At 72.9% G+C, this 456731-nt stretch carries 414 protein-coding genes, 4 tRNA genes, 3 pseudogenes and 1 riboswitch (1 of these 422 running past the window's edge); of the genes and pseudogenes, 188 read left to right on the forward strand and 233 right to left on the reverse strand.

Annotation, left to right across the window (positions count from 1 at the left end; all coding sequences use genetic code 11):
• Window positions 1–634 precede the first annotated feature (634 nt).
• Complete coding sequence (locus CHF15_RS03955) at window positions 635–1642, reverse strand: stage II sporulation protein M (RefSeq protein ID WP_089222214.1); 1008 nt, start codon at window positions 1640–1642, stop codon at window positions 635–637.
• A 95-nt stretch (window positions 1643–1737) separates the two neighbouring features.
• Between CHF15_RS03955 and CHF15_RS03960 the strand changes: the two genes are divergently transcribed.
• The gene (locus CHF15_RS03960) at window positions 1738–2745 is read left to right on the forward strand and encodes an RDD family protein (RefSeq protein WP_179279655.1); all 1008 of its coding nucleotides are present in this window, start codon (window positions 1738–1740) and stop codon (window positions 2743–2745) included.
• A gap of 25 nt (window positions 2746–2770) precedes the next feature.
• On the opposite strand, the gene CHF15_RS03965 is transcribed toward CHF15_RS03960, so the two are convergent.
• The 8 genes from CHF15_RS03965 to CHF15_RS04000 form a co-directional block, all read right to left on the reverse strand.
• Window positions 2771–3394, reverse strand: a complete 624-nt coding sequence (locus tag CHF15_RS03965; protein WP_089222215.1) for a hypothetical protein — start codon at window positions 3392–3394, stop codon at window positions 2771–2773.
• A gap of 129 nt (window positions 3395–3523) precedes the next feature.
• Window positions 3524–4975, reverse strand: coding sequence for an adenosylhomocysteinase (gene ahcY, locus CHF15_RS03970; protein ID WP_089222216.1), 1452 nt, complete (start codon window positions 4973–4975; stop codon window positions 3524–3526).
• A 238-nt stretch (window positions 4976–5213) separates the two neighbouring features.
• Window positions 5214–6158: a cation diffusion facilitator family transporter gene (locus CHF15_RS03975; protein ID WP_089222217.1), complete on the reverse strand. Its 945-nt coding sequence runs from the start codon at window positions 6156–6158 to the stop codon at window positions 5214–5216.
• 95 nt (window positions 6159–6253) lie between these two features.
• On the reverse strand, window positions 6254–7462 hold the full coding sequence (gene manA, locus CHF15_RS03980) for a mannose-6-phosphate isomerase, class I (RefSeq protein WP_089222218.1): 1209 nt from the start codon (window positions 7460–7462) through the stop codon (window positions 6254–6256).
• Window positions 7463–7466: 4 nt separating this feature from the next.
• Complete coding sequence (locus tag CHF15_RS03985) at window positions 7467–8618, reverse strand: SIS domain-containing protein (protein WP_089222219.1); 1152 nt, start codon at window positions 8616–8618, stop codon at window positions 7467–7469.
• 145 nt (window positions 8619–8763) lie between these two features.
• Complete coding sequence (locus tag CHF15_RS03990) at window positions 8764–8943, reverse strand: Trm112 family protein (RefSeq protein ID WP_089222220.1); 180 nt, start codon at window positions 8941–8943, stop codon at window positions 8764–8766.
• 179 nt (window positions 8944–9122) lie between these two features.
• Window positions 9123–10481, reverse strand: coding sequence for a phosphomannomutase/phosphoglucomutase (locus CHF15_RS03995; protein WP_089222221.1), 1359 nt, complete (start codon window positions 10479–10481; stop codon window positions 9123–9125).
• 140 nt (window positions 10482–10621) lie between these two features.
• A complete protein-coding gene (locus CHF15_RS04000; protein WP_078619945.1) occupies window positions 10622–11041 on the reverse strand; it encodes a DUF3499 domain-containing protein in 420 nt (139 codons plus the stop codon).
• 302 nt (window positions 11042–11343) lie between these two features.
• On the opposite strand from CHF15_RS04000, the gene CHF15_RS04005 reads away from it, so the two are divergent.
• Window positions 11344–11796, forward strand: coding sequence for a metallopeptidase family protein (locus CHF15_RS04005; protein WP_089222222.1), 453 nt, complete (start codon window positions 11344–11346; stop codon window positions 11794–11796).
• A gap of 49 nt (window positions 11797–11845) precedes the next feature.
• Here CHF15_RS04005 and CHF15_RS04010 read toward each other — a convergent pair whose 3' ends face one another.
• The 3 genes from CHF15_RS04010 to CHF15_RS04020 all read right to left on the reverse strand — a co-directional run bounded on the left by CHF15_RS04010 (window position 11846) and on the right by CHF15_RS04020 (window position 17561).
• The gene (locus tag CHF15_RS04010; protein WP_089222223.1) at window positions 11846–13324 is read right to left on the reverse strand and encodes a DUF5719 family protein; all 1479 of its coding nucleotides are present in this window, start codon (window positions 13322–13324) and stop codon (window positions 11846–11848) included.
• The gene (locus CHF15_RS04015; RefSeq protein WP_089222224.1) at window positions 13321–17088 is read right to left on the reverse strand and encodes a glycosyltransferase family 2 protein; all 3768 of its coding nucleotides are present in this window, start codon (window positions 17086–17088) and stop codon (window positions 13321–13323) included. The genes CHF15_RS04010 and CHF15_RS04015 overlap by 4 nt, the downstream gene beginning before the upstream one ends.
• A gap of 209 nt (window positions 17089–17297) precedes the next feature.
• Window positions 17298–17561: a WhiB family transcriptional regulator gene (locus tag CHF15_RS04020; RefSeq protein ID WP_018559705.1), complete on the reverse strand. Its 264-nt coding sequence runs from the start codon at window positions 17559–17561 to the stop codon at window positions 17298–17300.
• Between the two features lie 601 nt (window positions 17562–18162).
• Here CHF15_RS04020 and CHF15_RS04025 point away from each other — a divergent pair.
• From CHF15_RS04025 to CHF15_RS04040, 4 genes are all read left to right on the forward strand, one after another.
• Window positions 18163–18672, forward strand: coding sequence for a cysteine dioxygenase (locus CHF15_RS04025; RefSeq protein ID WP_089222225.1), 510 nt, complete (start codon window positions 18163–18165; stop codon window positions 18670–18672).
• 25 nt (window positions 18673–18697) lie between these two features.
• Entirely contained in the window at window positions 18698–19669 is a 972-nt protein-coding gene (gene cofD / locus CHF15_RS04030; protein ID WP_089222226.1) for a 2-phospho-L-lactate transferase, read from the forward strand.
• A gap of 32 nt (window positions 19670–19701) precedes the next feature.
• A complete protein-coding gene (locus CHF15_RS04035; protein WP_245938694.1) occupies window positions 19702–20970 on the forward strand; it encodes a coenzyme F420-0:L-glutamate ligase in 1269 nt (422 codons plus the stop codon).
• Window positions 20971–21048: 78 nt separating this feature from the next.
• Window positions 21049–21798, forward strand: a complete 750-nt coding sequence (locus CHF15_RS04040; protein ID WP_143681518.1) for a hypothetical protein — start codon at window positions 21049–21051, stop codon at window positions 21796–21798.
• Between the two features lie 51 nt (window positions 21799–21849).
• On the opposite strand, the gene CHF15_RS04045 is transcribed toward CHF15_RS04040, so the two are convergent.
• From CHF15_RS04045 to CHF15_RS04055, 3 genes are all read right to left on the reverse strand, one after another.
• The gene (locus tag CHF15_RS04045; protein WP_179279679.1) at window positions 21850–22803 is read right to left on the reverse strand and encodes a DNA-3-methyladenine glycosylase family protein; all 954 of its coding nucleotides are present in this window, start codon (window positions 22801–22803) and stop codon (window positions 21850–21852) included.
• A 117-nt stretch (window positions 22804–22920) separates the two neighbouring features.
• Window positions 22921–24003, reverse strand: a complete 1083-nt coding sequence (gene manB / locus CHF15_RS04050; RefSeq protein ID WP_089222229.1) for a mannose-1-phosphate guanylyltransferase — start codon at window positions 24001–24003, stop codon at window positions 22921–22923.
• Between the two features lie 64 nt (window positions 24004–24067).
• Entirely contained in the window at window positions 24068–25642 is a 1575-nt protein-coding gene (locus CHF15_RS04055) for a peptidoglycan recognition protein family protein (protein WP_179279656.1), read from the reverse strand.
• Between the two features lie 116 nt (window positions 25643–25758).
• Between CHF15_RS04055 and CHF15_RS04060 the strand changes: the two genes are divergently transcribed.
• From CHF15_RS04060 to CHF15_RS04080, 5 genes are all read left to right on the forward strand, one after another.
• On the forward strand, window positions 25759–26511 hold the full coding sequence (locus CHF15_RS04060; protein WP_089222230.1) for a TIGR03089 family protein: 753 nt from the start codon (window positions 25759–25761) through the stop codon (window positions 26509–26511).
• Between the two features lie 130 nt (window positions 26512–26641).
• Window positions 26642–27880 (forward strand): LCP family protein, encoded by a 1239-nt coding sequence (locus CHF15_RS04065; RefSeq protein ID WP_089222231.1) that lies wholly within the window; start codon window positions 26642–26644, stop codon window positions 27878–27880.
• Between the two features lie 120 nt (window positions 27881–28000).
• The gene (locus CHF15_RS04070; protein ID WP_089222232.1) at window positions 28001–29824 is read left to right on the forward strand and encodes an LCP family protein; all 1824 of its coding nucleotides are present in this window, start codon (window positions 28001–28003) and stop codon (window positions 29822–29824) included.
• Window positions 29825–29878: 54 nt separating this feature from the next.
• Entirely contained in the window at window positions 29879–31564 is a 1686-nt protein-coding gene (locus tag CHF15_RS04075; protein ID WP_245938653.1) for an LCP family protein, read from the forward strand.
• 204 nt (window positions 31565–31768) lie between these two features.
• The gene (locus CHF15_RS04080) at window positions 31769–33688 is read left to right on the forward strand and encodes an LCP family protein (protein WP_089222234.1); all 1920 of its coding nucleotides are present in this window, start codon (window positions 31769–31771) and stop codon (window positions 33686–33688) included.
• Between the two features lie 16 nt (window positions 33689–33704).
• On the opposite strand, the gene CHF15_RS04085 is transcribed toward CHF15_RS04080, so the two are convergent.
• Window positions 33705–34736 (reverse strand): glycosyltransferase family 2 protein, encoded by a 1032-nt coding sequence (locus CHF15_RS04085; RefSeq protein ID WP_265737383.1) that lies wholly within the window; start codon window positions 34734–34736, stop codon window positions 33705–33707.
• Between the two features lie 92 nt (window positions 34737–34828).
• On the opposite strand from CHF15_RS04085, the gene CHF15_RS04090 reads away from it, so the two are divergent.
• Window positions 34829–36274, forward strand: coding sequence for an LCP family protein (locus CHF15_RS04090; protein ID WP_245938654.1), 1446 nt, complete (start codon window positions 34829–34831; stop codon window positions 36272–36274).
• 21 nt (window positions 36275–36295) lie between these two features.
• On the opposite strand, the gene CHF15_RS04095 is transcribed toward CHF15_RS04090, so the two are convergent.
• Entirely contained in the window at window positions 36296–36838 is a 543-nt protein-coding gene (locus CHF15_RS04095) for an acyl-CoA thioesterase (protein WP_018559720.1), read from the reverse strand.
• A gap of 118 nt (window positions 36839–36956) precedes the next feature.
• Here CHF15_RS04095 and CHF15_RS04100 point away from each other — a divergent pair, with 118 nt between their 5' ends.
• The gene (locus CHF15_RS04100) at window positions 36957–37220 is read left to right on the forward strand and encodes a DUF1876 domain-containing protein (protein WP_089222236.1); all 264 of its coding nucleotides are present in this window, start codon (window positions 36957–36959) and stop codon (window positions 37218–37220) included.
• Between the two features lie 118 nt (window positions 37221–37338).
• Window positions 37339–38571, forward strand: coding sequence for an LCP family protein (locus tag CHF15_RS04105; protein ID WP_089222237.1), 1233 nt, complete (start codon window positions 37339–37341; stop codon window positions 38569–38571).
• Between the two features lie 87 nt (window positions 38572–38658).
• On the opposite strand, the gene CHF15_RS04110 is transcribed toward CHF15_RS04105, so the two are convergent.
• Window positions 38659–39729 carry an LCP family protein gene (locus tag CHF15_RS04110; RefSeq protein ID WP_245938655.1) on the reverse strand — a complete coding sequence of 357 codons (1071 nt, stop codon included), beginning with the start codon at window positions 39727–39729 and terminating at the stop codon, window positions 38659–38661.
• Window positions 39730–39906: 177 nt separating this feature from the next.
• Here CHF15_RS04110 and CHF15_RS04115 point away from each other — a divergent pair, with 177 nt between their 5' ends.
• A complete protein-coding gene (locus tag CHF15_RS04115) occupies window positions 39907–41250 on the forward strand; it encodes a UDP-glucose dehydrogenase family protein (protein ID WP_089222238.1) in 1344 nt (447 codons plus the stop codon).
• A gap of 632 nt (window positions 41251–41882) precedes the next feature.
• On the opposite strand, the gene CHF15_RS04120 is transcribed toward CHF15_RS04115, so the two are convergent.
• Complete coding sequence (locus tag CHF15_RS04120; RefSeq protein WP_089222239.1) at window positions 41883–43388, reverse strand: peptide MFS transporter; 1506 nt, start codon at window positions 43386–43388, stop codon at window positions 41883–41885.
• Between the two features lie 304 nt (window positions 43389–43692).
• Between CHF15_RS04120 and CHF15_RS04125 the strand changes: the two genes are divergently transcribed.
• Window positions 43693–44367 (forward strand): response regulator transcription factor, encoded by a 675-nt coding sequence (locus CHF15_RS04125; protein WP_089222240.1) that lies wholly within the window; start codon window positions 43693–43695, stop codon window positions 44365–44367.
• Window positions 44368–44414: 47 nt separating this feature from the next.
• Window positions 44415–45683 carry an ATP-binding protein gene (locus tag CHF15_RS04130; RefSeq protein WP_089222241.1) on the forward strand — a complete coding sequence of 423 codons (1269 nt, stop codon included), beginning with the start codon at window positions 44415–44417 and terminating at the stop codon, window positions 45681–45683.
• On the opposite strand, the gene CHF15_RS04135 is transcribed toward CHF15_RS04130, so the two are convergent.
• The gene (locus CHF15_RS04135) at window positions 45680–46201 is read right to left on the reverse strand and encodes a GtrA family protein (protein ID WP_179279657.1); all 522 of its coding nucleotides are present in this window, start codon (window positions 46199–46201) and stop codon (window positions 45680–45682) included. The two genes, CHF15_RS04130 and CHF15_RS04135, sit on opposite strands and share 4 nt — an antisense overlap.
• Before the next feature lie 106 nt (window positions 46202–46307).
• Here CHF15_RS04135 and CHF15_RS04140 point away from each other — a divergent pair, with 106 nt between their 5' ends.
• Genes CHF15_RS04140 through CHF15_RS04150 form a run of 3 tightly spaced genes read left to right on the forward strand, consistent with a single transcriptional unit; the run spans window position 46308 to window position 49171 of the window.
• On the forward strand, window positions 46308–47447 hold the full coding sequence (locus CHF15_RS04140) for a 5-(carboxyamino)imidazole ribonucleotide synthase (RefSeq protein ID WP_089222243.1): 1140 nt from the start codon (window positions 46308–46310) through the stop codon (window positions 47445–47447).
• A gap of 32 nt (window positions 47448–47479) precedes the next feature.
• Window positions 47480–47983, forward strand: a complete 504-nt coding sequence (gene purE, locus CHF15_RS04145; protein ID WP_051102095.1) for a 5-(carboxyamino)imidazole ribonucleotide mutase — start codon at window positions 47480–47482, stop codon at window positions 47981–47983.
• 3 nt (window positions 47984–47986) lie between these two features.
• The gene (locus tag CHF15_RS04150) at window positions 47987–49171 is read left to right on the forward strand and encodes a dipeptidase (RefSeq protein WP_089222244.1); all 1185 of its coding nucleotides are present in this window, start codon (window positions 47987–47989) and stop codon (window positions 49169–49171) included.
• Window positions 49172–49231: 60 nt separating this feature from the next.
• Here the strand turns inward: CHF15_RS04150 and CHF15_RS04155 are convergent, their stop codons facing one another.
• The 7 genes from CHF15_RS04155 to CHF15_RS04185 form a co-directional block, all read right to left on the reverse strand.
• On the reverse strand, window positions 49232–50473 hold the full coding sequence (locus CHF15_RS04155) for a hypothetical protein (RefSeq protein ID WP_089222672.1): 1242 nt from the start codon (window positions 50471–50473) through the stop codon (window positions 49232–49234).
• Between the two features lie 44 nt (window positions 50474–50517).
• On the reverse strand, window positions 50518–51528 hold the full coding sequence (locus CHF15_RS04160) for a hypothetical protein (protein WP_245938656.1): 1011 nt from the start codon (window positions 51526–51528) through the stop codon (window positions 50518–50520).
• Window positions 51529–51533: 5 nt separating this feature from the next.
• The gene (locus tag CHF15_RS46350; RefSeq protein ID WP_089222245.1) at window positions 51534–52688 is read right to left on the reverse strand and encodes a WxL protein peptidoglycan domain-containing protein; all 1155 of its coding nucleotides are present in this window, start codon (window positions 52686–52688) and stop codon (window positions 51534–51536) included.
• Window positions 52689–52757: 69 nt separating this feature from the next.
• The gene (locus CHF15_RS04170) at window positions 52758–54083 is read right to left on the reverse strand and encodes a WxL domain-containing protein (RefSeq protein ID WP_089222246.1); all 1326 of its coding nucleotides are present in this window, start codon (window positions 54081–54083) and stop codon (window positions 52758–52760) included.
• Between the two features lie 116 nt (window positions 54084–54199).
• The gene (locus tag CHF15_RS04175) at window positions 54200–54910 is read right to left on the reverse strand and encodes a peptidase (protein WP_089222247.1); all 711 of its coding nucleotides are present in this window, start codon (window positions 54908–54910) and stop codon (window positions 54200–54202) included.
• 91 nt (window positions 54911–55001) lie between these two features.
• On the reverse strand, window positions 55002–55502 hold the full coding sequence (locus tag CHF15_RS04180; protein ID WP_089222673.1) for an ATP-binding protein: 501 nt from the start codon (window positions 55500–55502) through the stop codon (window positions 55002–55004).
• A gap of 142 nt (window positions 55503–55644) precedes the next feature.
• Window positions 55645–56013 (reverse strand): STAS domain-containing protein, encoded by a 369-nt coding sequence (locus CHF15_RS04185; RefSeq protein WP_089222248.1) that lies wholly within the window; start codon window positions 56011–56013, stop codon window positions 55645–55647.
• 198 nt (window positions 56014–56211) lie between these two features.
• Here CHF15_RS04185 and CHF15_RS04190 point away from each other — a divergent pair, with 198 nt between their 5' ends.
• On the forward strand, window positions 56212–57096 hold the full coding sequence (locus tag CHF15_RS04190; protein ID WP_089222249.1) for an RNA polymerase sigma factor SigF: 885 nt from the start codon (window positions 56212–56214) through the stop codon (window positions 57094–57096).
• A gap of 161 nt (window positions 57097–57257) precedes the next feature.
• Here the strand turns inward: CHF15_RS04190 and hutI are convergent, their stop codons facing one another.
• Genes hutI through hutU form a run of 4 tightly spaced genes read right to left on the reverse strand, consistent with a single transcriptional unit; the run spans window position 57258 to window position 62681 of the window.
• Window positions 57258–58430 carry an imidazolonepropionase gene (gene hutI, locus CHF15_RS04195; protein WP_089222250.1) on the reverse strand — a complete coding sequence of 391 codons (1173 nt, stop codon included), beginning with the start codon at window positions 58428–58430 and terminating at the stop codon, window positions 57258–57260.
• Window positions 58427–59785, reverse strand: coding sequence for a formimidoylglutamate deiminase (locus CHF15_RS04200; RefSeq protein ID WP_089222675.1), 1359 nt, complete (start codon window positions 59783–59785; stop codon window positions 58427–58429). The genes hutI and CHF15_RS04200 overlap by 4 nt, the downstream gene beginning before the upstream one ends.
• Window positions 59782–60969: an allantoate amidohydrolase gene (locus tag CHF15_RS04205; RefSeq protein ID WP_089222674.1), complete on the reverse strand. Its 1188-nt coding sequence runs from the start codon at window positions 60967–60969 to the stop codon at window positions 59782–59784. Before CHF15_RS04205 ends, CHF15_RS04200 begins: the two co-directional genes overlap by 4 nt.
• Window positions 60970–60986: 17 nt before the next feature.
• The gene (gene hutU / locus CHF15_RS04210; RefSeq protein WP_089222251.1) at window positions 60987–62681 is read right to left on the reverse strand and encodes a urocanate hydratase; all 1695 of its coding nucleotides are present in this window, start codon (window positions 62679–62681) and stop codon (window positions 60987–60989) included.
• A 596-nt stretch (window positions 62682–63277) separates the two neighbouring features.
• Between hutU and CHF15_RS04215 the strand changes: the two genes are divergently transcribed.
• Window positions 63278–64567, forward strand: a complete 1290-nt coding sequence (locus CHF15_RS04215; RefSeq protein WP_089222252.1) for a type III PLP-dependent enzyme domain-containing protein — start codon at window positions 63278–63280, stop codon at window positions 64565–64567.
• Between the two features lie 27 nt (window positions 64568–64594).
• Here the strand turns inward: CHF15_RS04215 and CHF15_RS04220 are convergent, their stop codons facing one another.
• Window positions 64595–65173: a hypothetical protein gene (locus CHF15_RS04220; protein WP_089222676.1), complete on the reverse strand. Its 579-nt coding sequence runs from the start codon at window positions 65171–65173 to the stop codon at window positions 64595–64597.
• A gap of 152 nt (window positions 65174–65325) precedes the next feature.
• On the opposite strand from CHF15_RS04220, the gene CHF15_RS04225 reads away from it, so the two are divergent.
• The 3 genes from CHF15_RS04225 to CHF15_RS04235 all read left to right on the forward strand — a co-directional run bounded on the left by CHF15_RS04225 (window position 65326) and on the right by CHF15_RS04235 (window position 68183).
• On the forward strand, window positions 65326–65535 hold the full coding sequence (locus tag CHF15_RS04225) for a ferredoxin (protein ID WP_089222253.1): 210 nt from the start codon (window positions 65326–65328) through the stop codon (window positions 65533–65535).
• A complete protein-coding gene (locus CHF15_RS04230) occupies window positions 65525–66889 on the forward strand; it encodes an NAD(P)/FAD-dependent oxidoreductase (RefSeq protein WP_089222254.1) in 1365 nt (454 codons plus the stop codon). Before CHF15_RS04225 ends, CHF15_RS04230 begins: the two co-directional genes overlap by 11 nt.
• Before the next feature lie 73 nt (window positions 66890–66962).
• On the forward strand, window positions 66963–68183 hold the full coding sequence (locus CHF15_RS04235; RefSeq protein WP_089222255.1) for a cytochrome P450: 1221 nt from the start codon (window positions 66963–66965) through the stop codon (window positions 68181–68183).
• A gap of 24 nt (window positions 68184–68207) precedes the next feature.
• On the opposite strand, the gene CHF15_RS04240 is transcribed toward CHF15_RS04235, so the two are convergent.
• Together CHF15_RS04240 and CHF15_RS04245 are read right to left on the reverse strand one after the other, a co-directional pair.
• Window positions 68208–69083, reverse strand: coding sequence for a MurR/RpiR family transcriptional regulator (locus CHF15_RS04240; protein ID WP_089222256.1), 876 nt, complete (start codon window positions 69081–69083; stop codon window positions 68208–68210).
• A gap of 75 nt (window positions 69084–69158) precedes the next feature.
• Window positions 69159–70511, reverse strand: coding sequence for an acyl-CoA synthetase (locus CHF15_RS04245; protein WP_245938657.1), 1353 nt, complete (start codon window positions 70509–70511; stop codon window positions 69159–69161).
• 86 nt (window positions 70512–70597) lie between these two features.
• Between CHF15_RS04245 and CHF15_RS04250 the strand changes: the two genes are divergently transcribed.
• A complete protein-coding gene (locus CHF15_RS04250) occupies window positions 70598–71044 on the forward strand; it encodes a hypothetical protein (RefSeq protein WP_089222257.1) in 447 nt (148 codons plus the stop codon).
• 218 nt (window positions 71045–71262) lie between these two features.
• Here CHF15_RS04250 and CHF15_RS04255 read toward each other — a convergent pair whose 3' ends face one another.
• Together CHF15_RS04255 and CHF15_RS04260 are read right to left on the reverse strand one after the other, a co-directional pair.
• Window positions 71263–72084 (reverse strand): inositol monophosphatase family protein, encoded by an 822-nt coding sequence (locus tag CHF15_RS04255; RefSeq protein ID WP_245938658.1) that lies wholly within the window; start codon window positions 72082–72084, stop codon window positions 71263–71265.
• A gap of 356 nt (window positions 72085–72440) precedes the next feature.
• Window positions 72441–73826 carry a cystathionine beta-synthase gene (locus CHF15_RS04260; protein WP_089222678.1) on the reverse strand — a complete coding sequence of 462 codons (1386 nt, stop codon included), beginning with the start codon at window positions 73824–73826 and terminating at the stop codon, window positions 72441–72443.
• Between the two features lie 201 nt (window positions 73827–74027).
• On the opposite strand from CHF15_RS04260, the gene CHF15_RS04265 reads away from it, so the two are divergent.
• Together CHF15_RS04265 and CHF15_RS04270 are read left to right on the forward strand one after the other, a co-directional pair.
• A complete protein-coding gene (locus CHF15_RS04265; RefSeq protein WP_089222259.1) occupies window positions 74028–74867 on the forward strand; it encodes a helix-turn-helix transcriptional regulator in 840 nt (279 codons plus the stop codon).
• 116 nt (window positions 74868–74983) lie between these two features.
• Complete coding sequence (locus CHF15_RS04270; protein ID WP_089222260.1) at window positions 74984–76009, forward strand: SGNH/GDSL hydrolase family protein; 1026 nt, start codon at window positions 74984–74986, stop codon at window positions 76007–76009.
• A gap of 1101 nt (window positions 76010–77110) precedes the next feature.
• On the opposite strand, the gene CHF15_RS04275 is transcribed toward CHF15_RS04270, so the two are convergent.
• Both CHF15_RS04275 and CHF15_RS04280 read right to left on the reverse strand, forming a co-directional pair.
• Complete coding sequence (locus tag CHF15_RS04275; protein ID WP_089222679.1) at window positions 77111–77527, reverse strand: VOC family protein; 417 nt, start codon at window positions 77525–77527, stop codon at window positions 77111–77113.
• Between the two features lie 10 nt (window positions 77528–77537).
• Window positions 77538–77957 carry a helix-turn-helix transcriptional regulator gene (locus CHF15_RS04280; RefSeq protein WP_018559754.1) on the reverse strand — a complete coding sequence of 140 codons (420 nt, stop codon included), beginning with the start codon at window positions 77955–77957 and terminating at the stop codon, window positions 77538–77540.
• 173 nt (window positions 77958–78130) lie between these two features.
• Here CHF15_RS04280 and CHF15_RS04285 point away from each other — a divergent pair, with 173 nt between their 5' ends.
• Together CHF15_RS04285 and CHF15_RS04290 are read left to right on the forward strand one after the other, a co-directional pair.
• Window positions 78131–79351: an acetyl-CoA C-acetyltransferase gene (locus CHF15_RS04285; RefSeq protein WP_089222261.1), complete on the forward strand. Its 1221-nt coding sequence runs from the start codon at window positions 78131–78133 to the stop codon at window positions 79349–79351.
• A gap of 251 nt (window positions 79352–79602) precedes the next feature.
• Window positions 79603–80415, forward strand: coding sequence for a hypothetical protein (locus CHF15_RS04290; RefSeq protein ID WP_089222262.1), 813 nt, complete (start codon window positions 79603–79605; stop codon window positions 80413–80415).
• A 10-nt stretch (window positions 80416–80425) separates the two neighbouring features.
• Here CHF15_RS04290 and CHF15_RS04295 read toward each other — a convergent pair whose 3' ends face one another.
• The gene (locus tag CHF15_RS04295; protein WP_089222263.1) at window positions 80426–80749 is read right to left on the reverse strand and encodes a hypothetical protein; all 324 of its coding nucleotides are present in this window, start codon (window positions 80747–80749) and stop codon (window positions 80426–80428) included.
• 106 nt (window positions 80750–80855) lie between these two features.
• Here CHF15_RS04295 and CHF15_RS04300 point away from each other — a divergent pair, with 106 nt between their 5' ends.
• The gene (locus CHF15_RS04300) at window positions 80856–81086 is read left to right on the forward strand and encodes a DUF4287 domain-containing protein (protein ID WP_018559758.1); all 231 of its coding nucleotides are present in this window, start codon (window positions 80856–80858) and stop codon (window positions 81084–81086) included.
• Window positions 81087–81180: 94 nt separating this feature from the next.
• On the opposite strand, the gene CHF15_RS04305 is transcribed toward CHF15_RS04300, so the two are convergent.
• The 6 genes from CHF15_RS04305 to CHF15_RS04330 all read right to left on the reverse strand — a co-directional run bounded on the left by CHF15_RS04305 (window position 81181) and on the right by CHF15_RS04330 (window position 86666).
• Complete coding sequence (locus CHF15_RS04305; RefSeq protein WP_089222264.1) at window positions 81181–82044, reverse strand: Bax inhibitor-1/YccA family protein; 864 nt, start codon at window positions 82042–82044, stop codon at window positions 81181–81183.
• Window positions 82045–82261: 217 nt separating this feature from the next.
• The gene (locus CHF15_RS04310; RefSeq protein ID WP_179279658.1) at window positions 82262–83557 is read right to left on the reverse strand and encodes an alkaline phosphatase; all 1296 of its coding nucleotides are present in this window, start codon (window positions 83555–83557) and stop codon (window positions 82262–82264) included.
• A 285-nt stretch (window positions 83558–83842) separates the two neighbouring features.
• Window positions 83843–85372: a metallophosphoesterase family protein gene (locus CHF15_RS04315; protein ID WP_089222265.1), complete on the reverse strand. Its 1530-nt coding sequence runs from the start codon at window positions 85370–85372 to the stop codon at window positions 83843–83845.
• Window positions 85373–85425: 53 nt separating this feature from the next.
• Entirely contained in the window at window positions 85426–85821 is a 396-nt protein-coding gene (locus tag CHF15_RS04320; protein WP_089222266.1) for a VOC family protein, read from the reverse strand.
• Between the two features lie 59 nt (window positions 85822–85880).
• Window positions 85881–86459 (reverse strand): DUF6461 domain-containing protein, encoded by a 579-nt coding sequence (locus CHF15_RS04325; protein ID WP_089222267.1) that lies wholly within the window; start codon window positions 86457–86459, stop codon window positions 85881–85883.
• Between the two features lie 121 nt (window positions 86460–86580).
• Window positions 86581–86666 (reverse strand) — tRNA-Leu (locus CHF15_RS04330).
• Window positions 86667–86982: 316 nt separating this feature from the next.
• Between CHF15_RS04330 and CHF15_RS04335 the strand changes: the two genes are divergently transcribed.
• Entirely contained in the window at window positions 86983–87801 is an 819-nt protein-coding gene (locus CHF15_RS04335) for an ABC transporter ATP-binding protein (RefSeq protein WP_245938659.1), read from the forward strand.
• A gap of 45 nt (window positions 87802–87846) precedes the next feature.
• The gene (locus tag CHF15_RS04340; protein ID WP_089222269.1) at window positions 87847–90348 is read left to right on the forward strand and encodes an ABC transporter permease; all 2502 of its coding nucleotides are present in this window, start codon (window positions 87847–87849) and stop codon (window positions 90346–90348) included.
• A gap of 59 nt (window positions 90349–90407) precedes the next feature.
• On the opposite strand, the gene CHF15_RS04345 is transcribed toward CHF15_RS04340, so the two are convergent.
• From CHF15_RS04345 to CHF15_RS04410, 14 genes are all read right to left on the reverse strand, one after another.
• Window positions 90408–91733 (reverse strand): SAM-dependent methyltransferase, encoded by a 1326-nt coding sequence (locus tag CHF15_RS04345; RefSeq protein ID WP_089222270.1) that lies wholly within the window; start codon window positions 91731–91733, stop codon window positions 90408–90410.
• A 197-nt stretch (window positions 91734–91930) separates the two neighbouring features.
• Window positions 91931–93298 carry an NAD(P)/FAD-dependent oxidoreductase gene (locus CHF15_RS04350; protein ID WP_089222271.1) on the reverse strand — a complete coding sequence of 456 codons (1368 nt, stop codon included), beginning with the start codon at window positions 93296–93298 and terminating at the stop codon, window positions 91931–91933.
• A 375-nt stretch (window positions 93299–93673) separates the two neighbouring features.
• On the reverse strand, window positions 93674–94615 hold the full coding sequence (locus CHF15_RS04355) for a Ppx/GppA phosphatase family protein (protein WP_089222272.1): 942 nt from the start codon (window positions 94613–94615) through the stop codon (window positions 93674–93676).
• Window positions 94612–95157: a DUF501 domain-containing protein gene (locus CHF15_RS04360; RefSeq protein ID WP_089222273.1), complete on the reverse strand. Its 546-nt coding sequence runs from the start codon at window positions 95155–95157 to the stop codon at window positions 94612–94614. The genes CHF15_RS04355 and CHF15_RS04360 overlap by 4 nt, the downstream gene beginning before the upstream one ends.
• A 29-nt stretch (window positions 95158–95186) precedes the next feature.
• Entirely contained in the window at window positions 95187–95687 is a 501-nt protein-coding gene (locus CHF15_RS04365; protein ID WP_089222274.1) for an FtsB family cell division protein, read from the reverse strand.
• 88 nt (window positions 95688–95775) lie between these two features.
• A complete protein-coding gene (gene eno, locus CHF15_RS04370) occupies window positions 95776–97056 on the reverse strand; it encodes a phosphopyruvate hydratase (RefSeq protein ID WP_089222275.1) in 1281 nt (426 codons plus the stop codon).
• 182 nt (window positions 97057–97238) lie between these two features.
• The gene (locus CHF15_RS04375; protein WP_089222276.1) at window positions 97239–98246 is read right to left on the reverse strand and encodes a transglycosylase family protein; all 1008 of its coding nucleotides are present in this window, start codon (window positions 98244–98246) and stop codon (window positions 97239–97241) included.
• Between the two features lie 116 nt (window positions 98247–98362).
• Window positions 98363–99628, reverse strand: coding sequence for a cytochrome P450 family protein (locus tag CHF15_RS04380; protein WP_245938660.1), 1266 nt, complete (start codon window positions 99626–99628; stop codon window positions 98363–98365).
• Window positions 99621–100322, reverse strand: a complete 702-nt coding sequence (locus CHF15_RS04385) for an endonuclease V (protein WP_089222278.1) — start codon at window positions 100320–100322, stop codon at window positions 99621–99623. The genes CHF15_RS04380 and CHF15_RS04385 overlap by 8 nt, the downstream gene beginning before the upstream one ends.
• Window positions 100323–100512: 190 nt before the next feature.
• Window positions 100513–101058 carry a DUF6479 family protein gene (locus CHF15_RS04390; RefSeq protein WP_089222279.1) on the reverse strand — a complete coding sequence of 182 codons (546 nt, stop codon included), beginning with the start codon at window positions 101056–101058 and terminating at the stop codon, window positions 100513–100515.
• Between the two features lie 66 nt (window positions 101059–101124).
• Complete coding sequence (locus CHF15_RS04395; protein ID WP_089222280.1) at window positions 101125–102105, reverse strand: nucleoside triphosphate pyrophosphohydrolase; 981 nt, start codon at window positions 102103–102105, stop codon at window positions 101125–101127.
• A gap of 97 nt (window positions 102106–102202) precedes the next feature.
• Complete coding sequence (locus CHF15_RS04400) at window positions 102203–102844, reverse strand: SurA N-terminal domain-containing protein (protein ID WP_089222281.1); 642 nt, start codon at window positions 102842–102844, stop codon at window positions 102203–102205.
• Between the two features lie 130 nt (window positions 102845–102974).
• Window positions 102975–103895 (reverse strand): GmrSD restriction endonuclease domain-containing protein, encoded by a 921-nt coding sequence (locus CHF15_RS04405; RefSeq protein WP_410169618.1) that lies wholly within the window; start codon window positions 103893–103895, stop codon window positions 102975–102977.
• A 176-nt stretch (window positions 103896–104071) separates the two neighbouring features.
• The gene (locus CHF15_RS04410; RefSeq protein WP_089222283.1) at window positions 104072–104809 is read right to left on the reverse strand and encodes a hypothetical protein; all 738 of its coding nucleotides are present in this window, start codon (window positions 104807–104809) and stop codon (window positions 104072–104074) included.
• Between the two features lie 221 nt (window positions 104810–105030).
• Here CHF15_RS04410 and CHF15_RS04415 point away from each other — a divergent pair, with 221 nt between their 5' ends.
• The 3 genes from CHF15_RS04415 (at window position 105031) to CHF15_RS04425 (ending at window position 109267) form a co-directional block, all read left to right on the forward strand.
• On the forward strand, window positions 105031–107049 hold the full coding sequence (locus CHF15_RS04415; protein WP_089222284.1) for an N-6 DNA methylase: 2019 nt from the start codon (window positions 105031–105033) through the stop codon (window positions 107047–107049).
• Between the two features lie 98 nt (window positions 107050–107147).
• Window positions 107148–107741 carry a hypothetical protein gene (locus tag CHF15_RS04420; protein WP_089222285.1) on the forward strand — a complete coding sequence of 198 codons (594 nt, stop codon included), beginning with the start codon at window positions 107148–107150 and terminating at the stop codon, window positions 107739–107741.
• Window positions 107738–109267 carry a serine/threonine-protein kinase gene (locus tag CHF15_RS04425; protein ID WP_265737384.1) on the forward strand — a complete coding sequence of 510 codons (1530 nt, stop codon included), beginning with the start codon at window positions 107738–107740 and terminating at the stop codon, window positions 109265–109267. The genes CHF15_RS04420 and CHF15_RS04425 overlap by 4 nt, the downstream gene beginning before the upstream one ends.
• 18 nt (window positions 109268–109285) lie before the next feature.
• Here the strand turns inward: CHF15_RS04425 and CHF15_RS04430 are convergent, their stop codons facing one another.
• Together CHF15_RS04430 and CHF15_RS04435 are read right to left on the reverse strand one after the other, a co-directional pair.
• Entirely contained in the window at window positions 109286–110677 is a 1392-nt protein-coding gene (locus CHF15_RS04430) for an alpha-2,8-polysialyltransferase family protein (RefSeq protein ID WP_245938698.1), read from the reverse strand.
• Between the two features lie 2 nt (window positions 110678–110679).
• Window positions 110680–111648 (reverse strand): glycosyltransferase family 2 protein, encoded by a 969-nt coding sequence (locus tag CHF15_RS04435; RefSeq protein WP_089222286.1) that lies wholly within the window; start codon window positions 111646–111648, stop codon window positions 110680–110682.
• A gap of 454 nt (window positions 111649–112102) precedes the next feature.
• Between CHF15_RS04435 and CHF15_RS04440 the strand changes: the two genes are divergently transcribed.
• From CHF15_RS04440 to CHF15_RS04450, 3 genes are all read left to right on the forward strand, one after another.
• The gene (locus CHF15_RS04440; RefSeq protein ID WP_245938661.1) at window positions 112103–113491 is read left to right on the forward strand and encodes a glycosyltransferase family 29 protein; all 1389 of its coding nucleotides are present in this window, start codon (window positions 112103–112105) and stop codon (window positions 113489–113491) included.
• The gene (locus tag CHF15_RS04445) at window positions 113488–115806 is read left to right on the forward strand and encodes a glycosyltransferase (protein ID WP_089222288.1); all 2319 of its coding nucleotides are present in this window, start codon (window positions 113488–113490) and stop codon (window positions 115804–115806) included. Before CHF15_RS04440 ends, CHF15_RS04445 begins: the two co-directional genes overlap by 4 nt.
• A 130-nt stretch (window positions 115807–115936) precedes the next feature.
• Window positions 115937–117067, forward strand: coding sequence for an acyltransferase family protein (locus tag CHF15_RS04450; RefSeq protein ID WP_089222289.1), 1131 nt, complete (start codon window positions 115937–115939; stop codon window positions 117065–117067).
• A 53-nt stretch (window positions 117068–117120) separates the two neighbouring features.
• Here the strand turns inward: CHF15_RS04450 and CHF15_RS04455 are convergent, their stop codons facing one another.
• The 4 genes from CHF15_RS04455 to CHF15_RS04480 form a co-directional block, all read right to left on the reverse strand.
• Complete coding sequence (locus CHF15_RS04455) at window positions 117121–118236, reverse strand: acyltransferase (RefSeq protein ID WP_322975670.1); 1116 nt, start codon at window positions 118234–118236, stop codon at window positions 117121–117123.
• A gap of 521 nt (window positions 118237–118757) precedes the next feature.
• Window positions 118758–119651 (reverse strand): hypothetical protein, encoded by an 894-nt coding sequence (locus tag CHF15_RS04470; protein ID WP_089222293.1) that lies wholly within the window; start codon window positions 119649–119651, stop codon window positions 118758–118760.
• A complete protein-coding gene (locus tag CHF15_RS04475; protein WP_089222294.1) occupies window positions 119648–120478 on the reverse strand; it encodes a VTC domain-containing protein in 831 nt (276 codons plus the stop codon). Before CHF15_RS04475 ends, CHF15_RS04470 begins: the two co-directional genes overlap by 4 nt.
• Window positions 120475–121122 (reverse strand): DUF4956 domain-containing protein, encoded by a 648-nt coding sequence (locus CHF15_RS04480; protein ID WP_089222295.1) that lies wholly within the window; start codon window positions 121120–121122, stop codon window positions 120475–120477. Before CHF15_RS04480 ends, CHF15_RS04475 begins: the two co-directional genes overlap by 4 nt.
• 599 nt (window positions 121123–121721) lie before the next feature.
• Here CHF15_RS04480 and CHF15_RS04485 point away from each other — a divergent pair.
• Entirely contained in the window at window positions 121722–122807 is a 1086-nt protein-coding gene (locus CHF15_RS04485) for an acyltransferase (protein ID WP_089222296.1), read from the forward strand.
• 85 nt (window positions 122808–122892) lie between these two features.
• Here the strand turns inward: CHF15_RS04485 and mfd are convergent, their stop codons facing one another.
• The 4 genes and pseudogenes from mfd to CHF15_RS04505 form a co-directional block, all read right to left on the reverse strand.
• Window positions 122893–126432: a transcription-repair coupling factor gene (mfd, locus tag CHF15_RS04490; RefSeq protein WP_089222297.1), complete on the reverse strand. Its 3540-nt coding sequence runs from the start codon at window positions 126430–126432 to the stop codon at window positions 122893–122895.
• Between the two features lie 817 nt (window positions 126433–127249).
• Window positions 127250–127453 (reverse strand): annotated as a pseudogene (locus tag CHF15_RS43795) (galactokinase); the annotation flags it as partial.
• Window positions 127454–127797: 344 nt separating this feature from the next.
• Window positions 127798–130377, reverse strand: coding sequence for an ABC transporter permease (locus CHF15_RS04500; RefSeq protein WP_089222298.1), 2580 nt, complete (start codon window positions 130375–130377; stop codon window positions 127798–127800).
• Window positions 130374–131162 carry an ABC transporter ATP-binding protein gene (locus tag CHF15_RS04505; protein WP_089222299.1) on the reverse strand — a complete coding sequence of 263 codons (789 nt, stop codon included), beginning with the start codon at window positions 131160–131162 and terminating at the stop codon, window positions 130374–130376. Before CHF15_RS04505 ends, CHF15_RS04500 begins: the two co-directional genes overlap by 4 nt.
• Window positions 131163–131491: 329 nt before the next feature.
• On the opposite strand from CHF15_RS04505, the gene CHF15_RS04510 reads away from it, so the two are divergent.
• Complete coding sequence (locus CHF15_RS04510) at window positions 131492–133015, forward strand: MDR family MFS transporter (protein WP_410169619.1); 1524 nt, start codon at window positions 131492–131494, stop codon at window positions 133013–133015.
• A 4-nt stretch (window positions 133016–133019) separates the two neighbouring features.
• Complete coding sequence (locus CHF15_RS04515) at window positions 133020–133604, forward strand: Uma2 family endonuclease (protein WP_322975664.1); 585 nt, start codon at window positions 133020–133022, stop codon at window positions 133602–133604.
• Here CHF15_RS04515 and CHF15_RS04520 read toward each other — a convergent pair.
• From CHF15_RS04520 to CHF15_RS04535, 4 genes are all read right to left on the reverse strand, one after another.
• Window positions 133589–134551 (reverse strand): DivIVA domain-containing protein, encoded by a 963-nt coding sequence (locus CHF15_RS04520; protein ID WP_107418529.1) that lies wholly within the window; start codon window positions 134549–134551, stop codon window positions 133589–133591. The genes CHF15_RS04515 and CHF15_RS04520 overlap by 16 nt on opposite strands.
• Before the next feature lie 110 nt (window positions 134552–134661).
• Window positions 134662–137052: an SUKH-4 family immunity protein gene (locus CHF15_RS04525; RefSeq protein ID WP_089222301.1), complete on the reverse strand. Its 2391-nt coding sequence runs from the start codon at window positions 137050–137052 to the stop codon at window positions 134662–134664.
• A gap of 8 nt (window positions 137053–137060) precedes the next feature.
• A complete protein-coding gene (locus CHF15_RS04530; protein WP_089222302.1) occupies window positions 137061–138047 on the reverse strand; it encodes an HNH endonuclease in 987 nt (328 codons plus the stop codon).
• A gap of 77 nt (window positions 138048–138124) precedes the next feature.
• The gene (locus tag CHF15_RS04535) at window positions 138125–138700 is read right to left on the reverse strand and encodes a hypothetical protein (protein ID WP_089222303.1); all 576 of its coding nucleotides are present in this window, start codon (window positions 138698–138700) and stop codon (window positions 138125–138127) included.
• Window positions 138701–139012: 312 nt separating this feature from the next.
• Between CHF15_RS04535 and CHF15_RS04540 the strand changes: the two genes are divergently transcribed.
• On the forward strand, window positions 139013–139507 hold the full coding sequence (locus CHF15_RS04540) for a YwqJ-related putative deaminase (protein ID WP_089222304.1): 495 nt from the start codon (window positions 139013–139015) through the stop codon (window positions 139505–139507).
• Complete coding sequence (locus CHF15_RS04545; protein ID WP_089222305.1) at window positions 139504–139983, forward strand: SUKH-3 domain-containing protein; 480 nt, start codon at window positions 139504–139506, stop codon at window positions 139981–139983. The genes CHF15_RS04540 and CHF15_RS04545 overlap by 4 nt, the downstream gene beginning before the upstream one ends.
• Before the next feature lie 784 nt (window positions 139984–140767).
• Here the strand turns inward: CHF15_RS04545 and CHF15_RS04550 are convergent.
• Complete coding sequence (locus CHF15_RS04550; protein ID WP_179279660.1) at window positions 140768–142123, reverse strand: sensor histidine kinase; 1356 nt, start codon at window positions 142121–142123, stop codon at window positions 140768–140770.
• A 139-nt stretch (window positions 142124–142262) separates the two neighbouring features.
• Between CHF15_RS04550 and ppc the strand changes: the two genes are divergently transcribed.
• Entirely contained in the window at window positions 142263–144992 is a 2730-nt protein-coding gene (gene ppc / locus CHF15_RS04555; protein WP_089222307.1) for a phosphoenolpyruvate carboxylase, read from the forward strand.
• Between the two features lie 81 nt (window positions 144993–145073).
• Here the strand turns inward: ppc and CHF15_RS04560 are convergent, their stop codons facing one another.
• On the reverse strand, window positions 145074–145676 hold the full coding sequence (locus CHF15_RS04560; protein WP_018559808.1) for a TetR/AcrR family transcriptional regulator: 603 nt from the start codon (window positions 145674–145676) through the stop codon (window positions 145074–145076).
• Between the two features lie 76 nt (window positions 145677–145752).
• Window positions 145753–146742 carry an acyl-CoA desaturase gene (locus CHF15_RS04565; protein ID WP_089222308.1) on the reverse strand — a complete coding sequence of 330 codons (990 nt, stop codon included), beginning with the start codon at window positions 146740–146742 and terminating at the stop codon, window positions 145753–145755.
• 245 nt (window positions 146743–146987) lie between these two features.
• Here CHF15_RS04565 and CHF15_RS04570 point away from each other — a divergent pair.
• From CHF15_RS04570 to CHF15_RS04600, 7 genes are all read left to right on the forward strand, one after another.
• A tRNA-Gln gene (locus CHF15_RS04570) sits at window positions 146988–147058 on the forward strand.
• A 107-nt stretch (window positions 147059–147165) separates the two neighbouring features.
• Window positions 147166–148605, forward strand: a complete 1440-nt coding sequence (gene glmU / locus CHF15_RS04575; RefSeq protein WP_089222309.1) for a bifunctional UDP-N-acetylglucosamine diphosphorylase/glucosamine-1-phosphate N-acetyltransferase GlmU — start codon at window positions 147166–147168, stop codon at window positions 148603–148605.
• A 140-nt stretch (window positions 148606–148745) separates the two neighbouring features.
• Complete coding sequence (locus CHF15_RS04580; RefSeq protein ID WP_089222310.1) at window positions 148746–149723, forward strand: ribose-phosphate diphosphokinase; 978 nt, start codon at window positions 148746–148748, stop codon at window positions 149721–149723.
• A gap of 196 nt (window positions 149724–149919) precedes the next feature.
• Window positions 149920–150528, forward strand: coding sequence for a 50S ribosomal protein L25/general stress protein Ctc (locus tag CHF15_RS04585; RefSeq protein WP_089222685.1), 609 nt, complete (start codon window positions 149920–149922; stop codon window positions 150526–150528).
• 67 nt (window positions 150529–150595) lie between these two features.
• On the forward strand, window positions 150596–151198 hold the full coding sequence (pth, locus tag CHF15_RS04590; RefSeq protein WP_018559813.1) for an aminoacyl-tRNA hydrolase: 603 nt from the start codon (window positions 150596–150598) through the stop codon (window positions 151196–151198).
• Window positions 151199–151246: 48 nt separating this feature from the next.
• Complete coding sequence (locus CHF15_RS04595; RefSeq protein WP_089222311.1) at window positions 151247–151741, forward strand: hypothetical protein; 495 nt, start codon at window positions 151247–151249, stop codon at window positions 151739–151741.
• 155 nt (window positions 151742–151896) lie between these two features.
• Window positions 151897–152631 carry a hypothetical protein gene (locus CHF15_RS04600; RefSeq protein ID WP_089222312.1) on the forward strand — a complete coding sequence of 245 codons (735 nt, stop codon included), beginning with the start codon at window positions 151897–151899 and terminating at the stop codon, window positions 152629–152631.
• A 66-nt stretch (window positions 152632–152697) separates the two neighbouring features.
• Here CHF15_RS04600 and CHF15_RS04605 read toward each other — a convergent pair whose 3' ends face one another.
• Window positions 152698–153066: a VOC family protein gene (locus CHF15_RS04605; protein ID WP_089222686.1), complete on the reverse strand. Its 369-nt coding sequence runs from the start codon at window positions 153064–153066 to the stop codon at window positions 152698–152700.
• 5 nt (window positions 153067–153071) lie between these two features.
• The gene (locus CHF15_RS04610) at window positions 153072–153893 is read right to left on the reverse strand and encodes a trans-aconitate 2-methyltransferase (RefSeq protein WP_089222313.1); all 822 of its coding nucleotides are present in this window, start codon (window positions 153891–153893) and stop codon (window positions 153072–153074) included.
• Window positions 153894–154014: 121 nt separating this feature from the next.
• Here CHF15_RS04610 and CHF15_RS04615 point away from each other — a divergent pair, with 121 nt between their 5' ends.
• Together CHF15_RS04615 and CHF15_RS44315 are read left to right on the forward strand one after the other, a co-directional pair.
• Complete coding sequence (locus CHF15_RS04615) at window positions 154015–154512, forward strand: MarR family winged helix-turn-helix transcriptional regulator (RefSeq protein WP_089222314.1); 498 nt, start codon at window positions 154015–154017, stop codon at window positions 154510–154512.
• A 242-nt stretch (window positions 154513–154754) separates the two neighbouring features.
• The gene (locus tag CHF15_RS44315) at window positions 154755–156176 is read left to right on the forward strand and encodes an SH3 domain-containing protein (RefSeq protein WP_143681519.1); all 1422 of its coding nucleotides are present in this window, start codon (window positions 154755–154757) and stop codon (window positions 156174–156176) included.
• Between the two features lie 75 nt (window positions 156177–156251).
• On the opposite strand, the gene CHF15_RS04630 is transcribed toward CHF15_RS44315, so the two are convergent.
• The 4 genes from CHF15_RS04630 to galT all read right to left on the reverse strand — a co-directional run bounded on the left by CHF15_RS04630 (window position 156252) and on the right by galT (window position 161324).
• Window positions 156252–157049, reverse strand: a complete 798-nt coding sequence (locus CHF15_RS04630; protein WP_089222316.1) for a response regulator transcription factor — start codon at window positions 157047–157049, stop codon at window positions 156252–156254.
• A 945-nt stretch (window positions 157050–157994) separates the two neighbouring features.
• Window positions 157995–159140: a galactokinase gene (gene galK, locus CHF15_RS04635; RefSeq protein ID WP_089222317.1), complete on the reverse strand. Its 1146-nt coding sequence runs from the start codon at window positions 159138–159140 to the stop codon at window positions 157995–157997.
• A complete protein-coding gene (galE, locus tag CHF15_RS04640; protein ID WP_089222318.1) occupies window positions 159137–160126 on the reverse strand; it encodes a UDP-glucose 4-epimerase GalE in 990 nt (329 codons plus the stop codon). The genes galK and galE overlap by 4 nt, the downstream gene beginning before the upstream one ends.
• A gap of 124 nt (window positions 160127–160250) precedes the next feature.
• Window positions 160251–161324 (reverse strand): galactose-1-phosphate uridylyltransferase, encoded by a 1074-nt coding sequence (galT, locus tag CHF15_RS04645; RefSeq protein ID WP_089222319.1) that lies wholly within the window; start codon window positions 161322–161324, stop codon window positions 160251–160253.
• A gap of 101 nt (window positions 161325–161425) precedes the next feature.
• On the opposite strand from galT, the gene CHF15_RS04650 reads away from it, so the two are divergent.
• Both CHF15_RS04650 and CHF15_RS04655 read left to right on the forward strand, forming a co-directional pair.
• Window positions 161426–163096 (forward strand): sodium:solute symporter family protein, encoded by a 1671-nt coding sequence (locus tag CHF15_RS04650; RefSeq protein ID WP_089222320.1) that lies wholly within the window; start codon window positions 161426–161428, stop codon window positions 163094–163096.
• Window positions 163097–163105: 9 nt separating this feature from the next.
• Window positions 163106–163441: a hypothetical protein gene (locus tag CHF15_RS04655; protein ID WP_089222321.1), complete on the forward strand. Its 336-nt coding sequence runs from the start codon at window positions 163106–163108 to the stop codon at window positions 163439–163441.
• Here the strand turns inward: CHF15_RS04655 and CHF15_RS04660 are convergent.
• From CHF15_RS04660 to CHF15_RS04670, 3 genes are all read right to left on the reverse strand, one after another.
• A complete protein-coding gene (locus CHF15_RS04660) occupies window positions 163362–164096 on the reverse strand; it encodes a helix-turn-helix transcriptional regulator (protein WP_089222322.1) in 735 nt (244 codons plus the stop codon). The two genes, CHF15_RS04655 and CHF15_RS04660, sit on opposite strands and share 80 nt — an antisense overlap.
• Window positions 164097–164370: 274 nt before the next feature.
• The gene (locus tag CHF15_RS04665) at window positions 164371–165957 is read right to left on the reverse strand and encodes an outer membrane protein assembly factor BamB family protein (RefSeq protein ID WP_089222323.1); all 1587 of its coding nucleotides are present in this window, start codon (window positions 165955–165957) and stop codon (window positions 164371–164373) included.
• 230 nt (window positions 165958–166187) lie between these two features.
• Window positions 166188–167978: an ABC-F family ATP-binding cassette domain-containing protein gene (locus CHF15_RS04670; RefSeq protein ID WP_089222324.1), complete on the reverse strand. Its 1791-nt coding sequence runs from the start codon at window positions 167976–167978 to the stop codon at window positions 166188–166190.
• Between the two features lie 157 nt (window positions 167979–168135).
• Here CHF15_RS04670 and CHF15_RS04675 point away from each other — a divergent pair, with 157 nt between their 5' ends.
• Window positions 168136–168411: a type II toxin-antitoxin system Phd/YefM family antitoxin gene (locus tag CHF15_RS04675; RefSeq protein WP_089222325.1), complete on the forward strand. Its 276-nt coding sequence runs from the start codon at window positions 168136–168138 to the stop codon at window positions 168409–168411.
• On the forward strand, window positions 168408–168659 hold the full coding sequence (locus tag CHF15_RS04680; protein WP_220093272.1) for a type II toxin-antitoxin system RelE family toxin: 252 nt from the start codon (window positions 168408–168410) through the stop codon (window positions 168657–168659). The genes CHF15_RS04675 and CHF15_RS04680 overlap by 4 nt, the downstream gene beginning before the upstream one ends.
• An 8-nt stretch (window positions 168660–168667) precedes the next feature.
• Here the strand turns inward: CHF15_RS04680 and CHF15_RS04685 are convergent, their stop codons facing one another.
• From CHF15_RS04685 to rsmI, 7 genes are all read right to left on the reverse strand, one after another.
• A complete protein-coding gene (locus CHF15_RS04685) occupies window positions 168668–169975 on the reverse strand; it encodes an acyltransferase family protein (RefSeq protein ID WP_089222326.1) in 1308 nt (435 codons plus the stop codon).
• Between the two features lie 82 nt (window positions 169976–170057).
• A complete protein-coding gene (locus CHF15_RS04690; RefSeq protein WP_089222327.1) occupies window positions 170058–170966 on the reverse strand; it encodes a 4-(cytidine 5'-diphospho)-2-C-methyl-D-erythritol kinase in 909 nt (302 codons plus the stop codon).
• Between the two features lie 96 nt (window positions 170967–171062).
• The gene (rsmA, locus tag CHF15_RS04695) at window positions 171063–171956 is read right to left on the reverse strand and encodes a 16S rRNA (adenine(1518)-N(6)/adenine(1519)-N(6))-dimethyltransferase RsmA (protein ID WP_089222328.1); all 894 of its coding nucleotides are present in this window, start codon (window positions 171954–171956) and stop codon (window positions 171063–171065) included.
• Window positions 171957–171999: 43 nt separating this feature from the next.
• A complete protein-coding gene (locus CHF15_RS04700; protein ID WP_089222329.1) occupies window positions 172000–173247 on the reverse strand; it encodes a resuscitation-promoting factor in 1248 nt (415 codons plus the stop codon).
• A gap of 256 nt (window positions 173248–173503) precedes the next feature.
• Window positions 173504–174439, reverse strand: a complete 936-nt coding sequence (locus CHF15_RS04705; protein ID WP_089222330.1) for a TatD family hydrolase — start codon at window positions 174437–174439, stop codon at window positions 173504–173506.
• Window positions 174440–174470: 31 nt separating this feature from the next.
• A complete protein-coding gene (locus CHF15_RS04710) occupies window positions 174471–174869 on the reverse strand; it encodes a hypothetical protein (RefSeq protein WP_089222331.1) in 399 nt (132 codons plus the stop codon).
• A 191-nt stretch (window positions 174870–175060) separates the two neighbouring features.
• A complete protein-coding gene (gene rsmI, locus CHF15_RS04715) occupies window positions 175061–175945 on the reverse strand; it encodes a 16S rRNA (cytidine(1402)-2'-O)-methyltransferase (RefSeq protein ID WP_089222332.1) in 885 nt (294 codons plus the stop codon).
• Between the two features lie 90 nt (window positions 175946–176035).
• On the opposite strand from rsmI, the gene CHF15_RS04720 reads away from it, so the two are divergent.
• From CHF15_RS04720 to CHF15_RS04740, 5 genes are all read left to right on the forward strand, one after another.
• Window positions 176036–177766: a dolichyl-phosphate-mannose--protein mannosyltransferase gene (locus tag CHF15_RS04720; protein WP_378354707.1), complete on the forward strand. Its 1731-nt coding sequence runs from the start codon at window positions 176036–176038 to the stop codon at window positions 177764–177766.
• A 91-nt stretch (window positions 177767–177857) separates the two neighbouring features.
• A complete protein-coding gene (locus CHF15_RS04725) occupies window positions 177858–180278 on the forward strand; it encodes a SpoIIE family protein phosphatase (RefSeq protein ID WP_245938662.1) in 2421 nt (806 codons plus the stop codon).
• 166 nt (window positions 180279–180444) lie between these two features.
• The gene (locus tag CHF15_RS04730; protein ID WP_089222335.1) at window positions 180445–182064 is read left to right on the forward strand and encodes a penicillin-binding transpeptidase domain-containing protein; all 1620 of its coding nucleotides are present in this window, start codon (window positions 180445–180447) and stop codon (window positions 182062–182064) included.
• Window positions 182065–182164: 100 nt separating this feature from the next.
• The gene (locus CHF15_RS04735) at window positions 182165–182650 is read left to right on the forward strand and encodes a YbaK/EbsC family protein (protein WP_018559843.1); all 486 of its coding nucleotides are present in this window, start codon (window positions 182165–182167) and stop codon (window positions 182648–182650) included.
• A complete protein-coding gene (locus CHF15_RS04740; protein WP_089222336.1) occupies window positions 182647–183489 on the forward strand; it encodes a DMT family transporter in 843 nt (280 codons plus the stop codon). Before CHF15_RS04735 ends, CHF15_RS04740 begins: the two co-directional genes overlap by 4 nt.
• Window positions 183490–183862: 373 nt before the next feature.
• Here CHF15_RS04740 and fxsT read toward each other — a convergent pair whose 3' ends face one another.
• From fxsT to CHF15_RS04765, 3 genes are all read right to left on the reverse strand, one after another.
• Window positions 183863–187285: an FxSxx-COOH system tetratricopeptide repeat protein gene (fxsT, locus tag CHF15_RS44320; RefSeq protein ID WP_143681520.1), complete on the reverse strand. Its 3423-nt coding sequence runs from the start codon at window positions 187283–187285 to the stop codon at window positions 183863–183865.
• Complete coding sequence (locus CHF15_RS04760; RefSeq protein ID WP_089222337.1) at window positions 187230–187541, reverse strand: trypco2 family protein; 312 nt, start codon at window positions 187539–187541, stop codon at window positions 187230–187232. The genes fxsT and CHF15_RS04760 overlap by 56 nt, the downstream gene beginning before the upstream one ends.
• 471 nt (window positions 187542–188012) lie before the next feature.
• The gene (locus tag CHF15_RS04765; protein WP_089222338.1) at window positions 188013–188792 is read right to left on the reverse strand and encodes an SDR family NAD(P)-dependent oxidoreductase; all 780 of its coding nucleotides are present in this window, start codon (window positions 188790–188792) and stop codon (window positions 188013–188015) included.
• Window positions 188793–188900: 108 nt separating this feature from the next.
• Between CHF15_RS04765 and CHF15_RS04770 the strand changes: the two genes are divergently transcribed.
• From CHF15_RS04770 to CHF15_RS04780, 3 genes are all read left to right on the forward strand, one after another.
• On the forward strand, window positions 188901–190556 hold the full coding sequence (locus tag CHF15_RS04770) for an FAD-binding dehydrogenase (protein WP_089222339.1): 1656 nt from the start codon (window positions 188901–188903) through the stop codon (window positions 190554–190556).
• A gap of 97 nt (window positions 190557–190653) precedes the next feature.
• A complete protein-coding gene (locus tag CHF15_RS04775; RefSeq protein WP_179279663.1) occupies window positions 190654–191859 on the forward strand; it encodes a serine hydrolase domain-containing protein in 1206 nt (401 codons plus the stop codon).
• A 50-nt stretch (window positions 191860–191909) separates the two neighbouring features.
• Window positions 191910–195323 (forward strand): S41 family peptidase, encoded by a 3414-nt coding sequence (locus CHF15_RS04780; RefSeq protein ID WP_089222341.1) that lies wholly within the window; start codon window positions 191910–191912, stop codon window positions 195321–195323.
• Window positions 195324–195439: 116 nt separating this feature from the next.
• On the opposite strand, the gene CHF15_RS04785 is transcribed toward CHF15_RS04780, so the two are convergent.
• The 4 genes from CHF15_RS04785 to CHF15_RS04800 all read right to left on the reverse strand — a co-directional run bounded on the left by CHF15_RS04785 (window position 195440) and on the right by CHF15_RS04800 (window position 199128).
• Window positions 195440–195700, reverse strand: a complete 261-nt coding sequence (locus CHF15_RS04785) for a hypothetical protein (protein WP_089222342.1) — start codon at window positions 195698–195700, stop codon at window positions 195440–195442.
• Between the two features lie 97 nt (window positions 195701–195797).
• Window positions 195798–196691 carry an SDR family oxidoreductase gene (locus CHF15_RS04790; protein WP_089222343.1) on the reverse strand — a complete coding sequence of 298 codons (894 nt, stop codon included), beginning with the start codon at window positions 196689–196691 and terminating at the stop codon, window positions 195798–195800.
• Window positions 196688–197620: an alpha/beta fold hydrolase gene (locus CHF15_RS04795; protein ID WP_089222344.1), complete on the reverse strand. Its 933-nt coding sequence runs from the start codon at window positions 197618–197620 to the stop codon at window positions 196688–196690. Before CHF15_RS04795 ends, CHF15_RS04790 begins: the two co-directional genes overlap by 4 nt.
• Window positions 197617–199128, reverse strand: a complete 1512-nt coding sequence (locus tag CHF15_RS04800; RefSeq protein WP_089222345.1) for a flavin-containing monooxygenase — start codon at window positions 199126–199128, stop codon at window positions 197617–197619. The genes CHF15_RS04795 and CHF15_RS04800 overlap by 4 nt, the downstream gene beginning before the upstream one ends.
• A gap of 167 nt (window positions 199129–199295) precedes the next feature.
• Between CHF15_RS04800 and CHF15_RS04805 the strand changes: the two genes are divergently transcribed.
• A complete protein-coding gene (locus tag CHF15_RS04805) occupies window positions 199296–199985 on the forward strand; it encodes a MerR family transcriptional regulator (RefSeq protein WP_089222346.1) in 690 nt (229 codons plus the stop codon).
• Between the two features lie 391 nt (window positions 199986–200376).
• Entirely contained in the window at window positions 200377–201201 is an 825-nt protein-coding gene (locus CHF15_RS04810; protein ID WP_089222689.1) for an arylamine N-acetyltransferase family protein, read from the forward strand.
• A 7-nt stretch (window positions 201202–201208) separates the two neighbouring features.
• Here CHF15_RS04810 and CHF15_RS04815 read toward each other — a convergent pair whose 3' ends face one another.
• Window positions 201209–201424: a DUF4287 domain-containing protein gene (locus CHF15_RS04815; RefSeq protein WP_089222347.1), complete on the reverse strand. Its 216-nt coding sequence runs from the start codon at window positions 201422–201424 to the stop codon at window positions 201209–201211.
• Window positions 201425–201601: 177 nt separating this feature from the next.
• Here CHF15_RS04815 and CHF15_RS04820 point away from each other — a divergent pair, with 177 nt between their 5' ends.
• The 4 genes from CHF15_RS04820 to CHF15_RS04835 all read left to right on the forward strand — a co-directional run bounded on the left by CHF15_RS04820 (window position 201602) and on the right by CHF15_RS04835 (window position 204682).
• Window positions 201602–202414: a helix-turn-helix domain-containing protein gene (locus CHF15_RS04820; protein ID WP_089222348.1), complete on the forward strand. Its 813-nt coding sequence runs from the start codon at window positions 201602–201604 to the stop codon at window positions 202412–202414.
• Entirely contained in the window at window positions 202411–202605 is a 195-nt protein-coding gene (locus CHF15_RS04825; protein WP_089222349.1) for a DUF397 domain-containing protein, read from the forward strand. Before CHF15_RS04820 ends, CHF15_RS04825 begins: the two co-directional genes overlap by 4 nt.
• A gap of 60 nt (window positions 202606–202665) precedes the next feature.
• The gene (locus CHF15_RS04830) at window positions 202666–203331 is read left to right on the forward strand and encodes an HAD family acid phosphatase (protein ID WP_089222350.1); all 666 of its coding nucleotides are present in this window, start codon (window positions 202666–202668) and stop codon (window positions 203329–203331) included.
• Window positions 203332–203470: 139 nt separating this feature from the next.
• The gene (locus tag CHF15_RS04835; protein ID WP_245938663.1) at window positions 203471–204682 is read left to right on the forward strand and encodes a glycerophosphodiester phosphodiesterase family protein; all 1212 of its coding nucleotides are present in this window, start codon (window positions 203471–203473) and stop codon (window positions 204680–204682) included.
• Here the strand turns inward: CHF15_RS04835 and CHF15_RS04840 are convergent.
• Together CHF15_RS04840 and CHF15_RS04845 are read right to left on the reverse strand one after the other, a co-directional pair.
• On the reverse strand, window positions 204613–205518 hold the full coding sequence (locus tag CHF15_RS04840) for a DMT family transporter (RefSeq protein WP_089222351.1): 906 nt from the start codon (window positions 205516–205518) through the stop codon (window positions 204613–204615). The two genes, CHF15_RS04835 and CHF15_RS04840, sit on opposite strands and share 70 nt — an antisense overlap.
• A 185-nt stretch (window positions 205519–205703) precedes the next feature.
• Window positions 205704–206900, reverse strand: coding sequence for a MarP family serine protease (locus tag CHF15_RS04845; protein WP_089222352.1), 1197 nt, complete (start codon window positions 206898–206900; stop codon window positions 205704–205706).
• A gap of 527 nt (window positions 206901–207427) precedes the next feature.
• On the opposite strand from CHF15_RS04845, the gene CHF15_RS04850 reads away from it, so the two are divergent.
• Window positions 207428–207697 (forward strand): DUF2630 family protein, encoded by a 270-nt coding sequence (locus CHF15_RS04850; protein WP_089222690.1) that lies wholly within the window; start codon window positions 207428–207430, stop codon window positions 207695–207697.
• On the forward strand, window positions 207694–208002 hold the full coding sequence (locus tag CHF15_RS04855; protein WP_089222353.1) for a GNAT family N-acetyltransferase: 309 nt from the start codon (window positions 207694–207696) through the stop codon (window positions 208000–208002). The genes CHF15_RS04850 and CHF15_RS04855 overlap by 4 nt, the downstream gene beginning before the upstream one ends.
• A 52-nt stretch (window positions 208003–208054) precedes the next feature.
• On the opposite strand, the gene CHF15_RS04860 is transcribed toward CHF15_RS04855, so the two are convergent.
• Window positions 208055–208660, reverse strand: coding sequence for a TetR/AcrR family transcriptional regulator (locus CHF15_RS04860; RefSeq protein ID WP_089222354.1), 606 nt, complete (start codon window positions 208658–208660; stop codon window positions 208055–208057).
• Between the two features lie 132 nt (window positions 208661–208792).
• A complete protein-coding gene (locus tag CHF15_RS04865) occupies window positions 208793–209233 on the reverse strand; it encodes an OsmC family protein (protein ID WP_018559864.1) in 441 nt (146 codons plus the stop codon).
• Between the two features lie 233 nt (window positions 209234–209466).
• On the opposite strand from CHF15_RS04865, the gene CHF15_RS04870 reads away from it, so the two are divergent.
• From CHF15_RS04870 to CHF15_RS04885, 4 genes are all read left to right on the forward strand, one after another.
• Window positions 209467–211998, forward strand: coding sequence for a SpoIIE family protein phosphatase (locus CHF15_RS04870; RefSeq protein WP_245938664.1), 2532 nt, complete (start codon window positions 209467–209469; stop codon window positions 211996–211998).
• Window positions 211999–212190: 192 nt separating this feature from the next.
• Entirely contained in the window at window positions 212191–213669 is a 1479-nt protein-coding gene (locus tag CHF15_RS04875) for a dihydrolipoyl dehydrogenase family protein (protein WP_089222355.1), read from the forward strand.
• Window positions 213670–213745: 76 nt separating this feature from the next.
• Window positions 213746–214699: a hypothetical protein gene (locus tag CHF15_RS04880; protein WP_089222356.1), complete on the forward strand. Its 954-nt coding sequence runs from the start codon at window positions 213746–213748 to the stop codon at window positions 214697–214699.
• Entirely contained in the window at window positions 214696–215460 is a 765-nt protein-coding gene (locus tag CHF15_RS04885) for a peptidoglycan-binding domain-containing protein (RefSeq protein WP_089222357.1), read from the forward strand. The genes CHF15_RS04880 and CHF15_RS04885 overlap by 4 nt, the downstream gene beginning before the upstream one ends.
• Here CHF15_RS04885 and CHF15_RS04890 read toward each other — a convergent pair.
• Window positions 215409–217010 (reverse strand): IucA/IucC family protein, encoded by a 1602-nt coding sequence (locus tag CHF15_RS04890; protein ID WP_089222358.1) that lies wholly within the window; start codon window positions 217008–217010, stop codon window positions 215409–215411. The genes CHF15_RS04885 and CHF15_RS04890 overlap by 52 nt on opposite strands.
• 75 nt (window positions 217011–217085) lie before the next feature.
• Between CHF15_RS04890 and CHF15_RS04895 the strand changes: the two genes are divergently transcribed.
• Both CHF15_RS04895 and CHF15_RS04900 read left to right on the forward strand, forming a co-directional pair.
• Window positions 217086–218744, forward strand: coding sequence for an IucA/IucC family protein (locus CHF15_RS04895; RefSeq protein ID WP_089222359.1), 1659 nt, complete (start codon window positions 217086–217088; stop codon window positions 218742–218744).
• An 837-nt stretch (window positions 218745–219581) separates the two neighbouring features.
• Window positions 219582–220160, forward strand: coding sequence for a hypothetical protein (locus CHF15_RS04900; RefSeq protein ID WP_179279664.1), 579 nt, complete (start codon window positions 219582–219584; stop codon window positions 220158–220160).
• Here CHF15_RS04900 and CHF15_RS04905 read toward each other — a convergent pair.
• Both CHF15_RS04905 and CHF15_RS04910 read right to left on the reverse strand, forming a co-directional pair.
• Window positions 220147–220866, reverse strand: coding sequence for a vWA domain-containing protein (locus CHF15_RS04905; RefSeq protein ID WP_089222360.1), 720 nt, complete (start codon window positions 220864–220866; stop codon window positions 220147–220149). The genes CHF15_RS04900 and CHF15_RS04905 overlap by 14 nt on opposite strands.
• A 70-nt stretch (window positions 220867–220936) precedes the next feature.
• Window positions 220937–221683, reverse strand: coding sequence for an aminoglycoside 3'-phosphotransferase (locus tag CHF15_RS04910; RefSeq protein ID WP_089222361.1), 747 nt, complete (start codon window positions 221681–221683; stop codon window positions 220937–220939).
• A gap of 118 nt (window positions 221684–221801) precedes the next feature.
• Here CHF15_RS04910 and CHF15_RS04915 point away from each other — a divergent pair, with 118 nt between their 5' ends.
• Window positions 221802–222317, forward strand: coding sequence for a hypothetical protein (locus CHF15_RS04915; RefSeq protein WP_143681521.1), 516 nt, complete (start codon window positions 221802–221804; stop codon window positions 222315–222317).
• 73 nt (window positions 222318–222390) lie between these two features.
• Here CHF15_RS04915 and CHF15_RS04920 read toward each other — a convergent pair.
• The 7 genes from CHF15_RS04920 to CHF15_RS04950 form a co-directional block, all read right to left on the reverse strand.
• Window positions 222391–222464: transfer RNA gene (locus tag CHF15_RS04920), tRNA-Ala, on the reverse strand.
• 61 nt (window positions 222465–222525) lie between these two features.
• Complete coding sequence (gene sepX / locus CHF15_RS04925) at window positions 222526–223395, reverse strand: divisome protein SepX/GlpR (RefSeq protein WP_089222363.1); 870 nt, start codon at window positions 223393–223395, stop codon at window positions 222526–222528.
• 140 nt (window positions 223396–223535) lie between these two features.
• A complete protein-coding gene (locus CHF15_RS04930) occupies window positions 223536–224156 on the reverse strand; it encodes a GNAT family N-acetyltransferase (RefSeq protein ID WP_089222364.1) in 621 nt (206 codons plus the stop codon).
• Window positions 224153–224641, reverse strand: a complete 489-nt coding sequence (locus tag CHF15_RS04935; protein WP_089222365.1) for a MogA/MoaB family molybdenum cofactor biosynthesis protein — start codon at window positions 224639–224641, stop codon at window positions 224153–224155. Before CHF15_RS04935 ends, CHF15_RS04930 begins: the two co-directional genes overlap by 4 nt.
• Entirely contained in the window at window positions 224638–225120 is a 483-nt protein-coding gene (gene moaC, locus CHF15_RS04940) for a cyclic pyranopterin monophosphate synthase MoaC (RefSeq protein WP_089222366.1), read from the reverse strand. Before moaC ends, CHF15_RS04935 begins: the two co-directional genes overlap by 4 nt.
• Window positions 225121–225176: 56 nt before the next feature.
• Entirely contained in the window at window positions 225177–226520 is a 1344-nt protein-coding gene (locus tag CHF15_RS04945) for a molybdopterin molybdotransferase MoeA (protein WP_089222367.1), read from the reverse strand.
• Window positions 226517–227425, reverse strand: coding sequence for a UTP--glucose-1-phosphate uridylyltransferase (locus CHF15_RS04950; protein ID WP_089222368.1), 909 nt, complete (start codon window positions 227423–227425; stop codon window positions 226517–226519). Before CHF15_RS04950 ends, CHF15_RS04945 begins: the two co-directional genes overlap by 4 nt.
• An 80-nt stretch (window positions 227426–227505) precedes the next feature.
• Here CHF15_RS04950 and CHF15_RS04955 point away from each other — a divergent pair, with 80 nt between their 5' ends.
• Window positions 227506–228102: a 5-formyltetrahydrofolate cyclo-ligase gene (locus CHF15_RS04955; protein WP_089222369.1), complete on the forward strand. Its 597-nt coding sequence runs from the start codon at window positions 227506–227508 to the stop codon at window positions 228100–228102.
• A 58-nt stretch (window positions 228103–228160) separates the two neighbouring features.
• Here the strand turns inward: CHF15_RS04955 and CHF15_RS04960 are convergent, their stop codons facing one another.
• Window positions 228161–230989: a penicillin acylase family protein gene (locus tag CHF15_RS04960; protein WP_089222370.1), complete on the reverse strand. Its 2829-nt coding sequence runs from the start codon at window positions 230987–230989 to the stop codon at window positions 228161–228163.
• Between the two features lie 166 nt (window positions 230990–231155).
• On the opposite strand from CHF15_RS04960, the gene CHF15_RS04965 reads away from it, so the two are divergent.
• The 5 genes from CHF15_RS04965 (at window position 231156) to CHF15_RS04985 (ending at window position 236703) form a co-directional block, all read left to right on the forward strand.
• Window positions 231156–232655, forward strand: coding sequence for a potassium/proton antiporter (locus tag CHF15_RS04965; protein ID WP_089222371.1), 1500 nt, complete (start codon window positions 231156–231158; stop codon window positions 232653–232655).
• Window positions 232656–232827: 172 nt separating this feature from the next.
• On the forward strand, window positions 232828–234192 hold the full coding sequence (locus CHF15_RS04970; protein WP_322975666.1) for an MFS transporter: 1365 nt from the start codon (window positions 232828–232830) through the stop codon (window positions 234190–234192).
• 66 nt (window positions 234193–234258) lie between these two features.
• Window positions 234259–234585 (forward strand): FmdB family zinc ribbon protein, encoded by a 327-nt coding sequence (locus tag CHF15_RS04975; protein ID WP_089222372.1) that lies wholly within the window; start codon window positions 234259–234261, stop codon window positions 234583–234585.
• Window positions 234586–234706: 121 nt separating this feature from the next.
• Window positions 234707–235720 (forward strand): zinc-dependent alcohol dehydrogenase family protein, encoded by a 1014-nt coding sequence (locus tag CHF15_RS04980; protein WP_089222373.1) that lies wholly within the window; start codon window positions 234707–234709, stop codon window positions 235718–235720.
• A 122-nt stretch (window positions 235721–235842) separates the two neighbouring features.
• Complete coding sequence (locus tag CHF15_RS04985; protein ID WP_089222374.1) at window positions 235843–236703, forward strand: universal stress protein; 861 nt, start codon at window positions 235843–235845, stop codon at window positions 236701–236703.
• A gap of 38 nt (window positions 236704–236741) precedes the next feature.
• Here CHF15_RS04985 and CHF15_RS04990 read toward each other — a convergent pair whose 3' ends face one another.
• A complete protein-coding gene (locus CHF15_RS04990) occupies window positions 236742–237434 on the reverse strand; it encodes a helix-turn-helix domain-containing protein (protein ID WP_089222375.1) in 693 nt (230 codons plus the stop codon).
• A 328-nt stretch (window positions 237435–237762) separates the two neighbouring features.
• Here CHF15_RS04990 and CHF15_RS04995 point away from each other — a divergent pair, with 328 nt between their 5' ends.
• Complete coding sequence (locus CHF15_RS04995; RefSeq protein WP_245938666.1) at window positions 237763–238236, forward strand: hypothetical protein; 474 nt, start codon at window positions 237763–237765, stop codon at window positions 238234–238236.
• A 187-nt stretch (window positions 238237–238423) separates the two neighbouring features.
• The gene (mscL, locus tag CHF15_RS05000; RefSeq protein WP_089222376.1) at window positions 238424–238915 is read left to right on the forward strand and encodes a large conductance mechanosensitive channel protein MscL; all 492 of its coding nucleotides are present in this window, start codon (window positions 238424–238426) and stop codon (window positions 238913–238915) included.
• Between the two features lie 10 nt (window positions 238916–238925).
• On the opposite strand, the gene CHF15_RS05005 is transcribed toward mscL, so the two are convergent.
• Complete coding sequence (locus CHF15_RS05005) at window positions 238926–239132, reverse strand: hypothetical protein (protein WP_089222694.1); 207 nt, start codon at window positions 239130–239132, stop codon at window positions 238926–238928.
• Between the two features lie 183 nt (window positions 239133–239315).
• Entirely contained in the window at window positions 239316–240302 is a 987-nt protein-coding gene (locus CHF15_RS05010) for a sigma-70 family RNA polymerase sigma factor (protein WP_089222377.1), read from the reverse strand.
• Window positions 240303–240490: 188 nt separating this feature from the next.
• Between CHF15_RS05010 and CHF15_RS05015 the strand changes: the two genes are divergently transcribed.
• Window positions 240491–241018, forward strand: coding sequence for a GNAT family N-acetyltransferase (locus CHF15_RS05015; protein ID WP_089222378.1), 528 nt, complete (start codon window positions 240491–240493; stop codon window positions 241016–241018).
• A 10-nt stretch (window positions 241019–241028) separates the two neighbouring features.
• On the opposite strand, the gene CHF15_RS05020 is transcribed toward CHF15_RS05015, so the two are convergent.
• Window positions 241029–241532, reverse strand: a complete 504-nt coding sequence (locus CHF15_RS05020; protein WP_089222379.1) for a MarR family winged helix-turn-helix transcriptional regulator — start codon at window positions 241530–241532, stop codon at window positions 241029–241031.
• 98 nt (window positions 241533–241630) lie between these two features.
• On the opposite strand from CHF15_RS05020, the gene CHF15_RS05025 reads away from it, so the two are divergent.
• Both CHF15_RS05025 and CHF15_RS05030 read left to right on the forward strand, forming a co-directional pair.
• A complete protein-coding gene (locus CHF15_RS05025; protein ID WP_089222380.1) occupies window positions 241631–242281 on the forward strand; it encodes a GTP cyclohydrolase II in 651 nt (216 codons plus the stop codon).
• 16 nt (window positions 242282–242297) lie between these two features.
• On the forward strand, window positions 242298–243059 hold the full coding sequence (locus CHF15_RS05030) for a dioxygenase family protein (protein WP_375816330.1): 762 nt from the start codon (window positions 242298–242300) through the stop codon (window positions 243057–243059).
• 96 nt (window positions 243060–243155) lie between these two features.
• Here CHF15_RS05030 and CHF15_RS05035 read toward each other — a convergent pair whose 3' ends face one another.
• The 3 genes from CHF15_RS05035 to CHF15_RS05045 form a co-directional block, all read right to left on the reverse strand.
• Window positions 243156–244667 carry an MFS transporter gene (locus CHF15_RS05035; RefSeq protein WP_089222382.1) on the reverse strand — a complete coding sequence of 504 codons (1512 nt, stop codon included), beginning with the start codon at window positions 244665–244667 and terminating at the stop codon, window positions 243156–243158.
• A 121-nt stretch (window positions 244668–244788) separates the two neighbouring features.
• Window positions 244789–245421, reverse strand: a complete 633-nt coding sequence (locus CHF15_RS05040; protein ID WP_089222383.1) for a TetR/AcrR family transcriptional regulator — start codon at window positions 245419–245421, stop codon at window positions 244789–244791.
• 261 nt (window positions 245422–245682) lie between these two features.
• Window positions 245683–246093 carry an organic hydroperoxide resistance protein gene (locus CHF15_RS05045; RefSeq protein ID WP_089222384.1) on the reverse strand — a complete coding sequence of 137 codons (411 nt, stop codon included), beginning with the start codon at window positions 246091–246093 and terminating at the stop codon, window positions 245683–245685.
• A gap of 103 nt (window positions 246094–246196) precedes the next feature.
• On the opposite strand from CHF15_RS05045, the gene CHF15_RS05050 reads away from it, so the two are divergent.
• Entirely contained in the window at window positions 246197–246679 is a 483-nt protein-coding gene (locus CHF15_RS05050) for a MarR family winged helix-turn-helix transcriptional regulator (protein WP_089222385.1), read from the forward strand.
• An 89-nt stretch (window positions 246680–246768) separates the two neighbouring features.
• Window positions 246769–246841, forward strand: a tRNA-Arg gene (locus tag CHF15_RS05055).
• A 69-nt stretch (window positions 246842–246910) separates the two neighbouring features.
• Here the strand turns inward: CHF15_RS05055 and CHF15_RS05060 are convergent.
• Window positions 246911–247183: pseudogene (locus CHF15_RS05060) on the reverse strand (site-specific integrase); the annotation flags it as partial.
• 102 nt (window positions 247184–247285) lie between these two features.
• Window positions 247286–247519 (reverse strand): annotated as a pseudogene (locus CHF15_RS05065) (replication initiation protein); the annotation flags it as partial.
• A 101-nt stretch (window positions 247520–247620) separates the two neighbouring features.
• Between CHF15_RS05065 and CHF15_RS05070 the strand changes: the two are divergent.
• A complete protein-coding gene (locus CHF15_RS05070; protein ID WP_143681522.1) occupies window positions 247621–248082 on the forward strand; it encodes a hypothetical protein in 462 nt (153 codons plus the stop codon).
• A gap of 603 nt (window positions 248083–248685) precedes the next feature.
• On the opposite strand, the gene CHF15_RS05075 is transcribed toward CHF15_RS05070, so the two are convergent.
• Window positions 248686–248988, reverse strand: a complete 303-nt coding sequence (locus CHF15_RS05075) for a hypothetical protein (protein ID WP_089222387.1) — start codon at window positions 248986–248988, stop codon at window positions 248686–248688.
• A gap of 19 nt (window positions 248989–249007) precedes the next feature.
• On the opposite strand from CHF15_RS05075, the gene CHF15_RS05080 reads away from it, so the two are divergent.
• Window positions 249008–249409: a DUF6193 family natural product biosynthesis protein gene (locus CHF15_RS05080; protein ID WP_265737385.1), complete on the forward strand. Its 402-nt coding sequence runs from the start codon at window positions 249008–249010 to the stop codon at window positions 249407–249409.
• Window positions 249410–249493: 84 nt separating this feature from the next.
• Here the strand turns inward: CHF15_RS05080 and CHF15_RS05085 are convergent, their stop codons facing one another.
• Both CHF15_RS05085 and CHF15_RS44710 read right to left on the reverse strand, forming a co-directional pair.
• Window positions 249494–249865: a GntR family transcriptional regulator gene (locus tag CHF15_RS05085; protein WP_089222389.1), complete on the reverse strand. Its 372-nt coding sequence runs from the start codon at window positions 249863–249865 to the stop codon at window positions 249494–249496.
• A 4-nt stretch (window positions 249866–249869) separates the two neighbouring features.
• Entirely contained in the window at window positions 249870–250682 is an 813-nt protein-coding gene (locus CHF15_RS44710) for a hypothetical protein (protein WP_089222390.1), read from the reverse strand.
• A gap of 734 nt (window positions 250683–251416) precedes the next feature.
• On the opposite strand from CHF15_RS44710, the gene CHF15_RS05095 reads away from it, so the two are divergent.
• Window positions 251417–251713, forward strand: coding sequence for a GYD domain-containing protein (locus CHF15_RS05095; protein WP_089222391.1), 297 nt, complete (start codon window positions 251417–251419; stop codon window positions 251711–251713).
• A gap of 18 nt (window positions 251714–251731) precedes the next feature.
• On the opposite strand, the gene CHF15_RS05100 is transcribed toward CHF15_RS05095, so the two are convergent.
• Window positions 251732–252100 (reverse strand): hypothetical protein, encoded by a 369-nt coding sequence (locus CHF15_RS05100; RefSeq protein ID WP_089222392.1) that lies wholly within the window; start codon window positions 252098–252100, stop codon window positions 251732–251734.
• A gap of 121 nt (window positions 252101–252221) precedes the next feature.
• Here CHF15_RS05100 and CHF15_RS05105 point away from each other — a divergent pair, with 121 nt between their 5' ends.
• The 3 genes from CHF15_RS05105 (at window position 252222) to CHF15_RS05115 (ending at window position 253623) form a co-directional block, all read left to right on the forward strand.
• Window positions 252222–252788: a hypothetical protein gene (locus tag CHF15_RS05105; protein WP_143681523.1), complete on the forward strand. Its 567-nt coding sequence runs from the start codon at window positions 252222–252224 to the stop codon at window positions 252786–252788.
• A 25-nt stretch (window positions 252789–252813) separates the two neighbouring features.
• On the forward strand, window positions 252814–253131 hold the full coding sequence (locus CHF15_RS05110; protein WP_089222394.1) for a hypothetical protein: 318 nt from the start codon (window positions 252814–252816) through the stop codon (window positions 253129–253131).
• A gap of 192 nt (window positions 253132–253323) precedes the next feature.
• Window positions 253324–253623: a hypothetical protein gene (locus tag CHF15_RS05115; RefSeq protein ID WP_143681524.1), complete on the forward strand. Its 300-nt coding sequence runs from the start codon at window positions 253324–253326 to the stop codon at window positions 253621–253623.
• Between the two features lie 21 nt (window positions 253624–253644).
• Here CHF15_RS05115 and CHF15_RS05120 read toward each other — a convergent pair whose 3' ends face one another.
• From CHF15_RS05120 to CHF15_RS05130, 3 genes are all read right to left on the reverse strand, one after another.
• Complete coding sequence (locus CHF15_RS05120) at window positions 253645–254376, reverse strand: hypothetical protein (protein ID WP_089222396.1); 732 nt, start codon at window positions 254374–254376, stop codon at window positions 253645–253647.
• A gap of 11 nt (window positions 254377–254387) precedes the next feature.
• Window positions 254388–254972 carry an RNA polymerase sigma factor gene (locus CHF15_RS05125; protein WP_375816319.1) on the reverse strand — a complete coding sequence of 195 codons (585 nt, stop codon included), beginning with the start codon at window positions 254970–254972 and terminating at the stop codon, window positions 254388–254390.
• Between the two features lie 62 nt (window positions 254973–255034).
• A complete protein-coding gene (locus tag CHF15_RS05130) occupies window positions 255035–255385 on the reverse strand; it encodes a hypothetical protein (RefSeq protein ID WP_245938667.1) in 351 nt (116 codons plus the stop codon).
• A gap of 206 nt (window positions 255386–255591) precedes the next feature.
• On the opposite strand from CHF15_RS05130, the gene CHF15_RS05135 reads away from it, so the two are divergent.
• A complete protein-coding gene (locus tag CHF15_RS05135) occupies window positions 255592–255813 on the forward strand; it encodes a cold shock domain-containing protein (RefSeq protein WP_018559937.1) in 222 nt (73 codons plus the stop codon).
• A 13-nt stretch (window positions 255814–255826) separates the two neighbouring features.
• Here the strand turns inward: CHF15_RS05135 and CHF15_RS05140 are convergent, their stop codons facing one another.
• Entirely contained in the window at window positions 255827–256267 is a 441-nt protein-coding gene (locus tag CHF15_RS05140; RefSeq protein WP_089222398.1) for an Lrp/AsnC family transcriptional regulator, read from the reverse strand.
• 5 nt (window positions 256268–256272) lie between these two features.
• Window positions 256273–257631, reverse strand: a complete 1359-nt coding sequence (locus CHF15_RS05145) for a transaminase (RefSeq protein ID WP_089222399.1) — start codon at window positions 257629–257631, stop codon at window positions 256273–256275.
• 259 nt (window positions 257632–257890) lie between these two features.
• On the opposite strand from CHF15_RS05145, the gene CHF15_RS05150 reads away from it, so the two are divergent.
• The 3 genes from CHF15_RS05150 (at window position 257891) to CHF15_RS05160 (ending at window position 261134) form a co-directional block, all read left to right on the forward strand.
• Window positions 257891–258286: a nuclear transport factor 2 family protein gene (locus tag CHF15_RS05150; RefSeq protein WP_089222696.1), complete on the forward strand. Its 396-nt coding sequence runs from the start codon at window positions 257891–257893 to the stop codon at window positions 258284–258286.
• 353 nt (window positions 258287–258639) lie between these two features.
• Window positions 258640–258849, forward strand: a complete 210-nt coding sequence (locus CHF15_RS05155; RefSeq protein ID WP_089222400.1) for a heavy-metal-associated domain-containing protein — start codon at window positions 258640–258642, stop codon at window positions 258847–258849.
• Window positions 258846–261134 carry a heavy metal translocating P-type ATPase gene (locus CHF15_RS05160; RefSeq protein WP_089222401.1) on the forward strand — a complete coding sequence of 763 codons (2289 nt, stop codon included), beginning with the start codon at window positions 258846–258848 and terminating at the stop codon, window positions 261132–261134. Before CHF15_RS05155 ends, CHF15_RS05160 begins: the two co-directional genes overlap by 4 nt.
• A gap of 36 nt (window positions 261135–261170) precedes the next feature.
• On the opposite strand, the gene CHF15_RS05165 is transcribed toward CHF15_RS05160, so the two are convergent.
• A complete protein-coding gene (locus CHF15_RS05165; RefSeq protein ID WP_089222402.1) occupies window positions 261171–261590 on the reverse strand; it encodes an SsgA family sporulation/cell division regulator in 420 nt (139 codons plus the stop codon).
• Window positions 261591–261747: 157 nt separating this feature from the next.
• Here CHF15_RS05165 and CHF15_RS05170 point away from each other — a divergent pair, with 157 nt between their 5' ends.
• Together CHF15_RS05170 and CHF15_RS05175 are read left to right on the forward strand one after the other, a co-directional pair.
• On the forward strand, window positions 261748–262938 hold the full coding sequence (locus tag CHF15_RS05170; RefSeq protein WP_089222403.1) for a winged helix DNA-binding domain-containing protein: 1191 nt from the start codon (window positions 261748–261750) through the stop codon (window positions 262936–262938).
• Between the two features lie 74 nt (window positions 262939–263012).
• The gene (locus tag CHF15_RS05175) at window positions 263013–263201 is read left to right on the forward strand and encodes a hypothetical protein (RefSeq protein WP_089222404.1); all 189 of its coding nucleotides are present in this window, start codon (window positions 263013–263015) and stop codon (window positions 263199–263201) included.
• A 58-nt stretch (window positions 263202–263259) separates the two neighbouring features.
• On the opposite strand, the gene CHF15_RS05180 is transcribed toward CHF15_RS05175, so the two are convergent.
• On the reverse strand, window positions 263260–265746 hold the full coding sequence (locus CHF15_RS05180; protein ID WP_089222405.1) for a hypothetical protein: 2487 nt from the start codon (window positions 265744–265746) through the stop codon (window positions 263260–263262).
• Window positions 265747–265996: 250 nt separating this feature from the next.
• On the opposite strand from CHF15_RS05180, the gene CHF15_RS05185 reads away from it, so the two are divergent.
• From CHF15_RS05185 to CHF15_RS05195, 3 genes are all read left to right on the forward strand, one after another.
• The gene (locus CHF15_RS05185; protein WP_026251155.1) at window positions 265997–266707 is read left to right on the forward strand and encodes a GOLPH3/VPS74 family protein; all 711 of its coding nucleotides are present in this window, start codon (window positions 265997–265999) and stop codon (window positions 266705–266707) included.
• Between the two features lie 247 nt (window positions 266708–266954).
• Window positions 266955–267812, forward strand: a complete 858-nt coding sequence (locus CHF15_RS05190) for a helix-turn-helix domain-containing protein (RefSeq protein ID WP_089222406.1) — start codon at window positions 266955–266957, stop codon at window positions 267810–267812.
• A 161-nt stretch (window positions 267813–267973) separates the two neighbouring features.
• Window positions 267974–268183, forward strand: coding sequence for a DUF397 domain-containing protein (locus CHF15_RS05195; protein ID WP_089222407.1), 210 nt, complete (start codon window positions 267974–267976; stop codon window positions 268181–268183).
• Window positions 268184–268262: 79 nt separating this feature from the next.
• On the opposite strand, the gene CHF15_RS05200 is transcribed toward CHF15_RS05195, so the two are convergent.
• Window positions 268263–269108: a hypothetical protein gene (locus CHF15_RS05200; RefSeq protein ID WP_089222408.1), complete on the reverse strand. Its 846-nt coding sequence runs from the start codon at window positions 269106–269108 to the stop codon at window positions 268263–268265.
• A 105-nt stretch (window positions 269109–269213) separates the two neighbouring features.
• On the opposite strand from CHF15_RS05200, the gene CHF15_RS05205 reads away from it, so the two are divergent.
• From CHF15_RS05205 to CHF15_RS05215, 3 genes are all read left to right on the forward strand, one after another.
• Entirely contained in the window at window positions 269214–270407 is a 1194-nt protein-coding gene (locus CHF15_RS05205; protein ID WP_089222409.1) for an aminotransferase-like domain-containing protein, read from the forward strand.
• 51 nt (window positions 270408–270458) lie between these two features.
• The gene (locus CHF15_RS05210; RefSeq protein WP_089222410.1) at window positions 270459–271244 is read left to right on the forward strand and encodes an SDR family oxidoreductase; all 786 of its coding nucleotides are present in this window, start codon (window positions 270459–270461) and stop codon (window positions 271242–271244) included.
• A 280-nt stretch (window positions 271245–271524) separates the two neighbouring features.
• Complete coding sequence (locus tag CHF15_RS05215) at window positions 271525–273057, forward strand: sodium:solute symporter family protein (RefSeq protein ID WP_089222411.1); 1533 nt, start codon at window positions 271525–271527, stop codon at window positions 273055–273057.
• Between the two features lie 104 nt (window positions 273058–273161).
• Here the strand turns inward: CHF15_RS05215 and trxA are convergent, their stop codons facing one another.
• On the reverse strand, window positions 273162–273497 hold the full coding sequence (gene trxA / locus CHF15_RS05220) for a thioredoxin (RefSeq protein ID WP_089222412.1): 336 nt from the start codon (window positions 273495–273497) through the stop codon (window positions 273162–273164).
• Complete coding sequence (locus tag CHF15_RS05225; RefSeq protein WP_089222413.1) at window positions 273494–273913, reverse strand: MerR family transcriptional regulator; 420 nt, start codon at window positions 273911–273913, stop codon at window positions 273494–273496. The genes trxA and CHF15_RS05225 overlap by 4 nt, the downstream gene beginning before the upstream one ends.
• Before the next feature lie 123 nt (window positions 273914–274036).
• Between CHF15_RS05225 and CHF15_RS05230 the strand changes: the two genes are divergently transcribed.
• The 4 genes from CHF15_RS05230 to CHF15_RS05245 all read left to right on the forward strand — a co-directional run bounded on the left by CHF15_RS05230 (window position 274037) and on the right by CHF15_RS05245 (window position 279313).
• The gene (locus tag CHF15_RS05230) at window positions 274037–276610 is read left to right on the forward strand and encodes a bifunctional FO biosynthesis protein CofGH (RefSeq protein WP_089222414.1); all 2574 of its coding nucleotides are present in this window, start codon (window positions 274037–274039) and stop codon (window positions 276608–276610) included.
• Between the two features lie 203 nt (window positions 276611–276813).
• Window positions 276814–277551, forward strand: a complete 738-nt coding sequence (locus CHF15_RS05235) for an SCO2400 family protein (RefSeq protein ID WP_089222415.1) — start codon at window positions 276814–276816, stop codon at window positions 277549–277551.
• Between the two features lie 16 nt (window positions 277552–277567).
• A complete protein-coding gene (locus CHF15_RS05240) occupies window positions 277568–278038 on the forward strand; it encodes a hypothetical protein (RefSeq protein ID WP_089222416.1) in 471 nt (156 codons plus the stop codon).
• A 168-nt stretch (window positions 278039–278206) separates the two neighbouring features.
• Window positions 278207–279313, forward strand: coding sequence for an ADP-ribosylglycohydrolase family protein (locus CHF15_RS05245; protein ID WP_089222417.1), 1107 nt, complete (start codon window positions 278207–278209; stop codon window positions 279311–279313).
• A gap of 16 nt (window positions 279314–279329) precedes the next feature.
• Here the strand turns inward: CHF15_RS05245 and CHF15_RS05250 are convergent, their stop codons facing one another.
• From CHF15_RS05250 to CHF15_RS05285, 8 genes are all read right to left on the reverse strand, one after another.
• Complete coding sequence (locus tag CHF15_RS05250; RefSeq protein ID WP_089222418.1) at window positions 279330–280160, reverse strand: LLM class F420-dependent oxidoreductase; 831 nt, start codon at window positions 280158–280160, stop codon at window positions 279330–279332.
• Between the two features lie 99 nt (window positions 280161–280259).
• The gene (locus CHF15_RS05255; protein WP_089222419.1) at window positions 280260–281999 is read right to left on the reverse strand and encodes an N-acyl-D-amino-acid deacylase family protein; all 1740 of its coding nucleotides are present in this window, start codon (window positions 281997–281999) and stop codon (window positions 280260–280262) included.
• A 161-nt stretch (window positions 282000–282160) separates the two neighbouring features.
• Window positions 282161–283282 carry an LLM class flavin-dependent oxidoreductase gene (locus CHF15_RS05260; protein ID WP_089222697.1) on the reverse strand — a complete coding sequence of 374 codons (1122 nt, stop codon included), beginning with the start codon at window positions 283280–283282 and terminating at the stop codon, window positions 282161–282163.
• Between the two features lie 93 nt (window positions 283283–283375).
• A complete protein-coding gene (locus CHF15_RS05265; protein WP_089222420.1) occupies window positions 283376–284140 on the reverse strand; it encodes an SDR family NAD(P)-dependent oxidoreductase in 765 nt (254 codons plus the stop codon).
• A 12-nt stretch (window positions 284141–284152) separates the two neighbouring features.
• On the reverse strand, window positions 284153–285025 hold the full coding sequence (locus CHF15_RS05270) for a TIGR03619 family F420-dependent LLM class oxidoreductase (protein WP_245938669.1): 873 nt from the start codon (window positions 285023–285025) through the stop codon (window positions 284153–284155).
• Window positions 285026–285052: 27 nt separating this feature from the next.
• On the reverse strand, window positions 285053–285499 hold the full coding sequence (locus CHF15_RS05275) for a hypothetical protein (RefSeq protein ID WP_089222421.1): 447 nt from the start codon (window positions 285497–285499) through the stop codon (window positions 285053–285055).
• Between the two features lie 89 nt (window positions 285500–285588).
• Window positions 285589–286824 carry an amidohydrolase family protein gene (locus CHF15_RS05280; RefSeq protein ID WP_089222422.1) on the reverse strand — a complete coding sequence of 412 codons (1236 nt, stop codon included), beginning with the start codon at window positions 286822–286824 and terminating at the stop codon, window positions 285589–285591.
• A gap of 786 nt (window positions 286825–287610) precedes the next feature.
• Window positions 287611–288324 (reverse strand): AMP-binding protein, encoded by a 714-nt coding sequence (locus CHF15_RS05285; protein WP_245938670.1) that lies wholly within the window; start codon window positions 288322–288324, stop codon window positions 287611–287613.
• Window positions 288325–288626: 302 nt separating this feature from the next.
• On the opposite strand from CHF15_RS05285, the gene CHF15_RS05290 reads away from it, so the two are divergent.
• The 3 genes from CHF15_RS05290 to CHF15_RS44715 all read left to right on the forward strand — a co-directional run bounded on the left by CHF15_RS05290 (window position 288627) and on the right by CHF15_RS44715 (window position 292393).
• Window positions 288627–291563: an AfsR/SARP family transcriptional regulator gene (locus CHF15_RS05290; protein WP_089222424.1), complete on the forward strand. Its 2937-nt coding sequence runs from the start codon at window positions 288627–288629 to the stop codon at window positions 291561–291563.
• 174 nt (window positions 291564–291737) lie between these two features.
• Window positions 291738–291872, forward strand: coding sequence for a hypothetical protein (locus CHF15_RS46360; RefSeq protein WP_265737386.1), 135 nt, complete (start codon window positions 291738–291740; stop codon window positions 291870–291872).
• Window positions 291873–292249: 377 nt separating this feature from the next.
• Window positions 292250–292393, forward strand: a complete 144-nt coding sequence (locus CHF15_RS44715; RefSeq protein WP_179279665.1) for a hypothetical protein — start codon at window positions 292250–292252, stop codon at window positions 292391–292393.
• Between the two features lie 58 nt (window positions 292394–292451).
• Here the strand turns inward: CHF15_RS44715 and CHF15_RS05295 are convergent, their stop codons facing one another.
• Window positions 292452–294020, reverse strand: a complete 1569-nt coding sequence (locus tag CHF15_RS05295) for a FadD3 family acyl-CoA ligase (protein WP_089222425.1) — start codon at window positions 294018–294020, stop codon at window positions 292452–292454.
• Between the two features lie 57 nt (window positions 294021–294077).
• On the opposite strand from CHF15_RS05295, the gene CHF15_RS05300 reads away from it, so the two are divergent.
• The 3 genes from CHF15_RS05300 to CHF15_RS05310 are packed head-to-tail and all read left to right on the forward strand — an operon-like array spanning window position 294078 to window position 296383.
• The gene (locus tag CHF15_RS05300) at window positions 294078–295226 is read left to right on the forward strand and encodes a lipid-transfer protein (RefSeq protein WP_089222426.1); all 1149 of its coding nucleotides are present in this window, start codon (window positions 294078–294080) and stop codon (window positions 295224–295226) included.
• Between the two features lies 1 nt (window position 295227).
• Window positions 295228–295635, forward strand: coding sequence for a Zn-ribbon domain-containing OB-fold protein (locus tag CHF15_RS05305; RefSeq protein WP_089222427.1), 408 nt, complete (start codon window positions 295228–295230; stop codon window positions 295633–295635).
• Complete coding sequence (locus CHF15_RS05310) at window positions 295604–296383, forward strand: enoyl-CoA hydratase/isomerase family protein (RefSeq protein ID WP_089222428.1); 780 nt, start codon at window positions 295604–295606, stop codon at window positions 296381–296383. The genes CHF15_RS05305 and CHF15_RS05310 overlap by 32 nt, the downstream gene beginning before the upstream one ends.
• A gap of 158 nt (window positions 296384–296541) precedes the next feature.
• Here the strand turns inward: CHF15_RS05310 and CHF15_RS05315 are convergent, their stop codons facing one another.
• Complete coding sequence (locus CHF15_RS05315) at window positions 296542–298917, reverse strand: serine/threonine-protein kinase (RefSeq protein WP_089222429.1); 2376 nt, start codon at window positions 298915–298917, stop codon at window positions 296542–296544.
• A 135-nt stretch (window positions 298918–299052) separates the two neighbouring features.
• Window positions 299053–299853, reverse strand: a complete 801-nt coding sequence (locus CHF15_RS05320) for a VOC family protein (protein ID WP_089222430.1) — start codon at window positions 299851–299853, stop codon at window positions 299053–299055.
• A 193-nt stretch (window positions 299854–300046) separates the two neighbouring features.
• On the opposite strand from CHF15_RS05320, the gene CHF15_RS05325 reads away from it, so the two are divergent.
• Entirely contained in the window at window positions 300047–300694 is a 648-nt protein-coding gene (locus CHF15_RS05325) for a TetR family transcriptional regulator (RefSeq protein ID WP_089222431.1), read from the forward strand.
• A gap of 166 nt (window positions 300695–300860) precedes the next feature.
• Here the strand turns inward: CHF15_RS05325 and CHF15_RS05330 are convergent, their stop codons facing one another.
• On the reverse strand, window positions 300861–301361 hold the full coding sequence (locus tag CHF15_RS05330) for a nitroreductase/quinone reductase family protein (protein WP_089222432.1): 501 nt from the start codon (window positions 301359–301361) through the stop codon (window positions 300861–300863).
• Window positions 301358–302590, reverse strand: coding sequence for an acyl-CoA dehydrogenase family protein (locus CHF15_RS05335; RefSeq protein ID WP_089222433.1), 1233 nt, complete (start codon window positions 302588–302590; stop codon window positions 301358–301360). The genes CHF15_RS05330 and CHF15_RS05335 overlap by 4 nt, the downstream gene beginning before the upstream one ends.
• Window positions 302591–302736: 146 nt before the next feature.
• Here CHF15_RS05335 and CHF15_RS05340 point away from each other — a divergent pair, with 146 nt between their 5' ends.
• On the forward strand, window positions 302737–303903 hold the full coding sequence (locus tag CHF15_RS05340) for a thiolase C-terminal domain-containing protein (protein ID WP_089222434.1): 1167 nt from the start codon (window positions 302737–302739) through the stop codon (window positions 303901–303903).
• Between the two features lie 46 nt (window positions 303904–303949).
• Here the strand turns inward: CHF15_RS05340 and CHF15_RS05345 are convergent, their stop codons facing one another.
• The 4 genes from CHF15_RS05345 to CHF15_RS05360 form a co-directional block, all read right to left on the reverse strand.
• Window positions 303950–304780, reverse strand: coding sequence for a glycoside hydrolase domain-containing protein (locus tag CHF15_RS05345; RefSeq protein ID WP_089222435.1), 831 nt, complete (start codon window positions 304778–304780; stop codon window positions 303950–303952).
• 277 nt (window positions 304781–305057) lie between these two features.
• Window positions 305058–305597, reverse strand: coding sequence for a GNAT family N-acetyltransferase (locus CHF15_RS05350; RefSeq protein ID WP_245938671.1), 540 nt, complete (start codon window positions 305595–305597; stop codon window positions 305058–305060).
• 20 nt (window positions 305598–305617) lie between these two features.
• Complete coding sequence (locus tag CHF15_RS05355; RefSeq protein WP_245938672.1) at window positions 305618–306043, reverse strand: Zn-ribbon domain-containing OB-fold protein; 426 nt, start codon at window positions 306041–306043, stop codon at window positions 305618–305620.
• Window positions 306040–306492: a DoxX family protein gene (locus CHF15_RS05360; RefSeq protein WP_089222437.1), complete on the reverse strand. Its 453-nt coding sequence runs from the start codon at window positions 306490–306492 to the stop codon at window positions 306040–306042. The genes CHF15_RS05355 and CHF15_RS05360 overlap by 4 nt, the downstream gene beginning before the upstream one ends.
• Window positions 306493–306625: 133 nt before the next feature.
• Between CHF15_RS05360 and CHF15_RS05365 the strand changes: the two genes are divergently transcribed.
• The 3 genes from CHF15_RS05365 to CHF15_RS05375 all read left to right on the forward strand — a co-directional run bounded on the left by CHF15_RS05365 (window position 306626) and on the right by CHF15_RS05375 (window position 311126).
• Window positions 306626–307819: a flavin-containing monooxygenase gene (locus CHF15_RS05365; protein WP_089222438.1), complete on the forward strand. Its 1194-nt coding sequence runs from the start codon at window positions 306626–306628 to the stop codon at window positions 307817–307819.
• 270 nt (window positions 307820–308089) lie between these two features.
• Window positions 308090–310297: an acetate--CoA ligase family protein gene (locus CHF15_RS05370; RefSeq protein WP_089222439.1), complete on the forward strand. Its 2208-nt coding sequence runs from the start codon at window positions 308090–308092 to the stop codon at window positions 310295–310297.
• Window positions 310290–311126, forward strand: coding sequence for an enoyl-CoA hydratase/isomerase family protein (locus CHF15_RS05375; protein ID WP_089222440.1), 837 nt, complete (start codon window positions 310290–310292; stop codon window positions 311124–311126). Before CHF15_RS05370 ends, CHF15_RS05375 begins: the two co-directional genes overlap by 8 nt.
• Window positions 311127–311138: 12 nt before the next feature.
• On the opposite strand, the gene CHF15_RS05380 is transcribed toward CHF15_RS05375, so the two are convergent.
• On the reverse strand, window positions 311139–311759 hold the full coding sequence (locus CHF15_RS05380) for a hypothetical protein (protein ID WP_143681525.1): 621 nt from the start codon (window positions 311757–311759) through the stop codon (window positions 311139–311141).
• An 84-nt stretch (window positions 311760–311843) separates the two neighbouring features.
• On the opposite strand from CHF15_RS05380, the gene CHF15_RS05385 reads away from it, so the two are divergent.
• Window positions 311844–312461 (forward strand): flavin reductase family protein, encoded by a 618-nt coding sequence (locus CHF15_RS05385; protein WP_245938673.1) that lies wholly within the window; start codon window positions 311844–311846, stop codon window positions 312459–312461.
• A 20-nt stretch (window positions 312462–312481) separates the two neighbouring features.
• Here the strand turns inward: CHF15_RS05385 and CHF15_RS05390 are convergent, their stop codons facing one another.
• Together CHF15_RS05390 and CHF15_RS05395 are read right to left on the reverse strand one after the other, a co-directional pair.
• Window positions 312482–312808: a hypothetical protein gene (locus CHF15_RS05390; protein ID WP_089222443.1), complete on the reverse strand. Its 327-nt coding sequence runs from the start codon at window positions 312806–312808 to the stop codon at window positions 312482–312484.
• Between the two features lie 86 nt (window positions 312809–312894).
• Window positions 312895–314229 carry an MFS transporter gene (locus tag CHF15_RS05395; protein ID WP_089222444.1) on the reverse strand — a complete coding sequence of 445 codons (1335 nt, stop codon included), beginning with the start codon at window positions 314227–314229 and terminating at the stop codon, window positions 312895–312897.
• 70 nt (window positions 314230–314299) lie between these two features.
• Between CHF15_RS05395 and CHF15_RS05400 the strand changes: the two genes are divergently transcribed.
• Window positions 314300–315325, forward strand: coding sequence for a GlxA family transcriptional regulator (locus CHF15_RS05400; protein ID WP_089222445.1), 1026 nt, complete (start codon window positions 314300–314302; stop codon window positions 315323–315325).
• 6 nt (window positions 315326–315331) lie between these two features.
• Here the strand turns inward: CHF15_RS05400 and CHF15_RS05405 are convergent, their stop codons facing one another.
• Genes CHF15_RS05405 through CHF15_RS05420 form a run of 4 tightly spaced genes read right to left on the reverse strand, consistent with a single transcriptional unit; the run spans window position 315332 to window position 319920 of the window.
• Window positions 315332–316381, reverse strand: a complete 1050-nt coding sequence (locus tag CHF15_RS05405) for a Zn-dependent alcohol dehydrogenase (protein ID WP_089222700.1) — start codon at window positions 316379–316381, stop codon at window positions 315332–315334.
• The gene (locus tag CHF15_RS05410; RefSeq protein ID WP_089222446.1) at window positions 316381–317847 is read right to left on the reverse strand and encodes an aldehyde dehydrogenase family protein; all 1467 of its coding nucleotides are present in this window, start codon (window positions 317845–317847) and stop codon (window positions 316381–316383) included. The genes CHF15_RS05405 and CHF15_RS05410 overlap by 1 nt, the downstream gene beginning before the upstream one ends.
• Window positions 317844–318989, reverse strand: coding sequence for an acyl-CoA dehydrogenase family protein (locus CHF15_RS05415; protein WP_089222447.1), 1146 nt, complete (start codon window positions 318987–318989; stop codon window positions 317844–317846). Before CHF15_RS05415 ends, CHF15_RS05410 begins: the two co-directional genes overlap by 4 nt.
• A 28-nt stretch (window positions 318990–319017) precedes the next feature.
• Window positions 319018–319920, reverse strand: coding sequence for an SDR family oxidoreductase (locus tag CHF15_RS05420; RefSeq protein ID WP_089222448.1), 903 nt, complete (start codon window positions 319918–319920; stop codon window positions 319018–319020).
• Window positions 319921–320015: 95 nt separating this feature from the next.
• On the opposite strand from CHF15_RS05420, the gene CHF15_RS05425 reads away from it, so the two are divergent.
• The gene (locus CHF15_RS05425) at window positions 320016–320942 is read left to right on the forward strand and encodes a cyclase family protein (RefSeq protein ID WP_089222449.1); all 927 of its coding nucleotides are present in this window, start codon (window positions 320016–320018) and stop codon (window positions 320940–320942) included.
• A gap of 24 nt (window positions 320943–320966) precedes the next feature.
• On the opposite strand, the gene CHF15_RS05430 is transcribed toward CHF15_RS05425, so the two are convergent.
• From CHF15_RS05430 to CHF15_RS05445, 4 genes are all read right to left on the reverse strand, one after another.
• A complete protein-coding gene (locus CHF15_RS05430; RefSeq protein WP_089222450.1) occupies window positions 320967–321440 on the reverse strand; it encodes an ATP-binding protein in 474 nt (157 codons plus the stop codon).
• Window positions 321441–321818: 378 nt separating this feature from the next.
• Window positions 321819–322784 (reverse strand): acyl-CoA dehydrogenase family protein, encoded by a 966-nt coding sequence (locus CHF15_RS05435; protein ID WP_089222451.1) that lies wholly within the window; start codon window positions 322782–322784, stop codon window positions 321819–321821.
• 6 nt (window positions 322785–322790) lie between these two features.
• The gene (locus tag CHF15_RS05440; protein WP_089222452.1) at window positions 322791–323912 is read right to left on the reverse strand and encodes an acyl-CoA dehydrogenase family protein; all 1122 of its coding nucleotides are present in this window, start codon (window positions 323910–323912) and stop codon (window positions 322791–322793) included.
• The gene (locus CHF15_RS05445; protein ID WP_089222453.1) at window positions 323903–325099 is read right to left on the reverse strand and encodes an amidohydrolase family protein; all 1197 of its coding nucleotides are present in this window, start codon (window positions 325097–325099) and stop codon (window positions 323903–323905) included. The genes CHF15_RS05440 and CHF15_RS05445 overlap by 10 nt, the downstream gene beginning before the upstream one ends.
• A 170-nt stretch (window positions 325100–325269) precedes the next feature.
• Between CHF15_RS05445 and CHF15_RS05450 the strand changes: the two genes are divergently transcribed.
• Both CHF15_RS05450 and CHF15_RS05455 read left to right on the forward strand, forming a co-directional pair.
• Complete coding sequence (locus tag CHF15_RS05450; RefSeq protein WP_089222454.1) at window positions 325270–326769, forward strand: class I adenylate-forming enzyme family protein; 1500 nt, start codon at window positions 325270–325272, stop codon at window positions 326767–326769.
• A 62-nt stretch (window positions 326770–326831) separates the two neighbouring features.
• Window positions 326832–327935, forward strand: a complete 1104-nt coding sequence (locus tag CHF15_RS05455; protein WP_089222455.1) for a tetratricopeptide repeat protein — start codon at window positions 326832–326834, stop codon at window positions 327933–327935.
• Between the two features lie 28 nt (window positions 327936–327963).
• Here the strand turns inward: CHF15_RS05455 and CHF15_RS05460 are convergent, their stop codons facing one another.
• From CHF15_RS05460 to CHF15_RS05470, 3 genes are all read right to left on the reverse strand, one after another.
• Complete coding sequence (locus tag CHF15_RS05460; protein WP_245938674.1) at window positions 327964–329436, reverse strand: cellulose binding domain-containing protein; 1473 nt, start codon at window positions 329434–329436, stop codon at window positions 327964–327966.
• A gap of 91 nt (window positions 329437–329527) precedes the next feature.
• On the reverse strand, window positions 329528–330919 hold the full coding sequence (locus CHF15_RS05465; RefSeq protein ID WP_179279666.1) for a glycosyltransferase family 2 protein: 1392 nt from the start codon (window positions 330917–330919) through the stop codon (window positions 329528–329530).
• Between the two features lie 287 nt (window positions 330920–331206).
• A complete protein-coding gene (locus CHF15_RS05470; RefSeq protein ID WP_089222457.1) occupies window positions 331207–331584 on the reverse strand; it encodes an STAS domain-containing protein in 378 nt (125 codons plus the stop codon).
• Window positions 331585–331803: 219 nt separating this feature from the next.
• Between CHF15_RS05470 and CHF15_RS05475 the strand changes: the two genes are divergently transcribed.
• A complete protein-coding gene (locus CHF15_RS05475) occupies window positions 331804–332352 on the forward strand; it encodes a sigma-70 family RNA polymerase sigma factor (RefSeq protein ID WP_089222458.1) in 549 nt (182 codons plus the stop codon).
• A gap of 256 nt (window positions 332353–332608) precedes the next feature.
• Entirely contained in the window at window positions 332609–333565 is a 957-nt protein-coding gene (locus CHF15_RS05480) for a maleylpyruvate isomerase N-terminal domain-containing protein (protein ID WP_322975668.1), read from the forward strand.
• Window positions 333566–333602: 37 nt separating this feature from the next.
• Here the strand turns inward: CHF15_RS05480 and CHF15_RS05485 are convergent, their stop codons facing one another.
• Genes CHF15_RS05485 through CHF15_RS05495 form a run of 3 tightly spaced genes read right to left on the reverse strand, consistent with a single transcriptional unit; the run spans window position 333603 to window position 336674 of the window.
• On the reverse strand, window positions 333603–335171 hold the full coding sequence (locus CHF15_RS05485; protein ID WP_089222459.1) for a transporter: 1569 nt from the start codon (window positions 335169–335171) through the stop codon (window positions 333603–333605).
• Window positions 335168–335956: an ABC transporter ATP-binding protein gene (locus CHF15_RS05490; RefSeq protein WP_089222460.1), complete on the reverse strand. Its 789-nt coding sequence runs from the start codon at window positions 335954–335956 to the stop codon at window positions 335168–335170. The genes CHF15_RS05485 and CHF15_RS05490 overlap by 4 nt, the downstream gene beginning before the upstream one ends.
• A 34-nt stretch (window positions 335957–335990) precedes the next feature.
• Entirely contained in the window at window positions 335991–336674 is a 684-nt protein-coding gene (locus tag CHF15_RS05495) for a bifunctional DNA primase/polymerase (RefSeq protein WP_089222461.1), read from the reverse strand.
• Between the two features lie 250 nt (window positions 336675–336924).
• Between CHF15_RS05495 and CHF15_RS05500 the strand changes: the two genes are divergently transcribed.
• Both CHF15_RS05500 and CHF15_RS05505 read left to right on the forward strand, forming a co-directional pair.
• Window positions 336925–338307, forward strand: a complete 1383-nt coding sequence (locus tag CHF15_RS05500; protein WP_089222462.1) for a transcriptional regulator — start codon at window positions 336925–336927, stop codon at window positions 338305–338307.
• A 205-nt stretch (window positions 338308–338512) separates the two neighbouring features.
• Entirely contained in the window at window positions 338513–339790 is a 1278-nt protein-coding gene (locus CHF15_RS05505) for a hypothetical protein (protein WP_179279667.1), read from the forward strand.
• Window positions 339791–339891: 101 nt separating this feature from the next.
• Here CHF15_RS05505 and CHF15_RS05510 read toward each other — a convergent pair whose 3' ends face one another.
• Window positions 339892–341121, reverse strand: a complete 1230-nt coding sequence (locus CHF15_RS05510) for an ABC transporter substrate-binding protein (protein ID WP_322975669.1) — start codon at window positions 341119–341121, stop codon at window positions 339892–339894.
• 205 nt (window positions 341122–341326) lie between these two features.
• Here CHF15_RS05510 and CHF15_RS05515 point away from each other — a divergent pair, with 205 nt between their 5' ends.
• Window positions 341327–341773 carry an SCO4402 family protein gene (locus tag CHF15_RS05515; protein ID WP_018559989.1) on the forward strand — a complete coding sequence of 149 codons (447 nt, stop codon included), beginning with the start codon at window positions 341327–341329 and terminating at the stop codon, window positions 341771–341773.
• 133 nt (window positions 341774–341906) lie between these two features.
• Complete coding sequence (gene purU, locus CHF15_RS05520; RefSeq protein WP_245938676.1) at window positions 341907–342779, forward strand: formyltetrahydrofolate deformylase; 873 nt, start codon at window positions 341907–341909, stop codon at window positions 342777–342779.
• Window positions 342780–342821: 42 nt separating this feature from the next.
• Here the strand turns inward: purU and CHF15_RS05525 are convergent, their stop codons facing one another.
• Window positions 342822–343697 (reverse strand): alpha/beta fold hydrolase, encoded by an 876-nt coding sequence (locus tag CHF15_RS05525; RefSeq protein ID WP_089222465.1) that lies wholly within the window; start codon window positions 343695–343697, stop codon window positions 342822–342824.
• Between the two features lie 430 nt (window positions 343698–344127).
• The gene (locus tag CHF15_RS05530) at window positions 344128–344820 is read right to left on the reverse strand and encodes a metal-dependent transcriptional regulator (RefSeq protein ID WP_089222466.1); all 693 of its coding nucleotides are present in this window, start codon (window positions 344818–344820) and stop codon (window positions 344128–344130) included.
• 111 nt (window positions 344821–344931) lie between these two features.
• Here CHF15_RS05530 and CHF15_RS05535 point away from each other — a divergent pair, with 111 nt between their 5' ends.
• Window positions 344932–345681: an SIS domain-containing protein gene (locus CHF15_RS05535; RefSeq protein WP_089222467.1), complete on the forward strand. Its 750-nt coding sequence runs from the start codon at window positions 344932–344934 to the stop codon at window positions 345679–345681.
• Window positions 345682–345689: 8 nt separating this feature from the next.
• Here the strand turns inward: CHF15_RS05535 and CHF15_RS05540 are convergent, their stop codons facing one another.
• Together CHF15_RS05540 and pdxH are read right to left on the reverse strand one after the other, a co-directional pair.
• Complete coding sequence (locus CHF15_RS05540; RefSeq protein WP_089222468.1) at window positions 345690–347006, reverse strand: PAS domain-containing protein; 1317 nt, start codon at window positions 347004–347006, stop codon at window positions 345690–345692.
• Between the two features lie 398 nt (window positions 347007–347404).
• Window positions 347405–348028: a pyridoxamine 5'-phosphate oxidase gene (gene pdxH, locus CHF15_RS05545; RefSeq protein WP_089222703.1), complete on the reverse strand. Its 624-nt coding sequence runs from the start codon at window positions 348026–348028 to the stop codon at window positions 347405–347407.
• 285 nt (window positions 348029–348313) lie between these two features.
• On the opposite strand from pdxH, the gene CHF15_RS05550 reads away from it, so the two are divergent.
• Both CHF15_RS05550 and thpR read left to right on the forward strand, forming a co-directional pair.
• Window positions 348314–349414, forward strand: coding sequence for a citrate synthase 2 (locus CHF15_RS05550; RefSeq protein WP_089222704.1), 1101 nt, complete (start codon window positions 348314–348316; stop codon window positions 349412–349414).
• A gap of 24 nt (window positions 349415–349438) precedes the next feature.
• On the forward strand, window positions 349439–350008 hold the full coding sequence (gene thpR, locus CHF15_RS05555) for an RNA 2',3'-cyclic phosphodiesterase (RefSeq protein WP_089222469.1): 570 nt from the start codon (window positions 349439–349441) through the stop codon (window positions 350006–350008).
• A gap of 152 nt (window positions 350009–350160) precedes the next feature.
• On the opposite strand, the gene CHF15_RS05560 is transcribed toward thpR, so the two are convergent.
• The 3 genes from CHF15_RS05560 to CHF15_RS05570 all read right to left on the reverse strand — a co-directional run bounded on the left by CHF15_RS05560 (window position 350161) and on the right by CHF15_RS05570 (window position 352371).
• Window positions 350161–350580: a CBS domain-containing protein gene (locus CHF15_RS05560; RefSeq protein ID WP_089222470.1), complete on the reverse strand. Its 420-nt coding sequence runs from the start codon at window positions 350578–350580 to the stop codon at window positions 350161–350163.
• A gap of 68 nt (window positions 350581–350648) precedes the next feature.
• The gene (locus tag CHF15_RS05565; protein WP_089222471.1) at window positions 350649–351644 is read right to left on the reverse strand and encodes an aldo/keto reductase; all 996 of its coding nucleotides are present in this window, start codon (window positions 351642–351644) and stop codon (window positions 350649–350651) included.
• Window positions 351645–351678: 34 nt separating this feature from the next.
• Complete coding sequence (locus tag CHF15_RS05570; protein WP_089222472.1) at window positions 351679–352371, reverse strand: GDSL-type esterase/lipase family protein; 693 nt, start codon at window positions 352369–352371, stop codon at window positions 351679–351681.
• Window positions 352372–352613: 242 nt separating this feature from the next.
• Between CHF15_RS05570 and CHF15_RS05575 the strand changes: the two genes are divergently transcribed.
• On the forward strand, window positions 352614–353219 hold the full coding sequence (locus CHF15_RS05575) for a mycothiol-dependent nitroreductase Rv2466c family protein (protein ID WP_089222473.1): 606 nt from the start codon (window positions 352614–352616) through the stop codon (window positions 353217–353219).
• Between the two features lie 28 nt (window positions 353220–353247).
• Entirely contained in the window at window positions 353248–354264 is a 1017-nt protein-coding gene (locus tag CHF15_RS05580) for a hypothetical protein (RefSeq protein ID WP_089222474.1), read from the forward strand.
• 72 nt (window positions 354265–354336) lie between these two features.
• Here CHF15_RS05580 and serC read toward each other — a convergent pair whose 3' ends face one another.
• Window positions 354337–355455, reverse strand: a complete 1119-nt coding sequence (gene serC, locus CHF15_RS05585) for a phosphoserine transaminase (protein ID WP_089222475.1) — start codon at window positions 355453–355455, stop codon at window positions 354337–354339.
• A gap of 86 nt (window positions 355456–355541) precedes the next feature.
• Between serC and CHF15_RS05590 the strand changes: the two genes are divergently transcribed.
• Window positions 355542–358331, forward strand: a complete 2790-nt coding sequence (locus CHF15_RS05590) for an FAD-binding and (Fe-S)-binding domain-containing protein (protein WP_089222476.1) — start codon at window positions 355542–355544, stop codon at window positions 358329–358331.
• A 28-nt stretch (window positions 358332–358359) separates the two neighbouring features.
• On the opposite strand, the gene CHF15_RS05595 is transcribed toward CHF15_RS05590, so the two are convergent.
• The gene (locus CHF15_RS05595) at window positions 358360–358938 is read right to left on the reverse strand and encodes a Uma2 family endonuclease (RefSeq protein WP_089222477.1); all 579 of its coding nucleotides are present in this window, start codon (window positions 358936–358938) and stop codon (window positions 358360–358362) included.
• Between the two features lie 139 nt (window positions 358939–359077).
• Window positions 359078–359980, reverse strand: coding sequence for an NADP-dependent oxidoreductase (locus CHF15_RS05600; RefSeq protein WP_089222478.1), 903 nt, complete (start codon window positions 359978–359980; stop codon window positions 359078–359080).
• Between the two features lie 135 nt (window positions 359981–360115).
• Here CHF15_RS05600 and CHF15_RS05605 point away from each other — a divergent pair, with 135 nt between their 5' ends.
• Both CHF15_RS05605 and CHF15_RS05610 read left to right on the forward strand, forming a co-directional pair.
• Window positions 360116–360523, forward strand: a complete 408-nt coding sequence (locus tag CHF15_RS05605) for a winged helix-turn-helix transcriptional regulator (RefSeq protein WP_089222479.1) — start codon at window positions 360116–360118, stop codon at window positions 360521–360523.
• 152 nt (window positions 360524–360675) lie between these two features.
• Window positions 360676–361062, forward strand: a complete 387-nt coding sequence (locus CHF15_RS05610) for a hypothetical protein (RefSeq protein ID WP_245938677.1) — start codon at window positions 360676–360678, stop codon at window positions 361060–361062.
• Between the two features lie 33 nt (window positions 361063–361095).
• Here CHF15_RS05610 and CHF15_RS05615 read toward each other — a convergent pair whose 3' ends face one another.
• Both CHF15_RS05615 and CHF15_RS05620 read right to left on the reverse strand, forming a co-directional pair.
• Window positions 361096–362562, reverse strand: coding sequence for an MFS transporter (locus CHF15_RS05615; RefSeq protein WP_375816388.1), 1467 nt, complete (start codon window positions 362560–362562; stop codon window positions 361096–361098).
• Between the two features lie 18 nt (window positions 362563–362580).
• Complete coding sequence (locus CHF15_RS05620; protein WP_018560011.1) at window positions 362581–363036, reverse strand: MarR family winged helix-turn-helix transcriptional regulator; 456 nt, start codon at window positions 363034–363036, stop codon at window positions 362581–362583.
• 143 nt (window positions 363037–363179) lie between these two features.
• Here CHF15_RS05620 and CHF15_RS05625 point away from each other — a divergent pair, with 143 nt between their 5' ends.
• Window positions 363180–363389 carry a hypothetical protein gene (locus CHF15_RS05625; protein WP_018560012.1) on the forward strand — a complete coding sequence of 70 codons (210 nt, stop codon included), beginning with the start codon at window positions 363180–363182 and terminating at the stop codon, window positions 363387–363389.
• Here CHF15_RS05625 and CHF15_RS05630 read toward each other — a convergent pair.
• A complete protein-coding gene (locus CHF15_RS05630) occupies window positions 363359–364819 on the reverse strand; it encodes an NCS2 family permease (protein ID WP_089222481.1) in 1461 nt (486 codons plus the stop codon). The two genes, CHF15_RS05625 and CHF15_RS05630, sit on opposite strands and share 31 nt — an antisense overlap.
• Window positions 364820–364962: 143 nt before the next feature.
• Here CHF15_RS05630 and CHF15_RS05635 point away from each other — a divergent pair, with 143 nt between their 5' ends.
• Both CHF15_RS05635 and CHF15_RS05640 read left to right on the forward strand, forming a co-directional pair.
• Window positions 364963–365247, forward strand: a complete 285-nt coding sequence (locus CHF15_RS05635) for a DUF2530 domain-containing protein (RefSeq protein WP_089222482.1) — start codon at window positions 364963–364965, stop codon at window positions 365245–365247.
• A 190-nt stretch (window positions 365248–365437) separates the two neighbouring features.
• Window positions 365438–367861, forward strand: a complete 2424-nt coding sequence (locus CHF15_RS05640; protein ID WP_089222483.1) for an HAD-IC family P-type ATPase — start codon at window positions 365438–365440, stop codon at window positions 367859–367861.
• 30 nt (window positions 367862–367891) lie between these two features.
• On the opposite strand, the gene CHF15_RS05645 is transcribed toward CHF15_RS05640, so the two are convergent.
• The 5 genes from CHF15_RS05645 to CHF15_RS05665 all read right to left on the reverse strand — a co-directional run bounded on the left by CHF15_RS05645 (window position 367892) and on the right by CHF15_RS05665 (window position 375604).
• On the reverse strand, window positions 367892–368647 hold the full coding sequence (locus CHF15_RS05645) for a hypothetical protein (protein WP_089222484.1): 756 nt from the start codon (window positions 368645–368647) through the stop codon (window positions 367892–367894).
• A gap of 180 nt (window positions 368648–368827) precedes the next feature.
• Window positions 368828–369664: a calcium-binding protein gene (locus tag CHF15_RS05650; protein WP_089222485.1), complete on the reverse strand. Its 837-nt coding sequence runs from the start codon at window positions 369662–369664 to the stop codon at window positions 368828–368830.
• A gap of 199 nt (window positions 369665–369863) precedes the next feature.
• A complete protein-coding gene (locus tag CHF15_RS05655; RefSeq protein WP_089222486.1) occupies window positions 369864–370709 on the reverse strand; it encodes a DUF5707 domain-containing protein in 846 nt (281 codons plus the stop codon).
• A gap of 154 nt (window positions 370710–370863) precedes the next feature.
• Window positions 370864–374019, reverse strand: coding sequence for a sacsin N-terminal ATP-binding-like domain-containing protein (locus CHF15_RS05660; protein WP_089222706.1), 3156 nt, complete (start codon window positions 374017–374019; stop codon window positions 370864–370866).
• A gap of 682 nt (window positions 374020–374701) precedes the next feature.
• Complete coding sequence (locus tag CHF15_RS05665) at window positions 374702–375604, reverse strand: DUF3027 domain-containing protein (RefSeq protein ID WP_089222487.1); 903 nt, start codon at window positions 375602–375604, stop codon at window positions 374702–374704.
• A gap of 214 nt (window positions 375605–375818) precedes the next feature.
• Here CHF15_RS05665 and CHF15_RS05670 point away from each other — a divergent pair, with 214 nt between their 5' ends.
• From CHF15_RS05670 to CHF15_RS05685, 4 genes are all read left to right on the forward strand, one after another.
• Window positions 375819–377198 (forward strand): MFS transporter, encoded by a 1380-nt coding sequence (locus CHF15_RS05670; protein WP_378354480.1) that lies wholly within the window; start codon window positions 375819–375821, stop codon window positions 377196–377198.
• 72 nt (window positions 377199–377270) lie between these two features.
• Window positions 377271–377741, forward strand: coding sequence for a hypothetical protein (locus tag CHF15_RS05675; RefSeq protein WP_089222489.1), 471 nt, complete (start codon window positions 377271–377273; stop codon window positions 377739–377741).
• A 20-nt stretch (window positions 377742–377761) separates the two neighbouring features.
• On the forward strand, window positions 377762–378463 hold the full coding sequence (locus tag CHF15_RS05680) for a futalosine hydrolase (protein WP_089222490.1): 702 nt from the start codon (window positions 377762–377764) through the stop codon (window positions 378461–378463).
• Window positions 378460–379320, forward strand: coding sequence for a 1,4-dihydroxy-6-naphthoate synthase (locus CHF15_RS05685; protein WP_089222491.1), 861 nt, complete (start codon window positions 378460–378462; stop codon window positions 379318–379320). Before CHF15_RS05680 ends, CHF15_RS05685 begins: the two co-directional genes overlap by 4 nt.
• 19 nt (window positions 379321–379339) lie before the next feature.
• Here the strand turns inward: CHF15_RS05685 and CHF15_RS46565 are convergent, their stop codons facing one another.
• Window positions 379340–379723, reverse strand: coding sequence for a cold-shock protein (locus CHF15_RS46565; RefSeq protein WP_018560023.1), 384 nt, complete (start codon window positions 379721–379723; stop codon window positions 379340–379342).
• Window positions 379724–379908: 185 nt separating this feature from the next.
• Here CHF15_RS46565 and CHF15_RS05695 point away from each other — a divergent pair, with 185 nt between their 5' ends.
• Complete coding sequence (locus CHF15_RS05695; RefSeq protein WP_026251172.1) at window positions 379909–380154, forward strand: hypothetical protein; 246 nt, start codon at window positions 379909–379911, stop codon at window positions 380152–380154.
• On the opposite strand, the gene CHF15_RS05700 is transcribed toward CHF15_RS05695, so the two are convergent.
• Both CHF15_RS05700 and CHF15_RS05705 read right to left on the reverse strand, forming a co-directional pair.
• Window positions 380124–380768: an HAD family hydrolase gene (locus CHF15_RS05700; RefSeq protein WP_089222707.1), complete on the reverse strand. Its 645-nt coding sequence runs from the start codon at window positions 380766–380768 to the stop codon at window positions 380124–380126. The two genes, CHF15_RS05695 and CHF15_RS05700, sit on opposite strands and share 31 nt — an antisense overlap.
• Before the next feature lie 10 nt (window positions 380769–380778).
• Window positions 380779–381636, reverse strand: coding sequence for an HAAS signaling domain-containing protein (locus CHF15_RS05705; protein ID WP_089222492.1), 858 nt, complete (start codon window positions 381634–381636; stop codon window positions 380779–380781).
• 222 nt (window positions 381637–381858) lie between these two features.
• On the opposite strand from CHF15_RS05705, the gene CHF15_RS05710 reads away from it, so the two are divergent.
• The 3 genes from CHF15_RS05710 (at window position 381859) to CHF15_RS05720 (ending at window position 388199) form a co-directional block, all read left to right on the forward strand.
• Window positions 381859–383826, forward strand: a complete 1968-nt coding sequence (locus tag CHF15_RS05710; protein ID WP_089222493.1) for a YncE family protein — start codon at window positions 381859–381861, stop codon at window positions 383824–383826.
• A gap of 173 nt (window positions 383827–383999) precedes the next feature.
• Window positions 384000–386417 (forward strand): helicase C-terminal domain-containing protein, encoded by a 2418-nt coding sequence (locus tag CHF15_RS05715; RefSeq protein ID WP_089222494.1) that lies wholly within the window; start codon window positions 384000–384002, stop codon window positions 386415–386417.
• A 150-nt stretch (window positions 386418–386567) separates the two neighbouring features.
• Window positions 386568–388199 carry a DNA repair helicase XPB gene (locus CHF15_RS05720; protein WP_089222495.1) on the forward strand — a complete coding sequence of 544 codons (1632 nt, stop codon included), beginning with the start codon at window positions 386568–386570 and terminating at the stop codon, window positions 388197–388199.
• Window positions 388200–388224: 25 nt separating this feature from the next.
• Here the strand turns inward: CHF15_RS05720 and CHF15_RS44720 are convergent, their stop codons facing one another.
• Window positions 388225–388398 (reverse strand): hypothetical protein, encoded by a 174-nt coding sequence (locus CHF15_RS44720; protein WP_179279668.1) that lies wholly within the window; start codon window positions 388396–388398, stop codon window positions 388225–388227.
• Window positions 388399–388659: 261 nt separating this feature from the next.
• On the opposite strand from CHF15_RS44720, the gene CHF15_RS05725 reads away from it, so the two are divergent.
• Window positions 388660–390720, forward strand: coding sequence for a HelD family protein (locus CHF15_RS05725; protein ID WP_089222496.1), 2061 nt, complete (start codon window positions 388660–388662; stop codon window positions 390718–390720).
• 215 nt (window positions 390721–390935) lie between these two features.
• On the opposite strand, the gene murQ is transcribed toward CHF15_RS05725, so the two are convergent.
• Window positions 390936–391871, reverse strand: coding sequence for an N-acetylmuramic acid 6-phosphate etherase (gene murQ, locus CHF15_RS05730; protein WP_089222497.1), 936 nt, complete (start codon window positions 391869–391871; stop codon window positions 390936–390938).
• Window positions 391868–392764 carry a MurR/RpiR family transcriptional regulator gene (locus CHF15_RS05735; RefSeq protein ID WP_089222708.1) on the reverse strand — a complete coding sequence of 299 codons (897 nt, stop codon included), beginning with the start codon at window positions 392762–392764 and terminating at the stop codon, window positions 391868–391870. The genes murQ and CHF15_RS05735 overlap by 4 nt, the downstream gene beginning before the upstream one ends.
• Before the next feature lie 83 nt (window positions 392765–392847).
• Between CHF15_RS05735 and CHF15_RS05740 the strand changes: the two genes are divergently transcribed.
• The gene (locus CHF15_RS05740) at window positions 392848–393234 is read left to right on the forward strand and encodes a hypothetical protein (protein ID WP_089222498.1); all 387 of its coding nucleotides are present in this window, start codon (window positions 392848–392850) and stop codon (window positions 393232–393234) included.
• A gap of 1 nt (window position 393235) precedes the next feature.
• Window positions 393236–393508 (forward strand): DUF4031 domain-containing protein, encoded by a 273-nt coding sequence (locus tag CHF15_RS05745; protein WP_089222499.1) that lies wholly within the window; start codon window positions 393236–393238, stop codon window positions 393506–393508.
• A 231-nt stretch (window positions 393509–393739) separates the two neighbouring features.
• Here CHF15_RS05745 and CHF15_RS05750 read toward each other — a convergent pair whose 3' ends face one another.
• Together CHF15_RS05750 and CHF15_RS05755 are read right to left on the reverse strand one after the other, a co-directional pair.
• On the reverse strand, window positions 393740–394351 hold the full coding sequence (locus tag CHF15_RS05750) for a maleylpyruvate isomerase family mycothiol-dependent enzyme (protein ID WP_089222500.1): 612 nt from the start codon (window positions 394349–394351) through the stop codon (window positions 393740–393742).
• 91 nt (window positions 394352–394442) lie between these two features.
• Window positions 394443–395129 (reverse strand): HD domain-containing protein, encoded by a 687-nt coding sequence (locus tag CHF15_RS05755; RefSeq protein ID WP_089222501.1) that lies wholly within the window; start codon window positions 395127–395129, stop codon window positions 394443–394445.
• Window positions 395130–395181: 52 nt separating this feature from the next.
• Here CHF15_RS05755 and CHF15_RS05760 point away from each other — a divergent pair, with 52 nt between their 5' ends.
• Complete coding sequence (locus CHF15_RS05760) at window positions 395182–395883, forward strand: copper homeostasis protein CutC (RefSeq protein WP_089222502.1); 702 nt, start codon at window positions 395182–395184, stop codon at window positions 395881–395883.
• Window positions 395884–395976: 93 nt separating this feature from the next.
• Here the strand turns inward: CHF15_RS05760 and groL are convergent, their stop codons facing one another.
• From groL to thrC, 4 genes are all read right to left on the reverse strand, one after another.
• The gene (gene groL, locus CHF15_RS05765; protein ID WP_089222503.1) at window positions 395977–397599 is read right to left on the reverse strand and encodes a chaperonin GroEL; all 1623 of its coding nucleotides are present in this window, start codon (window positions 397597–397599) and stop codon (window positions 395977–395979) included.
• A 360-nt stretch (window positions 397600–397959) separates the two neighbouring features.
• Window positions 397960–398166: a cold-shock protein gene (locus tag CHF15_RS05770; protein ID WP_005486335.1), complete on the reverse strand. Its 207-nt coding sequence runs from the start codon at window positions 398164–398166 to the stop codon at window positions 397960–397962.
• Between the two features lie 425 nt (window positions 398167–398591).
• The gene (locus CHF15_RS05775) at window positions 398592–398870 is read right to left on the reverse strand and encodes a ubiquitin-like small modifier protein 1 (protein ID WP_089222504.1); all 279 of its coding nucleotides are present in this window, start codon (window positions 398868–398870) and stop codon (window positions 398592–398594) included.
• Window positions 398871–398914: 44 nt separating this feature from the next.
• Window positions 398915–400201 carry a threonine synthase gene (thrC, locus tag CHF15_RS05780; RefSeq protein ID WP_089222505.1) on the reverse strand — a complete coding sequence of 429 codons (1287 nt, stop codon included), beginning with the start codon at window positions 400199–400201 and terminating at the stop codon, window positions 398915–398917.
• An 18-nt stretch (window positions 400202–400219) separates the two neighbouring features.
• Window positions 400220–400347, reverse strand: a riboswitch (SAM riboswitch).
• Between the two features lie 157 nt (window positions 400348–400504).
• Here thrC and CHF15_RS05785 point away from each other — a divergent pair.
• Window positions 400505–401476 carry a glucosyl-3-phosphoglycerate synthase gene (locus tag CHF15_RS05785; RefSeq protein WP_089222506.1) on the forward strand — a complete coding sequence of 324 codons (972 nt, stop codon included), beginning with the start codon at window positions 400505–400507 and terminating at the stop codon, window positions 401474–401476.
• A 344-nt stretch (window positions 401477–401820) separates the two neighbouring features.
• On the forward strand, window positions 401821–403281 hold the full coding sequence (locus CHF15_RS05790) for an alpha,alpha-trehalose-phosphate synthase (UDP-forming) (RefSeq protein ID WP_089222507.1): 1461 nt from the start codon (window positions 401821–401823) through the stop codon (window positions 403279–403281).
• A 28-nt stretch (window positions 403282–403309) separates the two neighbouring features.
• Here the strand turns inward: CHF15_RS05790 and CHF15_RS05795 are convergent, their stop codons facing one another.
• Window positions 403310–404653, reverse strand: coding sequence for an MFS transporter (locus CHF15_RS05795; protein WP_089222508.1), 1344 nt, complete (start codon window positions 404651–404653; stop codon window positions 403310–403312).
• 196 nt (window positions 404654–404849) lie between these two features.
• A complete protein-coding gene (locus CHF15_RS05800; RefSeq protein ID WP_089222509.1) occupies window positions 404850–405515 on the reverse strand; it encodes a TetR/AcrR family transcriptional regulator in 666 nt (221 codons plus the stop codon).
• Window positions 405516–405646: 131 nt separating this feature from the next.
• Here CHF15_RS05800 and CHF15_RS05805 point away from each other — a divergent pair, with 131 nt between their 5' ends.
• A complete protein-coding gene (locus tag CHF15_RS05805) occupies window positions 405647–406534 on the forward strand; it encodes a shikimate dehydrogenase (RefSeq protein ID WP_089222510.1) in 888 nt (295 codons plus the stop codon).
• 36 nt (window positions 406535–406570) lie between these two features.
• Complete coding sequence (locus CHF15_RS05810; RefSeq protein ID WP_089222511.1) at window positions 406571–408376, forward strand: bifunctional sugar phosphate isomerase/epimerase/4-hydroxyphenylpyruvate dioxygenase family protein; 1806 nt, start codon at window positions 406571–406573, stop codon at window positions 408374–408376.
• A 28-nt stretch (window positions 408377–408404) separates the two neighbouring features.
• On the opposite strand, the gene CHF15_RS05815 is transcribed toward CHF15_RS05810, so the two are convergent.
• Together CHF15_RS05815 and CHF15_RS05820 are read right to left on the reverse strand one after the other, a co-directional pair.
• Window positions 408405–408809 (reverse strand): hypothetical protein, encoded by a 405-nt coding sequence (locus CHF15_RS05815; protein ID WP_089222512.1) that lies wholly within the window; start codon window positions 408807–408809, stop codon window positions 408405–408407.
• Entirely contained in the window at window positions 408806–409198 is a 393-nt protein-coding gene (locus CHF15_RS05820; RefSeq protein ID WP_245938678.1) for an ATP-binding protein, read from the reverse strand. The genes CHF15_RS05815 and CHF15_RS05820 overlap by 4 nt, the downstream gene beginning before the upstream one ends.
• A 114-nt stretch (window positions 409199–409312) precedes the next feature.
• On the opposite strand from CHF15_RS05820, the gene CHF15_RS05825 reads away from it, so the two are divergent.
• From CHF15_RS05825 to CHF15_RS05850, 6 genes are all read left to right on the forward strand, one after another.
• The gene (locus tag CHF15_RS05825; protein ID WP_245938679.1) at window positions 409313–410128 is read left to right on the forward strand and encodes a helix-turn-helix domain-containing protein; all 816 of its coding nucleotides are present in this window, start codon (window positions 409313–409315) and stop codon (window positions 410126–410128) included.
• Entirely contained in the window at window positions 410125–410358 is a 234-nt protein-coding gene (locus tag CHF15_RS05830; protein ID WP_089222514.1) for a DUF397 domain-containing protein, read from the forward strand. The genes CHF15_RS05825 and CHF15_RS05830 overlap by 4 nt, the downstream gene beginning before the upstream one ends.
• Window positions 410359–410433: 75 nt before the next feature.
• Complete coding sequence (locus CHF15_RS05835) at window positions 410434–411348, forward strand: hypothetical protein (protein ID WP_089222515.1); 915 nt, start codon at window positions 410434–410436, stop codon at window positions 411346–411348.
• A gap of 38 nt (window positions 411349–411386) precedes the next feature.
• Complete coding sequence (locus CHF15_RS05840) at window positions 411387–411602, forward strand: type II toxin-antitoxin system VapB family antitoxin (RefSeq protein ID WP_089222516.1); 216 nt, start codon at window positions 411387–411389, stop codon at window positions 411600–411602.
• Window positions 411599–412015 carry a PIN domain nuclease gene (locus tag CHF15_RS05845; RefSeq protein WP_089222517.1) on the forward strand — a complete coding sequence of 139 codons (417 nt, stop codon included), beginning with the start codon at window positions 411599–411601 and terminating at the stop codon, window positions 412013–412015. Before CHF15_RS05840 ends, CHF15_RS05845 begins: the two co-directional genes overlap by 4 nt.
• A 174-nt stretch (window positions 412016–412189) precedes the next feature.
• A complete protein-coding gene (locus CHF15_RS05850) occupies window positions 412190–412648 on the forward strand; it encodes a hypothetical protein (RefSeq protein ID WP_143681526.1) in 459 nt (152 codons plus the stop codon).
• Between the two features lie 82 nt (window positions 412649–412730).
• Here CHF15_RS05850 and CHF15_RS05855 read toward each other — a convergent pair whose 3' ends face one another.
• Entirely contained in the window at window positions 412731–412943 is a 213-nt protein-coding gene (locus CHF15_RS05855) for a hypothetical protein (protein WP_089222519.1), read from the reverse strand.
• 134 nt (window positions 412944–413077) lie between these two features.
• Here CHF15_RS05855 and CHF15_RS05860 point away from each other — a divergent pair, with 134 nt between their 5' ends.
• Complete coding sequence (locus CHF15_RS05860) at window positions 413078–414178, forward strand: sensor histidine kinase (protein WP_089222520.1); 1101 nt, start codon at window positions 413078–413080, stop codon at window positions 414176–414178.
• 56 nt (window positions 414179–414234) lie between these two features.
• The gene (locus CHF15_RS05865) at window positions 414235–414849 is read left to right on the forward strand and encodes a response regulator (RefSeq protein ID WP_245938704.1); all 615 of its coding nucleotides are present in this window, start codon (window positions 414235–414237) and stop codon (window positions 414847–414849) included.
• A gap of 167 nt (window positions 414850–415016) precedes the next feature.
• On the opposite strand, the gene CHF15_RS05870 is transcribed toward CHF15_RS05865, so the two are convergent.
• Window positions 415017–415232: a hypothetical protein gene (locus tag CHF15_RS05870; protein ID WP_089222522.1), complete on the reverse strand. Its 216-nt coding sequence runs from the start codon at window positions 415230–415232 to the stop codon at window positions 415017–415019.
• Between the two features lie 118 nt (window positions 415233–415350).
• Here CHF15_RS05870 and CHF15_RS05875 point away from each other — a divergent pair, with 118 nt between their 5' ends.
• Window positions 415351–416211, forward strand: a complete 861-nt coding sequence (locus tag CHF15_RS05875) for an SDR family NAD(P)-dependent oxidoreductase (protein WP_089222523.1) — start codon at window positions 415351–415353, stop codon at window positions 416209–416211.
• Here CHF15_RS05875 and otsB read toward each other — a convergent pair.
• Both otsB and CHF15_RS05885 read right to left on the reverse strand, forming a co-directional pair.
• Entirely contained in the window at window positions 416172–417068 is an 897-nt protein-coding gene (otsB, locus tag CHF15_RS05880) for a trehalose-phosphatase (RefSeq protein ID WP_089222524.1), read from the reverse strand. The two genes, CHF15_RS05875 and otsB, sit on opposite strands and share 40 nt — an antisense overlap.
• Window positions 417069–417771: 703 nt before the next feature.
• Complete coding sequence (locus CHF15_RS05885; RefSeq protein WP_089222525.1) at window positions 417772–418038, reverse strand: DUF3263 domain-containing protein; 267 nt, start codon at window positions 418036–418038, stop codon at window positions 417772–417774.
• A 171-nt stretch (window positions 418039–418209) separates the two neighbouring features.
• On the opposite strand from CHF15_RS05885, the gene CHF15_RS05890 reads away from it, so the two are divergent.
• The 3 genes from CHF15_RS05890 (at window position 418210) to CHF15_RS05900 (ending at window position 421291) form a co-directional block, all read left to right on the forward strand.
• The gene (locus CHF15_RS05890) at window positions 418210–419124 is read left to right on the forward strand and encodes an ROK family protein (protein WP_089222710.1); all 915 of its coding nucleotides are present in this window, start codon (window positions 418210–418212) and stop codon (window positions 419122–419124) included.
• Complete coding sequence (gene nagA, locus CHF15_RS05895; RefSeq protein WP_410169620.1) at window positions 419067–420260, forward strand: N-acetylglucosamine-6-phosphate deacetylase; 1194 nt, start codon at window positions 419067–419069, stop codon at window positions 420258–420260. Before CHF15_RS05890 ends, nagA begins: the two co-directional genes overlap by 58 nt.
• An 89-nt stretch (window positions 420261–420349) precedes the next feature.
• Window positions 420350–421291 (forward strand): 1-phosphofructokinase family hexose kinase, encoded by a 942-nt coding sequence (locus CHF15_RS05900; protein WP_089222527.1) that lies wholly within the window; start codon window positions 420350–420352, stop codon window positions 421289–421291.
• Window positions 421292–421325: 34 nt separating this feature from the next.
• Here the strand turns inward: CHF15_RS05900 and CHF15_RS05905 are convergent, their stop codons facing one another.
• Window positions 421326–422324: a carbohydrate-binding protein gene (locus tag CHF15_RS05905; protein ID WP_089222528.1), complete on the reverse strand. Its 999-nt coding sequence runs from the start codon at window positions 422322–422324 to the stop codon at window positions 421326–421328.
• Window positions 422325–422540: 216 nt separating this feature from the next.
• On the opposite strand from CHF15_RS05905, the gene CHF15_RS05910 reads away from it, so the two are divergent.
• The gene (locus CHF15_RS05910; RefSeq protein WP_089222529.1) at window positions 422541–423554 is read left to right on the forward strand and encodes an SAM-dependent methyltransferase; all 1014 of its coding nucleotides are present in this window, start codon (window positions 422541–422543) and stop codon (window positions 423552–423554) included.
• 20 nt (window positions 423555–423574) lie between these two features.
• The gene (locus tag CHF15_RS05915) at window positions 423575–424717 is read left to right on the forward strand and encodes an NADH-quinone oxidoreductase subunit D (protein ID WP_089222530.1); all 1143 of its coding nucleotides are present in this window, start codon (window positions 423575–423577) and stop codon (window positions 424715–424717) included.
• 39 nt (window positions 424718–424756) lie between these two features.
• Here the strand turns inward: CHF15_RS05915 and CHF15_RS05920 are convergent, their stop codons facing one another.
• From CHF15_RS05920 to CHF15_RS05935, 4 genes are all read right to left on the reverse strand, one after another.
• Window positions 424757–425749: a hypothetical protein gene (locus CHF15_RS05920; protein ID WP_089222531.1), complete on the reverse strand. Its 993-nt coding sequence runs from the start codon at window positions 425747–425749 to the stop codon at window positions 424757–424759.
• A 155-nt stretch (window positions 425750–425904) separates the two neighbouring features.
• Window positions 425905–426870, reverse strand: a complete 966-nt coding sequence (locus tag CHF15_RS05925) for an ABC transporter substrate-binding protein (protein ID WP_089222532.1) — start codon at window positions 426868–426870, stop codon at window positions 425905–425907.
• Window positions 426867–427577 carry an ABC transporter permease gene (locus CHF15_RS05930; RefSeq protein ID WP_089222711.1) on the reverse strand — a complete coding sequence of 237 codons (711 nt, stop codon included), beginning with the start codon at window positions 427575–427577 and terminating at the stop codon, window positions 426867–426869. Before CHF15_RS05930 ends, CHF15_RS05925 begins: the two co-directional genes overlap by 4 nt.
• On the reverse strand, window positions 427577–428257 hold the full coding sequence (locus tag CHF15_RS05935) for an ABC transporter permease (RefSeq protein ID WP_089222533.1): 681 nt from the start codon (window positions 428255–428257) through the stop codon (window positions 427577–427579). The genes CHF15_RS05930 and CHF15_RS05935 overlap by 1 nt, the downstream gene beginning before the upstream one ends.
• Window positions 428258–428427: 170 nt before the next feature.
• On the opposite strand from CHF15_RS05935, the gene CHF15_RS05940 reads away from it, so the two are divergent.
• Window positions 428428–429624, forward strand: a complete 1197-nt coding sequence (locus tag CHF15_RS05940) for an ABC transporter ATP-binding protein (protein WP_089222534.1) — start codon at window positions 428428–428430, stop codon at window positions 429622–429624.
• Between the two features lie 13 nt (window positions 429625–429637).
• Window positions 429638–430252, forward strand: coding sequence for a GPP34 family phosphoprotein (locus CHF15_RS05945; RefSeq protein ID WP_089222535.1), 615 nt, complete (start codon window positions 429638–429640; stop codon window positions 430250–430252).
• A gap of 568 nt (window positions 430253–430820) precedes the next feature.
• On the opposite strand, the gene CHF15_RS05950 is transcribed toward CHF15_RS05945, so the two are convergent.
• The 12 genes from CHF15_RS05950 to dacB all read right to left on the reverse strand — a co-directional run bounded on the left by CHF15_RS05950 (window position 430821) and on the right by dacB (window position 443208).
• On the reverse strand, window positions 430821–431315 hold the full coding sequence (locus tag CHF15_RS05950) for a DUF3180 domain-containing protein (RefSeq protein ID WP_089222536.1): 495 nt from the start codon (window positions 431313–431315) through the stop codon (window positions 430821–430823).
• 54 nt (window positions 431316–431369) lie between these two features.
• Window positions 431370–431960, reverse strand: coding sequence for a 2-amino-4-hydroxy-6-hydroxymethyldihydropteridine diphosphokinase (gene folK / locus CHF15_RS05955; RefSeq protein ID WP_089222537.1), 591 nt, complete (start codon window positions 431958–431960; stop codon window positions 431370–431372).
• The gene (gene folB, locus CHF15_RS05960) at window positions 431957–432316 is read right to left on the reverse strand and encodes a dihydroneopterin aldolase (RefSeq protein WP_018558516.1); all 360 of its coding nucleotides are present in this window, start codon (window positions 432314–432316) and stop codon (window positions 431957–431959) included. Before folB ends, folK begins: the two co-directional genes overlap by 4 nt.
• Before the next feature lie 227 nt (window positions 432317–432543).
• Window positions 432544–433029 (reverse strand): nuclear transport factor 2 family protein, encoded by a 486-nt coding sequence (locus tag CHF15_RS05965; protein ID WP_089222538.1) that lies wholly within the window; start codon window positions 433027–433029, stop codon window positions 432544–432546.
• Complete coding sequence (gene folP / locus CHF15_RS05970) at window positions 433026–433880, reverse strand: dihydropteroate synthase (protein ID WP_179279670.1); 855 nt, start codon at window positions 433878–433880, stop codon at window positions 433026–433028. The genes CHF15_RS05965 and folP overlap by 4 nt, the downstream gene beginning before the upstream one ends.
• Before the next feature lie 23 nt (window positions 433881–433903).
• A complete protein-coding gene (locus CHF15_RS05975) occupies window positions 433904–435589 on the reverse strand; it encodes a phosphatidylglycerol lysyltransferase domain-containing protein (RefSeq protein ID WP_245938681.1) in 1686 nt (561 codons plus the stop codon).
• 227 nt (window positions 435590–435816) lie between these two features.
• Window positions 435817–436425: a GTP cyclohydrolase I FolE gene (folE, locus tag CHF15_RS05980; protein ID WP_089222540.1), complete on the reverse strand. Its 609-nt coding sequence runs from the start codon at window positions 436423–436425 to the stop codon at window positions 435817–435819.
• A gap of 133 nt (window positions 436426–436558) precedes the next feature.
• A complete protein-coding gene (ftsH, locus tag CHF15_RS05985) occupies window positions 436559–438610 on the reverse strand; it encodes an ATP-dependent zinc metalloprotease FtsH (protein WP_089222541.1) in 2052 nt (683 codons plus the stop codon).
• A gap of 192 nt (window positions 438611–438802) precedes the next feature.
• Window positions 438803–439342, reverse strand: coding sequence for a hypoxanthine phosphoribosyltransferase (gene hpt, locus CHF15_RS05990; RefSeq protein ID WP_037731546.1), 540 nt, complete (start codon window positions 439340–439342; stop codon window positions 438803–438805).
• A 36-nt stretch (window positions 439343–439378) separates the two neighbouring features.
• Window positions 439379–440365, reverse strand: coding sequence for a tRNA lysidine(34) synthetase TilS (tilS, locus tag CHF15_RS05995; RefSeq protein WP_089222542.1), 987 nt, complete (start codon window positions 440363–440365; stop codon window positions 439379–439381).
• A 178-nt stretch (window positions 440366–440543) separates the two neighbouring features.
• Window positions 440544–441722 (reverse strand): zinc-dependent metalloprotease, encoded by a 1179-nt coding sequence (locus CHF15_RS06000; protein WP_089222543.1) that lies wholly within the window; start codon window positions 441720–441722, stop codon window positions 440544–440546.
• Between the two features lie 76 nt (window positions 441723–441798).
• Window positions 441799–443208 carry a D-alanyl-D-alanine carboxypeptidase/D-alanyl-D-alanine endopeptidase gene (gene dacB / locus CHF15_RS06005; protein WP_089222544.1) on the reverse strand — a complete coding sequence of 470 codons (1410 nt, stop codon included), beginning with the start codon at window positions 443206–443208 and terminating at the stop codon, window positions 441799–441801.
• Between the two features lie 142 nt (window positions 443209–443350).
• Here dacB and CHF15_RS06010 point away from each other — a divergent pair, with 142 nt between their 5' ends.
• On the forward strand, window positions 443351–443845 hold the full coding sequence (locus CHF15_RS06010; RefSeq protein WP_018558507.1) for an inorganic diphosphatase: 495 nt from the start codon (window positions 443351–443353) through the stop codon (window positions 443843–443845).
• A 75-nt stretch (window positions 443846–443920) separates the two neighbouring features.
• Here the strand turns inward: CHF15_RS06010 and CHF15_RS06015 are convergent, their stop codons facing one another.
• The 3 genes from CHF15_RS06015 to CHF15_RS06025 form a co-directional block, all read right to left on the reverse strand.
• Window positions 443921–445318, reverse strand: a complete 1398-nt coding sequence (locus tag CHF15_RS06015; protein ID WP_089222545.1) for a wax ester/triacylglycerol synthase family O-acyltransferase — start codon at window positions 445316–445318, stop codon at window positions 443921–443923.
• A gap of 163 nt (window positions 445319–445481) precedes the next feature.
• Window positions 445482–447086: a threonine/serine exporter family protein gene (locus tag CHF15_RS06020; RefSeq protein WP_089222546.1), complete on the reverse strand. Its 1605-nt coding sequence runs from the start codon at window positions 447084–447086 to the stop codon at window positions 445482–445484.
• Between the two features lie 115 nt (window positions 447087–447201).
• A complete protein-coding gene (locus CHF15_RS06025; protein WP_089222547.1) occupies window positions 447202–447930 on the reverse strand; it encodes a DedA family protein in 729 nt (242 codons plus the stop codon).
• Between the two features lie 139 nt (window positions 447931–448069).
• Between CHF15_RS06025 and CHF15_RS06030 the strand changes: the two genes are divergently transcribed.
• Together CHF15_RS06030 and CHF15_RS06035 are read left to right on the forward strand one after the other, a co-directional pair.
• Entirely contained in the window at window positions 448070–449419 is a 1350-nt protein-coding gene (locus CHF15_RS06030; RefSeq protein WP_089222548.1) for an ABC transporter ATP-binding protein, read from the forward strand.
• 39 nt (window positions 449420–449458) lie between these two features.
• Window positions 449459–449830: a YbjQ family protein gene (locus CHF15_RS06035; RefSeq protein ID WP_089222549.1), complete on the forward strand. Its 372-nt coding sequence runs from the start codon at window positions 449459–449461 to the stop codon at window positions 449828–449830.
• Here the strand turns inward: CHF15_RS06035 and CHF15_RS06040 are convergent.
• Window positions 449811–450584 carry a MerR family transcriptional regulator gene (locus CHF15_RS06040; RefSeq protein ID WP_089222550.1) on the reverse strand — a complete coding sequence of 258 codons (774 nt, stop codon included), beginning with the start codon at window positions 450582–450584 and terminating at the stop codon, window positions 449811–449813. The two genes, CHF15_RS06035 and CHF15_RS06040, sit on opposite strands and share 20 nt — an antisense overlap.
• 54 nt (window positions 450585–450638) lie before the next feature.
• On the opposite strand from CHF15_RS06040, the gene leuE reads away from it, so the two are divergent.
• From leuE to CHF15_RS06055, 3 genes are all read left to right on the forward strand, one after another.
• On the forward strand, window positions 450639–451298 hold the full coding sequence (gene leuE / locus CHF15_RS06045; RefSeq protein ID WP_089222551.1) for a leucine efflux protein LeuE: 660 nt from the start codon (window positions 450639–450641) through the stop codon (window positions 451296–451298).
• Between the two features lie 66 nt (window positions 451299–451364).
• Window positions 451365–452819, forward strand: coding sequence for a glutamate decarboxylase (locus CHF15_RS06050; RefSeq protein WP_089222552.1), 1455 nt, complete (start codon window positions 451365–451367; stop codon window positions 452817–452819).
• 28 nt (window positions 452820–452847) lie between these two features.
• The gene (locus CHF15_RS06055; RefSeq protein WP_089222553.1) at window positions 452848–453852 is read left to right on the forward strand and encodes a cation diffusion facilitator family transporter; all 1005 of its coding nucleotides are present in this window, start codon (window positions 452848–452850) and stop codon (window positions 453850–453852) included.
• Between the two features lie 53 nt (window positions 453853–453905).
• Here CHF15_RS06055 and CHF15_RS06060 read toward each other — a convergent pair whose 3' ends face one another.
• Window positions 453906–454964, reverse strand: a complete 1059-nt coding sequence (locus CHF15_RS06060) for a M23 family metallopeptidase (protein ID WP_143681527.1) — start codon at window positions 454962–454964, stop codon at window positions 453906–453908.
• Window positions 454965–455082: 118 nt separating this feature from the next.
• On the opposite strand from CHF15_RS06060, the gene CHF15_RS06065 reads away from it, so the two are divergent.
• A protein-coding gene (locus CHF15_RS06065; RefSeq protein ID WP_089222712.1) for a SpoIIE family protein phosphatase crosses the window boundary here: on the forward strand, window positions 455083–456731 show its 5' portion. It continues 79 nt past the right edge of the window; 1649 of the gene's 1728 nt are visible here — the first part of the coding sequence; its start codon is at window positions 455083–455085; the stop codon falls past the right edge of the window.

The raw sequence follows: 456731 nt of genomic DNA on the forward strand, positions 1-456731 counted from the left end.
CCAGCGTTCGTCCTGAGCCAGGATCAAACTCTCCGTGAATGTCTTCACGAGAGCGGCACCATCGGGAGGAATAATCCCGACGTGCCCAGCGTCCTCGCTGTGTATTTCTTCAAAGGAACCTCGACCATCCGAACGGATGGACGGGGTATCAACATATCTGGCGTTGACTTTTGGCACGCTGTTGAGTTCTCAAGGAACGGAAGCTTCCTTCGAGACCGTTTCACCGGCCCCTCCGGGCTTTCCCTTCGTTGTCTCCAACCTTACCAGATCCGTTTCGCGTTTCCGCTCTTCGTTTCCGGCCCCCTGCTGGAGCGGGGTTTTTGTCTTCCGGCTTTCGCCTTTCGACGTTCCAGACTTTATCAGACTCTTTCGGGTCCGATTACCGTCCGGGTTTCGCCTCCGTGAATAGCGACGCAAAAGACCACTCGGAAAGTTCTTTCCGAGAGGTGCGATGCGATCGATAGTCTTTCGAAGCGGGCTAGATCCTAGCCGCAGACCCTCGAACGTGTCCAGTTCGGGGCAACTGCTCAAATCTACCTCCCCTCGCCACCCGTGTCAACGGGTGTCTTGGGGCGAAGAGGAGGCTAGCAGGTCAGCCGCCCCCGACGCACATCGTCGGCATCGGCCGTACGGGTCATGCCGCCGTGGGCAGGACGTCGCTCCGGTCGCCCCGCTCCAGGTCGCCCGTCTCGCCCGCGAGGGCGGCGCGGCGCCCGACGACGAAGACGTAGACGAGGAACAGCAGCTCGGCGGTGACGCCGATACCGATGCGGGCCCAGGTGGGGAGGCCGGAGGGGGTCACGAAGGCTTCGAGCGCGCCGGAGACGAAGAGGACGGCGGCGAGGCCGATGGCCATCCCGATGGCGGCCCGGCCCTCCTCGGCGAGGGCCGTCCGGCGCGGACGGGGACCGGGGTCGATGACGGTCCAGCCGAGACGGAGTCCTGTGCCAGCGGCGACGAAGACGGCGGTCAGTTCGAGAAGGCCGTGCGGGAGGATCAGCCCCAGGAACGTGTCGAGGCGGCCCGCGGAGCCCATGAGACCGAGGCCGAGACCGAGGTTGACCATGTTCTCGAACAGGACGTAGAGAACCGGGAGCCCGAGGAAGACGCCGAGGACGAGGCAGTAGCCGGCGGCCATGGCGTTGTTCGTCCAGACCTGGGCCGCGAAGGAGGTGGCGGGGTGACTGGAGTAGTAGGTCTCGTACTCGCCGCCGGGGCGGGTGAGCGCGCGCAGTTCTTCGGGGGCGGCGATGGCGGACTGGACCTCGGGGTGGGTGGCGACCCACCAGCCGATGAGCGCGGCGACCGCGGTGGAGAGGAGTGCGGTGGGGACCCACCAGTGGCGGGAGCGGTACACCGCGGCGGGGAAGACACGGGTGAAGAAGAGGGCCGCGTCGCGCCAGCCGGGGGTGCGGGCACCGGTGACGGCGCTGCGGGCGCGGGCGACGAGGGTGGTGAGGCGTCCGACGAGTGCGGGGTCGGGGGCGCTGGACTGGACGAGGGAGAGGTGGGTGGCGGCGCGCTGGTAGAGGGTGACGAGTTCGTCGGCCTCCTCCCCCGTGAGGCGCCGACGCCGGCGCAGCAGGGCGTCGAGCCGGTCCCACTCGTGGCGGTGGGCGGCTGCGAAGACGTCGAGGTCCATGGGCGCTGCTCCTGGCTGGCCGGGGAGGTCCCAGCTTGGCAGAAGGGGCAGACTGGGCGCTCCGGGTCCGGGGTGGGCAGGAGGAGGGTTCCCGCATGGGTGAGGCGAGCGCGGCGGACGGTGCCGGGCGTCTGGTGACGGGTGAGGCCGTCGAGCTGGGGTTGCATACGGCGAAGCTGCCGAGCCGGGCTCTGGCGGCGGCGCTGGACGGGGTCGTGTACATCGGCGGTTATCTGGTCGTCTCGATCGTGCTGGCGGTGGCGACGGCGTCGATGGACGACGCGGCGATCGCCGCGGTGTACGTGGCCTCGTTGCTGCTGGTGCTGATCGGGGTGCCGATCGCGGTGGAGACGCTGACGCGGGGGCGGTCGCTGGGGAAGCTGGCCTGCGGGTTGCGGGTGGTGCGCGACGACGGCGGGCCGATCCGGTTCCGGCACGCGCTGGTGCGGGGGGCGGTCGGGGTCGTGGAGATCCAGATGTTCCTCGGGGTGATCGCGTGCATCGCCTCGCTGGTGTCGGCGCGCGGGCGGCGGGTCGGGGACGTGTTCGCGGGGACGCTGGTGGTGCGGGAGCGGATTCCGGTGCCGCGGGCGGCACGGCCGTTGCCGCCCGCGCCACCGTGGCTGGCGGGGCAGTTGGCGGGGGTGGACCTGTCGGCCGTGCCGGAGGGGCTGTGGCTGGCGGTGCGGCAGTACCTGTCGCGAGTGCACCAGCTGGATCCGCAGGTGGGGTGGTCGATGGCGGAGCGGCTCGCGGGGGACGTGGTGGCGTGCACGGGGGCGCCGGTGCCGGAGGGAACGCCGCCCGCGGCGTTCCTGGCGGCGGTGGTCGCGGAGCGGCAGGGCCGGGACGCCCGCCGGGTGTTCGGCGCTCCGGTCGATGTCCCGGTCGACGGGGTCGCGCAGCAGGGGAAGGGCGGGGGGATCGTGCCGCCGCCGGTGGGCTGGGTGACGCCCGGTGCGGACGGCGGGGCGCGGGTGGAGGCGGTGCCGCCCGTGGGGGGAGGAGATGCCCCGCAGGCGCCGGTGCCTCCGTCTCCCTCCTCCTCTCCCTCCTCGTCCTCGCCGTCGTCCTCGTCGACGGGCTTCGCGCCTCCGGCTTGAGGGGCCGCCGGTGCCTGCGGCCGGGTCAGTCCGCCGTGGGGAACCGGGACGGGGGTGACTCGAGGTCCTCGAGTTCGATGCCCGGGGCGGAGAGGACGACGTCGCCGGCGATGTGGACGGTGTGCTGTTCACCGGTCTCCAGGTCGTTGACCTGGTATTCGTCCACGAGCAGCGGGGCGTTGTCAGTGGGGTGTGCTTCGCTCTTGATCAGTGCCCACGACTGGTCGAGGGTGCGGGGTGCGAGCACGGGGGGCTGGAATGCGACGAGGCGTACGCGGGTGGCCGGGGAGCCGGGACGCAGGCGGAGCAGCCGCGCGGTGGCGATGTAGAACGCGGGTGACCCGCCGGTGAAGGCGTGGGCGGGGACGTTGCCCTCCTGAGCGTCTTCGCCGGAGGGGTCGGTGCGGACCCAGGTGAGACCGTCGAGAGCGGCGCCGCGGACCTGCCAGCCCGCCGCGTGCAGTTCGAGGCGGATGGGGCGGCCGAGTTCGTCGATGGTGAGGTCGACGGAGCCGGCGTGGCCGCCGTCGGGGTGGGTGTTCTGGGCGGTGTAGCGCCAGCCGGTGGGGCCGGTGGCGCAGTGGAAGTGTTCTTCGCCGAGGGGGGTGTGGTCGTGGGTGTCGTGGAACGAGTAGCGGCCGCGGGGCATGGTTCGACCTTACAAAGCGGGCCGGGGCCCGACGGGGCAGGCCCCCGCCGGGGGCGGGGGCCTGCGGGGTGGCTCTTGTGCTGCCTGCGGGGCCGGGGGCGCGCTGTCGTGCGGGCGGCCCGGGCGGCGTCAGTAGCGGTAGTGGTCCGGCTTGTAGGGGCCCTCGACCGGAACGCCGATGTAGGAGGCCTGCTCCGGGCGCAGGGTGGTGAGCTTGACGCCGAGGGCGTCGAGGTGGAGCCGGGCGACCTTCTCGTCCAGGTGCTTGGGGAGGACGTAGACGCCGATCGGGTACTCCTCGGGCTTGGTGAACAGCTCGATCTGGGCCAGGGTCTGGTCCGAGAAGGAGTTGGACATCACGAACGAGGGGTGGCCGGTGGCGTTGCCCAGGTTGAGCAGGCGGCCCTCGGACAGCACGATCAGGACCTTGCCGTCGGAGAAGGTCCAGGTGTGGACCTGGGGCTTGACCTCGTCCTTGACGATGCCGGGGATCTTGGCGAGGCCGGCCATGTCGATCTCGTTGTCGAAGTGGCCGATGTTGCCGACGATCGCCTGGTGCTTCATGCGCTGCATGTGCTCGGCGAGGATGATGTCGCGGTTGCCGGTGGTGGTGACGAAGATGTCGGCGGTCTCGACGACGTCCTCGAGCACGGTGACCTGGTAGCCGTCCATCGCGGCCTGGAGGGCGTTGATGGGGTCGATCTCGGTGACGATGACGCGGGCGCCCTGGCCGCGCAGCGACTCGGCGCAGCCCTTGCCGACGTCGCCGTAGCCGCAGACGACGGCGACCTTGCCGCCGATGAGGACGTCGGTGGCGCGGTTGATGCCGTCGATGAGGGAGTGGCGGCAGCCGTACTTGTTGTCGAACTTCGACTTGGTGACGGCGTCGTTGACGTTGATCGCCGGGAAGAGCAGGGTGCCGTCGCGCTGCATCTCGTACAGGCGGTGGACGCCGGTGGTGGTCTCCTCGGTGACGCCGCGGATCTCGGAGGAGAGCTGGGTCCACTTCTGGGGGTTCTCGCCGAGGGTGCGGTTGAGGAGCAGCAGGATCTGCTCGTACTCCTCGCTGTCGGCGGTGGAGGGGTCGGGGGCCTGGCCGGCCTTCTCGAACTCGACGCCCTTGTGGACCAGGAGGGTGGCGTCGCCGCCGTCGTCGAGGATCATGTTCGGGCCGCCGGTGGGCACGTCGGGCCAGGTGAGGGCCTGCTCCGTGCACCACCAGTACTCGGCGAGGGTCTCGCCCTTCCAGGCGAAGACGGGGATGCCCTGCGGGTTCTCGGGGGTGCCGTTGGGGCCGACGGCGATGGCCGCGGCGGCGTGGTCCTGCGTGGAGAAGATGTTGCAGGAGGCCCAGCGGACCTGGGCGCCGAGGGCGGCGAGGGTCTCGATGAGGACGGCGGTCTGCACGGTCATGTGCAGGGAGCCGGTGATGCGGGCGCCGGCCAGCGGCTGGGAGGCCGCGTACTCCTCGCGGATGGCCATGAGGCCGGGCATCTCGTGCTCGGCGAGGGTGATCTCCTTGCGGCCGAAGGCGGCCAGGGAGAGGTCGGCGACCTTGAAGTCGTTGGTGACGGGGGACATGCAGTCTCCTCGTGGGGTGCTTCCAGAACGGACATCGGCTTTCCGCTGCGGGGCGGGGGGAGGCATGCGGACATACGTCTCCCTCGACCGCAGCTCAGCCCGTCGGAGGCCCTCTCTCCCTCGGCCGGTCCGTTTCCGGACCGCCCGACCGCCATCAGCAGCGACGTCTGGCTAGGGACGAATCTACACCGAGTGGCCGGGCGCGTCCGGAAGGTGCGTGGAGGTGGTGTGAAGGGGGTCAGTCCGTCGCGGGGGCGGCGGGGGCGGCCGGCTGCTCGCGGTAGATGTCCGGTTCGAGGTAGATGACGCGGGCGATGGGCTCGGCCTCGCGGATGCGGGCCTCGGCGGCGTCGATGGCGCGGGCGACCTCGGTGGCGGTGTCGTCGAGGTCGACGGCGATCTTGGCGGCGACGAGGAGTTCGTCGGGGCCGAGGTGCAGGGTCCGCATGTGGATCACGCGGGTGACGCTGTCGCCGTCGACGATGGCCTCGCGGATGCGGGCGACGACCTCGGGGCCGGCCGCCTCGCCGAGGAGCAGCGACTTGGTCTCGGAGGCGAGGACGAGCGCGATGACCACGAGGAGGACGCCGATGCAGAGGGTGCCGATGCCGTCCCAGATGCCGTCGCCGGTGAGCAGGGACAGGCCGACACCGATGAGGGCGAGCACGAGGCCGACGAGGGCGCCGAGGTCCTCGAGGAGGACGACGGGGAGCTCGGGGGCCTTGGCGGTGCGGATGAACTGGCTCCAGCTCTGCTTGCCGCGGACCGCGTTGGACTCATTGATGGCGGTGCGGAAGGAGAAGCCCTCGGCGATGATCGCGAAGACCAGGACACCGATGGGCCAGTACCAGTGCTCGATCTCGTGGGGGTGCTGGATCTTCTCGTAGCCCTCGTACAGGGCGAAGACGCCACCGATGGTGAACAGCACGATGGAGACGAGGAAGCCGTAGATGTACCGTTCACGGCCGAAGCCGAAGGGGTGTTCCTCGGTGGCCTTCTTCTGGGCCTTCTTGCCGCCGAGCAGGAGCAGCGCCTGGTTGCCCGAGTCGGCCACCGAGTGCACGCCCTCGGCGAGCATGGACGAGGAGCCGCTGAAGGCGAACGCCACGAACTTGCTCACCGCGATGGCGAGGTTGGCGCCCAATGCGGCGACGATCGCCTTGGTTCCGCCTGACGCGCTCATAGGTGCTGGTGGTCCCTTCCCTCGGCCCTGCTCTTTGCCCGGTCTTTACGGCGTTACGGCGGGACATTCTTGCAGGCCGTGGTTCGCGTGGTGCGTCAGGCCACCACGGTGGCCCGGAAGACGGTTCCCTCGCCGGTGAGTTCGACCTTCTCGCCTGCGGGAACGTAGGCGGACTGGCCCCGCTCCAGGGTGAGTTGCGGTGCCGCGGGGTCACCGGGCGTGCGCACGGTGGCGGTGCCCTCGGTGCAGAGCAGGATCTGGGCGGTGCGGTCGTGCGGGGTGCGGGGGGCGGCGCCGGCGGCGAGCGAGTAGCGGGAGAGCCGGAACTCGTCGATGGGGGTGCCGTAGAGCTCCTCGCCGTCGGGGGACGCCTCGGGGCGCAGGACCCCCGCGTCGCCGGCCTGGAAGCGGACGATGCGCAGCAGTTCGGGGATGTCGACGTGCTTGGGGGTGAGGCCGCAGCGCAGCACGTTGTCGGAGTTGGCCATGATCTCGACGCCGAGGCCGCTGAGGTAGGCGTGGGGTATTCCGGCGCCGAGGAACAGCGCTTCGCCGGGCTGGAGCCGGACGTGGTTGAGGAGCATGGCGGCGATGACGCCGGGGTCGCCCGGGTAGGCGTGGGCGATGGCGGCGTAGGCGGCGTACGCGTCGGCGTGCGGTCCGCCCTCGGCGGCGAGGCGGCCGGCGGCCTCGGTGGCTTCGTCCACCGTGCCTGCCATGGCGTCGCGTTCGGCTCCGAGCACGGCGGTGAGGACCTCGCGGAGCGCGGCCTCCTCGGGGTGGGCGCGCAGGAGGTCGGCGTACGGCTTGAGGGAGTCGACGCCGAGGCCGGTGAGGAGGGCCGCGGTCTCCTCGGGGTGGCGGAAGCCGCACAGTCCCTCGAAGGGGGTGAGCGCGACGATCATCTCCGGCTTGTGGTTGGCGTCCTTGTAGTTGCGGTGCGGGGCGTCGACGGGGATGCCGCGGGCCTCTTCGTCGGCGAAGCCGGCGCCGGCCTGGGCGAGGTCGGGGTGCACCTGCAGGGAGAGGGGGGAGCCGGCGGCGAGGAGCTTGAGCAGGAAGGGCAGCCGGGGGCCGAAGCGTTCGACGGCGGGGGTGCCGAGTTCGCGGCCGGGGTCGGCGGCGATGACCTGGTCGAGCGGGACCGGACCGTTGCCGCGGTCGATGCGGGACGGGGCGCCGGGGTGGGCGCCCATCCAGAGTTCGGCCTGCGGCTCGCCCGTGGGGGTGGTGCCGAGCAGTTCGGGGATGGCCGTGGTGGATCCCCAGGCGTACGGGCGGATGGTGTTGGTCAGGCGGTCCATGCGGTCATGATCTCCCGGTGGAGGTGATGGCGAGGTAAACGGAGGCGAAATCCGTGACGGCGAGGAGTTCGACGGCGGATTCCAGGTCGCCCCCCTCTGCGGGGGCGAGTTCGCTCATCGGGGTGTCGTGGGTGGTGGCGAGTTCGCGGGCGAGCGGGGCGGAGCTCGCGGCGCCGTTGCCGGTGCGGTGCAGGAGCACGACGCGCAGGCGCAGGTCCTCGGGCTCGTCGACGCGGTCGCGGAAGAAGTCCTCGGGGTCGAGGGCGCCGGCCAGGGAGCCGGCGAGCAGCGCGCCGTGGGTGTCGAGTGCCTCGGGGAGTTCGCCGTGCAGGGCGGGGCGGCCGGCGCGGGCGGCGATGGCCGCGGCGAAGCGCCGCGCGGCGACGGAGGCGACAGGCCCGTCGCTCCACATCACCGGGAGGGATTCGGCGAGTTCGGAGGCGAGTGCCTTGGCGGGGTTGCTGTAGGTGGCCGTTGCGGGGCCGCAGCGGGCGGCGACGTCGTCGAGGCGGTCGGCGACGCGCTCGACGGCGTCCGGCGGGGCGGCGAGCAGGCCGATGCGGTCGCCGAGGGCGAGCAGCGGGGTGAGCAGGGCCCAGAAGGCGCCGAGGTCCTCGGCGGGGTCGGCGGCCTCGCCCAGGACGCCCGCGACGGATGCGGGGTCGGGGGCGGGGGCGTACGGCAGGACCATGCCGCGCACCTGCTGGATCGCCTCGGCGATGGGTGAGCCGGCGGGGACGACGGCGGCGGCGGTGCAACCGCGGCGGTAGGCCTGCTCGATGAGGTCGGCCAGGCCCGCCTCGGTGCCGGCGGGGCTGGCGATGAGCAGCAGGTCGAGGGGGCCGGCCCAGCCGGGGAGGGTCCACCGCAGGTCGTACGGGGCGGGGCCGGTGGGGTGCAGAGACAGCACGGGCCCGCCGCTGTTGCCGAGGGCGCCGAGGAGTTCGGCGACGGCGGTGACGGCGACGGCGCCGGGGCCGGCGACGAGGACGCTCCGGGGGCGGCCGTCGGGCTTGAGTCCGCTGACGCCCGCTTCCTGGGCGAGGCGGGCGGCGGTGCGGACGCGGGCGCCGGCGGCGGCGACGCCGAGGAGGAGGCCGCGGGTGTCGGCGCGGGCGAGGGCGTCGGGGTCGTCGAGCAGCGTCTCGTCCAGCATCGGGGGTGTCCTCCGGTCCGGTCCGGTCGTGTCGGGTGTCGCGGGGCGCCGTGCGGTACGGGTGCCCGTGCCGCGCCGGCGGTGCGTGCGGGGGGCTGCCGGGTGGAGGCCGGTCGGGCGCGGCGTGCCGGGCGGCCCGGTCGCGTTACGCGGGGCGGCGGGCCTCGTCGACGAGGAGGACGGGGATGTCGTCGCGCACGGGGTAGGCCAGGCCGCAGTCGGCGGAGGTGCAGGCGAGCTCGGTGGCCTCGACGTCCTCGCGCAGCGGCGCGTGGCAGGCGGGGCAGGCGAGGATCTCCAGGAGGCTGGCTTCGACGAGCGGCATGGTGGCGTCTCCCCAGTGGTCGTGGTGTCGTCGTGGTTTCCGGGCGTCCGCCGTGTGGGCGGGCGCGTGCGGACCGGCTGATTCAGCCTATCGCCGGGGGCCCCGGCCCGCGTGACCGCGTCGGGTGCCCCCGGTCCCCGCCGGAGGGGTGCTGCGTGGCTCCTCCGGCGGGGTGGCGCTCAGGCGCGGACGATGGCGAGGACCTCGTCGCGGACATCGGCCATGAGTCCGGCGTCGCGGGCCTCCACGTTGAGGCGCAGCAGCGGCTCGGTGTTGGAGGGGCGGAGATTGAACCACCAGCCGTCGCCGGTGACCGTGAGGCCGTCGAGCTCGTCGGTTTCGGTGCCCGGGCGGTCGGCGTAGGCGGCGCGGACGGCGGCGGTGCGGCCGGCCTGGTCGTCGACGGCGGTGTTGATCTCGCCGGAGGCGGCGTAGCGGTCGTACTCGGCGACGAGCGCGGACAGCGTGCCGTCCTGGCCGCCGAGGGCGGCGAGGACGTGGAGCGCGGCGAGCATGCCGGTGTCGGCGTTCCAGAAGTCGCGGAAGTAGTAGTGCGCGGAGTGCTCGCCGCCGAAGACGGCGCCGGTGCGGGCCATCTCCTGCTTGATGAAGGAGTGGCCGACGCGGGTGCGGACGGGCGTCCCGCCGTGCTCCTTGACGACCTCGGGCACGGTCCACGAGGTGATCAGGTTGTGGATGACGGTGGAGCCGGGGTGCTTGGCCAGTTCGCGGGCGGCGACCAGGGCGGTGATCGCGGACGGGGAGACGGGCTCGCCTCGCTCGTCGACGACGAAGCAGCGGTCGGCGTCGCCGTCGAAGGCGATGCCGATGTCGGCGCCGGTCTCGCGCACCTTCTCCTGCAGGTCGACGATGTTCTTGGGGTCGAGGGGGTTGGCCTCGTGGTTGGGGAAGGTGCCGTCGAGCTCGAAGTACATCGGGACGAGGTCGAGGGGCAGCCCGTCGAAGACGGTGGGGACGGTGTGCCCGCCCATGCCGTTGCCGGCGTCGACGACGACCTTGAGGTGCCGGATGGAACCGAGGTCCACCAGGGTGCGCAGGTGGGTGGCGTAGTCGGCGAGCATGTCGTGCGCGGTGACCTCGCCGGGCGTGGCGTCGCTCGCCGGGAGGCCGGTCTCGGACCATTGCTCGACCAGTTCGCGGATCTCGGCGAGGCCGGTGTTCTGTCCGACGGGGGCGGCGCCGGCGCGGCACATCTTGATGCCGTTGTACTGCGCCGGGTTGTGGCTGGCGGTGAACATCGCGCCGGGCAGGCCGAGCTTGCCGCTGGCGAAGTACAGCTGGTCGGTGGAGCAGAGGCCGATCTCGGTGACCTTGGCACCGCGCGAGGCCGCGCCGCGGGCGAAGGCCCGGGACAGGCCGGGCGAGGAGGGCCGCATGTCGTGGCCCGTCACGATCGCGTCGGCGCCGGTCACGGTCACGAAGGCCGCGCCGAAGAGCTCGGCGAGCGGCTCGCCCCATTGGTCGGGGACGACTCCGCGGACGTCGTACGCCTTCACGAGCTGGGAGAGGTCGGTCACCGCATGTGCTCCGCTCTGGAATCCGGTTGCCGGTGGATGGATCGTGGCAAGAGCCAACCTACCGGGCGGATCCGAACGGGCCGACGAGGAGCCCGGGGCACGCGAGGGCCCGGGACGGGTGGTAGCGGAGGGGGCGCCGGTCAGGAATCGGGCGAGCGCAGGACGCGCAGGTGCCCGCGGCGGGCGATCTCCATGGGGTCGCCGCCGCGGCCGTTGGTGCCGTTGCCCTCGCGTTCCTGGGGGCGGGCGGCCTCGCGCACGGCGTTGGCGAGCGCCTCGAGGTCGTCGCCGCTGGGGCGGGTGGGGCCGGTGTCGGTGGCGAGCCGTACGACCTCCCAGCCGCGGGGGGCGGTGAGGCGCTCGGAGTGCTCGGAGCACAGGTCGTAGCAGTGGGGTTCCGCGTAGGTGGCGAGCGGTCCGAGGACGGCGGTCGAGTCCGCGTAGACGTACGTCAGCGTCGCGACGGCGGGACGGCCACACGCGGTGCGCGAACAGCGACGTACAAGGCTCACGACGTTGGACGGTACCGCACTCTTGAGCGGGCCGCGACGACTCCCCAGGAGCTCACCCCGTCGTGTCGTCCGGGTTGGCCGGGAAGGTCCGACCTGCGCCCAACACACCTGACCTGCAAAGGGCCGGAAATGTGCGGGCGCCCCTCGGGCAGCCCCGATCACCAAACGTCACAAATGATGCCAAGAGCGATCAGCGAAGCGGTCGGGGCAGGGAAATCCGGCGGGCGCAGGGGGTGGGCGACCGTACATTCTGCGACATCGACGGGGATGTCCGGTCCTCGTCCCCCGTGGTGGTGGCAGCGGTCACGGAGCCGCATAACCGGGGCTCCCGACGGCTACTCTCAGAGGTGATGGACACCCCTTCGCCCGCACCGCGCCAGCGCCGCCGCGACCGACACGGCCGCGGCATGCGCGGCCCCATCGCGCCCCCGCAGGTGCCCCTGGCACGCACCCGCGCCGACGCGTTCGACGACCTGGTGCGCGACGCGGCGGACCGGCTCGAACGGCGCTGGCCGCAACTGGCGGACGTGGAGTTCGCGGTGCAGGAGGTGCCCTGGCCGCCGAACGGTGCCGACGGCGCCGCGGCCGACGGCCGGTTCGACGACGGGGTGCCGCTGGGCCGCCTGCTCGGCGGGCAGAAGGGCGACCCGCACCGCATCGTGGTGTACCGGCGGCCGGTGGAGATCCGGGCCAAGAGCCGCGAGGAGCGGGCCCTGCTGGTGCACGACGTGGTCGTGGAGCAGGTGGCCGAGCTGCTCGGGCTGTCGCCGGAGAACGTCGACCCCCGGTACGGGGAGGGCTAGGCCTCCCCGCACCGGCGTGCGGCCGCCCGGGGCCGCCGCACGGGAACCGTCAGCGGTTCAGGATGGACAGATCCTCTTCGGACTCCGGGACGGCGACCAGACCGCGGTCGTCCGGCATCGCCTGGATGGTGAACATGGGGACGCCGCCCTCCGGCAGGGCGAGCATCCGGGAGGCGTAGACGGGGCCGCCCGAGGCGGGCTCCACCGTGACGGCGAAGGCGCCCTTGCCCTCCGAGGGGGCGGGCGGCGACAGGACCACCGTCGTACCGCGCTTGACCGGGACGTTCTTGGTCACGGGCTCGCCGCCCTTCGTCGAGGCGGAGGTGACGACGCGCACGGTGGCGTCACCCTCCGGCGCGGTGAGCGCGAGCGTCGAGCCCTTGGTGCGGTTGTCGGCGGCGCTGGCGCGGTCGCCGACGGGAGCGGTGGCGGGCAGGAAGGCGGTCTCCTGGCCGGCGCCCTTGCCGCGGGTGATCCGCAGGGCGGCGACGACAGGGGCCTTGTCTGAGGGGTCGGTCGGGCTCAGCACGAGTGAGCCGGCCTCGCCCTTGGTGAGGTCGCCGAGGTCGACGGCGCTGGTCATACCGCTCTTGACGTGGACGGTCTCGTGCCCGGCGGGGGTGATCTCACCGCCCGAGGAGGCGAGCCGCAGTTTCAGGTCGGCGTCGCTGTCGCCGGTCGCGAAGACCACCAGGCGCACGTCGGAGGCGTCGCCGGGGATGCCGGGCATGACGGCCTCGGGGGCGGGGTCGGTCGAGGCGGGCAGCCAGTCGCCGCCGGCCTTGGCGTCCTCGGCCTCGACGGTGGCGCCGACCCGGCCGCTGCGGGCGCTGACGTGCAGGGTGAGGGCGTCGGACTTCTCCGTGGTGAGCGTGGAGAGCAGGACGGGGACGGTCGCGCCCGGCGGCACCGTGATGCCGTCGGTGGTGGTGGTCTTGACCTCGCCCTTGTCGCCGTAGAGCCGGAGGTCGACGACGGCGGAGTTCTCGTCCGGGTTGGTGAGGTGGACGTAGTCCTGCCGGTCGGCGCCGGTGCTGACCGCGGGGAACCAGAACTCGCTGTCGGGCACCGCGCAGGAGGTGCCGAGCACCGCCCGGGCCGGGCCGGCGTCGACGACCGTGGTCTGCTGCACGGTCCAGCCGGGGGCGAGCGCCCCGTCGGCGGTACCGATGAGGGCGGGCGCGTCGGCGGACTCGGTGACCGCGGTGACCGGCTTGCCGGCCTCCTTCAGCGGTGCCACCGGCTTGCGCTTGGCGGCCTTGCCGTCCTGGCCTGCGGCGGCCAGCAGGGCGGCGGTGCCGCCCGAGCCGGCGGAGTCGCCCTTGGGCGTGAACGCGGTGTACGTGGTCGAGGCGAAATCGGAGTCCGACGGCGCCGGGCAGGCCAGCGTGGACCGCTCGACGGGCAGCCGCGCCGCGCTCACGGCGGGCGCCGCGTCGGGGGTGCCCGCGCCGGTGACGGTGGCGACGCCGGCGACCGCGGCCAGGGCGGCGGTGACGCCGATCAGGGAGAGGGTGCTGCGGTTCACTGCTGGTTGCTCCCGTCGCGGCGGTAGCCGTCCGAGTCGTACGCGTCCGTGTCGTAGGTGCCGTAGGGGGCGTACGAGGCGTCGTAGCCCTGGGGCTGCTGCGGCTGCCGGCCCTGCTCGTAGCCCTGCCGGTCGTAGCCGGGCTGCTGGGCCTGCTCCCCGTAGCCGTACGGGTCGTAGACCTGCTCCTGCGGCTGGGCGGGCTGCTCGTAGCCGTAGCTGCTCTGGTACTCCGCGGCCCACTGCTCCTGGCCGTACGGGTCGTCCTGCTGGGGGGCGGCGGCGTACGGGTCGTACTCGGCGTACTGCGCGTACTCGGCCTGCTCCGGGTGCTCGGGCTCGGCGGCCCGGGTCTCGGCGGGGGCGTCGTCCGCCTCGCCCTCGGCCTCGGCGGCGGCGCGCAGCCGGCGGGCGCGGCGGCCGTCGCCGCCGTCCTGCGCCGGGATGTCGGCGGCGGCCGCCGCCACGGGCACGGCCTCCGCGTCGGGCAGGTCGTCGTCGACCTCGCGGCGCCGGCCCGGCAGGGCCATGACGACGAGCACCAGGCCGAGGAAGCCCTGGACCCACAGCCACACGGTGTGCGTGAACGGGTCGTCGTAGACGAGGTCGAGCCGGCCGCCGCTGCTCGGGAGCCGGAAGCCCTGGGCCCAGCCGTCGACGGTGGTGGCGGTGAGCTCCTTGCCGTCGAGGGTGGCGGTCCAGCCGGGGGCGGCGCGGTCGGCGAGGCGCAGCACACGGCCGTCGGTGCCGGCCGGGATGGTGGTGTGGGCCTCGACCTTGCCGGAGGCGACGGTCACGGGGCCGGCGGGGGTGTCGGCGTCCTCACCGGTGCCGCCGTCCTCGCCGGAGGCGGCGTCCTCGCCGTTGCCCGAGGGCTCGACGATCGTGATGCGCGCGACGTCGTCGTCCACCCGCCACAGGGCGCTGCCGTCGTCCTGGCTGAGCCGGGACAGGCCCGGCGTGCTGTCGAGGGTGCGGCTCACCTCGCGCGGGGCGCCGCTCTGGACGAGGACGTAGCGGACGGCGTAGCCGCCGAGCTGGCTGGCCTGGTCGGCGCCGGAGCCGGCCACGAGGTTGCCGACGATCTTGGCGAGCCGGGCGTCGCCGCCGTCCGCGGCGGCGATCTCGGCGTCGCCGAGGCGGGCGCCGGCACCGCGGACCAGGGCGTACGAGACGTGTGCGGGCGTGCCCGAGACGACGAGGGTGCGGGCCTGGTCGCGGGTGGTGCTCTCCTCGGCGACGAAGGCCGGCACCTGGGTCGGGTCGCGGCGCTCCAGCGGGCCGTCGGCACCGCCGGCCATCCAGCCGACGGCGGCGGCCAGCGGGGCGAGCACGGCGGCCAGGGCGACGAGCGCGGCGACCGGCTGGCGCCAGCCGAAGCCGGAGGCGGCGAGCCGCTCCTTGGCGCCCTCGGCGCCGACGGCGGCCGCGGCGAGCAGGGCGAAGCCGTAGACGAGGGTGGCCGGGCCCGCCCAGGCCGTGGTGTTGGCGAGGACCGCGAAGACCAGGCCGGTCAAGGCGCCCGCCCAGGCGGTGACGATGGCCGAGCGGCGTTCGGCGCGCACCAGTGCGGCCAGCGCCGCCAGCACGATGCCCGCGAGCAGGAAGCCGCCGGCGGCGCCGGGGCCGCCGGGGTTGATCAGGAGCAGGTCGGTGGCGGTGGCCGACTTGGCGCCGAACGGCAGGCCGGCCTCGTCCAGGAAGCGCCGGGGGTGGGTGAGCAGCCCGAGCGACCAGGGCGCGAGCACCACCAGGGGGGCGCCGAGGACGGCCAGGGCCCGCATGGCCAGCGGGACGAGCAGCCGGCCCTGGCCCCGTACGACGCGGGTGGCGATGGTGACGCCGACGAGCACCAGGGCGATCAGCCAGGTGATGGGGGTGAACGCGGTGGTGATCGTCAGCAGCAGCGCGACCGCCCAGGCCGCGCGCCACCCGGGCCGCAGACCGCGCTCGACGGCGTCGGCGGAGATCCGCAGGCCCGCGGCGGAGACGGCGGCCCGGGCCATCAGCGGCAGCAGGATCGCCAGGACGGCGGTGCCGAGCCGGCCGCCGGCGAGGGCGCCGGTGGCGGCGGGCAGGAAGGCGTACGCGACGGCGCCCCAGGCGCGCAGCAGCCGCGAGTCGACCAGCGGCCGCGACACGAAGTAGGCGCTGAGGCCCGCGAGCGGCACCGAGGCGACCAGGAGCACGGTCAGGGCGAGGCCGGAGCTGCCGAGCAGGATGCTCGACAGGGTGGCCACGATCGCCAGGTAGGGCGGCGCGCTCTCGGTGCTGCCGGCGCCGAGGGAGTGCCAGCCGCCGAGGTAGGAGCCCCACAGGTCGGAGGCGTCGGAGGCGGCGGGCAGCAGCGCGCCGCCGGACAGGGCGCCGCCGCCGAGGAGCGCGCGGCAGGCGATCAGGGAGAAGAGCAGCAGGACGGCGAAGAGCATCGGGGCGGGCTGCCGGGCGATGCGCTTGAGCAGCGCGAACTGCTCGACGTCCATGTACTCGCCGTCGTCGTCGCCACCGCTGGGACCGGACTCCAGCCCGCCGCCGTGACGTCCGGCGGAGGAGGCGTCGGCGGCCGCGCGGCCGGACACGTTGCTGACGACCTGCTCGACGGTGGCCCGTACGGTCGCGCCGGGCGGCGGGAAGAGCGGCCGCAGTTCGGAGGGCGGGACGACGGCCCGGGAGCGCCGGTGGCGGGCGCCGAGGAGGCGGCCGGGGCGCAGCAGGACCGAGAGCAGGCCGGTGATCTCGTCGACGGCCTGTCCGGGGACCTTGCCGACGAGGTAGGCCAGGGTACGCAGCACGGTGCCGAGCACGATGCGCGCGAAGACGTACGGGAGCTGGACGCCGCGGGTGTTGGCCAGCAGCGTGTAGACGGCGCCCGCCTTGTCGACCCGGTGCGGGTTGACGGCGGAGCGGCCGGCGCAGTCGACGGGGCGGCGCTCGCGGGAGGCCGCCTCGGCGTGCCGCAGGACGGCGTCGGGGGCGACGAGCACGGTGTGGCCGGCGGACTGGGCGCGCCAGCAGAAGTCGACGTCGTCGCGCATGAGGGGCAGCCGGCGGTCGAACCCGCCGAGGTCCTCCCACACGTCGCGGCGCACCAGCATGCCGGCGCTGGAGACCGAGAGCACCTGGCGGACCTGGTCGTGCTGGCCCTGGTCCTGCTCGCGGCGCTCCAGCCCGGTCCAGCGGCGGCCGCTGCGGGCGATGGAGACGCCGACCTCCAGCAGCTGGCGCCGGTCGTACCAACTGCGCAGCTTGGGGCCGATGATCGCGGCGGAGGGCGAGGCGTCGGCGACCCTCAGGAGGTTGAGGAGGGCGTCCGGGGCCGGCTCGCAGTCGTCGTGCAGGAGCCACAGCCACTGCACGGGTTCGCCGTGCGGCTGGTCCGGCTCGTCGTAGGCGTCGTCGTTCCAGGTGCGGGTGGCCGGGTCCCAGCTGCTGCGTCGCGCCAGGTAGGGCAGTTGCTCCGCGGTCAGGGGCTCGGCGGCGCGCACGCACTCGTCGACGGCGGCGCCGAAGCCGTTGCGGCGGGCGAGGTGCAGGACGCGGTGGTCGCCGAGGCTCTCGGCGAGCAGCCGGGCGGAGTCGTCGGCGCTGCCGGTGTCGGCGGCGATGACGTCCTGGACCGGGCGGTCCTGGGAGACCAGGCCCGAGAGCGCGTTGGGCAGCCAGCGGGCACCGTCGTGGGCGACGAGCACGGCGGTGACGACGTGGCGCGGGAACTCCGGTGCCTGGGCGGCGTATTGAGTCCCGGCAGAACTGTTCACGGACATCGAGGTTCGGGCCCCGGTTCGCTGGACTTCGGACGACGCCTTGGGCGTCTCGGACGGGCCCCCACACTAACGGTTGCGGGAGGCGGCCCTTCCGGGTCCGGGGCACATATACCGACGAAGCCTGCCGTGACGGACGCGAACCGGGCGGGCGCCGTGCGATCACCCCATGGGCTGCCGTACGGTCGCCGGCCGGGTGCCGGGGACGGGCCCTAGACGACACCCTTCTTCAGCCGCCGGCGCTCGCGCTCGGACAGGCCGCCCCAGATGCCGAAGCGCTCGTCGTTGGCGAGGGCGTAGTCGAGGCAGTCGGAACGGACCTCGCAGGCGAGGCAGACCTTCTTGGCCTCGCGGGTGGAGCCGCCCTTCTCGGGGAAGAAGGACTCGGGATCGGTCTGCGCGCACAGCGCGCGCTCCTGCCACCCGAGCTCTTCGTCGGCCTCTTCGGCCAGCAACAGCTGGAACAGCTCGGTCATGCGCGCCCCTCGTCTGTTTTCGCGTCCCCGTGATGTTGCCGTTACCTGCGACGGTCGAACGACACGAGTGAAATTACAAGTGTGCCGATACGGGCCAGTCAAGCCGAGATCTGCTATTGGGCCCGTTATTCACCCTGCGGAACCAAGGCCTGACAGAAAGTGTGCAAATCAGCCCAAACGTCCGCATACGTCAACCGCGGTCGACGCCCCTCGGGGGTGGCGATCACGATGCGATCACGAAAACACAACGACGTTTCACGAGGAGACGTTCCTGCGTACCCGTGTGGTTGCGTCGGCACTTTTCCTGGGCCTTCTATGCACAAACCTTTCACCATGCCGAATAGCCGGATCAGGTGAAAGATTTACGACAAACCCGACATCAAGTTGACAGGCCGCCGGGGACCCGGTGTGCTAGGGCGCATGCCAGTGACCCACGCGCCCACCCGGACCTGCCGCCTCGGCGAGTTCCGTCGTGCCGTGGAAGCTCACTGTCGCTGTTCCAGCTGTTGCCGCTGAAGGACCTGTCCGAAGGACACTTCCCAGCCCGCACAGCCTCATGCGCATGCCTGACGCTCCTCATCCCGTAGGAACTCCCGCACCCATGAACAGCGACGTCTCGATCGCCGGCGACCCCCTCGCCATCCCCCACCTCCTCCCGCCGGTTCCCGCCTACCCCGTCACCGTCGCGGAATTCGCCGGACTGGCCCGCACGATCGCGGCGGACCGCGCCCGTTGGGCGCCGCGCGTCCGCTACGACGCCACCACCCGCTGGTACGACCGCCTGGAGACCGGACCCGGGTACGAGGTCTGGCTGCTCAGCTGGGTGCCCGGCCAGGGCAGCGGGCTGCACGACCACGGCCGCTCCTCGGGCGTGCTGACCGTCCTCGACGGCGAACTCACCGAGCGCGCCCTCGGCGGCAACGGCGAGACCCGCCGTTCACTCCTGCCGGGCCACCAGCGGGTGTTCGCCCCCGGCTACGTCCACGAGGTGGTCAACGACTCCCTCGAAGGCGCGGTCAGCCTGCACGTCTACTTCCCGGGCCTGACGGAGATGACCCCGTACGCCTGCACCTCCGGGAAGCCGGCGGCGAAGGGGACGTTCACCGGCTGACGCGGCGGACTGTCAGACTGTCCGCATGCGAATCGTGGTACTGGCCGGCGGCATCGGAGGAGCCCGTTTCCTGCGCGGCCTGCAGGCGGCGGCACCGGAGGCGGACATCACCGTCATCGGCAACACCGGCGACGACATCCACCTGTTCGGCCTCAAGGTCTGCCCCGACCTGGACACCGTCATGTACACCCTCGGCGGCGGGATCCACGAGGAACAGGGCTGGGGCCGCGCCGACGAGACCTTCACGGTCAAGGAGGAACTGGCCGCCTACGGCGTGGGGCCCGAGTGGTTCGGTCTCGGCGACCGCGACTTCGCGACCCACATCGTGCGCACCCAGATGATCGGCGCGGGCTACCCGCTCAGCGCCGTCACCGAGGCGCTGTGCGCGCGCTGGAAGCCCGGCGTACGGCTGATCCCCATGACCGACGACCGGATCGAGACGCACGTCGTCGTGGACGACCCGGACGCGGGCCCCGGCGGCGGGCGCAAGGCGGTCCACTTCCAGGAGTACTGGGTGCGGCTGCGGGCCTCCGTCCCGGCGTACGCGGTGCTGCCGGTCGGCGCGGAGGGCGCCAAGCCCGCGCCGGGCGTGCTGGAGGCGATCGGCGAGGCGGACGTGATCCTCTTCCCGCCGTCCAACCCGGTGGTGTCGGTCGGCACGATCCTGGCCGTCCCCGGCATCCGCGAGGCGATCGCCGAGGCGGGCGTGCCGGTGGTGGGCCTGTCCCCCATCGTCGGCGACGCCCCGGTGCGCGGCATGGCCGACAAGGTGCTGGCCGCGGTCGGCGTGGAGGCCACGGCGGCGGCGGTCGCCGCCCACTACGGCTCCGGGCTGCTGGACGGCTGGCTGGTCGACACCGTCGACGCCGGGTCGGTGGCGGAGGTCGAGGCCGCGGGCATCCGCTGCCGGGCCGTGCCCCTGATGATGACGGACCTGGCGGCCACGACCGCGATGGCCCGCGAGGCGCTGACCCTGGCCGGGGAGGTGCGGGCGTGACCGTCTCCTACCACGTGTGGGCCGTCACCGGCATGCCCGAGGTCGAGCCCGGCGCCGACCTCGCGAAGCTCGTCGCGGCGAGCACGGCGGAACTGGCGGACGGCGACGTGCTCGTCGTCACCTCGAAGATCGTCAGCAAGGCCGAGGGACGCGTCCTGCGCGCCGCCGACCGCGAGGCGGCGATCGACGCCGAGACGGTGCGACTGGTCGCGCGGCGCGGGCCGACCCGGATCGTGGAGACACGGCACGGCTTCGTCATGGCCGCGGCCGGCGTGGACGCCTCCAACACCGCCCCCGGCACGGTGCTGCTGCTGCCCGAGGACCCGGACGCCTCCGCCCGCGCCATCCGGGCGGGGCTGCGGGAAGCGCTCGGCGTCAACGTCGGCGTGGTCGTCACCGACACCTTCGGGCGGCCCTGGCGCGAGGGCCTGACCGACGTCGCGATCGGCGCGGCCGGGCTGCGCGTACTGGACGACCTGCGGGGCGGGACCGACTCGCACGGCAACGAACTGGCCGTCACCGTCACGGCCCTGGCCGACGAACTCGCCGCGGCCGGGGACCTGGTGAAGGGCAAGTCCACCGGATCGCCCGTCGCCGTGGTCCGGGGACTGGAGCGCCTGGTGCTGCCCGCGCGGGACGACGGCGACGGCGGCCGCGCCCTCGTCCGGCCCGCCGCCAACGACATGTTCCGGCTGGGCACTTCGGAGGCCGTCCGCGAGGCCGTCTCCCTGCGGCGCACGATCCGAGACTTCACCGGCGAGCCCGTAGACGGCGCGGCCGTACGGCGTGCCGTGGCCCTCGCGGTCACCGCGCCGGCGCCGCACCACACGACGCCGTGGCGCTTCGTGCTGCTGGAGTCGGAGCAGGCGCGGGTCCGGCTGTTGGACGCCATGCGCGACGCCTGGATCGCGGACCTGCGCCGCGACGGACGCAGCGAGGAGTCCATCGCCAAGCGCGTCCGGCGCGGCGACGTCCTGCGCCGCGCGCCGTACCTGGTGGTGCCCTGCCTGGTCGCCGACGGGGCGCACGACTACCCGGACCCGCGGAGGTCCGCTGCCGAGCGCGAGATGTTCGTGGTCGCCATGGGCGCAGCCGTCGAGAACTTCCTGGTGGCGCTGGCCGGCGAGCAGTTGGGGTCGGCGTGGGTGTCGTCCACGATGTTCTGCCGCGACGTGGTGCGCGAGGTGCTGGACCTGCCGGAGGACTGGGACCCGATGGGTGCCGTCGCCATCGGCCGGCCCGCCGTGCCGCCGAAGGAGCGGCCGGGCCGGAGCGCGGAAGCGTTCATCGAGGTGCGCTGAGCGCGGGCACGGGTCCGTTCGCCGCCGAGAATGGGGCCCCCGGCCCATGTGCCGTGAACTCATGTGCCCGTGGCGGGTGTGAGCATCACCGTGTGTCTGCCGGGGGCGGCAGCCGACCGGGTGGACGAGGCGATCGCCGACGCGATGGCACCGTTCGAGATGGACGGCACACGGGAATGGCAGCTGGACATCTGGGACTCCTGGTACATCACCGGCGGCGGGGCGATGAGCGGAGGGTTCAACGTCCTGCCCGGCCATGAGCGGGATCCGAGGCTGATCCGGTCGCGCCGGTGGGACAGGAAGTCTGAAAGGCTTCCCAACGACTTCGGCTGGTGCGCGGGCGGGCCCCGTGAGCTCCTCGACTTCTCCGCGTCGCACGAGGAGGCACGCCGCCTGGCGGCGGTGGCGGGAACCGGCGGCCGAACTCCCCCGGCCGACCCGTGGCAGGTCTACCACGACCGCGCGGAAGCCGAGTTCAGGGCGTACAACCACAGGCAGGTCTCGGCGGACCACCGTGTTCAGCCCCTCGTGAAGTCCTTCGACGCCCATGTGAGGGCGTTGCCGAAAGAGCGCTATTGGTACCGGTTCCTCAACTTCTTCGACCCGGTCGTCGATGTGGGGCGCACCGAGCGCGAGACGTTCGTCGAGCAACAGGTCGCCTCGTCCCTGCGTACGCGCAACGTCCTCACGCGGAACTGCTGGTGGTACGAGGACGGCGGACCGGGGATCCACGGGGAGTGCCACGGCCCCGCGGTCTGCCGGCGGAGCGGGAGAGCGTCGACGGCTACCTGCGGGACCTGCCCGGGGACACGCTCCTGGTCAACGTGAAGTGCCACGTGTAACACGGCGGGAGACCCAGGGCGCGCCTCGCAGGCACCGTCACAGCGGCACGATGTTGCCCGGCGCCATGCGCGGGGCGCGGCGTGGGGGGCGGCGGCCGGTGAGGAGGATGAGGCGGGCGGCGCGGTGGCGCTGCCCGGCGTAGGGCTCGAGGAGTTCGAGCATGGCGGCGTCGTCGGAGCGGTGGGCACCGGTGAGGGCGTAGCCGACGGTGTGCGGCAGGTGGAGGTCGCCGACCGTGATCGCGTCGGGGTCTCCGTTGCTGCGCTGCAGGGTCTCGGCCGCGGTCCAGGGGCCGATGCCGGGGACGGCCTGGAGGCGGGCGAGGGCGTCGGCGGGGGCGAGGGCGGTGGCCTGCTCCATGCGGGCGGCGGCGCGGGCGGCCCGGACCGCGGCGGCGGAGCGCTTTCCGTCGACGTTGGCGCGGTGCCACTCCCAGGAGGGGATCATCGCCCAGCCGCGGGCGTCGGGCATGACCCGCATGCGCAGTTCCTCGCCGGGGCCGGGGGCGGGCTCGCCGAAGCGCCACAGCAGGACCCGCCAGGAGCGGTAGGCCTCGTCGGCGGTGACCTTCTGCTCGAGGATCGCCGGGATCAGGGACTCCAGCACCAGGCCGGTACGGGTCAGCCGCAGACCGGGGTTGCGCCGCTGCGCCTCGTGGACGACGCGGTGCCGGGCGGTGAAGGCGCCGGGGTCGTCGGCGTCGCCGAGCAGGGCGGGGAGGCGGTCCAGCAGCCACTCGGCGCCGGGGCCCCAGGCCTCGGCCTCGATCTCGCCGCCGGAGGGGCGGGCGACGCGCAGGGTGCCGGGGCCCTCGGGGGTGCGCGAGGCGCGGTAGACCGCGCGGTCGGCGCCGACGCGGAACGCGGGGTCGCCGGGGCCGCGGCGCAGGGGGCCGAGCGTCAGGCCGAGGTCCAGGGGGCCGCGCGGGGTCCAGCGGCGGGTGCGGCCGGGTGTGCGGGGGCCGGGGACGCGGCCGGCCGCGGCGCGCAGGAGTCGGGTCTGCTCGGGATGCACCCTCCGAGCCTACGGTGTGCCCCGCCGGGCTTCCGGGCTTCCTGGTTTCCGGGCCGGTGGGCGGCGTGCGCCCACCGGCCGGGCCCGCGGCGGCTACTGGTCGGAGGAGAAGCGGACCGCCCCGTCCGGGATGACCGCGCCGCACCAGATGCGCACGCCGTGCCGCAGTTCGTTGCCCGCGCCGATGTGCGCGCCGTCGCCGATGACCGATCCGTGGACGACGGTGCGCTCGCCGATGACCGCGCCGGCGCCGATGAGGGAGTCCACGACGGTCGCGCCGGGGTGGACGACGGCGCCCGCCAGGATCGTGCTGCCCTCGACGACCGCTCCGGCGCCGATCACGGCGCCCGCGGAGACGGCGGTGCCGCCGGTCAGCTTGGCGTCGTCGGCGATCCGGGCGCCCTCCAGGACGAGGCGTTCGCCGCAGCGGCCGGGGACGGCCGGGGAGGGCGCGTGGCCGAGGACGAGGTCCGCGGAGCCGCGGACGAAGGCGTGCGGGGTGCCGAGGTCGAGCCAGTACGTGGAGTCGACCATGCCCTGCAGATGGGCGCCGTCGGCGAGCAGCCCGGGGAAGGTCTCGCGCTCGACGGAGACGGCGCGGCCGGTGGGGATGGAGTCGATGACGGAACGGTCGAAGACGTAGGCGCCCGCGTTGATCTGGTCGGTGACGATCTCCTCGGGCGTCTCCGGCTTCTCCAGGAACGCGGTGACGCGGCCGGTGGCGTCGGTCGGCACGAGCCCGAAGGCGCGCGGGTCCTCGACCCGGGTCAGGTGGAGGGAGACGTCGGCGCCCGAGTCGCGGTGGGTGGCGACGAGGCCGGCGATGTCGAGGCCGGTGAGGATGTCCCCGTTGAAGACCAGGACCGGGTCGCCGGGCGCGGAGTCCAGTCGGTCGGCGACGTTGCGGATGGCGCCGCCGGTGCCGAGCGGCTCGTCCTCGGTGACGTACTCCAGGCGCAGCCCCAGCGCGGACCCGTCGCCGAAGTGCGGCTCGAAGACCTCGGCCAGGTAGGAGGTCGCCAGGACGATGTGCTCGACGCCCGCCGCGCGTGCCCGGGCCAACTGGTGGGTGAGGAACGGGACACCGGCCGCGGGGACCATCGGCTTGGGGGTGTGCACCGTCAGGGGGCGCAACCTGGTGCCCTTGCCGCCGACCAAGAGGATCGCTTCAGTCACCTGTTTTTGTCTCCGCTTCCTGGCGGGCCGAACGAATGAGCGGCCAATCCTATGCAGGGGGCGATCAGCGGCCCTGGAGCCCCGCCGCGGTGCGGCGGATGATGCCGAGATCGTCGTACAGCTCCGTTCCTGGGCATTGCGTGTTGAATCCGTCCCGGTGGCCCGAGATGACGTTCATGCGGACCCGCGTACCCTTCGGGTACCTGTTGCTCCCTCCGGACACCAGATATGTCATGCCCTCCGGGTTGTGGCCGTAAATTCCGAGTTTCCACGCGGCGAGCCCGGCGACGGCCGACAGGGCCTCGCGGCTGGGCTCGTCCTCGGAGTAGTCGCCGAGCACGGCGATGCCCATGGTGTGCTCGTTGAAGCCGAGGGTGTGCGCGCCGAAGACGGCCTTGGAGACGCCGCCGCTGCGGCCTTCGTAGATGTTTCCGCACTTGTCGACGAGGAAGTTGTAGCCGATGTCGCGCCAGCCGCTGCTCTTGACGTGGTAGCGGTAGATACCGCGGATGACCGAGGGGGAGTCGGAGCACTCGTAGTCGTTGCCGGTGGCGGTGTGGTGGACGAAGACCGCGCTGATGGCGTCGGTGAAATCCGAGTCCTCGTTGCGCAGTTGCTCGTCGGCGCCCCAGCCGAAGCGGGTGACGATGCGGGGGCGCCCACCGGTGAAGCGCTGCCCGGTGAGGGCCTCGGTCTGGGACCGGCTGAGCGCGGGGACGAAGGGGGACTCGACCGGGGTGCCCGAGGTGTCGGCCGGGTCGGCTGCGTTGTCGGTGGTGGTGCCGTCCTGCCGGCCGCCGCCGAGCGGATAGCCGCCCTCGCTGGGGCCGACACCGTCGAAGGGGTCGCCGCTGTCGGAGGGGTCGCCGCCGGAAGGGTCAGCGCCGCCGGAAGGGCCATCGCTCTCGGCGGGCTCGCCGCCGCCGGAGGGCTCCCCCGGGAAGGCGCCGTCGCCGGCGGGGCCGTCTGCCGTACCGTCACCGCGCTGGATGCCGCCGCCCGGACCGGCGGGGCCGGGGTCCAACGCGGCGTCGGGGTCGAGGTAGCTGCCCCCCAGGTCGCCGGAGCCGTCACCGAGGCCGTCACCCGGTTCGTCGCCGGGGTCGACCATCTCCAGCCGCAGCCCCTTGGGCAGGCCCGGCTGCACCCCGCGCCTGCTGCCGGCGGGCGCCTCGGGCACGACCCGCACCTCGATCCCGTCGGAACGTCCGACCCACAGCGGGGAGGTCGAGCCGCGCACCGCGGAGGCCGAGCCCTCGGACGAGCCGGCGTCGGGGGCGTCGTCGCTGTGCGCCTCGACGGTGCGCCACTTCGACCAGGTGCCGGTGCCGGTGGCGCGGGTCCTGACCTGGACGGTGCCCCGCAGGTCGGTGCCGACGTCGTCCCAGGTGATGCCGACCATGGAGAAGGGCCGCACGGCGCGGGCCGGCAGCCCCTGGGAGAGTGGGGTGCCGATGACACGGCCGGACGTGGCGAGCGGGGCCAGCGGAAGGGTTCGGGTGGCGCCGGGGGACGTGTCGGGGCCGGCAGCCCGCACCGGCGTGTGAACGGTGGCGGTGGCACCGGAGGGGAAGGCGAGCGGCAGGGCGAGGGCAGCCATGCACGCCGCGGAGATCGACGTCGCAAGAAGTGCACGCATGGGATGAACAGTTACATAACGCCCCAGAACGCGCAGCCGGGATCTGACGGGCTGTCCCCTTCTGCCGGGTCATCAGCGGCGCCCGCGACGCCGCCGCCTGACGTAGCCTGGGCCGCGTGACATCGACTGCCCGCACACCCGCCGACCTGCTGCGTTCCGCGCTCTCGGCGGACCCCGCCCGGCCCCTGGTCACCTTCTACGACGACGCCACCGGCGAACGCGTCGAACTGTCGGTGGCCACCTTCGGCAACTGGGTGGCCAAGACCGCCAACCTCATCCAGGACGAACTGGGCGCCCAGCCGGGTGACCGGGCGGCGCTGCTGCTGCCGGCGCACTGGCAGACCGCGGTATGGGTGCTCGCCTGCTTCTCCACCGGCGTGGTCGTGGTGCCCGGGGGCGACCCGGGCCGTGCCGACCTCGTGGTGTCCGGCCCGGACACGCTGGAGGAGGCCCGCGCCTGCTCCGGCGATCGGGTCGCGCTGGCACTGCGCCCGCTGGGCGGCCGCTTCCCGCAGCCGCCGGAGGGGTTCCTCGACTACGCGGTCGAGGTGCCCTCCCAGGGCGACCGCTTCGTCCCGTACGCGCCGGTGGACGCGGACGCGCCGGCGCTGGAGCTGCCGGGCGGGGAGGAGCTCACCGGTGCGGAGGTGACCGGGCGGGCCCGGGCGTCCGCCGCGGCCCTGGGGCTGACGGCCGGGGCGCGGCTGCTGTCCGGCCGGCCGTACGACGACTGGGACGGTCTGGCCGCCGGGTTGCTGGCGCCGCTGGCGGCCGGCGCCTCCGTGGTGCTCTGCCGCAATCTGGACCGGCTTCCCCCCGCCGACCTGGACAAACGCCGGGAGAGCGAGCGGGTGACCCACACGGCGTAGCCGGGCGCCCGGCCCACCGCCTCCGGCAGTCTCGGACGGAATTGAACAACTCCGCACAACCGAGGGCGGGATTGAACGGTCTTTATAGGTGACCTGATCATCAGCAGCACCTGTAAGGACGGGACCGGACGTGACCACGCCAGCCGATTCGCCGGAAGCCGAGGACACCCCTCCCGCAGCGGACGCCCCTCCCGCCGCGGCCCCGCCGAGGAAGCGCCGCCGCACCTGGCTGCGCGTCCTCGCCGTGGTCGTCTCCCTGGTGCTGCTGGCCGGGGCCGGGGTCTCCTGGTACCTCTACAAGCAGCTCGACGGGAACATCCGGACGGACACGGACACCGCCCACGAGCTGATGCGGGTGAAGTCCGAGCGGCCCAAGGTGCTGCCCGAGGCGACCACCGCCGAGAACATCCTGCTGCTCGGTTCGGACAACCGCGGCGACGGCAACGGCAAGTACGGCCAGGACACTGGCACCCAGCGCTCGGACACGGCGATACTGCTGCACCTGGCCGCCGACCGGAAGAGCGCGACGGCGGTCAGCCTGCCGCGCGACCTGATGGTCGACATCCCCTCCTGCCGGCGGTCCGACGGCAGCATGACCGGCCCCCAGCTCGCCCAGTTCAACTGGGCGTTCGAGTTCGGGGGCACCGCCTGCGCGATCCGTACGGTGGAGAAGCTGACCGGCATCCGCGTCGACCACCACCTCGTGGTGGACTTCAACGGCTTCAAGAAGATGGTCGACGCGGTCGACGGCGTCGAGGTCTGCGTGCCGCACGCCGTGCACGACCAGGACGCGCACCTGGACCTGGAGGCCGGCCGCCAGGTGCTGAAGGGTGAGCAGGCCCTGGGCTACGTCCGCGCCCGCAAGGGCATCGGCGACGGCAGCGACACCCAGCGGATGGACCGCCAGCAGCAGTTCCTCGCCTCCCTGGTGCAGAAGGTCGACTCCACGGGGGTGTTGCTCAACCCCACCAAGCTCTACCCGCTGCTGGACGCCGCGACCTCCTCGCTCACCGCGGACGAGGGCCTCGACTCGCTGGCCGAGCTGTACGAACTGGCGCAGAGCCTGCGCAAGACGCCCACCGACCAGGTGCGTTTCCTCACCGTGCCGCGGCGCCCCTACACGGCCGACCCCAACCGTGACGAGCTGGTGCAGCCCGCCGCGGACGAACTGTTCACGACCCTGCGCGAGGACGGGCAGGTGACGGTCGAGGGGGACGAGGACTCCGCTTCCGGCTCCGCCCGCCCGACGGACGGCGGAACCTCCACCGCCCCTCCGGCATCTCCCACACCGTCGGGCTCGGCGAGCGCCTCCCCCTCGTACCGCGGCACCACCGCCGACCGCGATGTGTGCGACGGCAGTGGGGATTGAACAGTTTGTCCAGTTGTAGGGGAGCGGAATTTGTCAGCCGCGGACGTAGACGCTGAACTGTGGGGTTAGTGTGAGCGATCCGGCCTGTTGCAGCGGCCGAGACGGAGGACTCGATCGACCGTGGACACGCAAGGCCGTAGGCAGCACGTCGACCCGGCGGATCAGTGGGTTTTCGATCCCGAGACGGGCAGCTACCAGTTGCGGCTGGACCCGCCGCAGCAGCCGGAGCGAGGCGTTCCCGCGCAGGGGGCGGGCCGGCGGGCCCAGCGCGTCCAGCCGCAGGGCGGCGGCCGCGCACGGCAGGGCCGTTCCGGCGCAGAGGACGAGGGCCACGGCGCGGCGGACGGCCGCTCCGCCGACGGCGGCCGTACGGCGGGCGCCGGCCGGGCCGCGGGCAACGGCCGTGCGGCGGGCGGCGGAAGAGCCGCGGCGGGCAGCCGTGCCGCCGGCGGCACCAGGGGCGAGGGCGGCGGCCGGGCGGCCGCACGCACCAGCCGGCGCCGCCCCAAGGCGCGGAAGTCGGCCAAGAAGCGGGCCCTGATCTGGACCGCCGGCACGCTCGGGGTCGTGGTCATCGCGGCGTGCATCGGCGTCTACGCGCTGTACCAGCAGCTCAACGGCAACATCAACACGATCGACCCGGGCATCGGCTCCAAGAACGCCACGTCCACCGGGCCGGTCAACATCCTGGTCATCGGCACCGACAGCCGCCAGGGCCTGAAGGGCAAGTACGGCGACTCGGCCAACGTCGGCCACGCCGACACCACGATCCTCTTCCACGTCTCCAAGGACCGCTCCAACGCGACGGCGCTGAGCATCCCCCGCGACATCATCACCGACATCCCGGACTGCCCGACGAAGCAGTCCGACGGGTCCACGAAGATCATCCCGGCGGAGAGCGGCGTCCGCTTCAACACCAGCCTGGGCCAGTACGGCCGCGACCCGGGCTGCACGATGCGCACCGTCAAGGCGCTGACCGGCATCACCCCCGACCATTTCATGATGGCCAACTTCGACGCGGTGAAGGACCTGTCGACGGCGGTCGGCGGCGTCGAGGTGTGCCTGGCCAAGGACATCGACGATCCGGACTCGCACCTGAAGCTGGCCAAGGGACGGCACACCGTCGCGGGCGAGCAGGCGCTGGCCTTCGTCCGCACCCGGCACAGCGTCGGCTTCGGCGGCGACCTGAGCCGCATCGAACTGCAGCAGCAGTTCCTCAGTTCGATGATGCGCACGATGAAGTCGGGTGACACGCTGACCAGTCCGACGAAGCTGCTCAAGCTGGCGAACACGGCGACGAAGGCGCTCACCGTCGACACCGGCATCGGCAGCGTGACCAAGCTCAGCGAACTCGCCAAGGACCTGAGCCGGGTCGACACCAAGAACATCACCTTCGCGACGGTGCCGGTGATAGACAACCCGGCCGAGAAGGTGCACACCACGGTGGTGCTGGACAAGACCAAGGCGCCGCAGCTGTTCAGCATGGTGCAGGACGACATCTCGCTGACCGAGGTGAAGAAGAAGCAGAAGGCGTCCGAGGCGGCCAAGCTCAAGGGCCCCAAGGCCGACCCGATCGACGTACGGGTCGAGGTGCTGAACGGCAGCGGGGTCTTCGGCGCCGCCCAGGACACCGTCAACTGGCTGCAGAACGACGAGGGTGTCAGCCGCTCCACCAACGGCGGCAACGCGCCCGCCGAGCTGAAGAAGACGACGCTGGAGTACGCGCCCAACCAGGCCGACCAGGCACGCCGGCTGGCCGCCATGATGGGGCTGCCGGCCGCCGCGCTCAAGCAGGGCACCGAGGACGCCGCGCCGCGCGCCAACATGACCCTCACCCTGGGCAAGGACTTCACGCAGGCCGGCACGCCGATCGCCACGCCGACGAAGGCGCCCGAGGGCATCCAGAAGGTCGAGGCGGACGACAAGAGCGTGTGTGCCAAGTAGCCGCCCGTCACGGGCACCAGGGCCGACAGGGGTATCAGAGGTGGGAACCGGACGATGACGGACAGTCGTGTGCGCGATCTCGGCTGGGACGACAGCCTCTACGACGACCACCCGCGGGACGGGGCGGCGCGGCGGGGCGCGGACACGGGGCGGACGCCGCACACGGACCCCGCGGACCCCGAGGATCCCGCCGAGGACGCGGACGACGGCGACGGGCCGCCGGGCGGCCCGCGGCCGAAGCGCCGCGGACGCCGGGTCGTCCGGTGGACCGCGATCACCCTCGCGGTGCTCATCCTCGGGACGGCGGGAGCCGGTTACGCGTACTACGAGCACCTCAGCGACAACATCCGCAAGGGGAAGCGGAACAGCGGCGACAGCGACGTGGCGAAGGCGCCCACGAACGCGGTGAACATCCTGCTGCTGGGCGCCGACGGCCGTAACTCCGCGGAGAACCTCAAGCTGGGCGGCGCCAAGTACACCAAGGGCGATCCGCCCCGCGCCGACGTGATCATGCTGCTCCACATCTCGGCCGACCGCAGCAACATGTCCGTGGTGAGCATCCCGCGCGACACCCGGGTGCCGATCCCGGAGTGCACCGACCCGGAGACGGGCAAGAGGTTCGCCGCCACGACCCACGCGATCATCAACGAGAGCCTGATGCGCGGGGGTCCCGGCTGCACGCTCGCCACCGTGCAGAACCTCACCAAGGTCTACATCGACCACTGGATGACGATCGACTTCGCCGGTGTGGTGAAGATGGCCGACGCGGTAGGCGGCGTCGAGGTCTGCGTGAACCAGCCCGTGTGGGACCACCCGACCCCGCAGCAGCCGGGCGGCTCCGGGCTGAAGCTGAAGGCCGGCGCGCAGAAGATCACCGGCAAGACGGCGCTGCAGTGGCTGCGCACCCGGCACGCCTTCGAGAGCGACCTCGGGCGCGCCCGGGCGCAGCACATGTACATGAACTCGATGGTGCGCGAACTGCGCTCGCAGAACGTCTTCACCGACGCCGGACGGCTGGGGGGCCTCGCCGAGGCCGCCACCAACGCGCTGCAGGTGTCGGAGGAGATAGGGACCCCGAAGAAGCTCTTCGACCTCGGCATGCAGCTCAAGAGCGTCCCGTCGGACCGGATCACGATGCTGACCATGCCGCCCGTCACGGACACCGAGAACGACCAGCACTACATGCCGGACCCGGTGGCCGCCCCCAAGGTGTGGTCGCGGCTGGTCCACGACCTCCCCTTCGACGACAAGGGGAAGAAGAAGGCGAAGAAGAAGCCCGTCGAGTCCGGGCCGGCCGCCCGGCCCGCCGCGGACGTCCCGGTCGCGGTGGTCAACGGCACCGCGGGCGACGCCGCGGGCACCCCGGTGAACGGCCGGGCGGGCGTCCTGGCCGAGGCGCTGGTCCGGTCCGGCTTCGGGCAGGCGGCGTTGGTCGGCACGGCGCAGCCCTCGGCGGCCACCGTCATCGAGTACCCGGCCTCCGAGGGGGCGCAGGGCCGCTCGGACGCACTCGCCGTGGCGAAGGTGTTCAAGCTCCCCGCCGGCGTTGTGAAGGAATCCTCACATGTCGGCTCCGTCACACTCGTCGTGGGCGCCGACTGGCGCGACGGAACGGTCTTCCAGGGTGGTGTCGACGACGACGGAACGCTGCCCAAGAGCGCCGGGGCCCTGAACGGAGCGAATGATTCAGCCTGCATGGACGTGTACAGGCCATATCGCTGGGATCCCGATTTGGGGTAGTGCGCACGATCGCTTTACACAGCCGATAAGAAACCAAAGCCTTGACCCCGTCGCGGTTTATGTATCGTGACCTCCAACCATTCGCGAGCAGGGCTGTTCCGGTCCCACAGGACTTCGACAGTCGCACAGCTGACAATCACCCAGATCCGAGCGCCGCGGCGCAGCCGGTGACCGTAGTGACCAGCGCGTCATGGGAGGGCCCACATGCGCCACGGCAGCATCCCCGGAGGGCGGAACGCCCCCTACGATCCTCACGAACCCGGATGGGGCGACTCTCCGTACGGGAACGGTCACGGGCAGCAGCCGTACATCCCGCAGCAGCCCGGACACCCGTATCCGACGGTCCCGCAGCAGCCGCAGCGCGGCGGCTACCGCCCCGAGGAACCCCAGCACGGCGGCGGGTACCCGCCGCAGGAGCCGTACGCGCCCTACCGGCAGCCCGGCCGTGAGGCCCCGGGCCACGACACCGGGGGCTACGGCGACGACGGCCACGGGGCCGAGTACGGCGCCTACGAGGACTACGGGCACGAAGGGGACGACGGGTCGTCCACCGGCACCCTGACCGCGGCAGAGGGCGACGGGGCGGACGACGACGGGTACGACGGCCACGACGACGGCGGCGGCCGCCGCGGCACCCGCCGCCGCAAGAAGGGCAAGAGGCGCGCCCTGCGCTGGGTGGCGATCGTCACGTCGGTGGCGATACTCGGCACGGCCGGCGCCGCCTACGCGTACTACCAGCACCTCAACGCGAACATCAAGAAGGACGCGCTCAACCTCGGCGACAGCCAGGCCGCCAAGAGCAAGGCGAACGCGGCGGGCCAGACCCCGCTGAACATCCTGCTCCTCGGCTCCGACAGCCGGGCCTCCAAGGCGAACCAGAAGCTCGGCGGCGCCAAGGCCGACGCGGACCGCAAGCCGCTCGCCGACGTCCAGATGCTGCTGCACGTCTCCGCCGACCGCAGCAACATGACCGTGGTCAGCATCCCGCGCGACACCCGGGTCACCATCCCCAAGTGCACCGACCCGGACGACGGGCGCGTCTACCCCGAGACCACGACGGACACGATCAACACGAGCCTCCAGCACGGCGGTCCCGGCTGCACCGTGGCCACCTGGGAGAAGCTCACGGACATATCCATCGACCACTTCATGATGATCGACTTCGCCGGCGTGGTTTCCATGGCCGACGCGGTCGGCGGCGTCCCGGTCTGCGTGCTGGGGAACGTCTGGGACAAGAAGTCCGGGCTCAAGCTCACCAAGGGCGACCACAACATCAAGGGGCAGCAGGCCCTGCAGTGGCTCCGTACCCGGCACGGCTTCGAGGACGGCAGTGACATCGGCCGTACCCACGCCCAGCACATGTACATGAACGCGATGGTGCGCCAGCTGAAGTCGGGCACGAAGCTCACCGACCCGGGCAAGCTGACCGGCCTGGCGGAGGCCGCCACCAAGGCGGTGACCGTCGACACCGGCCTCGGGACGGTCAAGAAGCTCTACGACCTGGGCAACAACCTCAAGGGCGTGCCCACCGACCGCATCACGATGACGACGATGCCGTGGGGCGCCGACCCGCAGAACCCGACCGCGCACGTCGTGCCGACCGGGGCGGCGACCAAGCTCTTCACGCTGCTCCGCAACGACCAGGCCGTGGACGGCAAGGCCGCCAAGAAGAAGAAGGCCGACAAGTCCGCCACCACCGCGAAGCCCTCGCCCAAGGACGAGATCGCGGTGACGGTCCAGAACGGCACCGGCAGCGCCTCGACCCCCGCCGTCTCCGGCCGGGCGAGCACGGTCACGGAGAAGCTGAAGACGCTGGGCTTCACCCAGGCCGAGTCCGACTCCACGCCGCAGTCGCAGTCCGGCAGCACGATCACCTACGCGAGCGACGACGACAAGGCGAACGCCCTGGCCGTGGCGAAGGCGCTGAAGCTGCCCACCGGCGTGGTCAAGAAGTCCTCCTCCGCGGAGGGCATCACGCTGGTGATCGGCGCCGACTGGACGGCCGGGGCGACGTACCCGGCGGCCAGCAGCACCGACACCAAGGAGGTGCTGGACAGCGCGAGCGCGCTGAACGCCTCCGACGACTCGGCGTGCATGAAGGTGAACCCCTACTACAAGTGGTAGGGGTCCACCCCCCGCGTCACGCGTCGGCCGCCGCCCGCACCGCGGGGCGGCGGCTGGCGATGACCCGCCGGGCGAGCGAACGCGGGCTGGTCAGGAACCCGAAGCCCCAGGACATGTGCATGGTGGCGAGCGCCACCGGGATCTGCAGCCGCGCGGCGGCCGACAGGCCCTTGCCGGCCGGGAGCGAGCCCAGCGCGATGGCCGCGAGGTAGCCGCCGGGGACGACGAGGGCGAGCGGGGTGACCGCCGCGCCCACCACGCCCGCCGCGATGGCCACGACGGCCGCCGGGGCGGCGAGGTAGCGCAGGTTGACCGAGCCCTGGTGGTACCTGGTGACGACGCGGCGCCAGCGCCCGTAGTCCTTGTACTGCTTGGCCAGCGCGCGCACGCTGGGCCGCGGGCGGTAGGAGACGCGCAGCTCGGGCGAGAACCAGATCAGGCCGCCGGCTTCGCGGATGCGGTAGTTCAGCTCCCAGTCCTGGGCGCGGATGAACTCCTCGTTGTAGCCGCCCTGCTGCTCCAGCACCTCGCGGCGGAAGACCCCGAGGTAGACGGTGTCGGCGGGGGCGGCGGCGCCTCCGGTGTGGAAGGCCGCGTTGCCGACGCCGATCTTCGAGGTCATGGCGGCGGCGACGGCGCGCTCCCAGTCGTTCTCGCCCTCGGCGTGCATGATGCCGCCGACGTTGGCGGCGCCGGTCTCCTCCAGCAGCCGCACCGCGGTCTTGATGTAGTCGGCGGAGAGCATGCCGTGGCCGTCGACCCGGACCACGACCGGGTGCCGGGAGGCCTTGATGGCGGCGTTCAGGGCGGCGGGGGTGCGGCCGGTGGGGTTGGGCACCGTGTGGACGCGGGGGTCCTCCCGCACCAGCTCCGCCGCGATCTCGTCCGTGCGGTCGGTGGAGGGACCGAGGGCGATGACGACCTCGAGCTCGCCCGCGTAGTCCTGCTCGAGGATGTGGCGGACGGAGTTTCGAAGGTGCCGCTCCTCGTCGAGCACCGGCATGATCACGGAGACGGCGGGCAGCACATGGGGGGTCGCAGCGTTCACAGCCGCACACGTTACCGCGAACGGATGATACGAGCGCGTGCGACCGGGCGGGGCTCGTTCCGTACGACGGTATGACTCCTTAGCGTGACTGTATGACCGTCGCTCGTCGCCGTCAGCAACCCGCCGCAGCCGCCCGCCGGACCCGGAAGCGGGCGCCGGTGCGCCGCGGGCTGCGCGTCCTCGGTGCCGTCTCGCTCGGCATCCTGACCGCCAGTGGGATCGGGCACGCCGTCCTGGGGCACATGGACGACCGCCTGGCGCGGGTGGACGCCTTCGCCGGGATGAAGAACCGTCCCAGCCCCACCAAGGGCACCAACTTCCTTCTGGTCGGCACCGACGTGCGCCGCGGGCTGACCCAGACGCAGCGCACCGGGCTGCGCCTGGGCGGGGAGCCCTGCGACTGCACCGACACGATGATGCTGGCGCATCTGTCGCGGGACGGCAGGCGGGTCAGCGTGGTCGCGCTGCCGCGGGACTCGTACGCGGAACTGCCCCGCGCCGGCAAGCTGAAGTGGGCCTGGGGGGTGGGCGGCCCCGCGCTCGCCGTCGGCACGGTCGAGAAGATGACCGGGGTCAAGGTCGACCACTACGCCGAGTTCGACTTCGGCTCCTTCATGAAGACCGTCGACGGGATCGGAGGGGTCGACCTCTGCTTCGCCCGTCCGCTGCGCGACCCCGTGACCGGGCTCGACCTGCCCGCGGGCACGGTGCGCGCGGACGGCGGCACGGCGCTGCGCTACGTGCGCTCCGGCCACCTCCCCGGCAGCCCCGACCTCCAGCGGATGCAGAACCAGCAGCGGTTCCTGGCCGCCCTGGTCCGCCGGGTCACCGACATCGGGCTGCTGCAGAACCCCGTCAAGCTCGACCAGGTGGCCAAGGCCGCGCTGGGCTCGGTGCGCGCGGACCGGCAGACCAAGCCGGACGACCTGATCGCCCTCGCCACGGGGCTGCGCGGCGGCTTCGGGGCCCGCTCCGTGGAGTTCGCGACGGTGCCGGTGGACGCCACCCCGTTCCGGGTGCAGGGGGTGGGGACGACGCTGCGCTGGGACGTCAAGGGCGCGAAGCGGATCTTCGACGCGCTGCGCGAGGACCGCCCGCTCACCGGCCCGGACGGCGGCCCCCTGGCCACGCCCAGCCCGTCGGCGCCCGAGCCCGAGCAGGTCGACGTGCCGCCCAAGTCGATCCGCGTCCAGGTCAACAACGGGACGACGGTCAACGGGCTGGGGGCGCGCGTGGACAAGGAACTGCGCCACCTGGGCTTCCGCACCACCGGTTCACCCGGCAACACCGTCCGGCACGACGCGGAGTACACGGTCATCCACTACGACCCGGGCTGGGACCGCTCCGCCAAGGCGCTGGGAACGGCCCTGCCGTACGCGGAGCTGCGCCGGGTGTCCGGGCTGGGGCCGACGCTGCGGATCACCGTGGGCGCGGACTACGACGGGGTGACCCCGGTTCGGGCCGGTGAGCCGGACCCGCCCGCGGCGCCGCCGGTGGAGCTCCAGCCGATGCGCGGCGACCGCATCCTGTGCGGCTGAGGGCCGGCGGGCCGGGCGCCGTCAGTCCTCGAAGCCCTCGGCGGCGCGCTTCTCGCGCAGTTCCATGATCGCCCGGCGGCGGGCCAACCGGTGCGTGCGGCGGATCTGCGCCTCCTGCAGGCGGCGCCGGTCGCGGTCGGTCTCGGGCTCGATCTGGGGCACCGGACGCGGCGCCCCCTCGGCGTCCACGGCCACGAAGACCAGGTAGGCACTGGCCACCTGGGTCGCCGGGCCGGACTCGTTCCAGCGCTCGGCGAGCACGCGCACGCCGACCTCCATGGAGCTGCGCCCGGTCCAGTTGACCTGGGCCTGCACCTTGAGCAGGTCGCCGACCCGCACCGGTTCCAGGAAGGCCATCTCGTCCATGGCGCCGGTCACCGCGGGGCCCTCGGAGTGCCGTCCGGCGACGGCGCCCGCCGCATCGTCCACGAGCTTCATGACCACGCCGCCGTGCACGGTGCCCAGCAGGTTCGTGTCGTGGTGGGTCATGATGTGCGCCAGCGTGATCCGCGAGGCGGACGTGGGCTTGAACGGGACAGGGTGCGGGGGCGGCTCCTCGAACATGGCTCCACCCTAAGCACTGCCGTGCCGTGCTCCTCGCCGGGCACGTCTTGCCCGGCGGCGGGGCCGGGCGGATGCTGAGAAAGGGGCCGACGTCCCGATGCCCAAGAGGTGATCCGCCATGGAGAAGACGTGGACGATCAAGCTGTCGCTGGAGGAGGACGGCAGCCGCACCGCCTGCACCGCCTCGCTCTCCGGGGACGGCGCCCCGGGCGTGGTGGGCCACGGCTATTCGCGGCGCAATCCGAGCGACGAGCCGGACATGCGCATAGGGGAGGACGTGGCCGCCTCCCGGGCCTGCTCCAACCTGGCGCACGAACTGCTGGAACAGGCCGCCGGAATGATCGAGACCCACACCAACGCCCCGACGCACCTCACCGGATGAGAGCGTACGGGCACGGTGGGTGACCGCATTTCCGCGGTCCTGTGACCTTTGCATCAGCTCTGCTTCAGAAGAGCCACGGACGCACTGCCGGGCAGGACGGCAGGGCACACTGCCCTACATGAACGCATGGCCCGACGGTTGGTCCGACAACAGGAACCAGCGGCAGCAGCAGGTCTCCGAGCCGCCGCTGCCCCCCGAGCTGTCCCCGCGCCGTGCGGCGGCGGCTCCCGGCAGTGTGCCGCGCCAGCAGGCGTACGGCAGCGGCGTCCCGGGCCACGGAGGGCCTGGCGGCGGTGACTACGACGGCTACGGCGGCGGCTCGTACGGCCCGCCGTCCACCGGCGGCCGCGGCACCCCGCCCGGCAGCCGCAAGCGCCGGGTCAAGGGCGTCCTGATCGGTCTGGCCGTCGTGGTCGCCGCCTGGTCGATCGGCACCTACTTCTGGGCGGACGGCAAGGTGCGCCGCGAGGTGGACCTGGGCACGGTCATAGACCGCCCGGAGACCGGCGAGGGCACCAACTACCTCATCGTCGGCTCCGACAGCCGTGAGGGCCTGTCCAGCGAGCAGAAGAAGAAGCTGCACACCGGCTCCGCCGAGGGCAAGCGCACCGACTCGATGATGATCCTGCACGTCGGCGACAACGGGAACTCGCTGATCTCGCTCCCCCGCGACTCCTACGTCACGATCCCCGAGTTCAAGGGCTCCGAGTCCGGCAAGACCTTCCCCTCGCGCGGTCAGAACAAGCTCAACGCCGCCTACTCCATAGACGGGCCGACGCTGCTGGTGCGGACGGTGGAGTACAACACGGGCCTGCACATCGACCACTACGCGGAGATCGGCTTCGCCGGCTTCGCGGGCCTCGTCGACGCGGTCGGCGGTGTCGAGCTCGACATCCCCCGCAACATCGACGACAAGAACTCGGGCCTGCACATCCAGAAGGGCAAGCAGACCCTCAACGGCGACGAGGCCCTGGCCTTCGTCCGCCAGCGCTACCAGGAGGCCGAGGGCGACCTGGGCCGCACCAAGAACCAGCAGAAGTTCCTCTCCGCGCTCGCGAGCCAGACGGCCACGCCGGGCACGGTCCTCAACCCGTTCAAGCTCTACCCGACCATGGGCGCGGGCCTGGACACCCTCATCGTCGACAAGGACATGAGCCTGTGGGACCTGGCGTCGATGTTCTGGGCGATGAAGGGCGTCTCCGGCGGTGACGGCGTCTCGATGAACATGCCGACCTCCGGCTCCATCGGCACCAACGTGGGCAGCGCGCTCAAGTGGGACATGCCGAAGGTCAAGCAGCTCGTCTCGGAGCTGAAGAACGACGAGAAGGTCACGGTCACGCCGGACTCCTGACCCCGTACGACGGCGGAGGGGCCGGCCGGGCGCGCACACCGCGCCCGGCCGGCCCCTCGGGCTTTCCCGGCTGCCCCGGGAGGGGGCTCACGGGGTGGAGGAGCCCAGGCGGTCGAGGGAGTGGTTGGCCACGTACTCGTCCATGGTGTCGTTGCGCATGGCCTCCCACAGCTGCTCGCTGCCGTTGTCGTCGAGCAGCACCACCGACTGGCCCTTGATCATGTCGAGCCCGCCGACCGGGGCGTTCATGAAGACCATGTCGCCCGCGCGCACCCCGCGCATGCTCCACATCAGGTCCCGCAGGTCACCGTCGGAGAGCCGGTCGTCGACGCTGACCACACCGGTGACGCGGTCCAGCAGCTCCTTGGCCTTCAGCGGGTTGCTCATGGAGTCCTTGGTGAGCGTCTTGGCGATCACCGCGCGCAGGAAGGCCTGCTGGCGGTGGGTGCGGTCCAGGTCGCCGCGCGGCAGGTTGTAGCGCTCGCGCACGTACGTGAGGGCCTGCTCGCCGTTCATGTGCTTCCCGGCCAGGTCCACGCCGCCGATGTCGTCGGTGAGGGTCTTGAACCCGCTCCAGTCGATGACGGCGAGGTGGTCGACCTTCAGGTCGGTGAGCCGCTGCACGGTGTCGATCAGCAGCGGCGGGCCGCCCCAGGAGAAGGCGGCGTTCAGCTTGGCCTTGCCGTTCCCCGGGATCGGGACCCAGCTGTCGCGGGGCAGCGAGACCACGTACGCCTGCTTGTGGTCGGCCGGCAGGTGCACCAGCATCATCGTGTCGCTGCGCTGGGCGCCGCGCTTCCACTCCGGGGCCTCGGCGCCCCGGCCCGTGGTCGGCAGGTCGGAGCGGGCGTCCACACCGACCAGGAGGAACGTTTCACCGCCCTTGGCGGCCTGCGGCTGCTCGCTCTCGGGCACGTTCGTCGGGAACACGTTGGGAATGCGGTCCACCTTGCCGGTGTAGTGGTCCACCGCCCACCACAGGCTTCCGGCCACCCCCAGCACGCCCACGGCCAGCAGGACCAGTGCGCCCAGCAGAACCCGCCGGGCGCGGCTGCGCCTCCTGCGGGCCGGCTCGGCGGCCTTGCCCGGTGCCGCTTCCCGTTCCGTTTCCGCGACCGCCGCCTGCTCGTGACCGACCGGATCCGTTGTCGTCATCATTCACCCCCACCATGTGCACCCGCTCCCCACGCGTGCGTCGGGGGCATTGTGGCGCGTGGGACGGTGCCCTGGCCATTCCCGGGGCCTTCTTCCGTGCCCGCACCGGGGGAACCCGGACACCGCCCGGGGCTATGCTCAACATCGCAATCAGGCCACGACCTGGGAGGGACCCTCCGCATGGCGCTCAAGCTCACCGTGATCGGCACCGGCTACCTCGGCGCGACGCACGCCGCGGCGATGGCCGAGCTGGGCTTCGAGGTGCTGGGCCTGGACATCGACCCCGCCAAGATCGAGCTCCTCTCCACCGGCCGCGTGCCCATGTACGAGCCGGGCCTCGAGAACCTGCTGCGCCGCCACGTCGCGGGCCTGCCGGACTCCAGCGGGCGGCTGCGCTTCACCACCTCCTGGGAGGAGGTCGCCGCCTTCGGCGACATCCACTTCGTCTGCGTGAACACCCCGCAGAAGCACGGCGAGTACGCCTGCGACATGAGCTACGTCGACAGCGCCTTCGACCTGCTCGCCCCGCACCTGGAGCGGCCCGCGCTGGTCGTCGGCAAGTCGACCGTGCCGGTCGGCAGCGCGGCCCGGCTGGCCGCCCGGCTGGCCGAGCTCGCCCCCGCCGGGGACCGGGCGGAGCTCGCCTGGAACCCCGAGTTCCTCCGCGAGGGCTTCGCGGTCGAGGACACCCTCCACCCGGACCGCATCGTGGTCGGCGTCGCCTCCGAGCACGCCGAGAAGCTGCTGCGCGAGGTCTACGCGACCCCCGTCGGCGAGGGCACGCCCTTCGTCGTCGCGGACTACCCGACCGCGGAACTGGTCAAGACGGCGGCCAACGCCTTCCTCGCCACGAAGATCTCCTTCATCAACGCCATGGCCGAGGTCAGCGAGGCGGCCGGCGGGGACGTGGTGAAGCTCGCCGAGGCCATCGGGCACGACGAGCGGATCGGCAAGAAGTTCCTGCGCGCCGGCATCGGCTTCGGCGGCGGCTGCCTCCCCAAGGACATCCGCGCCTTCATGGCCCGCGCCGGGGAGCTCGGCGCCGACCAGGCGCTCACGTTCCTGCGCGAGGTCGACTCCATCAACATGCGCCGCCGCGCCCACATGGTCGAGCTCGCCCGCGAGGCCTGCGGAGGCAGCGGTTTCCTCGGCAAGCGGATCGCGGTGCTCGGCGCGGCCTTCAAGCCCGACTCCGACGACGTGCGGGACTCCCCCGCGCTCAACGTCGCCGGGCAGATCCATCTGCAGGGCGGCCAGGTCACCGTGTACGACCCCAAGGCGATGGAGAACGCGCGACGGCTCTTCCCGACCCTCGGCTACGCCGCGAGCGCCCTGGAGGCGGTCCGCGGGGCCGACGTCGTGCTGCACCTCACGGAGTGGCAGGAGTTCCGGGAGCTCGATCCGGCGGAGCTCGGGGCGGTGGCCAGGGGGCGGCACGTCATCGACGGGCGGAACGCGCTGGCGCCGCTGGTGTGGCGTGAGGCCGGCTGGACGTTCCGGGCGATGGGCCGCCCCCACGCGTAGCCCTCCGGGGTACGTCCGGGGTGCCCCCTGCGGCCGGTTGTCGTGTGCGGCTTGTTTGCGCCTGCGGGCGGCTGCGCCGGGCTGCCCGGTTGTTGTGTGCGGGTCCGTTGCGCCTGCGGCGGGCATCCCCCGCCCTCCCGCCCGATTGCCCGGCGCGGTCAGTGACCGCCTCGCGCGGTCGTTGTGGGGTCGGTGCCGCGCCGGGGTACCTCCTCGGCGCTCGCGGCGCTGCCCCACATCGTTCGGTACCGCACTTCACCGCTCGTCGCCTGCGGGGGCACCCCGCCACACCCCCTTCGGATGTCTGCGCGACTGACGGCCGGAGAGGGTTCAGCTAGGCACGTACGGCAACCCCGGACCGCCTTCTCACCCCCCACCGGCCGTCATGCGCTCATACGACCGGAGGGGGTGTGGCGGGGTGCGCCCGGAAACGACGAGCGGCGGACCCGGCGCGGAATGGTGTTGGGGTAAACCGCGAGCGTTGAGGACGTGCGCCGGCGCGGCACCGACCCCACAACGACCGCGCGAGGCGGTCACTGACCGCGCCGGGCAATCGGGCGGGAGGGTGGGAGAACCGCCCGCCGCAGGCGCAAACAACCCGCACACGGCGACACGGGGGGCGTCGTCAGACGTCAGTGGACGTCGCCCATGAGGGCGATGACCCGCTTGCGGTACAGAACGAAGGCCGCACCCGCGGCCAGCGCCACGAAGCCCTGGATCGCGAACGAGGTCTCCGACAGGAACCCGTCGCCGATGACCAGCTGCAGGATGGCGGCCACGCAGTCGCCCGCCGTGACGGCGAGGAACCACAGGCCCATCATCTGGCTGGCGTACTTGACCGGGGCCAGCTTGGTGGTGACCGACAGGCCCACCGGGGACAGGCACAGCTCGGCGGTGGTCTGGATCAGGTAGACCACGGCCAGCCACAGCGGCGTGACCTTGACGTCGCCCGAGGCGGCGGCCTGGGCGAGCATCATCACCACGAAGGAGACGCCGATGCCGGCGACGCCGAGGGCGAACTTCACGGTCGTGCTGGGGTTCCTGCGGCCCAGTGTCATCCACAGGGCGGCGAAGACCGGGGCGAGGGCCATCACGAACAGCGGGTTCAGCGACTGGAACCAGCTCTCGGGGAAGTCGAAGCCCCACAGGGTGGACGCGGTGTGGTCGGAGGCGAAGACCGTCAGGGTCGAACCGGACTGGTCGTAGATCATCCAGAAGACGGCGGCCACGACGAAGAACCAGATGTATCCGCCGACCTTGGTCTTCTCGTCCTGGGTGAGCTCCTGGTCCCGGCGGATGCGGGTGAAGTAGTACGCCGGCAGCGCCAGGCCCAGCAGGGAGAGCGGCCAGAGCACCCAGTTGATCGTGAAGTGGCCGGTGAAGGTGACCACGCCGTAGAAGACCACCGCGGCGGCCAGCCAGATCAGCGCCTTCTTCATCAGGCCGGCGCGCTCGGCGTCGTCCAGCGGCGTGGGGACCACGCTGGAGACCGGGGCGAGGTGCCTGGTGCCGATGAGGAACTGGGCCAGGCCGAGCCCCATGCCGACGCCGGCCATGGCGAAGCCCAGGTGCCAGTCGACCTTCTGGCCGACGGTGCCGATGGCGAGCGGGGCGAGGAACGCGCCGAGGTTGATGCCGATGTAGAAGATCGTGAAGCCGCCGTCGCGGCGCGGGTCGTTGCGGTCCGGGTAGAGCTGGCCGACCATCGTCGAGATGTTCGACTTCAGCAGGCCGGAACCCACGGCGATGAAGACGAGGCCGACGAAGAACGAGGCCCTCACCGGCACGGCCAGCAGGAAGTGGCCGATCATGATGATCGTGCCGCCGATGGCGACCGTGCGGCGCGGCCCCCAGAGGCGGTCGGCGAACCAGCCGCCGGGCATCGCCAGCAGGTACACCGTCGCGGTGTAGACGCTGTAGATCGCGCCGGCGGTGGCGGCCTTCATGCCGAGGCCGCCGTCCGTGACCGAGGCCGTCAGGTAGAGGACGAGCAGGGCCCTCATGCCGTAGTAGCTGAAACGCTCCCACGTCTCGGTCATGAAGAGGGTGGCCAGGCCGCGGGGGTGGCCGAGGAAGGTCTTGCCGCCGTCCGCAGGGTTGCCCTGCGGGGCGGCGTCCTTCGTCAGGCTGGACGCCATGGACTTTCCTTGCTGCTCGGGACGCGCTGCGAGAGCGGTGCGCGCCCGGTGGGGGGAGGCCGGCACCGGGGCGCGGGGGGGCGCACCGGGATCCACGACCGACTGAAATGCCGGTGGGGACCGGCCCCCGTGCCGGAAGGGCCCTTCGCCGCGTGGGGCGCGCCAAGGGCCATGTGTACCGATACGGGCTTTTGGTTACCTTATGGCAGCGCGAGATGTGCTATATGCGACGACTTGAGATGTACCTCACAACAGTGACGGCCCGCCCGGCGTGCGGTTTCTCCGAGCGGACTACCATCAGCCCATGACCCGCGTACTGCTCGCCGAGGACGACGCATCCATCTCGGAACCGCTCGCACGCGCGCTGCGCCGCGAAGGGTACGAGGTCGAGGTGCGCGAGGACGGACCCGCGGCGCTCGAAGCCGCCCTGCTCGGCTCCTTCGATCTTCTGGTGCTCGACCTGGGGCTGCCCGGAATGGACGGGCTCGAGGTGTGCAGAAGGCTGCGCACCGAAGGCCATGGCTTCCCGGTGCTGGTGCTCACCGCCCGCGCCGACGAAGTGGACACGGTGGTCGGCCTTGACGCCGGCGCCGACGACTATGTGACCAAGCCCTTCCGGCTGGCCGAGCTGCTGGCCCGGGTGCGGGCGCTGCTGCGGCGCGGCACCTCCGAGGCCCAGCATCCCTCCACCCAGGGCGTGCGGATCGACGTCGAGTCGCACCGCGCGTGGATGGGCGACGAGGAACTGCAACTCACCGCGAAGGAGTTCGACCTCCTGCGGGTGCTGGTGCGGGACGCCGGGCGGGTGGTCACCCGGGAGCAGCTGATGCGCGAGGTCTGGGACACCACCTGGTGGTCCTCCACGAAGACCCTGGACATGCACATCTCCTGGCTGCGCAAGAAGCTCGGCGACGACGCGGCGGCCCCCCGCTACATCTCCACGGTGCGCGGCGTCGGCTTCCGGTTCGAGAAGAACTAGGAGGCAGGGGCACGCCAGGGCCCCGCGCGGTCTGAGACGCTTCACTCATGCGCCGCCGTCTCATCCAGTCCACGCTCGCCGTGGTGCTCGTCGTCATCGCCGTCTTCGGTGTCTCCCTCGTCCTGGTGGAGGCCCGGACGATCGAGAACAGCGCCAAGGAGAGCGTGGACTCCGAGGCGGTGCGGCTGATCGGCATCGTCGAGAGCAGGATGATCGGCGAGGAGCGGATCAGCCGCGAGGTGCTGGCCCAGCAGATCGCCCCCGGGCGGTACGCGCTGGTGCGGATCCCGGGGGCGGAGCCGATCGTCATCGGCACCAGGCCCACGGGCCAGGTGATCTCCTCGCGGCAGACCGGCGAGCAGGGCGAGACCGTCACCGTCGAGGAGTCGCGCAGCAAGGTGAGCCGGGAGATCGGCCGCACCCTGCTGATCATCCTGGCGGTCGCGCTGCTGGCGGTGCTGGCCGCCGTCGTCCTCGCGGTGCGCCAGGCGCGGCGGCTCGGCAGCCCGCTGACCGACCTCGCGGAGACCGCGGAGCGGCTGGGCTCGGGCGACCCCAGGCCGCGGCACCGGCGCTACGGCGTGCCGGAGCTGGACCGGGTCGCCGACGTGCTGGACCGCAGTGCCGAGCGGATCGCCCGGATGCTGACCGCCGAGCGGCGCCTGGCGGCGGACGCGTCCCACCAGCTGCGGACCCCGCTGACGGCGCTGTCGATGCGGCTGGAGGAGATCATCGCCACGGCCGAGGACGAGGACGCCGTCAAGGAGGAGGCGGCGATCGCGCTCGGTCAGGTGGAGCGGCTCACGGACGTCGTGCAGCGGCTGCTCACCAACGCGCGGGACCCGCGGACCGGCTCGGCGGTCGTCTTCGACATCGACGACGTGATCAAGCAGCAGGTGGAGGAGTGGCGCCCGGCGTACCGCAGCGCGGGCCGGGCCATCACCTCCGCGGGCAAGAACCGGCTGCGCGCCGTCGGGACCCCGGGGGCGGTGGCCCAGGTGCTGGCGACGCTGATCGAGAACGGGCTGATGCACGGTTCCGGCACGGTCGCGATCACCACCCGGGTCACCGGTACGCAGGTCGTGGTCGAGGTCACGGACGAGGGCCAGGGCGTGCCGCCGGAGCTGGGGGCGCGGGTCTTCGAGCGTACGGTCAGCGGCCGCAACTCCACCGGCATCGGCCTCGCGGTGGCGCGCGACCTGGCGGAGGCCGACGGCGGCCGCCTGGAGCTGCTGCAGCAGCGTCCGCCGGTCTTCGCGCTCTTCCTGGCGCGTGAGGACCAGGTCACCCGCGGGAAGGGCGCCGAGAAGCGCTAGCCGACGTGGGTGCCGGTCCGGGTGCCGGGGGTCTCGTTCCCCTTCGCGACCAGGAACGATTCTGCTTGGTGCACGGCCTCGCGGACGGGCAGTGCCTTGAACACCCAGCTGCGGTAGGACCAGAAGCGGAACAGGGTCGCCACGCCGATGCCGACGAACTTGAAGACGTTGCTCTGCAGCGGGCTGTCCCAGCCGAAGCCGTAGGTCGCCGTGTAGAGCACCCCGTTCTCGATCACCAGGCCCACGGCGCTGAACACCAGGAAGAGGGTCAGCTCGCGGGTACGGCCCGACTTGTCGCGGTCACGGTAGGTGAAGTAGCGGAACCCCACGTAGTTGAAGACGATCGCGACGACGGTCGCGATGATGCTGGCCCGCACCACCTGGAGATCGGTGGTGTGCCGGACGAGGTTGAAGACCCCGATGTTGACCAGGACCCCCGCCCCGCCGACCGCGCCGAACTTGGCGATCTCGCGGGACATCGCCGTCAGCCGGTTCCGCAGCCCTGCCGCACCGTCCATGTGATCGTTCGGCCCCGTCTGTGTCTGGTCAGTGACCTTCATGCTATCCGGGGCCCCTCCGGGACGGCGGTCGGTGCGTCATTCATGCCCCGATATCCTGGTGACTGTGACATTCCCCGTAGTCGGCATGATCGGCGGCGGCCAGCTCGCCCGTATGACCCACGAGGCGGGCATCCCGCTCGGCATCAGGTTCAAACTCCTCAGCGACACACCCGTGGACTCCGCGGCGTTGGTCGCCGGTGAGGTCGTGGTGGGCGACTACCGCGACCTCGACACGTTGCGCGCGTTCGCCGCCGGTTGTGACGTGATCACCTTCGACCACGAGCACGTGCCCACCGAGCACCTGCGGGCGCTGGAGGCCGACGGCATCGCCGTCCGCCCCGGGCCCGACGCGCTGGTGCACGCCCAGGACAAGGGCGTGATGCGGGCGAGGCTCGACTCCATCGGCGTGCCCTGTCCACGGCACCGCATCGTCTCCGACCCGGCCGACGTGACGCGCTTCGCCGAGGAGGGCGAAGGGTATCCGGTCGTGCTCAAGACGGTGCGCGGCGGCTACGACGGCAAGGGCGTGTGGGTGGTCCGCGACGAGGCCGGCGCCGCCGAGCCGTTCCGGGCCGGCGTGCCGGTGCTGGCCGAGGAGAAGGTCGACTTCGTACGGGAGCTGGCGGCCAATGTCGTGCGCTCCCCGCACGGGCAGGCGGTCGCCTACCCGGTGGTGGAGTCCATCCAGGTCGACGGCGTGTGCGACACGGTCATCGCGCCGGCGCCCGAGCTGCCGGAGGCCCGTTCGTCGCAGGCCCAGCGGCTCGCGCTGACCATCGCCAAGGAGCTGGGCGTGGTGGGTCACCTCGCCGTGGAGCTCTTCGAGACCCGGGACGGCCGGATCCTCGTCAACGAACTGGCCATGCGCCCGCACAACAGCGGCCACTGGACCCAGGACGGCGCCATAACCTCGCAGTTCGCCAACCACCTGCGCGCGGTCCTCGACCTGCCGCTCGGCGATCCGCGCCCGCGCCAGCCGTGGACGGTGATGGCGAACGTGCTCGGCGGTGACTACCCCGACATGTACGCGGCGTACCTGCACTGCATGGCGCGGGACCCGCAGCTGAAGATCCACATGTACGGCAAGGACGTGAAGCCCGGCCGCAAGGTGGGCCATGTCAACACCTACGGCGACGACCTGGCCGAGGTGCGCGAACGCGCCCGGCACGCCGCCGACTACCTGCGAGGGACGATCCAAGAGTGAGCAATCCCGCTGGGCCGCTGGTCGGCATCGTGATGGGTTCCGACTCCGACTGGCCGGTCATGGAGGCGGCCGCGCAGGCGCTGGACGAGTTCGAGGTGCCGTACGAGGTCGACGTCGTCTCCGCGCACCGCATGCCGCGCGAGATGGTCGCGTACGGCGAGCAGGCCGCCGAGCGCGGCCTCAAGGCGATCATCGCGGGCGCCGGCGGCGCCGCGCACCTGCCCGGGATGCTGGCGTCGGTGACGCCGCTGCCGGTGATCGGCGTGCCCGTGCCGCTGAAGTACCTGGACGGCATGGACTCGCTGCTGTCCATCGTGCAGATGCCCGCCGGTGTCCCGGTCGCCACGGTCTCGGTGGCCGGCGCTCGCAACGCGGGCCTGCTGGCGGTGCGCATGCTCGCCGCGCACGACACGGAACTGCTGGAACGCATGCGGCACTTCCAGGACGAGCTGAACCAGCAGGCCACCGAGAAGGGCAAGCGCCTGCGTGCCAAGGTGGAGGGGTCGGCCGGTTTCGGTTTCGGAGGGAAGAAGTAGTCCATGGACCTGCTCGCACGCGCACAGGAGCTGCTCACCGCCCACCCCGTGGTGGACGGCCACAACGACCTCCCGTGGCGGTTGCGCGAGCAGGTCCGCTACGACCTCGAACGGCGTGACATCGCCGGCGACCAGTCCGCCCACCTGCACACCGACATCCCCCGGCTGCGGGCGGGCGGCGTCGGGGCGCAGTTCTGGTCGGTGTACGTCCGCAGCGACCTCGCCGGGGGCGACGCGGTCGTCGCCGTCCTGGAGCAGATCGACTGCGTGCTGCGCCTGGTCGACCGTCACCCGGACGCCCTGCGCCTCGCGGTGACGGCGGACGACATGGAGACCGCCCGCGCCGAGGGCCGCATCGCCTCCCTCATGGGCGCCGAGGGCGGGCACAGCATCGCCAACTCCCTGGGTGTGCTGCGGATGCTGTACACGCTGGGCGTGCGCTACATGACGCTCACCCACAACGACACCATCGACTGGGCGGACTCGGCCACGGACGAGGCGCGGCACGACGGCCTGACCGCCTTCGGCGAGGAGGTCGTCCGCGAGATGAACCGCCTCGGCATGCTGGTCGACCTCTCCCACGTCTCCCCCGGCACGATGCGGGCGGCGCTGCGGGTCAGCGAGGCCCCGGTGCTGTTCTCGCACTCCTCCTCGCGCGCCGTCTGCGACCACGTCCGCAACGTCCCGGACGACGTCCTGGAGCAGCTCCCCCGCAACGGGGGCGTCGCGATGGCCACCTTCGTCCCGCAGTTCATCCTGCCGGCGGCCGCCGAGTGGATCGTCGGCGCGAACGAGAACATGAAGGCCCACGGCCTGCACCCGCTCGACCAGTCCCCGAAGGCGCAGGCCGTCCAGGAGGCCTACGCGGCCGAACACCCCCGGCCGCTCGCGGACATCGGCACCGTCGCGGACCACCTCGACCACATGCGCGAGGTCGCCGGCGTCGACCACCTCGGCCTCGGCGGCGACTACGACGGGGTCGTCCACCTCCCTGAGGGCCTCGGCGACGTCTCGGGCTACCCGCGGCTGTTCGCCGAACTCCTGCGCCGCGGCTGGTCCGAGGACGACCTCGCGAAGCTGGCGTGGCGGAACGCGGTCCGGGTGCTGCGCGACGCCGGGTCGGTGGCGGCGGGGCTCGCGGGCAAGCGCGGCCCTTCCACCGCCTCGATCGAGGACCTGGACGGCTAGGACGGCACGGAGACCGTCCGGTGGCCGCCCCCGGCCCGGCGTGCGCGCGGTGTCGCCGGGTCAGCGCCGCAGTCGGCTCCACGGGGTGAAGGTGAAGACCGCGCCGCCGAGGAGGAGCACCGTCCCGGCGACGAGGGCGAGGGCGTGCAGGGAGGCCCGGTCGGAGGCGCCGGTGTCGGCGAGGCCGCCGGAGGTGGTGTTCGTGCCGCCGGACGTGCCGGACGACCCGCCCGGGCCGCCGCCGGTGATGCCGCCCTCCTGCCCGGTGACGTCCAGCGTCAGGGAGACCCCGGGGTCCTCGGTGGGGGTGCAGGTCGTGGTGGTGCCGAGGGCCTCGACGGTCAGGACGCCCGGGGTGAGGGTGGCCTTCCCGTCGTGGGCTGGTGTGTAGGTGCCGGTGAGGTCGGGGATCTCGATGGGGTCGCCGGCCTTGATGGGGTCCTTGTTGGTGGGGCCCTCGACGGCGACCTCGCCCTGGTCCGCGCCGCCGACCTTCACCTTCATGGAGGGTTTGACGGAGTCGGCGGGTATGTCGGCCGGGCTGTCCATCACGGACCTGCCGAAGTGGACGACGAGGTCGTAGGCGCCGCCCTTCTCTTCGGCGTCGATCTGCACCGGGGAGACCGCGCTCTTGTCGCCGATCGGGGTCTTGCAGGCGTAGGAGACGTCGACCTCCTCGCCGGTGTGGGAGGTTCCGCCGGTGGCGGTGCCGCTGGGCGTGGTGCTCGGGGTCGTGGTGGGCGTGGTGCTCGGCGTGGTGGTGGGGGTCGTGGTCGGGGTGGCCGTCGGGGTGCCGGAGCCGCCGCCGCCCTCGGTCACCTTGATCGTCACGGCGGCCGGGACGTCCTCGGTGGGTACGCACGTGGTGTCCGTGGAGAAGGCGTTGATCGCGTAGCCGCCGGGGGCGAGTGTCACGTCGCCGGGTGCCGTGAGCTTGAGCGTGCCCTTCATGTCGGAGAGCTTCATCTCGCTGTTCTTGGGGATCGCCGGGTTCTCGCGCGGTCCCTCGACGGCGAGGGTGCCGCTCTGGGCGCCGGCGACGGTGATCTCGCCGGAGGGCTTGACGCTGTTCTCGGGGAGGTCGATGAGGTCCGGGTTCTTGGAGGCGGCCTGGGTGAACTTCCAGACCACCTCGATCTCGTCGCCCACCGCGGCCGTGACGGGCGCGGTGACGTCGGCCTTGGTGGTGCCGTCGACCTTGGGCAGGCCGGACGCCGCGGGCGGGGTGCACTCGGTGGCGTACGCGACTTCGGCGGCCGCCGCCGGGAGGGCCGCGGCGAGGACGCCCGCACCGCTGAGCATCAGGGCGAGGCCGACGGCGGTGGCGGCCCGGGATCGTCGGTTGGTCACGTGCGGTTCCTTTCGTGGCGGTGGGCGGTGCCGTCCGCCCATGGAGTGCTGCCCTCAGCGGTGCGGTGCTGCGGCTGGTGGTCGTGGCTGAACCACGGCAGTACGGGCGCAGGGCCGGGACGCGGCCCGGGGGGCGGTCCCGCCGGGCGGTGGGCACGCGGGCGGACCCGGTTGACGACGGCCATGCCCAGCCGGAAGAGCGCGGCGGGCACGACGACGCAGAGCAGGAGCCAGAAGAGGGTCACGCCCCAGGGGCGTGGGACGTCCCAGGGCTCGGTGACCAGGACCTTGCCCCCGTGCTCCAGGGTCACCGTGTAGTCGCCGTGGGCGCCGGCCGCCAGCTCGACGGGCAGCTCGACCCGGGCCTTCCTGCCCGGCTGGACGGTGCCGCGCCAGGTGCGCTCCTCCCACTGGGGGCCGAAGAGCCCGTGCGAGGTGCCGACCCGGAAGACGGGGTCCTTCACCGGGCCCGAGCCCAGGTTGCCGACGGTGAGCACCAGCCGCCGGCCGGGCGGGGCGCCGAACCAGGTGAGCAGGCCGCCGGAGCCGTCGAGCCGGGCGCCGAGCACGGCGAGCCGGCCGTCCCCGGTCCGTTCGGGCAGCGGGGCGGTCGGGTGGCCGGCGACGGTGAAGGGCGCGTCCACCACGGTGCGCTCGCCGGTGACGGTGGCGACGTGGACGACGCAGGGGCAGGGTTCGGGCGGCTCCGCGACCGGCATCGCGCGGCGGAAGGCGCCGCGGGCGTCGGTGGTGACGGCCCGGCCGTACGCGTTGGCGCAGGAATTGGTGCCGCCGATCGCGTTCTGGCCGCAGATCAGCAGCGTGAGCAGGGTGTCGGGCCGCCAGCCGGTGCCCCGTACGGTGATGTCGCCGCCGACGCCGGCCTGCTCGGGACGGACGGTCACGGCCGGGCCGGGCGCAGCCGCGGCGGGGGCGGGAGCGCTCGCCAGGAGGAGCGCGAGGAGGCAGAGGACTGCCGCGGGGATCCGGTGGGTGCGCCGTCGCATGGGCCTCACGCCGTCCTGCCGCCGACGGTCGCGCCGGTGGCACCGGGGTCGTCGGGTCCGCCGCCCGCGCGCGCCGCGAGGTCGGTGTCCCCGGCCCGGTACGGATCCTCCTGCGCCGCCGGGTCCGCCTCGGCCGCCCGGCGCCGCGCACGGATCCGCAGCAGCAGGAGCACCAGGCCTCCGAGGAGGGCCAGGACGAGGCCCACGGCCGCCCAGGGCACGGCGAGGAACGAGGCGCCGCCGGTCTCGTCGACGTCGGCGCGGACCGCGGTGACGCGCAGCCGCACGGTGACCCGGTCGAACTGGGGCGCGCCCGACCAGGGTTCGGTGAGCTCGACGCGCCGGCCGGGCAGCAGCTCCAGGGGCAGGGTGCGCGCCGGGCGGTCCAGAAGGGTGCGGCCGAACAGACCCCGCGCGGTGACGGCGAGCCGGGGGGTGATCGAGACGTTGCCCCGGTTCACGAGGGTGTAGCGGATCGTGGCGTGGCTGTCGCCGGTGCCGGGGAACAGCGGGCCGCCGTGGCCGACGGCGACGTTCTCCACGGTCAGGGCGGCGAGGCCGGGGCCGGCGACGCGCAGGTAGATGCGGGCCCCGACCGCCCTGCGGATGCCGACCCGTACGTCGCCCGGGGCGGTGCCGACGCGGGTGTCGAGGGCGACGATCGCGCCGGGGTGGTCTCCGGGCGAGGCGTCGGCGGGGACGGTGACGGTGAACGGGACGTCGGCGCGGGTGCGGGCGGGGATGGTGATGCTGCTCCGGGCCAGCCGTACCCAGGAGCCGACGTCGGTGTTCTTCTCGTCGGCGCCGCGCACGGCGAAGCCGCCGTCGCGCGGGGTGTTGTAGGCGTCGGCGCCGTAGAGCCGGAAGGTCATCGGCTCGCCGGAGAGGTTGGAGACGGAGACCTTGTCCCGGAGCGTCGTGCCGGGGTCGGCCTCCAGGGTGAAGAAGGGCCGTTCCTGGGCGGTGGGGCTGCGGTCCTTCGCACCGGCGGCCGGGGCCGGGAAGACCGACCAGCGGCCGTTGTCCGCGGCCAGGGCGGCGGGGGCGGACGCCGCGCCGAGGCCGAGGAGGGCGAACAGCACGCCGAGTACGGACAGGACGGTCGGGAGCGCGCCGGACGACCTGGCTCCGGCCCTGGCTCCGGCCCTGGCTCTGGTCATGGCGGCGCTCCCTCGCGGTCCGGGGGTGGACCGGCCGAGGCCGGCCCACCCGAGCTATCTGACTGTGCGTCAGGTAAGCGTGAGGGTCAAGACTCCGGAGTAGCTTCCAGTGGCGGAGTACGCGGGCACGTCCAGCGACAGCCCCGCGTCCACCGCGAACTCACCGCCGGCGAGCGTCGCGTCGGGCGCCGAGGCCAGCGTCGCCCCCGTGCTGCCCACGGTGCCGGCGGAGCCCGCCGCACAGGTGCTGGGGCTGCCGGACGCCGCGACGCACACGGGCTGCCAGCTGAGCCGGTCGGCGCCGATGAGCGCACCGCCGGGCCCCTTGAAGTCGGTGACCTTGCCGGTGAGCGACCAGCCCGTGCTCCCGCCGCGGAAGTCCTTGACGGTCACGGTCCGCAGCGCGCCCGTGGAGGGGCCGCCCTCGCCGAAGTCGACGGGGGCCATCTCGACGGTGTCCCCGGCCTGGGTCATCGACAGGGTGCCCGCCTTCACCGAGGTGGTGAGCTTCTGACTGCCGGGCGGCGGCGGGGTGGTGTCGATGACGGTGTACGGCACCGGCCCGGCGGCGGTCGCCGGGTCGTACCCGCCGCCCTCGAACGCGACGATGCCGGTGGTGTCGAGGTCGCTCACGGCCAGCGTCGCGCTGAACGCACCGGAGCCGTCGGCGGCGACGGAGGTGAACTCACCGGTGGCGGCGGCGCCCTGGACACCCGCGACGGTCACGGTGGCGCCGGCGGTGAAGCCGGTGCCCGTGACCGTGACGTCCGCACCGATCGGCCCGGAGGTGGAACCGAGGGCGATGTGGCGGCCGTTGGGCGCGGTGACGTTGATGGTCTCGGCGACGGGGGCGGGCGGGTTGTTCACGGTGCAGGGGGTGTCGGCCGAGATGCCGTAGTCGGAGTGGACGTTGTAGTCGCCCGGGGTCAGGGTGATCTGACCGGGCGCGGTGACCGTGAAGGTGCCGGTGATGGTGAAGTTCGGGAACTGGGCGCCGGCCGGGATGACCGGGTTGTCCTTGGGGCCGACGAGGGTGAGCTCCTGCGTCTGCGCGCCGCCGAGCTTCACCTTGACGGTCGGGGTGATCTGGTCCTCGGGGATGGGGAGGTTGAAGGAGCTGGTGTTGGCCATGGGGCCGTCCAGCACATACGTGACGGTGACCGTGTCGCCGACCTGCGGGGTCGTGTCACTGACCGAGATGTCGGCGACGGTCGGCCCGTCGAACGGCGGGATGCCGGAGATCCCGGGCGGAATGCAGTGCACCTGGAAGGTGGAGGTCGCCGCGGCGACGGGCCCCGAGAGCAGGGTCCCGCCGCCCAGCACCAGGGCGAGCGCCCCGAGGACGGCGGCGGACCTCCGTCTCCATAAGACGGCTTTTCGCGGAGTGCCGATCATTTTGCACCTCTTGATCACTTTTCTGGCACAGAGTCCCTTTCTGTACCGACGACGGTCATTGACGTCCTGCGATCAAGAGAAGTCAATGCGAAAGCCTGACCGAATTTGACGGATCGTCAGATTCGACGGGACGGACGCCGGGTCAGCCACAGGACACCGGCCGCGCCCAGGAGCAGCACGGTGCCGCCGAGGGTGCCGAGGGCCACCGCGCCGTCCTCGGGCCCGGTCTGCGACAGGGACTCGCCGCCGGAACCGCCGGAACTTCCGGAACCACCAGAACCGCCCGACGCGGAGCCGCCCTTGGAGCCGCCCACCGCGGTGACGTCGAGGGTCAGCGAGGGCCCGGGGCTGTTCCCCGGGGTGCAGGTCGTCGTCGTGCCGAGGGCCTTGATGGTGAGCACCCCCGCGGTGAAGGTGACCTTGCCGCTGCCGCGCGGGACATAGGTGCCCGACAGATCGTTGATCTTGATCGGGGTGTTGGCGGGCACGGTCTCGGCGTTCGCGGGTCCCGAGACCTTGAGCGAGCCGCGGTCGGCGCCGCCGAGGGCGATGAGGGCGCTCGGGTTCATGGCGCCCTTCCCCAGGTCGACGGGGCTGGAGGAGACGCCCTTGCGGAAGGACATCACGACCCGGTAGCCCGACCCCGACTTGGTGGCGGTGATGTCGATGGGCGAGACGGCGCTCTTGTCGCCGATCGGCGTCTTGCAGTCGTATTTGACGTCCACGACCTTCGCGTACGCGGCCGGGGCGCCGCCGAGGACGGCCGCCGCCGCCGCGACGGCGACGGCGATCGACACCGCGGCCGCCTTGCGCTTGGGGAGTGACACCAGATGTCTCCCTTCCCCCAGAAGTTACTGACGCTCCATCAGATGTGGCGCGACAGTACGCCCGTGAGGGAAAGAGGGGAAGAGATCCGGCTCAGGCGGGGGAGGCGACCTCGGCCCAGACCGTCTTGCCCGGCCGGCCGTCGGCGTGGCGTACGACGCCCCAGTCCAGGCAGAGCCGCTGCACTATGAACATCCCGTGCCCACCGGGGCGTCCAGCCCGGTGCGGGGTGCGCGGGGCGGGACTGCCGGCGCCGCCGTCGGCGACCTCCAGGCGCAGGGCCTTGGCGTGCCGGAACAGCCGCAACTCCTCGGGGCCGCCCGCGTGCAGGCAGGCGTTGGTCACCAGTTCCGACACCACCAGCAGGACGTCCTCGGCCGCCGCACGGCGGTCCGCGGTGTCGGCCGGCAGCCAGCCCCAGTCGTGGAGTGCGCGGCGGGTGAAGTCACGGGCGCTGGGCACCACGCCGGCCACGTCGGCGAGCGACAGCCGACGCGCCTCGCCGTCCTGGTCGGCCTGACCGCGCGGCGGCACTGCCGCATCGCCCGGGTCCGGGCCGCGGTCGTCGGCCGCAGGTGGCCGGGTGGTGCTCATCAGCGCCTCCACTCACCGATGTCCGGCAGTGTCCGAAGTGATCCCGAGATCTCTCCTGCCCGGGCCGCTCCGGTGAACACCTCCGGGCGCGGACGAAACAGGGCGTGCCGTGGCGCCCCCCGTGGGGAGCCGCCACGGAGGGTCACTCCTTGAGTGCGTCGTCCAGGGTGTCGTGGACGGTGAACACGGCCTCGGCGCCGGTGATGGCGAACACCTTGGCCACGGCCGGCTTCATTCCGGCCAGATGGACCGCACCGCCCGCGGCCTCGGCCTTCAGCCGGGTGCCGAGCAGGACGTTGAGCCCGGTGGAGTCGCAGAACTCCAATTGCGTGCAGTCCACCACGAGGGTGCCGAAGCCGTCCTCGATCAGTGTGTCGAGCGGCTCCCGCAGCAGGTCGGCGGTGTGGTGGTCGAGCTCGCCCGCGGGCGCGACGACCGCCTTCGTGCCGTACCGCTGCACGGAAACGTGCAGCCGGTCACGCCCGGTCGTGTCGACCATCTCGCGGTCCATGCACACTCCTCCCGGACGACTCGGCGATCCGCTTCTCGCACCCTACGCGCTTCCTGACCTGGGTGGTAGTCGCTCCGGCGGCGTCCGGAGATCGATGTCCCCCGGGTTGCAATATCCGTGCCGAACGGGGTAGGCGTTGAGTGTGGGCTGAATTTCAGGCTCCGCTTGCCCTGCCGCCGCACCCCGAGGGAGGAGAGCATGGCACCCCGTCTCGACGCGCACGACGCGTCGGCGACCACCGAGGCCGGCGTCCACGAGGAACACGGAACACCGGAGGGCCTGGAGGACCTCCCGGAGATCCCGCCCTTCGACGAGGTGGGTCCGGTCGACGCACGGGCCCTGTCCAAGACGCTCTTCCGGCGACTCGAGACGCTGGAGGAGGGCACCCATGAGTACAGCTATGTGCGCAACACCCTGGTCGAGCTCAACCTCGCCCTGGTGAAGTTCGCCGCCTCCCGGTTCCGCTCCCGCAGCGAGCCGGTCGAGGACATCGTCCAGGTCGGCACGATCGGGCTGATCAAGGCCATCGACCGCTTCGAGCTGAGCCGCGGGGTCGAGTTCCCCACGTTCGCGATGCCGACCATCATCGGCGAGATCAAGCGCTTCTTCCGCGACACCTCCTGGTCCGTGCGGGTGCCGCGGCGGCTGCAGGAGCTCCGGCTGGACCTGGCCAAGGCCGGTGACGAGCTCGCGCAGCAGCTGGACCGCGCGCCGACCGTCGCCGAGCTGGCCGACCGGCTGCAGATCACCGAGGGCGAGGTCGTCGAGGGCATGAGCGCGAGCAACGCGTACACCGCGAGCTCGCTGGACGCCCAGCCCGAGGAGGACGACACCGAAGGGGCGCTCGCCGACCGCATCGGCTACGAGGACCACGGTCTGGAGGGGATCGAGTACGTGGAGTCCCTCAAGCCGCTGATCGCCGAGCTCCCGGCGCGCGACCGGCAGATCCTCTCGCTGCGCTTCGTGGGCAACATGACACAGTCCGAGATCGGCGACGAGCTGGGCATCTCCCAGATGCACGTGTCACGGCTGCTCAGCCGCACCCTCGGGCGTCTGCGGCGGGGGCTGCTCGTGGAGGAGTGACCCGCTCCCCTTCCCCGGTACGGCGCGACGGGCCCGGTGAGAGTTCTCTCACCGGGCCCGCGGCGTTCGCCCGCGGCGATCCGGCCGCGTTCGGCCAGGGCGGGCAGGCGAGGAGGCGGGGGGAGGCCGTGTCGGCCGCATCCGCCCGCGCCTGGCGCGGGTCAGATCGATTCGCGCACCCCGCGCCGCCATACGGCGGACACCAGCGGCACACCGGGCCGGTAGGCGAGGTGGACGTGCGACGGGGCGTCCAGCACGACCACGTCGGCCCGCGCGCCGGGCGCGAGCCGTCCGACGTCGTCCCGGCGCAGCGCCAGCGCCCCGCCCAGGGTCGCGGCCCGCACCGCCTCGTCGGGGGTCATCCGCATGTCCCGTACCGCGACGGCGACGCAGAAGGGCATGGAGCTGGTGAAGGAGGAGCCGGGGTTGCAGTCCGTGGACAGGGCGACCGTCGCGCCCGCGTCGATCAGCCGCCGCGCGTCGGGGTAGACCGCGCGGGTGGAGAACTCGGCGCCGGGCAGCAGGGTCGCGACCGTGCGGCCGCCGGCGAGCGCGTCGACGTCGGCGTCGGTGAGGTGGGTGCAGTGGTCGGCGGAGGCCGCGTCCAGCTCCACGGCGAGCTGCACGCCCGGGCCGTGGCCGAGCTGGTTGGCGTGCACCCGCGGGACCAGGCCGCGGGCGGCACCGGCGGTGAGGATGGCGCGGGCCTGGTCGCCGTCGAAGGCGCCGCGCTCGCAGAAGACGTCGACCCAACGGGCGTACGGGGCGCAGGCATCGAGCATCGGGCCGGTCACCAGGTCGACGTAGCCGGCCGGGTCGTCGGCGTACTCCGGGGCGACGATGTGCGCGCCGAGGAAGGTGACCTCGTCGGCGTGGTCGCCCGCGATGCGCAGCGCGCGGGCCTCGTCGTGCGGGGTGAGGCCGTAGCCGGACTTGGTCTCGATGGTGGTGGTGCCCTGGCGCAGGGCCTCGGCGACGTAGCGGGCGACGTTGGCGTGCAGCTCGTCGTCGCTCGCCGCGCGGGTGGCGGCGACGGTGGTGCGGATGCCGCCCGCGGTGTACGCCTGCCCGGACATGCGGGCGTTGAACTCGCGGGTGCGGTCGCCGGCGAAGACCAGGTGCGAGTGGGAGTCGACGAAGCCCGGGATGACGGCCCGTCCGGCCGCGTCGTACGACTCGTCCGCGGCGGGCGCCGCGGCGGAGGGGCCGACCCAGGCCACGTGCTCGCCGTCGATGACGACGGCCGCGTCCTCCAGCAGGCCGAGCGGGCCCTCCCCGAGCGCCGGGTCGTTGGTGACCAGGCTGCCGATGCGGGTGATGACGCTGCTGCTCATGACGGGTTTCCTTCGGCGGCGGGGACGGCGGAGATCGCGGCGGCCAGGGCCGCGCCCACGTCGTGGACGAGCTGGTGCGCGCCGTCGCGGACGACGTGGCGGCCGCCGACCACCGTGTGGCGGACGTCGGCCCCGGTGGCCGCGAAGACGGCGGTCTCGGCGCCGAGCCGGGCCGGGGGGCCCGCGGTGCGCGCGCTGTCCAGCGCGATGGTGGTGAAGTCGGCGAGCGCGCCCGCCTCCAGCCGTCCGGCGTCGGCCCAGCCGAGCGAGGCGTGGCCGTCGGCGGTGGCGGCGCGCAGCAGCTGGGCGGCGGTCCAGTGCCCGCGGGTGCGGGTGCGCAGCCGCTCGTCCAGCTCCATGGCCCGCGCCTCCTCGAACAGGTCGATCACGGCGTGGCTGTCGCTGCCGAGGCTGAGCGGGCTGCCCGCCTCCTGCAGCCGCTTGGCCGGGCCGATCCCGTCGGCGAGGTCCCGTTCGGTGGTCGGGCACATGCAGATCGTGGTGCCGGAGCCGCCGAGCAGCGCGATGTCCTCGTCGGTGAGGTGCGTGGCGTGCACGGCCGAGGTGCGCGGGCCGAGCACGCCGTGGTCGGCGAGGAGCCGGGTGGGGGTGACGCCGTGCGCCGCGTGGCAGGCCTCGTTCTCGGCGGGCTGCTCGGACAGGTGGACGTGCAGCGGCGCCTGGCGGTCCTCGGCCCAGCGCACGACGGTGGCCAGCTGGGCGGCGGGGACGGCGCGCACCGAGTGGACCGCCGCACCGATCCGCGCGTGGGGCCGGTCGGCCAGGGCGGTGGCGCGTTCGGCCCAGGCCTCGGCGTCGCCGTCGCTGAAGCGCAGCTGGTGCGGTTCGGGGGCGGCGCCGAAGCCGGAGGAGAGGTAGACGGTGTCGAGGAGGGTGATCCGGATGCCCGCCTCGGCGGCGGCGGCGATCAGCGCCTCGCCCATGGCGTTGGGCTCCTCGTAGGGCGCCCCGCCCGCCCGGTGGTGCACGTAGTGGAACTCGCCGACGCACGTGATGCCGGCCAGCGCCATCTCCGCGTACGCGGCGCGGGCGAGGTCGAAGTACGTGTCGGGGGTGAGCGCGGCCGCCACCCGGTACATGGCCTCGCGCCAGGTCCAGAAGGTGCCGCTGCCCTGCTGCACGGTGCCGCGCAGGGCCCGGTGGAAGGCGTGGCTGTGGGCGTTGGCCAGGCCCGGCAGGGTGAGCCCGCGCAGCGTCACGGCCCCGACGGGCGGCGCGGCGGCCCCGGTGCGCACGGCGGCGATCCGGCCGTCGGCGGCGGTGTCGACGACCACGCCCCGTTCGACGCGGCCGCCCGTACACGCGTACTCGGCCCAGTAGCTCTGCGGCGTCAGCGACACGCCAGGCCCTCCAGTACGTCGGCGAGTGCGGTCACCCCGGCCAGGCAGTCGTCCTCGGTGGCCGTCTCGGCCGGGGAGTGCGAGACCCCGGTGGGGTTCCGTACGAACAGCATGGCGGTCGGGACGGCCTCGGAGAGGATGCCGGCGTCGTGTCCCGCCCCGGTCGGCAGCACGGGTACTTCGCCCAGCAGCTTGACGAGCTCGTCGCGCAGGCCGTGCGCGAACTCCACGACCGGGGTGAAGGACTCCCGGGTGACCTCGACCCGGACCCCGTCGCGCTCGCCCCGCTCGACCGCGGCGCGCTCGATCTCGCCGACGACCTCGGCCAGCGTGGCCTCGTCGGCGGCGCGCGAGTCCAGCCAGCCGCGCACCAGAGAGGCGATGGCGTTGACGCCGTTGGGCTCGACGCCGACCTTGCCGAAGGTGGCCAGCGCCCCGGCGAGCCGGGCCTTCTTGCGGGCCGCCAGCACGGTGTTGGCGTACGTCAGCATCGGGTCGCGGCGGTCCTCCAGGCGGGTGGTGCCCGCGTGGTTGGCCTCGCCGTGGAAGTCGAACCGCCAGCGGCCGTGCGGCCAGATGGCGGAGGCGACGCCCACGGCGTGCGGGGTGTCGGCCAGGGCGCGGCCCTGCTCCACGTGCAGTTCGACGAACGCGCCGATGCGGGCGAGGCGTTCGGGGTCGGGGCCGATCGCCTCGGGGTCGTGGCCGGCGCGTTCCATGGCCTGCGCGAGGGTGACCCCGTCACCGTCGCGCAGCTCCCGGGCCTTCCCGGCGGACAGCTGCCCGGCGGTCAGCCGGGAGCCGACGCAGGCCAGCCCGAAGCGGGCGCCCTCCTCGTCGCCGAAGTTGACGATCGCCAGCGGCTTGGCGGGGGCGGCGCCGCGGGCGCGCAGCTCGTCCAGCGCCGCGAAGGACGACACGACGCCCAGCGGGCCGTCGAAGGCGCCGCCGTCGGGCACCGAGTCCAGGTGCGAGCCGGTGACGACGGCGTCCCCGGCGGCGGGGTCGCCGAGCCAGGCCCACTGGTTGCCGTTGCGGTCCAGCTCATACACCAGACCGCGGCTCTCGGCCTGTGCCTGGAACCAGGCGCGGCAGTCGGTGTCCGCACCGGTCCAGGCGTAGCGGCGGTAGCCCCCGGAGCCGGAGTCGCGGCCGATGGGCCGCAACTCCGCCCACATCCCGTGGAACGAGGAGGTCACGCCTCCCCGCCTTCGGCGCCCTCGGCGCCCTCGCGCATCGGAACCCGCACACCGCGCTCGGCGGCGACCTCCTCGGCGCGCTCGTACCCGGCGTCGACGTGCCGGATGACACCCATGCCGGGGTCGTTGGTGAGCACGCGGCGGATCTTCTCGCCCGCCAGCTTGGTGCCGTCGGCGACGGTGACCTGGCCGGCGTGGATGGAACGGCCGATGCCGACGCCGCCGCCGTGGTGGATGGAGACCCAGGAGGCGCCGGAGGCGACGTTGACCATGGCGTTGAGCAGCGGCCAGTCGGCGATGGCGTCCGAGCCGTCGAGCATGGCCTCGGTCTCGCGGTACGGGGAGGCGACGGAGCCCGCGTCGAGGTGGTCGCGGCCGATGACGACCGGGGCGGCCAGGGTGCCGTCGGCGACCATCTCGTTGAAGCGCTCGCCGGCCTTGTCGCGCTCGCCGTAGCCGAGCCAGCAGATGCGCGCGGGCAGGCCCTGGAAGTGGACCCGCTCACCGGCCATCCTGATCCATCGGGCCAGCGACTCGTTCTCCGGGAAGAGCTCCAGGATCGCCTTGTCGGTCTTGGCGATGTCGGCCGGGTCGCCGGACAGCGCCGCCCAGCGGAAGGGGCCCTTGCCCTCGCAGAACAGCGGGCGGATGTAGGCCGGGACGAAGCCGGGGAAGGCGAACGCCCGCTCGTAGCCCGCGAGCTGGGCCTCGCCGCGGATGGAGTTGCCGTAGTCGAACACCTCGGCGCCCGCGTCCATGAAGCCGACCATGGCCTCGACGTGCCGGGCCATCGCCTCGCGGGCGCGCTGGGTGAACTCGGCGGGCTTCTCGGCGGCGTACGAGGCCATGTCCTCGAAGTCGACACCGATCGGCAGGTACGCCAGCGGGTCGTGGGCGGAGGTCTGGTCGGTGACGATGTCGATGGGCGCGTCCATGGCCAGCAGTTGCGGCACCAGCTCGGCGGCGTTGCCGAGGACGCCGATGCTCAGCGGCTTGCGCTGGTCGCGGGCCTCGGTGGCCAGCGCGAGGGCGTGCTCCAGGGAGTCCGCGCGCACGTCCAGGTAGCGGTGCTCGATGCGGCGCTCGATGGCGCGGGGGTCGACGTCGATGCAGATCGCGACGCCGCCGTTCATGGTGACGGCGAGCGGCTGGGCGCCGCCCATGCCGCCGAGTCCGGCGGTGAGGGTGATGGTGCCGGCCAGGCTGCCGCCGAACTTCTTCTCCGCGACGGCGGCGAAGGTCTCGTAGGTGCCCTGGAGGATGCCCTGGGTGCCGATGTAGATCCACGAACCGGCCGTCATCTGGCCGTACATGGTCAGCCCCAGCGCCTCCAGGCGGCGGAACTCCTCCCAGGTGGCCCAGTCGCCCACGAGGTTGGAGTTGGCGATGAGCACGCGGGGCGCCCACTCGTGGGTCTGCATGACGCCGACCGGGCGGCCGGACTGGACGAGCATCGTCTCGTCCTGCTTGAGGCTCTGGAGGGTGCGCACCATGGCGTCGAAGGAGCGCCAGTCGCGGGCGGCCTTGCCGGTGCCGCCGTAGACGACCAGCTTCTCGGGGTGCTCGGCGACCTCGGGGTCGAGGTTGTTCTGCAGCATGCGCAGTGCGGCTTCCTGCTGCCAGCCCTGCGTGGTGAGCGCGCTGCCGCGCGGTGCGCGTACGGTCCTCGGTCCGGCGCCGGTTCCGGTCATGCCCCTGCCTCCTCGCGACTGGATTGAGTCATTCACATCCTGGTCTGCTGAATAGCCCCAGTCAACCGGGCCGCCGGGACCTGCCCCGGACACGTTCCCCTTCCGGCCGGCTCGTACCCACCGGGCGGCTCCCCGGATCGGGCCCGAACCCTGGGCCCCGGCGGCCACGGACCCGCGGCCCGCCACTCCGCACCCCGGCACCGGCACCGGCACCGGCAGCAGGGCGCCCGGCCCGGCCCGGTCGCGCCGGCACCCCGTACCGACCGGGGCGGACCCGGCGATCGGCGGCGACGCCCCGCACGATGCGCGGGCGGACCGCCCGGCCGAGACGGCGGAGCCCGGCCGGCCTCGGCACGCCCGTTGCCGGGCGGCTCCCAGGGCGAGCCGGACGGACAGCGGCGGTCCTGCGGGCGGGGAGCGCTGCGAGGCGCCACCCACCCGGGGGGTGACGCGCCCTGGACGGCGTGTGAGCGGACCGCAGGCCCGGGCCCGGGCGGCAGCCCACCGGCAGGCACCCTCCGGCGCCCCCGGCGCGGGCGTCACGCGCGCTCACCGGGACCCGGCCCCTCGCGGGCCCGGCCTGACACGATGGCCGTATGACCGAGGAACCTGCGGCACGACGGGAACGGGCACTGCGCGCGGCTGTCGAACGGAGACTGATCGCCCCGGACAGGCCCGTGGTCGGGCTGCTCGACCTGGACGGGGTCCGGGCGGCCGCCGCCGATCTGCGGGCGGCCTTCGCCACCCCCGGGGTGGAGGTCACCCACACCTTCGCGGTCAAGGCGGCCTCGCTGGTGCCGGTGCTGCGGCTGCTGTCCGAGGAGGGCGTCGGCGCGGAGGTCGCCAGCCCCGGCGAGCTCGCCCTGGCCCGGGCGGCGGGCGTACCCCCCGGCAGGATCGTGCTGGACTCCCCCGCCAAGACCCCGGACGAACTGCGGGAGGCGCTGGCCCTCGGCATCGCCCTCAACGCCGACAACCCGCAGGAACTGGCGCGCCTGGACCGGCTGGTGCCGCCCGGCACCGCCGCCGCCCCGCTGGGTCTGCGCGTCAACCCCCAGGTCGGCGCGGGCAGCATCGGGGCGATGAGCACGGCCACCGCCACGTCGAAGTTCGGCGTCGCCCTGCGCGACGAGGGCGCGGTGGACTGGGTGGTCCGCGCCTACCTCGACCGGCCCTGGCTGACCCGGCTGCACACCCACACCGGGTCGCAGGGCGTGCCCCTGGAGCTGATGGCGGCCGGCGTCCGCGCGGCCTACGAGCTCGCCGAGCGGATCAACACGGCGGCCGGGCGGCGGCAGGTCACCACCCTCGACATCGGCGGCGGCCTGCCGGTCAACTTCGCCTCCGACGAGGTCCGGCCGGGCTTCCGCGCCTACGCCGACGCGCTCCGCGCCGCGCTGCCCGGGCTCTTCGACGGGCGGTACGCGCTGGTCACGGAGTTCGGGCGGTCGCTGGTGGCCAAGGCGGGCACGATCCTGGCGCGGGTGGAGTACGCCAAGACCGCCGGGGGCCGCGCGATCGCCGTGACGCACGCCGGCGCCCAGGTCGCCACGCGTACGGTCTTCGCGCCCGGCGCCTGGCCGCTGCGGGTGCTGGCGCTGGACCCTAAGGGGCGGCCCAAGGACGGCGAGCCGGTCGTCCAGGACGTCGCCGGGCCGTGCTGCTTCGCGGGCGACCTCGTCGCGGCGGCGCGCGAACTGCCGCTGCTCACCGAGGGCGACCTCGTGGCCCTGCCCGACACGGGGGCGTACTACTTCTCCACGCACTTCGCGTACAACTCGCTGCCCCGCCCCGCCGTCCACGGCTACTCCGGGCCCGGCCCGGCCTTCCGCACCCTGCGCCGCGCGCAGACCCTCGAGGAGCTCGTACGGGAGAGCGGCGGCTGAACCGGCGCCGCCCGTCACCCGGACGGCTCAGCCGGCCGCCGCGACGCGGCGGCGGGCGGAGCCGCCGGGACCGGCGTCACCGGCCACCGGCCCGGTGGCCTCGTAACCGGGGACGGAACGGGCGGCGGGACCGCGTCCCGCGTGCTCGGGCCGGACCCACAACAGCGTGTCGTGCGCCCGCTCCCAGCGCCCCAGGCGCACCGCCTTCGCCCACAGCCCCGCACCGGCGCCCGCGAGCAGCATCCCCGCCGTTCCCGGCGCCGCGACGCCGGACGCGAGGGCCGCCGCGAACGCCCCGAGCAGCCACCACCGGCGGGCCCGGACCCAGGCGCGGGCGGTCACCCGGCGGTCCTGCAGGAAGACGCTCCGGGGCGCGCGCTCCGCCGCCTCCGCGAGGGCCGTGTACCGCCGCCGGCGCGCCAGGAAGGCCACCGCGGCGGCGACCACGAAGAGCGCCGCACCGCCCAGCACCCCGATGCGGCGGCCGGTCAGTCCGGGCACGAAGACCCCGACGCCCGCGGCGACGACCCCCAGCCACCACAGCCACCGCCCCGGCACCCGTACCAGGACCGCCACCCGTGCCAGCACATACGTTCCACGCACCACCGCTGCCTCCTCCTCCACGGCTCGATCCGAGAGTGCTGGGGAGGGAGGTTACTCACGGAACATCAGAATTCCGTGAGAACGGCACCGCATGCGGGGCCCCGGAGGCAGTGATACGACTGAAAGCAGGGGCCTCTGGGGCTGGAGTGGTGCGTATGAACATCGTGGTCGACCTCAATCGCTGCCAGGCCTACGCGCAGTGCGCGTTCCTCGCTCCCGAGGTCTTCGAACTGCACGGCGAGGAGGCACTGCTGTACGTCCCAGCCGTCCCGGAGGACCAGCAGGAGCGCGTCCACCGGGCCGCGGTGGCGTGCCCGGTGCAGGCCATCCTCGTGGGCGGGGCGGCTGGTGCCGATGTCCGGTGAGCTGCGCGACGGGCGCATCGTCGTCGTCGGCGCGTCCCTGGCCGGCCTGCGGGCCGCCGAGACGCTGCGCGACGAGGGGTTCGAGGGATCGCTGACCCTGGTGGGCGACGAGCCGCACCCGCCGTACGACCGGCCGCCGCTGTCGAAGCAGGTGCTGCTCGGCCGGGTGCCCGCGACGGGGACCGGGCTCCCCGCGCGCCGCCCGGTGGACGCGCAGTGGAAGCTGGGCGTCGCCGCCACCGGGGTCGACGGGATCGGCAAGCGGGTCTTCCTCGCGAACGGCGAGGAAGTGCCGTACGACCGCCTGCTGATCGCCACCGGCACCCGCGCGCGGCCCTGGCCGAACCCCGCCGAGGCCGCCCTGGACGGCGTGTTCGCGCTGCGGACCAGTGACGACGCGGCCGGGCTCGCCGAGCGGCTGGACGCCGGGCCCCGGCGGGTGCTGGTGATCGGCGCCGGGTTCACCGGCTCGGAGATCGCCTCCGCCTGCCGGGAGCGGGACATCCCCGTGACCGTGGTGGAGCGCGGCCCCGCGCCCCTGGTGGGGGCGCTCGGCGGGACACTCGCCGCGGTCGCCGCTGAGATGCACCGCAGGCACGGGGTCGACCTCCGCTGCGGGGTGCAGGTCACCTCACTGGAGGGTGACGGCCGGCTGACCGGCGCCCGGCTCTCGGACGGGAGCACCGTCGAGGCGGACGTGGCCGTGGTCGCCCTCGGCGCCGTCCGCAACACCGAGTGGCTGGCCGAGTCGGGCCTGGCCGCGGGCCCGCGCGGCGTGACGTGCGACGCCGGCTGCCGCGCCTTCAACATGTACGGCATCGTCACCGACGACGTGTTCGTCGCCGGGGACGTGGCCCGCTTCCCGCACCCGCTCTTCGGCTACCAGCTGATCGCCCTGGAGCACTGGGGCAACGCGGTCGCGCAGGCCGAGGTGGCGGCGCACAACATGGTCAGCGCGGGACCCTTCCGGCGGCCGCACCTGGCGGTGCCGACCTTCTGGTCCAGCCAGTTCGGCCACAACATCAAGTCGGTGGGCGTGCCCACCTACTCCGACCAGGTCGTCGTCGCCCAGGGCTCGCTGCGCGAGGCCCGGCTGGTCGTCGTCTACGGCTACAAGGGCCGCATCACGGCGGCGGTGTCGGTCAACCGGGCCAAGTGGCTGGACTACTACCAGAACCTGATCGAGACGGCCGCGCCGTTCCCGCCCGAGCCCGGGGCCGCCGACCGCACCGCCCCGATGATCCCCCTGCCGTCCGACGTGCCCGACCCCGCGGTGCTCTCGCACGGCCCGACGGTCGCCCTCACCGGTCATCTGCCGGACCGGCGCCTGACCCTGGTGCGTCCCGGCGGCTGAGGCCGCCGCCGACCGCACCGCGGACGGGCCGTGGCAGGACGCCGGGGCCCCCGACGACGAGGAGCCCCCGCGCATGGCTGCGGACACGCTGTTCCGAAGGATCACCGACTACGCCAGCCGGCCCGATCCGTACCCGCTGTACGCCGAACTCCGCGAGAGCAAGGTGGCGCCGCAGGACGACGGCAGCTATCTCGTCGGCACCTACCACGAGATCACGGCCCTGCTGCACGACCCGCGGATCAGCTCCGACCGGCGCCACCGCAGCGACCCGGAGGAGGCCCGGCTGGCCGCGGAACTGGCGCCGTCCTTCATCGGCCTGGACGACCCCGAGCACGACCGGCTCCGCCGCACCACGATGCGGCCCTTCGGCCCGCCGCACACCCCCGGCCGGGTGGACGCCATGCACGGCGAGATCGTTCGCATCGCCGACGAACTCGTCGCCGGGCTCCGCGGCAGGCAGCGCGTCGACATCGTCGACGACTTCGCCTACCCGCTCCCCGTCACCGTGATCTGCCGGCTGCTGGGCGTGCCCCGGGAGGACGAGCCGAAGTTCCGCGGCTGGTCCGACGCGATCGTCGGCGGACTCGACCTCAACCCCGACCAGGACCCCACCGAGCGCACGCAGGCCGCCACCGAGGCCCGCCGGGCGATGGGGGTATACCTGGGCGGACTGGCCGAGGGGCGGCGCGGCAAGCCCTCCGACGACCTGCTGTCGGCGTTCGTCAACGACCAGGACCCGGCCGGCGGGCTGAACCGGATCGAGCTGATGGTCACCTCGGTGCTGCTGCTCGTCGCCGGGCACGAGACCACCGTCAACCTGATCACCAACGGGATGCTCACCCTGCTGCGCCGGCCCGACCAGCTGGAACTGCTGCGCCGCGAACCGGCCCTGATGCCGCGAGCGGTGGAGGAACTGCTGCGGTTCGAGCCGCCCGTGCAGATGCTGCCCCAGCGCACCCCGCTGGTGGACGTCGAGGTCGCGGGGGTCACCGTGCCCAAGGGGGCGCCGCTGATCCTGGTGCTCGCCTCCGGCAGCCGCGATCCGCGGCGGTTCCGCGACCCCGACCGGTTCGACCCGCGGCGCACGGACAACCAGCACCTGGGCTTCGGCAGCGGCGTCCACAGCTGCTTCGGGGCGCCGCTCGCCCGGCTGGAGGCGCAGATCGCCCTCACCGCGCTGCTGCGCACCCTGGACGGCCTCCGGCTGGTGGACGACCCGCCCCCGTACCGGCGCAGTCCGGTGCTGCGCGGTCCGCGCCATCTGCTCGTGGAGCACGACGGGGCGGGCGTCTGACCGTGGGCCGGACCCGGTCCCGGGTCACTCCACGAACAGGCCCTGCGCCGCGGCCTTGGCGTCGAACTCCTCCAGCCGCGCCTGCGCGTCCGGCAGCCCGTCGCACACGGCCTCCAGCAGCACCCGCCCGAGCAGCATCGGCGCGCACGCGGTGTCGAAGGCGAGCCCCGTGCCGACGGCCGCCGGGAGCAGGACGTCGGAGTGGGCGGCGACCGGCGCGAAGGCGCTGTCGGCGACGGTGACGACGGTCAGCCCGCACGAGCGTGCGTACTCCAGCGCCTCGACCACCTCGCGAGGGTGCCGGGGCAGCGCGAAGCACAGCAGGGCGCTCGCCCCGGCCCGCACGGCGGCGTCGACGCGGTCGGCGAGCATGCTGCCGGCCTCGTCGAGGAGGCGGACGTCGGGGTGCACCTTGGCCGCGAAGTAGCAGAAGCCCCGGGCCTGGGCGGCCGCGGCGCGCAGCCCCAGCACGGGCAGCGGCCGGGACGCGGCGAGCAGGGCGCCCGCGCGGGCCACGGGGGCCGGGTCGGCGAGCAGCGCGGCGAGGTGCCGCAGGTTCTCGATCTCGGCCTGCACCGCTTCCTGGTACTCGTTGTACGCGTCCCCGGCCGGCTGCCCCTGGGGCCCCGCGGCGGGGGCGACCTCGCGCAGGTGGCGGCGGAGCGCGGGGTAGCCGTCGAAGCCGAGCGCGACGGCGAAGCGGGTCACGGAGGGCTGGCTCACCCCGGCGAGGTCCGCGACCTCGACGCTGGACAGGAAGGGCGCGTCGGCGGCCCGGCGGACGAGGCAGTGGGCGATGCGGCGCTGGGTGGGCGTGAGCCGGTGCGCTTCGAACAGCTTCACCAGGCGCGCCGACGCGGTGTCCGTCCCGTCGGCTCCGGTGGCGTTCTCGGTGGCCATGACGCCCTCTCCGCTCGGCCATTCATGTGCCGATGACTCTGCATGATTCCATACAGGAGGGCAAGGCGCCCCGGCTCACACGGGCGGCAGCAGCTTCTTCTGCGGCTTGCCCATCGCGTTGCGCGGCAGTTCGGTCAGGAAGCGGACCTTGCGGGGGCGCTTGTGCGCCGACAGGTGGCCGGCCACGAAGTCGATCAGCTCGCGTTCGCCGACCCCGTCCGCCACCACGTAGGCCACGATCTCCTGGCCGAGGTCGGCGTGCGGGGCGCCCACCACGGCCGCCTCGCGCACCGCGGGATGGTCCAGCAGGGCGTTCTCCACCTCGCCCGCGCCGATCCGGTAGCCGCCGGACTTGATCAGGTCGGTGGACGCCCGTCCGACGATCCGGTGCATGCCGTCCGGCTCGATCGCCGCGATGTCCCCGGTGCGGAACCAGCCGTCCTCGGTGTACGAGGCAGCCGTCGCCTCCGGCCGTCCCAGGTAGCCGTCGAAGAGGGTGGGTCCGGTGAGCTGGAGCTCGCCGATCTCCGCGCCCGGCTCGGCGGCGATCCGGGTGCGGATCCCCGGCAGCGGCAGCCCGACGGAACCGGGGCGCCGCTCCCCGGCCGCCCGGGTGCTGACCGTGATCAGGGTCTCGGTCATGCCGTAGCGCTCGACCGGCCGCTGCCCGGTCAGCGCCTCCAGGTCGCGGAAGACCGGCGCCGGCAGCGGCGCGCTGCCGGAGACCAGCAGCCGGGCGCCGCTCAGCGCCCGGGCGGACTCCGCGTCCCGCGCGACCCGGCCCCAGACGGTCGGCACGCCGAAGTACAGGCTGCCGCCCGCCGCCGCGTACGCCTGCGGTGTCGGGCGGCCGGTGTGGACCAGACGGCTCCCGGTGCGCAGCGCGCCGAGCACGCCGAGCACCAGACCGTGCACGTGGAAGAGCGGCAGCCCGTGGACGAGGGTGTCCTCCGGCGTCCACTCCCAGGCCCCGGCGAGGGCGTCCAGGTCGGCGGCGACCGCGCGGCGCGGGACGAGGACGCCCTTGGGCGCGCCGGTGGTGCCGGAGGTGTACAGGACGAGGGCCGTGGTGTCCGGGTCCGGCTCGGGGCCGTCCCAGGACCGCCGCTCGGTGAGGACGGCCGGGGGCGCCTGCACGGCCCCGGAGTCGCGCAGGATGTGGTCGCGCTCGGAGGGCCCCGCGTCGGGCGGCACCGGGACGACCGGTACGCCCGCCAGGAGACCGCCGACGACCGCCGCGACCGTCTCCAGGGACGGTGTCGCGTGCACCGCGACCGCGGGGGCACCCGCGACGCGCGCCGCGAAGGCGCCCGCGGCGCCGAGCAGTTCCTCGCGTGAGCAGGTGCGTCCGTCGACGGTGACCGCGTCCGGGCGGTCGGACGGGGCGTCGTGGAGGGCGGTCAGCAGGCGCGGCACGGGTCCGGTCACGGGACGACCCTACTGGGGGCGACCCCTGAGAAGGTTCGGGGGTTTCCCCCAGTGCCACGGGACCGGCCGGTCCGTACGGTGGCGTCATGGACGCCCGTGACCCAGAGCTCAAGAAGGAATTCGCCGCCACCATCCAGGCGCGCAAGGACCTGGGGGAGGAGTACGAGTCGGCCCTCATCGACTCCTTCCTGGAGAAGATGGACCGGCGCATCGACTCCCAGGTGGAGCGGCAGGTACGCCGCGAACTGGCCGAGAGCCAGACGGCGTTCGCCCGTGCCGGGCGCCAGGTCGGCCCGGAGGCGCGCGGCCGGGGCGGCAGCCGTTTCGGCGCCCGCTACGGCTTCGGGGCGTTCTCCCTGATCATGGCCATCCCGCTGTCGGCCATCGCGGCCGACAAGGCCGACCTGGCCGGGCTGCTCGTCGCCTGGATCGGCATCGTCGCCGTCAACGCCGCCCATTCGCTGGGCTGGCTGTTCCACGAGCGGAGCGCGGCCCCGCGCCGCGGCAACGACCCGGACGCCTGGGAGGACTGACGGCCTGACGGCGTCAGCCCGCCGCACCGGTCACGGCCGAAGGGCGGCGCGTGCACGCTGCCGCACGGGCCCGCCGGGGCCCGCCCCCAAGGGAGCCGGCCGAACGATACGGGAACCCCCGGGCCGAAAGCCGCGGCAGGCCGTGCGCAGCCGGGGCCCGGCACAGGGGTGCCCGCTCCGTGGCCGCCGGCGACGGCCGACGGACGGCGGGCGCGCCGCTACGCGGTGAGCAGTCCCACGACGCGGCGGGCCGCGCTCTCGTCGCGCGCCGCGGCGAAGGGCAGCGGCCCCGCGGCCATGCGGAACGGCAGCCCGTCCGCGCCGAGCACCGTTCCGCCCGCCTCTGCGACCAGCAGGATGCCGGCGGAGTGGTCCCAGGGGTTGTCGTAGGCGTAGGTGGCCGCGTCCAGCCGCCCGAGCGCGACGTCGAGGTAGTCGCAGCCGGCGGAGCCGCTGGCCCAGGGCTTGACGCCGTGCGCCGCCCCCAGCTCGTACAGCCGCCGGTGCTGGTCGGCGGTGAGGTGCGCGGGCCGGGCGCCGGCCACCAGCAGCACCTCGTCCGCGTCCCTCGCGCCGCCGGGGGCCGCCCGCAGCGGCCGGCCGCCCGCGTGGGCGCCCTCGCCGCGCCGGGCGGTGGCGAGGATCCCCTCGACGGGCCGGTACGTCCAGGACGCGAGGAGCTCACCGCGCGCGGCGAGGGCGACCTGGGTGACGAACGCGGAGTCGCCGCGGACGAAGTTGGAGGTGCCGTCGACCGGGTCGACGATCCAGACGGGATCCTCGCCCAGCAGCGCCCCGAGCAGCGCGGGATCGGCGTGCACGGCCTCCTCGCCGATGACGGCGGAACCCGGCAGCAGACGGGTGAGCGTACGGGTGAGGCGTTCCTCGACACGGCGGTCGGCGACCGTGACGAGGTCCAGCGGGCCCTTCTTCTCGTCGACGTCGCCCTCGGCGAGGCGGCCGAAGCGGGCGAGCGCCTCCTCGTCGGCCACGGTGCGTATGGACTCCTCGACGGCTGCGAACGTCTGTGCGCTGATCACGGCGGCCACTCAACCAGAAGAGCGGCCCGCGCGTGGGCGCGGACCGCTCTTCCACAGATTGCGCGGGAACCGCCGCACCCCCGGTCACCCGGGGGGCGGGACGACGGCGGTCCCCGCGAGGGACGCGGGCCGGATCAGGGCCGGGCCACGCGTCCTGGGGTCACCATGGAGGTCCGGGAGCCGCTCCGGAGGTCCTTGGCGCCACATCCGTGGTGTCGGCCGGGCGACCGGTGCGCCGTCCGCCGACATCCACCAATGTGCCGGAGCCGTGTTAAGGGCGTGCTGCGGGTACGTGACGTGGGTGTACCACTTCCGCGAACCTGCGGCGGAGCCGTCCGGGGACGTCCCGGGTGCCGCTACTTGGCCTCCTCGGCGAGGAAGGCGAGCAGGTCCTGGCGGCTGACCACGCCCGTCGGCTTGCCCTCGACCAGCACGATCGCGGCGTCGGCCGAGCCCAGCACCGTCATCAGGTCGCCGACCGGCTCGCCGGAGCCCACCTGCGGCAGCGGCGCGCTCATGTGCCGCTCCAGCGGGTCGTCGAGGGTGGCGCGCTTGGTGAACAGCGCGTCGAGCAGCTCCCGCTCCACGACGGAGCCGATGACCTCCGCGGCCATGACGTCGGGGTGGCCGGCGCCCGGCTTGACGATCGGCATCTGCGAGACGCCGTACTCGCGCAGCACCTCGATCGCCTGGCCGACCGTCTCCTCGGGGTGCATGTGCACCAGGTGCGGGATGCCGCCGTCCTTGCGGTCCAGCACGTCGGATACGCGGGCCTGGCCGGTGCCCTCCTCCAGGAAGCCGTAGTCGGCCATCCACTCGTCGTTGAAGATCTTCGACAGATAGCCGCGGCCGGAGTCGGGCAGCAGGACGACCACCACGTCGTCCGGGCCGAGCCCCTCGGCCACGCGCAGCGCCGCGACGACGGCCATGCCGCAGGAGCCGCCGACGAGCAGGCCCTCCTCCTTGGCGAGGCGGCGGGTCATCTGGAAGGAGTCCTTGTCCGAGACCGGGACGATCTCGTCCGCGACGGTGCGGTCGTAGGCGGTGGGCCAGAAGTCCTCACCGACGCCCTCGACGAGGTACGGGCGGCCCGAGCCGCCGCTGTAGACGGAGCCCTCCGGGTCGGCGCCGACGACCTTCACCCTGCCGTCCGAGGCGTCCTTCAGGTAGCGGCCGGTGCCGGAGATGGTGCCGCCGGTGCCGACGCCCGCCACGAAGTGCGTGATCTTCCCCTCGGTCTGCTCCCACAGCTCCGGGCCGGTGGAGTGGTAGTGCGAGGCCGGGTTGTTGGGGTTGCTGTACTGGTCCGGCTTCCAGGCGTTCGGGGTCTCGCGCACCAGCCGGTCGGAGACGTTGTAGTACGAGTCCGGGTGCTCGGGGTCCACGGCGGTGGGGCAGACCACGACCTCGGCGCCGTAGGCCCGCATGACGTTGATCTTGTCCGCGGAGACCTTGTCCGGGCAGACGAAGATGCAGTGGTAGCCCTTCTGCTGGGCCACGATCGCCAGGCCGACGCCCGTGTTGCCCGAGGTGGGCTCCACGATCGTGCCGCCGGGCTTGAGCTCGCCGCTCTTCTCCGCGGCCTCGATCATCCGCAGCGCGATGCGGTCCTTGACCGAACCGCCGGGGTTGAAGTACTCGACCTTGGCCAGGACGGTCGCCTGGATTCCTGCCGTCACGCTGTTGAGCCTCACCAGCGGGGTGTTGCCGACGAGACTGATCATCGAGTCGTGGAACTGCACCATTGTCTCCGGGTTCTCCGTGATTGTGAGGCCAGGGTAAGCGGTTTTCCCATCCGGGGCCGTCCCTGCCGGGACCGGGCTCCGCATGCTTCACATTGGTGTTACCTACGCCCCGGAAGGTCCGGTTGTAGAGTCACACCGTGGCGCGATCACGACACGTCGCAGTTACGACACCGGGCTTGTACAACCGGGGGGTGAGCAATGCCTGACGAGAAGCACCCGGACACCGCCGCCGCGGGCACGGGCAACGCCGACTACGCCGCCGCCCTCAGCGGTCTGGCGGTCGTGGAGTCCGGTCTCGCCTCCGTGCGGGAACGGCTCACGGCGCTCGCCGCCGTACGCCCGTCGCGCCCGGCCGAGCCGGTGATGCCGGGCGGGATCGCCGAGGTGATCCACGGCGAGGCGGAGCAGCAGCACATGATCGAACAGCTGCAGCGCGAGGCCCGCAAGGAGGTGCTGACCTTCGTGCGGCCGCCGTACGTCTCCGCGGCGGGCAATATCGTACAGAAGGAGCGGCTCACCGCCGGGGTGGAGTATCGCTCGCTGTACGAGACGACGGCGCTGGTGTACCCCGGTGCGGCGGACATGCCGGGCTTCGTCGAGCCGGGCGAGCTGGCCCGGGCGGCGCCGAGCGTGCCGATGAAGCTGATGATCGTCGACGCCGAGCGGGCGCTGCTGCCGCTGTCCGGCGGCCGCGACCGCTCCGTGGTCTCCTCCGCCGGCCTCCTGCTGCTGCACCCCTCGGTGCTGGTGGACGCGCTGCTGGAGCTCTTCGAGGACCGCTGGCTGCGCGGCACGCCGCTGCGCATGCCCTCGCTCGGTGGCGAGGCCGAGGAGGACCCGGAGTTCCCCGGCTCCCCCGAACTGGACGAGCAGTTGCTCTCGCTGCTGATGTCCGGGCTGCCCGACAAGGCCATCGCCTCCCAGCTCGGGATATCCCTGCGCACGCTGCAGCGCAGGATCCGGTCCCTGATGGAGTCCACCGGAACCGCCAACCGCACCCAGCTCGCCTGGTTCGTCGCCCAGCAGCGGCTGACCTGAGTCCGGGCGGCCCAGCGGTTGCGGCGGGCATCGGACGGGGCAACAAATCGTTGTACGGGTCGGGCCACGGGGGTCCGCACACCCGGCGCGGGAGGTGGACGTTGTCCAGGGCAAGGGTGGCGCGGCGGATCGCGACGGCCGCCGCGTACGGAGGAGGCGGCATCGGGCTCCTGGGCGGCGCCGCGGTCGGCCTGCTGCTGACGGAGGGCGCGCTCGCCCGCAGGGCCGTGGGCGGTTCCGACGCGGTCCCGCCCCGCGCGGACGGCGTCTACGGCGCCGCCTTCGCGCTGAGCACCGACGAGCGGCCGATCGTGCTGGCCCTCGTGGGCGACTCCACGGCGGCGGGCCAGGGGGTGCACCGGGCGAGCCAGACCCCCGGCGCGCTGCTGGCGTCCGGGGTGGCGGCGGTGGCGGAACGGCCGGTGCGGCTGGTCAATGTGGCCAACCCCGGCGCACAGTCCGACGACCTGGCCCGCCAGGTCGATCTTCTGCTGGGGTCCGGCCCCGGCACCGCCCCCGGTCTGTGCGTGATCATGATCGGGGCGAACGACGTGACCCGGCGGATGCCGCTGGCGGTCTCGGTGCGGCTGCTGTCCGACGCGGTGCGGCGGCTGCGCGAGGCGGGCTGCGAGGTGATCGTCGGGACCTGCCCCGACCTGGGCACCATCGAGCCGGTCTACCAGCCGCTGCGCTGGATCGCACGGCGGCTGAGCCGCCAGCTCGCGGCCGCGCAGACCATCGCGGTGGTCGGCCTCGGCGGCCGCACCGTGTCCCTGGGCGACATGCTCGGGCCCGAGTTCGAGTCACGCCCCCGCGAGATGTTCGGCCCGGACAACTACCACCCGTCGGCCGAGGGGTACGCGACCGCGGCCATGGCGATGCTGCCGACCCTCTGCTCCGCCGTCGGGCTGTGGCCCGAGGAGGACGAGCGCCCCGACGCCCGGCGCGGCGAGGGCTTCCTCCCGGTGGCCCAGGCCGCCGCGGAAGCCGCGGGCGAGGCCGGCACCGAGGTGACCCCGGCCGCCGGCACGGTCTCCGGCCCCCGCGGCCGCTGGGCCCTGCTCAAGCGGCGGCGCCGTCGCCGCCTCCCCGACGCGACGGAGCCGGCCGCCACGGCGGCGGCCGAGGCCGCCCAGAACTAGGGCCTCCCGGCGGGGCGCGGGCCCGCGGACGGCGGTACGCGCCGCCGCCGTCCGGCGGGTCCGCTGCGCCTGCGGCGGGCCGTCCCCCACCCACCCGAACCCCGGACCACCAGCCACCGCAGGGGCACCCGCCGCGCACCGCCGCCCTCCGACGGAGGCGGCGTAGGCCCCGCACGGCAACCCGCCACCGTCCGGGGTCCGGCGAGACCTCCGCCCGGCGGTCCGCTGCGCCCGCAGCAAGGTCATCCCCCACCGCCGCCGTCCGCGGGTCCGCTGCGCCTGCGGCGGGCCGTCCCCCACCCACCCACCCGAACCCCGGACCACCAGCCACCGCAGGGGCACCCGTAGCGCACCGCCGCCCTCCGACGGAGGCGGCGTAGGCCCCGCACGGCAACCCGCCACCGTCCGGGGTCCGCTGCGCCCGCAGCAAGGTCGTCCCCCACCGCCGCCCTCCACTGAAGGCGCCCGTGGGCTGGCGCCCGAGCGGGAGCCTGCCGCCGTCCACTGGTCGGCTGCGCCCGCGGCAGGGTCGCGGTCACGGACGCACAAGGCCGCCCTGTCAGCGCCCGCCGCACCGCGGCCACGACCCCTGGGCCCGAGCGCGGTGGCGGGCACGACGCCCCCGGCCCGCAACCGCCACAGGACGGCCGCCGGAAACCGCCCCGCGGGCCGCCGGCAGCAGCCGACCCCGCGCGGCACAAGCACGACCACCGGCACGACACCCAGGCCCGCGCGCCACCCCGCGACCGCCACAGGACAGCAGCCGGAAACCGCCCCGCGGGCCGCCGGCATCAGCCGACCCCGCACGGCATGAGCGCAACCACCGGCACGACACCCAGGCCCGCCCCGCCACCCCGCGACCGCCACAGGACGGCCGCCGGAAACCGCCCCGCGGGCCGCCGGCATCAGCCGACCCCGCACGCCACCCCGCGACCACCACGACGGCCGGCCCGGAAAACGGCCCCCGGGCGGCCGGGAACCCCGGGCCGCCGGCGTCAGCCGACCCCCCGCGGTGCGAGCACGAAGCGGACCACGCCGCAGGAGCGCCCGGAACACGGCAACCCAGGCCCGCCAGCGACCGCCACAGGACGGCCGCCGGCGTCAGCCGGCCTTGCGCTGGTTGAAGCGGAGCAGGTTCCCGGAGGGGTCGCGGAAGGCGCAGTCCCGGACGCCGTAGGGCTGGTCCATGGGCTCCTGCAGCACCTCGCCGCCCGCGTCGCGGATGCGCTCGAAGGTGGCGTCCACGTCACCGGTGGCGAAGATGACCCCGCGCAGCATGCCCTTGGCCAGCAGCTCGCTCATGGCCCGCTTGTCCGCGTCGGAGGCGTTGGGGTCCGCCAGGGGCGGTTCGAGGACGATCTCCACACCGGGCTGGTCGGGCGAGCCGACCGTCACCCAGCGCATGCCCTCGAACCCCACGTCGTTGCGGACCTCCAGGCCGAGGACGTCGCGGTAGAAGGGCAGCGCCTTGTCATGGTCGTCGACGGCGATGAAGCACTGTGACAGCGTGATGTCCATGCGGACCACGCTAGGCCCGCGCCGCGGGCTTCGCTTCCTTGTTCCTGACCGGCCTGGTGTACCGCTTCGCGACGCACGCGGGGATCGGCGCCCCCGGCTCGTGGTCGCGGGCGCGGTAGGCGCTCGGGGTCTCCCCGACGAGTTCGGTGAAGCGTGAGCTGAAGGAGCCGAGCGAGGTGCAGCCCACCGCGAAGCAGACCTCCGTGACCGTGAGGTCGCCGCGCCGGAGCAGGGCCTTGGCGCGTTCGATCCGGCGCGTCATGAGGTAGCTGTACGGGGACTCGCCGTACGCGGCCCGGAAGCTGCGCGAGAAGTGGCCGGGGGACATCAGCGCCGCGCGGGCCAGCACGGTGACGTCGAGGGGATCGGCGTAGTCGCGGTCCATCGCGTCGCGGGCGCGCCGCAGCCGCACCAGGTCGTCCGGATTCACGGCCCCAGCATCGCACGGGGGGCGCGTTCGCCACGAGGATGCGCCATCATGGACTAAGCAAGCGCTCAGAAAGAGGTCCGCGTCACAGCCCCCAAGCCGTGACGCGTTCCGCTACGTACAGGTAACTTCCCAGAGAGTCCCAGCCGTACCCGCCGCCTCGTCGAGGAGTCGCGATGCCCGAAGCCGTGATCGTCTCTGCCGCCCGTTCCCCCATCGGCCGGGCCGTCAAGGGATCCCTGAAGGACCTGCGTCCCGACGACCTGACCGCCACGATCATCCAGACCGCCCTCGCCAAGGTGCCGCAGCTGGACCCGCGCGAGATCGACGACCTGATGCTGGGCTGCGGTCTGCCCGGCGGCGAGCAGGGCCACAACCTGGGCCGGATCGTGGCCGTGCAGATGGGCATGGACCACCTCCCGGGGTGCACGGTCACGCGCTACTGCTCCTCCTCGCTGCAGACGACCCGGATGGCGCTGCACGCCATCAAGGCGGGCGAGGGCGACGTCTTCATCTCGGCCGGCGTCGAGACCGTCTCCCGCTTCGTCAACGGCAGCTCCGACGGCATGCCCGGCACCCACAACCCGCTCTTCGCCGAGGCCGAGGCCCGCACCGCGGCCCGCGCCGCGCAGGGCGGGGGCGAATGGCACGACCCGCGCGCCGACGGGCTGGTCCCGGACGCGTACATCGCGATGGGCCAGACCGCGGAGAACCTGGCGGCCCTCAAGGGCGTCACCCGCGCCGACCAGGACGAGTTCGGCGTCCGCTCGCAGAACCTGGCCGAGGAGGCCATCAAGAAGGGCTTCTGGGAGCGCGAGATCACCCCGGTGACGCTGCCCGACGGCACGGTCGTCGCCAAGGACGACGGCCCGCGCGCCGGGGTCACCCTGGAGGCCGTGCAGGGCCTGAAGCCGGTCTTCCGCCCCGACGGCACCGTGACCGCCGGCAACTGCTGCCCGCTGAACGACGGCGCCGCGGCGCTGGTGATCATGAGCGACACCAAGGCGCGCGAGCTGGGTATCACCCCGCTCGCCCGGGTGGTCTCCACCGGCGTCTCCGGCCTCTCCCCCGAGATCATGGGCCACGGCCCGGTCGAGGCGTCCCGCCAGGCCCTGAGGCGGGCCGGGCTGACCATCGACGACATCGACCTGGTCGAGATCAACGAGGCCTTCGCGGCGCAGGTCATCCCGTCCTACCGGGACCTGGGCGTCGACATCGACAAGCTCAACGTCAACGGCGGCGCGATCGCGGTCGGCCACCCCTTCGGCATGACGGGCGCCCGCATCACCACCACGCTCATCAACTCGCTGCAGTGGCACGACAAGCAGTTCGGCCTGGAGACCATGTGCGTCGGCGGCGGCCAGGGCATGGCCATGGTCATCGAGCGCCTGTCGTAACGGGTCCCCACCAGCCCCCACCGCCACTCGGACGTTCGTTCGAGGCACAAGTCGCAATCGAACCGCCCCCGGGATGTGACCTAATCCCGGGGGCGGTCGTTTATGCAGGTCAGGGGTGTGTCACCCATACGGGCCAAGACTTTGGACCCTCCCATTTCGTGACGTTCCGCACTGCAGAGGCCATGGATTCCGGTGCAGAGTGGTGGTGTACAGGGGGCCAGGCTCGGGAAAGCACAGTCGGGAGTACGCCAGTGAGCGCCATGTTCCTCGTCCTGCTGACGGGTGCGGCAACCGCCGTGGCCGCCGGCTCCGCCGCGCTGTTCGCCACACGCGGCGTACGTCGTGACGTCGCGGCCCTGCGCGCGGACCTGGCCGAGGCCCGTGCCGAGCGAGGTGCCGCCGTGCCCGCCGCACGCACCACTCCGGACGCCGAAGCCATCCGCACGGCCGTCGCCGACGCGCTCGCCGACGAGCGGGAACGCGAACTGGCCGAGGCGCGCGCCTTCTGGGCGGCGCAGGAAGCCCCCCTGGGCTACGGAACGGGGGAGGCCGGCGAGGCCCTCGTCGACCCGCAGCTCGACGCCCAGCTCTTCGGCGGCCAGGGCGCCGGCCCCGTTCCCGGGGCCACCGGCACCGACTACGAGGTGCTGCCGTACGGCCCGTTCCTCCCCCGCCAGGCGGACCTCGCGGGGCTGGAGCCGGGCGGCGCGGCGCCCTTCCGGCACCCCTCCGACCCGGACTTCGGCGTGCCCACGCCGGTCGTGGCGAACCAGGAGCAGACCGCCGAGCGCCTCTCCGAACTCGCGGACCTGCGGATGCCGCTCGCTGACGTCCGCCCCGGCCCGCTCGGCACGCTCGACGTGTACGTCTTCGCCGACGGCACCACGCTCTGCATGACCCCGGGCGACCGGGACACCGCCGACCGGCTGTGCGAGGCCCTGGACCGCGGCGAGTCCCCGGTCCTGCTGGGCGGCTCCGCCGTCGCCGGCGGCTACGCGCTGACCTTCACCTACGGCGAGGAGTCCGTCTACGTGCTCGCCGACCGGGTGGTCGCCTCGCTGTAGCCGGCCCGTCCTACAGACCGCAGCGCGCGGCCGTGTCCCCGATCCGGGACACGGCCGCGTCGCGTTCGTGCGCCAGTTCCGGGTGCGGTTCCAGGGCGGCGGCCAGGTCGTGGGCGGCCACCGAGATCTGGTCGCCGATCGCGAAGACCCCCTCGTCCGGCATCGTCAGGGGTTCCCGTCCGGGGAACTCGATCCGCTGTGCGCGGGCGGCCAGTTCACGGGCGAGTTCCAGGCCCGCCCGGGCCACCTCGCCGCGGAGCCGGCTCTGCGGCAGGGAGCGGTAGCGCGCCGCCAGGAGTCCTGCGGCGTCACGGAGCGTCGTACAGTCCAGCACGCCGCGAGCCTACCGGTGCGTACACACAACCGAGCCCCCTGCACTGTTGCCAACGGTCGACGGCTCAGGCACGGTGGGGTGACCGGAACGCATACCGGAGGCGCCGATGTCACAGACCTTCTCGGAAGAGACCCACCGGAACCTGCTCTCCCACATCCCGCACTGCACCGGCCGCGAGATCGGCGACTGGCTTCGCGCCGTCGACGACGGGCCCGCATTCCTCCGCTTCGAAGAGAAAGTCAGCTGGCTCCGCAGCGAGCACGACCTGTCCTACGGACACGCCAAGGCCATCGTCCACGAACACGACCTGAGGCGGGCCGCGCGGAGGTTCGGCTGACGCCCCCCATCCGCGCATGCGAACGGGCCCCGAAAGGCACTGCCTCCGGGGCCCGTTGAATGTCCGCGGCGCGTCGGCGCACCGGACGGTACTGCTAGTCGTCGCCGCGCAGGATCGAGATCAGCCGGAGCATCTCCAGGTAGATCCAGACCAGGGAGAGCGTGAGGCCGAAGGCCGCCAGCCAGGACTCCTTGCGCGGAGCGCCGTACTGGATGCCGTCCTCGATCTGCTTGAAGTCCAGCGACAGGAAGAACGCGCCCAGCGCGACCCCGATGATGCCGACGACGACGCCCAGGGCGCCGCTGCGCAGGCCGAGGCCGTCACCCCCGCCGATCATCGCGGCGATCACATTGACGAACGTCAGGATGACGAAGCCGATGGCGATCGCCATGCCGATGCGCGTGTAGCGGGCGGTGACCCGGATGAGGCGCGTGCGGTACGCCACCAGCATGCCGACGAAGACCGCCATCGTCCCCAGCACGGCCTGCAGCGGGATGCCCGGCCACATGAAGTTGAAGATCTTGCTCCAGACGCCGAGGAAGACGCCCTCGAAGACCGCGTAGCCGAGGATCAGCGCGGGCGAGGCCTCGCGCTTGAACGACTGGATCAGGCCGAGGACGAGCGCGACGAGCATGGCGCCGATGCCGAGCCCGTAGCTCTTCTCCGATACCGGCAGCGCGAACCACGCCACGAGCGCGCCGAGCACCACGGTGCCCAGGGTCATGGCGGTGCGCATGACGACGTCGTCCATCGTCATCCGGCCGGTCTGCGCGGGGGCCGACGGCGGGGCCTGGTACGCGGTGTCGTAGGCGTTTCCGCCCGCGTACGGGTTCGTGCCCGCGTAGGGGTTCCCGCCCGTGCCGGGGCTGCCCTGCGTCTGCGGCTGCCCGCCGAAGCCCGCGTAGCCCTCCCCGCGGGAGAACCCACGCCGCGAGAAGACCGGGTTGCTGCTCCTCATCTGTCACTCCTCCATGGCCGCGCGATACGGCTTCGCACCAAGAGTAATGGTATGGCAAAGCGGGTCGCCTACGCCTCAAGGAGGATCTTTTGCAGCGCCCACCATGCCTGTCACCACGCCTTTCCCCGTCCCCGCGGCGCCACACCGCCCGGCGACGAACGGCGGGTGCCGGGGAGGGGCGGGCCCTCCCCGGCACCCGCCGGGAGTGGATCCTCGATCAGCGACGCGTCGCCAGGATCTCGCTCAGCACGTCGTGCACGTAGGTGTTGGCGTGCTTGCCGGTGAAGCGGTCCGCGAGCGGGCCGGCGGCGGTGACGGGGACGTCCACAGCGGTGTGACCCGAGGTGGTCCAGTCGATGTAGAACGACTTGTCGCTGCCGCGGATGGCGAACGGGCCGTCCTCGGCGGAGATGCCGTCGCCGGACTCGTCGGCGGCGTCGGCCTCCTCGACGGCCAGGCCGCCGGTCTCGTGGTCACCGGTGACGACCAGCAGGGTGTCGGGGTGGGTGGCCACGTAGGCGCGGGCCACCGCGACGGACTTCTCCAGCTCCTGCATGGACTGCAGGACACGGGCGCCGTTGTTGGAGTGCGCGAACTCGTCGACGCCCTCCTCCTCGACCATGAGGAAGAAGCCCTTCTTGCTCTTGTCCAGCGTGCTCAGGGCCTTGCTGGTCATGGTGGACAGGCCGACCACCGGGTTGTACACGTCACCCTGGCCCTCGGGGCGCTGCTGGAACATCTCCTCGTTGGCGAAGAGGCCGAGGAGCTTGCCGCTCTTGGCGCGGTTCAGCTCGTCCGCGCTGGAGACGTAGGTGTAGCCGGCCTTCTCGGCCTTCTTGATCAGGTCGCCCTTGGTGCCCTTGCTCGCCTCGGAGGTGTCCTCGGCGGGCTTGTCCTGGAAGGCGCCGGGGGTGCCCGCGGGCAGCCACCAGTCCTCGCCACCGCCCAGGATGACGTCGGGCTTGCTGACCTCGATGTACTGACGCGCGATCTCGTCCTGCGCCGACCGGTTGGCGGTGCTGGAGAAGAAGGCGGCCGGGGACGCGTCGGTGACCTGCGCGGTCGTGACCAGGCCGGTGGCCTTGCCCGCGGCCTTGGCCTGCTGGCCCAGGGTCGCCAGCGGGTTGCCGTCCACGTCGACGCTGATCGCGCCGTTGTAGGTCTTCTCACCGGTCGCCCACGCGGTCGCGGCCGCGGCGGAGTCGGTGACGACGGCCTTCGGGTCGTCCGGCTCGGTGGTCAGCTGACCCGAGTAGGGGAGCTTGTCCATCGCGAGCTGGCCGTTCATGCCGGCCAGGTGCAGGCGCGCGGCCTGCCGGGCGGCGGCACCCATGCCGTCGCCGTTGATGAAGATGACGTTCTTCGCAGCCGGGGCCTTGCCCTTGCTTGCGGCCTGCGGGGCCGTGGCCGACGCACCCAGCGTCGGGTTGATCACCATGGTCACCACCGCCGCAGCGGCGGCGGCCGCCACGGGCGCGGCGAACCGTCGGGCCCTGCGAACACCCTCGGACACAACGACCTCCGTTGCTCACTGCTTGCCAATGCTTGGGCGTGAACTTAGGAGCCTTAGGGGGAAGGTTGACTAAGCGCAGATGGCCAGAACGCATCGAAACCTTCAGGTGTCGGTAAAAGACTAAGCCCGTACTTGTCCGTACAGGTGGCCGTCGCTCCCACGCCCACGGACGGCCTCATACCGCTGCATCCGGCTCGTTCGCGCAGATCACCGCCGCCGCGGGGCCTCGCGATGCGCGCAGCGGCGGAGGCCACGGGTGGGGTCCCGGAGGGATCCCACCGCGCCTCACGTCCGGTTCACGCCGTTCACGCCGTTCACGCCGGGCAAGGGGACGGTGAAATCGTCCTCGACGGGCGGGTCCAGTTCGTGTGCGAGCAGGCCCGTGGCGGCGAAGCACCGCACGCGCACGGCGGCCGGGCTGACGTCCAGCCGCAGGAAGCTCTTGAAGAACGGCGGGCTGTACGTCGCCGAGCCCGGGGACAGCAGACGGGTGAGCATCCGGCGGACGGGCAGGCGCAGCCGGCGCCTGCGGTCCGGGCGGGGCGGGGCACCCAGGACGCTCGCGACGAAGCGGGTCCGCAGGGTCACCCGCGCGCCGGTGGCCCGGGTGGCCGGAACGCCGAGGCGCCGGGCGAGGACCGCGGACGCCTCGTCGGGGGTCAGGTCGAACAGGCGGCGCAGGTGGAGCCGGCGGCCGTAGAGCCGGCTGTAGAAGGCGAGGGAGTCACCGCGCATCGGGTAGCAGCGGAACCGGTCCTCGGTGACGCCGCCGACCTCCACCCGGGGGATCGTGTGGGTGGCGTGCATGAAGGCGCCCCCGCCGCCGGAGACGACGTACTCGATCCTGCGGCCGTCCACGTCGACCGGGTAGCGCTGGTAGTTGTGGATGTCTCCGCCGATCACGGCGACGAAGTTGCGCTCCGGATCGCGGACGACCTCGTCGACCGTGCCGCCGCCCTCGATGGCGCAGGGGTGGTGCTCGCCGTCCACGTAGATCGGGGAACCGGTGACGAGGATCTTGGGGCGGGGTCCGCGGGAGACCCGGCGCAGCCACTCGCCCTGCTCCCCGTCGATGCCGCCGAGCAGCCCGGTGTCGATGCCTATGATCCGTATCGGCCCCGAGTCGATCGCCCAGTAGGGGCCGGGCTGGGACGCCGCCTGCGAGGGCGCGGAGCGCATCAGGCGGGCCTCGTCGAGCCGGGCGTCGTCGGGCACGTCGGGCTTCGCCCACAGCAGGGTGCGCCACCAGGCCCGGGACAGCGGACGGGGGCGCGGCGCGGGCGGCAGGGCGGGGGCCCGGCAGAAGACCCGCATGAAGCCGGTGAGGCCGTCGTACCAGTCGTGGTTCCCGGGGATGGCGTAGACGGGGGCGTCGTAGTCCCGGTAGGGCCGGAAGAACTTGGTGTCGTACTCGTTGGCGCTGCCGACCGGGTAGAGGACGTCGCTGCAGATCACGGCGTAGCGGGTGCCGGCGCCCGCCGCGAGCATCCCGGGCACGACGGCGTACTGCGGATCGTCGCCCTCGCCGGTGTCGCCGAGGAGGAGGAAGGAGAACGTGTCGGGGTCGTCCCGCTCGATCACCAGGTCCGCGCCGGCCGCCCCCCGCTCCCGCTGGCCGTCCACCCAGTGCCGGCGGTCCCGGCCGGTCGGGTCCCCGAACAGCGAGGCGAGCGGGCCGTTGCGGGCCTTCCACAGGGTCACCGGGTCCAGCCAGGAGAGGTTGACCACCCGGGCCGGCATCAACTCCCGGTAGGCGCCGTGCTGCTGGCCCTCCCAGCCGGCGCCGGCCAGGGATTCACGCGAGGAGTCGGACACGGGCGCACTGTAGCAACCGGTCCCGGCGCCACCGGCGGCGCCCGGAACTCCCCTCAGCCCTCGGCGTCCTGCGGGTACCAGCGCAGTTCCACGGTGTTGCCGTCCGGGTCCGCGACATAGGTCGACTGCGCGGCGCCGCGCGCGCCGAAGCGCCGCACATCGGCCTCCAGGACCGTGAACACCCCGGAGGCGACGACCTCTTCCCAGTCCAGCGGTTCCACGGTGAGGCAGATGTGGTCGACGTTGGACTCGCCGCGGGGGCCCGCGACCAGGTCGATGATGGTCTCCGGGGTGACCCGCACCGACGGGAACGGGGCCTTCCCGGCCCGCCATTCGTCGACGCGCACGGGTTCCAGGCCGAGCGGCCCGGTGTAGAAGGCCAGGGACCGCTCGACATCGGCGACGTTGAGGACCAGGTGGTCGAAGGCCTTCACACGCAGCACGGTCATGTCTCCTCCAGGGGTGGTGTACCGGACGCCGTCCGCGAGCCGCCCGGGGGCCGGGCGGGCTAGAACGGGGCGAAGCTGACCGCCGCGAGGGTGCCGTGTTCCACGGTGTCGCGCGGCAGGGTGAGGCCGAAGTGGCGTTCGCCCATCTCCAGGATCTCGTCCTCCCCGTCGGCGTCGGGCGCGGAGGTCCCGTCGGGAAGGAACAGGCCCACCTGCTGCATGGCCGGCACCAGCCGGCCCGGGTCCTCGCCGCCGAGCTGGGCGGCCTCGACACCGGGCTCGAAGTCAGCAACGAGCCGGCCGTCCTCGGCGTGCAGGAACCAGCGCGGCGGGACACCGGCGTTGAGGTACACGACCGCCTCGGTCCCCCGGGAGACCGCGCGGAGGGTCCCGCGGTCCATGCCCTCGTCGCTCCCGTGCTCCAGGGCGAAGGCCCATCCGCCGCAGGTGCCGAGCCGGGCCACCGGCCCCTTCTCGAAGGCCCAGTCCATGGCGTCGTCGGCGGAGAGCCCTTCGCGGATCGCCCCGGCGTCGCCGCCCATCCGGCGGACCAGTTCGCCGACGTCCAGCCCGCGGGCGAAGGTCAGGCAGTAGGTGTCGAAGGCCCCGGCGATCCACCGGATCCCGTCGTCCGTCACAAGTCCCCCCGCACGATGAGTGGCTTCGCGGTACACCGGGCGCAGCACGCGCTCCGCGTCCGCGAAGGGTCAGCCGACACACTACGCACCGGGACGGCCCGGCGGGCGCCGGTGGGAGAGGTGGTGCCCGGAACCGGATTTGAACCGGTACGCCCGCAAGGGGCAGCGAGGTTTAAGCTCGCCGTGTCTGCATTCCACCATCCGGGCATGGCGGCGCGAGAGCGCAGTACGAGCCTATCCGGCGGGGCGGGTGGAACAGGGCCCAGCATTCGTCATGTTGTCTGATTTTAAGGGTGGCTGACGGATCGTCAGATAGTGCCGGCTCGGAGGAAAGCACAGGCCCGGGGCGGTACGGGCGGCGGACCGGGCCCGCTGCATATGACGCGAAATCGCTTCCAACCGGGGGCGGGGTCTCGGGGTCCCCGTCATACCCAAGTAGTACACCGGGGTCCGCGCGTACCTCTCGGGACTGCCTGCAGAACCACGATGTGGACGGATTCCGGCGACGTCTCCCGTCGGGACGATGGAGGGGTCCGATCGACTCCCCCCGTCCCGACAGGAGCAGCGTGCCGTGACCACCACCACCGCACACCCCACCGCCACGGCCACGGCCGCCCGTGCCGTCGATCTGAGCAAGGTCTACGGAGACGGCGAGACCCGGGTCGTCGCGCTCGACGCGGTGTCGGTCGAGTTCCGCGCCGGCGAGTTCACCGCGATCATGGGGCCCTCGGGCTCGGGCAAGTCCACGCTGATGCACTGCATGGCGGGTCTGGACACGGTCTCGTCCGGCTCCGCGCGGATCGGGGACACCGAGCTGTCCGCGCTGAAGGACAAGCAGCTCACCAAGCTCCGCCGGGACAAGATCGGCTTCGTCTTCCAGGCGTTCAACCTGCTGCCCACGCTCACCGCCGCGGAGAACATCACCCTCCCGATGGACATCGCCGGCCGCAAGGCGGACAAGCAGTGGCTGGACCGCGTCGTCGACACCGTCGGGCTGTCCGAACGGCTCTCGCACCGGCCGTCCCAGCTGTCCGGCGGTCAGCAGCAGCGCGTCGCCGTCGCCCGGGCGCTGGCGAGCAGGCCCGAGATCATCTTCGCCGACGAGCCGACCGGCAACCTCGACTCCCGTTCCGGCGCGGAGATCCTCGGCTTCCTCCGCAACTCCGTCAAGGAGCTCGGCCAGACCGTCGTCATGGTCACCCACGACCCGGTCGCCGCCTCCTACGCGGACCGCGTGGTCTTCCTCGCCGACGGCCGGATCGTCGACGAACTGCACGGCCCGACCGCGGACACGGTGCTGGAGCGCATGAAGCGCTTCGACGCCAAGGGCCGCACCAGCTGATCCACGCCGCCGACCACGAGCCACGACCGAGAGACAACCCCTGACATGTTCCGTACCGCCCTGCGCAACGTGCTCGCGCACAAGGCCCGGCTGATGATGACCGTGCTCGCCGTGATGCTCGGCGTCTCCTTCGTCTCCGGCACCCTGGTGTTCACCGACACCATCGGCAGTGCCCTCCGCAAGGCTTCCGCCAGGAGCTACTCCGACGTCGCGGTCGCCGTCACCTACGGGGACGTCGACCATCCGCTCCCGCAGCGGCTGGTGGACGAGATCGGCCGACTGCCCGGCGCCGAGTCCACCACCGCGACCGTGAGCGGTTTCACCGCCATCGCCGACAAGGAGGGCCGGCTGGTCGGCGACGGCTGGTCCACCCGCGGCGGCAACTACACGGGGACGGGCCGCTATCCGATGCTGGAGGGCCGCGCCCCGCACGGCTCCTCCGAGGTCGCGCTGGACTCCAGGACCGCCGAGCGGACGGGCTACACCGTCGGCGACACCCTGCGGATGTCCATCGACGGCCCGGTGATGCGGCAGAAGGTCACCGGCGTCTTCAGCACGGACGACGGCAACGTCGCGGCGGGCGGCAGCCTGGTGCTCTTCGAGACCGCCACGGCCCAGAAGCTCTTCGGCAAGCCCGGCAGCTACGAGGAGATCGACGTCAAGGCGGCCCCCGGCACCGCCCAGGCCACGCTGAAGGCCGGGATCGAGAAGCTGCTCCCGCGCTACGCCAAGGACGCCTCCGCGACCACCGGCCAGAACCTCGCGGACGAGGAGGCGCGGCGGATCGCCTCGGACCTCAGCAGCTTCAACACCGCCCTGCTCAGCTTCGCCGGCATCGCGCTCTTCGTGGGCATCTTCATCATCGCCAACACCTTCACGATGCTGGTCGCACAGCGCACCAAGGAACTCGCCCTGCTGCGGGCGGTGGGCGCCAGCCGCCGGCAGGTGACCCGGTCGGTGCTGGTCGAGGCCCTCGTCGTGGGTGTGGTGGCCGGTGCCACCGGCTTCCTGCTGGGCATCGGCATCGCGGCCGTGATGCGGGCGGTGCTCGCCTCGGCCGGCGCACTCCTGCCCGACGGCGCCCTGGCCGTGCAGCCCGGCACGGCGGGGGCGGCGCTCGCGGTCGGTGTGGGCGTCACCGTGCTCGCCGCCTGGCTGCCGGCCCGCCGGGCGGCGAAGATCCCGCCGGTCGCGGCGATGAGCAGCGTGCACGCGCCGGCCACCGTCAAGGGCCTGCTCCTGCGCAACACGCTCGGCGCACTGCTGTCGGCGGCCGGTGCCGTCCTGGTGGTGGCCGGCTCGGGGATGAAGGACAACGGCAACATGGTCCTGGGCGGCGGCGCCGGGCTGCTGCTCATCGGCGTCTTCGTCCTCACCCCGCTGCTGTCCCGGCCGGTGGTCGCCGCGGCCGCGCCGCTGCTGCGGCCCTTCGGGGTCACGGGCAACCTCGCCCGGCAGAACTCCGTGCGCAACCCGCGGCGCACCGCCGCCACCGCCTCCGCGCTGATGATCGGCCTCACCCTGATCACCGCCCTGACGGTGGTGGCCATCTCGGTGAAGACGACGGTGGACGAACTGGCGGCCGCCCATCTGAAGGCCGACTACCAGATCACCATGGCCACCGGGCAGAACCTCTCCCCCGAGGTGGCCGAGAAGGTCGCCGGCGCCGACGGCGTCAGCGACTCCAGCGCGGTGCGCGACGCGCACACCGAGCTGGACGGCGAGGACGAGTGGGTCACCGGCGTCGACGCGCCGCAGATCGGCCGGCTGCTCGCGCTGGACTTCAGCCACGGCTCCCTGGCCGCGGTGCACGGCGAATCCATGGTCGTGGACTCCGACACCGCCGAGCGGCGCGGCTGGCACGCCGGGCAGAGCCTGCCGGTGCGCTACGACGACGGAACCAAGGGGCGGTTGACGATCGGCGGCGTCTTCGAGGGCGGCGACCTCATCAACGGCGTGATCATGGACAACGCCACGGTGACCCCGCACACCCCGAAGGCCGGGGACATGCGCATCCTGGTGAAGACGGCCGGTGGCGCCTCCGAGGCCCACCAGGACTCGCTGGTGAAGGCGCTCGGTGAGAACCCGGTGATCAAGATCCAGGACAAGGCGGCCATCTCCCGCGAACTCAGCTCCACCATCGACCTGATGCTGAACATCCTCTACGGGCTGCTCGCGATGGCCGTGCTGGTCGCGGTGCTGGGCGTGATCAACACGCTGGCGATGTCGGTCTTCGAGCGCAAGCACGAGATCGGCATGCTGCGGGCGATCGGCCTGGACCGCGCCGCGGTCAAGCGGATGATCCGGCTGGAGTCCCTGGTGATCTCGTTCTTCGGCGCGGTGCTCGGCCTGGGCCTCGGGGTCTTCCTCGCCTGGGCCGTCGGCGGGCTGATCAGGCCCGACCTGCCGAGCTACGCGATGGTGCTGCCCTGGGACCGGATCGGGGTGTTCCTGGCGATCGCCGCCCTGGTGGGCGTCCTGGCCGCGCTGTGGCCGGCCCGGCGGGCCGCCCGGCTGAACGTGCTGGAGGCCATCAAGGCCGAGTAGCGGGACGACGGGAAGCGCCCTCGGGGCGGGGGTCTTGGCGGCCCCCGCCCCGCGGTGCGTCAGGCCTGCCGGCCCGGGCCCAGCCAGTCGGCCCGGGTACGGGGCATCCCGGAACCGCCGTCCTTGTCCGGGCGGACGGCGAGGACCTGGTTGACGCCGATGCGGTTCTGCTCGAAGGAGAGCGCGGAGGCCGCCATGTAGAGCCGCCAGACGCGGGCGCGGCCGGCGCCGGCGAGGCGGACGGCCTCCGGCCAGTGGGCCTCCAGGTTGGCCACCCACTGCCGCAGGGTCAGGGCGTAGTGCTCGCGGATCGCCTCCACGTCCCGCACCTCCAGCCCGGCCTCCTCCAGCCGGGAGACGGTGGAGCCGACCGGGGCCAGCTCGCCGTCGGGGAAGACGTACCGGTCGATGAACTCGTCGACGTGGTAGGCCTCCTCGTCCGCCCAGGGGCGGCGGCCGATCTGGTGGTTGAGCAGCCGCCCGCCGGGCCGCAGGAGCCCGTAGAGCACCCCGGCGTACTGCCGGTAGCGCTCGCGGCCCACGTGCTCGGCCATGCCGATCGAGGAGATGGCGTCGTACGGCCCGTCGTCGACCGCCCGGTAGTCCTGCACGCGGATCTCGATCCGGTCGGCGAGGCCGGCGTCGGCGACCCGCTTGCGCGCGTGGGAGGCCTGCTCGGTGGAGAGCGTGACGCCGGTGGCGCGGACGCCGTAGTGCTCGGCGGCGTGCAGCACCATGGAGCCCCAGCCGCAGCCGACGTCCAGCAGCCTCTGCCCGGGCCGCAGTTCCAGCTTGCGGCAGATGAGGTCCAGCTTGGCCCGCTGGGCGTCCTCCAGGGTCGCGTCCGGCCCCTCCCAGTAGGCGCAGGAGTAGACCATGGACGGGCCGAGCACCAGCTCGTAGAAGTCGTTGCCGACGTTGTAGTGGTGGCTGATCGCCTGCCGGTCGCGGATCGGGCTGTGCAGCACGCCGGAGCGTCTGCGGACCTCCTCCGGCGGCGGGGGCGGCGGCAGTCCGGGACCGGCGAGGGCGAGCGCCTCGCGGGCCAGCCGGTAGGTCTCGGGGTCCCGCGCGATGCCGAGCAGACGGCGCGGTGAGGCCCCGCCCTCCTCGGCGGGGCGGTCCCAGACCAGCCCGGAGAGCCGGTCCAGCGCCTCGTACAGGTCGCCGTCGACGTCGAGTTCACCGGCCACCCAGGCGCGGACCAGGCCGAGTTCGCCGGGCTTCCACAGCAGCCGGCGCAGCGCCCTGCGGTGCCGTACGACCAGGGTCGGGGCGTCGGGCGGTCCGGTCTCGCTGCCGTCCCACGCGCGGATGCGCAACGGGACGGGGACGCCGAGCGCCTGCTCGGCGAGGGCGGTCAGTCGTCCGGCCGCATCGGCCATGGCGCGTACCTCCGTGCCTCCATGAAGACGGGTCCACTGGGCTGGGAAACGGATGCGGGATACACCGACATTCCCGCACTACCGCTTCTTTACCTCTACCCATCTCATGTCCTGTGCCCCGGGGCCAGGGACACGGGCACGACGAAGGGCGCCCGCCCCACGGATGGCGGACGCCCTTCGGCCGTACTGCTACCTGATCAGGCCTTGGCCTTGACGGCCTCGGCGGTGGCCGCCGCGGCCGGAACCGGCTTGGCGGCCTCGTAGAACTCCTCGCGGGGGTTCTCGATGGCGCCGAGCGAGACGACCTCGCGCTTGAGGAAGACCGCCAGCGTCCAGTCCGCGAGGACGCGGATCTTGCGGTTGAAGGTCGGGACCGCCATGCCGTGGTAGCCACGGTGCATGTACCAGGCCAGGCGGCCCTTGAACTTCAGCTTCATCTTGCCGAAGCGGACCAGGGCGACGCCCTTGTGCAGGCCGAGGCCGGCGACGGCACCCTTGTTGGCGTGCTTGTACGGCTTCTGCGGGAAGCCGCGCATGCCCGACACCACGTTGTCGCCGAGCACCTTGGCCTGGCGCAGCGCGTGCTGGGCGTTCGGCGGGCACCAGGCGCCGGGGCCGGAGGCCAGGTCGGGGACCTGGGCGTTGTCGCCGGCGGACCAGATGTAGTCCGTGCCCTGGACCTGGAGCGTCGCGGCGGTGTCCACGTGGCCGCGCGGGCCGAGCGGGAGGCCGTACTTGGCGAGCGCCGGGTTGGGCTTGACGCCCGCGGTCCACACGATCGTGGAGGCGTCGACCTCCAGGCCGTTGGCGAGTACCACGTGCTTGTCGACGCAGGAGGTCATGGAGGTGCTGAGGTAGACCTCGATGCCGCGCTCGCGCAGGTGCTCCAGACCCCAGGTGCCCAGCTCGGGACCGACCTCGGGGAGGATCTTGTCGGCGGCGTCGACGAGGATGAAGCGCATGTCCTCGCGCTTGACGTTGTTGTAGTACTTGGCCGCGTCGCGGGCCATGTCCTCGACCTCGCCGATCGTCTCGGCGCCGGCGAAGCCGCCGCCGACGAAGACGAAGGTGAGCGCCTTGCGGCGGACGTCCTCGTCGGTGGTGGAGTCGGCCTTGTCGAGCTGCTCCAGCACGTGGTTGCGCAGGCCGATGGCCTCCTCGACACCCTTCATGCCGATGCCGTGCTCCGCGAGACCCGGAATCGGGAAGGTGCGGGAGACGGCGCCGAGCGCGATCACCAGGTAGTCGAAGGGCAGTTCGTAGGTCTCGCCCACCAGCGGCTCGACGACCGCGACCTTGCGGTCCTGGTCGATGGTGGTGACCCGGCCGGTGAGGACCTCCGCCTTGGGGAGCACGCGGCGCAGCGGCACCACGACGTGGCGGGGGGAGATGCTGCCGGCGGCGGCTTCCGGCAGGAAAGGCTGGTACGTCATGTACGAGCGCGGGTCGACGACGGTGACCGTCGCTTCCGCGTAACGCATCTTCTTGAGGATGCGCCGCGCCGCGTACAGGCCGACGTACCCTCCGCCTACTACGAGGATCCTGGGACGCTCCGTGGTGCTCATGCTTCGAGTATTCACCACGCCCGAGGGGGTACCTCGTGAGCCCCTTCACAAGGTTTGCGGTGCCCTCTGCTACACTGCGCCGCTTCGTGATCAGGGCCACAGCACCCGGCGGGAACCCGCGGCGCCCTGCGGGCGTTGAGCGCCCCCTCCGACCAGCGGCGATCGGCATCCGGGGGTACCCCGCCACCTCCCCGCAACACAGCCGAAACACCGGTGCACCAAGGGCTTTGGGGGGTCCGGTGTGCCCCGGCCCCGGGAAGTTGGGCCGTCCGGCGGGAACTTTCATGTGAAGAAATTCACGAACTTTTCGGGGCGGGCGTGTCACGCCCGCCCCGAAGGCCCGCTCAGATGGAAAAGGCCCTGCTCAGGCGATGCTCAGGCAATGCTCCAGGCGATCCCGTCGAGGATGTCGTGCTCCGAGACCACGACCTCCCGGGCGCCCGTACGCTCCATGATCCGCAGCAGCACCAGGGCCCCGGCGCCGATCACGTCGACCCGTCCCGGGTGCATCACCGGGATCGCGGCGCGCTCGGCGTGGGTGGCGGCCAGCAGGCGGGCGCTGATCTCGCGCACCGTCGCGACCGGGATGCGGGAGTGGTGGATGGCGGCCCAGTCGTACTCGGGCAGGTCCAGCGCGATCGCGGCGACCGTGGTGACGGAACCGGCCAGCCCGACGAGGGTGCGGGCCTCGCGCAGCGGGACGGTCTGCTCCGCGAGGTCGAGGGCGGCGTCGATGTCCCGCGTCATGGCGGCGATCTGACGGGCGGTCGGCGGGTCGGTGACCACGCCGTCGTGGACCAGGTGCCGCTCGGTCATCCGCACGCAGCCGACGTCGACCGAACGCGCGGCCCTGACGCGGTCGTCCCCGACGACGAACTCCGTGGAGCCGCCGCCGATGTCCACGACCAGGAAGGGGCGTTCGAGGTCCGTCCGCCCGGTCAGCTCCTTGGTGGCCCCGGTGAAGGAGAACTCCGCCTCCTGGTCGCCGGTGATCACCTCGGGCTCGACGCCGAGGATGTCCACCACCCCGCGCACGAAGTCGTCGCGGTTGGCGGCGTCGCGGGAGGCGGAGGTCGCCACGAACCGGACCTCGCGCGCGCCCAGCTCCCCGATCACGCCCGCGTACTCACGGCAGGCCGCGAAGGTGCGCTCCAGGGCCTCGGGGGCGAGCCGGCCGGTACGGTCCACGTCCTGTCCGAGCCGGACGATGGTCATCCGGCGGTCCAGGTCCTTGATCTCGCCGGTCGCGGGGTCCGCGTCCGCGACGAGCAGGCGGATGGAGTTGGTGCCGCAGTCGACGGCGGCGACCCGGGTCACTCGCCGTCCTCCTGCTGCCCGGCACCGCCGCAGGGGCTCACGCACGGGCCCTTGCGCCACCACTCGGGCAGCATCGCGATCGTCTCGTCGCCCAGCGGGTTCACCCCGGGCCCGGCCGCGAGGGAGTGGCCGACCAGGACGTGCAGGCACTTGACCCGGTCCGGCATGCCGCCGGCGCTGGGGAAGCCCTCCAGGACCTCGATGGCGTCCCGGCGGGCGATGTAGTCCTCGTGCGCGGCGCGGTAGGCGGCGGCCAGTTCCTCGTCCTCGGCGAGTCGGGCCGTCATCTCCTTCATGACGCCCTCGGCCTCGAGGGTGCCGATCGCCGAGGCGGCGCGCGGGCAGGTCAGGTAGTACAGCGTCGGGAACGGAGTCCCATCCTCCAGGCGCGGCGCCGTCTCCACCACGTCGGGGTTGCCGCAGGGGCAGCGGTGCGCGATGGCCCGCAGGCCGCGCGGCGGTCGGCCGAGCTGCTCCTTGAAGGCGGCGATGTCCGCCTCGGTGGGCGGGGCGTGCTCGGTCTGCGGCGGGGGCTTTTCCATGCCTGGGCGTGTCTCTTTCGGGGCTGGCGTCAACGGTGTGCTGCTGCGGCGGCGTCCGCGTGGTCGACGCCGTCCCACAGGTTGGCGTACCAGGGGCGGCGGGCGGCGCTGTCGCTGTGGCGGGCGCCGGAGTCCTCGGGGGCCGCGGCCCCGCTGGGCTCCACCACCGTATACGCCGTCTCGCCCGGCAGTACGTAGTGCAGCCGGGCCCGGGCCTGCGCCTTGACGTACTCCGGGTCCTGCCAGCGGGCCTTCTCCTCGCGCAGCTCGTCCACCCGCTTGCGCGCCTGCTCGGCCTGCTTGCGCTGGTCGGCGATCTGCGAGCGCTGCGCGACGTACTGGCGCATGGGGTAGGCCAGGGCCACGACCAGGGCGCAGACGACCAGCGCCAGCAGCGCGGCCCGGCCGGTCAGCCGGTTGCGGCCGCGGGGCAGCGAGGGCCGAGGGCGGCCGGCCGCGCGGTAGACGCGGGCCTGCGCCTGTGCCCCGAGGGCACGGATGCGCGTCGCGGTGGAGAAGCGATCCGGCACGTGCACCTCCGGTGGGGGTTCGGGTGGCCCTTGCCTGCGCACGGTGCCGCCCGCCGCGGGCGCGGCGGGCGGCACCGGACGGCCGGTCTCAGCCCTTGAAGCGGGGGAACGCGGAGCGGCCGGCGTACACCGCGGCGTCGTCGAGGATCTCCTCGATGCGCAGCAGCTGGTTGTACTTGGCGACGCGCTCGCTGCGCGCGGGGGCGCCGGTCTTGATCTGGCCGCAGTTGGTGGCGACGGCGAGGTCGGCGATGGTGACGTCCTCGGTCTCGCCGGAGCGGTGCGACATCATGCACTTGTAGCCGTTGCGCTGGGCCAGCTCGACCGCGTCGAGGGTCTCGGTCAGGGAGCCGATCTGGTTGACCTTGACCAGCAGCGCGTTGGCGGTGCCGCTGTCGATGCCGCGCTGCAGCCGCTCGGGGTTGGTGACGAACAGGTCGTCGCCGACCAACTGGACCTTGTCACCGAGCTCCTCGGTGATCGTCTTCCAGCCGTCCCAGTCCTCCTCGTTCAGCGGGTCCTCGATGGAGACCAGCGGGTACGCCGCGACCAGCTCGGCGTAGTACGCGGTCATCTCGGCCGCCGACAGGGACTTGCCCTCGAAGGAGTACCCGCCGTCCTTGTAGAACTCGGAGGCGGCCACGTCGAGCGCGAGCGCGATGTCCTGGCCGGGCTGGTAGCCGGCCTTCTTGATGGCCTCGACGATCAGGTCGAGGGCGTCGCGGTTGCTCGGCAGGTTCGGGGCGAAGCCGCCCTCGTCGCCGAGGCCGGTGGACAGGCCGCGCTCCTTCAGGACCCCCTTGAGGGTGTGGTAGACCTCGGCGCCCCAGCGCAGGGCCTCGGAGAAGGACTCCGCGCCCACGGGCGCGATCATGAACTCCTGGATGTCCACGTTGGAGTCGGCGTGCGAGCCGCCGTTCAGGATGTTCATCATCGGGACCGGCAGCACGTGGGCGTTCGGGCCGCCCAGGTAGCGGAAGAGCGGCAGGTCGGAGGCCTCGGAGGCGGCGTGGGCCACGGCCAGCGAGACGCCGAGGATGGCGTTGGCGCCGAGCGAGGACTTGTCCGGGGTGGCGTCCAGGTCGAACATCGCCTGGTCGATCAGCCGCTGCTCGGTCGCGTCGTAGCCGACCAGCTCGGGGCCGATCTGCTCGATGACGGCCAGCACGGCCTTCTCCACGCCCTTGCCCAGGTAACGGCTCTTGTCGCCGTCACGGAGCTCGAGGGCCTCGAACGCACCGGTGGAAGCACCGGAGGGGACGGCTGCACGGCCCGTGCTGCCGTCGTCGAGGCCGACCTCGACCTCGACGGTGGGGTTGCCTCGCGAGTCGAGGATTTCCCGGGCTACGACGACGTCGATGGACGGCACGTGAGTCTCCTTCTGGATGTCTCTTCGTTTCGGCATGAGCCTAACCGACCCGAAAAGCCCCGGCCGGGCACGCTCGGGGGATGGACACGCCCGTGCTCGGAACGGAGGAGAAAGTTCAGCCCGATGTCAGCCCTCGTCCGCCGGGCGCGGGTGGACACCCGGCCCGGCGGCGCGCGGGCGGCTCAGCGGCCGAGGTCCAGGTACGAACCGGGGCTGATCGCGTTCGGGTCGTCGCCGATGACGTCGCGGTTGGCGTCGTACAGGCCGCGCCAGCCGCCCGCCACGTCCTGCTCCATCGCGATCTCGCAGAGCGAGTCGCCCTCCTGCACCAGGTAGCGCTTGCCGGTGGTGCTCTTGGCGCTCGCGTCGTTGTCCCGGCCGGTGTCGGCCTTCCTGGTCTCCGCGCGCGTGTCGGTGGAGAGCGGGATGACGCCCCAGGCCGCCTCGCCCTCCACGAAGTGGGCCGGCAGTCCGCTGGGGCCGTGCTCGAAGGTCCCGGCGGCACCCGTGGTGTCCCCGGTGGCGGGGCCGTCGGTGGCGGTGCCGGCCTCCGGCTTGCGGTGCTTGCCGGTGCCCTTGCCCTCGCCCTTGTCGCCGGCGGAGGGGGTCGCGGACGCGTCGGGGCCCGTGGTCGGGTCGGCGTCCGGGGTGGCGGCGGTGTCGTCGCCGGTGCCCGGGGTGGTGGTGCCGGTGGAGTCGTCGCCGGAGGTGGCGCCGTCGTCGGTGTCCTCGTCGCCGGTGCCGGTGCCGGTGGAGTCGCCCGATCCCTGGTCGTCGTGGCCGTGGCCGCCGTGCAGCAGGTCGTCGAGGGCGTCGGTGAGCCCCGAGGAGTCGGCGCAGCCGGACCAGGCGTCCGGGCCGAGCTCGGCCAGGATCTTCTCGGCCACGGATATCTGCTCGTTGCGGCTGGCGAGGTCAGGACGCTCGGCGTACTGCTCGCCGCCGTACTGCTGCCAGGTCTCCTCGGTGATCTGCAGACCGCCGAAGAACCCGTTGCCGGTGTTCGAGCTCCACAGACCGCCGCTCTCGCACATGGCGACGGCGTTCCAGGTGCTGTTGGCGTCGGCGGCGCTGGCGCCGCTCGCTGCGAAGAGGGGGAGCGTGAGGCCCGCCCCGGTCGCCGCTACCGCGACCATTGCGGTCGGGGCCTGACGCGGCTTGCGGTGTCGGCCGTTCCCGGACTTCAGCATGCGCCATCGCCTTTCACATTCGAATACTGCGATGGCGCCAGACCGTAGCCGCCTTGGCCCATGCATCACAAGTCGATGTCTCACGGATCACGCCAAGATCACGTTCTGACGTCACGTCAGTCACTTTCCGGCGTGAACGCGACGGGCAGGGTGCGCAGACCGCGCATGATCAGGCCGCCGCGCCACCTCAACTCAGCTGGTTCCGCCGCCAGTTGGAGGTCCGGCAGCCGGGTCAGCAGCGTCGCCAGCGCGGCCTGTGCCTCGAGCCTCGCGAGCGGCGCGCCAAGGCAGTAGTGGATGCCGTGACCGTAGCCGAGGTGCTGGTTGTCGCGGCGCGTGAGATCGAGGGCGTCCGGGTCGGCGAAGCGGGCCGGATCACGGTCGGCCGCCGCCAGGACGACGAGCACCGGGTCGCCGGTGGCGACGGACTGCCCGCCGACGGTGAGCGGTTCGGTGGCGAAGCGCCAGGTCGCCAGCTCCACCGGGCCGTCGTAGCGCAGCAGTTCCTCGACGGCGGTGCCCAGCAGCTCGTGCTCGCCGCGGGCGAGGGAGTCCTGCAGCCGCCGCCGCTGCTCGGGGTGGCGCAGCAGCGTGTAGGTGCCGTTGCCGATGAGGTTGACGGTCGTCTCGAAGCCCGCGAAGAGCAGGATGAAGGCCATCGCGGCGGCCTCGTTCTCGGTGAGGTGCTCACCGTGGTCGCTGGCCCGGATCAACCCCGAGATCAGGTCGTCGCCGAGTTCCGAGCGCTTGCGGTGGATCAGTTCCAGCAGGTAGGCGCGCATCTTCTTCACCGAGCGGGCCACTCCCCCGCGCGGCCCGCCGCCGTGCCGGATCATCATGCCCGCCCAGTCCCGGAAGTCGTCCTGGTCCTCGGCTGGGACGCCCAGCAGGTCGCAGATGGCGTAGATCGGCAGCGGGAACGCGAACTCATGGATGAGATCCGCCTCGCCCTTGCCGGCGAAACCGTCGATCAGCCGGTCGGTGAGCTCCTGCACCCGCGGCGCGAACCCGGCCACCCGGCGCGGGGTGAAGGCCTTGGAGACCAGCCGCCGCAGCCGGGTGTGGTCGGGCGGATCGATGTTGAGCAGGTGCGTCATGAGGTCGGCGCTGCGCTCACCCGGAATCCCCACCTTCCCCTTGGCGTGGGCGTGTTCGGAGTGGTGGACGGGGTTCTTGCTGAGCCGCGCGTCGGCCAGCGCCTGCTTGGCGTCCGCGTACCGGGTGACCAGCCAGGCCTCCACCCCGCTGGGCAGGGTCGTGCGGTGCACCGGGGAGTGCTCGCGCAGCCAGGCGTACGCGGGGTACGGATCGGTCGCGAACTGCCAGGTGAACAGCTCGGGGGCGGCCGGGATGCCGGGGTCGGGGGTCACACTGTCATGCACCCCATGACGTTAGCCGGTCGCGGCTGAGCCGGTCGGCGAGCCTGGTCGTCTCCGGGAGGCGGTAGGCGGGGGCGAGGGCGAGCACATGACGGCAGGCGGTGTCCAGGTCGACGCCGTGGCCGGTCGAGACGTAGACCGGCTTCACCCCGGTCTGGGTCCGCAGCACCCGGCCCACCGTCTCCCCCGCGTCCACCAGCGGCGCGCTCGATCCCCGGGCGTCACCGAGGGCGGCCGGGTCCCAGGTGCCGACGAACGGCGTCTTCGCCACCCCCGCGGCCGGCAGGCCGGTGACCACCCCCAGATGGCAGGCGAGCCCGAAGCGGCGCGGGTGCGCCAGACCCTGGCCGTCGCAGAGCAGCAGGTCAGGGGTGACGGAGAGCTTCTCCAGCGCCTCGATCAGCACGGGCAGTTCGCGGAAGGCGAAGAGCCCGGGCACGTACGGGAACGCGGCCCGGGCGGTGGCCGTGACCTGCTCGACCGGGGCCAGCGTCGCGGTGTCGAGCACGACGACGGCGGCGGCGACGGTGTCGCCCTCGGCACCGTGACCGCCGCCGTAGGCGACGTCCAGCCCGGCCACGTAGCGCGGGCGCTGCGGGCCGGGGCCGTGGTGGTCCGCCAGCGGGCGCAGCCGGTCCTGCAGGGCCAGGGCCTCCGCCTCGTCGCGCGGCCAGGCGTGCGGTACGTCGATGCGCATGGCCTGCAGCGTAGGGCGTGCCGCCACGTGAACTCCCCCGTCCGACGCTGGGAGGTGCCCCCAGGTGCCTCGTGGCGGGCCGCTCGGACGATTCGACAGGTCCCCCCGGCCGAAGGCTGGGGGGGCACGTGACGACACGGCCTCAGGGCCGCCTGCGGGCGGCGGCCGGCCCGGGCCGGCCGCCGCGCGGTCAGTGCTCTTCCTTGCCGCTCTCCTCCTGGCCCGGCCCGGAACGGGTCGGCGCGCCTCTGGGGACCCCGCCCGCCCCGCCCGCGGCGCCCGCCGGACGGCGGGTGCCCTCGGGGCTGCGGGCGCCGCTTTCGGGGCTCCGGGCGCCGGGGCCGCCCGTGCCGGGACTTCGGGTGCCGCCCTCCGGGCTGCTCACTCCGTGGGAGCCCCAGTTGCCGAAGCCCTTGAGGGAGTGCGGGAGGCGCCGGATGCCGTCCTGGGGCCATTCGTCCGGCTCCCGCCATTCGGTGAGCGTGTGCCGCTCGCCGTCCTGGTGGCCGGGCCCGTGGTCGGCCGGGGTCTCCCGGCCGTACTCCTGGCGGGTGTGCCACGCCCCGCCACGGGGCTGCGGTTTCTGCTCGGGGGGCGGTTCCTTGCCGCGGGCCCACATCCCGATCGACACGGCGCCGACCAGGATCCCGACCAGGAAGATGCCCACTACCAACGGCGCGATGCCGACGATGTAGTCGTGCGGCACGGCCAGCTGGATCTGTTCCAGTGCTCGCATACGTCCCATTTACCCGCTGTGCCCCAGGCTGACGCACACCAGCGGAAGGAGATGTTCCGCGGCAGGTCAGCCCGTCTTCTCGGCCTCCAGGATCGCGTCCCGGTAGCGGCGCGCGGCGGCGCGCAGGGCGGACTCCGGGTCGATGCCGGCCGCCTGGGCGGCGAGCGCGAGCGCCAGCAGGCGGTCACCGGTGTCGGCGGCGTCCTGGTCCGGCTCGGCCACGGACAGGCCCGCCTGACGGGCCCGGGAGCCGAGCTTGGCGGCGAGGGCGAGCGCGGGCTGGCCGAGGGGGATGCCCTCGGTGACCGAGCCGCGCCGCTTCTCCTCCGCCTTGGTGCGCAGCCAGTGCTCGCGGACGTCCTCAGCCGTCTCGGCGACGGCGTCGCCGAAGACGTGCGGGTGCCGGTGGATCAGCTTGTCCACGATGGTGGCGGCGACGTCGTCGATCGAGAACGGCTCCTCCGGGTCGTCCTGCGCGATCCGCGCGTGGAAGACGACCTGCAGCAGCACGTCGCCGAGCTCCTCGCGCAGGGCCTCCCGGTCGCCCTCCTCGGCGGCCTCGGCGAGCTCGTAGACCTCCTCGATGCCGTACTTCACCAGTTCCTCGGTGGTACGGACGCTGCTCCAGGGGCACTCGCGGCGGATCCGGTCCATCACCTGCACCAGGTCCAGCAGCCGCGCGCCCGGCAGGTCGTAGGAGCCGGGCAGCAGCTCCAGGTCCGGCATGTGGACCCGGCCGGAGCCGCCGAGCCGGGAGAGTTCGTCGGTGACGGCGCGGTCGCCCTCGCCGCCGGCCAGGTAGACCACCGTGCGCCCGCCCCCGGTGAGGTCGACCAGCTCCCGCCCGGTGGGCGCGGACGGCTCGACGGCGACCCCGGCCTCGCGCAGGTACGGCAGCTGCGGATTCCCCGGGTCGGGGCAGACGACCAGGTCGGCGGCGCGCAGCAGCTCCCAGGCGGGCCAGGAGAGCAGGCCGGGGGCGATCCGGTGGGTGGTGGTCAGCAGTACCAGGCGGCCCGGGAGGGCGGAGTCATCGGAGTGGTCCACCCGACGAAACTACCTCGCCGCGGAACGGCACCGGGGCCGGGCCCGCGATCGGACCCGGCCCCGGCCACGCCGCGTCCCGGGCCTGGCCCGGGCCGGCTCAGGCCTGTGCGGAACGGCGGCTGACCTCGGACAGCCACGGGTCCTTGGTGGCGTCCAGGTCGAGCTTGTCGGAGTTCCACTTGCCGTAGCGCGGGTTGACGTCGATGCGGAGGCTCTTCGACGTGTCCCGCAGTACCTTGATCAGCGCCGTCTGGCCCTCGGGGGTCTGCACGTCGGCGCCGTAGTGGGTGGCGACCTTCTGCATCAGCAGGTCGGTGCGGATGCTCTCGTCGATGTCGGCGGGCACCATCGCGTAGGTCTGCAGCAGCTGGGCCTCCAGGGCCTCCTTGCCGCCGGCCTGCTGCTCGCTGTCCGTCCGGGCCTTCTGCAGCTCGCGCCGGCTGACGGAGACGCCGATGTCCTCGGCCGCCCGCTCGATCACCTCGTTCTGCACCAGCCGGTGCACGACGTTGCGCTGCAGATCGCTGCTGGCCTCGATGAGCTGGGCGGCCTGCGGGGTCTTCTCCTGTGCGTCACGCACGGCGGCGACCTTCGCCTGGACCGCCTCCACGGTGATCTGCTCGCCGCCCACGACGGCCGCGGCACCCGCGTGCGGTGTGCCGCAGGACGTCAGCAGTGGCGCTGCGAGCAGCACGGCTGCGGCGGCGGTGACGGAGAGCGCAGTCCTGCGGCGGAGCATTTTTGCCTCCCGGCAAGGGATCGAGCGACGGTGCACGACCTGGCAGTGATGCAGTGATCGAGGATATTGAGCGGGGCGCCGGGATATCCAGCACTCTGCACAACACACTGCGCAAACGATCCGCGGCACCTCAGGTGTCGCAGGCGACACCGTCGCCGTCGCGGTCCAGCGAACGCGAGTAACCGGGGTCGCCGCGGTGCAGCGGGGCGGCGCCCGCCTCGCGGGCCGCGGCGCAGTTCGCGTACGTGGCATCCGGCGCGGGGGCGGTGCCCTCCTTGCCGTCTCCGCCGCCGTCCTCACCGCCGGAATCCGGGCCGCCGGAATCCGGGCCGCCGCCGGACGCCACCGGCTTGCCGGCGTCCGGCAGGGGCTCGTCGGGGCAGGTGTCGAGCACCTTCACCATGGCGGCCTTCTCGGCCTCGGTGACCCACAGCCCGTACTTCTTCTTCACCGCGACCTGGCGCGCCACGTACGGGCAGCGGAAGGCCTTGTCCGGCGGCAGCCAGGTCGCCGCGTCGCCGTCGCCCTTGCCGCGGTTGGTCGGCCCGTCGACGGCGAGGAGGTTGAGCGGGTCGTTGGCGATCTGCCTGCGCTTGTCGCGGGACCAGTACTTGGCGCCCTTCTGCCAGGCGTCGCTGAGCGCCACGACGTGGTCGATGTCGACCGTGCTGCGGCCGCGCGTGAAGTCGATCCGCCTGCCGGTGTACGGGTCGGCGAGGGTGCCCGAGACGACCACGCAGTCCCCGCCCCGGTCGGCGCGGAAGGAGGTGCCGGTGAGGTCGCGGCGGAGTATGTCGTCGCGGGTGCCGCAGCCGTTGTGGTCGGTGTCCGCCCAGGCCGCGCCGAACTCGTCCCGCGCATAGCCCGTCTTGGGGGCTCTGCCCTTCACCGCCAGGTCGCCCACCGCCTTGAGCGCGCTGCCCTTCGGCCCGTCGCTCCCGGCGCCGCTGCCCGTGCCGCTGCCGAGGCCCTCGCCGGTGCAGCCGGCCAGACCCGCGCCGAGCAGCACGGCGACGGCCGCCGCTGCCGTTCCCGCCCTGGTTGTAAGCACCTTGGCACTCTAGGGGGTGGGGCGTACGGCCCGGCAGGGGGCGTCCGGTGGCCGAACCGTGGGGCGTACGGCGCCCGGTGACGGCCCGGCGGGAGGGAAGCCGACGGCCCCGGCGCGGCGTGCGCCGGGGTCGGGGCCGGGGCCGGGGCCAAGACCGGGGAAAGCAGCCGGCGGCCTCAGCCGGCCAGCTTGTCGACGTCGAGGATGTCCTTGGCCGCCGGGGCGGTGACCTCCGCCGGCTCGTCGAAGTCGGAGAAGAGCAGGGTGCCGGGCTCCTTGCCGCCCTTGACGACCACCTTCAGCACATACGGCCTGCCCTCGGTCGCCACGTAGGCGGTGGTGGTCTCGGCGCCGTCCTTGCTGGTGATCGGCACGGCGGGCGTGCCGTCGACGGTGACGGGCTTGCCCTTCTTCCCGCCGAGGTCGCCGTCCGAGTCCTTCTCCAGTTCGGCGAGGAACGCGTCGAGGTCGCAGGTTTCGACGAGGTCCTTGTTGTCCGGCGCGTCGGCCTTGGTCTTCATCCACCGGCCGGCGAGAAGGTCCTTCAGCGCGGCACCGTCGGAGCCCTGTGCCTTCCAGAAGGCGTCGTCGCCCTTCATGTAGAGCGAGGGGCCCGCCTTGACGAGCTGCATGGTGCCGCCCTCGGCGGTGACCTCGCCCTCGCAGTCGCCGGTCCTGCCCATCGTCATACGGAACTTCATCGGCTCGCCGTCGGTGACGCCGTCGAGGGCGACGGTCATCGTCGCAGCGGACTTCATGGCGGCCAGGGACTTCTTGCCGATCGTGGCGACCGGCTGGTCGGCGAGGGCGGTGGAGGCCGGTGCCGCCGTGCCGCCGAGCGGGCCGCAGGCGGCCATGGTGAGGGCGGCGGCGGAGCAGCCGAGGGCCGTGAGCGCGCGGCGAGAGGTGGTCATGTGGGTCGTCCCCCTTGGTGGACAGCGTGTGGATGACGGTTGCGGGCCGGCGGAACGCCGAGGGACTCCGTGAACCGATGGGTCAATCACAGCATGAGCTGTGAACCGAGTCAACATGAGATTTCGATTCACATGGATTCACGGCGTGAAGCCTCGGATCTCGCGTTCACCGGTATGCTCGTGGCCACAGCCGTACCCCGCGCGGGAAGGGAGCCAGCCAGGTGCCGGAGAACGCAAGCGAGGTGACCGCCGCCGGGATCGCGCGGCTGGCCGGGGTGGGACGGGCGGCCGTCAGCAACTGGCGCCGCAGGCACGCCGACTTCCCCAAGCCGGTGGGGGGCACCGACACCAGCCCGGCCTTCGCGCTGCCCGAGGTCGAGAGCTGGCTCCGGGCCCAGGGCAAACTCGCCGAGGTCCCGCTGCGCGAACGGGTCTGGCAGCGGGCCGAGTCGCATCCCGCGGGCACCGCGGCCGCGCTCCGGCAGGCCGGCGCCGTGTGCCTGCTGGTCCGTGAACGCCCCGACGCCGCGCCCCGGATGAAAGGCGCGCAGGACACGGAGGCCGCGGAGGCCGTACGGGAGGTCCTCGAGCGGCACTTCGGGGGACGCTTCACCCCCGGCGCGCCCGTCGACGCCGAACTGCTGCGCGGAGCGGCCGAACTCGCCGCCGGGATGGGACCGCGCCAGGCCTACGAGTTCCTGCTCGGGCGCCATCTGGACGCCAACCCCCGGCAGCACACCCTGACCCCGCCCGCGCCCGCCGAGCTGATGGCCGCGCTGGCCGGCCCCGCCCGTACCGTGCTGGACCCCGCCTGCGGCACCGGCACCCTGCTGCGCGCCGCCGAGGCCCCGCACGAGGTGTACGGCCAGGAGGCCGACCCGGACCTGGCCGCGCTCGCGGCGCTGCGGCTGGCGCTGCACGCCGACCCGGCCGCGGCGGTACGGGTGGCGGGCGGCGACAGCCTGCGCGCCGACGCCTTCCCCGCGCTCGCCGCCGACGCGGTGCTGTGCCACCCGCCGTTCAACGAGCGCAACTGGGGCCACGAGGACCTCGCCTACGACCCCCGCTTCGAGTACGGCTTCCCGGCCCGCACCGAGTCCGAACTCGCCTGGGTGCAGCACTGCCTGGCCCGGGTCCGGGAGGGCGGGACGGTCGTGCTGCTGATGCCGCCCGCCGCCGCCTCGCGCCGCTCCGGCCGCCGGATCCGCGCCGACCTGCTGCGGCGCGGCGCGCTGCGCGCGGTGGTCGCGCTCCCGGCCGGCGCCGCACCCCCGTACGGCATCCCGCTGCACCTGTGGGTGCTCCGCAGGCCGGACGCCGGCACGCCGGCCTCCCCGCACCTGCTGCTGGTCGACACCGCGGGCTCGCAGGACGCCGCCCCCGGGGGCGAGAAGGTGCCCTGGCAGACGGTGCGCGCCACCGTGCTGGACGCCTGGCAGTCCTTCGACCGGCACGGCACCACCGAGGAGCGGCCCGGCGTGAGCCGCGCCCTGAAGGTCATCGACCTGCTCGACGACGACGTGGACCTGGCCCCCGCCCGGCATCTGCCGCCGCCCGCCGCGGGCGGCGGGGCGGCCGAGCTCGCCGGGGTGCGCGACCTGCTGGCGGCCACCCTGCTGCGCACCGCCGAACTCGCCCCCGCCCCCGCCGGGGCGGCCGAGCCCGCCCGCTGGCCGCTCACCACGGTCGGCGAACTGGCCCGCGCCGGGGCACTGGTGCTGCGCGCGGGCGGCAACGGGAGCGCCCGCCCCGACGGCGGTCCCGCCGTGCTCACCGAGCACGACGTCCTCGGCGGCGGCGCGCCCAGCGGCACCCTGCCCGAGGGGCCGCCCGGGGAGGAGCCGGTCCTGACGCAGGAGGGCGACGTCGTCGTCCCGGTGCTCGGCCGGGGTTCGGCCGCGCGCGTCGTCGACGCCGCCACCGCCGGGGCGGCCCTGGGCCGCAACCTCCATCTGCTGCGCCCCGACCCGGCCGCCCTGGACCCCTGGTTCCTCGCCGGCTTCCTGCGCGGCACCGCCAACAACCGCCAGGCCAGCAGCTACGCCTCCACCGCGACCCGGCTGGACGTCCGCCGCCTCCAGGTGCCGCGGCTGCCGCTGGCCGACCAGCGCCGGTACGGGGAGCGCTTCCGCACCCTGGCCGCCTTCGAGGAGGCCCTGCGGCTGGCGGGGCAGTTGGGCGAGCAGTTGGTGCAGGGGCTCTACGACGGACTGACCGACGGCACGGTGCGTCCCGAATAGTTACGGGATCGGGTGACAGCCCGTCGGCGGCGGCGGATACTCTCGCGATACCACTCGCAGCTGTCACCCGTACTGATGTCCCAGGGAGTCCGAGAGCAGTGACGAACGGCCCCGGCCCGGTCCCGCCGTACCCGCCCGCTCAGTCCAAGGCCACGGCGACCACCCTCCGCGCCATCTTCCTCGCGATCACCGCGATCAGCTGCGGCTTCCTGTCCTGCCTCCCCCTGCTGCACCTGGCCGTCCGGCGGCGCCGGGCCATGGACTGGGTCTTCTTCTGGACCGGCACCGCGGTGAGCATCGCCTCCTTCGCGACCATCGGCACGCTGTCGGACGAGAACCCCTGGACCGACGTGGCGCTGCTCACCGTCATCGCCCTCGTCCCCCTGGTCGGCGTCCACTACCTGGTGGCCGATCTGGCGCTGGCCCGGGCCGAAGGGGCGCCCGGCTACCCGTCGTACGCCACGACCGTGCCGTACCCGCCGCCGCACCAGCCGGCCCCGCCGCACCCGCAGGCGGACTACAACCCGTACCGCGCGACCCCGCCGGCACCGACCCCGCCCCCGCCCCCCGCGCCGCAGGCCCACGTGCCGCCGCAGCCGCCCGCACCCCCGCACCAGCCGCGGATCAACCAGGTGCGGGCGGAACTGGACGAGCTGAGCGACCTGCTGCGCAAGCAGGAGGGCGGTCAGTGAACGGACGGATCGTCGCCGGCCGTTACGAGCTGGCCACGGTCCTCGGCCAGGGCGGCATGGGCCAGGTGTGGACCGCGTACGACCGGCGGCTGGACCGGCGGGTGGCCGTGAAGCTGCTGCGCCCGGACAAGGTGGCGGGCGGCGCCGACGCCGAGGAGCTGCGCCGGCGCTTCGTGCGGGAGTGCCGGGTCACCGCGCAGGTCGACCATCCGGGGCTGGTCACCGTCCACGACGCGGGCAGCGACGCCGACGAGCTGTACTTCGTCATGCAGTACGTGGAGGGCGCCGACCTCGCCGACCACCTCGCCGAGCACGACCCCTACCCCTGGCCGTGGGCGGTCGCCGTCGCGGCGCAGCTGTGCGCCGTGCTGGCGGCGGTGCACGCGGTGCCGATCGTGCACCGCGACCTCAAGCCCCGCAACGTGATGGTGCGTCCGGACGGCACCGTGGTCGTCCTGGACCTCGGTGTCGCCTCCGTGCTCGACACCGACACGACCCGGCTCACCCACACCGGCACGCCCATCGGGACCCCCGCGTACATGGCGCCGGAGCAGGCGATGAGCGGCGCCGTCGGACCCCGCACGGACCTGTACGCGCTCGGGGTGCTGCTGCACGAACTGGTCAGCGGCACCGTCCCGTTCGCGGGTTCCACGGCGCTCGGCGTGCTCCACCGGCATCTGTACGAGCAGCCCGTGCCGCTGCGGCAGGTGCGCCCGGAGGTGCCGGAGCCGCTGGAGGCGCTGGTGCTGCAGCTGCTGGCGAAGGACCCGCAGCACCGGCCGTCCGACGCCCAGGAGACCTACCGCAGGCTGGCGCCGCTGCTGCCGGTGCCCGGTTCCGTCCACCGCCCCCTCGGGCCGATGGACCCCACGCGCCCCTTCCTGAGACCGCTCGCCCCCTGGCCGGACCGCCCGGCCGCCCCGTCGCAGCCGACCCCCGCCCCGGGCATGACCGCGGCCCCCGCGGGCCACGGCATCGCGGAGGCGGTCGACGAGGTGAAGCGGCTGCTCGACGCCGGGCGCATCACCCAGGCGGTCGACATCCTGGGCGGCGTGCTGCCGGCCGCCGCGGAGAAGCACGGCGAGCAGTCACCGGTCGTGCGGATGCTGCGCAAGCAGTACGCGGCCACCCTGATGGAGGACGGCCAGTACCGCCGGGCCCTGCCGGAGCTGCGCCGGCTCGCGGACGAACTCGCCGCGGAGTCGGGGCCGCTGGGACGTCAGTCGCTGCAGTACCGCTACGAGGCCGCGCAGTGCCTGGAGCAGTTGGGCGAGGCCCCCGCGGCGCTCGCCGAGTACCGGGCGCTGCTGCCCTCCTTCGAGCAGTACCGCGCCACCGACCCCGATCTGCCGCTGGAGGTGCGGCGCCGCATCGGCCACCTGCTGCTGTCGGTGGGCGACCGCATGGCCGCCCACGACGTGCTGTCCCGTCTGCTGTACGACTCCGACCGGGTGCACGGCCCGCACCACCCCTTCTCGCTGGAGGTCCGGCGGACGCTGACCTGGCTGGGGCAGGTGGGCCGCTAGGCCGTGGCGGTACGGGGCCTACCGTCCGCCGCGGGCGCGCAGGCGGCGGGCCACGCGCACCATCCGGCGCACGGTGGTGTTGCCGCGCAGCCGCTGGGTGGCGCTGAGCGGGCCGCCGCCGGGCAGCCCCAGCGAGGTGAGGCGGCGCCGCCGGAAGTAGTGCTCGGTGTCCGGGCCGAGGTTGTCCCGCAGCCAGGCCGTCGTCTCCTCGCGCAGCCCGGGGTGCATCCTGGGCTGCATGCAGAAGCCCACGGCCCGTACGAGCGCGGCGAGTTCCCCGGCCGCGCCGCCCCGGCCGTCCGGGACGGCGACGTCGGGCACGAGGTGGTCGACGATGGTCAGCGGGACGCGGTTGCTGTTCTGGTAGGGAGTGAGCCGGTCCAGCACCAGCCGGGTCCCGGCCCGTGCGATCGCGACGTCGTAGTAGGCGCTCGCGGTGAGCATCGCGGTGGAGAAGCAGCCGACGACCAGGCGCGGCCGGCAGACCTCGTACAGCGTCTCGGCCAGCAGCGGGCCGTCGAGGACGCGCAGCCGTGCGCCCTCGGCCGCCGCGGCCTCCTCCATCGCCCTGGAGTAGCCTGCCGGCGCCGTGGGGTGGGGCTTGAAGACGATCGAGCGGTGCCCCGCGGCGATCGCGCCGCGGACCATGGTGACGTGCAGCTCCTCTTCCTCCTGCGGGCTGAGGATGCGCAGGGCGGCGAGGTACTGGCCGAGCAGCACCGCGGTCGGCGGGTCCTCGGCGAGCGCGGCGAGCCGGGGGTCGTCCGCCGCCTCGACGGCGATCTCCTTGAGGACGGCCCGGAAGGCGTCGTCGGGGACGAGTTCGGGTTCCGCGCCGGTCTCGGCCAGCAGCAGCGGGCGCAGCCCGGGGACCAGGTCGAGGTGGAGGACCCGCTGGACGCGGTTGCCGAGGGGGCCGGGCAGCTTCTCGCGGGTGGGCCCGTAGCTCATCAGGCCGTCCGCGTACACGTGGACGGCGCTCTCGGCGAAGATCGTGGCGAGCGCGCGTGCCGGGTTGACCTGGATCGACTCCACCACGAGCTCGACGGGGACGTCGCCGAGGCCCCAGGAGTGCCGGAACAGCCGCTGCCAGATGGAGCTCTCGTCCTCCAACGGGGCCCACTTGGATGGGCGGTGCGGGTGGATCACCTCGTTCCACGAGACGACCTCGTCGAAGCGGGTGACGATCCGCCGGTACCCGTACATGTCGGAGAGCTGGACGACCGTCTCGGGGACCGGGGCGTTGTTGCTCACCAGCAGGACGCGCCGGGTGCCGGCACGCGGCCCGAAGGCACCGGCGTCCAGCGCGGCGGCGAGCGTCGCGGCGCCGTAGAGGGTCGAGACCTCGAAGATCTGGGCCCGGTCGTGGTTCATGCTCTCCTCGGCGGGGTCCGCCATGGTCACGGTCATCGTCACGCCGCCTTCCGCGCGCCGGCGCGCAGCCGCAGGAGCACGTCCGCGCGCTGGATGTCCATCTCGGCCAGGGTCCGGTCCAGGACGTCCTGCGGCATGCGGGCCAGCGCCGCGGCGGACTGCCGCCTGAGCTGCCGGCCGGTCTCGGCGTCGTAGCGCCGCACGTTGGACATGTGGAAGGCGATCAGCGCGCAGTAGGTGCGCACGATCTTGGGCAGGAAGCGGTCGGCCTCGCGGTCGGCGAGGACGCCGTCGAGTATCGCGTCGTGGGCCGGTATGAAGTCCAGCTGCCGGCCGTCGCTGATCTGGGTGAGCGAGTCGCTGACCCCGCGCCGGTAGAAGACGCCGAGCGGGCGGATCACCGCGAAGGACTCGGCCGTCAGGTGCAGCCGCCAGACCCACTCGCGGTCCTCCGCGGTCCGCAGGCCGGTGCTGTAGCGCATACCGCCGTCCTCGAAGAGCCGGCGGTGGTAGATCCCGGCCCAGACGAAGGGGTAGTCGACCATGGTGGACACGTGCGAGGGCGCGATCGCGTCGCGCGGGTCGAGCACGGCGTCCCAGCGCCTGGCCGGCGGGCGGTGCACGACCCGCTCGGCGCCGGTGGCCTTGACGTGCCCGGTGCGCACGAAGTCGCAGCCCAGGGTCTCGATGCCGGCGACGAGCTCGTCGAGGTAGCCGCGGGCGTACCAGTCGTCGCCGTCCAGGAAGGTCACGTACTGCCCGCGGGCCGCGTCCAGTCCGGTGTTGCGGGACTGGGCGACGCCCTTGTTCACCTCGTGCCGGATCACCCTCAGGCCCGGCAGCCGGCGCTCCCAGTGGTCGAGGATCTCCGGGGTGCCGTCCGTCGAGTGGTCGTCGACGAGGATGAACTCGGTGCCCTCCCCCGCGTTGTTGGCAAGCCCGCACAACATGTCCGGTGCGTATGCCTGAATATTGCGGAAGGGAACGATTACCGAAAGTTTGGGCACCTGGGAATCCAGACGATCTCGAGGCGGGCCACGGACTCCGGCCCCCCGGACGGTGCCGGAGGGCAAGCGTATAGGACTAGATCCAGAACGGGCGTCGAGAATGCTTCCGCAGGGTGAACACAGGGAATACGGAATGCGAACTCCCGCTTTTCCGCACGTCGCCCGCGGTCCCCTCCGCCCGCCGCCCAGGTCGTTCGCATCCGATTAGATCCTCGTTCACTTGGACGTCACATCCGCTCCCTATGGTGATCGCCTCCGCCCCATGTGCCGTGCGCGTGTCCATGTGCGTCGAGGTGCCCCGGGCGGGGTCTGTTGATCCGCGCGGGAAACCCATGCAGTTCTCCCCAGCGGCCGTGTCATTGTTGGGAGCAGCATGGTCAAGTTCCGGGCTGGATGGCTCGAGAAAAGATTGGACAACGCCGCGGGGGCGGATATTCCGATCGCTTCGGTTTCCGTGGCGGAGTGCGTCCGGTCCTGCGCCGTCCACGGCGGCAAGCTCGTCAAGAACCTGGACTGGAAGAAGGGCCAGCTCGCCGAAGCCATCCGGGAACTTCTCGCCCGGTACGCGGCCGCGATGACCGATCCCGGGGACGCCGCCGCGCTCTCCGGCGGGAAGAGCACCTGGCCGAAGTCGAACCCCGAGGTGTTCGACGCCCTCCTCGAGGTGGGCAACAAGGCCGTGGACGTGCGGGGCGCCGACGAGCTGCGGCTCGCGACGCGCATCACCGAGACGATCTTCGGTGTCCGCAAGCAGTCCCGGGCCGGCTGGCGGCTGCGGGCGCGCCTGATGGACGCGCTGGGCGACGACGCCGCAACCATCGCCGCGTACGAGCGTTTCCTGGCCCTCACGCCCAACGACGACCTCAACGTCGCGGGCCGCATCACCAAGCTCCAGGAGAGCGGCGAGCGCCTGGCCGAGACGCTGGAGCTGCTTGAGCAGGAGGCCCCCGGCGCCCGTGAGTTCAAGGGCGCCCCGGACACCGAGCTGTGGGCGGAGGGCCTGGCCCTCAAGGAGGCCGGCGACTGGGAGCGTGCCGAGCCCCGGCTCGTGGCCGCGCTGGTCTCGATGGCCGAGCAGGACCGTCCCTCCACCTCCGTGCGCGCGGCGCTGACGGACTACGTGAACCTCCGTCTGGAGCGGGACCGCGGCCGGCTGGCCGGCTCGACCCGGCTGCTGGAGCTGTACGCCGACGACCGCCGGCTGCGCGAGCTGGACCCGATCGCGGACCCCGGGCTGACCGGTACCGAGATGGTCGCCCTCAGCGACTTCCGCAACCTGATAGCGGGGAAGACGATCTGCCTGGTCGCCAACTCCCAGCGGGTGGGCACCAGCACGATGGGTCAGGAGATCGACTCCTACGACCTCGTCGTCCGCTTCAACTCCTACCGGATCGAGGCGCCGGCCACCGGCACCAAGACCGACATCCACGCGACGATCCACCTGCACAACTACAACTGGGACAAGAAGGTCGAGACGCGGCTGGTCTTCAGCGGCAGCCACCACCAGTGGCGCAACTCGGTCCGCCGCCGCCTGGTCCCCGGCGCCCAGCGCTACGTGGGCGACCGGACGCTGCGCTGGCCGGTGCGCGAGATCGGCCGGGTCGGCGAGGACGTGATGCCCTCGATCCCCACCAGCGGCTTCAACATGCTGTGGCTGCTGGACTTCCTGGACGTCAGCCCGAAGATCGACCTCATCGGGTTCGACTTCTACGACAGCGGTGCCTACCGCCTTCAGGAAGCCATGAAGCTCCCGATCGCCACCGCGCACGGCTACTCGGACGAAAAGGCCTGGGTCATGGCCCGCGCCCAGGAAGTCACTGAAATGAGGATATCGCTCCGATGACCGCCTCTGTCCCGGTTCCGGCGCCCCGGAGCGAGACGCTGACCGGCAAGCGCCGCGTCGCCTTCGCGTCGTACGTCGACGAGAACTACCTGCCCGGCTTCCTCACCCTGCTGCGCAGCCTGGCACTGACCAACCCGACGGTGTGCGAGGACTTCGTCGTCCTCTACGACGACCTGCAGCCGGCGTCGATCACCGAGATCCGCAAGCTGCACCCGCGCATCGTCATGCGCCGCGTGGTCCCCGAGCGCTACGACGACTTCGTCAAGGGCGACCCGGAGAACTACCTGGTCCGCAAGGCGTACTTCATCCTCGACGTCTTCCGGATCCGCGACTACGACACGGTGATCACGCTCGACACCGACATGGTCGTCCTCGGCGACCTGGCCGAGCTGCTGCGGATGCGGGACGGCGTCGGCGCGGTGCCGCAGTTCCTGCTGGACCAGTCGAAGCTCAACAGCGGCCTGCTGGTGATCCAGAAGGAGTACCTCACCGACGAGTTCTGCGCGCAGATCGACGCCGTCGGCACCGCCGGCACGTACGAGCTCGACAAGCACGACCAGGGCATCCTCAACGCCCTGCTCGCGGGCAAGTTCATCAAGGTCGACCCGCGCTACAACTTCGTGAAGCGCCGCCTGTCCGGGGACCGTTCCCCCGACGAGGAAGACGTCGTCATCCTCCACTTCACCGGCCGCCACAAGCCGTGGAACGGCGGCGAGCACGGCTACTCGGGCGCCGAGGCGGCGTGGAAGGAGTACGACCTCTCCCACGCGGACTTCGTCGAGCGCTTCCTGGCGCTGGACGACGAGAAGCACCCGGACCTGCTGATCCACTTCGGCCGCCACCTCGTCGCGAGCGAGGGCCGGCACGACGGCGTCCGCGAGGTCGCCGAGGCGTACCTGGCCAAGGGCCGCTACGAGGACGCGGTGGAGATCCTCGGCCGCTCCCCCATCCCCGCCGACGAGAGCCGTTCCCACGAGCTGCTCGGCCAGGCGCTGATGGCCACCTCCCGCTACGAGGAGGCCACCGCCCACCTGCTGCTCTCCACGGCGCACGCCCCGGCCGCCGCCCGCCCCTTCGGCCGGCTGGCGAACATGGCGTGGGTCCTCGGCGACAACGCGGCCTCCCGCGACTACGCCCTGGCCGGCCTCAACGCGGACGTCAGCGACCGCGCCTGCCGGATCTCGTACGAGCGCGCGGAGGCGATCGCCGCCCGCCCGGCCGAGGCCGGCAGCCCCTCCGAGCAGCTGGCGCACGTGGCCTTCTACATGGAGCGCCAGGGCAACGCGGGCGACAAGATCCTGCCCGAGACGGTCCGGCTCTGCTTCGGCCCGGACACCGGCGACCGCAGCTGGCACTCCATCCACGCGCACAAGCTCTTCGACGAGGCGGCCCTGGAGCGGGTGAACTCGCGCCGCGGCCTGGTCATCGGCGGCGGCGGCCTGTTCATCCCGGACACCTCTCCGAACGGCAACAGCGCCTGGCAGTGGAACGTGCCGGACCGGCTGCTGGAGAAGATCGACGTCCCGCTGGCGGTCTTCGCCGTCGGCTACAACGCCTTCGACGGCCAGTCGTACACGCGCCGCCGCTTCGAGGAGAGCCTGCGGCTGCTGGTCTCCAAGTCGGCGTTCTTCGGTCTGCGCAACCACGGCTCGGTGGAGAAGGTCCGCGCGCTGCTCCCCGCGGAGCTGCAGGACCGGGTGCTCTTCCAGCCCTGCCCGACCACCGTCTCCCGCCAGCTGGTGCCCGGCTGGCAGGACCCGGTCACGCGCGACGACACGGTGCTGATCAACTGCGCCTACGACCGCGCGGGGCTGCGCTTCGGCCACGACTACGACCACTTCCTGCGGGAGATGGCCACCGCGGTCCGCGCCATCGGCAAGCACGCCGAGGTCCGCTACGCCGCCCACGCCCTGGACGACGAGCGCTTCGTCTTCGACCTGCGGCGTGAGTACGGCATCTCGATGCCGGTCGAGCCGATGTACGACTTCGACACCGACCAGCTGCGCACCGCCTTCGCGCGCACCAAGCTGGTGATCGGCATGCGCGGCCACGCGGGCATGATCCCGTTCGGCTGCGGCACGCCCATCATCAGCCTGATCTCCCACCCGAAGATGGCGTACTTCCTGTCCGACATCGAGCGCCCCGAGTGGGGCGTCTCGGTCCACGACCGGAACCTCGGCGCCATCCTCGCGGAGCGCTCCATCGGCATCCTGGACAACCTGTCGGCAACGGTCGCCGACGTCCACGGACGCCAGGAGGCGCTGTGGAAGGTGACGCAGGACAACGTGGCGAAGCTGAAGACCATCCTCGGCTGAGCCTCCCCGGAGGGCCGGTCGTTCGGTGAGGGGCGCCGTGTCGCTGACACGGCGCCCCTCCTTCACGTCCTCCGCACCTCGCGCGCCGTCGCGCGCGTCCAACCGCTGTCAGAGAGGGAGTCAGCAGTCCATGGAACAGCCGTCCGCCAGACCCGCCGGCACCACCGGTCCCGACCGGGGCAGGGACCCCTGGTGGGACAACGCCCGGTTCGTCTCGGCCACCCTGATCGTGATCCTGCACACGATGGGCAGCATCATGGCGCAGCACCACGCGCTGCACGCCCTGCACGTGTCCACCTGGGCGCTGCGCGTCCCCGCCTTCGTCATCCTCGCCGGGGTCTTCAGCAGCGCCGGGCCGCTGGGCCCGCGCCAGCTGCGCGCGGTGCTGCAGAGCATCGTCGTGCCCGCGCTGCTGTTCAGCGTCCTGTTCTCGCTGGAGGCGTACTGGCTCGGCGCCGAATTCACCCTGCACATCGCGCAGCTCCCGTGGACCCTGTGGTTCCTGATGGCGCTCTTCTTCTGGCGGCTGCTGCTCCCGCTGGTCGTGCAGCTGCGGCATCCCCTGCTCGTCACCACCGTCGTGGCCCTGGCCGTCGGCTACATCGACGAGTTCGGGATGCTCTTCGCCGCCAGCCGCACCCTGGTCTACATGCCGCTGTTCTATCTCGGCTGGAGGATCGGCCAGGGCTCCCTGCGGACCTGGTTCACCAGCCGGTGGAGCCTGCCCCTGGCCGCCGCGGGTCTCGTCGCGGCCGGTGTGGTGGGGTGGCTGTGGCACCGGGACATCAGCGGCGCCTGGCTCTCCATGAGCGACACCTACCGGCCCGAGGACCCCATGAGCCTGCGGTGGGCCTGGCTGATCCGGCTCGCCGTGCTCGCCTCGGCGGCGTTCCTGGTGCTGTGCTTCCTGCGGCTGGTGCCGCGGCGACGCCTGCCGCTGCTCTCCGCGCTGGGCGCCGGCGGCTTCACCATCTACCTGCTGCACCCGCTGTTCATCATGCCGGTGCGGGAGCACGGCCTGATCGCCAAGGTGAACACCCCCCTGGAGCAGATCGGCCTGGTGCTGTGCGCCCTGACCCTGTCGATGGTGCTCGGCTCCACTCTGGTGCGACGGGTGTTCCAGCCGCTGATCCGGCCGCCGGTCACCGGGCTGTTCGCCCGGACGCCGGTCGTCCAGCGGCCCGTGACGGCGCCCTGGGCCGCACCGCTGACACCGCAGGAACAGCCGTCGGCGCCGGAGCCGGCCGTGGCGGCACGCTGAGGTGATCACGACGGAGCCCCCCGCCGCGGCGGGGGCTCCGTCGTCGTACCGGGTCAGCCCAGCCAGCGGTTGAGCCGCAGGCGCGTCCACAGCAGGCTGGCGGCGAAGGAGAGCACCACCGTCCCCGTCACCAGCAGCGTGATCATGACGGCGGCGCCCAGCCAGCCCGCGTCGGCGGAGACGAGGTGCGGGGCGAGCGCCCGCAGGAACATCAGGTGCACCAGGTAGGCGCCGAAGGCCGCACCGCCGAGCCGGGACACCAGCGGCCGCAGGCGCTCGGGGATGCTGATCCGGTTGAGGGCCATCACCAGGGCGCCCGCCAGGAACGGCACGGCCAGCCCCGCGTAGGGCGAGGGGTAGTGCACCCAGTGCTCGTACGCCACGACCGCGGCCCACGCGCAGACCCCGCCCGCCAGCCACATCAGGCGCCGGCGGCGTCCGGTGGTGGCCGCCAGCGGCAGAGCGAGCAGCGCGGAGCCGGCGGCGGCGTAGGCGACCTGGTACGGGGAGAGGTTCCACTCGAAGTCGGGCAGGCCCACGTGGAGGACCTTGCCGACGTCGCCCAGGAAGGTCGGCGCGATGGCCAGCAGGACGAGCAGGCTGCCCAGGGCCCACGGCCGCTTCCCCGCCTTGATCAGGGCGGCGAGCGAGAGCAGCAGGATCACCGGCACATAGGCGTACAGGTACCAGAGGTGGTAGGCGGGCTGGATGGAGCCGAAGAGCGACTCGAAGGCCAGCCGCTGGGTGGGCCGGGAGTTGGTGTCCCGGATCCAGTCCCAGGCGAGGTAGGCGGCGGTCCACACCCCCATCGGCACCACGATGCGGGTCAGCCGTCTGCGGACCTGCGTGCCGTCCCGGGGGGTGGCGCCGACCAGCACGACCCAGCCGGCGATCGCGAAGAAGAGCGGCACCGCGCACCGGGTCAGCCCGTCCGCGACGAGCCCGGTCCAGTAGACGGGCCGGCCCCCGGAGGGCTCGCGGCCCACGGCGTTGAGGAGCTGGCCCGCGGCGTGGCAGACGATGACACCGATGGAGCACAGGACGCGCAGCAGGTCGATGTCGTGTCTGTGCTCACGCGGCCGGGCGGCGGGCGCGGCGGACGCCTCGCTCGTCCCGGTCGCGTGACCGGTGGTGGGGGCGGGGGCGGCGGTGGTCGTCTGGGCGGAGATCGGCGGTCACTCCCGGGTGCGCTCGCGGAGCGCGGCCGGGGTCCGGCCGGGCTCGGGGATCGGATGGTGGTGGTGCGCTGCACGGACACCGCGGGCAGGGGTGTCCGCGGTCCGGTCCGTCGTCGCCGGCACGGTGGGCGGCGGACCGGCGGACCGGGCGGCCGGGCCGTCCGGGCCCGCCGGCCTCGGCACGAGGTTCATCCGCTCTCCGGACCGGGTGGTGTCGAACACTTCATGGACCTGCGTGTACCCCGTTTCCCCGGCTTCGCGCGGGAGATTCCGCGGGCGCCGGCGCCGCGCGTCGCGGTGGCGGGGCTCACGGCCTCCGGCGCCTCGGCGAAGACGGCGATGTCCATGGATCCGTTCCGGTCGCTGTCCGATTTCACCTGCCCCGGCAGACTATGGGACACCGTGGGGGCCGGGGGTGCGAACCTGGTGAAGCCCGGCGCTCCCGCTGTGGCGTCCAGGTGAACCTGGCGTGGAGGAGCACGGGCGTCGCAGGTCACAGGGGGTGGCGTCGCTCATGCGCGGCTCGTTGCCCGGGGCTGCGCCGCCCGGATGTAATCACCGACCAGGGAGCCGAGCAGGGCACCGGCGAGGAGGTCGTCCCGCAGGTGGTCGGCGGTGTAGAGCCGGGCGTGCACCACCTGCGCCTGCATCCAGCGGTACTCGGCGGCGCGCCGCGGGGCGAGGGCACTGAGGACGGCGACGGCCGCCGAGGAGAGCGCGGCGGGCGCCGCCGGGTAGGCGCAGGCGCAGCCGGCGGTCGCAGCGGCCGTCCGGTCGGGGCGCAGAGCCGGGTCGAGGACGGCGGGGCGGTGCCGCCGGTAGTGCCCGGCGAGCCGGTCGTTGATCGTCCCGGCGAGTTCCAGCGCGGCGTCCAGACGGGCCCGGGCGGCCTCGCCCTCGGCCCGGGGCATCAGTTCGCGCTGGTCCTCCAGGTACAGGCGCCAGATGTCGCGCTCCCCGTGGGCGGTCAGCCAGGCGGCGGCCGTCCGGCCGGCGGCGGTCCGCGTACGGGCGAGCCCGCGGACCTGCGCCAGTCCGGCGGCGCGTCCGGCCGCCGGGGGCGGGCCGGGTACCTGCTCCGCCGCCCAGCGGACGAACGCCGGGTCGTCGCGGGCGGTGCCGTGCCCCGCCCGCCACCGGGCGTACAGCGCGTCGGCGGCCCGCCGCTGCCCGTCGAGCCGCGTGGTCCAGTCGCGCAGCTCGGCGTCCGGGAACAGCGGGGGCGGCGGGTCCTGCTCGATCCGCCGCACCGCGGTGCCCGTCCCGGATCCGGCGGGCGCGGTGGCGTGGGTGCCGATCAGGCCGAGGGCGACGGCCGCCGCGGCGGCGAGCGCGACGGCCGGGTACCGCCGGCCCGCACGGGGGGCCCGGGGGCGGGCGGGGGCCCTGCGGTGGGCCGTGCTCACCGCGCGGGCCCGGCCGGGCCGGGGACCCGGGCGGCCGGTCCGGTGCGCACGGGTGCGTGGAAGCAGTGCCGCACCAGGCGGAGCACGTCGTTGCCCGGGAGGCCGGGGACGAGCAGGACCTGTCCCACGACGTACTTGCTGAGCGGCAGCGGCCGCACCCCCAGGTCCATCAGCAGCCGGTCGGCGGTGCCCGGCCGGGGACCGCCCTTGGTCTCGACGAGGACGAAGCCCTGGTCGAGCGCGGCCGTCGCCCGGCCGCGGTGGCAGGTGAGCCGGCCGTCGACGGTGACCCGGCTGCCGGCCGCCAGGTCGGCGAGGGCCGCGCGGACGTAGCGGATCTCCCCCGCGGGGGCCAGCAGCCCGGCGCGGACCGGTACCCCGGCGCCGCCGAGCACGTCGTCGACGAAGGCGGCCGCCCCGGCGCCGATCAGCCCGTACTCCGAGGCGGCGAGGGTGCGGGCGTGCTTGACCGTGGCGCCGCGGCCGTCCTTGGTCTTGACCTCGACCCGGCACAGCGCGTCCTCGACGTAGAGCCGGGTGCGGACCTTCCAGCGCCTTCTGCGCCCCTGCACATGGGCGTGCCAGGCGCCGAGCCCTGCGGTGTCGAAGTACGTGCTGCGGTAGCCGGTGGTGCGGCGGCCGCCGAGGTCCAGCACGTGGTGCGTCGGCGCCAGGGCGGCGACCAGGCAGCGTGCCGACAGCACCGGCAGCAGGTACTTGCGGTCGACGCGGTGCTGCAGGGCCGCGGCGGCGTCGACCTCGGCGAGGCTCGCCCCCCGCAGCCGGGCCAGCCCGAGCACCTCGGCGAACGGTCCCCGGCCGGTCATACGAGCCTGCTCTCGAGCAGGCCGTCCTGGCCACCCCGCCCGGCGGCCGGCCCCGCCCCGTCGTCCGGCAGACCCCACCCCAGAGGCGAGTCACCGCGGTAGCGAACCGACACCCGGGTCGTCTCGCGCACGAAGTCGACCTCGTCGACGAGCACCGCCAGCGGTTCCTGGCCGAACCGCAGCACGACCTCCCGGTGGACCGCCGCGGGATCGGCGTACAGGCGGTCCAGGGTGAGGCGCACCACCCGGGTCGGCCGGTGGGCGTGCGGGTCGTCGACGACCAGGACGGCCGCGAGCACCAGCGCGTCCAGCGCCACGACCAGCCAGGTCTCCCGCTGCGGCAGACCCCCGCACAGGGCGATCACCAGCGCCGTGAAGGTGTAGGCGACGTCCCGGGCGGTGAAGGCGGTGCTGCGCAGCCGCACCAGGGAGAGCATCCCGAACAGCCCGAAGCCCACTCCGGCCGGGAACGAGCCCGCGCCCATCGCGCTCATCGCCGCGAACAGGCCGACGTTGAGGGACGTCAGCACCAGCGGCATCTGCGGGGCCGGGCAGCCGCGCCGGTAGAGCAGGCCCACCAGCACCATCAGGGCCAGGATGTCCAGCCCCCCACGGGCGAGCAGGTCCCAGGGTCCGTGCGTCATGCGCGGCGCCGGGCGGGCGGGTGTGGTCCGGGCACGTCTTCCTCCGGGGGCTGGGTCATGGGCCCGGGTCCCGGGGATCCGTCCTGGAAAGGGGGATGGGGCGGCGGATCCCCGGGACCCGGGGGTCATCGGTGCGCGGGGCGGAGTGCCCGGCGTGGGCGGGCGCCGACGGACCCGGCGCCGTCCACCAACGCCGGACAGTTCGTCCAGCGATGCCGGACGCTAGCCCTGCGTCCCGCACCGGGCAAGCCGCCCGCAGGCGCCCCCGGACGCCGAACCGGGAGGGAAACCCCAGGCGGGACGGGGGAACCCGGCACCGCGGACGCGTTCCGGCCACCGGACGGCGACACCCGAAGGAGTGAGAGAGGGCCGCGGCGGATGACGCGAGAAGAACCCCGCACCACATCCGGGTGCACCAGCGGTGAACGGACGTACCGGCGGACGGACTTCCGCCGGCCCCACCGGGCACCCGCGACCCCGGGAGCCCCCGGATGAGGCGCGGGGCGCCCGTCGGAACGAGACCGTACCGATACCGCCGGGTCCCGGGGAGTTGGGCGACCGTTCGACTCCCCGACACCCACGTGCCCGATCATCGCGCGGTGTCGAATGAAACAGCCGTGCGACTGCCGTTGCAGCGCAGTTCCGCTTCCCCCGGACACTCCGCCGACGCGCGGGAACACCGCTACGACATCGACCTGATGCGGTTGCTGTGCTCCGCCACCGTCATGCTCGGGCACGTGGGCTCCCAGTTCATCCGCTCGACCGGGAACGACCCGTCCCACGGGGCCGGTTCCTACTGGGCGGGACATGTGGCCGAGGCGGTCAACCCGTTCGCGGTGCCCATGTACTTCGCGATCGCCGGATGGGCGGTACTGGTCGGCGCCCCGCCGCGGGACAGCGCCCGGATGTGGCAGCGGATCGTCCGCAACACCGTCCCGCTCTTCGCGTGGACGGCGGTGTACCTGGTGTGGGCCTGGCTCCGGGACCGCAACGAGCGGCCCATGACCGAGCTCGCGAGGGACTCGCTCCTCGGCTCCGTGCAGCCCGCCTACCACCTGTGGTTCATGTACACCTACATCCCGATCATCGTGCTGCTCGCCTTCGCGATGCTGATCAAGGACGGCAAGCGGCCCTGGGGGCTGGGGGCGGCGCTGCTGGGCATCGCGGTCCTGCCGAGCGTCCTCTCCCTGGTCTCGGACTGGACCCACACCGATCTGCCCCCCGTGGCCTGGGGCGTCGGCACCTACTCCATGGTGTACGCGGTCGGCGGCGCCATGCTCTTCGCCCTCCCGGCCGGCGCCTTCCCCTGGCGCCGGTGGCTGTTCGTCCTCCTGCCGCTCACCATGGCCGCGTGCCTCTGGTACAACACGCGGGTCCACTACGTGATCCCCAACGCCCATGTGTTCGTGGCCCTGATGAGCTTCTGCGTCCTGCTGCTGGTCAGCCGGGTCCGCGTCCCCGAGCGTTTCCAGCCGCGCCTGAAGCACCTGGCCGGCGCGGCGCTGGGCGCGTACATGGTGCACGTGCTCTTCGTCGAGGAACTGGTCCACCGCGTGGTCTCGCCGGACCTGAGCGGGCCGGTGGCCGCGGTGCTGCTGGTCGGGCTGGTCCTGGCGGTGATGGTGCTGTCGTTCTCCACCAGCCTGCTGTGGGGGCGGCTGAACCTCCGCCGCCTGCTGGGCTGAACCGCGGGGCACCACCCGAACGGCAGGGCCCCGTCCGCGCGTCTCGACCTCGCGCGGACGGGGCCCTGCCGCGTCCCCGGAGGGTTCAGCCGTCCAGGACCGCGGTCAGCAACTCGGCCGTCCACGCCAGCAGTTCCCGGCCGACCACCGGCTTGCCGCCGATCCGCGCCGTGGCGGGACGCGGCACGAGGATCTGCCTGGCCGCCTGCTTCACCACCGTGCGGGGGTAGAGGCGGTTCAGCCGCAGCTCCTGCGACTCCCGCAACTCCACCGGCGAGAAGCGGACGTTGCTGCCCTGCAGGGTGATGTCGCTGACCCCGAGACGGCGGGCCAGCAGCCGCAGCCCGGCGACCAGCAGCAGGTTCTCCACCGGCTCCGGGAGCTTGCCGTACCGGTCGGTGAGCTCCTCGCGGACGGCCTTGATGTCCTCCTCGGAGTTCACCGCGGCGATCGACCGGTAGGCCTGCAGCCGCAGCCGCTCGCCCGGCGCGTAGTCGTGCGGGACGTGCGCGTCGACCGGCAGCTCGATCTTGACCTCCAGCGGTGCCTCCTCGGCCTCGCCGCCGCCCTCCTCCAGCGCGGTCCGGTAGTCGGCGACGGCCTCGCCGACCATGCGGATGTACAGGTCGAAGCCGACGCCCGCGATGTGACCTGACTGCTCGCCGCCGAGCAGGTTGCCCGCGCCGCGGATCTCCAGGTCCTTCATGGCGACGTACATGCCGGCGCCCATCTCGGTGTGCTGGGCGATGGTCGCCAGCCGCTCGTGCGCGGTCTCGGTGAGGGGCTTCTCCGGCGGGTACAGGAAGTACGCGTAACCGCGCTCGCGGCTGCGGCCGACCCGGCCGCGCAACTGGTGCAGCTGGGAGAGGCCGAAGGTGTCGCCGCGCTCGACGATGAGCGTGTTGGCGTTGGAGATGTCGATGCCGGACTCGACGATCGTCGTGGAGACCAGCACGTCGAACTTCTTCTCCCAGAAGTCCACCACGACCTGCTCCAGCGCGGACTCGCCCATCTGGCCGTGCGCGGTGGCGATCCGCGCCTCGGGCACCAGGTCGCGCAGCCGCGCGGCGGCCCTGTCGATGCTCTCCACCCGGTTGTGGATGTAGAAGGCCTGGCCCTCGCGCAGCAGTTCGCGGCGGACGGCGGCGGCGATCTGCTTCTCCTCGTACGGGCCGACGAAGGTCAGCACCGGGTGCCGCTCCTCCGGCGGGGTGGTGATCGTCGACATCTCGCGGATGCCGGTGACCGCCATCTCCAGGGTGCGCGGGATCGGCGTCGCGGACATCGTCAGCACGTCGACGTTGGCGCGGAGCTTCTTCAGCTGCTCCTTGTGCTCCACACCGAAGCGCTGCTCCTCGTCGACGATGACCAGGCCCAGGTCCTTGAACTTGGTCTCCGACGAGAACAGGCGGTGGGTGCCGATGACGACGTCCACCGACCCCTCGCGCAGGCCCTCCAGGACGGCCTTGGCCTCGGTGTCGGTCTGGAAGCGGGAGAGCGCCTTCACCACGACCGGGAACTGCGAGTAGCGCTCGGAGAAGGTGCCGAAGTGCTGCTGCACCAGCAGGGTGGTGGGCACCAGGACGGCCACCTGCTTGCCGTCCTGCACGGCCTTGAAGGCCGCCCGCACCGCGATCTCGGTCTTGCCGTAGCCGACGTCGCCGCAGATCAGCCGGTCCATCGGGACCGACTTCTCCATGTCCTCCTTGACCTCGGCGATCGTGGTGAGCTGGTCCGGGGTCTCCGCGTACGGGAAGGCGTCCTCCAGCTCCCGCTGCCAGGGGGTGTCCGGCGCGAAGGTGTGGCCGGGCGCCGCCATGCGGGCGGAGTACAGCCGGATCAGGTCGGCGGCGATCTCCTTGACCGCCTTCTTGGCGCGCGCCTTGGTCTTCGTCCAGTCCGCGCCGCCGAGCCGGTGCAGCGAGGGCGCCTCGCCGCCGACGTACTTGGTGATCTGCTCCAGCTGGTCGGTGGGCACGAAGAGCCGGTCGCCCGGCTGGCCCTTCTTCGCCGGGGCGTACTCGACCACCAGGTACTCGCGGGTCGCGCCCTGGACGGTGCGCTGCACCATCTCCACGTAGCGGCCGACGCCGTGCTGCTCGTGCACGATGAAGTCGCCCGCCTGCAGCGTCAGCGGGTCGATGCTCTTGCGGCGCCGGGACGGCATGCGGCCCATGTCCTTGGTGGAGGACTTCTGGCCGGACAGGTCGGTCTCGGTGAGGACCGCGATCCTCAGCGCCGGGTCGACGAAGCCGCTCTCCAGCGAACCGCAGGCCACATGGACCACGGAGGGCTCGACCGGGCCTTCGAGACCCGTGTCCAGGCGGGCCGCGATGCCCTCGTTGCCGAGCACCTCCACGATGCGGGCGGCGGGGCCGTGGCCCTCGGTGACGAAGACCGCGCGCCAGCCCTCGGCGAGCCAGCCCTTGGTGTCGGCCAGCGCCCGGGCGGTGTCGCCCCGGTAGAGCTCGGGAGCGTGCATGCCGAGCTTGAGGGTGTCGGCGTCCAGCTCGTCATCGGCCGCGAACGGGCTGACCGACCACCAGGGGACGCCCAGCTCACGGGCCCGGTCGCGGACGTCCGCGATGCTCCACAGCGAGGCCGCGCCCAGGTCGATCGGCGCCTCGCCGCCCCCGGCGGAGGCCGCCCAGGAGGCCTCCAGGAACTCCCGGCTGGTCGCCACGAGGTCGGCGGCCCGGGTACGGACCCGCTCCGGGTCGCAGACCACGGTCAGCGACCCGGCCGGCAGCACGTCCAGCAGCAGCTCCATGTCGTCCACCAGCACCGGGGCGAGGGACTCCATGCCCTCCACGGCGATGCCCTGGGCGATCTTGTCCAGCAGTTCGCGCAGCTGCGGGTGCTCCTCCGCCAGCTCGGCGGCGCGGGCCCGCACCTCCTCGGTGAGCAGCAGCTCCCGGCAGGGCGGCGCCCACAGCCCGTGCTCGGCGACCTCCAGCGAGCGCTGGTCGGCCACCTTGAAGTAACGGATCTCCTCGACGTCGTCGCCCCAGAACTCCACCCGGAGCGGATGCTCCTCGGTGGGCGGGAAGACGTCCAGGATGCCGCCGCGCACGGCGAACTCACCGCGCTTCTCCACCAGCTCCACCCGCGCGTACGCGGCGGCGGCCAGGGCGTCCACGACCTCGTTCAGATCGGCGGTCCGCCCGGTCCGCAGCGCCACCGGGACCAGATCGCCCAGGCCCTTGACCTGCGGCTGCAGCACGGAGCGGATCGGCGCGACCACGACACGCACCGGGCCGGCGGTCGGGTCGTCCGCGCTGGGGTGCGCCAGCCGGCGCAGCACGGCCAGCCGGCGGCCCACGGTGTCCGAGCGGGGCGACAGCCGCTCGTGCGGCAGCGTCTCCCAGGCCGGGTACTCCACGACGGAGTCCTCGGGCAGCAGCGACCGCAGTGCCGCGACCAGGTCCTCGGCCTCGCGGCCGGTCGCCGTCACCGCCAGCAGGGTGCGGTCGGCGCGGGCCGCGAGCGCGGCCAGGGCCAGCGGGCGGGCGGCGGGCGGACCCACCAGGTCGACGTGCGGGCGATTGCCGTCCGCGGCACCGCGGACCGCCTCCGCGAGCGCGGGGTCGTCCACGACGACGTCGAGCAGACCGTTGAGGCTCATGTGGCTTTCCGTCCCAAGGGCAGACAGGGCAGGCAGGGCAACGCGAACGGCCCGACGCGTCGAACGAGCCGGGGTGTCCCAGCGTACGGCGCTCCGCGGACACCCGGTGCCGTGAGCTGTGCGGCCGGGTTGTCGTGTGCGGGTTGTTTGCGCCTGCGGCGGGCTGTCCCCCGCCCGCCCTCCCTCCCCCAGCCTTCGGCCGGGGGGACCCCCATCCGGCGCGGTCAGCGCGGGCCTCGCACCGTGTGCCTGGGTCGGTGGCGCGCCGGCGCACTCCCCCAGCCTTCGGCCGGGGGGACCCCCAGAACGCTCGCGGTTGAACCCCACATCATTCGGCACCGGGTCCGCCGCTCGTCTCCCCCAGCCTTCGGCCAGGGGGAGCACCCCGCCACACCCCCTCCGGTCGTATGAGCGCATGACGGGCCGGAGGGGGGTGATGGGGTGCGCCCCTCCCCACACCGCCGGGAACTGCCCTCAGCGGGGGGTCTTTCGGCCGCAGGCCGGGCAAGGGTGCGCGCACCGGTGGCGTGGCCGACTCGCCGGCATCGAGCCGGATGGTGTGGGCGTTGAGTGACGCGTGCGGCACCACCAATGTCGTTCCGATCGCTCGACAGCACCTCGAAGCACTTGCAGACGCGGGTTACGGCGGGCGCGCCACGCACCCAAGGGTGGGCGTCGTCACCGGCCGTCTGCACCCGCGGACGGCAACGAGACCCAGGCCCAAAGGAAAGGCGACCCGCTCCGGCGCCTGAACCCGAGCCACCCACGACCCGCACCCGGCGGACAAGCCCCGCCCCCTCCCTCCCATCCGCAGACGGCGCTTTGCGCCCGCAGGGCGCGAGACGGCGCGACAGCCGGACAAGACCCGCGGCTCGCGGTGACCGGCCGTGGCGAAGGCGCCGACGATCGCCTCGGCGGTCTTCTCCGCCGCGGACTCCTCCACCAGCACGATCGCCGAACCACCGAAGCCGCCGCCCGTCATACGCGCACCGAGGGCGCCCACCTCCACACCGGCCGACACCGGACCGCTCTACCCCCCTCCGGCCGTCATGCGCCCATACGACCGGAGGGGGTGTGGCGGGGTGCTCCCCCCGGCCGAAGGCTGGGGGAGACGAGCGGCGGACCCGGGCGCCGAATGATGTGAGGCCAAACCGCGAGCGTTCTGGGGGTCCCCCCGGCCGAAGGCTGGGGGAGTGCGCCGGCGCGGCACCGACCCAGGCACACGGTGCGAGGCGGTCACTGACCGCGCCGGGCAATCGGGAGGGCGGGCGGGGAAACCCCCAACCGTAACCACGACGCACCCGCACACCACAACGGCCCCGGGCACGCAGAACGCGTACCCGGGGCCGCAGCGCGCTCCGCGCGCTATTCCGTCGCGATCGCGCCGAGCACGTTCATCCGCCCCGCCCGGAACGCCGGCACCAGCGCCGCGACCAGCCCGACGAAGGCCGAGCCGATGAAGACGGTGATGATCGTCGGCCATGGGATCTCCAGGATCCCGAGCCCCTGGAGCGCCAGCAGCTGCTGGGCCGAGGCTCCCCAGCCCATGCCGAGGCCGAGCCCGAGCACCGCGCCGAAGAGGGCGATGACGATCGACTCCAGGCGGATCATGCGCCGCAGCTGCCGCCGCGACATGCCGATCGCCCGCATGAGGCCGATCTCCCGGGTGCGCTCCACCACCGACAGGGCCAGGGTGTTCACGACGCCCAGGATCGCCACGATAATCGCCAGGGCCAGCAGGCCGTAGATCAGGTTGAGCAGCTGGCCGATCTGGTCCTTGAGCATCTGCTTGTAGTCGGCCTGGTTGCGGACCTGGACCTGCGGGAAGTCGTGCAGCGCCTTCTTCAGGCCCGCGTAGGCCGCGTCCTGCCGCCCGTCCTTGGCGGCGGCGAACATGATGTCGTTGATCGGCATCCGGTCGGCCGGGATGTGGCGCGCCGCGGTCTTGATGTTGGTGTACATCGCGCCCTGGTCGAAGACGGTGTCCGCGGAGGTGATGGCGGCGACCGTCAGCGTGGCGGTGTCGCCGTGCTCGAAGCGGACGGAGAGCTTGTCGCCGAGCTTGACCTTGTGCTTGTCGGCGAAGCCCTCGCCGACCGACATCGCGTCGGCCCCGTACGCGGCCGACAGCTCGCCGGCGACCGTCTTGACCTGCAGGTCCTGGGCGTAGGTCGGGTCCGCGGCGGACAGGGAGGTGTCGGACACCGACCCGTCGGGGGCGGTGAGCTTGACGTCGAGGGACTTGTAGTCCGTGACGTGGGCGAGGTCCGGCGCCGCCTTGATGGCCCGCTCGATCTGCGGGGTGATCGGCTGGCCGCTGTCGGAGGCGATGATGAAGTCGGCGCCGACGGACTTGTCGAGCTGGTCGGTCGCCGAGGCCACCATGGAGGAGCCGACCACCGACAGGCCGGCGACGAGCGCCAGGCCGATCATGAGGGCGGCGGCGGTGGCGCCGGTGCGCCGCGGGTTGCGGAGCGCGTTGCGCTCGGCGAGACGGCCGACCGGGCCGAAGACCCGCAGGACGCCCGCGCTGATCACCCGGACGACGACGCCGGCGAGCAGCGGCCCGACGACCACGAAGCCGACCAGGGTGAGCAGGATGCCGAGGCCGAGGAACATCGAGCCGTCCGCGGCCTTGGTGGCCTGCACGGCGGCGAACAGGGCGGCGGCGCCCCCGACGGTGAGGACCAGGCCGATCGCGGCGCGCACCTTGCCGGCCCTGCCGTCGGCGGGGGTGCCGGCGTCGCGCAGCGCGGCCATCGGGGAGACCTTGCCGGCGCGCCGGGCGGGCAGGTAGGCGGCGAGGACGGTCACCACGACACCGAGGACGAGCCCGATGACCGGGGTGGAGGCCTTGACCGTCAGGGACGAGGTGTCGAGGTTCATGCCCACGCTGCCCATGAGGTTCATGAGCAGGACGGCGAGCCCGACGCCGCCGCCGATGCCGAGCACGGAGCCCACCACGCCGAGCAGCAGCGCCTCGACCAGCACCGAGCGGTTGACCTGGCGGCGGCTGGCGCCGATGGCCCGCATCAGGCCGATCTCCCGGGTGCGCTGGGCGACCAGCATCGAGAAGGTGTTGACGATCAGGAAGATGCCGACGAGGACGGCGATCCCGGCGAAGCCGAGCATCGCGTACTTGATGACGTCGAGGAAGCCGCCGATGTCCTTCTGGTTCTCGGCGGTCCACTCGGCCTGGGTCTGCACCTTGTAGCCCGCGGTGGAGCCGAGGGCGGCGGTGACGTTCTTCTTCAGCTGGTCGTCGCTGACCCCGGGCTTCGCGGTCAGGCCGACGCTGCTGAAGACGTCCTTGGCGCCGAGCACCTTGGTCTGGGTGGTGGCGGTGTCGAAGTAGAAGATCGCCGCACCGGGGTTGGTGACCTTGAAGGTGGCGATGCCGCTGATCCGGGCGTGGAACTCGCCGGGGATGGCGATGACGCGCAGTTCGTCGCCGAGTTCGAGGTGCTTCTTGTCGGCGGTGTCGGCGTCGACCATCACCTCGGTGGGTCCGCGCGGGGCGTGGCCGGAGGTGACGTCGACCGAACGCAGCTCCGTGGAGTCCCAGTTGGTGGCGATGGTGGGGGCGCCGGAGGTCGGGCCGAGGTTCTCGCCGGCGGCGTCGGTGACGGTCAGGGTCTGGCTGTTGGCCTCGCCCGTCGCGGACTTGACGCCGTCGATCTCCTTCAGCCGCGCGACCGTTGCGGCCGGCACGGTGGCCGCCTTGGTGGTCATCTGCATCTCGTCGTCGCCGGGCGCGCCCTTGGGCGTGACCGTGACGTCCGACGCGGTGGCGGCGAAGAGCTTGTCGAAGGTGGAGGTCATGGTGTCGGTGAAGACGAGCGTGCCGCAGACGAAGCCCACCGACAGCAGGACGGCGATGGCGGACAGCGCCATGCGCCCCTTGTGCGCGACGAAGTTGCGCATCGAGGTCTTGACGACGGTCACGACGTCCTCCCGCGCGCGTCGAAGTCCTTCATGCGCTCGAGGACGGAGTCGGCGGTCGGGTCCCGCATCTCGTCGACGATCCGGCCGTCGGCGAGGTAGAGCACGCGGTCGGCGTAGGAGGCGGCGACCGGGTCGTGCGTGACCATGACGATGGTCTGACCGAGCTCGTCGACCGAGCGGCGCAGGAAGCCGAGGATCTCGGCGCCGGCGCGCGAGTCGAGGTTGCCGGTCGGCTCGTCACCGAAGATGATCTCCGGGCGGGCGGCGAGGGCGCGCGCCACGGCGACGCGCTGCTGCTGGCCGCCGGAGAGCTGGCCGGGCCGGTGCTTGAGGCGGCCGGCCAGACCGACGGTCTCCACGACGCGCTGCAGCCACTGGGGGTCGGCCTTGCGGCCGGCGATGTCCATGGGCAGCGTGATGTTCTCGGCCGCGTTGAGGGTCGGCAGCAGGTTGTAGGCCTGGAAGATGAAGCCGATCTTGTCCCGCCGCAGCTGGGTGAGCTTCTTGTCCTTCAGCTGGGTGATCTCGGTCTCACCGACCCAGATCCGGCCGTCGCTCACCGTGTCGAGACCGGCGAGGCAGTGCATCAGGGTCGACTTGCCGGAGCCGGACGGCCCCATGATCGCGGTGAACCGGCCGCGTTCGATGTCGACGTCGACCGCGTCGAGGGCCACGACCCGGGTCTCGCCCGAGCCGTACGCCTTGGTGACCTGACGGGCCCGGGCGGCCACGGCCGTACGTTCTCCGCTGCCCCCGGACTTGGGAATCGATACTGCCGTTGTCACGTGGATGCTCCTGTTCGAGTGGTGCGCCGCCGTTTCCGGGCGTGCTTCGTCGCGTACCAAGACTGGCTTCGGGGAGGGGGCCGGAACGATGGTGCGGGTCTCCGTATCGGCCCGGGGGTTACCCCCACCAGAAGGCTAGGGAGCCCAGGAGGGCCCCCTCGTCCTCCGCCGGTACGAACCGGAGGTAGGAAAAAGTCCGGTGCGACCCCTAGGGGGCCTGCATCTTTCGGCTGACCCGGCTCGGGGTCGAGACTGCACCCTCCGGTCGCGGGAGGTTCAAGCCCCGCCGTCCGGCCTGCGGGAACCCCCTGTGCGCGCGGGGGCCGGGCATGAAATCGTGTGTCGTACACACAACCAGGGGGGGTCCCGTGGAGCGCACCGAGCAGAGCGCGGCCGCAGCCGCCACCGCGGCCGCCGAGGGGCCGCGACGGCGCGGTCCGGTGGTCGCCGCGCTGATGCTCGCCATGGCGCTCGCGGCGATGGACTCCACGATCATCTCCACGGCGGTGCCGCAGATCGTCGGCGAGCTGGGCGGCTTCTCCGTCTTCTCCTGGCTCTTCTCCGGCTACCTGCTCGCGGTCACGGTGACCCTCCCGGTCTACGGCAAGCTCGCCGACACCTTCGGCCGCAAGCCCGTGCTGCTGACCGGCATCGGGATCTTCCTGCTGGGCTCGGTGCTCTGCGCCGGGGCGTGGAACATGGCCGGCCTGATCGCCTTCCGCATCGTCCAGGGTCTCGGCGGCGGCGCCATCCAGGGGACCGTGCAGACGATCGCCGCAGACCTGTACCCGCTGAAGGAGCGCGGCCGCATCCAGGCGGCGATCTCCACGGTCTGGGCGGTCTCCGCCGTCCTCGGGCCGCTGTGCGGCGGGCTGTTCGCCGGCTACGCCAGCTGGCGCTGGATCTTCCTGATCAACCTTCCGGTCGGCGCGGTCGCGCTGCTGCTCATCTCCCGGCATCTGCGCGAGCGGGTCGGCGAGCGGACCCGGCACCGGGTGGACTGGCCCGGCGCGCTGCTGCTCTTCCTGTCCGGCGGGCTGCTGATCACCGGCCTCGTCCAGAGCGGGCCCGCCCGGTGGTGGCTGCTCGGCGGCAGCCTCGTCCTGGGCGGCCTCACCGTGTGGGCCGAGCGCCGGGCCGCCGAGCCGATCATCCCCGGCTGGGTCTGGCGGCGCCGGGTGATCGTCGCCGTCAACCTGGCCCTGGGCATGCTGGGCGTGCTGATGGTGGCCCCGACGGTCTTCCTCCCGACGTACGCCCAGACCGTGCTCGGACTCGGGCCGATCGCGGCGGGCTTCGTGCTGTCGGTGATGACGCTCAGCTGGCCCCTCTCCGCCGCCCTCAGCAACCGCGTCTACCTGCGCATCGGCTTCCGCAACACCGCCGCCCTGGGCATGGCGGCCGCCACCGTCGTCCTCGTCGTGCTGGTGATGCTCCCGTACGCCGGTCCCGCCTGGCAGCCCACCCTGGTGATGCTGCTGCTCGGCGGCGCGCTCGGCCTCTTCCAGCTCCCGCTGATCGTCGGTGTGCAGTCCACCGTCCCGTGGAGCGAACGGGCCACCGCCACCTCGTCGATCCTCTTCTGCCGCCAGGTCGGCCAGAGCGTCGGCGCGGCCGTCTTCGGCGCCGTGGCAAACGCCACCCTCGCCTCCCGGCTGCACGGCTCCGGCACCGACCTCGACTCGATCGCCGGCGCCGCCCACGCCGACGAGCAGGTGCGCCGCGCCGTCGCGGCGGCCGTTGACCACGTCTACGTCGGAGCGGCCGTCGCGGCCGTCCTGTCCCTGGCCGCCGTCCTCTTCGTGGCCCCCCGCCGCTTCCCGGTCCTGGAGGACGACCCGGCGGTACGGTGAGCCCGTGGACGCGAAGACCTACGCGCGCATGCGGGCCATCGCCGAGGAGTTGATGGAGCGCGAGGACACCTGGGCCGTGGAGATCGGCGAGGGCGTCATCACGATGATCATGTCGCCGGTGAACCGGCACGAGCTGACCGCCCTGCGGCTGCGACGGCAGATCGAACGGCAGATGGCCGACGATCCGGAGTGGGCCGGGCACGTGGCCCACAGCGGTCCGGAGATCGAGGCGCCCGCCATAGGGCGCATGCGCCGTCCGGACCTCGTCGTCGTGGCCGAACAGGCCCTCGACACCCCCGGTTTCCTCGACACCGCCGACGTCGCCCTGGTGGCCGAGGTCGTCTCCACGTCCAACCCGGAGAACGACTACCGCGAGAAGACCCGGGACTACCCCGCCATGGGCATCCCGCTGTACCTGATCATCGACCCGCGCGACAAGACGCTTGCCGTCCTCTCCGATCCGGGACCGTCGCCCGGCGACGACGGCCCCCGCTACCGGGCCCGCCACGACTACGCCTTCGGCGACGCCGTCGCCGTGGGGCCGTGGGTCGTGGACAGCGGGGAGTTCCCCGCCTACGACGGTTCCTGATCGTCCCCCGATGAGGGGGAGGGAACGTCGGGGGCGGCGGGGTCCGGTTCGTCCTCGGCGTCGGGGACCTCGCGGCCGGTGAGCGCGGCGAGGCTGCCGCGGACGTGGGCAAGGTGCTCGCGGATCTCCTCCCGGCGGACCTCGTGCTCGCGCAGTTCGCGTTCGGCGGCCAGACGGATGCGCTCCTCCCGTACCCGGGCCTGCGCGAGGAGTTCCGCGGCGGTGGTGTCGGCCTCTTCCTGGCGACGCCGGGCGGCCTCCTCCGTCTCCGCCAGCGCCCGGCGGGCGTCGTCCACCATGGCCTCGGCGTAGGAGGTGAGTTCGGCCAGCCGGGAGTCCACCCCGGCCTCGCCCTCGGCGAGTTCGTGCTCCTGGGTGTCGAAGCGCTCGCGGTGTTCCTTCTCCAGTTCGGCGAGCGTGTGTTCGCTGTCCCGGCGGGCGGTGTCGAGGTCCCGGGCGGCCCCGTCCCGCAGCAGCGCGGCCTCCTCGCGGGCCTCGCCGAGGGCGCGCCCGGCGTCGGCCCGGGCCTGCTCCAGCAGCTCCTCGGCCTGCTCGTCCGCGGTGCCGCGGCGGGCGTGGGCGGCCGCGCGTGCCTCGTCCATGAGCGTCCGGCGGGCGGCCTCGGCCGCGTCGTGCGCGTGCCGGGCCTCCTCCTCGGCCTGCTCGCGTACGGAGGTGGCCTCCTCCTCGACCAGCCGCAGCAGGTCCAGGGCGCCCTTGCCGAGGGATTCGTACGTGGGCGGCGAGAGCGTGGAGACCACGTCGCGCAGCGCCGCGCACTCGGCGGTCATCTCGTTGGCCAGGACGGTGAGCCGCGCGGCACGCTCCCAGGCAGCGTCGCGGTCCTCTGACAGCTCCTCCAGGAAGCGGTCGACCTGTTCGGTGCGGTACCCGCGACCACGGACGGTGGCGAAGCCGTGGCCGCCGCGGGGGTGTGCCGTACTCATACCCCCATTCTCGGGGATTTGCCCGATTTGCCCATATCGCGACACTCCGACCGACCCGCCGGCCGGTCGGAGTGACACCGGACAGGGGTCCGGACCAGGCCGGACCGGGCCTAGAGCATCCCGTCCCACATCTGTTCGATGAGCACCGGCCACCAGTGCTCGGGCGAGGCCACCGCGGCCGGGTCGAGCGCGGCCAGCTGGTTCTGGAAGTCGACCGTCCAGCGGCCCGCCTGCTCCGGTGTCAGGCCCAGCCGCCAGCGCCACATCTTCCCGAGCAGCGCGAGGCAGCGGACGAACTCCGGCAGGCTGGTGTTGGCGAACTGCGGCACCGCCGCCGTCCCGCCCGGCCCGGCCTCCAGCGGCACCGCGACGATGTGCGCCGTGCCGTACTGCACGCACAGCTGGCGGCCGAAGTCATTGCCCATCACCAGGTACGAACCCGCGTCCGGGGCCGGCTGCACGCCCCGCTCGGCCGCCAGCTCCGCCAGGGTCGGCACCGGCCGCCCGGGCTGGGCCTGCGCCCAGAAGAACGGGCCGAAGTCCACCGGCAGCCCGGACCAGGTGAGCGTCTGCGCGACGAGGTCCGGCACGCCCTGGCGGGCGACCGCCCGCTGGTCGAAGCGGAACACGCCCTGCGGCCCGAAGGACTGCGCCAGTTCGTGCCCGATCGCGTCCAGCGGGACCGGGGGGACCCGCTGGATCCGGTGCGGCTCGGGCATCGGCACCCGGTGCGGATGGGCGTGCGCCGGGGCGCTCGCCACCTGGTGCAGCTCGCCGAGGTGGGTCAGCAGGTGCTGGACGCCGGCGCGGCGGCTCGCGTGGTCCTTGCCGTACGGGGCGGTGCTGCTGATCCGCACCTGGGGCCAGGTCTCGCGGATCATCCGGGCGCAGTAACCGCCGGGCAGGTCGCAGGACTCCAGCTCCGTGTGCAGCTCCAGCACCGCCTGCGGAGGCACGCCGAGGGCACGCAGCTCGTGCAGGATCTGCCACTCCGGATGCGGTGTGCCGGGCGCGGAGCGGCGGATCAGCTGCTGCTCCGAGCCGTCCTGCGCGCGGTAGCGGAGCACCGCCATGTAACCGGGGCCGACCGTGGGCACCCCGGTGGGCGGCTGGCCCTGGGCCTGCGGCTGCGGCGGCTGGGGGTAGCCGTAAGCCGCGGGCTGCTGCGCCACGGGGCCGGGCGGCGGCGGGGGCGGTGCCGAGGCCCCGGCACCGCTGTCCGGGCGGGACAGCACCGTCGCGGCCCGGTGCACGTCCCCGGCCGCGGGGTTCGGCGGCGCCGGCGGGCCGGGCCGGTCGTCCGCGGGGAGCGCCTGCACGAGCTGCGTGGGCACGTACCCGGCGGCCGGGGTGCCGGGCACTCCCGGACCGGGCGGGGGCGCGGGCGGACCGGGCGGGCCGGCCTTCGAGGTCTCGGCGGCGGCCACGTCGGCGGCGCCGCGGCCCGGGCCGGGCGGCGGCGGGGGCGGCGGGGGCGGTCCGTCCGGGCGGGACAGCATCGTCGCGGCGTGGTGCACGTCCCCGGAGGCGGGCCGGGCGGGGGTGGACGGCGCGGGCGGCGGCGGGGGCGGACCCTGCCGGCCCACCGCGGGCGCCGGGGGCGGCGGGGGCACGGCCGGGCCCCCGAACGGCGAGGGCGGCGGTCCCGGCGGCGAAGGCGTGGCCGGGCCACCCGGGTAGCCGTAGGCGCCGGGCCCGGGGGCCGGCGGCGGAGGCGGCGCGCCCGCACCGGCGCCGGGGTGGCCGTAGCCGCCCTGTGCCCGGGGCGGCGGGAGCGGCGTCCCCGCCTCGTGCACGCCGGGCAGCCGCTCGGTGCTGGCGTCGGCGCTCGTCACCGGCAGCGGGGTGTGGGCGTCGTCCGAGTCGCTGATCGGCGGCGCGTACACGGTCGCCGGCGGCGGCACGGAGGCCCCCGCGCCGTGGCTGTCGTTGGCGTCCCGCCACGCTGCGGGCGGCGGGGTCGGCGCGCCGCCGTACGGCGTCGGCATCGGCATCGGCGGGGTCGGGGTCGGGACGTACGGCTGGGTGGGCGTCGACGGCCCGGGCGTGCTGACGGGAGCCGGGGCGGGCGGCGGGGTCGGGAGGGTGTCGCCGGAGGCCCCTTCCGACGCGCGGCGGTCCGGGATGCCGAGCCGGTCGGCGGCGTCCTGCAGCCACTGCGGCGGGCTCAGCAGGAAGGACGTCGCCTCCAGGTCGATCCGCCGGGGCTGCTCCGGCACGGCGTCCGCGACCGCCTCGGCGGCGGCGCCGTAGGTCTCCTCCCAGCGGCGGACGATCTCGCCCACCGGCAGCGCGGGCCAGAGCGTGGCCTCACCGCTGTCCCGGGCGATGACGATGCGGGTCTCCCCGTCGTCCGAGGTCGGCCCGCCGTCCCTCGGCTCGGACCAGACCACGAAGCCCCGGTCGAACTCCCGCACCCGCACCTCACGTGCGAGGTAGGCGGGGACGTCGGCGTTGATCCACCGCTCGGCGCGCTCCTGCGCCTGCGCGAACGTGACCATGTCCTGCCTCACCCCTCCACCGGGACGGCGCGGGCGAAGCCGCCGTCCACCATCAGGTTCGCCACCGTCTCCAGCTCCGGCGGGTCGCCGGCGAGCGCGGCCAGGAAGGCGTCGAAGTCCTCGCCGCAGGGCAGCAGCAGCCCGGCGGCCCGCTCCTCGGTGGAGCCGAAGGCGCCGTCGGCGTCCCGCACGTCGTCGTACGGGCACAGCCACATGGAACCCAGGTCGGCGCCGCGCGACTTCACCGCGAGCACACCGCCCTGGACGTAGGAGATCGCCAGGTAGTCCTTGGTGAGGTGGTCCCGCAGGCACTTGTTGACGTAGACGAGGTCGTTGGGCGCCGCCTCGTCCCGCACGGTGAAGAAAGGCTGGTCGATCAGGAGTCCCAGCATGGGCAGCAGGGCGACGCCCCGCGGCGCGCTGCCGCCCGCCGCCTTGAGGAAGGTGCGGTACGCGCCGGGCAGCCGGTAGCCGAGCTCCTCCTCGACGTCCCGGACCTGCTGCTCGGTGACGGCGACCCCGTCCTTGCGCAGGCCGAAGTGGACCGGCCGGGTCTCCTGGAGCGGCCGGGTGCCGCGCTTGTCGTGGTCGGCGGAGGCGGTGGTGGCCAGGCCGCCGTGGTGCCGCAGCAATGACTTGACCTCGGCGGGGACCAGTTCCAGACGGCGGCTTCCGGCGACGTGGTGCCAGGTCCACCCGTGCGGCGTGGCGACGGGGGGCAGGCTGCCCCACAGCTCGTGACCGGCGGCGTGCAGCGCGGCGTTGGCCGACACGTAGTCGGTCAGGCGGAGTTCGTCGATGCCGAAGCCGTCCGGCGGCTCGGCGATCTCGGCCGCCGCGCGGGCGTACGGAGAGAAGTCGGGGAAGCCGCGCTCGTCCACGCGTACGCCCTGCGGGTGGCGGGTGCGCCGCACCGGGTCCGGGAAGTGCACGATCTGACCGGCGTAGGCCGCGTTCGGTGGCGCGGCCCGATGCCCGGGCCGACCTGTCGTCATTGCCGATGCCCCCATGCTGGATCCGGTGTTGGGCACAGCCTATGGGGTGTGGCAATAGGCGCTTCCGCTGGTTCAGGTCACGGGTGTACGGCGGCCTCGGCGAGCTTCGCGTGCTGGGCGCGCACGACGGCGAGGGGCGGTCCCCCCGGGTCCCCGGACGGCTTGACGGTGACGTAGGTGGCCGTGCTGCCACCGGTGCGCACGACGGTGACGGTGGCGGTGCCCCTCGCGGCGTCGCCGGTGTCGGCCATCACGTAGGCGGCCGCCTCGTCGCCGGCCTCGGGGGCCTTCGCGGGGCGGACGGCGAAGTGCCGGGTGCGTCCCTCGCCGTCGGTCGCCCCGAAGGAGCGGCACTTCTCCAGGGCGGCGGTGATCCCGCCGACGACATCGGCCGCCTCACCGGTCCGGTGCGCGGAGAGCAGCAGCAGGTCCAGCTCCCCGTCGCCGCCGAGCGCGCCGCGCGTGGTGACCGCGGCGGTCACCTGGGCGCCGAGCGGGCGGGCGGGGCGGCTGCTCACGGGGTCGGACAGCGGGCGGCACACGGGCCGGTCAGCGGTGAGCGAAGCCTCCGAGCCCGAGGCACCGGCGCCCCCCGCGCCGCCGGTCACCACATAGCCGGGCACGTCGGCGGAGGTGATCAGCGCCGCCCTCAACCGGACCCCGTCGAGGGGCTGTTGGGCCTCCGCCGTGGAGGCACCGGTCGAATCCCGGCCGTTGTCGGCGTGCTTGGCACTCTTTCCGTCCGGGCCGGCGCTACTATCCGTACAACCACTGGCCAACGCAAGGAGCAGCACTGCGGCAGCACATCGGACTGCGTTACGCATCTCCCCACAGTGCCGTGACATCCGGCACAAAGTAAACCTCTCACCTCACAACCGACTTCCGTAACGCCTGGTCCGTTTGGCAGTCTTACGCACATAGGGGGACGTCCTCCTCGTGAGGACGGATCGGAGGGCCGTACGAAGATGCTGACGAGAGACGCCGCGGACCCGCGGCTCAACTGGGGAGCCGACGAAGCACCCGCTCCACCGGTGCTGCGCCACCGGCGCGACGGGATCCTGCCGGCGGTCGCCGCCGCGCTGTCCGTCAGGGACGAGGTCCTCACCTGCACCGGCGTCAAGGCCGACCAGCCGCCCCCGCTCCACCCGCTCGTGCAGGACGTCCTCGACACGCTCCCCGTCGCCCAGCGTGAGCGCTTCACGGGACGATGTCCCGAACCGGTGCTGCTGTCCCGCCACCTGACCACCGTCGACGGCGCCCGCAGCAAGCGCGCCGCGCGCAAGCCGCTGACGGCCGGCGAGGCCCGCAAGGCCCTCAAGGGCGCCAAGCTCACCGCCCGCCGCATACGCGAGGACGGCGACCCCGCCCACGGCGCCTACGCCCCGCCCTGCCGCTCCTGCCAGGCGCTGCTCGCGCACTTCGGCGTCCGCGCCTTCGACCCGGGAGCCGGCGCCGAATGAACTCGACCCGCTTCCCCGTCGGCGTCGACGCGGCCCTGCGCTCCGTCGGCTGGCAGCCCGGCCGCTGGGACATCCTGCAGGCCGAGGTCTGGGCCGACACGCTGCGCGCCCACGTCTCCCCCGGCGGCCACCGGCACAGCGTCTTCCCCGCCGCCGTCGAGGCCTGGGCCGAGTTCGGCGGCCTCACCGTGCCGGCCGTCTCCGGGCCCGGCCGCCATGTCGCGCCCAGCGCGGTCCACGTGGACCCGCTCCACGGGCTGCACCTCGCGCGCACGCTCGGCGACCTGGGCCGTGCGCTCGACACGGAGGTCGCCCCTCTCGGGGAGGAGTCCGCGGGGCACGGGCAGCTCGCGATCGACGCGGAGGGCCGCGTCTACTGCGTCGACCACACCGGCGACTACTACCTGGGCCCGACCATCGACGCGGCCCTGGGCGCCCTCACGACGGGCGCCCGCCCCCACCGCCTCACGACCTGACCGCGCGCCTGCCGTGCCGCTGGGGGTGCCCCCGGTGGTTGTGTGCGGGTCGTTTGCGCCTGCGGCGGGCATCCACCCGCCCTCCCGCCCGATTGCCCGGCGCGGTTGGTGCGGGCCTCGCGCGGTTCGTGGTGGGCCGGGGTCGGGGCCTCCGGGGCTGGGCATTCTGTACCGCATATTTATGTGCATGGCGGGCGGTCCAGGTCCTTGCCGTCTGTGCCGCACAACAAATACACGTCAGCGTCCAGAACGCCCACCCTCCCCCAGCCTTCGGCCGGGGGTGCCCCCAACTCCCCCGCCCCCTCGGTCGGTTCGGCGACCAACGGCCGGAGGTGGGTGGTGAGGAGCGGTCCGGGGGTGCCGCACGCGTCACTCAACGCCCACACCACCCGACTCGATGCAGGCGAGTCGGCCGCGGCACCGGTGCGTGCACTCTTGCTCGACCTGCGGCCGAAAGACCCCCTGCTGGAGGCAGCTCCCAGCGGTGCGGGGAGGGGCACACCCCATCACCCCCCACCGGCCGGCATGCGCCCACACCACCGGAGGGGGTGTGGCGGGGTGCGCCCGGAAACGACGAGCGGCGGACCCGGCGCGGAATGATGCAGGGGTAAACCGCGAGCGTTGAGGACGTGCGCCGCCGCGGCCCCGACCCAGGCACACGGTGCGAGGCCCTCACTGACCGTGCCGGGCAATCGGGAGGGAGGGCGGGGGATGCCCGCCGCAGGCGCAACGACCCGCACCCGACAACCGACCGGCACACAAAAACGCACCCCGGGTCGTACCGCTACGCGGGAAGCATTGCGGAGACGCGGAACCCACCCTCATGCGTCGTGCCGGCGGCGAACCCCCCGCCCAGCGCGGTGACACGCTCCTTCATGCCGACCAGCCCGTTGCCCCCGCTGGGCAGCACCAGCGCGGGCGCGCCGTCGGAGGGCCCGTTCTGCACCAGGACCGCGACCTCCGCCTCGCGGTAGGCGAGACGGATGCGGGCCCGCGCACCGGGCGCGTGCTTGTGCACGTTGGTGAGTGCCTCCTGCACGACGCGGTAGACCGTGGCCTCGACCCGCGCCGCCAGCGGACGCTCCTCCCCCTCGACCGTGAGCTCGACGTCCATCCCGGCGGCCCGCGACTCGTCGAGCAGCCTCCTGAGCTCGGCCAGGCACGGCCCCTGCTCGTCCTCCTCCGCCTCGGCCGCCGCGGCCGGCGCCGCGGGCGCAATCGTTTCCGCAGCGGCCGCCACACGAACCACCGACGCCGCCGACACGGACGCCGCGGGCGCCGCGGCCCGTGCCGCCGTCGCGGGCTCCGCCCGCAGGACGCCCAGCATCTCGCGCAGTTCGTTGAGCGCCTGGCGTCCCATGTCCCCGAGCAGCTGCGCACTGGCCGAGGCCTTCTCGGGGTCCTTGACGGCGATCGCCTGGAGGGCGGCCGCGTGCACGACCATCAGGCTCACCCGGTGCGCGACGACGTCGTGCATCTCTCGCGCGATGCGGGTGCGCTCCTCCATGCGGGCGCGCTCCGCGGAGCTCGTGGCCGTCTCGGCGAGCAGCGACAACTCCCGCTCCAGGCCGTCCGCACGTTCCCGCAGGCTCTCCACCAGCCGGCGCCGGGCGCCGACGTACAGACCGAGCAGCACCGGCGGCGCGGTGACGCCGACCGCCGCGAGCACGGAGGTGAGGGCGACCACGGCCAGCGGCGCGTGGTACGCGGCGGTGCCGAGGTCACCGTGCATCTCCAGGAAGGTGACGATCAGCATGCCGAGCATGGTCATCCCCGACAGCACCGCGATGATCCGCCGCGGTACGTCGGAGGCGGCCAGGGTGTAGAGGCCGACGATGCTGAGCAGGATGCCCATCTGGGCGGGCGTGACGGCGATGGAGACCAGCACGACCAGGACCGGCCAGCGCCTGCGGAGCACCAGCACCGAGCCGACCAGGAGACCGAACAGACCTGTGACGACGGGCGAGATCCCGGTCTTCTCCGCGAAGGCCGCGCCCTCCAGGAGGCATTCCACGGCCGAGACGAAGGCCAGGGAGGCGTCGAGCACCATGCTGCGCCGCCTGGGCCACCACCACGGCCCGGCGGCCCCCCGGCTTCGTCCGCCGGCCCCGTCCGGTACGTACTCCCCCGTCGTACTCATACGGACCAGCCTAGACGCGACGGTGTCCGCCTGGCGGTCAGCCCCGGTCCGGGGAGCGGCCCGGATCTATCCTTGTGCCGTCGGACAGCGCGGTCCGGACAATGCCGCCGCCCATTCCACTGCACTAGGAGCCGCACCTGTGAGCAGCGCCGACAACACGACCGGCAGCGCCCCCCTCCGCGCGGACATCCGCCGCCTGGGAGACCTCCTCGGCGGGACGCTCGTACGGCAGGAGGGCCCGGAGCTCCTCGATCTGGTCGAGAGGGTGCGGGCGCTGACCCGCAGCGACGGCGAGGCCGCCGCCGCCCTGCTCGGCGAGACCGATCTTGAGACCGCGGCCAAGCTGGTACGGGCGTTCTCCACCTACTTCCATCTCGCGAACGTCACCGAGCAGGTGCACCGCGGCCGTGAGCTGCGGTCCCGCCGGGCGACCGACGGCGGGCTGCTGGCCCGTACGGTCGACCTGCTCAAGGACGCCGACCCCGAGCACCTGCGCCAGACGGTGCGCAACCTCAACGTGCGTCCGGTCTTCACCGCCCACCCGACCGAGGCGGCCCGCCGCAGCGTGCTGAACAAGCTGCGGGTGATCGCCGTCCTGCTGGACGAGTCCGGTACGGCGGGCGGGGACCGCCGCCGCGGCGACCTGAGGCTGGCCGAGAACATCGACCTGCTCTGGCAGACCGACGAGTTGCGGGTCGTACGCCCCGAGCCCGCCGACGAGGCGCGCAACGCCATCTACTACCTGGACGAACTGCACGCCGGCGCGGTGGGCGACGTGCTGGAGGACCTGGCGGTCGAGTTGGAGCGGGTCGGTGTGCCGCTGCCCGCGGAGACCCGTCCGCTGACCTTCGGCACGTGGATCGGCGGCGACCGGGACGGCAACCCCAATGTGACCCCGCAGGTCACCTGGGACGTGCTGATCCTCCAGCACGAGCACGGCATCACCGACGCCCTGGAGCTGGTCGACGACCTGCGCGCGGCGTTGTCCAACTCGATCCGCAACTCCGGCGCCTCGCCCGAGCTGCTGGCCGACCTGGAGCAGGACCTGCAGCGCCTGCCGGAGATCAGCCCCCGCTACAAGCGGCTGAACGCGGAGGAGCCCTACCGCCTCAAGGCCACCTGCATCCGGCAGAAGCTGCTCAACACCCGGGACCGGCTGGCCGGCGGCACGCCGCACGTGCCCGGCCGGGACTACCTGGGCACCGGCGGCCTTCTGGCCGATCTGCGTCTGCTGCAGGACTCGCTGCGCGCCAACCGCGGCGAGCTGATCGCCGACGGACGGCTGGACCGCACCATCCGCACGCTCGCCGCCTTCGGCCTGCAGCTCGCCACGATGGACGTCCGTGAGCACGCCGACGCGCACCACCACGCCCTCGGCCAGCTCTTCGACCGGCTGGGCGAGGAGTCCTGGCGGTACGCGGACATGCCGCGGGACTACCGGCGCAGGCTGCTCGCCAAGGAGCTGCGCTCGCGGCGCCCGCTGGCGCCGTCCCCGGCTCCGCTGGACGCGGCGGGGGCGAAGACGCTGGGCGTCTTCGGCACGGTGCGGGAGGCCTTCGAGCGGTTCGGTCCCGAGGTCGTCGAGTCGTACATCATCTCGATGTGCCTGGGCTCCGACGACGTCTTCGCGGCGGCGGTGCTGGCCCGTGAGGCCGGGCTGGTCGACCTCCACGCGGGGGTCGCCAAGATCGGCATCGTGCCCCTGCTGGAGACCACCGACGAGCTGAAGGTCGCCGACAAGCTGCTCGACGAGATGCTCTCCGACCCCTCCTACCGCAAGCTCGTCTCGCTCCGCGGCGACGTGCAGGAGGTCATGCTCGGCTACAGCGACTCGTCCAAGTTCGGCGGCATCACCACCTCGCAGTGGGAGATCCACCGGGCCCAGCGGCGGCTGCGCGACGTGGCGCACCGGCACGGGGTGCGGCTGCGGCTCTTCCACGGCCGCGGCGGCACCGTCGGCCGGGGCGGCGGCCCGACGCACGACGCGATCCTGGCGCAGCCCTGGGGCACGCTGGAGGGCGAGATCAAGGTGACCGAGCAGGGCGAGGTCATCTCCGACAAGTACCTGATCCCGTCCCTGGCGAGGGAGAACCTGGAACTGACGGTCGCGGCCACGCTGCAGGCCTCGGCGCTGCACACCGCGCCCCGCCAGTCCGAGGAGGCGCTGTCGCGCTGGGACGCGGCGATGGACGTGGTCTCCGACGCCGCGCACGGCGCGTACCGGCGGCTGGTGGAGGACCCGGACCTGCCGGCGTACTTCTTCGCCTCCACCCCGGTCGACCAGCTGGCCGAGCTGCACCTGGGCTCGCGCCCCTCGCGCCGCCCGGACAGCGGGGCGGGCCTGGACGGGCTGCGGGCCATCCCGTGGGTGTTCGGCTGGACGCAGTCGCGGCAGATCGTGCCGGGCTGGTTCGGCGTCGGCTCGGGCCTGAAGGCCGCCCGCGAGGCGGGCCGGGAGGCCGACATCGCCGAGGCGTACGAGCAGTGGCACTTCTTCCGGAACTTCCTGTCCAACGTCGAGATGACGCTGGCCAAGACGGACCTGCGGATCGCCGGGCACTACGTCGGCACCCTGGTGCCCGACGAGCTCAGGCACGTGTTCGACGCCATCAAGGCCGAGCACGAGCTGACGGTCGCCGAGGTGCTGCGGATCACCGGTGAGGCGGACCTGCTGGACGCGCAGCCGGTGCTCCAGCAGACCTTCCGGATCCGGGACGCCTATCTGGACCCGATCTCGTATCTGCAGGTGGCGTTGCTGCACCGGCAGCGCGAGGCCGCCGCCCGCGGCGAGGAGCCCGATCCGCTGCTCGCCCGCGCGCTGCTGCTGACGGTCAACGGCGTGGCGGCGGGCCTGCGCAACACCGGCTGACCCTGCCGCGCACACGACGAGGGCGGTGCCCCCGGTGGGGGGCACCGCCCTCGTCGTGTGCGCACGGAGCGGGGGGCGGGATCAGTTCTTGCGGTGGCCGATCAGCCGGGGCCTGGGCTCCAGGCCGGAGAGCCCGTTCCAGGAGAGGTTCACCAGATGGGCGGCGACCTCCGCCTTCTTGGGCTTCTGGGCGTCGAGCCACCACTGCCCGGTGAGCGCGACCATCCCGACCAGCGCCTGCGCGTAGAGCGGGGCGAGCTTGGCGTCGAAGCCGCGCTGCTTGAACTCCATGCCCAGGATGTCCTCCACCTGGGTGGCGATGTCGCTGATCAGCGAGGCGAAGGTGCCGGTCGACTGGGCGACCGGCGAGTCCCGTACGAGGATCCGGAAGCCGTCGGTGTACTGCTCGATGTAGTCCAGCAGTGCGAAGGCGGCCTGTTCCAGCAGTTCGCGCGGATGGCCACCGGTGAGGGCACCGGTGACCATGTCCAGCAGGCACCGCATCTCGCGGTCCACGACGACGGCGTAGAGGCCTTCCTTGCCGCCGAAGTGCTCGTACACCACGGGCTTGGACACACCCGCCTTGTGCGCGATCTCCTCGACGGAAGTGCCCTCGAAACCGCGTTCGGCGAAGAGCGTGCGCCCCACGTCGAGGAGTTGTTCGCGGCGCTCCTTGCCCGTCATGCGGACCCGCCGGGTACGCCGCGACGGCGCACCCTCGCTGCCCCTGCTGCTGCTTCTGCCGTCGCTCACCCGTCAATCATGCCGCTTCGCCGACGCTCTCCTTACGGCGGGCCGCGATCCGGTCAGCGGTCGGCCACCGTACGTCACTGGCCCAGCCGAGGAGTTCGAACCAGCGGATGATGCGGGCGCTGGAGTCGATCTGGCCGCGGAGCACTCCGTGCCGGGCGGAGGTGGGGTCGGCGTGGTGCAGGTTGTGCCAGGACTCGCCGCAGGACAGCACGGCCAGCCACCAGACGTTGCCGGACTTGTCGCGGGAGCGGAAGGGGCGCTTGCCGACCGCGTGGCAGATCGAGTTGATCGACCAGGTGACGTGGTGCAGCAGGGCGACGCGGACCAGGGAGCCCCAGAAGAAGGCGGTGGCGGCGCCGGTCCAGGACATCGTCGCCAGGCCGCCGACCAGCGGCGGGAGCAGCAGGGAGACGGTCGTCCACAGCCAGAAGTCGCGGCTGATCCGGCGGATCGCGGGGTCCTTGATCAGGTCGGGGGCGTACTTCTGCTGGGGCGTCTGCTCCTCGTCGAACAACCAGCCCATGTGGGCCCACCACAGGCCCTTCATCAGGGCGGGGACGCTCTCGCCGTACCGCCAGGGGCTGTGCGGGTCACCGTCGGCGTCGGAGAACTTGTGGTGCTTGCGGTGGTCGGCGACCCAGCGCACGACCGGCCCTTCGACGGCCATCGAGCCGGCGATGGCCAGGGCGATCTTCAGCGGGCGGTTGGCCTTGAACGAGCCGTGGGTGAAGTGGCGGTGGAAGCCGATGGTGATGCCGTGGCAGCCGAGGTAGTACATCCCCACCATCAGGCCGAGGTCGAGCCAGCTCAGGCCCCATCCCCACGCGAGCGGGATCGCCGCGACGAGGGCGAGGAAGGGGATGCCGATGAAGAGTCCGAGGGTGATCTGCTCGAGTGACTGCTTCTTGTCCGCGCCGAGTGTGGCGCGGGGAAGCGGGGCCCCGTCGCCGGCCCCGGGTTCCGGGGACTCGGTGATCACGTCGGTCTGTGTGGTCATGGTGGTCCCTCAATGAAGGTCGGGGGCTACGCCACCGTAACTTACGGCTTCGTAAGTATGGCAGCGCCAAGTGAAGGCCGAACAGAGCGCGCGTGTCGGCGGGAATACGGCTCTTGGCACATGTACCCATGTTTGAGGAGGGGAAGTGCCGATCTTTCTCGTCGCATTGGAGGCGGTCGGTGCGGCATAGTGGTGGGGGCCGAACGGGCACCCTGACGGGTTGTCCTGTTCGGGAGGGGTTTCCATCCGCTGTGGTGTAACGGCAGCACTGAGGGTTTTGGTCCCTTAAGTCCGGGTTCGAATCCTGGCAGCGGAGCACGGACCGAAGGGTCGCGGCAACCGTCGCGACCCTTCCCCGTTCACCGCCCGAAACGCCCCGGTATCCTTCGGGTGACCTTCACCCCACGCCGAGGAGCCCGTTCCGTGAGCGCCCACCGCCCGGCTGCCGTCATCGTTCTCGCCGCGGGTGAGGGCACCCGCATGAAGTCGGCAACCCCCAAAGTCCTGCACGCGATCAGTGGCCGGTCCCTGGTCGGACACGTCGTGGCCGCGGCCCGCGCCCTCGATCCCGAGCACCTGCTGGTCGTCGTCGGCCACGCCCGTGAGCAGGTGACAGCCCACTTGGCCGGGGCCGACGCCGCGGTCCGCACCGCCGTGCAGCACGAACAGAACGGCACCGGCCACGCGGTCCGGGCCGGCCTGGCGGAACTCCCCGAGCTGACCGGCACGGTGGTGATCACCGCGGGCGACACCCCGCTGCTCACCCCGGACACCCTGCGCGCCCTGGTCGAGGCCCACGCCGCCGACGGCAACGCCGTCACCGTGCTGACCGCCGAGGTGCCCGACCCGACCGGCTACGGCCGCATCGTGCGCGGCGCCGACGGCTCGGTGCTGGCGATCGTCGAGCAGAAGGACGCCACCGACGAGCAGCAGGCCCTGCGCGAGATCAACTCCGGCGTGTTCGCCTTCGACGCGCGGCTGCTCGCGGAGGCCCTGGCCAAGGTGACCACCGACAACGCCCAGGGCGAGGAGTACCTCACCGACACCCTCGGCATCCTGCGCGAGGCCGGCCACCGCGTCGGCGCCTCGGTCGCCGAGGACCACCGCGAGATCGCCGGCATCAACAACCGCGTGCAGCTCGCCGAGGCCCGCCGCATCCTCAACGACCGCCTGCTGCGCCGGGCGATGCTGGAGGGCGCGACGATCATGGACCCGGCGTCGACCTGGGTGGACGTCACGGTGGAGTTCGAGCCCGACACCCTGGTGCTGCCGAACACCCAGCTGTACGGCGCCACCCGGATCGCCTCGGGCGCCGAGGTCGGCCCCAACTGCACGCTGACCGACACCCTGGTCGGCCCCGGCGCCACGGTGAGCAACACCGTGGCCGTCGACGCGGAGATCGGCGAGGCCGCCACGGTCGGCCCGTACGCCTACCTGCGCCCGGGCACCCGGCTCGGCCCGAAGTCGAAGGCCGGCACCTACGTTGAGATGAAGAACGCCACCGTCGGCGAGGGCACCAAGGTCCCGCATCTGTCCTACGTCGGCGACGCGACGATCGGCGACCACACGAACATCGGCGCCGCCAGCGTCTTCGTCAACTACGACGGGCAGGCCAAGCACCACACGACGATCGGCTCGCACTGCCGCACCGGCTCCGACAACATGTTCGTGGCGCCCGTCACAGTCGGGGACGGCGCCTACACCGCGGCGGGCTCCGTGATCACCAAGGACGTACCGGCCGGTTCGCTCGCCGTCGCACGCGGCCAGCAGCGCAACATCGAAGGCTGGGTGGCCAGGAAGCGGCCCGGCAGCGCCGCCGCCCACGCCGCCGAACAGGCCCACCAGGCCGCGCCGGAGGCCTGACCGGCGAGGGAGCGGCGGGGCAGTGGCCTTCCCCACGTGCGCGGTCGCTCCGGCCAGCGCGTACCGTGTGAGGTGCACAGAATTCCGCCAGCTCCTCTGACCGAAGGCGAAGCTGCGTTGAACACCAAGGAGACGGTGCAGTGACCGGGATCAAGACGACCGGTGAGAAGAAGCTGATGCTCTTCTCCGGCCGCGCACACCCCGAGCTCGCGGAGGAGGTGGCACGTGAGCTGGGCGTCAACCTTGTGCCGACGAAGGCCTTCGACTTCGCGAACGGTGAGATCTACGTCCGTTTCGAGGAGTCGGCGCGCGGCTCGGACGCCTTCGTGATCCAGAGCCACACCGCCCCCATCAACAAGTGGATCATGGAGCAGTTGATCATGATCGACGCGCTGAAGCGGGCCTCCGCCAAGCGCATCACCGTGGTCGTGCCCTTCTACGGCTACGCCCGCCAGGACAAGAAGCATCGCGGCCGCGAGCCGATCTCGGCCCGTATGATCGCCGACCTGCTGAAGACCGCGGGCGCCGACCGGATCCTCACCGTCGACCTGCACACCGACCAGATCCAGGGCTTCTTCGACGGCCCGGTGGACCACCTGTTCGCGCTGCCGATCCTCGCGGACTACGTGGGCGCGAAGGTCGACCGCTCGAAGCTGACCGTCGTCTCCCCCGACGCCGGCCGGGTGCGCGTGGCCGACCGCTGGTGCGACCGCCTGGGCGCGCCGCTGGCCATCGTCCACAAGCGGCGCGACCCGGACGTCGCCAACCAGGTCACCGTGCACGAGGTGGTCGGTGACGTGCGCGGCCGCATCTGCGTCCTGGTGGACGACATGATCGACACCGGTGGCACCATCTGCGCCGCGGCGGACGCCCTGTTCGCCAACGGCGCCGAGGACGTCATCGTGACCGCCACCCACGGCGTCCTGTCCGGTCCGGCCGCGGACCGGCTGAAGAACTCCAAGGTCAGCGAGTTCGTCTTCACCGACACCCTGCCGACGCCGGGTGAGCTGGACCTCGACAAGATCACGGTGCTGTCGATCGCGCCGACGATCGCCAACGCGGTCCGCGAGGTCTTCGAGGACGGCTCCGTGACGAGCCTCTTCGAGGACGCGCACTGATCACGCGCACCGCGTACTGATCGATTTCCGGGGCGGCCTGCCCGCCGGGTAGACTCTTCGAGTTGCTCGGCGAGGGAGGCCGTCCGCGTTTCCGCGGCAGACTCCGTTATCGACGCGCTCCTCGTAAGTGGAACGGCCCGTCGTGGGCTGGGCGACCGAATGAATTCCCGTCGTCATCACGAGGAGTGTGATCACCGTGTCCGAGGTCAAGATCTCCGCACAGCTGCGCAGCGAGTTCGGCAAGGGCGCCGCCCGTCGCGTCCGCCGCGCCCACCTGGTCCCCGGCGTCATCTACGGCCACGGCCAGGACCCCAAGCACGTCACCCTGCCGGGTCACGAGCTGCTGCTCGCCCTGCGTACCCCCAACGTCCTGATCAGCCTGGACATCGAGGGTGACGGCACCGAGCTGGTCATCCCCAAGGCCGTGCAGCGCGACCCGCTGAAGGGCTTCCTGGAGCACGTCGACCTGCTCGCGGTCAAGCGCGGCGAGAAGGTCACCGTCGAGATCGTGGTCAGCACCGAGGGCGAGCTCGCCCCCGGGGGCAACCTGCTGGAGCACGTGCTCAACGCGCTGCCGGTCGAGGCCGAGGCGACCCACATCCCCGACGGTGTGACCGTCTCCGTCGAGGGCCTGGAGGCCGGCGCCTCCGTCCTCGCCAAGGACATCCCGCTCCCCAAGGGCACCACCCTGGCCGTCGACGGGGAGACCGTCGTCCTTCAGGTCGTCGCCGCCCAGGCCGAGGCTCCCGCCGAGGGCGAGGGCGAGGCCGCCGAGGGCGAGACCGCCGAGGCCGCTGCCGAGTAGTCACGGCAGCACCGCGGTTCCCGGCCGCCGCCCCGCTCCGCGAGGAGCGGGGCGGCGGTCCTGTTGAATGGACGTCATGAGCATGAGCGCAGCGGAAAGCGCCCCCGAGGGGCCCTGGCTGGTGGCCGGTCTGGGCAACCCCGGACCCGAGTACGCCGGCAACCGGCACAACATCGGCTTCATGGTCGCCGATCTGCTCGCCGAAAGGATCGGCGGGCGGTTCAAGACCCACAAGAGCCGGTCCCAGGTCGTCGAGGGACGCGTCGGCGGCCGCCGCGTCGTGCTGGCCAAGCCGATGACGTACATGAACCTCTCCGGCGGCCCGGTGACGGCGCTGCGCGACTTCTACAAGATCCCGCCCGGCAACCTCGTCGCGGTGCACGACGAGTTGGACATCGACTACGCCACCCTGCGCCTGAAGAAGGGCGGCGGCGACAACGGCCACAACGGCCTGAAGTCGATCACCAAGTCCCTCGGCCCCGACTACCTGCGGGTGCGCTGCGGCATCGGCCGCCCGCCGGGCCGGATGCAGGTCGCGGACTTTGTCCTCAAGGACTTCTCCTCGGCCGAGCGCAAGGAACTCGAGTGGTTCGTGGACCGCGCGGCCGACGCGGTGGAGACGCTCATCTGTGACGGGTTGGAGAGGGCGCAGGGCACCTACAACGGTTGACCATCGAAAGGTTGACCGAGTGCCACGCAATGGCCAAGGATCGCCCGCATGGTCAAACGGAGTCTCGCCCGCCGCACCGCCGAGAGCGCCTGGGGGCTGCTGCTGGTCGGCCGCATCGTCCTGCTGAGCGCGCTGGTCCTCTTGATGCTGGCGGCCGGGGTGTGGACCTCGTGGAAGACCGCCCAGCACGTCATGCTCACCAAGGGCCGCGAGCAGGGCACGATGACGGTCTCCGCCTGCGGCGCCGACACCTGCACCGGCCCCTTCGTGCCCAAGGGCCTCGGCTCCGTCCGCGGGAAGGTGACGATCGACAAGGCGGTCACCCACCGCGCCGGTGAGCGGATACCGGTGGCGGTCAAGCCCGGCACCGACGACGTGGTGCGCAGCGGACTCGCCGGCGTGCTGCACGCCTGGGTCCCGCTGGGCGGCGCCCTCCTGCTCGCCGCCCTGGTCCTGGCCGGGGGCCTGCGCTGGCCGCGCACCGCCTGGACCGCCGCCGCGGCCGGCGCCGCACTCCTGGGGGCGGCCTTCCTCACGCTGTGAAGGTGCGTGGCTCGATCGTTACCCCGGATCTTTGGGGCAGTCGTGATGTCGCGGGACCAATGGGGCCGGAGTTTTCTTGACGCCGGGTGAAGCACCGGTGGAATCTGGCCACCTCCCCCCGCATTCCGTCTTTCACACCCTCAGGTGGTATGCCCATGCGCGCCCTCATTCCGGCGTGCGCGGCGACGGTGGCCCTGGCAGCGTCCGTGCTGTTCGCCCCCGCCGCCCTCGCGCACAACGCCCCCGGCGACAACGGCAATGTGAAGATCCACGACGCGAAGACCGGCGAGGAGCTCCACAGGAACGAGCCGCACGTCTGCACCTTCTACCTCGACGGCTTCCGCTTCGACGGTGCCCAGAAGGCCGACTGGCACATCGAACGGTGGTCCCCGACCGACGGCGACAAGGGCGAGACGGTGAAGTCCGGCTCGCTGACGCTCGACGGTTCCGGCCACGAGCGCACGGAGGACCTCGCGCTCCCGGACGGCCACTACAAGCTCTTCTGGAACTTCGACGAGGAGCACGGCCGGGCCAAGCACAAGGTCTTCTGGGTCGACTGCGCGGACAGCGACGGCGGGAACGGCGGCACGGGGACGCAGCCGCCCGGCTCCGGGTCCCCGTCCGCCTCGCAGTCCCCCTCCGGCTCCGCGTCGCCGTCCGCCTCCGCCCCCGGGACCGGTGAGCAGCCGGGCGGCTCGGCCTCCGCCACCGCGGCCCCGTCCGCCACGGACTCCGCAGCCACGGGCTCCGGCGACTCCTCCGGCTCGGAGAGCGGCGGGCTCGCCGAGACCGGCGCGCAGGTCGGCGGCATCGCCCTCGGCGCGCTGCTGCTGGTGGGCGCGGGTGCCGTGCTGGTGACGCGCCGCCGCAAGGGCGCCGGACAGCACTGACCGGAGGCCGGCACCGACCGGCGGCGCCGGCCCCCCGCGAGTAGGGGGGCCGGCGCCGCCGGGGTGTCACGCGGCGTCCACGGATTCCAGGAACTCCAGGCGGTTGCCGAACGGGTCGTCGGTGAAGAAGCGGCGGTGGCCCGGCAGGTCACCGTCCCAGACGACCGCGGTGCCGCGGGACTCCAGCCGGTCCGCGTAGGCCTCGATGCCGCTGACGCGCAAGCCCGGATGGGCCTTCCGGGCGGGGCGGAAGTCCGCTTCGACGCCGATGTGCAGCTGGACCCCGCCGGTGGCGAACCAGCAGCCGCCCCGGGCGGCGAGAACCGGCGGCTTGGGCACCTCGCTCATCCCCAGGACCCCCGCGTAGAAGGCCCGCAGGATCTCCTCGGAGCCGGGCGGGGCGGCGAGCTGGACATGGTCCAGTGCGGTGATCACCGGGGTCACCCCGCCTTCCGTGCGACGGCGAAGATCCGCCGGAAGGGGAAGACGGTGCCGTGCGGCCCCGCCGGGTACGCCTTGCGCAGCAGGTCGCGGTACTGGCCGAGGAACTCCCTGGCGGCCTCCGGATCGTCCTCAAGGGCGGTCAGCACGGGGCGCAGCGCCGTCCCCTTGGTCCATTCGAGCACCGCGTCCTCGCCCTGCAGGAGCTGCACGTACGTGGTCTCCCAGACGTCGACGTCCACCTCGACCTCGGGGATCTCGATGAGCCGCTCCAGGTAGCCGGGGGGCTGGAGGATGTGGACGTAGCGCCGGCCGTGGCCGTCGCCGAGACGGTCGCGCCAGGCCGGGGAGTCGCAGAGGTCGCCGAGCAGGGCGTGGCTGGGCGAGGTGAAGTTGCCGGGGACCTGGAAGGCGAGGACACCGCCGGGGGCGAGGTGCTCGACCCAGAGCGGGAAGCGGTCGGCGTGGCCCTCGACCCACTGCAGGGCGGCGTTGGAGACGATCAGGTCGTAGGTGCCGTCGGGGACCCAGTGGGCGGCGTCGGCGGCGCGGAAGTCGAGGCTGCCGCCCCCGGGGGTGGGGCCCTCGTGCGCTCGGGCGGCCTCCAGCATCTCGGCGGAGCTGTCGAGGCCGGTGATGCGGGCGGCGGGCCAGCGCTCCGCGAGCAGGGCGGTCACGTTGCCGGGGCCGCAGCCGACGTCGGCGATCCGCGGGCTCGCGCCGGGCAGCTCCGGTATCCGGGCCAGCAGGTCGTGGAAGGGGCGGGTGCGGTGGGTGGAGTGGCGGAGATACTGCTGGGGATCCCAGGCTGCTGCGGGCATGTTTCGAACTCCCTGGCGAGAGATGGATCTCTTCCTGCCGCCGACCTTGCCCACAAGGTTCCAGAGCTAATCTCTTGATGTCAAGAGACTTCATGTCGACACAACCACTACACTGATCTCCATGGAGGACGAGGTCGATCGGCTGGTCGCTGCGTGGCGCAGGGAGCGCCCTGACCTCGACGTCGAACCGCTCGAGGTGCTCAGCCGGGTCAGCAGGCTGGCGAGGCACCTGGACCGGGCCCGCCGCCTGGCGTTCTCCGAGCACGGCCTGGAACCCTGGGAGTTCGACGTGCTCACCTCCCTCCGCCGCGCGGGTGCGCCCTACCAGCTCTCTCCCGGGCAGCTGCTGACCCAGACGCTGGTCACCTCCGGGACGATGACCAACCGGATCGACCGGCTCACCAAGAAGGGGCTCGTGGAGCGGCTTCCCGACCCCTCGGACCGGCGCGGCGTCCTCGTACGGCTCACACCGGAGGGACGGGACCGGGCGGACCAGGCCCTGGCGGGCCTGCTGGCCCAGGAGCGGGCCATCCTCGGAGAGCTGTCCGGCCGCCAGCGCGGGGAACTCGCGAACCTGCTCCGACAGTTGACCGCGCCCTTCGACAACATCCCCGGCTGAGGTCGATCACCCGGCGTAATCGTTGGGGAATGATCACAAACGGCCACGCTCCGCCACCGGTTGCACACACATAGTGGCGCACTTAGCGTGATGACCGTGATCGCCGCTTAAAGGCTCAAATGGCCACTTTTGCGGCTGCCGGCGCACCACATTCCGACAACGTCAAGTGGAAGGCGGTCGGGGCGCGTCCGGCTTCCATTTCCCTGGACCCCGCCGGGTCCCGCTCCACCTTGGAGATGCAGATGACTCTGCACACCCGCGCAAGCAAGATAGCCGCAACCGCGGTGACCGGCGCCTTGGCCGGCACCCTCGCCATCGGCACCATGGGCACCGCCTTCGCCACCGACGGCCGGCCTGCCGCCGGGGTGCCTGCCGCTCCTGGACCGGATGGCCAAAGTGAACTCGTTTCCCCTTCCGAGCGTCTCCGGGACCTGTCCCGTGAAGTAGCGGTGGTGTCCGCACGCTCCCCCCACGCGGCCCTGTTCCAGGGCCGCGTCGTCGCCCGTACGGGTCTGCGCGTCCGCGGCGGACCGGGCGTCCAGTTCCCCAGCGTCGGCGTCATCCCCTTCAACGCCCTGGTGGCCATCGTCTGCAAGTCCGTGGGCAGCCCCATCGCCGGCAACCCGCGCTGGTACCAGCTCAGCGGCAACTACTGGGCCTGGTCCTCGGCCCGCTTCGTCGCCAACGTCGGCCCGTCACCGGCCTGGTGCCCCCCGGGTGCCGGCGGGGTCGGCGGGGTCGGCGGGGTCGGCGGGGTCGGCGGTCCCGGCTTCGGCGGTGTCGGCGGCATCGGTGGCGTCGGCGGTGTCGGAGGTGTCGGCGGCATCGGTGGCGTCGGCGGGATCGCCGTCCCCGGCGTCATCGGCGGGATCGGCGGCGTCAACTGCCGCAACAACGGGCACGGTGGCCGCGAGCACAACCGCGGCGACCAGCGCTTCAACGGCGTGGAGGACCCGTTCCGCGAGGACAGCCGTACCGAGGAGCCCCTGGACAGCGTCGCCCTCGCCCAGCGCAGCGACGGCCCGGGCGGCGGCCGCGGTGGCGTCGGCGGGGTCGGCGGCATCGGTGGCGTCGGCGGGGTCGGCGGCATCGGTGGCGTCGGCGGTATCGGTGGCGTCGGCGGAGTCGGCGGAGTCGGTGGCGTCGGCGGTCCCGGCTTCGTCGGTGGCCCCGGTGGCGTCGGCGGTATCGGTGGCGTCGGCGGTCCCGGCTTCGTCGGTGGCCCCGGTGGCGTCGGCGGCATCGGTGGCGTCGGCGGAGTCGGCGGCATCGGTGGTCCGGGCTTCGTCGGCAGCCCCGGCTTCGTGGGCGTCCCGGGCTTCAACGGTGGCTTCAACTGCCGTGACAACGGCCGGGGCGGTAACGGCCGCGGCGATAACGGCCGCGGTGGCAACGGCCGCGGCGACAACGGCCACGGCGGTAACGGCGGTAACGGCCGGGGCGACAACGGCCGCGGCAACAACGAACGTGACCCGTTCGACGACGCCGGTGACAGCCGCCAGAACGACAACGGCCGCGACCCGTTCGACGGCCTCAATGACCGCGGTCAGGAGAACGGTCAGCACCGTGACCGTTCCAACGACCGTGACACCAGCCGCTCGGCGCCGACCACCGGCGTCGGCGGTGACCGCCCGGCGCCGGCAACCGGCGTCGGCGGTGAATGACCGCGGGTATCCGCGGTGACCCGGCGGGTCGCTCTCCCCGGCAACGGGGAGGGCGATCCGCCGCGCGCGATGCCGTCAGGCGTGCTGGACGGGGGCCGCGGAACCGACCCGGCCACCGTCGCCGTCGACCGGGGGCACCCCGGCCCGCCGGGCCAGCGCCACGGCGGCCAGCGTCGAGTGCACGCCCAGCTTTCCCAGCACGTTCTGCATGTGGGTGCGGACCGTGTGCGGCGACAGGTACAGCCGTTCGGCGACCGCCTTGCGGCCCAGACCGGCCACCATGCAGCGCAGCACCTCCTGCTCGCGCGGGGTGAGCGACTCCACCAGCCGCTCGCTCTCCGTGCGGTGCCGGCGGGCGGCCGTCAACTCCCGCAGCACACCGGTGAGCAGCGCGGGCGGCAGGTGCGTCTCGTCGCGCAGCACGCCGCGCATCACGGCCAGCAACCGGGACAGCGAGCAGTCCTTGGCGACCCAGCCGGAGGCGCCGGCCTGCAGGGCCCGGGCCGCGCGGCGCGCGTCGTCCCGCTCCGCCAGCACGACCGTCCGGGTGGCGGGGTGTTCGGAACGCACGCGTTCCACCAGGGCGATGCCGTCGAGTCCGGCCTGCGCGCCGCCGTCGGCCGGGCCCAGCGGGGCAGCCTTGGGCGCGCCCATCACCCGGACCCCCACGGCGGAGGTGGCCCCCAGATCGGCGTCGACCAGCAGTACGTCGTAGCGGCGGCCGTCGGAGGCCGCGCGTTCCAGGCAGCGCTGGGCGGCCGCCCCGCTCCCGGCGGCCGAGACGTCGACGTCCGGTTCGGCCGCGAGGGCGGCCGCGAGCGATTCGGCGAAAATGCGGTGGTCGTCGACGACGAGAACGCGGATTCGTCCCACGGGCCCCACTCCCGGCATTCGGCACTTCCCCCCACGGACGAGGTCGATGTGCACGGAGGGCCGGCACCTGGAGCGGACGCCGCACGCCGCCGGGCTAGCAGCCGTCCCCAACCAGGTGCCGAACCCTTGTGTCTCGCCCCCTGATGCCGCCGGCCCCCACCGGCGCTGCCAAAAAGCGTAGGGGCAGGAGCAGACAAAGGCGCCCGAATGGAAAAACTTGCGGGACGGAGTTCCCCAGGCGCGTGCGGGGCTGTGGCCCGTGGTGCGGTTTTCCACAGCGGTGGACGAAGAGCGGCGCTCGGGGCTTCGGCCCGGCGCCGCGCACGGTGGGTGGGTGCGGGTTCGTCTCGCGCCCTTCGGGCGCACAGCGGCCGGCTGCGGAGGGGAGGGTGGGGGGCCCGCCTTGTCGGCAGTGTGCGGGTGGGTGCATGGCCGGGGTTCAGGCGCCGGAGCGGGGTGCCTTTCCGGTGGCCTGGGGTCTCGTTGCCGTCAGCGGGTATAGACGGCCGGTTGCCACGCCTACTGCCGGTGGAGGGCGTGCCCGCCGTAACCCGCGACTGCGGGTGATTCGAGGTGCTGCCCCGGGCGGTCGGGGGGAGATCGGGCTCGCTTTCAGCAGTACAGCCGTCGGAAGAGGGCCCGATGTCGGATCGGGGAAGCACTCGCAGGCGCCGGTTACGGCGGGCGCGCCACCCACGGAGGGTGGACGTGGTCACCGGCCGCCTGCACCCGCGGACGGCAACGAGACCGGAACCAGACGAACGACCAGTCCCGCTCCCGCGCCTGAACGCCCGCCACGCATCCACCCGCACACCGCAAACAAGCCCCGGGCCCCCACCCTCCCCTCCGCAGCCAGCCGCTGTGCGCCCGAAGGGCGCGATACGGCGCGGCAGCCGAAGAACCGGCAGCAGCACCGCACCGCGCCCCGTCGGACCGGTAGCGCGCCTACACCAGCCGGCGGGCTCCCGCCGACGGCACCGCGGTGAAGACCCGCGGCTCGCGGTGACCGGCCGTGGCGAAGGCGCCGACGATCGCCTCGGCGGTCTTCTCCGCCGCGGACTCCTCCACCAGCACGATCGCCGAACCACCGAAGCCGCCGCCCGTCATGCGCGCGCCGAGGGCGCCCGCCTCCACACCGGCCGACACCACCAGGTCGAGTTCCGGGCACGAGACCTTGAAGTCGTCGCGCAGCGAGGCGTGGCCCTCGGTCAGCACCGGTCCGATGGCGCGGGCGTCGCCCGTCTCCAGCAGTTCCACGACGCGCTCGACCCGGCGGTCCTCGGTGACCACGTGCCGTACCAGCGGGCGCAGTTCGGGGTCCTCGACGCGGGCGAGGGCGTCGCCCAGCCCCTCGTACGGGATGTCCCGCAGCGCGTCCACGCCGAGCAGCGCCGCCGCCTGCTCGCAGCCCGCCCGCCGCTTGCCGTACTCACCCTCGCTGTGGGCGTGGGTGACCCGGGTGTCGACGACGAGCAGCCGCAGGCCCTGGGAGGCCAGGTCGAAGGGGATCTGGCGCTGCGACAGGTCGCGGGTGTCGAGCCACAGGGCGTGCCCCTCGGTGCAGCACGCCGAGGCGGTCTGGTCCATGATCCCGGTGGGGGCGCCCACGTAGACGTTCTCGGCGCGCTGGCAGAGCCGGGCGATCCGCCACCGCTCCAGGCCGAGGCCGTAGAGGTCGTTGAGGGCGACGGCGGTGACGACCTCCAGGGCGGCCGAGGAGGACAGCCCGGCGCCGGTGGGCACGGTGCTCTCGAAGTGGACGTCGGCGCCGGTGATCTCGTACCCGGCGTCGCGCAGTGCCCAGATGACGCCCGCGGGGTAGTCGGCCCAGCCGGCACCGCCGCCGGGTTCGAGTTCGTCGACGTGCAGTTCGACGACGCCGGCGGGGACGTCCGGGGAGCCGGTGTGCAGCCGCAGCCGCCCGTCGGCGCGGCGGGCGACCGCGGCGACGGTGGCGTGCGGCAGGGCGAACGGCATCACGAAGCCGTCGTTGTAGTCGGTGTGCTCGCCGATCAGGTTCACCCGGCCGGGGGCGGCCCAGACGCCCTCGGGGCCGGTGCCGTACGTGGCGCGGAAGCCGTCCTCGCTCACTTGCTGCCCTCCCGGTTCTGCAGGTCCTGCGCGAAGGTCCAGGCGTCGCGGACGATGTCGTCGAGGTCGGTGCGCGAGGGACGCCAGCCGAGGCGCTCCTTGGCCCGCTCGGCGGAGGCGACCAGCACGGCCGGGTCGCCGCCGCGGCGCGGGGCGACGACCTCGGGGACGGGGTGACCGGTGACCCGGCGGACGGTCTCGACGACCTCGCGCACGGAGAAGCCGTTGCCGTTGCCGAGGTTGCAGATCAGGTGCTCGCCGGGGGCCGGCGCGTCGACGGCGAGCAGGTGCGCCTCGGCCAGGTCGGCGACGTGGATGTAGTCGCGTACGCAGGTGCCGTCGGGGGTCGGGTAGTCGTCGCCGAAGACCGAGATGGCCTCCCGGCGGCCCTGGGCGACCTGCAGCACGAGCGGGATGAGGTGCGACTCGGGGTCGTGCCGCTCACCGAACGCCCCGTAGGCGCCCGCGACGTTGAAGTAGCGCAGGGAGACCGCGGCCAGGCCGTGGGCGACGGCCTCGCTGGTGATCATGTGGTCGACGGCGAGCTTGGACGCGCCGTACGGGTTGGTCGGCAGCGCCGGGTCGTCCTCGGTGATCGGGACGGACTTCGGCTCGCCGTAGGTGGCCGCGGTGGAGGAGAAGACCAGCCGCCGCACCCCGGTGTCGCGCATGGCGGTGAGCAGGTCCAGCGTGCCGGCGACGTTGTTGCGCCAGTACTTCTCGGGGTGGACGACGGACTCGCCGACCTGGGAGCTGGCGGCGAAGTGCAGCACGGCGTCGTAGGTGGTGTCGAGCACCTTCGCCGCGTCCTGGACACGTCCCTCGACGAAGTCGGCGCCCTCGGGGACGCCGTCCCGGAAGCCGGTGGACAGGTCGTCCAGGACGGTGACCCGGTGCCCCGCCTCCAGCAGATGGGCCGCCACGACGCTGCCGACGTAGCCGGCGCCTCCGGTGACCAGAACCTTCTTCGGGCGAGGGTCGCTCACAGGGTCACAGCCTTTCTCGGGTTCGACTCGGGGCCACGGTAGCGGCGCCGGATGAACGTCCGCCGGGAACGCGGCACGGCGACGGTCGGGGGAGCGGTCACGGGGACGGTCGCACGGGCGCCGCTCACGGCGAGGCGACCTCCCTCAGGCGGCTCGCGGCGGTCTCCGGCGGCACGTCGTTGATGAAGACGCTCATGCCGGACTCGGAGCCCGCCAGGTACTTGAGCTTGCCCTTGGTGCGGCGGATCGTGAACAGCTCCAGGTGGAGCGCGAACTCCTCGCGCTGCGCGCCGCTGAACGGCGCCTGGTGCCAGCCGGAGATGTACGGGGTCGGCGGCTCCGCCGCGGCCTCCGGCCGGTAGGGGCCCGCGGGACCGAAGAGCCGGTCGAAGCGGCGCAGCAGTTCCAGGTAGATCCCGGGGAACTCGGCGCGGGCCGCCTCGTCCAGACCGGTCAGGTCCGGCACCCTGCGGCGGGGGTAGAGGTGCACCTCGTACGGCCAGTGCGCGGAGTAGGGCACGAACGCCGTCCAGTGCTCGCCCTCCAGGACGATCCGGCTGCCGTCCTCGCGCTCGCGCGCGACGAGGTCGTCGAAGAGGTTGCGGCCGCCGGTGGCCTCGCGGTGCCGCTCCAGCGAACGCAGCATCAGCTCGGTGCGCGGGGTGGCGTGCGGGTAGCCGTAGATCTGGCCGTGCGGGTGGCCGAGGGTGACGCCGATCTCCTCGCCCCGGTTCTCGAAGCAGTAGACCTGCTCGACGCCGGGCAGCCGGGAGAGTTCGGCCGTGCGGTCGGTCCAGGCGTCGAGCACCAGCCGCGCCTGCTCGGGGGTGAGGTCGGCGAACGACCTGTCGTGCCGGTCGGTGAAGCAGACGACCTCGCAACGGCCATGTTTTCCGGTGAGCGAGGGAAAGCGGTTCTCGAAGACGGCCACGTCGTAGTGGTCTTCGGGGATCTCACTCGACCGCCCCTCCCGGGACGGGCAGAGCGGGCACTCGTCCGCGGGCGGGTGGTAGGTGCGGGTCTGTCGGTGGGAGGCGATGGCGACGAAGTCACCGAGCAGCGGGTCGTGGCGGATCTCCGAGGCGCTGGTCACCGGGTCCAGCGGGCGGCGGTCGACCGCGTCGCGGGGCTCGCCGTCGCGCAGGTCGTAGTAGATCAGCTCGCGCCCGTCGGCGAGCCGGGTCGATGTCTTCTTCACCCTGCGGGCTCCTCACCACGCCAACAAACAGAACCAAACACAATGAACCACAACGCAACAGCAACGTCAACGGAGACCCCGTTGCGGGGAGTGATCGAATCATGCAAAACCTGGCAGAAGGGCTACGGCTCCCCACGAACGCGCTCGACTACTCGATCCTCGCGATCTACTTCGTCGTCGTCCTCGGCATCGGCTTCGCCGCCCGCCGCGCCGTCCGGACCAGCCTCGACTTCTTCCTGTCGGGCCGGTCACTGCCCGCCTGGGTCACGGGTCTGGCGTTCATCGCCGCCAACCTGGGCGCGACCGAGATCCTGGGGATGGCCGCCAACGGCGCACAGTACGGCGCGTACACGGTGCACTGGTACTGGATCGGCGCCATTCCGGCCATGGTCTTCCTCGGCCTGGTGATGATGCCGTTCTACTACGGCTCCAAGGTCCGCTCCGTGCCGGAGTTCCTGCTGCACCGCTTCGGACCGGCCTCGCACCTGCTGAGCTCGATCATCTTCGCGGTGTCCGCACTGCTGATCGCGGGCGTCAACCTCTACGCCATGGCGATCGTGCTGGAGGCCCTGATCGGCTGGCCGCAGTGGGTGGCGATCATCGTCTCCGGCTTCTTCGTGCTCTTCTACATCACCCTCGGCGGGCTCTCCTCGGCCATCTACAACGAGGTGCTGCAGTTCTTCGTGATCCTCGCGGCGCTGATCCCGCTCACCGTCGTCGGCCTGAAGCGGGTCGGCGGCTGGTCCGGGCTGACGGACTCGCTCACCGACTCCCACGGCGCCGCGTTCCTCACCGCCTGGGACGGCACCGGCATCGGCTCGCCCAACCCGCTGGGGGCGAACTGGCTGACCATCGTGCTGGGCCTCGGCTTCGTCCTCAGTTTCGGATACTGGACGACCAACTTCGCCGAGGTGCAGCGCGCCCTGTCCGCCAAGAACCTGTCGGCCGCCCAGCGCACCCCGCTCATCGCCGCGTACCCCAAGATCTTCATCCCGCTGATCGTGGTCCTGCCGGGGCTGATCGCGCTCGTGATGGAGCCGGGCATCGGCAAGCCGGGCAGCGGGCTCCAGTACAACGACGCGATCCCGGTGCTCATGCGCGACCTGCTCCCCAACGGCGTCCTCGGTATCGCGATCACCGGCCTGCTCGCCGCCTTCATGGCCGGCATGGCGGCCAACGTGTCGTCCTTCAACACCGTCTTCACGTACGACATCTGGGGCGCCTACGTACGGCGCGGCCGGCCCGACCAGTACTACGTCACCACCGGCCGCGTGGTGACCGCGATCGGCGTGCTGATCGGCATGGGCACGGCCGTCATCGCCTCGTCCTTCAGCAACATCATGAACTACCTGCAGACGCTGTTCTCGTTCTTCAACGTGCCGCTGTTCTGCGTCTTCATCCTCGGCATGTTCTGGAAGCGCTCCACCGCCGCGGCCGGCTTCTGGGGACTGCTGAGCGGCACGGTCGCCGCGATGATCAACTACTTCTGGTTCTACAAGGGCGGCCTGATCTCGATCCCCAGCGACCAGGGCGCCAACTTCGTCTCCGCCATCGCCGCCTTCGTCGTCGGCGGCGTGGTGATGGTCCTCGTCTCGTGGTTCACCAAGCCCAAGCCCGTCGAGTCGCTGGCCGGACTCGTCTACGGGACCACCTCCCCCGGCATGGCCGAACCGCCCGCCAGGGGCGACGACGCCTGGTACCGCAGGCCCGCACTGCTCGGCTGGGGCGCCGTCCTCCTCGCCGTGCTGTGCTACATCCCCTTCTCCCTGTGAGGTGACGTCGTGAGCGAGTACGGCAACGAGCCGGATTTCCAGCACCGCATCGAGGATCTGGAGCACGAGTCGGCCTCGGCGGCACGCCTGTTCGACGTGCGCCGCGTCATCGGCGGCCTCTTCGTGGTCTACGGGGTGATCGTGACCATCGCCGGGATCACCGCCTCCGACGCGGACATCGCCAAGGCCCAGGGCATCAACATCAACCTCTGGACGGGGATCGGCATGCTGGTGCTGGGACTGCTCTTCCTCCTGTGGATGAAGCTCAGTCCCCCTCCTCCCCCGCCCGCCGCACAGGAGACCCCTGAGCAGGGATCGTCGCACCGCCCGGGAGGTGGTGGCTGACCCGGTCCAGCAGGCCCGTACGGGCCGCCAGCGCGGCGGCCTCCAGCCGGGAGCCCACCCCCAGCTTCATCAGCACCCGCTGCACATGCGTACGGGCGGTACTCGGGGCGATCCGCATGCCGGCCGCGATCAGCCGGGTGTCCTCGCCCTCCGCGACCCGCAGCAGCACCTCGACCTCGCGCGGGGTGAGCATCTGCAGCAGCCTGGTGCCCTCGTCGTCCGGCTCGGCCACCGGATTGAGCAACTCGGCGAACGCGCCCTGCAGCAGCGCGGGCGCCACCGCCACCTCGCCGGCGCGCGCCTTGGCCATCGCCCGCTCGACACCCTCGATCCGCTCGTCGTGCCGGACGTAGCCGGAGGCGCCGGCGGCGAACGCAGCGGCTATCCCCCGCGGGTTGGGAACCGGCCCGAGGACCAGCACCGCCACCCCCGGCCGCTCCCGCTTGATGCGGACGACCGCGTCGAAGGCGCCCGGCTCGCCCGGCGCCGCCGTGCCGATCAGGCACACCTCGGGCGACCGGCTCAGCACGAGATCCGCCGCGCCCGACGCGGGCGCGGCCGCCGCGAGCACCCGGTGCCCGCGCAGCTTCAGCGCCGAGGCGAGCGCCTCGGCCAGCAGACGATGGTCGTCGACGACGACGAGCCGTACGCCCATGGGCGTCCCCCTCATCCCCCCATGGACTGGTGCGGACCTGCCCACCGAGTCCAAGCCGGTCCCCTTTCACATGCCGTGGCGAAGCCCGTCCGGCATACCGCCTGTGCCCCCGCGGCGGGCCCGGGCCATGCCCGGGAAGGTACACGCTTGTTCGACGCTTTGCGCCCCCTACTCGGCAGAAGCCTCCCTAAATCCGCATTATCTCCAAACATGGCCGACTTGGGACCGGGTGTGCTTGTTTGCGCGACCCGCGCACCGTCTCTCTTCGGCCCGGTCAGCCGAAGGCGGCGATCGAGCGGTCCGTCAGGTTGGCCGAGGCGGAGATGTGGTCGGAGGTCAGGAAGAAGTGGTCCTTGTACAGCCACCAGTCCGAGTCGCTGTCGAGGAAGTCGTTCTCCAGGTCCTTGGCGCTCTCCGGCAGTTCCATGAACAGCGAGAACGTGTGGGTCGCGGGGTCGAGCCGCAGCAGGCGGCCCGGCTTGTCGTAGGTGTTCTTCTGGTAGGCCACGACCTTGCCGCCGCTGATCCCGACGATTTTGACCTCGCGCTCCTGGTCCGGCCTGGCGAGCCACTTCGGCTTGCCGGTGACGAGGTCGAGCGCGGCGATCTCGTTGGTCTGCGAGTAGGAGGTGCCGCTGCCCGAATGGGTCTTGGTGGGCAGGTAGATGGTCGTGCCGTCCACGGCCACGTTGGTGCACCGGTTGTCCTCGCACCGGATCCGGTACGTCGCCTCGGCGCCACCGGCGCCCAGCGAGATGCGGCTCTTCATCTTGCCGCCGTCCAGGTACACGATGTCGGTCAGCGTCGCGCCGCCGGCCGCCAGGCCGACAACGACCGGGTCCGTCGATATGACGCTGTACACCTCACTGCCGTTCGGCACCTGCCAGGACCACTTCTTGGCGCCGCCCTCGCCGAGGCCCTGCACGTACTCGTCACCGCCGAAGCCGCCGCACTCGACGATCGCGACGAGCGCGGCGCCGCCGTGGTAGCCCTTGTCGGTGCACTCCGAACCGGCCTTGGGCGTCCACAGCACCGCACCGGTGCTGATCCTGTACGCGACCGAACCGCCGATCCAGGAGACGGCCGCCGTGTCGCCCGTGAGCGCGATCTGCGAGTAGCTGTGCGAGGTCCGGCCGTTCGGGGTGGGCAGCTTCTTCGCCCACAGCTTCCTGCCCTGGGCGATGTCGACGGCGATCACGCTGTCGCAGTCCGTCCCGTACTGCAGCACCAGGCGGTCGTTCGCCGCCGACTCCGGGCCCGGGCAGGAGTCGCCGGACAGGGGGATCGACCAGTTTTCCCTGCCGCTGTCGATGTCGAAGGAACGCAGTGCGTCCGGCATCGTCTTGACGACCGCGTCGCCGGTGAACCAGGCCTCCGCCACCGGGGCGGTGATCTCGGCCTTGGACGGCCGCACCGCCCTCTTGTCCCACAACGCGCGGGCCTTGAGCGGGCCGTTGCCGGCCGGCCGGGTGCTGCCGCCCTTCGACGGGGTGGCCGAGGGCTCGTCGTCGCCGCCGTTCGCGACCAGGAAGACCCCCGCGCCGACCACCAGGACCGCCGCGATCGCCGCCGCCACGATCGCGGCCACCTTGCCGCTGCCCCGCTTGGGCGGCTGCGGGTGCTGCGGGTACTGCGGGTACTGCGGGTACTGCTGCCAGCCGTACCCGGGAAGGGGCTGGGTCGGCGCCTGGGCGTACGGGTTGGGGCCGTACGGGCCCGGCGCCGGGGGCGGCTGCTGCTGGCCCTGCTGCTGCGCCGGCGGCTGGGCGTAGGGGTTCGGCTGCTGGTGCGGATGACCGTACTGGGGCGGCTGCGGCCCGAATCCGGGCTGGTTGCCGGGGGGAGGCGGCGGCTGCGACATCAGCGGGCACCTTTCGGGCACAAGTGTGCGGGGCGGACGGTGACACTCTTTGTATCACCGGTGACGCACCGTTCCGCCCCCGCGCCCAAGGACCGTTACGGCACTGCTACCCGGCCCGTTCGCCGTGCACCGGGCTTCAGTGCGGCAGTGCTGCGAGTCCCACCCGAACCGATCCGCCCAGCCCGTGCGGGCGCGGGCGGGACTCTCCGGCCTCCGAGCCGGGGACGACGTCAGACCTCGTCGGCCAGTTCCAGCCAGCGCATCTCCAGTTCCTCGCGCTCGGCCGCCAGCGACCGCAGTTCCAGGTCGAGTTCGGCCACCTTCTCGAAGTCGGTGGCGTTGTCGGCGATGGCGGTGTGCAGCTTCGACTCCTTCTCGCCGATCTTGTCCAGCTGCCGCTCGATGCGCTGCAGTTCCTTCTTGGCCGCGCGGCTGTCACCGCCGCCCTTCGGCTTGGCCGGGGCGGGCGCGGGGGCGGCCGCCTCGACGGCCGCGCGGCGGCGCTCCAGGTACTCGTCGATGCCGCGCGGCAGCATGCGCAGCGTCGCGTCGCCGAGCAGGGCGAAGACCCGGTCGGTGGTGCGCTCCAGGAAGTAGCGGTCGTGGGAGATGACCACCATCGAGCCGGGCCAGCCGTCGAGCAGGTCCTCCAGCTGGGTCAGGGTCTCGATGTCCAGGTCGTTGGTGGGCTCGTCGAGGAAGAGCACGTTGGGCTCGTCCATCAGCAGCCGCAGCAGCTGCAGCCGGCGCCGCTCGCCACCGGACAGGTCGCCGACCGGGGTCCACTGCTTCTCCTTGGTGAACCCGAACTTCTCGCAGAGCTGACCCGCCGTCATCTCCCGGCCCTTGCCGAGGTCGACCCGGCCGCGCACCGACTCCACCGCCTGCAGCACCCGCAGCGCCGGGTCGAGTTCGGCGACCTCCTGCGACAGGTAGGCCAGCCGCACGGTCCTGCCGACCACCACCTTGCCCGCCGCGGGCTGCTTCTCGCCCTCGCTGACGGCGGCGTCCGCGAGCGCCCGCAGCAGGGACGTCTTGCCCGCGCCGTTGACGCCGACCAGGCCGATCCGGTCGCCCGGGCCCAGCTGCCAGGTCAGGTGCTTCAGCAGCACCTTGGGCCCGGCCTGGACGGTCACGTTCTCCAGGTCGAAGACGGTCCTGCCCAGCCGGGTCGTCGCGAACTTCATCAGCTCGGCGTTGTCGCGCGGCGGCGGCACGTCGGCGATCAGCTCGTTGGCCGCCTCGATGCGGAAGCGCGGCTTGCTGGTGCGGGCGGGGGCGCCGCGGCGCAGCCAGGCCAGCTCCTTGCGCATCAGGTTCTGCCGCTTGACCTCCTCGGTCGCGGCGATCCGCTCACGCTCGGCGCGGGCGAAGACGTAGTCGCTGTAGCCGCCCTCGTACTCGTGGACGTCACCGCGCTGCACGTCCCACATGCGGGTGCAGACCTGGTCCAGGAACCAGCGGTCGTGGGTCACGCACACCAGGGCCGAGCGGCGGGTCTGCAGGTGGCTCGCCAGCCAGGCGATGCCCTCGACGTCGAGGTGGTTGGTGGGCTCGTCGAGCACGAGCAGCTCCTGCTCGGCGATGAGCAGCTTCGCCAGCGCGATCCGCCGGCGCTCGCCGCCGGACAGCGGTCCGATCACCGTGTCCAGCCCCTGCGGGAAGCCGGGCAGGTCCAGCCCGCCGAAGAGCCCGGTGAGCACGTCCCGGATCCTGGCGTCGCCGGCCCACTCGTGGTCCGGGCGGTCGCCGACCACCTCGTGCCGGATGGTGGCCTGCGCGTCCAGGCTGTCGTACTGCGTCAGCACGCCCAGCCGCAGGTCCGAGGTGTGCGTCACCCGCCCGGTGTCCGGCCCCTCCTGCTTCGCCAGCATGCGGATCAGGGTCGTCTTCCCGTCGCCGTTGCGGCCGACGACACCGATGCGGTCGCCCTCCGATACGCCGAGCGAGATCCCGTCCAGCAGGGTGCGCGTTCCGTACACCTTGCTGACGGACTCGACGTTGACCAGGTTGACGGCCATGGGACTCCTGTCACTACGAACGAACGACCTCCCAGGGTAGTGCGGCGCTCGCACCCCTCGGGCCCGGCCGCCCCCGCGCGGGCACCCGTGCGGGTGGGCCCGCCCGTCTCCGGCGAATCGCCAACCGTACACAGCCGCAGGTCTGTACATTTCCCTCATGGATACGTATCCGCTCGTGGAAGCGCGCAACCAGCTCGGGCAGCTCGTCGGCCGGGTCCGGCACGGGCATGAACACATCCTGATCAGCGAGTACGGCAAACCCGCCGCCGCGCTCATCCCGATAGGCGAACTCGAGGAACTACAGCGTCTGCGCGACGCGGCGGACGCGGCCGAGTCGGCGGCCCGCGAATCGGCCCCCACCGGTCCCGCGATGACGCATGACGAGTTCATGGCCCGGCTGGAGGACGAAGACCGTCAGGCCGAGGCCTCGTGACACACACCGTCGTCTGGCAGCACCAGGCCATGGACGAGTTCCGCCGCCTGCGCCTCCTCGATCCGGTGGGTGCGAAGGCGTGCGCGGCTGCCGTCCGGGACCTGGCCCGGGAACCGCGTCCGCCGGCAGCGCGCGCCCTGGGAGGTTCGGGGTACTCGCGGCTGTCCGTGGGCGACTGGCGTGTCCTGTACCGGCCTGACGCCGGGACGGTCACCGTGCTGGTCCTCAAGGTCGGCCGGGTGGGCTGAAGCCCGGCTCAGGCCCTGCCGCGGCCCGCGCGTTCGACCAGGGCCCAGCCGATGGCGGCCATCAGGACGGCGGCCGGGGCCGTGACACGGACGGCGATCAAGGTGGCCGAGTGGCCGTCGAGAAGGCCGCCGAAACCGACGGCGGACAGGCCGAGGACGCCGAGGAGCGCGAGCGCGACGCCGAGTGCCGCGCCGGGGCCCGACAGGGACGTCTCCCGCCGGACGGCCGGGGCGGTGGGGGCCGGTGGGCGTTCGGCGCGGCGGAAGACGGCGACCAGGGCCGCGGTGAGGGCGGTCGCGGCCGCCACGCGCAGCGGCACCTGGGCCCACCAGGCGGCGCCTGCCGGGGCGGGCAGCGTGCCGCCCAGCGAGATCAGCGCGCCGTACACGGCGAGCATGGCCGTAAGGTGCCAGAGGAAGGCGGTCATCGCGATGCCGTTCGCGGCGACCACTCCGCGCCACACCCGCGGTCGGCGCAGCAGTCGCGCGGCGGGGCGGCGCAGCAGTTCGACGGCGCCGACGAGCCACACGCCGTGGCAGAGCAGGGCGAGCGTGGGCGGCGCCATGTTGGAGATCCGCTCGCCGGGCATGCCCACCATGGACAGCGGGTACGGCCCGAGGGCGACCAGCGCGACCGCCCCGGCCAGCCCGCAGGCGGCCAGGGCCGCGGGGAGCCGGAGCCGGCCGTCCGCGCGCAGGAAGCCCAGCTGGTGCACCGCGAGCCAGACGAAGGCGAAGTTCAGGAACGGTACGTAGGGCACGTCGAGGGCGAAGCGCAGCACGTCCACCACGACCGCGCCGGCCGACAGCGCGGCGAAGGCGCCCCAGCCGTACCGCTCGTGCAGCCGCAGCAGCGGCGGGGTGAAGGCCACCATGCCGAGGTAGATCCCGATGAACCACAGCGGCTGCGCCACCAGCCGCGCCGCCACGTCCGGCACCGGCAGCAGCAGCGCTCCCGCGCCCCACACCGCGACGAACAGCATCGTCGGCCGCAGCAGCCGGCGCAGCCGGGCCCGCAGGAAGTCCGCGTACCCGCCGCCGGAGCGCGCCACCGAGCGGTACGAGAGCGCGTGCGAGAAGCCGCCGACGAAGAAGAACACCGGCATGACCTGCAGTGCCCAGGTCAGCGGTTGCAGCGCCGGGCGCACCGCCAGCAGGTTGCCGATCTCGACGCCCCCGCCGGGCCCGGTGGTCACCGCCGCCATCAGCCAGTGCCCCAGCACGACGGTGGCCAGCGACGCCACCCGCAGGAAGTCCACGTAACGGTCCCGGCCCGCGGGTGTGGCCGCGGCCGCCTCTCCGGCTGTCATCCCCATGGCGGCACGATCCCGCGCCGGGGCGCCGCTCCGTCAGGCCCGCTCTACTCAACTCGCCCCGGAATCGGGTGAGTACGGCTACTCAGACCAGCGTCGCGCCCTGCGCGGGGCCGGTGGTGACCCGGACCGTGCGGCAGGTGCCGGAGGCGGCGAGGACGCCGGCGACGGCGTGCGCGGACTCGGCGTCCTTGGCGAGGAAGGCGGTGGTGGGCCCGGAGCCGGAGACCAGGGCGGCCAGGGCGCCGGCCTCGGCGCCCGCGGCGAGGGTCGCGGCCAGCGAGGGCCGCAGGGACAGCGCGGCGGGCTGCAGGTCGTTCGCCAGGGAGGCGGCGAGGGCGACGGCGTCACCGGTGCGCAGCGCCTCGATCAGGGCCGGGGAGGCCTCCGGCTCCGGCACCGCCGCGTCGCCGCGCAGCCGGTCGCACTCGCGGTAGACCTCGGGGGTGGACAGGCCGCCGTCGGCGACGGCGAAGACCCAGTGGAAGGTGCCGCCGGTCTCCAGCGGCTCCAGCAGCTCTCCGCGGCCCCGGCCGAGGGCGGCGCCGCCCACCAGGCTGAACGGGACGTCGCTGCCGAGCTCGGCGCAGATCGCGAGCAGTTCCTCGCGGCTCGCGCCGGTGCCCCACAGCGCGTCGCAGGCGACGAGGGCGCCCGCCGCGTCCGCGCTTCCGCCGGCCATGCCGCCCGCGACGGGGATGTCCTTGACGATGTGGATGTGGACGCGCGGCTCCAGGCCGTGCCGCGCGGCGAGCGCGACCGCGGCGCGGGCGGCGAGGTTGCTCGCGTCCGCCGGGACCTGGCCGGCGTCCGGGCCGGCGACCGTGATCCGCAGTTCCTCGGCGGGGACGACGGTGACCTCGTCGTACAGGCCGACGGCGAGGAAGACGTTCGCCAGGTCGTGGAAGCCGTCGGGGCGGGGTCCGCCCACCGCGAGCTGGACGTTGACCTTGGCGGGGACCCGGACGGTCACGGACGCGGGGCGGCGGGTCACTGGCGCGGTTCTCCTCGGTGCGGGGGTCGTGCGGCGCGCGGATACGTTCGGGGGACGGGCGCGCCGGGCACGGCGGCGCCCCCATTGTGCCCTCTGCTACCGCCGGGAGGTGCCGCCCCCGCCGTGCTCGGCGATCGCCGCGAACTCCTCCACGGTCAGCGCCTCACCGCGCGCCTGCGGCGAGACACCGGCGGCCACCAGCGCCTCCTCGGCCGCGGCGGCCGAGCCCGCCCAGCCGGCCAGCGCGGCCCGCAGCGTCTTGCGGCGCTGCGCGAAGGCGGCGTCCACGACCGCGAAAACCTGCTCGCGGGAGGCGGTGGTGCGCAGCGGCTCCTTGCGGCGGACCAGCGAGACCAGCCCGGAGTCCACGTTCGGGGCGGGCCAGAAGACGTTGCGGCCGATGGCACCGGCCCGCTTCACCTCCGCGTACCAGGCGGCCTTCACCGAGGGCACCCCGTACACCTTGGAGCCGGGGCCGGCGGCCAGCCGGTCGGCGACCTCGGACTGCACCATGACCAGGGTGCGCTCGATGCTCGGGAAGGTCGCGAGCATGTGCAGCAGCACCGGGACGGCCACGTTGTACGGCAGGTTGGCCACCAGGGCCGTGGGCGGCGGGCCGGGCAGCTCCTCGACGCGCAGGGCGTCGCTGTGCACGAGCGCGAAGCCGCCGGCCCGGCCGGGCAGGCGGGCGGCGACGGTCGAGGGGAGGGCCGCGGCCAGTACGTCGTCGATCTCCACGGCGGTGACGCGCTGGGCCACCTCCAGCAGCGCCAGCGTGAGCGAGCCGAGCCCCGGGCCGACCTCGACGACCACGTCGTCGGGCCGGACGTCCGCGGTGCGCACGATGCGGCGCACCGTGTTCGCGTCGATGACGAAGTTCTGGCCGCGCTGCTTGGTGGGGCGGACGCCCAGCGCGGCGGCCAGCTCACGGATGTCGGCGGGGCCGAGCAGGGCGTCGTCGGCGGGACCGGAGTGGTCGGTGGTGCTCACCGCTCAAGGGTATCCGGGCCCGGCGGGGCCTCCCGCGGACGGACTACGAGTGGAGCCTGCGGCCGCACACCGGCCAGGGGCTGGCACCGCGCTGGATGTACAGGCGCTTGGCGCGGTACGTCTGCTCCTTGGCCGAGGCGTCCTGGGGGCGGCCGCGGCCGCCCAGGTTGCGCCAGGTGCGCTGGTCGAACTGGTAGAGGCCGCCGTAGGTGCCGGAAGCGTCGACCGCGTTGGGCCGGCCGCCCGCCTCGCACTGGCCGAGCGCCTTCCAGTTGAGGTGGTCGGCGCCCTGGACGCTGTCGGGGAGCGCTTTGGTGCCGACGCGCACGACCTGCCGCACGGGCTTGCGCAGCACCTCCTCGGCGACGCGGCGCGGCTTCTGCCGGACCCCGTCGACCGTGCGGTACGCGTACGTGACGCGGCGCAGCCCGTTCCTGCCCCGGGTGTCGACGGCGGTGGTGCCCTCGAACAGCGAGGGGTCCTCCGTCCGCTCGACGCGGAAGGGCACCGGCTCCTCGTGGACCTCGTCGTGGCCGCGGATGCGCTTGACGGAGATCGTCTGGCCCTCGCGGGGGAAGGTGTCGGGGTCGACGGAGGTGGCGTCGAGGCCGTGCATCGCGATGCCGGCGTCGCGCAGCGCCTCTCCGACGGTGGCGGCGTTGGTGCGGACCGGCCGTTCACGGCCGTCGACGAGGAAGGTCACCTGCCGTTCGGTGCGGACGTCCAGCTCCAGTCCGTGCCGCCCGATGGCCTCGCCGCGGGAGGCGGACAGGTAGGCGCCGTCCGCGCGCACGCCCAGCTGGCGCAGGGCGCCGTCGACGGTGCCGGCCGTGGTCCAGATCCGCCGCGGCCTGCCGTCGAGGGTGAGCGCGACCGGGCGGCCGTAGCGGACGGCGACCGTGTCGCCGTCCTGCAGCGCCGCGCCGGGGTCGGGGGCGACGATGTCGTGGTCGCCGACCTCGATGCCCTGGCGCTGCAGCAGTTCCTCGACGCTCCCGGCGAAGGTGTGCAGGGCCCGCGGCCGGCCGTCCACGCTGAGCTGCACGGCCTTGCCGCCGGCCAGGTAGGCGGTGCTGCCGCCCGCCAGGAAGGCGACGACCAGGGCCTGCGGCAGGAGCCTGCTCAGCGCGTCGGGGCGCCGCGCGGCGCGCCTGCGCCGGGCGGCCGCGCGCCCCGGACGGGGCTCGACGTCCTCGGCTGCGGAGGCCGTGCCCGATGTCCCGCGATGGGGGCCGTCCGCAGAGGACCGCGTTCCGGCCCGCGTCGTGCCCGCGTTGCTGATGTTGCTCACGGCGTACCTCCGGCCCGGTCCGATTCAGACCGAACCGGGACCATAGCGGAGGATTCACCACTCTCCCAAGCCGTCCGGTCACGCCGTGTCGCCGCAAAAGGACCTCGCGCCGGACCCCGCGACGGGCGTCGCGCCCGTGGTCAGCGCGCCGTGCCCCGCCCCGGGTGGCCGCCGCCGCGCCCTGCCGGGGGTCCGGAATCGGACACCAGGCGTTACGCCGACCGCGCGACGGGTACGGCGCGCCCGCGACGCGTCGTCAGTAGCCGAAGGCGCGGGCGGTGTTGGCCCCGATGGCCGCGGCCAGTTCGTCCTCCGCCGCTCCGCGGACGGCGGCCATGGCCCGCACGGTGACCGGGATCAGGTACGGGGCGTTGGGGCGGCCGCGGTGCGGGACGGGGGTGAGGAACGGCGCGTCCGTCTCGACCAGGAGCAGCTCGGCGGGGGCGACGGCGGCCGCGTCGCGCAGGTCCTGCGCGGACTTGTAGGTGAGGTTGCCGGCGAAGGACATGTAGTAGCCCTTGTCGGCGCAGAGCTTGGCCATCTCCGCGTCGCCGGAGTAGCAGTGGAAGACGACGGTGCCGGGCGCGCCCTCCTCGTCGAGGATGCGCAGCACGTCGGCGTGGGCCTCGCGGTCGTGGATGACCAGCGCCTTGCCGTGCCGTTTGGCGATGTCGATGTGGCGTCGGAAGGAGTACTGCTGGGCCTCGACGCCCTCGGGCCCGGTGCGGAAGTAGTCGAGTCCGGTCTCGCCGACGCCGCGCACCTGGGGCAGCGCGGCGAGGGCGTCGATCTCCGCGAGGGCGGCGTCCAGCGCGGGCAGGCCGCCCGCCTCCCGGGCCCCCTGGCGCGACCAGCCTCCCCCAGCCCCAGGGGGCTGGGAGGTGCCCCCAGGATCGCCGTGGACGATCCTGGGGGCCTCGTTGGGGTGCAGGGCGACCGCCGCCCAGACCGCGTCGTACTCCCCGGCGGTGCGCGCCGCCCAGTGGGAGCCGTCGACGTCGCAGCCCACCTGGACCACGGTCGTCACGCCGACGGACGCCGCCTTCGCCAGCGCCTCCTCGACGCTGCCCTCCTGCATGTCGAGGTGGGTGTGCGAGTCCGCCACCGGGACCGCGAGCGGTTCGGGGAGGGGAGGGGCGGCGGACGCGTCCTTCTTCGGGCGCCGGCTCTGGCTCTGGTTCTGCTCGGGCATGCACCAGATCCTAGGCCGGGCGCCGCGGCGGCTACCGGGCGTCCCTCCTGCGGTGCAGCAGGTTGCGGGGCGACCAGTGCCGTGCCCGGCGCTCGGCACCCTCCACGGCGGGCGAGGCGGGCACCCGGCGCATGTCGGAGGCGGCGGGCAGGGGGCCGGCGGTCGCGGTGGCCGACCAGGACCCGGCGACATCGGAGACCTGTCCGGCCCGCATGATGCGGACCTTGTGGCTCTCGCACTCCACGCACGTCGGACGGGTCAGCGGGGACGGAACGCGCTTGCCGTCCGCCATGTACCAGACGGTCTCACGGCCCTGTGCGTCGACGTGGTGCTCGATCTCGTACGCCTGCTCCCATCCGCGCCCGCAGCTGATGCAGACGAAGGCGTACGCCTCACGAACCGTGCCATCGGTTCCGATGGTCTCGCTCATGGCAGCTCCTGATGCCCTCCGGACGAGGCGTCCGGAGCGGGACTTCCCTCTATCAGCGAACGCCCGGGCGGGCCCCGGCGATAGCGGGGGTGCCCTTTCTTGAGCCAGTTTTGGGCTGTGTGTGACACGGGGCCGGACACGCGGCCCAGGTTTTTCCCTCTCCCACGATAGGACTTTGCACCCTGCCGCGTTTAGCCGGTTGTGGACCGGTTCGCGGCGTGCTTCGCGGACACCACGGCGTCGAAGACCTCCCGCTTGGGCAGCCCCGCCTCCGCCGCCACGGCCGCGATCGCCTCCTTGCGGGGCTCGCCCGCCTCCTCGCGGACCCGGACCCGGCGCACCAGTTCGCCGGCGTCCAGCTCCTCCGGCCCGGTCTCCGGGGCGCCCTCCACGACGACCGTGATCTCCCCGCGCACCCCTTCGGCGGCCCAGTCCGCCAGCTCCCGCAGGGTGCCGCGCCTGACCTCCTCGTAGGTCTTGGTCAGCTCGCGGCAGACGGCCGCCCGGCGCCCGGCGCCGAAGGCCTCGGCCATCGCCGCGAGGGTCTCGGCGAGCCGGTGCGGGGCCTCGAAGTAGACCAGGGTGCGGCGCTCGCCGGCGGCCTCGCCGAGCCGGGCCCGCCGCTCACCGGCCTTGCGCGGCGGGAAGCCCTCGAAGCAGAAGCGGTCCACGGGCAGACCGCTGAGGGCGAGCGCGGTCAGCACCGCGGACGGCCCGGGGACGGCCGTCACCCGGATGTCGCGCTCGACGGCCGCCGCGACCAGCCGGTAGCCGGGGTCGGAGACCGAGGGCATCCCGGCGTCGGTGACGAGCAGCACCCGGGCGCCCTCCTCCAGCGCCGTGACCAGTTCCGGGGTGCGGGCCGACTCGTTGCCCTCGAAGTACGACACGACCCGGGCGGTGGTGGTCACGCCCAGGGACTGGGTGAGCCGGCGCAGCCGCCGGGTGTCCTCGGCGGCGATCACGTCGGCGCCGGCCAGCTCCGCGGAGAGCCGGGGCGGGGCGTCGGCGACGTCGCCGATGGGGGTCCCTGCGAGTACGAGTACGCCTGCGGCCGGTCCTGCGGAGCTAGTCACCGCCCCAGTCTCCCACCCGCCGCGCACCCGGCCGGGCCTGCCGCGGCACGGCGGCGTACCCCCGGTTGGCCCGGTCCTCAGCACATACACATGCGGCTTCCCTACGATGGCCCGGTGACGAGTGACACCGCGACGCATGCGCACCGGGTCGAGGACGCACCGAAGGCCGCGGAGGAGCAGAGCTCCTGGCAGCGGCAGCTGCGCCGCTTCGGCTACGCGGACCGCCCGCGCCCCGACGTGCGCGAGCGCCTGGTCCAGCCGTTCCCCGAGCCGGGGACCCGGGCGTGGGCCGCGCTCGGCGTGGGCCCGGCGGCGGCGTCCCGGCTGGCCCGCTGGACGGGCTGGGGCGGCCCGCTGCTGGTGGCGCTCTTCGCGGGCCTGCTGCGGTTCTGGAACCTGGGCAGCCCGCACGCGGTGATATTCGACGAGACGTACTACGCGAAGGACGCCTGGTCGCTCCTGCAGTACGGCTACGAGGGCAGCTGGCCGGACAAGGCCAACGACCTGATCCTCGCCACCCCGCCCTCGGTCCCGCTCTCCGACGCCCCCGCGTACGTGGTGCACCCGCCGGTCGGCAAGTGGGTGATCGCCTCCGGCGAGTGGATCTTCGGGCTGAACCCCTTCGGCTGGCGCTTCGCGATGGCGGTGCTCGGCACCCTGTCGGTGCTGATGCTCTGCCGGATCGGCCGCCGGCTGTTCCGCTCCACCGCGCTGGGCTGCCTCGCGGGCGGCCTGATGGCGGTCGACGGCCTGCACTTCGTGATGAGCCGCGTCGCCCTGCTCGACCTCGTCGTCATGTTCTTCGTGCTGGCCGCCTTCGGCTGCCTGCTGATCGACCGCGACCGCGCGCGGGCCCGGCTCGCCGCCGCGCTGCCCGGGGGCCGCCCGGACGACCACGTCGCCTCGTTCACCTGGCTGGGGCTGCGCCCCTGGCGGATCGCGGCCGGGGTCTGCCTGGGCCTGGCCATCGGCACCAAGTGGAACGGCCTGTACGTGCTGGCGTTCTTCGGCGTCCTCGCCGTGCTGTGGGACGCCGGTGCCCGCCGGGTGGCGGGCGCCCGCCACCCCCGGCTCACGGCCTTCTGGCTGGACGGGCTGTGGGCGCTGATCTGCATGGTCGGTGTGGCCGTCGCGACGTACCTGGTGTCCTGGCTCGGCTGGTTCACCACCGACAAGGGCTACGACCGCGACTGGGCCAAGGGGGACGGCGGCTTCCTGTCCGACTCCTGGGCGGCGCTGCGCAGCCTGTGGCACTACGAGTCACAGGTGTACGACTTCCACGTCAACCTGCACTCCCCGCACACCTACCAGTCCAACCCGTGGAGCTGGCTGGTCCTGGGCCGCCCGGTGTCGTACTTCTACGAGTCCCCCAAGCTCGGCGAGGACGGCTGCACCGCGGCCGGCGGCTGCGCCCGCGAGGTGCTCGCCATCGGCACCCCGGTGCTGTGGTGGGCCGGCTGCTTCGCCCTGCTGTACGTCCTGTACCGCTGGATCTTCCGCCGCGACTGGCGCGCCGGCGCGATCGCCTGCGGCATCGCGGCCGGATACCTGCCGTGGTTCCAGTACCAGGAGCGGACGATCTTCCTCTTCTACGCGGTCGTCTTCGTGCCGTTCCTGTGCCTCGCGGTCGCCATGATGCTCGGCGCGATCCTGGGGCCGCCCGGCTCCGGCGAACGCCGCCGCATGTGGGGCGCGGTCGGCGCGGGCACGCTGGTGCTGCTGATCGTCTGGAACTTCATCTACTTCTTCCCGCTCTACACCGGGCAGACGATCCCCATGGACGCCTGGCGCGCCCGCATGTGGTTCGACACCTGGATCTGATCCGCCCCGCCGCGGGGCCGCCGACCTGGTCGGTGACCGTTTGCAGGGGGCCGACCACGGACCTAGCGTGAACCCCGAGGGAATGTCACGTATGTCCGCCCCCGATCACACCGTGCCCGGCCGGGCGTCGGCGCTCGACAGCGCCGGCGCGGCTCTGGCGGTGGTCGACGCGGACGGGGTCCTCGTCCGCTGGACGGAGGTCGCCCACAGGCTGCTGGGATACGCGGCGGCGGACGTCCTGGGCAGGCCTGCCTCGATGCTGCTGGCCGGGCCGGCGGGCGGACCGGAGAGATTCACCCGGGAAGGGACCGGGCCGGTCGCGCTGCGGCACCGGGGCGGCCGGCGGCTGGACGTGGACCTGCGGGTGACCGGCCTGCCGGGGGCGGCGGGCACGATGGACTGGCTGGTCTCGACGGCCGGGGTACCCCCGTCCGTACTGGAGTCGGCCGCGGAGCTGAGCCCCTTCCCGATGGCCATCTGGGACAGCGACCTGCGCACCGCCTGGCTCAACGACGCCCTCGCCGACCGCTTCGGCCTCTCCCGGGAGGAGCGCCTGGGCCGGCACCTGGACGAGTCGCCGCTCTACGCGAACACCGAGCAGGTCGAGTCCCTGCTGCGGGAGGTCCTGGAGAGCGGCGTCCCGGTGATCGACCGGGAGCTGAGCCAGCTGGACCACGTGCGGAACCGGGCGTACGCGCTCTCTGTCTTCCGGATCGAGGACGTCCGCCACGGGCTGCCCGGCGTCTGCTCGGTGAACGTGGACGTCACCGAGAGCCGGCGGGCCAGGGACCGCATGACCGTCCTGGGCCGCGCGGCGACAAGCATCGGGACCAACCTGGACGTCCTGCAGACCGCGCAGGACCTCGCCGACCTTTTGGTGCCGCTGCTCGCCGACTACGCGACGATCGACCTCGCGGAGTCGGTCCGGCTCGGCAACGCCCCGCTCACCCGGCTCGGCACGATGGAGGGCGGCAACGTCCCCGTCTTCCACCGGGCGGGGATCGCCTCGGTCCACGACGACTTCCGGGAGTCGCTGTACGCGCGCGGCAGCCCCGTCTTCGTCCCCCCGCACTCGCCCTTCATCGAGGTGCTGCGCTCCGGCCGGACGCACATGGAGGCGGAGCTGGACACCGAGCCCGGCACGTGGCTGGAGGAGGACCCGCAGCGGCTGCGGCGGGTCCTCGAAGTCGGGATGCACAGCCTGCTGATCCTGCCGGTCCACGCGCGGGACGAGATCCTCGGTGTCGCCGTGCTCGTCCGCAGCGAGAACCCCACCCCCTTCGACGAGAACGACCGGACGCTCGCGGAGGAGCTGGTCAGCCGGGCCGCGCTCAGCCTGGACAACGCCCGCCGCTACACGCGCGAGCACACCATGGCGCTGACGCTGCAGCGCAGCCTGCTGCCCCGCAACCCGAGCGCCGGGTTCTCCCTGGAGACGATCTGGCGCTACCTCCCGGCGGACACGCAGGACGGCGTGGGCGGCGACTGGTTCGACGTGATCCGGCTGTCCGGCGCCCGGGTGGCCCTGGTCGTCGGGGACGTCGTGGGGCACGGCCTCAACGCCGCCGCGGCCATGGGACGGATCCGCACGGCGGTGAGCACCCTCGCCGGGCTGGAGCTGCCCCCGGACCGGCTGCTGTCCGCGCTGGACGACCTCGTCGTCCGGCAGGGCTTCGAGGACTCCGACGACACCTCGCCCACCACCGGCATCCTCGGCGCCACCTGCGTGTACGCGGTCTACGACCCCATCGACGAGCGCCTGACCATCGCCAGGGCCGGGCATCCCCCGCCGGCGATCATCACCCCGGACGGCACGGCCGTCTTCCCGGAGATCCCCTCGGGCGCGCCCCTGGGCGTGGGCCTGCGGTCCTTCCCCTCGGTCGAACTGGAGCTGCCCGCGGGAAGCGTGATCGCCATGTACACCGACGGGCTCGTCGAGACCCGGGACGGCGACATCGACGACGGGCTGGAGCGCCTGCGGACCGCGCTCACCCGGCCGCCGGGCACGCCGCTGGACGACCTGTGCGACGCGGTGGTCGACCTGCTGCCCACGCGCGGGCAGGACGACGACGTCGCGCTGCTGCTCGCCAGGACCTGCCGGCTCAGCGCCGACCGGGTGTTCAGCATGGAGGTGCCGCCCGACGCGGCCGCGGTCGGACGCGCGCGGGCCGAGGCGGTCCGGCAGCTGTCCGCATGGGGCCTGGACCGGGTGCGGGCGGGCGCCGAGCAGGTCGTCGGGGAGTTGCTGGCCAACGCCGTCCGGCACGGGGCGGGACCCGTGCGGTTGCGGCTAGTCCGGCACATGAAGCTGGCCTGCGAGGTCTTCGACGCCGGTCCCGGCCCGCCGCTGCCGCGCCGTCCCGAGCCCACCGACGAGGGCGGACGGGGCCTGGTGATCGTCGCGGAACTGTGCACACGGTGGGGTGTCCGAAGGACCGGGGAGGGCAAGATCGTCTGGGCCGAGCTGGCCCTCACGGACGAGGAGCGGCTCCCGCCCGGGCCGGAGTGGTGAGCCGCGGCAGGACGCTCCTGACCGGCGGACTTTCCCGGGCCATGGGAAGCGCGTGCTGAAGCTGTGACCCGGTGGACCGCCCCGGGTTCCCCGCCTTCCCGTAGAGTGCGCTTGCATCACCTGTTTTTTGAACATGTTCAGGTGGACCACGGGGAGGGTCGGTGCCATGCGCCGAGGAGTGAAGCTGGGGATCGTCGCCACACTGACCGCGGGACTGGTGGGGACCGCGGGGTACGGGGCGTACAACATCTACGACAGCCTGTCCGGCGGTGGCGGATTCTCCGCCGCGGCCGCCCCGGCCGAGACGGGGCCGCCGACCGCGGCGGAGGTGAAGAAGACCGCCGCGGACTTCCTGGCCGCCTGGGCCAAGGGGGACACCACCGCCGCGGGGGCGCTCACCAACGACGCGTCGACGGCCTCCGCGGACCTGGCCGCCTACCGGCAGGACGCGCACGTCGCCCGCGTACGGCTGACACCGGGCACCGCCCAGGGGGACGTCGTGCCGTTCAAGGTCGTGGCCTCGCTCTCCTACAAGGGCAAGACCTCCACGTGGACGTACTCGTCGAAGCTCACCGTCTTCCGCGGCGAGACGACCCACCGCCCCCTCGTCGACTGGCAACCGGCGGTGATGCATCCCAAGCTGACGGAGGGTCAGTCACTGGAGACCGGTGAGGCCACCTCACCGCCGGTGGACGTCGTCGACCGCAACGGCAAGGTCCTGGACGCCGACGACTACCCCTCGCTGGCCTCGGTCCTGCCGCAGCTCCGCGAGCGCTACGGGGCCAAGCTCTCCGGCGGCAAGCCGGGCATCGAGACCTGGGTGAACGGCGGCGACGGCCCCGGCCAGACACTGCACGTGATTGCCGAGGGCACACCGGCGAAACTCCCCACCACCTTGGACGCACGCGCCCAGAAGGCCGCCGAACAGGCCGTCAAGAACAAGAGCCAGTCGTCGGTCGCGGCGGTCAAGGCGAGCACCGGCGAGATCCTCGCCTTCGCCAACAACCCGTCGAGCGACAACAACAACGCCTTCAACGCGCAGGTCGCCCCCGGCTCCACCTTCAAGGTCGTCACCGCCACCGCGCTGCTGGAGAAGGGCGTGACCCCGGGCACCCCGGCGCCGTGCCCGGCGACCGCGAACCACGACAACGGCAAGATGTTCCACAACGTGGAGAGCTCCTCCGACCCGTCGGCCACCTTCCAGCGGGACTTCGCGATCTCCTGCAACACCGGCTTCATCAAGCTCGCCGGCCGGCTCGACGAGTCCTCGGTCCCCTCGGTCGCCAAGCGCTACTACGGCTTCGGCCAGACCTGGAACGTCGGCGTCCCCGCCTGGGACGGCCGCGTCCCCGGCGGCCCGGGCGACGAGATGACGGAGGAGATGATCGGCCAGGGCCAGATACAGATGAGCCCGCTCAACATGGCCTCCATCGCCGCCACCGTGCAGAACGGTGTGTTCCGCCAGCCCCGGCTGGTGGCCGCCGACATGATCGAGGGGCCGCTCGCGAAGGCGGGCAGCGGCCTGCCGTCCGGCGTCCGGGGCAACCTCAAGTCGATGATGCGGCTGACCGCGTCGAGCGGCACCGCCGCCGGCGCGATGCGCGGGGTCTACGGCGACGTCGGCGCCAAGACCGGCTCCGCGGAGGTCGGCGGCCAGGAGCAGCCCAACGGGTGGTTCGTCGCCTACCGCGGCGACGTGGCGGCCGGCGGGATGGTCCTGGAGGGCGGGCACGGCGGCGACTCCGCCGGGCCGATCGTGGCGTCGGTGCTGAAGGCCTCTTCGTGACCCTCGTCGTGCCCCTCTTCGTGACCCTCGTCGTGCCCCTCTTCGTGACCCGCCGCAAATGGCTTGGCACCCCGGCCCCGCCGGGGACTAGCGTGCGGCCATGACGACTTCAGCCGCAGCTCATCCCCGGTTCGCGGAGGCGCTCACCGCGCTGGGCCTCCAGGTACCCGTGCGCGCCTTCCCCGACGCGACCCGTACCGCGGCGCAGGCCGCCACGGCGGTCGGCTGCGAGCTCGGCCAGATCGTCAAGTCCCTGATCTTCACGGCGGACGGGGTCCCGGTGCTGGTGCTGATGGACGGCGCGTCCCGGGTCGACGTGGAGCGGGTCCGCGCGCACCTCGGCGCCACGGAGGTGCGCCGGGCCGACGCGGACCTGGTGCGCGAGACCACGGGGTACGCCATCGGCGGCGTACCCCCCTTCGGGCACCGGACGCGGACCACCGTCCTCGCCGACCGGGGGCTGCTGGCCCACACCACCGTGTGGGCGGCCGCCGGCACCCCGCACACCGTCTTCCCCATGGCGCCCGCCGAACTGGTCGAGCACGCCGGGGCGGCCCTGGCCGACGTCCGCGAACGCACCGCGTGACACCGCTGATAGCGGCCGCCGTCCTCTTCGCGGCGGTCACCCACGCGGCGTGGAACGCCATCGCCCACGGCATCAAGGACCAGCTCGTCGCGTTCACCCTCGTCGGGGGCGGCGGGGCGATCTGCGGCGCGGCGATCGCCGGGTTCGCGCCGCTCCCCGCGGCGGACGCCTGGCCCTACCTGATCGCGTCGGTGGGGGTCCACATGGCCTACATGTACCTGCTGATGAAGTCCTTCACGCTGGGGGACTTCGGGCAGGTCTACCCCATCGCGCGCGGTGTCGCCCCGATGGTCGTCACGCTGCTCGCGGCGGTCTTCGTGGGCGAGGTGCCGGACGCCCTGCAGACCGCGGGCGTCCTCCTCGCCTCCGCCGGGCTCGGCGGGGCCGCCCTGTGGGGCATGCGCGGCCGCCGCAGGGACTGGCCGGCGGTCGGCGCGGCCGTGGGCACCGGGCTGACCATCGCGGTCTACACCGTGGTCGACGGCGTCGGCGTCCGCGCGTCCGGAACCGCCCTGGGATACGTCGCCTGGCTCCTGCTCGTCCAGGGCGTCCTGCTCGTGAGCTGCGCCCTCGCGGCACGCCGCGCGGCGCTCCTCGGGCAACTGCGCCCGGTCGCCGGCCGCGGGCTCCTCGGCGGGGCGCTGTCCGTGTCCGCGTACGGCCTCGTCCTGTGGGCCCAGACGCGGGGCGACCTCGCGCCGATCGCGGCACTCCGCGAGACCTCGATCATCGCGGGGGCGGTCATCGGGGCGGTCTTCTTCAAGGAGCGGCTGGGGCGGGCGCGGGTCGTCGCGGCGCTGGTGGTTGTGGCCGGGATCGGCCTCATGCTGCACGCGTAGCGATGCGGCCCGGGGTCGCCTGTACGGCCGGTTGTCGTGTGCGGGTTGTCTGGGCCTGCGGCGGGCTGTTTCCCCGCCCGCTATCCCTCCCCCAGCCTTCGGCCGGGGGACCCCCATCCGGTGCGGTCGCTGACCGCGCCTCGCGGGTCATGCCCACCAACGTCCAGGGTGCCGCCACTGCACACATCATCACGCCACAGGCTTAGCATTTACTTGCAACAAATTCCCCCCATCCACAGAGAACGAGATAAAACGTCGACAAAAAACTCCCCAAAATAAGGTTCACGTACGCCCAATTTACCAGACGTCACGCGACGCTGAATTTTTCCATCAATTCTCGAATTGCAACATCACGGAAGATGCACCATCGGACTCACTTCCTTTCCCCTGCGAGGATTTCCTGAATGGAGTGAGTCAGTCGGTGTGCCGGACCAAGAACTCGCAGACTATCGCTCAACGCCCGCTCATACATAGGAACCGCTCGATCAAGGTCACCGACCTCACTGTAGGCGTGAGCAAGATTATTCCGAGCAATAATAGTTGAAGGATGGTCAGGGCCTAGGGTCCTTGTGCGATCAACGAGGTTCTGCTCATACAACTCAACCGCTCGCCCTAGGTATCCAACCGCGTGGTAACTGTATGCAAGATTATTGCAAGCCGTGAGAGTGTCAGCGTGATCTGAACCCAAAGCCCGTGAGAGATCTACGAAATTCCGCTCGTACAACGCGATAGCTCGATCCAAGTTCCCGATCGATTCATATGCACTCGCAAGACTATTCCGCGCCGCGAGCGTGTCAGGATGACTATCGCCCAGCACCCGCAGACTGTCATTCAATGTCTGTTCATACAGCGAAATAGCTGCATCCGTGTTCCCAACCGCACGATAGGCGTATGCAAGATTAGTCTGGGACGCCAGAGTTCCAGGGTGATCGGCACCCAACACCCTTATAGCGTCACTGAGAGACTGTTCATACAGGGAAACAGCCCGATCCAAGTCACCCGCCGCCCGCAAAACACCTGCCAAGTTGCTCCGGCAGATAAGAGCGCCAGCGTGATCGGCGCCCAACACGCGCACCGTGTCAGCCAAATTCTGCTCGTACAAAGGGACAGCCCGATTCAAGTCACCCGCCGCCCACAGGGACCCTGCCAGATTGCTACGACCCGCAAGCGTGTTCGGATGGTCGGCGCCCAAAACACGCACGCTGTCGCTGAGAGTTTGCTCATACAACGAAATAGCTCGGCCCCACTCCCCTGCAACCCGTAAAACGCCAGCCAGGTTACTACGTCCCGCAAGCGTGTTCGGATGGTCAGTACCCAAAACACGCATTGCGTCAGTTAGATTTTGTTCGTATAGCGGAATTGCTCCGTTCAGGTCCCCTGCCGCCTGATATGCGTAAGCAAGATTATTACGGGCAGCAAAAACGTCGGGGTGATCACCGCCCAATAGGCGGATGCTGTCCCTCATCGCCTGCTCATGAAGCGGAATGGCCTGCTCCAGGTTTCCCGCCGCGAGAAAAGCGCCCGCGAGATTATTGCGTGAGGCGAGGGTCTCAGGGTGAACTGTACCCAACATTCGCTCACGCTGTGCAAGTGTCTGCTCGTACAACGGAATGGCTCGATCCAAGTCGCCAGCCGCACGGAATGCGGCCGCGAGATTACTGCAGGAAGTAAGGCTGCTGGGATGATCGTGGCCATGAAGTCTGATGGCAGCATCAAAGGAGCGCTTACCGTACGCGATGGCCTGGTTAAGCTGGCCCTGACCTCTCAAATAGCGCGTCGCGCTCGCAAGAATGAGGCTAATCTCCTCGGTATCTCGGATTGGATCTGTCACAGCTACGAGATGTTCGATATGAGGCAGGATTATTCGCAAAACAGGCCACCCAACGACATTGGTCTCCGGATTGTCGGGTAACGCATCAACGATGAGGCGTACGGCTCGCTCCAGAGCGACGTCGATGGCCGCAGGAGTGCGGTGACGATCTGGTTCTACACTCTTCCGGTCTGGCGTTCGGGCAATAGTTTGAATCAGGCGGTGAATTCCAAAGGCGTCGCCGCTGAGATTGATGAGGTTATAGGCGGCAAGCCTCCCAAGCGCTAGGGCATATTGGACTGGATTGTCGGCGAGAGGAGCCAGCAAACTGCGCGGGATGTTGGTGGAGGCGTACCAGGCGGCAGTTCGAAGAATATCGACCGCAAGAGGCGTGCGCGAATCCAGCGCGTCCAAAGTAATCTGCCAGATCCGGGCCATGGTGCGCTCCGGATTGACTCCACTCGATGCATCAGTGGTCTCGGCGGGATAATTTTGCAGTAGGTTGCGGTACTCGCTAACAGAGAAGCGGCTCTGCGCAATAAATGCGCCCGCCTGCTCGAGGGCGAGGGGGAGGTTACCGAGTTCAGCAGCAAGCTCACGAGCTTGGAACTGATCTTCAACGTCAATTAGGCCGGTGAAACTGATCAAAAAATGTAGAGCGTCATCGTCAGTCAGGATCGGCAGGTTAATTGTTCTTGAATTCCAGTCGACCCCATATCGGGTAGTTAGCAAAAGGTGGCCGGTATGACACAGTTGCCCTCTGAGGGACTCAACAGCACCCGGGTGTTCCACATTGTCGAAAATGAGGAGCCAACTAGAGTTGGTTTGCAGCCATCCAATAGCCCAATCAGCCGCTTCAGCGATCGTATCGTCGGTATTGCCGCCCGTTAGGCGCCTGGCGAGAGCGGCCAGATCAACCGAAATCAGGTCGGGTGTATCACCTCGCACCCACCATACGAGCCGATATTTGCCGAGGTAACGGTGTGCATAGTGAAGAGCAAGAGTTGTCTTGCCCACACCACCCAAGCCATGGATAACGCGGCTAACGCCCTGGGAATCCAGCGTTAGCTCCGCTGCAAGCTCATGCAGGATTTCGTTGCGGCCAACGAAGACACGGGAAGGTAATTCAGGAAGGTTATTTAGCCCCGGAGGTGGCTCTACGGAATAGAGGCTACTGTAGCTGCCGGTTGACGCACCAACATCTTCGAGGCAGGGAGAGACACCAACCGTCCCTAATGCAGCCATGAATCCTGGGAGGCGAGTAAGTGAAGTTACTGGTACTGCAACGAGCTGATCCGCCAGATAATCTCGTCTGCGGTCGTCGGTGAGCACTCCAACGAGTAGATCACCACAGAATAGTGCAGCACCCGAGGCCCCGGACCAGCGAGAAGTAGCATCGGGCACTGAGGGGTTGGCAACAGCGTTCACGTATACTGTGATGAGCCCTGATTTCAGTCCGGTAAATGTCTCGACATGGCCGCTGATTTGCTTGGTGTCGCGGCCATTCGTTTTCGACTCAGACCGGGGGAAACCTACCGCGATGCAATCGATCCGACCTGCTGATGCCGAAGGCTGTGGCAAGCGACCCCAGCGCACCGACGCTCCTGAAGGTGGTTGCCAAGCAGGATCGGCTATTTTCAATAGCGCGGCATCAGCGTGCACATCTCCTGAGAGTTCGGGTTGCTGGTCTGGCCATAGCACGTCGGCAAGCATCCAACCCGGACTCGCTGCAACCTGTTTGACAGACCGATCGCTGAAGGCGAGTGGGCGGACTTCGACGGAACCGCCCGGGTGCACATTATGATATGCGGTCAGAACTAGCGTGTCTGATATGAGATACCCCGTGCCGACGGTTTCTCCAACAGGGTTCCAAACCTCTACTATTCGCTGTACGTCCACCCGATTCCTACTGTCTACGCCGTTTTGGCGACTACTCAGGCCGCTCGGCCGACCGGTCAGAGATCTTCTGGTCCGCCCCTTGGCCATCCACTGGTTGAAGGGTGATCTTCAAGCGGTGAGCGGTGGCCTTGTCGTACCTAGTCTTCACCTCGGCACTCCACGGCAATACCATCACCTTCGCCCGCGCTTCTCCGTCCTTCTTGACGTCCACGGCAAACTCGACCTCTACCGGTCCGACCCGAAACTGAACCGTGTGATCTTGACCATCTGCCATAGCCTGCTCTAGTTCGTCTCGGATCGCACTGATTGCCTGCGATAGCCCCGTCCACGGCTCCGGCGCCATGCGTGTCCCACCAATCAGCTGAGGTAACGTCAGGGTTGGCAGAGTAGTCGCTACCTCTGCGGTTCTGAAAATCCGTCAAACTGTGGATATTGGGTCGCACACAGTCATGCCTGGCAAGCTCGGCTACCAGTTGGGGACTGGTGAGCGCACGCAGGTGCCGTGACCGGTTGATGGACTGTTACAAGGGATGCCACAGAGGCGTATCTTCGAGCAGGTGATCACCATCCGCGCCAACACTTCCTGCATGCCCTGTCCTGGAGGCCGCGCCGCCGGCCCACCACCAACCGCACGCAGCCCGCACCGACAGCACCGGATGAGGACCCCAGCCAAAAGCTGAGGGAGGGAAGGATGGCGGGAGAACCGCCCTCCGCAGGCGCAACGGACCCGCACACAAGCACCAGCCGCAAGGGGCACCACAACCGCAACGGCGCCGCACACGACAACTGGGCCCCACAGAACGCACCCCGGGCATCAATCAAGCGCCGCGCGAAACGCCGACCCGTTGACGAGGATCCCCCCGTCGACGGGAAGCGTCAGGCCCGTGATCCAGGACGCGTCCCGGGACGCGAGGAACGCGACGGCTGCCGCGATGTCGTCGGGCTCGCCGACCCGCCCGAGCGGGTACACCTCGGCGAGGCGGTCGAGCGCGTCGTCGCGCCCCGCCCACGCGGGCGTCCGCACCGTGCCGGGGGCGACGAGGTTGACCCGGACCCCGCGCGGGGCCGCGTGCACGGCCAGCGTGCGGGTCAGCGAGGCGAGGCCCGCCTTGGCGGCGCTGTAGGCGTGGTTGCCGAAGTTCATGTGGCCGTTGACGGAGCCGATGCTGACGATCGCCCCGCGCCCGCCCGCCTCCGCGAGCAGCGGAAGCGCCGCGCGGGCGCAGCGCATGGCCCCGGTGAGGGTGACCTCCAGGTCCTCGTACCACTCCGCGTCGGGGAGGTCCTCGAACCGCGGGGGGTCCACATGGCAGGCGTAGGCGTTGTTGACGAGCACGTCGAGCCGCCCGAAGCGCTCGGCGGCGTACGCCATCGCGGCGTCCACCGCGGCCTGGTCGACGACGTCGCACTCCACCGCCGCGGCCCGGCCGCCGGTCTCCTCGGCGAGGGCCCGCGCCGTCGCGTCGGCGTGCTCCCCGTCCAGGTCGGCCAGCAGGACGTCCGCGCCCTCGGACATCAGACGCCGGGCTGTCGCCCTGCCGATGCCCTGGGCCCCTCCGGTGACGACGGCCGCGTGTCCCTCGAACCTGCGCATGGCGTCATCCCCCGCCGGCGAGTGATTTACGAGGCGCTGACCTCTCGCCTCCTTACTCGCGCGTAGCGTAACGTGCCTGCACACCAAAGGGGAGCGGAAAGGCACACCATGGCGCTGGACGCGGACGTCATCGTCGTCGGAGCTGGACTGGCCGGTCTGGTCGCGACGGCCGAGCTGGCCGACGCGGGCCGCAAGGTCCTCCTGCTCGACCAGGAGCCGGAGAGCAACCTCGGCGGCCAGGCGTTCTGGTCCTTCGGCGGGCTGTTCCTCGTCGACTCCCCCGAGCAGCGCCGGATGCGCATCAAGGACAGCCGCGAACTCGCCCTGCAGGACTGGACGGGCACCGCCGGCTTCGACCGCGCCGAGGACCGCTGGCCGCGCAAGTGGGCCGAGGCGTACGTGGACTTCGCCGCGGGCGAGAAGCGGTCCTGGCTGCACGCACAGGGGATACGGTTCTTCCCGGTGGTCGGCTGGGCGGAGCGCGGGGGCTACCTCGCCACGGGGCACGGCAATTCGGTGCCCCGCTTCCACATCACGTGGGGCACGGGCCCTGGCGTGGTGGCGCCGTTCGAGCGCCGGGTGCGGGAGGCGGTCGCCAAGGGTCTGGTGGAGCTGCGCTTCCGGCACCGTGTGACGGCGCTGACGACCACGGGCGACGCGGTGGACGGCGTGGCGGGCGAGGTCCTGGTGGACAGCGACGCCGAGCGCGGCCAGGCGAGTTCGCGGGAGATCCGCGCGGAGTTCCAGCTCAAGGCGCAGGCGGTGATCGTCACTTCGGGCGGCATCGGCGGCAACCACGACCTGGTGCGCAAGTCCTGGCCGGAGCGGCTGGGCACGCCGCCGCGCAAGCTGCTGTCGGGCGTCCCGGCGCACGTGGACGGCCTGATGCTGGGGATCGCCGAGGCGGCCGGGGCGCACCTGATCAACGGCGACCGGATGTGGCACTACACCGAGGGCATCGAGAACTGGAACCCGATCTGGGCCAGCCACGGCATCCGCATCCTGCCGGGCCCGTCCTCGCTGTGGCTGGACGCGACCGGCAGGCGCCTGCCCGTGCCGCTCTTCCCGGGCTTCGACACGCTGGGGACGCTGGAGCACATCATGCGCACCGGGCACGAGTACACGTGGTTCGTCCTCACCCAGAAGATCATCGAGAAGGAGTTCGCGCTGTCGGGCTCCGAGCAGAACCCGGACCTGACCGGCAAGAGCGTGCGCGATGTGCTCAAGCGCGCGCTGCCGGGGGCGCCCGGCCCGGTCGAGGCGTTCAAGGAGCACGGCGTGGACTTCGTCGTGGAGGACGACCTCGCCGCGCTGGTACGCGGGATGAACGCGATCACCAAGGACGACCTGATCGACGAGGCCGCGCTGCGCCGCGAGATCGAGGCCCGCGACCGTGAGATCACCAACACCTTCACCAAGGACCTGCAGGTCACCGCGATCCGCGGGGCCCGCAACTACATCGGCGACAAGCTGATCCGTACCGCCGCCCCGCACCGGCTGCTGGACCCGAAGGCGGGCCCGCTGATCGCCGTGCGGCTGAACATCCTGACCCGCAAGTCGCTCGGCGGGATGGAGACCGACCTGGACGCGCGGGTGCTGCGCGCCGACGGCGAGCCGCTGCCGGGGCTGTACTCGGCGGGCGAGGCGGCCGGCTTCGGCGGCGGCGGGGTGCACGGCTACCGCTCGCTGGAGGGGACCTTCCTCGGCGGCTGCATCTTCTCCGGCCGTACGGCGGGCCGCGCGGCGGCGAAGGTGACCGCCTGACCTCCTTCCGCCCCGCGCCGCCGCCCGTTCCGTCCCGACCCCGGTCCCGGCCGGTCCCGGGAGGGAGGCACCATGGGGGGAGCAACAACGGCGGCGCATGGTGGGAGCACGGGCTGTGGTGGACGTCCACGGGGCGGTGGCGGAAGGCTTCGAGCCGGTCCGAGAGGCCTTCGTCCGGAACTTCGAGGAGCGGGGCGAACGCGGCGCGGCCGTGGCCCTGTACCGGGACGGCCGCAAGGTCGTGGACCTGTGGGCGGGCTCCGCCGACGGGGACGAGGACGGGGGCGGTGGCGCGCCCTGGGCGCAGGACACCGCGCAGGTGGTTCGCTCGGCGACGAAGGGCGTGGCGGCTGCGTGCCTGCTCCTGCTGCACCAGCGGGGCCAGCTCGACCTGGACGCGCCCGTCGGCACCTACTGGCCCGAGTTCAAGGCCGCCGGCAAGGAGCGCGTCACGTTCCGGGACGCCCTGGCGCACCGGGCCGGCGTGCCGGCGCTGGACACCCCGCTCGCCCCCGCGCGGGCGCAGGACGGCGTCAGCGGGCCGCGGGCGCTCGCGGCGCAGGCCCCGTTCTGGGCGCCGGGGACGGACCACGGCTACCACGCGCAGACGTACAGCTGGCTGATCGGCGAGCTGGTGCAGCGGGCGAGCGGCGGCCGGCCCATCGGCCGCTACGTGGCGGAGGAGATCGCCCGCCCGCTCGGCCTCGACCTGTGGATCGGGCTGCCGGCGGGCGAGGAGCGCCGCGTCGGGCGGATCGCCGCCGTGCAGACCCCGCCGCCCCCGGCCGCGGCCGGGCTGCGGGCGCGGCCCAAGCGGAACGTGACCGAGGCGTACGACGACCCGTCGTCGCTGACCCGGCGCGCGTTCGGCGCGATCGACCCGCTGCCCGACGAGAACGACCCCGGGTACCACGCGGCGCAGCTGGCGGCCTCGGGCGGCATCGCCACCGCGCGCTCGCTGGCCCGCTTCTACGCCGCGCTGATCGGGGAGGTCGAGGGCCCCGGCGCCCGGCTCTTCGCCCCTGCGACGCTCACCTCGGCGCGCACTCCGGAGTCGGAGGGCCCGGACCGCGTGCTGGTGGTGAACACCCGCTTCGGCCTGGGCTTCATGCTGCACGGCCCGGCCGCCCCGCTGCTGTCCCCCGGCTCCTTCGGGCACCCCGGCCGCGGCGGGTCGCTGGGATTCGCGGATCCCGGCGAGGGCGTGGCCTTCGGCTACGTCACCAACGGCATGCAGAAGAACGTCACCGCCGATCCGCGCGCACAGGCGCTGGTCCGCGCGGTGCGGGAGTGCCTGCGCTGACGCGGGCCGGAAAAGTTGCCCGGGCTCCGGGAGCCGCGAACGATGGATGAGTGAGCGACGCCGCATATCTCCGGTTTCCGCATGTTCACGGCGAGCGGCTCTGTTTCGTCGCCGAGGACGACATCTGGGTCGCGCCCCTGGACGAGGGGCGCGCGTGGCGGGTGACGGCCGACCGGACCCGGGTCGGGCATCCGCGGTTCTCCCTCGACGGCTCGGTGATCGCCTTCAACAGCTGGCGCTCCCTCGACCCCGAGGTGTACGTCGCGCCGGTCGAGGGCGGCCCGGCCCGCCGGCTGACCTACTGGGGCAGCACCGACACGCGGGTGCGCGCCTGGACGCCGGACGGCCGGATCCTGGCCGTCTCCTCCCACGGCGAACCGTTCTCGCACTACACCTGGGCCTACGGCGTGCCGTCCGAGGGCGGTCCGGGCAGCCGGCTGCCCTGGGGCCCGGTGTCGGACATCGCCGTGGACGACAGCGAGGAGGGCGAGCACCGGACGCTGCTGCTGACCGCGACCGCGCCGCACGAGCCGGCCTCGTGGAAGCGGTACCGGGGCGGGGCGACCGGGCGGCTGTGGCTGCAGTGCCGGCGGCTGGTGCCGGAGATCGACGGGCATCTGGAGTCGCCGATGTTCGTCGCGGGGCGCATCGCCTTCCTCTCCGACCACGAGGGCATCGGCAACCTGTACTCCTGCCTGCCGGACGGCACGGATCTGCGGCGGCACACCGACCACGCCGACTTCTACGCCCGCAGCGCCGCAACGGACGGCACGCGCGTGGTCTACCAGTGCGCGGGCGAGGTGTGGCTGGTCGACGGCCTCGGCCCGGACTCGGTGCCGCGCCGCGTCGCCGTCGACCTCGGCGGCCCGCGCGCGGGCCGGCGCCCGTACCAGGTCCCGGCCTCGGCGTACCTGGACGGGCTGGCCGTGGACCGCACCGGCCGCGCCAGCGCGGTGTGCGTGCGCGGCAGCCTGTACTGGCTCACCCACCGCGACGGGCCCGCGCGCACCATCTCCGACGTGCCCGGGTCGCGGGTCCGGCTGCCGGTCATGCTGGGCGACACCGGGCGGATCGCCTTCGTCACCGACGCCGAGGGCGAGGACGCCATCGAGATCGCCGCGCTGCCGGGGCGCCCCGCGGCACTGGCCGCCGCCGAGATCGCCGACGCCGACGACGCCGTCGCGCAGGCGCTGCGGGCCGCGGAGTCGGAGACGGAGGCGGAGACCGGGGAGGACGGGAAGGACGGGGAAGAGGAGGCGGACGGGACGGCGCAGGACATCGCGGCCGCCGAGGGGCAGACCGTGCCGCGGCCCCCGTGCCGCAGCGGCGGCACGCGGCTGGCGTGCGGCCTGCTCGGCCGCGTCCACGAACTGGTGCCCTCCCCCGACGGCCAGATCCTCGCCGTCGCCTCCCACGACGGGCGGCTGCTGATGGTCGACGCGGAGTCGGGCGTGGTGGCCGAGCTGGTCCGCTCCTCCAACGGCCCGGTCCGTGACCTGTCCTTCTCCCCGGACTCCGACTGGATCGCCTGGTCCCACCCGGTCATCGGCCGTTCGCTGCGCAAGATCCGGATCGCCCGGCTGAGCCCGGACCCGGAGACCGGCAAGCACACCCTCATCGACGTCACCAACGGCCGTTTCGAGGACGAGCAGCCGGTCTTCACCCGCGACGGCCGCTATCTCGCCTTCCTGTCCTGGCGCGGCTTCGACCCGGTGTACGACGTGCACACCGGCGACCTGTCCTTCCCGCTGGGCTGCCGCCCGCACCTCGTCCCGCTGCACTCGGCGACGCCCTCGCCCTTCGCACTGCCCGTGGAGGGCCGGCCGCCGGGGGGCGGGCTGGACCCGACCGGTTTCACCGAGGGGCCGCTCGCGGTGGAGGCGGCCGGTCTGCCGATGCGGGTGACGCCCTTCCCGGTGCCCGCCTCCAAGTACAGCTCGCTGGAGGCGGTGCGGGGCGGGCTGACCTGGCTGCGCTGGCCGATCTCCGGCGCGCTCGGCGAGACCTTCGTCAATCCGACCGACCCCTCCGCCCGGCCCACGCTGGAGTACTTCGGCCTGGCCAAGTCCAAGCGGGTCGAGCTGGTACGGCACATGGACTGGTACCGGGTCAGCGGCGACGGCACGCAGCTGGTGGTCTTCGACGAGGGCGACCTGACGGTGGTCCCGGCGTTCGAGCCGGGCGACCTGGACTCCACCGTCTACATCGACATGCGCCGGATCCTGCACGAGGCGAACCCGCCCACCGAGTGGCGGCAGGCGTTCGACGAGGCCGGGCGGATCATCCGCGACTACTTCTGGGCGCCGGACATGTGCGGCATCGACTGGCCGGCGATCCTCGACCAGTACCGTCCGCTGGTCGAACGGGTCGCCACCCCGGACGAGTTCGCCGACCTGCAGCGCGAGGTCCTCGGCGAACTGGGCACCTCGCACGCGTACGTGGCGCCGGCCCGCCGCAGCGAGGGACCGCCGCACTACCAGCGGCCGATCGGCCTGCTCGGCGTCAACTTCGTGCACACCAAGGACGGCCGGTGGGTGGTCACGCGCATCCTGCCCGGCGAGTCCTCGGACTCCAAGGCCCGTTCGCCGCTGGCCGGCACCGGCATCCTGGAGGGCGCCGCGCTGACCCACGTCGACGGCCGTGCCGTCGACCCGGACGCCGGACCCGGCCCATTGCTGTCGGCCGCCGGCGGGACCACGGTGGAGCTGACCTTCGTCCCGCCCGACGGCGGGCATCCGCGCCGGGTCGCGGTGGTGCCGCTGGTGGACGAGCGGCCGCTGCGCTACCAGGACTGGGTGGCCAAACGGCGCGCGGTCGTACGGGCGTTGAGCGAGGGCAGGTGCGGCTATCTGCACATCCCCGACCTGGGCGGCTCGGGCTGGGCGCAGTTCAACCGCGACCTGCGCATCGAGATCGTCCACCCGGCGCTCATCGTCGACGTGCGCGGCAACGCGGGCGGAAACATCAGCGACCTGGTGGTGGAGAGCCTGACCCGCAAGATCCTCGGCTGGGACCACACCCGCCACGCGCAGCCGGTGAGTTACGCCGGCAACGCTCCGCGGGGCCCGATCGTGGCGCTGGCGGACGAGGCGACGGCCTCCGACGGAGACATGATCACCGCCACGTTCCGGCTGCTGGGCATCGGGCCGGTGGTGGGCCACCGCACCTGGGGCGGCGTGGTCGGCATGACCGGCCGGCACCGGCTGGGCGACGGCACGGTGATCACGGTGCCGATGAACGCCGCCTGGTTCGAGGCCTACGGGTGGGCGGTGGAGAACTACGGCGTGGAGCCGGACATCCCGGTCATCCGCACCCCGCTGGACTGGGCGGAGGGCCGTCGCACCGATCTGGAGATCGCCGTGCAGACGGCACTGGACCTGCTGGAGAAGCACCCGGCCTCCACACCGCCCGATCTGTCCGACCGCCCGGACCGGCGGCGGCCCCCGCTCCCTCCGCGTCCCTGAGCCTCCCCTCCCGCCAAAGACCCCGCCGGGGTCGGTGGAAGGCCGGGCCGAGGACGGCGGAAGGGGCGCGCCCTGTACGGACGCGCCCCTCCTCGTTCACTCCTGGACCACGCGGGTCAGGACCGGTCCCGCCGCTCGTCGATCTCCTCCGGCGAACGCCGGCGTTCGCGGTCGCCCTTCGGCATCGACTCGGGCTTGGACGGCTGGCCGTGGCCGGGCTCGCGGTGCTGCGGCTTGCCCTGCTGGCGCATCGGGTCGTCGGCCATGCCCTGAGCGCGCTCACGGGTCTGGCCGATACGCTCCTGCCCCTGGGGCTGAGCCTGCGGGCGGTGCTGCTGCTGCCCGGCCTTGTTTCGCGTGGGGTCGTTCTTGCCCATGATCACTCCTTCGTGATGTGCGGATGGGCCTCGACCAGGCTGACACGGCCGGACACGGTGCGCATTTCGGACGAATGCGTACCGTGAACGGCGCTGGTCAGACGGGCCTTTCCGACCGGGCACGCTCGTCGGCGGCGCCGCCGCGGCCGACGAGTCCCTGCCGGATGCCGCCCGCGGCGGTGATCCTCGGCTCCAGGCGGCGCATCTCGCGCCGCCCCAGCGCGCCGCCGATCAGGCCGGGCAAGTACCCGCGCACGGACTGCGTTCCGCGCAGCCACCACTGGGCGTAGACGTGCGGCGAGCGGCGGGCGATCCCGTCCGCGATGCGCTCGACCGCGGGCTCCAGCGGGTAGGTGCGATTGGCCGGCCAGGGCAGCCGGGAGCGGGCCTCGCGCATCACGTCGTCCTCGTCGGCGCCGCGCACCATGTCGGTGTCGGTCCAGCTCAGATACCCCACACCGACCTTGACGCCCTTGAAGCCGACCTCGGCGCGCAGGCAGTGCGCGAAGGCCTCCACCCCCGCCTTGCTGGCGCAGTACGCGGTCATCAGCGGTGCCGGGGTGATCGCGGCGAGCGAGGCGATCTGCAGCAGGTAGCCGCGCGAGGCGACGAGCGCCGGAAGGAACGCGCGGGCGGTCACCACGCTGCCCAGCAGGTTGACCTGGACGACCCGTTCGAAGTCGGCGGGGTCCACGTCCAGGAACGGACCGCCGGTCGCCACACCGGCGTTGGCGACGACGACGTCGACGCGGCCGTAGCGCTCCAGGACCTCCGCGGCCACCCGGGCCATCGCCTCCCGGTCGGTGACGTCGGCCGTCCAGCACCCGGCGTCGGGGCCGATCTCCTCGGCCACGCGCTTGAGTTCGTCCGGCTCCAGCCCCACCAGCGCCAACCGGGCGCCGCGCGCGGCGAGTCTGCGGGCGAGCAGCGCCCCCACCCCGCGGGCGGCGCCGGTCACCACCGCGACCTGCCCGTTCAGCGACCTGCTCATGCCGTCTCCTCCTTGACCTGGGCCCCGGGCCGCAGATGGTCCTCGACGAGGGTGCGTACGACGCCCGCGACCGCGGCCGGCGCCTCCAGCGGGGTCATGTGGCCGAGGCCCGGCAGTTCGGTGAGCCCGGCGAACCGGGAGAGCCGGGCGGCCATGCCGTGGGCGTGCACCGGAGGGGTGAGCTTGTCGGCGCCGCCCACCAGCACGGCGGTGGGCACGCGCAGCGCGGAGACGCCCGCGTCGAGATTGAGCCCGGCCAGCACCCGGCCCCACCCGGCACGCTGCCGGCGCCCGCAGGCGTGCACGATGCGGGCGGTGGCGGCCACCAGCTCCCTGCTCGACGCCGCGCCCAGGATCCCGTACTTGAGCGCGGCCCGGGTCACCGCGGACTGCGGGCCCAGCGGCGCCGAACTGACCAGCAGGAAGCGGTGGAAGGCGTCGCGGACCCGCTTGCTGCGCACCCGCGGCGGCAGCACCGCCGCCTCGGCGAGCAGCCGTCCACTGCCGGTGCTGGCCAGCAGCACGGCGGCTGTGCGGGACTGCACGGCGGCACGGTCGCCCGCCGCCATCGCGGTCATCCCGCCCATGGAGTGGCCGACCAGCACCACCTTCTCGTCGCCCACGACGGCGGACTCCAGGACCGCGGTGAGGTCGTCGGCGAGCGCGCCGGTGCCGTAGCCGCCGCGGCGCGGGGTCCCGCTGCCGCCGTGGCCGCGCTGGTCGTAGGCCACGACCCGGTACTCCCCGGCGAGTTCGTGGATGAGCGGGGCCCAGAACAGGGTGCTGCAGGTCCAGCCGTGGATCAGCACCACGGTGGGCGCGGTGCCGGACTCGGGGCCGTACTCCTCCACATGGATCGAGGTGCCGTCCGCGGACCGCACGGAGTGCGTGCGCCGGGTGGCCGGCAGGTCGAAGACGGACGCGGTCACGAGGCCACCTCCACGCGCTCCGGGCGCTCCTCGGGGGCGCCGGCGGGCACGATCTCGTACTCCTGGAGGTCCAGCCGCCGCGTGGCGCGCCGGAACTCGGCGGTCGTCCCGGGCCAGACCGTGGTGTTGCGGCCCTGGTCGTCCAGGTACCAGCTGACGCAGCCCCCGGTGTTCCACACCGTGCGGGCCATGCGGCGCTGCACCTCGTCGTTCCAGGACCGCACGGCCTCCGGACGGGCGTCGAGCGCGGCGGCCCCGGTGGTGTCCAGGGCGCGCAGGTACGCCGCGACGTAGTTCAGCGAGGACTCGATCATCAGGATCATCGAGCTGTTCCCGAGGCCGGTGTTGGGCCCGATGACGAACAGCAGGTTGGGGAAGCCGTCGACGGAGCAGCCGCGCAGCGCGGCCATGCCGCCCTTCCAGTGCTCGGCCAGCGAGCGGCCGTCGGCGCCGAACACCCGCTCCCCGATGGGCATGTCGGTGACGTGGAAGCCGGTGCCGAACACGATGGCGTCGGCCTCGCGCTCGGTGCCGTCGGCCATGACCAGGGTCGAGCCGCGCACCTCCTTCAGCGCGGAGGCGACGACCTCGGTGTTGGGCCGGGCGAGCGCCGGGTAGTAGTCGTTGGACAGCAGGATGCGCTTGCAGCCGATCCGGTAGTCGGGGGTCAGTTTGGCGCGCAGCGCCGGGTCCTTGACGGCCTTGCGCATGTGCGAGGCGGCCACGGCCTGCGCGCCGCGCATCATCGCCGGGCGCTTGGTGAACGCGCCGACCTGGAACTCACGGATCAGCCAGAGCAGTCCGCGCCGCGCCCTGGCGGTGGCCGGCACCTTGCCGTGCAGCCACTGCTCGGCCCGGCTGATCCCGCGGTCCATGCGCGGCATCACCCACGGGGGCGTCCGCTGCACCACGGTCAGGCTCTCCACCTCGGGCTGGATCGCGGGCACGATCTGGATCGCGGAGGCCCCGGTGCCCACCATGGCGACCCGCTTGCCCTCGAGGTCGAAGTCGTGGTCCCACTTCGAGGAGTGGAAGACCCGCCCGGGGAAGGCGTCCAGGCCCGGCACGTCGGGCAGTTTGGGGTCGGACAGCGGTCCGGTGGCCGAGACCAGGACGTCGGCGGTGAGTTCGCCGCGCGAGGTGGTGACGCGCCAGTGCCGGGCGCCGGCGTCCCAGCGGGCCTCGGTCACCTCCGTGCCGAGGCGCAGGTGCGGGCGGAGGCCGAAGGTGTCCGCGACCCGTTCCAGGTAGGCGCGGATGTGCGGCTGGCCGGAGAAGGTGCGCGGCCACTGCGGGTTGGGCGCGAAGGAGAACGAGTACAGGTGCGAGGGCACGTCGCAGGCGCACCCCGGGTAGCTGTTGTCGCGCCACGTCCCGCCGACGGAGTCCCGGCGCTCCAGGACGACGAAGTCGGTGATCCCCTCGCGTCGCAGCCGCACGGCGGCGCCGAGTCCGCCGAACCCCGATCCGATCACCGCAACCCGCACGTGTTCGCTGTGTCCGGCCATACCGCCGCCTCTCGGTGCCGCCCCAGTGCCGAATCGCGCCAGCGTTCACTGGCACGGTTCGGAGCGTAGACCAGAAGGCGTTACCAGCGGTAGAGGCCGGGCCAAGCGATGTGCGGCGCCCACCGCATAGGCTGACCGGCGTGGCAACGCACGAGCGCGAGTACCGGATGGACGAGCTGGCGGAGGCGGCCGGTGTCCCGGTCCGTACCGTCCGCTTCTACCGGGAGCGCAAGCTGCTCCCCGCGCCACGCCGCGAGGGCCGGATCGCCTGGTACAACGACCACCACCTGGCCCGGCTGCAAACCATCACGGCGCTGCTGGAGCGGGGTCACACCCTCGGCGGCATCGCCGAGCTGATGGACGCCTGGGAGAGCGGCCGCCACGACGTCGGCGAACTCCTCGGCCTGGACCCGGCACTGCCCACCCGCTGGTCGGAGGAGGAGCCGCTGCGGCTCACCCCCGAGGGCCTCGCCGACCACTACGGCGACCAGGCCACCGCCGAGAACCTGGCCACCGCCCTGGACATCGGCTACATCGCGGTCGACGGCGACGACGTGGTGCACGTCAGCCGCCGGCTGCTGGAGGCCTCGGCCGCGCTGGTCCGGGAGGGCCTCCCGCTCGCCGAGGTGCTCGCCACGGGCCGTGACATGCGGGACCGCATGGACCCGCTCGCCGAGCGGTTCGTCGAGCTGGCCCGCACCTACGTCCTGCCGGACGCGGAGGCCGACCTGCAGTCCGGCGACACCACCCGGCTCACCGAGGCCATCGCCCGGCTGCGCCCCCTGGTGCAGGCCGTCGTCGAGGCGGAACTCGCCCTGGCGATCGACCGCAGGTTGCGCGAGGAACTGGGGCGGTGACCCCGCGCGCCGCCCGCGGACGCCAGGTACGGGCGTCAGGCCGGGCGGCGCCCCGGACAGGGGCAAGGGCTTCCGCGCCCCGGCTCACCCGGCTCACCCGGCGCCGCCGTTCGGCCGGCGCGGGCGGTCGCGGGCGGTCGCGGGCCTGAGGCGCCGCGAGCACGCCGCCAGGCCCGCCTCCCTCTGCGGATCCCCGCCGGCCGCCGTCGCCCGCGTCCACCGCATGCCCGGCGAAGTCCTCGAACAGGCCGTCACCACCGGCCCCGGCATCCGGGCCCGGGCGGACGGCGACGCCCTCGCCCTCACCCTGGCCGACCGCCGCCCCGCACCCGCGCAAGCGCCCTCCCGAAGGCTGCGCGAGGAGGCCGCCGCGCATCCGTACTGTGGTCCTATGACTCTCGATCTCGATGCCTATCTCGCCCGCATCGGCTGGACCGGGGAGCGCCGACCCACGACGGAGGTGCTGCGGTCCGTGCACCGCGCCCACCTGCTGGGCATCCCGTTCGAGAACCTCGACCCGGTCCTTGGCCGGGCGCCCTCGCTCGCGGTGCCCGACCTGGAGGCCAAGCTCGTCCGCGGCACACGCGGCGGCTACTGCTACGAGCACAACACCCTGTTCGCCGCGGCGCTCACCGCCCTCGGGTTCCGGGTCACGCTGCTCACCGCGCGGGTCCTGGTGGGGGCGAAGCCGGGGGACGTCCGCCCCCGTACGCACATGCTCATGCTCACCGAGGTGCCCGGCGAGCCGGTGCCGTGGGTGACCGACGTCGGCTTCGGCAGCATCGGCTCCCTGCTGGAGCCGTTGCCGCTGCTCGCGGACGAGGAACTGCACGACGCCCCGCGCCGCCACCGGCTCGTCCACGCCCCGCACGACGGCCCACTGGAACTGTGGAAGCTCCAGGCGTACCTGCCCGGCGCCGCGGACGGCGGATGGGAGGACCAGTACGCCTTCACCGTCGAACCCTTCCAGGCCCCGGACTACGAGGTCATCAACTGGCACGTCGCCACCAACCCGCGCTCCCCCTTCTCCCGCGGCCTCTACGTCCAGCGCACCACCGGCGACACCCACCTCTCCCTCACCGGACGCCGCCTGACGGAGACGGCCGCCGACGGCACCCGCAAGGAGCGCGAACTGGCGGACGAGGACGAGGTGCTGCGGGTCCTGGCGGACGACTTCGGCGTACGGCTCCCCGAGGGGACGCGACTGCCGGGGTGACCCGGCGCTAGGCCGCGGCCTTCCCCTCGGCGAGGGTGTGCGCCACCAGCGCGTTGGCGTGGCCGTGCCCGAGGCCGTGCTCGGTCCTCAGCCAGCCGACGAGCTCCATGTGCCGGGTCAGCGGGGAGGAGCGGATGAGCTCCTTCCACTCCGCGACCGGCCGGCCGTACTTCTTCTCGATCGACGGGAAGTAACTCGCGGGGCCCTTCACGTTCTGCGTCATGCCTGGTGGACCGGCCGGCCGCCGCGAACTCATCGCCGTCCCGCCGTGACCCGCGTCACACCGGCCGGCCGTTCCCCGGCCCGGGTGAATTCCGCCGGTTCCCGGCGTGCCGCCGGGCGGCGTCTGCCTAGCGTGGCGCCCGGGACGACACCAGGGGAGCCGGACGGGGGTGGCCGCATGACGGTCGAGGACAAGCGCTCGGTGAGCATGAGGATCTTCGGGGACCTGCTCAGGACGCTGCGCGAGGGCCGGGGAATCACCCTGGACGCGGTGGCGGCGCACACGGGCTACTCGAAGTCGCAGACCGTCAAGATCGAGTGCGGGGAGCGCATCGCCAGCACGGCGTTCATCGAGCGGGCGGAGCAACTGCTCGGCTCACCCGGGGTGCTGAGGGCGGTGGCCCCCCATCTGTCGCGGGAGAAGCTGCCCGTGGGGTACGGGGAGTACGCGGACGAGGAGGCCCGGGCACTGAGCCTGGGCGCCTACGACTCCCACGTCGTCAACGGCCTGCTGCAGACCGAGGCCTGCATGCGTGCCGTGTTCGGTGCCCGCTGTCCGGCGCTGGAGGAGGACGAGGTCGAGCGCTGGACCGAGGACCGGCTGGCCCGCCAGTCACTGATCGTCCGCAGGCCCGTGTGCATGCTCTCCTTCGTCCTGGAGGAATGGGTGCTGCGCCGCCCCACGGGCGGACGGGCGGTGATGGGCGCACAGTTGTCGCATCTCGTCGAGGTGGGCCGGCGGCGCAACGTCCAGATCCAGGTGATGCCGGCCCGGTACGAGGCGCACGCCGGTCTCGACGGCCCGTTCACCCTGCTGGAGAACCCCGACCGCCAGTTGCTCGCCTACGCGGAGGGGCAGGTCGGGGGCCTGCTCACCGATGACCGGAAAAGGGTCAGTCTGCTCCACCAGCGCTATGGAATGATCCGGGCGCAGGCCCTCACACCCGAGGACTCCGCGAAGTTGATCGAGCAGATTGCGGGTGAACTGTGAGCGCTCTCGTGTGGTTCACGTCCCGTCACAGCGGCAGCGACGGCGGTCAGTGCGTCGAGGTGGCGGTCGGCCCGGCCGCCGTCCACGTGCGGGACTCCAAGGACAGGTCCGGCCCCGCCCTGGCCTTCGAGCCGGACGCGTGGACCGAGTTCGTGGCCTTCGCCGGCCGATTGCCCGAACCCCAAGGATAGTTACCAACCGGTAATCCGTACGCCGGTTTCCGCTCACCCGCACCAGCGAACGTACGGTGCATGACAACCCTCAAAACCCTCACGTGGAGACGCGGCGCCGTCGTCGCGGCGATCATCGCCGCCGGGGTGTCCGGCCTCGCGCTCCCGGCCGACGCGCACGCCACCGACGCGCACGCCACCGGGCGGATCGGCGGCACGCCGGCGGCGGCCGCCACGGCCTCCGCCGGCGCCGCTTCGGTCGACCACGAGACCTGGCTGCGCGACGTGCGCCCGGTGATCGACCAGGCGCGCGCCTACCTCCAGGAGCGCACGTCGACCGCGCGGCCCGGCGAGAAGCCGGCGATCGTGCTGGACATCGACAACACCTCGCTGGAGACGTACTTCGACTGGTGGTTCCCGCCCGCCGTGGCGCCGACACGCGACCTCGCCCGGTACGCGGACTCCCGCGGCGTGGACGTCTTCTTCGTCACCGCCCGGCCGGACTTCATCCACCCGGCCACGCTCTACAACCTCGACCGCGCGGGCTACCCGGTCGCCGGACTGTACGGCCGCTCGATCCCGGACCTCTTCGACGAGGTCAGCGCGTACAAGACGGCGCAGCGCGCCGCCATCGAGAAGCGCGGCTACACGATCGTCGCGAACATCGGCAACAACACCACCGACCTGGTGGGCGGCCACGCCGAGCGCACCTTCAAGCTCCCGGACTACGACGGCCTGCTCGACTGACGCCGTCCGAGACCGCCCGGCACCCGGGGAGCGATCGTTCCCCGGGCGTTCACCATGCCCTCATGCGCGGGCTTCGTACGGGCTCGACCTGCGGCTTAGCGTCACGAGGTCCCGTTCGCCCGATGTAGACGAGGTGTAAATGTCCCTCCGGCACGCAATCGCAGCCCTGGCCGTCGTGCCCGCGCTCGTGGTACCCACCGCCGCCCAGGCGGCCACCGCCCACCACGGCCACGACCACGGCCACTCCCCCAAGGCCTCCTTCGACCTGCAGGCCCACCGCGGTGGCATCGGCATGACCACGGAGGAGTCCCTGGAGGGCTTCGGCAAGGCCCTGCGCCTCGGGGTGAGCACCCTGGAGCTGGACACCCACGTCACCAAGGACCAGAAGGTCGTCGTCAACCACGACCGCCAGATCAGCGCCCAGAAGTGCAAGGACACCGGTCCCGTCACGCCGGGCGACCCGATGTACCCCTACGTGGGCAAGTACATCAAGGACCTGACGCTGGCCCAGATCAAGACGATGGACTGCGGCTACCAGCAGCTGCCCGGCTTCCCCGAGCAGGAGCAGGTCAAGGGCCACCGCATGGTGGAGCTCAAGGACGTCCTCGGCCTGGTCAAGAGCTACAAGGCCAAGAAGGTCAAGCTCAACATCGAGACCAAGGTCGAGGCCGGCGCCCCCGAGCAGACCGCGCCGCGCGAGCTGTTCGTGCGCCGTGTCTTCGAGGAGATCCACCGCTCGGGCATAGAGAAGCAGGTCACCATCCAGTCCTTCGACTGGGGCGCCCTGAACGAGATGCACAAGCTCGCGCCGAAGTACCCGCTGGTGGCGCTGACCAACTACGACTTCCTCCAGGTCGGCAAGCCCGGCGCTTCCCCGTGGCTCGGCGGCATCGACGCCGACGACTACGACGGCGACTTCGTCAAGGCCGCGGCCGCCGTCCCCGGCGTCACTGCGCTCTCCCCGGTCTACGGCATGCCGCAGAACGGCACCATCGCCGACCCGAACTTCACGTTCTACGTCACCGAGAAGATGGTGGACGACGCCCACGAGCGCGGCCTGAAGGTCATCCCGTGGACCTGTGACGACAACCCGACCATCGAGGCCCTGATGGACATGGGCATCGACGGCATCATCACCGACTACCCCAACCACGTCCGGCAGATCATGGCCGACCGCGGTATGCGCCTGCCCAAGGCCTACCCCGCGCCGCCACTGACGACCGGCGCCCCGCGCGCGGACGCCCCCGGAACCGGCCGGTTCCGGGGGCGTCCGCGTACGGTTCAGGTGGCCGAGGCGGCGGGTTGCCCGGCCGGGCTCGCCAGGTGCTCCTCGGGATGGACGCACTTGTAGAGGCACTGGGTGCGGGACATCGCGAAGACGCCGTAGCTGAGCACCGCGAAACCCGCCAGCGCGGGCAGCAGCCAGAAACCGGTGCGCGGCTGCTCGCCGTAGAGCGTGACCCCGAGGCAGAAGCCGACGACGGCGTCGCCGAGCGTCAGGGCGGGCTGGGAGGCGATCAGCGGTCCTCCCTGCATGGCGGTCCCCAGCAGGAACAGCGAGAACCCGCCGGCCGCGGCGAAGGCGTAGGTCTGCCAGGACAGCAGCCAGGCCGCGACGCCCTGGTGCTCCAGGATGTCCATGGACGACTTGATCAGCGCGGCCGTGAGGGCGTTGCCCACCGCGGCCGCCCCGCCCAGGCAGGCGGCGCGCATCAGGCCGTTGGGCCGCCGCAGCCCGGCGAGCACCAGCACCGCGCCGAGTCCGCCGACGATCAGCAGGGTCGGCACCCACCAGATGCCCGGAACCTGCTCGCGCCCCCCGCTGGGCGCCATCGAGAAGAGGAACAGCGCCAGGCCGCCGGCGATGCACGCCACGCTGACCCAGGCCTTGTGGGACAGCTCGACGTGGAAGACCATGCCGCCGATCACCAGGGCCAGCGGCAGCTCCAGGATGAACACCGGCTGGACCGCGGCGAGCGACCCCGTGCCCAGCGCCAGCGCCTGGAAGATCGCGGCCAGGATGACGCCGAGGATGCCGGCGAGCCACACGGGGGTGCGCAGCAGGTCCTTCATCAGACCGAGGCGCAGGGACTTCGAGGCGGGGACGGTGAGCACCGCGCGCCGCTGCAGGACCGTGCCGAAGGCGTTGCTGCAGGCCGCGAGGACGGCGAAGAGGATGGAGATCATGAGGACGGCACCACTCCCCGCGTGCTCGGCCGCGGTCGTCCTCGTCCGGCTCGGCGCCGGACGACGCTCGACCGTTTAAAGGTATTCGTCCGGTTTTCCACGTGAATGGAAAGTCTAACGTCGAACGTATGCGGAGGCCCGCCGCCCGGCGGTCACCGCGACGGTCACGGAAGCGTGGTCACCGGTCACAGCGCGGCGCGGTCGCCGGTGTCCACCGGCTGTGTGGCGCTTGCCCCGCGCAGGGCGTCGGAGCGCACCTCGTCGGCGGTCAGCACGTAGCCCGTGGTGGAGTCGGTGGTGGAGCGGGCGAAGACCACCCCGTAGACGCGTCCGGAGGTGTCCAGCAGCGGGCCGCCGGAGTTGCCGGGGCGCACCACGGAGCGGACCTGGTAGATGTCGCGGGTGACGGCGCCCTCGCCGTAGATGTCCTGTCCGGTGGCGCGGATGCGCCCGGCCACCGTCGCGGCGCGCAGGTCGAGGCCGCCGTCCTGCGGGTAGCCCGCCACGACCGCGCCGTCCCCGCGCACCGCGTCGTCGGTGAAGCTCAGCGCGGGGGCCTTCAGCCCCGGGACGTCCAGGACGGCGATGTCCTTGCCGGGGTCGAAGAGCACGACGGTGGCCCGGTAGGCCCGACCGACGCCGCCGACCTGCACCGCGGGGTCGTCCACCCCGGCCACCACGTGGGCGTTGGTCATCACGTGCTCGTCGGCGTAGACGAAACCGGTGCCCTCCTGGCCCTGGCGGCGGCCGTCCACGAAGGCGACGCCCTCGATCTTGACGGTGCTGCGGGCGGCGGCGCCGGCCGTGGCCGCGGTGACGTTGTCCCCGGAGGGCGCGGGCACCCCGTTGACCGGCTCGGACTCGAAGGGGTTGAACACCTGCGGGAACCCGGCCTCGGCCAGCGCGCTGGTCGCCCTGCTGAACCAGGTCGGCGCCTGCCGGGGCATGGTGTCCTGGACCGCGCCCAGCACCTCGGACCCGCGGATCGACTGGGCCAGCACGCTGGAGGAGGAGGTCACCAGCACGCTGGCGGCCACCCACGAGACCAGCAGCACGGCCACGGCGTTCGCCACCGCGCCGCCCGCCCCGTCGAGCCAGCGCAGCGGGCCCCAGTCCAGCCCGGTCCGCGCCTTCCAGGCGACCCCGGAGGCCAGGGCGTGCCCACCGGCCGCGGGCACCAGGACGGTGAGCAGCGCGACCAGCGTCGCCCGCGGTGTGCCCGGCTCGACGTACTGCAGCACATACGGCAGCAGCCACACGCCGACCACCGCACCGCCGAGGAAGCCCGCGAGAGAGATGCAGCCCGCGACCAGCCCGCGCCGGAAACCGGCGACGGCGTAGGCGACGGTCAGCACCAGGAGCAGGAGGTCGAGCAGGTTCAACCGAGGGGCCTTTCGACGAAACCCTATGGACCAGTGAAAACGCACATTAACTGACCATAGGTTCCCTTTTGCGGCACACCGCACGCAGATTCCGTCACATCCGCCCCGGGTACCCCGGATCGCCGTGGAATCGCATGGGAAAGGCCCGGCGCGGCTTCCGTGTGCATCCACGGACTCCGGCACCGGGCCCTCCGTCGCACCGCACCCCGTCCCCACGGGTCGGCGCGTGCGGGACCTTCCCACCGCTCAGGGGCGGCCCCGCAGCTCAGTCCCCCTACATGACGACGACCGGGGCGCCGCCGGCATTCCCGTCCCGGGCGGTAATTCCGCTCCGGTACACCTGGACGTCACCTACCGGCCCGTCACCAGGCCATGACGCGACCTCCGGCGCCGGGACACCGATGCGACACGAAACCGTTTCGTACGGGTCGACACTAGAGGCAGCCTTATCGAAACGCAAGTGTTTCGATCGCCTGGGCGCAGTGGGCTGCCTAGAGTGGGTGCCGACGACCGAGGAGGTGCGGGCCGTGACCGAGCAGCAGTCGGGAGATCGCCCCGAGAAGGCGATCCTGGAACGGATCAGCGCGATGGTCTCCGACGAGAGGACCCTGCGCGAGCTCCTCAGCGAGGGGCGGATGGACGGCGAGACCGAGCGGGCGCGGCTCGACGCGCTGGAGCGCGAGCTCGACCAGTGCTGGGACCTGCTCCGCCAGCGCCGCGCCAAGACCGAGGCGGGCGGCGACCCGGGCGAGGCGAGGGTGCGCTCCACGGGCACGGTGGAGGGCTACCAGTCGTGAAGAGCGACGCGAAGGTGACGGACGCCCCCGGAGCGCGGCGCTACGAGGCGCACGTCGAGGGCAGGCTGGCGGGCTTCGCCACGTACATCCGCACCCCGGAGATGGTCGCCTTCCTGCACACCGAGGTGGACCCGGAGTTCGAGGGCCGGGGCGTGGGCTCCTCGCTCGCCCGCCACGCGCTGGACGAGGCGCGGGAGCGCGGTCAGAGCGTGCTGGCGGCCTGCCCGTTCATCGCGGGCTGGATCGCGCACCACCCCGAGTACGAGGACCTGGAGTACCGCCCGCGCAGCGCGGTCAGCGACTAGGCACGGCGACCGGCGCCGGACGGCCGGGCGTGGGCGACCGGACGGCCCGGCGTCAGCGGGCCCGCCCGATGCCGAGCGCCGGCAGCACCACCGCGTCGATGTAGCGGTGCATGAAGGCCGCGTCGACCTCCACGTCCTCCAGCAGGCGGCGGGTGATCACGGCGCCGAGCATCATGTGCGGCATGAACTCGGCCGCGGGGACGGCGGCGTCGATCTCACCGCGGTCGGCGGCCCGCCCCAGCAGTTGCCGCACCCCGGAGAGCTCGGGCTCGATCAGGTGCTGGCGCATCGCCTCGGCGAGGTCGGGGTTGGTGGCGGAGGCGTGGGCCAGGCCCCGGATCAGCGGGGTGTCCACGTCCGAGCCGTCGCCGATGCGGTCGGCTAGTTCGTGCAGGTCGCCCGGGAGCGAGCCGGTGTCGACGTTCTCCACGTGCACCGGCTTGGTGCACTTGAGCGCGGTCACGACCAGCTCGGGCTTGCTCTTCCACTGCCGGTACAGAGTGGCCTTGCTGGACCGGGTACGGGTGGCGACCGCGTCCATCGTCAGCGCGTCGTACCCGACCTCGCGCAGCAGATCGATCACCGCGCCGTACAGCTCCTGCTCCCGCTCGGGCGTCAGCCGGGTGCGGCGCGCCGGTGCGCTCGCGTCGGTCGTCATGTTCCGTGCTCCGTCTCTCGTCCCCTGCGAAACGGTTTCGTATCCCAACGACAATATGGCACCGCCCACCGAAACCGAAACGTTTCGATGGGCGGGGCACATGGCGCGGCTCCGGGCCGGTGCCGTCGGGCGTCAGGCCAGCGAGGCCGTGAGCGTGATCTCCGTACCGGCCAGCGCCTTGCTCACCGGGCAGTTCGCCTTGGCGTCCTCGGCGGCCTTGACGAACTCCGCCTCGTCCATCCCGGGCACCTCGCCCTCGACGGTCAGGTGGATGCCGGTGATTCCGGTGCCCGGCTTGAAGGTCACGTCGGCCTGGGTGCGCAGCCGGGTCGGCGGGGTGCCCGCCTTGCCGAGGCCGGCAGACAGGGCCATCGAGAAGCAGCTGGAGTGGGCGGCGGCGATGAGCTCCTCGGGGCTGGTCTTCCCGCCCGGCTCCTGCGAGCGGGCGACCCAGGTCACCGGGTACTCCCCGATGCCGGAGGAGTCGAGGGTCACGACCCCGCTGCCCTCCGTCAGACTGCCGTCCCAGACGGTGTGCGCGACCCGCGTGGTGGAGTGCGGCGTGGTGGACATGGTGGATCCTCCCGAGTGCGGAGTGAGTACGGCTGCGGCGGGTCCAAGTCTTCACCACGGCGCACCGCTTCGCGAAGCGATCTCCCGCGCCGTGACGGTCGTGTTGCCCCCTGTCAAACGGGGCGTCACCCACAAGAGTGGCTGTACGCAGGGATTTCACCGACCCGCCCCCCGCCGCCGTGCCACCGCCCTACGTTCGGGACCTGGGACGCGGACGTCAAGGAGTGAGCCTGGTGGTCGAATCCGTGCGGGTACCGATCCTCGCTTCGTGGGAGCGCTGTCAGACCGCCGGCCTCGACCCCGAGCGGTTCGAGGTCCCGTACACCGACGACCTCGACCCCACCGGCGCCCTGGTCCGGGCCGCGGGCCCCGTCCTCGACCGGCTCGCCGGCACGCTCTCCGGCACCCGTACCGCCGTCCTGCTCACCGACGACCGGGGGCTGGTGATCGACCGCCGGGCCGCCGAACCCCCGTTGCTGCCCGCCCTGGACCGGGTCCGGCTCGCCCCCGGGTTCAGCTACCACGAACTCCACGCCGGGACCAACGGCATCGGCACCGCCCTGGCCGCCCGGCAGCCCGTCCGCGTCTGCGGCGAGGAACACTTCTCCGCCGCCCTGCGCGGCTTCACCTGCTTCGGCGTACCCGTCCGCCATCCCGTCAGCGGCCGGGTGGAGGGCGTCCTCGACCTCACCAGCCTGTACGGCGACGCGCACCCCCTCATGGCCGAACTCGCCCGCGGCTGCGCCCTCGCCATCGAGCAGCGGCTCCTCGATGAGTGCGGCGAACGCGAACGCGCCCTGCTGCACAGCTACCTGGCCGCCGAGCACCGCGCCACCACGGCCGCCTCCCTGCGGCTGGACGGCGCCGGGCGCTTCCAGGGCGTAGGGCCTCCGGCCGGTCTCACCGACGGGGACGAGTCGGCGCTCGCCGAGACCGCCGCCGGGCTGATCGCCGCCGGACGGCGCGAGGCGCTCCAACTCCCCCTCTCCCACGGCCGTACGGCCCACCTGCTGTGCCGGCCCCTCGCGGGCGGCGCCGTCGTGGAGGTCAGCGTGCCCGGGGACGCCGGGTCGCCCGGCGGCGGCACCGGCGGGTCCGCGCGCCGCCCGCTGCTGGTCGGCGAAGCGGGGGTGGGCCGCCTCGCCGTCGCCGCGCGCCGCCGCCTGGAACTGCTCAGCGACGCCGCCCTGCGGATCGGCACCACGCTCGACGTCTCCCGTACCGCCCGCGAGATCGTCGAGGCCGCCGTGCCCCGCTTCGCCGACCACGCGACCGTCGACCTGTTCTGCCCCGTCCTGCACGGCACGGCCCCCGTCGACCCCGGGGCGGAGCTGCGCCGGGTGGCGGCGAGCGGCGCGGCCCCCGGCGCCGCGTACGGCCCCCACGCCAGGGGTGAACCGATTCGCCTCGTCCCGGGCAGCCCCCAGGCCAGAGCCCTGTGCGGCGGCGCCGCGGTCCGCGACACCTCCACCGGCCCGGACGGCGAACCGCGCGCCGTCATCGCCGTCCCCCTGCGCGCCCGGGACACCCTGCTGGGCGTCGCCACCTTCCAACGCGCCGCGCCGACCGAACCGTTCGCCGACGACGACCTCACCCTCGCCCGCGACCTCGCCGCCCGCGCCGCCGTCTGCATCGACAACGCGCGGCTCTTCACCCGCGAGCACCACCTCGCCCTGGAACTCCAGCGCAGCCTGCTGCCCCGCGGCGTACCGGAGCAGCACGCCGTGGACGTCGCCCACCGCTACCTCCCGGCGGCCCGCGGCCGGGTCGGCGGCGACTGGTTCGACGTGATCCCGCTGTCCGGGGCGCGCGTGGCGCTGGTCGTCGGCGACGTCGTCGGCCACGGCATCCACGCCGCCGCCGCCATGGGCCGGCTGCGCACGGCCGCGCACAACTTCTCCGCCCTCGACCTGCCCCCGGACGAGCTGCTGGGCCGCCTGGACGACCTCGTCGTCCGCCTCGACGACGAGAGCGGCACCGGTCCCGGCCTCGCGGGCGCGACCTGCCTCTACGCGGTCTACGACCCCGTCACCCGGCGCTGCCAGCTGGCCCGCGCCGGGCATCCGCCACCGGCGCTGCTCGCCCCCGACGGCGAGGTGCGCTTCCCCGACCTGCCCGCCGGGCCGCCGCTCGGCCTGGGCGGACTCCCCTTCGAGGCCGCCGAGTTCGCGGTCCCCGAGGGCAGCGGCATCGTCCTCTACACCGACGGCCTCATCGAGGGCCGCCACCTCGACCCGGACACCGGGATGCGCCGTCTCGGCCGCGCCCTCACCGCCGTCCCGCGCGGCTGCCCGCCGGAGGAGGTCTGCGCGGCGCTGGAGGCCGCGCTGCGCCCGGCCCCCTCGGCCGACGACGTCGTCCTGCTCGTCGCCCGTACCCGGACCCTGGACGAGCGCCAGGTCGCCGGCTGGGACGTGCCCGACGACCCGGCGGCCGTCTCGGCCCTCCGCTCCGCGATCACCCGCCGTCTGCGGGCCTGGGGCCTCGACGAGCTGACCTTCACCACGGAGCTGATCGCCAGCGAGCTGATCACCAACGCCATCCGCCACGGCGCCGGCCCCGTGCGGGCCACGCTGCTGCGCGACCGCGCCCTGGTCTTCGAGGTCGCCGACGCCAGCGGCACCTCGCCCCGCCTGCGCCGCGCGGCCACCACCGACGAGGGCGGCCGCGGCATCTTCCTCGTCGCCCAGCTCTGCCGCCGCTGGGGCACCCGCTACACCGACCGCGGCAAGGTCATCTGGACGGAGCAGCAACTCCCCGCGTGAGGTGCCCACGACCGGTGGCCACGGGCACCGGCGCGCCTCGGCGCCGCCCCCGGCCTCGCCCTGATGGCCTACCAGTCGCACGAGGCCCCGTCCCCGACGCACCACGTCCGCAGGCACGGTAGCGGGCGGGCGAAGCGGCGGGACACGGGGGTTCCGGCTGTGCGCGGACGCGCTGTTGCCTACGGTGGAACCATGACCACGGCGGCAGACAGCAGTACGAACGCGAGCACGGACACCTACGACGTCATCGTCATCGGCGCGGGCCCCACCGGGGAGAACCTCGCCGACCGCACCAGGCAGGCCGGACTGACCACGGTGGTGGTCGAGGCGGAGCTGGTCGGCGGCGAGTGCTCGTACTGGGCGTGCATCCCCAGCAAGGCGCTGCTGCGCCCGCAGGCGGCCCTGGACGCCGCGCGGGCGGTCGCGGGGTCGCGGGAGGCGGCCGGCGGGCGGCTGGACGCCGCCGCGGTGCTGGCCCGGCGCGACTGGTGGACCGGCAACTGGAAGGACGACGGGGCGGTGAGCTGGCTGGACTCGGCCGGGATCGACCTCGTCCGGGGGCGCGGACGGCTCGACGGGCCGCGCCGCGTCGTCGTGGAGACCCCCGACGGCGGCGAGCGCGTCCTGACCGCCCGGCACGCCGTGGCGGTCTGCACCGGCACCCGCGCGCAACTGCCCGACCTGCCCGGCATCGCCGACGACCACGTGTGGACCAGCCGCGACGCCACCAGTTCCCCCGAGGTGCCGGGACGGCTCGTGGTGGTCGGCGGAGGTGTGGTCTGCGTCGAGATGGCGACCGCCTGGCGGTCGCTCGGCTCCGAGGTGACCGTGCTGGTCCGCGGCTCCGGGCTGCTGCCGCGCTGGGAGCCGTTCGTGGGCGAGCTCGTCGCGGACGGCATGCGCGCCGCCGGGATGGACATCCGCACGGGCGTGTCCGTCACGGAGCTGCGGCGCGCCTCGGAGTCCGGGGCGATCACCCTGGTGCTCTCCGACGGTTCGGAACTCGTCACCGACGAGGTCCTGTTCGCCACCGGCCGCGTCCCGCACACCGACCACCTGGGCCTGGAGACGGTCGGCCTCACCCCCGGCTCGTGGCTGGACGTCGACGACACCTGCCTGGTCAAGGACGTCGAGGGCGGCTGGCTGTACTGCGCGGGCGACACCAACCACCGCGCGCTCCTCACCCACCAGGGCAAGTACCAGGGCCGTATCGCCGGCGCCGCCATCGCCGCCCGCGCCAAGGGCGAGCCCCTGGACACCGCCCCCTGGGGCCGGCACTCGGCCACGGCCGACAACGTCGCCGTCCCCCAGGTCGTCTTCACCGAGCCCGAGGCAGCCGCCGTCGGCATCACCGCCGAGCAGGCCGCGCGGGAGGGCCGCCGCGTCAAGATCGTGGACTACGAGATCGGCAACGTCTCCGGCGCCGGGCTCTACGCCGACGACTACAAGGGCAAGGCCCGCGCCGTCGTCGATCTGGACCGGGGCCACCTCGTCGGCGTCACCTTCGTCGGCCCGTCCGTCGGCGAGATGCTGCACTCCGCCACCATCGCCGTCGCCGGTGAAGTGCCGCTGGAACGGCTGTGGCACGCCGTACCGGCCTTCCCCACGATGAGCGAGGTGTGGCTGCGGCTGCTGGAGACCTACCGGGACGCGCCGGACGGCGAAGGCTGACGGAGACGGCGGCCCCGGGCGCCTGCCGATAGGATCGCGCCCTGCTCGTCGAGTCCAGGTCGAGGGGACAGCTGAGGTGGGGATTTTCCGGCGCGGGCCGAAGCGTGACCAGCGGGACACACCCCGCGACCCCGAGTACGCCTTCTTCTCGGTGGACGAGGGGGCGCGCTTCCGCGCGATCGTGCGCGAGTCGTTCGCCGAACTCGGGCTGGAGGTCACGGTCTTCGCCGACATGGTGACCGACGACTCCGGCCGGCGCTTCGGGCTCGGCAACCTCGCCGCGCTGTGCCACAACGACCGGCGCGGCCCGCGCGTGTGGCCGCAGCTGGCGCGGGAGCACATCGGGGCGGTGCTGCGCACCCTCGACGGGCCGTCGCCGCTGGAGACCATGCCCCCCGAGGAGATCCGCGAGCGGCTCTACCCGCGCCTGGTCACGCCCGACGCGGTCGACCCGGACACCTTCCGCTACGCCCGGATCGCCGCACCCGGGCTGCTGGAGGTACTCGCCCTGGACCTCCCGGAGAGCGTGATGACGCTCGCCGACCAGGCCCTGGTCCCGCTCGGCGACACCCGCGAGCTGCGCGGCCGCGCCCTGCTCAACCTGCGCGACCTGCCGGTGGAACGGCACGAGGTGGTCCGGCACGCCGACGTGCGCTTCGACGTCCTCGTCGGCGACTCCTTCTTCACCGCCGCCCGGGTGCTGGTCCTGGACGAACTCGTGGAGCGGGTCACCGGGAAGCCCCTGACCGCCGACGGGGCGCTGGTCGCCATGCCGTTCCGGCACCAGCTGGCCTTCCACGCCATCCGTGACAGCGCCGTCATCCCGGCGCTCAACGGCATGGCGGGTTTCGCCGCGGCGGGCCACGAGGACGCGGTGGGCCCCATCAGCCCGTACGTCTACTGGTGGCGGGACGGCGTGCTGACCCAGCTCAGCCGGAAGGACGGGGACGGGCTGCTGATCACGGTCGGCGAGGAGTTCCAGGACGTCCTCGAACGCCTCGTTCCCGACCAGGCGGGCGAGGAGCGATGAGCGGCGGCGATCCGGGGGGCACGACCGTCAGACCGCTGATAGGCGTCGGCTCCGAAGGACCGGCGCCCGACTACGCCGAACTGTTCCCCGAGGACCCGCCCGGCCCCGCCGGAACGCCGGAGCCGCAGTTGCAGCCGCAGCCGCGGCCGGCTGACGCGCCTCGCGGGGCGCGCCGGGCGGCGGCCCGCTCCCGCCGCCTGCGGACCGTCGTCACGGTGGCCGCGGCGGTGACCGGCGTCGGCGTACTGGCCCTGCTCGGGCACCTCGTCACCGGTCCGGGCGAGGCCGACCGTGCGCGGCCCGCCCCGAGCGCCTCGCAGCCCCGGCCGGCGCTGCCCAGCCTGCTCGACTCCGACGGCACGGCGGAGCCCTCGCACAGCGCCGGGGCCCCGTCGGCCCGGTCGGGCGCGGGCGGCTCCTCCCCGTCCGCCTCCGCCTCCGGTTCCGCGTCCGGCACAGGGGCACCGGCCTCCGCCACGGCCGGCGCGACCACCACCGCCACCGCGCAGGGCGGGGCCACCGCGACGGCCGGTTCCGGCGCGGTGCTCAAGCCGGGCTCGCGCGGCCCCGAGGTCGTGGCGCTGCAGCAGCGGCTCGCCCAGGTGCAGCTCTACGACGGCCCCGCCGACGGCAAGTACGACGGCGGGGTCAAGGACGCCGTCCAGCGCTACCAGCAGAGCCACGGCGTCACGGGCGACAGCCCGGGGTTCTACGGCCCCGGCACGCGCCGTTCGCTGGAGTCGGTCACCTCCGCGCCCTGAGCCCGCAGCGGGTTCGGCAGCGGCAGGTAGCGGGCGGCGGCGCCGTCCGCGCCGGTCCAGCGCAGCAGCAGATTGGTCTTCCCCGGGATGTGCGCGGCGGCGAGCAGCTCCCGCAGCGGCGCCGGATCGCCGTGCCCGGCCGACCACCGCGCGAGGAACGCCCGGGCCCTCGCCCACAGCACCGGGGTGAGTTCCGGGTGGCGTTCGGCGACCGCGCCCGCGATCTCCAGCAGGTTGTTGGTGACCAGGCAGTAGACCAGGCGCTCCCAGCCGTGGGCGGCGTCCACGCCCGGCCCGGGGGCGTCCGGCCGCGCATGGCGGCGCAGCAGTTCGCGGTGCCGCTCCTCGACCAGCTTGACGCCCTCGTGGTCGCGGAAGAGCGCCTGTCCGGGCAGCCCGTCGGCGTCCACGGCGACGAGCACGTTCTGCAGGTGGCACTCCAGGACGACCCCGTGCCGCAGATACGCGTGCAGCACCGGCGGCACGACCTGCCGCAGATACGCCTCCCACCAGGCCAGCGCGCCGTCCGCGGTCAGGCCGGGCGCGGCGAGCGGGCTGCCCTCGTAACCCTCGGCGACGGCCGCCGCCAGCAACGGGGTCAGCCCGGGGCGCAGGTGTGTGCCGAAGCCGTCGCGGACGAGCACGGCCAGTGCCTCGTACGCGTCCCGGCCGCCGAGGTCGGCGGTCCGGTGACCGCGGTCGGACAGGACGTCCGCCTCCGGCACGGCGCGCAGCACCTCGTCGACGGGCCCCAGCCAGCGCAGGTCGTGCCGCCACAGCCGGCGGATGTCGTTGGTGATCCGCACGTCGAGACTGAACTTCAGGAAGAGGTCGGCCTCCGGCAGGTACACCGTCCGCAGGGACGCCGTCGGCACGGCCGGTTCCACGGTGTGCCCCAGCCGCAGCAGCCGACCGTCGTGGAAGGCCGGGAGGTCGCCCAGCAGGGCCAGCTGCCAGGGGTGCGCGGGCAGGACCCGGTAGCCCTCGGGGACGTCCGGGTACTGCCGGTCGAGCACCGCGGTGTCGCCCTCACCGGCCAGCAGGTCCGCGCGGACCGCGAGCAGCGTGAGCGGGAAGCTCGTGTGCGCCTCCGGCGCGTAGGGCAGCCAGCTCTCCGGGGGGCCGCCACCGCGGGCCTTGGGCGCGGGATGGTGACGGTGACCGGCCACCAGGGCCTGCTCGGAGCGCAGATACGGATCCGCGGGGGGCGGCGCGTGCTCACGGGCCTCCAGCAGGGCGGCGAGCACGTCGCGGCTGTCGGCGATCTCGGCGGGCAGCTCGGTGCCGGCGACGCCCGTTCGGGCGGTGAGCTCGGCGGCGACCACGTCGACCAGCGCCTCCAGCGGGAGCGGCCGCCAGCCGTCCGCGGTGCGCAGCTCTGGGCCGGCGGGATGGCGTCCGGCCCGCACCCGCAGCAGCCGGCCGGTCGCGGGCAGCCGGTACACGGGACGGCCCCCGTCCTCGCCCGCGGCCTCGGCGACCTCGCGCAGCAGGCAGTTCAGCAGGGCCGTGGCGGACAGCGCCTCGGCGCGGTCCCAGGCTTCACCCACGACGGTACGTTCCCGCTGGTCGCAACGCTGCTCGATGCACGGTCGGCCGCCTCCTGCGTAGGGTAGGGACCCATCATGTACCCGCACTCGGCGGCTGCGACGCGGCGCCCCCTGGAGACGGCGTTCGCCACCGAGCTGGCGACGCTCCGTCCTGATCTGCACGACGCGTACACCGCCGCGCTCCCCGGTGCCCGCGCCGCCGTCCTCGGCCGCCTGTGGCGGGGCCTGCTCCTGGAACCACTGCCGGGCATCGCCTCGCGCGGCCCGGACCGTGTGCTCTTCCGCGACGGCCGGGTGCTCGTCGGGCCGCGCCGACTGCCGCACGACCTGGGGTCGCCGAAGGACGAACCCGCCCTGCTGCTGGACGGACGGCCCCACGACCACCCGGCCGCCCTGGTGGAGGCACTCGGACTGCCGGGGTCGGGCCTGCTGCGCGACGAACTCGACCACAGCGTCGCCTCCTTGGCCCTGTCCCGGGCGGGCGCCGCGGGCGCCGAGGGCCACGGGGGACAGCCGCCGACGCTCGCGTCCTTCGAGCAGGGCGTCGTGGACGGCCACCCGTACCACCCGTGCTGCCGCAGCCGCCCCGGTTTCTCCGTGGCCGAGCAACTGGCCTACGGGCCCGAGCACCGGCCCGTCGTCGCCCTCGACCTCGTCGCCGTCCCCGCCGCCGACTGCCTGGTCGCGGGCGCCTGGCCGGACCGGTTCCGGGACGGCGACCGGCTGCTGCTGCCCGTCCACCCCTGGCAGACCCGGCACATCCTGCCCGCCCTGGGGCTGCGCCCGTACGCCGAGGCCGCGGTCCCCACCCGGCCGCTGATGTCGGTGCGCACCGTCGCCCCGCTCGACGGCGGGCCGCATCTGAAGACGGCGCTGAGCATGCGGATGACCTCGTCCGTCCGCGACATCTCGGCCCGTTCGGTGACCGACAGCGCCGCGCTGTCCGCGCTGCTGGACGAGCTGACCCGGCGGCTCGGCGGCGACACGCTCCGCGTCACCCGCAACCTCGGGGCGGCCGCCGCCGTCGTCGGCGGTGAGCCCAGCCCCGACCTCGCCGCGCTGCTGCGGGAGTCCCCGTCCGGCTTCGCCGACCCGGCGGCCGGGGAGACCCTGCTGCCCGTCGCCGCCCTCACCGGGCGGCCCGCCGACGGCGGGCCACCCCTGCTGCACTCCCTGCTCGCGGCCGCGGGCCCGGGCGCGCCCGCGGACGGCGCCGCCTGGCTCACCGCCTTCGCCCGGCTGGCGCTCCCGGCCATGCTGCGGCTGCTGTCCTGGGGTGTCGCCCTGGAGGCGCACGGCCAGAACCTCCTGGTCGTCCTGGACCGGTACGCCCGGCCGCGGCGGCTGGTCTACCGCGACCTCGCCGACGTCCGGATCAGCCCGGTCCGCCTCGCCCGGTGCGGCGTCACCGTGCCCCCGCTCGGCCGCGGTCTCAGCGACGACCCCGCGGTCCTGCACGCCAAGCTCTACGGCTCCCTGGTCGCCACCACGTTCGGCAGCCTCGTCTCCGCCCTCGGCGAGGCCCACCGCCCCACCGAGGCACGGCTGTGGGCCGCGGTGCGCACGGAGACCGAGCGCGCCTTCGACGCCCTCCCCGCGACGGCGGACACCCGCACCGACCGCGCGGCCCTGCTCTCCGCCGCCGAACTCCCCGTCAAGGCCCTGACCCTGATGCGCCTGGAGACCCCCACGACCGGCGACCAGTGGACGGGCCTGCCCAACCCCCTGCTCTGACCGCCGGGTCGGGGAGCGACGGCCCATGCGCCCGGCGACGCGGCCGGGAACGTGGTGGCGACCGCCACCACCGGCGCCGACGGCGCGTACGCCTTCGGCGACCTGGACGCCGGCGAGTACTCGCTGGTCGCCGGCGGCTACCCGCCGGTGGCCACCCAGGTCACCGTCGGCAACGGCACCGCGGCCGCTCCCGCGGAGGCCTTCGAGACCCGAACCGAAGCCGTGCCCAGCGCGAACGCGGCCCACCCCTCGGCGACCAGCGGACACCCCTGCCCAACCCCCTGCTCCGGCTGCCGGGTCGGGGAGCGACGACCCAGGCGCCCGGCGACGCGGCCCACGCCCGGCACATCGGTACGCTCCGGCCTTCGAGACCCGAACCGAAGCCGTGCCCAGCGCGAACGCGGCCCACCCCTCGGCGACCAGCGGACACCCCTGCCCAACCCCCTGCTCCGGCTGCCGGGTCGGGGAGCGACGACCCAGGCGCCCGGCGACGCGGCCCACGCCCGGCACATCGGTACGCTCCGGCCTTCGAGACCCGAACCGAAGCCGTGCCCACCCCTCGGCGACCGGCGGACACCCCTGCCCAACCCCCCGCTCCGGCCGCCGGGACGGGGAGCGACAACCCATGCGCCCGGCGACGCGACCCATGCCCGGCACATCGGTACGCTCCGACCTTCGAGACCCGAACCGAAGCCGTGCCCAGCGCGAACGCGGCCCACCCCTCGGCGACCGGCGACCAGCGGACACCCCCTGCCCAACCCCCCGCTCCGGCCCGGGGCGTCCGGGGTCCTGGCCCGCCCGCGGTCGCTGTCGGTGCCGCCCCCTACGGTGGCGGGCATGTCCGAACCGGCCGGCACCCCGCAGTCCTTCACGACGTTGTGGACCAACGACCTGTGCCGCCACCTGGCGCGCGGCGGCTACGCCGGGCGCCGGCTGCGCGTCCTGTTCGGCGGCCCGCACCAGTCGCTGCCCAGCTTCCGGCTCGCGGGGGTCAAGCCCGGCGACCGCGTCTTCCCGGTCCGCGTCCACCGCACCCGGCTCCATGTACTGGGCCGCCTGAAGGTCGCGCGGATCATCCCGTACGGGGAGGCCGCGGACGAGTTGGCGAAGCTGCCCGACTGGTCGCCGCTGGAGGGCGGTTGCGTGTCCGAGGTGCTGGTGGGCCCGCCCGGCACGCCGCTCGACTTCGGCACCACCGTCCCCGGCGAGCTGCTGGAACGGCTCACGTACCGCTCGCGCCGCGCCGAACGCCGGCTGCGGTTCGTCGAGGACGGCCGGCTGATGCGGTCGATCGGCCTCCAGGGCGTCTACCGGCTCGCGCCCGAGTCGGCCGCCGAACTCGGCCGCCTCGTCGACGCGGCGGCCGCAGCCGGGGCACCCGCCGCGCCCACCGCCCCGCCCGTCAGTCCCGGATGACGCCCGCCGCCCGCGCCGCCGACAGCCACTGCGGGAACTCCTCCATCAGCGCGGCGTACAGCTCGGCGTCCGGGGCCGCCGAGGGCTCCTCCCCCGCGGCGTGGAAGCCGGCGTTGTCCACCAGCCGCTTGGCGGGCACCGGGAGTTCGTCGAGCTTGCGCAGGAAGTCGAAGTCCTTGCCCTCCGGGTCCCCGAAGCCGACGAACTGCCAGAAGATCGGCAGCCCGGCGGCGGAGCAGAGCAGCCGCTCGGCGGCCGTGCGCGAGGAGGGGCCGCCGTCCGTCTGGAAGACGACGAACGCGGGCTGCGTCGCCCCGGAGGCCCGGTAGTGGTCGATCACCGCCTGCATCGCCAGGTGGTAGTTGGTGCGGCCCATGTGGCCGCAGCCCTCGTGGAGCGCGTTGATCCGCCCCTCGTAGCCGTCGAGGCCGAACTCGGCGACGCCGTCCACCTCGGTGGAGAAGAAGACCACCGGCACCACCCCGTCGTCGTCGAGGTTCGCCGCGAGCCCGAGGACCTGCTCGGCCAGGCGCTGCACGGTGCCGTCCCGGTAGTGCCGCCGCATGCTGCCGGACCGGTCCAGCACCAGGTACACCGCGGCCCGTTCCCCCGCGACCCCGGCCTTCTCCAGCGACACCCGGGCGCCCTTGTACAGGCTCACCAGCCCGGGCGCCGCCGCCTGCACCTTCTCCAGACCGATGGCCATCGCGCCCCGCCTCCTCGCGCTCTCGGCTTCCGCCCCGATCGTGCCACCTCCACCCGCCCGGGGTCACCCGTCAGGTGACGCTCCACAGGCGCCGGTAGAAGGCGGTCCGCTCCGGATCCGGGGCGATGCCGTACGCGTCCAGGAGCGCGTCCTCCCAGCCGGGGCCGTAGTTCCACTCGGTGCTCCAGGTGGCGACGGCCAGATCGGCCCAGCGGTCGGCGACACCGAGGGCGCCCATGTCGACGTGGCCCGACCAGGTGCCGTCCTCGCCCAGCAGCGTGTTGGGCGCGCAGGGGTCGCCGTGGCACACCACGAGCCGTTCGACGGGCGGCGCCTGCGGCAGGTCCTCGGGCACCCGCTTGCCGGCCCGCCGGGCGCGTTCCAGGCGGGCGCCGACGGACCAGTCGTACGGGCAGCCGTCCACGGGCAGCCGTTCGTGCAGCGCGCGCAGCCCGGCGCCCAGCGCACGCACCGCGGTGCCGGGATCCGCCGTCCAGCGCGGGCTGACGGCGCTCTCCCCGGGCAGTCCGCGCGTCAGCAGCCAGGACCCGTCGTCGTCCGACCCGTGCTCCAGGACCGACGGCACGGACGTGAAGCGGCGCGCCCACTCCAGGCGCTCGGCCTCGGCCCCCAGGTCCGGCCCCGAGCCCGCCGGCGCCCACTTGGCGAACAGCCGGTCCTCCCCCGACCCGATCCGGAACGTCACCCCGCCCGCCTCGTTCCGCCACACGGGCAGCGGCGTCCGCTCCCCCGCCAGCGCCCCGATCCGCGCGGGCACCTCCACCTCGCCGTCCGGCGGCCCCGAGATCTCCACCACCGCATGCTCTCCCCGAACCCGCCCGGAGGCCAGCCCATTTCACCCGACGGGACACCTCGCCCGCAGGGCCCGGAGATGTCACGCTGGCGGCGGGCGGGCGTCTTGGGGAGGGACGGTCATGCGACGGGGGGCAACGGGCTTGCTGGGCGCGCTGGTGGGGCTCGGGCTGCTGTGCGGCTGCAGCCCGGCGCGGTTGCCGCTGGTCGCGGTCTGGACGAGCCCGGACGGCACCGCGGTGGCGAGGGTGCAGCCCTGCCCCGGCGACCACGCCTCGCGGATGGACCTGCGCAGCTGGGACGAGCGGGAGTCCGATGACGCGCCGGCCGGCGCCCTGCCGGACGAAGCGGCCGACAGCGGCTGGGACATGTGGTCGTCGGCACGCATCGGCCGCACGACCTTCCCCGTCTTCGAGCCGCCGGAATCCTGGCGGGTGGAGACCGAGGGCACGCAGGCCCTGCTGCCCGGCCGCACGTACGCGCTGTCGTTCTTCGGCCCTCGCGGCGGCGACACCTACGACGGCCACGTCTACTTCACCGCCGCCGACCTCGCCTCCCTGCGCCCCGGCCAGGTCTGGGCCGACGACCGCGCCATGAGCCGGAGCGCCTTCGCCGAGCTGGTCGGCGACACGTGCTGATCCGTACGCGGTGCACGCGGTGCACGACGAAGCCCCTGCCGGATCTCTCCGACAGGGGCTTCGTGCTGTTGTGTGGACCTGAGGGGATTCGAACCCCTGACCCCCTCGATGCGAACGAGGTGCGCTACCGGACTGCGCCACAGGCCCTTGCAACGAGGAAAACTCTAGCATCCCGGCGGGGGTGCTCCGCGCCCCCGGCGCCGGGCGGTCACTCGTTGGCGGCGCGGGGGCGGTCGCGGTCGGCGTGCTGGTCGAACAGGGGGGTGCGGGAGCGGTCTCGGGAGCGGCGCGGGGTGACCGGGGCGGTGGAGAAGGTGGGGCGCGGCGCCGGCACCTCCCAGGTGTCCTCGACGGGGACGCGCTGCTGGTCGACCCACTCGGCGTGGTCGGTCTGCTCGACGAGGGCGCGCCGGTCGGCCGTCGCGGGCTCCTCGGCGGGCGGTGCGGGTTCGGCCGCATCGGGGACGTCGGGGGCGGGCTCGCGGGTCGTACGGGCCTCGCGCAGGCGCTTGGCGGCGTCGGCGGCGCGGCGCTGGTCGAGCTTGACCTCGAAGCGACGGCGTTCCTGGACGCGCAGGTACGCGATGTAGAACGTGAGCAGCACGGCGGGCACGGCCGGGGCCCAGAGGAAGGCGACACCGCCGACGGCGGCCACGATCATGCACGCGGTGAAGCCCAGGAAGAGCATCGTGATGGTGCGGCGGCGGGCCACGAGCACCTTGGCCCGCGGATTGGGCTTCTTCGCCTTCCCGGCGTTCGCCTGACCGCCCTGCTTCGCCGCCTTCCCCGCCTTCCCCGCCTTCACGTTCTGCCGGGACTTCGGCTTCACCTCCGTCGCGGGCACGGCAAGGGCCCGGACGTCGACCGCGGGCTCCGCCTCGGCCTCCGATTCCGGGTCCGCCGTCGCGGCGTACCTGCGCTCCAGGGCCGCGCGTCCGGACAACAGCCGGATGGCGGTGCTGAAGCGTTCCGTCGGGCGCGCTTCGTTGAGCTCGTCCTGCCTACGGAGCCACATCGGCACCAAGTAGGCAGCCCAGGCCCCGACGATGACTGCGTAGATGAGGCCGCTGCTGCTCACGCATCACACGGTAGGGGGGTTCACGACAGGGGATACGCAATTTGGCGCGGTGTGTCGCACGATCTGGCTGATACTCCGAAATTTTTTTCTGATTGCGTTCAAGTCGGAGTCGGTTCGGCGGCCTTTTTCGAACAGATATTTTATTTGTGAGCCGTACCAGGTCGGGCCTGGTGCCAGCGGTGGAGCATTCCCTCCGGCACCTCCTCCGCCGTCAACGCGAAGACCAGGTGGTCACGCCAGGCTCCGTCGATATGCAGATAGCGGGGACGCAGTCCTTCCTCGCGGAAGCCGAGTTTCTCCACCACCCGCCGGCTCGGCATGTTCTCCGGCCGGATGCAGACCTCGATGCGGTGCAGTCCCACCGCGCGGAAGCAGTGGTCGACGGCGAGCGCGACCGCGGTGGGCATGACCCCGCGGCCGGCGACGGCCTCGTCGACCCAGTAGCCGACGTGGGCGCTGCACATGGAGCCCCAGGTGACCCCGGCGACGGTGAGCTGCCCGGCGAGCCGCCCCCGGTAATCGATGACGAACGGCATCATGCGGCCCGCGGCGGCCTCGTGGCGCAGATGGCGGACCATCTGCCGGTAGGTGGGCCGCTGGGTGAGATGACCGGGCGGGGCCGGGGGCACGGTGGCCTCCCACGGCCGCAGCCATTCGCGGTTGCGCCGGTTCACCTCACGCCAGGCTCGCTGGTCGCGCATCCTTATCGGGCGGAGGAGGACGTCCCCGTCCGCCAGCTCGGCCGGCCAGGACCCGTTCAGCTCGGTCTCCCCGACGTCGGGTGGTCGCCGCCGCGGATCTGCTCGACGGCATGGACGAGGATCGGGGCCAGAACGGCCAGGCCGTCCTTGACGCCGCCGGTCGAACCGGGGAGGTTCACCACCAGGGTGCGCCCGGCGACACCGCAGACACCGCGGGACAGCGCGGCCGTCGGCACCTTCTCGCGGCCCGCGGCGCGCACCGCCTCGGCGACGCCGGGGACCTCGTAGTCGAGGACGGCGCGGGTGACCTCCGGGGTGCGGTCGGTGGGCGAGATGCCGGTGCCGCCCGTGGTGACCACGACGTCGTACCCCTCGGCCACCGCCTCCCGCAGCGCGCCGCCGACGGGGTCGCCGTCCGGGACGACGCGCGGGCCGTCGACGGTGAAGCCCATCGCCCGCAGCCCGGCGACGACCAGCGGGCCGCCCCGGTCCTCGTAGACCCCGGCGGCCGCGCGGTTGGACGCGGTGATGGCGAGTGCCCTCATCGGGTGCGGCTCCAGTCGCCGGACTTGCCGCCGGACTTCTCCTCGACCCGTACGTCCGTGATGACCGCGGCCTTGTCGACGGCCTTGACCATGTCGACGACCGTGAGCGCGGCGACGCTCACCGCGGTGAGGGCCTCCATCTCGACGCCCGTGCGGTCGGTGGTCTTCACGGTGGCGGTGATGTCCACGGAGGAGTCGCCCACGGCGAGGTCGACCTTGACCCCGGAGACCGCCAGCGGGTGGCAGAGCGGGATGAGGTCGGGGGTGCGCTTGGCGCCCATGATCCCGGCGATGCGCGCGGTGGCGAGGGCGTCGCCCTTGGGCACGCCCTCGCCCCGCAGCAGCTCGATGACGCGCGGCGACACCAGGACCCGGCCGGTGGCACGGGCGGTGCGGGCGGTGACGTCCTTCTCCGAGACGTCGACCATCCGGGCCGCCCCCGCGTCGTCGATGTGCGTCAGATGCTGCTGTTCTGTCATCGGTACGGCACTCCCACTGCTCGCCGCGTGCTCGCGTGGGCAGTAACGGTACCCGCTCAGTCGAGCAGCACGACGTCGACCTCCGAGCCCGCCGCGACCTCCGTCGTGTCCTCCGGCACCACGATCAGCGCGTTCGCGTGGGCGAGCGCCTTGACCAGGTGCGATCCGGCACCGCCCACAGGGGTGACCCGGCCGGAGGAAGGGTCGTGCCGGCCGCGCAGGAACTGCCGCCTGCCCTTGGGCGAGGAGGTCAGCTCGCCCTCGCACACGGCCCGCACGGTCGTCCGGAACACCGGCTCCACACCCATCAGGGTGCGGATCGCGGGCCGCACGAACACCTCGAACGAGACGTAGGCGCTGACCGGGTTGCCGGGCAGGGCGATCAGCGGGGTGCGCTCGGGCTCCGGCGGAGCGGCCTCCGTGCGCTCACCGTCGTCCTCCGCCTCGGCGCGGGCACCGACGTCGATGAAGCCGAAGCCCTGCGGCTTGCCGGGCTGCATCGCCAGCTTGCGGAAGTCGATCTCCTCGCCGAGGGCCTCCTTCACCACGTCGTACGCGCCGACGCTGACGCCGCCGCTGGTGACCACGAGGTCCGCCCGGATCAGCTGGTCCTCGACGGTGGCCCGGAAGGTCTCGGCGTCGTCCGCGACCGCGCCCACCCGGTAGGACTGGGCGCCGGCCTCGCGGGCGGCGGCGGTGAGCATGTAGCTGTTGGAGTCGTGGATACGGCCCGGGCCCAGCTCCTCGCCGGGCGGGACCAGCTCGCTGCCGGTGGAGACCACGACCACCCGCGGCCGGGGCCGCACCCGTACCGTGGCCCGGCCGACGGCGGCGAGCAGGGCGATCTGCGGCGGGCCCAGCACCGTGCCGGCGCTCAGCGCCAGCTCGCCCGCGGCGACGTCGCTGCCGCGGGCGCGGACGTGGTCGCCCCGCCCGACAGGCCGGTAGACGCGTACTTCGCCGCCCACGGCGTCGGGGCTCCGGCTCGCGGCCGGCATGCCCACGACCGGAGCGCCGCCCGTGCCGCCGTCGGTCCACTCGACGGGGACGACGGCCTCGGCGCCGGGCGGCAGCGGGGCGCCGGTCATGATCCGGGCGGTCTGCCCGGGCCCCACGGTGGGCAGTTCGCCACTGCCGGCCGCCACGTCACCGATGACGGTGAGAACGGCCGGATGGGATGCGTCGGCGCCCTGGGTGTCGGTGGTGCGGACCGCGTAGCCGTCCATCGAGCTGTTCTCGAAGGGCGGCAGCGCGACCGGCACCATGACGTCCTCGACAAGGACGCACCCCTGGGCGTCGAGGAGTTGCAGCTCGATGGGTTCCAGCGGCTTCAGTTGCCGCAGGATGTTGTCGAGGTGCTCCGAGACGGACCAGACGCGGTCGGCCGTGCCGCTGCTCAATCTTGCATCTCCTCGCTGACATACGTGCGCAGCCAGGACCGGAAGTCCGGCCCCAGGTCATCACGTTCGCATGCCAGTCGGACAATCGCACGCAGGTAGTCGCCACGGTCTCCGGTGTCGTAGCGCCGGCCGGTGAAGATGACGCCGTGCACGGGCCCGTCCGGGCCGTCCTCCTGGGCCAGTTCGCGCAGCGCGTCGGTCAGCTGGATCTCGCCGCCGCGGCCGGGCTGGGTCTTGCTGAGCACCGCGAAGACCGAGGGGTCCAGCACATAGCGCCCGATGACCGCGTACGCGGAGGGGGCCTCGCCCAGCGCGGGCTTCTCGACGAGGTCGGTCACCCGGACCACGTCGTCGTCACCGGTGGGGACTATGGCGGCGCAGCCGTACAGGTGGATCTGGCTCGGGTCCACCTCCATCAGCGCGACGACGCTGCCGCCGTGCCGCTCCTGCACCTCGATCATGCGGCCGAGCAGCGGGTCCCGGGGGTCGATCAGGTCGTCGCCGAGCAGCACCGCGAAGGGCTGGTCGCCGACGTGCGGCTCGGCGCAGAGCACGGCGTGGCCGAGGCCGCGCGGGTCGCCCTGGCGGACGTAGTGCATGGTGGCGAGGTCGCTGGACTCCTGGACCCGTGCCAGGCGCGCCTCGTCGCCCTTGGCGGTCAGCGCCGACTCAAGCTCGTAGTTGCGGTCGAAGTGGTCCTCGAGCGGCCGCTTGTTCCGGCCTGTGATCATGAGGACGTCGGAGAGGTTCGCGGCGACGGCCTCCTCGACGACGTACTGGATGGCGGGCTTGTCGACCACCGGCAGCATTTCCTTCGGAGTCGCCTTCGTGGCGGGCAGGAAACGGGTGCCAAGCCCGGCGGCAGGGATGACAGCCTTGCTGATCCGGGTACGCGCGTGAGTCATGGGGCAACGATAACCGCTGTATATGAGGTGAAGATGAAGTTCCGGTTGCTTGATGGCGATAGGCGGCGGTTGCACGTCAAATGAGAGAGGACAACGTTAGCAAGAGGGAGTTGCGGGAACGCCTCCTCCAGGTGAGGCGCGGGTTGACGCCCGGTGACCGCGCGGAGGCCGAACGGGTGATCGCGCAACACGCCCTGGACCTGCCCGAATTGTCGCGGGCCCGGACGGTGGCGGCCTACGTGTCGATGGGCGGCGAGCCCGGCACCCGCGCGCTGCTCGACCTGCTGCGCGAACGCGGGCAGCGGGTGCTCCTGCCGGTCCTACTCCCCGACAACGACCTGGACTGGGCTCCCTACGAGGGCCCCGGCGGCCTGGTGCGGGCCGCCCGCGGCCTGTACGAGCCGACCGGTCCCCGCCTCGGCCCGGACGCGGTCACCCGGGCGGACGCGGTCCTGCTCCCCGGGCTGGCCGTCGACGGCCGGGGGCTGCGGCTGGGCCGCGGCGGGGGCTCGTACGACCGGGTCCTGGCCCGGCTGGACGCGGCGGGGGCGACGCCGGCGCTGGTGGTTCTGCTGTACGCGCACGAGGTGCTGGACCGGGTGCCCGACGAGCCGCACGACCGGCCGGTCGACGCGGTGGTCACCCCGGAGGGCGTGCGGCGCTTCGGGAAGGGCTGAGGACGGCCGAGGGGCGGGCCCGAAGGCCCGCCCCTGTCGTCACGTCCGCCCGCGCGGGCTACGGCGTCAGCGCGAGGGTGTCCTCCGTGGCCCCGTCGACCGGCTGCTTGGTGAAGACCCACGGCAGCAGCTCGCCCTTGGCCCACTTGGTGGTCTGGTCCGTGTAGTGGGAGCTGTAGGCGTGGCCGGAGGCTCCCGTCAGGTTGATCCACCGGGACTTGTCGAAGTCGTCCAGCGAGACCACCATCCGCATCGACGGCACCCAGACCACCTCGTAGCCGCCGGCCGCGTTCCAGCCGGTCGCGTTGACCGCGGCCTCGCCGCCGCCGAGCTGCCACGGACCGCGGTTGAGCAGCCAGCGGACGACGGCGGGACCACCGGTGCCCAGGGTCTGGTTGCGCAGCTCCAGCGTGTGGAGGCGGCCCCAGCTCCAGGTGTCGATGTTCTTGCCGAGCTTCGCGGTCAGCTCGTAGCGGGCGTCCTTCATGGCCCGGGCCAGCAGCTCGTCGCGGGTGGTGCGGGTCCGGTCGCTGTCCTTGTCGTAGAAGGCCGAGGGGGAGTCCGTCCACCACGGGCTGTCCTGCTCGTCCAGGATGTTGCGCACGACCTCGAACCAGCGGTCGCCGCCGTCCGGCTGCGCCTGGTCGGCCGCGCGCCGGCCGCACTCGCGCACCAGCTGGGACTTGCCGTCGAGGTCGTCGACCGGGCCGGACCGGTCGGCGGCCGGGACGGTCAGGCACTGGCCCTCGGGGCGCAGCTCCTTGGGCAGCTTGTTGCCGAAGGCCAGCTTGAGGACGTTGCGCCAGACGGCGTTGAAGTAGGCCGCGGGCGCGGAGTCGGAGTCCTGGTTGTAGTCCCAGCCCTCCAGCAGCTTCTGGGCGTTGCGGACGTAGTCGTCCTTGTCGTCCTTTATGTCGATCTTCAGCAGGTACGGCACCAGGAGCTTGGCGATCTCACTGCTGTTGTCGCCCTGCATCTTCTGCATGTCGTCCATGGAGATCAGGCCGCTGTCCTTGATCTTGGACTGGATCAGGTCGTTGATCCGCTGGCTGCGGGTGCCGTAACCCCAGTCCTGGGTGAGCAGGTAGGGGTACTTGTCCTGGTCGACCACGGCCTGGTTGGCGGTGACGATGTAGCCGCGCTCCGGGTCGTGCTCGTACGGCATCGCGGAGAAGGGGATCCACTTCTTCCACTGGTACCGCGGGTCCCAGCCGGGGGCCGGGTAGGTGCCGTCGTAGCCCGCGGCGCGGACCGGGATCCGGCCGGGGGCCTGGTAGCCGATGTGGCCCTTGTCGCCCTTGTTGTCGGCGTAGATCAGGTTCTGGGACGGGACGGCGAAGTCGCGGGCGGCGGACCGGAACTGCTCCCAGTCGGTCGCCGTGTCGAGCTTGAAGACCGCGTCCATGGTGTTGGACGGCTCCAGCGCGGTCCAGCGCAGGGAGACCGCGTAGCCCTCGCCGCGGTCGGGCGCGGAGTTCGGGACCGGGGCGCGGTTGCCGACGGTGCGCAGCTCGGCGCTGCGGTCGGAGATCACCGGCTGACGGCCGTCATGGGTGCTGCGCACCGTGATCGTGCGGTCCTCGCCGCCGGCGACCTTGATGGTCTCCTTGCGGGTCTTGAAGGGCCGCTGCTTGCCGTCGTAGAGGTACGTGTCGGCGGTGACCTTCTCCAGGTAGAGGTCGGTCACGTCGGCACCGAGGTTGGTCATGCCCCAGGCGATCGACTGGTTGTGGCCGATTATCACGCCCGGCATGCCGGAGAAGGTGTAGCCGGCCACGTCGAAGGGGCAGGCCTCGCCGACGCTGTTGCAGTGCAGGCCCATCTGGTACCAGAGCGAGGGCATCTGCGGGGCCAGGTGCGGGTCGTTGGCCAGCAGCGGCTTGCCGGTCGTGGTGTGCTTGCCGTCGACCACCCAGGAGTTGGATCCGATGCCGTTGCCGTTGGGGCCGAGCAGCGCGGGGATCTGGTCGAGGGTGTCGGAGAGCGAGGCGAGCTGGGACTGGACGTTCTGGGTCGCGTCGGAGGTGGAGGCGGCGTCGGTGCCGTCCCCGGTTCCGGTGCCCGTACCGGTTCCGTCCCCGGTTCCGGTGCCGGTGCCGGTGCCGTCGCCGGGGTTCGTGCCCGCTTCCGTGGTGGTTCCGGCCGGTTCGTACTCGCCGGTGAGCTCGTTGACGTTTCCGCCCTCGACGATCGGCTTGTTCCGGTTGTACGGGTAGGCGGGGTAGAGCTGCTTGATCTGCGCGGGGCTCAGCCGGCTCGACAGCAGCGAGCGGTCGATCTCGTCCTGCATGTTGCCGCGCAGGTCCCAGGCCATCGCCTTGAGCCAGGCGACCGAGTCGACCGGGGTCCACTTCTCCGGCACGTAGTCGTTGCTGAACTTCAGCGCCGCGTACTCGACGGACAGGTCGGCGCCGGAATGGCCGCCCAAGTAGGCGTTGACACCGTCGGAGTAGGCCTCGAGGTACTTCTTCGTGGAGGCCGACAGCTTGGTGTCGTACTCCTGCTGCGCGACCCGGCGCCAGCCGAGGGTGCGCAGGAAGGCGTCGGTCTCGACCTGGCCGCTGCCGAACATCTCCGACAGCCGGCCGGCGGTCAGGTGCCGGCGCACGTCCATCTCGTAGAAACGGTCCTGCGCCTGGACGTAGCCCTGGGCGCGGAACAGGTCCTCGGGGGTGTCGGCGTAGATCTGCGGGATCCCGTTGCCGTCGCGCTTCACTTGGACGGCGCCGGTCAGGCCCTTGAGCTGCAGGGTTCCGGTGGTCTGCGGGAGGGAGGCGCGGACGGTGGCGACACTCCAGTACGACCCGTAGACGATGCCCGCCACGAGCACGAGCACGACCCCGATCACGATGAGGCGCGTGCGGCGGGACTTCTTCTTGGCGGGCATCGATGTCCTTCGAACGGCAGGGTGGACCGATTGCTAGGGGCCACCTTAGGCGTACCGACCCGTAGCTCCCCACGCGGTGTCCTGACCTGTGGACGGAGATCGCCACAACCCCAAGCACAGGTAAAATGTTAGGTAAGGCAATGAACTTCGTTGAAAGGACCGGCTCCTGACTGTCGACCGCCTCAATGAACTCCTGCTGGTGTGCGCTCTCGTGCTGCTCATAGCGGTGGTCGCCGTGCGCCTCTCCTCGCGCAGCGGCCTCCCCAGCCTGCTCCTCTACCTGGGCATTGGGGTCGCCATAGGACAGGACGGGCTGGGAGTCGCCTTCGACAATGCCGAATTGACCCAGGTGTTGGGATATGCCGCACTTGTGGTGATTCTTGCCGAGGGTGGTCTCGGCACCCAGTGGCGGGAGATCAAACCGGCGGTCCCGGCGGCGGCGGTCCTCGCGACCCTCGGCATCGCGGTCAGCGTCGGCATCACGGCCTCGGCGGGGCACTACCTCGTCGGGTTGGATTGGCGGCAGGCGCTCCTCATCGGCGCGGTCGTCTCGTCCACCGACGCGGCGGCCGTGTTCTCGGTGCTGCGCAGGGTGCCGCTGCCCAGCCGGGTGACCGGTGTGCTCGAGGCGGAGTCCGGGTTCAACGACGCCCCGGTGGTCATCCTGGTCGTCGCCTTCTCCGAGCACTGGCCGGTGCACAACTGGGGCGTGCTGCTGGGCGAGATCGCCCTGGAGCTGGCCATCGGCGCCGCGGTCGGCCTGGCCGTCGGCATGCTCGGCGCGTTCGCGATGCGCCATGTCGCGCTGCCCGCCTCGGGCCTCTACCCGATCGCGGTCCTGGCGATCGCCGTCCTCGCCTACGCGGGCGGGGCGCTCGCGCACGGCTCGGGCTTCCTCGCCGTGTACGTCGCCTCCGTCGTGCTGGGCAACGCCAAGCTCCCGCACCGCCCCGCCACCCGGGGCTTCGCTGAAGGGCTGGCCTGGCTGGCGCAGATCGGCCTGTTCGTATTGCTGGGCCTGCTGGTGACCCCGCACGAACTCGGCGACGACATCGTGCCGGCGCTCGTGGTCGGCCTGGTCCTGACGGTGGTGGCGCGGCCGCTGTCGGTGACGGCGAGCCTGCTGCCGTTCCGGACGCCGTTCCGCGACCAGGTGCTGCTGTCCTGGGCAGGGCTGCGCGGGGCGGTGCCCATCGTCCTCGCCACGATCCCGATGGTGGCGGGCGTCCGGCAGAGCGAGCGGATCTTCAACATCGTCTTCGTCCTGGTGATCGTGTACACCCTCGTGCAGGGCCCGACGCTGCCCTGGGTCGCCCGCAGACTCCGCCTCGGGGACCCGGGGGCCGCGGAGGACCTGGGGATCGAGTCGGCGCCCCTGGAGCGGCTGCGGGGCCACCTGCTGTCGATGCGGATCCCGCCGCACTCGCGCATGCACGGCGTGGAGGTCGGCGAACTGCGGCTGCCACCGGGTGCGGCCGTCACCCTGGTCGTCCGCGAGGGCAAGAGCTTCGTCCCGCTGCCGACGACGGTGCTGCGGCACGGTGACGAACTTCTCGTCGTCGCCACCGACCCGGTGCGGGACAAGGCGGAGGCACGGCTGCGCGCGGTGGGACGCGGCGGCAAGCTGGCCGGATGGCTGGAATCGGGCGGTGGGGCCGGCCGTTAACATGGCTGTCGACAGTCACCACCAACTCTGTCTGATGCAGAGCTGGCGCGACCGCCCGGCGGCCGGACAGATCCGGTATCTACCTCGGTCATGCGCGAGAGGACAGCTCTCGGCGCACAGGAACGCGACCAGGCGTCCAGGGTGCGCTACCAGGCGGCGGAAAGGCCCGGCCGTGGGATCCACGGTCACTCGTACGTCCCGCTCGTCCCGAGCATCCCGCTCGTCCCGCCCTTCGGGCTCCTCCCGCCGTTCCCGCGGCGCGGGGCGCCCGGGATACGGGCAGCTGCTGCGCACGCCCGGCGCGTGGGCCTTCCTGTTGCCCGGGTTCGCCGCGCGCCAGCCCTTCGCGATGCTGACCATCGGCATCGTGCTGCTGGTGCAGCACACCACCGGCTCGTACGGCACCGCCGGTGCCGTCTCGGCCGTCACCGGCGTCTCCATGGCGCTGTTCGCCCCGCAGAGCGGCAAGCTCTCCGACCGCTTCGGCCAGGGCGCCGTGCTGCTGCCCGGGGTGATCGTCCACTCGGCGTCCGGGACGCTGCTCGCCGTGCTCGCGCTGGCGCACGCGCCCCTGTGGGCGCTGCTGGCGGTGGCGGTGCCCACCGGCGCCTCGGTACCGCAGGTCGGGCCCATGGTGCGGGCCCGCTGGGCGGCCACACTGCCGGCCGGGTCGCCGCTGCTGCAGACGGCGGCTGCCTTCGAGTCGGTCACCGACGAGTTCACCTTCGTCATCGGTCCGGTGCTGGCCACGGCGCTGGCCACCGGGGTGCACCCGGCGGCCGGGCTGCTGTCCGAGGCCGTGCTGACGCTGGCCGGCGGCCTGCTCTTCGCCGCCCAGCGGCGGACCGCCCCCGCCCCGGCCCGGACCGGGGCGGGGGGCCGGGAGCGCCGGGCATCGGCGCTGACCGTGCCGGGCGTACGCGTGCTGGCCGTGGCCTTCCTCGGCATCGGCGCCGTCTTCGGCGGCATGCAGGTCTCCATGACGGCCTTCACTGAGGAGATCGGGCGGCCCGGCATCAACGGCCTGCTCTACGGGACCTTCGCCGCCGGCAACATGCTCGCGGGGCTCGCGTGCGGCGCCGTCGCCTGGAAGTCCGGGCCCAAGCGGCGCATGCTCGTCGGCTACACGGCGCTGACCCTGGCCACCTCGATGCTGTGGGCGGCGCACGCCGTGCCGCTGCTGGGCGGGCTCGGGCTGCTGGTCGGCCTCACCATCGCCCCGGCCCTGATCACCGGCTACACCCTGGTCGAGTCGCTGGTGCCCGCGGGGGTCCGCACGGAGGCGTTCACCTGGCTGACCGGCGCGGTGGCGCTGGGCCAGGCGGCGGCCGCCACCGCCGCCGGACGGCTGGCCGACGGTATCGGGGCGAGCGCCGGGTTCACCGTGCCGCTGGTGGGCACGGGGCTGGCCCTCGTCACACTGGCGGCACTGCGCGAACGGCTGGTGCCGAGGCCGTCCGAAGTGGTCGCGGCACGCGGTGGCGGAACCGGCCGCGGCAGTGGCATCGGTCACCGAGAGCCGGTCACGGTGGACTGACGACGCGGAATGCTGCACTATTGACCGTCGTTAGCACTCACTGAGTCAGAGTGCCAGGAGGAGCAAGTGCCGACGTACCAGTACCAGTGCACCGCCTGCGGCGAGGGCCTCGAGGCGGTGCAGAAGTTCACCGACGACCCGCTGACCGAGTGCCCGGCGTGCAACGGCCGGCTCCGCAAGGTCTTCTCCGCGGTCGGCGTCGTCTTCAAGGGATCCGGTTTCTACCGGACGGACAGCCGCGGCTCGTCGTCCAGCAGCACCCCGGCCGCCAAGAGCGGCAGCTCGGAGTCGAAGTCCTCTTCGGACTCCAAGAGCGGCAGCTCCGCCGGCTCCTCCAGCGGTTCCACCAGCAGTAGCGGCAGCGGCAGCGCGGCGAGCACCTCGGCCGCCTGAGCGGAGCCCACGGCACCATCGCCTGGTGAAGGCCCCCGTCGCCCGCGACGGGGGCCTTCGGCGTGCCCGCAGGACCGGTTTCGTGCTGCAGCCCCGAGGCCTCCGGTCGCAGACTGGAGACATGCTGAGTGGTTGGGTCGTCGACCGGCCCGGGCCCATGATCACGGAGCCGCTGGTACGGGTCGGGCGCCCCAAGCCGGTGCCCGGACCGCGTGAACTGCTGCTGCGCGTGGAGGCGTGCGGCGTCTGCCGGACCGACCTGCACCTGGCGGAGGGGGACCTGCCGCCGCACCGCCGCGAGACCGTCCCCGGGCACGAGGTGGTCGGGCGGGTCATCGGCACCGGCGAGCTCGTCGGCCGCTTCGCCGAGGGCGACCGGGTGGGCGTCGCCTGGCTCCGCGGCACCTGCGGGAGCTGCGCCTACTGCCTGACCGGCCGCGAGAACCTGTGCCCGTACTCGCTCTACACCGGCTGGGACGCCGACGGCGGCTTCGCCGACTTCACCTCCGTGCCCGAGGACTACGCCTACGCGCTGCCCGAGGACACCGACGGCCGCGACGCCGTACACCTGGCGCCCCTGCTGTGCGCGGGCATCATCGGCTACCGCGCGCTGCGCCGCAGCGACCTGCCGGCGGGCGGGCGGCTGGGCATCTACGGCTTCGGCGCCTCCGCGCACATCGCCGCCCAGGTCGCGCTGGCCGAGGGGGCCACCGTGCATGTGCTGACCCGGTCAAAGCGGGCGCGGGAACTCGCGCTGGAGCTCGGTGCCGCGTCCGCGGGGGCGGCGGCGGAACGGCCGCCGGAGCCGCTGGACGCGGCCATCCTCTTCGCGCCGGTCGGCGACCTGGTGCCGCCGGCACTGGAGGCCCTGGACCGGGGCGGGACGCTGGCGGTCGCCGGCATCCACCTCACCGACATCCCGGCGCTGAACTACCAGCGTCATCTGTTCCAGGAGCGCAATCTGCGCAGCGTCACCTCCAACACGCGACAGGACGGACAGGAGTTCCTGGCCCTGGCCGCCAGGATCGGGATCCGGGTGACCGCCACCCCCTATCCCCTGGACCACGCGGACCGGGCGCTGTCCGACCTGGCCGCCGACCGCGTCAACGGTGCGGCGGTGCTGGTGCCGGACTGAGTGGTGGACTGAGTGGTGGGCGGGGGGACGGGACCCGGGTGGGGTGGGAGCGGACGGGGGCGGAGTGGAGCTGAGCGACAGCGACAGCGACAGCGACAGCGACGACAAGAAGGAGCACCGCGATGGACACCAGCCACGGACCGGTCGTGGTCGGCACGGACGGCTCCCCCCGCGCCACCGCCGCGGTGATGTGGGCCGCCGGTGAGGCCGTGCTGCGTGATCGCCCGCTGCACATCCTGCACGCGACGGGCCTCGAGAGCCGTTCCGGCAGGAACCTGTCCCCCGAGACCGCGCAGCTGGTCCTCGACAGCGGCCGTGCGCTGCTGGACGAGGCGGCGGCATCGGCCACCGCCCGCTACCCGGACCTGGCGGTCTCCACCTCACTCGGCAAAGGCAAACCCGCCGACACCCTGACGGAACAGTCCGGGTCCGAGGGCCTGACCGTCGTCGGCTGCCGCGGACGCGGTGGCTTCCACGCGCTGCTGCTGGGTTCGGTCGGGCTGCGGGTGGCGACCCATGCGCACGGGCCCGTGGTCGTCGTACGGGGCAGCGAGCAGCCGTCCACCGGTGTCGTCCTGGTCGGGATCCGGAACGAGACCGATCTGGCCACCGTGCGCTTCGCGGCCGACGAGGCCCGGCTGCGGAAGGCCACGCTGCGCCTCCTCACCGCGTGGAGCCTGCTCGGGGCGGTCGGCGAGATGGTGCCCGGGCTGGACGACGCCACATCGGTCGGCGACCGGGAGGCGGCGACGGAGCAGAACGTCGCCGACACGATCCGCGAGGAGTACCCGGACCTCACCGTGACCGTGGACCTGGTCAAGGCCTCCTCCGCGAGCGGTGCCCTGGTGGATGCCTCGGCCCATGCCGATCTGCTCGTCGCGGGTGCCCGGCGGCACCAGCGCAGCAGCGGTCGACTGGCCCATGTGACCCATGCCGTGCTCCACCACGCCCACTGCCCCGTGGCGGTCTCCCACCACGCCTGACCGGCCGGCCCCTCGACAGACCTCGGCGGCCTTCGTGCCTACACGACGCGTATGAGACTGCCGGTGACATGGGTGGCGACGATGCGTATCCACAGATCGTCCTCACCCCCGGACCATGGGCCAGGGTGGGTCTCCAGCGCGTGAGCGTCCTCGGGATCGACGACGTGTTCGGCAACCCCGAGGACGAGCACACTCCATCCCGCGCTGAGGCTGGCGTCGAGCTGGTCGACCTCGAAGGCGATCTCGCTGCCCTTGGCAAGGGACGGGGGCGCGTCCGCGGCCGTGCGGTAGACGATGGCCCCGTCGACGACCGCGTAGTTCACTGGTACGACCGCGGGGTGGCCGCCGCCGGTGGTGAGGGCGATCCTGCCGACGTCATGGCTGGACAGCCGGGTCCAGCACTCCTGCGACGGCATCTCCTCCATCACCGGTGGGCCGACGGTCTCCGTCTCCCCTGGCAGGTGCTCGGCGTCACCTCCCAGCAGATGGCTGGCGGTGGTCCGCAACGCGCCCGCGAGCCGGAGCAGGGCGTTGGTCCCGATGGTGTGGTGGGACTGCTCCTCCACGTACCGCACATAGCTCGGTGTCATGCCGGCCTTGGCGGCCACCTCCTCGCGGCTGAGCCCCAGTTGTTCCCGTCGCTGTGCGACGCGACGGCTGACGTCCCCCGGATGGGCTCTCGACCTTTCGGACGGGCCGTCGCGCAATGACTGCCTGGGCACGTCGACCACCTCCCACTCTCGGGCTCGGACGCTTCGGTTCGTTACCAGCAAGCACACCACCGCGGGCGCCGAGCCGCCAGACCCGTCCGCCTCATCCGCTCGAACGAGTGACCGAGTTATCCACAACCGGTCAGTACTCCACAGGCCGCCGAGGGGCCGCGACGCGATGCGTCATGGTGGTCCTGCCAGGCCGGATGCGCCGGTGGGCGAAGGACCGACGACGGGGGTGGTCGAGATGGTGGACAGCGGTGGAGCCACGCTGTGGACGGACAGTGGCGGCGCTCCGGTCCCAGCGGCGGGCGCGGGAACGGGAGCGCCCGCCCCGTGCGCGGTTCCGGTGTTCGCGCCGATCAGGGCGGGCGGCGGGCGGCACCGGCTGCGCCGGGCGCTGCGCCGACGGCGGCGGATGATGGCCGCGGGCCTGGCGATGACGGCGGCCGCGCTGGCCGCCGCGGCACCCCGGACTGATCCGCAGTCCGGACGGTCGGGGCGGGAAGGCCCGGCTCCCGCCGCCGCTGCCGGCCGGGACATGGTGCGGGCGCCGGTGCGTATCGCGGACGCGGCGGCGGCCGGGCTGGTGCGGCCCGGCGACCGGGTGGACATCCTCGCCGCGGCGCGCGTGGTGGCCCGCGCGGCACCCGTGGTGGCGGTGGCCTCCCCCGCCTCCGGGGGCCAGGGCGTCGCGCCCGACGGCTTGGACGGGGGCGGGGGCGGGGACGGCGCGCTGATCGTGCTGTCGGTCCCGCCCGGGACGGCGGCCGCGCTGTCCGGCGCCGCGGCCTCCTCGCCCCTGGCGGTGGCGCTGCGCTAGCCGTACGCCGTGAGAAAGGCAACCGGCGGGGAGGGCCTCGGCGCGCACCCCTTACTCTCGGAGGCCGAACCGCTCAACCACCTCCGTCACCGCCGGCCTTCACGCCGGCAGCGCCCGGCGGACACCACCGGCCCCACGGGTCCCCCGGGCCGAACTGCACGGTCGTTCTTCGAAAGGAAATCGTCCCTTGAAGGGCTTCAAAGCCTTCCTACTGCGTGGCAACGTCGTCGAGCTCGCTGTGGCGGTCGTCGTCGGCGCCGCGTTCAGCAAGATCGTCGACGCGTTCGTGAAGGGCCTCATCAATCCGGTGATCGGTGCCATCGGCACCAAGAACCTCGACGGTTACATCCTCTGCATCGAGCCGCCCTGCACCGTCGTCAACGGTGAGCTCAAGCAGGGTGTGGGCCTCCTGTGGGGCGCGGTCGCCGGCGCGGCGCTGACGTTCCTGATCACGGCCGCGGTCGTGTACTTCCTGCTGATCCTGCCGATGAACAAGCTCAACGATCGGCGCAAGGCGGGCAAGGAGGACGCGGTGGCCGGCCCGACGGAGCTGGAGCTGCTGACCGAGATACGCGACCTGCTCGCCCACCAGCAGCAGGGCCGGCAGCCGGGCTACGGCGGCGCACCCGGCGTCCCCTCCCCCTACGGCCACGGCGGCACCAACCGGACGCATCAATAGCGCGTCCGCCTCAGATGTGGTGCGGGGGCTTCTCGTCGAGGAAGCGCGCGAGATCTCCCGCACCACCCTGGCCGGGGCGCTCGCCCCACCCGGTGTCGGTGTCGTCGGACGACTGCCGGTCCAGCGGGTCGTCGAAGACCAGAGCCGCCGGCTCGCGCGGGGCTCGTGGGGCGGGGGCCGCTGCGGGCCCGGTAGCGGGGTCGGGGGTGCTGCTCATGCCGTCCAGGGTACGGTGCGGCCCACCGCGCCCGGCCATGACGAGGGCCCGGCCGCACGCACGCGGGCGACGCACGACCGGGCCCGGCCCGGGGAAGGGGTCGAGCCCCGGCACAGGGGGGTGGCACCGGGGCTCGAGTCTGTGGGTGGTGGCGCGGGCGCCGGCAGCGGCGCCCGCTCGGGGTCAGGCCGCCTCGATGGACAGCCCGGTCGCGCGCGCCATGCGCTTGAGGTCCGCCAGCGCGTGCTTCTCGATCTGCCGGATCCGCTCACGCGTCAGCCCGTGCTGCTTGCCGACCTCGGTCAGCGTGCGCTCGCGGCCGTCCACGATCCCGTACCGCGCCCGAATGATGGACGCCGTCCGGTCGTCGAGCCGGTCGATCAGATCCTCCAGTTCCTCACGCCGCAGCATGACGAGTACGGAGTCCTCCGGCGAGGCCGCCGAGGTGTCCTCGACGAGATCACCGAACTGGGTCTCGCCCTCGTCGTCCACCGACATGTTCAGGCTCACGGGGTCGCGTGCCCAGTCGAGCACGTCGGAGACCCGTTCCGGGGTGGAGCCGAGCTCGGCCGCGATCTCCGCGGGCTCCGGGTCACGCCCGTGCTCGCGGTTGAACTCGCGCTGCACCCTGCGCACCCGTCCCAGCTCCTCCACCAGGTGGACGGGGAGCCGGATGGTGCGCGACTGGTCCGCGATGGACCGGGTGATCGCCTGGCGGATCCACCACGTCGCGTACGTGGAGAACTTGAAGCCCTTGCTGTAGTCGAACTTCTCGACGGCGCGTACCAGGCCTGCGTTGCCCTCCTGGATCAGGTCGAGCAGCGGCAGGCCGCTGCGCGGATAGCGTCGCGCGACGGCGACGACCAGGCGCAGGTTGGAACGGATGAAGACGTCCTTGGCCCGCGCACCCGCGGCGGCTATCTCTTCCAGTTCCTCTCGGCCGGCGTCCGCTCCCTGACCCAGCTCCTCACCCGCGAGGAGCTGCTCGGCGTAGACGCCGGCCTCGATCGCCCTGGAAAGCTCGACTTCCTGCGCGGCGTCCAGCAGCGGCGTACGCGCGATCTCGTCGAGGTACATGCCGACCAGGTCGCGGTCGGCCATCTCGCCGTGGCCTGCGCGAGCGCTGCTCTTCCCGCCTGCGGTGCTGCGGGCGACGGCACGGGTTGCCATGCGTGCTCCCTTGCGAAGGTTCGGTCGGGTGTCGGATCGAATGAGCTGCCCTCCAGCAGCTTCACGCGTGCCTTTCGGCTGCCCACTCGAAAAGAGATAACGACTGGAATCCGGACACAATTCCCAAGCACAGCCCCGTTTTTTACGATCTTGCAGTACCCTGTCCGGCCACAGCCGGAGGTGGATCATTGTCCGAGTCCGTCGAAGTGCAGGTCAGACCGGGTGGGGAGGAGGACCTGAAGGCCCTCACCGACCTGTACAACCACTACGTCCGTGAGACGCCGGTCACCTTCGACCTGGAGCCGTTGTCACTGGAACAGCGCCGCCCTTGGCTGCTCTCCCACCCGGAAGACGGACCGCACCGCCTTTTGGTTGCCCACGGGACGAAACCCGACGGCTCGCCGGGCCTGCTCGGATACGCCACGAGCAGCCCGTTCCGCCCGAAGGCCGCGTACTCCACCTCCGTGGAGACCTCCGTGTACTGCGCCCCGGAGGCCGGCGGCCGCGGCGTCGGCACCCTGCTCTACGCGGCGCTGTTCGAGGCCCTGCGGGGCGAGGACGTGCACCGCGCCTACGCCGGCATCGCGCAGCCCAACGAGGCGTCCGTCCGGCTGCACGCCCGCTTCGGCTTCCGCCCGCTGGGCGTCTACCGCGAGGTCGGCCGGAAGTTCGGCCGCTACTGGGACGTCGCCTGGTACGAGAAAGACCTGGCCTGAACCGGCGCGGTCAGCGCAGCCAGGGAAGGTCGCCCACCACGCCGTTCTCCGGCTGGAGCCCCCCGGCGATGACCCGGCAGATCTCGCCGAGCTGGCGCACCTGCTCCTCCGACAGCCGGTCGAAGATCGCCCCGCGCACCGCCTCCACATGACCCGGAGCGGCCGCGGCGAGCGCCGCGAAACCCTCGTCGGTGAGGACCGCGAGCTGCCCGCGCCGATCGGAGGGGCAGTTCTCGCGGCGGACCCACCCGTTCTCCTCCAGGCGGGAGATGGCGTGCGAGAGCCTGCTGCGCGTAATCTTCGAGCGTTCCGCCAGCTCCGTCATGCGCATCCGGCGGTCGGGGGTCTCCGAGAGCCACACCAGCAGCGAGTAGTACGCGTGGGGCATCCGCGCGTCGCGCTGGAGCTGCCGGTCGAGCGCGTCCGAGACCAACTGGGTGGACGCCATGTAAGCGCGCCAGGCGCGCTGCTCGTCCTCGCTCAGCCAGCGGGGCTCGGGGGCTCTCGTGGTCATGGTCCCACCCTACGGATTCGACCTTGAACTTTCAAGCAATTGCCGGTATCTTCCCCCCTGCTAGCTTGAAACTTCAAGAACTCAGGCGAGGGATCCGTATGACGACCGCCCCGACCGCCCCGGACGCAGCCCCCTCTCCGCCGCGCGCGGCCATCCGCACCCGGGTCCGGATCCCGCTGCGCTTCCCGGACGGCTGGGCCACCCCGGCCGACGTCTTCACCTTCACGGGCCTCGCCGACGGCAAGGAGCACATCGCGCTCGGCCTCGGCGCCCACGAGGGCGCGGCGTCGCCGCTGGTCCGCCCGCACTCCGAGTGCCTGACCGGCGACGTCTTCGGCTCCGCGCGCTGCGACTGCGGCCCCCAACTGCGCGAGGCCGTGCAGCGCATCGCGGAGACCGGCGGCTATCTGCTCTACCTGCGCCAGGAGGGCCGGGGCATCGGCCTGTACGCCAAGCTCGACGCGTACGCCCTCCAGGACGAGGGCCTGGACACCTACGCCGCCAACCGCGCCCTCGGCCGCCTCGACGACGAACGCGACTACACCGCCGCCGCCCAGATGCTCGGCGCCCTCGGCGTCGACGCGATCCGCCTGCTCAGCAACAACCCCGACAAGGCGGAACAGCTGACCGTGCTCGGCGTGACGGTCACCGAGCGGGTGCCGACCGGGGTCCACCTGTCCGAGGACAACGTGCGTTACCTGCGCGCCAAGGCCGAGCACACCCACCACACCCTCGACCTCCCGGCCTGAGGAGGCCCCCATGCGCATGCCCGCCCTCTACCTCTCGCACGGCGCCCCGCCGCTCGCCGACGACCCGGTGTGGCCGGGCGAACTGGCCGCATGGTCCGCCGGTCTCCCGCGCCCCACGGCGATCCTCATGATCTCCGCGCACTGGGAGGAAGCCCCGCTCGCGCTCGGCGCCACCACCACGGTCCCGCTCGTGTACGACTTCTGGGGCTTCCCCCGCCACTACTACGAGGTGCGGTACGCGGCACCGGGCGCGCCCGCCCTGGCCGACTCCGTTCGCAAACTGCTGCGCGCCGCGGGAACCCCCGTCCAGGACATCCCGGACCGGGGCCTGGACCACGGGGCGTACGTCCCACTCGTGGAGATGTACCCGGACGCCGACATTCCCGTGCTGCAGGTCTCGATGCCGACGCTCGACCCGCAGAGGCTCATGGACATCGGGCGCAGGCTCGCCCCGCTGCGCGACGAGGGCGTGCTGATCGTCGGCAGCGGCTTCTTCACGCACAACCTCGCCGCACTGCGCCACGCCGGCGGAGTGCCGGGCTGGTCGGCGGAGTTCGACGACTGGGGGCACCGCGCGCTGGAGGCGCACGACGTGGACGCCCTGCTGGACTTCGAGCACAAGTCCCCCGCCGGGCGGCTCGCCCACCCGCGGACCGAGCACTTCGCCCCGCTCTTCGTCACCATGGGCGCGGCCGAGGACGATCTCGGCGACCAGCGCAGCGCCATCGACGGCTTCTGGATGGGCCTGGCCAAGCGGTCCGTGCAGTTCGGCCGGTAGTCTGCGCAACGCAACGGGAAGGGCCCCGCTTCCTCTCATGAAGCGGGGCCCTTCGCCGTGCTCGCCGTCCGGCGTGCCGTCGTCGTCGACGCGTCGTCAGTGGGCGATCACCGGGACGGCGACGTCCTCCGCGCCCTCGGCGTCCTTGTTGCCGGACGCCGCGACCACACCGCCGCCACCACCGGTGTTGACGAAGGTGAAGGCGATGATCGCGGAGAGGGCGAGGATGCCGACCGCCCACCAGATCGCGGTGGAGTAGCCGTGCACGGCAGCGGCGTTGACGAAGCCCTGCTTGCCGAGCGTGCGGGCCTCGGCCGCGTGCGCGGCGACCCACGTGGTGGTCGCGCTGGCCGCGATCGTGTTCAGCAGCGCCGTGCCGATGGCACCGCCGACCTGCTGCGAGGTGTTGACCATGGCGGAGGCGACACCCGCGTCACGCGGCTCGACACCGTGCGTGGCCAGGCTCATGGCCGGCATGAAGGCCGTACCCATACCGAGGCCGAGCAGGATCTCCGCCGGCAGGATCAGGCCCGCGTACGAGCTGTCGACCGACAGCTGGGTCAGCAGCAGCATGCCCAGGCCCGCCACCAGGAAGCCCGGGGCCATCAGCAGGCGCGGACGGACGCGGGTCATCAGGCGCGCGCCGATCTGCGTCGAGCCGGTGATCATGCCCGCGATCATCGGGAGGAAGGCGAAGCCGGTCTTCAGCGCGGAGTAGCCCTGGACGACCTGCAGGTAGTAGGTGAGGAAGAGGAACAGGCCGAACATCGCGATGATGGCCAGACCCAGCGAGAGGTAGACGCCACCGCGGTTGCGGTCGGTCACCACGCGCAGCGGCAGCAGCGGGGCCTTCACGCGGGCCTCGATGACCACGAACGCGACGAGCAGCACGACCGAGGCCACGAACAGGCCGATCGTGGTGTTCTCGCTCCAGCCGTGGGTCTCGGCGCGGGTGAAGCCGTAGACCAGGGAGACCAGGCCCGCGGTGGCGAGCACGACACCGGGGATGTCCAGGCCGCTGCTGTTGCGGCTGCCGGCCGGCTCGTGCACGAAGCGCATGGCACCGAAGGCGGCGACGGCGGCGAAGGGGATGTTGACGAAGAACGTCCAGCGCCAGTCCAGGTACTCGGTGAGCACACCACCGAGGATCAGACCGACGGCACCGCCACCACCGGCGATGGCACCGTAGATGCCGAACGCCTTGGCACGCTCCTTGGCCTCGGTGAACATCACCGCGAGGAGCGACAGCGCGGCCGGCGCGAGCAGCGCGCCGAATGCACCCTGCAGCGCACGGGCGCCGAAGAGCACCGACTCGTTGGCCGCGGCGCCGCCGATCGCGGAGGCGGCGGCGAATCCGATCAGGCCGGTGACGAAGGTACGGCGGCGGCCCCACAGGTCGGCGATGCGTCCGCCGAAGAGCAGCAGGCCACCGAAGACGAGCGCGTAGGCCGTGATGACCCACTGCTTGTTGGCGTCCGAGATGCCCAGGTCGGTCTGGGCGGAGGGCAGGGCGATGTTCACGATGGTGCCGTCGAGGACGACCATCAGCTGGGCTATCGCGATGAAGGCCAGCGCCTTCCAGCGCTGGGCATGTGCCAGATCAGGCATGGGTGGACTCACTAACGGTACGAAGAGGTGACGACATTGAAGACGAAGAGGACTTACGGTACGTAAAGGAAATGTTGTGGGCGAGTGAATTACGCGGGGGCGCCCGTTCGGCAGGCGGAGCTCAGCGACATTGCCGCAGGTCCTCGAAAGTGGCGGAGTCACCCGGGAGTTCGGAGCGCGCCGGCGCCTCCAGGCCGTCCACGAACAACTGCAGATGACGGCGGATGAAGCGCTCCATGCTGCCGCAGTGCTTACCGGGCAGCGGCCGCGTCAGCTGGCTGACGGCCACCATCACGTCGCCGACGTCGATGTCGGTACGGAGCCGTCCGGACCGCCTCCCGGCGGCCATCAGCTCCTCGATCGCGTGCTCCAAGCGTATGCGGCCCTCCTCGAGCCGCGGATCCCCCTTGCCGAATCCGGTGGAGAGCATCGGACACAGCGCGCCCACCCGCTCGTCGGCCGCCTCGTGCACGAAGCGGCGCAGCGCGTCGAAGGCGTCCGGCTCCTGCGCCAGCGCTTCCTCGGCCCGCTGGGTGATCCGGTCCATCACCGACAGGGCCACCTGGAGCGAGAGCTCCTGGCGGTCGGCGAAGTGCCGGTAGACAGTGGCGTTGCCCACGCCGGCCCGCTTGGCGATCTCGTCGAGCGGGGCGTCGGTGCCGTGCTCCAGGAGCGCCTCGCGGGCGGCGACGATGATCCGCTCGCGGTTGCGCGTGGCGTCCGCGCGGAGCTTCACTGCGGCGGCTACTGCCATGGCGGGCACTCCTCTCTGTCCCTCGGTGGCGCTCGGTTCCGGGGAGCGAGTCCCCGTTTGTGCGACGTAGGTGTAAACGGGGAGCCGTTCCCCGGATATTTCAGCGCCGCTTGTGAGCTGAGTCACAAACAACGGAGGCGGATGCGGCCGCGCTTGGGAGCACCCGCCCCACCGGCCCCGCACGCACGGGAAGGGCCCCGGACGCCATCGCGCGCCCGGGGCCCTTCCGCACTGTTCCGATACCTGCTCCGCTTACTCCGCTTACTCGACGACGAGCTCGACCGGGATGTTGCCCCGGGTCGCCTTGGAGTAGGGGCAGACCTGGTGGGCCTGCTCGATCAGGGCGCGGCCGGCCTCGTTCTCCAGCTCCGACGGCAGCTCGGCGCGGAGCACGACCGCCAGGGCGAAGCTCGTGTCGTCCTTGCCGATGGTCACCTCGGCGGTCACGGAGATCTCGCTGGTGTCCACCTTCGCCTGCCGCCCGACCAGGGCGAGGGCGCTGGCGAAGCACGCGGCGTAGCCGGCCGCGAAGAGCTGCTCGGGGTTGGTGCCCTGACCGTTGCCGCCGAGCGCCGGCGGCATGGCGAGCGCCAGGTCGAGCTGTCCGTCGGAGCTGACGGCACGCCCGTCACGGCCGTTGGCGGTGGCGACGGCGGTGTACAGCGGGTCCATGAGACATCCTCTTTCGATCGGTTGCGATCCCGTTGACGACAAGTAGAGCACACAACTGAGTTGCACACAACTAAAACGTGAACGGTCGAGCTACTCTGTATCCATGACCGCCACCGCGCCCGCCCGTGCCGGGGACCACCTCCGGCTCGAGAACCAGATCTGCTTCTCCCTGCACGCCGCCTCGCGCGCCTTCGGCGGCGTCTACCGTGTCGTGCTCAAGGACCTCGGCCTCACCTACCCCCAGTACTTGGTGATGCTCGTGCTCTGGGAGCACGGCGCCCTGCCGGTCAAGAAAATCGGCGAGCACCTGCGCCTCGACTCCGGCACGCTCTCCCCGCTCCTCAAGCGCCTGGAAGCCACCGGACTCGTCCGCCGCGAGCGCTCCGCCGACGACGAGCGCTCCGTCACGGTCCACCTCACCGACGCCGGCACGGCGCTCCACGAGAAGGCCCTCCAAATCCCGCGCCGCATCTCCGCGGCCACCGGTCTCGGCTTGGACGAGATCAACGACCTGCGCACCCGCGTCGACCGCCTGACCGCCGCCCTCACCGCGGCCGACCTCGACGACGGCCCGCCCTGCGGCTGACGCCCCGCGCGCGACGCCACGCCCTCCGGAGCCCGGAGCAATCGCCGGCACACCCCTGACCGGCATCCGCTAGGCTGTCCCACGCTTCCGCCTCAGTAGCTCAGGGGATAGAGCACCGCTCTCCTAAAGCGGGTGTCGCAGGTTCGAATCCTGCCTGGGGCACAAGGGAAACGGCCCGCACCGATCATGGTGCGGGCCTTTTTGACGGCAGGGTTTGACGGCAGCCGGGTCTCAGGCGCCCGGCAGTCGGCGCTTGGGCAGGGGATCCATATGGCTGATGGCTTCCCGCTGGGTGTCGTACGCAACGTGGGTATAGACGTCAATCGTGACCCGGGGCACGACGCTGGCCGCAGTCAGCAGCGTGGCGCAGCCGTGCCGGGCATCGTGCAGCCTGACCACCCGCAGCCCTGACTGCGCGGCAACCCGGGTGAAGAAGCGGTAGACGTTCCGCGGCTCCACCGGGCGGCCGTTCCTCGTTGCGAAGATGTGCCCGGCCTCGGACCAGGCCGCGCGAGCGGATCAGGGCGTAGACAGTAGAGCATCCGAGCTTGCGCCGCGCCTTGACTTCCGGCACGGTCTGCAGCGCCGGGTGGCGGTCGTCATGCTGGCTCCTTCCAGGGCCAGTTGGTCTCGTAGGGCTTCGCGGGCGGTGTCGCGGTTGAGCCGGAGGTCCCGGGCGATGGAGGCGGCGAGGAGGGATTCGCCGGGGGTGTGGCCGTGGCCGACGTATTGCCAGTCGGCCAGGACCAGGACGGTGCCCGGCTCGATGTCCTCCGGGCCGAGGACGTCGCGCTCTTGAACGGCACGGAAGTCGGCGCGTTCCTGGCGCAGGGCGCCGAGGGCCCTGGTCTTCCGCTGCAAGAGGCCGGACGGGAACGGGCCCCATGTCCGGAGTGACGACGGACGGCACCTGGCCGTCAACTCCCGCTAACGTCTCCCTCATGGCGATGCCGACTGCACTCTGGTTCGAGCACCTGGCCGGAAAGCACTGGCATAACGATCTTCGACTGCACATCGGAGGTCACCGTCACACCTGCGACTCGTACTACCTGACACTGGAGTCGCAACACCTCGGCGCGAATCTGATACGCCTGCTAGAGCAGTGGATAGAGCAGGTCAACGAGTTGAGAGGCGCAGGAGGCACCGCTTACCTGCCCTACGACTTCTCAGACCAATGCACAGCGTGGCTGCGCGTCTCCGCCGCAGACGGGCATACAGCCGTCGTCCAGGCCGGGTGGAGCCTCATCGAAGCATGGCGCATCGACCCCTCGGACTACCGCGCGACAGCGCCAGACGTCACGGACTTCAAGCCGATCGCGAACGCTCAGATCGAGTGCACACTGGACGACCTCGCCACGCGCATCGCGCTCAACCGAGGCAGCTTCGCGACACTGAGGCACTAGCGCGGTAGGAGTTCGACTACTTCATCAAGGCACCCGGCGTCGCCCACACTCCTCATGGGGACGTAAGCGTTGGGGATGGCCGTCCGCCGCCGGGCGCCCCACAAGTAGAGGCCTAAGGCATGAGGTCAGAACCGCGGTGGCTGGGGCGGCCGGCGCTGCGATGCCAAGGCGGCCATCATCGGGCGAGCCTCGAAGATCGGGGCCAACATCGGGCTGCTGCGGGCGGGCAACGCGCCAGCCCGATTCGCGGCCAGCGTATGGGCCCCGGCCTCTCGCCCCATGGCAGCTCCAGCCCAAAGCTCTGCGCGCCAGCCCCATGCGTCGCCCGTGCGGTCAACGGGAGCTCCGCGGGGATCTTCGCGGCAGTCATGCTCTTCGGGATGTCGACCCCGTAGCCCATCGCGGCGACGATCGAGGTCGGCTCGATGTCGCCGATTCGCGGTCCTGATGGCAGAAGATGACGGCAACGGAGCCGTACGTACGCAGACCTTGGCGGTGGTAGGGGGCCTGCCTCGAGGCCGTGTCGTGGCAGGCGGCAGCACCCATGCAGCTGTGAACGAAGTCCTTCGATCCTGCCGTGCCGCACACGTGCCACGGGGTTCGCTACGTGATCGACGCCCCTGGCGCCAGTTCGAGCCCGGCGGCACCCAGGAAGTCGGAGAGGCTGATGGCGCCGTCGCTCGTGCCGTCGTCCCATCGGGCCAGAAGCTTCGAGCGGCCTTCGTTCCAGGAGTCGGCGGTCCATGTGTCGATGTCAGGTCCGGGGTGGTGCTCGACCGTGCCCTCACCATGGCGGTAGTGCAAGAACAGATAGAGGCCGCCGACAGTCCAGGCGTCCCACTGAGACGGGTAGCCGTGGCACGTCTGCACGACCCGTGCCAGCAATCGTTCCGCTTCTCCGGTCATTCGGCGATGTTCGTTCTCTGTGCGTGCACTCCGCAAGGCAGTTCGGGCCGCTGGCCCCCTCACAACAGGGGACTCTGGAACGCTCGCCCGTGATCAGGCTGGCAACGCCGAAGTGGCCGAGGCCCTTTATGCGCAGCCGGCCCTGCGCGTCTTCTTCCCCTTTCCGTCGCACGGCGAGTTCAGCCTGCTCTCCAGTACCAAGGATCCGTTCTACGAGGAGGTTCCGCGCGTGGTGCCGAGCGGAGACGGCCTGTGGAACGTGGCTCTCCACTGGTCGGGGTGGTCGCCGCAGATACCGTCACGCGTACTCGGTTCCCACCTCAGCGCTCGCGAGGCCGCGGCGCTGGTGGCCGCGAACTTCCCCCCGGGCAGCGGCCCAGCGATCGAGGGAGGCTGGCCGCACCCTGCGCCCGATCGATGACGTCGACGGTGCAGTCGGCGGCCAAACTCTCTCAACCGCGCAGGCGGGACAGCCATGCACCGCTCCTGGTGGCCGGGCACGCAACTAGGGCGTTGCGGCGCTGCCGTTGGCCAGGGCCGCCTGGACGATGCGGACGGCCTCGGGGGTGTCGATGCCTACGCTGGCGATGACGGCGGCGTACTCGGCGGCGGCCCGGCGTGCCCGCTCGCGCCCCTGTTCACCGGCCGCGGACACGAACGAGCCCGCCCGTCCGCGGGTCTCGATCAGTCCCGCCTCCTCCAGCGCCCGGTAGGCGCGCCCGACGGTGTTGACGGCCAGGCCCAGGTCCGCTGCCAGGCGGCGGATGGTCGGCAGCTGGGTGCCCACGGCCAGCGTGCGGTCCTGGATCTGGCGGGCGAGCTGGGCCCGCAGTTGCTCGAACGGCGGGACGGGCGAGGCGGAGTCGATGACGATCATCGGCTCACCGGGCGCCCGTGGCGTGCCGGGCAACCGTGCCGCTCTGCGGGGTCCGCGCGGTGATCAGGGCGAACGTGATGACGCTCAGGACGATGAAGGCGAGCCAGGCGACGTTCCACCAGCCGAGGGCGGTTTCGAATACCGACACGACCGGCAGCGACCACACCACGGTCGGCGTGGCGACCTCCCGGGCGTCCTCGACCCGCATGATCACGTCGGCGGTCAGCGAGACCTCGTCGTCGGCCACGACCGGGTGTGTCAGGACATGGCGCAGCTGGACGACCACGCCGACCGCGATCCCGCACAACCCGATGAGCAGGAGGAGCGCCGCGTAGCGCGCGGTGGAGTCCTGTGCGGTCAGGGCGCCGATCGCCATCACCATCGCGCCCGCGAACGTGGCGGCGGCGAAGGCGGCACGCGGCCGGCCGAGCACGGTGCGCCAGCCGAGCCGGACCGGATGGGCCGCCCGCCGCGGCAACGTCGCGCCGGCCAGCCGGTCGACCTGCCGCACCCTCCGGTCCAGCAGCGCCTGGGCCAGCACCAACGCCACCACCACCGCCGTCAGGACCAGCAGCGACCAGGGCCGGTACGACCCGGACCCGCCGACCCTCACCTCGGCGGTGCGGGTGCCGGTGTAGACGAGGGCGACCGCGATGATGAAGGCGGCCAGCAGGATTTGACCGGCCAGACGGGTGCGTCGCCGGACCGCCAGACGCGTGGCCAGCAACGGTGTCGGCCGGACGTCGGCCAGGCCGTGCCCGGCCAGCCACACGCCGGCCTGCTCGATGTCCGTCTGACGCACCGACTGCTCAGACATCCGGCAACCTTCCCTTCGGCACGGCACCCACTATGTCGCAAGGCTTGTCGCAACATGATGCGACAAGCCTTGAGACAAGTCAACGGAACCCGAAGCGGCGGGTGCCCGGCTGTGGACAGGATCCTTCGTTGCGGCGCCCCGGACCCCGACCTCGACTACCTGACCAGCACCCGCGCTCTCGGATGAAGGCCAAGACGGCAGCGCACGAGGACGCTTCGGCCGGTGGAGAGTACGGATCGTCCGGGGCCAGGTGAGCCACGGCATCCTCCGGGTCACCGCCCTCGGCGCCAGTGGGATGCGTGCTGCGGAGACGGCTCAGGACATGGGCTTCTGTCTCCTTGGCACGGGCCTTTGGGCGCTGATCGCCTGGCCGCTCGGCTGGTTGCCGGACGGGTTCGGTCCGGTGTCCGTCGCCGCTGTTGCGGCAGGAGGCCGGCCTCTCGGCGACCTGTACCGGACCAGGCCTCCGGGCCGGCGCTCTGCCGTTGCCGCGGCCCTCCTCGTCATGCCGGCGTCGGCGGTGGCGGGCAGTCCGCGGCGTCGTGGATCTCGCCCAGCGCCGAAGATCTCGGGTTCACCCTGGGTTCGCTGGTCGGCCTGCCCCTCGGGGCGGCCGCGTTCGTGGCGCGGATCAACCGCCCGCGACAGGGCGGCGCGCGGGCGCCGGATGCGACGCGTCAGGGGCGCACATACGCTGTGAGTGGACGCTCCTCTCTTTATCGAGGTGAGAGATCGTGCCGCTCTACATCACGCTGCTGAGCTGGACCGACCAGGGGATCCGCGCGTACGCCGACACGGCGGAGCGGGCCGACGCGTTCGGTGCCGCGCTGCGGGACGTCGGGGGGAGGCTGGTCGACATCTACTGGACCGTCGGGCCCCACGACCTCGTCGCAATCGTCGAGGCGCCCGACGACGAGACCGCCGCCGCGGCGCTGCTGCGGCTGGGCGCGGTCGGCAACGTCCGCAGCACGACCATGCGGGCGTTCGGACGGGACGAGGTCGAGGGCATCATCGCCAAGGCCTCCGCCTGAAGGGAACCGCCCGGGAGGTCAACTGCCCTCCGCGGCCCGGTCGAAGAAGGAGCCGCGCCTCAGCCGCTCGTACGACGGCTCGGCCCGTGCCATCCAGGCGTCCACGTCGGCGGCCATGGAAGGGAACCGCTCCTTGAGGGGTGCGGCCAGTGCGGCGATCTCCTCCCAGGAGTCGGCCAGAAAGGTCTCGTTCTCCAGGCCGATCGCCACGGCCGCGCGGAACGCGTCGTCGGACCGCAGCCACCGCTTCGCCACGTGGACGATGCGGGCCACGTCCTCGGCGTCGAGGATCCACGACATCGACAGGAGTTGCTCGGAGACGTAGCCGGGCACGACGCCCGGGGCCCGGTGCTCGACGAGGAAGTCCATGACGAACTCGACGTCCATCGCGCCCCTCCCACCGCCGGTTCCCGTGACCGGCGCGGGTCACATGCTAGGCAGGACGCGGCCGGGGAGCGGGGAACTTTTTCGCGGGACCCCGAGTCTGCCTCCCCGGGAGGGGCGGCACATGAATGGCGGGAATGCGCGGAGGCTGCGGCTCGGGGTGTCCCTGGGCGGCGTCGGACTCGCGGCGGTGGCGGCAAGTGTTCTGTACGGGCGGGCCGTTCCGGCGGCGCCGGAGGTCGTCCCCGGGTGGGAGCGGGCGGCGCTGCCCGTGGTGGACCGGTATCTGACGAACGACCCTGCGGGCCCGCTCGGCGGCACCGAACTTCGCGGGGAGGACGGGGCGGTGCCACGGGGCTTCTGCACCGAGCGGGTGATGGAGATCCGCCGCGTGGACGGCGGGCTGCGGGTGGGCCTGGCGGCCTGGTGCGGGCACTACGTACCGAAGGGTGACGACGTCACCGCGCTGGACGGAGTCATCACGCTGGGGGTGGTGACGGTGTCGCCGGCCTCGTCGCCCACCCGGGTGAGGGACGTCTCGTGGCAACCCGAGGGCGACGCCACCGCCTGGACCGCGGCGCACTTCTCCGCCGGGGGCGCTGCCGAGGCCGAACGCCTCGCCGCGGACCCCGCGTCGCAGCTGAGCAACCCGGTGGGCGAGGCGCGGGCGGCGTTCGAGCTGCCGGGCTGATCGGGCGGGTCTCGATCCGTGTGTCGTGCCCGGTCGTCTGGTCGCCTACGCGCGGGGAGCCGGGTCCGAGGTCGGGGACGACGGGCCGGAGGTGGTCCGGCCCGACGCGGCGCAGTGGCACGCGGAACCGGGACTGTTGCTCGAGGAGATACCGCTGTCCTGGCGGTACACGCTCGCGGCCGTCCGCGACGAGGCGCTGCCGGGTCTCGCCGCATCCCGGGAGGGCATCGAGGAGGCCGGGGAACGCGCGCGGGGGTTCGTCGACACGGCCCGGCGGGCACCGGGCATCGGCGGCCAGAAGGGGCCCGAAGGGACCGCGGAGCCGGGGCAATTCGGCACGTAACCATCCGCCGTGCGGCGCGGTGGCTTCCTCGTGGGCTCCGGGTGTTGACCTGCGTTGCGGATCATCACAAGATGACCGCGTACGGCACTCTGCCGAGACCACCGGCGGGCCGTCCACGACCGCCTCGCCCGTCGGCACGGGCAGGCCGGTGTGCGGTCCGGCGCGTCCGGAATCCTGGAAGGTCACGCGTTCATGCAGAGCTACGCCTCGGCGCAATTGGCATCACCCGGCACCTACTTCCAGACGGCGGCGTTCTGCTGCCTGGTGGCTGTCGTGCTCATACGGGCGGGCCGCGTGTGGCGCCGCGCGGCCCGGGGCCTGCTCGCCCCCGAAGAGCCGGTGCGGGTGGAATCCGCGCCGGTGCCCGGCCCCGCGGCGTCGCGGGCGCGGGGCAACCGGACCGTGGGGCGGGTCTACCTCTGCTTCGGCTGGTTCCTCGTGCTGGGGACGGTCGTCAACCTGGTCAACGGCGTCCGCTCCGTGTGGGGCTGAGGGCCCGTCGGCCCCTGGCCGTCACCGGTGACGGCCGCCCTCCGGGGTCTCCGGGTGGACCGGCGGCGGCGTGACCTCGGGGGCGCCGATGAGCCGGGCGCAGTAGGCGGGTACGGCGGCGGCACCGCCGGCGGCGCGTTCCAGGCGGGCCAGGGTCGCGGCGTTGACGCCCTTGTGGTGCTCGGCGGCCTTGACGTACGTCTGGCACAGTCCCTTCGACCCGGCGTCCGTGGGCGCGGCAAGCGGGGGCACCGAGGCGTGCGGGCCGCCTGAGGTGACGGGTGGGGCCGTGGACGTGGCGGTGGTGCCCTGCGGCGCGCGCGGGGACGCCGTGCGCGTGCCGCCGCCCGGGTTCGCGGGGGCGGAGGACGGGGAGGGCGACACCGGCCGGGGACCGGCCGTGCCCGAGTGGAAGGGGCCGGGGAGCGAGCCGGACTGCGCCGCCACGGCCACGCCGCCGAGCGCGAACACCGCGACGAGTCCGCCGAGGGCCGCCCTGGTGCGCCGGGCGGGGCGGACACCGCGGACCCGCCTGCGGCCACGGCCCCCGCTCGTGGCGGCCCGGGCCTCCCGGAATGCCGCCAGCGCGGCGCGCTCGCGTTCCGGGTCGCCCGGCAGGGGTGCCGCGGCGACCGCGAGGAGGTGTGCGAGAGCGTCCGCCCGGCCGTCGCCGGCCGCGGTGGGGTACGCGTCGAGGAGACGCTCGGCCAGGGCCGCGTCCATCCGTTCGTCGTGTGCTCGGCTGTCCTTCATCCGTCAGTCCGTCACTTCTCCATGGCGCCGTCGAGGCGCTCCGCGAGGCGTTTCAGGCCCCGGTGGGCGGCGGTCCGCACCGCGCCCGGGCGCTTGCCGAGGACCTTGGCCGCGGCGGGGGCGTTGAGTCCGACCACGACCCGCAGCAGCACTGCCTCGGCCTGGTCCTGCGGCAGGGCCGCGATCAGGTCGAGCGCGCGCCGCGTGGACAGGTTCTCCAGGGCGGTGCCCCCGGCGTCCTCGAGCGTCATGGGCTCTGCGGTGCGCTCCTCCAGGGGCCCGGTGCGCGGCCGGGCCTTGATGCGGCGCAGGTGGTCCAGGGCGCGGTGCCGGGCGATGGTGGCGGCCCAGCCCCGGAAGGCCTGGCCGTCGCCGCGGAATCCGCGCAGGTCCCGTACGACGTCGTGCCAGGTCTCGGAGGCCACGTCCTCGGCGTCGTCGCCGACCAGGCCGTGCAGGTAGCCCAGAAGCATCGGATGGACCTCCCGGTAGAGCACGCCGAACGCGGTCTCGTCGCCGGCGCGGGCCCGCTGGACCGCGTCGCCCAGTTGCTCCTCGCCCATCCGGTCGCGCCGGCGGACCTCCGCCTTGCCCACTGCGTCCTCTTCGTGCTCGTCGGCCCCGTGCCGCCGGTCACCGCGCCGCGGCGCGGCGGGCCTCACACCTCGGCCCGGCCCACCACCGAGAGGCAGAAGAGGCGCAGGCTGTCCGCCGGCCCGTTCTCGTAGCGCTTGACCGCCTTGCCCAGCGGGTTCCACACCCTTCCGTCGGGCGTCCGGATACCGAACGGCTGGCCGAATGTATCGCGCTGCTCCTCGTCGAAGTCCACCCAGGTCGCCCCTGCGGTACGGACCAGCACCTCCCCCGCGTAGGCGCCGAAGCCGCGGAGCGTGGGGGTGACGGCCTCGATGGGCGGCTGCTCGCCCCGGATCGCCTCGATGACGCGGTCGACGAGGCCGAGGCTGGCCGGGGAGTAGTCGAGCCTGACACGGGAACCCTCCCTGGCCATGGACACGACATCCGCGGCGAGACGAGGACCCAGAACCGCCGCCGGTGGACTGCTCACGCCCTGCTTCATCGTGCCCCTTCGCTCGTCGTCCCCGTCCGCGTGTGACGCGTGTGGCTACTGAGTGGGGCGCAGCGCGCCGGGAAAGCGTTACACCGGGCGGCGGAGGCGGCGGAGCCGCACGCCGCGGACGCGCTTAGGCTGCGGGCATGGCTCATGCGACCGTACGCGAGTGGTACGAGGAAGAGGGCTGGGGCGTGCTGGACTGCCCGGAGACGCCCGGGGGGTGCTTCGCCCACTACAGCGACATCGAGATGAACGGCTTCCGCACGCTGTCCGCCGGCCAGCCGGTGGCACTGGAGTGGGAGGCGCCGGGCTTCGCGCAGGACGGGTACGAGTACCGCGCCCTGCGCGTCGTGCCGAAGGGCTGACCGGGCCCGCCGCTCAGCCCACGTCCCACAGGAAGCGGTGGGTGTGGATGCCGAAGTAGGGGAAGGTGTCCACGCCCGCGACGCCCTCGGCGGTCCTGACGACGTCGTTGACGAAGTCCAGCAGGTCGGACGGGCCCGGGCAGACGACCTCGGCGAAGAGGGCGTACGGCCCGGCGGTGAGCACCGCGTAGACCACCTCGTCGCGGGCGGCGAGCGCGTCCGCGACGGCGCGCGGGTCGCCGTCCACGCGGACCCCGAGCAGCGCCATCGCCTGGCCGCCCATGGCCATCGGGTCGGTGACGCCCACCACCTGCACGACCTTGCCGTCGATCAGCCGCTGCAGGCGCTGGCGGGCGGCGGACGGGGAGAGCCCGACCTTGGGGCCGAGGTCCGCGTACGGGATGCGGCCGTCGGTCTGGAGCTCGCGGAGGATGGCGCGGTCGATGTCGTCCACGGGGCTCAGCCTGCCAGTTCGGCCAGGGCCGCGGCGAAGAGGGCGCTGTGGGTGTCGACGTCGGCCTCGGTGGTGGCCGGGCACATCAGGGCCATGTTGTGGAACGGCGTCATGAGGATGCCGCGGTTGGCCAGCCACAGGTGCAGGAAGTCCTCCAGCTCGGGGTCGGAGACGGCCGCCGACTCGGTGCCGTTGCGCGGCGCGGGCGCGGCGAAGCGGTACTCGGTGCGGGCGCCGAGGCGGCTGACGGACCAGGGCAGGCCGTGGGCGGCGACGGCGTCGGCCACGCCCCGCTCGAAGCGGGCGGCGAGGACGGACATGGCGGTGAACGCGTCGTCGGTGAGAACGTGTTCGAGGGTGGCGCGCATGGCGGCGACGGACAGGGCGTTGCCCGCCAGGGTGCCGCCGACCCCGCCCATGTCGACCAGGTCCAGGTCGCCGCGGGACAGGAGGCGGTCGGCGAGGTCGGCGGAGAGGCCGTAGGCACCGGCCGGCACACCGCCGGCGATGGCCTTGCCGATGGTGAGGACGTCGGGTTCCAGGGACCACGCGGCGGTGGCGCCGCCGGGCCCGGCGGAGAAGGTGTGGGTCTCGTCGTTGATGAGCAGGACGCCGTGCCGGCGGGTGATCTCGCGGACGCCCTCCAGGTAGCCGGGCTCCGGCAGGACGATCCCGATGTTGGTGAGGGCGGGCTCCATCAGGACGGCGGCCACGTCCCCGTGGGCGAGCTCCCGCTCCAGGCCCTCCAGGTCGTTGAACTCCGCGACGCGGCTGGTCAGCGTGACGTCGCAGGGCGCGCCGACGTTTCCGGGGCGGCTGACCCCGCCGCGGCCGCCGGGGCCGGTGACGATCAGGGACTCGTCGACGCTGCCGTGGTAGCAGTAGCTGTTGAAGAGGATCTTCTGCCGTCCGGTGACGGCGCGGGCCAGGCGGATGGCCCACCGGTTGGCGTCGGTCGCGGTCAGCGCGTACGACCAGCGGGCCAGCCCGAAGCGGCGGGCGAGTTCGGCGCCGACCCACTCGGCGTCCTCGGTGGGGAGCATCGCGGTCGCGCCGCCCTGCTCTCGGTAGCGCCGCTCGATCGCCTCGGCGACGGGCTCCGGGGAGTGGCCGGCCATGGCGCCGGTGTCGCCGAGGCAGAAGTCCACGTACGTGTGGCCGTCGATGTCGGTCACACGGGCGCCGCGGGCGCCGGCGAGATAGCGGGGGAAGGCGCCGGCGTTCTTGTTCATCCAGGTCATCGGCACCCGGCCGAAGAGGTGGTCGGCGGCCTCGTACGCGGCGCGTGACTTCGGGTTGCGGGCGGCGGCCTCGGCGGTCTCCCGCGCGAGCAGTTCCTTCAGGCGGGTGCGGTCGACGGACATGGGGCCTCCTCGGCTACGGGCGGCTCCGACCATACGCGTGATTCCGTTGCCCAGTCACCCCATGGCGCGCGATTCGATCGTGCGGGCGATCGAATCCCTATCCGATGGGCGGCCGCGGGCCTCCGGACCCACCGCACTCCAGGGCGCCCCCGGACGCGCCGGGGACGCGGCGGCCGCAGCGGGTGCGTTCACCGGGGACCGGTGCCAGGGTGGCTTGTGTCGGGCCGGGGACGGACGGCGGGGAAAGGCGGCGATGGCCATGACGGAACACCCGCACTCCGTGCTGGTCCAGAAGGCGTACGCGGCGTTCACCCGGGGCGACATGGACTCCCTGGCCCGCCTGCTGTCCGGGGACGCGGCCCACCACTCGCCCGGCGACCATCCGCTCTCCGGGCACTACAAGGGCCGGGACGAGATCATCGGCTACTACCGCAGGCTCACCGAGGAGACCGACGGCAGCATGCGGGTCCAGTTGCGGCAGGTGCTCGTCGACGGCCGCGGGCACGCGATGGCCCTGCACCACCTCACGGCCGAGCGCGGGGGCGAGTACCTCGACCAGCCGGGCGGCATCGTGTTCCGGATCGTCGGCGACCGGATCACGGACCTGGACGAGTGCGTCTGCGACCTCGAGGCCACCAACCGCTTCTGGTCCTGAGCGGGGCACGTCCGTACGGCGCTGACGACCGGGACGAGGGTGTCGGCGAGCTGCGCCACGCCCCGCGGCCGGGTGGCGACACGACGCGCACGACCGCTCCGAGATCACGCGGGGCCACGCCCTCCCCTGCCGGTCGCGACCGAGGGGCCAAGGCGGGGCGGATCGGGCCGAGTTGCCGCGGCCGGCATCCCGACTCGCGCCCGCGGGCACGCTGAACCCCGCGCCACACCGCCCCCCACTCCCTCACCCTCCCCTTCCACGATACCCCTAGGGGGTATAGTTTGGTGGTGGGTGGACGGCACGGAGCCCGACGCCGTACACCGGAACACGCACAGAACGCACGAGGAGAACCCATGTCTGTCAGCTACAGCGTCTCCGGGATGAGCTGCGGTCACTGCGAGTCCGCGGTCAGCAAGGAGGTCGCGGCCCTCCCCGGTGTGACCGGCATCACGGTGGACGCCAAGACCGGCCTGCTCACCATCGACTCCGACGCGCCCCTGGAGGAGTCGGCCGTCCGCGCCGCCGTCGACGAGGCGGGCTACGAACTGGTCGGCCCGGCATGACCCTCCCGGATCAGCAGCAGGTCACCCCGCGGATCGCAGCGCAGGCCGCCCCTGCGGGCGTCACCGAGCTCGAACTCGCGATCGGCGGGATGACCTGCGCCTCGTGCGCGGCCCGGATCGAGAAGAAGCTCAACCGGATGGACGGCGTCACGGCCACCGTCAACTACGCCACCGAGAAGGCCAAGGTGGCGTTCGGCGACGGGATCGGCGTCGGCGACCTGATCGCCACCGTCGAGGCCACCGGTTACACTGCCGCGCTCCCCGCCCGGCCGGTCACCGCCGCGCCCCAGGAGGCGCCGGAGTCCGAGCCGGGCGAGCTCACGGCGCTGCGGCAGCGGCTGCTGACCGCCGTCGTGCTCGCCGTGCCCGTCATCGCGATGGCCATGGTCCCGGCCCTGCAGTTCCGCAACTGGCAGTGGCTGTCGCTGACCCTTGCCGCGCCGGTCGTGGCGTACGCGGCATGGCCCTTCCACCGCGCGGCGTGGACCAACCTGCGGCACGGCGCCACCACCATGGACACGCTGATCTCCATGGGCACGCTGGCCGCCTTCGGCTGGTCCGTGTGGGCGCTCTTCCTCGGCGACGCGGGCGTGCCCGGCCTGAGGCACCCCTTCGAGCTGACCGTCACCCCCGGCCACGGCTCCGCCAACCTGTACCTGGAGGTCGCCTCCGGCGTGACCGCCTTCATCCTGGCCGGGCGCTGGTTCGAGGCCCGTTCCAAGCGCCGGGCGGGCGCCGCGCTGCGGGCCCTGATGGAGCTGGGCGCCAAGGACGTCGGCGTGCTGCGCGGCGCGCGCGAGGTGCGCGTCCCCACCTCCGAACTGACCGTCGGCGACCTGTTCGTGGTGCGGCCGGGCGAGAAGGTGGCCACCGACGGCGTCGTACGGGAGGGCACCTCGGCGGTCGACGCCTCGATGCTCACCGGCGAGTCCGTACCCGTCGAGGTGGGGCCGGGGGAGGCCGTCACCGGAGCCACGGTGAACGCCGGCGGCCGGCTGGTCGTGGAGGCCACCCGGGTCGGCGCCGACACCCAGCTGGCCCGTATGGCGCGCCTGGTGGAGGACGCCCAGAACGGCAAGGCGGCGGCGCAGCGCCTCGCCGACCGGATCTCCGCGGTGTTCGTCCCCGTCGTGATCGGACTCGCCCTGGCGACCCTCGGCTTCTGGCTCGGCAACGGCTCGGGCCCGGCCGCCGCCTTCACGGCGGCCGTCGCCGTGCTGATCATCGCCTGCCCGTGCGCGCTCGGCCTGGCCACTCCCACGGCGCTGATGGTCGGCACCGGACGGGGCGCGCAACTCGGCATCCTCATCAAGGGGCCCGAGGTCCTGGAGACCACCCGGCGGATCGACACCATCGTGCTGGACAAGACCGGGACGGTCACCACCGGCGCCATGACGCTGACCGCCGTCCACCTGGCCGAGGGCGAGCGGGAGGACGAGGTGCTGCGCCTGGCCGGCGCCCTGGAGCACGCCTCCGAGCACCCCATCGCCCGCGCGATCGCCCGGGCGGCGGAGGAGCGCACCGGCGCCCTGCCCGCCGTCACGGGATTCCGCGCGCTGCCCGGACTCGGCGTGCGGGGCACCGTCGACGGCCACGAGGTCACCGTCGGGCGCCAGGAGCCGTCCGAGCCGCTGCCGGCGGGACTGACCAGCGCCAAGGCGGAGGCCGAGGCCCGGGGCAGCACAGTGGTCACGGCCGTATGGGACGGCCGGGCCCGGGCCGTGCTCGTCGTCGCCGACGCCGTGAAGCCGACCAGCGCCGACGCCGTCCGCCTGCTGCGCGGGCTGGGCCTGACCCCGGTGCTGCTCACCGGGGACAACGAGGCGGTGGCCCGGGCCGTCGCCGCCGAGGTCGGCATCGACACCGCCGATGTGATCGCGGACGTGATGCCGGAGGACAAGGTCGCCGTCGTGGCCCGGCTCCAGCGGGAGGGCAGGTCCGTCGCCATGGTGGGCGACGGGATCAACGACGCCGCCGCGCTGGCCCGCGCCGACCTCGGGATCGCCATGGGCACGGGCACGGACGCCGCCATCGAGGCGAGCGATCTGACGCTGGTCCGGGGGGACCTGCGGGTCGCCGCGGATGCCATCCGGCTCTCCCGGCGCACCCTCGGCACGATCAAGGGCAACCTCTTCTGGGCCTTCGGCTACAACGTGGCGGCCCTGCCGCTCGCCGCGGCCGGGCTGCTCAACCCGATGATCGCGGGCGCCGCGATGGCCTTCTCGTCGGTCTTCGTGGTCGGCAACTCCCTCCGTCTGCGCGGTTTCCGGCCGCTCGCACGCTGACCCCACGGCCGCCCCCCACCGGACCGCGGGGGGCGGTCACTCCTCGTCCAGGAGTGCGGCGACGACGGCGTCCATGTCCAGGTGGCGCAGTTCCTGCCCGGGCGGCACGGCCTCGTACACCCGGGCCAGGAAGCCCCGCAGACCGGAGGTGCGCACCTCGACGAGGGCGGTGCCCTCGTCGGTGCGGAACTCGATGGCGGTGTGCTCCGGCCCGCTCGGCCGGATGTGCACGTCGCCTTCCCCGGCGGGCTCGTACAGGCCGGTGGTGAGCAGCCCGCGGGCGAACACCCAGGTCACCTCGGCGCCGTCGAGGGAGACCTCCGCGGGGAAGGTGATCCGGGCGGCGAGCGGGTCGTCACGGCGGTAGCGCAGGGTCGCGGTGATCTCCCGGCCCCCGGGCCCCGAGCGCGGGCTGCGCAGACGGGCCCTGACGATGTGGTCGATGTCGGTCAGCATGGCCTTCCTCGGCAGGCGGGCGGTGCGCTCCGGATGCGTTCCGGTGCCCTGGGAGAGCGCGGACGGCCGCTGTCCTTACGCGACTTGCGGCTCCGATTGTGTGATGTACGTCACAGTGAGTCCGGGGCGTTGTCGGTGGGCCGTGCCACGATGAGCCATGGACACGCGACGGACGGTGGGGGCCGAGGAGCGGCGCCGGCGCATGGCGGTGCGGCACCGGCTCACGGCACAGCGGCGGGCGGCGGCTCCCGAGGAGGTCGCCGAGTCGCTGGTGGCGCTGCACGGCACGGACCCGGCGACGGTCTACCTGTCGGCCGCGGCCAGGATGCGCGCGCCCGGCGCCGCGGCCCTGGACCGGGCGCTGTACGAGGAGGGCAGCCTGACGCGGCTGCTCGCGATGCGCCGGACGATGTTCGTGGTCGCCACCGCCTCGGCGCCGGTGGTGCTCTCCGCCGCGGCCCGGGCGATCGCCGCGCAGGAGCGGCGGAAACTGCTCGGGCATCTGGCCGACGGCGGCGGCTGGGACGAGCGGTGGCTGGCGGAGCTGGAGGAGTCGGTGCTCGCCGCGCTGGCCGGTCGCGGCGAGGCGACGGCCGCGCAGCTCGCCTCCGACGTGCCCCAGCTGCGCGAGCGGGTGACGGTGGCGCGCGGCAAGCCGTACGAGGCGACCCAGGCGGTGTCGACACGCGTCCTGCGGGTGCTGGCGGCGGAGGGCCGCATCGTCCGCAGACGGCCGCTGGGCGGCTGGACGAGCAGTCAGTACCGCTGGGCCCCGGGCACGGTGACCCAGGCGCCGCCGGCGTCGGAGGCGCGCGTCGAGCTGGTGCGCCGCTGGCTGGCGGCGTACGGGCCGGGCACGGAGGCCGACCTGAAGTGGTGGACGGGCTGGACGCTGACCGAGGTCCGCAAGGCCCTCGCGGCGATAGGCACCGAACAGGTGCTGCTCGACGGGGAGACCGGCCATGTGCTGCCGGACGACGGCGGGCCGGTCCCCGAGACACCGCCGTGGGCGGCGCTGCTGCCCGCCCTGGACCCGACGCCGATGGGCTGGCAGCGGCGCGACTGGTACCTGCCGCAGGACGGGCGGGAGCGGGCGGCGCTCTTCGATCGGTCGGGCAACATCGGCCCCACCGTGTGGTGGAACGGGCGGGTGGTCGGCGGCTGGGCGCAGCGCGCCGACGGCGAGGTCGTCCACCGCCTCTTCGCCGACCCCGGCCGCGAGGCCGTCGCCGCGATCGGGGCCGAGGCCGCCCGGCTGCGGGGCTGGCTGGACGGCGTCCGCGTCACGCCCCGCTTCCGGACGCCGCTGGAGCGGGAGTTGTCCGCGTCGCCGGCCCCGCCGGCCTGAAACGCCGTCACGACGGGTATGCCGCCCATGACGCCCGGTGACCGGCCGGGCGCGGACCGGGCGGAGGTGGACCGATGGAACAGGTGGCGGTGTTCTGCGGCAACTGCGACTGCGGCTGTCCCACGCTGTACGTGGACGAGGCGGCGCCGGCCGACCAGCGGGTCGTGCTGACCGACGACTTCGGGCAGCGGGTGCGGATGAGCTCCGAGCAGTTCCGCTCGCTGGTCGAGGAGGCGAAGGCGGGCCGGCTGGACCACGTGTAGCGGTCCGGCCGGCCCGTTCTCCGGGCAGCCCGCGCGTCGCGGGCGGGGCCGGCCCGGGTCAGGCGACCCGGGTGAGCTTCGAGCCGAAGGAGGGCGCGACGAGGGCCGTCTCCAGCAGGACCGGGACCCGGACCATGCTGTCGCCCTTGCCGACGACCAGTTCACCGACCTTGTCACCGGCGTTCGCGGTGTGCGGGAGGCCCGCCTTGCCGGCCTCCACCGAGATGTCGACCTTGAGGCCCGCCCAGCCGATCGCGGTGACGTCCTCCCCGGCCACCACCGGGGTGTGACCGCCGAGGCCGTCGTCGACGTAGCCGACGACATCGCCCTTCTTGATGATCGAGGCCGAGGCGAGCGCGTCCCGCGTGCCGTCGATCAGGGTGCGGCTGCGGCCGAGGACCGTGTCGATGATCGGCGCCTTCTGCTGGTCGAGCATCGCGCCGACGATCAGCTGCCTGGTGCCGCCGATCTTGCGGTAGGCGGCGAAGAGCAGGTTGCCGCCGGCCTTGGTGCTGGTGCCGGTCTTGATGCCGACGATGTCGTTGTAGCCGGCCAGCTGGTTGTAGTTCTTCTGGATGTTCCCGTTGATGTCCGTGTACTGGATCTTGGTGGCGATCTCCGCGAAGACCTTGTCCTTCATCGCCGCGTGGCCCAGCTTGACCTGGTCGCTCGCGGTGCTGACGGTGGTCGCCTCCAGGCCGCTCGGGTCGGTGTAGGTCGTGTCGTCCATCCCGAGTTCCTTGGCGACGGCGTTCATCTTCTTCACGAACGCCGCCTCCGATCCCGCGTCCCAACGGGCCAGCAGCCGGGCGATGTTGTTGGCCGAGGGCAGCATGACGGCCTCCAGCGCCTCGTACTCGCTGAGCTTCTGCCCGGCGGTGACGGGGACGACGGACTCCGACTCCTGCATGCCGCTGTGGTACTGGTCCTCGGCCTTCTGGTCGACCTCGACGGTCTCGCCCTTGCCGCCCTTCTTGATCGGGTGGTCGCGCAGGATGACGTAGGTCGTCATCACCTTGGCGACGCTCGCGATCGGCGTCGGCTTCTGCTCGCCGAACTCGCCCATGCGGCCGAGGCCCTCGGCCTCGACGACGGCCTGACCCTCGCTGGGCCACGGGAGCGCGAGCTCGTCGCCCTCGAAGGTGTACGAGGTCTCGGCGGTCGACTCCAGCTCCGGCTCGGGCAGCGGACGCAGCGCCTGCGCCACGCAGAAGGCCACGATCAGCAGCAGGACCAGCGGGGTCCAGATCTTGACCCGCCGCACGGTCGTGCGCAGCGGGGTCTGCGGCGGCGGCGGGGTGTTGGTCAGCTCGGCCAGCAGCCGCAGCGGCTCGTCGGGGTCGGGCGGCAGCGGCATCTGCTTCGTCCGCGAACCGGCGCCGGGCTCCGCGGTCTGCGGGGTCCGCGTGCCCTGCGCGGGCGTGGGCGCGGGTGTGGGCGCGGGCATCGGGGCCCGCGGGGCCGCGGTCGGCCGGTCGTCGGTCCGCAGCGGGACAAACGTTCCGCTCGGCCGGGGAGGCGTCGCGACGGGCGCGGAGGCGGACGGCGCACGCAGGGTCATGGTGCGGTCCCGGACCGGCGTGCCGGCGCCCTCCGTACGGGGCGCGCGCAGCGTGAGCGTGCCCTCCCCGGCCCTGGGGCCGTCGTGTCCGCCCCCTGACGCCTCGCGCGCCCCGGGTCCGCCCTTGACGCCTCCGGGGCCCTTTGAGGGGCCTTCAGCGCCGCCGCCCCCGGGCCCGTCCGACGGGGCGTCGTCCCGGGACTCCTCGGGGGCGTCCTCCGGGGTGTCCTCCTCGGCTTCCTCCGGGGCCTGATCGACCGTGTCGCCCGCGGGGGCATCGCCGGGCTCCGCTTCGGCGTCCGCCCCGGCGGACGGCTCCTCGCCGCGGCCGGCCTCCCCGGCGGACGGCTCCTCGCCGCGGCCGGCCTCCCCGGTGGCGGAACGCTCCTGCGGCCCGCCGGACTTCTCGGCTTCCGCCGCGTCCTCGGGCTCGGGCTCGGGCTCGGCAGCCGCGTCGGGCTCGGGCTCCGCGGCGTCCTCGGGCTCGGGCTCCTCCACCCGCGTCCCGTCGGCGGCCGGTTCCTCACCCGCGTCCTCGACGGTGCCGGCCTCGGCACCGTCCCGCTTCCCGCTCCCGTCCCCGTCCGCGTCACTGTCCGCGTCGCCGTCCGCGTCGCCGTCCGTGGCGGATTCCTCCGCGCCGGCCTCCTCGGCGACTGCGTCGCCGGTACGGGATTCCGCACCGTCCCCCGCGTCGTCGGCCGGAGGGGCGTCCTCCGCGTCCGGCGTAGCATCCTGCGCCCCGCCGTCCACGTCCGCTCCGTCGTCCGGCGTACCCGAAGCACTCGGGTCCGGCTCCGGTGCGCCCTCCGCTTCGGGCGGCTCCGGCGCGAACTCCGGTTCACCGGTGGCCGGTTCCGATGCGCTCCGGGGCGCTCCCACGACCCCGCGGAAGACCGTCAGCCGCGGATCCTCCGCCCCGCCTCCGGTCCCCTCCCCCGACAACTCCTGCTGCTCCGCCCTGCCGGGGGACTCGCCCGCCACCGGACCTCCTCCACATCGCGCGGTGCGCCGCCGCGGCGCCCCGCTCACCCTTACACCAGTTTCCAGGCCTCTGCCGTGAAGCCGCCGCGAGACCCGCCGTGGGACGCCCCGGCCCCCCGCGAGCCACCGCCGCCCTCGGTGCTAGACGAGAACGACATATGAGTCGGTTCCCGCACGAACGGGCAAGGCGCTCTCGACAGGCCGGTGTGAGAGGCGTCACCCTGTCATTCATCCACGCGGGGAGGCATGGATGGGCAGGAGCCGCAGAACACTTCCGGAGGAGCTACTGCTTCTCGCCCTGGACCCGGCCACGGGTACCACGGCGCAGCCGCAGTCGCTCGACCTTGGTCTTGCCGGGGCACAGCTAGTGGAGCTGGCCCTCGCAGGACGAATAGCCCCTGACGGGGATCGTATCGCCGTGGTGCACCCACGGCCGACAGGAGATCCGACCCTGGACTCCGCGCTCGAACTGCTGCGCCGTCGCGGCAGCCCCGTGCGCGCCGTCCACTGGATCGGCGGGCCCCGCCTGGGGCTGCGCCAGACGTATCTCACGCATCTGGAACGGTGCGGCATGGTGCACGCCGTGCCGGGGCAGATGTGCGGGGTGCTGCCGACCACGCGCTATCAGGCGACCGACAGCGAGGTCAGCCGGGAGATCAGGGCCCGGCTGGACAGCGCGATCCGCACCGGGGTGCCACCGGACCCGCGGACCGCCGCGCTCGCCGCGATCGCCCATGCCGTGGGGCTCGGCAAGCACCTGTACCCGGGCAACGAGGGCCGGTCGTCCCGATCGCGGCTCCGTGACCTGATCAGGTACGACCCCATGGGCGGCCTCGTCGCGCACGCCGTGATGGACGTGCAGAACGGTGCCGCCGCGCAGCCGAAACGCGCCCCCGCCCAGGGGCGTCCGGCGGCGGCCAGGGCGACGGGCCACGGCATGGTCCGCGCCGGCGTCCGCTGACCCGGGGTGTCCGGCGGCAGGGCCTGGACACCGTGACGACCGCGATCCCACCGCAACCGCAGCGCGCGGGGCGGTGACCGGCAACCGCCGGCCGCCGCCCCGCGCGCTTCCGTTTGTCCGCTCTTTTGAAGAGCGCAGCATATGACCAATTCCCAGCGGCGGGATGACCGATAGTGGCACTCTGCTGACCAGCAGTACATATCTGCAGAGAACACGGACCAGTCCGGAAACCGGAGGTGCACATCCCGTGGCCGCCAACGTCAATCCCACCGTCAGGCGACGCCGACTCGGCTCGGAACTGCGCAAGCTGCGCGAGCAGAAGGGAATGACCGCGGAGGAGGTCGCCGCCCGGCTGCTGGTCTCCCAGTCGAAGATCAGCAGGCTGGAGAACGGGCGCCGCAGCATCAGCCAGCGCGACGTGCGCGACCTGTGCAGCGTGTACGGCGTCGAGGACAGCCGCCTCGTCGACTCCCTGATGAACATGGCGCGCGAGTCCCGGCAGCAGGGCTGGTGGCACGCCTTCGGCGACGTCCCCTACAGCGTCTACATCGGCCTGGAGACCGAGGCCGAGTCCCTGCGCGTCTACGACTCCCTGGTCGTGCCGGGGCTGCTGCAGACCCGCAACTACGCCTCGGCCGTCATCGAGGGCACGCTCCCCGAGGCCACGCCCGAGCAGATCGAGAAGCGGATCGAGATCCGGCTGCGCCGCCAGGAGCGCGTCACCGACCCGGACTCGCCGCTGCGCTTCTGGGTGGTGATGGACGAGTCCGCGCTGCGCCGCGTCGTCGGCACCAGGGACGTGATGCGCGAACAGCTGGAGTACCTGGCCCAGATGAGCACCCAGGCACACGTCACGGTCCAGGTCCTGCCGTACGACGCGGGGGCGCACCCGGGCATGTCGGGCAACTTCGCGATCCTGGAGTTCGCCGACGCGACCGACTCCAGCGTGGTGTACATCGAGGGCGTCACGAGCGACCTGTACCTGGAGAAGCCGACGGATGTGCACGGCTACAGCGTCATGTACGAGCACCTGCGGGCACAGGCGCTCAGCGCGGAGCAGAGCCGGCAGTTCATCGCGGACGCCGCGAAAGAGTACGCACGCTGACTCTGCGGCAGGGAATGCCGCAGAGTACACCTGGGCCCCGTGGGGCGGAAGACCTCCTGGAATATGCCACCCGTTGGAGGTAATAGCCGCTGTGGGCAGTGATGTTGGCGAGTAGCTTCGATCACGTCAGAGCTGCACAAAAAAGAAAGCTCGGAGCGATCATGGCTATTCAGCTCGGAAACACCAAGGCGTGGACCAAGTCCACTCGTTCCCAGGGAAATGGCGCCTGCGTCGAGGTGGCCTCCCGTACGACGTCGGCCGTCGACGTCCGCGACTCCAAGGACCCCGAAGGCCCGGCGCTGGCCTTCTCCCCCGAGGCCTGGTCGGCGTTCGTCGCGGACGTCGGCCACGGCATGTACGACCTCGACTGAGCACCGTCGCAGTACCCGTACGGGCCCTCTCGACCGGCACGCCGTCCTGGCCGAGGGGGCTCACTGCCACCCTGACGTCCTATCCCCGCAGTTCGTCGACATAGGTGTCGGTCCCCGGCACCGTGGGGACGAAGGGCGCGACGAGTTCGACCCGGCCGAGCCCCGTGCCGGCCACCTCGGTGTCCAGCCCCGTGAAGTGCTCCTCCCACACCTCGCGCGGGTCCCGCTGCAGGAACCACAGCAGGGTGAGCCGGGTGCCGACGCCCTCGACCTGCTTCACATAGGACATCCGCTCCAGCGGCAGCGGTGTGGGACGGAAGACGGTCACCATCGCCGAGGGCGAACCGGCCAGCCGACGCGGCAGGTGGCGCTCGCGCAGCAGGTCGAGCAGCGCGTCGCACTGCTGCGGGGTGTCGGTGTCGATCACCTCGACGACCAGCCCCGTGTAGGGGTGGTCGAGCGCGTGGAAGTCCCGGGGACCGTCGGGGCCGTCGCGGTAGACGGTGACGGCGTGGTCCTGGAAGGCGGTGAAGACGTGGGTGCGGTCGTGGTGGACGCGGGCGTCGCGGTTGAGGCGCCGGTTGATGGCGACGGTCCACTTCATGTGGTCCGCGTAGCGCCCTGCCGTGATCCAGTACACGGTGATGTAGCAGCCGTCGGTGACCGGCTGGGCGACCGCGGACTTCTCCGGGTAGCGCAGTGACTGCAGGTCGCGGGTGGCCACCCAGCGGCGTCCGGCGTACATCCAGGGCATGGCCATGGCGCCGGCGATGAAGTGGTCGTCCTCGTACCAGCGGTTGTAGGCGTACTCGTGGCCGGGGTGCGGTTCGACCATCGTGATGAGGGCGTGGCCGAGGCCGGGGCCGTAGGGGCCGACGGAGGCCAGTTCGGCGTAGAGCTCGCTGCGGGTGTCTTCTTCGGTCATGCCTCCGGTTTAGCTGACTGGGTGTCAGATATGAAAGCCCGTGGCGGCACCCGGCGCATCTGGGTACGGTCCGCGAAATCGCCCGCGACCGTGAAGGAGCCCGCCATGCGCGCCGCCGTCCCCGGCCTCGCCACCCGTGCCACCACCGTCGGCGGCTCACCGGTTCGGGAGATCCTCGCGCTCACCGCCCGTCCGGAGGTGATCTCCTTCGCCGGCGGACTGCCCGCCCCCGAACTCTTCGACGCGGCGGCGATACGCGCCGCGTACGACCGCGTGCTCGCCGAGGCGCCCGAGCGGGTGCTGCAGTACTCCACCACCGAGGGGGACCCGGCGCTGCGCGGGGCGGTCGCCGGCCGGCTCGCCCGGACCGGACTGCCCACCGGCCCGGACGACCTGGTCGTCACGGGCGGCTCCCAGCAGGCCCTGACCCTGGTCTCCACCGCCCTGCTGGAGCCCGGGGACGTCGTGCTCGTGGAGGACCCGGGATACCTGGCGGCGCTGCAGTGCTTCGCCTTCGCGGGCGCGCGCGTGGTGCCGGTCCCCTCCGACGGGGACGGCATCGACCCGATGTCCCTGGAGTCGGCCGTCGTCCGGGAGAAGGCCAAGCTGCTCTACCTGGTGCCGACCTTCCAGAACCCCACGGGCCGCACGACCACCGGCGAGCGCCGGCAGGCGATCGCCCGGGTCGCCGAGCGGCACGGGCTGTGGATCGCGGAGGACGACCCGTACGGGGAACTGCGCTACGACGGCGAGGCGCAGCCGTGGATCGCCTCGCACGAGGCGGCCGCCGACCGGACGGTCCTGCTCGGCAGCCTGTCCAAGATCATGGCGCCCGGGATGCGGCTCGGCTGGCTGCGCGCCCCGGCCGCGCTGCGCCGCGCGTGCGTGGTCGCCAAGCAGTCAGCCGATCTGCACACCTCGACCGTGGACCAGGCCGCCGCCGCCCGCTACCTGGCCGACTCCGATCTCGACGCCCACCTGGACCGGGTCCGCGCCGCCTACCGGGAGCGGCGTGACGCCCTGCTGGCCGGACTGCCGGGCGCGCTGCCCGAGGGAAGTTCGTGGAACCGGCCGGAGGGCGGCATGTTCGTCTGGGCCCGGCTGCCCGCCGGGTACGACGCGACGGAGTTGCTGCCCCGGGTGGTGGCCCACGACGTGGCATATGTGCCGGGGGCGCCCTTCTACGCCGGCGAGCCCGACCGCGCCGCGCTGCGGCTGTCGTTCGTGACGCACACCCCGGACGAGATCGCGGAGGGGCTGCGCAGGCTCGCCAAGGCCCTGGCCATCGCGGGCGGCTGAGCCTATTCTGACGGTCCGTCAGTTCAACCGTCCGGGTGGGGGTGGTGGGCCGTGCTGCTGCGCGACAAGACCGTCGTGGTGTCCGGGGTCGGGGCCGGCCTCGGACAGCGCGTCGCCCAGGCCGTCGTCCGCGACGGCGGGAACGCGGTGCTCGGCGCCCGCACCGAGGCGCACCTCGCCAAGGCGGCCGACGAGATCGACCCCGCGGGAACCCGGGTCGCCTGGCGCGCCACCGACATCAAGGACGCCGCGCAGTGCGAGGCGCTGGCCGCACTCGCCGACGAGCGGTTCGGCGGGATCGACGCGGTCGTCCACGTGGCCGCCATGGACGGCTACTTCGGCGGCCTGGCGGACGCCGACTTCGAGACCTGGAAGACCGTGCTGGACGTCAACCTGCTCGGCACGCTGCGGATGACCCTGGCCTGCCTGCCCGGCCTGCGCGGGCGCGGCGGCGGCTCGGTGGTCTTCATCGGCACCCAGTCGGCGGTGGCCGCGCCGTCCCAGGTGCGCCAGGCGGCGTACGCCTCCTCCAAGGGCGCGCTGACCTCGGCGATGTACTCGCTCGCCCGCGAGCTGGGCCCGGAGCGGATCCGGGTCAACACGGTGCTCCCGGGCTGGATGTGGGGCCCGCCGGTCCAGGCCTTCGTCGGCTTCACCGCGCACACCGAGGGCGTGCCCGAGGACGAGGTGCTGCACCGGCTCGCCGACCGCATGGCACTGCCCGAACTGGCCACGGACGGCGACGTGGCGGAGGCCGCGGTCTTCCTGGCCTCCGACCGGGCGCGCGCGATCACCGGGCAGTCGCTGCTGGTGAACGCGGGCGAACTGATGCGCTGACGGGGGCGGACGGAGCCCGGACGGGCTCCGTCCGGCGTGCGGTCGTTCCGGCGAAGTACCCGCTCATCGTGGGGCGCCGGACAGGTTCACAACAACGTGAAGTAAGGTCAAGAACAAGTAAAATCGTTCTACTCGCTGATCGGTGTTCATGTCCTTGAACATCGATGGTCTTGACCAGCCCCTTTCCAGGCGGTTCAATCTGGGGCGCCGCCCCGCGACGGACGTACCGGCGAAGTGCGCTCCCGTTCACAAGGCGGACCCCTGGAAGGGGCAACAACGCATGAATGGTCTCGACTGGGCCGTACTCATCGGCTACTTCGGCGTCATGGTCGCCATCGGCCTGTGGTCCCACAAACGGGTCGACGACGTCGGCGACTTCTTCACCGCGGGCGGTCGCATGCCCTGGTGGCTGTCCGGCATCTCGCACCACATGTCCGGCTACAGCGCGGTGATGTTCACCGGTTACGCCGGCATCGCCTACACCTACGGCGTCACCTCGTACGTCACCTGGTCCTTCCCCATCGCCATCGGCATCGCCATCGGCGCCAACCTCTTCGCGCCGCGGCTCAACCGGCTGCGCTCCCGGCTGCACGTGGCCTCGCCGCTGGAGTACCTGAAGAACCGCTACAACGTCCCGACCCAGCAGGCCCTCGCCGTCTCCGGCGTGCTGCTCAAGATCGTGGACGTGGGCGCCAAGTGGGCGGCGATCGCCACCCTCCTGTCGGTCTTCACCGGTGTCTCCCTCAACCAGGGCATCCTCATCACCGGCGCCGTCACGGCCGTCTACTGCACGGTCGGCGGACTGTGGGCGGACGCCCTCACCGAGCTGGGCCAGTTCGTCATCCAGCTGCTGGCCGGCCTCGCCATGCTGGTCGCCGTGCTGGGCGAGATCGGCGGGATCAGCGGGCTGTGGACGGTGTGGGACAAGCTGCCCGACAACCACACCGCGCCGACCGCCGGCCCGTACACCCTGACCTTCCTGCTGGCGTACCTGTTCATCAAGACGTTCGAGTACAACGGCGGCATGTGGAACCAGGCCCAGCGCTACATGGCCACGAGCAACGCCCGGGAGGCCACCCGCTCCGCCCGGCTGTCGGCCCTGCTGTGGTTCGTCTGGCCGCTGGTCCTCTTCTTCCCGATGTGGGTCGCCCCGCTGCTGGTGAAGGCGCAGAAGCCGGACGCCTCCGACTCGTACGCCCTGCTGACCGAGCAGCTGCTGCCGCACGGCCTGCTGGGCCTGGTCGTCGTCGGCTTCTTCTCGCACACCATGGCGATGTGCTCCTCCGACGCCAACGCCATCGCCGCCGTCTTCACCCGGGACATCGCGCCGGTGCTGTCCAAGGCGGCGCGCGGCTGGGACTCGCGGGCCGGGCTGATCGCCGCCCGGATCACCACCGTGGCCTTCCTCGCCCTGTCGATGGCGGTCGCCACCCAGGTCAACTCGCCGACCTTCAAGGACATCATCACGGTCGTCATCAAGTGGGTGGCCGGTCTGATGGGCCCGATCGCGATCCCGTTCATGCTCGGACTGCTGCGTACGTTCCGGAAGTCCGGCCCGACGGCGGCGCTGGTCTCCTGGGCGGCGGGCCTGTTCGCCTTCTGGCTCACCAACTACGGCCTGGACGGGGTGCAGCTGCAGATCCAGATCGTGACGCCGCTCGCGGTCAGCCTCGTGCTGTACGTGCTCATCGGCTTCGTCAAGCCCGAGGACACCCCCGAGCGCGACGCGGTCCTGGCGCAGATCAACTCCGACGGGGACGGGGACGACGCGGCCGCCGCCGCGGCCCTGCCCGAGGAGCCCGCGAAGGCCTGACGGCCGGTTCCCGGGGCGGGGCGTCCACCCGCCCCGGGACGCTGCGTGCCGGAGGCCCGGTTCGCCTCCGGGGCGCTCGCCGAAGCGGCGGCGCCCGCCCCCGCTCACAGGACGTCGGCGAGCTCCTGCAGCAGCCGCCGCTTCGGCCGCGCCCCCACCAGGGACTTCACCGGCTCGCCCGCCCGGAAGACCATCAGCGTCGGCATCGACAGGACGCCGTAGGCCGACTGCGTCTGCGGGTTGCGGTCCACGTCGATCAGGACGACCTTCAGCCGGCCCTCCTCCTCGCGGGCGACCTCCGCCAGGACCGGGGCGATCTGGCGGCAGGGCCCGCACCAGTCGGCGGTGAACTCCACCAGGACCGGCCCCTCGGCCCGCAGCACCTCCTCGGCGAACGTCGCGTCGGTCACCTCGGTCAGGCCCTCGGTGTGCGTCGTCATCGCGTACTCCCCTCGTCTGCCTCGCAACTGAACTCACAGCGCGGTTCGGACGCGCCCTCGGCGAAGGTCAGCTCCGCATGGGCGAGCTGCGAGCCGAGCCGCTCGCGGACCTCCGTCAGGCGGGCGATGCACTCGTCGAGCTCGGCCAGCTTGCGCCGGTAGACCTCGATCGAGGCGTCGCACGAGTCGCCCTCCGGGTGGCCCGCCCGCAGGCAGTCCACGAACGGGCGGGTGTCCTCCAGCTCGAAGCCGAAGGCGCGCAGCGCCTGGATCTGCCGGAGCATCCGCAGGTCCTGCTCGTCGTAGGCCCGGTAGCCGTTGCCCGCACGCCGGGCACGCAGCAGGCCGAGCGCTTCGTAGTGGCGCAGGGCGCGGGTGGTGGTCCCGGCCCGTTCGGCGAGTTCTCCGATCCGCATGCCCCCGACGGTAGACCTTGACGCGGACGTCAAGGCCAGCCCGGATATTCCCCGTCGGGACCCCGCGGCCCGGTGATCCTCCCGACACAGCCGACTGACGTATGCCGCGCCTATCCTCGGAGGATGACCCAGACTCCGCCCACCGCCAACAGCATGCGCCGTGCCCTGAGGCGTGCCCGAGACGGCGTCGCGCTCGACACCGCGGAAGCCGCGGTGCTGCTCCAGGCGCGGGGGGAGGACCTCGCCGCCCTGACGCAGAGCGCGGCCCGGGTGCGGGACGCCGGTCTGGAGGCCGCGGGACGGCCGGGCGTCATCACCTACTCCAAGAGCGTCTTCATCCCGCTCACCCGTCTGTGCCGGGACAAGTGCCACTACTGCACCTTCGTGACCGTCCCCGGCAAGCTGCGGCGGGCCGGGCACGGGATGTTCATGTCCCCTGACGAGGTGCTGGAGATCGCCCGGCGCGGTGCCGAACTCGGCTGCAAGGAAGCCCTGATCACGCTCGGGGACAAGCCGGAGGACCGCTGGCCGGAGGCCCGTGAGTGGCTGGACGCCCACGGCTACGACGACACCATCGCCTACGTCCGGGCGATGTCCGTCCGGATCCTGGAGGAGACGGGGCTGCTGCCGCACCTCAACCCCGGGGTGATGAGCTGGACGGACTTCCAGCGCCTGAAGCCGGTCGCGCCCTCGATGGGCATGATGCTGGAGACGACCGCGACCCGGCTCTGGAGCGAGCCCGGCGGCCCCCACTACGGCTCCCCCGACAAGGAACCGGCCGTACGGCTGCGGGTGCTGGAGGACGCCGGGCGCAGCTCCGTGCCGTTCACCAGCGGACTGCTCATCGGCATCGGGGAGACGTACGAGGAGCGCGCCGAGTCGCTGTTCGCCCTCCGGAAGGTCGCCCGGTCGTACCACGGCATCCAGGAGCTGATCATCCAGAACTTCCGCGCCAAGCCGGACACCGCGATGCGCGGCATGCCGGACGCGGAACTGGACGACCTGGTGGCCACGGTGGCCGTCGCCCGGCACATCATGGGCCCGTCGGCCTGTCTGCAGGCGCCGCCGAACCTGGTGGACGCGGAGTACGCCCGGCTGATCGGGGCCGGCATCGACGACTGGGGCGGGGTGTCCCCGCTGACCCCGGACCACGTCAACCCCGAGCGCCCCTGGCCGCAGATCGAGGAGCTGGCAGAGCGCTCGGCGGAGGCGGGCTTCGCGCTGCGCGAGCGGCTCTGCGTCTACCCGGAGTTCGTCCGGCGGGGCGAGCCGTGGCTGGACCCGCGGCTGCTGCCGCACGTGACCGCGCTGGCCGACCCCGCCACCGGCCTGGCGCGCGAGGACGCCGAGGTCACCGGCCGTCCGTGGCAGGAGCCCGAGGAGGTCTTCACCGCCGCGGGCCGCACCGATCTGCACCGCACCATCGACACCGAGGGCCGCACCGGCGACCGCCGCCAGGACTTCGACGAGGTGTACGGGGACTGGGAGGCGCTGCGCGAACAGGCCGCGCCCGGCCTGGTCCCGGACCGCATCGAGGCGGACGTGCGCACGGCGCTGTCCGTGGCGGCCGACGACCCCACGAAGCTGACCGACGCCGAGGCGCTCGCTCTCCTGCACGCCGACGGTGCGGCGCTGGACGCGCTCACCCGGATCGCCGACGACGTCCGCCGGGACGCGGTGGGCGACGAGGTCACCTACGTCGTCACCCGCAACATCAACTTCACCAACGTCTGCTACACCGGCTGCCGTTTCTGCGCCTTCGCCCAACGCCGCACCGACGCGGACGCCTACACCCTGTCCCTGTCCCAAGTCGCCGACCGCGCCGAACAGGCCTGGCAGGTCGGCGCCACCGAGGTCTGCATGCAGGGCGGCATCCACCCCGACCTGCCCGGCACCGCCTACTTCGACATCGCCCGCGCCGTCAAGGAACGCGTACCCGGCATGCACGTGCACGCCTTCTCCCCCATGGAAGTCGTCAACGGCGCCACCCGCACCGGTCTGTCCATCCGCGAATGGCTCACCGCCGCCAAGGAGGCCGGCCTCGACTCCGTCCCCGGCACCGCCGCCGAAATCCTCGACGACGAGGTCCGCTGGATCCTCACCAAGGGCAAACTCCCCGCCGCCACCTGGGTCGAGGTCATCACCACCGCCCACGAACTGGGCCTGCCCTCCTCCTCCACCATGATGTACGGCCACGTCGACCAGCCCCACCACTGGCTCGCCCACCTGCGCCTGCTCGCCGAGATCCAGCAGCGGACGGGCGGCTTCACCGAATTCGTCACCCTCCCCTTCATCCACACCAACGCACCCGTCTACCTGGCCGGCATCGCCCGCCCCGGCCCCACCCTGCGCGACAACCGCGCGGTCACCGCCATGGCCCGCCTGCTGCTCCACCCCCACATCCGCAACATCCAGACCAGCTGGGTCAAGCTCGGCACCGACGGCGCCGCCGAGATGCTCCGCTCCGGCGCCAACGACCTCGGCGGCACCCTGATGGAGGAGACCATCTCCCGCATGGCCGGCTCCAGCTACGGCTCCCACCGCTCCATCCGCGACCTCGTCGCCATCGCCGACGCCGCCGGCCGCCCCGCCCGCCAGCGCACCACCACCTACGGCGAGGTACCCGCCGAGCGCATCGCCGCAGGTCTGGCCTCCGACGGCCACCTCCCGGAGCTGCTGCCGGTGCTGGAGGACTGAGCCGGGGCGCGGCCCCCGGCCGCGCCCCTCGGCAACCTGTGCAAAAGAGTCCGAGCAACTCTCCAAAAGCGTCACACAGGCTGCGCAGCTCCTTCGGGAGGTGTCGTTAGCGTTGCTGGCCGTCCCGCCCTGCACGGAGAACGTGCGCGCGGACCTGCCGCCGATGTCCCCCGGCGGCGTTGCCAGCACAGAAAGACTCGGAGATGGACTACTGCTCCTCCTGCCGTCGGCATCTCAACGGGGCTCTCGTGTGTCCGGGGTGCGGCGCGTACGCACCCGACATCGCCCCGCCGATGTGGCAGGGCCCGGACTCGGCCGCCGAACGGGAGAGGCTCCGCGACGCGGACGACCCCGATGACCCCGACGGCACCCGGCAGGACGACGCCGACCCCTCCCTGCAGGGCCGCGCGGCGCGGCGGCGGCAGCTCGAACGCTGGAAGAAGAACCGGCGGCGCGCCGCGGCCGCCACGGCCGTGGCACTCGTCGGCGGCGGCCTCACCGTCGCGGCGCTGCCGCACGGCGGCTCCAGGGGCCAGGCCGATACGGCCGCGGCCGCCGAGCCGCTGACGCCGGCCACCTCCCGTACCCTGCCGCTCTCCTCGATCCCTGCGCAGCCCGGTGACTCCGCGCACCGCCCCGGTGAGCGCACACACCCCACCACCGCGGCGCCCCGCGGCGACGCACCCCGCGCCGCGCCGTCCACCGCGAGCACCACCGCGCCGGCCCGCACCGCCCCGCAGGGCGAGACCGGTTCCCGGGTGCGCGCGGTCACGGCCGCCCCCACTCCCGCGGACACCGCTCCGCACACCGACGCGCCCTCGTCCGCGCCCCAGCCTCCCGCGGACGTCCCGGCCACACCCCCCACGACGACGGCGACCCCCACGCCGTCGGCAACGAAGTCACCGATGCAGTTGTGCCTCCTGGTGCTCTGCCTCGGCTGACCGAAAGGAACGACACGTGTCAAGCAGCTACGCCTATCACGACCGCCGCCGCGTCAACGCCTGGCGGTTGTGGGGCGTCGGAGCCGTGGCCGCGGTGCTCGCCGGCCTGCTGGCCAAGTCCGGCATCCTGGTCGCGCAGAGATTCCTGCTGCTGCCGCTCTTCGCCCCCCAGGGCTACGGGGTGTGGCGCGACGCCGCCGCCACCGCCTACGTCCTCGGGGCGGGGCTCATCGCGCTCGCCGCGACGCTGCTGCTGCGCGTCCTGCTCGCCGCGACGCCGCGCGCCATGCTGTTCTTCGGCTGGATCATGACCGCGCTGACCTTCTTCGCCGTGGTGGTCCCGCTGACCCTGCACCGCTCCAACGAGATGCTGGCCGCCTGCGTGGTGAACCTGTTCATCGGGCTGATCGTCACCTCCCTGCTCGCGGGCGCTGCCCGCTGGGCGCTGACCCGCGGCGGCCAGGCTCCCCGGCCCGCCTGGCGGTGACACGCCTGGCGGTCGCCTGAGCCCCGACCCCCGAAGGCCTCCGCTGCCCCGGCAGCGGAGGCCTTGCCTTGCCCCGTGCGTGACCGGCCACATTCCGTTCGCGACCGGAAGCCGACCGATCTGAGTCGATTACAGTGCTTGGTCGGGTCGAGCAGAGAGGCGTTGGTCATGAGCGGGGCCGTATGGGGGCGTGCCGAGCAGCAGGACTTCCGCAGCCGGGTGCGCGGTTGCCTGCTCGGCGGCGCGATCGGCGACGCCCTGGGCGCCGGCGTCGAGTCCGACTCGCTGGCCGCCATACGGCAGGCGCACGGCGAGAACGGGGTCACCGGCTACGTGCCGGCGTACGGGCGGCGGGGTGCCGTCACCGACGACACCCAGATGACGCTGTTCACCGCCGAGGGCCTGATACGCGCCCAGGTGCGTCGCGACGCCGGGGCCTGGCACCCGCCCACCGATGTGCACCGCGCCTACCTGCGCTGGGCGGCCACCCAGAACGCCTGGGGGCCCGACGAACGCCGCAAGGACACCGGCTGGCTGGCCCGCGAGGAGTGGCTGTACGCCCGCCGTGCCCCCGGCAGGGCCTGCCTGACCGGGCTCGGCGACGAGCGCATGGGCACCCTCGGCAGCCCCAAGAACCCGCGGTCCAAGGACTGCGGCACGGTCATGCGGTCCGCGCCGTTCGGGCTGCTGGTCGGCTGGGAGCCGCACCTGGTGTTTCAGCTCGCCGCCGAGTGCGCCGCGCAGACGCACGGTCACCCCACCGGCGTCCTGGCCGCCGGCGCGTTCGCCGTCATCGTCCACGGGCTGGCCCGGGGCGAGGCCCTGGACGGCGCCGTGCAGCACGCGCTGGCCCTGATCGCGGCGCGCCCCGGGCACGAGGAGACCTCCGCAGCCCTGCAGGCCGCGCTCGGCGCCGTACGCCAGGGGCTGCCCGGCGCGGAGCGGGTGGAGTCCCTGGGCGCGGGCCGGACGGCGGAGGAGGCGCTGGCCGTCGGCGTCTACTGCGCCCTGGTCGCCGAGGACGTGCGGCACGGGCTGCTGCTCGCGGTCAACCACTCCGGGGACAGCGACTCCACCGGCTCGATCTGCGGCAACCTGCTCGGCGTACAGCACGGCGAGACCGCCCTGCCCCCGGCGTGGATAGCGGAGCTGGAGGGCCGGGGCACCATCCTCGAACTCGCCGACGACTTCGCCATGGAGACGACGCAGGGACCCGCGCTGCACGGGCCCGGCGGCACCTCCGCGGCGTGGCTGGAGCGCTACCCCGTCGATTGACCCGCCGGCCGGCGGGTCAGAGGTGGCGCGCGTAGTCGTCGAGGGTGCGCAGCACGTCCGCCGTTCCCGCGGAGGGCAGTTGCAGCACGACCTCGTCCATGCCCTGGTCCCGGTAGTACGCCAGCTTGCCCGCGTTGGGCCGCACCGCGTACGGCACGACCTGGAGCGCCTCCGGGTCCCTGCCGGCGTCCTCCCACACGCGGCGCAGACGCGGCACGCTCTCCGCCAGCCCGCCCCCGCCGATCGGCATCCAGCCGTCGGCGTACTCGGCGATGTGCGCGAACAGCACGGGACCCCCGGCCCCGCCGCACAGGATGCGGGGCCGCCCGCCCGAAACGGGCTTGGGCCAGGCGTGGCTGGCCTCGACCCGGCAGGAAGCGCCCTTGTACGCGGTCGGTTCGGGCGCCCACAGGGCACGCATGAGGGCCATCCGCTCCCGCACCAGTTCCCGGCGGCGCGGCCAGTCGACCCCGTGGTCGGCGGCCTCCTCCACGTTCCAGCCGAAGCCGACGCCGAGGGTGAACCGCCCGCCGGACAGGAAGTCCAGGCTCGCCACCTGCTTGGCCAGCACGATCGGATCGTGCTGCGCGACCAGCGCGACACCGGTCCCGAGCCGCAGCCGGTGGGTGACGGCCGCGGCCGCGGACAGGCCCACGAAGGGGTCGAGCGTACGGCCGTACTCGGGTGGCAGCGGGCCGCCCATGGGCGCGGGGGTGCCGCGGGCGACCGGGATGTGCGTGTGCTCCGGGAGGTATAGGCCGTCGAAGCCGCGCTCCTCCAGTTCCCTGGCGAGCCGGACGGCGGGCACGGAATGGTCGGTCAGGAAGATCGTGGTGGCGATCCGCATGGTGTCGTCGCACCTCCCGTGGTGTGGGCCAACCGTACGCCCGCGCCGCGGGGCGCGGACGCCCCCGGCACGGTGTCCCGCGGCGGGGGCGGTCCGGGGTCAAAGACCCGTGGGGACCGTGCGGGTGTCCCGCCCGGAACGCAGGACCCGGCCGGGGACGGCCCCGGTGATCGCGTCGTCGCGGATCGTCTCCACGCCGTTGACCCGCACGCTGACCACGCCCTGGGCCCTGGAGTCCAGGCGCGGGCTGTCGCCCGGGAGGTCGTGCACGAGGGTGGCGGTGCCCGCGTCGATCCGCTCGGGGTCGAGGAGCACCAGGTCGGCGTGGTACCCCTCGGCGATCCGGCCGCGGCCGCGGAGCCCGAACAGCCGCGCCGGGTCGTCGGTGAGCATCCGCACCGCCTTCTCCAGCGGGACCAGCCGGCGGCCGCGCAGGCAGTCTCCGAGGAACCGGGTCGTGTACGGCGCCCCGCACATGCGGTCCAGGTGCGCGCCGGCGTCCGAGCCGCCGAGCAGCACGTCCTCGTGCTCCCAGGTGGTGCGCCGCAGCTCCCAGCTGTCCGGGTCGTTGTCGGTGGGCATGGGCCACAGCACCGTCCGCAACTCGTCGGCCGCGCAGATCTCGACGAGGGTGCGGAAGGGGTCCTGCCCCCGTTCCGCTGCGATGTCCCGCACCACCCGGCCGCTGACCCCGGCGCGCCGGTTCTCCTCGGAGTACGTGTCCCCGATGACGTACCGCCCGAAGTCGGCCAGCCTGCGGAAGACGCCCGCCTCGGGGCTGACGGCGCAGCGGAGCATCCCGGCGCGGACCTCCGGGTCGCGCAGCCGGGCGATGCGCTCGGGGACGGGCAGGGAGAGGATCTCGCCCCAGCCGGGGATGAGGTTGAGGGCGCAGAAGGTGCCGAGCGACATGTTCATGGGGGTCAGGATCGGCATCGTCAGCGCGACGACCCGGCCCCCGGCCTTGCGGGCCCGCTCGGAGGCCTGCAGCTGGCGGGGCACCCGCTCCGGGACGGCGGAGTCGACGGTCAGCACGTTCCAGTTGAGCGGGCGGCCCGCGGCGACGCTCATGTCGACGAAGAGGTCGATCTCGTCGTCGGAGAAGGTGTCCAGGCATCCGGCGACGATCGCCTCGATCTGCGTGCCCTCGTGCTCACCGACGGCCCGGGAGAGCGCGAGCAGTTCCGCGGGCCGGGCGTGCCGCGAGGCCACCGGGCGGCCGTCGCCGTCGGAGTGGGTGGAGGACTGGGTCGTCGACAGGCCCCAGCCGCCGGCCTCCATGGACTCGTGGAAGAGCCGCAGCATGCGGTCGAGCTGCTCCGGTGAGGGCTGTCCGCCGACGGCGTCGGGCCCCATCACGTAGCGGCGCAGCGCGCAGTGGCCCACCATGAAGCCGGCGTTGACGGCGATCCGGCCCTCCAGGGCGTCCAGGTACTCCCCGAATCCCCGCCAGCCCCATTCGACGCCGGACTCCAGGGCCTTGAGCGACATGCCCTCGACCTTGGACATCATCCGGCGCGTGTAGTCGGCGTCCTCGAGCCGCAGCGGCGCCAGGGTGAAGCCGCAGTTGCCGCCGGCGACGGTGGTGACCCCGTGGTTCATGGAGGGGGTCGCGAACGGGTCCCAGAACAGCTGGGCGTCGTAGTGGGTGTGCGGGTCGACGAAGCCGGGGGTGAGGACCAGCCCGGTCGCGTCCTCGGTGGTCCGTGCGGGCTCCTCGGTCCGGCCGGGCGGCGTGACCGTGGCGACCCGGCCGTCCCGCAGGCCGACGTCGGCCGTGCGGGCCGCCGCACCGGTGCCGTCGACGAGCGACGCGCCGCGGATCAGGTGGTCGAGCATGCGTGGTCCCTCCTCCTGCTGGGGCCGCGGGCGGGCACCCCGCCGCGCGGTGTGGCCCCCGGCCGGCCGCGGGCGCGGCGGGCCGCCGCCGCGGTACCGGACCGGTCCGGGGGCCGGGGCGGCGGTCCGGGACGGCGCCGCCCTGTCGGTGGCCCGCGGCGTCACGCCGCCCGGCGGAAGCGGGTGGTCCGGTGCGCCGGGTCCGTGTCGATCTTGGGGATGACGTGCTCCCCCACCAGCTTGATCGTGCGCATCGTGTCCTCGAAGGGGACGCCCACCGGCAGCCCGAACGAGAGCTGGTCGGCCCCCGCGGACTCCCAGCGCCTGCACTGCTTGAGCGCGTCGTCCGGGTCGCCGCAGATCATCAGTTCCTCGTCGAGGAGCATCTCGATGAGCTCCTCGGTGTACGTCGGCAGCAGCTCGGGCCACTGCGGGATGTACTCCGGGCGCGGGAAGGTGTCGTGGTAGCGGAAGACCAGCGACTGCAGGTAGTTGAGGTTGCTGCTCGCGGCGACGCGGATGGCTTCCTTGCGGGTCTCGGCGACGATCGCGGTGGTCGTCACCATGACGTTGTCGTTGACGAAGTCGCCGATGGGCTCGGCGTCGCGCACCGCGGTCTTGTACTTCTCCAGCACCCACTCCATGTCGGAGACCTTCTGGACGCTGAAGCCCAGCACGCCGAGTCCCTTGCGGGCAGCCATGGCGTAGGAGGGCGGCGACCCGGCGGCGTACCACATCGCGGGGTGCGACTTCCCGTACGGCTTGGGGAACACCTTGCGGGGCGGCAGGGACCAGTGCTTGCCCTGGAAGCCCGGGTACTCCTCGTTGAGCCACATCTTCGGGAACTCGCCGACCGTCTCCTCCCAGATCTCCTTGGTGGCGTTCATGTCCGTGACGCCGGGGAGGAAGCCGAGGATCTCGTGGCTGCCGGCGCCGCGCCCGGTGCCGAACTCGAAGCGCCCGTCGGAGAGGTGGTCGAGCATGGCGACCTTCTCGGCGACCTTGACGGGGTGGTTGACCTGCGGGAGGGGGTTGAAGATGCCCGACCCGAGATGGATCCGCTCGGTGGCGTGGGTGAGGTAGCCGATGTAGACGTCGTTGGCGGACAGGTGCGAGTACTCCTCGAGGAAGTGGTGCTCGCTGAACCACGCGTACTTGAAGCCCGACCGGTCCGCCTGGATGACGTACTCGGTCTCCTCCATCAGCGCGTGGTGCTCGGCCTGCGGGTCGACCTCCGAGCGGAACTTGGGCACATATCCCTGTACGAAGATCCCGAATTCCAAGGGGTTCACCGTCCCTAGCTTTTCTGACGGACCGTCAGATTCCCGCTCCGACTCTTCCACCGGCGACGGGGGAGGTCAATACCTGATCGAGCGTCAGAAGACCTGGACCCCGGCCAGCCAGCCGCCGTCGACCACGAACGGCTGCCCGGTGACGTACGAGGAGTCCTCACTGGTCAGGAAGAGCGCGAGCCGCGCGACCTCCTCCGGGCGCCCGATCCGGGCGAGCGGCACGAGCTTGCCGTACAGCCGGTCCAGGGCCTCCGCGGGGACGGAGTCCCCGGGGTTGGACATGGGGGTGTCGATCGCGCCCGGGCACATCGCATTGACCCGGATGCCCTTGGGCGCCAGCTCCATGGCGGCCACCCGCGTCATGCCGACGACGGCCGCCTTGGTCGCGGCGTACGAGATCACCCCGGCCATGCCGGTCAGCGCCACATAGGAGGCGGTGTTCACGATCGTGCCGCCGCCGGCCGCCGCGAGCAGCGGGGCCGCGGTGCGCATCCCCAGGAAGGCGCCGACCTGGTTGACCTGGACGACCTCCTGGAACTCCGCGAGCGGGGTGTCGACCAGCGCGTTGAAGCGCAGGATGCCGGCGTTGTTGACCAGCCCGTCCAGCCGGCCGAAGGCGTCCGTGGCGGCGTCCAGGGCCGCGGCCCAGTCCGCCTCGCTCGTCACGTCCAGGTGGACGTAGCGCGCCCGGTCGGCGCCGATCCCCTCCGCCACGGCCGCCCCGCGCTCGTCCAGCACGTCCCCGAGGACGACCCGGGCCCCCTCCGCCGCGAAGAGCAGCGCCTCCTGCTCACCCTGACCGCGCGCCGCGCCGCTGATCAGCACGACCCGGCCGTCCAGCTTGCCCATGTCCGTCACTCCCTACGCGTCGAGGTGCGGCGCCACGCCGTCGGCGAACGCCTCCATCTGGTCGAGCAGTTCGGCCGCCCCGCGACTGCGGAACCTCACCTGGATCTGGTCCACCCCCATCGCGCCGTACTCCCGCAGCGACTCGGCCAGCGCCTCCGGCTTGCCGGTCAGGGTGCGCCGCCCCACCGGCCACTCCGGCTCCCCGACGTACAGGGGCTCCGCGATCACCCCGATGGTGATCGGCGTCCCGCCGCGCAGCCTGCGCAGCCGGGCGATCTGCCCGGGCATGGCCTCCCGGGAGTCCCCCTGCGGCAGCCAGCCGTCGCCCTTGAGCGCCGCGCGCCGCACGGCCGCGGGCGACGAGCCGCCCACCCACACCGGGACCGGGCGCTGCACGGGCTCCGGCTTCTGCTCCCCCGCCGTGAAGTGCGCCCGCACCGCGTCGATCGCCTGGTCCAGCAGCGCGCCGCGCCGCTCGAAGTCCACCCCGAGCGCCTTGAACTCCTCCCGCACGTGCCCGGCGCCGACCCCGAGAACGAGCCGGCCCCCGGAGAGGTGGTCCAGGGTCGCGTACTGCTTGGCGGTGAGCAGCGGATGCCGCAGCCCGATCACCGCCACATGGCTCAGCAGCCTCACCCGGGTCGTCACGGCGGCCAGGAAGGCGAGCGTGGCGACGGGGTCGTACCAGGTGGGGCTCATCGCGGTGGCTAGCCGGGGCGGGATGGCCACGTGGTCGCAGCACCCGATGTAGGCGAAGCCGAGCCGGTCCGCCGCCCGTGCGACGTCCACCAGGTCGCCCGGCGGCGCCGCGGCCTCCCACGGCTCCGCGTAGAGGGTGCTCAGGGATTGCACCGGCAACTGCATGCCGTACGCGGTCTTGGTCATGCCGCCATCGTCGGACCTGACGGTCCGTCAGACAAGGGGTCGGCGCACCCCGAACTCCGCGGCGGCCAGGTCCACGCTGAGGGAACGGCCGAGGTTGTCGGTGAAGGTGGCGTACCGCCCTTCGACCTCGGCGAGCTCGAAGGGGCTGGAGCCCGGGAGCGCCACCACCCACAGGAGACCGCCGTCGGAGTCCAGCCGGGCGAAGAAGCCGTGCGCGCCGTGCCCGCCCTCACCGCAGCACACGTACCCCGTGCCGTCGCGGAGTTCGACGACTCCCCGCGGATGGGACTCGACCTCGGTGACACACCCCGGATCCTCGGCCAGTCCGGCGGCGACGTCGAAGGGCTCGCCGATGCCGAACCCCGGCAACCCGGGGCCGTCGATGCGCACGTCGAACGCCGCGTCGTCCACCCGATACAGGCCGTCCCGGGCCGGCACCAGGCCCGTCAGCCACAACTCGGCGATCAGGCCCATCGCCCGCCCTTCTCCCGGCATACCGGGGGAAGCACATCAGGCGGCCGCGCACGGTACGCGAAGCGGCCGCCAGCAGCGGGCGAACTCTGTCAGCCCGCGCCCCCGCCCGGCCCGGGCCACAGACCCTCCGGGGTCAGCCCCAGCAGCCCGATCGCGTTCCCCCGCACGATCCGCTCCACGACGTCCGGGGCGAGGTGGCCCATCTGGGCCTCGCCGACCTCACGGGACTTGGGCCAGGTCGAGTCGGAGTGCGGGTAGTCGGTCTCGTACAGGACGTTGCCGACGCCGATCGCGTCGATGTTGCGCAGCCCCACCGCGTCGTCGAAGAAGCACCCGTACACGTGCTCCCGGAACAGCTCCGAGGGCGGCCGCAGCACCTTGTCGGCCACTCCGCCCCAGCCGCGGTTCTCCTCCCATACGACGTCGGCGCGCTCCAGGATGTACGGGATCCAGCCGATCTGGCCCTCCGCGTACATGATCCGCAAGGAGGGGAAGCGGTCGAGGATCCCCGACATCAGCCAGTCGACCATGGAGAAGCAGCAGTTGGCGAAGGTGATCGTGGAGCCGACCGCGGGCGGCGCGTCGGCCGAGGTGGACGGCATGCGCGAGGACGAGCCGATGTGCATCGCGATGACGGTGCCGGTCTCGTCGCAGGCACGCAGGAAGGGGTCCCACGCCTCGGTGTGGACGGACGGCAACCCCAGGTGCGGCGGTATCTCGGAGAAGCAGACGGCCCGCACCCCGCGCGCGGCGTTGCGCCGCACCTCCGCGGCGGCCAGCTCCGCGTCCCACAACGGGATGAGGGTGAGCGGGATCAGCCGGCCGCCGGCCTGCGGGCCGCACCACTCCTCGACCATCCAGTCGTTGTAGGCGCGCACGCACAGCAGCCCCAGCTCCCGGTCCTTGGCCTCGGTGAAGGTCTGGCCGCAGAAGCGCGGGAAGGTGGGGAAGCAGAGGGCGGACTGCACGTGGTTGACGTCCATGTCCGCCAGCCGCTCGGGGACGCTGTAGGAGCCGGGGCGCATCTGCTCGTAGGTGATCGCCTCCAGCCGCACCTCGTCCCTGCTGTAGCCGACGGCGGTGTCCAGGCGGGTCAGCGGGCGCCGCAGGTCCTCGTAGACCCACCAGTCGGCGATGGGCCCCTCGCCGCCGGGCTCGCCCATGCGCGGGGCGAACCTGCCGCCGACGAAGGTCATCGACTCCAGGGGCGCACGCACGATGCGCGGCGCGCGGTCCCGGTACGCCGACGGGAGCCGGTCCCGCCAGACGTTGGGGGGTTCGACCGTGTGGTCGTCCACCGAAATGATCCTCGGGAAGGTCTCCATGGGGCCACGGTAGCGCGAATCTGACGCACCGTCAGCACTTCTGTGGGCGGCCGGTTGTCGTGTGCGGCCCCGGTTGTTGTGTGCGGGTTGTTTGCGCCTGCGGCGGGCTGTCCCCCGCCCTCCCTCCCGATTGCCCGGCGCGGTCAGTGACCGCCTCGCACCGTGTGGCTGGGTCGGTGCCGCGCCGGCGCACGTCCTCAACGCTCGCGGTTTAGCCCGACATCAGTCGGCGCCCGGGTCCGCCGCTCGTCGTTTCCGGGCGCACCCCGCCACACCCCCTCCCGTCGTGTGGGCGACTGACGGCCGGAGGGGGGTTGTAGAGCGGTCCGGGGTTGCCGCACGCGCCTCACCGAACGCCCACACCATCCGGATCGATGCCGGTGAGTCGGCCGCGCTACCGGTACGCGCACCTTCGATCGGCCTGCGGCCGGGAGACCCCCTGCTGAGGGCAGCTTCCAGCGGTGCGGGGAAGGGCTCACCCCATCACCACCCACCGGCCGTTGGCCGCCCAACGAAACGGAGGGGGCGGGGTCGTAGGGGTGGGCGTTCTGGACGCTGACGTGTATTTGTTGTGCGGCATCCGGGGCACCGAGCGCAGGTGCCCGCCATGCACATAAATATGCGGTACAGAATGCCCAGCCCCGGAGGCCCCGACCCCGGCCCACCACGAACCGCGCGAGGCCCGCACCAACCGCGCCGGGCAATCGGGAGGGAGGGCGGGAGAACCGCCCGCCGCAGGCGCAAACAAGCCGCACACGGCAACGGACCGCAACCACGACCCCGCGCTCAGGCGGAGCCCACCCCACCCGGCGCAAGCAAAAGCATGCGCCACACCGCGTCCTCCAACCCGTGCACGGAGGCGATCCACCCCAGGCTGTCCTCCGTCGTGCCCCGGCCCGCCGCGACCGCCAGCTCACCCACCGCGTCCGCGAGGTCCCCGTGCCGCAGCGCGGGCTCCATGCGGCCCCCGCCGAGCCCGTCGGCGACGTAACGCTCGTAGCCGGGCGCCGTGCGCAGGACGCCGACCGGACGCCACTCCTGCGCCAGCCGGTCCACCGGGTCACCGCCCACGCGGGACCCGTCGGCCTCGACGACCTGCGTGCGCGAGCGGTCCACCGCGAGCGCGGTCCACGCGTCGGCACCGGTGAGCACCGCCGCGGGACGGCAGCGCTCGACGGCCTCCGCGACCGTCCCCGCCCCGTCAGGGCCGCCGCCGACCAGAGGGACCGCCGCCATACCGGCGTACAGGCAGCCGTAGAACGCCCCGGCGAGGTCCGCACCCGGCTGATAGGCGAGCAGCACCCGGCTGCCCGGCGGCAGCAGCCGCCCCAGCCGCGCCGCGACGGCGCGGGCGCGGCGGTCGAGCCCGGCGAAGTCGCAGTCGTACGGCTCGTACGGGCGCCCCTCGGGATGCCGTACGGCCCGGCGGCGCAACGCGGGACCGGGCAGCCGGTACACCGACGGCGCCGGCCCACCGCCGCTCCGGCTCGGTCCGCTCACGGCCTGCGGCACACAACGCGCACACATGGGCGGCCCTCCACCTCCTCCGACGGGACACCCGTCAGACCGACGGCATATGACCGCACTTCACATGAAACTTGCCCGAACATTCCCCGCTACTTCCTGGTACGCCCCTCCCGAAAGCCACCCATAGGTGACCGCGTACAGGTTGAGGCGGCAAACTGGCACAGGCAGCGGAACCGATCGGGTCGGTCCCGCCGTCCGTGAAGACTGTTCCGGCTCGTGATGAACGATCGATATACGCGCTCGTCGCGCAGGTTCGGCGGCACCAGGGGGCAGGCATGGCAAGCGGTAAGGACCAGGGCGGAGCGCTGCGCTTCGCGGTCCTCGGCCCGGTGCGGGCCTGGCGCGGCAGGGAGCCGATCTCCGCCGGGTCGCCACAGCAGAAGGCGCTGCTGGGCGCCCTGCTGCTGCGCGGTGGCCGTACGGCCACCGCGCAGGAACTGCTGGACGCGGTCTGGGGCGAGGACCCGCCGCCCACCGCGCTCGCTGCGCTGCGCAGTTACGCCTTCCGCCTCCGCAAGGCCCTCGGCGCCGAAGCGCTGGCCACCGTCGACGGCGGCTACGTGCTGCACGCCGGCGACGACTTCGACCTCTTCCTCGCCGAGCGGCACCAGGCGGCGGCCGAGAAGGCCCGCGCCGCGGGCGACCTGGCCTCGGCCCGCGAGGAGTTGCGCGGCGCCCTCGCCCTCTTCGACGGCGAGCCGCTGGCGGGCCTCCCCGGCCCGTACGCGGAGACCCAGCGCACCCGCCTGCTGGAATGGCGGCTGCAGCTCACCGAGACCTGCCTCGACCTGGACCTGCAGGCCGGCTGCCACGCCGAGGCGGTCTCCGAGCTCACCGTGCTGTCCGCGGAGCACCCGCTGCGCGAACGCCCACGCGCCCTGCTGATGCTCGCCCTGTACCGCAGCGGGCGGCAGGCCGAGGCGCTGGGCGTCTACGCCGACACCCGCCGTCTGCTCGACGACGAGCTGGGCGTCGACCCGGGCGCGGAGCTCGCCGAGCTGCACCAGCGCGTGCTGGAGGCCGACCCGTCGCTGCTGCCGCCGCCCGTCCCGCAGGCCGAGGCCGTCGCGGAGCCGGTGCGTCCGGCCCAGCTGCCCGCCACCGTCGCGGACTTCACCGGCCGCGTCGCCTTCGTCCGCGAGCTCGGCGAGCGCCTGGCCGGGGCCTCCGCGGAAGGCGGCGTCATGTCGGTCTCCGCCGTCGCCGGCATCGGCGGCGTCGGCAAGACGACCCTCGCCGTCCATGTCGCCCACGCCGTCGCGGGCACCTTCCCCGACGGCCAGCTCTACGTCGACCTCCAGGGCACCGCCGCCCGGCCCGCCGAACCCGAGACGGTGCTCGCCTCCTTCCTGCGCTCCCTCGGTGTCTCCGACTCCGCGATACCCGAGTCCCTCGCCGACCGCGCCGCGCTCTACCGCTCCACCCTCGCGGGCCGCCGGATCCTGGCCCTGCTGGACAACGCCCACGACGCCGCCCAGGTCCGCCACCTCCTGCCGGGCACTCCCGGCTGCGCCGCGCTGATCACCAGCCGGACCCGCATGGTCGACCTGGCCGGGGCCCACCTGGTCGACCTCGACGTCATGAGCCCGGAAGAGGCCCTGCTGCTCTTCACCCGCATCGTCGGGGAGGAGCGCGTCGCCGCCGAACGCCAGGCCGCCCTCGACGTCGTCGCCGCCTGCGGCTTCCTGCCGCTCGCCATCCGCATCGCCGCCTCCCGCCTGGCCACCCGCCGCACCTGGACGGTCTCCTTCCTCGCCCGCAAACTCAGCGACGAACGCCGCCGCCTGGACGAGCTCAAGGCCGGCGACCTCGCCGTCAAGGCCACTTTCGAACTCGGCTACGGCCAGCTCACCGCGCAGCAGGCCCGCGCCTTCCGCCTGCTGGCCCTCGCCGACGGCCCGGACATCTCCCTGGAGGCGGCGGCGGCCGTCCTCGACCTGGACGTCTACGACGCCGAGGAACTGCTGGAGACGCTGGTCGACATCAGCCTCATCGAGTCCGCCGCACCCGCCCGCTACCGCTACCACGACCTGGTCCGCCTGTACGCCCGCGACTGCGCCGAGCGCCACGAGGGGGAGGACGCCCGCTGCGCCGCCGTGTCCCGGCTGCTGGACTTCTACCTCGCGTCGGCGATGTGCGCCTACGAACTGGAGAACCCCGGCGACCGCCTGCTCGCACACCTCGCCCCCGTGAGCCGCGCCGGAATGCCCTTCGGCTCCCGCGAGGAGGGCCTGGACTGGCTGTTCACCGAGGCGCCCAGTCTCCTCGCTGCCGTCCGGCAGGCCGCGGGCGGCGGTTGCGAGGGCCCGATGCGGCGGGCCGTCGACCTGCTGCTCGTGAGCCAGGACCTGATGGAGTCCGGGATCTACGCGCGCCAATACGAGCAGGCGACGCGCTCCCTCGTCGCGACGGCCGACTCCTGCGGCGAGCCGCTCGTGGAGGGCCGGGCCCGCGTGCTGCTGGGCCAGCAGTACAGCCTGGCCGGGCGGCTGGAGGAGGCCGACCGGGAGGCCGAACGCAGCCTCATGCTGGGGCGGGCCGTGGGCGACCCTCTGACCAGTAGTTACGCCCCCAACCTGCGCGGAATGGTGGCCTTCCCGCTGCGGCGCTTCCAGGACTGCGCGGACCACCACTCCCAGGCGCTGGAGGCCTTCGTGGCCGACGGCAACCGGCACGGCGGCGCCGCCGCGCTGAGCAACCTGTCCCGCGCGCAGATCGAGCTCGGGGACGTATCCGCCGCGGTGGCCTCGGCGGAGCAGGCCCTGTCGATCTACCGTGAGCTGCGGGCCGGATTCCGCCTCGGCAACGGTCTGTACGCGCTCGCCATCGCGCTGACGGCGGCCGGCCGCCGCGAGGAGGCGCTGGCGTCGCTCGCCGAGGCGCTCCCCGTCTTCAGGGCGGCGCGGCAGCAGTTCTGGGAGGCCATGTCCCTGTTCCGCATGGCGGAGGTGCACCTGTCCTCCGGCGCCCACCGTCAATCGGCGGCGCTGGCCGAACAGTCGCTGAACGCGCTGCGCGATCTGGGGGGCGAGCTCTACCGCGCGAAGGTGCTCACCGTCCTCGGTCGCGCCCTCGCCGAGGCGGGCCAGGTGGACCGTGCCCGCGCCTGCTGGCGGGACGCCCTGGCGGCCTTCGTCGCGCTCGGCTCTCCCGACGCCGACGAGGTGCGGCGCCTGCTCCACGGTCCGGCCGCCCCGGCGATCGCCGTGTAGCGGTTCCGCACCGCGCAACACCGCTGATACAGGACATCAACAGTTCCGTTTATCGGTTGATTATCGAGGCCTGCCACGATTCCATCACTGCAAGAGCTGCCCGCCTGGTAGCGCACGGGGGTCGTTGCCAGGCGGGCTTCGTATCGGCCCAGTTCCACCCACAGGGGAGGCACCATGAGCGAGACGGCACCCGAGTCCGGCTCCACCGTCGAGGAAGAGCCGGAAGTCGTCACCACCGAGGAGGTCGAGGAGCCCAAGGTCAAGGGCGACGACACCACGGTCAAGCCCGACAACTGGCACACGCCCTGAACGGCGCCTGACACGGGGGACGGCCGGCCCGGGGGGCACGGGGGGACGGCACGACGGGGGACGGCACCACCACGGGGAAGCATCACGGGGGAGCACGGCCTGGGGGCGCGCCAAGGGGGGAGCGCCTCCAGGAGCGGGGGACGGCACGGAGGATCCGGGGACCGACTGCGGCGCGGAGGGGGCGCCGCAGTCGGTCTTTGTCATGCGCCGGATCACCTTCCGCGGCGCACGGCACTTGCGGACCTTCCGGCACAACACGGTAGGTTCTCACCCGGAGTCGGCCTCCCGCTCCTCTGCGGCCCGGGCCGGCTCGCCGGCACCACCTGTACGCATGCTGCCGCCGGGTGCCCGCACCCGGCCTCTCCTCCGGAGGCGTCATGAACTTCGTACGCAAGGCCGCCGTCGTCCTAGCCGCCGTCGCGGCCGGACTCCTCACGGCCGCGCTCCCGGCCGCCGCCGCGGACAGCCCTGCCGCCTGGCACCAGACGATCGTCTCGCCCGACAACTGGCACGCGCCCTGACCCTGTCCTGCGGTCCGTTGGCCCTCCCATGTCCTGTGGGAGGGCCGGCGCGTGTGGTTCACCGCGCCCGCAGCGCCGTCTTGAGCACCTTCCCGCTCGCGTTGCGCGGCAGCTCCGCCAGGAACTCGACCTCGCGCGGCACCTTGTAGTTGGCCATCTCCCGCCGCGACCAGGCGATCAGGTCGTCCGCGGTGACCACGGCACCGTCCCGGCGCACGACGTACGCCCGGCCGACCTCGCCGAGCCGCGGGTCGGGGACGCCCACCACCGCCGCCTCCACCACGTCCGGGTGGCGGGCGAGCGCCTGCTCGATCTCCGCGGGGTACGCGTTGAACCCGCCGACGATGAACATGTCCTTGATGCGGTCGGTGATGCGCAGGTTGCCGTCGGCGTCCATCACGCCCACGTCCCCCGTGTGCAGCCAGCCGTCCGCGTCGACGGCCTCGGCCGTGGCCGCGGGGTCCTCCCAGTAGCCGGACATGACGTGGTAGCCGCGCACCAGGACCTCGCCGGGACGCCCCGGCCCCTCCGAGAGCACCCGCACCTCCGTGTCGGGGATGGCCCGCCCGGAGGTCGCGGCCACCACCTCCGCGGGGTCGCCGCGCCGGCACATCGTCACGGTGCCGCTCGCCTCCGTCAGCCCGTACGCGGTCAGCACCGTGGCGATCTTCAGCTCGCTGCGCAGCCGTTCCACCAGCTGCAGCGGGATCACCGAGGCGCCCGTCACGACCAGCCGCAGTGAACCCAGGTCGTGCTGGGCGCGTTCGGGGTGGTCGAGGACCGACTGGTGGAGGGTGGGCGGTCCGGGCAGCACGGTGACGCGTTCGGCGGCGATGTTGGCCAGGACGGTGCCCACGTCGAACACCGGCTGCGGGATCATCGTCGCGCCGCGCATCAGGCAGGCGATGATCCCGGCCTTGTAGCCGAAGGTGTGGAAGAACGGGTTGACGATCAGGTAGCGGTCGCCCTCCTCCAGGCCCGCAAGGTCCGCCCACACGTCGTAGACGCGCAGCGTCTGGGCGTGCGTCACCACCGCGCCCTTGGGGTGGCCGGTCGTCCCGGAGGTGAAGGTGATGTCGGAGGGCGCGGAGCCGTCGATCGCGTCGGAACGGACCCGTACCGCCGCGCCGGTGACGGGGTCGCCGGCGGCCAGGAAGTCCTTCCAGCGCCGGTAGCCGTGGCCCTCCGGCGCGGCGTCGGACAGGACGACGACCTGCTCCAGGTCCGGCAGCGGCCGCTCCTGCGTCGCGCGCCGCAGCGAGGCGACGTAGGAGGTGCCGAGGAAGGTGCCCGTGACGAAGAGCAGCCGGGCACGGGTGCGGCGCAGCACGTAGGCCGCCTCCGCGCCCTTGAAGCGGGTGTTGAGCGGGACGAGCACCCCGCCCGCGGTGACCGAGCCCAGGGCGGCGGTGATCCAGTCGAGCGTGTTGGGCGCCCAGACGGCCACCCGGTCCCCCGGGGCGATCCCGGACGCGATGGCCGCCGCGGCGGCGCGCTCGACCCGGGCGCCGAGTTCGGCGTACGTGACACGGGTGCGGCCGTCCACGACCGCCTCGCGCTCGCCCCAGCGCCGCGCGGCCTCCCGCACGAGCCGGGGGACGCTGCCCCACTCCAGGTCACCGCGCATGCGCCGAGCACCTCCCGATGAGCTGACTATCCGTCAGATTAGCGATAACCTGACGGGATGTCAGCATTGAAGGACGCCACCGCGATCGCCGGCATAGGCGCGACCCCCTTCGCCAAGCACCTCCCCGAGTCCGAGAGGGCGCTCGCCTGCCGGGCGATCCTGGCGGCGCTCGACGACGCCGGGATCGAGCCGCACGAGGTCGACGGCCTCGCGTCGTACACGATGGAGGAGACCGACGAGGTCGAACTGGCCAAGGCCGCCGGTCTCGGCGACCTCACCTTCTTCTCCAAGGCGGGCTTCGGCGGGGGAGGTTCCTGCGCCACCGTCGCGCACCTCGCCGCCGCCGTCGCCACCGGGCAGGCCACCGTCGGCGTCGCCTGGCGGTCCCGCAAGCGCGGCAGCGGCCCGCGCCCCTGGACGAACACCACCGTCCAACTGCCCACCCCCGCCCAGTGGACCCGGCCCTTCGGCCTGCTGCGGCCCGCCGACGAGATCGCCATGCTGGCCCGCCGCTACATGCACGAGTACGGCGCCACCCGCGACCACCTCTTCAACGTCGCCCTGGCCTGCCGCAACCGCGCCAACCAGAACCCTGCCGCGATCATGTACGACCGCCCGCTGACCCGCGAGATGTACATGACCTCGCGCTGGATCAGCGAGCCGCTCTGCCTCTACGACAACTGCCTGGAGACCGACGGCGCCCTGGCCTGCGTCGTGGTCTCCGCCGACCGCGCCCGCGACTGCCGGCAGCGCCCCGTCTACGTCCACTCCGCCGCCCAGGGCCTGCCGGCCCAGCACCACGGCATGGTCAACTACTGGACCGACGACCCCCTGACGGGCCCCGCCTGGACCGCCGCCCGCCATCTGTGGAAACACGCCGACCTCACCCCCGAGGACATCGACGTCGCCCAGATCTACGACGCCTTCACCGCCCTCGTCCCGCTCTCCCTGGAGGGCTACGGCTTCTGCGGCCGCGGCGAGGGCGGCGCCTTCACCGAGGGCGGCGCCCTGGAGACCGGCGGCCGGCTGCCGCTGAACACCTCCGGGGGCGGGCTCAGCGAGGCGTACGTCCACGGCTTCAACCTCATCACCGAGGGCGTGCGGCAGTTGCGCGGCACCTCCACCGCCCAGGTGCCGGGCGCGCGGACCTGCCTGGTCACGGCCGGCGAGGGCGTCCCGACCTCCGCCCTGATCCTGAGGAGCTGACATGCTGAGCCCCGTCACCGACGACGACGGCGCCCCCTTCTGGGAGTACGCCCGCGCCGGCGAACTGCGCGTCCAGGCCTGCGCCGACTGCGGACGGCTGCGTTTCCCGCCCCGCCCCTGCTGCCCGCACTGCCACTCCTTCGCCGCCGAGTGGCGGCCGGTGAGCGGCCGCGGCCGCGTCTGGTCGTACGTCGTCCCCCATCCCCCGCTGCTGCCCGGCTACGCCGAGCAGGCCCCCTACAACGTCGTCCTCGTCGAGCTCGCCGAGGACCCCCGGATCCGGCTGGTGGGCAACCTGGTCACGGCACCGGACGCCCGGCTGGGCTCCTTCGACCCCGCCCGCATCCGCATCGGCGCCCCTGTGAAGGCGGTCTTCCATGACGGCATCCCCCGCTGGCTTGCGCTGTGAGACCAAGGACGGCGTCGCCGTCGTCACCCTCGACCGGCCCGAGCGGCACAACGCGATCGACCTCGCCACCGCCGCCGGACTGAGCGCGCTCTGGCGGGAGTTCCGCGCCGGCGACGAGGTCCGCGCCGTCGTCCTCACCGGAGCCGGCGACCGCGCCTTCTGCACCGGCCTGGACCGCGCGGCCGAGGTGCCGCAGCCGCCCTCCCCCTACGCCGTCGACGACCCGCTGCTGACCGTCGGGCCCAAGGCCAACGACCTGTGGAAACCGGTCATCGCGGCCGTCAACGGCATGGCCTGCGGGGGCGCCTTCTACCTGCTCGGCGAGTGCGAGTTCGTGATCGCCGCCGAGCACGCCACCTTCTTCGACCCGCACACCAGTTACGGCATGGTCAGCGCGTACGAGGCCATCGCCATGGCGCAGCGCATGCCGTACGGGGAGGTGATGCGCATGGCCCTGATGGGCACCGCGGAGCGGATCGGCGCCCGGCGCGCCCACGAGACCGGGCTGGTCTCGGAGGTCGTGGCGGGACCCCTGCTGCTCGACGCGGCGCTGCGCGCGGCGGCGGTCCTCGCCGCCCACCCCACCGAGGCCGTGCAGGGCACCGTCCGCGCCGTCTGGTCGGCCCACGAGGCGGCGCGCGCCCAGGCCTTCGCGCACGCGCCGCACCTCATCGCCCTCGGCAACCTGCCGCCGGAGCGCCAGGCCCGGCTGTTCGCCGACCGCACCCGGGAGCACCGCGTGCGCTGACCGGCGTTCCGCGCGGGTGTCGCGGAGCCGTACGCGGACGGCCAACCGCCGCGGCGGCCCCTCGCGTGGCGCCCCGGCAACCCACCGCGTAAGTTGGCCGGCGGCGGCCGTCGTCTGCCCCTTCCGTGTGTGGCACGACGGCCGTCGGCCTGCGTCCCTCAGGTGCGCCGGGTGGCCGCCTCGGTGCCCTTCACCGCGTTGAGGGCGTACACGCAGCGGTCCTTGCTGCTCGCGTAGACCACACCGTCCGAGACCACCGGGGAACCGGTGATCTCCCCACCGGTCTCCAGCTTCCACCGCAACTGGCCGCCGCTCGCGTCGACCGTGTAGAGGCAGTGGTCCTTCGAGCCGAAGTGCACCCGTCCGTCGGCCACCACCGGGGAGCCGACGATCTCGCCCTGGGCGGCGAAGCGCCACTTCGGGGTGCCGGTGACCGCGTCGAGCGTGTACAGCGCGCCGCCCGCGCCCAGCATCACCGAACCGCCCGCGAGGAGCACGGGCTCCACGCTCTGCCGCTGCTCCGTCGCGACCCGCCAGCGGTCGCGCCCGTCCGCCGGGTCCAGGGCGTACACGGTGCCCAGGTAGTCCGCGACGTAGACCCCGCCGCCGGTGACGCCCGGTCCGGGCACGTAGGCGGGCGGCGCGAACATCACCGCGGGGGCGTCGAAGCGCCACCGCTCCGTGCCGCTGCGGGCGTCCAGGGCGAGCACGCGGTTCCCCACGGTCACGTACACCGCGCCGTCGGCGACGACCGGACGGGTCGGCATGGCGCCGCCCTCTCCGGTCGGGTACGACCAGTGCTCCGCGCCGCTCGTCGCGTCCAGGGCGTGCAGCCGGCCGCCGCCGTGGAAGTACACGACGCCGTCCACCACGCTCGGGCCCGACTCGGGCGTCTCGAACTCCGTCTGCGCCCCGCCGCGTTCCCAGCGCAGGCGTCCGGCCGCGGCGTCCCAGACCTGCACGCCGCCGCCGCGGGTGCCGGTGACCACGGTCCCGGCGTCCGCGCGGAGCGAGTAGATCCAGCCGTCCACACCGGTGCGCCAGTGCTCGGAGCCGTCCGCGGCATCCAGCGCGTACAGGCTCGGACCGTCGGAGCCGTGGATCCGGCCGCCCGAGACGGCCATCGTCCACGCCACGTCACGGGTCTTGAACTGCCGCCGCCCGGTGGCCACGTCCAGCGCGTGCACCTCGAAGGAGGTCACGTAGAGCCGGCCCGAGGACACGACCGGGGTGCCCCACACGTCGTTCGACATGCGGAACCGCCACGGCCGCCACTCGCCCGGCGGGACCGCGGGCGCCTGCGGAGCGCCCTGGGGGTTGCCCTGGCCGGGCACCGCCGCCGGCGGACCGCCGGCCGCGCCACCGCGGCCCGCCCAGCCGAGGCCGCCCCCGGCAGCGGTGGCCGCGGCCTGGCTCTTGCGCTCGGCGAGCCGCATCCCGGGCCCTATCGGCGCCGAACCGGCGAGCTGCACCGGTCCGCCCTGGCCCTCGGCGGCGACCGGAGGGGGCCCGACGGGCGCCACGGGGGGCGCGGGCGGCTGCGCCGGCATCGGGGGCACCGCAGCACCCGCGCCACCGCCACCGGGCGCTCCGGCGCCCGCACCGCCGCCGGGGGCGCCCGGCCCCGCGCCGGGGCGGCCGCCACTGCGCCGCTCCTCTATCAGGCCCACCGCCGCGGGCGGCAGCCACGCGGAGGCCGTACCGGTGTCGTCACCCGCGGACGAGAACAGGTGCGGCGCCAGCTGCGCCTGCAGGTCCGCAGGACTCGGCCGGCGGTCCGCCTCCATCCGCATGCACGCGTCGATGAGCGGGCGCAGCTCGTCGGGCAGACCCGACAGGTCCGGGCCCTCCCGGAGCAGCATGAAGACCGTCTCCACGGGGTTCGCCCCGTGGAAGGGCGCGTGCCCGGTCGCGGCGAAGACCAGCGTCGAGCCCAGCGAGAAGACGTCGCTGGAACCCGTGACGCTGCGCGAGTCCTTGGCCTGCTCGGGCGACATGTACGCCGGCGTGCCGACGGCGACGTTCGTCATCGTCAGCCGCGTGTTGGACACCCCGCTCGCGATGCCGAAGTCGATCACCCGCGGGCCGTCCTCCACGACGAGCACGTTGGAGGGCTTCATGTCCCGGTGGACGAGCCCCGCCCCGTGGATCGACTGCAGCGCCTCCGCGACGCCGGCCGCCAGCCACCGCACGGCCTGCACCGGCAGCGGACCGGACTCGTTGACGATCTCCTCCAGCGAGGGCGCCGGCACGAAGGCCGTCGCCAGCCAGGGCACGGCGGCCCTGGGATCGGCGTCGACGACCGCCGCCGTGTAGAAGCCACTGACCGCGCGGGCCGCCTCCACCTCACGGGCGAAGCGCACACGGAAGAGCTGGTCCTCGGCGAGCTCCGCCCGTACGGTCTTGATCGCCACGCGCCGGCCGGACGCCGAGCGCGCGAGATAGACCAGGCCCATGCCGCCGGCACCCAGCCTGCCCAGCACCTCGAAAGGGCCGATCCGTCTCGGATCGTGCTGCGTCAGCTGCTGCACCACTGCCCTGCCACCTCCCCGTGGGTTCCCCCCATCCCGGGGTACGCCCCTGATTCTTCCTGGGATGAGTATCAGTTGCGAACCCGGGGCGGTGTCGACACGCGATTACCTTTGATTCGGTTGCGGATCCGCCTGCGTTCAGGACGGCTTCTCACCCACCGTGGTTCCGGGGTCGATCAGGGCGAAATGGGCACCCTGGTCGTCGCTCGCCAGGAGAAAACGGCCGAAAGGCGAATCCATCGGACCCATGGTGACCCGGCCCCCGAGCCGCGCGACGGTCTCCGCGGCGCGGTCGGCGTCGGAGACGGCGAAGTAGACGATGAAGTGCGCGGGCAGCTCCTCGGGGAATCCCTCCCCCATCCGGAAGCGGCCGAGCACCGCGTTGCCGGGCGTGACCTCCTCGCCCTCGGGGACGAAGACGCGGAAGTCGATGGCCTCGTCCTCGATCCGCTTGCTGCCGAAGCCGAAGACCTCCTCGTAGAAGGGGTCGGTCCGCTCGGTCTCGCGCGTGTAGATCTCGGTCCAGATGTAGGAGCCCGGGACGCCGGTCGCCTCGAAGCCGCCGTGCGTGCCGGGCTGCCACACCCCGAACACCGCGCCCCCCGGGTCGGCCGCCATGAGCATCGTGCCGAAGGCGCCGACGGCCATGGGCTGCATGATGAGTTGACCGCCGGAGTCCCGGATCCTGTCCGCGGTGGCCCGGATGTCGGAGGAGGCGAGGTAGAGGTTCCAGACCGTCGGCATCCGGCCGTCCGGTTTGGGGGAGAGGGCCGCGACGTTCTTCCCGTCCGGGCCGTACGCCTGGGTGTACTGGCCGTACTGCTCCTCCCCCGCCCCGAAGGTCCAGCCGAGCAGTCCGCCGTAGAACCGCTTCCCGGCCTCCAGGTCGTTGAGCATGGCGTCGGCCCAGCAGGGAGTGCCGTCGGGGTATGCGGCCATCTCGTCCTCGATTCGTCCGATGATGCGACCGGCGATCCCGATTCACGTGGGGATTCGCATGGATCGACGGAGTGTCTGGCTTGACACGTTATCGGCGGATCCCCCGCTGCGCCCGAGGAGAAATCGAACACATGGCCTTCCCCATTTGCAGGCATCGAATCGCGCGCTGATCACCAGCCCGTAAACTGACGGCATGACAGGACAAGTTCGCACCGTCGACGGCCGTGTGGCAGGCCGCCGGGGACAGGCGACGCGGCAGAAGCTGCTCGACTGCCTCGGTGAAATGCTCAGCACGTCGCCGTACCGGGACGTCAAGGTGATCGACGTCGCCCGGATGGCGGGTACCTCCCCCGCAACGTTCTACCAGTACTTCCCCGACGTCGAGGGCGCCGTCCTCGAGCTCGCCGAGGAGATGGCCAAGGAGGGGGCCGCGTTGACGGACCTCGTCGCCGGCCGCTCCTGGGCCGGCAAGTCCGGCGCCACGGCGGCGGAGGAACTGGTCGAGGGCTTCCTCTCCTTCTGGCGCAAGCACGACGCCATCCTGCGCGTCGTCGACTTGGGCGCAGCCGAAGGGGACAAGCGGTTCTACAAGATCCGTATGAAGATCCTCAACCCCCTCACCAACTCCCTTTCCGACTCGATCAAGGAACTCCAGGGCAAGGGCCGCGTCGACAAGGATGTCAGCCCGGCAGCCGTGGCCGGTTCCCTGGTGGCCATGCTCGCCGCCGTCGCCGCGCACCAGAAGGGCTTCCAGACCTGGGGCGTCAAGCAGGCCGAGCTGAAGCCGAACCTCTCGCTGCTGGTGCACCTCGGTGTGACGGGCAAGAAGCCGACGCGGTGACGCCGCGGCGCTGACGCCCGCCTCCGGCGGCATTGTTGACCTACGTTCACGTCAAGTCCTGCCTGCAACGACGCGGGCGCCCACCGGTCCTCGGGGGAGGTTGCCGGTCCAGGCGCCCGCGTTGTCTTTTCCCGGTCATTTCCCGGTCGTCTCCCGGGGCTTCGTGCTACGGCTCCACGGGCGCACCGCCGCCCGGATCCCTGGGGACGAGCCGGAACAGCCGGATCCGCCGCTCCACGCGCCGCGCGTAGGTCGCGTACGGCGGCCAGAACTCCAGCAGCGCCGCCCACACCGCCTCGCGTTCCTCGCCCGTCAGCAACTCCGCGCGTACGGGCATGTCCCGGCCGCGCCAGCTGACCTCCGCGTCGGGGTGCTTCAGCAGGTTCCCCGTCCACGCCGGATGGTCCGTGCGGCCGAAGTTGCTGCCGACCAGCACGAACGTCCCACCCTCCTCGGGCATGCAGGCCAGCGGGGTGCGCCGGGGCAGGCCGCTGCGCGCGCCGGTGGCGGTGAGCACCAGCCCGGGCAGCATCCGGGCGCTGAGCAGCACCCTGCCGCGGGTCGCCCGGTGCACGAACCGGTCCACCGCCGGGACGACATGCGGTCCGACCCTGGCGAACGTCCGGGTCGACGACACCTTCTGCACGACGGTCCGCAACGGGTTCATGCCGCCGCCCTCCCCCGGGTCGTGGTCGTGGTGCTGGTCATGGTGGTGGCGGCCGTGGTGAAGAGGCCCGCGCGCCCGGCCGCGTGGGCCCGCAACGCGTGCACGGGGCCGAAGAGCAGCTCGTCGGAGGCGGCCCGCTTCACGTACAGGTGCGCGTGGTGCTCCCATGTGAAGCCGATGCCGCCGTGCAACTGGACGGCCTGCCCCGATGCGGCGCGCAGCGCATCGAGGCCCTGGGCGAGGGCGAGCGGGGCCGCGACCGCGGCGTCCGGCGCCTGCTCCGGGGGGCTCCCGACGGCCCAGGCGGCGTAGTAGGCGGCCGAGCGGGCGGCCTGGACCTGGACGTACAGGTCGGCGAGACGGTGCTTGACGGCCTGGAAGGACCCCACGGGCCGCCCGAACTGCTCCCTGACCCCGACGTACTCCACGGTGCCCGCGAGCGCCCGGGAGGCCGCTCCGACGGCCTCCGCGGCCAGTGCGGCGGCGGCCAGGACACCCGTACGGGCGAGCGTGGTGCGCGGATCGCCGGCCTCCTCCCCGCCCAGGGGCTCGGCGGGGACGTCGCGCAGTTCGACGCGGGCCTGTGGGCGGGTCTCGTCCAGCGCGGTCAGCCGCCTGCGGACCAGGCCCTTCGCGTCGCCGGGGACCAGGAAGAGCCGGATGCCGCTGCGGGCGTAGCCACCCGTATGGGCGGCCACCAGCAGCAGCCCGGCGCCGGGGCCGCCGAGCACCTGGTCGGCCTGCCCGTACAGCCGCCAGAGGCCGTCCGTCCGGCGGGCCTGCACGCCGCCCGCGCGGCCGCCGCCCGCCCAGTCGCCGGTGTTGGGGCCGGTGAGTGCGAGGGCCGCCGGGGGCGCGGCGAGGGCGGCCGGCTCGCCGGCGGCGAGGCGTGGCAGCAGGGCGCGGCGCTGGGCGTCGGTGCCCAGCGCCTCGACCAGGGGGGCGGTGAGCACGGCGGTGCCCAGCAGCGGCGAGGGCAGCAGCGCCTGTCCGGTCTCCTCGCAGGCCAGCACCAGTTCCGTCGGGCCGCAGCCAGCGCCCCCGTACGCGGTGGGAAGGGCGAGGCCGGGCAGGCCGAGCGACTGCGCCAGCAGCCGCCACAGGGCGGCGTCGTGGCCCGCGGGGGTGCGGGCCGCGGCCTTCACCTCGTCCGGTCCGCAGCGTTTGCGGAGCAGCTCCCGCAGGGCGCGGCGGATCTCTTCCTGCTCCTCGGTGAAGGCGGCGTCCACGGCGAGCTCTCCTCCCGCTTCGGGGTGTCCAGGGTCCGTCGGGGTCCGTCGGCGTCCGTCGGGGTCCGTCGGGGTCCGGCCTGCGGCTCCGGCGTCCGGCACCTTTCGGTGCCCGCACACCCCGGATCTGATGTACCGTCAGATTTATGGCTCAGGGTCAGAGTACTCGCACCGGCCGTGAAGTCGCCGTCCTCGGCATCGCGTTGTCCGACTGCGGCAGGGTCGACGACGCCACCCCCTACGCGCTCCACGCCCAGGCGGCACGCCGTGCGCTCGCCGACAGCGGGCTGCCCCGGTCGGCCGTCGACGGCTTCGCCTCGGCCGGGCTCGGCACGCTCGCGCCGGTCGAGGTCGCCGAGTACCTCGGACTGCGGCCGCACTGGGTCGACTCGACCTCCGTCGGCGGGGCGACATGGGAGGTCATGGCGGCGCACGCCGCCGACGCCATCGCCGCCGGGCACGCCGACGTCGTGCTGCTGGTCTACGGCTCCACCGCGCGCGCCGACCTCAAGGCGGGGCGGCGCACCGCCAACCTGTCCTTCGGGGCGCGCGGGCCGCTGCAGTTCGAGGCCCCGTACGGGCACACGCTGATCGCCAAGTACGCGATGGCCGCACGCCGCCACATGCACCAGTACGGCACCACCGCCGAGCAACTGGCCACCGTCGCCGTCCGGGCCCGGGCGAACGCGGCCCGCAACCCCGACGCGATGTACCGCACGCCGATCACCGTCGACGACGTCCTGTCCGGGCCGATGATCGCCGACCCGTTCACCAAGCTGCACTGCTGCATCCGCTCCGACGGCGGCTGCGCGGTGCTCCTGGCCGCCTCGGAGTACGTGCGGGACGCGGCGCGGCCCCCGGTGTGGGTGCTCGGCTCCGGCACCGCCGTCTCGCACGCCGCGATGTCGGAGTGGGACGACTTCACGGTCTCCCCCGCCGCGGTCTCGGGGCGGCTGGCCTTCTCCCGCGCGGGCGTCACCCCGGAGGAGATGGACCTCGCCGAGATCTACGACGCCTTCACCTACATGACCCTGGTGACGCTGGAGGACCTCGGCTTCTGCGCCAAGGGCGAGGGCGGGCCCTTCGTCGCCTCCTCGCCGCTGCCGGTCAACACCGACGGCGGTGGGCTGTCGGCCTGCCATCCCGGCATGCGCGGGCTGTTCCTGCTCGTCGAGGCCGTGCGGCAGTTGCGGGGGGAGGCGGGCGAGCGGCAGGTGCGCAAGGCCGGCGGGGCGCTGCCGGAGCTGGCCGTGGCCTCGGGGACGGGCGGCTGGTTCTGCTCCTCGGGGACGGTGGTGCTGGGGCGGGACTGACGGTCCGGGGCCTCGTCCCGCCCCTGCGCCTGCCTGCTCTCGGGCGTCAGCCGGTGATGGCGACGGGGGCGTCCCAGTCGCTGCGGTCCACGGTGATGGTGTAACCGCCGCGGGACTCCTTGCTGTTCACCATGTACTGGTGGCCGCGGCGGTGCCCGGTCCACAGCGACGTGGAGAAGGGCCAGTCCGTGGTCGTGGTCTTGTGCTCGTCCCACAGCGCGTACCAGAGGATGTCGGGCAGGTCGGTGCGGTTCGTCGCCGTGGCGACGGCCTTCGCGCTGGAGCTGCGGAAGCCGTAGAAGCCGGCCCAGTAGCCCTTGGCGTGCACGGCCTTGTCCCAGGCCCGGACGTAGGTGAGCACCGCGTTGTTGCACGACGTGTTGGCGACGTCGTACGACTCCATGTCCAGGTAGACCGGGCTGCCCGCCTTCATCCCCAGCGCCGACGCCTTGGCCACCGCGTCCGCGCCGTCCGTCGCGCCGAGGGAGGCGGCGGTGGAGGCAGTCAGCTTCTCCGGGTTGCGGCTGGTCTGGCACGGCGGCTGCGCGCCCACGTACAGCGGGATCAGCTTCCAGCCCGTGGCGCTTACCGACTTGACCCAGGACGCGGTCAGGTTCGGCTGCGCGCACCCGCGGTTCTTGCCGCCGACGTACACCGCCGCCGCGCCGTAGAACCCGTTGTGCCAGGCCTTCATCGCCGACGCGGACGGCGCCGTGCACGTGTCGAACGCCCGCCCCGTGTAGACCTTGGGCGCCGGGCGCGACACGGTGGTCGCCATCGAGGCCACCGCAGCGACGCCACCGCCCACGACCACCGCGGCCGCCGCCACCGCCCACGCGATGTAACGACGCTTCTTCGACATCCGGTGACCGGACATCCCCACCCCATTCACGACACGTGACGCACCCCGGCGGGTGCGTCTTTCAGGACTGCTGAGGCCCCCCGGCAGGCGCGCGCGTCCGGCGCTTCGTGCGGCACGCGTACGGCGGCTGTGCGGCGCGCGGATGCACCGGCGTACGGGTCCGCGGCGCGCGAGGGGCGGATCGCACCCTAGCCAACCCGCCCACCGTGGTCGGGAAAGCCCATGTCCCGATCGGCACAAGATTCCCCCAAGGCACGGCAAATCTCCGCGCCGAGCGGCTGCCGGGGGTGAGTCAGGGCCGCGGGTCGGACGCGAGACGGCTGTGCAGATGGACGTCCCGCAGGGTGCCGGACAGGTCGACCACCGCCTCGCGCAGGACGCCTTCGAGGACGTAACCGCAGCGCCGCGCGACGCCGCAGGAGGGCTCGTTGCCGACGGCGTGGCCCAGTTCCAGCCGGTGGAGCCCCAGATCGCGGAAGGCCCAGCGGGTCACCGTCTCGAGTGCGCGGGTGGCGACGCCCCGTCCGCGGGCCTCGGGGAGCATCCAGTAGCTGACGCGTGCACCGCGCATGGCGTGGTCGATCATCCCTATCCCGGTCTGGCCGAGCACGACACCGGCCTCGGTGACGGCGAACGACGCGAGGTCGCCGGCCGCCCAGCCGTCCCGCCGGCGCCGCAGGAAGCCCCGCGCCCCGTCCTCGTCGGGTTCGGCGGCGTGCGCGGTGTTCCAGCGGCGGACGTCCGGGTCGCCGAGGCCGCGCAGTGCCGCGTCCAGGTCGCCGGGCGTCTCCTCCCACGGTCTGAGCAGCAGTCCGTACGCTTCCAACTCCACGGGCCTCAGCACCACCTCATTCAAGCAAAAGGGGCCGTCGGGGCCGGGCGGAAGACGGGGATCGCGATCTCGGCGCCGTCGGCCGCGGGGCGGAAGCAGACGCGCAGGTCCATGCCGACGCGCAGCGTGTCGTGGGCGCAGCCGACGACCTCCGTCATCATGCGCGGTCCCTCGGGGAGGTCGACGACGGCGGCGACGTAGGGGACCCGTCCGGCGAAGGGCCGGAGGTCATTGGCGTGCACCACGGACCAGGTGTAGAGGGTGGCGTGGCCGGCGGCCTGCTCCCAGACGACCTCCTCGCTCCAGCAGCGGGGGCAGAACTCCCGGGGGTAGTGGTGGGCGGCACCGCAGCCCGCGGCGAGACAGCGGCGGATCAGCAGCCGACCCTCGGCGGCGGCCCGCCAGTAGGTGCGTGTGAAGGCGTCGGGCTCGGGCAGGCCGGTCACAGGAAGAGGCCCCAGAGGCTGTCCAGGGACCAGGTCTGCCAGCCCATGGCGAAGAGGAGGACGACGGACGCGAGGATCATCATGGTGTTCTGCCCCTGCTCGGCCCAGTCGTGGATCATGAGGACGAGGTAGAGCAGATTGAGGACGATGCCTCCGGCCAGGGCTATCGGGGTCAGCAGGCCCGCGATGAGACCGAGGCCGACGGCGAGTTCGCCGTAGACGACGACATAGGCCATCACCTTGGGACGGGGCGCCACGACCGCGGAGAAGCCGCTCTGAACGAAGGTCCAGCGGTGCTTGGCGGCGACGCCGGCGGCCCAGGCGATGCCCGTGCCCCGCTCGAACCAGCCCTTCTTGTCCTTGTGCCGCCAGCTCTCCAGCCACCACAGCCCGAGGCCGATGCGCAGCACGGCGAGCCATTCGGCGCCGGTCAGCCAGATCGTCTGCATCGTGTGCCTCCCCTGGGCAAAATATCTGACGGTACGTCAGTTGACCGGATGCGGTCGCACCTTCGCAAGGTGCCGGGGCGAAAGCGCGCTACCTTCCGGTAGTGACCCTCACCCTGCAGGCACGGGAGCAGCCATGACCGACACCTCGGCATCCGCCGGTACCTCCGCATCCGCCGCCACCCCCATACCGAGCACGGCCGCGCCGGACGCCATCGTCGTCGGTGCCGGCCCCGGCGGACTCGCCGTCGCGGCGTCGCTGCGGCACCGGGGCGTGCGCACCCTGGTCGTCGAACGGTCGGACGCGGTGGGCGCCTCCTGGCGCGGCCACTACGACAGGCTGCGGCTGCACACGACCAGACGCCTGTCCGCGCTACCGGGCCTCGGGATCCCCCGGGCGTACGGCCGCTGGGTGGGCCGCGACGACGTCGTGCGCTACCTGGAGCAGTACGCCGAGTTCCACGAGCTGGACGTCGCCACCGGCATAGAGGTGGGGCGGATCGAGCCCGCCGAGGACCCGGCCGCGGGCTGGGTGCTGCCGGCCACCGGCGGCCGCCGGCTGACCGCGCGGAGCGTCGTCGTCGCCACCGGCTACAACCACTCGCCGCACCTGCCGGACTGGCCCGGGCGCGACACCTTCGACGGCGAACTGCTGCACGCCTCGCGCTACCGCAACGGCCGGCCCTACGAGGGCCGGGACGTCCTGGTCGTCGGCGTGGGCAACACCGGTGCCGAGATCGCCGTCGACCTCGCCGAGTCCGGCGCGGCCCGCGTCCGGCTGGCGGTGCGGACACCCCCGCACATCATGCGCCGCTCCACCGCCGGGTGGCCCGCGCAGCGCACCGGGATCATGGTCCGCCGCCTCCCGACGAAGCTGGTCGACGGGATCGCCCCGTACGTGGAGCGCATCTCCGTGCCGGATCTGTCCGCGCACGGGCTTCCCCGTCCGGACAACGGGCTCTACTCGCGGGTGCGGGAGGGTTCCATCCCCGTGCAGGACGTCGGCATCATCGACGCCGTCCGGTCGGGGAAGGTCGAGCCCGTGGCCGCCGTCGAGGGCTTCGACGGGCGCGAGGTGCTGCTCGCCGACGGCACGCGGATCACCCCGGACGCGGTGGTCGCGGCCACCGGCTACCAGCGCGGCCTGGAACCGCTCGTCGGCCATCTCGGCGTCCTGGACGAGCGGGGACGGCCCGTGGCGCACGGCCGCCGCAGCCCCCGGAACGCTCCGGGTCTCTACTTCACCGGCTTCACCAATCCGATCAGCGGCATGATCCGCGAAATGGCCATCGACGCGCGCCGGATCGCCAAAGCGGTGGCGCGGCGGTAGCCGACGCGGCGCGGTGGATGCCGAGGGGGTGCCGACGAGCACCCGCGGCACCCCGTACAACGCGTCCGCACCACCTCCGCACACCCCCGCGAGGCTCCCGCACCACCCCGGTCCGGCGGCCCGGCCGGCCCTCTCCCCCTCCGCCGGCCGGGCCGCCTTCCCGCGGGGCGCACAGGTTTCTCGCATCTTCCCCGTTCCTGACGGATCGTCAGTTAAGTAATCTGACATTGCGTCAGTTCTCTGGTCCTTCGAGCAGGACGGGCGAGACACATGCTTGGTTCGACCTTCAGCACGCGCGGCACCGATCCCGCGGCGGACGCCGGCGGCCAGGGCCGCCGCACGGACGACGTGGACGTCAGCGGGCGCCCGCTGCACGCCTGCGTGCCCGACCTCGACCGCTTCTTCCGGCCCGATTCCCTGGCGGTCGTCGGCGCCTCCGACGCCGAGGGCCGCCCCAACACCGGCATCACCCGGCAACTCGTCACCTGGGCCGAGCGGGTCGGCGCCCGGCTCCACCCGGTCAATCCCGGCCGCGCGAGCGTGTTCGGCCTGCCCTGCCACGCCTCCGTCGCGGATCTCCCCGAGCCCGTGGACCTCGCCGTCCTGCTCGTCGCCGACCCCCTTCCCGTCCTCGAACAGCTCACCGGGGCCAAGGCACGGTTCGCGGTCGTCTTCGCCTCCGGCTTCGCCGAGACGGGGGAGGCGGGCGCCGCCGCTCAGGAGCGGCTCGGGCGCGCCGTCGCGGGCAGCGGGCTGCGGCTGCTGGGGCCGAACACCAACCTCAACGCCTTCCAGGCGTTCCGCGAGGACCTGCCCGGGCCGGCGATCGCCCTGATCACCCAGTCCGGCCACCAGGGCCGCCCGGTCTACGCCCTGCAGGAGCTCGGCATCCGGCTCAGCCACTGGGCGCCGACGGGCAACGAGGCCGATCTGGAGACCGCCGACTTCCTCTCCTACTTCGCCGGGCGGGCCGAGGTGGGAGCCATCGCGGTCTACGCCGAAGGCCTCAAGGACGGCCGCTCGTTCACCCTCGCCGCCGACCGCGCGGCCCGCAACAAGGTGCCGGTGGTCATGGTCAAGGTGGGGCGCACCGAGACCGGCACCCGCGCGGCCGCCACGCACACCGGCAAGCTCACCGGCTCCGACGCGGTCGCCGACGCGGCCTTCCGGCAGTTCGGCGTGATCCGCGTCGACGGCCTGGACGAACTCCAGGACACCGCGGCCCTGCTGGCCCGTGCCCGGCCACCGCTCGCCGAGGGTGTGGCCGTCTACTCGATCTCCGGCGGCACCGGAGCGCACTTCGCCGACCTGGCCACCGCCGCCGGGCTGCCGCTGCCCACCCTCCCGGAGGCGAAGCAGGCCGAACTCCACCAGTGGATACCGGAGTACCTGAACGTCTCCAACCCCGTGGACAGCGGAGGCCATCCCGTCGGCGACTGGCGCGGCCGGAAGATCATCGACGCGATCCTCGCCGATCCCGGGATCGGTGTCCTCGTGTGCCCGATCACCGGCCCCTTCCCGCCCATGAGCGACCGGCTCGCCCTGGACCTCGCCGAGGCCGCCGAGGCCACCGACAAGCTGGTGTGCGTGATCTGGGGCTCCCCCGTGGGCACCGAGGAGGCCTACCGGACCACCCTGCTGGGCTCCTCCCGGGTCGCCACCTTCCGCACCTTCGGCAACTGCGTGACCGCCGTGCGGGCCTGGCTGGACCACCACCGCTTCACCGCCGGCTACCGCTCCCCCTTCGACGACGCGCCACGCACGCCCTCCTCCTCCGCCCGCAAGGCGCGCGCGCTGCTGCACCCCGGCCGCCGGCTGAGCGAGCACGCCGCGAAGCAATTGCTGCGGGCGTACGGCATCCGCGTCCCGCGCGAGCAACTGGTCACCAGCGCGGCGGGCGCCGTCCGGGCGGCCGCGCAGGTCGGCTACCCCGTGGTGATGAAGGCGTCCGCCGACCGGCTCGCGCACAAGACCGAACTCGGTCTGGTGAAGATCGGCCTCACCTCCGCCAGCCAGGTGCGCGACGCCTACCGCGAACTGGCCGACATCGCCCGCTACGAGAGCCTGGAGCTCGACGGCGTCCTCGTCTGCCAGATGGTGGAGCGCGGTGTGGAGATGGTCGTCGGCATCAGCCAGGACCCGCTCTTCGGGCCCACCGTCACCGCCGGCCTCGGCGGGGTCCTCGTCGAGGTCCTGCGGGACACGGCCGTCCGCGTACCGCCCTTCGACGCCGGGACCGCGCGGGACATGCTGCGGGAACTGCGCGGCTCCCGGCTGCTCGACGGGGTCCGCGGAGCGCCCCCCGCGGACACGGACGCGCTCGTCGACGTCATTCTGCGCGTGCAGCGCATGGCGCTGGAACTCGGCGACGGCCTCGCCGAACTCGACATCAATCCGCTGATGGTGCTGCCGCGCGGGCAGGGCGCCTGCGCCCTCGACGCACTCGCCGTCTGCCGTCAGGAGAACACGCATGACTGACTCCCCCCGTGGAGTGATTACGGAGCGTGACGACTCCGTGGAATCCGTTGTACTCCACGTCACCGACAACGGGGTCTCCCGACTCACCCTCAACCGCCCTCACGCGATGAACGCCATCACCCCTGACCTGCGAGAACGACTCATCGAAAAATTTCTGGAGGCTTCCGCGGACCCGGCCGTCCGGGCCGTCGTCCTGACCGGCGCCGGTCGCCGGGCCTTCTGCGCGGGGGCGGACCTGCGCAGCGGTCCGGCCGGTGCGGACCGGGTCGCGGGCGACGTCGCGCGGATGATCCGGTCCGGGGCCCAGCGCCTGGTCGCCGCGATCCTCGACTGCGAGAAGCCCGTGATCGCCGCCGTGAACGGCACCGCCGCCGGTCTCGGCGCCCATCTCGCCCTCGCCTGCGACCTCGTCCTGGCCGCCGACACGGCGAAGTTCATCGAGGTCTTCGTCCGCCGCGGCCTCGTCCCCGACGGCGCAGGCGCGTATCTGCTGCCCCGGCTGGTGGGCCCGCACCGCGCGAAGGAACTCCTGCTGCTCGGCGACGACCTGCCCGCCGCCTCCGCCGAACGCCTCGGGCTGGTCAACCGCGTCGTCCCCGCCGACGACCTCGCCACGACCGCCCGCGCCCTCGCCGAGCGCCTGGCGGCAGGGCCCACCCGTGCCCTCGCCCTGACCAAGCAGCTCGTCAACGCGTCCCTGGACTCCGACCGCGCGACGGCCTTCGCCGCCGAGGCGGCCGCGCAAGAGCAGAACATGACCACCGCCGACGCCCAGGAGGGACTGCGCGCCTTCCTCGAACGCCGCCCGCCGGAGTTCCGCGGGCGGTGACGCCCAAGGGGCTCACTCCACGGACGCCCCGGGCGGCGGACGGTACTCCTCCAGCAGGCCGGTGCCGTACGCCAGCAGGCCGCCCGCGAAGACGACGCCGATCAACGCGACCGCCACGACGGAGATCTGGAACGCGACCTGCCGCTGACGCGCCCACCCGGTCCTGCCCTCCGGGTCCCGGCGCCCGGCGTAGAAGGAGGTCACCAGCACCGGCGCCGCGCCGGCACCCGCGATGCACAGCCACGCGAGCAGATACGGGCCGCCGAGCCACACCACCGGCACCGCGAGGACGGCGGCCGTCACGGCTTCCGCCGCCAGCAGGCAGAGCCAGCGGGGGCGCCCGGTACGCGCCGCGAGCCTCAGCCCGAGGACCGTCGCCGGCAGGGCGTGCAGAAGGGACGCGGCCACCGCGAAGGCCCAGAGCGGGATCAGAGCCAGCGGCATCAGGCAGAAGCCGAACGGCTCGTCGAACGCGCCGTCCGAGGACTTCAGGGACGGAAGGACGACCATGCGGGCCGTTGCCGCGACCACCGCCACCGCGCAGTACGTCGACACCGCCGCCGCACGTCCGGCATCGCCCCACGGGTCGACCGCGGGCCGCACCGGGGACCCCCACCCCGCACCCTGTCCCATGACCGCCACGCTACGCCCGGCACCCGCCCGCCCTCCGCGCAGCCCTTCACTTCTGACGGTCCGTCAGTTTCAATGGGAGACGTGATGGGACAAGCAGGCATGGCGGTCGCCGTCGTCCGCTATCTCCGGTCCGTCGGGGCGGTGACGGCGGCCGGGCGGGTGGACCCGCTGCCGCGGCCCGAACTGCGGGCCGTGCGGCCGGACGAGCGCGCCCCGGTGGACCCGGCGGAGTTCCGCAGGGTGCTGGGGAACTTCGCCAGCGGGGTGACGGTGATCGCGGCCCCCGGGGACGACGCGGAGGGCGGGCCCGCCGGGTTCGCCTGCCAGTCGTTCGCGTCGCTGTCGCTCGATCCGCCGCTGGTCGTGTTCATGGTGGCCCGTACGTCCACCAGCTGGCCGCGCATCGCGCGGGCCGGGGTGTTCTGCGTGAACGTCCTCGGCGCGGGGCAGCAGGGGCTGTGCCGCTCCTTCGCCGTCAGCGGCGGGGACAAGTTCGCGGGCGTGGAGTGGGATCCGGCACCGGTGACGGGCTCGCCCCGGCTGCGCGGCGTGCCCGCCTGGATCGACTGCGCGATCCACGCCGTGCACACCGGCGGCGACCACCTCGTCGTCATCGGCCGGGTGCGCGACCTCGGTTGCGCGGCGGAAGCCGGTGAGCCCCTGCTCTTCCACCGCGGCGGCTTCGGCCGGCTCACGTCCTGACCGCGGCCGCCGTCCGCGCCTCAGCCCGCGAACTCCGGCACCTGGTGCGGCGCCCACCAACTGGTCAGCGCCCAGACCCCGAGGGCGGCGACGGCCACCGCCACCAGGGCCGCGAGCCCGGGGCGGCGCGACCCGCGCAGCGTGAGCAGCCAGAAGGCGAGCGGCACCAAGGCGCCGCCCGCGGCCACGAGCGGAAGGTCGACGTAGAGGACGCTCAAGTCCCGGCGCTGTCCCTCGAAGCCGCCCTCGACGTTGACCCTGGCGAGCGGTGCCCAGGCCAGCAGCGCGGACGCGGAGCCCAGTACCGCCACGAGAAGGCCGGTGAGGCCCTTGGTCGCTTCCGTCACACCCGGACGGACGCCCCTGCGCCGCACCCGGTTCCCGCGCCGCAGCCAGTGCGAACGCGGGACCTGGCGGCGCAGGGGCCGGCCGGCTACGCCGCGAGCGGGAGCGCCCCGGAGGCCGGGGTCGCCCGCCGCCGGATCGCCAGTGACATGAGCGCCGCCAGCGCGCACAGCGCCCCGGAGGAGTACCAGACCACGTTGTAGGAGCCGAAGGTGTCGCGCGCAACGCCGCCGAGGAACGCCACCAGGGCGGCCCCCACCTGGTGGGAGGCGAGCACCCAGCCGAAGACGATGGCGCTGTCGGCGCCGTAGTACTCGCGGCACAGGGCGATGGTCGGCGGCACGGTGGCGACCCAGTCCAGGCCGTAGAAGACGATGAACAGCACCATGGGCGGGTGGACGGAGTCGCCCAGGAGCACCGGCAGGAACATCAGCGACAGTCCGCGCAGCCCGTAGTAGGTGGCCAGCAGCCGCCGCGGGCTGAAGCGGTCGGTGAACCACCCGGAGGCGATGGTGCCCGCGATGTCGAAGACGCCGATCACGGCGAGCAGCGAGGCGGCGGCCGTCACCGGCATCCCGTGGTCGTGCGCCGCGGGCACGAAGTGCGTCTTGACCAGGCCGTTCGTCGAGGCACCGCAGATCGCGAAGGTCCCCGCCAGGAGCCAGAACGGGCCGCCGCGGGCAGCGTTGCCCAACGCCTTGACCGCGCGCGTCGCCGCCCCCGTCACCGGCGGCGGCTTCGGCACGAACTCCTTGGCGCCGTAGGGGGCCACGCCCACGTCGGCCGGGTGGTCCCGCAGCAGCAGGTACACCAGGGGTGCGACGACGACCGCCGCGCCCGTGACGGTGAGCGTCGCGGCGCGCCAGCCCGCGTGCTCGATGATGACGGAGAGCAGGGGAAGGAAGATCAGCTGGCCCGCCGCGCCGGCCGCGGTCAGGATGCCCGTGACCAGGCCGCGCCGGTGCTCGAACCAGCGGTTGGTGACGGTGGTCGCGAAGGCCAGGGCCATGGAACCGCTGCCCAGTCCTACCAGCACGCCCCACAGCACCACGAGCTGCCAGCTCGCGGTCATGAAGACGGTCAGGCCGGCGCCGGTGGCGATGGTGAGGAGCGCGGCCGCCACGACCCGGCGGATGCCGAAGCGGTCCATCAGCGCGGCGGCGAAGGGCGCCGTCACACCGTAGAGCGCGAGGTTGACCGAGACCGCCAGGCCGATCATGCCCCGCGACCAGCCGAACTCGCCGTTCAGCGGCTCGATGAGCAGTCCGGGCAGGGAGGCGAAGCCCGCGGCGCCGATGAGCGTGACGAAGGCGGCGGCCGCCACCGACCACGCGCGGTGGACACGGGTCGCACGGAGCGGCCGGGAATCGTCGGGGACCGCGTCGGCCAGGGTCTGCGCGGGAAGCTCGGGAGTCTGCGTCACCGGATCAGCATCCGGCATCGTTTTTCACGGAACGAGTGGCCGGATGGCCAGCTTATGCAAGGATCGGGCCATGCCCGCATCCATGGAGACGCCTTCGCGGAACGCCGATCCCGGGACACCGGTGCGCCACCGGGTCGCCGTCCTGGTGCAGCACGGGGTGATCCCCTTCGAAGTCGGCATCCCACACCGCATCTTCGGCGGCGCGAGGAACGCGGACGGGGCCGATCTGTACGAGGTGGTGACGTGCTCTCCCCACGGTCCCGGTCCGGTGCGCGCCGAGGCCGACTTCGAGATCCACGTCGTGCACGGCCCCGAGGTGCTGGAGACGGCCGACACCGTCATCGTCCCCGCCGCCCACGAGCGTTCCGTCGCGCACACGGAGGGCCGCCTGCCCGAGGAGATGGCGGCCGCCTTCGCCCGCATCCGCCCGGGGGCCCGGCTGGTGTCCATCTGCACCGGCTCGTACTTCCTCGCCGCGGCCGGCTACCTGGACGGCCTGCGTGCCACCACGCACTGGTCGAGCACCGACCACTTCCAGAGGCTCTTCCCGCGGGTGCGGGTCGAGCCGGACGTCCTGTACGTCGACAACGGCGCCATCCTCACCTCCGCGGGCGTCGGCTCGGGCGTCGACCTGTGCCTGCACCTCGTACGGCGTGACCACGGCATCGCCGTGGCCAACGCCAGCGCACGCCGTACGGTCGTACCGCCGCACCGGGAGGGCGGTCAGGCCCAGTACATCCAGCGGCCCGTCCCGCAGCCGCAGCAGGCCGCCACGGCCGCGGCGCGCTCCTGGGCGCTGGACCGGCTCGACCAGCCGCTGACGCTGCGCGAGCTGGCCGAGTGCGAGGCGATGAGCGTGCGCACCTTCACCCGCCGTTTCCGGGAGGAGGTGGGCACCAGTCCCGGGCAGTGGCTGACGCAGCAGCGTGTCGAGCGTGCCCGGCACCTGCTGGAGTCCAGCGACCTGTCGGTCGACCAGGTCGCCCGGCAGGCCGGGTTCGGCACGGCGGCCTCCATGCGGCAGCACCTGCAGGCCGTCATCGGCGTCTCGCCCAGCGCCTACCGGCGCACCTTCCGGGCGACGTCGGCGTTCTGAGGCGCCTCAGAAGGTCAGCACGCCCCTCGCCACACGGCCGCCCCGGGCGTCCTCCACCGCCACGGCGAAGTCCTCCACCGGGTAGGTGCGGGTGACGAGTTCGTCCAGCAGGAGCCGTCCCTGCCGGTACAGGTCGGCGTAGAGCGCGATGTCGCGCTGCGGCCGTGACGAGCCGTAGCGGCAGCCCAGGATGGACTTGTCAAGGTACATCGAGGACACCCGGAAGGACGCCTCGGCGTCGGCCGGCGGCACGCCGAGCAGGACGGCCTGCCCATGGCGGTCCAGGAGGTCCACGGCCTGGCGGATCAGCCCGACGTGGCCGACGCATTCGAAGACGTGGTCGGCGCCGGCCGGCAGGAGCGCGCGCACCGCCTCCGCCGTGTCGACGAACTCGGTGGCGCCGAACAGCCGGGCGGGTTCCTCCTTCGCCGGGTTGGTGTCGACGGCGACGATCCGGGAGGCCCCCGCGATCCGCGCGCCCTGGAGCACATTCAGGCCGATGCCCCCGGTGCCGATGACCACGACCGTGTCGCCGCGGTCGACGCGGGCACGGTTGAGAGCGGCGCCGACCCCGGTCAGCACGCCGCAGCCGATGAGCGCGGCGGAGGTGAGGGGAATGCTTTCCGGGAGGGGGACGGCCTGGACGGCCTTGACGACGGTCCGTTCGGCGAAGGCCGAGTTGGAGGCGAAGTTGAACAGCGGCTCGCCCTCGCGGCTGAAGGGCCGTCCTGGACGGCCGATCGCCTTGCGGCACATCGTCGGCCGGCCCCGGTCGCAGTCCGGGCAGGTGCCGCAGTTGGCGAGGGTGGACAGGGCCACGTGGTCGCCGGGCGCGACGTGCGAGACGCCCGCGCCGGTCGCCTCGACGACACCCGCCCCCTCGTGGCCGAGCACGACCGGGACGGGGAAGGGGATGACGCCGTCGATGACGGACAGGTCGCTGTGGCACAGACCGGCCGCGTGGATGCGGACCAGCACCTCGCCGGGGCCCGGGTCCCGGACCTCCAGGTCGTCCACGACCGAGGGCTGCTTCCCGTCGAAGATCACACCTCTCATCACCACACCACCGCCTGGAGTTCGCTGTAGGCGTGCAGTCCGAAGGAGCCGCCGTCGCGGCCGATCCCGCTGTGCTTGAAGCCGCCGAAGGGCGTCTCGGGATGACGCTGCACGGTGTTGATGCCGACGTTGCCGCTGCGCAGCCGTGCGGCCAGGGCCCACGCGCGCGCGGTGTCACTGCCGAAGACGTAGTCGTACAGGCCGTACGGGGTGCCGTTGGCGATCCCGACGGCCTCGTCCTCGCTGTCGTACGCGAGAGCGGCCACGACCGGGCCGAAGATCTCCTCCTGGGCGACCGCCATGCCGGGCGTGACGTCCGCGAGAAGCGTGGGGGCGACGTAGTAGCCGGGTTTGAGGTCAGGGCGCGCACCGCCGGTGACGACGCGGGCGCCCTGCTCCCGCGCACCGGCGACGTACGCCTCGACACGGTCGCGCTGGCCGGCGGTGATCAGCGGGCCGACGACAGTGGAGTTATCCACAGGGTCCCCGACGGTCAGCGAACGGGCGTACTGTTCAAGGGCGGTGATCACCTGCTCGTACCGCCCGCGGGGGACGAGCACGCGGGTCGGCGCCGTACAGATCTGACCTGAATGGAATGCCCATGTCGAACCGACAGCAGATATCGCCGATCTGAGGACGCCCGGGGCGGCGTCCTCGAGGATGATCGCCGCGCCCTTGCCGCCCAGTTCCATCAGGGTCCGCTTCATCGACGCGCCCGCGGCGCGGGCGATCGCCTGCCCGACCGCCGTCGAGCCGGTGAAGCTGATCATGTCGACGCCGGGGTGCGCGACCAGTGCCTCGCCGGCCATGGCGCCCGAGCCGGTGATGACGTTGAACACCCCGTCGGGCAGGCCCGCCTCCCGCATGATCCCGCCCAGCAGCAGGCAGGTCAGCGGGTCCTGGGGCGCGGGCTTGGCCACGACGGTGTTGCCCACGGCGAGGGCGGGTGCGACCTTGCCGGCCAGATTGACCAGGGGGAAGTTGTAGGAGGTGATACAGGCGACGACACCCACCGGACGCCGTACCGCCGCCGCGTTGACCAGCCCGCCGGGGGCAAGCGGCGAGGCTCTCACGGGCTGCGGTGCGAAGGGGATCGTGTCCGGTTCCAGCGCGCCCCGCGCATAGCGCCGGAAGCGGTCCACCGCCGTGGGAATCTGCATGCTCGACGCGACACGGATCGTCGCTCCCGTCTCCTGCTGGAGCAGCGGTACGAGATCCGCCGACCGCGAGGCGAGGACGTCCGCGATCCGCTCCAGGATCGCGGCGCGCTCCGCCGGGCTCGTACGGGACCAGCCCTCGTACGCCTCCCGGGCGGCGCGCACCGCGGCGTCCACGTCCGCCGGGCCCGCTTCGGGGGCGCGCCCGACGGTCTCCTCGGTGGCCGGATTGACAACTGGATAGTGGGCTCCGGCCGGTTCGTGCCACCGGCCGCCGATCCAATGGCCGTACGTCCCGTCGCTGTTCATCCGCGAGGCTCCTTCGGGAGGCCGAGCACCCGCTCGGCGATGATCGTGCGCTGGATCTCGTCCGAGCCGCCGTAGATGGTGTCGGCGCGGCTGAACAGGAACATGCGCTGGGCCTGGTCGAGTTCGTAGGGCCGCTCCGGCTCCCACGGCGTGGGGCCGGTGGCGGCGGGGGCCCCGCGGACGGCGACGGCCAGTTCGCCGAGCCGCTGGTGCCAGCCGCCCCACAGCAGCTTGGCGACGCTCGGGGCGGCCGGGTCGGCGGTGCCCAGCGTGCGCAGGGCGTTCCAGCGCATGGTGCGCAACTCGGCCCACTGGCGTACCAGCCGGTCCCGCAGCACGGGGTCGGCCGCCGCCCCGCCGGCGACGGCGCGGTCGACGACCTCGCGCAGTTCGCGTTCGAAGCCGATCTGCTGCACGAGGGTGGAGACCCCGCGCTCGAAGCCCAGGAGGGACATGGCGACCTGCCAGCCGTCGCCCTCCCCGCCGACGACATGGGCGGCGTCGGCGCGGGCCCCGTCGAAGAAGACCTCGTTGAACTCCGCCGTCCCGGTCATCTGGCGGATGGGGCGCACCTCGACCCTGCCGGGCTGGTCCATGGGGACGAGCAGGAAGCTCAGTCCGTGGTGGCGGCGCGAGTGGGGGTCGGTACGGGCCAGGACGAAGCACCAGTCGGCGGTCCGGGCCAGGGAGGTCCAGATCTTCTGGCCGGTCACGCGGTAGCAGGGGCCCCCGGCGTCGTGGTCCCGGACGGCCGCTGTACGGACACCGGCGAGATCGGAACCCGCTCCGGGCTCGCTGTATCCCTGGCACCACAGCTCCTCACCGCGGGCCACCGGCGGCAGGAAGCGGTCGCGCTGGTCGGGGGTGCCGTGCGCCTCCAGGGTGGGGGCCAGCAGGTTCTCGCCGATGTGCCCGGACCGGGCGGGTGCCTCGGCGCGGGCGTACTCCTCGCCCCAGGCGACCTGCTGGGCCAGGGTGGCACGCCGGTTGCCGTACTCCCCGCGCCAGCCGAGGCCGATCCATCCGGCGGCTCCGAGTTCCCGCTCCCACTCCCGGCCGGGTGCGCGGTCCGGGTGCGCGCTCAACCACGCCCGCGCCTCCGCGCGGAAGGCCTCCGTCTCCGGGCCGAAGGTGAAGTCCATGGTCCGCCCTCTCCTTCGTGCGGGGCCGTCACTGCCCTCGGGAGGCGGCCGCGGCGGCGCGCATGGCCTCGAGCTGGGCGAGCATCGGCATGGGGTCGGTGCCGACCGTGCCGGGCAGGGCGGCGGCGATGCGCTGCGGTGTCCATCCCTCGCCGTCCGCGTAGGCGGCGCGCAGTTCGCGTGGCTGGGCCCAGACCGCGATCTTGGGTCCGGCGACGGTGTAGACCTGCCCCGTGATCTCGCGGGCGTGGTCGCTGAGCAGGAAGACGACCATGGCGGCGACGTCCTCGGGTTCGCCGATCTCGGCGAGCTCCATGGGCACGTTGGCGGACATGCGGGTACGTGCCACGGGGGCGACGCAGTTGGCGGTCACGCCGTAGCGGTGCAGGCCGAGCGCGGCGCTGCGCACCAGCGAGATGATCCCGCCCTTGGCCGCGGAGTAGTTGGCCTGGGAGACGCTGCCCTGGTGGTTGCCGCTGGTGAAACCGACGAGGGTGCCCGAGCCCTGCCGGCGCATCACCGCGGAGGCGGCGCGGAAGACGGTGAAGGTGCCCTTCAGATGGGTGGCGAGGACCGGGTCCCACTCGTCCTCGCTCATGTTGAAGAGCATGCGTTCGCGCAGGATCCCGGCGACGCAGACGACTCCGTCGACGCGGCCGTAGGTCTCCACCGCGGTGGAGACGATCCGTTCGCCGCCCGCCATGGCGGAGACGTCGTCGGTCACCGCGGTGGCCTCGCCGCCTGCCGCCTCGATCTCCTTCACGACGGCGGCCGCCACCTCGCCGGTCGGCTCGCGGCCGTCGACCGCGACGCCGTAGTCGTTGACGACGACCCTGGCGCCCTCGGCCGCGCACGCGAGTGCGACGGCCCGCCCGATGCCCCGCCCGGCCCCGGTGACCGCGACGACCTTTCCGCTCAGGAAGTTGCCCACGTCCGGTCCCGCCCCTTCTCAGAGTTTCTGACGGACCGTTAGATTTTAGGAGCACGGACACGCCCCAGCACAAGCCCTGAGACCGGGAGGCAGCGATGGCGTTCCCCGCCGAGTTCCACGACATCGCCAAGCGCGTCAACAACTGGGGCCGCTGGGGGGAGGCCGACGAGACCGGCACCCTCAACCTGATCACCAACGAGGTCGTCCGCGCGGCGGCCCGCACCGTGCACAGCGGACGCCGCGTGCCGCTCGCGCTCCCCCTCCAGCAGGACGGGGTGCAGACGGGCATGATCCCGGGCCGGGTGAACCCGCTGCGCACCATGGTGATGCTCAACCACGAGATGTTCGGTCCCGGCACGGTCGCCACCAGCGACGACATCGTCACCATGGGGCTGCAGGCGGCGACCCACTGGGACGCCCTGACCCATGTCTCGCACTCGGGACGGATCTACAACGGCCGCCCGGCCGGCACCGTCACCGCCCACGGCGGCGCCGCGTTCAGCGGCATCGAGAAGATCGCGACGCTGCTCTCCCGCGGTGTCCTGCTCGACGTGGCCCGCGCCCGGGGCACCGACCGGCTTCCCGGCGACCACGCCGTCACCCCCGACGACCTCGCCGCAGCCGAGGAACTGGCCCGCACCACCGTCCGGGCCGGGGACATCGTGCTGGTCCGCACCGGCCAGATGCGGGTGTGCCTGGCGGGCGACAAGCACGCCTACGCCTTCCCGTCGCCGGGACTGTCGGTGCGCACCCCCGAGTGGTTCCACGCCCGCGACGTCGCGGCGGTCGCCAACGACACGCTGACCTTCGAGATCTTCCCGCCGGAGATCGAGGACCTGTGGCTGGCCGTGCACGCCCTGGACCTGGTGGAGATGGGCATGCCCCAGGGCCAGAACTGGAACCTTGAGGCGCTGTCGGAGGCCTGCGCCGAGGAGGGGCGGTACGAGTTCCTGCTGGACGCCACCCCGCAGCCCTTCGTGGGCGGGGTCGGCAGCCCGGTCGCGCCGGTGGCGGTGCTCTGAGGACGGCCCCCGCGGTCCGTACGCTCAGAAGGCGGGGCGGCGGATCAGCCCGCCCACGGACTGCGCGGGGACGATCGCCGGGCGCTCGCAGCGGTCGATCTCGCACCAGATCTGCTTGCCGGCACCCTCGCGCTGCCAGCCCCAGCGGTCCGCGAGACCGTCCACGAGTTCCAGTCCCCGGCCGCCGGTCTCGTCACTGTCCGCGTGGCGCGGGCGCGGCGGGGCGTCACTGGTGTCGGCCACCTCGACGCGCACGGTCTCCTGCTCGCCGCTCTGCGCTGCCCCGGAGGAACGGAAGAGCATCCGCAGCACGGCGGGGCAGCCGGTGTGCACGACGGCGTTCGTGACCAGTTCGGAGATGAGCAGGATCAGCGTCTCGGCGACCGGCTCGTCGGCCCCTATCCCGGACCCCGCCAGACGCGAGCGGGCCCACCTGCGGGCCCGGCCCACTTCCGCGGGGTCGGGACCGACCTCAAGCTGAACCTGGAGCACCTGCACCGCTCACACCATCCGAACCGGCGGACACATCGCCTCGCGCCTCGGCAGGGTCACCGTACGTGACCTCTTAGCGACCCAGCATGATTGACCCACAGTCACCGCAACAAGCGCTTCGGGCATATTCCAGCGCAAGGGGGGACGAGTACTGCATACTGTGCGGGGCTCATTACGGGGCGAAATCGAACAGCCCGGCACAGGCAGCCCACCGGGCACCGAGGCCCCGTCACTGCCACATCCGTCGCGTTTCGCCACCACACGCACCCGATGGAGCGTACCCGAGGCGGGCTCCGACTCCACGGCGTGACGAGTCACACCTCGGACACAACCCGATATCGACACTCGGGGTCCCCTTATCCGTGACGAAGAAGTCATAACTCACTAAATGCCGCAAAGAGTCTCATCGAGAAGGCTCTCCGCGAGCCTCTCCTCACACTCCGCCACGGAACGGCCCCGGCTCCGCAGGATCCACGACCGCTTGATGTGGAGATGCACCTCCGCCTCCCAGGTGAAACCCATCCCGCCGAACACCTGCAGGCAGTCACGGGCATTGCGGACGGCCGCCTCGTCCGCCAGCAGCCGCGCGGCCGCCGTCTCCCCCAAGTCGCCGGAGACCGCCGCCGCACGCACCGCCGTACGCGCCATCTCCGCGCGGACCAGCATGTCCGCACACAGGTGCTTGACCGCCTGGAAGGAGCCGATGGGCCGGCCGAACTGCTCCCGGGTCGTGGCGTGGCGGACGGCGAGTTCCAGCGTGCGCGCCGCGCTCCCGGTCTGCTGGGCGCAGGTGAGCAGTTCACCGGCCGTGACCCCACCCGCTGTAACACCGCCCTCCAGGACGCCGCCCGCCGTGACACCACCGCCCACGACCCCGCCGGCCGGTTCGCCGCCCACGACGCGGTGCAGCGGGGTGAGCGGGTCCACGGAACGCACCGGCTCGGCCTTGTCGTAGGAGCCCAGCACACGGTCGGAGGCCTCCAGCCACTCGGTCAGCTCGCCGTCGACCGCGGTGACCACCGTGCCGCCCTCGGCCGCCCCCGGCACCCACCCTGCCGCCAGGTGCGTCGTCACCAGCGGCCCCGGCAGCAGCGCCCGCCCCGCCTCCTCGAAGACGAGCACGGCCTCAGGGAGCCCGAGCCCGAGCCCGCCCCGCTCCTCCGGCAGCCGCAGCGCGAAGAAACCCGCCTCACCCAGCGCCCGCCACATCCCGCGGTCGAGGGTCACCGGGGTCCCGGCGGCCGCCCCGGCCGCGTCCTCCCGCAGCCGCTCCGCCGGGTAGAGCCGCGCCATGAGGCCGCGGGTCCCGTCGGCGAGCGCCCGCTGGTCCTCGGTGAGGCGGAAGTCCACGGCCCCTCACGCCCCCTTCGGCAGGCCGAGGATCCGCTCGGCGACGATGTTCCGCTGGATCTGCGACGTGCCCGCCGCGATGGTGTACGAGAGCGAGGAGAGCCGGTCCGACGTCCACGGGCGGTCGGCGTCCAGCGCCCCGGAGGGGCCGAGGACCTCGGCGGCGGTGTCGTAGAGCTCCTGGCGCGCCTGCGAGTAGCGCAGTTTGAGGACCGAACCCCCGACGCCCGGGGCGCCGGCGCTGACGTTCCACTGGACCAGCCGCCACAGCACACCGAACTCCGCGGCCAGGCGGCCCATCCTCCGCCGCAGCACGGGGTCGTCCCAGGCCCCCGTCCCCCGGGCCATCCGGGCCAGTTCGCGCAGCGTCCGCCGGCAGGCGACGACCTCCCCGGCGAAGGCGGTGCCGCGCTCGAAGGAGAGCGTCACCATCGTGACCCGCCAGCCGTCGTTCTCCGCGCCGACCCGGTTGGCGACCGGCACCCGCACCTCGTCCAGGAACACCTCGGCGAACTCCGTGGTCCCGGCGAGGGTCCGCAGCGGCCGCACCGTCACGCCCGGCAGGTCCATCGGCATCGCGAGCCAGCTGATGCCACGGTGCCGCGGCGCGTCAGGGTCGGTGCGCACGAGCAGTTCGCACCAGTCGGCGACCTCGGCGTGCGAGGTCCAGATCTTCGACCCGGTGACCACGTAGGAGTCGCCGTCGCGCACCGCCCGCGTGCGCAGGGACGCCAGGTCCGAACCCGCTCCCGGCTCGCTGAACCCCTGGCACCAGACCTCGTCCCCGCGCAGCACCGGGGGAAGCCAGCGTTCACGCTGGCCGGCCGTCCCTTCGGCGGCGATGGTGGGACCGGCGTGGAGCAGGCCGACGAAGTTCGCGCCGACGTAGGGCGCCCCGGCAAGCTCGGTCTCCTCCAGGAAGATCAGCCGCCGGGTCGGGTCGGCGTTCCAGTGCACGTCGGCGTAGCCCGCCTCGTGCAGGCGCCGCTGCCAGCCGGTGTCGTACGCCCGCCGGGCGGGCCAGTCGGCGGGGTCCGGCGCGGGCGGCAGCGCGGGCAGCGTCCGGGCGAGCCAGGCCCGCAGCTCCTCCCGGTACACCAGCTCCGCCCCGGTGTACGTCAGGTCCACCGGTCCGGCTCCAGCCCCAGCATGCGGATGGCGTTGCCGCGCATGAGCTTGTACACCGTCTCGTCGTCGAGGCCCTTCACATGGTCGAGGGCGACCTCCTTGGTATGGGGGAAGGTCGAGTCGACGTGCGGGTAGTCGGTCTCGAAGGTCGCGTTGTCGCGGCCGACGACGTCGATCGAGGCGACGCCGTGCTTGTCGCGGAAGAAGCAGCAGAAGATCTGCCGGTAGTAGTAGGTGGACGGCGGCTCGGGGACCACGTCGCGCACGCCGCCCCACGCCCGGTGCTCCTCCCAGACGTCGTCGGCCCGCTCCAGGGCGTAGGGGATCCAGCCCATCTGCCCCTCGCTGTAGGCGAGCTTGAGCCGGGGGTGGCGCACCAGCACCCCGCTGAAGAGGAAGTCCATCATCGAGGCCATCGCGTTGTTGAAGGAGAGCGAGGCCTGGACGGCGGGCGGCGCGTCCGGTGAGGCGGCCGGCATCTGCGAGGACGAGCCGATGTGCATGTTGACCACCGTCCCGGTCTCCTCGCAGACGGCGAAGAAGGGGTCCCAGTACCCGGAGTGGATGCTGGGCAGTCCCAGGTGGGTCGGGATCTCGCTGAAGGTGACGGCGCGCACCCCGCGGTCCGCGTTGCGGCGGATCTCGGCGACGGCCAGGCCGACGTCCCACAGCGGGATCAGGCAGAGCGGGATCAGCCGGCCGCCGCTGTCCCCGCACCACTCCTCGACCATCCAGTCGTTGTAGGCGCGGACGCAGGCGAGGGCGACCTCCTTGTCCTTGGCCTCGGCGAAGGTCTGCCCGCAGAAGCGCGGGAAGGTGGGGAAGCAGAGGGAGCCCTCGACGTGGTTGAGGTCCATGTCGGCGAGCCGGGCCTTGGGGTCCCAGCAGCCGCGCCGCATCTCCTCGCGGGTGATGCCCTCCAGGGTCATCTCGTCCCGGTCGAAGCCCACGGCGGCGATGTTCCGCTTGTACGGGAACTTCAGGTCCTCGTAGATCCACCAGTCGGTCGGCGGCCCGTCCGGGTCCATCGTGATCTGGTACTTGCCGCCGACGTAGGCGAGCTCCCCGATCCCGGCGGTCAGCGGCTGGGGACCGCGGTCCCGGTACTTCGCCGGCAGCCAGGTCTCGAAGAGATGTGCGGGTTCGATCGCGTGGTCGTCGACGCTGATGATCCGGGGCAGTTCCATCGCTCTCCGCCGCCCTTCCTTGAATCTGATGGACCGTCAGATTCACAGTACGCCCGCCACCCCGGACCGTCCATCGAAGACGCGCGCACCCTGGACCGCGCCCGACCCGGCGCCTACGCTCCGATCGAAGATCTGACATTGCGTCAGATCCTCGATCGGGAGGAGAAGAGATGCGAAGCCTGGGCGACTCGCCGACCCTCTGGGCGCTCATCGCGGGGCGGGCCGCCCTGACCCCCGACGCCCCTGCGCTGCTCGACACCGACGACCGCCGGCTGACCTTCGGGCAGCTGCGCGACCGCGCCGAACGGGTCGCCGCCGGGCTGCACGCCCGCGGTGTCCGGCCCGGCACCGCGGTGGCCTGGCAGCTGCCGACCCGGATCGAGACGGTGGTCCTGTCGGCGGCCCTCGCCCGGCTGGGCGCCGTGCAGACCCCGATCATGCCCTTCTACCGCGACCACGAGGTCGGCCACATCCTGCGCCAGACCAGCCCCGCCCTCTTCGCCGTCCCCGGTACATGGCGCGGCTTCGACCACACCGCGATGGCACGCCGCCTCGGCGCGCCCGACGTCCTGGAGGCGTACGACTCCCTCCCGGAGGGCGAGCCGGACACCCTCCCCGCACCGCCCTCCGACGGCACTCGGGTCCGCTGGATCTACTGGACCTCGGGCACCACCTCCGAGCCCAAGGGCGTGCTGCACACCGACCGCAGTCTCATCGCCGGCGGATCCTGCCTCGCCCTCGCCCTGGAGCTGGGCCCGGACGACGTAGGCTCCGTCGCCTTCCCGTACGCGCACATCGGCGGCCCCGACTACCTGGTCATGCTGCTCCTGTGCGGCTTCCCGGCCCTGCTCCTGGAGCACTTCTCGCTCCCGGACTCCCTGGCTGCCTACCGCAGGCACGGGGTCACCATGGCGGGTGGCAGCACCGCCTTCTACTCCCTCTTCCTCGCCGAGCAGCGCAAGCAGCCCGCCGGCGGCAGGATCATCCCCACCCTGCGACTGCTCTCCGGCGGCGGCGCCCCCAAGCCGCCCGAGCTCTATCACGAGGTGGTCCGCGACCTCGGCTGCGCCCTCGCGCACGGCTACGGCATGACCGAGGCCCCCATGATCACCATGGGCTCGCCGCGCGACCCCGTCGACCGGCTCGCCGCCACCGAGGGCCGCCCGCCCGCCTCCATGGAGATACGCATCGCCGAGGACGGCGAGGTGCTGCTGCGCGGCGAGGCCGTGTGCCAGGGATACACCGACCCGGAACTGACGAAGCGGGCCTTCGACGCGGAGGGCTTCCTGCGCACCGGGGACGTCGGCAGGCTGACCCCGGACGGCTACCTGGTCCTCACCGGGCGCCTCAAGGACATCATCATCCGTAAGGGTGAGAACGTCTCCGCCAAGGAGATCGAGGAACTCCTCTACGCCCACCCCGGCATCGCCGACGCCGCCGTGATCGGCCTGCCCGACCCCGAACGCGGCGAACGCGTCTGCGCCGTCGTCGAGCAGCCGCAGGGCGCGGGGCCGCTCACCCTCGCCGAGGTCACGGCCTTCCTCCGCGAGGCGGGACTGGCCGTCCACAAACTGCCCGAACAGCTCGAGGTGGTGGACGCGCTGCCCCGGAACGAGACCTTGCGCAAGGTCCTCAAGTACCAGCTCAGGGAGCGCTTTACGAAAGCGTGAGGCACGTCCGGCGCAAAGCCGCGTAACCTCCTCCGCAAGAGTTCCAGAGGGGAAGGGTCACGGTGGGCACACAGGACGGCCAGGACCGGGCGCGGGACGGCCTGGAGGAAGGTCCCGGCACAGGTCCGGAAAGCGGCCCGCAGGACGGCCCGCAGGATCCCCTCGAACTGCTCCGGCTGGGCGACGCGGCGTTGGACGCGGGCGAGCTCAACCAGGCGCGCATCCACTTCGAGACCGCCGAGCGGCTGCTGGCCGCGGACCCCTCGGCCCCCGACGCCCGGCGCGCCGCGGCGCTGCGCGGCCGGGCCGTCTCCCACCTGCTGGCGGGCGAGGTGCGCTACGCCTCCCACCTGCTGGAGGAGGGCATCACCCGGCTCGAGCGCCGGACCACGCCGGACGGCGCCCCGCCCGACCCCGACGCCCTGCTGATGCTGTACATCGCGTCCATCGGGCCGTACACCGACCTGGGCGCCTACGCCCGGGCCGCGCACGCCGCCGAGCAGGCGCTTAACCTCGCCCCCGGGGCGGGTGATCCGGCCCTCGTGGCCCAGATGCACCGCAGCATCGCCCGCACCCTGATCGTCGCGGGACGCACCGGTGAGGCCGAGGCCTCGCTGGCGAAGGCGCAGGAGCTCTTCCAGCGGCTGGAGTTGCACACGGACCTGGCCCACTGCCACTGGATGCGCGGCTACGTGCACTCCCAGGACGGCGACCTGGAACAGGCCGAGCGGGAGCTGCGCACCGCCCGCGACATGCTGTCCGCCGGCCGGTCCGTGCTGTTCACGGTGCAGGTCGAGGTGGAACTGGCGGACGTGCTGCGGCGGCGCGGCAAGCCCGCCGAGGCCGAGGAGCTGCTGACCCGGCTGCTGGACGAGCTGGGCCCGTGGCGAGGCGCCGTCCACGCCGGCGGCGCGCACCGGCTGCTCGGGCTGCTGGCGGAGGAGCGCGGCGACCCGGAGGCCGCCGAGGAGCACTACGTCTCCGCCCTGGCGCTGCTGGAACGCGCGGGAGCCGCCGGGGACCTGGCCGACATCTGCCGGCTGCTGGGCGACCTGCTGCGCCGTTCCGGCCGGGTGGAGGCCGCGCTGGACGCCTACCGGACCGGCCTGGGCCACCGCGCGGCGATCGGCACCACCACGCTGGGCCCGGCCCCGGCCGACTCCTGACGCGGGCAGGCCTCGCCGCCGTTCCGGCTCAGGGCTCGCGAACCGTGTTCACGTAGCCCGTGCCGCCCGCGGCGAGGCCGTCGACCGCCTTCTCCACCTCCGTCAGGGACTGGGCCTTCCTGGCGTCGTGGTAGAACCAGTCGACCTTCATGTCCCAGGTGCGCTTCCCCGCGAACGGCAGGTCCACGAACCACGCGTTGAAGTTCACGGACATGTTCTGGGTCGGGTAGTACTTGCCCCCGGTCCGGAACAGCTCGTGCCCGTCGAGGCTGTAGGTCACCACGCCGTGCGCGGCGGTGGTGACGAGTGTGTGCCACCCCTTGAGGCTGGACGTCGTGGCCCGGGTCACCCGGTCCCCCTCCCTGGCGCTGCGCCAGGTCGTCGTGTCGAGCCTCGGGCCGGGGGCGCCCCAGCCGCCGTTCGGCTGGTACTCGTTGTCGAGTTCGCTGTACTCGGCGTGGTGGTGCGGCGAGATCATGTAGAAGGTCTCGTTGACGTGGTCGCCGTTGCGGCCGCTCGTGGGCTCGTCCGTGAAGTGGATCCGGGCGGCGAACGTCCCGGTCAGGAATTTCGTGCCGGTGGTGTGCACCTCGGCCTGGCGGGTGCCGCGCCGCGTCCCGTCGGTGGCGGCGCGCAGCCGCAGGACCTGGCCGCCCAGGGCGTCCTCCTCCGCCGGGAAATCCACGCCTCCCGCCGACCAGGTGTCGTGGATGCCGGGGCCGCCCCCGCTGGTGCGGACCAGCCAGCCGTGGGCGCGCAGCGCCGGGTCCCGGGGGCCGCTGTACCGGAAGTCGTCGAAGACGATCCCGGGGGGCGCGGCGGGCCGCGCCGCCCCTGCGGCGGCACCACGCGGCGACGTGCCGGCGTCACCGGCGGGCTCGTCGCCCCAGACGTGCCTGCCGTCCAGATAGCCGGTCACCAGCTTCGACGCCTGGAAGGTGTCGTGGGCGGCACTGAACGACCGGTCGTCGCGCTGGTCCACCTTCCCGCCGGGGCGGTACAGCTGGACCCCGATGGCCCCGCTCTTCGCGCCGGCCGCCAGGGTGCCCGCGGCCTTGGTGAAGGTGACCTCAAGGTAGTGGTCGGCGGTCGGCGTCGGACGGTCCATGGCGACGGTCCGCCCGTCCACCTCCGAGCAGCCGACCGAGGCCTGTACGCAGTTGAATGCGTACGGCGAGCCGCCGTCCTGGGTGAAGTAGTACCGGACCGCCACGTCGGCCAGGCGCACCCGGTGGTCGGAGGTGTTGACGACCTCCAGCCAGGGCCGGGCCGTCGCGGCGGACGCCGGCGTGCCCGCCTTGTAGCGGACGGTGAGCTCCGGGGCTGGCTGGTGCGCCTCGCGCCACTGCGGGTACAGCGCCGTGGCGCCCGCGCCGACGGCGGCCGCCAGCAGCAGGTACCCGGCCGCCCTCCGGACGGGACGGCGCCGTGTGCCGCGCCCCGAGGGGACGGGGCGGTCGGACCGGACGGAAGGGCGGACAGAGGGGCGGGCAGAACCCACGAAAGCTCCTAGCACGGTGGAGGGGCGATGCCGAGGGCACGCCGTGCGGTCTCCGGGACGCGGTCGGACCGCGGCGGGACGGCCCCGCCGCCTACGGGGCGGTGTCGGGCACGGGGCCGACGGCTCCGAGGGCCGGTGGGGTGGTTCCGACGTGCGCGGACGCGTCCCACGGGTTCCACTGGCCCCGCTGGTCCTGCTGCTCCCCAGTCGTGGTCTCCCGGCGCTGGCCCGGAAGGTGGGGCTGCCGGGCGGGCTGGAAGGCGATGTCGTCGTGGGCGCCGCCGACCTCGATCCGGGCGCGGGTACCCCAGTTGGTGCGCCGCAGCGTCGCCAGGGACCACAGCCGCAGCGGCAGCAGCAGGCCGATGTTGAGCAGGGCGTACAGCGGGGCCGCGAGGAAGGTCAGCACCCGGTCGGCGATCCTCACCTGTGCGGCGCCGCGCAGGTAGTGGACGGAGCGCACCCAGGCCATGACGCACATGTAGGCGAGGTAGCCGGCCAGCAGCGTCCAGCCCCGCGGGTGCATCAGGACGGCGAGGAGCGCCGCGAGCAGCCCCGCGGTGAAGGCGACCCAGGTGACCAGTTCGACGAGGTTCAGCCACCAGTACATGCGGTGCAGCCGGAACTTGGCGAGCAGCAGGAAGCCCTCGCGGATGAACGACTTGCCCCAGCGGACCTGCTGGCGCACGTAGTGGCCGAGGCGCTCGGGGACGTCGGTGTAGCCGACGGCCGACGGCTGGATCAGCGAGAGCCCCTCGGTGAGGCAGTAGTACGTCAGGCGCCGGTCGTCCCCGAAGGTGGCGGGACGGCCGAGGAACCGCTGGTCGAGGAAGTCGTCGAGGTGCTTGCGGACGACCCACCCGCGGTACATGGCCAGCGACCCGCAGGCGCAGAGCACCGAGCCCAGGCGGGAGTAGGCGACCCGCTCGCCGAGGAAGGCGTTGACGTAGCGCATGTCGATCAGGCGGGTCAGGAGGTTGGTGCCCCGGTTGTGGGCGAGCACCAGCCCGGTGACGCACTGGACCCGGCGTTTGGCGAACGGCCGCGCGAGCTCCGCGACGGCGTGCCGGTCGAGCAGAGTGTCGGAGTCGATGCACAGGTAGACGTCCGCGAGCGGCTCCTGCCCGAAGCCCGCGGCGAGGCCGTGGCGCTTGCCGCGGTTGTCGGGGAACCGGACGAAGTCGAGGCGGACCCCGGCCCGCCGGAACCGCGGGCGCAGCTCCTCGACCAGGGCACGCGCCGAGTGGTCCTCGGAGCAGTCGTCGACCACGGTGAGGGAGTGCGGCGGCAGGGTCTGCGCGAGGACCGACTCCAGGCAGCCGCGCAGCATCGCCGGGGCCTCGTTGTAGACCGTGATCACGCCGTGGATGCGGAGCCGGGTCACGGGCTTGTCGAACGTGAGCTCAGGACGGCGGCGCCGGCGGATGGAGAGCAGCAGCTTGACGGCGAGGAGGGAACCGACGGCCGCTCCGTACCAGTGCACATGGCGAAGGGACCACGAGAAGTGATCCCATGCACCCGCGAGATCGAGCATGGGTGGTGGAGACCTCCGTACGAACGCCCCCACCCGCCGGACAGAACCTTGAACACGTGTTCTGCGCACGAAGGTAACCCGGGCAGAAGGACGGCGAAAGGTGCATCCTCCGCAAAATCCGCAGGGAAACCCGCAATCCGGCCTCCTGGGGCGCCTGCTGGGCGAAGCGGACACCGGGTGTGAGAGTGCTCACACGGCACCGGCGGGCCCGTTCGCCCCGGGCGGCGCGGGAGGGACTAGGCCGACATCGGCCGGGCCGCGTCGTCGGTGGCGGCCTCCAGGTCGGGGAAGACCTCGAAGAGCCGGCGTACGCCGAGCGCGGCCAGCACCCGGTTGACGTGCGCGACACCGTCGGAGGGACTGTTCCGCGGGAGGATCAGCCGCAGTTGCCCGGCACAGGACCGCATCAGCCGCCGGGCGGCGATCAGCACGCCCACACCGCTGGAGTCGCAGAAGTGGACCCCGGCCAGATCCAGCACCACGCTGTGCCGCCCGTCGGCCACCGCGTCGTGCACGTGCTGGCGCACCACCGGCGCGGTCACGAGATCCATTTCTCCCGAAACAGTCAGGACCACCCAACCGTCCCGCTCGTCCTGCACCACCTGCAATGCCACTGTCTGGCCCTTCTCCCGGCAGCGGTCGTACAGACCCTATGCCCCGCCCGGGCCGCTTCCCCGCAATCTTCCGGTCACACCCGGGTAACGCATTACCAGAATCGATCAGTTATGGCAGAAGCTTGCCTCAAGGCGTCGTACGTGGCAGCAATCGGCGGATACATTCGATCCGAGGCAGTGCGACCGTAGTAGGGCGACGGCGACAAAGGGGGAGACGCGATGGCGGCATCCGCACCACCCCGCTGGGACCGCAAGATGCAGCAGCGGCTCGCGCGCGGCGAGGAGGCCGCGCTCGGAGAGCTGTACGACCGCTACGCCTCCCTCGTGCACAGCCTCGCCCACCGCGTCATGGACGACGAGGAGGCCGCCGCCCAGATCACCCGTGAGGTCTTCGGCTACATCTGGGAGAACCCGGACGCCTACGACCCCAAGCAGGGTTCGCTGCGCTCCTGGATCGCCGGCCTCACCCAGCGCCAGTCCGTCCACCGGCTGCGCCAGTCGGAGAACCGCGGCGCCGGCAGCCCCGAGCAGGTCGAGGACCGGGTCCGCGAGGCCTCGACGGCCGCCCGCGCCGACTACATCGTGACCTCGATGCCCGAACCCCTGCGCCAGGCCCTCGACCTCGCCTACCGCCGCCGCATGGACTACCGCGAGGCCGCCGCCGACCTCGGCGTCACCGAGGACGAGGCACGCCGCCGCCTCCGGCTCGGGCTCCAGCTGCTGTCCACCGCCGTGCAGGACTCCTCGCCCCAGGGAAGGTCCCTGTGAACGGACCGGCCGAGAACGGCGAGACTCCCCCGCCCGGGACCAACCTGCCCCGGGTGCCGATGCCCCGCGGCGCCGCCGAGGACGGCCCGCTGCCGGAGGTCGGGCCCGTGTCCCCGTCCTCGCCGGACGCGCCCGCGCACGGCGCGTCGCCGGCGGCGGAGGCGGCGCGCGAGCCGGAGCGCGAACCCGCGAGGGAACCCGTGCAGCCCGAACCCCCGCGGTACGACCACCGCGTACTGCGCTCGCTGCTGGGCGCGTGGGCGCTGTCGGCCTGCTGCACCAGGACGAGTCACTCGACCTCGACCCGCTGCTGCGCGCCCGCGTCCTTGAGGGATGCCTGGGGCGCCGCCCGGCGCGCATCCCCGTCCCCGAGTGGGCCGCTCCGTACGACGCCGAGACGGCGCGCCTCGACGCGCTCCTCGCCGACCTCGGCGAGCCCGAGTGGGACATGCCCGTCAAGCTCATCTGGGCCGGCGGGACGCGCGAGCTGACGCTCTGCGGCGTCCTCGCCCATCTCGGCTCGGTGGACGGCGTCGTGGCCACCGCCCTCGGCCTCGACGACCCGCTCGGCCCGGGGGCGCCCCGTACCCGCCTGGAGCGCACCGAACTCGCCGGGGAGCGCTGCCGCCGCCACACGCACGCCTTCGTCCGCAACAAGTGGCGCACCCAGACCCGGGACATCGTGCGGACGCTGTCCTTCGCCGGGTCCGCGACGGGCGGGCTGCCGGTGGACTTCGCCGACGCCGTCGTGCCGATGCGCGACGCCCTGATCGACCGCGCCTTCGAGTGCTGGATCCACGCCGAGGACATCGCGCAGGCCCTGGACTACCCCGAGTACGGGCCGCCGGCGGCGCCGCACCTCAACCGCATGATCGACCTCGCGGCCCGGATGCTGCCCACCGCCCTGGCCGCGCTCCGCCAGGCGGGGCTGGCCGAGTCCACCGCGAAACTCGTACGGGCCGGCACCCCCGGCCGCACCCTCGACCTCCACGTCGAGGGTTCCGGCGGCGGCCACTGGTACATCTCCCTGGACTCGCCCGGCGCGATCGGCACCCCCGAGGCGGTGGTCGCCGAGATCGCCGTCGACCAGCTCGACTTCTGCCAGCTGGCCGCGGGCCACATCGCCCCCGGCCGCATCGCCGCCGGGCGCGACGGGGACAGCGCGGCGATCCGGGACGTCCTGCACGCCACGGCATCGTTGTCACGCCTCTAGGCCGTTCCGTGTCGTCACGCCGCACGGAAGGGGTGGCCTACCCCTTGCTCACCGCCGTCAGCACCTCCGGCAGGCGGCCCAGCAGGCGCGGCGCCGCCGTGCGGACCCCCAGCACCGCGAACGCGGCCCCGTAGAGGCAGCCCAGCGGCAGCAGGAGCCACAGCGCGCCGTGCCGCCCCGAGACATGGAGCCAGATCAGCAGGCCGAGCACGGGAAGCGTGATCACCGCGCCCGTCAGCGCGCCCCCGACGAGACTGAGCCAGGCCAGGCTCGTCTGGCCCGGCGCGGCCGCGCTCCCGAAGCGGTTCTCCTGCGGCATGGAGTAGGGGAAGCGCACGCTCGCCCAGGCGCCGGTGGCGACCAGCGCCCCCAGCAGCGCGAAGGAGAGCCCGAGCGTCTCGGCCGCCGCGTCCGCCCGCCCCAGCAGAAGGGCCGCGCCGATGGTGACGACGGCCACGTACGGGACGCCCACCACCGCGATCGCCAGGGCCCGACCGCGCAGTTCGGCGTACGCGTCCGTGCGGGAGGAGATCGTCGCGGCGACCGTCCAGAAGGCGGAGCCGTCCATGCCGAACTGGTTGTACATCTGCAGCCCGAGCAGTCCCGCCGCCCAGCAGGCGGTGTAGACGCTGCCGTCCTGGACCGCCGAGACGAGCGGCAGCAGCAGCCCCACGGCCAGGGCGGTGGCCCAGGCGGCCTTGGTCCGCGGATCGCGCCAGGCGTAGCGGAACTGGCGCTCCATGACGGTGCCGGTGCGCCCCTCGGGGAACAGCCGGAACCGGGTCTCCCGGACGCTCGACGGGCCCGCCTGCAGCGTGGAGGCGTCCGGGCGGGTCATGAGCCGGTCCAGACTGGTGTGCCACCACACGAGCACCAGTGCCAGCACGGCCCCGGTCCAGGCGAGTTCGGCGACCGCGAGCCCGTACGAGCCCTCCCCCGCCGACCGCACCGCGTCCAGCGCCGAGGCCGGCGGCACCCAGCGCAGCACGGTGGTGAACGCACTGATCCGCTCCAGACCGTGCCCGGAGGTGAGCGCGTTGGCGGCCAGACTGACCAACTGGGCGCCCACCGCGATCAGTACACCGCTGAGGACCGCCAGGTCGCGCCCCTTGCGGCTGGTCAGCAGCCGCGTGTTGGCCGCGGCGACGGCCCGCGACAGGGCCACGCACAGCAGTACGGCGAGCGGCACCGCGAGCACCGCGGCCACCGCCGACGCGGCGTCCCCCGCGACGGACACCGCCGCGCCGGCCACCACCAGGAACGTCAGCAGCGGCCCGACGCCCACCAGCGAGGACACCAGGAGCGCCCGGACCAGCGGCCACGGCCGCAGCGGCAGCATGGCCAGCCGGGTCGGGTCGAGGGTGTCGTCGCCGCCGAAGACGAACAGCGGCATGACGGCCCAGCCGACCCCGAGCACCACACCGACGCCGACGGCCGCCGAGGGCGCGTACTCGTTCCCCCGCAGGACGACGAGCCCCACGCACATGCCCAGCGCGTACAGCAGCGACACCAGGGTGCCGACGATCCAGCCGACCCGGCGGCCGGTCGACTGGCGCAGCCCGTTGCGCAGGACCGACAGCTTGAGCCGTACGAAGGTGCCCGTCACGACCGGCTCGCCCCGCCGAGCCAGTCCAGGTCCTGCCCCGGCCCGCGGTCGCGGGCGCCCACCAGGGTCAGGAAGGCGTCCTGCAGCGTCGGCGCCTGCCCGCGCACCTCGGCGAGCGGGCCCTGGGCCACGATCGTGCCGGTGGCCATCACCGCCACCCAGTCGCACAGGCTCTCCACGAGCTCCATGACGTGCGAGGAGAAGACGACGGTCGCCCCGGACCCGGTGTAGCGCTCCAGCACCCCGCGGATCACCTGGGCGGAGACGGGGTCGACCCCCTCGAAGGGCTCGTCCAGGAAGAGCACTTCGGGATTGTGCAGCAGCGCCGCGGCGAGGCCGATCTTCTTGCGCATGCCCGTCGAGTAGTCCACGACGAGCTTGTTGGCGGCGCCGGCGAGGTCGAGGACGTCGAGCAACTGGGCGGCGCGGCGGTCGGTCTCCGCGCCCGGAATGCCGCGCAGCCGGCCGGTGTACGCCAGCAGCTCCCGGCCGGTGAGCCGCTCGAAGAGCCGGAGCCCCTCCGGCAGGACACCGATCCGGGACTTCACGGCGACCGGGTCGCGCCAGACGTCGGCGCCGCCGACCTCGATGAGGCCGTGGTCGGGCCGCAGCAGCCCGGTCACCATCGACAGGGTGGTGGTCTTGCCCGCCCCGTTGGGCCCCACGAGCCCCACGAAGTGTCCGGCGGGCAGCGTCAGATCGATCCCGGCGACGGCGACCTGCTGCCCGAAGCGTTTCCACAGCCCATGGACGCGCACGGCGGGCGCGACGGATGCGTTCGGCATCCGCCCAGCCTATGCCGAGGGGGGTGCGGCCCGGCTAGCGTCCGCAGGCATACGCGAGGGGGGAGATCAGCTCCTCGGTGTCCGGCAGCCACCGGTTGAGGGCGGTGGGCTGGCGCACCCACTGCACGACACCGCCCGTGCCGAGGCGGGTGGGCGGGGCCGGGACCCAGTCGCCGTCGCCGCGCACCACCAGGTCGAGCGAGGAGGGCGCCCAGCCGAGCCGGCGCAGCAGGTCCGGCACCTTGACGACGGCCCCGGGCAGCACGAAGAAGATCATCCGGCGGGACGGGGTCCCGAGCACCGGGCCGAGCGGCAGTTCCATGCGCTCCATACGGGCCAGCGCGAGGCAGCCGGCGTCCTCCGGGACGTCGATCGCGTCGAAGGTGCGTCCGGTGGGGAGGAGGACCGACGCATGGGGCTGCCGCTGCCACATCCTGCGCACCGCCGGACCGCTCCCGCTGGCCTCGCCGACCCAGCCCGGCCCGGACGGGTGCGCCCCGGGCGCCGGGCAGGCGGTGTCACCGCAGGAACAGCGCGGACCACCGCGGCCGGAGATGCCGGAGGGGCCGGAGGGGGAGGCGTCCTCGACGAGCCAGGCACCGGGCAGCACGTCCCAGTGCCGCTCCTCCGCGTACCCGACGGCGGCGTCGAGGAGTTGGCCGGCGTTCCGCCGCGGGGCTGCGATGGTGTGTTCCACGGTGTCTTCCACGACGTTCACAACTGCGCTGCCCAGCGCGGGTTACGGGCTGTGACGTCCCGGCCTCGCGGCTCATGCCGGGCGCACGGGAGCACAAGCGGGGGCGCGCGGTAGGGGAGGTCCGGCATCCGGGTAGTCACCCTTGGGTGTGTAAGCATGCATCCCTCCGTAAATTATGTCGTTTGCGGGGCATTTGAGTGGCGCGTACCGGGAAGGGATCTTCGGGAAGGGATCTTGAGGTCCCGAAAGCGGCAGCTGTGAGGGGGAGCCCATGGCCGCACGACCGCTCGTCGCCCGCCAGCCGAACGAACGGCTGCAGGCACTGATCCAGGAGGCAGGCTGCTCCAACGCCGGATTGGCCCGCCGGGTCAACATGTGCGGCGCGGAGCACGGCCTCGACCTGCGTTACGACAAGACCTCCGTGGCCCGCTGGCTACGCGGCCAGCAACCGAGGGGCCGGGCCCCGGCGATCATCGCCGAGGCCATCGGCCGCAAGCTGGGCCGCACCGTCACCATCGACGAGATCGGCATGGCCAACGGCAAGAACCTGGCCACCGGCGTCGGCCTGCACTTCTCGCCCACCGTGCTCGGCGCGATCGAGCAGGTCTGCGAGTTGTGGCGGAGCGACGTCGGCCGCCGGGACTTCCTCACCGGTTCCAGCGTGGCGGCCTCGGCCCTGGTCGAGCCCAGCCGGGACTGGCTGATCACCCGGGCCGACACGCAGGTCGCGCGCGCCGGCGGGCAGCGCGTCGGCATGTCCGACGTCGAGGCGGTACGGGCCACGACCCGGGCGCTGAACGAACTCGACCACCGCTTCGGCAGCGGTCATGTCCGCCCGGTGGTGGTGCACTACCTCAACAGCGTGGTCTCCGGGCTGCTCGCCGGCTCCTACCGGGAGGCGACGGGGCGTCAGCTCTTCTCGGCTGTCGCCCGGCTGACCGAACTCGCCGGCTACATGGCCGTCGACACCGGCCAACCCGGCCTGGCCCAGCGCTACTACATCCAGGCGCTGCGGCTGGCCCAGGCGGCGGGCGACCGCGCGTACGGGGGCTACGTCCTGGCCGCCGGGATGAGCCACCTCGCCGCGCAGCTCGGCACCCCGCGCGAGATCGCCCAACTCGCCCGCGCCGCACAGGAGGGCGCCCGCGGCCAGGTCACCGCCACCGCGCAGGCCATGTTCCACGCGGCGGAGGCCCGCGGCCACGCGCTGATGGGAGACGCACGGGCCTGCGGCGCCGCCGCGGGGCAGGCCGTGGAGGCGCTGGAACGCTCCGAACCGGGCGACGACCCCGACTGGATCCGGCACTTCGGCCCGGCCTACCTCGCCGACGAGCTCGCCCACTGCCACCGCGACCTCAACCAGGCGCCGCAGGCGGTCCGCCGCGCCGAGGAGGCACTGGCCGGGCACGCCCCCGACAAGGCCCGCCGCCGCGCCATCGGCCTGTTGCTGCTCGCCCAGGCCCAGGTCCAGCAGCGGGAGATCGAGCAGGCCTGCAGCACCGGCGCCCAGGCCGTCGAACTGCTCGCCACACTCCGCACGACCCGCGGCGCGGAGTACCTCGACGACCTCCGTCTGCGTCTGCAGCCGTACGCGGCGGAGAGCGCCGTCCGGGAGTTCGACGCCCGGCTCGAGGAGGAGGAACTGGCGGCGTGACGGCACGGGAGGACGGGGGCGTCGCGCGCCCCCGTCCGCCGAATCGTTACAGGAACGACATCAACCCAGCCCCAGGGGCACCCTGTTCCGCGGCAGAAGGCGCCCCGGACCCCGCAGGACCGACCGCGGCGTGGTGACGTCCCGAGCAGACCCGGTAGCGTGAGCCGACGATTCCGTAGCGACGGAGAAGGCAGAGGTACCGGTGATGCACGGCGGACGCGGTGACGAGGCGTATCCGGAGGTGCACGAGGGCGTGGTGCTGCCCGCGGACGGGGGCATACCCGGCCCGGGAGCGACCGCGGCATGGGGTGCAGGCCCCGCGGCCGGGCAGCCGTGGGGCGAGCAGCCCCAGGCGTACAACCCCCCGCAGCAGTCCCTCCCGGACACCGACGCCACACAGCTCTTCCCGCCGTACCCGCAGGCCCGGCCGCCCATGCCGGCCCACGCGCCGCAGCAGCCCCCGGCGCCCCAGTTCCAGCCCGGCCCCGTGGCGGACGCCACACAGGTCTTCCCGCCGTACCCGACGCCCGAGGCCGCGTACGGCATGCGTCCTGGAGACGCGGACGCCACCCAGCACCTGCCGCGCTTCGAGGACGCGCCGACCCCGCAGGGGGCCCCCGGGTACGGCTACCCGCACGAGGCCCAGCACCAGGGCCACCAGGGCCACGACGGGATGCCCCCGGCGCAGCAGCCCCACGACGACTTCGGGCACCTGTACCGCCAGGACGGCCCGCCCCCGCAGCAGCCCGGCTACGCCGCCGCCCCGGACTACGCACAGCCCGCCTACGGGCAGCGGGACCACGCGCCGCAGCCGTCCTACGGATACGACGAGCCCGCACCGACCCGCCGCAGGCTCACCCCGGCCGCGCTGATCGGCATCGTCGTCGGCGGCTGCGCCGTCGCGGGTCTCCTGGCGGGTGCCCTGATGAGCGGCGGGGACGACGACCCGGCCGCGGCCCAGTCCCCGGCGCCCTCGTCGAGCGCCTCCGCCCCGGCCTCCTCCGGCGGAGGCGGCGGCGAGAACGCGGCGGAGAAGCAGGCCAAGGGACTGGAGGCGCTGCTCAAGACGAGCGGCAGCAACCGCACCTCGGTGATCAACGCGGTCGCCGGCATCAAGGGCTGCCGGAACCTGGACGGGGCGGCCGCCGACCTGCGGGCCGCCGCTCAGCAGCGCAACGACCTGATGACGCAGTTGAAGTCGCTGCCGGTGGACAAGCTCCCCAACCACCAGGCCCTCACCGACGCCCTCAACAAGGCGTGGACGGCCTCCGCGGCCGCCGACAACCACTACGCGGCCTGGGCCGACCAGCTCAAGGGCGGCAAGAAGTTCTGCCGCCACGGCCAGGCGCGCCACACCGACCAGTACGCGGCGGGCAACACCCAGAGCGGCACCGCCTCGCAGGCCAAGGCCGCCGCGGCCGCGCTGTGGAACCCCATCGCCAAGAAGTACGGGCTGACGCAGCACCAGGGCGGTCAGCTCTGACGCGAACTCCCCCGGAGGCACCGGAGCGCCCCGCGGCCACGGCCGTCGGTGCCTCCGGCCGCCCGGTGGACTCCCGACGCCCGTGAAGGCCTGGGCGCCCGTCAGCCCGTGGCGTCCTCCAGGGTCTTCGTCACGTCCACGAAGCCCTTGCGGGCGGCGACGAGCCGGCCGTTCTCGACCTTCTGGAAGGTGACCCAGCCGTTGACCAGGCGCGGCTGCTCCATGACGGCGGCGGCGTCCTGCTCCCGCCAGCCGAGCGCGGGCGTGAGGCCGTCGGTGGAGACGTTGTGCGCCGCGTCCAGTGCCCTCTTCAGCGTCGTGGCCGTGATCGCCTGGTCCTTGCCCATCTTCTCGATGACCGCGGTGAGGGCGGTGTAGGCGATCCACGTGGTCTGCACGCCCGGGTCGTTCGGGTCCAGGTCGTTGTCGCCGAAGGCGTACCTCTTGATCGTGTTCCGCATCAGCGCCCAGCGGGTGTCGGAGGCCGGCGGGTACCAGCCGGTGATGTAGGCGCCCTCCAGCGGGCTGTTGGCGCCGCCGGTGCTGTCGAGGGTGGACTGCTGGACGCTGCCGAGGACGGAGGCGATCCGCGCCTTGGGACCCTGCTCGACGCCGGTGACCGGGTCCGTGGTGGTCGTGCGGCGGAAGGCGTCGAAGAAGGTGGCGGTCTTGTCGCCGAGCGCGGCGCTCACGCAGTCGCCGGGCTTGTTGGCGCCGATCGCCTGCCGGGAGACCGTGTTGTAGTCGGTCGCGTCCTCGGCGGTGCGCAGGTCGGCGGCACTGGTGCGGCCCGCGTCGCGCAGTCCGGCGTCGAGGAAGTGCGCGAAGATGTCGCCCGCGGCGGTGTCGGGGCGTATGAGGCTCACCTTGTCGCACTTGCCCGCCAGTTGACGGCCGGCACCGGCCATCAGCGCGGGCAGCCCGCCGTTGATGGGATAGGAGAGCGGGCTCTCGAACTCGTCCCGGGTGATGCCGTATCCGCCGAGGTACGGGATGCCCTCGGCCTCCAGCGTGGAGGTGAAGGCGGCGCCGTACTGGCTGTAGGAGCCGACGACGGCGACCGCGCCCTCTTCGGCGGCCCGCTCGGCGCAGTCGCCGGCGCCGAGCGAGTTGTTGTGGTCGTTGCAGGTGATGACCTTCAGCTCACGGCCGCCGATGCCGCCGCGGGCGTTGACGTACTTGGCGTAGGTCTTGGCCATGGCCGGCATGCCCGGCATGTTGGTCGCGTTGGTGTTCTGCGGTGCCCACGTCATGACCACGATCGGGCCCGTGGTGCCGTCGGTCCCCCCGGGGAGCGTGCCGCACCCGGCCAGCAGTGCGACTCCGGCCATCGCGGACACGAAGGGAACAGCTCTGCGTGTACGGCAATCACTCATGGAATGGGAAGATTCCGCGCTTCCCGCAACTCAGGGGTGAACGTGGGAGAACGGAGGGTCACCATCGGGTGAACAGAATGTGTGGAGCCGGGAGCACGTACGATCGTGCACTGTGCAGAGTACGGAGAAGTCTTCCCGCCGCGGCACCCGCTCCTCCACGATGGGGGGCATGCCGCTCAACGACATGCCCTGGTGGCGCTGGCGCGCGAACGTGCGCTCCGCGCTGCACATGATCAGCGACCCGGTGTTCCAGCGTGAGGTCTGGCTCGCGGGGCAGCCGGGCTACGGCGACGTGACCGACGCCGTCTACCGCCTGGTCGAGGACACCTGGCTGGACAACTGGTCCGCGGAGAAGTACGTCGGCACCGTCTTCCGGGACTCCCAGGAGGCCGCCCTGGTCGACGTGGCCGTGCTGCGGGTGCTGAAGATACTGCACCAGGTGGGTGCGGACGCCCCCGTCTCCGCGTATCTGGAGCACCACGCGTGGCCCGAGGCCGTGCGGGCCGCCCGCGAGGCGCACGTGCGGTTGGCGTCAGGGGACGGCGAGGACCCGGACACGCCGCCGCGCTCACTGGAAATCCTCAAGATCTACACACGCACGGCCTGAGCGCCGTCCGCGCTGCCGTCCGTGCCACCGCCCGCGCCGCGGCGCGGGCGGGGTGCCACCTGCGACGACACCCGGGGCGCCCGGCTGGCGGACGGCTTGGAACGGCACGGCGACTTTGTGCGACGCTAGCCCCGTGAACGCCGCCGACGAGTCGCAGCCGCAGCAGTACATCCTGACCCTGTCGTGCCCCGACAAGGCGGGCATCGTGCACGCCGTGTCGAGCTACCTCTTCATGACCGGGTGCAACATCGAGGACAGCCAGCAGTTCGGCGACCACGACACGGGGCTGTTCTTCATGCGGGTGCACTTCTCCGCGGGCCACCCGGTCACCGCCGAAAAGCTGCGGGCCAGCTTCGCGGCCGTCGCCGACGCCTACCGCATGGACTGGCAGATCACGCCCTCCGCCGAGCGGATGCGCATCATCCTCATGGTCAGCAAGTTCGGGCACTGCCTGAACGACCTGCTCTTCCGCACCAGCATCGGCGCGCTGCCGGTGGAGATCGCCGCCGTGGTCTCCAACCACACCGACTTCGCGGAGCTGGCGGGCTCCTACGACGTCCCCTTCCACCACATCCCGGTGACGAAGGAGAACAAGGCCGAGGCCGAGGCGGAACTGCTCTCCCTGGTGGAGAAGGAGAACGTCCAACTGGTCGTCCTCGCCCGCTACATGCAGGTCCTGTCGGACCACCTCTGCAAGGAGCTGTCCGGCCGGATCATCAACATCCACCACTCCTTCCTGCCCAGCTTCAAGGGCGCCCGGCCCTACCACCAGGCCCACGCCCGCGGGGTGAAGCTGATCGGCGCGACGGCGCACTACGTCACCGCCGACCTCGACGAGGGCCCGATCATCGAGCAGGAGGTCGAGCGGGTGGGCCACGAGGTCAACCCGGAGCAACTGGTCGCCATCGGCCGCGACGTGGAGTGCCAGGCCCTGGCGCGCGCCGTGAAGTGGCACAGCGAGCACCGCGTCCTGCTCAACGGCCGCCGCACCGTCGTCTTCGCCTGAGGCCGGGCCCGGCCCGGCAGGACAGCGCCGACGCCGCGGGGCTCAGGCCTGGCACACCGGCATTCCGGCGACGTCCGCCAGGAAGGTCTCGACCGCCGCGTACCAGGCCTCGGGCTGGTCCCAGGGGACGAGGTGGCCGGCGTCGGGGATCTCCGCGTACGAGCCGCGGGGCAGCGCGCGCACCATCTCCTGGGCCTCGGCGCGGCCCAGCTCGCCGTCCCAGCCGCGCACGACGAGCGCGGGGCAGGACACCCGGGCCAGCTCGTCCCAGTGGGCGTCGTGGATCCAGGACTCCCGGGAGCGCAGCATGTGCCGTCGCTCGAACACCGGGCGCCAGCCGTCGGCGTGCTCCTCCATCACCTCGGCGAAGAACTCCCCGCGGGCCGGGCGGGAGCCCTCCAGCCACGGATCCTCCTCGCCGAACCACCGGCGCACCGCGTCGGGGCCGGAGAAGGGCAGCGGCCAGGCCCCGAACCAGTCCTCCCAGTGGCGCTGGCTGGCCTCCCCGAGGGCCACCGCCCGCATGTCGCACAGGACGACGCCCCGCACCAGCGACGGCCGGCGCGCGGCGAGCTGCCAGGCCGTGAGGGCGCCCATGGAGTGCCCCACGACGGTGACCGGGGCGAGCCCCAGCTGTTCGACGACGGCGGCGGCGTCGGCCACGTAGGCGTCCCGGGTGTACGGCCCCTCGGGCTTGGCACTGCGCCCGTGGCCGCGCTGGTCGAGTGCCACCACACGGTGGCGGGCGGCGAGCCTGCGGGCGGTGCCGGCCCACTGGGAGGCGCGTCCCATCAGGCCGTGCAGCAGCAGGACGGCGGGCCGCAGCGCCTCCTCGGGCGCCGCTCCGGGCCCGTCGGCGTACTCCCACGCCGTGAGCGGGAGGCCGCCCGCTCCGGTGACTTCGACGCGCCTGGCCATGTGCCGCACCCCCTGGTACGTGACGTTCAGACCCCCACGCTATCGAAACCCTGTTCGATTCGCGTCTTCACGCGCGCAACACCGCTCTTTCGAGTGACAACGCTCAAGGATTGCCGGAGCGCGCCGAGGGGAGGACTTCAGCGGGACGCGGTCCGGCGGGGAAGACGGGCAGCGGGGAGCCACCCGGACAGCTCGGGGATCCGGGTGGGCTCCACGGGGACCCAGGGGAGGGGACGGGGGAATCGGGGGAGGAAGGGACTCCGGCGCAAGGGGAGGCGCCGGGGTCCCTCGGACAACCAAACCGGCACCGCCCGCGAGCGCGCCGGAACCCGGGGCGACCCGCCCGACCCGCGACACGACTCAGCACGCCACGGCGCAGCGCAGCGCCACGTGACGTGACGCGACGCCGCGAAGATCCTTGAGGCCGGCCCTACCGCTTGGCGACGAACACGTGCGACGCGGTCTCCGTGCTCAGCTCCGCCGCCTCGCCGCCGCTGCCGACCAGCACACCGCCCGCCGACGGGGTCACCGACACCACCGCGCCCGGCTGCACACCGGCCCGCCGCAGCGTGTACATCAGCTGGGCGTCCGTCTGGATGGGCTCGCCGATCCGCCGCACGACCACGCTCGCACCCGCCTGGCCCGTCTCCAGGTCGGTCAGGCTGACCATGCCCTCGTCCAGGAACGGGTCCGCGCCGTCCTTCTCGCCCAGCTCCTCCAGGCCCGGGATCGGGTTGCCGTAGGGGGACTCCGTGGGGTGCCGCAGCAGTTCGAGGACGCGGCGTTCGACCGCCTCGCTCATCACGTGCTCCCACCGGCACGCCTCGGCGTGCACGTGCTCCCACTCCAGCCCGATGACGTCGACCAGGAGGCACTCGGCCAGCCGGTGCTTGCGCATCACGCGCGTCGCGATCCGCCGGCCCTCGGAGGTCAGCTCCAGATGCCGGTCGCCCGCGACGTGCACCAGCCCGTCCCGCTCCATGCGCGCGACGGTCTGACTGACCGTCGGTCCGCTTTGGTCGAGCCGTTCGGCGATTCGGGCGCGCATGGGGACCACACCCTCCTCCTCCAGCTCAAGGATGGTGCGGAGATACATCTCCGTCGTGTCGATCAGTCCGGACATGCGTGCCCCTCGATGGCTCGTACGTGGCCCTGGACTCAATTCTGACGCATGCGACCGACAACCGGGGCCCTGTGGTTGACAGGCGGACGCCGCGGCAGCACGGTTCTCGGCATGACCGATCTGGCCGCCACATATTTCGATGCCGCCATCGCACTGCTCAGGCGGGTGAGGGACGAGGAGTCCGCGGGGATCGAGGCGGCCGCTGCCGCGCTCGCGGACACCGTGGCGGCCGGGGGGCGGGTGTTCGCCTACGGTGCCGGGCACTCCGCGCTCCCCGCCCAGGACGTCGTCTACCGCGCGGGCGGCCTCGCCCTGGTGAACCTGCTGGCCGTGCCCGGCGCGGTCGGCGTGGACGTCGTCCCCGCCACGCTCGGCAGCGCGCTCGAACAGGTCGGCGGCCTGGCCCGGGTCGTACTGCGCAGCTCCCCCGCGCGGGCGGGCGACCTCCTGGTGATCATCTCCCTCTCCGGCCGCAACCCGCTCCCCGTGGAGATGGCGCAGGAGGCCAAGGCACTTGGGATGACGGTGATCGGCGTCACATCCGTGGCGTACGCCAAGGAGACGCACTCCCGGCACGCGAGCGGCACCTTCCTGAAGGACCACTGCGACGTCGTCGTGGACAGCAAGATCGCACCGGGCGACGCGGAGCTGTCCGTGCCGGGCATCCCGGCGCCGTTCGGCCCGGCCTCCACCGTGGTGACGAGCGCGCTGATGCAGGCCGTCGTGGCGACGGCCGCGGCGGACCTGGCGGAGCGCGGCGTCACCCCGCCCATGCTCCGCTCGGGCAACGTCGACGGCGGCCACGAGTGGAACGCGAAGGTCTTCGAGGAGTACGCGGACCGGATCTTCTACCGCCGCTGAGCCCGCGGTCAGGCCCGCGGCGCCAGGTCGAGGCAGGCCGCCACGCGCAGCGCGACGTCCTCGGCGAAGGCGGCGTCCGCCCGGTCGAAGGGACGGCGGCCCGTGCCGCGCAGGAAGGTGAGCACGCCGAGCGTGCGGCCCCGGCTGCGCAGCACCGCGCACAGTCCGTGGACGGTTCCGTCGGGCCAGCGCCGGGCGGCGGCCCAGCTGTCGACCTGGGCCCGTGAGGCGGGCTCGGCGGCCGCCGCCCCGAAGCCGGCCCGGACGGAGCCGGTGCGGGCGACCGCCTGCAGGGCCGGATGCCCCTCCCCGTACCGCACCGGGATGCCGCCCGACACCGGCAGGCAGGGCCCCGCGCCGCCGGAGGGCGTGGCGGCGGCCCGGACCAGGCGCGCCCCGTCGGGCGCCAGCACGTCGAGCAGCGCGTGCTCGGCGAATCCGGCGAGGGAGAAGTCCACGTAGCAGGTGGCGGCCTCCAGGGGCTCCTCGCACTCGGCGACGGCCAGCGCGGCGCGGTGCAGCTGGTTGCTGCGGAAGCGCAGCCGCGCCGCCTCCTGCTCGGCGACCTTGATGTCGGTGACGTCGTGGAAGAGCCACCCCACGCCGAGCGGGACCGGCTCCTCCCCCAGCGGCGAGCCGAGCCGCACGAAACCGCTGCGCCAGCAGCAGCGTGTGCCCTCGTCCGCCCGCAGACCCACCCACAGCTCGCTGGGCGCGGGGGGCGCGCCCTCGGCGAGCACGTGCTGCAGGGCGCTCTCCAGCTCCTCGACGCCCTGGTCGAGGAAGTCGCCCAGCGGTCTCCCGAGCGGCGCGTCCCGGCTGGTGCGCAGCACGCGGGCGGCGTACGCGTTGACGACGACGGGACGCAGGTCGGCGTCGACGAGGACGACCCCGCACGGCGCGTCGTCGAAGAGCGCCTCGCTGAGGGCTATCGAGCGCTCCAGGTCGATCTGGGCGTGCACCTCGGAGAACGCGCAGTAGACGCCCGCGGGGCGCCCGTCTGAGCCGTGCACGGCGGCGGCCTGGGTCCGCACCAGCACCCGGCGGCCGTCCTTGGTCAGCAGCGCGAACTCGTGGACCTGGCGGCCGTCCGCGGCCATGGCGCCCAGCAGCCGCTCGCGCACCTCCTCGGCGTCGGCGGTGCGCGCGGCCCAGCCGGCGAATCCGCGCCGGCCCACTGCCTCCTCCGCCGTCCAGCCCAGGATGCGGGCGGCCTCGGAGTTCCAGTGCGTGATCACTCCGTCGCGGTCCAGGGCACAGAGTCCGGCCTCCATGCCGTCGAGGAGCGCGGCGAGCAGCTGCGGCGTCGCATCGAATGACTGCACGTCTGGACATTCAACCCCTGTGTGACCGGCGACACGCGAACTTCACGAAATTCGGCGGCCTCGGTGCCGCGGTTCACGGGGCGGAAAAAAACCACTTGTCGTCCGGCGGACCGTTTCCTAGGGTTGCGAGCACACACGAAGGGAGGTGGTCCGGAGAATGAGTTCCCATCGGACGCGTGAGGTGACTGCGGGCTGACGCCTGCGCTCCTCGCCTGCGCGCGATGTGCGTAGCGGGCCAATTCCATCGCAGTCACCCGACCCGCGGGCTCGTCGGATTCGTCCGGCCGATGCCCGGACGGTTCGCCGTCCGGGGAGCAGCCCGCGGGTCGCCTGCGTTCTCCCCCGCCCTCGCCCGCCGGCATCCGGCTCGGCATTCGGCCCGGCGCCCGGCCCGCCCCTCAGGGCGACAGGCGCCGCACCGTCCAGCCGCCCTCCGCGGCCGTGTACACCAGCCGGTCGTGCAGCCGGTTCTCCCGCCCCTGCCAGAACTCCACGCTGCGCGCGACCACCCGGAAGCCTCCCCAGTGGGGCGGCACCGGCACGTCCGTGCCCTCGGGGTAGCGGGCCGCCAGCTCCTCGTAGCGGTGCTCCAGCTCCTCCCGCGCGCCCACCACCGAGGACTGCTCGCTCGCCCAGGCGCCGATCCGCGAGCCGTGCGGCCGGCTGCGGAAGTAGGCCTCGGTCTCCTCGCGGGAGACGCGCTCGGCGGCGCCCGCCACGATGACCTGGCGCGCGATCGGGTGCCAGGGGAAGAGCAGCGAGGCGTAGGGCCGCTCGGTGAGTTCGCGGCCCTTCCTGGAGCCGTAGTTGGTGAAGAAGACGAAGCCGCGGTGGTCGTAGCTCTTCAGCAGGACCGTCCGCGAGCTGGGCAGGCCGTCGGCCCCCGCGGTGGAGACCACCATGGCGTTGGGCTCGTCGACGCGGGCGTTGACGGCATCGGCGAACCAGTGCGCGAACTGCGTGTACGGGTCGCCGGCCAGCTCGGCCTCGGTCAGTCCGCGGGCGCGGTACTGCTTGCGCATGGCGGCGGGGTCGTGGTGGCTGTGCTGCACCCGCACATCTTGCAGCACGGCGGCGGCACCGTGTGCCGTACGGTGCGCCGGACGCCGTGCGTGAGGTCCGCCGCAACATGTGCCGGACCTCACGCTTCACGTCACCTGCGGGAGGGGACAGACTTACAGGCCGGGTATCTGTGCCCTCTCGACATCGGGGGATATCGTGCGGGGCACCCAGTGCCGAACCCCATGCCCCACCCCGTGTGCCACAAGCACCACTCGATCGTCGACCGCATCAAGAGGAGCCGCCTGATGTCCGACTTCGTACCCGGACTCGAGGGAGTCGTCGCCTTCGAGACGGAGATCGCCGAACCCGACAAGGAAGGCGGCGCCCTGCGCTACCGCGGGGTGGACATCGAGGACCTGGTGGGCCACGTCTCCTTCGGGAACGTGTGGGGCCTGCTGGTCGACGGTGCCTTCAACCCCGGCCTCCCCCCGGCCGAGCCCTTCCCGATCCCCGTGCACTCCGGCGACATCCGCGTCGACGTCCAGTCGGCGCTGGCGATGCTCGCGCCGGTGTGGGGGCTGCAGCCGCTGCTGGACATCGACGCCGAGCAGGCCCGCGAGGACCTGGCGCGCGCGGCCGTGATGGCGCTGTCGTACGTGGCACAGTCGGCGCGCGGCCAGGGGCTGCCGATGGTGCCGCAGCGGGAGATCGACAAGGCGCAGTCGGTCGTCGAGCGCTTCATGATCCGCTGGCGCGGCGAGCCCGACCCGAAGCACGTCGCGGCCGTCGACGCCTACTGGACCTCCGCCGCCGAGCACGGCATGAACGCGTCCACCTTCACCGCCCGGGTGATCGCCTCCACCGGTGCCGACGTGGCCGCGGCGCTGTCCGGCGCGGTCGGCGCCATGTCCGGCCCGCTGCACGGCGGCGCTCCCTCGCGCGTGCTGGGGATGATCGAGGAGATCGAGCGCACCGGCGACGCCGAGGCGTACGTGAAGCAGGCCCTGGACAAGGGCGAGCGTCTGATGGGCTTCGGCCACCGCGTCTACCGTGCCGAGGACCCGCGGGCGCGGGTGCTGCGCCGTACGGCCAGGGAGCTGGGCGCCCCCCGCTACGAGATCGCGGAGGCGCTGGAGAAGGCCGCCCTGGAGGAGCTGCACTCCCGCCGCCCGGACCGCGTCCTGGCGACCAACGTGGAGTTCTGGGCCGCGATCATCCTGGACTTCGCCGAGGTCCCGGCCCACATGTTCACCTCGATGTTCAGCTGCGCCCGCACCGCGGGCTGGTCGGCGCACATCCTGGAGCAGAAGCGCACCGGCCGCCTGGTGCGCCCCTCGGCCCGCTACGTCGGCCCGGGCTCCCGCGACCCGCGCGAGGTCGAGGGCTACGCGGACATCGCACGCTAGTCCCGTGCGGTGCACCCTGGGGGCATGAGGCTGTTCGTGGCCGTCGTGCCCCCCAGGTCCGCCCTCGCCGAACTGGGGGGCGCCGTGGACGCCCTCCGCGACCTGCCGGGCGCGGAAGGGCTGCGGTGGACGGAGCGTGCCGGGTGGCACGTGACGCTGGTGTTCCTGGGCGAGGTGGACGAGGACGTGCTGCCGGCCCTGTCCGAACGGCTGGAGCGGGCGGCGCGCCGCCACCCACCCTGCCGGATCTCGCTGACCGGCGGGGGCCGCTTCGGGGACCGCACGCTGTGGGCCGGTCTGGACGGCGACGACCTGGGCCGCGCGGCCGCGGGCGCGGAGGCCGCCGCCCGGCGGGCGGGCGTCCACCACGAGGACGCGCACGGCCGCTTCCACGCCCACCTCACGCTCGCCCGGCAGCGCGCCGGGCGCACCAGGGTGGGCCTGCGGCCCTTCACGGACGCCCTCACGCAGTTCGCGGGGACACCGTGGACGGCGGCGGCGATCTCCCTGGTGCGGAGCCATCCGCCCACCCCGGGGGTGCCGGGGGCCCAGCCGCGGTACGAGACGGTGCGGACCTGCCCGCTGGGGCACTGAGGCCGCCCCGTTAACCTCGATGTGTGGACCCGAAGACCCGTACCCGAGTAATGACCGCCGCCCTCGCCCTGCTGGTGGTCGTGGTGATCGTCGGCACGTTCGTGCGCGGCTAGCCGGGCCGGGCGACCGAACGGCCGGAGGGTCCGGGCGCCTCAGGCGCCGGCGTACACCCTCTCGACGAATTCCGCGACCTGTTCGTCGGTGAGGTGGCGGGCCAGGTCGGCCTCGGTGATGATGCCGATCAGCTTCTTGTCCTCGACGACCGGGAGCCGCTTGATGCGGTGCGACTCCATCTCGGTGAGGACGTCGGAGACGTCGGCTTCGGCGTCGATCCAGCGGGGGGTCCCCTCGCACAGGTCGCCGCAGGTCACCTTGGAGGGGTCGCGTCCGGCGGCGATGCACTTGGTGACGATGTCCCGGTCGGTGATGATGCCGCACATCCGGTCGTTCACGTCGTGGACCGGCAGCGCGCCGACGTTGAGCTCGCGCATCAGCTGCGCGGCCCGGTCGAGAGTCTCGGTCGCCGGTATCGCACGGGCGCCGGGGTGCATGATCTCTTTGGCTGTGGTCATACCCTCATCGTGCGCCCGACCGGGTGAATCTGCGACCGGGCGCACGACGGGGCGGGGACCGCGGACGCCTACCAGGCGAAGGCCTCCGGGGACGGGCCGGGACCGGGGAAGATCTCGTCCAGCTCGGCGAGGAGTTCCGCGGGCAGTTCCAGTTCCACCGCGCGCAGCGCGGAGTCCAGCTGCTCGCGGGTGCGCGGGCCGACGATCGGGCCCGTGATGCCGGGACGGCCCAGCAGCCAGGCCAGGGCGACGTCACCGGGCTGCAGCCCGGCCTTGTCGACCGCGTCCTCGTACCGCTGCACCTGCTCGCGCAGGGCGCTGTCCTTCAGCGAGTCGGCGCTGCGGCCGGAGGTGGAACGGGCGCCGCCGCCCTCCCGCTCCTTGCGCAGCGCGCCGCCCAGCAGACCGCCGTGGAGCGGCGACCAGGGGATGACGCCGAGGCCGTACTCCTGCGCGGCCGGGATGACCTCCATCTCGGCGCGGCGCTCGACCAGGTTGTACAGGCACTGCTCGCTGACCAGACCCAGCGAGTGGCGCCTGGCGGCGGCCTCGTTGGCCTTGGCGATGCCCCAGCCGGAGAAGTTGGACGACCCGGCGTAGAGGACCTTGCCCTGCTGCACCAGGACGTCGATCGCCTGCCAGATCTCCTCCCACGGCGTCGCGCGGTCGATGTGGTGGAACTGGTAGACGTCGATGTGGTCGGTGCCCAGGCGCTTCAGGCTCGCCTCGGCGGCACGTCGGATGTTGAGCGCGGAGAGCTTGTCGTCGTTCGGCCAGGGGGCGCCGTCGGCGCCCATGTTGCCGTAGACCTTGGTCGCCAGGACGGTCTTGTCACGGCGGCCGCCGCCCTTGGCGAACCAGCTGCCGATGATCTCCTCGGTACGGCCCTTGTTCTCGCCCCAGCCGTAGACGTTGGCCGTGTCGAAGAAGTTGACGCCCGCGTCGAGCGCGGCGTCCATGATGGCGTGGCTGTCGGCCTCGTCCGTCTGCGGGCCGAAGTTCATCGTTCCCAGTACGAGCCGGCTGACCTTGAGTCCGGTGCGTCCGAGCTGTGTGTACTCCATGGGACACAAGCCAAGCCGTTGGAGTGCGCTCGAATCAAGCGGAGTTGAGGGGGTGTCGGTAGGGCGCCCCCAGCCCCCACGCCTGGTGCGCGGCGTCGGCGAACGCGGCGGCCAGCCGGTGCTCCCCGGAGGCGTTGGGGTGGGTGCCGTCGTAGGTGTCCCGGGCGATGTCGTACCCGGCCGGGCGGGAGGCCAGCAGCAGCGGGGAGGCCGGGGTGCCCAGATCCGCGACCGCCTTGGCCAGGCGGGTGTTGAACTCCTCGCACTGCGAACCGAATCCGGGGTCCTGGTCGCAGCGCGAGTTGGGTATGACCGGCAGCAGCACTGCGGCGACCCGGGGGTTGGCGGCCCGCGCCCGCGCGACGAACAGCCGCACGTTGGCCTCGGTCTGCCCGGGGTTGGTGTAGAAGCCGAGGTCGATCAGGCCGAGCGACACCAGCAGCACGTCGGGGCGGTGCTCCCGCACGGCGCCCTCGATCAGCGGCGCCATGTGCAGCCATCCCTCGCCCCAGCCCGCGAGGTGGCGGCGCGCGGAGACGGGGAAGTCGGGGTCGGCGTAGTGCTGGGAGACGGCCGCGTCGGCGGTGGGGTCGTACAGCGCGGTCCGCGGGCCGACGATCGCGAAGTCCTCGCCCTCCGTGCCCAGCGACCGCAGGTGCCGCCACATGCGGTAGCGCCAGGTGTGCTCCCCCGCGCTGCCGATGGTCATCGAGTCGCCGACGAACATCCACGCCGTGCGGCGTCCGGGCGTGCGGCGGGGCCCGTCACCGGGGCCGTGGGGAGCACTGGACATGGAGGGGATCTTAGGGCCCGCGGGCCCGTCGGCGGGGCCCTGACCTCGGGTCCGGCGATGTCGGGACCGTCACTGCCGAGGGCCGGCGCGCACGGCCCGCCCCCGGGGATTGGCCCAGTGGCACAACCCTTGAATGGCCCTGCTGAGTGGGCCGTTCCGTTCCTAGGGTGACGGGCATGACGCACTCGGTCGACTTCTACTTCGATCCCATCTGCCCCTTCGCCTGGATCACCTCCCGCTGGATCCTCGAGGTCGAACGGGAACGCGAACTGCGCCTGCGCTTCAGGGTGATGAGCCTTTCCGTGCTGAACGAGGGCCGCGAGGGCCTGCCCGAGCGCTACGAGCGGCTGCTGAGCACCGGCTGGGGCCCGGTGCGGGTCTGCGTCGCCGCCGCCCGGCACCACGGGGAGCACGTGCTGCGCGAGCTGTACACGGCGCTCGGCACCCGGCTGCACGTGCAGGACCGCCCGGCCTCCGACGAGGTGCTGCGCGAGGCGCTGGCGGAGGCGGGCCTGCCGCCGGAGCTGGCGGAGGCCGCGGGTGGCACCGCGTACGACGAGGAGCTGCGCCGGAGCCACCACGAGGGCATGGACCCGGTCGGGGAGGAGGTCGGCACGCCCACCCTGCACATCGACGGGGCCGCCTTCTTCGGCCCCGTCCTCACCTCGATCCCGCGCGGCGAGGAGGCGGCGCGGCTCTTCGACGGGGTGCGGGCGCTGGCCGGCCACCCGGCCTTCTTCGAGCTGAAGCGCAGCCGCACCGGCGGCCTCGACTTCGCCTGAGCCGTCGTGCACCTGGCAGGCTTGGCGCATGCGCCCACTGCTCGCCGCGGCCGCGGCCTCCGTCCTCGTCATGGGTCCCCTGGTCGGCACCGCGGCCGCCGACGACGGGGAGTCCGTGGCCTTCACGATGTCGGACCCGCGGATCACCGAGTCGAGCGGCCTGGTCGCCAGCCGTCTCCACAAGGGCGTCTACTGGACGCACAACGACAGCGACGACGGCCCGTACGTCTACGCCGTCGACTCCGCGACGGGGAAGACGGTCGCCACCGTCACCCTGCGCGGCGTGGGCAGCCCGCGCGACGTCGAGGCGATCTCGATGGGCCCGGACGGCGCCCTCTACGTCGGCGACATCGGCGACAACCTCGACGGCTCCTGGCCGCACGTGTGGATCTACCGCTTCCCGGAGCCGAAGCGGCTGGCGGACCAGACGGTGACCGCGACGCAGTTCACCGTCACCTACGACAAGGGCCCGCGCAACGCCGAGGCGATGATGGTCGACCCGAAGACCGGGCGGGTGTACATCGCGAGCAAGAACGAGGACGGCGGCGGCCTCTACGAGGGCCCGGCGAAGCTCTCCGCGAGCGGCACCAACGTCTTCCGGCGGATCGCGGACATCCCGCTGTGGATCACCGACGGCGCCTTCTCCCCGGACGGCAGCCGGCTGGTGCTGCGCGGCTACTTCGGCGCCCTGATGTACCGCTGGTCCGACGGCACGGCGCGCCGGATCGACCAGATGCACGTGCCACTGCAGCGGCAGGGCGAGTCCGTCGCCTTCACCCCGGACGGCCGGTCCCTGATGTACGGCAGCGAGGGCACGGACAGCGAGGTCTGGCGCTCGCCGCTGAGCGGGGACGACCTGCCGGAAGCCGCCCGCCGTGCGGCCTCCTCCTCGCCCGGGTCCCCGGGGAGTTCCTCGGCGGACGCCGTGGGTTCCGGCGCGGACGAGCCCGGTTCGACCCGGCAGTTCACGCTGGGCGCCGTCACCCTGGCCGCGATCGCCGCGCTGCTGATCGGGGTGCGCCGGCTGCTGCGCCGGGAGCGCTGAGGCGCCGCGGGAACGCCGACGGGCGGGGCGGTCGCCCCGCCCGTCGGCGGTGGTGGCCCCGTGGGGCCGGGGTCAGAGCCGCTCGATGACGAAGTCGACGCAGGCGGTCAGGGCCTCGACGTCCGCGGGCTCCACGGCCGGGAACATCGCGACGCGCAGCTGGTTGCGGCCCAGCTTGCGGTACGGCTCGGTGTCGACGACGCCGTTGGCGCGCAGCACCTTGGCGATCGCGGCGGCGTCGACGTCGTCGTTGAAGTCGATCGTGCCGACGACCTGCGAGCGCTTGGCCGGGTCGGTGACGAACGGGGTGGCGTGCTTGGAGTCCTCGGCCCAGCCGTACAGGTTGCGGGAGGAGGCGGCGGTGCGGCCCACCGCCCAGTCGAGGCCGCCCTGGCCGTTGATCCACTCCAGCTGGTCGTTCAGCAGGAACAGGGTGGCGAGCGCCGGGGTGTTGTATGTCTGGTTCTTCTTCGAGTTGTCGATCGCGGTCGGCAGGTCGAAGAAGGCCGGGATGTGCCGGCCGGACGCGGCGATCCGCTCGGCGCGCTCCAGGGCGGCCGGGGAGAACGCGGCGATCCACAACCCGCCGTCGGCGGCGAAGGACTTCTGCGGGGCGAAGTAGTAGACGTCGGTCTCGGCGATGTCGACCGGCAGGCCGCCCGCGCCGGAAGTGGCGTCGACCAGGACGAGGGCGCCCTCGTCGGCGCCGGCGACCCGCTTCAGCGGCATCGCGACACCGGTGGAGGTCTCGTTGTGGGTGAAGGCGTAGACGTCCACGCCCGCCTCGGCGACGGCCTCGGGGTGCGAGCCCGGGTCGGCGGAGATCACGGTCGGCTCGTCCAGCCAGGGCGCCAGCTTGGCGGCCTTGGCGAACTTGGAGGAGAACTCGCCGAAGCTGAGGTGCTGCGACCTGCGCTCGATCAGGCCATGGGTGGCGATGTCCCAGAAGGCGGTGGAGCCGCCGTTGCCGAGCACCACCTCGTAGCCCTCGGGGAGCGCGAACAGCTCGCGGATGCCGTCCCGGACCCGGCCGACCAGGTCCTTCACCGGCGCCTGCCGGTGAGAGGTGCCCATCAGCGAGGTGCCGGTCGCGGCCAGCGCGCTGAGCGCCTCGGGCCGCACCTTGGAGGGGCCCGAACCGAATCGTCCGTCGGCGGGCTTGATGTCAGCGGGAATCTGGATCTCGGCCACGTTCGCAGCGTAGTGCGTGACGACCCCGTCACGGGGCTCCGTTCCATCCGGTGAGACATGCGCCGCGGTGGGGCAGGCTGAGGGGCATGGCGGACGATCTGCGGCACGCACTGCGCCGCGACCTGGAGCGGGCCGTACGCGGCGAGGTCTCCTTCGACGCGCAGAGCAGGGCGCTGACCACGATGGACGCGTCCAACTACCGGCGCGTCCCGGTGGCCGTGGTCGCGCCGTACGACGCCGACGACGTGGCCGCGGCGCTCGCCGTGTGCCGGTCGCACGGGGTGCCGGTGGTGCCGCGCGGCGGCGGGACGTCGATCGCCGGGCAGGCCACGGGCACGGGCGTCGTGCTCGACTTCACCCGCCACATGCACCGGATCGTGTCACTCAGCCCCGAGGCGTTGACGGCCCGTGTGCAGCCGGGGGTGGTCCTGGACGATCTGCGGCGCGCCGCCGCCGCGCACGGGCTGACCTTCGGCCCCGATCCGTCCACCCACAGCCGCTGCACCCTCGGCGGGATGATCGGCAACAACGCGTGCGGCGCGCACTCCGTCGCCTGGGGCACCACCGCCGACAACGTCCGGGCCCTGGAGTGCCTCACCTACGGCGGCGAGCCGCTGCGCACCGCCGAACCGCTCCGCGCCGACCTGCGGGAACTGGTGGACGGCCATCTCGCCCTGCTGCGCACCGGCTACCCGCAGCAGCTCCCCCGGCGCATCTCCGGCTACGCCCTGGACGCCCTGCTCCCCGAACGCGGCCGGGACCTGGCCCGTGCCCTGACCGGCAGCGAGGGCACGCTCGCCGTGATCACGGAGGCCGAGGTCCGGCTGGTGCCCGCGCCCCCGGTGCGGGTCCTGGTCGTCCTCGGCTACCCGGACGAGGGTGCCGCCGCCGACGCCGCGAACGGCCTGCTGCCGTACGGCCCGCTGACCGTGGAGGGCATGGCCGCCGACCTGGTGGGCGGGGAAGCCGCCGAACTGCTGCCCCGGGGCGGCGCGTGGCTCTTCGTCGAGATGCCCGGCACCGGCGAGGCGGAGGCGCTGCGGCGGCTCGCGGACGCGGTCGGCTCGGTCGTCGTGACCGACCCCGTCGCGCAGCGCGCGCTGTGGCGGATCCGCGAGGAGGCCGCCGGGACGGCCACCCGCACCCCGGGGGGCGCGGAGGCCTGGCCGGGCTGGGAGGACTGCGCCGTGCCCCCCGCGCGGCTCGGCGCCTACCTGCGCGACTTCCGTTCGCTGCTGCGCGAGTACGGCCTGCACGGCACCCCGTACGGGCACTTCGGCGACGGCTGCATCCACGTGCGCATCGACTTCGACCTGCTCGGCGCGGCCGGTGTGGCCCGCTTCCGGCGCTTCTCCGAGGACGTCGCGGACCTCGTCGTCGCCCACGGCGGCTCGCTGTCCGGGGAGCACGGCGACGGGCAGGCCCGCGCGGAGCTGCTGCCCCGGATGTACGGGGAGGAACTCGTCGCCCTCTTCGGCCGGTTCAAGGACGCGCTGGACCCGGCGGGCGGCCTCAACCCCGGCATGCTCGTACGGCCCGCCCCCCTCGACGGCAATCTGCGCTTCGCGGTCCTGCCGCGCCGGCCGGTCGACGTCGCCTTCGGCTACCCCCAGGACGGCGGGGACTTCTCGGCGGCGGTGCGCCGCTGCGTCGGCGTCGCCAAGTGCCGTGACACGGGCGGGGGTCCGGGGGAGGGCGTGATGTGCCCCTCGTACCGGGCGACGCGCGAGGAGCGGCACTCCACCCGCGGCCGGGCCCGGCTGCTGCACGAGATGCTCGCCGGCGAGGTCGTCACCGGCGGCTGGCGCTCGCCGGAGGTCGCGGACGCCCTCGACCTGTGCCTGTCGTGCAAGGGCTGCCGCACGGACTGCCCGGTCGGCGTCGACATGGCCACCTACAAGGCGGAGTTCCTGCACCACCACTACCGGCGGCGGCCGCGGCCCGCCTCCCACTACCTGATGGGCGGGCTGCCGACCTGGCTGCGCGCGGCGGCCCCGGCCGCCGGGACCGTGAACGCCCTCGCCCGGGTGCGGCCCTTGGCGGCCCTGGCCAGGCGGGCCGCGGGGGTCGCGCCCGAGCGGGAGCTGCCGCTGCTGGCCGAGGAGTCCTTCGTACGCTGGTGGCGGCGGCAGGAGGAGGAGGAGGAGGAGCCGCCGGCACCGGGGGCGGGCGCGGGGGCGACCGTGGTGCTGTGGCCGGACACCTTCACCGACCGCTTCTCCCCCGAGGTGGGCCGCGCCGCCGTGCGCGTCCTCCAGGCGGCCGGGTTGCGGGTCGTACTGCCGCCCGGGCGTGTGTGCTGCGGCCTGACCTGGGTCTCGACCGGCCGGCTCGACCGGGCCCGCCGGGTGATGCGCCGCACGGTACGGCGGATGGCGCCGGTGGTGGCCGCGGGGCGTCCCGTCGTCGTGCTGGAACCGAGCTGCGCGGCGGCGCTCCGCACCGATCTGCCCGAACTCCTGGGCACCGACGAGGCGGCGGCCCTGGCCGGTTCCGTACGCACCTTCGCACAGGTGCTGGAGGAGGCGGCGCCCGGCTGGACGCCGCCGCGCCTCGACCGGGCCGTCACCGGCCAGACCCACTGCCACCAGCACGCCGTCCTCGGTGACGCCGCCGAGCGCCGGCTGCGGGCCCGCGCCGGACTCAACGGCTCCCTGGCCTCGGGTTGCTGCGGTCTGGCCGGAAACTTCGGCTTCGAACGCGGCCACTACGAGGTCTCCGTCGCCTGCGCCGAGGACCGTCTCCTCCCCGCCGTGCGCGCCGCCCGCCCCGGCACGGCCGTCCTGGCGGACGGCTTCTCCTGCCGCACCCAGCTCGCCCAGCTCGCCGGGGTGCGGGCCCGGCACCTCGCGGAGCTGCTGGCGGACGGGCTGTGAGCAGCGGGCCGGGGAAAAGCGGGCGGGCTCAGAACTCCGCGGTGTCCAGCTCCAGTCCGAAGGGCTCGGGCAGCCGCAGCGGCGTGCCGAAGGGGTGCGGGCCGTCCACCGACCGGTAGCCGAGCTCCCCCGGCTCCGCGTACAGGGTGCAGCTGCGCTCCTGCCGGTCGACGAGGAGGTACAGCGGGGCGCCGTACTCGGCGTAGCGGCGGCGTTTGACGATTCGGTCGGTGTCGCCGTTGGACTCGGAGGTCACCTCCACCACCAGCAGGGTCTGGTGGGGGACGAGAGCGTCGGCTTCCGCCAGGTCTTCCGGCACGACGGCCAGGTCCGGCACGTACCAGTTGCCACTGCCGGGAAGGTCCAGGTTCCCCGAGCCCGAGAGGCAGCCCATCTTCTGCACGACGGGGTCGATCTGCCGACGGATCATGGCTGCGGCCTTCTCATGCCCCCACGTAGGTGGCACCACTTGCTGGATGGCCCCCTCGACGATCTGCACCCGGTCCCCCCCGTGGTGCCGGATCGCGTACTTGAGCGCGGTTTCCGGGTCGTCCGGCGCGTACGAACCGGCGGCCGCCCGAGGCGCCCAGTGGGGCTGTGAGCTCATCGGTCCTCCAGGGGGCTCCGCACACGCGACTGACGACACCTCCGATTCTCACGCAGCCGCCGCCCGTCCGGGGCGCCCCGATCGCACATTCACTCGAAACGATGAAGCACCCCCGAGGTCACCGACGCCGGCACCAGGGTCACGGCACCAGCACGAGCCTCCCCCGCACGCCCCCCTCCGCGAGGCGCGCGTGGGCCTTCGCGGCCTCCTCCAGCGGGTAGGTGTCGGCCACCCGCGTGGTGAGCACGCCCCGGTCCAGCAGGGCCACGAGTTCCGCGAGGCGCCCGCCGTCCGGCTGGACCTGCACGGCGGCGACGCGGATGCCGCGCACGGCGGCGGGCACCGCGTCGGGCCGGACGGTGACGTAGCCGCCGCCGTCCGGTACGGCCGCCAGGACGGGGGCGCCGAGCGCCGCCGCGTCGAGGGCGGCGTCGGCCCGGACGCCGTCCAGGGACGACACGGCCTCGTCGGCGCCCAGTTCCCGCAGCAGCGGGAGGTCGGCGGGGCGGGCGAGTGCCACGACGTGCAGCCCCGCGTGCCGGGCCAGCTGGACGGCGTAGCCCCCGACCGCGCCCGCCGCGCCGGTGACCAGCAGGCGGTCGCCGGGCCGGACGGCGAGCAGGCCGAGCGCCTGGTCGGCGGTGAGGGCGTTGGTGGGGAGGGTGGCGGCGTGGACGGGGTCGACGGACGAGGGAGCCGCGGCGAGGGCGTCCGCGCCCAGCACGACGTACTCGGCGTGCGCCTTGGTCCGCTGCCCGAACCCGCCCACCGCGCCCACGACGGCCGTGCCCGGCACGGGGACGGAGACCCCGGCGCCGACCGCGTCCACGGTCCCCGCGACGTCCCAGCCCAGCCCGAGGAAGGCGCCGGGCGCCAGTGCCCCGGCCCCGAGCAGACCGGCCCGTACGGCGAGGTCGGCGGGGTTGACCCCGGCCGCGGCCACCCGCACCCGGACCTCGCCCGGGCCCGGCTCGGGCAGCGGCACCTCGGCGACCTCCAGCACCTCGGGCCCGCCGAATTCCCTGATCACGACAGCACGCATGGCAGAAGCTCCCTGTTCCTGAGGATGTGCGACGACTGGTCCCGCCGTCATCACAAACCTAGGGAGAGCTACTCTCTCCGGGTAAGTACGCACCTGGAAGTGCGTACCGAACCCAGGAGTCCGGAGGAGAGCCCCATGGCGACGGTCACCGCGTCCGAACGGCGCGAGGAGGCTCGCGCGGCCTACAACGCGTTCATGAAGGGCTGCCCGACGAACCAGTTGCTCATCCGGATCAGCGACAAGTGGGCCGGCCTGCTCATGGCCGCCCTCAAGGACGGCCCGCAGCGTTACAGCGACCTGGGCCGCCGCATCGCGGGCGTCAGCCAGAAGATGCTCACGCAGACGCTGCGCACCCTGGAGCGGGACGGACTGGTCGAGCGGACCGTCACGCCGTCCGTGCCCGTACGGGTGGACTACGCGCTGACGCCGCTGGGCGAGAGCCTGGCCGTGCTGTTCTCCGCCGTGAAGGACTGGGCGGAGGAGCACATCGAGGAGGTCGTCGAGGCCCGCGAGCGCTACGACGCCGGAGCGGGCACGTCCTGAGGCGGCCCGGGGCCGCCCCGGTTTCACCGATCCCCTGTGCCGTTCATCCGTTTTCCGGCATTCTGTTGAGCCATAATCGGCCATTTCGGCTGAGTTACGGCAATGGGGGGAACATCATGCCCGGTGGAGAGCGGGGCACGCTCGGTCGGATCGTGAGAGCGCTCAGCCTGGTGACGCTGGTGACCGTCTATGTCTCCAGCCTGCTGATCACCTACCGCCAGCTGCACGCCAAACCCGTGCTGCAGGAGGTCATCGGGGCACCGGACTGGACCCGCGCGGTGCTGGTCATGGGCCTGGTCATCGGCGGCGGCCTGGGCACGGCCGCGGCGATCGTCGACGACCGCCGCGAGCTGCCCTCCTGGTTCCTGACCGCCGTGGGCGTGGCGGGTGCGCTGGCCTGGAGCCTGTGGGCCTCGTCGAGCCTGGGCGAGGACTACGTCCACATGCTCTTCGCGGCCACCGCCCCGGTCACCGGCATGCTGGTGTGGGCCGAGCTGATGCGGCAGTTCCGCAACCAGCGCCGCCTCGCCGTCGCCTGACCGCCCGGGCGGGCGCCCGGGCCGGGGCCGCGCTCAGGCGGCCACCGACTCCGACTCCCGCGGGACGAACTCGATCAGTTTGTGGTCCTTGCCGCGGTGCAGGTCGATCTTGAGCCGCAGCCCGCCCAGCCGCGCCAGGACGAGTCCGACGCAGGCCGCCGCCGCGGCGGCGACCAGGCCGCCGGCCAGGAAGCCGGTCCTGGCCCCGAAGACGTCGGTGATCCAGCCGACGAGCGGTCCGCCCAGCGGTGTGCCGCCCACGAAGACCATCATGAACAGGCTCATGACGCGGCCCCGCATGGCGGGGTCGGTGGCCAGCTGCACGCTGGCGTTGGCGGTGGTGTTGAAGGTCAGCCCGAAGATGCCGATCGGCAGCATGAGCACCAGGAAGATCCAGTACGTCGGCGCCAGCGCCGCCACGACCTCCAGCAGGCCGAACCCCAGCGCCGCGCCGACCAGCAGCCGCAGCCGGCTGCTTCCGCGCCGCGCCGCCAGCAGCGCGCCGACCACGGAGCCGACCGCGAGGAGCGAGTTGAACAGGCCGTACATGCCGGCGTCGCCGTGGAAGACGTCGTCGGCGAAGGCGGTGAGCCAGATCGGGAAGTTGTACGCGAAGGTGCCGATGAAGCCGACCAGGACGATGGGCCAGATCAGCTCGGGCCGCCCGGCGACGTAGCGCAGCCCCTCGCGCAGCTGGCCCTTGCCGCGCGGCGCGGTGGGCACCTCGTACAGCTGGGAACTACGCATGAGCAGCAGCCCGGCGAGCGGCGCCAGGAAGGACAGGCCGTTGAAGAGGAACGCCCAGCCGCTGCCGACCGCGGTGATCAGGGCGCCCGCGACGGCGGGGCCGACGAGGCGGGCGCTCTGGAAGTTGGCGGAGTTCAGCGAGACCGCGTTGCGGACGTCGGCCGGGCCGACCATCTCGACGACGAAGGCCTGGCGGGCCGGGTTGTCCACGACGGTGACCATGCCGACGGCGAAGGCCATGGCGTACACGTGCCAGACCTGCACGGCGCCGCTGAGGGTCAGCGCGGCGAGGCCGAGGCCCAGCAGACCCATGAGGGCCTGGGTGGCCACCAGGATGCGGCGCTTGGGGTAGCGGTCGGCGATGACGCCGCCGTAGAGCCCGAAGAGGAGCATGGGGAGGAACTGCAGCGCGGTCGTGATGCCGACGGCGAAGGAGGAGCCCGTGAGGCTCAGCACCAGCCAGTCCTGCGCGATGCGGGACATCCAGGTGCCGGTGTTGGAGACGATCGCGCCGCCGGCGAAGAGCCGGTAGTTGCGGTTGCGGAGCGAGCTGAACATGCCGCCGGGCGCGGGCGGCGCGGCGGGGCGTCCGGCACCGGGAGCCACGGGCGTTCCCGGGGTTCCGGCGGCCCCCGCGGCGGCGTCGGCGCCCGCCGCGGTGGGCAGGTCGGCCGGGTCGGCGGTGCCGGCCGGCTCCGTCCGCTCAGGGATGTTCGGTTCGGGTGCGGCTTCTGATGCGGCTGCCGAACTCAATCCGGTCTCGCCTCCTCTTCATCGGTTCCTTGCGTCGGCGTGAGCGAGCTTCTCCAGGACGGGCGCCGCCTCCCTGAGCACGGCGCGTTCCTCCTCCGAGAGGGTGGCCATGAGCTCGGCCAGGAACGCGTTGCGCCGGGCCCGGCTCTCCTCGAGCATCGTCTCCGCCTGCTCGGTCTGCCGGACGACGACCTGGCGCCGGTCGTCCGGATGCGGGTCCCGGTGCACCAGTCCCTTGGACTCGAGCATGGCGACGATCCGCGTCATGGACGGCGGCTGTACGTGCTCCTTGCGGGCCAGCTCCCCGGGGGTGGCGGACCCGCAGCGCGCGAGGGTGCCCAGCACGGACATCTCGGTCGGGCTCAGCGACTCGTCGACCCGCTGGTGGCGCAGTCGGCGGGAGAGCCGCATCACGGCACCGCGCAGCGTGTTCACCGCTGTGCGGTCGTCCTCGGACAGTTCGGTCACGTTCATTAGACTAGCTCATTACTTACGCTAAATAAAAATTGCCGGAGCGATGCCGCGTCCAAACACATTCGTCAAGGAAGTCACCCATCCGGGTGAGTTCCGCCCCGAAAACGACGCATGCTCCGAGGGGCCCGCCGGACCCTTGGGCCATGGCTTCGAGAGTGCTCAGCATGCGCATAGACGGGGACCTGCTGGACCGTCTCCAGGCTCACGCCGCGAAACGCGGGATGAGCGTCCAGGACTACATCGTCCGGACGCTCATCCGCGATGACTTCGACGAGCGGCTCAAGGCCTCGGTCGACGAGACCGAGCAGTTCTACACGGCCGGTTACGTCAGCCCCAGCGCCGGCATCAGGTAGTAGAAGGCGAAGACCGCCGACACCGCGTAGAGCGCGGGCGGCACCTCACGGCCACGCCCCGCCACCAGCCGCAGCACGCAGAAGGTGATGAACCCGATGCCGATGCCGTTGGTGATCGAGTAGGTGAACGGCATGAGCAGCATGGTCAGGAACGCCGGGACGGCGATCGTGTGGTCGCTCCAGTCGATCTCCCGGACGCTGCCCGCCATGATCAGGAAGCCCACCGCGACCAGTGCGGGAGTGGCCGCCTGCGCCGGGACCATCGTGGCCAGCGGCGCGAAGAACAGGGCGACGACGAAGAGCAGCCCGGTGGCGATCGAGGCCAGGCCGGTGCGGGCCCCCTCGCCGGCTCCGGCGGTGGACTCCGCGTAGCAGGTGTTGGCCGAGCAGGAGGCGAAGCCGCCCGCTGCGGTCGCGACACCGTCGACCATCAGGACCCGGCTCATCCCGGGCAGGTCGCCCTTGGAGTCCAGCAGGTGCGCCTCGTCGCTGACGCCGAGGATGGTGCCCATCGCGTCGAAGAAGCAGCTCAGCAGCACCGTGAAGACGAACAGGATGCCGGTGAGCACACCGACCTCCCGGAAGCCCCCGAACAGGCTCACCTTGCCGATCAGCCCGAAGTCGGGGCTCGCGACCGGGTTGCCGGGCCACTGCGGGACGGTGAGGCCCCACGCGGCCCCTTGGACGTCCGCCACCGCGTCCACGACGAGCGCGAGGAGCGTCATCGCGACGATGCTGATCAGGATGGCGCCCGGCACCTTGCGGATCATCAGTCCGAGGGTCAGCAGCACACCGAGGATGAAGATCAGCACCGGCCAGCCGGTCAGATGGCCGCCCGCGCCCAGCTGCAGCGGGACGGTGGTGTGCGCGGCGTCCGGGATGCGGGTCACGAAGCCGGAGTCGACCAGGCCGATCAGCACGATGAACAGGCCGATGCCGATCGCGATCGCCTTGCGCAGACCGAGCGGCACCGCGCTCATCACCCGCTCCCGCAGGCCCGTGGCGACCAGCACCATGATCGCGAGACCGGCGAGGACCACCATGCCCATCGCGTCCGGCCAGCTCATCTTGGGGGCGAGCTGGAGCGCGACGATGCTGTTCACGCCGAGACCCGCGGCGAGCGCGATCGGCACGTTGCCGATGACGCCCATCAGCAGGGTGGTGAAGGCGGCGGTCACGACGGTGGCGGTGACCAGCTGGCCGCCGTCGAGGTGGTGGCCGTACTTGTCCACACCCGAGCTGAGGATGATCGGGTTCAGGACGATGATGTAGGCCATCGCGAAGAAGGTGGCCAGACCACCGCGGATCTCCCGGGGGATCGAGGACCCCCGCTCGGTGATCCTGAAGAACCGGTCGAGCGCGCCGTGGGCGGCCGCCGGGGGCGGGGTCGGGGAACTGGGCACGACCTTGGCGGTGGTCGACGGGGACATGCGGGTCCTTGCGTGGGAGGATCTTTGGATGTTCCTACGACTGAAACCGGCCAGTCTCGGACTGTTTCAGTATGAACATATGAGCGTCTCGAACGCTATCTCCGCGCGTAGACCCTTCTGGGGCACTGGGTACGCTGTGCGGTATGAGCAGCAGCAGCCCCGGCAAGGGGACGACCGGCTTGCGTGAGGCACCGGCGCCACTGGAGGCGAACGACGTCGCGACCGTCACCGTCGGGACGGTCGTCTGGTTCGCGCTCTTCCTCGTCCAGCTCCCCTTCTACGGCTGGTACTCCGACCACGGCCACACCTGGTGGATCTGGACCTGCCTGGCCGGCGGCGGCCTCGGGCTCGTCGGCCTCTGGTACGTGCGCGCCCGCCGGGACGCCATAGCGCGGGCCCGCGCCGCGGAGGACGCCGGACAGGACTGAGCCGGAGCCCGCGCGTCCGGCTCCGCACCCGGCTCCGCACCCGGCTCCGCACCCGGCAACGGCTCCGGGCCCGCACGTACGGGCCCTTCCCCGGGCGGCTACGCCCCCGGTCGTACGGCGTCCCGGAGATGTCCCCGAGAGCGGACGCTCGCCGCGCCGTGGGCGCCGCCCCCCACGTACCGTCGAACCCATGACGGAGCGCACGCAGCGGGAGGCGGCCGGGACACGGCCGGCGACGCCCGGCGGGCTGACCGCCGCCGAGGTGGCGGAGCGGGTCGCGCGGGGCGAGATCAACGACGTCCCGGTGCGCTCCTCCCGCTCGCTGGCCGAGATCGTGCGCTCGAACGTCTTCACCCGCTTCAACGCGATCATCGGGGTGCTCTTCCTGATCATCCTGGTGGTCGGCCCGATCCAGGACGGCCTGTTCGGCTTCGTCATCATCGCCAACACCGGCATCGGCATCTTCCAGGAGTGGCGCGCCAAGAAGACGCTGGACGGGCTCGCCGTGATCGGGGAGGCGAAACCCACCGTCCGCCGGGACGGGGTCGCCACCCGGGTCTCCACCTCCGCGATCGTCCTCGGCGACCTCATCGAACTCGGGCCGGGCGACAAGGTGGTGGTCGACGGCGAGGTGACCGAGGCCGACAGCCTGGAGGTCGACGAGTCACTGCTCACCGGCGAGGCCGACCCCGTCGTCAAGCGCCCCGGCGACCCCGTGATGTCCGGCAGCTTCGTCGTCGCGGGCGGCGGGGCCTTCACCGCGACCAAGGTCGGGCGGGAGGCCTACGCCGCGCAACTCGCCGAGGAGGCGAGCCGCTTCACCCTCGTCCACTCCGAACTGCGCAGCGGCATCAGCCAGATCCTCAAGTACGTGACGTGGATGATGGTCCCCACCGCGATCGGCCTGATCGTCAGCCAGCTCGTCCTGGAGGACAACGACTGGCGCGAGGCGGTCCGCCGCATGGTCGGCGGGATCGTGCCGATGGTGCCCGAGGGACTCGTCCTGCTCACCTCGGTGGCCTTCGCGATCGGCGTGGTCCGGCTGGGCCGCAAGCAGTGCCTGGTCCAGGAGCTGCCCGCGATCGAGGGGCTGGCCCGGGTGGACGTGGTGTGCCTGGACAAGACCGGCACCCTCACCGAGGGCGGGATGGACGTCGCCGAGCTGCGGATGCTGGACGGCGTCGCGGAGCCCTACGTACGGCAGGTGCTCGGCGCGGTCAGCTCCGCCGACCCCCGCCCGAACCCCACGCTGGCCGCCGTGGCCGCCGCCTTCCCCGCCCCGGACGACGGCTGGCACGTCACGGACGCGCTGCCCTTCTCCTCCGCCCGCAAGTACAGCGGCGCCGCCTTCACCGAACCGGGCGGGGAACGCAGCACCTGGCTGCTCGGCGCCCCCGATGTGCTCCTACCCTCCGGCGACCGGGCGCTCGGCGAGGTCGACGGCCTCAACGCCCAGGGGCTGCGGGTGCTGCTGCTCGCCCGCGCGGGGAAGGAGCTGGGCGACCCGGCGGTGGGCGCCTCGGCCGCCCCGGCCGCGCTGGTCGTCCTGGAGCAGCGGCTCCGCCCCGACGCCGCCGACACCCTGCGCTACTTCGCCGAGCAGGACGTGCACGCCAAGGTCATCTCCGGCGACAACGCGGTCTCCGTCGGCGCCGTCGCCGGCAAACTGGGGCTGCCGGGCGCCGAGCGGACGGTCGACGCCCGCGGGCTGCCGGCCGAGCGCGCGCGGATGGCGGCCGAACTCGACCGGGGCACGGTCTTCGGGCGGGTCACCCCGCAGCAGAAGCGGGAGATGGTGGGCGCGCTCCAGTCCGGCGGCCACAACGTGGCGATGACGGGTGACGGCGTCAACGACGTACTCGCCCTCAAGGACGCCGACATCGGCGTCGCCATGGGCTCCGGCTCCGAGGCGACCCGGGCGGTCGCGCAGATCGTGCTGCTCGACAACAGCTTCTCGGCGCTCCCGTCGGTCGTGGCCGAGGGCCGCCGCGTCATCGGCAACATCACGCGCGTCGCGACGCTCTTCCTCACCAAGACCGTCTACTCGGTGCTGCTCGCCCTGCTGGTCATCATCTGGCACGCGCCGTACCCGTTCCTCCCCCGGCACCTGACGCTGCTGTCCACGCTGACCATCGGCGTGCCCGCCTTCTTCCTCGCCCTGGCCCCCAACAAGGAGAGGGCCCAGCCGCACTTCGTGCGGCGGGTCATGCGCTACTCCCTGCCCGCCGGGGTGATCGCGGGGGTCGCCACCTTCGTGACGTACATCCTCGCCCGCCACCACTACCGCGGCGCCGGCGCGCTGGAGGCGGAGACCAGCGCCGCGACGCTGACCCTCTTCCTCGTCGCGATGTGGGTGCTGGCGCTCGTCGCGCGCCCCTACACCTGGTGGCGGATCGGCCTGGTCCTCGCCATGGGCGCGGGTTTCCTGGTCGTCCTGGTCACCCCGTGGCTGCAGGAGTTCTTCGCCCTCCGCCTGGTCGGCACCCGGGGCCCCTGGACGGCGGTCGCCGTGGCGGCGGCCGCCTCGGTCCTGCTGGAGCTGGTCTGGCGCCGCGTCCGCGGCATGGACGACGACGCCCCGCCGCGGGAGCACGAAGCGCCGGGCCCCCGCTGAGGGGACCCGGCGCCCGGGGTGCGGCGGGTGCTACTGCACGTCGACGTAGTCGGCCGTGGCCGCGGTGCCGCCGGTGGTGGCGTTGGTCCCGAAGGCGAAGCGCCAGTAGCCGTCCACCGAGGCGGTGACGGTGGTCTTCAGGGCGCCGGTGCTGGCGGACTTGATGGTCTTGACCGTGGTGTAGGTGGTCGCGCTCTTCTTGCGGAACTGCAGCTGCACCGACTGGCTCGTGTAGCCGGCGTACTTGGACGTCGCCCAGTTGGCACGGGTCAACTTGCCCGTGACGGTGATGGTCTTGCCCTTCTTCACCGGCTCCGGCGTGGCGTTCACGGTCAGGTGCGAGCCGCGCAGCACCTTGATCGTGGTCGCCTTGTCGAGTTCCCGGATGTCCCCGTCCTTGCCGTCCAGCTCGGCGAGGACGTTCCAGGTGCCGGCCTGGGAGCTGGGCAGCTCGTCGAGCTTGGGGCTGACCTTGGCGGTGACGGTGCACGCGGTGGCGGAGCAGGTCTCCGTCTCGCCGAAGCCGGTGACGCCGCTCGGCGCGTCCAGGCTGGTGCCGCGCCACAGGAAGGCGCCGCCGTAGGCGAGGCCGCTGCTGTCGCTGCCGCTGATGGTGTACGAGAACGTCTTGTCGGCCGTGCCGACGATGATCGGCTTGCCGCCGTTGACGACGACCTTGGTGATGGCCGTGTCGCCCTGGGCCTCGTCCGCGTTCGCGGACGGTACGACGAGGGCCGAAAGAGCCGCGGCCGTGCCCAGCACGATCGCGGCGGTACGTATGCGCATGTGTCCCCACTGAAGTGGAACGAGGGGAGAATCCCCAGGTGAAAGCCGAAATGGCGGTCGAAGCCTATAGATCACCAGGGAATGAGCGGTTCAAGACGTGGTCAAACGTGGGTGCCGGAAACGCGAGACGCCGGGCCCCCGCTGAGGAGACCCGGCGCCCGGTGGGTGCAGCGGTGCGGGTTACTTCACGTCGACGAAGTCGGCCGTGCTGACGACCTTGCCCGTCGTCGAGGTGCCGACGAAGTTGTAGCGCCAGTAACCGTCGGTGGACGCCTTGACGGTCGTCTTCAGGGCACCGGTGCTGCTGGACTTGACGGTCTTGACCGTCTTGTAGGTGCTGGTGCCCTTCTTGCGGAACTGCAGCTGCACCGACTGGCTCGTGTAGCCGTGGTACAGGTTGTCGTCCCAGTTGGCACGGGTCAGCTTGCCCGTGACGGTGATGGTCTTGCCCTTCTTCACCGGCTCCGGCGTGGCGTTGACCGTGAGCTTGGCGTACCGCTTGAACCGCGCCGTGGTGTAGGCGTCGGCCGAGGTGAAGCCGCCGTCCTTGCCGAGGGCGTCGGCGTAGACCTTCCAGCCGCCCGCGAGGTCGTTCCAGAGGTAGCGCTTCACGTCGATGGAGACGGTGACCTTGCAGGTCGAGACCGTGGGATCGGCGGCGGAGACGGTGCACGTGCCGTGGTCCGCCGCGGGGGCGAACACCTGGTCGTAGTTCTCCAGGTCGGGCCCGTGCCACAGGGCGGCCCAGCCGTCCTGGATGCCGGCCGGGCTGCTCGCCGTCACCGTGAGGGTGACGGTCTTCTTGCCGGACGTTCCGATGACGATGTCGGAGCCGCCGCTGATCACGACCTTGGAGATCGTGGGCTCGACGACGTCCTCCGCCGCGGCCGCCATCTTCTTGGAGTGCGGCGCGCGGTCGAGGAGACCCGCCTTGCCATCCGCCTGCGCGGACGGGACCGCGAGGGCGGCCAGTGCCAGGGCGCCGGTAACGGCGGCCACAGTGGCGCGAATACGCATGCTTGAGAATCCCCACTTGGAAGCGACGCCCGTCGAACTCCCCCCGACGCGGCGTCTCGAATGGTGAGAGGGAGCGTACGTGCGAACTGCCGTTCCGTGGACACCTTTTCTCCACAAGTCCCGGTGTGACGGCGGACACGCACGCGAGGCGCCGGGCCCCGCTGAGGGGACCCGGCGCCACGGGGTACTGCCGGCGGGGTTACTTCACGTCGACGAAGTCGGCCGCGGTGACGACCTTGCCCGTCGTCGAGGTGCCGACGAAGTTGTAGCGCCAGTAACCGTCGGTGGACGCCTTGACGGTCGTCTTCAGGGCACCGGTGCTGCTGGACTTGACGGTCTTGACCGTCTTGTAGGTGCTGGTGCCCTTCTTGCGGAACTGCAGCTGCACCGACTGGCTCGTGTAGCCGTGGTACAGGTTGTCGTCCCAGTTGGCACGGGTCAGCTTGCCCGTGACGGTGATGGTCTTGCCCTTCTTCACCGGCTCCGGCGTGGCGTTGACCGTGAGCTTGGCGTTGCGCTTGACCTTCGTGGTGGTGACGGCCTCCTTGACGACCCCGTCCTCGTCCTTGGCGAGGGCGCCGACGGCCACCTTCCAGGTGCCGGCCAGCTCGTTCTTGTAGAGGTCGGCCGCCGGGTCGAACGTGAAGGTCAGCTTGCAGGTCGAGACCGCGGGGGCGGTGGAGGAGACGGTGCACTTGGCCCGGTCCTCGTTCTGCACCACTCCGCCGTCCACGCCCTCGGGGGACTCCAGGTCGGTGCCGTGCCAGAGGACGGCGAACACGTCCTCGATGCCGGACGGGTCGGTGGCGGTCACCGCGAGGGTGACGGTCTTCGTGGCGGTCGTCCCGAGGACGATCTCGTTGCCGCCGTTGACGACGACCTTGGTGATCCGGGTATCACCCACGACCTCGTCCGCCGCCGCCTTGGCGGCGAAGGTCCGCAGGTCGGCGGTGCCCGGCTTGCCGGAGGCCTGCGCGGCCGGGACGGCCAGCGAGGCGAGGGCCAGGGCACCGGAAACGGCCGCCACAGTGGCGCGAATACGCATACGTGAGAACCCCCAGAAGAAGCGACGCCCGTCGTACTCCCCCTGACGCGGCGTCTCAAATGGTGAGAGAGAACATACGCGCGAACCGCTGTTCCATGAACACCTTTTCTCCACACGTCCCGGTGTGACGAGGGACACTCCGGTCCCCGCCGCCTCAGTCGAACCAGCGGTCGCGGGCCAGTTCCTCCGTGCGGGTCGGGTCCTCCAGGAGCGCGGCCACCTCGAAGCGGCGCTGCCAGGCGCCGGCCGCCCACGCCAGGCCGGCGGCGACGCCCTCCAGCGTGGCGGCGTGCAGGGTGCCGTCGCTCCACCGCCAGTCGAGCTCGACGGTGCTGCCGTCGGGGGCCCTGACCAGCAGTTCCTCGTGCTCGACATACGACACGGGGGCGCCCGGCAGCAGCTCGCGGACCGCGTCCGCGACGTCGTGCGGCTCCCCCTCCGAGACGACCGGGGCGTCGAAGGCCTCGCTGAGCCGGCGCACCTGGAACAGCTCCGCCAGCGCCGCGGCGCGGAGCGGCGGCACCGGGAGCAGCGGCAGGCCCGCGGTGAGCGGGAGCAGGTCGGGCGCGTCCGCGACGAGGGCGTCCCCGGCGTCGACCACCCGCGGCTCGCGCCCGTCGACGACGGCCCGCAGCTCCTCGGGGAGGGTGACCTGCTCGGGCTCGAGGGTGGCCAGCTCGGAGTAGAGCCGGTGCAACTGGGCCGGGGTGACGGCGGATTCCGGGTCCGCGAGGCGGGCGAGCAGTTCGGCGCCGCCGCCCGGCTCGTCCAGCAGGGCCGCGGCGGACGTGCGCACGCCCAGGGCACGCAGCACCTGGTCGTCCACGGCGCCGGCCTCGGCGTCCTCGTACAGCCCGGCGAGCAGCGGGTCCCCGCCGGCGGCACGCAGGCCGACCGGGCGGCGGCCGTCGAGGACCGGGTGGTCGCGCAGCCACCATGCGGTGTAGGGCCGCACGGACTCCGTGCGGCCGTCCGGCAGCAGGACCCGCACCGGCTGGGTGACCGCGTCGCGCAGCGGCGGCACGGAGAGCATGGCCAGCGCCTGCGGCCACGCGTCGTCGTCGACGAGGTCGAGGTCGCGCACGGCGACGATCTCGGTGGCGACCGGCGGCACGTCGGTGTCCGGCAGCTGGTCGAGGACGTCCTCGCACCAGACGTCGACCGCGTCGAGCAGCCCGGCGTCGTCCGGCTCGGCCCAGTCGCCCTCGCGGGGCTCCAGCTCGTCCGGGTCGAGCACCACGTCGGTGGCCCTGACCAGGGCGAAGGTGGCGAGGACGCCCACCGCGGTCAGCGGCTGCTCGCCCCAGCGGGCGGCCAGGTCCTCGTCGACGGAGCCGAGTTCCCCCTCCCGGATGACCTGTTCGAAGGCGCTGCCCGGCAGCACCAGTTCACCGGCCGGGGCGAGTTCGCCCTCGTCGTCGGTGAGGGCGAGGGCGGCCAGCCACGGCTCGTCGCCGGGGGCGAGGTTCGCGGCGCGGACCAGGCCCAGGACGACCTCGGCCAGCTCCTCCGCGTCCAGCGCGGGCGCGTCCTCGTCCCAGGCCTCGTCGGCGTCCAGGGACGCGGCCACCGCCGCGCGCACCTGCGGGGTGGTGAGGACGGCGCGCGGGGTCGCCGGGGTGGCGCCGAGCTTCTCCAGCAGCGGGTGCGCGGCCTCCGGGTCGGCCACCTTCAGGCCCAGCCGGGCCAGCTCCGAGGCGGCGGGCAGCCCGGTGCTGACCGGGGCGGCCCCCTCGGCGTAGACGCTGTCCATCTCGGGCAGCGGCAGCAGCACCTGGCGCGGTCCGACGACCGTGCGGCGGTCGGCCAGCGGCACGGGGAGCCCGCTCAGCCGGTCCGGGTCGGTACCGGCCAGCGAGTCGTACAGGCGGTGCCACCAGGCCGCTGGCCGCTCCACCCCGGCGAGCCGGTCGATCGCGTCGCCCAGCGGCAGCCGGGCCACCCCGAGGACGCGCAGCTCGGGGCGGCGTTCCAGTCCGGGGGGCAGCAGCGTCGGGAAGACCTCCGCCAGCACGCCGACGGTCTCCGCGCCGGTGCCCTCGACGACCTCGGCCTCCACCGGGCGCAGTGCGGGCGGGAGTTCGTCCTCCTCGCCGGTGCCCGGGACGTCGGCGGCGCGCGGCAGGAAGGCGGTGCGCGGCAGCCGCTCCAGCACGTGGCGGCGCAGTTCCGCGTCCAGCTCGCCCTTGCCGAGCGGTCCGGGGACCAGGTCCACGATGCCCGTGGTGACGGGCCGCCAGTCCGCCAGCAGCCGTACGTACAGCTCGGCCGCCCGCGCGACCAGGAAGCCGGTGAGGGCGCCGGGCGCGGCGTGGCGCCGGCTCGGGTCCAGCGGCAGCGAGGCGATGAGCAGCGCGGGCAGCCCCAGCGGCTCGTCCGTCGGCGTCGGGGCGTGCACGAAGGGCGCCGTCCGCGGCCGCTCGGGCGCGCCGTCCTGGCCCACCGGGACGGCCCAGGTCACCGACCACACCGGCCGCAGCCGCTCCTCGACCGGGCGGTCGGCCAGCAGCGCCGCCTCCAGCGGACCCGCCTCGCTCACGGTGCGCCAGCGGGTGGTGCCGTTGACGCTGTCCACGACGACGGTCAGCCCGTCCTCCTGATGCCGGGTCAGCGTACGGACGCCCTCCGGCGTCTCCACTACCACCTCGGCCAGGCCGGGCAGGGACAGCAGCAGCGCGTCGTCGATCGCGGCGAGCAGATGCGCCGCGAGGTCCGCGGCGGCGCCGTCGCGCAGCGGCAGCACGACGCACGTGTCGTAGCCGTCCGGGGCGGTGCCCTCCGCGGGCAGCGGCAGCCGCAGCAGCGGTACGTGGCCGTCCCGGCGGCGCAGTTCGTCGGCGAGCCCGGAGGAGCGCCCGCCGGTCTCCCGCGCGAGGTCGCGGGCCTCGGCCAGCGACCAGCGGACGCCGCCGCTGCGGCTGAGGATGGCGGGCTCGTCGCTGACCGCGAGCACGGCGGAGAAGCCGACGCCGAAGCGGCCGACGGCCAGGTCGCCGTCCTCGCGCTTGGCGCTGGCACGCAGCGTCGACAGGGACTCCACGCCCACGGCGTCCAGGTGCGCCCCGGTGTTCGCGGCCGCGAGCACCCCCTCGCGCAGGGTCAGCCGCAGTCGGCCGGTCACCCCCGCGCGGGTCGCCGCGTCGGCGGCGTTCTGGGCCAGTTCGACGACGAGGCGGTCGCGGTAGCCGCCGAGCGCGAGGTCCTCCTCCGCGTTGGCGTCCTCCCGGAACCGGGCGGGCGACGCGGCCCACGCGTCCAGCACGGCCCGCCGCAGCCGTGCGGTCCCGAACGGATCTGCGCCCCGGTCCATCGCGGTCCCGCTCACGTCGTCTTCTCCCTCACGCGCTGTCGCATGCCCTGTGCGAGTGACGCTACCGCGTGCGCCCCCGCCCGGTCGTCCCGCGCCTGCGGCACCCCGCCCCGGCCCGCACGGCAGCCGTCGGCCGGCTGATGCCGCTCAGCGCAGCCAAGGATCCGCACGAAGCGGTGAGGCGGCCCCAGGCCGCGCATGGACGCAGCCCGCACGGGCCGACGAGACCCCCACGCCGCGCGGCACCGTCAGCGGCGGCCGAGCCCCGCGCACATGCCACCCAGCCCACAGCCGGAGCGGTCCAGGCAAGGGCCAACCCGCGCACCCGCACCGCAGCCGTCAGCCGCAGCCAAGCCACGGCCGACCGACGGTCCGCACGAAGCGGCGAAGCGCCCCGACCGCCCCCCGGACCCAGCCCGCGCACGCACGCAGCCCACACGGGCCGACGGTGCCGGCCCGGACATCGGACCCAGCCACACAGCACCCGGCAGCAGCGCGAAGCCCTGCCGGGGCCAATGCCCTCAACGGCACCACAGCGGTCCACGCGGAGCGAAAAGCGCCCGCACGGGCCGACCGCCACCGCGGGCGCAGCCCGCACAAAGGCGTCCCCGGCGCCACCCGGCCGCAGGCCGCAGCGCACCCGCGCGGCACCCCGGCACCGGAGAACCGGCGCCGTCAGGCGTCAGCTGTGGCCGAGTTCCTCGGCCGGCGTGGTGTCCTCGACGGAGCCGTGGCGGTCGGGGTGGAGGGGGAGCGGCTCGACCGCGGTCTCGTCGAGGACGGGCGGGGCCGGGCGGGGGGTCTTCGGCATGACCGCGGCCTCCGAGTGCGCGCCGCACCCGTAGGCGAGCGAAACGACGCGTCCGTCGGCCGGGGAGAACTCGTTCGCGCAGACGCCGAAGGCCTGCCGCAGGGAGCCCGCGATGGGGACGAGGAAGCCGCAGGAGACGCACTGGGCGGGGGCGGCCTGGGCCATGGGGGCCTTGGGGCCGTACTCGTCCTCCCAGCGGTCCGCGGCGACGTGCAGCCCGTAGCGGGACAGCACGCGCGGCCGGGCCATGCCGATCTCCTCCGCGACGGCGGCGATCGTGCCGACCGTGGGCGCCATCGGCAGGCTCGCCGGGGGGCCGCCGGAGACGTCGGCGTCCTCGGCCTCGACGAGCTCGGCCATCTCCTCGGAGACCGGCGAGTTCGGCGGCGGCACGTCCTCCCCGGAGAAGCCGGTCTCCAGGCGCAGGTCCTCCGCCTCGGTGGGCAGCAGGTCCCCGGGGCCGAGGTCGCCGGGGCGCAGGCGTTCGCTCCACGGCACCCATTCGGGCGCGAGGACGGCCTCGGGCCCGGGCACCAGGACCGTCTCGTCCAAGGTGATCGCCTTGGCGCGGGAGGCCCGCGTCAGCGTGACCGCCCAGCGCCAGCCCCGGTAGCCGGCCTCGCGGCAGTCGAACAGGTGCGTGACGACACGGTCGGCCTCGGCGACCGCGCCGAGGTGCTCGCCGACCGCTTTCTCGCCGAAGGCCTCGACGGCGGCTTCAAGGGCGAGGTCGACCGCCTCGGCGCACAGGCGGTCAGGGGTACGGCTTCGCATCGCAGCACTCACAAGAATCGATTCTCTCCTACGCCGTCTTACGCGTGCGCCGCCGAGGGTCGGGCGGGGCGGTGGCGGAGCGGACCGGAGGACCGCTTCAAACGCTGCCTGCCCGTACGTCCACGGGCGCACCTGATGACTCCATTCTGCGCGATCGCACGCTATCGGTGCGCGCCCCGTTCGGAAAGCCGCCCGGTAGGGCAGACTGGCGAGCGTGGCACGCACAGTGACGTCCGGCCCGGGACCGGTTCGCAGGGCGGGGAACGCCGTCGCGCGTGCCACGCAGCGTACGTCGTCCGCCGTGGTGCGCCGCGTCCGGCGTCACACGCATTCGGGCGGGGCGGGCGAGTCGGGCCTGGCGAAGCTGATCGAGCTGCACGCGGTGAACTCGGCGGGCGACATGCTGATCACCGTCGCGCTCGCCAGCACGATCTTCTTCTCCGTGCCGACCGGCGAGGCGCGCGGCCGGGTGGCGCTCTACCTGATCGTCACGATGGCGCCGTTCGCGCTGCTGGCCCCGGTGGTCGGACCGCTGCTGGACCGCATCCCGCACGGGCGCCGGGCCGCGATGGCGATGTCGATGCTGGCCCGGGCGATCCTGGCCTGGACGATGGCCGGGGTGGTGTCGACCGCCGGACTGGAGCTGTACCCGGCCGCCCTGGGCGTGCTCGTGGCGTCGAAGGCGTACGGCGTGGTGCGCAGCGCGGTGGTGCCACGGCTGCTGCCGGCGCGTACGACGCTGGTGAAGGCGAACTCCCGGGTGAGCCTGACCGGCCTGCTGGCCACCGCCGTGGCGGCGCCGATCGGCGGGCTGCTCCATCTGATCGGGCCGGGCGTGCCGCTGTACGGGGCGTTCGTCGTCTTCGTCTGCGGGACGCTGCTCTCCTTCTCCCTCCCGCACAAGGTGGACTCCGCCAAGGGCGAGGCACGCGCCGAGCTGAGCGCGGGCGAGGACGTCGAGCCCCACCGCCTGGGCCGGCAGTGGCGGGAGAAGCGGCCGGGGCTGCGGAGCGTCGGCGGTCCGGTGCTGCACGCCCTGCAGGCCAACGCGTCGCTGCGGGCCCTGTCCGGGTTCCTGACGCTCTTCCTCGCGTTCCTGCTGCGCGAGCATCCGCTGGGGGGCCTGTCGGGGCCCGTGTCGCTGGGCCTGGTCGCCGTCGCGGCGGGCACCGGCAACGCCTTCGGCACCGCGCTGGGCTCCTGGCTGCGCGCCCGCGGGCCGGAGCGGATCATCATCAGCGCGCTGGCCGCCGCCCTGGCGGCGACGTGCCTGGCCGCGGCCTGGTACGGGGTGCTGACCATCGCCGTCGTCGCGGCCGCGGCGGGCATCGCGCAGGCGCTGGGCAAGCTCTCGCTGGACGCCCTGATCCAGCGCGACGTGCCGGAGGAGGTGCGCACCTCGGCGTTCGCCCGCTCGGAGACCGCCCTCCAGATGGCCTGGGTGATCGGCGGCGCCATCGGCATCGTCCTGCCGCTCAACGGCACGCTGGGGATGGCGGTGGCGGCGGCCCTGGTGGCGCTCGGCGTCGCCTTCTCGGTCCGCGGGCTGATGACGGGCGCCCGGGGACGGGCGACACGTCCGCGCACGGTGTGAGCGGGGTGGGCCGGGGGACACGAGCGGGCCCCCCGCGTAGCGGGAGCGCGACCGCCCGGTAGCCTCACCTTCATGAGCAATCGCCGCCGTGCCGCCGCCCTCGGTGCCGTGTCCCTCGGGCTGATCGCCCTCTCCGCCTGCGAGAAGCCGACCCCCCTGGCGACCGTCACCGTCGGCGACAGGACCGTGACCACCGAGGCCACCAGCAAGTGCTACCTCGAGGGGAAGCAGCTGACGGAGCAGGCCTTCCTGGCCTGCCTGCAGGGCAAGCCCGAGAAGACCATCACGGTCCGGCCCGGTGACAAGGTGCGGATCGGCGTCGACCCCGCGATCGCCGAGAAGGGCTGGGTCGTGGCCGCCGGCACCGCCGGCAAGTCGGGGCTGCTGAAGGACACCACGTACCGCTCCTTCGACGCCGAGAGCCTGCTCGCCGACGCGCAGTCCGGTGCCGCGGCCAGCGAGGTCACCCTCAACATCATCGAGACCGGCAAGGCCCAGGAATACCTCGGCGTCTGGCAGTTCAAGCTGAAGACGGCGGACTGAACCACCCGCCGAGCACAGACATGACGCCCCGCCTGCTCGTCGTCACCGCCGTCCCGGCGGAGCGCGACGCGGTCGTCCGCGGCCTCGGCGGCACGGCCGCCGAGACACCCGTACCCGGTGGCCGCGTCCTGCTGCGCACCCCGCTCGCGGACGTACTGGCCGCGGGCGTCGGACCCGCGGCGGCGGCGGCCGGCACGGCGGCCGCGCTCACCGCGGCCGAGTACCGGCTGGTCGTCTCGGCCGGGATCGCCGGCGGCTTCCAGCCCGGCGCGCCGGTCGGTTCGGCGGTCGTCGCCGACATGGTCGTCGCTGCCGACCTGGGAGCGGAGGGCCCGGAGGGCTTCCTCCCGGTCGCCGAGCTGGGCTTCGGCACCTCCGAGCACCGTCCGCCCGGACCGCTGTCCCGCCGCGTCGCCGACGCGCTCGGCGCGGCGTACGGGCCGGTCCTGACGGTGTCGACGGTGACCGGGACGGCGGCACGCGCCGCCGAGCTGACGCGCCGCCATCCAGGCGCGCTGGCCGAGGCCATGGAGGGCTTCGGCGTCGCGGAGGCGGCCGCGGCGCACGGGCTGCCCGTCCTGGAGGTCCGTACGGTGTCCAATCCCGTGGGCCCGCGCGACCGCGCGGCCTGGCGGATCGGGGAGGCGCTCGACGCGCTCGCCGACGCGTTCGCCCGGCTCGGGAAGCAACCCGCCGTACTCGACGTTGGAGATCGGACATGAGCCAAGAGCGCGCACTGCGGATCGCCTACTCCCCGTGCCCCAATGACACCTTCGTCTTCCACGCCTGGGCGCACGGCCTGGTCCCGGGCGCGCCGCCGATCGACGTGACGTTCGCGGACATCGACATCACCAACGGCATGGCCGAGCGCGGCGAGTTCGACGTGCTGAAGGTCTCGTACGCGGTGCTGCCCTACGTGCTCGACGAGTACGCGCTGCTGCCCGCCGGCGGCGCGCTGGGCCGCGGCTGCGGTCCGCTCGTGCTGACCAGGGACGAGGGCTCGGGCAAGGGCGCCGACCTGAGCGGGCGCACGGTGGCGGTGCCGAGCGAGCGCTCGACGGCGTACCTGCTGTTCCGGCTGTGGGCGGCCGCCGAAGTGCCGGGCGGCGTCGGGGAGATCGTCGTCCTGCCGTTCCACGAGATCATGCCCGCGGTGCGGGACGGCCGGGTCGACGCGGGCCTGGTGATCCACGAGGCGCGCTTCACCTACCAGGACTACGGGCTGCACAAACTCGCGGACATGGGCGAGCACTGGGAGCAGACGACCACCCTGCCCATCCCGCTCGGCGCGATCATCGCCAAGCGCTCGCTGGGCGAGGAGCGGCTGCGGGAACTGGCGGCGGCGGCCCGCGCCTCCGTCCACATGGCCTGGGACGAACCCGAGGTCTCGCGCGGCTACGTCATGGAGCACGCGCAGGAGATGGACCCGAAGGTGGCGGACCAGCACATCGGGCTGTACGTCAACGAGTTCACCTCGGCGCTCGGCGAGGAGGGCTACGCGGCGGTCCGCGGGCTGCTCACCCGGGCCGCGGCCGAGGGGCTGGTACCGCCCCTCGGACCGCACGCGCTCGAGTTGTGAGCGTGTGCCCGGGCGGAGGTCAGACGTCCAGCTGGTCGGCGACGACGCGCAGCACGGAGGCGATCTTGTGGCCGTGGGCCTTGTCCGGGTAGCGGCCGCGCTGCAGCGAGCGGGCGACGTCCTCCAGCAGCGTGGTGAGGTCCTGCACGATGGGCAGCAGTTCGTCGGGCTTGCGCCGTTGCGCGGCCGCCACGGACGGCGCCGGGTCCAGCAGGGTCACCGACAGCGCCTGGTCACCGCGTTGCCCGGCGACCACCCCGAACTCGACTCGCTGCCCCGGCTTCAGCGTGGCCACGCCGTCCGGCAGGACGGAGGAGTGCACGAAGACGTCGCCGCCGTCGTCGCGGGAGAGGAAGCCGAAGCCCTTCTCGCTGTTGAACCACTTGACCTTGCCGGTAGGCACGTCCGACCTCGTCCTCGCTGTAGACAGAAAAAAGCTCTTGGATAGCAAGACAGCGGGTCCTTGGCAGACCCGCCGCCCATAAGGCTAATGGCCCAGGGGCGTGTGACAAGACTTCGTGGTCCTACTGCTCCAGCCGGCGTCCGGCCGGTGCGCAGCGACTTCCCCCGGCGATCTACCCTGGTCCGGTGACCAACGAAACCCGGAAACCCGGCGATCTCCTCGTGCGCGCCGGCGCCGCCGTCTTCGTCCTCGGCGCACTCGGCACTCTGGCCACCGTGGCCCCGCTCTTCCTGGGATCCGACCCGCTGCCGACCGCCGCCTACCTGGTGTCGATGCTCATGGGCGTCGGCTTCGCGCTGGCCCTGGCCGGGCTGCTGCGCTCCGCGCGGGCGCAGAGCCGTCAGGCGACGGCGTCGGGGTCCGGGGCGTAGGAGGCGAACCAGGCGGGGAACTCCGTCAGGTCGGCGAGCACGACGTCCGCACCGGCGGCGCGCAGTTCGCCGGCGGCGACCGGGCCCGTGGCCACCGCCACGGACAGCGCGCCGGCCGTACGGGCCCCGACGACGTCCCCCACGTGGTCCCCGACGTAGACCGCCGCCCCGTACTCGATCAGCGCCTCCGCCTTCGCCTCGGCCCACAGCCAGCCGCGCACCTCGTCGACCTCGATGCCCAGGTGCGTGAGGTGCAGCTTGGCGTTCGGCTCGTGCTTCGCGGTGACCACGACGGCCCGGCCGCCCGCGGCGTGCACGGCGGCGACGGCCTCGCGCGCCCCGGGCATGGCCGGGGTCGGGGCGACGGCGTACTCGGGGTACAGCGCCCGGTAGCGGTCGGCGACCGCGGGAATCTCCTCCGCGGGGAACCAGTGCGCCAGCTCCCAGTCGAGCGGCGGCCCGAGGCGGGTGACCGCGAGCGCGGCGTCGATGAAGACGCCGGTCTCCTCGGTGAGGCGCTCGTACGTGGCCCGGATGCCGGGTCGTGAGTCGATCAGGGTCATGTCGAGGTCGAAACCGACCGTTATCGGGGACGTCGGCAGGGAAGCGGGCATGGCAGCCACTCTAACGAGGCGGCCGGCCGGCCCGGCTCCCCCTCCACAGCAGGAAGGCGGCGGAGGCGACCGCCGCGATCCGCACGACCGTGGGCAGCACGTCGGCGAGCGCGGAGTCCAGGCCCCCCTCGGGGATCGGCTCGCCCCACCGGCCGGCGAAGCGGCCCCAGATCCAGACCAGCGCGGCCCCGGCGATCAGCCCCGGCAGGCCCAGCGCCGCGAACCGGGACGCGCGGCGGGACAGGCGGCGTGAACCGTACGCCACGGCCCAGCCGGCGAGGAGGGCGATCCAGGAGCCGAGGACGGCGCCGGCGAGCAGCAGGAGCGCGGCGGCGGTCTCCAGGATTCCGGCCCGCCACCGCCTGCGGCTCTTGGCCGGAGCCGGGGCGGCGGCCGGCCGGGCCTCGGGCTCGGGCCCGGGCCCGGGTTTCTCCTGACCGCCGTCCGGGGCGGCTTCCGGGTCCTCCTCGGGGGTGAGGGGGATGAGCAGGCCGCCGGTCATGCCGGGCAGCCCGTCCAGTTCGTCGCCGGGCCGGGGCTTCCGCGACGGCGACGGGGACGGTGACGGCGACTGCGTGCGCTGCTCGGGCAGCCGCCACCACTCCGGTTCCGCCGGTGCGGGCGCCTCCGGGGCGCGGGGCGCGGGCACCGCGGCGGCCTCCTGCACCACCGCGTCGGGCGCTCCCATCCGGCCCAGGATCCGCCGCACCGCGGCGGGACTGTCGCTGCCGTGCCGCTGCCGGTCGATGTCCTGGCGCAGGCGCGCCACGAGGTCCCGCCGGCGGTCCGCCGGCAGGGCGGTCTGTGCCAGGTCCCCCACCTTGCTGAGGTAGTCCAGAACCAACCGGTCGCTCTCCTCCGCACCCATACGCCGACGCTACCGCCCTCCGGGCGTTCCAGGGTGGGGGGTTGCACGCAGGCGAGCTCCGGTTGATCCCCTCCTCAACTGTCACAGCGATGAAATACGCTTCGCACGCAGCCGCGCCCTTGGCGTCGTCCGCACATGGACGACGCTCGGGTGTCGCGCGGCCCGGCTCATCACCCGGTCCGTCCACCGGGCTTCTTCGTGGGGGTAGGAATCAACGTGCGCATGCGCACCCTGTCGACCGTGCTCGCGGTCGTCTTCAGCTCTACGGCCATAGCCGCCGGCACCATGGGTCCCGCCGCGGCGGACTCCAGCATGGGCCTGTCGATCTCGTCGTACGGCGACATCGCCGTGGACGGGGTCCACAAGCGGGTCTACATCAGCGATCCGGACGGCGGCAAGGTCGTCGTCACCGACTACGCGGGCAAGCTCGTGGCGACCGTCCCGAACCTTCCGGGAGTGCGGGACCTGGCGATCACGCCCGACTCCGGCACCGTCTACGCGGCCGTTCCGGGTGACGACTCCGTCGTGGCCATCGCGACGTCCACCGCCACCGAGGCCGCGCGCCACCCGATCGGTGAGAACACCGACCCGAAGACCCTGGCGGTCGCGGGCGGACGGGTCTGGTTCATGTACGGACAGGAGACCGCGCACCACCTGGGCTCCTTCGACCCCTCGCTGGGCACCCCCGAGATCGCTCTCGACCAGCTCCCGGGCCGGTACTTCCGCGACGCCGCCGAACTGGAGGCGGCCGGGGACACCCTCGTACTCGGCATCCACGGCACCTGGTCGGGCCTCGCCGTGTACGACGTGTCCTCCGGAGCGCCCGTGCTGCGCAAGGAGGGCATGCCGCCCGAGGCCGCGAGTTCCATGGCCGACTTCGCGCTCAGCGCCGACGCCGAGAAGATCGTCGCCGCCTCCGGCGAGATGCCCTACGCGGCGACCGCGATCAACACCGAGGACCTCACCCGCACCGGCGCATACCCGGTCGAGGCGAGCAACCCCAGCTCCGCCGCGATCGCACCGGACGGCACGGTCGCCGTGTCCACGTTCAGCTGGTACGACACGGACATCTCCGTCTTCAAGCCCGGCACGACCACGCCCTACCGGACCTACACCTACGACCAGTACGGCTCGGGCGGCGACACCATCGTCAGCCAGGGCCTCGCCTGGGCGCCCGACGGCAGCAGGCTGTTCGCCATCGCGGACGGCCACAGCGGCCTGCAGCTGCGCGTCCTCAACGACGCCGCCCGCTACCCGGTCAAGGTGAGCGTCTCGGCGCCGGCCAAGGCGACCCGCGCCAAGAAGCTGAGCGTCACCGGCAGGCTGACCTCCGGCAGGTCCTTCCCGTCCGGCTCGAAGGTCACCGTCACCCGCACCGACATCGACTCGCCCAAGGGCAAGTCGCTCGGCACGAAGACGGTCGGCTCCTCCGGCGCGTTCTCCTTCACCGACACGCCGCCGGCCGGCGGCAACGTCACCTACACCGCGCAGTACGCCGGTGACGCCACCCACGCCCGGGCGTCGGGCAAGGACACCGTCGCCGTGGCGCGCAACGCCACCACCCTGACGCTCAACCACAACAAGAGCGTGTACAACTACGGCGCCGACGTGTCCTTCACCGCGCACCTCGGTTCCACGTACAAGAACCGCACGGTCGAGATCTGGGCCGACCCCTACGGCTCGGACAAGCCGAAGAAGCTCCTCAAGACCGGCAAGGTCAATTCCAAGGGCAACCTGTCCGCCACGGTCGACATGACCCGCGACACCACCGTCACCGCGGTCTTCAAGGGCGATGCCCGCTCGGCCGGCAAGACGGTGAAGGTCACCGCGTACGCCAGGGTCAAGGTCTCCACGACGGTCTCCAAGCAGTACAAGACGGCGAAGATCGGCTCCACCTCGTACGCGTACTTCCACAAGAAGACGGACCCGGTCTTCACCACGACCATGACGTACTACAAGAACCGCTCGCAGCGGCTGAACCTGGAGGTCTACTTCCAGGGCAAGTGGCTCGACGCGGGATCGCAGTACTTCGCGCTCGGCACCAACGGCAAGTCCACCGTGACCCTGCTCGGCCCGCACGAGACCGGCTACCGGATGCGGATGCGCGCCTCGTACGTCAACGGCTCCTCCGGCGACAACGTCAACTCCACCACGTACGGCGCCTGGAAGTACTTCTACTTCACCAAGTAGCCACGACCCGGCAGACATGGAAGGGCCCCGCGCTGCGGGGCCCTTCCGCATCCTCGGTTCGAGGTCGTCGCGGCGCGGCCGGGCAGCCGGCCGGCCGCGCCCGGCCGCGGCTTGGGGAAAAGCAGAACGACGCCCACGGTGGGTTGTGGGCGGGCAGGGCTAATGTGGGGGAGATGAGCACTGACGGCCCCGCGGCGGCGCCGCGCACGCTCGCGGAGGATCTGCGCGCCCGCGGCGACGACGCGCTGTCCGCACTGCTCCGGGCGCGCCCGGACCTGCTGAACCCGGTCCCGAACGACCTCTCGCAGCTCGCGACCCGCGCCGGCACCCGTGCCTCCGTCGTCCGCGCCCTGGAACGCCTGGACCGGTTCACGCTGCAGTCCGCCGAGGCCCTGGCCGTCGCACCGGACGGCGCCCCGTACGACGCGCTCGCCGCGCTGATGGGCCCGGAGGCGGCGGGGGCGCTGCCCGGGGCCGTGGCGGTGCTGCGGGCGCAGGCACTGCTGTGGGGCGGGGACGACCGGCTGCGCCTGGTGCGCACCGCGCGCGACATCCTGGCCCCGGCCGCGGGGAGTCCGTCGCCGACCGGGCTCGGGCCGACCGTGGCGGAGGCGACGTCCGGCATGTCGCCGACCCGGCTGCAGCAGATCCTCGCCGTGCTCGGGCTGCCGCCGACGCACGACCCGGTGAGCGCGGTGGGCTCGGTGACGGCGCTGTTCGCCGACCGGCCGCGGATGGCGGCGCTGCTCGAAGGGGCACCCCCGGAGGCCGGGGCGGTGCTGCGCAGGCTGACGTGGGGCCCGCCGTACGGGGAGGTGGCGGACGTGTCGGTGCCGCCGCCACCGGTGGCCTGGCTGCTGGAGCGGGGGCTGCTGCTGCCGGCCGGGGCGCGCAACGTCGTGCTCCCCCGCGAGGTGGCCCTGCATCTGCGCGACGGCCGGGCCCACCGGGCTCCCGAGCCGGTCGCGCCGGACGTGGCGCCGGCGGTGCACGATCCACAGGTTGTGGACAGGACCGCCGCGGGTCAGGCCTTCACGGCGGTGCGCACGGTCGAGGAGCTGCTGAAGCACTGGGAGACCGGCGGCCCCACGGTGCTGCGCGCGGGCGGGCTGAGCGTGCGGGACCTGAAGCGGGTGGCCACGTCGCTGGACGTACCGGAGCCGCTGGCCGCGTTCTGGCTCGAGGTGGCGTACGCCGCCGGCCTGGTCGCCGCGGACGGGGAGGTGGACGAGGCCTACGCGCCGACCCCCGCGGCCGACGGATGGCTGTCGCTGCCCACGGAGGACCGGTGGGCGGTCCTGGTCACGGCGTGGCTGGCCGCCACCCGCGTGCCGGGTGTCGTCGGCACGCGGGACGTGAAGGGCCGCGCGATGGCCGCGCTCGGCCCCGACCTGGACCGTTCGCTCGCCCCCGAGGTGCGGCGGCGGACTCTGGAGCTGCTGGCCGCGCTCCCCGAGGGCGCCTCGGCGGACCAGGACGCGCTGCTGGCCCGGCTGCGCTGGGAGCGCCCGCTGCGGGGCGGCGCCGCGATGGACCCGCTCCGCGCCGACCTGGTGCGCTGGACGGTCACCGAGGCCGAGCTGCTGGGGATCACCGGCCGCGGCGCGCTGTCGGCGCACGGCCGCGCGCTGCTGCGGCGCTCCGGGGACGCCGCGGCCGTGCTGCTCGGGCCGCTGCTGCCGGAGCCGCTGGACCATGTGCTGCTCCAGGCCGACCTGACGGCGGTCGCGCCGGGCCCGCTGCAGCCGCATCTCGCCGAGACCCTGCACGTACTGGCCGACGTGGAGTCCAAGGGCGGCGCGACCGTGTTCCGCTTCACCCAGGGGTCGGTGCGCCGGGCGCTGGACGCCGGGCGGACCGCCGCCGACCTGCACGCCTTCCTCGCGGCGCATTCCCGCACTCCCGTGCCGCAGCCGCTGAGCTACCTCGTGGACGACGTCGCCCGCCGGCACGGCCGGCTGCGCGTGGGCGCGGCCTCGGCGTACGTGCGCTGCGACGACGACGCGCTGCTGAGCGAGCTGCTGGCCGACCGCCGGGCGGTCGGCCTCGGGCTGCGCCGCCTCGCGCCGACGGTACTGGCGGCGCAGAGCGACCCGGCGACGCTGCTGGAGCGGCTGCGCGCGCTGGGCCACGCGCCGGCGGCCGAGTCCGCCGAGGGCGACGTGCTGATCACCCGAGCGGACGCCCGGCGGACCCCGCCGCGCAGCGCGCCGGTGCCCGTGGTGGACGGGCCGCCGATCCCGGACGGGACCCTGCTCGGGGCCGCGGTGAAGGCGATCCGGGCCGGTGACCGGGCCTCGACCGCGGTCCGCCGGGAGCCCGCCGACCGCCCCGGCGGCAACGGCGACGGCCGGCTGCCGCGCACGGCGGCGGCCGAGACCCTGGCGACGATGCAGGCGGCGGTGCTGACCGGCGAGTCCGTGTGGATCGGCTACGTCAACGCCGAGGGCGCGGCGAGCCAGCGCGTGATCGGCCCGATGCGGGTGGAGGGCGGCTTCGTCACCGCGTACGACCACACCGCCGACGAGGTCCGCACCTTCGCGCTGCACCGGATAACCGGTGTCGCCGAGCTCGCCGACGACCTGGCCTGACCCGTCCGCGGGGCGGTCGCGAGGCGGCCGCGCCCCGCCGCCCGGTATCGATCCCGGGGAGCGGGGCGTTTCCCTTCGGGGATGGGGGACCATGGATAGTTCAGCCCGGCCCCTTTCCCGGTCCCGGCCCGCCCATTCGCGGAGGTTTGTGTGTCCTGCCTGATCGTCCAGAGCGACAAGACCCTGCTCCTGGAGGTCGACCACGAGCTCGCCGACGAGTGCCGGCGGGCGATCGCCCCCTTCGCGGAACTGGAGCGGGCGCCCGAGCACATCCACACCTACCGGATCACCCCGCTGGGGCTGTGGAACGCCCGCGCCGCCGGGCACGACGCGGAGCAGGTCGTGGACTCGCTCGTGAAGTTCTCCCGTTACCCGGTGCCGCACGCGCTGCTGGTGGACGTCGCCGAGACGATGGCCCGCTACGGCCGGCTGACGCTGAGCAAGCACCCGGCGCACGGCCTGGTGCTGTCCACCACGGACCGTCCGGTGCTGGAGGAGATCCTCCGCTCGAAGAAGGTCGCGCCGCTGGTGGGGGCCCGGCTCGACCCCGACACGGTGGTCGTCCACCCCTCCGAGCGCGGCCAGATCAAGCAGGTGCTGCTGAAGCTGGGCTGGCCGGCGGAGGACCTGGCCGGTTACGTGGACGGCGAGGCGCACCCGATCGAGCTGGCCCAGAACGGCTGGAAGCTCCGCCCCTACCAGGAGCAGGCGGTGGAGGGCTTCTGGCACGGCGGCTCGGGCGTGGTCGTGCTGCCCTGCGGCGCCGGCAAGACGCTGGTGGGCGCGGGCGCGATGGCGCAGGCGAAGGCGACGACGCTGATCCTGGTGACGAACACGGTCTCCGCCCGGCAGTGGAAGCACGAGCTGGTCAAGCGGACCTCGCTGACCGAGGACGAGATCGGCGAGTACAGCGGCACCCGCAAGGAGATCCGCCCGGTCACCATCGCCACGTACCAGGTGCTGACGACCAAGCGGAAGGGCGTCTACTCGCACCTGGAGCTCTTCGACTCCCGCGACTGGGGCCTGATCGTCTACGACGAGGTCCACCTGCTGCCGGCGCCGGTCTTCAAGTTCACCGCGGACCTGCAGGCCCGCCGCCGGCTCGGGCTGACGGCGACGCTGGTGCGCGAGGACGGCCGCGAGTCGGACGTCTTCTCGCTGATCGGGCCCAAGCGCTTCGACGCGCCGTGGAAGGAGATCGAGGCGCAGGGATACATCGCGCCCGCCGACTGCGTGGAGGTGCGGGTCAACCTGACCGACTCCGAGCGGCTGGCGTACGCGACCGCCGAACCGGAGGAGAAGTACCGGTACTGCGCCACGACCGCGACCAAGCGCAAGGTCACCGAGGCGCTGGTGGCCAAGCACAAGGGGCAGCAGACCCTGGTGATCGGCCAGTACATCGACCAGCTCGACGAGCTGGGCGAGCACCTCGGGGCGCCGGTGATCAAGGGCGAGACGACGAACGCGCAGCGCGAGAAGCTCTTCGACGCCTTCCGGCAGGGCGAGATCTCGGTGCTCGTGGTCTCCAAGGTGGCCAACTTCTCCATCGACCTGCCGGAGGCGACGGTGGCCATCCAGGTCTCGGGCACCTTCGGTTCCCGTCAGGAGGAGGCGCAGCGCCTCGGCCGGGTGCTGCGGCCGAAGGCGGACGGCCACGAGGCCCGTTTCTACTCCGTGGTCGCCCGCGACACCATCGACCAGGACTTCGCCGCGCACCGGCAGCGCTTCCTGGCCGAGCAGGGCTACGCGTACCGCATCGTCGACGCGGACGAGTTCCTGTAACGGCCGCATCCGGGGGCCCGCCGCGTCAGTCGCGCGCGGCGGCGCCGTCCTGGCCCAGCACCACGACGCGGAAGGTCGTGGCGACGAAGACCCGGACCGCGCGCAGGGCGTCCCCGACGGGGTGGACCGGATGCCGGTGCCCGGTGTCCTCGGCGATGGCGCTGCTGCCGTGGACGCGGGAGTCCGCTGGTCGTGCCATGACCCCAATGTACGCATGTGTGACGCTTTGGGCAGAGGTCGGGGGCACGGGCGGGTGGACAAGTGGTTAGCGCCCCCCGCCGCCGAGGCGTAGGATCCCTCGTCTTGCCGCCCGCCCCCCGTGGGGGCGGCGCCACCGACCGGACGGAAACCGGTCGGCCCGAGTCGTGATCCGTATCAGGACAGCGCCCCGACCCGCGCCGCCGTGCGCGCCGGTCCGGGGCCGGCTGAGCCATGCCCTACGTGCCGCCGGAGGCAACCCGTGCCAGGGGAACAGTCCCTCACCGCCGACAACCCGCTCGACCGCGAACGCTCCCACCTCGCCGCGTCCCGTTCCGCCCTGCGCGCGATGCGCGCCGACGTCGAGGCCCTCGACATCCGGGACGTGACCGCCAACTGGGTGAACGCCGAAGTGCTGCAGTCCGAGATCGACGCCCGCATCAAGGCGCTCGCCGACCTGGTGCACACCCCGCTCTTCTTCGGCCGCCTCGACTACGAGAAGGGGGAGGCCTTCGGCGGCGAGGACGTGGGCCACCGCTTCTACATCGGCCGCCGCCACGTCCACGACGCGGACGGCGACCCCATGGTCATCGACTGGCGCGCGCCGGTCTCCCAGCCTTTCTACCGGGCCTCCCGCACCGACCCGCAGGACGTCGCGCTGCGCCGCCGCTTCGGCTACACGGGCGGTGAGCTGACCGCGTACGAGGACGAGCACCTCACCGACCCGGCCGAGGCGCAGACCTCCAGCAAGCTGCTGCAGCAGGAGATCGAGCGCCCGCGCGTCGGCCCGATGCGGGACATCGTCGCCACCATCCAGCCCGAGCAGGACGAGATCGTCCGCGCGGGGGTCGGCGGCACCGTGTGCGTGCAGGGGGCGCCCGGCACCGGGAAGACCGCCGTCGGGCTGCACCGGGTGGCGTACCTGCTCTACGCGCACCGCGAGCGGCTGGCCCGCGCGGGCACCCTCGTCATCGGCCCCAACGCGTCCTTCCTGCACTACATCGAGCAGGTGCTGCCCGCCCTGGGCGAGCTGAGCGTCAAGCAGGCCACCGTCGACGACCTGGTCGCCCACGTCCCGGTCAAGGGCACCGACCCGGCGGCCGCCGCCGGCGTCAAGGGCGACGCGCGCATGGCGGAGGTGCTGCGGCGCGCGGTCCGCTCCGGCATCCGGATGCCCACCGAACCCGTGGTCATGGTGCGCGGCTCGCGCCGCTGGCGCATCCCGGCGTACGAACTGGAGGAGCTCGTCCGTGAGCTGATGGAGCGTGACATCCGCTACGGCGCAGCCCGCGAGGCGCTGCCGCAGCGGATCGCGCACGCCGTGCTGGTCCGGATGGAGGCGGCCGGGGAGGCCCCCGACGACCGGGTGCAGGACGCGGTCGCGCGCAACGCGGCGGTCAAGGCGGCCGTGAAGGAGCTGTGGCCGCCGGTGGACCCGGCGAAGACGGTGCTGCGGCTGCTGTCCGACCCGGAGTTCCTGGCCGCGTGCGCGGAGGGCGTGCTCACCGAGGAGGAGCAGAAGGAGATCCTCTGGCAGAAGCCGGCCCGCTCGGTCGCCTCCGCGAAGTGGTCGGCCGCCGACGCCGTGCTGGTCGACGAGGCCAACGACCTGGTGCACCGCACGGCCTCGCTCGGCCATGTCGTGGTGGACGAGGCCCAGGACCTCTCCCCGATGCAGTACCGGGCGGTGGGCCGGCGCTGCTCCACCGGCTCCGCGACCGTGCTGGGCGACCTCGCCCAGGGCACCACCCCGTGGTCGACCGGGACCTGGGAGGAGGCGCTCACGCACCTCGGCAAGCCGGGTTCGCGGATCGAGGAGCTGACCCAGGGCTTCCGCGTCCCGCTGGAGGTCATCGCCTACGCGTCCCGGCTGCTGCCGGAGATCGCACCCGGGCTGAAGGAGGCGACCTCCGTCCGGGAGAACCCGGGGGCCTTCTCGGTGACCGAGGTCCCGGTGGACGGGCTGACCGCGGCCGTGCTCGCCGCCTGCCGGCAGGCACTGGAGCGCGAGGGGTCGATCGGCCTGATCGCGGCCGACGCGCGCCTGCCCGCGCTGGCCGAGGCTCTGGCGGGGGCCGGGCTGCCGTACCTGTCCCCCGGCGGAGAGACCACCGCCGAGGTCCGCCTCACGCTGGTCCCGGCCACCCTGGCCAAGGGCCTGGAGTACGACTACGTGGTCCTGGACGAGCCCGCCGCGGTCGTCGACGGCGAGCCCGACGAGCGCACCGGCCTGCGCCGCCTGTACGTCGCCCTGACCCGCGCGGTCTCGGGCCTGGCCGTCCTCCACTCGGCGCCTCTGCCGGAGGCGCTCCGCACGGCCTGACCCCCGCCCCGCCGGGGCGCCCCCGGGCGCGGCCGTCCCCCTCCGCCGGGAGCCGGACGGCCCCGGGGCGGCCACCCCGCCGAAGGCGACCCGGACAGCGGGCGCGGCAATCCCGCACCCGACGGTCCCGCACCCGGCACCCGACGGGCGCATCGTACGGAGGGACACAGCCCCCGTTCACGCCGCCGGCGGGCCGCCCGGTACGGTCCGCGCCCTCAGGCGCCGTCGCCGGAGACGGCCGCCAGCAGTGCCGCGCGCAGATGGCCGTCCGCCTCCGCCAGGAGCCGGGCGGCCGCCGGGGCGTCCACGCCGCCCAGGATGACGAGGACGGCGTTCTTGACCTCCCCGCCGGCGGCGGTGAGCGCGGCCTCGATCTCGTCCTCGGGCGCGCCGGTGGCCAGCGCCACGATCCGCCGGGACCGGGCGCGCAGCTTGTCGTTGGAGGCGCGGACGTCGACCATCAGGTTCCCGTAGGTCTTGCCCAGCCTGATCATCGTGATCGTCGACAGCATGTTGAGGACGAGTTTCTGGGCCGTGCCCGCCTTCAGCCGGGTGGAGCCGGTCAGGAACTCCGGGCCGGTGACGACCTCGATGCCGTGGTCGGCCGCCGCGGCCAGCGCGGAGCCCGGGTTGCAGGACAGCCCGACCGTCAGCGCGCCCAGGGCGCGCGCGTGCTCCACGGCGCCGACGGCGTACGGGGTGCGGCCGGAGGCCGAGACGCCGACCACGGTGTCGTCCGGGCCGATCCCGAGGGCGTCGAGGTCGGCGGCGGCCAGTTCCCCGCTGTCCTCGGCGCCCTCGACGGCGTCCACGATCGCGGTGGGGCCGCCCGCGATGAGCCCGCTGACCTGCCCCGGCGCGGTGTTGAAGGTCGGCGGGCACTCGCTGGCGTCGAGCACACCGAGCCGACCGGCGGTGCCCGCGCCCGCGTAGACCAGGCGGCCGCCGCGGGCCATGCGCGCGGCGATGCCGTCGACGGCGGCGGCGATGGCGGGCAGTTGCTCCGCGACGGCGGCCGGGACGGTGGTGTCCTCCGCGTTCATCAGCCGGGCGATGTCGAGCGTCGGGAGCCGGTCGACCTCGGCGAGCTCGGCACGGAAGGCCTCGGTGGCGAGGTGGTCCAGCTCGCGGCGGAGCTCGGTGTGCGTCATTGCGGGTGGTTCCTTCGCGGGCTGTGGCGGTGGGCGAGGGCTTCGTACGAGGCGGACAGGGCCGGTGCGGCGGTGTCGTAGGTGCGCTGGGCGACCCCGACGAACAGGCAGTCCACCACCAGCAGCTGGCTGGTGCGGCTGGCCATGGCGGCCGGGCGCAGTTCGCTCTCCCGGCCGCTGGAGGTGAGCAGCACGTGGTCGGCGTAGTGGGTGACGGTGCCGTCCGCCCGGCCGGTCACGGCGATCGTCGTGGCGCCCCGGTCGAAGGCGGCGCGCAGCGGTTCGACCACGTCGTGGGTGTGGCCGGAGTGCGTGATCGCCACGGCGACGTCGCCCTGCCGCAGCTGGACCGCGTTGGTGAGGGTGAGGTGCGGGTCGCCCAGGGCGTGCGCGACCAGGCCGATCCGCAGCAACTTCTGCACCAGGTCCTGGGCGACCAGGCTGGACGCCCCTATCCCGTAGACGTCGATGCGGCGGGCGGCGGCCAGCGCGCCCACGGCGGCCTCCAGCTGGGCCACGTCCAGCTGGGCGGCGGTGTCGGCCAGGCACCGCTGCTCGTCCAGAGCGAGCTTGGTGACCACGTCGGCCAGCGGGTCGTCCACCGCGATGTCCGGGGTGACGGCGGGCGGGGCCCCCGCCTCCTCGCGGGCGGCCAGCGCGGCCAGCGCGAGCCGCAGGTCCCGGTAGCCGGAGTAGCCGAGCAGCCGCGCGGTGCGCACCACGGTGGCCTCGCTGGTCCCCGTACGGGCCGCGAGCGCCGTCACGGTCAGCCGGGAGCACCCCGCCGGGTCCGCGGCGACGGCCTCCGCGACGCGCTGCATCGACCGGGTCATGGACGGGGCCATGGTCCTGACCTTGGCGGCCAGGCCCCCGGCGTTGAAGGTTTCCTTCATCTTCTCGGCCACGGACGAAAGCTATTTTCAGCTCCGGACGGCGTCAAGAACGCCTGCGCAGCGGTTGGTCCACAATGGGGGCCATGGATCCTGACGCACCCGGCTCCTCCGCCGGCCTGGAGGCGGCCCTGCACGGTGCCCGCGCGCTCGTCCTCGCCGACCTGACCGCGACCGGCGTCGCCGACGCGGAGGTCGTCTCGCTCGTCGAGGAGGCCGTCTCCCAGCGCCGCTGGTGGGTGGAGCAGTGGCCCGACGGCGCCGCGTTCGTCTCGGGGCTGGTCGCCCAGGACGTCAAGGACGCCCTGCTGGAACGGATGGGCCGCTGGCCGCTCTGCCCGCGCTGCGCGGACCCCCACGCCCTCGACGTGGAACCCGAACTCGGCCCGGACCCGCACTGGGTGTGCGAGTCGCTCGGCGAGGCCGTCGCCCCCGTCGGCGGCCTGTCCACCGCACTCGGCGGGCCGCGCTGAGGTGACCGTCTACATCGACCCGCCGACCTGGCCGGGCCACGGCCGCATGTGGTCGCACATGGTGAGCGACATCTCGTACGAGGAGCTCCACGCCTTCGCCGACGCCATCGGCGCACCCCGCCGCGCCTTCGACGGCGACCACTACGACGTCCCCAGCGAGCGCTACGCCTCCGCCGTCGCCGCGGGGGCCGTCGAGGTCGGCAGCAAGGAGCTGCTCCACCACCTCACCGAGGCGGGCCTGCGCCGCCCCAAGGGCAGGCCCCCCGGGGCATAGCCAGGCCGCGTCGCCGAACGGGCTTCCCCAGCTGCCGCCGGAAGGTGCCCCCAGGCGGTGCATCGCTAGGCCGAGAGTCGTCCTCGTAGTGGGCTACCGAACGATTCGACAACTCCCCCGGGCCGAACGCTGACGGAGTGCCGTGCCGGGCGCCGCCAAGTGGGGCACCCCCGGCCGAAGGTTGGGGGAGGGCATGTGGCGACACGGCCTGGCGGCCTCCGGCGGCCGCCCTCAGAGCGGCTCGCCCTCCAGCCGCCCGGCGGGGAGCCGGCGACCGCACATCGCCAGGGCCAGGTCCTCGCCGGTGCCCCGCAGTTCCGGGCCCGAGCCGTACGACCAGTCCAGGTCGGTGGCCCGCAGCAGCCGGCCCTCGACGGCGACGCCGAAGTGCGCGTGCCCGCCGCCCATGGTGAGGTCGTCGAGGAGGATGCCGAGGGTCTCCCCCGGGACGCGGCGCTCGGTGCCGAGCGGCACGGTGACGTCCAGCCCGTGGATCACCACGTGGTTGAGCGCGCCGTGGGCGCCGCCGCCCGGGGGCTGCCACCGCCCCATCACCTCGGAGCGCAGACAGCCGAGCAGTTCCCCGGTGGGCAGTGCGCCGTCCCGCTCGGCGACCGCGTCGGACAGGCGGGTGAAGTCGAAGCCGTGCTCGGCCAGGAGCGCCATGAAGGCCTCCTGCGAGTAGCGCGCCGCCATCGTCATGTGCGCCACGACCTCGCGCACCCGCCAGCCCTCGCAGAGCGAGGTGGTGTCCCACCACGCGGCGGGGGCCCCGTCCAGCAGGTCGGCCAGGGCCCGGAACTCGGCCGCGACGGCGGCCTGCACCTGCGTGTCGTCGGTCATCGCTGTCGTACCCCTTCGTCCGGTGGCGCGGGCGGCCGCCCGCACGGACAAGGACCGCCCGCGCGCGCCGGAATCATCGGTGGCGCCGCAGTCATCGACGGGCGTCGTCCACGTCGCCCGGGGCGAGCAGTTCCAGCTCGGTGGTGAGGTTGCGGCGGGCCGTGGCCTCCCAGCGCTCGTACCCCTGCGGGGTGCGGAACAGCCGGGGCAGCCGCAGGAGCTGGCGCAGGACGTCGGCGCGGCCGGCGCGGAAGGCGTCGTCGGGGACGAAGCCGTACTCCTCGCGGACGGCGGCCGCGTACTCGGCGTAGCCGGTGGGGTCGCCGGCGAGGACGGCCAGGTCGGCGTCGCAGAGGACCTCGCCGTCGCGGTCGCCGTCGGCGGGGTGGTGGGTGACGGTCAGCCGGACCAGGCGGGCGACCTCGGAGGTGATCGTGTCGGGAACCCCGGCCTCGGGCAGCGCGCGTTCGGCGAGCCGGGCGCTGCGCTCCTCGTTCTCCGAGCGGTCGGGCCGGTAGACGGCGTCGTGGAACCAGGCGGCGAGCAGCACGGCGCCCGGGTCCTCGGCGTGCCCGGCGAGGACCTCGACGTGGTCGAGGACCGCGGTCAGGTGGGTGGTGGTGTGGTAGCGGCGGTGCGGCTCGGCCCAGCGGGCGATCAGGTCCTTGCCGTACGGCACCGGGTCGACGGGCTCCGTCTGGCAGCGGCGCAGCAGGTCGCACCAGCGGGCGAGGAGGGCGGAGCCGGTTTCGAGTGCGGTGTCAGCCATGAAGGTCATTGTGGGGTACGGGGGGTCGCGGGTACGCGTGCGCATGTGACACCCTGGAGATATGTCTAGACCAATTTTCGAAGTGATCGCGCTCGACGCCCACGACGCCCTCGCGGCCCGCACGGGCGGCGCGGACCGCCTCGAACTGGTCACCGACATGGCGGCGGACGGCCTGACGCCGTCCCGGGAGACCTTCGCCGCCGTCCGGGCCGCGGTGGACATCCCGGTCCGGGTGATGCTGCGGGCCCGCGCCGACTTCTCCGTGGGCGGCGCCCGTGAGGCGGACGCGCTCTGCGCGGCCGCGGCGGCACTGCGCGGCGAGGGCGCCGACGAGTTCGTGCTGGGCTTCCTCGACGGCTCGGGCGCGCCGGACCTGGCGGCCGTGCGCCGGCTCGTCGACGCGATCGGCTCCGGTGCCCGCTGGACCTTCCACCGCGCGATCGACCACTGCGCCGACCGGGAGGCCGTGCGCTCGGCCGTGCGCGGACTGCCCGGCCTGGACACCTTCCTCACCGCGGGCTCCGCACGCGGTGTGGACGACGGCCTCGGCCGGCTGCTGGCGGAGGCGGGACGTCCCGGCGAGCCGCAGCTCATGGTCGGCGGCGGGCTCCGCGCGGAGCACCTGCCGCGGCTCCTCGCCGCCGGCATCGACGCCTTCCACGTCGGGGGCGCGGTCCGCCCCGGCGGCTGGGCCGGGGCGGTCGACGCGCAGGCGGTGCGCACCTGGCGCGAACTGCTGGACGCGCCGGTCGCCGTCCCCTGACCGGGCGGCACCCGGAAACGCCCGAGGGCGGTACCCCCTGCGGGGTACCGCCCTCGGTCTTCTGCCGTGGTGCGGAGTCCTGGTCCCGGAGGATCAGAAGTCCATGTCACCGCCGGGCATGCCGCCGCCGGCCGGGGCAGCGGCCTTCTCCGGCTTGTCGGCGATGACGGCCTCGGTGGTGAGGAAGAGCGCGGCGATGGAGGCCGCGTTCTGCAGCGCGGAGCGCGTGACCTTGGCCGGGTCGATGATGCCCTCACCGATCAGGTCGACGTACTCGCCCGTGGCGGCGTTGAGGCCGTGGCCCGGGGTCAGGTTGCGCACCTTCTCCACCACGACACCGCCCTCGAGGCCGGCGTTGACGGCGATCTGCTTCAGCGGGGCCTCGAGGGCCAGCTTCACGATCGACGCACCGGTGGCCTCGTCGCCGTCGAGCTCGAGCTTCTCGAAGACGTTGGACGCCTGGAGCAGGGCCACGCCACCACCGGCGACGATGCCCTCCTCGACGGCGGCCTTGGCGTTGCGCACCGCGTCCTCGATGCGGTGCTTGCGCTCCTTGAGCTCGACCTCGGTGGCGGCACCGGCCTTGATGACGGCCACGCCGCCGGCCAGCTTCGCCAGACGCTCCTGGAGCTTCTCGCGGTCGTAGTCCGAGTCGCTGTTCTCGATCTCGGCACGGATCTGGTTGACGCGGCCCTGGATCTGGTCCTGGTCGCCGGCGCCGTCCACGATCGTGGTCTCGTCCTTGGTGACGACGACCTTGCGGGCGTGACCGAGCAGGTCGACGCCGGCGTTCTCCAGCTTGAGGCCGACCTCCTCGGAGATGACGGTGCCACCGGTGAGGATGGCGATGTCACCGAGCATGGCCTTGCGGCGGTCGCCGAAGCCCGGGGCCTTGACCGCGACGGACTTGAAGGTGCCGCGGATCTTGTTGACGACCAGGGTCGACAGGGCCTCGCCGTCGACGTCCTCGGCGATGATCAGCAGCGGCTTGCCGGACTGCATGACCTTCTCCAGCAGCGGGAGCAGGTCCTTGACCGCGGAGATCTTGGAGTTGACGATCAGGATGTACGGGTCGTCGAACGACGTCTCCATACGCTCCAGGTCGGTGGCGAAGTACGCCGAGATGTAGCCCTTGTCGAAGCGCATACCCTCGGTGAGCTCCAGCTCCAGACCGAAGGTCTGGGACTCCTCGACGGTGATGACGCCTTCCTTGCCGACCTTGTCCATCGCCTCGGCGATGAGCTCGCCGATCTGCGGGTCGGCGGCGGAGATGGAGGCGGTGGAGGCGATCTGCTCCTTGGTCTCCACGTCCTTCGCCTGCTCGAGCAGGGCGGCGGAGACGGCCTCGACGGCCTTCTCGATGCCACGCTTCAGCGCCATCGGGTTGGCACCGGCGGCGACGTTGCGCAGGCCCTCGCGGACCAGCGCCTGGGCGAGGACGGTCGCGGTCGTCGTGCCGTCACCGGCGACGTCGTCCGTCTTCTTCGCGACCTCCTTGACCAGCTCAGCGCCGATCTTCTCGTACGGGTCCTCGAGCTCGATCTCCTTGGCGATGGACACACCATCGTTGGTGATCGTGGGGGCGCCCCACTTCTTCTCGAGGACGACGTTGCGGCCCTTGGGGCCGAGGGTGACCTTGACGGCGTCGGCGAGCTGGTTCATCCCGCGCTCGAGACCGCGCCGTGCCTCCTCGTCGAACGCGATGATCTTGGCCATGTGAAGTGGTCCTCCCGGACTTGGGGTCCCCCCGCGGCGCACGGCTGCGGGGAAGGATTACTCCAGGACCGTGCCGGCGCCCGCGACGGACGGCCTGCCCTTCCGCCGGTTCCTTTCCGGCGGTCGAGCGGGCCTCACCCACTCGGTCCTTTGTCACTCTCAACGTCAGAGTGCTAACGCCAATGATTAGCACTCGCCCTAGGAGAGTGCAAGCCGCTTGGCCGGTGCCGTGGACAACCCGCAGGTCCCGGTCCGCGGGCCCCCGGACAGCACGAAGGCCCGCCCCTGTGCGGGGCGGGCCTCGACGCGTACGTTTGAGCGGCCGTACGCGAAAGTGCTCCGTGGCCGATGCGCGGCGCGTCAGCCGGCTGCGAGACGGACCATGTCCGCCTGCGGCCCCTTCTGGCCCTGCGAGATCTCGAACTCGACCCGCTGACCTTCCTCGAGGGTGCGGTAGCCGTCCATCTGGATCGCGCTGTAGTGCACGAAGACGTCCGCACCACCGTCGACCGCGATGAAGCCGTAGCCCTTCTCCGCGTTGAACCACTTGACGGTGCCCTGAGCCATTCCTAACTCCCCTATTGCTGGCCCTTCGCAGACCCGCACCTCGCGGACCCGGGTCAGACCTCACCCCCTACAGCCAAGGGGGCGTGCGCCGGAACGCGTCGACCGCGGCTGAATGTATCTGCCCGGACGCTGTCTGCAACAGGTCAATCGGACGAGAATTCCGGGCACGGAGAATCGGAAGAAGAGCCTGATCGGCGAATAATCCGGGGCAACTCGGACCGGACATAAGGGGCCAACACGACAAACGCTGCGTGAATTTGGCGATAAATCGCCGACAAGGCCGCCCCGGGGAAGGGGGTTGCGCAGAGCGTTGCAGGGAGTTGCGAGCCGTTCAGGGCAACTGTACAGGCCTTCAACTACCCCTCGAACACACAGGGGTGCCGGGAAGTCCCCGGCACCCCTGTCGCCTCCGCGGGCCGCGCGGCTCAGCAGCCGCCGGCCACCGCCGGGATGATCGAGACGGACGCGCCCTCGCCCACCGTGGTCTGCAGGCCCTCGGAGAAGCGGACGTCGTCGTCGTTCACGTAGACGTTCACGAAACGGCGCAGCTTGCCCGTGTCGTCCAGGACCCGCGCGGAGATGCCCGGGTGGTTCTGCTCCAGCGAGTCGATGACGTCGGCCAGGGTGCCGCCCTCGGCCGGGACCTCGGCCCGGCCGCCGGTGTAGGTGCGGAGGATGGTCGGGATGCGGACGGTAGCGCTCATGATGCGGGGTTCACCTTCAGTCTGGGTCAGCCGGTGCGATGGGGTCAGCCGGCCAGGCCGGCGGCGCGGAACGCGTCGAGGCTCGGGCGGATGGTGGCCGTGGGGCGGGAGGTCGGGGCGACGGCGTCCAGCGTCTTGAGCCCGTCGCCGGTGTTGAGGACGACGGTCTCGCCGGCCGGGTCGAGCTGCCCGGTCTCGATGAGCTTGCGCAGCACACCGACGGTCACACCGCCGGCCGTCTCGGCGAAGATGCCCTCGGTCCGGGCGAGCAGCTTGATCGCGTCCACCACCTGCTCGTCGTTGACGTCCTCGACGGCGCCGCCCGTGCGCCGGGCGATGTCCAGCACGTACGGGCCGTCGGCCGGGTTGCCGATGGCGAGCGACTTGGCGATCGTGTTCGGCTTCTGCGGGCGCACCACGTCGTGGCCGGCCTTGAAGGCGGTGGAGACCGGGGAGCAGCCCTCGGCCTGGGCGCCGTAGATGCGGTAGGGCTTCTCCTCCACCAGACCGAGCGCGATCAGCTCCCGCAGACCCTTGTCGATCTTCGTCAGCTGCGAGCCCGAGGCGATCGGGATGACGATGTTGTCCGGCAGGCGCCAGCCCAGCTGCTCGCAGATCTCGTACGCGAGCGTCTTGGAGCCCTCGCCGTAGTAGGGGCGCAGGTTGACGTTGACGAAGCCCCAGCCCTCGCCGATCGGGTCGCCGATCAGCTCGCTGCAGAAGCGGTTGACGTCGTCGTAGGTGCCCTCGATGCCGACCAGCTCGCCGCCGTACACCGCGGCCATGACGACCTTGCCCTCCTCCAGGTCGTGCGGGATGAACACGCAGGAGCGGAAGCCGGCCCGGGCGGCCGCGGCGCCCACGGCGCCGGCCAGGTTGCCGGTGGAGGAGCAGGACAGCGTGGTGAGGCCGAAGGTGCGGGCGGCCTCCAGGGCGATGGCGACGACCCGGTCCTTGAAGGAGTGGGTCGGGTTGCCTGAGTCGTCCTTGATGTGCAGGCCGCCGGTGACGCCCAGTTCGCGGGCGAGGTTGTCGGCCTTGACCAGCTTGGTGAAGCCCGGGTTGAGGTTGGGCTTGGAGGCCACGTCCGCGGGGACGGGCAGCAGCGGCGCGTAGCGCCAGATGTTGTTCGGCCCGGACTCGATCCGCTTGCGGAGGGTCTCGGGGTCGCCGCTCGGGAGGTCGTACGCCACTTCGAGCGGCCCGAAACAGGCCTCGCAGGCGAACAGGGGCTCCAGCGGGAAGCGCTCTCCGCATTCGCGGCAGGAGAGCGCGGACGCGGGGCCGAAGGCGGAATCGGTGGACGCGGATGCAACGGTCTGCGCAGCCATGTCAGGCGAGGCCCTTTCTCCTCATCTTCCTCACGACGCATCTCGCCGTGAGACGGAATTGGCACCTTCCCCACCTGGACCTCGCGGTCGGCGGGAGGGTTGCCGGGGCTTCAACGGGCCGTTCCCTCTGCCCCTCTGGATGAGCGGTATGGCACCGGGCGTACTGCCCGGGCATTTGTCGGACGGGGCGCGATCACCGTGGACATACGATGGTCATGCCTCGTGTTCAAGACTGTAACCGACGACCTCGAACCTGGTCATGGGCCGTCCGTCCAGCGAGACGGGCAGAAACGGAGCAACCCGGTGCTCGACGAGGTGGCCGGCTGGCTGCAACGGCGGTCCTGGACCGCCGACCACAGGCCGCTGCCGCAACTGCTCGCCGCCAAGCGCGCCGCGGGCGCGCGCGGCACGGTCAGCGTCGTGCTGCCCGCCCTCGACGAGGAGGCCACGGTCGGGGAGATCGTCGGGACGATCCGCCGCGAGCTGATGAGCGAGGCGGTGCCGCTGGTCGACGAACTCGTCGTGCTGGACTCCGGGTCGACCGACCGCACGGCGGAGGTCGCGGCGGCCGCGGGCGCGGTCGTCGTCCACCGGGACGAGGTGCTGCCGCGACTGCCCGCGCTGCCCGGCAAGGGCGAGGTGCTGTGGCGCTCGCTGCTCGTGACCCGCGGGGAGATCGTCTGCTTCGTCGACTCCGACCTTCGGGAGTTCGACGCGCGGTTCGTGTCGGGGATCGTCGGGCCGCTGCTCACCGACCCGGACCTGCGGCTGGTCAAGGCGATGTACGACCGGCCCCTGGAGACCGGCGGCACGGTCGTCCCGGCCGGCGGCGGCCGGGTGACGGAGCTGGTCGCGCGACCGCTGCTCAACCTGCACTGGCCGCAGCTGGCGGGGTTCGTCCAGCCCCTCGGCGGGGAGTACGCGGCGCGGCGCTCGCTGCTGGAGCGGCTGCCGTTCCCCGTGGGGTACGGGGTGGAGCTCGGGCTGCTGGTGGACGCGCTCAACACGGTGGGGCTCGACGCCCTGGCCCAGGTCGACGTCGGCGTCCGTCACCACCGGCACCAGGACGGCCAGGCTCTGGGCCGCATGGCGGCGGCGATCTACCGGACGGCGCAGATCCGCCTGGCGCGGGGCCATCTCGTGCGGCCCTTCCTCACGCAGTTCGACCGGGCTCCGGGCGGCGGTTTCGAGCCGCACGTCCACGAGGTCGCGACGGAGGAGCGCCCCCCGATGCGCACGGTCCCCGAGTACGCCCGCCGCCGCGCGGTGGCGTGACGCTGTAACCCGGTTGCGGGTCGGCCGCTCGCCGGAGGCTGGGGGCACCCCCGGCGGTAGCTGGGGGAGGGCTGGCGCAACCCCCACGACGGCGCCGCACCTGTGCGGTACCGCGGGTGTCTCCCCCAGCCTGGCGGCTGGGAGGTGCCCCCACGTGTGCACGCCGGTGGGTGGGGTGCGCCCACCCTCCCCCAGCCTTCGGCCGGGGGACCCCCATGCCCAGGGACGGCTGCCCGCAGCCCCCAGGCCGAACCTGCGGCGACCCGCAACCGGGCGAGGCCGGAAACCCCCGGCTGGGCTAGCTCGTACGTTTGCCGTCAGGCATGCGTGGCTAGGCTGGCCGCATGGTCGCATCGCATGCCGCGCGCGTTCTGGTCGCGTCCAACCGCGGCCCCGTGTCGTACAGCCTCCGCGAGGACGGCACGCTCGCTCCCCGCCGCGGCGGCGGCGGACTCGTGTCGGGCCTGAGCGCCATCGGGCCGGACGCGGACGCCGTCTGGGTCTGCGCGGCCCTCGGCGACGGGGACCGGGCCGCCGTACTGCGCAGTGCCGGGGGCGCGGGCCGGCTGTCCACCGCCGACACCGACGGCCAGCACGTACGGATGCTGGACATCCCGGCGGACACCTTCGCGTCGGCCTACAACGGCATCGCCAACTCGGTCCTGTGGTTCGTCCACCACATGCTGTTCCAGACCCCGCTGGAGCCCGTCTTCGACGAGGACTTCCGTGACCAGTGGGCGGCGTACGTGGCGTACAACGCCGCCTTCGCCGACGCGCTCGCCGACGAGGCGGGCAAGGGCGCGGCCGTGCTGGTGCAGGACTACCACCTGGCGCTGGTGCCGCAGCTGCTCCGCTCGCGCCGCCCCGACCTGCGCATCGGCCACTTCTCGCACACCCCGTGGGCCCCGCCGGACTACTTCCGCCTGCTGCCGGACGACGTCGCCGCGGAGGTGCTGAGCGGCATCCTCGGCGCCGACCGGGCCTGTTTCCTGACCCGCCGCTGGGCGGACGCCTTCGCCGCGTGCTGCGCGGACGTGCTGGGCGCCTCCGTCATCCGCGACGCGGGCAGCCTCACGATCACCTACAGGGGCCGCACCACGCGGATCGGGGTGCACGGCCTCGGCGCGGACGCCGACTTCCTGCGGGAGCGGGCGCACCGGCCGGACGTGGACGAGCGCCTGGCGGCGCTGCAGGAGGCGGTGGGCGGCCCGGACCGCAAGGTCATCGTGCGCGTGGACCGCACCGAGCTGTCGAAGAACATCGTGCGCGGTCTGCTCGCGTACGCGCAGCTGCTGCGCGACCACCCCGAATGGCAGGGGCGCGTGGTGCACATCGCCTTCGCCTACCCCTCCCGCCACGACCTGGCCGTCTACCGGGAGTACACGGACGAGGTCTCCGATCTGGCCGAGGAGATCAACGAGGAGTTCGCGACGCCGGGCTGGCAGCCGGTGGTCCTGCACGTCAAGGACGACTTCGCGCGCTCCCTGGCCGCCTACCGCCTGGCGGACGTCGCCCTGGTCAACCCGATCCGCGACGGCATGAACCTGGTGGCCAAGGAGATCCCGGTCGTCTCGGACGACGGCGTGGCGCTGGTGCTCTCCCGCGAGGCGGGGGCGTACGAGGAGCTGGGCGACGACGCGTTCGTGGTCAACCCGTACGACATCCGGGCCACGGCCAACGCCCTCCACCAGGCGCTGTCCGTGTCGCACGGCGAGCGGGCCGAGGCCACCAAGCGACTCGTGGCGGCCTCGACGGCGCTCCCCCCGCAGCAGTGGTTCCTGGACCAGCTCCGGGCACTGGGTTAGAGCGGGCCCGGGCGGGCCGGGGCCGGGGCTACGCCTCGACCGGTGTCCGGTCCGGCGCGGGGCGGCCCTCGCGCAGGCCCAGCCGTTCGCTCGGCACCTTGTGGGTCTCGCGGGCGGTGAGCGCGGCGAGCACCGGGGGCACGCAGAGGGCGGCGGTGAACAGGGCGACCGCGCCCCAGTCGTCGCCGTCGGGGCCGGCGATCTGCGCGGCGAAGGTGACCGCGAACCCGGCGATGGCGAAGCCGATCTGGGTGCCGAGCGCCATGCCCGAGAGGCGGACGCGGGTGGCGAACATCTCGCCGTAGAAGGACGGCCACACGCCGTTGGCGGCGCTGTAGACGACACCGAAGGCGAGCACGCCGAAGAGCAGGACCAGCGGGTACGAGCCGGTGGAGATCGCCCACAGGTAGGCGGCCATCATCACGGCGCTGCCGGCCGCGCCCGCGAGGTAGACGGGGCGCCGGCCGACGCGGTCGGAGAGGTGGGCCCACAACGGGATGGCGCCGAGGGCGGCGAGGTTGGCCAGGGCGCCGACCCACAGCATGTCGGAGCGGTCCAGGCCCACCGCGTCACTGGTCGCGTAGGCCAGCGCCCAGACGGTGAAGATGGTGCTCACGGACGCGACGAGGGCGCCGGCGATCACCCGCAGGACGTCCGCCCAGTGGTCGCGGAGCAGGACGAGCAGCGGCATCCTGGCGACGCCCTCGGCCGCGGCGGCCTGCTGCACGAAGGCCGGGGTCTCCTCGACGTTGCGGCGGATGAACCAGCCGACGACGGCGACCGCGACGCTCAGCCAGAACGGTATCCGCCAGCCCCAGATGAGGAGTTGGTCCTCGGGCAGGGACGCGACGGGGATGAAGACGAGGGTGGCCAGCAGCTGCCCGGCCTGGGTGCCGTTGAGCGTGAAGCTGGTGAAGTAGCCGCGGCGGTGCGGCGGTGCGTGCTCCAGGGTCATCGAGTTGGCGCTGGCCTGCTCCCCGGCGGCGGAGATCCCCTGCAGGACGCGGAGCAGGACGAGGAGCACCGGGGCCGCGCCGCCGATCTGCGCGCGGGTGGGCAGGCAGCCGATGAGGAACGTCGACACGCCCATCAGCAGCAGCGTGAAGAGCATGATCCGCTTGCGTCCGAGGCGGTCCCCGAAGTGGCCGAGGAAGAGCGCGCCGAAGGGGCGGGCGGCGTAGGCGACTCCGAACGTGGCGAGCGACAGCAGGGTCGCCGTGGCCGGGTCCGACTCGTCGAAGAAGACCTTCGGGAAGATCAGCGCGGCGGCGCTGCCGTAGATGAAGAAGTCGTAGTACTCCAGCGCGCTGCCGATCCAGGCCGCGAGTGCGGCCTTGCGCGGCTGGCCCTGATGGGCTGCGGGGACGGTCACGGCGGTGCTCCTTCGGGAGGGACCGGCCGGGGCGCGGACGGAGACCCCGGCTAATTAACCCACTGGATAGTTAATAGCGGGTGGCTACGGATGGTGGGGCAGCCTCTCCCGGGTGTCAAGGGGTCGCGTCGGAGGATCGGCGGACGGTACGCGGGCGATCGGCGGACGGGCGCCGGGCGATCCGGGCGCCGGGCGGTCAGCCGGCCGTGCGCTCCGCCGTCAGATAGGCGATCACCATGTCGCCGAGCATCGTCCGGTAGTGCTCGCGGCGGTCCGCGGCGACCAGGTCGCGGTCGAACAGGGCCCCGAAGGTGTGCCGGTTGGCGACCCGGAAGAAGCAGAAGGAGCTGATCATCGCGTGCAGGTCGACGGCGTCGACGTCGGCCGTGAACAGACCGGACCTGCGGCCGGCCGCCAGGATGCGGCGCAGCACGTCGATGGCGGGCGAACTGAGCGCGCTGAGCTGCTCCGAGGCGGCCATGTGCTCGGCCTCGTGGATGTTCTCGATGCTCACCAGCCGGATGAAGTCCGGGTGCGCCTCGTGGTGGTCGAAGGTCAGCTCGGCGAGCCGGCGGATGGCGGCCACCGGGTCCAGGTGGTCCACGTCGAGGTCCTGCTCGGCCTGCCGGATCACGGAGTAGGCGCGCTCCAGCACGGCCGTGAACAGCTGCTCCTTGCCGCCGAAGTAGTAGTAGATCATCCGCTTGGTGGTGCGGGTGCGGGCGGCGATCTCGTCGACCCGGGCCCCGGCGTAGCCGGCGCGGGCGAACTCCTCCGTGGCCACGTCGAGGATCTCGTTGCGGGTGCGGGCCGCGTCGCGCGTCCGCCCGCCCGCCCGCGCCGGCTGTTCCGCAGTGGCCATCCGCTTCCTTCGCTCGGTCCCGTGCTCGCGATTGTAGGGGGGCGTCCGGACGGCCGGTCTTCCCACTGCCGCCCCGCCCTGATATTACTAACGAACCAGTTCGTACATTAATCGAGGATCGAGGAGTCACGGTGCCCCAGGACTCGTATCTCGTCGGCCTGATCGGCTCCGGCATCGGCCCCTCGCTCAGCCCCGCGCTCCATGAGCGCGAGGCGGTCCGCCAGGGCCTGCGCCTGGTCTACCGGCTGCTCGACCTCGACGTGCTCGGCGTCCCGCCCTCCGCGGTCGGCCGCCTCGTACGGGCCGCGCGGGACACGGGCTACGACGGGCTGAACATCACCCATCCCTGCAAGCAACTGGTGATCGAGCACCTCGACGCGCTCTCCCCGCAGGCGGAGGCGCTCGGCGCCGTGAACACCGTGGTCTTCCGGGACGGCCGCGCCACCGGCCACAACACCGATGTGACCGGCTTCGCCACCTCCTTCGCCCGCGGCCTGCCCGACGTTCCCATGGAGAGCGTCGTGCAGCTCGGCGCGGGCGGCGCGGGGGCCGCCGTCGCCCACGCGCTGCTCACCCTCGGCACCGGGCGGCTCACCGTCGTGGACGCCCTCGCGGACCGCGCGGCGGACCTCGCGGCCGCCCTGGAGCGGCACTTCGGCCCCGGCCGGGCGGCCGCCAGGGTACCCGCCGGGCTGCCCGCGCTCCTGCCCCCCGCCGACGGCCTGGTGCACGCCACCCCCACCGGCATGGCCGCCCACCCCGGACTGCCGCTACCGGCACGGCTGCTGCGTCCGCGGCTGTGGGTCGCGGAGGTGGTCTACCGGCCGCTGGAGACGGAACTGCTGCGCACCGCCCGCGCGTCGGGCTGCGCCACGCTCGACGGCGGCGGCATGGCCGCCTTCCAGGCCGCGGACGCCTTCCGGCTCTTCACCGGCCGTGAACCCGGCAGCGCCCGGATGCTCGCCGACATCGCGGAACTCGCCGCGGGCGCCCCCGGCGCCGCCGGTGCGTGGAACTGAGGCGTCCGAGACCCACCGCGGCAAGGAGGAACCCCCGTGCGCACGTCCATCGCCACCGTCTCGCTCAGCGGCCCCCTCACCGAGAAGCTCGGCGCGGCCGCCCGCGCCGGGTTCGACGGTGTGGAGATCTTCGAGAACGATCTGCTGGCCGCGCCGATCGGCCCGGAGGAGATCCGGGCGCGTGCCGCCGACCTCGGGCTGGCCATCGACCTCTACCAGCCCCTGCGCGACGTCGAGGCGGTGCCCGAGGACGTCTTCGCCCGCAACCTGCGCCGGGCGGAGCACAAGTTCCGGCTGATGCGGCGGCTCGGCGCGGACACCGTGCTGGTCTGCTCCAGCGTCTCGCCGCTCGCCCCGGACGACGACGCGCTCACCGCCGACCAGTTGCGCAGGCTGGCGGAGCTGGCCGCGGAGCACGGGGTCAAGGTCGCCTACGAGGCCCTGGCATGGGGCCGTCGGGTGAACACCTACGACCACGCCTGGCGCATCGTCGAGGCCGCGGACCACCCGGCGCTCGGGGTGTGCCTGGACAGCTTCCACATCCTCGCCAAAGGCTCCGACCCCAAGGGCATCGAGGACATCCCCGGCGGGAAGATCTTCTTCCTCCAGCTGGCCGACGCCCCGCCGATGGCGATGGACGTGCTCCAGTGGAGCCGCCACTACCGGTGCTTCCCCGGGCAGGGCGGCCTCGACGTCGCCGGGCTGGTGCGGCACGTCCTGCGCGCCGGGTACGAGGGGCCGCTCTCCCTGGAGGTCTTCAACGACGTCTTCCGCCAGGCGGACGCGGGCCGCACCGCCGTGGACGCCCAGCGTTCGCTGCGGCTGCTGCAGGAGGCGGTCGGCACCGACGCGCCGCCCCCGCCCGTGGTGCCCGCCGGGATCGCCTTCGCCGAACTCGTGACGCCCGACACCGAGCCGCTCACCGCGCTGCTGGGGGCACTCGGCTTCACCCGCACCGCCCGGCACCGCGGCAAGCCGGTCGAGCTGTGGCAGCAGGGCGAGGCCCGCGTCCTGCTCAACACCGCGCCCGCCGAGGGGCGGGAGGGCCGGGGGCCGGAACTCGCCGCGGTCGGCCTGGAGTCCCCCGACCCGTCCGGCGCCGCCCGGAGGGCGGAGGCGATGCTGGCGCCGGTCCTGCCCCGCCGCCGCGCCCCCGGGGACGCGCCGCTCGACGCGGTGGCCGCGCCCGACGGCACCGAGCTGTTCTTCGTGGCCACCGACACCACGGGAACCGAGGGCTGGCTCGCCGACTTCACGCCGCTGGGCCCCGGCGGGACCGCGGACGGGGGCGCCGGCATCCGGCGCGTCGACCATCTGGCGCTCACCCAGCCGTGGCACCGCTTCGACGAGGCCGCGCTCTTCCACCGCGGCGTGCTCGGGCTCCGCCCGCAGGAGAGCGTCGACGTCGCCGACCCCTACGGGCTGCTGCGCAGCCGTGCCGTCACGAGCCCCGACGGCGGCGTCCGCATCGTGCTGAGCGTGGGCCCCGCGCCCTCCGACGACCGGACGGCGCACGCCCAGCACATCGCCCTGGCCACGGACGACCTCGTCGCCACCGCGCGCCGCATCCGGGCCGCGGGCGGCCGCCTGCTCGCCGTTCCGGCGAACTACCACGAGGACCTCGCGGCGCGGTTCGACCTCACCCCCGACGAGCTGGAGACCTACCGCGAACTGGGCATCCTCTACGACCGCGACGCCCACGGCGCCTTCCTGCACTGCTACACCGAGACGGTGGGCCGCGTCTTCTTCGAGGTCGTCCAGCGTGCCGCCTACCGCGGCTACGGGGCCGCCAACGCCCCCGTCCGCCTCGCCGCGCAGCACGCGGGCCGGCTGATCGGCTGAGCCGGGGCGGCGTCGCCGGCGGCCCCGGTCAGCGGGAGCGCGAGGGCGCCCGCCGGCTGATCCCCAGCCGGATGCGCCCGCCGGTCGTGCCCAGGGCCAGGTACAGCTCCACCTCCGGCAGCGGAGCGCGCCGGGCGAGCGGGTCGAGCCCCACGACGAGCGCGACCGGTCCGCCGCCCGCGACGAAGGCGGACCACCGCTCACCGGCCGCGACCTCCAGCAGCGCCCCGCCGTCCGCGCCGCGCACCATGGCCCGCCCGGGGCCGCCGACGGTGATCCGCTCGCCGAGCTCCGGCAGCCGCCGCCCGGGCTCGGCGAGCCCGAGGAGCGCGGCGAGTTCCGCCGTGCCGCGCCCCTGCGGGTGGGCCAGCAGCAGGAACGCCACCGGCCCGAACGCCGTGTCGTCCAGCCAGGTCCACGAGGCGGGCCTCACCGCAGCACCACCCACACCTGCTTGCCGTCGGGCGTCGGACGTACGCCCCACCGGTGGGCCGCCGCCGCGATCAGGTGCAGGCCGCGCCCGCGTTCGGCCGCCCAGTCCGCCGGCCCGGGGGCCGGGACCGGCAGGACGGGCGAACGGTCGCTGACCGCGGCCCGCACCCCCTCCGCGGCCAGGTCGTCCAGGGTCAGCTCGCACTCCGGGGAGCCCGCGTGCCGGTGCACGTTGGCGAGTATCTCCGTGACGCACAGCACGGCGGCGGGCGCCAGGTCCTCGCGCCCCCAGGCGCGGAGCTGTTCGCTCACGGCACGGCGGACCTCGGCGATGCGGGCGGGCTCGGCGACGACGCGCATCGCCGCCGCGGGTGGAGATTCCTGCGTCATGGGTCCAACGGTTCCCTGCTCTGGCTAGCCTGACCAGGGCGGATCTGACCCCTGGTCAGTTGTGTCGGGGCCGGTCCGCGGCTGTGTACGGCGTGTGTACCGGGAGGTGGTGCCGTGTCCGCGAAGGGCGAGGGCTCGGCCAGCATGCGGATGTTCGGCTCCGTGGCGCGGTCCCTGCGGGAGGCCCGCGGGGTCTCGACCGACGAACTGGCTGCGCACGTGGGCTACTCGAAGTCGCTGGTCGTCAAGATCGAGCGCGGCGAGCGGATGCCGCCGCCGGCGTTCGTGGAGAAGGCGGGAGTCCTGCTGGGCGACGGCGGCGGGGTGCTGCGGTCCGCGGCGTGCCATCTGGAACGGGCCGAGTTCCCCTCCTGGTTCGAGGAGTACGCGGAGCTGGAACGGGCGGTGGTGAGCCTCTACACCTACGACACGCATGTCATCAACGGCCTGCTGCAGACCGAGGAGTACGCCCGTGTCGTGCTCGGCTCCTACTGCCCGACGCTGGAGAGCGAGGAGGTCGAGCGCCGCGTACGCGCCCGGCTGGCCCGGCAGTCGCTCCTGACCCGCGCCCCGGCGCCGCAGCTCGCCTTCGTCATCGAGGAGTGGGTGCTGCGCCGCCCGGTCGGCGGACGGGCAGTCCACCGGAGCCAGTTGGGACGGCTGCTGGAGGCCGCCGCGCTGCGCCATGTCACGGTGCAGGTGATGCCGCTCTCCCACACGGCGCACGCGGGTTTCGACGGACCGATGCACCTGCTGGAGACCCCGGATCTGCGGCTGCTCGCCTATCTCGAAGTCCAGGGCCGCAGCGTGCTGGTGGACGGCCGGAACGAGGTCAGCAAACTCCACCAGCGCTATGCGATGATCCGCTCACAGGCCCTCAGTGTGGGGGACTCCGCCAGAGTGATCGAGCAGATTGCGGGGGAGCTATGACATCCCGACTCGCCTGGTACAAGAGCAGTTTCAGCGGCAGCGAGGGCGGCGCCTGCGTCGAGGTCGCCCGTGCCCCCGGCGCCGTGCACGTGCGGGACTCCAAGGACCCCGCCGGACCCGCGCTGGCCTTCACCGGCGAGGCCTGGACGGCGTTCGTCGCCTTCGTCGCGGACAACACCGGGACACCCGGTAGAGTAATCGGCCGATCACGCTTCGTGCCCAGCGCATGAAGCGGCCCCCGTGGTGCGCCAACACCGGGCGGGGGCCTACACCTACGAGGCCTATCCCGCCAAGGAGCCCCGCAAATGATCCGCCATGCTATCCCGCCGACCCGTTTCTTCTCCCAGACGCCGAACGACCTCATCCGCCATCCGCGCCTGAACGGCACCGCCGTACGACTGCTGCAGTGGGCGCTCTCGCTGCCGGAGGGGTCCCGGGAGACCCTGCAGTCCATCGGCGAGAAGATGCCCGAGGGGCGCATCGCCCTGCGCCGGGCCCGGCAGCAGCTGGAGGCGGAGGGCTATGTGCACACCCGCCGCACCCAGAGCCCCGAGACCGGCCACTGGACGACCCGGGTGCTCGTCTCCAATGTGCCGTTGCGCGACCCCGAGGAGATCGAGGCGGCCTTCGCCGCTCCGGGTGGCAGCATCCTGACCGCCGGTGCGCCGTCCGTACGGGCCGTCGGCACATCCCCCAAGGGGGAGAACAAGGAGGAGGAGAACACCTCCCACCCCGAGCCCCCCGCCGACGAGTCGCTGGTCGCCCGCGCGGCGGCCGCGCTGCAGCGCCTTGGCCGGCGGGAGGCCAGGCTCGCCCTCGGCGTGGCCGAGGCCGTCCGGCTGGCCCCGCTCGCCGCCCGATGGTTGGCCAACGGGGCAAGCGAGCTGGAACTGCGCACCGCCCTGTCCTCCGGGCTGCCGCACACCGTCCACTCACCCGCCGGCTTCGTCGCCCGGCGACTGCGCGACAAGCTCCCCGCACCGCGCCCCGCCCGCGACCCCGCCGCCCCGGCGGCCCCGCTCCCCGAATGCCCCGGCTGCGGCGACCCGCTGCCCCCCGGCCGGACCGGCCCCTGCCCGCCCTGCTCCACCGCCGCCCCCGCATCCGACGCCCCGTCGGGTGCTCCGCGCGGCGCATCGCTGGTCCGCGCGGGCATCGTGCGGCAACGGCCCCACGTGAAGCCGTCGGCGGCCGCCGATATCATCTACGGCTCATTTTGATATCGTTGAGTCGGACACCCATGCCGGAGGAGGCTCGAATGACCCGCACCGTCATAGACGTCGACGACCAGATGCTGGCGGAGGCGGCCGAGATCTTCGGGACCACGACCAAGGTCGCCACGGTGAACGCCGCCCTGGAGGACGCGATCAAGCGCCGCAAGCGCGCCTCGTTCCTCAACTGGCTGGAGGATGGCGGCCTTCCGGACCTCACCGGCGAGGTCGCGTCAGCGGACGACCCGAACCGGGCCGCATGAGGGACCGCTTCCTCATCGACAAGTCCGCCCTTGCGCGCTACCCGAAACCTTCGGTGAAGGCCGTGATCGAGCCTCTCCACAACGCGGGGCTGCTCGCCGTCTGCGGCGCCGTCAAACTGGAGGTGCTGCACAGCGCACGGTCCAAGGCCGACGCGGACCGCATCCGCGACGGGATGCGGGGATTCGACTGGCTGCCCACACCCGACGAGGCCTGGGACCGTGCGCTGGACGTACAGACGGGCCTCATCGCCGCGGGCAACTGGAAGGCCCTCTCCCTCGCGGACCTGATCATCGCGGCGACCGCAGAGCGGCACGGCGCGACCGTCCTGCACTACGACGGCGACTTCGACACGATCGCCGGCGTCACCGGCCAACCCGTGCGATGGGTGGTCCCGCCCGGGACGGCCGACTGAGTGACGTTCCGCCGCTCCGTCAGATCGCGGCCCGGGCACCGTTCATCCTCTTTGGTCACCCAAAGTGCGGAACACCTCGCACAAGGTGACGATGAGCGCAATCGCTTCGACCCGGAGCGAGCTCCTTCCGTCATCTTCGAAGGCAGAGAGATGAACATACGAGCGAAGAAGACCATGTCCGGTCGACCCCGTCGTAAGGTGCTTTGGGGCGTCGCCGGAACCATGACGGTCGCCGCCGCGGTCGTCACGACCACCGCATTCGTTGGCCCCACTGACGCCTCCGCCGCCGCGCGCACCACCGCGGTCGCCGACGAGGCCGCCGGAAACCCCGTCCAGGGCAATGGCAACCGTGACAACTTCGGGCGGCTGAGGACCGCCGAGTTCCTGGGTGTCTCCGTCATCGTGCCCTCGGGCACCACGCAGACCGTCTCGGCGCGCTGCCCCTCGCGCACCGAGGTCACCGGCGGTGGCTTCGTCCTCAGCAGCACCGACCTGGCCGTGCTGACGAGCCAGCGGTCCGGCAACGGCTGGACGGTCACCGTCCGGAACAGGAACGGCATGACCATCCCCGCCCCCACCGCCCGCGCCGTCGTGGAGTGCGCGGCGATCGTCCGGGACAACAACAACTGGTGACCCCACCCCTTCCACGTGCCACCGCCCCGGCCCCCCGTCACACAGGAACGGGGGACCGGGGCGGGCCGTGCGCGACCGGACGTCAGGCGCGCTTGCCCGCCGACTCCGCCGCGAAGAGGACCGCGACGCCCAGCACGACCAGGAGGACGCACACGTAGATCTCGTAGCCGTCCAGGAAGCCGATCCGGTGCGTCAGCGCCCACAGCCGGAACCAGCCGCCGGTGAGTTGGCAGACGATGCCGCCGATGCCCTGGGAGAGCAGTACGAAGCCGAGGAAGCCGAGGAATCCCTTCATGCCACGAGGCTAGGGAGCGACCGCCCGCGCCGGCTGTCGGCGAAAGTCGCCGATCGCGCGGGGGCTGTCGTCCGAAAGTCTCGACTTGGGGCGCGGGGGTGGTGCCCGCGCGCCGGGACCGTACATTCGGTGGAATGGGACGCGTACGGAAGGGCCTCGTCGCCGACATCGCGGTCTTCCTCGGTGCGGCGGTCTTCTCCGTGCTGTCCATGGACGGGGTGGGCGCCTCGATCGGCCCCGTCGAACAGGCCGTCAGCGCGGCCGCGTGCGCGGCCCTGTTCCTGCGGCGGCGGTGGCCGGTGCAGCTTGCGGTGGTGCTGCTGGTGGCCGGGTGGTTCGCGCACCTGGTCGGCGGCCCGACCGCGGTGGCGGTCTTCACCGTGGCGGCGTACCGGCCGCTGCGCACGACGGCCTGGGTGGCGGCCCTGGCGTTCGCGCCGCTGCCGCTGTTCGTGGCGCGGGGCCCCGACCCGGACCTGCCGGAGACCGGCTCGGCGATGACCTTCTTCGTGATCATGGCGGGTTCGATCGGCTGGGGGCTCTACGTGCGCTCCCGGCGCCAGCTGCTGGCCTCGTACGCCGAGCGCGGGCGGCGGCAGGCCCGCGAGGAGATCGCGCGGGAGATGCACGACGTGCTGGCGCACCGGCTGTCGCTGCTGAGCGTCCACGCGGGAGCGCTGGAGTTCCACCCGGGTGCCTCCCCCGCGGAGATCGAGCGGGCCGCCGGGGTGATCCGGGAGAGCGCGCACCAGGCGCTGGACGACCTGCGCGGCATCATCGGCGTCCTGCGCGAGCCGGCCGGGCCCGCCGCGGCGGACGGCGCGGGCGGACGGCCGCAGCCCACGCTGGCGGACGTGCGGCGGCTGGTGGAGGAGTCGCGGGACGCCGGGATGCGGATCGTGCTGGAGGCGGACGGCGACGCCGTGTCGGCGGCCGCCCCCGCCGCCTCGGGGCGCACCGCCTACCGCATCGTGCAGGAGGGGCTGACCAACGCCCGCAAGCACGCCCCCGGCACGGAGGTGACCGTGCGGCTCGCCGGCGGTCCCGCGCGGGGCCTGACGGTCGAGGTCAGCAACCCGGTGCCGGCCGCGGCGGCCGTGGTGCCCGCCATCCCCGGCGCCGGGCAGGGGCTGATCGGGCTGACGGAGCGGGCCTCGCTCGCCGGGGGCGACCTGGAGCACGGCCGCTCCGGCGGTGACTTCCGGGTGCGCGCCTGGCTACCGTGGGCGGCGTGAGGACGGTGCGGCTGCTGCTGGTGGACGACGACCCGCTGGTGCGGGCGGGGCTGCGGATGATGCTCGGCGGGGCGCCGGACATGGAGGTCGTCGCCGAGGCGGCGGACGGCGGCGAGGTCGCGGCGCTGGTCCGGGAGCACTCCCCCGACGTGGTGCTGATGGACATCCGCATGCCCACCGTGGACGGGCTCACGGCCACCGAGGCGCTGCGGGCGCGGCCGGGCGCGCCGGAGGTGATCGTGCTCACCACCTTCAACACCGACGATCACGTGCTGCGGGCGCTGCGCGCCGGCGCCGCGGGGTTCGTCCTGAAGGACACATCGCCCCGCGAGATCGTCGAGGCGGTACGGAGGGTGGCGGCCGGCGAACCGGTGCTGTCCCCCGCGGTGACACGGCAGTTGATCGCCCAGGTCGCCGGCTCCGACCCCGAGGGCGGACGCGGCGCGCGGTCCACCGCCCGGCGCAGGCTCGCCTCGCTGGGCGAGCGGGAGCACGAGGTCGCCCTCGCCATCGGGGAGGGCCGGTCCAACGCGGAGATCGCGGCCGGGCTCCACATGAGCGTGCCGACGGTGAAGACCCACGTCTCCCGCATCCTCGGCAAGCTCGGCCTGAACAACCGCGTCCAGATCGCCGTCCTCGTCCACGACGCGGGCCCCCCGGGCCGCGGCTGACGGGAGAGCGGGGCCGCGGTGCCCGCCCGACGACCCGCTCAGTCGATGAGCGACTGCACGGCGACGGTCAGCATGGCGAGCAGGACGACGGAACCACCGAACAGGAAGATCGACCCGATGACGAGGAGCACCACCCTCTGCGACGGGTTCGCCCGGAAGTACTCGCGTCACGTGAGCCCCGGGTGCATGAACGACCTCGTGATCTTGAGGTCGAACACGAGGGTGACACCGATGAGCAACGCCACGGCGCCGAGGCAGAGCCCGATGAGAAAGGCCGGCACCGCGCCCAACTGGCCCGCGCCCTGAGCCATTTCGCTCCCCAGTTCGAGCAAGCACGGCCGCCGACGGGCGTCGGCGGCCGAGATGTTGTCGCGGCAGGACACTCGGCGGAGACGAGCCCGCGCCACGGATCCGGGGTCGCTCCGGCCTGCCGTGTCTGCGGGGACGGAACGGCTGCCTAGGCTGCTGTCATCAGCACCCGCAGAGAGCGAGAACCACCGCATGGCCACCGGCACCCGCAGGACCGTCCTGATCACCGGCACCTCGTCCGGCATCGGCCTGGCCACCGCCGTCGCCGCCGCCCGGGCCGGCTGGAACGTCGTCGCGACCATGCGCGACCCCGGGAAGGGGGACGCCCTCGGCAAGGCCGCGGCCGCGGCGGCCGTCGCCGAGCACGTCCACGTCAGGCGGCTGGACGTGACCGACGCCCGGCTGGTCGCCGCGGTCGTGGAGGACGCCGTCGTGGAGTTCGGAGGCCTGGACGCGGTGGTCAACAACGCCGGCGCCGGGCACGTCGGCACGATCGAACTGGAGACGGTCGCGGACGTCCGCGCCACGATGGAGGTCAACTTCTTCGGCGTCGTCGAGGTCACCAAGGCCGCGATGCCGCACCTGCGCGCCTCGGGCGGGCGGCTGGTCACCGTCACCAGCGTGGGCGGCGTCGTCGGTCAGCCCTTCAACGAGGCCTACTGCGCGGCGAAGTTCGCGGTCGAGGGCTACATGGAGTCGCTCGCGCCCGTGGCGGCCGCGGTCGGGGTCACCGTCAGCGTCGTCGAACCGGGCGCGGTCGGCAGCGAGTTCGTCGCCAACCTCGGCGTCGACATCCCCGCGTACGCGGCGACCGCGGGACCCTACCGGCCCGCGTTCACCCACTACCTCGACCGCACCACGCAGGCGTTCGCGGCCGCCCAGACCATCGACGAGGCCGCGGCACCCATCGTCGCGGTCCTGGCCGCCGAGCGGCCGCCCTTCCGCGTCCAGACCTCGCCGAGGGCCCGGGAGTTCACGGGCGTGAAGCTCGCGGACCTCGACGGGTCCGCGGTTCAGTCGCTGACCGGCGGGTGGGTCTCGGCCCCGTCCTGACCGTCCCGCTCCTCAAGGGCGTCCGCGAGGGCGTCGACCAGCGCGACGACGCCCTCCGGGCCGTCCACGACGAGGTCGGCCCGGGCGGCCAGTTCGGCCACCTCCGCGCTGCCGCTGCACACCAGCACACCAGGGAGGCCGTCGGCGCGCCGCTTCTCCACGGCGCCGAAGGCGGCCAGGTCGCCCAGGTCGTCACCGGCGTACAGCACGGGACCGGCGCCGACCTCGCGCAGGTAGTCGTTGAGGGCCACGCCCTTGTCCATCCCGGGCGGCCGCAACTCCAGCACCATCCGGCCCGGCTCCACGATCAGCCCGTGGCGGTCGGCCAGTTCGCGCAGCGGCCCGCTCAGCGACTCGAACGCCGCCTGCGGATCCTGCGTGCGGCGCGTGTGGACGGCCACCGCGCGGCCCTTGTCCTCCACCCAGGTGCCCCGCCAGGCCCCGATCGCGTCCAGCACGCCCGGCAGTTCGGCCCGCACCGCGTTGACCCCGGGGTGCGTGCCGGGCGCCTTGACCTCGCCGGAACGGGCGTCCCAGCGCTCGGCGCCGTAGTGGCCCAGCACGACCATGTGCTCCAGCGCGGGCACGCCGGCGAAGCCTCCGTACCGCACGGCCACGCCCGCGGGGCGGCCCGTCACGACCACGACGGACCCGATCCGCGGCGCCAGCCGGGCCAGCGCGGCTGCGGCGCGGGGATGGGCCCGCGCGGCGTCCGGATCCGGCACGATCGGGGCCAGCGTCCCGTCGAAGTCCAGTGCCAGCACGGCCCTGCGGGGCTCCGCGAGCAGTGCGGCCAGGCCGTCCTTGCCCTCGGGCGTCGTCGGTACCGGCAGTTCGTCCCTGCGGCTGCGGCTCATGCCCCCGACCATACCGACCCCTGCGGGGGGCGTGCCCGGCGTACGGAAGCATCCCGCCTCCGGCGGTGTTCCCGGGGCCGGTCGGTGGGCGTGGTTGCGTGGGTGCTTCGGCTGTCCCGCCGTCTCGCGCCCTTCGGGCGCAAAGTGGCTGGCTGCGGACGGGAGGGTGGGGCACGGGGCTGGTCGGCGGTGCGCGGGTGGGTCGGTGGCGGGGGTTCAGGCTCCGGATCGGGTTCCCTCTCCGGTGCCTGGGGTCTCGTTGCCATCCGCGCGTGCAGATGGCCGCTTCCACGCCCACTCCCAGTGGTGGGCGCGCCCGCCGTGACCTGCGCCTGCGGCTGATTCGGGGTGCCCTTGAGGGTGGGTTGCGGGAGAGCGGGCTCGCTTTCGCTGATATAGACGGCGAAAGAGAGCCCGATCTCGGGGAAGCACCCGCAGACGCTGGTTACGGCAGGCGCGCCACGACGAACGGTAGGCGTGGAAGCGGCCATCTATGCGCGCGGACGGCAACGAGACCGGCACCACTGGAGGCGCGAACCGCTCCGGCGCCTGAACCCTGGCCACCCATCCACCCGCACCGCGTCGAGGAGAGCCACCCCCACCCTCCCGTCCGCAGGCAGCCGCTTTGCGCCCGAAGGGCGCGAGACGAACCCGCACCCGACCACCGGAACCCGCCCGTGCCTCCGGACAGCCGCCGGAGGCGTCAGCGGTGGGTGCGGTGGGTGTCGCGCGTGCGGCGGAGGCGGTTGACCGTGACGGGGTCGTGCGCGAGGGCACGGGGGTCGTCGAGGAGGGCGTTGAGCAGCTGGTAGTAGCGCGTGGGGGAGATGCCGAGGCGCTCGCGGATCGCGCGTTCCTTCGCGCCGGGGCCCGCCCAGGCGCGGCGGGCGATGTCGAGGACTGCGCGGTCCTGATCCGTCAGCCCGTCCCCGGGGGCGGCCGCGTCCGCCCCGCTCTCGTCCCGTTCCATCGGACAACCATATCCGCGGCGCCCGTGACCCCGCTGCGTGATGATCCGATCGCACGGAGTCCCCACCGGGGCGGCCCATGAGGTCTACACCACTCGCCTCGCGCGCGGTACGCGATCTCTTTCGACGAGTGGACTAGACCTTTTATGGTGTACCGCGCGACACTGTCCCCCGTGAGACACGTCATCGCCCTCGATGTGGGCGGCACCGGCATGAAGGCCGCGCTGGTCGCGACGGACGGCACGCTGCTGCACGAGGCTCGCCGTCCGACCGGCCGGGAGCGCGGCCCGGACGCCGTGGTCGAGTCCGTGCTCGACTTCGCCGCGGATCTCCGGGCGTACGGCGAAAGCGCTTACGGCGAGCCCGCCGCCGCGGCCGGCGTCGCCGTGCCCGGGCTGGTCGACGAGCGGGCCGGCGTCGCGGTCTACTCCGCGAACCTCGGCTGGCGCGACGCGCCCCTGCGGGACCTGCTCACCCACCGCCTCGACGGCACCCCCGTGGCCCTCGGCCACGACGTGCGCGCCGGCGGCCTCGCCGAGGGCCGGCTCGGCGCGGGGCGGGGCGCCGAGCGCTTCCTGTTCGTGGCCCTGGGCACCGGCATCGCCGGGGCGATCGGCATCGAGGGCCGCGTCGAGGCCACCGAGCTCGGGCACATCGTGGTCCGCCCCGGCGGCCCGCCCTGCGGCTGCGGGCAGCGGGGCTGCCTGGAGACCGCCGCCTCCGCCACCGCCGTGGCCCGCGCCTGGGAGGCCGCGGGCGGCGGCCCCGACACCGGTGCCGCCGGCTGCGCCGCCGCCGTCGAGGCCGGCGACCCCCGCGCGGCGGCCGTGTGGGACGAGGTCGTCGCCGCCCTCGCCGACGGCCTGGTCACCGGGATCACCCTGATGACCCCGGGCACGCTGATCGTGGGCGGCGGGCTCGCCGAGGCGGGCGACACCCTCTTCACACCGCTGCGGGCCGCCGTCGAGCGGCGGCTGACCTTCCAGCAACTCCCCCTCATCGTGCCGGCGACCCTCGGGGACACCGCCGGATGCCTGGGCGCAGGGCTGCTCGCCTGGGACCTTCTCTCCGTGGAGGTGACCGCTTGACTGCGGCAACTAGCGTGCTGACCGGTGCCCGTGTGGTGCTGCCGGGCGGCGTGGTCGAGGACGGCCGGGTGACCGTCGAGGGCCGCTCGATCATCGCGGACGACCCGCGCCGGTCGTCCACCCGCGATCTGACGGGACACTGGATCGTCCCCGGCTTCATCGACATCCACGTGCACGGCGGCGGCGGCGCGTCCTTCTCCTCCGGTGACGCCGAGGCCGTCCTCACCGGAATCGCGACCCACCGGCGGCACGGCACCACGACCCTGCTCGCCTCGACCGTGACCGGCGACCTGGACGACCTCTCCCGGCAGGCCGCGCTGCTGTCCGAGCTGGTCGAGCAGGGCGACCTGGCCGGCATCCACTTCGAGGGGCCGTTCATCTCCCCGCACCGGCGCGGCGCGCACAAGCCCTCGCTGCTGCGCGACCCGCACCCCTCGGACGTCCGCAAGCTGCTCGACGCCGCCCGGGGCACCGCCCGCATGGTCACCCTCGCCCCCGAACTGCCCGGCGGGCTCGACTCGGTGCGGATGCTGGCGGAGCACGGCGTCATCGCCGCCGTCGGCCACACCGACGCCGCCTACGAGGCCACCCTGCAGGCCGTCGAGGCGGGCGCCACCGTGGCGACGCACCTGTTCAACGCCATGCCCTCGCTGCTGCACCGTGCACCCGGCCCGATCGCCGCGCTGCTGGAGGACGAGCGGGTCACCGTCGAGCTCATCAACGACGGCGTCCACCTCCACCCGGCCGTCCTGGAGATGGCCTTCCGCAGCGCCGGCGCCGACCGGGTCGCCTTCATCACCGACGCCATGGACGCCGCCGGCTTCGGCGACGGCCGCTACCTGCTGGGCCCGATGGAGGTCGACGTCGTCGACGGCGTCGCCCGGCTCGTCGAGGGCGGCTCCATCGCGGGTTCCACGCTCACCCTGGACACGGCGTTCAAGCGGGCGGTGACCGTGGACGGTCTGCCCGTCGCCGACGCGGTGCGCGCGCTGAGCGCCAACCCGGCGCGGCTGCTGGGCGCGTACGACCGGATCGGCTCCCTGGAGCCGGGCAAGGACGCCGACCTGGTGGTCCTGGACGCGTCGTTCGACCTCGTGGGCGTGATGCGCAAGGGCAGCTGGGTCGTCGAGCCCTGACGGGACCCCGGCCGGCGGGGTCTGTGCCTGCGGGCGTTCCTTTGGCATGATCCCTTCCCATCGCACACGCTGTTCGAAGGGATCATGCGGTGATCGTCACCGTCACGCTGAACGCCGCCATCGACGTGACCTACCGCGTCCCCCGGCTGCGGCCGCACACCACCCACCGGGTGTCGGAGGCCGCGGAACGTCCCGGCGGCAAGGGGCTGAACGTCGCCCGCGTGCTCGCCGCGCTCGGCCACGAGGCCGTCGCGACCGGCTTCGCGGGCGGCGCCTCCGGGAACCGCCTGCGCGCCTATCTGGCGGAGACCGACGGCGTCACGGACGCCCTCGTGCCCACCTCCGGCAGCACCCGGCGGACGGTGGGCGTCGTGGACGAGTCGGGCGGCGACACCACGATGTTCAACGAGCCCGGGCCGACGATCACTTCGGAGGAGTGGGCGGCCTTCCTCGGCACCTACCGCACGTTCCTGGACGGCGGCACGACGCGCGCCGTGGCGCTGTGCGGCAGCCTGCCGCCCGGGCTGCCCGTCGGCTGCTACGCCGACCTCGTCAGGGACGCGCGCGCAGCGGGCGTCCCCGTACTGCTGGACACCAGCGGTGAGCCCTTGCGACGCGGCCTGGCCGCACGGCCCGACCTCGTCAAGCCCAACGCCGCCGAACTGACCGGACTCACCGGCGCGACGGAGCCCATGCGCGCCGCCCGCGACGCCCGCCGCCGCGGCGCCCGAGCCGTCGCCGCCTCGCTCGGCCCCGACGGGATGCTCGCCCTCGCCGAGGACGGCACCGTGTGGACCGCCAGGCCCCCGGCGCCCGTCCCCGGCAACCCGGCAGGCGCCGGCGACTCCGCCGTCGCCGCCCTGCTCTCCGGGCTCGTCGAGGGCCTCGACTGGCCGCGGCGCCTGGCCCGCGCCGTCGCCCTCTCGGCGGCCACCGTGGCGGCGCCGGTCGCGGGCGAGTTCGACCGCGGGGTGTACGAGGACCTGCTGGGGCGGGTCGACGTGATCAGTGAGGGCGACTCACGGCAGTAGCCCGCCGGTCAGGGCGGGCCACCGCCGGTTCAGCTCACCAGCCCTCGGGCTTCTGGCCCTTGTCCAGCAGCGCCAGCTGGTCGAGGTTGAAGTGGCAGGCGTCGCCCTGACCGCAGGTCACGGCGAGCGTGTTGCTCCCCTGCTTCAGGTCGAGGGTGACGAAGGAGCGGTACCAGTGGTTCCAGTCGCCCTCCTTGCCGTAGTTCCTCAGGTCCGGCTTGTAGCTCTGGGGCGACCCGTTGACCACGATCGTGGCGCTGGCCGAGTCCTTCTCCGCGTTGCCGTAGCGGATCCAGAAGTCGTACGAGCCGTCCTTCGGCACGTCGACAGTCCAGGTCGCCGACGCGCCCACCGCGTTCATGTTCTCGACGTACTTGCCGCCGGCCGCCAGGGTGCCCTTGTACTGGGAACCGATCCTCGCGCCGCCCGCCTTGACCAGCGTCGCCGCGTCGACGACACCCGTCTTGGTCGCGCTCGCCGGGGCCGTGGGCTCGCCGGAGTTGTCGCCCTTGCCGCCGTCGCTGCTCGCCGTCGGGGTCGGGGTGCTGCCCGCCTCGGGGCTGTCGTCGTCACCGCCCGCCATGGCGACGCCGATGCCGATCGCGACGGCGGCGACCACGGCGACGGCGCCGATCAGCAGGCCCTTGCTGTTGGGGCCGCCGGGGCGCGGGGTGGACGCGCGGCGGCTTCCGCCGCCGGCCGGTCCCGCCGGTCCGGAGGGTCCGCCGGGGCCCTGGGGGAACTGCTGGGTCGCCTGGGCGTGCTGCGCCTGCTGGGGCTGCGGCTGACCGTAGGCCGGCGGCTGCTGACCGTACCCGGCCTGCTGCTGCGGGTAGCCGTAACCGCCCTGCTGGGACTGCTGCGGCTGCTGCGGGCGCCGCTCACCGACCCGCTGCACCTGGTTGTACGAGGTGCGGGGCACACCGGGCTGGGCAGTAGCCGCCTGACCCGGCTCCTCGCCGTCCTGGCGGTACAGGTACGCGAAGGGGTCGTCACTCCCGGGCTCAGGAGCACCGTTGTCGCCGGCCGTCATCCGCTCTTCACCTTCCACTGCCTGTCGCTTGCACAGCACCTATCAGTACCGGGCCATCCGGCAAAAGGCGTGCGCTGTCCCGATGACCGATGTTCATGATCGATTCATCCGCGGCCGTCACGGGCGGACACACCTCTGACCACGGCACCCTACCTGGAACCGGTGATGGGCCGCTCAACCGTCCGAAGCCCCGGGTTGTGCGCATACGGTGGACGCGTGATCGACAGCACAGCCGCGTGGACGGGGTGGCGGGAGGCCACGGAACGGGCCCTGTACGGCCCGGGAGGCTTCTTCCGGCAGGAGCGCCCGGCCGCCCATTTCCGCACGTCGGTCCATGTCTCGCCGCTCTTCGCGGGGGCCGTGGCCCGGCTCCTGGAGCGCGTCGACGCGGACCTCGGGCACCCCGGCGAACTGGCCCTGGTGGACGTCGGCGCGGGCGCGGGGGAACTGCTCACGGGAGTACTCGATGTGGTTCCCGCCACGTTGGGCGCCCGACTGCGTCCGTACGCCGTGGAGAAGGCCCCGCGACCGGACGGCCTGGACGCCCGGGTGACCTGGTCCGAGGAGCTCCCGCGGGGCCTGCGGGGCCTGCTGTTCGCCAACGAGTGGCTGGACAACGTGCCGGTCGGAGTGGTGGAGACCGACGCGCACGGGGTACCCCGGCGCGTCCTCGTCCGCGCCTCGGACGGCGCCGAACGCCTCGGCGAACCGGCGGCCGGAGAGGACGCCGACTGGCTGCGCCGCTGGTGGCCGGTCGAGGGCGCGGAGGCCGGGACCAGGGCGGAGATCGGCCGCTGGCGGGATTCCGCCTGGGCTTCCGCGGTGGCCTCCCTGGAGGCCGGCCTCGCCGTCGCGGTCGACTACGGGCACCTGGCCGGGGCCCGCCCGCCGTACGGGACGCTCACCGCGTTCCGGGCGGGCCGCGAGCTCTCGCCGCCGGTGCCCGACGGCTCCTGCGACATCACGGCGCATGTGGCGATGGACGCCTGCGCGGGCCCCGGGGCGGTCCTGCGGACCCAGCGCGAGGCCCTGGGCGCCCTGGGGGTCACCGGGGGCCGTCCACCGCTCTCGCTGGCCTCCTCCGACCCCGCCGGCTATGTGCGCGCCCTGGCCCGCGCGGGCCAGGCGGCCGAACTCACCGACCCGTCCGGGCTCGGCGGCTTCCTCTGGCTGGAGCAGCCCGTGCCCGCGCCCGGGAAAGCCCCGGGGGGCACGCCCCCGGCCACGTAAAGGGATGGGAAACTGGGGCCATGACGGAGACCACGATCGGCATCGGCGGCGCGGCCGAGGGCACCGACATGGTGCTGAACATCGGCCCGCAGCACCCCTCGACACACGGTGTGCTGCGCCTGCGCCTGAGCCTGGACGGCGAGCGGATCGGCTCGGTCGAGCCGATCATCGGGTACATGCACCGGGGCGCCGAGAAGCTCTTCGAGGCCCGGGACTACCGCCAGATCATCATGCTGGCCAACCGGCACGACTGGCTCTCCGCCTTCTCCAACGAACTCGGCGTCGTGCTCGCCGTGGAGCGCATGCTCGGCATGGAGGTGCCCGAGCGCGCGGTGTGGACCCGCACGCTGCTCGCCGAACTGAACCGGGTGCTCAACCACCTGATGTTCCTCGGCTCCTACCCCCTCGAACTGGGCGGGATCACCCCGATCTTCCACGCGTTCCGCGAGCGCGAGGACCTGCAGGCGGTCATGGAGGAGGTCTCCGGCGGCCGCATGCACTACATGTTCAACCGCGTCGGAGGCCTCAAGGAGGACCTCCCCAACGGCTGGCACGGCCGGGTCCGCAGCGCCGTCGCCGAGGTGCGCTCGCGCATGGGCACCTTCGACGACCTCGTCCTGGGCAACGAGATCTTCCGCGGCCGCACCCGCGGCGTCGGCGTCCTCTCCGCGCAGAACGTGCACGCCTACGGGGTGAGCGGGCCGATCGCCCGCGCCTCGGGCGTCGACTTCGACCTGCGCCGGGACGAGCCCTACCTGGCCTACGGGGAGCTGGCGGACACCCTGAAGGTCCCCACCCGCACCGCGGGCGACTGCCTGGCCCGCTTCGAGGTGCTGCTGGAGCAGACCCACAACGCCCTTGACCTGGCCGACGCGTGCCTGGACCGGCTGGCCGAGCTGCCCCCGGGCCCCATCAACCAGCGGCTGCCGAAGGTGCTCAAGGCCCCCGAGGGCCACACGTACGCCTGGACCGAGAACCCGCTCGGGCTCAACGGCTACTACCTGGTGTCCAAGGGCGAGAAGACGCCGTACCGGCTGAAGCTGCGCTCGGCGTCCTACAACAACGTCCAGGCGCTGGCCGTGCTGCTGCCGGGCACACTGGTCGCCGACATGGTGGCGATCCTGGGCTCGATGTTCTTCGTCGTCGGCGACATCGACAAGTGACCGGCGGGCCGCCCCCGGGCGGCCCGTGGCCACCGGGTGTCAGGAGGAGCGGGCGCGCAGCTCGCTGAGGTCGAGCTGCTCGGTCTCGTCGTGCGCGGTCAGGTCGATGACCTCGGCCTGCTCGGCCACGGCCTCGTCCCCGACGACGTCGGCGAGGTCCGCGTCCGCGGGCGCCGTCTCGCCGGCCGCCTCCAGCTCCTGGGGGCGGGCCTTCTCGTTCTTCGTGCCGAAGAAGTCGAAGCCGCCCTGGGCGCGGCTGGCCTGCCGGTTGGGCCGGGCGTAGGGCAGCACGGCCGCGGCGACCGCCGGGACGAGCTTGGGCTGACGCACCGGCAGTGCCGGGTTGCTCCCACTGCCGCTGGTGGTGGCGTCGTCGGGACGGTCGCGCACCGCCGGGTCCAGCGCGTGCCTGCCCTGCGGCTCGTCGGTGTCCGCGAGGTCGCGGCGGCGGGCCTCCTCGACGGTGAGCGCGGCCTGCTGGCGGGCCCCGTTGCGCGACAGGTCACGCAGTGCGGCGGACGCCCGCAGGTACGCGGCCGGGCTGACCGGCGCCGTGTAGGGGACGGGAAGCGCGGAGCCGACCGCCTTCTTCGCGACGCGGCCGTCCTCCAGCGCACGGGCCCGCTCGGACTCGGCGGTGGCGTAGCGGCGCAGCAGGTCCGCGTGCTCCGAGCGGAGCCGGGCCAGTTCGGCGCGCTTGCCGCGCAGTTTGTTCTCCAGCTTGCCGCGCAGCTCGCGGGAGTCCTCGAGGTCCACCTCGAGCTCCGCGATCCGCTCGTCGGCACGCCACTCGTCGCGCACCCGCGCGGTCTTGAGGTCGGCGACCTGCTTGCCCGCGGCGCGGTCCCAACTGCGCAGCAGGAAGGCGCCGCCACCGGCGACACCTGCCGCCGCGACGACGAACACACGGAGCAGCACCGGATCACCGATCACCAGCGCGCCGACGGCGAGGGCCGCGGCCGAGCCGGCAACCGTCGCGGGCGGGAGCAGCCGGTGCAGCGGCTGGGAATGGCGGTGTCGTCCACGGGGCATGGTAGGGAACTTAGCGTGCCGGTGGGTCGTGTGGGGCCGCGGCATCCGATTTCTCACCGAACGCACAACGACAAATACGGAGGGCGCCCACGCGTATGCGAAACGTCACGCGAACGCCCTCCCGCCACCATTTATTCGATCTTGTCCACCGGGCCTCAGCCCTTCAGCAGACCCTTCGACTTCAGGTAATCCGCCGCGACGTCCTCGGGCTTCTTGCGCTCCGAGTCCACCTGCTTGTTCAGCCCGGCGAGGTCGGCCGTGGTCAGCACCTGGGTGAGCTTGTCGAGGGCGGCGGCGACGTCCGCCCCGCCGGCCTCCTTCGCGTTGACCACGGGCAGCAGGTTGTCGGCGTTCTGCAGGCCCTTGTCGTCCTCCAGCAGCACCAGGCCGAACTGGTCGAGGGTGGCGTCCGTCGTCGTGGTGAGCACCAGCTGGTCGGTGCCGTCCTTGACGGCCTGCTTGGCCTGGACGGTGCCGACGCCCTTGGCGTCGACCGACGTGACGTCTATGCCGTAGATCTTCTTCAGGCCGGGCGAGCAGAAGGGGCGGATCGAGCATTCCTCGCCCGCGGCGAGCTTGACCTTGATCTTCGACTTACCGAGGTCGGAAAGGGTCTTGAGGTCGTTCTTCTCCGCGAATTCCTTGGTGACCGCGAAAGCGTTCTGGTCGACGGCCTCCCCGGCCGGCAGCACCTTCAGCCCGAGCGGGCCGGCGAGTTCGGTGAGCGCCGTGACGGTGGCGTCGACGTCGGAGGAGGCGACGGGCGCGGCGTCCTTGCCGTTCACCTTCGCGTTGAGGAACTCCGCGAGGGTGGCCGCGTACTCGGGGACGACGTCGATCTGCCCCTTCTCCAGGGCCGGTTCGTACAGCTCGCGGTTGTCGACGGTCTTGATCGTGGTCTTGTAGCCGGCGTCGGTCAGCAACTGCGAGTACAGCTGCGCGAGGACCGTGCTCTCGGTGAACCCGGCGGAGCCGACGGTCAGGGAGCCCTTGCCGCCGCCGGCCTGTGAGCTTCCCCCTCCCCCGCTCTTCTCCAGGCTGTCGCCGCCGCAGGCCGCCAGGCCCGCGGAGAGGACCGCCACAGCGGCCAGGGCGGTGGCGGTGCGCAGGGCCTTGCTCATGTGAACTCCATCTGATGGGTGGAACGGGCAGGTCTTCGGGCAGGTCGGGACTTCCGTGCGGGGGACACCAGGCGCTGCAGCAACAGGAAGACTCCCTCCACGAGCAGGGCGAACGCGGCCACGAGCACCGCGCCCGCGACGACCTTCGGGGTGTCGAACTGGGCGAAGCCCGCCGTGACGATACGGCCGAGACCGCCCTCGCCGGGAATCGCGGCGAGCGTGGCGGTGGCGATGACCTGGACGGCGGCCGAGCGCACCCCGCTCATGACGAAGGGCGCCGCGAGCGGGAGCTCCACCCGGGCCAGCAGCTGGCCGCCGGTCATCCCCATGCCGCGGGCGGCCTCCACCGCGTCCCGGTCGACCTGGCGCATGCCGACGTAGGTGTTGGTGAGGAGCGGCGGTACGGCGAACAGCACCAGCGCGATGACGGTGGGCCAGTAGCGCGCCGAGTTCGTCGCGACGACGAGCAGCACCAGGATGGCGAAGGTGGGCACCGCCCGCCCGACGTTCGAGAGGTTCACGGCGAGCGCGCCGCCCTTGCCGAGGTGGCCGAGAAGGATCGCGACCGGCAGGGCCACGAGGCAGGCGATGGCCATCGACACGGAGGTCAGCGCCAGGTGCTCGCCGAGCCGCTGCAGCACCCCGTCGGTGCCGGTCCAGTTGGCGCCCGTGGTCAGCCAGTCCCAGGCGCCGGGGATCGTCCCCATCAGCCGGCCGCCTTCGCTGCCCTGGCCCACGGCGTGAGCAGCCGCTGCACCCCGAGCAGCAGCAGATCGGCGACGAGGGCGAACACCACGCAGATCACGGAAGCGGTGAGCACCTCCGCCTTGAAGAAGCTCTGCATGCCCTCCTTGATGAGATTGCCGAGACCCCCGTAGCCGATGATCGAGCCGACCGTGGTGAGGGAGACCGTGGCGACCGTGGCGATGCGCACGCCCGCCATCACCGCGGGCATCGCCAGCGGCAGCTCGACCTCCCACAGCAGGCGTATCGGTCCGTAGCCCATGCCGCGCGCGGCCTCCCGCGCGTCCTCGGGCACAGCGTCCAGACCGGCCAGGAAGTTCCTGACGAGGATGGTGAGCGAGTACAGGGTCAGGCCGGTGACGACCACCGACGCGGAGATCCCGAACACCGGCACCAGCAGCGAGAAGAGGGCCAGCGACGGGATCGTGTAGAGCACCGTCGTCACCCCCAGCACCGGCGTCGCGGCCGCCCGCCAGCGCCGGGCGAGCAGGGCCAGCGGCAGCGCGAGCAGAACACCCGCCGCCACCGACGCGGCGGTGATCCACAGATGCTCCACACTCGCGTCCACCAACTCCTGGCTGCGCGTGCGCACGAACTCGCCGCATATCCATTCGTTGGCCGCGAGACAGTCCTGTCCGGCCATGCGATGCCGCCTCCCCCGCCCGGTTCAGATCATGCAGGTGAGCGTAAACCCGGCCACGGACATTCCCGGTGTCCTGCCACATCCTCGCAACACCCCCTTCACATCCGTCGCCGAGCGTGTACCAAGCTGGGGGGTGAGCCCGCACCGCCCAGCGCCGACGAGAGGTCCCGATGATCCGCTTCGAGAACGTCACCAAGCGCTACCCCGACGGCACCACCGCCGTCGACGACCTGTCCTTCGAGGTGCGCGAAGGCGAACTCGTGACCCTCGTCGGGCCCTCCGGCTGCGGCAAGACCACCACGATGAAGATGGTCAACCGGCTCATCGAGCCCACCGCCGGCCGGATCCTGCTCGACGGCGAGGACATCGCCCGCACCGACCCGGTACGGCTGCGCCGCGGCATCGGCTACGTCATCCAGAACGTCGGCCTGTTCCCGCACAAGACCGTGCTGGAGAACACCGAGACCGTGCCGCACCTGCTCGGCTGGACCCGCGCCAAGCGCCGGGCGCGCGCCGCCGAGCTGCTGGAACTCGTCGGCCTGGACCCGTCCGTGCACGGCGCCCGCTACCCCGAGCAGCTCTCCGGCGGCCAGCGGCAGCGGGTCGGCGTGGCCCGGGCGCTGGCGGCCGACCCGCCGGTGCTGCTGATGGACGAGCCCTTCGGCGCCGTCGACCCGGTGGTGCGGGAGCGGTTGCAGTCGGAGTTCCTGCGGCTGCAGGAACAGGTGCGCAAGACCGTGCTGTTCGTCACGCACGACATCGAGGAGGCGGTCCGGCTCGGCGACCGCATGGCGGTCTTCGGCCCCGGCCGGATCGAGCAGTACGACACCCCCGCGACGGTGCTCGGCTCCCCCGCCACCCCGTACGTGGCCGACTTCGTCGGCTCCGACCGCGGTCTGAAGCGGCTGTCCGTCACCCCGGTCGAGGCCGCCGACCTGGAGCACCCGCCCGTCGTGCGCGCCGGCTCGCCCGCCGCGGAGGCCGCCGCCCTCCTGGCGAAGCAGGGCGACCCCTACGCGGTCGTGCTCGACGACGACGGCGGGCTGCGCGGCTACGTCGCCGCGGGCACCCTCACCTCGGGCACCGTGGCGGACCACACCCGCCGCCTGGAGGCCTGGGTCCCGGTGGGCTCCCCCCTCAAGCGGGCCTTCAGCGCGATGCTCCAGCACGACGCGGGCTGGATAGCCGTCGTGGACGGCGACCGCTTCGCCGGGGTGCTGACCCCGGCGACGCTCCACGCCGCGCTGCGCCGCTCGGTCAACGAGGACGGCGAGGACGGCGACGAGGCGGGAGCGGGGCAGCCGGTGGCGGCCCCGGCCGGAGCGGGTGACAATCGCCGGACGGAACCGGACGCCGAAGCCTCGTGATGCGGAGCGTTCCATGACCACCCCGCGGGACCTGATCATCACCGCCCTGGAACTGGCCGCCGAACCCGCCGTGGAACCGGGCGACCTCTCGCTCGCGCTGGCCGCGGCCGAGGCCGTCGACCTCCTGGCCGCGGGGGCCGTCGCTCTGGACGGCGACCGCCTGGTGCCGGGCGGGCACCCGGAGATCGCCGACCCCCTGCTGGCCGAGGCCGCGGCCTCGCTGGTGCGCACGGCGCCGTACGAGGCGCCCGGCGACTGGCTCTGGCGCCGCGGCCGAGGGCTGGCCGACGTCTACCTGACCGCCCTGGCGGCCGAGGGCCAGGTGGTACGGGAACGGCACCGCAACTGGCTGGTCCGCGACACCCGGACCGTGCTGACCGACTCCCGCGCCCGGCGCCGCGCGGCCGACCGCCTGGCCGCGGACGAGCCCGTCCTGGCCGCCCTGACCACAACGCTCGGCCTGCGCCGCGGCCCTGCCGCCGACGCGGCACCGGGCGTGAGCGACCCCGCCGCGACCCGCGTCCTGGCCGCCCTCGACGACGCGCTGGCCGAGCTGGCGTCCGAACGCCGGCGCCGCTCCCGGCGGCAGGCCGACGCCGCCGCGGAGAACGTCCGGCGGGGTTACTGACCCCGCGCGTACCGGGCCGGTGGGCGGGTGCGGGTTCATCCGCAGTGTGCGGGTGGATTGGTGGCTGGGGTTCAGGCGCCGGAACGGGTCACCTTTCCGCCGGCGGAGGTCTCGTTGCCGTCCGCGGGTACAGATGGCCGCTTCCACACCACCCGTGGGAGGTGGGCGCGCGCGCCGTAACCCGCGTGTGCGGGTATTTCGGGGTGCTGCCGAGGGCCTGAGGGAGATCGGGCCCGCCATCAGCGGTATGGACGTCGGAACAGAGCCCGATGTCAGGGAAGCACCCGCAGACGCGGGTTACGGCGGGCGCGCCACCCACCGACAGTTGGCGTGGTCACCGGCCATCCAGACCCGCAGGCGGCGACGAGACCGGAACCAGAGGAACAACCAGCCCCGCTCCGGCGCCTGAACCCCGGCCACCGACCCACCCGCACACTGCCGACCGGCCCCGGACCGCCACCCTCCCATCCGCAGCCGGCCGCATTGCGCCCGCAGGGCGCGAGACGGCGGGACACCCGAAGCACCGGCAGGGCACCACCGATCAGCGCCCCGCCCCCGGTGCCCCGCGCTACGCGCGGCCGCCCACCGTGCCGGTGCGGTTGTCGTCCTCGTCCTCGGGGAGGCGGCAGACCCGCTCCAGGAAGATCGCGGCGGCGCAGACCGCGATGCCGGCGATGACCGCGACGCCTGCGTAGATCGCCTGGTCGCGGCGGGGGTCGCTGTCCATCTGGTACATCAGGAGGAAGGCGCACACGCCGCCGTACATCCCCGCGACCAGAGCGGCGACCAGGGCACTGGCCTGGCCGAAGACCACCGCGCGGGCGGCCAGCAGCGGGTCGACGCCCTTGGCCCCCGGACGCCGCTCGCGCTGCGCGCGCAGCCGCGAGCGCAGCGACAGCGCCGTCGCCGCCAGGACGGCGGCGATCAGCGCCAGCACGATCGGCGCGGCCACGGGCACGCCCGGCAGGGTGCCGAGCGAGTCCCACAGCTTCGCGCCCGCCCACGAGAGCACTCCGGCGACCACGAACAGTCCGACCAGGGTCCTGATGCGCAGCGCCTTCACCGAGTGCTCGCTCCCCACATCACATCGACGAACGTACGGACGGGATCGTAACGATTACTCCGGCAGCCTGAGTTCCACGTCGCCCCGGGACCACACGCTCTCGCGGCCCACGCCGGCCAGCAGACCCGCCACCGGCCCCTGGCCCGGCAGCTCGGCCGCGGGGTCGATGTCCAGCCACGGCGCCAGCACGAAGGCCCGCTGGTGCGCCCGCGGATGCGGCAGCGTCAGCTCCGGGTCGTCGGAGACGACGCCCTGGTAGGCAACGATGTCGACGTCGATGGTGCGCGCACCCCAGCGCTCGCCGCGGGTCCGGGCGAAGGCGTCCTCGATCGCCCGGCCGCGCTCCAGCAGCGAGGACGGCGGGAGCGTCGTCCTGATCAGGACGACGGCGTTGAAGTAGTTCGGCTGCGAGCCCGGCTCGACGCCCCAGGGCTCCGTCTCGTACACCGGGGAGACCTTCTTCACCCGCAGGCCCGGGGTGTCCTCCAGGGCGTCCACGGCGCCCTGCAGCGTCTCCAGGCGGTTGCCGAGGTTGCTGCCCAGCGAGATGACGGCGAACTTCGGGTTCTGCAGCGTCGAGTCCGCGGCGTCGACCTGCGCGACGACGGAGGCCGGGACGGGCTGCACGGTGGGGTCGTAGCTCACGGGCGCCTCCGGGTGATGGTGACGGACACATCGGCGAACGGGACGGTGATCGGGGCCTGTGGCTTGTGCACGGTGACCTCCACCTCCTGGACCAGGTCGTGCTTGAGCACCTGGTCGGCGATCCGCTGGGCCAAGGTCTCGATCAGGTCCACGGGCTCGCCCTCGACGACGGCGGTGACCTCCTCGGCCACGATGCCGTAGTGCACGGTCCTGGTCAGGTCGTCCGTCGCGGCGGCGGGAGCGGTGTCCAGGCCGAGGACGAGGTCCACGAAGAAGTCCTGGCCCTCGCGGCGCTCGTGCTCGAACACGCCGTGGTGCCCGCGGGCCTTCAGGCCGCGCAGCGCGACACGATCCACGATTCACTCCCGCAGGTCGACGAACGGACGGACGGGCGCGGTCCGCCCGCCCAGCGGGAGGGGAGGGCCGCACTGCCCTTACTCGAATCTACCTTCGACCGCCGACAGTCCCCAGTACCGGGCAGCGAGGCGGTCGACCGCCCCGCGCTTACCCCGGGATGCGACGCCCTACTCGGGCCTTCACCACTTCTTGCCGGTTCTTGGCACGAACGGGTGGTCAGAATGCCTCAGGCTGACCCCTCGCCGCCGTTGTCCACGTCCTCCGCGGCGTCCTCGTCGACGCCGTCGGCCATCACCGGGGAGCCGTGGTGCACCCACAGCCGCCAGCCCTCCGATGTGCGCCGAAACACATTCGTGGCGACCACCAGGCCGCCCACGAGCGAGCCCATCTCGCCCTCCTCCTCGGCGGGGCCGCCGGTGAGGATGTTCTCGGTACAGGTCACCAGGGCCGTGTCCCCGTCGACCGCCACCTCGACGTCGGTCAGGAAGAACTGGATGTACTCGGTGTTCGCCATGATCAGGGCGTACGAGCGCATCACCTCGCGGCGTCCCCGCAGCACCGGCCATCCCGGGTGCACCACGGACACCGTCTCCGCCAGCGGGCCGGTCAGCACCAGCTCCTCCAGCGCGTCCAGGTCGGACCGCTCCACGGCGTCGTAGAACGCCTGGTTCGCTTCCTCGACCCGTGCGGCCTCGGCTGTGCGCGGCGTCATCGTGCCCCCTCCAGTGCCCGTGCGACCCGCACGGCATCGGCGCTGTCGTGCACCTCGTGCACCCGGACCGCCCAGGCGCCGCGGCCCGCCACGATGGCGGTGACGGCGGCCGTGGCGGCGTCGCGCTCCCTCGCCGGGGGCGGGTCGCCGCCCTCGCCGGCCAGCACCCGGCCGAGGAACCGCTTGCGGGAGGCCGCGATCAGCAGGGGGCGGCCCAGGGCCCGCAGGTCCTCCAGGTGGGCGATCAGGGTCAGGTCGTGCTCGGCGTTCTTCGCGAAGCCCAGACCCGGATCGAGGACGATCCGCTCCGGGTCGATGCCGCCCGCCACGGCGCGGTCGAAGCTGTGCCGCAGCTCCGCGGTGACCTCGCCCACGACGTCCCGGTAGACCGCCCGGTTGTTCATGTCGATGCTCTGGCCCCGCCAGTGCATCACGATGAACGGGCTGCCGGTCGCCGCGACGACCGGGATCATCGCGGGGTCCGCCTGTCCGCCGCTGACGTCGTTGACCAGGACCGCGCCCGCCTCGACCGCCTTCTCCGCGACCGCGGCCCGCATCGTGTCCACGCTCACCACGGCCCCTGCCCGGGTCAGCTCGCGCACGACCGGGACCACCCTGCGCAGTTCCTCCGCCTCGTCCACCCGCGCCGCGCCCGGACGGGTCGACTCACCGCCCACGTCCACCAGGTCGGCACCGGCCGCGACGAGGTCCAGGCCGTGCTTCACCGCCAGCTCGGTGTCGAACCACTCGCCGCCGTCCGAGAACGAGTCCGGCGTGACGTTCACCACGCCCATGACCGCGCACCGGTCCCAGGACGGCAATCCGGCCACGTGGCCGCGCAACGTACCCATGGGCTCAGCCTAGAACGGGCGGCTCACCGCAGGCGCCGTGAGGCCCAGGCGGGGAGGGCCAGGGTGACGAATCCCTCGGCCCGCATGGCGGCCAGGCCGATCCGGGGGAGGTCCCCGGTGGCCCGGAAGACCAGGAAGCGCGGCTGCCACTCGGGCTGGAACTTGGCGTTGAACCGGTACAGGGACTCGATCTGGAACCACCGGGACAGGAAGACCAGCAGGCCCCGCCAGGTCCGCAGCACCGGACCCGCGCCGAGCCGCTCACCGCGTGCCAGTGCCGACCGGAACATCGCGAAGTTCAGCGAGACCCGCCGCACACCGAGCCGCGGTGCCTCGCCCAGCGCGGCCACGATCAGCAGCTCGTTCAGCCCGGGGTCGGCGGACCGGTCGCGCCGCATCAGGTCCAGCGACATGCCGTCCTCGCCCCAGGGCACGAAGTGCAGCACGGCCCGCAGCGCGTCCTGGCCGTCGTGCGCCGTCACCACCACGCACTCCTCGTCCGCGGGGTCGCCGAAACGGCCCAGCGCCATGGAGAAGCCCCGCTCGGTGTCGGTGCCCCGCCAGGCGTCGGCCGCGCGGCGGACCGCCTCGCGCTCCTCCTCGCCCAGCTCCGCCACACGCCGGACCCGGCACACATAGCCGGCGCGCTCGGTGCGCTTGACCATCTGCCGCACGTTGCGCATCGCCCGCCCCGACAGGGAGAAGGAGGAGGTCTCCACGACGGCCTCGTCGCCCAGCTCCAGGGCGTCCAGACCGGTCTCCCGGGTCCACACCTCGCCGCCGGTCTCGCTGCAGCCCATGACCGCCGGGATCCAGGCGTGCGCCCGGGCCTCGGCCATGAAGCGCTGTATCGCCCCCGGCCAGGCCTCCACGTCGCCGATCGGGTCGCCGCTGGCCAGCATCACCCCCGACACCACGCGGTAGCAGACCGCGGCCTTCCCGCTCGGTGAGAACACCACGCTCTTGTCGCGGCGCAGCGCGAAATGCCCCAGGGAGTCACGGGCCCCGTGCCGTCGCAGCAGCGCCCGCAGCCGCTCCTCGTCCCCGGCCGTCAGCTCGGCGACCGGGGACGCCGGGCGCAGCGCCAGGTACGCGGTGGTGGCGGCGGTCAGGAAGCCCAGCCCGCCCAGGGAGTACGCGACGACGTCGGCCGTCTGGTCGGTGGCGTAGGCGACCGGCCCGTCGAAGCCGAACAGCCCGTACAGCACCTCGGCGAACCGCCGCGCCCACGTCGGGTCGCCCGTGCCCGCCGCCGGGTGGGCGCTGACGATGGAGAGCCCCACCACGAGGCTGAGCACGCTCAGCCCCGCGAAGGCCGCGACCGCCCTCAGCCGGGTGCGCGGGTCGCCGAGCGCCGAGAACTCCGCCCGGTACCTGATCAGCAGCGCCAGCAGCACCGTCGACAGCACGGCGCCGCCCAGCGAGTGCCGGTGCAGCACCTGCGCCACCGCACCGACCGGCAGCAGCAGGACGGCCGCCCGCCAGGCACGCTTCTTCCCCCGCTTGAGGGCGTGCGCCAGCATCAGCATCAGGATGCCGGTGACCACCCCCGCCGCCGCGGCCACCGAGGTGACCGTCCCCGGGAAGACCCCGGCGAGCACATGCATCCGGCTGTGCCGGAAGCCGGGGAACACCGCCGCCGCGAGGTCCAGCAGGCCCACCAGGGCGCACGCCGTGCCCACCACGCGGGGCGCCGCAGACGCCGGCATCGCCCGTGGGAACCGTCGCACCCCGTCCCGGGGCACCCGGACGGCGGGATCTTCCTCTGCCACGACAGACATCGCTCACCACGCCCCGGCGATGCGGATCACACCGCACGCCCCACTCTCGTCGGAGATTTGCGCCCTGTAGGACGTGAACTCCGCCACATGGGTTCCGTCACCGGGCGGGGAAAGGGCACATCGGCCGGGCCGGCCGGGGGCCGCGGCCCCTCAGGTCACTTGGCCATGATCAGGCTCATCGCCTCGGCGCGGGTGGCGGAGTCGCGCAACTGTCCCCGCACCGCCGAGGTGATGGTCTTCGCGCCGGGCTTGCGGACCCCGCGCATCGTCATGCACATGTGCTCGCACTCGATGACCACGATCACGCCGCGCGGTTCGAGTATCCGCATGAGCGAGTCCGCGATCTGCGTGGTGAGCCGCTCCTGCACCTGCGGGCGGCGGGCGAAGACGTCGACCAGACGCGCCAGCTTCGACAGACCGGTGATCTTGCCGTCCGACGAGGGGATGTAGCCGACGTGGGCCACGCCCACGAACGGCACCAGGTGGTGCTCGCAGCTCGACAGCACCTCGATGTCCTTGACCAGGACCATCTCGTCGTGGCCGAGGTCGAAGGTGGTCGTCAGGACGTCCTCGGGCTCCTGGTAGAGCCCGGCGAAGATCTCCCGGTACGCCCGGGCCACGCGCGCGGGGGTCTCCCGCAGACCTTCGCGGTCGGGGTCCTCCCCGACCGCGATCAGCAGCTCACGGACCGCGTTCTCGGCACGCTTCTCGTCGAACTCGCCGACGGGGCGCAGTTCGCCCTCAAGGGTCACCGGGTCGGTCATGTGTGCCTCGTTCCTCAGACGTACCGAATGCGTGGGCCGCGGGAACCGCGGAAACGCAGCGCCCCCCAGGATAGGAAACCTGGGGGGCGCGGCACGCATTCCGATGTCCGTGACCAAGGCCACGTCCGAGGCGTCAGGCCTCGGGGTTCGGCTCCTCCGGGAGCTCCACCGTCTCGGCGGGCTTGCTCAGGGACGCCGTGGCGCTGCCGTTGGCCGTCGGCTGGGTGCCGTTGGTCAGGGCGAGCTCACGGGGCGAGAGCACCGGCGGGCGGGTCGACGGCGTACGCCGCGAGGAACCCGTCCAGGCCGGACGCGGCGGGCGCTTGACGATCGGCTTGAAGATCTCGGCGAGCTCCTCCTTGTTCAGCGTCTCCTTGTCCAGGAGGGCCAGAACCAGGTTGTCGAGAACGTCGCGGTTCTCGACGAGGATCTCCCACGCCTCGTTGTGCGCGGTCTCGATGAGCTTCTTGACCTCTTCGTCGACCAGCCCGGCGACCTCTTCCGAGTAGTCGCGCTGGTGGGACATCTCACGGCCGAGGAAGGGCTCCCCGTCGCTCGTCCCGAACTTGATCGCGCCCAGTCGCTCGGTCATGCCGTACTGGGTCACCATCGCGCGGGCCGTGGTGGTGGCCTTCTCGATGTCGTCCGCGGCACCGGTGGTCGGGTCGTGGAAGACCAGCTCCTCCGCCGCGCGGCCGCCCATGGTCATGGCCAGCCGGTCGAGCATCTCGTTGCGGGTGGTGGAGTACTTGTCCTCGTCCGGCAGGACCATCGTGTAGCCGAGGGCCCGGCCGCGGGACAGGATCGTGATCTTGTGCACCGGGTCGCTGTTCGGAGAAGCCGCGGCGACCAGGGCGTGACCGCCCTCGTGGTACGCGGTGATCTTCTTCTCCTTGTCGGACATGATCCGGGTGCGCTTCTGCGGGCCGGCCACGACACGGTCGATGGCCTCGTCCAGCATCGCGTTGTCGACCAGCTTCTTGTCGCTGCGCGCGGTGAGCAGCGCCGCCTCGTTGAGGACGTTCGCCAGGTCCGCACCGGTGAAGCCGGGGGTGCGGCGGGCGACGGCCTTGAGGTCGACGTCCGGGGCGACCGGCTTGCCCTTCTGGTGGACCTGGAGGATCTCCAGACGGCCCTGCAGGTCGGGGCGGTCGACGGCGATCTGCCGGTCGAACCGGCCCGGGCGCAGCAGCGCCGGGTCCAGGATGTCCGGGCGGTTGGTGGCGGCGATCAGGATGACCCCGCCCTTGACGTCGAAGCCGTCCATCTCGACCAGCAGCTGGTTGAGCGTCTGCTCGCGCTCGTCGTGACCGCCGCCGAGACCCGCACCGCGGTGCCGGCCGACGGCGTCGATCTCGTCGACGAAGACGATGGCCGGGGCGTTCGCCTTGGCCTGCTCGAACAGGTCGCGGACACGCGAGGCGCCGACACCCACGAACATCTCGACGAAGTCGGATCCGGAGATCGAGTAGAACGGGACGCCCGCCTCGCCGGCGACGGCGCGCGCGAGCAGGGTCTTGCCCGTTCCGGGCGGGCCGTAGAGCAGCACACCCTTGGGGATCTTGGCGCCGACGGCCTGGAACTTCGCCGGCTCCTGCAGGAACTCCTTGATCTCCTGGAGCTCCTCGACGGCCTCGTCCGAGCCCGCGACGTCGGCGAAGGTCGTCTTCGGGGTGTCCTTGGTGATCAGCTTGGCCTTGGACTTCCCGAAGTTCATCACCCGGGAGCCGCCGCCCTGCATCTGATTCATCAGGAACAGGAAGACCACGACGATGAGGACGAAGGGCAGCAGCGACAGCAGAATGCCGACGAAGGCGTTCTGCTTCGAGGGCGCGACGGTGTAGCCGTCGGGCAGCGTGCTCTTGTTGCCGTCGTCGACCTTGGCCTGCAGGATCTTCGCCACGTCGACGCCCTGGTCGCCGATGTAGCTCGCCTTGATCTTGGAGCCCAGGTCCTCGCCGCCTACCTTGGCGCCGTCCTTGAGCTCGACCTTGATCGTGTTCTCGTCGCCGGTGGTCAGCTCGGCGGACTTGGCCTGGTTGCTGTTGATGGCCTCAATGGCCTGGCCGGTGTCCACCGTCTTGTAGCCACCGGACGAGCCGACGACCTGCATCAAAACGACCACAGCGAGGACAGCCAGCACGATCCACATGACTGGCCCACGGAAATAGCGCTTCACGTCCATCCATGCGGGGCGAACACGCCCCGTCCCTCCTGCCACAGTGAGGCACCGCGGCCTGGGGGCCGCCGGTGCATCCGGTGTATGAACCGACCTTCGGACGGTACCCCAGCATTGTCACCCGAAGTTGCCGGAGACCGTAAACAAACAGCGTTACCACCCTCCAACGCGGAGGGGGGCGTCGGGGTTCCCGGAGCCTCAGCCGCCGTACACGTGCGGCGCAAGGGTGCCGATGAACGGCAGGTTCCGGTACTTCTCCGCGAAGTCCAGGCCGTAGCCGACCACGAACTCGTTGGGGATGTCGAAACCGACGTACTTCACATCGATCTCGACCTTGGCGGCGTCCGGCTTGCGCAGCAGCGTGCAGACCTCGAGCGAGGCCGGGCGGCGCGAGCCCAGGTTGCTGATCAGCCAGGACAGGGTCAGACCGGAGTCGATGATGTCCTCGACGATCAGGACGTCCCGCCCGGCGATGTCGGTGTCGAGGTCCTTGAGGATCCGCACGACACCCGAGGACTTGGTCCCCGCGCCGTACGAGGACACCGCCATCCAGTCCATGGTGACCTGGGAGGACAGGGTTCGCGCGAGGTCCGCCATCACCATGACGGCGCCCTTGAGGACGCCGACGATCAGCAGGTCCTTGCCCTCGTAGTCCTTGTCGATCTGCGCAGCCAGCTCCGCCAGCTTGGCGTCGATCTCTTGCTTGGAGATGAGCACCTTCTCGAGGTCGGTGCCCATGTCGTTCTCGTTCACCCGCACAACTTCCGGCTCGGTCTACAGGGCCTGGAAGAACAGTCTGCCATTCCGCCGGCCGACGGCGACGCCGCCCGGTAGGTTGAGCGGCTTCTGCCCGCGCCAACCGGTGAGCAGGCGGTCGGTCTCCTCGATGTGCCGGGCGAAGAGCGAACCGGCGGGCGAGCCCGCCGCGACGGCCGCACGGCGCAGCACCCGGCGGCGCACCGCGGCGGGCAGGGTCAGCAGCCGGGCGACGTCCAGCCCGCCGTCGGCGTCGACGGCCGTCCGCTCGGCCTGGGCCGCCCACTGGTCGAGGGCGTCGGCGTCGTCCCGGGAGAGCTGGGCGGTACGGGCCAGCGCCTCCACGACGCCCTTGCCCAGGGACTTCTCCAGCACCGGCAGCGCCTCGTGGCGGACCCGGGAGCGGGTGTAGGCGGGGTCGTGGTTGTGCGGGTCCTCCCACACGTCGATGCCCTGCACGAGGCAGGCCTTGCGGACCGTGTCACGGTCCAGCAGCAGGAAGGGGCGGCGGTAGCGCCCGTTGACGGCGGGCATGCCGGACAGCGACCGGATGCCGGAACCGCGGGCCAGCCCCAGCAGCACCGTTTCGGCTTGGTCGTCCCGGGTGTGGCCGAGCAGCACGGCGGAGGCGCCGGCGCGTTCCGCGACGGCGTCCAGCGCGGCGTACCGCGCGTCGCGCGCGGCGGCCTCCGGGCCGCCCTGACGGCCGACGGTGACCTCGACGGCGTCCACCGGGGCGAGTCCGAGACCGCGCAGGCGGTCGGCCACGTCGACGGCGCGGGTCGCCGAGCCGTCCTGCAGGCCGTGGTCGACGGTGACACCGCCGGCCCGGATGCCGAGCTTGGGCGCTTCGAAGGCGAGGGCGGTGGCGAGGGCCATCGAATCGGCTCCGCCGCTGCAGGCGGCCAGCACGAGCGGGCTGCCGCCGGGGTGGTCGGTCAGGATGTCCTGGAGTACGCGGCGGACCGCCAGGCGTATCGCCGCGACCGCGGGGTGGGGACCCATGTCCGGTTTCCCTCCTGGAGAGGCTGGGGGAGGCGTCGGGACGGTGAAGATGACGCAGGGTAGCTAGATGGTGACAGACAGCGTGCGATACTCGAGCATCGCACGCTTACCCTGCGCCCACGGTCCCTCGGACGGGTGAACCGGGAGGCCCCGGGGCCCTTCTGTGCCCCGGGTCGACTCAGGTTTCGCTCCGCCCGTGCACCCGTGCCACCCAGTCCGCGGGTTTGGCGATCTCCTGCTTGGTGGGCAGGGTGTTGGGCGAGGTCCAGATCCGGTTGAAGCCGTCCATCCCGGACTCGTCCACCACGGCCCGCACGAAACGCTCGCCGTCACGGTACTGCCGCAGCTTGGCGTCCAGCCCCAGCAGCTTGCGCAGCGCCATGTCCATCCGCCCGGCGCCGCTCTGCCTGCGGCGCTGGAACTTCTCGCGGATCTCGGCCACGGAGGGCACGACGTCCGGCCCCACGCCGTCCATCACGTAGTCGGCGTGCCCCTCCAGCAGCGACATGACCGCGGTCAGCCGGCCCAGGATCTCCCGCTGGTTGGGGGTCTGCACCAGGTCGATCAGACTGCGGCCCTCGTCGCCGTCCGCGTCGACCGAGGCCTCCTCGGCGTCGGGCCGGCTGCCGGAGGAGAACGCCTGGAACGCCTCGCGGAGCCGCTCGATCAGCGTCGACGGGTCGATCTCCGTCTCGCCGAGGAAGGCCTGGATCTCCTGCTCGATGTGGTCCCGCAGCCACGGCACGGCCGTGAACTGCGTGCGGTGGGTCTCCTCGTGCAGGCACACCCACAGCCGGAAGTCGTGCGGGTCCACGTCGAGTTCGCGCTCCACGTGGACGATGTTGGGGGCCACCAGCAGAAGCCGCCCGGTGCGCGGCTCGCCCGGGCCGGGGGCGGCGGGGCCGGCCGGCATGTCACGGGTCGCGGGGGCGAAGGTCTCGTACTGGCCGAGCACGCGCGAGGCCAGGAAGCTCAGCAGCATCCCGACCTCGACCCCGGTCACCTTCCCGCCGACGGTGCCCAGCACGGCGCCGCCGGGGCCGCCCGGCTTGCGGGCCTGCATCTTGTCCAGCAGCGGCTTCAGCACTTCGCGGAAGCCGGCGACGTTCGCCTTGATCCACCCCGGGCGGTCCACGATCAGCACCGGGGTCCCGGTGTCGGCCGGGTCCTCCTGGTCGCCGAACATCCTGGTGAAGGCCCGGACGTGCGCCTCCGACTCCTTTGCGTGCCGCCGCAGTTCCGCCACGACCGCGCGCGCCTCGTCCCGGTTCACCTCCGGGCCGGGCCGCACGAAGCGGGTCGCGGTCGCGACCGCGAGGTTCCAGTCGACCATCTCCGCACCACCGATGCTCGTCATTCCTTCACGGTACGTGCTTGTCCCCCTCCCCGGGAGCGTTCCTCGCCGGGGCGCGGGCGGCGAACGCCGGTTGCGGCTACTTGCGGCAGCCGCACGTGGCGAGTCCGGCGGCGAGGCGGTCGAGGGCGGACTGCGCGGTCACGGGGTTGGTGGTGCCGTTGGTCAGGAAGGCGAACGTGAGCAGCCGGCCGTCCGCGTCCACCACCGTCCCGGCGAGCGCGTTGACCCCGGTGAGCGTCCCCGTCTTGGCGCGGACCAGCCCCGCGGCCCCGCGCGCCGTGGTGAAGCGTTCCCGCAGGGACCCGCTGAAGCCGGCGACCGGCAGCCCGGTGAGGACGGGGCGCAGCTCCGGGTGGTCGGGGTCGGCCGCAAGCGCCAGCAGCCGCGCCAGTTGCTCCGCCGTGAGGTGGTCGGCGCGGTCGAGCCCGCTGCCGTCCGCGAAGCGGGCCCCCTTCAGCGGGAACCCGAGTTCGCGGAGCGCGGAGCCGATGGCCTTGGCGCCGCCGGAGAAGGACCCCGGGCGGTCCGCGGCGAGGGCGGTGTGCCGGGCGAGCGCCTCGGCGATGTCGTTGTCGCTGTTGGTGAGCATGCGCTCGACCAGGTCGGCCAGGGGCGCGGACCGCACCTCCGCCAGCCGGTCGGCCGCGGGCGCGCGCGAGGGCGCCTTGCCGGCCTTCACCGCGCCCTCGACCTTGACGCCGCGCTTGCCCAGCAGGTCGGCGAAGGCCTCCGCCGCCTTGGCCGCCGGGTCCCAGTGTCGGGCCGCGGGGCCCTTGACGCTCTTGCCGTCGCTGCGGGCCTCGTCGGCCATCAGGGCGGTGACGGGCGCGATGTTGTCGTTGCGCCCGATGGGGTGGACGGCGGGGCCGGTGAAGAGCGAGGTGTCGTACGTGAGCTTCACCGAGCGGACGCCCTTGGCGCGCAGCGCGCGGGCGGTGTCCGAGGCGAGGGTGCGCAGGGAGGCCGCGGTCCAGCCGCCGCCGGGCTTGGCGCGGGCGGTCAGGGTGGGGTCGCCACCGCCGACCAGGACGACGCGGTCCTTGCCCGCGGCGACCACGGAGGTGGTGAGGCGGTGGTCGGCCCCGAGCAGCGACAGGGACGCGACGGCCGTGGCCACCTTCGTGGTGGACGCGGGCACGGCGGGTGTGCCGGGGCCTTGCCCCCACACCGTCCGGCCCGAGACCGCGTCGACGACGGCGCCCGTCGTCAGCGCACCGAGCGCCCCGTCCTGCAGCAACGGGCCGAGCCGCCCGGCCAGTCCGGCCTTGGTCGGCACCGGCGCGTTGTGCGGACCGGACACGGCGGCGAGCACCTCGGGGGCGGCGGGCGGCACCGGGGCGAGCGCCCCCTTGTGACCGCCTGTTCCCCCCTTCTTGTGGGGACGCGCCTGCTTCCCCTGACCGTCCCGGGAGGCGGCGATCGCCCGTTCGGCCGTACGCTGGCCTGACTCCCACGGTCCCGCTGCGGCCACGGCCGTCAGCGCCACGGCAAATCCTGCGGCAGCCGAGCCTGCCACCACCTGCCAGTTCTTCGGAACGGGCACCCCGGACCAGCCCCTTTCGCGACCACACACAAGCGTGGGAGACACTTAATCACCAGAAGTATGTGCTGATCATGGAGGACAGGCTGTGCTCGAGTTCGACGTAACGATCGAGATCCCGAAGGGTTCCCGCAACAAGTACGAGGTGGACCACGAGACCGGTCGTATCCGCCTGGACCGGCACCTGTTCACCTCGACGGTCTACCCGGCCGACTACGGCTTCGTGGAGAACACCCTGGGCGAGGACGGCGACCCGCTGGACGCCCTGGTGCTGCTCGACGAGCCGACCTTCCCCGGCGTCATCGTGCGCTGCCGCGCGATCGGCATGTTCCGCATGACGGACGAGGCCGGCGGCGACGACAAGCTGCTGTGCGTGCCCGCCTCGGACCCCCGGGTCGAGCACCTGCGTGACATTCACCACGTCTCCGAGTTCGACCGCCTGGAGATCCAGCACTTCTTCGAGGTCTACAAGGACCTGGAGCCCGGCAAGTCCGTCGAGGGCGCCAACTGGGTGGGCCGCGGCGAGGCCGAGGCCGAGATCGAGGCGTCCTACAAGCGCCTGAAGGAGCACGGCGGTCACTGACCGGCCGGCTCCCACCGCCGCGAGGGCGGCGCGCTCCCTGCCGGGGCGCGCCGCCCTCGCGCGTGTCCGGCGGCCTCACCCGCAGGCGTCGAGGAGTTCGGCCAGCGCGCCGTGCAGGGCGGCGGCGAGCGTGTCGGCGTCCGGCAGCGACTCCGCGTCGGCGAGCAGCCCGATGTGGACCCGGCGGCGGTACGTGGAGCAGGCGACCGCCAGCGACTGGCCGCGGGCGAGCGGGGCGATCGGGTAGAGCTCCGTCATGCGGCAGCCGTCCAGGGTGAGCGGCACGTCCAGCATCGGCACGTTGGTCACCAGTACGTCGAACAGCAGCCGGGCCGAGGCGGCGAGCAGCGGGGCGGCGAAGCGGTGCGCGAGCGGCGGCACGCTGTCGGCCAGCAGCGCGACGGCGCCCGGGCCGGTGTCGGGCCCGGCGTCCTTGTTGCGGTCCATGCCCGCGCGCACGTCGCGCAGCCGGGCGAGCGGATCGGGCTCGCCGACCGGCAGCCGCAGCAGGTAGCCGGAGATGCGGTTGCCCCGGCCGCCGCGCACGCCCCTGCGGCGGCGGCGCGCCACCGGGATCAGGGCGCGCGGCCCCGGGCCCGCCGGGTCGTCGCCGCGGGCCTCCATCCACCGCCGCAGCGCGCCGGCCACGACGGCCATGACGACGTCGTTGACGGTGCCGCCGCTGGTCTTGCGGACCCGGTGCAGATCGTCGACGTCGAGGGAGGCGGTGGCGAAGCGCCGCTCGGCGCCGCCGGGCGTCCAGGCCGCGCCCAGCGCGGCGGGCCCGCCGGGGTCGAGGGAGGCGCGCAGCACGGCCGAGCCGATGCCCAGAGCGCGCCCGGCCTCGCGCACCCGGTCCGGCAGGGAGGCGACGACCTGCCGGGGATCGGGCAGCGGCAGCGCGGGCAGGTGGATGCCGGGGCCCCTGACCTGTGCCGGTACGGCCGCCTCGGCGCCGGTACGCGGCGCCGCGGGGGCGGAGACCGGGGCGGGGGAAGGGGTCAAGGTGCGGGCCCCCTGGTCCAGCAGCGCGGCGCCGAACTCCACGGCGCGCAGCCCGTCGGCGAGGGCGTGGTGCAGCTTGACCAGGACGCGGAAGGGCGCGTCGGGGGCGCCCTCGATGACGTAGACCTCCCACGGCGGCCGGTGGCGGTCCATGGGGCGGGACATCAGTTCGGCGACGGCGGCCCAGGCGTCCGCCCGCCGGACGGCGTGGACGTGGTGCCGCGCGTCGAAGTGCTCGTCGGCGGCCCAGGCGGCGCCGCCGACGCCGTACCAGACGTCCTTCACGCGCTGCCGCATCCGCGGTACGGCCTCGGCACGGGCGGTGAGCAGCGCGGCGAGTCCGTCGGCGTCGACCGGGCGTTCCGGGTCGCGGTCGAAGACGGCCACGGCGCCCAGGTGCATGGGGTGGCCCGGGGAGTCCAGGTTCCAGAAGGCGAGGTCCAGCGGGCTCAGGTGCTCGTCAGCCAAGGCTTCATGCCTCCGAAAGGTCGCGGTTTGCCCCGGAACGGACTCCAGATGGTGAAGTGAAACCCCTAAAACCGATTACAGTCAACTACGACCACGATACGGACAGTTAACATCAGGTTGCCCGCGTGACGGGCGGGTGGCCAGGCGGCGGGGTCCGGAAGGCTCAGAAACCGCGGGTGCGCTTGGCCGCGGCACGGCGTCGTGCCTGGCCGGCGCCACCGGGCAGCTTGATGAACAGCCGCGCGATCTCGCCTCCCAGGTTCACCCCGATGGCCACGGCGAGCGCCAGCGCCGCCGCTTTCGTCAGCGAGGCGAATCCCTGGTCCAGGTGACCGCGGGTCAGCCCGAGGAGCCCGAAGTACGTCGCGGAACCCGGCAGCAGCGGGCCGATGGCCGCCGTGACGTACGGCAGGGCGGAGGCGTGGCGGTAACGGGAGAGCACCTGGCCGAAGAGGCCCACCAGGCCGGCGGCGACGGCGGTGGCCGCGACCGGCGACATCCCGATCCCGATCCCCTCCTGGTGCAGCGCCGCGTAGACCGTCCAGGCGATGCCCCCGTTGAGGGCGGCGACCGCCAGCACGCCCCGCTCGCACTGCAGCAGCACGGCGAAGGCGAGGCTCAGCACCATCGCGGCGACCAGTTGCACCGGCGGGTTCTCGTAGGCCCTGAAGGCCTGGTCGGGGTCGAGTCCGGCGCCCAGGCTGACCCCGGCGTAGAGGATCAGCGTCACGCCGACGACGATGCCGGTGAAGAGGTACATCACCTCCAGCAGGCGTGCGGAGGCGGTGATGTAGAAGCCGGTCAGGCCGTCCTGGACGGCCGCGACCAGGGCCCTTCCCGGGATCAGCGCGAAGAGCCCACCGGTGATGACCGCGGAGGCCTGCAGGCTGCTCGTACCGGGCAGGTGCTGGCCGAACCGGGCGACCAGCACCCCCATCACGGCGGCGGGCATCGCCGCGGCGACGAACTGGTAGAACTCCGGCAGCCCGCGGCCGGCGCACAGCCAGGCCAGCCGGTCGCCCAGCATCGCGCCGAGCGCGGCGATCGCGAACACCAGCGGACCGCCGCCGCCGACCAGCATGCTCGCCGCGCCCGCGAGGAGCCCGGCCGCCGCGGTCAGCAGCCAGCCCGGGTAGGGGTGCCGGTTGCGGCGGATCTCGGCGAGCCGCCGGTAGGCGTCCTCCAGGCTGAGGTCGGCCGCGGTGACGTCGTTGATCAGCCGGAAGACGGCCGCGAGACGGGTGTAGTCGGTGGCCCGGCGGCGCACCGTGCGGTTTGCGGTGACCGGCGCGTCCACCAGCGAGGGCTGGTACGAGATGCCCAGCAGGGTGAACGTCACGGTCGGCTCGACCCGTCCGAGCCCGTAGGCGTGGGCGACGCCGAGCATCGCGGCCTCGACGTCCTCCGCGCCCTCGCCGCCGGCGAGCAGCAGCTCGCCGATGCGCAGCGTCAGGTCGAGCACGCGCGGGACCGGTGGGCCGCCCTCCGCCTCGGGCGGCCGGGCGGGCTGCTCGGGGGCGGGGCGCTCGCCGACGGGCATGCGCAGCATCGTGCGCATCCGGTCGGGCCAGGGGGTCTCCTTGGAGAGGCTGACGACCGGGATGCCCTCGGGGGGCGTGAAGGCCGGGTGGGACAGCTGCGAGGAGGTCCGCGTCCCGGGGCGGGCGAAGGCGGAACCCTGTGTCTCGGGCCTCGGCAGTTCCACACCCAGGGGCGGCGTGAACTCCGAGCCGCCCGCATGCTGCTCGGGCTCCTTGGGATGCGCCACGGGATCCTCCTTTCGGCGCGTGATCGTCCGGCGGGTGCCGGGTGTGCCGAGGGGGGAGGGTGCGGACACCCTCCCCCCTCGGCACAGCGGGACGACTGCCCACTCTCTCCGTCGGCTAACGGCGGTTGGCGCGGTGCCGCCCGCCGGTGCCGCGCTGGAGCGGCGGCTGGCCGGCCTCGTCGTCGGCCTCGAACTCGGGTGCCCCGGTCAGCGGCGCGGCCTTCCGGGAGGCCGCGCGGGCGCGCAGGAACTCGATGGCGATCGGGACGACCGAGAGCAGCACGATCGCGATGAGGATCAGCTCGATGTGCTCGTGGACGAACGCGATCTGGCCCAGCCAGTAGCCGAGCAGGGTCACGCCGACGCCCCACAGAAGGCCGCCGATGACGTTGTACGTCACGAAGACGCGGTAGTTCATGCGGCTGACGCCGGCGATGACCGGGGTGAACGTCCGCACGATCGGCACGAAGCGGGCGAGCACGATCGACTTGGCGCCGTGCCGCTCGAAGAACTCGTGGGCCTTCTCGACGTTCTCCTGTTTGAAGAGCCTGGAGTCCGGGCGCCGGAAGAGCGAGGGCCCGACCTTGCGGCCGAAGAGGTAGCCCACCTGGTCGCCGGCGACGGCCGCGATCCAGACGAGCACGCAGACCAGCCAGATCGGATAGTCGAGCTTGCCGCCCGAGACCAGCAGGCCGCCGGTGAAGAGCAGGGAGTCACCGGGCAGGAAGAAGCCGATGAGCAGACCCGACTCGGCGAAGACGATCGCCAGCAGGCCGATCAGGCCCGCTGACGAGATGAGGTAATCGGGGTCGAGCCATTGCGGGCCCAGGGCGATAGTCGTCACGCGCCAAAAGTATCAACGCGGTCGCGACCGAACCGTTCCCAGCCCGGAAACGCTCGGCTACGGTCCTCCCAAGCGTTTTACCGTGCAACACCGCAAGTCGCCCGTCACTCCTGAATCATCATGATCCGGCGGAACCCACATGACTCGCGCCATCTCCCTGCACGACGTTTCGAAGACCTACGGCCGCGGCGTGCGCGCCGTGGAGCGTTTCTCACTGGACATCGCCCCCGGCGAGTTCCTGGTGCTGCTCGGCCCGTCGGGCTGCGGCAAGTCCACCGTGCTGCGCATGATCGCGGGTCTGGAGGACATCACCTCCGGTGAGCTGCTCCTGGACGGCGAGCCCGCGAACGACCTGGCACCGGGCGACCGGAAGATGGCCATGGTCTTCCAGAACTTCGCCCTCTACCCGAGCATGACCAGCCGGGAGAACATCGGTTTCCCGCTGCGCTTCGAGATGCCCGGGCAGGACACCGGCCCCCGGGTCGCCGAGACCGCGCGCACGCTCGGCATCGAGGACATCCTCGACCGCTATCCGGCGCAGCTGTCCGGCGGCGAGCGGCAGCGGGTCGCGATGGGCCGGGCCATCTCGCGGCACCCGTCCGTCTTCCTGATGGACGAGCCGCTGTCCAACCTCGACGCCAAGCTCCGCTCGCACCTGCGCGCCGAGATCGCCCGGCTGACCCGCGGCATGGGCGTGACGACCGTGTACGTCACCCACGACCAGGCCGAGGCGATGTCGCTGGGCGACCGTGTGGCGATCATGCGCAACGGCGTGCTGCAGCAGGTGAGCGCCCCGCGGGAGGCGTACCACCTGCCGCAGAACGTCTTCGTGGCCGCCTTCATCGGCACCCCGCGGATCAACCTCATGGAGGCGACCGTGGTGGCCCCGCTGGACGGCGGGATGTGGATCGACCTCGGACGGCAGCGGCTCGTCCTCCCCCGGCCGCTGAGCCGGGACCACCAGATGCTCCGCATCCAGCAGGGCCGGCCGGTCATCGTCGGCCTGCGCTCGGAGGCCGTGCGCATCGACCGGCCGAGCAGCGCCCGGCCCGGCGAGGTGGTGCTCAGCGGTGTGGTGGAGCACGTGGAGTACCAGGGCCACGAGTCGCTGGTGCACCTGGACACCGGCGCCCGCCCGGCCGTCGTGCCCGAACTGGAGTCCGCCCGTCCGGGCGGCGCGCGGCAGCGCTCCCGGGCGGCCTCCCGGCAGGGCGGAACCGCCGGACTGGGCCGGCTGGTGCAGAAGGCCGCCGCCCGGGTCTCCGGCCAGGGCCGGACGGCCGTACTCGACCGGCCGGCACCGCGGCAGGAGACCGAGCGGCCCGCCGCCGGGAGCGGTGACCTGGTCGTCCGCACCGGGCCCGACCTGCGGCTCCGCGCCGGACAGCACGTGCCGCTGCTGGTCGACCTCGCCCACCTGTACGTCTTCGACCACACGGGCCGCCGGATCTGCCCGGCCCCGGAGCAGGCACCGCACCTGGAGTACTGAGACCGCGCGGGACGGCGGCGGGGGGACGACGATGCCCGTATGGGTATCGACGAGTACGGCGGCGGACAGTCGCCCCAGTCCGCCGTCCTGGTGGTCACCACGAACGACGTCCCGGGCTACCGGATCGAGCGGGTGATCGGCGAGGTCTTCGGCCTCACCGTGCGCTCCCGCCATCTGGGCAGCCAGATCGGCGCGGGCCTGAAGTCCCTGGTCGGCGGCGAGTTGAAGGGACTCACCAAGACCCTGGCCCAGACCCGCACCCAGGCGATTGAGCGGCTGGTGGAGCAGGCGCAGTCGCGCGGCGCCAACGCGGTGCTGATGATGCGCTTCGACGTCAGCGAGGCCGCCGACGCCGGCACCGAGGTGTGCGCCTACGGCACGGCCGCGGTGATCACGCCCCGGCACGCCTAGCGTTGGCGACGATCGCGTCGTGGACGTACCGGGCGGTGCCCGGCGCGATCGACTCGTAGAAGGCGTTGAAGCGCGGGTCGGCCAGGTACATCTCGGCGAGCCCGGTGTGGATCTCGTACGTGCAGTCGTAGTAGTGGTCCACGATGAACCGCCGGTGCTCCTCGGCCAGGTCCATCGCGGCCTCGCCGTCCGCCGGGGCGCCGGACTCGCGGAGCGCCACCAGCCGGGCGCCCCAGTCCTCCTGCTCGGCCTTGATGCGCAGCCAGTCCTCCTTGGTGTAGGAGGCGGCCCGGCGCTGCGACTGCTCGTACGCGTCGGTGTTGCCCCAGCGCTCCCGGGTCTCCTCGGCGTGCCGGTCGGGGTCGTAGTCCCCGAAGACCTCGAACTTCTCCTCGGGCGTGAGGTTGATGCCCATCGTGCGTGCCTCCATGGCTCGTTGGACGGCGTCGGCCATCTCCGTCAGCTTCCCGATGCGCGCGGTCAGCAGCTCGTGCTGGCGCCGCAGGTGCTCCCGCGGGTCCGCGTCCGGGTCGTCGAGGAGGGCCGCGACCTGTTCCAGGGGGAAGCCGAGCTCCCGGTAGAAGAGGATCTGCTGCAGCCGGTCGAGGTCGGCGTCGCTGTAGCGCCGGTGGCCCGCGTGGCTGCGGGCGCTGGGCGAGAGCAGTCCGATCTCGTCGTAATGGTGCAGCGTGCGGACGGTCACGCCGGCGAAAGCCGCCACCTGCCCGACCGGGTAGCCCGCGCTCGTGTTCATGACCACACCCTCCGGCCTCACGCCACGTGAGGTGCAAGTGCCATATTGGTGCGCATGCTGGGAATCACCGACCTGCCGACGTACGTGCTGGGCACCGTACTGATCGTGCTGCTGCCCGGGCCGAACTCGCTGTACACGCTCTCCGTCGCGGCGCGCCGCGGAGTCCGGACGGCGTACCGCGCGGCCCTGGGCGTCTTCCTCGGCGACACCGTCCTGATGACCGCGTCGGCGGCGGGCGTGGCCGGACTGCTCACGGCCAACCCCGTGCTCTTCGGCATCGTGAAGTACGCCGGTGCCGGCTATCTGGCGTGGATCGCCCTCGGCATGGCGCGGGCCGCCTGGAGCATGTGGCGGTCCCGGGGCGCGGAGCCGGCGGCGGTGGCGACCGCGGCCGACGAGGTGGCGGACGCCGAGCAGCCGTTCCGGCGCGCGCTGGTGATCAGCCTGCTCAACCCCAAGGCGATCCTCTTCTTCATCTCCTTCTTCGTGCAGTTCGTGGACCCCGGCTACGCCCATCCCGCGCTGTCCTTCCTGGCGCTGGGCACGATCGCGCAGGTCTTCAGCTTCTGCTACCTGACGCTGCTGATCTTCGGCGGCACCTACCTGGCCGGCCAGTTCCGCCGCCGCAAGCGCCTCGCGGCCGGTCTGACCTCGGGGGCGGCGGCGCTCTTCCTGGGCTTCGCGGCCAAGCTGTCGATGTCCTCGGCGGGCTGACCGGCCCCGGCCCGGGCGGCCGGCCGCCGACCTGCCGGTGACCGGATTCACCCGTATCGTGACGGTATGTCGCTGCACAAAGGTGCCGAGGGCCTGCCGAAGCTCGCCGTGAACCCCTTCTACGCCGGGGCCGACCCGGTCGCCGGGATGCGCGCGGCGCCACCGAAGCACCGGCTGCCGGACGGCCCGATGGCGCCGGCCACGGCGTACCAGCTCGTCCACGACGAGCTGATGCTCGACGGCAACGCCCGGCTCAACCTGGCCACCTTCGTCACCACGTGGATGGAGCCCGAGGCCGGGGTGCTGATGGGCGAGTGCCTCGACAAGAACATGATCGACAAGGACGAGTACCCGCGCACCGCCGAACTGGAGCGGCGCTGCGTGTCGATGCTCGCCGACCTGTGGCACGCACCCGACCCGGAGAGCGCCGTCGGCTGCTCCACCACCGGCTCCTCCGAGGCCTGCATGCTCGCCGGCATGGCCTTCAAGCGCCGCTGGATGAAGCGCGCCGGAGACGGTGGCGGCCGTCCGTCCCTCGCCCGCCGGCTGACCGGGCGGGCCGGCGACGGCAAACCGGGCGGGGGCCGCCCCAACCTGGTCATGGGCGGCAACGTGCAGGTGTGCTGGGAGAAGTTCTGCAACTTCTGGGAGGTCGAGCCGCGCCTGATGCCGATGAAGGGCGACCGGCTGCACCTGGACGCGGACGCCGCCGTCGCGATGTGCGACGAGAACACCATCGGGGTGGTGGCCGTCCTCGGCTCGACCTTCGACGGCTCCTACGAGCCCGTGGCCGAGATCTGCGCCGCCCTCGACGCCCTGCAGGAGCGCACCGGGCTCGACATCCCCGTCCACGTCGACGGTGCCTCCGGGGGCATGATCGCCCCCTTCCTCGACGAGGACCTGGTCTGGGACTTCCGGCTGCCCCGGGTGGCCTCGATCAACACCTCCGGCCACAAGTACGGGCTGGTCTACCCCGGCGTCGGCTGGGCGCTGTGGCGGGACCTCGACGCCCTCCCCGAGGAACTGGTCTTCCGGGTCAACTACCTCGGCGGCGACATGCCGACCTTTGCCCTCAACTTCTCCCGGCCCGGCGCCCAGGTCGTCGCCCAGTACTACACCTTCCTGCGGCTGGGCCGGGACGGCTTCCGCGTCGTCCAGCAGACCGCCCGGGACGTGGCCACCTACCTCTCCTCGCGGATCGAGGAGTGCGGGGACTTCCGGTTGATCACCCGCGGCGACCAGCTGCCGGTCTTCGCCTTCACCACCGCCGACCACGTCACCGCGTACGACGTCTTCGACGTCTCCCGGCGGATGCGCGAACGCGGCTGGCTGGTGCCCGCCTACACCTATCCGGCCGACCGCGAGGACCTGGCGGTGCTGCGCATCGTCGTCCGCAACGGCTTCTCCGAGGACCTCGCCGACCTCTTCCTCGCCGACCTGGAGCGCTACCTCCCCCAGCTGCGCGCCCAGGACCACCCGCTCCACCCGCCCGGCGAGGCGCCCACCGCCTTCCACCACTGAGCGGCGCCTCGCGGGGCACACGCTCCCCATGGGGAAGGACAAGCAGACCAGGGGCACCGTCTTCGTCGCCCTCGCCGCGAACCTGGTGATCGCCGTGGCGAAGGCGGTCGGCGGGCTGCTCACCACCTCGCCGGCGCTGCTGTCGGAGGCGGCGCACTCGGTGGCCGACACGCTCAACGAGGTCTTCCTGCTGGCCGCGCTGCGCCGCAGCCGGCGCAGGCCCGACGCGCGGCACCCCTTCGGCTACGGCAAGGAGCGCTGGTTCTGGTCGCTGCTCGCCGCCGTGGGCATCTTCGTGATGGGCGGCTGCTTCTCCTTCTACCAGGGCGTTTCCGCGTTCCACGAGAGCGAGCCGCACACGACGCGGGCCTTCCTGATCGCCGCTGCCGTGCTGGTGATCTCCCTGCTCGCCGAGGGGACCTCGCTGGTCAAGGCGCTGCTGCAGGTACGCGGCGGGGCCCGCGAGCACGGCCGCCCCTTCCGCACCGAACTGCGCGAGGGCGACGACCCGACCCTGCGCACCGTGCTCGGCGAGGACAGCGCGGCGGTGTTCGGCGTGCTGCTGGCGCTCGCCGGCGTGGTGCTGCACTGGACGACCGGCGACCGGACCTGGGAGGCGTACGCGTCCCTGGCGATCGCCGTCCTGCTGATGTACGTCGCCTACCGGCTCGGCAAGGACTGCCGGGACACCCTCATCGGCGAGGCCGCCGACCCCCGGCTGCGGCAGCGGGCGCACGAACTGCTCACGCGGCAGCCGGAGATCGACACCGTGACCGCGCTGCTGACGATGCGCCTCGGGGTCGACTCGGTGCTGCTGGCCGCCCGGGTGGACCTGACCGAGGGCATCGACAGCGAGACCGTGGAGGAGGCCGCGGTCCGCATCAAGGGCACGCTGGCCGGGGAGTTCCCCGAACTGGACCAGATCTTCCTGGACGTCACCGACGCCTCCGAGGAGGACCGCCGCGCGGCCCACCGGCTGCGGCGGGCGCTGCGCGCCGAGGCGGGCAAGGGCGAGGGCGGCAGCGGGGGTTGACCCGGTCGCCCGGCCCACCCGGTCGCGGCCCCCGTGCGGGCCTCCCGTGGCGGTCAGCGGCCGACGCGCACACCGTGCCGGGCCAGCCAGGGCAGCGGTGCCACCGAGGAGCCCATCTGGGGCGTGACGCGGACCTCGAAGTGCAGGTGCGGGCCGGTGGAGTTGCCGGAGTTGCCGGACCGCCCGATCCGCTCGCCCGCGCGGACCCGCTGCCCGGGGACGACCTCCAGCACGGACAGATGGGCGTAGTGCGTGCAGTACCCGTCGTCGTGCCGGACGACGATCTGGTTGCCGAAGCCGTCACCGCACGCGGCCACCACCACCGTGCCGTCGCCCACCGCGCGGACCGGGGTGCCCGGTGGCACCGCGAAGTCCTGGCCGGTGTGGCGGTGCGCCCAGTGCGCGCCGGAGGCGTCGTAGCGGGCGGTGAGCGTGTAGTGCGCCACCGGGCGCACCCAGTGCGGGGCGCCCTGGCGGTGGGCGGCGGCCGACGACCGGGGCGGGGCCGGGGGCAGGTCGCGGGGGCAGTCCGCCGAGAGGCCCTCGTGGGCCATGAGCGCCAGGTCCCGGGCGGACAGCCGGGCCCGGGCGCGCTGCAGCCGCGCCTCGATGCCCCGTCGCAGCGCGTCCTTGCGGTGCGCCTCGCGGGCCAGCACGGCCAGCGTCCGGTCCACGGCCAGGGTGTCCGCCGCGAGCCGGCGCTCGGCCAGCATCCGCTCGGCCAGCAGCGCCGCCTGCGCGTGGTCGCCCTGCCGGGCCAGCGTCGCGCCCTCCAGCAGCCGGTCGGGCCGCCCGGTCAGCAGCAGCCTCGCCGACGGCCCCAGCCCCCCGTTGCGGTACTCGCTGCGCGCCATCGCCCCGATCCGGTCCCGCAGCACGTCCAGCCGGCGCCGCTCCACCGCCGCGGCCCGGTGCAGCAGGCGCAGGTCGGCGCGCTTGCGGCGGACCGCCCGCTCCGCGTCCTCGTACGCCTGCACCGCACGGGCCGCCTGCGCGTACAGCCGCTCCACCCGGGCCGGCGGGCCGGGGCGCGGCTCGGGGCGCTCGCCGGCCACCGCCGGCGAGGCGGTCAGCAGCAGGCAGAGGGCCACGGCCGCCGTCCTCCATCGCATCGCCCGATCCTTTCGGGCCCGGTCACCGCGGTGCCCGGACGACACGCCCCACGGGCCCCGGGGCCACCCGGCGGGGTGACCGCATCCGGGCGTGCGCCCGGCCGGGGACCGCCCGATCATGGGAACGGGCGCACTCGGCGGACAGGAGGGTGACCGGGTGAGCGGTGACGGTGGGCCCGGCAACTGGTCACCGCTGGACCACGCGGTCCTGCGGCAGGTGCTGGACGGCACCCCTGCGGGCGTGGGCATCTACGACCCGCAGCTGCGCTACGTCTACGTCAATCCCGCCCTCGCCCGGATGAACGGCCTGCCCGCCGACGCCCATGTGGGCCGCCGGATCACCGAGGTGCTGCCTGACCTGGACGACGCCGGCGAGGAGGCGCTGCGCCAGGTCCTGTCCGACGGCAAGTCGCGCGAGGTGCCCTCCAGCGGCCGCACGCACGCCGAGTCCGAACTCGGCCGCCGCTACTGGCAGGGCGCCTACCACCGGCTGGACGCGGCGGACGGCACCGTGCTGGGCCTCGTCGGGATCATGCTGGAGGTCAGCGCCTCCCGCCAGCACCAGCAGGAGCTGGAGCGGGCCCGGGAACGGCTGGCGATCCTCGACCGCGCGGCCACCTTCATCGGCACCACGCTGGAGATGGACGAGACCTGCGCCGAACTCGCCGGATTCCTCGTGCCGCTGCTCGCCGACATCGCCACCGTCGAGGTCTTCCCCACCGAGCGCTCCACCCCCTGCAACCGCGGCGTGCTGCGGCTGCGCCGGGCCGCGATGGCCGCGCTGCCCAACCTGCGCGAGCAGGTCAAGACCTTCGGCGAGCCCGGGGAGTACGTCGAGTACCCGTCGGGCACGACCATCCCGCGCTGCCTGCGGTCCGGCAGCCCCGTGGTGCAGAACCTCTTCGACGACGACGCGCTGGGCCACGGCGGGTCGGTCCGCGAACGGATGGCCGCCTTCCGCTCGGTGGGCATCCACTCGGCGCTCGTCGTGCCGCTCGCGGCGCGCGGCGAGCCCATCGGCACGGTGACCCTGGTCCGCTGCGGGGAGTCCCCGGGGTTCACCGAGCGGGACACCGAGACCGTCCAGGACGTCGTCCGGCGGGCCGCGATCTACCTCGACAACGCGCGCCGCTACACGCACGAGCACGGCATCGCCCTGGAGTTGCAGCGCGCCCTGATGTCCGAGCCGGGTTCCCCGCACCCCTCCGTGGAGGCCGCGTTCCGCTACCAGCCGGCCGGCAGCACCGCGCTGGTCGGCGGCGACTGGTACGACACCGTACGGCTGTCCTACGGGCGCACCCTCCTGGCCATGGGCGACGTCATGGGGCACGGGGTGGAGGCCTCGGTCGACATGAGCCAGTACCGCTCGATGCTGCGCTTCGTGGCCGCGGCCGACCTCCCGCCGCACCGCATCCTGCGCAGGCTGGACGCCCTCATCTCGGAGACGGAGTCGGGCCGTCCGGCGAGCTGCCTGCTGGCCCTCGTCGACCCGGCGCGCGGCACGTGCACCTTCTCCAGCGCCGGTCACCTGCCGCCCGCGGTCATCCGGCCCGACGGCACGGTACGCATCGTCGACGTGCCGGTCGGCCCGCCGCTGGGCACCGGTCACGGGGGCTACGAGGCCGTGCCGGCCTCCTGCCGGCCCGGTGACGTCCTGCTGCTGTACACGGACGGCCTCGTGGAGCGGCGCGGGGAGGACATCGACGCCTCGCTCGACCGGCTCGCCGGGTTGCGTCTGCACTCCGACGGTGATCTGGGCGGGCTGGT

The sequence above is a fragment of the Actinacidiphila glaucinigra genome (genome assembly GCF_900188405.1).
GTDB classification, from domain to species: Bacteria; Actinomycetota; Actinomycetes; order Streptomycetales; family Streptomycetaceae; genus Actinacidiphila; species Actinacidiphila glaucinigra.

Coding starts and splice junctions, on each gene's coding strand:
- CHF15_RS05450 (WP_089222454.1), top strand. CDS start 325,270: ATGCGAAGCCTGGGCGACTCGCCGACCCTCTGGGCGCTCATCGCGGGG.
- CHF15_RS04540 (WP_089222304.1), top strand. CDS start 139,013: ATGCTGACGAGAGACGCCGCGGACCCGCGGCTCAACTGGGGAGCCGAC.
- ahcY (WP_089222216.1), bottom strand. CDS start 4,975: ATGTCCCCCGTCACCAACGACTTCAAGGTCGCCGACCTCTCCCTGGCC.
- CHF15_RS04390 (WP_089222279.1), bottom strand. CDS start 101,058: ATGCGAGCACTGGAACAGATCCAGCTGGCCGTGCCGCACGACTACATC.
- CHF15_RS04250 (WP_089222257.1), top strand. CDS start 70,598: ATGGACGCCCGTGACCCAGAGCTCAAGAAGGAATTCGCCGCCACCATC.
- CHF15_RS05580 (WP_089222474.1), top strand. CDS start 353,248: ATGCGCCCACTGCTCGCCGCGGCCGCGGCCTCCGTCCTCGTCATGGGT.
- CHF15_RS05665 (WP_089222487.1), bottom strand. CDS start 375,604: ATGCGAAGCCGTACCCCTGACCGCCTGTGCGCCGAGGCGGTCGACCTC.
- CHF15_RS03990 (WP_089222220.1), bottom strand. CDS start 8,943: ATGCCGCTCGTCGAAGCCAGCCTCCTGGAGATCCTCGCCTGCCCCGCC.
- CHF15_RS04545 (WP_089222305.1), top strand. CDS start 139,504: ATGAACTCGACCCGCTTCCCCGTCGGCGTCGACGCGGCCCTGCGCTCC.
- CHF15_RS05760 (WP_089222502.1), top strand. CDS start 395,182: ATGTCTAGACCAATTTTCGAAGTGATCGCGCTCGACGCCCACGACGCC.
- CHF15_RS04120 (WP_089222239.1), bottom strand. CDS start 43,388: ATGGCGTCCAGCCTGACGAAGGACGCCGCCCCGCAGGGCAACCCTGCG.
- CHF15_RS05150 (WP_089222696.1), top strand. CDS start 257,891: ATGACGGAACACCCGCACTCCGTGCTGGTCCAGAAGGCGTACGCGGCG.
- CHF15_RS05830 (WP_089222514.1), top strand. CDS start 410,125: ATGACATCCCGACTCGCCTGGTACAAGAGCAGTTTCAGCGGCAGCGAG.
- CHF15_RS04935 (WP_089222365.1), bottom strand. CDS start 224,641: ATGAGGGCACTCGCCATCACCGCGTCCAACCGCGCGGCCGCCGGGGTC.
- CHF15_RS04805 (WP_089222346.1), top strand. CDS start 199,296: ATGGACGAGCTGGCGGAGGCGGCCGGTGTCCCGGTCCGTACCGTCCGC.
- CHF15_RS04525 (WP_089222301.1), bottom strand. CDS start 137,052: ATGGTCACGTTCGCGCAGGCGCAGGAGCGCGCCGAGCGGTGGATCAAC.
- CHF15_RS04160 (WP_245938656.1), bottom strand. CDS start 51,528: ATGCGACGGCGCACCCACCGGATCCCCGCGGCAGTCCTCTGCCTCCTC.
- CHF15_RS05930 (WP_089222711.1), bottom strand. CDS start 427,577: ATGGGGACGATCCCCGGCGCCTGGGACTGGCTGACCACGGGCGCCAAC.
- CHF15_RS05280 (WP_089222422.1), bottom strand. CDS start 286,824: ATGGAGACCTTCCCGAGGATCATTTCGGTGGACGACCACACGGTCGAA.
- CHF15_RS04190 (WP_089222249.1), top strand. CDS start 56,212: ATGGCACCCCGTCTCGACGCGCACGACGCGTCGGCGACCACCGAGGCC.
- CHF15_RS04725 (WP_245938662.1), top strand. CDS start 177,858: ATGTCCGCCCCCGATCACACCGTGCCCGGCCGGGCGTCGGCGCTCGAC.
- CHF15_RS05075 (WP_089222387.1), bottom strand. CDS start 248,988: ATGACCGGAGAAGCGGAACGATTGCTGGCACGGGTCGTGCAGACGTGC.
- CHF15_RS05640 (WP_089222483.1), top strand. CDS start 365,438: ATGACGGAGCGCACGCAGCGGGAGGCGGCCGGGACACGGCCGGCGACG.
- CHF15_RS04340 (WP_089222269.1), top strand. CDS start 87,847: ATGTTCCGTACCGCCCTGCGCAACGTGCTCGCGCACAAGGCCCGGCTG.
- CHF15_RS05940 (WP_089222534.1), top strand. CDS start 428,428: ATGATCCGCTTCGAGAACGTCACCAAGCGCTACCCCGACGGCACCACC.
- CHF15_RS44715 (WP_179279665.1), top strand. CDS start 292,250: ATGAACTTCGTACGCAAGGCCGCCGTCGTCCTAGCCGCCGTCGCGGCC.
- CHF15_RS05410 (WP_089222446.1), bottom strand. CDS start 317,847: ATGAACAGCGACGGGACGTACGGCCATTGGATCGGCGGCCGGTGGCAC.
- cofD (WP_089222226.1), top strand. CDS start 18,698: ATGCGAATCGTGGTACTGGCCGGCGGCATCGGAGGAGCCCGTTTCCTG.
- CHF15_RS46350 (WP_089222245.1), bottom strand. CDS start 52,688: ATGACCAGAGCCAGGGCCGGAGCCAGGGCCGGAGCCAGGTCGTCCGGC.
- CHF15_RS46360 (WP_265737386.1), top strand. CDS start 291,738: ATGAGCGAGACGGCACCCGAGTCCGGCTCCACCGTCGAGGAAGAGCCG.
- tilS (WP_089222542.1), bottom strand. CDS start 440,365: ATGGGTCCCCACCCCGCGGTCGCGGCGATACGCCTGGCGGTCCGCCGC.
- CHF15_RS04025 (WP_089222225.1), top strand. CDS start 18,163: ATGAACAGCGACGTCTCGATCGCCGGCGACCCCCTCGCCATCCCCCAC.
- CHF15_RS04600 (WP_089222312.1), top strand. CDS start 151,897: ATGCGCGCCCTCATTCCGGCGTGCGCGGCGACGGTGGCCCTGGCAGCG.
- thpR (WP_089222469.1), top strand. CDS start 349,439: ATGAGGCTGTTCGTGGCCGTCGTGCCCCCCAGGTCCGCCCTCGCCGAA.
- CHF15_RS04020 (WP_018559705.1), bottom strand. CDS start 17,561: ATGACCGAGCTGTTCCAGCTGTTGCTGGCCGAAGAGGCCGACGAAGAG.
- CHF15_RS05025 (WP_089222380.1), top strand. CDS start 241,631: ATGACGACCGCCCCGACCGCCCCGGACGCAGCCCCCTCTCCGCCGCGC.
- CHF15_RS04595 (WP_089222311.1), top strand. CDS start 151,247: ATGGTCAAACGGAGTCTCGCCCGCCGCACCGCCGAGAGCGCCTGGGGG.
- CHF15_RS04450 (WP_089222289.1), top strand. CDS start 115,937: ATGGAACAGCCGTCCGCCAGACCCGCCGGCACCACCGGTCCCGACCGG.
- CHF15_RS05790 (WP_089222507.1), top strand. CDS start 401,821: ATGGTCGCATCGCATGCCGCGCGCGTTCTGGTCGCGTCCAACCGCGGC.
- CHF15_RS04865 (WP_018559864.1), bottom strand. CDS start 209,233: ATGTCCACCACGCCGCACTCCACCACGCGGGTCGCGCACACCGTCTGG.
- purE (WP_051102095.1), top strand. CDS start 47,480: ATGGGTTCCGACTCCGACTGGCCGGTCATGGAGGCGGCCGCGCAGGCG.
- CHF15_RS04790 (WP_089222343.1), bottom strand. CDS start 196,691: ATGAGCAGGTCGCTGAACGGGCAGGTCGCGGTGGTGACCGGCGCCGCC.
- CHF15_RS04130 (WP_089222241.1), top strand. CDS start 44,415: ATGCGCCGCCGTCTCATCCAGTCCACGCTCGCCGTGGTGCTCGTCGTC.
- CHF15_RS05750 (WP_089222500.1), bottom strand. CDS start 394,351: ATGACCGACGACACGCAGGTGCAGGCCGCCGTCGCGGCCGAGTTCCGG.
- CHF15_RS05775 (WP_089222504.1), bottom strand. CDS start 398,870: ATGAGCGCTACCGTCCGCATCCCGACCATCCTCCGCACCTACACCGGC.
- CHF15_RS04765 (WP_089222338.1), bottom strand. CDS start 188,792: ATGCGCAGGTTCGAGGGACACGCGGCCGTCGTCACCGGAGGGGCCCAG.
- CHF15_RS05650 (WP_089222485.1), bottom strand. CDS start 369,664: ATGCGTATTCGCGCCACTGTGGCCGCCGTTACCGGCGCCCTGGCACTG.
- CHF15_RS05100 (WP_089222392.1), bottom strand. CDS start 252,100: ATGGACGTCGAGTTCGTCATGGACTTCCTCGTCGAGCACCGGGCCCCG.
- CHF15_RS05500 (WP_089222462.1), top strand. CDS start 336,925: ATGGCCGCACGACCGCTCGTCGCCCGCCAGCCGAACGAACGGCTGCAG.
- CHF15_RS05915 (WP_089222530.1), top strand. CDS start 423,575: ATGACGGAGACCACGATCGGCATCGGCGGCGCGGCCGAGGGCACCGAC.
- CHF15_RS05235 (WP_089222415.1), top strand. CDS start 276,814: ATGGACTACTGCTCCTCCTGCCGTCGGCATCTCAACGGGGCTCTCGTG.
- CHF15_RS04090 (WP_245938654.1), top strand. CDS start 34,829: ATGACCGTCGCTCGTCGCCGTCAGCAACCCGCCGCAGCCGCCCGCCGG.
- CHF15_RS04760 (WP_089222337.1), bottom strand. CDS start 187,541: ATGGCGCCGGAGCCGTGGACGGGGCTATCGCAGGCAATCAGTGCGATC.
- CHF15_RS04775 (WP_179279663.1), top strand. CDS start 190,654: ATGGTGGGAGCACGGGCTGTGGTGGACGTCCACGGGGCGGTGGCGGAA.
- CHF15_RS04720 (WP_378354707.1), top strand. CDS start 176,036: ATGCGGCTTCCCTACGATGGCCCGGTGACGAGTGACACCGCGACGCAT.
- CHF15_RS04815 (WP_089222347.1), bottom strand. CDS start 201,424: ATGACGCAGAACGTGAAGGGCCCCGCGAGTTACTTCCCGTCGATCGAG.
- CHF15_RS04660 (WP_089222322.1), bottom strand. CDS start 164,096: ATGGGCGTACGGCTCGTCGTCGTCGACGACCATCGTCTGCTGGCCGAG.
- CHF15_RS05635 (WP_089222482.1), top strand. CDS start 364,963: ATGAGCAGCAGCAGCCCCGGCAAGGGGACGACCGGCTTGCGTGAGGCA.
- CHF15_RS04980 (WP_089222373.1), top strand. CDS start 234,707: ATGCTGAGTGGTTGGGTCGTCGACCGGCCCGGGCCCATGATCACGGAG.
- hpt (WP_037731546.1), bottom strand. CDS start 439,342: ATGGGCACCGACCTCGAGAAGGTGCTCATCTCCAAGCAAGAGATCGAC.
- CHF15_RS05030 (WP_375816330.1), top strand. CDS start 242,298: ATGCCCGCCCTCTACCTCTCGCACGGCGCCCCGCCGCTCGCCGACGAC.
- CHF15_RS04180 (WP_089222673.1), bottom strand. CDS start 55,502: ATGAGCACCACCCGGCCACCTGCGGCCGACGACCGCGGCCCGGACCCG.
- CHF15_RS04445 (WP_089222288.1), top strand. CDS start 113,488: ATGACCGCCTCTGTCCCGGTTCCGGCGCCCCGGAGCGAGACGCTGACC.
- pdxH (WP_089222703.1), bottom strand. CDS start 348,028: ATGCGCAAGCAGTACCGCGCCCGCGGACTGACCGAGGCCGAGCTGGCC.
- CHF15_RS05360 (WP_089222437.1), bottom strand. CDS start 306,492: ATGCAGACGATCTGGCTGACCGGCGCCGAATGGCTCGCCGTGCTGCGC.
- CHF15_RS05685 (WP_089222491.1), top strand. CDS start 378,460: ATGAGCCAAGAGCGCGCACTGCGGATCGCCTACTCCCCGTGCCCCAAT.
- CHF15_RS03965 (WP_089222215.1), bottom strand. CDS start 3,394: ATGCCCCGCGGCCGCTACTCGTTCCACGACACCCACGACCACACCCCC.
- CHF15_RS05305 (WP_089222427.1), top strand. CDS start 295,228: ATGCTGAGCCCCGTCACCGACGACGACGGCGCCCCCTTCTGGGAGTAC.
- CHF15_RS04610 (WP_089222313.1), bottom strand. CDS start 153,893: ATGCCCGCAGCAGCCTGGGATCCCCAGCAGTATCTCCGCCACTCCACC.
- CHF15_RS05700 (WP_089222707.1), bottom strand. CDS start 380,768: ATGCCCGCTTCCCTGCCGACGTCCCCGATAACGGTCGGTTTCGACCTC.
- fxsT (WP_143681520.1), bottom strand. CDS start 187,285: ATGGCCAAGGGGCGGACCAGAAGATCTCTGACCGGTCGGCCGAGCGGC.
- CHF15_RS05265 (WP_089222420.1), bottom strand. CDS start 284,140: ATGGGCAAGCTGGACGGCCGGGTCGTGCTGATCAGCGGCGCGGCGCGC.
- CHF15_RS05920 (WP_089222531.1), bottom strand. CDS start 425,749: ATGCCCCGTGGACGACACCGCCATTCCCAGCCGCTGCACCGGCTGCTC.
- CHF15_RS05195 (WP_089222407.1), top strand. CDS start 267,974: ATGGCTATTCAGCTCGGAAACACCAAGGCGTGGACCAAGTCCACTCGT.
- CHF15_RS04110 (WP_245938655.1), bottom strand. CDS start 39,729: ATGATGACGACAACGGATCCGGTCGGTCACGAGCAGGCGGCGGTCGCG.
- manA (WP_089222218.1), bottom strand. CDS start 7,462: ATGGACCGCCTGACCAACACCATCCGCCCGTACGCCTGGGGATCCACC.
- CHF15_RS05705 (WP_089222492.1), bottom strand. CDS start 381,636: ATGGGTGCGGAGGAGAGCGACCGGTTGGTTCTGGACTACCTCAGCAAG.
- CHF15_RS04300 (WP_018559758.1), top strand. CDS start 80,856: ATGTCACAGACCTTCTCGGAAGAGACCCACCGGAACCTGCTCTCCCAC.
- CHF15_RS04770 (WP_089222339.1), top strand. CDS start 188,901: ATGGCGCTGGACGCGGACGTCATCGTCGTCGGAGCTGGACTGGCCGGT.
- CHF15_RS05560 (WP_089222470.1), bottom strand. CDS start 350,580: ATGACCACAGCCAAAGAGATCATGCACCCCGGCGCCCGTGCGATACCG.
- CHF15_RS06035 (WP_089222549.1), top strand. CDS start 449,459: ATGGGTATCGACGAGTACGGCGGCGGACAGTCGCCCCAGTCCGCCGTC.
- CHF15_RS04950 (WP_089222368.1), bottom strand. CDS start 227,425: ATGACTCACGCGCGTACCCGGATCAGCAAGGCTGTCATCCCTGCCGCC.
- CHF15_RS05185 (WP_026251155.1), top strand. CDS start 265,997: ATGGGCAGGAGCCGCAGAACACTTCCGGAGGAGCTACTGCTTCTCGCC.
- CHF15_RS05535 (WP_089222467.1), top strand. CDS start 344,932: ATGACCGATCTGGCCGCCACATATTTCGATGCCGCCATCGCACTGCTC.
- CHF15_RS04735 (WP_018559843.1), top strand. CDS start 182,165: ATGACGACTTCAGCCGCAGCTCATCCCCGGTTCGCGGAGGCGCTCACC.
- CHF15_RS05860 (WP_089222520.1), top strand. CDS start 413,078: ATGGGACGCGTACGGAAGGGCCTCGTCGCCGACATCGCGGTCTTCCTC.
- CHF15_RS05325 (WP_089222431.1), top strand. CDS start 300,047: ATGACAGGACAAGTTCGCACCGTCGACGGCCGTGTGGCAGGCCGCCGG.
- hutU (WP_089222251.1), bottom strand. CDS start 62,681: ATGACCGGAACCGGCGCCGGACCGAGGACCGTACGCGCACCGCGCGGC.
- CHF15_RS05680 (WP_089222490.1), top strand. CDS start 377,762: ATGACGCCCCGCCTGCTCGTCGTCACCGCCGTCCCGGCGGAGCGCGAC.
- CHF15_RS05290 (WP_089222424.1), top strand. CDS start 288,627: ATGGCAAGCGGTAAGGACCAGGGCGGAGCGCTGCGCTTCGCGGTCCTC.
- CHF15_RS04520 (WP_107418529.1), bottom strand. CDS start 134,551: ATGAGTACGGCACACCCCCGCGGCGGCCACGGCTTCGCCACCGTCCGT.
- CHF15_RS05070 (WP_143681522.1), top strand. CDS start 247,621: ATGGCGATGCCGACTGCACTCTGGTTCGAGCACCTGGCCGGAAAGCAC.
- CHF15_RS05965 (WP_089222538.1), bottom strand. CDS start 433,029: ATGACGCCGCGCACAGCCGAGGCCGCACGGGTCGAGGAAGCGAACCAG.
- CHF15_RS04005 (WP_089222222.1), top strand. CDS start 11,344: ATGGACACCCCTTCGCCCGCACCGCGCCAGCGCCGCCGCGACCGACAC.
- CHF15_RS05105 (WP_143681523.1), top strand. CDS start 252,222: ATGAATGGCGGGAATGCGCGGAGGCTGCGGCTCGGGGTGTCCCTGGGC.
- hutI (WP_089222250.1), bottom strand. CDS start 58,430: ATGAGCAGCAGCGTCATCACCCGCATCGGCAGCCTGGTCACCAACGAC.
- murQ (WP_089222497.1), bottom strand. CDS start 391,871: ATGACGCACACCGAGCTCCGCCGCGAGCTGGACCACCTCGCCACCGAG.
- CHF15_RS04285 (WP_089222261.1), top strand. CDS start 78,131: ATGCCCGAAGCCGTGATCGTCTCTGCCGCCCGTTCCCCCATCGGCCGG.
- CHF15_RS04335 (WP_245938659.1), top strand. CDS start 86,983: ATGGAGGGGTCCGATCGACTCCCCCCGTCCCGACAGGAGCAGCGTGCC.
- CHF15_RS04875 (WP_089222355.1), top strand. CDS start 212,191: ATGACCACGGCGGCAGACAGCAGTACGAACGCGAGCACGGACACCTAC.
- CHF15_RS44710 (WP_089222390.1), bottom strand. CDS start 250,682: ATGTCTGAGCAGTCGGTGCGTCAGACGGACATCGAGCAGGCCGGCGTG.
- CHF15_RS05655 (WP_089222486.1), bottom strand. CDS start 370,709: ATGCGTATTCGCGCCACTGTGGCGGCCGTTTCCGGTGCCCTGGCCCTC.
- CHF15_RS05710 (WP_089222493.1), top strand. CDS start 381,859: ATGCGCACCCTGTCGACCGTGCTCGCGGTCGTCTTCAGCTCTACGGCC.
- CHF15_RS05660 (WP_089222706.1), bottom strand. CDS start 374,019: ATGGACCGGGGCGCAGATCCGTTCGGGACCGCACGGCTGCGGCGGGCC.
- CHF15_RS04400 (WP_089222281.1), bottom strand. CDS start 102,844: ATGCTCCGCCGCAGGACTGCGCTCTCCGTCACCGCCGCCGCAGCCGTG.
- CHF15_RS05835 (WP_089222515.1), top strand. CDS start 410,434: ATGATCCGCCATGCTATCCCGCCGACCCGTTTCTTCTCCCAGACGCCG.
- CHF15_RS05865 (WP_245938704.1), top strand. CDS start 414,235: ATGATGCTCGGCGGGGCGCCGGACATGGAGGTCGTCGCCGAGGCGGCG.
- CHF15_RS05820 (WP_245938678.1), bottom strand. CDS start 409,198: ATGACGCAGGAATCTCCACCCGCGGCGGCGATGCGCGTCGTCGCCGAG.
- CHF15_RS05320 (WP_089222430.1), bottom strand. CDS start 299,853: ATGGCCGCATACCCCGACGGCACTCCCTGCTGGGCCGACGCCATGCTC.
- CHF15_RS03960 (WP_179279655.1), top strand. CDS start 1,738: ATGGGTGAGGCGAGCGCGGCGGACGGTGCCGGGCGTCTGGTGACGGGT.
- CHF15_RS04960 (WP_089222370.1), bottom strand. CDS start 230,989: ATGCCCGCCAAGAAGAAGTCCCGCCGCACGCGCCTCATCGTGATCGGG.
- CHF15_RS04410 (WP_089222283.1), bottom strand. CDS start 104,809: ATGACCACCTCTCGCCGCGCGCTCACGGCCCTCGGCTGCTCCGCCGCC.
- CHF15_RS05490 (WP_089222460.1), bottom strand. CDS start 335,956: ATGCCGAACGCATCCGTCGCGCCCGCCGTGCGCGTCCATGGGCTGTGG.
- CHF15_RS03985 (WP_089222219.1), bottom strand. CDS start 8,618: ATGCTGGACGAGACGCTGCTCGACGACCCCGACGCCCTCGCCCGCGCC.
- CHF15_RS05035 (WP_089222382.1), bottom strand. CDS start 244,667: ATGCCTGATCTGGCACATGCCCAGCGCTGGAAGGCGCTGGCCTTCATC.
- CHF15_RS04135 (WP_179279657.1), bottom strand. CDS start 46,201: ATGGACGGTGCGGCAGGGCTGCGGAACCGGCTGACGGCGATGTCCCGC.
- CHF15_RS04430 (WP_245938698.1), bottom strand. CDS start 110,677: ATGACCGTGACCATGGCGGACCCCGCCGAGGAGAGCATGAACCACGAC.
- CHF15_RS04550 (WP_179279660.1), bottom strand. CDS start 142,123: ATGAGTACGACGGGGGAGTACGTACCGGACGGGGCCGGCGGACGAAGC.
- CHF15_RS05475 (WP_089222458.1), top strand. CDS start 331,804: ATGGCGGCATCCGCACCACCCCGCTGGGACCGCAAGATGCAGCAGCGG.
- CHF15_RS04235 (WP_089222255.1), top strand. CDS start 66,963: ATGGCTGCGGACACGCTGTTCCGAAGGATCACCGACTACGCCAGCCGG.
- CHF15_RS05215 (WP_089222411.1), top strand. CDS start 271,525: ATGAATGGTCTCGACTGGGCCGTACTCATCGGCTACTTCGGCGTCATG.
- CHF15_RS05405 (WP_089222700.1), bottom strand. CDS start 316,381: ATGAGAGGTGTGATCTTCGACGGGAAGCAGCCCTCGGTCGTGGACGAC.
- CHF15_RS06050 (WP_089222552.1), top strand. CDS start 451,365: ATGTCGCTGCACAAAGGTGCCGAGGGCCTGCCGAAGCTCGCCGTGAAC.
- CHF15_RS05005 (WP_089222694.1), bottom strand. CDS start 239,132: ATGAGCAGCACCCCCGACCCCGCTACCGGGCCCGCAGCGGCCCCCGCC.
- trxA (WP_089222412.1), bottom strand. CDS start 273,497: ATGACGACGCACACCGAGGGCCTGACCGAGGTGACCGACGCGACGTTC.
- CHF15_RS05145 (WP_089222399.1), bottom strand. CDS start 257,631: ATGTCCGTCGACCGCACCCGCCTGAAGGAACTGCTCGCGCGGGAGACC.
- folP (WP_179279670.1), bottom strand. CDS start 433,880: ATGGGTACGTTGCGCGGCCACGTGGCCGGATTGCCGTCCTGGGACCGG.
- CHF15_RS04510 (WP_410169619.1), top strand. CDS start 131,492: ATGAAATCGTGTGTCGTACACACAACCAGGGGGGGTCCCGTGGAGCGC.
- CHF15_RS04955 (WP_089222369.1), top strand. CDS start 227,506: ATGAGAGAGGACAACGTTAGCAAGAGGGAGTTGCGGGAACGCCTCCTC.
- CHF15_RS05245 (WP_089222417.1), top strand. CDS start 278,207: ATGAGCGGGGCCGTATGGGGGCGTGCCGAGCAGCAGGACTTCCGCAGC.
- CHF15_RS05575 (WP_089222473.1), top strand. CDS start 352,614: ATGACGCACTCGGTCGACTTCTACTTCGATCCCATCTGCCCCTTCGCC.
- CHF15_RS05120 (WP_089222396.1), bottom strand. CDS start 254,376: ATGAAGGACAGCCGAGCACACGACGAACGGATGGACGCGGCCCTGGCC.
- CHF15_RS05365 (WP_089222438.1), top strand. CDS start 306,626: ATGACCGACACCTCGGCATCCGCCGGTACCTCCGCATCCGCCGCCACC.
- CHF15_RS05505 (WP_179279667.1), top strand. CDS start 338,513: ATGCACGGCGGACGCGGTGACGAGGCGTATCCGGAGGTGCACGAGGGC.
- CHF15_RS05620 (WP_018560011.1), bottom strand. CDS start 363,036: ATGAACGTGACCGAACTGTCCGAGGACGACCGCACAGCGGTGAACACG.
- CHF15_RS04360 (WP_089222273.1), bottom strand. CDS start 95,157: ATGGAAAAGCCCCCGCCGCAGACCGAGCACGCCCCGCCCACCGAGGCG.
- CHF15_RS04665 (WP_089222323.1), bottom strand. CDS start 165,957: ATGTCGCAGCCGCCGCCTCCCCCCGGCAACCAGCCCGGATTCGGGCCG.
- CHF15_RS04205 (WP_089222674.1), bottom strand. CDS start 60,969: ATGTGGGCGGAGTTGCGGCCCATCGGCCGCGACTCCGGCTCCGGGGGC.
- CHF15_RS05165 (WP_089222402.1), bottom strand. CDS start 261,590: ATGCTGACCGACATCGACCACATCGTCAGGGCCCGTCTGCGCAGCCCG.
- CHF15_RS04115 (WP_089222238.1), top strand. CDS start 39,907: ATGGCGCTCAAGCTCACCGTGATCGGCACCGGCTACCTCGGCGCGACG.
- CHF15_RS04015 (WP_089222224.1), bottom strand. CDS start 17,088: ATGTCCGTGAACAGTTCTGCCGGGACTCAATACGCCGCCCAGGCACCG.
- CHF15_RS05855 (WP_089222519.1), bottom strand. CDS start 412,943: ATGAAGGGATTCCTCGGCTTCCTCGGCTTCGTACTGCTCTCCCAGGGC.
- CHF15_RS04860 (WP_089222354.1), bottom strand. CDS start 208,660: ATGACGACCGACGCGAGCGCACCGGCGCGCCGCACCCGGCTGACGCCC.
- CHF15_RS04905 (WP_089222360.1), bottom strand. CDS start 220,866: ATGGCCATCGGTCTGGAGAAGGTGCAGGCGGCGGCGCCCGGGCTGGTG.
- CHF15_RS04840 (WP_089222351.1), bottom strand. CDS start 205,518: ATGATCTCCATCCTCTTCGCCGTCCTCGCGGCCTGCAGCAACGCCTTC.
- CHF15_RS05945 (WP_089222535.1), top strand. CDS start 429,638: ATGACCACCCCGCGGGACCTGATCATCACCGCCCTGGAACTGGCCGCC.
- CHF15_RS03955 (WP_089222214.1), bottom strand. CDS start 1,642: ATGGACCTCGACGTCTTCGCAGCCGCCCACCGCCACGAGTGGGACCGG.
- CHF15_RS04265 (WP_089222259.1), top strand. CDS start 74,028: ATGCCTGACGAGAAGCACCCGGACACCGCCGCCGCGGGCACGGGCAAC.
- CHF15_RS05515 (WP_018559989.1), top strand. CDS start 341,327: ATGGGGGGCATGCCGCTCAACGACATGCCCTGGTGGCGCTGGCGCGCG.
- CHF15_RS04650 (WP_089222320.1), top strand. CDS start 161,426: ATGCAAAACCTGGCAGAAGGGCTACGGCTCCCCACGAACGCGCTCGAC.
- CHF15_RS04810 (WP_089222689.1), top strand. CDS start 200,377: ATGACTCTCGATCTCGATGCCTATCTCGCCCGCATCGGCTGGACCGGG.
- CHF15_RS05250 (WP_089222418.1), bottom strand. CDS start 280,160: ATGCGGATCGCCACCACGATCTTCCTGACCGACCATTCCGTGCCCGCC.
- CHF15_RS05270 (WP_245938669.1), bottom strand. CDS start 285,025: ATGACCAAGACCGCGTACGGCATGCAGTTGCCGGTGCAATCCCTGAGC.
- CHF15_RS05020 (WP_089222379.1), bottom strand. CDS start 241,532: ATGACCACGAGAGCCCCCGAGCCCCGCTGGCTGAGCGAGGACGAGCAG.
- CHF15_RS05115 (WP_143681524.1), top strand. CDS start 253,324: ATGCAGAGCTACGCCTCGGCGCAATTGGCATCACCCGGCACCTACTTC.
- CHF15_RS05445 (WP_089222453.1), bottom strand. CDS start 325,099: ATGGAACTGCCCCGGATCATCAGCGTCGACGACCACGCGATCGAACCC.
- CHF15_RS04900 (WP_179279664.1), top strand. CDS start 219,582: ATGTCCGAACCGGCCGGCACCCCGCAGTCCTTCACGACGTTGTGGACC.
- CHF15_RS03975 (WP_089222217.1), bottom strand. CDS start 6,158: ATGAGCGCGTCAGGCGGAACCAAGGCGATCGTCGCCGCATTGGGCGCC.
- CHF15_RS05340 (WP_089222434.1), top strand. CDS start 302,737: ATGGCTCAGGGTCAGAGTACTCGCACCGGCCGTGAAGTCGCCGTCCTC.
- CHF15_RS05600 (WP_089222478.1), bottom strand. CDS start 359,980: ATGCGTGCTGTCGTGATCAGGGAATTCGGCGGGCCCGAGGTGCTGGAG.
- CHF15_RS04225 (WP_089222253.1), top strand. CDS start 65,326: ATGAACATCGTGGTCGACCTCAATCGCTGCCAGGCCTACGCGCAGTGC.
- CHF15_RS05400 (WP_089222445.1), top strand. CDS start 314,300: ATGCCCGCATCCATGGAGACGCCTTCGCGGAACGCCGATCCCGGGACA.
- CHF15_RS05845 (WP_089222517.1), top strand. CDS start 411,599: ATGAGGGACCGCTTCCTCATCGACAAGTCCGCCCTTGCGCGCTACCCG.
- CHF15_RS05935 (WP_089222533.1), bottom strand. CDS start 428,257: ATGGCCGGACAGGACTGTCTCGCGGCCAACGAATGGATATGCGGCGAG.
- CHF15_RS04080 (WP_089222234.1), top strand. CDS start 31,769: ATGCGCCACGGCAGCATCCCCGGAGGGCGGAACGCCCCCTACGATCCT.
- CHF15_RS05345 (WP_089222435.1), bottom strand. CDS start 304,780: ATGTCCGGTCACCGGATGTCGAAGAAGCGTCGTTACATCGCGTGGGCG.
- CHF15_RS06055 (WP_089222553.1), top strand. CDS start 452,848: ATGGGGAAGGACAAGCAGACCAGGGGCACCGTCTTCGTCGCCCTCGCC.
- CHF15_RS05175 (WP_089222404.1), top strand. CDS start 263,013: ATGGAACAGGTGGCGGTGTTCTGCGGCAACTGCGACTGCGGCTGTCCC.
- CHF15_RS04475 (WP_089222294.1), bottom strand. CDS start 120,478: ATGACCGGCCGGGGACCGTTCGCCGAGGTGCTCGGGCTGGCCCGGCTG.
- CHF15_RS04385 (WP_089222278.1), bottom strand. CDS start 100,322: ATGCGCATCGACGTACCGCACGCCTGGCCGCGCGACGAGGCGGAGGCC.
- CHF15_RS04705 (WP_089222330.1), bottom strand. CDS start 174,439: ATGCCCGAGCAGAACCAGAGCCAGAGCCGGCGCCCGAAGAAGGACGCG.
- CHF15_RS05550 (WP_089222704.1), top strand. CDS start 348,314: ATGTCCGACTTCGTACCCGGACTCGAGGGAGTCGTCGCCTTCGAGACG.
- CHF15_RS04055 (WP_179279656.1), bottom strand. CDS start 25,642: ATGCGTGCACTTCTTGCGACGTCGATCTCCGCGGCGTGCATGGCTGCC.
- CHF15_RS04350 (WP_089222271.1), bottom strand. CDS start 93,298: ATGAGCACCACGGAGCGTCCCAGGATCCTCGTAGTAGGCGGAGGGTAC.
- CHF15_RS05375 (WP_089222440.1), top strand. CDS start 310,290: ATGACTGACTCCCCCCGTGGAGTGATTACGGAGCGTGACGACTCCGTG.
- CHF15_RS04375 (WP_089222276.1), bottom strand. CDS start 98,246: ATGCTGAAGTCCGGGAACGGCCGACACCGCAAGCCGCGTCAGGCCCCG.
- CHF15_RS05570 (WP_089222472.1), bottom strand. CDS start 352,371: ATGTTCGTCGGCGACTCGATGACCATCGGCAGCGCGGGGGAGCACACC.
- nagA (WP_410169620.1), top strand. CDS start 419,067: ATGCCTGGGCGCAGGGCTGCTCGCCTGGGACCTTCTCTCCGTGGAGGT.
- CHF15_RS05525 (WP_089222465.1), bottom strand. CDS start 343,697: ATGGCCAGGCGCGTCGAAGTCACCGGAGCGGGCGGCCTCCCGCTCACG.
- CHF15_RS05800 (WP_089222509.1), bottom strand. CDS start 405,515: ATGGCCACTGCGGAACAGCCGGCGCGGGCGGGCGGGCGGACGCGCGAC.
- CHF15_RS06060 (WP_143681527.1), bottom strand. CDS start 454,964: ATGCGATGGAGGACGGCGGCCGTGGCCCTCTGCCTGCTGCTGACCGCC.
- CHF15_RS04835 (WP_245938663.1), top strand. CDS start 203,471: ATGTCCCTCCGGCACGCAATCGCAGCCCTGGCCGTCGTGCCCGCGCTC.
- CHF15_RS06030 (WP_089222548.1), top strand. CDS start 448,070: ATGACTCGCGCCATCTCCCTGCACGACGTTTCGAAGACCTACGGCCGC.
- CHF15_RS05715 (WP_089222494.1), top strand. CDS start 384,000: ATGAGCACTGACGGCCCCGCGGCGGCGCCGCGCACGCTCGCGGAGGAT.
- CHF15_RS04830 (WP_089222350.1), top strand. CDS start 202,666: ATGACAACCCTCAAAACCCTCACGTGGAGACGCGGCGCCGTCGTCGCG.
- ftsH (WP_089222541.1), bottom strand. CDS start 438,610: ATGGACGTGAAGCGCTATTTCCGTGGGCCAGTCATGTGGATCGTGCTG.
- CHF15_RS05040 (WP_089222383.1), bottom strand. CDS start 245,421: ATGGCAGTAGCCGCCGCAGTGAAGCTCCGCGCGGACGCCACGCGCAAC.
- CHF15_RS05565 (WP_089222471.1), bottom strand. CDS start 351,644: ATGGAGTACACACAGCTCGGACGCACCGGACTCAAGGTCAGCCGGCTC.
- CHF15_RS05370 (WP_089222439.1), top strand. CDS start 308,090: ATGCTTGGTTCGACCTTCAGCACGCGCGGCACCGATCCCGCGGCGGAC.
- CHF15_RS05300 (WP_089222426.1), top strand. CDS start 294,078: ATGTCAGCATTGAAGGACGCCACCGCGATCGCCGGCATAGGCGCGACC.
- CHF15_RS05590 (WP_089222476.1), top strand. CDS start 355,542: ATGGCGGACGATCTGCGGCACGCACTGCGCCGCGACCTGGAGCGGGCC.
- CHF15_RS05885 (WP_089222525.1), bottom strand. CDS start 418,038: ATGGAACGGGACGAGAGCGGGGCGGACGCGGCCGCCCCCGGGGACGGG.
- CHF15_RS05630 (WP_089222481.1), bottom strand. CDS start 364,819: ATGTCCCCGTCGACCACCGCCAAGGTCGTGCCCAGTTCCCCGACCCCG.
- CHF15_RS05840 (WP_089222516.1), top strand. CDS start 411,387: ATGACCCGCACCGTCATAGACGTCGACGACCAGATGCTGGCGGAGGCG.
- CHF15_RS04035 (WP_245938694.1), top strand. CDS start 19,702: ATGCCCGAGGTCGAGCCCGGCGCCGACCTCGCGAAGCTCGTCGCGGCG.
- CHF15_RS04480 (WP_089222295.1), bottom strand. CDS start 121,122: ATGACGCACGGACCCTGGGACCTGCTCGCCCGTGGGGGGCTGGACATC.
- thrC (WP_089222505.1), bottom strand. CDS start 400,201: ATGGCTGCGCAGACCGTTGCATCCGCGTCCACCGATTCCGCCTTCGGC.
- CHF15_RS05510 (WP_322975669.1), bottom strand. CDS start 341,121: ATGGCCGGAGTCGCACTGCTGGCCGGGTGCGGCACGCTCCCCGGGGGG.
- CHF15_RS44720 (WP_179279668.1), bottom strand. CDS start 388,398: ATGGCACGACCAGCGGACTCCCGCGTCCACGGCAGCAGCGCCATCGCC.
- CHF15_RS05255 (WP_089222419.1), bottom strand. CDS start 281,999: ATGCTCGACCACCTGATCCGCGGCGCGTCGCTCGTCGACGGCACCGGT.
- CHF15_RS04730 (WP_089222335.1), top strand. CDS start 180,445: ATGCGCCGAGGAGTGAAGCTGGGGATCGTCGCCACACTGACCGCGGGA.
- moaC (WP_089222366.1), bottom strand. CDS start 225,120: ATGACAGAACAGCAGCATCTGACGCACATCGACGACGCGGGGGCGGCC.
- CHF15_RS05415 (WP_089222447.1), bottom strand. CDS start 318,989: ATGGACTTCACCTTCGGCCCGGAGACGGAGGCCTTCCGCGCGGAGGCG.
- CHF15_RS04615 (WP_089222314.1), top strand. CDS start 154,015: ATGGAGGACGAGGTCGATCGGCTGGTCGCTGCGTGGCGCAGGGAGCGC.
- CHF15_RS04685 (WP_089222326.1), bottom strand. CDS start 169,975: ATGGGGATGACAGCCGGAGAGGCGGCCGCGGCCACACCCGCGGGCCGG.
- CHF15_RS05330 (WP_089222432.1), bottom strand. CDS start 301,361: ATGAACCCGTTGCGGACCGTCGTGCAGAAGGTGTCGTCGACCCGGACG.
- CHF15_RS05295 (WP_089222425.1), bottom strand. CDS start 294,020: ATGCGCGGTGACCTGGAGTGGGGCAGCGTCCCCCGGCTCGTGCGGGAG.
- CHF15_RS04275 (WP_089222679.1), bottom strand. CDS start 77,527: ATGGACATCACGCTGTCACAGTGCTTCATCGCCGTCGACGACCATGAC.
- CHF15_RS05130 (WP_245938667.1), bottom strand. CDS start 255,385: ATGGCCAGGGAGGGTTCCCGTGTCAGGCTCGACTACTCCCCGGCCAGC.
- CHF15_RS05170 (WP_089222403.1), top strand. CDS start 261,748: ATGGACACGCGACGGACGGTGGGGGCCGAGGAGCGGCGCCGGCGCATG.
- CHF15_RS04820 (WP_089222348.1), top strand. CDS start 201,602: ATGACGGTCGAGGACAAGCGCTCGGTGAGCATGAGGATCTTCGGGGAC.
- CHF15_RS04215 (WP_089222252.1), top strand. CDS start 63,278: ATGACCGAGGAACCTGCGGCACGACGGGAACGGGCACTGCGCGCGGCT.
- CHF15_RS05135 (WP_018559937.1), top strand. CDS start 255,592: ATGGCTCATGCGACCGTACGCGAGTGGTACGAGGAAGAGGGCTGGGGC.
- pth (WP_018559813.1), top strand. CDS start 150,596: ATGGACGTCATGAGCATGAGCGCAGCGGAAAGCGCCCCCGAGGGGCCC.
- CHF15_RS05530 (WP_089222466.1), bottom strand. CDS start 344,820: ATGTCCGGACTGATCGACACGACGGAGATGTATCTCCGCACCATCCTT.
- CHF15_RS04100 (WP_089222236.1), top strand. CDS start 36,957: ATGGAGAAGACGTGGACGATCAAGCTGTCGCTGGAGGAGGACGGCAGC.
- CHF15_RS05230 (WP_089222414.1), top strand. CDS start 274,037: ATGACCCAGACTCCGCCCACCGCCAACAGCATGCGCCGTGCCCTGAGG.
- CHF15_RS05850 (WP_143681526.1), top strand. CDS start 412,190: ATGTCCGGTCGACCCCGTCGTAAGGTGCTTTGGGGCGTCGCCGGAACC.
- CHF15_RS04170 (WP_089222246.1), bottom strand. CDS start 54,083: ATGATCGGCACTCCGCGAAAAGCCGTCTTATGGAGACGGAGGTCCGCC.
- CHF15_RS05770 (WP_005486335.1), bottom strand. CDS start 398,166: ATGGCTCAGGGCACCGTCAAGTGGTTCAACGCGGAGAAGGGCTACGGC.
- CHF15_RS04155 (WP_089222672.1), bottom strand. CDS start 50,473: ATGCTCAGCGGTGCGGGCGTCCTCGCCGCGGCCCTCCCGGCGGCGGCC.
- CHF15_RS05605 (WP_089222479.1), top strand. CDS start 360,116: ATGGCGACGGTCACCGCGTCCGAACGGCGCGAGGAGGCTCGCGCGGCC.
- CHF15_RS04530 (WP_089222302.1), bottom strand. CDS start 138,047: ATGACGACAGGTCGGCCCGGGCATCGGGCCGCGCCACCGAACGCGGCC.
- CHF15_RS05160 (WP_089222401.1), top strand. CDS start 258,846: ATGACCCTCCCGGATCAGCAGCAGGTCACCCCGCGGATCGCAGCGCAG.
- CHF15_RS05045 (WP_089222384.1), bottom strand. CDS start 246,093: ATGGACCCGCTGTACACCGCCGTCGCCACCGCCAACGGCCGTGACGGG.
- leuE (WP_089222551.1), top strand. CDS start 450,639: ATGCTGGGAATCACCGACCTGCCGACGTACGTGCTGGGCACCGTACTG.
- CHF15_RS05735 (WP_089222708.1), bottom strand. CDS start 392,764: ATGAAGGAAACCTTCAACGCCGGGGGCCTGGCCGCCAAGGTCAGGACC.
- mfd (WP_089222297.1), bottom strand. CDS start 126,432: ATGAGCCTCAACGGTCTGCTCGACGTCGTCGTGGACGACCCCGCGCTC.
- CHF15_RS05205 (WP_089222409.1), top strand. CDS start 269,214: ATGCGCGCCGCCGTCCCCGGCCTCGCCACCCGTGCCACCACCGTCGGC.
- CHF15_RS05225 (WP_089222413.1), bottom strand. CDS start 273,913: ATGCGGATCGGAGAACTCGCCGAACGGGCCGGGACCACCACCCGCGCC.
- CHF15_RS05275 (WP_089222421.1), bottom strand. CDS start 285,499: ATGGGCCTGATCGCCGAGTTGTGGCTGACGGGCCTGGTGCCGGCCCGG.
- CHF15_RS04305 (WP_089222264.1), bottom strand. CDS start 82,044: ATGAGGAGCAGCAACCCGGTCTTCTCGCGGCGTGGGTTCTCCCGCGGG.
- CHF15_RS04675 (WP_089222325.1), top strand. CDS start 168,136: ATGGATACGTATCCGCTCGTGGAAGCGCGCAACCAGCTCGGGCAGCTC.
- CHF15_RS04565 (WP_089222308.1), bottom strand. CDS start 146,742: ATGACCACACAGACCGACGTGATCACCGAGTCCCCGGAACCCGGGGCC.
- CHF15_RS05625 (WP_018560012.1), top strand. CDS start 363,180: ATGGCTTCGAGAGTGCTCAGCATGCGCATAGACGGGGACCTGCTGGAC.
- CHF15_RS04985 (WP_089222374.1), top strand. CDS start 235,843: ATGGACACCAGCCACGGACCGGTCGTGGTCGGCACGGACGGCTCCCCC.
- otsB (WP_089222524.1), bottom strand. CDS start 417,068: ATGAGCCGCAGCCGCAGGGACGAACTGCCGGTACCGACGACGCCCGAG.
- CHF15_RS05200 (WP_089222408.1), bottom strand. CDS start 269,108: ATGACCGAAGAAGACACCCGCAGCGAGCTCTACGCCGAACTGGCCTCC.
- CHF15_RS04240 (WP_089222256.1), bottom strand. CDS start 69,083: ATGGCCACCGAGAACGCCACCGGAGCCGACGGGACGGACACCGCGTCG.
- CHF15_RS06040 (WP_089222550.1), bottom strand. CDS start 450,584: ATGAACACGAGCGCGGGCTACCCGGTCGGGCAGGTGGCGGCTTTCGCC.
- CHF15_RS04670 (WP_089222324.1), bottom strand. CDS start 167,978: ATGGCCGTCAACCTGGTCAACGTCGAGTCCGTCAGCAAGGTGTACGGA.
- CHF15_RS04105 (WP_089222237.1), top strand. CDS start 37,339: ATGAACGCATGGCCCGACGGTTGGTCCGACAACAGGAACCAGCGGCAG.
- CHF15_RS04785 (WP_089222342.1), bottom strand. CDS start 195,700: ATGGGCAAGAACGACCCCACGCGAAACAAGGCCGGGCAGCAGCAGCAC.
- CHF15_RS04095 (WP_018559720.1), bottom strand. CDS start 36,838: ATGTTCGAGGAGCCGCCCCCGCACCCTGTCCCGTTCAAGCCCACGTCC.
- CHF15_RS05310 (WP_089222428.1), top strand. CDS start 295,604: ATGACGGCATCCCCCGCTGGCTTGCGCTGTGAGACCAAGGACGGCGTC.
- CHF15_RS05755 (WP_089222501.1), bottom strand. CDS start 395,129: ATGACCTTCATGGCTGACACCGCACTCGAAACCGGCTCCGCCCTCCTC.
- CHF15_RS04710 (WP_089222331.1), bottom strand. CDS start 174,869: ATGAGCGAGACCATCGGAACCGATGGCACGGTTCGTGAGGCGTACGCC.
- groL (WP_089222503.1), bottom strand. CDS start 397,599: ATGGCCAAGATCATCGCGTTCGACGAGGAGGCACGGCGCGGTCTCGAG.
- CHF15_RS05385 (WP_245938673.1), top strand. CDS start 311,844: ATGGGACAAGCAGGCATGGCGGTCGCCGTCGTCCGCTATCTCCGGTCC.
- CHF15_RS04230 (WP_089222254.1), top strand. CDS start 65,525: ATGTCCGGTGAGCTGCGCGACGGGCGCATCGTCGTCGTCGGCGCGTCC.
- CHF15_RS05740 (WP_089222498.1), top strand. CDS start 392,848: ATGGATCCTGACGCACCCGGCTCCTCCGCCGGCCTGGAGGCGGCCCTG.
- CHF15_RS05905 (WP_089222528.1), bottom strand. CDS start 422,324: ATGACGGCCGGCGACAACGGTGCTCCTGAGCCCGGGAGTGACGACCCC.
- CHF15_RS04560 (WP_018559808.1), bottom strand. CDS start 145,676: ATGACGGGCAAGGAGCGCCGCGAACAACTCCTCGACGTGGGGCGCACG.
- CHF15_RS04320 (WP_089222266.1), bottom strand. CDS start 85,821: ATGACCGTGCTGCGTGTGAAGGCCTTCGACCACCTGGTCCTCAACGTC.
- CHF15_RS04885 (WP_089222357.1), top strand. CDS start 214,696: ATGAGCGGCGGCGATCCGGGGGGCACGACCGTCAGACCGCTGATAGGC.
- CHF15_RS04075 (WP_245938653.1), top strand. CDS start 29,879: ATGACGGACAGTCGTGTGCGCGATCTCGGCTGGGACGACAGCCTCTAC.
- CHF15_RS05595 (WP_089222477.1), bottom strand. CDS start 358,938: ATGAGCTCACAGCCCCACTGGGCGCCTCGGGCGGCCGCCGGTTCGTAC.
- CHF15_RS04125 (WP_089222240.1), top strand. CDS start 43,693: ATGACCCGCGTACTGCTCGCCGAGGACGACGCATCCATCTCGGAACCG.
- folE (WP_089222540.1), bottom strand. CDS start 436,425: ATGACCGACCCGGTGACCCTTGAGGGCGAACTGCGCCCCGTCGGCGAG.
- CHF15_RS04150 (WP_089222244.1), top strand. CDS start 47,987: ATGGACCTGCTCGCACGCGCACAGGAGCTGCTCACCGCCCACCCCGTG.
- CHF15_RS06000 (WP_089222543.1), bottom strand. CDS start 441,722: ATGACGAGCATCGGTGGTGCGGAGATGGTCGACTGGAACCTCGCGGTC.
- CHF15_RS05645 (WP_089222484.1), bottom strand. CDS start 368,647: ATGCGCATACGTACCGCCGCGATCGTGCTGGGCACGGCCGCGGCTCTT.
- CHF15_RS05875 (WP_089222523.1), top strand. CDS start 415,351: ATGGCCACCGGCACCCGCAGGACCGTCCTGATCACCGGCACCTCGTCC.
- CHF15_RS04895 (WP_089222359.1), top strand. CDS start 217,086: ATGTACCCGCACTCGGCGGCTGCGACGCGGCGCCCCCTGGAGACGGCG.
- CHF15_RS05975 (WP_245938681.1), bottom strand. CDS start 435,589: ATGCCGGCGTCTGCGGCGCCCCGCGTGGTGGGCACGGCGTGCGCCCTG.
- CHF15_RS44315 (WP_143681519.1), top strand. CDS start 154,755: ATGACTCTGCACACCCGCGCAAGCAAGATAGCCGCAACCGCGGTGACC.
- CHF15_RS04915 (WP_143681521.1), top strand. CDS start 221,802: ATGCGACGGGGGGCAACGGGCTTGCTGGGCGCGCTGGTGGGGCTCGGG.
- CHF15_RS05155 (WP_089222400.1), top strand. CDS start 258,640: ATGTCTGTCAGCTACAGCGTCTCCGGGATGAGCTGCGGTCACTGCGAG.
- CHF15_RS05925 (WP_089222532.1), bottom strand. CDS start 426,870: ATGAGCAAGGCCCTGCGCACCGCCACCGCCCTGGCCGCTGTGGCGGTC.
- CHF15_RS04800 (WP_089222345.1), bottom strand. CDS start 199,128: ATGGCCGGACACAGCGAACACGTGCGGGTTGCGGTGATCGGATCGGGG.
- CHF15_RS05085 (WP_089222389.1), bottom strand. CDS start 249,865: ATGATCGTCATCGACTCCGCCTCGCCCGTCCCGCCGTTCGAGCAACTG.
- CHF15_RS05050 (WP_089222385.1), top strand. CDS start 246,197: ATGACCGCCACCGCGCCCGCCCGTGCCGGGGACCACCTCCGGCTCGAG.
- CHF15_RS04345 (WP_089222270.1), bottom strand. CDS start 91,733: ATGGCCGATGCGGCCGGACGACTGACCGCCCTCGCCGAGCAGGCGCTC.
- CHF15_RS05675 (WP_089222489.1), top strand. CDS start 377,271: ATGAGCAATCGCCGCCGTGCCGCCGCCCTCGGTGCCGTGTCCCTCGGG.
- CHF15_RS05425 (WP_089222449.1), top strand. CDS start 320,016: ATGGCGTTCCCCGCCGAGTTCCACGACATCGCCAAGCGCGTCAACAAC.
- CHF15_RS05380 (WP_143681525.1), bottom strand. CDS start 311,759: ATGGGACAGGGTGCGGGGTGGGGGTCCCCGGTGCGGCCCGCGGTCGAC.
- CHF15_RS04185 (WP_089222248.1), bottom strand. CDS start 56,013: ATGGACCGCGAGATGGTCGACACGACCGGGCGTGACCGGCTGCACGTT.
- CHF15_RS05010 (WP_089222377.1), bottom strand. CDS start 240,302: ATGGCAACCCGTGCCGTCGCCCGCAGCACCGCAGGCGGGAAGAGCAGC.